This is a genomic window from Citrobacter sp. 506 (assembly GCF_050434985.1).
In the GTDB taxonomy this organism is placed as follows: domain Bacteria; phylum Pseudomonadota; class Gammaproteobacteria; order Enterobacterales; family Enterobacteriaceae; genus Citrobacter; species Citrobacter braakii.
On the sequence record NZ_JBNDJN010000001.1, the window covers coordinates 1 to 460261 of the forward strand.

Genomic DNA, 460261 nt, shown 5'->3' on the forward strand with positions numbered 1-460261 from the left:
CGTTTACGGGCCGTAAGTAACGAAGTCTGATGCAAATGTCAGATCGTATGCGCCTGTTAGGGCGCGGCTGGTAACAGAGCCTTATAGGTGCATCCGAAAAACCTCCGGCTATGCCGGAGGATATTTATTATTTTAAACAGGTCAGTAATTAAACTTTGTAGAAGTCACGGTTCCAGTCGACAAAGTTACGCACTCCATCCCTAACCGTCGTATCTGGTTTAAAACCGATTACATCATATAGCGCTTTGGTCTCTGCGCTGGTTTCCAGCACGTCACCGGGCTGTAGCGGTAGCATATTTTTTGAAGCGTCGATGCCAAGAGCTTCTTCTAGGGCTTTGATATAGTCCATTAGCTCAACCGGTGAACTATTGCCGATATTCTAGACGCGATACGGGGCGATACTGGTCACTGGTGTTCCTGTTTCAACGGTCCACTGGGCATCTGCTTGCGGAATGGCATCCTGCAGGCGAATGATTGCTTCTGCGATATTATCAATATAGGTGAAATCGCGCTTCATTTTGCCGTAGTTATAAACATCAATACTTTTCCCTTCAAGCATCGCTTTGGTGAACTTGAACAGCGCCATATCCGGGCGACCCCATGGACCATACACGGTGAAAAAACGCAGGCCGGTTGTTGGCAATCCGTACAGATGAGAATAGGTATGGGCCATCAGTTCGTTGGCTTTTTTTGTTGCCGCATACAGTGACACGGGGTGATCAACAGAATCATCTGTTGAGAAAGGCATTTTCTGATTCAATCCGTATGCCGAACTGGAGGAGGCATAGAGCAAATGCTGAATTTTATTGTGCCGACAACCTTCCAGTATGTTCAAAAAACCGGTGAGGTTAGAGTCCGCGTAAGCATGCGGATTTTCGAGTGAATAACGAACACCCGCCTGTGCTGCAAGATGAATCACACTATCAAAATGCCCAGATACGAAGAGTTCGGAGATACTTTCGCGGTCGGCCAAATCCATTTTATGAAAATGGAAGTTGGGCTGTGCCAGTAATTCCAGACGGGCCTGCTTAAGGCTTACGTCGTAGTAATCGTTCAGGTTATCAATACCGACTACTTGATGGCCAGCCTCAAGGAGGCGTTTGCTAACGTGGAAGCCGATGAAACCAGCGGCCCCCGTAACCAGGTATTATATGTTTATTCCTCTTTTTGGCTAAATAATAGCCAGGTACCAACGAATACTGCTAAAAGTGGAATGAAACCGATAGATGGCTAAAAAGCTAATCGTTATCTCTTTTTACTCTTGTCGTTTTACTCATTAGAACGCAAGTATTCATTGCTTGAATTTAATACAATGACAATGAAAAGTAGACTATATCGACTGTCTGACATGGGACCCGTTGAGTGAAATAATTTACTCAGGAGGAGACTTGTGTATTGACACTGCTGTTTTATCTCTTCCCTTCTTCAGTAGTGATTGAAATACCAATCAAATTCCCTCAAACAATTTGATTTTTTTATCATTAATCCTATGGCATTGCCTCAAATTATAGCTAAACTAATTCGAGTTTAAGTCTTTCCTCATTCAGAGTTTAGGGTATTTATGTCTGTAGGTGATAACAAAATATCTGGACGCAGCAACGATCCGGATCAGATTGATCTTATTGATTTAGTAATACAATTATGGCGTGGTAAAGTAACGATAATTGTCTGTGTGGTTGTCGCGATTGTGTTGGCCGTGGGATACCTGGCCGTTGCGAAAGAGAAATGGACATCGAATGCAATTATCACGCAACCGGATGTTGGGCAGATAGCCGCTTACAACAATGCCTTGAATGTATTGTATGGTGCAAGTGCGCCAGCATCGCTTCAAATGAATGTGATTGGGCGTTTTAGTACCGCTTTTTCTGCATTAGTTGAAACATTGGACAATCAAGAAAAATCGGAAAAACTGACTATTGAGCAGTCAGTAAAAGGCCAGCAATTACCATTGGTCGTCTCTTATGTAGGGGATTCCGCGGAAAGGGCGCAGCGCCAGCTTTCTGAATACATCCAACAAATTGATGACAAAGTCGCCAAAGAGATGGTTGTTGATCTGGCAGATAATATTCAATTACGAACAACAGCGCTTACAGACTCGCTGAAAACCCAAGAGGTTATTGCTCAGGAGCAAAAGGATTTGCGTATCAAGCAAATCCAGGAAGCTTTGCGTTATGCAGAACAGGCTGGGGTGGTGAAGCCACAAATTCAGCAAACTCAGGATGTCACGCAGGACAGTATGCTACTGCTGGGCAGTGATGCACTGAAATCAATGATTGAACACGAAGCGACTCGTCCCTTGATCTTCTCTGGTAATTACTACCAGACCAAGCAAAACCTACTGGACATTGAGGCGTTAAATCTTGAAAAGGCAAAACTGCACTCCTACCGCTATGTGTTGAAACCAACGTTACCGATTCGTCGTGACAGTCCGAAAAAAGCAATCACCCTGGTGCTGGCGGTTCTGCTCGGCGGGATGATTGGTGCCGGGATCGTGCTGGGGCAAAATGCGCTGCGCGGTTACAAAGCCAAAGCACAGTAATCCTAAAGCAGTTTTATTCTGACAACAAAAAACCGGGCGAGCCCGGTTTTTTTACGTCTACAGATTACTGATGTCTTTTGCGTAAATTCTCAATCACCGTCGTCAGGTCGAGGTCCTGATCCTGCAGCAGAACCAGCAGGTGATACATCAGATCAGAGGCTTCATTGGTCAGTTCGAAACGATCGTTCACGGTTGCGGCCAGCGCGGTCTCTACGCCTTCTTCACCCACTTTTTGCGCAATGCGTTTGGTGCCGCTGGCATACAGTTTCGCGGTGTAGGAACTGGCTGGATCAGCGGTTTTACGTTCGGCCAGCAGTTGCTCAAGCTGATACAGGAACAGCCACTGGTGGCTGGCGTCGCCAAAGCAGCTTGAGGTGCCTTTATGGCAGGTTGGGCCAATCGGGTTAACCAGCACCAGCAGGGTGTCGTTGTCGCAGTCAGGCGCGATGCTCACCACGTTCAGGAAGTGACCGGAGGTTTCTCCTTTGGTCCACAGACGCTGCTTGGTCCGCGAGAAAAAGGTCACTTTGCCGCTTTCAAGCGTTTTATCCAGTGCTTCCGGGTTCATATAACCCAGCATTAGTACCTCACCGGAAACCGCATGCTGCACGATGACTGGCATCAGTCCGTCGGTTTTTTCCCAGTCCAGCTCGCGGCATTGTTGCTTCGTTAACATATCCTGATCTCCACGCCCTGTGTTGCCAGGTACGCTTTTAATTCGCCAATATTAATAATTTGCTTGTGAAAGACGGAAGCGGCAAGCGCGCCGTCAACGTCGGCGTCCCGGAATGCTTCAAGGAAGTGTTCCATGGTGCCCGCGCCGCCGGAGGCAATCAGCGGTACATGGCAAACGTCGCGCACTTTTTTCAGTTGCTCCAGGTCATAACCGTTACGCACGCCGTCCTGGTTCATCATGTTCAGGACGATTTCACCCGCGCCGCGCTTCTGTACTTCCTGCACCCAGTCCAGCGTTTCCCACTGCGTGACGCGGGTACGGCTTTCATCCCCGGTATATTGATTAACATGATATTTGCCGGTTTCGGCGTCATACCAGGTATCAATGCCTACCACGATACACTGCACGCCAAAGCGGTCAGCCAGACGAGTGATAAGCTCCGGTTCGGCCAGCGCCGGGGAGTTGATAGAGATTTTATCCGCCCCGAAGGAGAGGATGCGCGCCGCATCGTCGATGGATTTAATGCCACCGGCAACGCAGAACGGAATATCGATCACTTCTGCCACGCGAGATACCCAGCTTTTATCCACTACGCGGCCATCGCTGGAGGCGGTGATATCGTAGAACACCAGTTCATCTGCGCCTTCATCGGCATAGCGTTTTGCCAGCGGGACAATGTCGCCAATAATCTCGTGATTGCGAAACTGGACGCCTTTTACCACCTGCCCATCACGAACGTCCAGACAAGGAATTATGCGTTTTGCCAGCATTGAATGGCCTCCTCAACGGTGAACTTACCTTCCAGCAGGGCGCGTCCGACGATCACGCCGCGTACGCCGGTTCCACGCAGGGCTGCTACGTCCTCGATCCCGCCAATGCCGCCAGATGACTGGAATGCTACCTGCGGATATTTGGCGCACACTTCTTCATAAAGCGCGACGTTTGAGCCAGCCAGCGTGCCGTCGCGGGAGATATCGGTGCACAGCACGTGCTTCAGGCCGACGGGTAAATAGGTCTCAACCAGTTCTTCCAGAGAAACCCCGGAATCTTCCTGCCAGCCGCTAACCGCTACCTGTTTATTACCGCGCTCGTCAATACGAACGTCCAGTGCCAGCACCAGCGCGTCGGCGCCAAAACGGGCAAACCAGCTCTTGACTACCTCGGGGGATTTTACTGCCGTCGAACCTACCACCACGCGCGCCACGCCTGCGTCAAGCAGCGCCGCAACGTCCGCTTCAGTCCGCACGCCACCGCCAACCTGTACCGGAACATTGACACCTGCGACCAGCGTTTTAATCAGCGGGATCTGCCGCTGCGCCGGGTCTTTCGCGCCAGTTAAATCAACCAGGTGCAGTACTTCGGCACCCTGAGCGGCGTAATCCTGTAAACGGGGGAGAGGATCATTGCCATAATCACGTTGCGTTGCGTAATCGCCCTGATGAAGACGCACCACCGTGCCGTCGATTAAATCTAATGCCGGAATAATCATTACATCTCCAGAAAGTTTTTCAGCAACTGCGCCCCAGCCGCGCCCGAGCGTTCAGGGTGAAACTGCACGCCAAAGAAATTGTCCTTTTGCACTGCCGCGGTAAACGGTTCGCCGTAATGGCACTGGGCGATGGTCCACGGGTTCACCGGCATAGCATAGCTGTGTACAAAGTAGAAATATGCGCCATCTTCAATGCCCTGGAACAGACGATTTCCCGCCTGCGGATAGACGCGATTCCAGCCCATATGCGGCAGCGGCAGACCGAAATCGGTCATCTTCGGAACGTCCTGCTCAATAATGCCCAGCAGAGAGACACCGTTACTCTCTTCGCTACGGCGGCCAAGCAGTTGCATGCCTAAGCAGATCCCCAGTACCGGTTGCGTACAAGCTTTAATCAGTTCAATCAGTTCACGCTCGTGCAACTGGTCCATAGCCGCCTGGGCAGTACCGACGCCCGGCAGAAACAGTTTATCGGCACGCAGCACCACGTCCGGGTCACGGCTGACAACCGGGTCGTATCCATGGCGCGCGACGGCGGATTTCACCGAGTGCAGGTTGGCGCAGCCGGTATCAAGGATCACCACGTTCATTACAGCACTCCTTTCGAGGAGGGCAGCGTATCGCCTTCTACGCGAATAGCCTGACGCAGCGTACGACCAAAGGCTTTAAACAGGCTCTCCACACGGTGGTGGTCATTTTTCCCTTTGGTTTTCAGGTGCAAGGTGACACCCATGGTGTAAGAGAGTGAACGGAAGAAGTGTTCAATCATCTCTGTGCTCAGATCGCCAACGCGCTGGTAGGTAAACTCCGCGCGGTATTCCAGGTGCGGACGCCCCGAGATATCCAGCGCGCAACGTGCCAGGCACTCGTCCATCGGCAGCACAAAACCAAAACGGTTGATACCGCGTTTATCGCCTAATGCCAGCTTTAAGGCTTCACCCAGCGCCAGACCGGTATCTTCAACGGTGTGGTGATCGTCAATATACAGATCGCCTTTGACGGCAATCTCCATGCGAAAACCGCCGTGGGTGGCGATTTGATCCAGCATGTGGTCAAAGAAGCCAACGCCGGTATTGATTTTGCTACTGCCTTCGCGGTCCAGCCAGACTTTGACGTCAATCTGCGTCTCTTTGGTATTGCGCTCAACGTGCGCGTAGCGGTCTCGTTTGGTCAACTGCTCACCGATCATCGCCCAGTTCAGGGTGTCGCGGTGATAGCGTAATCCGCTAATGCCCATGTTTTCTGCGAGCTGAATATCGGTCGCCCGGTCACCAATGACGTAGCTGTTTGCCACATCCATGGCCTGTTCAACCAGATATTGCTCAACCAGTTTCACTTTTGGCTTACGGCAATCACACGCGTCCGCTGGCAGGTGCGGGCAGATCAGCACCTCATCGAATGCTACGCCCTGAGAGGTGAATATTTGCATCATCAGGTTATGCGGACCGTCAAAATCGGCCTGCGGAAAGCTCTGCGTACCGAGTCCATCCTGGTTAGTAATCATCACCAGCTTAAAGCCTGCTTTTTGCAGCTTCAGCAAAACGGGAACGACGTCCGGCTCGAAGGCGAGTTTGTCAAAGCGATCGACCTGAAAGTCACTTGGCGGTTCGGAAATCAGGGTTCCATCACGGTCAATAAAAAGATACTTCTGGCTCATACTTGCTCCGCACGTAAGGCGTCAATGACGCGCTGGCTCTCTTCGCGGGTTCCGACAGTAATTCGCAGGCAGCCGCTTAATGAAGGTTGTTTATTCTGATCTCGTAAGATAATGCCCTGATCCCACAAAGATTTAAATACGCTGCTTGATGCGGTGAAGCGCGCCAGAACATAGTTGGTTTCAGAGTCAAAAACCTGCTCTACACAGCGAATGGTTTTCAGGTTCTCCACCAGATACTGACGCTCTTGCAGGATCTGCTCTACGCGTTGGCGCATGGCGGAAATCCCTTGTGGCGTCAGCGCCTGGGCGGCGATATCCGCTACCGGGGTAGAAAGCGGGTAGGGGGCAATCACCTTTAACAGCAGATTGATAACCTCTTCATTCGCCAGCGTAAATCCGCAGCGTAAACCGGCGAGAGCAAACGCTTTGGACAGCGTGCGTAATACTGCCAGATGCGGATACTCAGACAGCCAGCCTGCCAGCGTAGCCTGCGGACAAAACTCAATATAGGCCTCATCAGCGACCACGATGGCTTTACCCTGCGTCATTTCGAGCAGTGAACGTAGGTCCTGCGGATTTATCAGCTGGCCGGTTGGGTTATTGGGGCTGCATACGTAGACCACTTTCACGCCATCAAGCTTGTCCGCGATGCCTTGTAAATCCAACTGCCAGTTATCCAGGGTCGGGACGGTGCGGCATTCAACGCCAATCGTTTCGGCGCTGACGCTGTACATGCCGTAAGTCGGCGGACAGTAGAGAATGGCATCTTTACCGGGTTCGCAAAAAGCGCGCACCAGCAGTTCGATCCCTTCATCCGCGCCGCGGCTGACCAGCACCTGTTCTGGTTTGACGCCAGCATATTGCGCGTAATTCTCAATTACGGCTTTCGGCTGACACTCCGGATAGCGGTTCAGCGTCTGCTGGCGTAGCTGGAACTCAACGGCGGTTGGGTACTCATTCGCGTTGAGCCACACGTCCCCGTTACCGCCAAGACGACGGGCAGACTGATAGGGCGTTAACTCGCGAACATTCTTACGGGCTAAATCAGTGACGCTGAGAAAGTTGTCAGTGCTCATGCTTGCTCCTTCAGGGCGTTAACGCGCAGGGTGACGGCATTTTTGTGGGCAGTCAGTCGTTCAGCAGCGGCCAGTGTTTCAATGGTGGAGGCCAGGGCAGAGAAACCTTGGGGAGTTAATTCCTGTACCGTCATCCGTTTCTGGAAATCAGCCAGCCCAAGGCTTGAGCAGGTTGCGGTATAGCCATAGGTCGGAAGAACGTGGTTGGTGCCGGAAGCATAGTCACCAGCCGACTCAGGGGACCAGTCACCCAGGAATACCGAACCAGCGCTGGTGATATCGTCAACCAGTTCACGCGCGTTACGGGTCTGAATAATCAGGTGCTCCGGGCCGTAGGCGTTAGAGATGGCCACGCATTGCTCAAGATCTCTGGCGACGATCAGTCGGCTGGCGGCGAGCGCCTGACGTGCGGTGTCGGCGCGGGAAAGCTCGGCGAGCTGGCGTTCAACGGCTTTGGCCACGCCTTCGGCAAGCGTAGCGTCTGGCGTCAGCAGGATAACCTGCGAGTCGGGGCCGTGTTCGGCCTGAGAGAGCAGGTCGGAAGCAACAAAGTCAGGCGTCGCGCCGCTGTCGGCAATAACCAGCACTTCAGACGGGCCCGCAGGCATGTCGATAGCCGCGCCGTCAAGACGTTGGCTGACCTGACGTTTGGCTTCGGTCACATACGCATTGCCTGGCCCGAAAATTTTATCGACCTTAGGAATAGACTCGGTACCCAGCGCCAGCGCGGCAATGGCCTGCGCGCCGCCCACGTTGAACACCTCTTTTACGCCACACAGTTGCGCGGCGTAGAGGATTTCATCGGCAATCGGCGGCGGTGAGCAGAGCACCACTTTTTTGCAGCCGGCGATACGCGCCGGGGTCGCCAGCATTAATACGGTCGAGAAGAGCGGTGCCGATCCCCCTGGAATATACAGGCCTACGGAGGCGATAGGGCGAGTAATCTGCTGGCAGCGCACGCCAGGCTGAGTTTCAATATCCACTGGCGGCAGAATTTGCGCGGTGTGGAACGCATCAATATTACGCACCGCCGCCTGCATGGCTTGTTTCAGCTCGTCGCTCAGGCGGCTACTGGCTTGCTGAATTTCTTCTTCGGTGACGCGCAGCGCGCCGACCTCGGTTTTGTCAAACTTCGCACTGTATTCACGCAGCGCCCGGTCGCCGTTATTTTTGACGTTCTCAAGAATCTCGGCCACCGTACGGCTGATGCTTTCAGAGGCGGATATCGCCGGGCGCATCAGCAGTTCGCGCTGCTGCTCGGGGCTACAGCTATTCCAGTCGATCAGGGTATTGAAGCTCATGGCTATCACTCCATCATCTTCTCAATCGGCAGCACCAGAATGGAGCTGGCGCCGAGCGCTTTCAGTTTTTCCATCGTTTCCCAGAACAGGGTTTCGCTGCTGACCATGTGCATGGCTACGCGCTGTTGGTCACCTGCCAGTGGCAGAATGGTAGGGCGCTCAGCGCCAGGCAGCAGGGCGATGACTTCGTCCAGACGTTCGCTCGGCGCGTGCATCATGATGTATTTTGATTCACGTGCCTGAATGACCCCCTGAATACGGGTCAGCAGTTTGTCAATCAGTTGTTGCTTGGCTTCGGCCATTTCGCCGTCGCGCTGAATCAAGCAGGCTTTAGAGCGGTAAATCACTTCCACTTCACGCAGACCGTTGGCTTCAAGCGTGGCTCCGGTTGACACCAGATCGCAAATCGCATCAGCCAGACCTGCGCGGGGAGCGACTTCTACAGAGCCGTTTAACAGACAGGATTTAAACGACACCCCTTTTTGATCAAGATAACGTTTAAGCAGGTGTGGGTAAGAGGTAGCGATACGCTTACCGTTCAGCGCTGCCGGGCCATCCCAGGCTTCATCAACCGGGGTAGCCAGCGAAAGACGGCAACCGCCGAAGTCCAGACGACGCAGGGTAAAATAGCGTGGATCTTCACCCTGTGCCCGGCGGTTGAGCAATTCCTCTTCGAGAACGTTTTCCCCGATGATGCCGAGATCAACGACGCCGTCCATCACCAGACCCGGGATATCGTCATCACGCACGCGCAGAATATCGATCGGCATATTCTCAGCCATCGCGATCAGGCGCTGGGTGTGAAGATTAATTTTAATGCCGCAACGAGCCAGCAATTCGCGTGAATCATCGCTTAAACGACCTGATTTCTGCATAGCTATGCGTAAACGGGTGTTATCTAACATTCTTTATTCCTCGTTATCCTGTCTGAATCAGTTTGGGTCACGCACAAAAAAAAGCCCCCGGAAGAAATCTTCCGGGGGCTTTCTCATACGCTCATGCACCGCTGGAAGATTTAAATGTCTCCCAGCACACATCGCCTGAAAGACTAGTCAGGATGATGGTGATGATGGTGTTTGAATTGAGCGCGTGTCATAAATTTTCTCGATGAATGTTTATTCATTTGATGTCTTTTAACCTAAACCACTTTAGCTACGGAAAGCAAGGGCTTTTTTTGATCATTAATTCATTTCATATTGATACTATGAATTGTCAGCCACTGTGGGCTAGCGTAGCCTTGCGTTATAGGCCAAAAGTCAGGAGAGAAGGCATGAAAAAGGTCGCAATTGTCGGTTTAGGTTGGTTAGGCATGCCGTTAGCTATGTCGCTGGCGGCGAGAGGCTGGCAGGTTACCGGCAGCAAAACCACATTGGATGGGGTGGAAGCGGCCCGCATGAGTGGTATAGAGAGCTACTCGCTGCGCCTGGAGCCTGAACTGGTCTGTGAGACAGACGATCTCGACGCACTGATGGACGCCGACGCGCTGGTTATTACGCTACCTGCGCGCCGTAGCGGTCCGGGGGAGACATTTTACCTGCAGGCTATGCAGGAGCTGGTCGACAGTGCGCTGGCGTACCGTATCCCGCGGATTATTTTTACCAGTTCGACGTCGGTCTATGGCGATGCACAAGGCATCGTGAAAGAAGGGACTCCGCGTAACCCGGTCACGGCAAGTGGTCGCGTTTTGAAAGAACTTGAAGACTGGTTGCACAATTTACCCGGCACTTCGGTGGATATTTTGCGCCTGGCCGGACTTGTCGGCCCGGGAAGACATCCCGGTCGTTTTTTCGCTGGCAAGACAGCGCCAGATGGACACCATGGCGTCAATCTGGTGCATCTGGATGATGTGGTTGCCGCCATCTCTTTGCTGCTGCAAGCGCCAAAAGGGGGACACATCTATAATATATGTGCGCCTATGCATCCGGCGCGCAATGTGTTCTATCCACAGATGGCCCGCCAGTTGGGGATGGAGCCGCCGGAATTTCGTGGCAATGAGGATAACGGTAAAGGTAAAGTCATTGATGGCAACCGTATTTGTAACGAGCTTGGGTTTGAGTACCAGTATCCTGACCCGCTGGTGATGCCGATGGAGTGACAGACCAGCAGAGTGCCGCTGATACCGCCAGGGGGCGAGTATGAAACCACTGCTGGACGTTCTTATCATCCTCGATGCGTTGGAAAAAGAGGGCAGTTTCGCAGCGGCGTCGGCAAAATTGTTTAAGACGCCGTCTGCGCTTAGCTACACCGTCCATAAGCTGGAAAGCGATCTTAATATTCAGCTACTCGATCGCAGCGGACATCGGGCTAAGTTTACCCGTACCGGGCAGATGCTGCTGGAAAAGGGGCGGGAGGTGTTGCACACCGTCCGTGAACTCGAAAAGCAGGCGATTAAACTTCACGAAGGCTGGGAGAATGAACTGGTTATTGGCGTAGATGATACGTTTCCCTTTTCGCTGCTGGCCCCACTCATCGAATCTTTCTATCAACACCACAGTGTGACGCGCCTGAAATTTATCAATGGCGTGCTGGGCGGCTCCTGGGATGCCCTCACTCAGGGGCGGGCAGATATTATTGTCGGCGCCACGCATGAACCACCTGCCGCGAGCGAATTTGGCTTTGCGCAGCTAGGGGTTCTGGAGCAGGTGTTTGTGGTTGCGTCGCATCATCCGCTGGCGCAGGAACAGGAGCCGTTAAATCGTCGCACTATTCGGCGTTTTCGCGCGATTGTGGTGGGCGACAATGCACAGCATGCCAACGTCTCCGGCTCTCAGGTGCTTGACGATCAGGAAGCCATCACCGTTTTTGACTTCAAAACCAAGCTGGAACTGCAAATCAGTGGTCTGGGATGCGGCTATATTCCGCGCTATCTGGCGCAGCGATTTCTGGAGAGTGGCGCTCTGATTGAGAAAAAGGTGGTCGCACAAATTATCTTTGAACCCGTGTGGATAGGTTGGAATGAACAGACTGCCGGGTTGGCCAGTGCCTGGTGGCGGGATGAGATTTTAGCAAATAGTGCTATTGCGGGGGTGTATGTTAAAACGGCTGCTGATAAATCAATCAGTTAAGAAAAAATATTCTTTTGTAGTAGCTTCAATCTCTTGTTATTTCTCTCCAAATTAGTGCAAAATACGCCGCTTGCAAAAAATGACATTAACCGACGTTTTAATACGCGTCGGTTATTTTTTTGCATCAAACCAATCATTCATAAAAGAGGCCGGGCTTCGTACCGGATAGATACTTACTTAAAAATCGACAGTTGTTGTCGCTGAGGATTAACAAAAAATGGGGCAATTTTTTGCTTACGCGACGGTTTTCGCCGTAATGGGGGATAACCATGTCGCATAACGCTACTCCAAACACCTCTCGCGTGGAATTACGTAAAACGCTTACGCTGGTTCCGGTTGTCATGATGGGCCTTGCCTATATGCAGCCGATGACGCTGTTCGATACATTCGGTATCGTATCAGGAATGACCGATGGTCACGTCCCGACAGCTTACGCCTTTGCACTGATCGCCATCCTCTTTACCGCACTGAGCTACGGTAAACTGGTGCGTCGCTATCCGTCTGCAGGCTCTGCCTACACTTATGCCCAGAAATCCATTAGCCCGACCGTTGGCTTTATGGTGGGTTGGTCGTCACTGCTGGACTACCTGTTCGCACCGATGATCAACATTCTGTTGGCGAAAATTTATTTTGAAGCTCTGGTGCCGTCGATACCGTCATGGATATTCGTGGTGGCGCTGGTGGCCTTTATGACCGCCTTTAACCTGCGCAGCCTGAAATCTGTTGCGAATTTCAACACCGTAATCGTGTTGTTGCAGGTGGTGCTGATTGCAGTGATCCTCGGCATGGTCGTTTATGGCGTGTTCGAAGGGGAAGGTGCCGGTACGCTGGCGAGCAGCCGTCCGTTCTGGTCAGGTGATGCGCATGTGATCCCGATGATCACGGGAGCTACAATCCTGTGCTTCTCGTTCACCGGTTTTGACGGTATCAGCAACCTGTCTGAAGAAACCAAAGACGCTGAACGTGTGATCCCGCGGGCGATTTTCCTGACCGCGCTGATTGGTGGCCTGATCTTTATCGTCTCCACCTATCTGTTGCAGCTGTACTTCCCGGATATCTCACGCTTCAAGGATCCGGACGCTTCGCAGCCGGAAATCATGCTGTATGTCGCTGGTAAGTTCTTCCAGGTCGGCGCGCTGATTTTCTCTACCATTACCGTACTGGCGTCAGGTATGGCGGCGCATGCAGGCGTAGCGCGTCTGATGTATGTGATGGGGCGTGACGGTGTGTTCCCGAAAAGTTTCTTCGGTTATGTCCACCCGAAATGGCGTACTCCGTCCATGAACATCATTCTGGTTGGTGCGATTGCTCTGCTGGCAATTAACTTCGACCTGGTGATGGCGACGGCGCTGATTAACTTCGGTGCGCTGGTGGCGTTTACCTTCGTTAACCTGTCGGTTATCTCCCAGTTCTGGATCCGTGAGAAGCGTAACAAGACGCTGAAAGACCACTTCCAGTATCTGTTCCTGCCAATGTGCGGTGCGCTGACCGTTGGTGCGCTGTGGGTGAACCTGGAAGAGAGCTCAATGGTTCTGGGTCTGATCTGGGCCGCTATTGGTCTGATTTACCTGGCTTGCGTGACCAAAAGCTTCCGTAACCCGGTGCCACAGTACGACGAAGATATCGCGTAATAACTGTATTTAGATAAAAAAAACCGGGGACATGTTCTCCGGTTTTTTTATACGTGGGAGTTATACAATCTCTTGCGCATACTGCCAGAGTGACTTCAGCAGCATCAGTTTCTCTTTGTTATCTGCATATTGCTGGCTCAGCATCTGCAATTCATTGGCGTAATTTTGCAAAAACTCAGGCGTGAATATTTGACGACGATGGTCCAGCCAGCGCTGCTGTTCGGCTTCATCCAGCGTTCCGGGGAAGTTACGTGCGCGGTAGTTAAACAGCAGCTTTTCAATGCGCTTATCGACAAAGGAGATATCCAGCGCCGGTAAATTGCGCGGCTCAGTTTCCAGAACGATTTTCATCGCGGCACGGTCGGCATCGCTGAAAAAACCATTGTATAACTGTGCGTCTACGTTATCTGATGGCGTAAAGGGTTCCGCATCGGCGAAGATGGCCACCACTTTGTCGCGAACCTGCGGGTTTTCGCGCAGTATTTTGAGATTATCCAGACAATGCTGGCGGTTAATGCCAAGGCGATCGGCATCTTCCGGGCGCAAGGTATTCGCCTGTGCCAGTACCGGGCATTTGTTGATGTGCACCAGTTTAACCGGCACGGCTGGGTTATCTCCCAGATCAGCTTTAGCAGTGTAGAGCCGCTCACGTAGCGCGTCGCTGTCCAGTTCGAGCAGCGGTGAAATATCACCGGCTAAGTCGACCATAATCACCGCGTTGCGATTCTCAGGATGCCAGGCCAATGGCGCCACCCAACTGGTGTTGCCGCGCCATGCGCCGAACATCCCCGAAACATGGACCAGCGGCTTCATTTGCGGGACATCAATCAGTGCGGCCAGCTTGTGCTTATTGCGATGGCTGTAGAGATAATCAAACAGGCGCGGCTGGCGCGACTTCACTAATTGCGCCATCGCAATTGTGGCGTATACGTCGGCCATCGCATCGTGGGCATTGGCATGTTCAATACCGTTGGCTTTGGTCAAATGCTCCAGGCGAAAGCTGGGTAAGCCGTCGTCGTTTTCCGGCCAGTTAATTCCTTCAGGACGCAGGGCATAGCAGGCGCGCATCACATCCAGCAGATCCCAGCGTGAATTATCGTTCTGCCAGCTCCAGGCGTAGGGATCGTAGAAATTGCGATACAGGATGTTGCGCGTCACTTCATCATCGAAGCGCACGTTGTTATAGCCCAGGATACAGGTTTTCGGCACGGTGAACAGGGCGTGGATGCGCGCAGCAAAGGCGGCTTCATTTTCTCCTTTTTCACGCGCTTCCTGCGGTGTGATACCGGTTATCAGCACCGCCTCAGGCTGCGGCAGATAGTCGTCTGCGGGTTTGCAATAAAAGACTTCAGGTTCACCGATAATGTTGAAATCGCTATCTGTGCGGATAGCCGCAAATTGCGCGGGTCTGTCCAGCGCCGGATGGGTACCAAAGGTCTCGTAATCGTGAAAGAGAAAACCAGGTTGCTGCTTGCCGTCATTCATTGTTCAGTTATGTCCGGGATCAATTTAGCGCTCGTCCAAGAATACCAAAAAATAGCGAGGTAATCAGCAAAGCGATTATCAATGCTGAATGATGTACGCAATAAAATTGAGATGAACAGGCTTAAATAGAATTGATTAATAAATTTTGCACTGTTAAGGGAAATTACTGGAATAAATTGTCTGAAATCTATGAGCTGATAAATAATATAAATGAGAACCATTATTGTTATTTGGTGCTGATTTGTTGTGTTCTGGAAATTTTAAAATTCTTTTATAAACAATGGGTTTTTATTTTGGCGGTTAGCTGCTCTATATTCTAATGAAATGTGAGTGAGGTTAAAAATTAATAATTTAAACACCATATAATAATTGGATATATCTAATAACAGGAGGTTATATGAGCATTAGTCGGCGTAATTTTTTGCGAGGAGTGGGTATCGGTTGCTCTGCCTGTGCGATAGGCAGTTTTCCGCCAGGCGCACTGGCGCGAAATTCTCCAGAGAGCATTAAGGGGAAAACATCTCTGACGCCAAGCTTGTGCGAAATGTGTTCTTATCGTTGTCCAATACAGGCACAGGTAATTAATAACAAGACGGTTTTTATTCAGGGGAACCCTAATGCGCCTCAACAAGGCACGCGTGTCTGCGCGCGCGGAGGCAGTGGTGTTAGCCTGGTCAACGACCCGCACCGTATTGTCAAACCCATGAAACGCACAGGGCCTCGCGGCAGCGGAGAATGGCAGGTTATTAGTTGGGAACAGGCTTACAAAGAAATTGCCGAAAAAATGACGGCAATAAAAGCGCAGCATGGTCCTCAGGGGGTCGTATTCTCTTCCAAATCCGGTTCGCTTTCGGGTCATTTATTTCAGCTGGCAACGGCGTTTGGATCGCCAAACACCTTTACGCATGCGTCGACATGCCCTGCCGGAAAATCGATTGCCGCCAAAGTGATGATGGGCGGCGATTTGGCTATGGATATCGCCAATACCCGTTATATGGTCTCTTTTGGCCACAATCTCTATGAAGGTATTGAGGTTGCCGAAACGCATGAACTGATGACCGCGCAGGAAAAGGGCGCAAAAATGGTCAGCTTCGATCCCCGTTTGTCAGTTTTCTCCAGCAAGGCGGATGAATGGCATGCGCTCAAGCCGGGCGGCGACTTGCCGGTGTTAATGGCCATGTGTCACGTCATGATTAATGAACATCTGTATGACGCGGACTTCGTAGCGCGCTACACAACAGGGTTTGACCAACTGGCCGAAGCGGTACAAGAGACCACGCCGGAATGGGCGCAAAAGCAGGCTGATGTGCCTGCCGATATTATTGTTCGGGTTACCCGCGAAATGGCCGCCTGTGCGCCTCATGCTATCGTCAGCCCTGGCCATCGCGCGACGTTTTCGCAAGAAGAAATTGATATGCGGCGTATGATTTTCACCCTCAATGCGCTGCTGGGAAATATTGAGCGTGAAGGCGGCTTGTACCAGAAAAAAGCCGCGGCGACCTACAATAAGCTGGCCGGAGAGAAGGTCGCTCCGGTGCTGGCAAAACCTGATGCCAAATTGCCCAAGCCAACGGCGCAGCGCATCGATTTGGTTGCCCCACAATTCAAGTACATCGCGGCGGGCGGCGGCGTGGTGCAAAGCATCATCGATGCCGTGTTAAACCAGACGCCGTATCCGGTGAAGGGATGGATTATGTCCCGCCACAATCCTTTCCAAACCGTGACCTGTCGGCCTGATCTGGTCAAAACCGTCGAACAACTCGATCTGGTGGTCAGTTGCGATGTCTATTTAAGCGAAAGCGCGGCATATGCCGATTATCTGTTACCCGAATGCACCTACCTTGAACGCGATGAAGAAGTCTCTGACATGTCGGGCCTGAATCCGGCCTATGCCCTGCGCCAGCAGGTTGTAGAGCCGATTGGGGATGCGCGTCCGAGCTGGCAAATCTGGAAAGAACTGGCCGTGCAGTTAGGCCTTGGGCAGTTCTACCCCTGGCAGGATATGCAGACACGGCAGCTGTACCAGCTTAATGGCGATCATGCGCTTTCCGCTGAACTGCGTCAGAAAGGATATCGGGAGTGGGGTGTTCCGCTGCTGCTGCGGGAACCTGAAGCAGTGCGTCAGTTTGTGGCGCGTTATCCGGGCGCGGTGGCGGTTGACGGCGACGGTACCTATGGCGAGCAACTGCGCTTTAAATCCCCGTCTGGAAAAATTGAACTCTACTCTGAAGAGCTGGAAGCTCTTTTGCCTGGCTACGGTATTCCGCGCGCCCGCAATTTTGCCCTCAAAGGCGACAATGAACTCTATTTTATTCAGGGAAAAGTGGCGGTGCATACCAACGGCGCGACGCAATATGTACCACTGCTGAGTGAGCTGATGTGGGATAACGCGGTGTGGATCCACCCGCAAACGGCCCGTGAAAAAGGCATCAAAAACGGCGATGAGATTTGGCTGGAAAATGCGACCGGTAAGGAAAAAGGCAAAGCGCTGGTTACTGCCGGAATACGACCCGATACGCTGTTCGTTTATATGGGATTTGGCGCCAAGGCGGGAGCCAAAACCGCGGCGACGACGCACGGTATTCACTGCGGTAATTTGCTTCCGCATGTTACCAGTCCGGTTTCCGGTACGGTGGTGCACACCGCTGGCGTCACGCTTCGTCGGGCATGAGAAAGGAGAACATCATGAATCAATCAACAAACCCTTATGTCATGCTGCATGACGAGAAACGCTGTATTGGCTGTCAGGCGTGTACGGTTGCCTGCAAGGTACTGAATGACGTGCCGGAGGGATTTAGTCGCCTACAAGTGCAGATCCGTTCACCCGAACATGAACCTGAGGTGCTGTCCCACTTCCAGTTTGTTCGCGTTTCCTGTCAGCATTGTGAAGATGCGCCGTGCGTCAGCGTCTGTCCTACCGGTGCTTCATTTCGTGACGAAAATGGCATTGTACAAGTGGATAAGTCTCGCTGTATTGGTTGTGACTACTGCGTCGCCGCTTGCCCGTTCCATGTCCGCTACCTCAACCCACAAACGGGGATTGCCGACAAATGTAACTTCTGCGCCGATACTCGCCTGGAGGTCGGACAATCGCCAGCCTGCGTTTCCGTTTGTCCGACGGATGCGCTGAAATTTGGTCGTCGCGATGACCCGGAAATTCAGCACTGGATTAATCAAAAAGAGGTTTATCGCCAGCAGGATACGCGTAGCGGCCCGGTAAGTGTCTATCGGCGTAAAGAGATCCATCAGGAGGGTAATGTATGAATTCTATCTGGGGAGCAGAGCTTAACTATGCGCCGGACTACTGGCCGCTGTGGCTCATTTATGCAGGCGTTATTATTGTGCTGATGATTGCGGGCCTGGTCACGCACGCGCTGTTACGTCGGATGCTGGCGCCCAAAACGGCAACCGGGGAAGAGCATCGGGACTACCTTTATTCGCTGGCGGTCCGCCGCTGGCACTGGGGTAATGCGCTGCTCTTTATCCTGCTTCTGCTAAGCGGCCTGTTTGGGCACTTTTCTGTCGGACCGGTGGCCTTAATGGTGCAGGTACATACCTGGTGTGGCTTCGCATTGCTGGCCTTCTGGATTGGCTTTGTGTTAATAAACGCAACCAGCGGCAACGGCTGCCATTATCGCGTGAAATTTAGCGGGTTGATATCACGCTGCCTGCTGCAAACACGCTTTTATCTGTATGGCATTATGAAAGGTGAGCCGCACCCGTTTGCCGCAACGGCAGAGGACAAATTTAACCCGCTGCAACAGCTGGCCTACCTGGCCATCATGTACGCACTGGTTCCACTACTGATCATCACCGGGTTGCTATGTCTCTACCCACAGGTGGTAGGGGCTGGGCCGGTGATGCTGGTGCTGCATATGGCGTTAGCGATTGTGGGCTTACTGTTCATCTGCGCGCATATTTACCTGTGCACGCTGGGTGACACGCCAGGGCAAATTTTTCGCAGTATGATCGATGGTTATCACCGCCATCGCAGTCATCACGCAGAGACCGCGCCGCGTAAAGGGTAGTTCCGGCGAGATTTGTCTCTGAAACCCTTTCCTGATAGCAAGAAAATGTGCCTTATGTCACATTTTCTTGCAATTTATCCATGTTTGTTCGACAGAACTTCCGTAAAAAGAACGGCTATTTCTCCCTTTCCTGAGGACATGCTGTTGAAACGCCGTTTGTTTATTGCCGCTTCACTATTAACGATGAGTTTTTCGCCCGCCTACGCGAGCGATGCCGTGAGCTTCGCCCCACAACCTCCTGCGATTACTGCCGGGGCATGGGTGTTAATGGATTACACCACGGGCCAAATCCTGACAGCCGGTAATGAACACCAGCAGCGCAATCCTGCCAGCCTGACGAAACTGATGACTGGCTATGTTGTCGATCGCGCAATTGACAGCAAGCGTATTAGTCCGACAGATATTGTGACCGTCGGGCGCGATGCATGGGCAAAAGATAATCCGGTATTTGTCGGTTCATCCTTGATGTTCCTGAAAGAAGGGGATCGCGTTTCGGTACGCGACCTCAGCCGTGGGTTAATTGTTGATTCCGGTAATGATGCCTGCGTGGCACTGGCGGATTACATCGCCGGAGGGCAGCCGCAGTTTGTCGCGATGATGAACAACTATGCGCAAAAACTGAACCTGCAGGACACCCATTTTGAAACGGTACATGGTCTGGATGCGCCGGGTCAGCATAGCTCCGCGTACGACCTGGCCGTGCTGTCTCGCGCTATCATCCACGGGGAACCGGATTTCTACCATATGTACAGTGAGAAAAGCCTTACCTGGAACGGCATCACACAGCAAAACCGTAACGGTTTGTTGTGGGATAAAACCATGAACGTAGATGGCCTGAAGACAGGGCATACGTCCGGAGCCGGGTTTAACCTGATTGCTTCCGCCGTCGATGGTCAGCGCCGCCTGATTGCGGTGGTGATGGGCGCGGAGAGTGCGAAAGGGCGCGAAGATCAGGCGCGTAAACTGCTGCAATGGGGGCAACACAACTTCGATACAGTGCAGGTTTTGCGTAGCGGTAAGCAGGTTGGCACTGAACGGATCTGGTATGGCGATAAAGAAAAAATCAGCCTCGGAACCGAGCAGGATTTCTGGATGGCCCTGCCTAAAGCAGAAGTCCCTAACATCAAAGCAAAATATGTCCTTGATAAGAAAGAGCTGGTTGCTCCCATCGCTGCGCATCAACGTGTGGGGGAAATTGAACTCTACGATCGGGATAAGCTGGTGGCGCATTGGCCTCTGGTTACGCTGGAATCCGTCGGCGAAGGCGGCGTTTTCTCGCGCCTGAGCGATTATTTCCACCACAAGGCGTAGTTTTTCCTGATGCGTCTGACTGGCAAGAGTGCGAATCTGCTCACATAATAATCACTATTTCCTTGTGGCCGACATAGCCAGAAATTACACTGTATATAAATACAGTGTAACAGTGGAGGTTGTATGGAGTACGAGATAAAGCTGGTCGATAAACGCATGATTGCCGGTTTCCATATGGTTGGACCGTGGGAACAAACGGTGAAGCAGGGGTTTGAGCAATTAATGAAGTGGGTCGACGGTAAACAGATTGTGCCGTTGGAATGGATTGCTGTTTATTACGACAACCCTGATGTTGTTCCTGCGGAAAAACTGCGCTGTGATACCGTGGTTTCTGTGCCTCAAGGTTTTGAAATCCCGGAAAACAGCGAAGGGGTGATCCTCACCGAACTGGCGGGTGGCGACTATGCTGTCGCCGTTGCGCGCGTTGAGAATCACGATTTTGCGACGCCTTGGTATCAGTTCTTCGAGCGCCTGTTGCAGGATACGACTTATGCGATAGCCGCTAAACCCTGCTTTGAAGTTTATATGAACAATGGCATGGAGGACGGTTACTGGGACATTGAAATGTACGTGCCAGTGCAGACGAAGTAACTGTTTGGGGTGTAAATCAGGATGATCTTTTCACGCTAAAAACAGGTACAATTCGCTTCTTTGCTATTCCCTGACGGAGTGCATGAGTGCGTGCAGACAAATCGCTGAGTCCTTTTGAAATTCGTTTGTATCGTCATTATCGTGTGGTGCATGGTATTCGCATTGCGCTGGCGTTTCTCCTTACTTTTCTGTTGGTACGCCTGTTAAACATTCCCGAAGGTACATGGCCTCTGATCACGCTGGTGGTGATTATGGGGCCAATATCTTTTTGGGGTAACGTTGTTCCCAGGGCCTTTGAACGTATAGGTGGCACGATCCTGGGCTCGGTCCTGGGACTGGTTGCCCTGCGTCTGGAACTCTTCTCGCTGCCGTTAATGCTGATATGGTGCGCGGTAGCGATGTTTCTCTGCGGCTGGCTGGCGCTGGGTAAAAGGCCGTATCAGGCGCTGCTGATTGGCATAACGCTTGCCGTGGTCGTGGGTGCGCCTGCCGGAGATATGAACACCGCGTTATGGCGCGGTGGTGATGTTATTCTGGGGTCGTTACTGGCGATGCTGTTTACCGGCATCTGGCCGCAGCGGGCATTTATACACTGGCGTATCCAACTGGCGCATTGTGTCACGGGGTACAATCGGGTGTATCAGGCCGCGCTATCCCCCAATCTGCTCGAGCAACCGCGGCTGGAAAAACATTTACAACAACTGTTGAGCGACGTTGTCAAAATGCGTGGGCTCATCGCTCCTGCCAGCAAGGAAACCCGCATTCAAAAATCGATCTTTGAGGCTATTCAGACGGTGAATCGCAATCTGGTCTGCATGCTCGAGCTGCAAATTAATGCGCTGTGGGCCAGCCGTACCAGCCACTTTGTCATGTTGAATGCGCATACGCTGCGTGAAACTCAGCTCAGGACCCAGCAGGCACTACTGACAATAACCCACGCCTTGTATGAAGGTAATCCGCAGCCGGTGCTTGCCAATACGGAAAAGCTCAATGACACCGTAGCAGAGCTGCGTCAGCTTATTGCTGAGCATAAAGGCGATAATGTCGCAGAAACGCCCATTCACGGCTACGTTTGGTTGAACATGGAGATGGCTCGACAACTGGAGTTACTTTCACATTTAATCTGTCGCGCACTGCGCAAATAAAGAGCAGATGAGGGGATTGGTTCTACTGCTGCTTCGATTCAGCAAAGATTAGAGGTATGATACTGAAAAAGGCTAAAACCATTGGTAACTGCAATGGCTTTACCCTCGATAACTCAGGTTTCAACCATGCATTGTCGATGCAGATGCAACTTGAAGTATGGCGGGCATGAAAGTAATGTTGACCCACTTTAGCCGTTGTTTTAACGAATCCGAATCTCACATTATCAGGGGTGTAAAAATGGAAACTACCAAGCCTTCTTTCCAGGACGTGCTGGAATTTGTTCGTCTGTTCCGTCGTAAAAACAAACTGCAACGTGAAATCCAGGACGTTGAGAAAAAGATCCGTGACAACCAGAAACGCGTTCTGCTGTTGGACAACCTGAGCGATTACATCAAGCCTGGTATGAGCGTGGAAGCGATTCAGGGCATCATTGCCAGCATGAAAAGCGATTATGAAGATCGTGTTGATGACTACATCATCAAAAACGCAGAGATCTCTAAAGAACGCCGCGATATCTCTAAAAAGCTGAAAGCCATGGGCGAAGTGAAAAACGGCGAAGCGAAAGCCGAGTAACGATTTTATGCTTGTCCGGGTCGCTGCCGCGCGGCGACCCTTATTGCAGTTCGACCCCGCCCGTCACCATGCGTAACAAATGCTGTTCCGGCCAGTGAATCGTAAGTTTTTTCTGCGTCAACATCCATTTAATGTAATCCACATCATGACGATTTCTGTCCAGCATCAGTCCGACTACGCTGCCGCTGTGCGCGACGTTGACGCCGTATAAATCACATTCTTCCACCAGCGCTAATAGTGAATCAAAATCCGGCTTTGGTAACAGCAATTGGCTGGCGATTGCGCTAAGCGTAGCCGCTTCTCCCAACCGGTAAGGATTTTGGCTAATACAGGCTTCCTGTACTTTTTCCCATGCCCGTTGGAGGGCCGCAGCTCCCGCCTGCAAGCCGAAATGACGTGGAATACGGTGATAATCCGCGGTACGCAATGTTTCAGGGCTTTCGAGAACCAGCAGATCGAGTTGAGGCTGAGCTTCACAACCAATTTGCGTGGAAGCGTTGTTATGATCGAAAAGGGTTAGCTTACGAAAAACGGTGCTGTCGGTTGGCTCCAGAGAAACGCAAAGCTGTGCCAGTGTTGGCTCGTCCAGTTGATGGCCCAGATAATGCGCTGCGGCGATGGCCGTGGCGGCAATATCCGCAGTGCTGCTGGCCATTCCTTTCGCGATAGGAATGGTTGACTGAACATCTATCCGGATATCCTGACTGAGATGCGCCGGGTACTGCCAGTGCTGTAATAACCTGTTAACCATTGCCCGAGAAAGTGGACGTTCATCTGTCAGCGGTGAGCCTGAAGTGACCTCAACGGTGCTATACCATTCGACCGGGCAGGAGACCAGTTTCTCACTCCCCAGAATCCAGCCCTGGATAAGTTCTCCGCACGATGCGGGACATTGCGCAACAGCCACGTCTTCACCTTTGTGTTCAGCAATCCTCGGCGCATAGTGTCATGGCGATCGCGCTATTACCATGATTTGCCGCAATTTGCGGTTCGGCAATATCAGGCGGGAATGCCCAATGTCACAGTTTCTGATATCGCTAAACGCATAACGTCCTGGGCTATCATCAGCTCTTCATTGGTATTAATCACCGCCACTTTAACCACCGCATTTTCCGTCTGAATAAAGGTGGCGTTACGCTGATTTTTTTCTTCATCAACGGCCAGACCTAAGAAATTCAGGTTGTGGCAAATCGCGGCGCGAGCCCGCGCTGAATTTTCACCAATTCCCCCGGTAAACACCAGCGCATCCAGACCGCCCATCTGCATAATATAGCTGCCAATAGTGGCGCGAATCCGCTCGGCAAAAAGCGTCAACGCCAGTGCTGCCTGGTGATTGCCCGTATTTGCGGCATGTTCAACATCCCGGTAGTCGGGTGAAACACCAGAAACTCCGAGTAATCCGGACTCATTGTTGAGCAATTGGTTGAGCTGCTGCGGGGTTTTGCCTTCACGCAGGGCAATCCACGGCAGAATGGATGGATCAATATCGCCACTTCGCGTGCCCATCATTACGCCAGACTGCGGCGTAAAACCCATGGAGGTATTTACCGAGTGTCCGCCTTTGATAGCGCAGATGCTGCTGCCGTTGCCCAGATGACAACAAACAACCCGCAGGGCGCTGAGCGGCACGCCCAGCTTTTCAGCAAGCTGAGCGCTGACATACTTGTGGCTGGTACCATGAAAACCATAACGACGAATACCCAGCTCTGAGTAGTAGCGCCAGGGCAGGGGATAGATGAAAGAAGGCTCATCAAGGGTCTGATGAAAAGCCGTGTCAAAAACCGCAACAGCCGGCGTTTTCGGCAGTAGCTGGCGAAATACCGCAATCCCCAACGCATTAACCGGGTTATGAAGCGGTGCCAGTTCCGCAAGGCGTTCGATTTCCGCCAGTGTTTCATCGGTTACCCGCGCGGAATCTTTGAAGGATTCTCCACCGTGTGCGACGCGATGGCCTACGCCGTCGATCTCTTCAAGACTGCTGATAATATTGTGACTGAGCAGTTTTTCCAGTAGCAGCGTTACTGCTTCACGGTGATCGGCTACGGGCAACGTCTCCTGCCATTTTTGCGCTGGTGTTTTTAGGGTGACTTGCGCATCAGACATACCGATACGCTCGATCAGTCCCTGGCAAATCATTTCACCCTGCGGCATCGCCAGAAGCTGAAACTTAAGCGAGGAACTGCCTGCATTAATGGCCATTATTTTGTGAGACATGAAGGTTCCTTTGCATTCAGAAAAATGAACATCTCATCGACCCCGGTATTCTCCAGCGCGCTGGTGACAAATACTTGTTGCGCGCCAGCCTGAACTAGCCAACTCTCCACGAGAGAAATACGCTGCGGGCTGGCTAAATCGGCTTTGGTGACGAGGCCGATAACGGGTCGGTTCATCGGACCAGTAAAACCTGGAGAAAAAGGTGACCACGGCGCGTCAGCATTGAGAACCAGCGCGATGATGTCTGCTTCACAGGCGCTGGCCAGCAGCGCGCTGTACAGGCAGCGGTTTTCGAGATATTCACCCGGTGTGTCTATCGTTGTGGGAGACCAGACAATGGCCTGGGTCTTCTGATAGTGAAGCGCCTCTCCCCGCATGCACTGCGTGAGTGACGTTTTACCGCACTGGCTGGGGCCAATTAGCATTATGCGTTTCATGAGATTATGTCCGGGTGATGGGACAGGCGGTAAAACGCATCATTTCGCCCAGCGTCCGGGTTACCTGTTTCAGCGCGTACTCTACGGCGGAAACATCGCCCGTCAGTACCACAGCGCCGGTAAAACGGTCGAGAAAACCAATCTCTACCGCCCCGGATTTCGTGGCGATATCACAGGCGATGATTGAGGCTTCGCTGGGGGTAATCGTCAGAATACCGATTGCGGAAACCGACTCTGGTAATCCCAGTTTCTTGAATAAATCTTTACCCGGATTAGCGATAAGATGCGCCAGCGTAACCTGCTTGCCAGGAACATATTCCTGAATCATACGATCCGTGGTGGGTTGTCTTTCCATTATCCCTCCACCATCTGTCGCCACATGCTTTCATGCGGACGAGGGATGACCGAACGGTAAACCAACAGACCTTTTTCACCTGCACTTTCACTGGCAACTGTCACTGCGTTATTCACATCAGACACATCGCCAGCGACAACCATGTAGCACTTGCCGCCAATACCAAATGCCATATGGACGCGTACCAGCGTGACATTGGAGGCTTTAACCGCACGGTCGGCGGCGCAGATGCAGGCCGCAACGCTCCATGTTTCAACAATGCCCACGGCCTGATGCTTATCCACGCTGTTAAGTCCACTGATCGCAGGAAGTACGCTGGCGTGAATGTTGGGTAGTACCAGACTATCAACGAGCATATCGCCAGCAAGAGAAGTTCCGGTGGCGATCGCCTGTTGTACTGCGCCTACGTCACCACCGAGCATGAGCAGAAATTTACCCGGGCAGATGGTCTTGCTGACCAGTAAATTCACATTCGCGCTTTTTAACATGGCATCGCCAGCTTCCATTCCTTTGGCAATGCTGGTGAGTTCTAAAATCCCTATAGCCTGAGACATGATTAACCTCTTATTACCGTGATGGATTGCTCAGTAATTTCGCTGACAATACCGTCAATACTGGCGTGGACAGGTGCGCCTAATGCACCGGACGGCACATCGGCAACGCATTGACCGCGAACAACGTGTTCGCCCTGCAGTACACATGGGATGGCGCTGGCACCAATATGCTGGCGTAGCAACAGCGTCGTTTTATCTGTGGGATAATCAGTCTCAGCCAGTGGCGCATCGTGATACCAGTCGCTAAGGCCCAGTTTGGTAATAAGGCGCTTCACCGGAATAAGCCGATACTTCGCCATTTCATCCTCAGGATTTAACGGCCCTTCATAACGATGGTTGAGCGCCCGTAGCTCGCGTTTAAGCATGCGGTTAATTCGCATCGGTGAAATCCCAACCGGACAGGCTACGCTTTCACATACATTGCATTCTGAACAGGTCAGGGCCGTGAGCAGTAACTGCGGAGTGGCCGCCTGCTGATAATTAACCGCGCGAACCAGCAGGTGCGGCGATAATTCATGACCGATCAAATGTCTTGGGCACAAATCCGTACACAAACGACACTGCTCGCAAACGGTTTTTGCGACGGAAAGCACGGTGCGTTCATCCTGCATCCGCCGCTGAATCAACGCATGAGACTTTGGTAAAACCAGCAGTCCCCCGGTGGTCTTGCTGACTGGGGTATCCAGTGAGGTAATCAGGCCGCCCATCATCGGACCACCGTTAATAAAACCGGGATCGTCAACGGTAGCACCACCGGCCAGCGCCAGAACCTCACGTAAAGACATTCCGATAGGGACGGTAAGAGTGATTGGTCTGGCGACCGCGCCATTAACGGTCAGGGTACGGCGCGTAACCGGGTATTGCTGCTCAACGGCTCTGGCGATGTTGAGTACAGTCTGGACGTTATTGACCACCACGCCGACGCTGACCGGCAACGCGGCAGGCGGAACTCTCCGGCCCGTCGCCATCCAGATGGTCAAAACCTCGTCACCAGCCGGGTAGACATCAGGCAAAATATGTAAGCGGATCCCGGCAGGCAGAAGGGGCGTTAACGCATTGATAGCCTTTTGATATTTCTCTTTGAGCGCAATAATACCGGCCCTGGCCCCGGTAGCCGTCATGGCATATTGAACGCCGCGGATAAGTCGCTCAGCCTGAACGGCCATCAATTGCTGGTCAACTTTCAGCATCGGCTCACATTCTGCCGCATTGACCAGAAACGTATCGACCTGCGCCTGTAATTTTACGTGAGCTGGAAAGCCTGCGCCTCCGGCCCCGACAACACCCGCTGCGCGAACGCGTTCGCGAATTGTCTGCGCATCATAAAGCGTGGACTCTGCCGTCATGGCTGTCTTCATAATAATTCCTCAAGCAGTTCCTGCATGGCGCTGGCGTCGGCAACACGAGGATTGGTTTGCAGCGTGACATCAGCCAGCGCGGCCTGAACCATCGACGGTATACGTTGTGACCAGGCTTGCTTTCCGTCTTTAAGCGCGTCAGCAAAAGAAGGTAACGCACACTGTTTTTTGAGTAGCTCTATATGACGAATTAGCGCATTCAGTGCCGCCGTATCGTTCGCGTTATCCGGGCATAGGTGGCAGGCTTTAGCGAAACGGGCGTAGCGCTTCGCGGCCCGCGGATCGCGGGCATTAAAATGAATGACATGGGTCAGCAGCAGCGCATTGGCAAGTCCGTGGGGCAGATGAAACTGGCCGCCCAACTGATGGGCAATCGCATGATTGATACCCAGACCAGCCTGACTGAATGCCATTCCCGCGAGCGTTGACGCGTTGTGCATTTTTCCTCTGGTTGCCAGGCAGTCGCCTTTGCTGACGGCGACAGGCAGGTACTGGAAGACAATTTGTGCCGCTTTTTCAGCCAGCGCATCGGTGAAGTCGCTGGCTTTCGTGGATACATAAGCCTCCAGCGCATGCGTTAATACGTCCATGCCGGTATTCGCGGTTATGGCTGGTGGAACGCTGACGACCAGCGTCGGATCAAGGATGGCCATGTCCGGATAAAGCGCATTATTAAATAATGGATACTTAATGCCTTTATCCGGATCGCTAATCACGCAGGCGCTGGTCACCTCCGATCCCGTGCCGCTGGTGGTGGGAATTGCAACGCAGGTTTCAATCTCAATACCGAACTGTCGGCTGAACCAGACGATGGCTTTTGCGGCGTCCAGTGCAGATCCACCGCCAAAACCAATGACGACGTCCGGTCGTAGGGACTGCATTTGCGCAATCCCTTGTACTACCGTGCTAATGGTGGGATCGGGGGTGATATCGCTGAAAATGCTGATGCGGTTATCCGCTGGCAGCGCGTCGCGCAGCTTTTCAATCAGGGGAGAACGCGCGAGAAAACCATCGCAGATAATCCAGATATGCTTATTCGTGAAGCGCTTAAGCACATCCAGGCTTCCCTGGCCGCTGTATAATCGAGTTTGCAGTGAAAAGCTTTTCATAACGGCCCCATTAGCGAATAGAAAAACCGTTTGTCAGCACGCAACGACGAGAGCGTGCGAAAGTGCGCGCAGATGTCGTTCCTTCACCGGTCGGCGTTGCGATGGTGAAGGTGGTAAAGCCTTCACCACCAACGCCAATCCCAGCATAAGAGGGGCCATTTTTCACAAAAATGGAGGTCTGAAGCGTGCGCGCGGCAAGGTTCAGACGTGACACATTTTGCGAATGCATAATGGCGGTGTGATGCAATCCCTCTTCAACCTTCAGGGCCAACGTTAACGCGCTGTCAAAATCGCTCACCGTTACGATGGGGAGCATTGGCATCAGTTGCTCGCTGGTAACCCATGGGTCGTCAGCCTTGACGATACCTATCAGTAATCGAGGTGCTTTTGCCGGAACCGGTATTCCCGCGGCTTCCAGTAAGGTTGCCGGGCTTTTCCCTACCAGTTGTTTATTGGCTATTCCTTCTGGCAGACAAACTGCGCGCAGTTTGTCTATCTCTTCGCTATTGAGTCGCATCGCGCCAAAAGACTGCATTTGTTGAACCAGTCGTTCGGCAACGGCATCAACAACAATCAGGCTCTTCTCAGCAATGCAGGGGAGGTTGTAATCAAAGGATGCGCCATTGATGATATCTTCCGCCGCCTTAACCAGGTCGGCTGTTTCATCAACAATGCAGGGAGGATTGCCTGCGCCTGCGCCAATGACTTTTTTCCCGCTTTTCATGCCCATAGCAACAATGCCTGGACCACCGGTAATCGCCAGAACTGCGATTTTAGGGTGCGCCATCATCTGCTGGGTAGCCTCAAAAGTGGGTTCTGTGACCGTGACGACAAGATTCCGAATCCCGCAGCAGCGAAAAGCAATATCTTCAATCATGGTAATCAGCTTCAGTGAGACCGCTTTTGCACCTGGATGTGGGCTAAAATAAACGCTATTTCCCGCAGCCAGCATACTGATGCTGTTGTTAATAATGGTTTCCGTCGGGTTGGTACTGGGGGCGACGGAACCAATCACCCCAAAGGGTGAATACTCGAATAACACCATGCCGCCGTCGCCGGTAAGCGCCGTGGTGGTGAGATCTTCGATACCCGGGGTATTGTCCAACGCAGCTTTATTTTTAAGGAACTTATCCTCTTTGTTGCCCATTCCCGTTTCGGCAGCGCTTTCAGCAGCCAATGAAGCAAGGTGAGGCGTCAGTTCTTCTCGCAGGGCGTTAATGATGGCGCTGCGGGTTTTCAATGGACATTGCTGATAACGCAGAAAAGCCTGATGAGCGGCATCGATCGCTTCGCTAACGGACGGAAAAATTCCATTACCCTTAACTTCTGCTTTTGCCGGTGCAAGTTGCTCACTCAAAATGTTACGAATAAGGGTTTCAAGTTCTGAAGTGTTCATTGATGTATTCTCATGTTAATTGCCGCAATGGCCGTTTCTGCAATGTCCATATCCTGCTCAACGCTTCCCCCGCTGATGCCAAGACCCCCAAGGAGTAACCCCTCACGCCATAATGCGTACCCGCCACCGAAGGTGACGACTTTTCCCTGCATATGGCTTTCCAGACCGTAAAGCGCGGCGCCTGGCTGCACTGCCGATGTCAGCTCATGCGTGGCGGTTTTCATTGCCACGGCGGTCCAGGCTTTTTTCGGTGCCAGTTCGCTACTGACGAGTAATGCGTCAGGCATGCGCCAGGTCACCGTTTGGGTCCCGTTCGCATCAACAATGCTGATGACGACCGGAACCTGAAGTTCTTCTGCTCTCGTTACCGCAGTGCGAGTGAGTTGGTGGAGCTCCTGAAAAGACAGAGACATAGCCGGCTCCCTGGTGGCTGATGTACGGATGGCTGCGAGATAACGCTCCGCCACTTTCTGAATAATGTTGTTTTGATGGGCGTCATGATCTTCTGCTCGTGCAAGCGCATATAAGCAGTCGGACAGGCGATTGATATAACGCATCAGCACGTGTCTGACGGAAATCTCGGTGGAGAGTTCGACCAGTCGCCTCTCTGCGCGGCGGGCCAGCGTGCGGGCAAAGTGCAGACGGCTGGCGGCTTCGCTGCGGCCAGGTAAAATAAAGCTGCGTAGGGAGGGGACTCTTCCCATCGCTGTATCGATAGCGGCCTCCAGCGCGGCAATTTCTTCTGAGCTGATGTAGCGCTGCTCTGGCGCTGGCTGTTCGCTTTCGCTTGCCAGCTCGGCGCTGAACCAAAAAAGCTGCAGTTGAATGTTTTCGAGTAACTGGCGGTGCTGCGGGTTTTTCGCTGCGCAAACACACAGGCTAAGCGCCGCATTAAGTTCGTCCAGCGTACCGTAAGCCTCGACGCGCGGGTGCGTTTTGCTCACGCGTTGCCCGGTAAAGAGGGCCGTTGTGCCGGCATCGCCAGTGCGGGTATAAATCGCCATAGTTCCTCCTAACGAGAAAGCGTGTCGACAATGCCGACGATAGCCAGATCGATGGCCTCATTAGGGCCGGAAAAAACGTGTCTGGCGCTGGAGCCACTGCTGAGTAATACCAGTTCTCCAGTTCCAGCGCCGACAGAATCAACCGCGACTTCATCTCCACTCACAGGGGACGCGGGAAGTTCTCCGTCCGCACTCACCCGACGTACCAGCAACAGTTTCTTCCCCACCAGTGATGGAGATTTTTGCGTGGAAACCACAACGCCTGTAACCCGTGCCAGATGCATAGCTCACTCCTGCTTAATTAATTGGACATTTCGCGTACCGACGGCGTCCTGAGCCAGAGCCGTCACGACACATCGACGACGTAGCACCAGAACGCCCCCCTTCAGTTGGGCGACGTCGGCATAGCTGAGAAGTTTGTCAGGATGCAAAACGATGATTCGCCCCAGCTCGTCACTGAACTCCAGAGGCAGACGCGCGAGTTTTCTAACGGGGATTGCGGGTAACAATCGGTGTTGTAGTGAAATTTTCACGCGGACTCCGCATGCCAGCGCTTCGTGGATCGTTACCACCGATATGTTGTCCGCGCAGCCCTCGGCAATTTGCTCCAGCAATGGCAGGTCCGCCTGCAGGAGGTGGAGCGATGAGTACTGGCAGCACAATGTCCGTGGTTCGATTTCCCGTAACTGCGCGACGCTAAGCGAGAGCGTGCTTTCCGCGCGTTTTTTTAATCGGGAAACAACCTCCTCGATAATGCGTTGCAGCAGTTCGTTGTTCATCGCGGGCTCACCAGTGTGGCAAATGCCTGCGGATTATCTGCGCCCGCAGCATTGGCTTCGTCGGTATCGATATGCATCTCAAGGCGCATATCCGGCGAAACGCGTACGGCGACGTTATCGAAAATCAGTCGACGTTCATCGCCATTAATGGCAACAGAGACTTTATCGCCATGGGAAACGCGCAGGATTAGGGCATCGAGCGGCGACATATGGATATGGCGTTGGGCGACGATTACCCCGGATGCTAAGTCCAGTTCAGCAAATGGACTGATAAGGCGAACGCCTGGCGTGCCCTCGATACTGCCTGACATCCGTAGTGGAGCAGCAATTCCCAACGTACGAGCGTCGGTACGAGAAATTTCGACCTGACTGGTGCTACGCAGTGGGCCGAGTAAGCGCACATTTTTTAACTGACCTTTTGGTCCCACCAGCGTGACGGTCTGGTCTGCTGCATATTGTCCGGGCTGCAGCAGCTCTTTTTTCTCACTAATAGGGTGATTGGGAAACAAGCGGTCGTAATCTTCAGCGCATAGATGAATATGACGATTAGAGATCCCTAGCGGAATAGGGCGCTCACGCATTTCATCCAAAACTTTGGTGACCGTTGTCTCCAGTTGCTGTTTATCCATCACGCTTCACCTCGTTTGCCTGAGTGCAGACAAAGAGAGCGCGGCTCGCCTTTTTGACGGGGGCAGGCAGGGTCAAGACACAGATTGCAGCTAATCAACTCTGCATCTTGCGGCACTTCGGGCGCTGCATGGTCCTCAGTCATCTCTTCATGTAGTACGACCGGTGTCGGGGCGGGCGCTGGCTCAGACTCCGGGATGACGCTATGTGACAGAATGCCATCCCCTGGTCTGGATATGACTTTGTGAGCCACCAGTCCATCTCGCTGGTCAGCGAAACTGACACCGGTGGAAATGGCCGCCTGGACGGAGGCCACATCCCCGATTATCTTGATCACCATCCAGCCTGAACCGTTGGTTTTTTCGAGGCCCACCAGCGTGATGGAGGCGGCTTTCGCCATGACGTCCGCGCAACTGATGGCTAATGCCAGACCACTAACTTCAAGTAATCCCAGTGATTGCTTCACGCTGTGCTCCTTGGTTGCAACGACTTATGCGGATTTAGGTAAAATGGCTTCAACGTCGCTGTGCGGACGTGGGATAACGTGGCAGGATTTCACCTCGCCAACGGCGCTTGCTGCAGCGCTTCCTGCATCTACGGCAGCTTTCACTGCGCCGACATCGCCGCGAACCATAACGGTGATCAGGCCTGAGCCGATTTTTTCGTAACCAACCAACTGCACGTTTGCGGATTTCACCATGGCATCAGCGGCTTCAATAGCGCCGACGAGCCCTTTTGTTTCAACCAGTCCCAGTGCGTTATTCATACTGCTTTTCTCCTGTGGGTTATGAGTGGCATTCCCGAAACGGAATGCCTTTAACCAGCCGCGCAGCGTTATTACCAATGCTGCGTTTGGCGTAGTTATCTTGTTGATATGTCAGCGTAAATAGTGGCGCTGATGTGGGTAAGTTTTTATAGTGCACGACCAGTTTTTCGCGACTGCAGCCAATGCCAACCAGCAGCGGCGATTGGCAAGCCGCCAGCCATGCGTTGTGGATAACGTCAGTTGACGGGCTCTCCTGAATCACAAAGGGGATCCCTTCTTCTTCAATACCCAGCAGCACATCACTCCAGACGTCAGTGCATCCAGCAGTGGCGAAGATAACGATGGCTGGCGTGGTGAGATTACTTTCCATGAGCGAATGCCTTGTACCAGGAGAGAATCAGCCCTGTCGCGACCGCGTTGCGCGGACCTTCGGTGCCACGAATGTTGCCGCGCCCGGCAACCAGGCGATAGTGTGCCAGCGCATCGGTGACCAGTTGCGGAACTTCAAAGTCCAGGGATGAGCCGCCAACCAGCACCACAAAAGGAATATCCCGAATGTTCCCGGTCGGACTCACCTGACGTAGCGCTCTGAGTGCGTTGGTGACGAAAACGCGTTCCTTAGCGCTGCGGCGAATGGCCCGGACTTTCTCCAGCGCCAGTTCGCCTGGCAGTGGCACCAGTTCATCGGGTTTTACTACGCATACGCGGGCAAAAACCGTTGGCGGGAGAGGTGTAGGGAAGAACTGGACGCTGCCATCTTCGTGGCGAAGATGGAACAAGCTCTCGACTTTCGCCAGCGGGTACTTTTTGATCTCTTCAGCGAGATAACGGTCTTCCAGCCCCAGTTCACGGGCAATAATCATCGTGACCATATCGCCCGCACCCGCCAGGTGCGTGGCAATAATTTCGCCTTTCGGGTTGATGATGGAGGCGTCGGTCGATCCTGCACCGAGGTCCAGAATAGCCAGTGGCCGCGTCGTGCCGGGGGTGGTTAAGGCCCCCAGAATGGCAGCTTCGGCTTCGGCGCCGCCAACCTGGACGTCAATGTTGAGCTTTTGCGTGATTTCCTGAGCAATCATCGCCATTTGCAGGCGGTCTGATTTCACCATGGAAGCAATGCCGACAGCCTGTTCCAGTGAGAACTCACCGGCTAGCCCGCCGGTCACGCTGACGGGAACCGAGGTATCGACTGCCAGCAGGTCCTGAATAAAAATTTCGTGGCTGGGTTTGTTGGTTAATTCAGCCATTGTCTGGCGCACATGCTCCAGCATGCCGCCAATATTGGTGCCAGCCTCTCCGGTGACGTTATCCAGTTTTGGGCATTCACCAACCGCTTTCATAATCGCTTCAGCGCCAGCTGCAACGTCGACCCGTACGGTACGACCCTGCGACTGTAGCTCCAGATTTCCGGCAGGAATGGCTCGTGCTTTCACATCACCTGATGGCGTTTTCACGACCACGGCAGAACGGTTGCCAATCAGCGCCCGCGCCATCGGGACAATGTTTTTAGTCTCGTCGGCGTTGAGGCCAAAAACGGTCGCAATCCCGTAAGGGTTAGAAAGCGTTTCAATGACTTTTCCTGGAATCGCGACCTCAATGGCTGCCAGCATACCTAACGGGATGCGGTCGATATGAAGAACTTCATCGACGATAGGCAAGGGGTGAGTCAGACGATTACTGACCAATACGCCATCGTCCTGCTGCAAAATAACGCCAGTTAACTGGTATCCGGCGCGGACGGAGGCATTAATCATCGTGGCGACATCGGCGAAATCAAATGCCGATGACACCACCAGAATATAGGGCGTATCCGCCGGACGGCTGAGCAGGTCTTCCGGCGTAATAGTGACGCCAACGCCTAATCCGACGCCGCCCGGCGTTTTAGGGTTATGGCCGATCATGGTGGATTCAGTGATGATGGTTTCGGTTATCGTTTCCATCGCTACGTCGCCAATGACCGGGGTGGCTTCGTTAATACGGATGAGCGAAATATCGCTGACATTGATACCGGCGTTTTTTGCTGCCAGCGAAAGTGCCTCCTGAATACCAAACACATTACGTAATGTGCCTTTAATTCCGGTGGTTTCTGCCAGCGCGCTGCCGGTGATGCTCAGTGCGCCAGACTCATCGAGGGTAGCCAGAGCGACTTCCGTTGATGAGTTGCCTATGTCAATGCCAGCTATATATCGCATGATCCTGTCCCTGAGTTAGTCGTCGCCTTTGAGTTTTTTACGCTCAACGTACAGCGCTGCCGCTTCACGAACGAAAGCTGCACAGATCTTTGCCTGATAACGATTTTCGAGATCGTCAGCGATAGCCATCAGCTCGTCTTTCGTTGAGCGGTATGGGCGCAGCGCGTTGTAGATCTCAAGAATGCGATCGTCAGGTACAGCGGTTAGCTCAGCGGCGCGCTCGAAGTTCATCGCCAGTCTGTCACGTCCGGCATCTTTGGCGATTTCCGCCTGAAGGCGCAGCGTTTCAGGGGTGATGCGCATGTCCTGCGCCGTCACTTTGTTGCTCAGAACATTTTCGAGCGTGAAGTCATCCAGAGTTTTGTTGGTTGCGGTTTTTACCCACTCAGGATGTTTATTCGCGAGAGGGTAATCCGTGACTTTCGCGGTATGTGCTGATGAACTCGCCGCGACCGGCGTCGCGGGCTCGCCTTGCAGGCTGTTCATCCGGCTCAGCACATCCCGAACCATCGATTCAATTGCGTCGGTATTCATGGAGTTATCCTTTATCAAAGCGCCACGCGCAGTTCCTGCGGGTTTTTGCCCGTCACGACGTATTTGGTCTCTTTAATGTGCAGAATGGCCGATTTCGCCTGGTACTTAGGACGAGCCATCTGGTCATTCAGAGTAGGGACCGGTTGCGGAGATTCACGCTTGGCATAACGCGCGGCGTTTTTACCGATCTGACGATAGGTTTCCAGCGTCAGAAGTGGTGCCTGAGGGAACAGCTCCAGGTTAGAAAGCGGCGGTAACCCCTGCTGGTGGATTACCGTGGTGCCTTTTGACTGGATGCCGATAGAGATCCCGGAACCGCTCAGACGGTTACCTTCCACGGCGACAAATGCCACATCGGAGGATTTAAAGCAGCGGATAACGCGCGCTTTAATGCCTTCTTCTTCAATACCCGCAATCACTTCGCGCAAGATGTTCTTATGCGGGATCCCTACGATATTGACGGTTTGCGACAGTCCAAACGCGGGACCTACGGCAATAATCACTTCGTCCTGCTGCTGGCCTTGTTTGGCTTCGCCAATCTCGGTCAGAAAGCTGTCGCCCTGCGCCGCTGCAGCCTGTGGCGCGCTAGCCGCTGTCGATGCGCGGAATGAGACAGGTTTGTCGCTGGTTTGCATTTCAGACAGTACGTCTTCAATTATCTGGCGCAGCAGCTTTTCATTGATTTCCATTTTTCACCCCTTAGCCAAGCTCGTTGGGATCAAGTGCGCCAGGGATGTTTTTGATCTCTTCCCAGCGTTCGCCTTGTAGGCGATAACCTGTTGCCGGACCGGCATAGTCATTGACGTCATTTACTGCGGATAGCACCTGTCCGTCGCCAACGATAATGGCGGAGGTATGCAGATAATCCCCGGTTAACTTGGCTTTCTGGATGTTGAGCATGTCCTGAGCGACATCGGTAAACCCGCCCTGAGCAAGGGCTTTCACCACTTCCAGACCGTTACGGTTTTTATTGATGATCTCTTGCGCAAACTTGATATCTTCAACGATGTTTCGCTCCGGCATATCTTTCGAACCGTGGGCGTAAGTCGCCGCTTCCACTTCTTCATCAGTGATTGGCGGTAATCCCATCCCGGCAAAGACGGCCTGCAGTGCACGTGCCGCTTTATTACGAATGGCGATAACGTCTTCTTCACGAACCGGACGCAGACCCCCATCTACCTTGAGGTCTCGCTGGAGAACGTTGTAGTCGTCAAAATCTTCGGCATCCTCGTTCGAGCCCGCAAACATGTTGTCGTAGTTCGGCACAGCGGAATAACCGGAAGAAATGAAGTCAGTACCCGGCAGGAACTGCATCAGCAGGCGGGCAGTACGACGCATATCCGAGTGGGTAAAGGTTTGGTCGTTGCTGGAGGCACACTCCAGATCCAGGGAGGAACAGATCAGGTTTTCAGCTAACACCGCACGAATGCCTGACGGCACAGCGGAAGGCACGCCGATGCAGCTTACTGAACCATTTTGTAAACCCTGTACGCCAGCGGCTTTGGTGATGTAAATACAGCGGGCTTCGAGGTAAAGCATCGATTTCCCTTCGGCGTAACCCATCTGAACTTCTGAGCCAGAACCGGAGGTAAAGCGCATTTTCAGACCGCGTGAGGCGTAGGAAGAGGCGAGGAAGCCTTTCGACCATGGCGTGTCATCGCCGTCGGTAAAGACGGGTTCAGTACCATAGACAGAGATGGTTTCCGCGTAACAGGTGTGGCCTAACATACCGAGTTTAAGTTCGGTCGCCTCTTCCAGCGAGCACTGGGTTAATACGCCAGGGCGCCCAACCTGTGAGCCGACTAACAGCGCAATGGCGTTAAAGGGTGCATAACGCGCAACGGCAACCGTCGTTTCTTGTTCGTCAAATCCGCGCCAGGCGCCTTCAGCCGCATCAGCGGCAATCTGCACCGGATTATCTTTAACGTTAGTGACGTGTGCCTGCTGAGACGGTGTACGACGAGCACGCATTTTCTGCATGGCCATCATCATCTCAACGACGTTCATATGGGACACCACTTCGACAATTTTTGCCGGGGTCATTGCGGTGGTCAGCGGCACAATGTCTTTGCGCTTCACGTTAGGGTCGCAAAGCATATTGGCAAGTTTTACTGAGTCCATCGCCATGACTTCTTCAGCGCGCGCCAGGTTAATGCCATAGCGGGCAATGAAATGGTCAATTAAGTCAAATTCACTGGCGGATTTGCCGTCCAGTTCTGTGACTGTACCGTTGACGATTTTAATCGACGGTTTAGGGTCGTTCGGGCTTTCCATCGCAATGAAGCCTTCTTCGATCCACTCCTTAACGAAGCCATCCTGATTCACAGGGCGCTTCGCCAGTGCTTCAAATCTTTTCGATCTCATGAATCAGCCTCACTGATATCAGATGTAGGACGGACGATCGTTTTTCGGTTCTGAGCCGAGGGTCCCGAGTACGGTTTTACCGATTTCGCGGGCGGAGATAACGGCCTGACGCACAGCGCCGGAATCGCCTGAAATGACCAGAATGGCTTCGTTACTGAAGCTGGTGCCATGGGCAGGGGAGCTGTAGGCCACAACTTCCACGTTGGCGGATTTCAGCGCAGTATCAGCCATCAGGACACCAACGGATGCCGGCGCGCCGACGATCACGCCACAGGCACGGCCAATCGGTGCACCAAAGGCTTTTTCCAGCGCGTAGCTGGCGCGTGCGGTGTATTGCATCTCGATGTGACCGGCTTCGTTGGCATACACATCGCCAAAGGTGCGATCCAGTTCTTTCAGCGCAACCTCAATTCCGCGTTTCACGTCGGAAACATCGTTGCCGCCGAGAATAATCAGCGAACCGTGACCCGCGCCGCCTTTGGTATCACGTGGCAACTCAATACTGACGACTTCAGTATTGGTGGCTTTTACCGCTTCATCTGCGGCCATGATGTGCGGGCCTGCACCAGTACGCGCGCCAAGGATGCCAATGGAGCGATACCGTTTTTCAAGTTTCATTGCGTCCAGTAGGGCGCTGTCCACGTTGGCGATTACCAGACCGACGGTGTCGCCAATCGCAGTACCGACAAACTCCGTTAAACTGCAGCTTTTCTCTGCCATAGCCGTTTCTCGTGTTGGAGGATTATTTTCAGGGATAGCCTGCTGTTCCGGCGTTGCCACGCGAGCAATCACCTGCGCCATGATCTGATCAACCAGCTCATTGCTGCTCATTAGCTAATTCCCTTCGGTAAGATTTTTTCTACATCGGTGTGAGGGCGTGGGATGACGTGTACGGCTTTCACTTCTCCCACATTACGTGCTGCGGCGGCACCTGCATCTGTTGCTGCTTTGACTGCGCCAACATCGCCGCGAACAATGACTGTTACCAGCCCCGAACCAATTTTTTCGTAGCCGACCAGCATTACATTGGCTGACTTCACCATTGCATCTGCGGCCTCTATGGCTGCAGTCAAGCCTTTGGTTTCTACCATTCCTAACGCTTCTTGTTGCATAAAGACCTCGCCTGGGTTGTCCCGATGTTCATGACTATAAAAAGAAGCGAGGAAAAAGAATGGCTGACTTGAAATTGAGAGTGAAAAAATAATAGAGGTAAGGCGATATAAAATTGCTATTAATTATTTTAACTTATTGTTTTTAATGGATATATTAAATTTTATTGATATGATTATTTAGTTATGTCAGTTCCACATTTACACTTTTTCTGGTGACATTATAAATATCATTTGCTATGCGAAAAAAATGAAATTGTGATGGTGGTTTGAAAACGGATTTCTGCTAATAGCAATATTTTATTGTTTTGAAAATGTCCGTGTAATACGTGTAATCCCGATTGTCTCTAATGTTTTAATAAAGTGCGTAGCAAGAATTTGCTATTGCACCACGATTTTAAAGGGCAAGCTATCCGCAGAATGCCAACAATTTGCTGATACGGCCTTTTATAGTAAGCCTCGAAGTATTCTACTTGCCAGTAAGGAGTCCGCTGGTAAAGACACGAACTCTGCTTAGAAGGTGTCACAATGAACGATTCACTAAAAGCGCAATGCATTGCTGAGTTTTTGGGTACCGGGCTGTTTTTGTTTTTTGGTATTGGCTGCCTGAGCGCTCTGAAAGTCGCAGGTGCCAGCCTGGGATTGTGGGAAATCTGCATCATTTGGGGGCTGGGGATCTCGCTTGCAGTCTACCTGACGGCCGGGATTTCTGGCGCGCATCTCAACCCTGCTATCACCATCGCACTGTGGCTGTTTGCCTGTTTTCCGGGGCGCAAAGTATTACCTTACACTGTGGCGCAGGTCGCGGGGGCCTTTGGTGGCGCTTTGCTGGCTTATTTGCTCTACGGCAGTCTGTTTACCGAGTATGAGTCGGCCCACCAGATGGTGCGCGGCAGTCTGGAAAGCCTGCACCTTGCCAGTATTTTTAGTACTTATCCTGCGGCGGCGCTCAGCGTCTGGCAGGCAGCATTGGTCGAAGTGGTGATTACCTCCATTCTTATGGGGATGATCATGGCGCTGACTGACGACGGTAACGGCGTACCTAAAGGTCCGTTGGCACCATTGCTGATTGGTATTCTGGTTGCTGTTATCGGCGCATCCACCGGTCCGCTCACCGGATTTGCGATGAATCCGGCGCGTGATTTTGGCCCTAAATTGTTTACCTGGATGGCCGGGTGGGGAGATGTTGCGATGACCGGTGGGCGCGATATCCCTTATTTCATTGTACCGATTGTGGCCCCTATCATCGGCGCGTGCGCGGGTGCAGCAATTTATCGTTATTTGATTGGCAAAAATTTACCCTGTAATACGTGTAAGCTGGACGAAAATGAGAGCTAGCTTCACAGAAGAAGTTTATTTTTGAAAAGTAAAAACTGTTTTCGTGATCCGGTATCCTGAACTGCCCAAAAAGTCTCCCAAGAATGGGAGACTTTTGTTATGTTCAATTACGACTTTCATCAATGCTCAGGATGGCAGGGTGAAAATGAATGTGAATAATATGTTTTATTTATAACAATAAATTAACTGAGAGGTTTTATCATGATTTCTGCGAGTGCCCTGAACTCAGAACTCATTAATAAAATCGCACAGGATTTTGCGCAGGCCACCAGTCTGGCCGTTGTGGTTGTCAATATTCACGGTGATGAAATTTCTGAGCTTTTTAATTTCACCCCTTTTTGCCAGTTGATGCGCCAGCATCCTCAGCACAGTACCCGTTGTCGTATGAGCGATCGCTGTGGAGGGCTGGAAGCCTCTAAATCCGATCAACCCTGCATCTATCGCTGTCACGCCGGACTTACCGACTTCTCAATTCCGCTGGTCATTGCGGGGCACCTGGTAGGGTTTGTGCTTTGTGGCCAGGTACGCTTAAGTAACGATGTTGGTTTGGTTGATATTCTGAATGTAGATGACCGCTGGCAAGCCGATCCCGAACTGGTCAACGAGTTTCGTAATGTACCGGAAATGGACTATTCGCGAGTCATCGCCTCAGCGGATCTGCTGAAGCTCATCGTGGAAAATTGCCTTAAGAAACAACTTAATTTTGTGGTTATCAAAGATAACCCGCAGCAGTCAGAGCCGGTACGCGCTAACCGCAGCACCAATCCTCATGACAGCAAAATGAAAAAAGCACTGCGCTATATTGATGCGCATTTATCAGACGAATTGCGTCTGGAGGATGTCGCCTCTCATGTTTACCTTAGCCCTTACTATTTCAGCAAATTGTTCAAAAAATATCATGGCATCGGTTTTAACGCATGGGTAAACCAGCAGCGAATGGCCAGTGCAAAAGAGCTGCTTTGCCACAGTGACTGGAGCATAGCCAGCATTGCGCGTAATTTAGGATTTTCGCAAACCAGTTATTTTTGCAAAGTTTTTCGTCAAACGTATCAGGTCACGCCGCAGGCATTTCGCCAACAAATAAATGTCATTTCACGTGGCGAATCCGCTTAAATGGCAATATTTTGCTATTGCCGATTTTTGATATAGGGCGCTATGCCAGTCATTATAAAATGAAAAGTAGCGACAGCAGTCAATAAATTGTCATAGCGCAACAAAATATTAGTATTAGAGGGATAAACTGCACCAGTTTTTATTTTTGTGATGAGATACAGTGTCTCTGTGAATGACTTTCTTTATTCTTTGTTGGCACTTTCATTCAGAATGCGAGCATATGAATAAGTGGGTTTATGCCAGGTAATTGGTTGAATGAACCCGGCAAGATATTAAATTGAATTATTGTCATGAGGTCGTGAATTTACCTCATAACAGAGAGCTTAATTAATCAGGCTCTTGAACTGACAGGTTTGCCACATTTGTGGTAGGGAAGGGGGTGAGAATCCCCCGCAGCCCCCGCTGCTGTGATGCTGACGACCCCGTATTGACCACTGATCGCAAGATTGGGAAGGACGGGTGAGGATGACGCTAAGCCAGAAGACCTGCCTGTCAGTGACTACCAACAACTTCGGTGGGAAGTGGGTGGTTCAGATGCATACAGTCGAGAGACTGGGTATCTTTACACCCCTACCACCCTGAACAGGATCAGGGTATGGCGGCCAATTTTCACGCTTTTGTTCTTGCAGGTACCGGAAGCGGCTGTGGTAAAACCACGGTGACGCTGGGCTTGTTGAGCTTGTTGAAAAAACGCGGTTTACGCGTCCAGCCTTGCAAAGTAGGCCCCGATTACCTTGATACCGGCTGGCATACCGCGGTATGCGGCACTGCTTCCCGCAATCTTGATAGCTTCATGCTTCCCGTCCCCACCCTGAATGCTTTATTTTGCGAGCACATGCAACATGCGGATATCGCCGTTATTGAAGGCGTTATGGGGTTGTATGACGGATACGGCACCGACCCAAACTACTGCAGCACCGCCGCGATGGCCAAACAGTTAGGCTGTCCGGTTATCCTACTGGTTGATGGCAAAGCCGTTTCCACTTCGATCGCCGCGACGGTAATGGGGTTTCAGCATTTTGATCCAACCCTGAATATTGCCGGCGTTATTGTTAACCGGGTTAACAGCGAAACGCATTACCAGCTCCTGAAAGTGGCGATTGAGCGTTACTGCGCTGTACCCGTCTTAGGCTACGTTCCCCGTATGGAAGGCGTTGCGCTTCCTGAGCGTCATCTGGGGTTAGTTACCGCGCGTGAGTCGGTTATTAACCAGCAGCCGTGGCAGGCGTTTGCCGCGACGCTGGAGCAAACCCTTGATATCGACGCGCTGCTGAGATTAAGCCAGTTAGACACGCTTCCTGCGGGTGAATGGCCAGCGTTGCCCGCCGCAGACGCCGGGGCAGGGCTAACGCTTGCCATCGCCGATGACGAAGCGTTCAACTTCTACTACCCAGACAACATTGCGCTACTGGAGCGCACGGGGCTTAAAATTGTCCGTTTTAGTCCGTTGCACGACACCTGTTTACCCGACTGTCAGATGATCTGGCTAGGTGGCGGCTATCCTGAGTTACATGCTGGGGCGTTGGCCCGTAATATTGCAATGCTTAACCAACTGCGGGCGGCGCACCAGCAGGGTGTCGCGATTTATGCCGAGTGCGGGGGGCTGATGTATCTCGGCAGTTCGCTGGAAGACAGCCAGGGTGATACCTGGCTGATGGCGGATATCATTCCCGGTCACAGCAAAATGGGAAAACGTCTGACCCGATTTGGCTACTGCGAAGCGCAGGCCGCGCAGCAAACGTTGTTAGCTGCAGAAGGCGAAGTGCTGCGCGGACATGAATTCCACTACTCCGATTTTACCCCTGAAACCTCCGCGGTGATGAACTGTCGCAAAGTGCGCGATGGCAAAACGCTGCAAGCCTGGTCCGGCGGTTGGCAGGTGGGAAATACCTTCGCCAGCTATCTACACGTTCATTTTGCTCAACGTCCGCAGATGCTTAACCACTGGCTGGCAGCCGCAAGGAGCGCACTATGACCATCCTCGCGTGGTGTGTTGCCTGGCTGCTTGATTTTATCATCGGCGATCCGCAGAACTGGCCGCATCCGGTACGCTGGATTGGCAATCTGATTTCTGCGGTGCAACGGGTTGTTCGGCGTTACTGCCATAGCGACCGTGCGCTACGCATCGGTGGCGCGGTGATGTGGATTGTGGTGGTGGGGCTGACCTGGGCTGTGTCCTGGGGAGTACTGGCGCTGGCGCACTCTATTCATCCCTGGCTTGGTTGGGTGGTGGAAGTCTGGATGATCTTTACCGTGCTGGCCGGGCGCTGCCTGGCAAATGCCGCGCAGGATGTCGAGCGTCCGCTACGTGCCGGTAACCTTGCTGCAAGTCGGGAAAAGCTGTCATGGATTGTGGGACGAGATACCTCGCAATTACAGCCACAGCAGATCAATCGCGGCGTAGTGGAAACCGTGGCTGAGAACACCGTTGATGGCATTATCGCGCCGCTGTTCTTCTTGCTCCTCGGCGGTGCGCCTCTGGCGATGGCCTACAAAGCGGTAAACACCCTTGACTCCATGGTGGGCTACAAACATGAAAAATACCGCGCTATCGGTATGGTCAGCGCTCGTCTGGACGATGTCGCAAATTATATTCCCGCGAGACTAAGTTGGCTGCTGCTGGGCGCAGCGGCATTTTTATGTCGCCAGGACGGCGCGCGTGCTTTGCAGATTGGCTGGCGCGATCGCTACAACCACAGCAGCCCAAACTGCGCGTGGTCAGAAGCGTCCGTTGCCGGGGCATTAGGAATTCGTCTGGGTGGTCCTAATGACTACTTTGGCGAGCGCGTTGAGAAACCGTGGATCGGTGATGCACAACGCGACATTTCGGTAGACGACATTTCCCATACGATTCGATTGATGTGGGTGGCATCGATGCTGGCACTGGCGCTGTTTATTGCGCTGCGGTGGCTGCTGGTCGGTGTGGCCTGAGGACAACACAATGCAATATATCCAGCAACCCCAGGCGATTGAGGCCAAAAGTTTCGACATTATTGGCGAGATCATCCGTGAAACCCGCCCGGACTATCAGTTTGCCAGCCCGTTACATGAAGCCATTATCAAGCGGGTTATTCACACGACAGCGGATTTCGACTGGCTGGACATTCTGTGGTTTTCCAGTGATGTGCTGGAGCAGTTCTGTGCGGCGCTTAGCCGTTCGAGCGTGATTTATACCGATACCACTATGGCCCTTTCCGGGATTAATAAAACGCTGCTGGCAAAATTCGGTGGCGAATGCCGCTGCTACATCAGCGACCCGCGGGTCGTGCGGACGGCAAAAGAGCAGGGCATTACCCGGTCAATGGCGGCCGTTGACATTGCGGTGAAGGAAGAGGGTGAAAAGCTGTTTGTGTTTGGCAACGCGCCGACAGCGCTGTTCCGCCTGCTTGAGCATGATGTGGCCGTCAGTGGTGTAGTTGGCGTACCGGTTGGGTTCGTCGGTGCAGAAGAGTCGAAAGATGCACTGACCCAAAGCAATCTGCCCGCCATTGCTGCGTTAGGTCGTAAAGGGGGAAGTAACGTCGCCGCCGCGATCGTCAACGCCATGCTTTATCACATGCAGGGGGCGCGATGAGCGAGTCCTTCGATACGCCGGTGTGGCACAACGGTAAAGCGCTGCGTAAAGGATATACCACGGGATCGTGCGCGACGGCGGCGGCAAAAGTGGCGGCGCTGATGGTATTGCGCCAGCACCTGATCCATCAGGTTTCTATCGTGACGCCATCAGGTGTGACGCTGTGTCTGAACGTAGAGTCACCGCATATCGAAGGACAGCAGGCGATAGCCGCCATCCGCAAAGACGGTGGCGATGATGTGGATGCCACCCACGGCATGCTGATTTTTGCCCGCGTGACGTTAAACGATAGCAAAGAGATAACCCTTCAGGGCGGGGAAGGCGTTGGCACGGTAACCCGCAAAGGGATCGGCCTGCCGGTGGGCAGTTCGGCGATTAATCGCACACCTCGCCAGACCATTGAGTCTGCGGTTCGTGAGGCGATTGGTCCGAATCGTGGGGCGCAAATTGAAATTTTCGCGCCGGAAGGCGAAGAGCGGGCACAAAAAACCTACAACTCCCGCCTTGGCATTCTGGGCGGCATTTCGATCATTGGTACGACTGGGATCGTCACGCCGATGTCAGAAGAAAGCTGGAAACGTTCACTGTCGCTGGAACTGGAAATTAAACGAGCGGCGGGGCTGGAGCGTGTCGTACTGGTGCCAGGAAACCACGGCGAACGTTTTGTGCGTGAGCAGATGGGGATCGACACCCAGGTTGTGGTCACTATGAGCAATTTTGTCGGCTACATGATTGAAGAAGCCGTACGTCTGGGGTTCCGACAAATTGTGCTGGTGGGACACCCTGGTAAGCTCGTCAAAATTGCGGCGGGGATCTTTCATACCCACAGCCATATTGCCGATGCTCGCATGGAAACGCTGGTGGCCCACCTCGCGTTACTGGGAGCGCCGCTGGAACTGCTCACGCTGGTCAGCGACTGCGATACCACCGAGGCGGCGATGGAACACATAGAAGCATACGGTTTTCAGCACATTTACAACCATCTGGCTAAGCGCATCTGTATGCGCGTCCTGCAAACGTTGCGCTTTACCAAAAATCCCCCGACCTGTGACGCCATCATGTTCTCTTTTGATAATCAGGTGCTTGGAAGTAATCGCCCGGTCGCAGAGATTGCTGAGGAGATGCAATGTTAACCGTTGTAGGGATGGGACCAGCCGGTTTGCATTTGATGACGCCTGCTGCGCGTGAAGCGGTCGCAACGGCTGATGTTCTGGTCGGTGGAAAGCGACATTTGCAGCAATTCCCGGATTTTACCGGTGAACAGTTTGTTCTCGGCGCCAATATTCTCGAACTCTTGAACTGGATTTGCGCGCACCAGGAGCAACGCGTTGTGGTGCTGGCATCTGGCGATCCGCTGTTTTACGGCATCGGGACGCGCATGGTGGCGCATTTCGGTATTGAAAATGTGCGCATTATTCCCGGTATTAGCGCGGTGCAGTACCTGTGTGCGCAGTCCGGTATTGATATGAACGATATGTGGCTGACCAGTAGCCATGGTCGCAGCGTCTGTTTCGATGAACTGGCGCGACATAACAAGGTGGCGATGGTGACAGATGCGCAGTGTGGCCCGCGTGAAATTGCGCAGCAGCTCATTGCACGAGGCAAGGGACATCGCTGGATGGTGATTGGCGAAAACCTGGCAATGGAAAACGAACGGATCCATTTCCTGCCTGTGAACGAAGTTAACGCCGACTATGACATGAATGCAGTGGTGATCCTTGATGAAAGATGAGCTGTTTTTACGTGGAGAGAAAGTGCCGATGACCAAAGAAGCGGTACGTGCACTTGCCCTCTCAAAACTTGAATTACACCGCGCCAGTCACCTGATTGATATTGGCGCAGGAACCGGCAGCGTGTCGATAGAAGCCGCGCTGCAATACCCTGGATTGCGCGTGACGGCAATCGAGCGTAACCCGGCGGCGCTCAGGTTATTGGATGAAAACCGCCAGCATTTTGCCTGTGCAAACATCGACATTTTTCCCGGTGTTGCACCGATGACCATCGCTGAAAAAGCCGATGCCATTTTCATGGGCGGCAGCGGTGGCCATTTGACTGAACTGATTGACTGGTCAATGCGTCAATTGCATCCCGCAGGGCGGCTGGTGATGACATTCATCCTCCAGGAAAACCTCAACACCGCGCTGGCACATCTGGACCATCTTGGCGTACCGGGAGTGGATTGCCTGCAGCTACAGGTTTCCTCGCTTACCACGCTTGGCAGTGGTCACTATTTCAAACCGAATAACCCCGTATTTGTTATCGCCTGTCAGAAGGAAGGAAACCATGTCTGAGATTTTTGATCCCCGTAGCGTGTGGTTTGTTGGCGCAGGTCCTGGCGATCGCGAGCTGATTACCCTCAAAGGTTACCGGTTGCTACAGCAGGCGCAGGTTGTTATCTACGCCGGATCGCTGATTAACACCGAACTGCTGGAATATTGTCCTGCTGGTGCTGAATGCCACGACAGCGCTGAACTGCATCTGGAGCAGATCCTTGATCTGATGGAAGCCGGAGTGAAAGCGGGTAAGACCGTGGTGCGTCTGCAAACCGGCGATGTTTCGCTGTACGGTTCCGTGCGCGAGCAGGGCGAGGAACTGACCAAACGCGGGATTGACTGGCAGGTGGTGCCCGGCGTCAGCGCATTCCTTGGTGCGGCGGCGGAGTTGGGCGTTGAGTATACCGTGCCTGAGGTCTCACAGAGCCTGATCATTACCCGCCTGGAAGGACGCACGCCGGTGCCGGAGCGCGAACAGCTGGAGTCATTTGCCAGTCACCAGACATCTATGGCGATTTATCTGTCCGTTCAGCGTATTCATCGTGTGGCCGAGCGTTTGATTGAAGGCGGTTATCCGGCGACCACGCCCGTGGCGGTGATCTACAAGGCAACCTGGCCGGAAAGCCAGACCGTGCGCGGTACCCTGGCGGATATTGGCGACAAGGTTCGTGATGCGGGCATCCGTAAAACGGCCCTTATTCTGGTCGGTAATTTCCTGGGCTCGGAGTATCACTACTCCAAACTCTATGCGGCGGACTTTAGCCATGAATACCGTAAAGCCTGAGTCAATTGCGCTTTTTTGCCTGACCCCGGGAGGCGTTACGCTGGCAAAACGTCTGGCGGCCATGCTGCCGGTCACCTGTTTTACCAGTGAAAAGCTGCTGGAGGAGGGATTCATTCCTTTCGAAAACGGCTTTGCGAATACCGCCCGCGAAGCGTTTGCGAATTACTCGGCGCTGATTTTTATCGGTGCGACCGGCATTGCGGTGCGCGTGCTGGCCCCGCTGGTCAACGACAAATTTTGCGATCCGGCGGTGGTGGTCATTGATGAACGCGCCCAGCATGTCATTAGCCTGCTCTCCGGCCACGCGGGCGGTGCCAATGCGCTGGCGCGGTATCTGGCGGGCATGTTGGGCGCCGATCCGGTGATCACCACTGCGACGGATGTCAACGATATGGCGGCACTGGATACGCTGGCATTTCAACTGAATGCCCGGATGAGTGATTTCCGTTCGGCGGTGAAGATCGTTAATCAGATGCTGGTCAGTAATAGGCGGGTGGGGCTGTGGTGGGATGATGAACTGACGCAGGATGTCAGTCATTGCGACCGGCGCGGATTTATCACGGTAACCGATCTCAATCAGCTTCCTGAACTGGATGCGCTGGTGTGTATCACCTTACGCACCAACTTACCCGATCTGCCTGTTCCGCACTGGAAGCTGGTGCCGCAGCGTGTTGTGGCCGGAATTGGTTGTCGTCGTGACACGCCGTTCCCGTTGCTGGCCGCGCTGCTTACCAGGCAACTCGAAGCCCAGCAGCTCGATCCGCTGGCGCTAAAAGCGATTGGCAGTATCACGCTGAAAAAAGATGAACAGGGACTTATCCAACTGGCTTCGTGCTGTCGCGTTCCTTTCGAAACCTTTACTGCTGACGCGCTGCGTGAGCATGAACACCGTTTTCCGGCCTCATCGTTTGTTCGCAAAACGGTGGGTACAGGAAGCGTTTCCGGTCCTGCAGCCTGGCTGCTGAGCCACGGAAAACTGTTAGGCGAGACCCTGCGAGAACAGGGCGTCACTATCACTTTGGGAGTTTCACACTGATGTTAAGCGTAATTGGAATTGGCCCTGGCTCGCAGGCAATGATGACCATGGAAGCCGTTGAAGCATTGCAGGCAGCGGAAATCATCGTTGGCTATAAAACCTACACCCACCTGGTAAAAGCGTTCACTGGCGACAAGCAGGTGATCAAAACCGGGATGTGCAAAGAGATTGAACGCTGCCAGGCGGCGATCGAACTGGCGCAGGCAGGTCACAATGTGGCGCTGATCAGCAGCGGTGATGCAGGGATTTACGGTATGGCCGGGCTGGTGCTTGAGCTGGTCAGCAAGCAAAAGCTGGACGTTGAGGTCAGGCTGATCCCAGGAATGACGGCCAGTATTGCCGCCGCCTCTTTGCTGGGTGCGCCGTTGATGCACGACTTCTGCCACATCAGCTTGAGCGATCTGTTAACACCGTGGCCAGTTATCGAAAAACGCATAGTGGCTGCCGGCGAAGCAGACTTTGTAATCTGTTTCTACAACCCGCGCAGTCGGGGTCGCGAAGGACATCTGGCGCGCGCATTTGAGCTGCTTTCTGCCAGCAAGAGCGCGCAAACGCCGGTGGGTATTGTGAAGTCAGCCGGACGTAAAAAACAGGAAAAATGGTTGACCACCCTGGGTGAAATGGACTTTGAACCGGTTGATATGACCAGCCTTGTGATTGTTGGCAACAAAACAACCTATGTTCAGGACGGTCTGATGATCACGCCACGAGGTTATGTGCTGTGAATTACGGTGATGTGTTGGTCATGGGCGGTACCAGCGATGCGCGCATGCTGTGCCAGCAACTGGACGCAGCCAATGTGGCCTACACCCTGTCAGTTGCGACGCCAACGGGGAAGCAGCTGGCGGGAGATATCAAAGGTCAGGTGCGCTGCGGGCGTCTGGAGCTCGAACAAATGATTGCCTGGCTACAGGAAAATCGGACGCGCTGGGTGATAGACGCCTCGCATCCGTATGCCGAGGTGGTGAGCCGCAACATCATGAACGCCTGCGAAGCGGCGGGGGTACTGCTGAGCCGCTATCAACGTCCTGAGCAGTTGAGCGGTTTAACTCACCCGCAGCTTCATACCGTTCAGAGTATTCAGCAAGCCTGCGAGGTTGCGCGCCGTTTCGGCGACCGCGTGCTGCTGACGACCGGCAGTAAAGATCTGGCTATCTGGCGCGAAGGGTTGCCTGAAAAAACGCTGCTGGCGCGCGTCCTACCTGTACCCGAGGTTATTCAGCAATGCGCGGACCTGGGATTTGGCGTCGGTGAGATTTTTGCATTGTGCGGGCCGTTTAGCGCCGAGTTCAACGCTGCGTTTTATCGCCAGTGTCAGGCTGATGTGGTGATCACTAAGGCATCCGGTGCGGAAGGTGGTTATCAGGAAAAAGTTCAACCCTGTCTGGATGCTGGTATCCCCTGCATCGTGATTACACGTCCGGCACCGTTGGTGACGGGAGAAGAGTTACTGGAAAGTCAGGCCGCCTTTGGGGCGCGTTTAACGCGCTGGCTGGCCGCTGCTTAAGGAGTTAGAGATGAAAAAGGCGCTTCTGGTGGTCAGCTTTGGCACCAGCTATCACGACACCTGTGAGAAAAATATTGTGGCTTGCGAGAGCGATCTCGCAGCCAGTTGCCCTGACCGCGACCTGTTTCGGGCGTTTACCTCCGGGATGATTATCCGCAAGCTCAAGCAGCGCGACGGCATTGAGATCGACACGCCGCTGCAGGCACTGCAAAAGCTGGCGGAGCAGGGGTATCAGGACGTGGCTATTCAGTCGTTGCACATTATCAACGGTGATGAATACGAAAAAATTGTCCGCGAAGTGCAAAGCATGCGCCCGCTTTTTTCTCGCCTGACGCTGGGTGTTCCGCTGCTGAGCAGCCATGACGATTACGCCCAGCTGATGCTGGCGCTGCAACAGCAAATGCCAGTGCTTGGCGAAAATGAAAAAGTGGTGTTTATGGGACACGGTGCCAGCCATCATGCCTTTGCTGCCTATGCCTGCCTCGACCATATGATGACGGCACAGCGCTACCCGGCGCGGGTTGGGGCGGTGGAAAGCTACCCGGAAGTCGATGTGCTGATTGAAAGTTTGTCTCAGGAAGGGGTGACGGCGGTGCATCTGATGCCGCTGATGTTAGTTGCTGGCGATCATGCCATCAATGATATGGCCTCTGACGAAGAGGATTCCTGGAAAACATTGTTCAATGCGGCCGGGATACCGGCTACGCCGTGGCTCAGTGGTCTGGGTGAGAATCCGGCGGTTCGCGCTATGTTCGTGGCGCATTTACAACAGGCGCTTAATGTTGCGCTGGAGGAAGCGGCATGAGCGGAAAACTGTACGCATTAAGCACCGGGCCTGGCGCTTCCGATCTTATCACCGTGCGGGCCGCACGCACGCTGGGTACGCTGGATATTCTCTATGCGCCCGCCGGGCGTAAAGGTGGCGACAGTCTGGCGCTGTCGATCGTACGTGAATATATCGGCGAGCAGACCGAAGTTCGCTGCTGCCATTTTCCTATGAGTGCTGACAGCGCCGAAAAAGAGGCGGTATGGGATGACGTTGCGGCCGCACTGGTTCAGGAAGTCGAAGCGGGTAAGCAGGTGGGCTTTATTACACTCGGCGACGCCATGCTGTTCAGCACCTGGGTTTTTTTACTCCAGCGTATTGGCTGTCCTGACTGGTTAGAAATCGTCCCGGGCGTGACCTCTTTCGCTGCGATTGCCGCGCGGTCAAAAACGCCGCTCGCCATGGAGCAACAGTCACTGGCCGTGGTCTCCTGTACCGCGCCGGAAGCGGAAATCCAGCAGGCGTTAAAGCAGCATGACAGTCTGGTGCTGATGAAGGTATACGGTCGTTTTGCGCGCATCAAAGCGCTGCTGCAACAAGAGGGTTTGTTGGACTGTGCATTGATGATGTCTGAAGCCACGCTGCCGGGTGAACAGTGCTGGCGTCATCTCGATGAGGTGAGCGACGATCAGCCGCTGCCTTATTTCTCGACCATTCTGGTCAATAAACAGTGGGAGTATGCACAATGAAGCTTGAACAACAGCTAAAACAGCTGTCTTTCAGCGGGTTGGCTGCGGCGCTATTACTGATGGTTGTTCCTGAACAAGCGTTCGCCATGCACATAATGGAAGGTTTCTTGCCGCCGATGTGGGCGCTGGCCTGGTGGCTGCTGTTTTTGCCGTGCCTGTGGTACGGGCTGGTGCGGCTGCGCCAAATCGTGCAGGAAGATAGTCACCAAAAAGTGTTACTGGCTCTGTGCGGCGCGTTTATTTTTGTGCTGTCGGCGCTGAAAATTCCTTCTGTTACCGGAAGTTGCTCGCACCCTACCGGGGTAGGCCTGGCGGTTATCCTGTTTGGACCGGGCGTGGTGGCAATCCTTGGGGCAATCGTCCTGCTGTTCCAGGCGCTGTTACTGGCGCACGGTGGTTTGACAACGCTTGGCGCTAACGGCATGTCGATGGCGGTGATTGGCCCGGTAGTGGGTTACATGGTATGGAAAATGGCCTGCCGTGCGGGGTTGCGTCGTGATGTTTGCGTCTTCCTGTGCGCGATGCTAGCGGATCTCGTCACCTATTTCGTGACCTCGGTGCAACTGGGCGTGGCGTTCCCGGACCCATCCGCCGGTGCTACGGGTTCAATCATCAAGTTCATGGGGATTTTCTGCCTGACGCAGATCCCAATTGCGATAGCGGAAGGTCTGCTCACCGTAATGATTTATGACCAGTTAACCAAACGGCAGTTGATTACCGCTCAAGGACATTAACGATGAAAAAGACGCTGATTTTGTTAGGGATGGTAGTGGCGCTGGTGATCCTGCCGTTCTTTATCAACCATGGTGGAGAGTACGGCGGCTCAGACGGTGAGGCGGAGAGTCAGATTCAGGCAATTGCCCCACATTATGAGCCGTGGTTCCAGCCGTTGTATGAACCGGCAAGCGGTGAGATTGAAAGCCTGCTGTTTACGCTTCAGGGATCGCTGGGCGCAGCCGTGATTTTCTACATTCTGGGTTACACCAAGGGCAGGCAACGCCGTGATGACCGGGCTTGACAGGCTTAGCTATCAAAGCCGCTGGTTTCATGTCTCACCCGTGCGGAAATTTCTGCTCTGGCTGATGATGATGATTCTGGCGTTTACTCTGCCCCCGTTGGGGCAGGGTATTGAGCTGTTACTGATTGCCGCGCTGAGCTGCTGGCTGCTGCGCATTTCCTTCTGGCGCTGGTGTCGTTGGATGGCATTACCGTTTGGTTTTCTGACGGTCGGCGTCGTGACCATTCTGTTTAGTTTTAGCCGCGATCCGCAGACGCTGCTGGCCAGCATCCCCGTTGGAAGCTATTGGTTAGGCGTTAGCGCGCCAGGGCTTGTCACCGCCAATGAAACCTTCTGGCGCAGCCTGGCTGCGCTGGCGGCGACGTTCTGGCTGGTACTGAATCTGCCGTTTCCGCAATTGATTATCTTACTCAAACGCGCGCACGTTCCTCGCCTGCTCACTGAGCAGATCCTGCTAACCTGGCGCTTTATTTTTATCCTGTTAGACGAGGCGCTGGCTATTCATCGCGCACAAACGCTACGTTTTGGTTATCGTAGCTTGCCGTTGGGCTATCGCTCGCTGGCGATGCTGGTGGGATTGCTGTTTACCCGCGTGTTGATCCGCTACCAGCAAATGACCACCACACTGGATATCAAACTGTATCAGGGTGATTTTCACCTGTAAGGAAAAGTATGCTTGCCACTTCAGCGCTTTGGTTTCGCTATCAGGATGACCCGATCCTCAAAGGGCTAACGCTGGACTTTTCAACGCATGCCGTCACCGGGCTGGTCGGTGCTAATGGCTGCGGGAAATCCACGCTGTTTATGAACCTGAGTGGTTTACTGCGCCCGCAGGAAGGCGCGGTGATGTGGCAAGGCAAACCGCTGGATTACAGCAAGCGCGGCCTGCTGGCGCTGCGTCAGCAGGTGGCAACCGTATTTCAGGATCCCGATCAGCAAATTTTTTATACCGATATCGACAGCGATATTGCCTTCAGCCTGCGCAACCTTGGGGTGGATGAGACTGAAATCTCCCGCCGGGTGGATGATGCGCTCACGCTGGTTGATGCCCAGCATTTTCGCCATCAACCAATTCAGTGTTTAAGTCACGGGCAGAAAAAACGTGTGGCGATTGCCGGGGCGTTGGTGTTGCAGGCGCAGTATTTGCTACTGGATGAACCTACTGCGGGCCTTGATCCATCGGGTCGCACGCAGATGATTGAGATAATCAAACGCATCGTAGCGCAAGGAAACCACGTGGTTATCTCCAGCCATGATATCGATCTTATCTATGAAGTCAGCGATGCAGTGTACGTTTTACGCCGGGGTGAAGTGCTAACGCACGGCTCGCCGGGTGATGTGTTTGCCCGGACGGATCTTATTGAACAAGCGGGATTAACTCAGCCCTGGCTGGTGAAGCTGCATACCGAGCTGGGCTTCCCGCTGTGTAAAACAGAGGCTGAATTTTTTAGCTGTATGCGAGAGAACGCACTGAAGGAGGCGTCATGACGCAGGCAATAATGTTGCAGGGAACGGCATCTGATGTAGGTAAAAGCGTGTTGGTCGCCGGTCTGTGTCGAATTTTTTATCAGGATGGACTGCGTACCGCACCGTTCAAATCGCAGAACATGGCGCTGAACTCTGGCATTACGCCAGAGGGCAAAGAGATGGGGCGCGCGCAAATTTTTCAGGCTGAGGCCGCCGGTATTACGCCAGATGTGCGTATGAATCCGGTGCTGCTTAAGCCGACCAGCGATCGTAAAGCGCAGGTTGTGCTGATGGGCAAAGTGGCAACCGATATGGATGCGGTGAGCTACCACGAGTACAAACCGAAACTACGGGATCAAATCCTGTCTGTTTATAACAGTCTGGCGCAGGAGTTCGATGTGCTGGTACTGGAAGGGGCGGGAAGCCCGGCTGAGATTAACCTGCGCGATCGCGATATCGTCAATATGGGGATGGCTGAAATGGCACAGTGCCCTGTCGTCCTGGTGGCGGATATCGACCGCGGCGGGGTGTTCGCCTCCATTTACGGCACGCTGGCGCTACTGCACGACCATGAACGCGCCAGGGTAAAAGGGGTGATCATCAATAAGTTTCGCGGTGATGTGGCGTTGCTGTATTCCGGGATTGAGCAAATTGAAGCGCTGACCGGCGTTCCGGTCCTGGGCGTCATGCCATGGCTGGACGTTGATCTGGAAGATGAAGATGGCGTTGCGCTGCAAAAGGGCAAATATTTGCGCACAGACAAACGCGACATCGACATCGCCGTTGTTCAGATACCACACATTTCTAACTTTACTGATTTCAATGCGCTTGCCGCACAGCCGGATGTGCGCGTGCGCTATGTTCGCCAGCCTGAAGAGTTGGCGGGGGCCGATCTGGTTATTCTGCCCGGCAGCAAAAACACCCTGGGCGATCTGGTGTGGCTGCGTGAAAGCGGGATGGCGCATGGCGTGGTGCAATTACATCGTAATAACGTACCCGTGGTGGGGATTTGCGGTGGCTATCAAATGCTCGGCGAAACCATCATTGATGAAGTTGAGTCAGGACTCGGTACGTTGCCGGGTCTGGGCTTGCTCAATACCGTAACGCATTTTGCCCAGCACAAAACCACGACCCTGGTTGAGGGACAAATGTCCTCCTCGCTGCCGGACTGGCTGGCGGGTACCGCGGGATTATCCGTTCGCGGTTATGAAATTCATATGGGCGAAACGGCATTAACCGAGGAATGCCGGTCGGTGATGACGCTGCGTAAAGACGGTGGCAACGTGGCTGATGGCGCGGTCACTGCCGATGGCCTGGCGTTCGGCACCTATCTTCACGGTCTGTTCGACAGCGATGAATTTACCCGTGCGCTGGTTAATGGCCTGCGAGAACGTAAAGGGTTAGCGCCGCTGGATTCCACCTTCCATTACGCGCAATATAAATCGCAGCAGTTTGATCTGCTGGCGGATGCGATGCGGCAACACATCGATATTGAGAAAATTTATACCATCATGCAGCAACACCGGGAGCCAGTATGATGATTCTGGTGACTGGCGGCGCACGAAGCGGCAAGAGTCGGCATGCGGAAGCGCTGATCGCAGATTCTCCAAACGTTTTGTATATCGCGACTTCGCAGATTTTTGATGAGGAGATGGCTGCGCGAATTCAGCATCATCGTGACGGACGTCCTGCGCACTGGCGGACAGCCGAACGCTGGCAACATCTCGATGAACTGATTACGGCAGCAAACGATCCACAAGAAGCCATTCTGCTGGAGTGCATCACCACGATGGTGACTAACCTGCTGTTTGCGCTGGGCGGTGACAGCGACCCGGATAGCTGGGATTACGCGGCGATGGAGCAATCTATTGAGGATGAAATTCGTTCGCTGATTGCAGCCTGTCAGCGCTGTCCGGCCAGGGTGGTGCTGGTCACTAACGAAGTCGGAATGGGGATTGTTCCGGAGAACCGTCTGGCACGGCATTTTCGCGATATTGCAGGACGTGTGAACCAGCGACTGGCGGCGGCGGCTGATGAGGTCTGGCTGGTGGTATCAGGAATTGGAGTCAAAATTAAATGAGTAAGTTGTTCTGGGCAATGCTCTCTTTTATTAGTCGCTTGCCCGTTCCTGCTCGCTGGTCGCAAGGACTGGATTTCGAGCACTATTCACGTGGCATTGTGATGTTCCCGCTAATTGGCGTGGTGCTGGGAGGGCTGACGGGGCTGGTCTTTATGGCGCTGCAGCCCTGGTGTGGGGTGCCGTTGGCGGCCCTGTTTGCAGTCCTCACGCTGGCGTTATTGACCGGGGGATTCCATCTCGACGGTCTGGCGGATACCTGTGACGGTATTTTTTCGGCCCGTCGACGCGAGCGGATGCTGGAAATCATGCGTGACAGCCGCCTGGGGACCCACGGTGGACTGGCGTTAATTTTCGTGTTGCTGGCGAAAGTGCTGGTGGTGAGCGAACTGGCTTTGCGGGGCACGCCGATGCTGGCGGCGCTTGCAGCCGCTTGTGTCGCCGGGCGGGGTACCGCTGTTTTACTGATGTATCGACATCGCTACGCCCGCGAAGAAGGGCTGGGCAACGTCTTTATCGGTAAAGTCACCGGGCGTCAAACCTGCGTCACGTTGGGATTTGCGGCGATCCTGGCTGCCGTGCTTCTTCCTGGCATGCGCGGCGTGGCGGCGCTGGTTGTTACGATAGTGGCGATTTTTATTCTTGGGCAGTTATTAAAACGCACGTTGGGTGGGCAGACCGGCGATACGCTGGGCGCAGCCATTGAACTTGGCGAGTTGATTTTCCTGCTGGCTCTGCTCTGAGTCAGCCAACATACTGGAACCCTTATGCAGACTTTAACCTCTTTACTCCACGCAATCCCTTCACCTGATAGTGCTGCGATGCTGCGTGCACAGCAGCATGTCGATGGCTTGCTTAAACCGCCGGGAAGTCTTGGTCGGCTCGAGTCGCTCGCCGTGCAACTGGCCGGAATGCCGGGTCTGAAGGGCGTACCGCATGTGAATGGCAAAGCGATGCTGGTGATGTGCGCCGATCACGGTGTATGGGATGAAGGGGTTGCCGTTTCGCCTAAAATCGTCACGGCTATTCAGGCTGCTAATATGACGCGTGGGACGACAGGCGTTTGTGTGCTGGCTGCTCAGGCGGGGGCAAAGGTACATGTGATTGATGTCGGCATCGATGCTGAGCTTATCCCTGGCGTGGTGAATATGCGCGTGGCGCGCGGCTGCGGCAATATTGCACAAGGCCCGGCGATGAGTCGTTCGCAGGCCGAGGAGCTGCTGCTGGAGGTTATTCGCTATACCCATGAGCTGGCCAAAGATGGCGTAACGCTGTTTGGCGTCGGTGAACTTGGTATGGCAAATACGACACCAGCGGCGGCAATCGTCAGCGTACTGACCGGCAGCGATGCCGAGGATGTGGTGGGTATCGGCGCTAACCTGCCGCTTTCAAGAGTAGGCAATAAAGTCGATGTTGTGCGGCGAGCAATCGCCGTCAATCAACCGGATCGCAATGACGGTATTGATGTGCTGGCTAAGGTAGGCGGGTTTGATCTGGTCGGCATGGCGGGTGTGATGTTGGGGGCGGCCTCCTGCGGTCTGCCGGTCGTGCTGGACGGTTTTCTCTCTTATTCCGCTGCGCTGGCGGCCTGCCAGATTGCGCCGCAGATTAAACCTTACCTGATCCCGTCACATTTCTCCGCCGAGAAGGGGGCTCGCACCGCGCTGGCGCATCTTGAACTGGAGCCGTATCTCAATATGGGGATGCGTTTGGGCGAAGGCAGCGGGGCCGCGCTGGCGATGCCGATTGTTGAAGCCGCCTGTGCAATGTACAACAACATGGGGCAGCTTGCCGCCAGTAACATTGTGCTTCCGGATGGTAAGGAAGCATAGTTACGTGAGTTCCTGACCCCGCCTTATGGCGGGTTTTTTATGCGGATTTTAGGCGTAACCCACTAAAACAGATAATAAAAGCTATAATTAACGGATATCTGCTACGGCGAAGGAAAGGAAAAAGATGCGTCGTGTAAAACTGCTTTGTTCACTCATTATGCTGCTCGTGAGTCAGAGCGCGCAGGCGGTGAGTTATCCGCTCCCGCCTGAAGGCAGTCGCCTGGTGGGGAGCCCTTTGACCATTACGGTACCTTCAGGAAACACTCAGCCGTTGGAAGCTTTTGCCGCGCAGTACGGACAGGGGTTGAGCAATATGCTGGAGGCCAATCCCGGCGTGGATGTTTTTCTGCCTAAGTCTGGCTCGACGCTGGTTGTGCCACAGCAACTGATATTACCGGATACTGTACGCGAGGGGATCGTAATCAACGTTGCAGAAATGCGCCTTTACTATTATCCCGCTGGCAGCAATACGGTTGAGGTTTTACCCATTGGCATTGGCCAGGCGGGCAGAGAAACGCCGCGTAACTGGGTGACGGCGGTAGAACGTAAGCAGGAAGCACCAAGCTGGACGCCTACGCCGAATACCCGGCGCGAATACGCAGCGCGTGGGGAAAGCCTGCCGGCGTTTGTTCCTGCCGGGCCAGATAACCCGATGGGACTGTATGCGATTTATATCGGTAGGCTTTATGCCATTCATGGCACAAATGCGAATTTCGGTATTGGTCTGCGGGTAAGTCAGGGGTGTATCCGTTTGCGTAATGACGACATTAAATATCTGTTTGATACCGTACCGGTAGGGACGCGTGTGCAACTGATAGACCGACCGGTGAAATACAGCGTAGAGCCGGACGGTAGTCGCTGGGTGGAAGTGCATGAACCACTGTCACGAAACCGGTCGGAATACGAGTCTGACAGAAAAGTTCCCTTGCCAGTCACCCCCGCGCTGCGCACCTTCATCAGCGGGAATGACGTGGATATGAGTCGCGGAAATCAGGCACTGGAAAGACGCTCCGGCATGCCGGTGAATATCAGTCTGATTCAGACCCATTACTAATTTTCAAGGCGACCCTGTGACCCTTCGCCTGAGTGGGTCGCTTTTTTAATTTGATACTGTCCCATTTTTACCACGCCAATATGGTCTGCCATTAGCTGCGCCTCGTGTTCGCTGTGTGTAACCAGCAGTGCCGTTTGCCCGGCGGCACGCAAAATATCCCGCACCTCGTTGCCAAGACGCTCACGCGTGCGCTTATCAAGGCTGGAGAAAGGCTCATCGAGCAGCAGGATTTCCGGATGCGGCGCCAGCGCGCGCGCAAGAGCGATACGCTGCTGTTGACCGCCGGACAGTTCATGCGGATAACGGCCGGCATGACTGTGCAACTCCACCATTTTTAACAGCTCCGCCACCCGGACCTGCTGCTGCTCACGCGGCATACGTCGTAACCCAAAGGCCACATTTTGTTGCGCCGTCAGGTGAGGGAATAACGCATATTCCTGAAAGACCATGCCGACATGCCGTTTTTCCGGCGGCAGATGAACACCTGAACCGGCAACGCGGCGTTGCGACACATAGATCTCTCCGCTTCGCAGCCGTTCAAATCCGGCAACTGCGCGTAACACTGTGGTTTTTCCGCAACCTGAAGCGCCCAGTAGACAGGCGATCTCTCCTTTACGTACCGACATTGAAAACCCGCTCAGCACCGATTGCTGGCTGTTGCCGTAGGCAACGTGCACATCCTGGAGTCGTAATGCAATATCTGACATTGTTACTCTCTTAACCACGGCGAGTCATCTGGTGACGCACCAACAAAATAACCGGTAGCGTGCCAGCTAAAACAATCATTAGCGCGGCGATAGCACCTTCTTCATAGGTTCCACGGGCGGCTTCTGCATACAGCAACGTTGCCAGCGTTTCGAAGTTTACCGGGCGCAACAGCAACGTTGTTGGCAGTTCTTTCATAGCATCGGCAAAAACCAGCAGGGCGCTACTCACTAACGCCGGGCGCAGCAATGGGAAATGAACTCGTGCAAATGTGCCGGCACCATTCTCACCCAACAGACGAGAAGCCTGCTCCAGCGAAGGCGGAATGCGGCCCAGGCCGGAATCCAGTGCGCCGATAGCAATCGCCTGGAAACGCATGGCACAACAAATTACCAGCAGGATCCCGGCGGACATCAGCGGCAGGCCGCGAACATCCAGTAAATCTGCCAGCCAGCGGTCGACTGCCATGGCGGGGGTTAAAAAACCAATCGCCAGAATTGTACCGGGAACCGCGTAGCCTAAAGAAGCCAGACGCATCACACCACGGCGAAATCCTGGCATCGCGTTATCTGCGGCGCTATGCCGCGCGCTCCAGGCCACCAACATACTGACGCAAACCACCACCAACGTGGTTCCCGCGGCCAGTGATAACGTATTTTGTAATGCAGCCAGTAACGAGGAGGATATAGGGCTCTCGTCACCTATACGTTTGGCGCTTTCCCAGATTAAAAACAGCACCGGGGCCAGAAAGCCCAGCACAACCGGCAGCGAAATAACGACACCGAGTAGCCAGCCACGCCAGCCTTGTACGCGGGTGGGTTGAATTTCCCGCAGGCTACGACTGCTGAATCCCTGTTTTCTGCGGCCATAAAATTCCAGCGTCAGAATAAAGAATATAAACATCAGCATCATGCAGGCGATTTGCGCTGCGGCAGATAAATCAGAGCGAGAGATCCACGTGGTGTATACGGTAACGGTTAACGTTTGTACCCCGAGAAATTCCGACGCGCCAATATCGTTAAGCGTCTCCAGCACCGCCAGACTGATCCCGACGGCCAGTGCCGGGCGTGCCATGGGGAGTGCAACACGAAAAAAGGTCCCGGTTGCGCTGCATCCTAGCGTACGCGCTGCTTCCAATAGATGGGCCGGCTGGCTGATAAACATGGCGCGGGTTGTCAGGTACACGTAAGGATAAAGTACTAATCCGAGCAAGATTATTGCGCCGGAAAGGGAACGTAAATCGGGCAGGCGGAACTGTCGCGGGCTGTCAAAGCCCAGTATGAAACGGATAAAGGTTTGCAGGGGGCCAATCGGATGCAGCAGATCGAGCCATGCAAAGGCAACGATGTAGGTCGGCATTGCCAGCGGCAACAGCAGCGCCCAACTGAGAATTTTTCGCCCAGGGAAATCCCATGCCGTTACCGCCCATGCGCTGCCTACGCCAATGACGCCAACCATTATCGCGACACCCGCTAGCAACAGCACGGTGTTTTTTAGCGCTGAAGGCAGTACATATGTCATAAGATTATCCCAGTGGGATAAATCAGCCTGGGTAGCCTGCCAGATCAGCGCAACGATGGGGGTCAGGACGCCAAGCGCGACGCACAACGCGCCAAGATGCAACGGCGTTAATAATGACTGCGGCCCGGAAACCAGGCCGCGTAACGTCGGAAACTGCAGCGATTTATTGATCGAATCCAACTTTATCTACCAGCAAACTAGCTTGTTTACGATACTTCACGATCTCGGTGAGCGGCGTTTTATCGACGTCGATTTCACCGATTGTGGCGCTAATGACCGGGTCAAGCGTTACGCCTTTCAGGACCGGATATTCAAAGTTCGCTTTCGCATACTGCTGCTGGGCAGGCGCGGAAACCAGATATTCCATCAGCTTAACGGCATCGGCTTTATTTGGCGCATAGCGGGCAACGGCAGCGCCGCTGATGTTGACGTGCGTACCGCCATTTTCAAAGGTTGGTTTAACGACTTTAATGGCATCGCCCCACTGACGAGCATCGCTGCCTTCTTTGGCGTTTTTCATATGGCCGACATAATAGGAGTTGGCCAGACCAATATCACAAATTCCACCGAGGATATCGCGGGCAACATCGCGATCGCCGCCGGTGGCTTTACGCGCCAGGTTAGCCTTTACGCCGCGTAGCCATTCTTCGGTTTTAGCTTCACCATGATGGGCAATCATCGCGGCGATCAGCGCCGTGTTGTACGGGTGCTGACCGGAACGAATACAAACTTTACCTTTGTATTCTGGGCTGGCGAGCTGTTCGTAATGCCAGTTATCGATTGGCAGCGACTTCTCGGCATACAGTACGCGGGCGCGCATAGAAAGCGCAAACCACTGATTATCCGCGCCGCGCAGATTCGCCGGAATGGCGGCTTTCAGCGCTTCTGACTCTACCGGCTGGGTGACGCCGGCTTCAACTAAATCGATGAGATTTCCGGCATCGACGGTCATCAGCAGGTCGGCAGGGGAGTTTTTGCCTTCCGCCTTAACACGCTCAAGCATACCGTCTTTGATATAGACCGTACTTACTTTGATACCGCTGGTTTTAGTCCAGCTATCAAGTAAAGGCTGGATCAGGCCCGGTTCACGGGTGGTGTAAAGCGTTAGCGTTTCCTGAGCGAAAGCCGGCAGGCTGACAGAGAAGAGGAGGGCAGATGCAAGCGTGATACGGCGCAATCCGGTGCGAGTCAGAGCATTCATCGTTTTTATCCCAGAGTAATTGGAACATACAGTGAACCGAGTCGGGGCTCGTTCTTTTGGCTCGCGTACAATAAATGATAATCACTAGCACTTACAATAATTGCAAAGTTTAAACGATTTACATTTACACAACTTTAATCAACGATGTGATGCGGCATGGAATGGGGAGTTATGGCAGACTGAGCGCTTATAGAGGCAGCTTTTACACAGACGTTAAAAGCAAAAAGCCCGCTTAAGTTTCCTTAAGCGGGCTTCTTAAATTTGGCTCCTCTGACTGGACTCGAACCAGTGACATACGGATTAACAGTCCGCCGTTCTACCGACTGAACTACAGAGGAATCGTGTGAACGAGGCGCATATTACTGGCCTCATCATGAGGTGTCAACAGTAAAATTAGCGCGTCATTTCAATTGGTTAATTAATCTTCAAATTCAGTGTTAATGCGTGTTTGGTGAGCGATAATCGTCGTCTCCCCGGGTATCGCGTAACCGCTCCATGGGGTTCTGGCGATAAAACTGGATGAAACGCTGCCATAAGGCAGGAAAACGCGGAGCAAATAATTCAGGAGCACTGAAAAAATACTCGGATAGCACGGCAAAGCATTCAGCAGGATCGGTCGCTGCGTAGGCATCTATACTGCACGCAGTTTCTCCAACCAGATCGATCTCATCCTGAATATTGTTCATTGCAGCATGCAGGTCGTGTTCCCAACCGGCGATATCGCGTAGGGGAATCGCCGGAATACCGCTGGCACGATCGCCATTACGCATATCAAGCTTGTGCGCCACTTCATGGATGATCAGATTAAAGCCGGAGGCATCAAAGGAATCCTGAATATCAAGCCAGTTGAGGATTATCGGGCCTTGTTGCCAACTCTGCCCGGACTGTACCACGCGTTGATTATGCACCAGCCCAATATCGTCTTCCCATTCATCGTCTACGACAAATGGGGCAGGGTAGATGAGAACTTCATGAAACCCGTCAAGCCACTCAATCCCCATTTCCAGAACAGGTAAACAGAATAGCAGAGCAATGCGCGCACTTTTTAGTGGGTCCAGCTCAAACCCCTGAAGAGCGACTACTCTTTTTTGTTGTAAAAAGCGCTCGGCCAGGGCAATAAGTCTGGCTTGTTCTTGCTCGGTGAGATTCACCAAAAGGGGAATAGCCAGGGCGTCGTCCCACGGCCAATCGTCACTCCGGGTTGCTTCTTGTTCTTTCCAGGGCCACTTAATCATCGTTTTGCTCGCAAACTCGTCACTTGAACGAAATTGACGGAACTGGGTCTGTTAAAATGCCAAATTACCTGGCATCATGGCAACCGCCAAAACGGAGAGATGCCAGAGCGGCTGAATGGACCGGTCTCGAAAACCGGAGTAGGGGTAACTCTACCGGGGGTTCAAATCCCCCTCTCTCCGCCACTATTCAAGCACTTGCACGCCTTGCTTTCAACGACAGTTCTCATGGATGTCTTTTTCTTTGAGTATCCTCACAAGTTTATCGTTGTAATGCTCGTGTGGTAAAAAATACGCTTCGTATAAAGAAAAAGCCCGCTTTATAAAAAGCGGGCTTGCCTGTTTGCGCATCAATTAGAACTGATAGACTAAACCAACGGCAACGATGTCATCTGTCGCAATACCATTGCTTTCATAGAAGTTGTCGTCTTCGTCCAGCAGGTTGATTTTATAATCAACATAGGTGGACATGTTTTTATTGAAGTAGTAAGTCATCCCCACATCAACATATTTAACTAGATCTTTGTCGGTGTAGCGTGGATTGCCATTGCCGTCGTATTCCCAGCCACCTAAATCAACGCCTTTAGACATCAGGAAAGAAACTGCTGGGCGCAGACCAAAATCAAACTGATATTGAGCGGTCGCTTCAAAGTTTTGCGTTTTGTTAGCGATACCGCCAGCAAATCCATCACCTGAACCGTAATAGGTCATATTGCGAGTTTCAGAATACATGGCTGCCAGGTAAACGTTGTAGGCATCATATTTAGCGCCAACGGTCCAGGCATCTGCTGTTTCACCGCCAGCGTAGCTATTGACATGAGTACTATCGCCACGGCCACGGGAAACCTGGTCATTGGTACGGTCAGAGCTGGAGTATGCGGCACCCAGGCTCAAACCGAAGTCGAAGTCATAGGAGGTAGACATACCGAAACCGTCGCCATTTTCTTTCGCCAGTTTTCTACCTTTACTATTACCAGAACCTTCTTGATTTGCGCTGCTACCTTCGTTGTTACCCTGGTACTGCAAGGCAAAGTTCAGACCATCAACCTGACCAAAGAAGCCTTTATTACGGTAGGTAGCAACACCGTTGGTACGACCGGTCATATAGACGTCGGTCTGGGCATAAGTATCACCCCCAAATTCCGGCAGCATATCGGTCCAGGCTTCTACGTCATAGACGACGCCATAGTTACGACCGTAATCAAAGGTACCGTTCTCACCAAATCCAAAGCCCGCGAAAGCCAGACGAGTCCATGAATCGCCTTTGTCACCATCGGTGCCGTTGGCTTGAATGTTATATTCCCACTGACCATAGCCAGTTAGGATATCGTTGATTTGCGTTTCGCCTTTGAAACCCAGACGTGCATAGGTCTGATCGCCGTCGCTGCCTGCGTCGTCAGAGAAATAACGCAGAGCAGCAACTTTACCGTACAGATCCAGTTTATTGCCGTTCTTATTATAAATTTCAGCCGCATTTGCTGCGCTTGCAGCTAATAAGGCAGGGAGAAGCAGTGCCATTACTTTTCTTTTCATTATGTATTCCCTTTATATAATAATTAAAATGAATATGTAACGCTATCTGAAAGACTACATTTGAATACTATCTATGAAGTTCATTTAATTTTAAATATAACATGTAACAAATGTATTTAAGATATTTCAAAATATTTCACTATCGCTTTTTAATAATTAAAATAGTATGTAATTTGAATTAATATTAACCATATAAATGTATTTTTTATCATATGGTTATGATTTTGGGTTTTTTATATGCTTAATTGTATATTATTGATATTTGTTATTTATTTTGCATGCGAGATTATAATTGAACTGCTTGTTTTGAATAATGGATTTATATATTCGTGAGGGTGATGGTTATTAAAGGAATGATATGTGGTGATGATAAAAAAGCGTCGACGGTAGTCTGACATGAGAATTGTTGCTAAGGTTGTTTTCTTTCTGCGAAGAGCGAGAGTATGGAACTACAGTACTGGCAGTCGAAATTTGAAGCCTGGTTACGTGACAATCATTCCGGGCACGACGCTGCCCATGACATCTTTCATTTTCGTCGCGTCTGGATGACATCACAAAAGTTGAGCATGGATGTGACCGTAGACTGGCTGGTGGTGCTGACGGCGTGCTACTTTCACGATCTCGTCAGTTTGCCGAAGAACCATCCCGATCGTCATCGTTCGTCGGTACTGGCAGCCCAGGAAACGCGTCGCGTTTTGAAGCGTGATTTCCCTGATTTCCCACAACAACGATTACCTGCCGTGTGCCATGTTATTGAGGCGCACAGTTTCAGCGCCAAAATCGTACCAGAAACCCTTGAAGCCAAAATCGTGCAGGATGCTGACCGGCTTGAGGCGTTGGGCGCAATTGGTTTAGCTCGGGTATTTGCCGTGTCCGGCGCGTTAGGCGTGGCGCTGTTTGATGCGGAAGATCCGTTTGCCCGACAGCGTAGCCTTGATGATAAACAGTACGCACTCGATCACTTCCAGACCAAATTGTTGACGCTGCCGCTGACGATGCAAACTGAACACGGTCGGCATTTGGCGCAACATAATGCTGACTTCTTACTGACGTACATGGCGAAGCTGAGTGCGGAGTTAAAAGGAGAATATGAAATGCTGGATCTTGACGCGATTCAACCCTTTAAGCTGCGATAGTCGCCAGTACAGCCGCAACGTCAACCGCGCTAATTTATGTTAACCTGTCAGCTATCCATTTCGGCCGGTTAAATGTATGCAGGATAATTTTTCAGTAGCAGGTTCCATGAACCCGATGACAGATGATAACGAGGCCGCCGCACAGGTGATTTTGGCTAAGTTGCTTGAAATATATGACGTGAAAACGCTGGTTGCTCATCTGAATGGTGTTGGCGAGAACCGCTGGAGTCCGGCCATCTTCAAGCGAGTGGTTGCCAATGAAACGTGGCATCGCCTCAGCGACGGTGAGTTGGCTCATCTGAACGACTTGCTGCCGAGGCCGCCTGCGCATCATCCACATTATGCTTTTCGCTTTATCGATCTTTTTGCCGGTATTGGCGGCATTCGTCGCGGCTTTGAGGCGATTGGCGGGCAGTGCGTGTTTACCAGTGAGTGGAACAAGCATGCGGTGCGCACCTACAAAGCGAATCACTACTGCGATCCTCACCAGCACCATTTTAATGAAGATATTCGCGATATCACCCTCAGTCATCATGATGGGGTGAGCGACCAGCAGGCGGCGGAACATATCCGCCAGCATGTTCCGCAGCATGACGTGCTGCTGGCGGGATTTCCTTGTCAGCCATTCTCTCTGGCCGGTGTATCAAAGAAAAACGCGTTAGGGCGGGCTCATGGCTTCGCCTGCGATACGCAAGGCACACTTTTTTTTGACGTGGTGCGCATCATCGATGCGCGTCGGCCGGCAATATTTGTGCTCGAAAACGTCAAAAACCTGAAGAGTCACGATCAGGGGAAAACGTTCCGCATCATTATGCAAACGCTGGATGAGCTGGGTTATGACGTGGCTGATGCACACGATAATGGGTCGGACGATCCGAAAATTATCGATGGGCAACATTTTTTGCCCCAGCATCGCGAACGTATTGTGCTCGTCGGCTTTCGCCGCGATCTGAATCTGAAATCAGACTTCACGTTGCGCGATATTGTCTCCCGCTATCCTCAGCGGCGTACGACGCTGGCGGAGCTACTTGAGCCGACCGTCGATGCCAAATATGTGCTCACGCCGGTGCTGTGGAAATATCTGTATCGTTATGCGAAAAAGCATCAGGCACGGGGCAATGGATTTGGCTATGGCATGGTGTATCCCGGCAATCCCGATTGCGTAACGCGCACATTATCGGCGCGTTACTATAAAGATGGGGCGGAGATCTTGATCGACCGCGGCTGGGATATGGCGCTGGGTGAAAAGGATTTTGATGATCCGCACAATCAGCGATACCGTCCGCGCAGGCTGACGCCCAGAGAGTGCGCGCGTCTGATGGGATTTGAATCACCTCAGGGCTATCAGTTCAGGATCCCGGTGTCAGACACACAGGCTTATCGTCAGTTTGGTAATTCGGTGGTCGTCCCGGCATTTGCGGCGGTAGCCAGACTGCTGGAGCCAAAAATCAAACAGGCGGTTGCTATTCGCGAGAAAGAGAAACTGCATGGCAGACGTTCACGATAAAGCGACGCGCAGTAAAAATATGCGGGCGATAGCAACCCGCGATACCGCTATTGAAAAACGCCTTGCCAGCGTACTGGCTGAGCAGGGGGTAACGTTTCGCGTGCAGGATGCGACGTTACCCGGTCGTCCCGATTTCGTGGTGGATGATTATCGTTGTGTGATTTTTACCCACGGCTGTTTCTGGCATCATCACAACTGCTATCTATTCAAAGTCCCCGCCACACGAACAGCGTTCTGGCTGGAAAAAATAGACAAAAATGTCCAGCGTGACGCGCGGGATTGTGAAAAGTTGCAGGCTCTGGGCTGGCGCGTACTGATTGTCTGGGAGTGCGCCCTGCGTGGGCGCGAAAAGCTGGGGGATGACGCGTTGTCCGAACGCGTCATCGAGTGGATCTGCGGCGGTGGCGCAAGTGCGCAGATCGACACCCTCGGTATCCATTTACTGTAACGTCTTTTCCGACGGGGTCGCAACGGCGTCCGCTTTAACGGGAAATAGGTATTTACCGAGTGTGACCAGTACCACCGCAAATACAATCACGCCAAGCGCCAGCCATTCGATGGGCGCCAGACTTTCACCTCCCAGGCAGGTACCTAACAGTACAGCGACAACCGGATTAACGTAGGCATAGCTGGTGGCTAATGCCGGGCTGACGTTGCGGATCAAGTACATATACGCGTTGATGGCAATAATAGAACCAAACACGGCCAGATAGGCGACCGCCATAAAGCCTGAAAACGTCGGCATAGTGGTCAACGTTTCCCCGGAAATCAGCGAGGCGCACATCAGCACAATACCGGCGGCTAACATTTCAATGGCTCCGGCCATCATGCCAACGGGTAACGTTATGCGCGAGCCGTACACTGAGCCAAACGCCCAGCTTATCGAACCTATCAGGATTAAAATTGCTCCCCATGGATTACCACTCAAATTACCACCGCTGTTCAGCATGATGATCCCCGCGAGTCCAATTGCGATCCCCATCCATTCAAGTTTGCGCGTTTTGATGCCAAAAAAGTGGCTAAAACACAGCGTAAACAGCGGGACGGTGGCGACCACCACGGCGGCAATACCGGAAGGCACGTTTTGATGTTCTGCGACGGTGACCAGTCCGTTACCGACAGCCAGCAGCAGGATACCAATTAACGCGGCGTTCAGGAGCACGCGCAGAGGCGGCAGCTTATGTCCGCGGATAAGTAAGAATGCTGTTAATAAAATCCCCGCAGAGAGAAAACGAACGCCAGCCATCATCAACGGCGGCCAGCTTTCAACGCCAATGCGAATAACGAAGTACGTGGAACCCCAAATGATGTACAGCGCGAAAAGCGCACTGAAAAGCGGTAGCAATTGCCTGAAACGCATAATCCCTCACGGTGGAAATAAAAAGGTGCAACATAGTAAACGTCAAAACTATCTTGCTGGCGAGATTTATAATTACGTGCCGATGTTAAAAATTTGTTGACCAGAAAGGTCAGTTTCAGCATTGCGTGTTTTACTTCATACTTATGACTGCAAAAAAATAATATTGAGGGTAAAAATTTTGGCAGGAAGTAGCTTATTGACCTTACTCGATGATATCGCCACTTTGCTGGATGATATCTCTGTCATGGGAAAACTGGCCGCGAAAAAAACCGCGGGTGTGCTGGGCGATGATCTGTCGCTTAACGCGCAGCAGGTGTCAGGTGTGCGGGCGAACCGTGAACTCCCGGTGGTCTGGAGCGTCGCGAAAGGATCGTTTGTTAACAAAGTTATCCTTGTGCCGTTGGCGCTATTGATAAGCGCCTTCATTCCCTGGGCGATCACCCCCTTATTAATGGTAGGCGGGGCGTTCCTCTGTTTTGAAGGTGTAGAAAAAGTTCTCCATACCCTGGAAGCGCGTAAGCACAAAGAGACCTCAGAAGAGCGTCAGCAGCGTCTGACATCTTTGGCAGCGCAGGATCCACTCACCTTTGAGAAAGATAAAATCAAAGGGGCGATACGAACCGACTTTATTTTATCTGCTGAGATTGTCGCGATTACGCTGGGGATTGTAGCGGATGCGCCATTGTTGAATCAGGTGTTGGTGTTATCTGGCATCGCGTTAGTGGTGACTGTGGGAGTCTACGGCCTGGTCGGGATTATCGTTAAGCTCGATGATATCGGATACTGGTTGGCTGAAAAGCGCAGTACGCTGGCCCAGTCGCTGGGTAAAGGATTGCTGGTCGTTGCTCCCTGGCTTATGAAAACACTTTCCGTGGTCGGCACGCTGGCGATGTTTTTGGTTGGCGGCGGAATTGTGGTGCACGGAATAACACCGCTGCATCATGCGATTGAACATTTTGCCCAACAGCAAAGTGCATTGATTGCGCTGATGCTTCCGACCCTGCTGAATCTGGTGCTCGGATTTATCATTGGCGCAATAGTGGTGCTGCTGGTGAAAACCGTCGCCAGAGTGCGCGGAGTTTCGCACTAATTGTCGCAGGGTTGATTACGCAAAACCCTTCTTTGTCGTCTAAGGTGTAAAGGTTTCTCTTGATACAGGAGGCAGGTATGGTCTTTTCTGTCAGTGAGGAAGTCACCTCCAAAGAGGGTGGCCCACGCATGATCGTTACCGGGTATGCCAGCGGAATGGTGGAGTGTCGCTGGTACGACGGCTTTGGCGTCAAACGGGAAGCATTCCGTGAAGATGAACTGGTGCCGGGCGAGCGAAGAAAGCTCTGCCAGGATGCCTGAACACCTAGGGTGCGCGTAACCGGGTGATCTTTCAATCATTAGTTATATTTATCATTTTAGTGAGAATTATTTACTTGTCAGGCAAAAAAATTGCAGATAAGGTTTGTTTCACATCAGATTTCCTGGTGTAACGAATTTTCAAGTGCTTCTTGCATAAGCAAGCTTGATCCCGACCCGATAAGGGCCGGGATTTTTTTCGCCCTCAGTCAGCGATTGATCTCCGACACGCTAAAATCATGGATATCAAGCTCGAACGCGTCGGCCAGTTCATGCCACGTGTGGTAATCACGTCCGTCGACGCTGACGCGTTCAGGGTCATCCTGACTGCGATGAATTTCACTCTCGCAGATTTCGTTGATTGCCTTCAGTAGCGCGTCCACATCGACGCTGACTTCACGTTTGGCCGTATCGCTGTACTCTTTCGCGGTTTTCATCCTCATACCTCTCAACCGTTAAGGATACCGGGGGAGCGCATCCAAACATCAGATACGCACAACTTAAGTATAGACCGTCGATAAAACCCGCAATCGCGCGAGCCGGGCGCTGCCAGAAAAAGGAAATTGTTCTACACTGGCACAAAGCCACAGGAGGAAAACTATGAAGGTGAATGATCGGGTCACAGTCAAAACGGACGGCGGTCCTCGTCGACCGGGCGTGGTACTGGCTATCGAAGAGTTTAGTGAAGGCACCATGTACCTGGTTTCGCTGGAAGACTACCCGCTCGGTATCTGGTTCTTTAATGAGTCAGGTCATCAGGATGGTATCTTCGTGGAAAAAGTAGAATAAGGTGAGTTTTGCTGCATAATCCTGACTGGTGGATTCGCCACCAGTCAGAACGTGTTAGCGCGTATTCACAAAGATACCATTGGTAACGTTATCGGTGAGTCTCACAACGTGATAGATAACTTGCTTATTATGCGTCTTTATCTTTCGTTTTATATTCCCCTTATGGGATGACACGGTCTTGGCTTTGATATTCATTTGGTCGGATATCTGTATTGTGCCCTGACCCTCCATCCACATGCGTAGCATGCTGGACTCGGTACGGCTCAATGATAATGTCGGCAGATTCACATCAATGACAAAATCTACTTCTTTTTTCAGAATATCGCCAAGGAGTTCATCCAGTGAATCTGGTTTAATCGACTTAGAACTAATCAATAAATTTTTTCTGACTAATAGATACTCATCAAAATGCACGTTGGCAATTGCCATAAACACAATAAATAATGTGCCAGGATGCTGATTAATGATTTGCTTTATTTGCTGGCTATTAGCAGGATCGTGGATAAAGCAGTCCTCATTAATAAACACCACAGCGGGCTGTTGAGAGACACAGGCGAGACTGAGCTCCTCAACGTTGGAAATGTTGTTGATTTCCCTTTTCTTCACCCCCCGACTTACCAGATATCCGGTCAACCCTAGCCGGGTGTAACTGCACAAATCCATAATAATCGTTGACATGGCATACCCTCACTCAATGCGTAACGATAATTCCCCTTACCTGATTATTTTCATCACAACTAAACGGAATAATAACGACCCAAGATGACGCTTTCGCTGTTTTTCAGGCGAAATTACTATCCCGTAAAGTTGCGTATAATTTGCCAGGAAACATCTTAAAGTAAAGTAAATGTTGCGTTATGTGAGTGAGTCAATAATAAATAAACCGCGACAGAGATATCCTGGTGGATGTTGTCGCTTTTTAAATTTAGGACAATCCTTAGTAAAACAGGATAAAAATTAAGGGTTATTATTTTCCGGGCATTTCGCTGACAATATCAGCCAACAAATTAAAAATTTCGCTGAATAATCGCTCGCAGAATGGCGCAATTAATGGCATCAGGGCCGCCATTAATGAAATACCCACGGCAAGGGTGAGTGGAAAACCGATAACGAAAATCGACAGTTGAGGAGCCATGCGATTCAACAGACCGAGTGCGAGGTTTAGGGTGAGTAGCAGCGTCATTATCGGCAGGGCCAACATTAGCCCGTTGAGGAAAATCAGGCTACCCGCCCGCGCCAGCGCGAGAAACGCATTGCTGTTCACCGGATTGCCGCCGATTGGCAAGGTATGAAATGTATCCACCAACAGCGAAATAAGCCACAAATGGCCGTTAAAAGTCAGGAATAACAGCATGGCGAGCATGTCGATCAGTCTCGCCAGTACCGGCATATTCAGACGGCTGCCGGGATCAAAGAAGGTTGCGAAGGAGAGACCCATTTGCAGACCAATTAATTCCCCGGCGGTACGTACTGCCGCGAAGGCAAACTGCATAGTGAAGCCCAGAGCGATGCCGATCAGGATTTGTTGCATTGCCTGCCATAGCGCCCCGATAGAAAAGATAGGGACGTCTACCGGGGGAATCGACGGAGCGATAACGACGGTTATCATTAACCCCAGCCCCAGTTTTACTCGTTTGGGGATCGCGCGCTCGCTGAGAATTGGAGCCGTTGAGATGAGCGCCAGGATGCGCAGCAAAGGCCAGAAGTAAAGATTCAGCCAGTGAAGCCACTCAACGCTGGTCACCTGCAGCATAATGTCATCTATCCGATGATGTAGGGGATATTGCTGAACAGCGTACGCACGTAGTCGAGCAGCAGGTTAAGCATCCACGGGCCGGCAACAATGATGGCAATAAAAACCGCGACAATTTTGGGAATGAAGGACAGCGTCATTTCGTTTATCTGGGTCGCCGCCTGCAAAATACTGATGATAAGACCTGTGACGAGGGCGACCAACAGCAAAGGCGCGGCAAGGGCCAGGGCGACTTTCATCGCCTCTGTGCCCATCATCATGACCGATTCAGGTGTCATTTCGCGCCTCTAACTGTAAAAGCTTTGAGCTAGCGAGCCGACAAGCAACTGCCAACCGTCTACCAACACAAACAGCATCAGCTTGAACGGTAGCGCGATCGTGGCCGGTGGGACCATCATCATCCCGAGCGCCATCAGCACGCTGGCGATGACCAGGTCGATAATCAGAAACGGAATAAAAATGGTAAAGCCTATCTGGAATGCCGTTTTCAGCTCGCTGGTGACATAGGCTGGAAGCAAAATCCGCATCGGTACGGCTTCTGGTCCCTGTAGGGGACCGCTGTTTGCTAAGCGCGCGAAGAGTGCCAGATCGGCTTCACGGGTCTGGCGCAACATAAACTCGCGCAGCGGCTGTGCGCCTTTCTCCATGGCTTCCTGCATAGAGATTTTCTCTTCGCTGAACGGCTGATATGCGTCGACGTAGATTTTGTCGATTACCGGCGACATGATGAAAAAGGTCAAAAATAGCGCCAGACCCAGTAGCACCTGGTTCGGGGGGGCCGAAGGGGTTCCCAGCGCATTTCGTAACAGACCGAAAACGATGATGATGCGGGTGAAGCTGGTCATCATCAATAAAATGGCGGGCAGGAACGTCAGCGAGGTGATAAACACCAGCGTTTGCACGGGCAAAGACCAGCTTTGTCCGCCGCCAGGCAGCGGCTGGCTAACCAGACCCGGGAGCTGGGCGAGGGCTACTGGGCTGAAAAGCCATAAGCCTGCCAGCGTGATGGATAACAAACGGCGCATCAGGATCTCCCGGGACGCTTAAGCAAACTCTTCATCATGGCCTGGAAATCCGCGGGGGAGGCCGGTTTTTCTTCTGCATCAGCAGGCGCCGGGGGCAGGGTGTGCAGCACGTTAATTTGCGAGGCCGTGACGCCCAGTACCAGGCGCGCATCTTCAACCTCAACAATCACCACGCGCTCACGTGGACCCAGTGAGGTACTTGCCGCAACTTTCAGTCCGCGCGTACCGGCGCTTTTGGGGGCAAACCCCATACGCTTAATCACCCAGGCTGCAGCCAGGATCAATACGATGATCCCAAGCAGCGCGCCGCTTACCTGAACCAGCGGTGAGCCGGGTACGGCGGCTGGCTGAGAAACTGTAGCCTGGGTATTCATGATTAACGGCTCAGACGGCGCATGCGTTCAGATGGGGTAATAATGTCGGTGATACGTACGCCGTATTTGTCTGCGACAACCACCACTTCACCCTGGGCAATCAGGTAACCGTTGATCAGGATATCCAGCGGCTCGCCCGCCAGACCATCCAATGCGACGACCGAACCCTGCGTCAGACGCAGCAGTTCTTTGATGGTCATGCGGGTTCGGCCCAATTCGACGGTCAGTTTGACCGGAATATCCATGATCAGGTCGATGTCCTGCAAGGCACCGCTGACGTCGCCGCCACCTAACTGCTGGAATACCGCATCGGCCGCACTTTTGGTGGGCGTGGTTTTTTGCTCGTTTAACGCGTCAGCCCACAGATCGTCCAATGCACCAGTGTTCTCATCGGACGGATTATTCATATCACTCATTTGGGCTGTTCCTCATTCAGCGAATTCAAAATCGGGTTTATCAGATGTTCTACGCGTAACGCATACTGACCGTTCACCGTGCCATACTGGCTGGTCAGTACAGGCACGCCGTCCACATGAGCAATAATGCGGTCGGGTTTTTCAATCGGCAGTACATCGCCGGGTTTCAGTTTTAAAATCTGGGATAGCCGTAGCGGAATGTCAGCAAAGTTTGCCACCAGCTCCAGCTCAGAATGCTGAACCTGACGCACCAGATTATTGCGCCAGTTCTGATCTTCATTACGTGAGTTTTCCAGCGGCGGGTTCACCAGCAGCTCACGCAACGGTTCAATCATGCTGAATGGCAGACAGATGTTAAATTCACCGGTCAGGTTGCCAATTTCAACGTGGAATGGGGTATTGACCACGATGTCGTTAGGAGACGTGGTGATATTGGTAAATTTCACCTGCATCTCAGAACGAACGTATTCCACTTCCAGCGGATTGATGGCCTTCCACGCGTCGCTGTAGCTTTCCAGCGCCAGCTTCAGCATGCGGTTGATAACGCGCTGTTCGGTATGGGTAAATTCACGGCCTTCCACTTTCGTCGGGAAGCGGCCATCACCGCCGAACAGGTTATCGACGGCGATAAATACCAGACTCGGTGAGAACACCACCAGACCCGTACCGCGCAGCGGCTTCAGGTGGATTAAGTTCAGGTTGGTCGGAACCGGTAAGTTGCGCGCAAACTCGTGGTATGGCTGGATACGGATCGCACCCACGGTAATATCCGGGCTACGGCGCAACAGGTTAAATAACCCCATACGGAACTGGCGCGCGAAGCGTTCGTTAATGATCTCCAGCGCCTGTAAACGCTCACGTACCACGCGGCGCTGGGTGTTGGGATCGTAAGGACGAATATCGCTTTCTTTTGCGATACCGGAAATGGGTTCGTCTTTAGTTTCGCTATCGCCATTAAGCAATGCGTCGATTTCAGCCTGAGAAAGAATACTGTCGCCCATGTCTTTACCGCAGAATAAAAGCTGTATAAAGAACGTCGGTGACAACCTGTTTGGGTTGCCCAACAACGAGCGGAGTCGCGAGCGTCTCTTTGATGGCGGCAATGAGCTGTTGCTTACCTTCTTCGGTGGCGAGCGTAGCCGCGTTCTGACGAGAGAACAGCAGCAGCAAGCGGCTGCGCACTTCCGGCAGATATTCGTTAAGACGTGAACGCGTTGCCTCGTCTTTCATGCGCAGCGTGATACCGATATACAGTACACGGTCCGCATCACCCAGATTGACGGTAAAGGTATCCAGCGCAAAGAATACCGGGGCTGGCGGTGGAGCCGGTTCCGCTTTGACGCTGGCGGACGGCTGCTGCTGCATGCGCCAGTAGCTATAACCCGCAGTTGCGCAGGCGGCGAGGGTAATCAATACCAGCAGAGGGATCCAAATAGCGCGTTTACTTTTTTTGTTAATCGCGGAGTCAGTCATCAGATACGGGCTTCCTGTTTCGGTACAGCTTATGGGCTGATTATCCCGTGTCCTGTCCACGACAAAGCGTGGAAAAGACGCGGATAATCATGCTACCTCTGGCGTTAGGCGAAGATGTCTACTGCTCCATCACCGCGTGCTGCGGCTTGCAGTGAGGCTGGCGCTGCCAGTACGGCGTCATCTTCAGCGGCAAAAATGTCTTGTCCCTGAGCGCGACCCGCCTGCTGTTGCTGCCCGGAAGACTGCTGATTACCGGCAAAGCTTTCACTGCTGATACTGCTTTGCCCAAGCTGGATCCCGCTTTCAGCCAACTGCGTACGCAGCATCGGTAACGCAGCTTCCAGCGCAGCGCGCACGTGACTGTGTGGCGATACCATTTGCAACTGCGCGAGGTTGTCATCCAGCTTGAGGGAAATGTGCACCTGGCCCAGATCCTGTGGATGCAGACGCAGTTCTGCGCTTTGCTGGCCCTGGCGAGTAAACAGAGTGACGTGCTGGCTCAGTGATTGCTGCCATTCCTGGCTACCCAATGGCGCGCTTAGCACAGGTGCGGCGGTCGGTAACGGCTGAGCGTGGGACTGCGGGCCACTTAACGGCGCCGTCGTCATGCCAATGCTGGTCGGCGAAGGGGCGCTTTCAATTTCCGCTCTGGTCGTCGCCGCTGCCGTCAACGGGGTTAATGTCGGATTGTTTGTCTGATCTACGCTGCTGGCAGGCGTTGCAATATCCGCTTTGCCTTTTTTGGCATCACCTGGCAGCAATTCGCCAGCATTATCGGCGATAGCACTGTGTACCGAGCCTCGTGACAACGCCGAAAGCGTCGCATCAACGGGGGCTGGCGCGCTGTCGACGGCCGGCGTGGTCTGCGGTTGTCCTGGCAGCATGGCGAACAATGCGCTCAGGTTGGCGAGATCCTCATCGCTCAGTGCGGTGTTTTTTTCATCCTGCTGAGCGACTTTGCCCAGAGTCGTCAGGGCATTAACTTTCAGTGAGGGCGTGAGGGCAGACAACAGTTGCTGAGCGTCTGTCATGTCGACAAGAGAAGCATCAGTGTGCATCTCTTTTTGCGCCAGTAGTTCGGTCAACTTGAGCGACGGTGCTGAATCGCCATTTTTTTGCAGTAACCCTTTTTGCAGTTTGCTACCGGCCGCCTGTAAGTCGGCAAACGACAGCGGGGCGTCTTTACCCTGCGCGTTGTCCGCACCTAATGCACCCGCCAGCAGCGCTAAAAAATCCTCGGGTGAATCAACCGCTTTGCCTGACTGAAGACCTGCGGCTACGTCGGTGTCGGTGGTAATCAGTTGGGGTAAAGTAATCATTCGGGTTTCCTCATAGCTGCACGCTGAGCAAATTCATCCATTTTTTTCTGATCCAGGCGGTTTTCGGCCAGTAACGCCGCCGAGGTTTGTCTGTCCTGCAGAGTCTGCCACGCCTGTAAACGTTGTTTTTTGTCGCGCCAACTGTTCAATGCCTGGTCTACTTTCTGCGTCCACTGATTGAGCTGTTGGCGGTGTTGCTCAATCGCTTTTTCCAGCGTCTGAATAAATTGTTGGTAATTGATCCAGCGATTACTGGTAATACCCTGACCCATGTCACTGTTCAGATTGTTGCGGTACTCATGCTGATAATCGATCAGCATTTTCAACTGCTCTTCCGCCTGCTGACAGCCACGACGCATCTCTCCCAATAAGACAGCGGCGTCATCTACCTCTTTTTCAGCCAGGTCTTTCAGTGTGGCTAATGCACCATGTTGTGCCATGACCTATGCTCTCCTGCTTACTCACACACCAGGGAAAATCAGTTCTAACGCGTGCAGAGAATCTTCCCAGTCCGCCCGTTCAAAAATGCCTTGCTGTAAGAATGCCTCCAGTTGTGGCCATAGGGCGATGGCTTTATCCAGCATGGGATCGCTGCCTTTGGCATACGCCCCCACGCTGACCAGATCGCGGTTGCGCTGGAAGCTGGATAGCAGCTGTTTAAAGTTACGTACCCGCGCATAGTGTTGTTCACTAATAAGCGCGGTCATGGCGCGGCTGATCGAAGCTTCAATATCGATGGCCGGATAGTGACCCGCTTCGGCCAGATGACGGGACAGCACAATGTGGCCGTCCAGAATCGCGCGCGCGGAATCCGCAATGGGGTCCTGCTGGTCGTCACCTTCGGTCAGTACCGTGTAAAACGCGGTAACGGAACCGCCGCCGTGAATACCGTTCCCGGCACGTTCGACCAGTGCCGGTAATTTGGCGAATACTGAGGGGGGATAACCTTTCGTTGCCGGCGGCTCTCCGATCGCCAGGGCTATTTCACGTTGCGCCATCGCATAGCGGGTGAGGGAATCCATAATCAGCAATACGTGCTGTCCACGATCGCGAAAATCTTCGGCGATACGCGTGGCATAGGCCGCGCCTTGCATACGTAACAGCGGCGAGACATCTGCGGGAGCGGCAATCACCACCGAGCGTGCACGACCGTCGGTACCAAGAATATTTTCAATAAAATCTTTAACTTCGCGACCACGTTCGCCAATCAGACCCACGACGATAACATCGGCCTGGGTATAGCGCGCCATCATGCCGAGCAGAACGCTTTTACCGACACCGGAACCCGCGAAAAGTCCCATACGCTGACCGCGACCGACGGTTAACAACGCGTTGATGGGGCGTACGCCGGTATCCAGAACGTGTTCAATCGCGGTGCGTTGTAGCGGGTTAAACGGCGGCGTAATCAGTGCCCCGGTTTCGGTGGTATCCGGGGCGGGCAGACCGTCGAGCGGTTTGCCGCTACCGTCCAGCACCCGACCCAGCAATGCAGGACCAAGCGGTAATTGCTTCCCGCTTTGCAGACCTTCTCCGGCAATGTTTTTTGCGTACACGCGTGCGCCGGGCAGAACGCCTTCAACCTCTTCGAGGGGCATCAGAAACAGACGCTGACCGTTAAAGCCCACAACTTCACTTTCGACCTCCTGGGTTTCGTTGCCGTCCTGGCGTTCAATAACGCAGGTGGCGCCCAGCGGCAACTGTAATCCCGTGGCCTCCAGCACCAGCCCAGTGGCGCGGGTCAGGCGACCGTAACGGCGCACCGCAGGCAGCAGCGACATTTTCTCTTCGAAGCTGTCCAGCGTGTTGAGCCAGCGAGTCAGTCGAGTGGTCATTACACGACTCCCGGCGCTGCCAGACGGCAGAGTTCTTGCCAGCGCGTGGCGACGCTGGCATCCAGATCGCCTTCATCGGCAGAGACTTTACAGCCGCCGTGATGCAGCGTCGGATCACCGCGCAGCCGCCAGCCGTGCAGGCTGAGGGTCGCACCGAGCATCTCTTCCACACGCTGGAGATCGTCCGGATGTACGCGTAGCTGCGGTTTACCGCTAAACAGCGGTTCTTGCTGTAACAGCTGTTGGATTTGTTTAATCAGCGCAGCGTTATCCACAATAGGCGTCTGGCCAATAACCTGACGCGCAGCTTCCAGCGCCATTTGCATCAGACGCGAGGCAATTACGCTGTCCAGTGCGTCCAGCGTATTCTGAAACTCGCTCACTAGTTGCTGCATGCGGGCATGGATCGGCGCATGCTGAGCGCGCGCCTGGTTCTGGCCTTGCTCCAGCCCCTGACTCAGGCCTTCCTGATAACCTTGTTCGTGGCCTTTTTGTCGACCTTCCGCCAGACCCGCGTTATAACCTTGCTCATGGGCCTGCAGTTGCAGCTGTGCAAGCTGCTGTTCAAGCTGTTGCTCTGCGGAAAGCTCTGGTTCTTCTGTTTCTTCTGACAGCGGGTTTTCGCTGTGGTCAGCCAGTACGAACTCCGCCATCGGTGGGGCGAGGTCGTCCGGGGTCCAGACTTTCCACGGCAGTTCGTTAGACATAGGTATCCTCGCCGCTGCCTATCACCATCTCGCCGGTTTCCGCCAGACGACGCACAATAAGCAGAATGGCTTTCTGTTCGTTTTCCACCTGCGACAAACGCACCGGACCGCGGTTGGCGAGGTCGTCGCGCAGAATATCGGCAGCACGTTGCGACATGTTGCGCAGGAACTTCTCGCGCAGCGGCTGTTCGGCACCTTTCAGGGCAATCAGCAACGATTCGGAATCCACTTCCTGCAGCAGGCGCTGGATACTGCGATCGTCGACATCCACCAGGTTCTCGAACAGGAACATCTCGTCGATAATTTTCTGCGCCAGCTCGCCGTCGAATTCGCGTACGGCGGTAATAACCGCTTCTTCCTGCTGGGTTTTCATCAGGTTGATAATTTCTGCCGCCGTTCTCACGCCGCCCATTTTGCTGCGCTTGAGGTTCTGGCCATCGAGAAGGCCGTTGAGTACCTCGGTCAGTTCTGCCAGCGCGGCAGGCTGTACGCCGCCAAAGGTGGCGATACGCAGCATCACGTCGTGACGTAAACGCTCGTCGAACAGTGCCAGAATATCGGCAGCCTGGCCCCGCTTGAGGTGCACCAGAATGGTGGCGATAATCTGCGGATGCTCGTCGCGGATAAGGTCGGCGGCGCTTTGCGGCTCCATAAAGTTAAGCGTTTCAATGCCGCTGGTGGTATCGCGGGTTTCCAGAATATCTTCCAGCAGACTGGAGGCACGTTCTTCGCCCAGCGCTTTCACCAGCACGGAGCGCAAATATTCGTTGGCGTTGATATTCAGCGCGGCAAACTGTTCGGCTTCTTGTTCAAATTCGGCCAGCACTTCCGTCAACTGCTTGTTGGAAATCTGGCGAACGTTGGCCATCGCCGTACTGAGCGCCTGAACTTCGCGCGTGGAAAGGTGCTTAAACACCTCCGCCGCGCGATCTTCGCCAATGGTCATCAGCAGGATGACGCTTTTATCGGTACCGGTAAGATTACTCATGATCGTTACTCATCCACTGGCGAATGACCAGCGCCACGACGCGCGGATCGTTATCTGACATTTCACGAATACGCTGACTCATGACTTCTGCTCCCAGACGCTGATTAGTACGACGCTGCTGGGTTTGTTCGTCTTTGCTGAGGCGAACTTCTACCGCTTCTTCGGTTTCCTGACGGACACGCGTTTGTTCGTGTACGGCTTTCGCTTCTTCGCTGCGACGGACCAACTGCGGACGAACGGCTTTCCGCCACAGGATCCACGCCACCAACAGAACCAGCAACCAACGACCTGCGGACATTAACTGATCAATAAAGAACGGCTGTTTCCAGAACGGTAGCTCGCCCATGGAATCGTCGGTCGCCGTGAAGGGAGAGTTCACCACGTTCAGGGTATCGCCACGTTTGTCGGAGAATCCCATCGCTTCGCGGGTCAGATCCTCAATCTGTTTCATCTGCTCGGCGGTTAACGGCAACGGTTTGCCGTCTGGTAACGTTTTGTAGTTGACCACAACAGCCACCGAGAGACGCTGCACATCGCCAACGTTCATTTTGGTATGGCGAATGGTGCGGTCAACTTCATAGTTGCTGGTTTCATTGCGTTGAGTATTGCGCGGGGCGGCATTATTACTGTTATTCGCCGTCTGTGCGTTTTGCGTATTTTGCGCGTTTTGCTGATTAGCGGGTGGGTTGGCGATTGGCGCAGTATTTGCCGGAGCGGGCTGATTTGACAACGCGCCCGGGACGCCGCCTGGTGCTCCGCTACCGACCTGCTCACTGACGTTCAACTGACGAGAACGCAGCACGGCCTGGGACTCATCACCGTTTGGACGATACTGTTCTTCGGTTTGCTCTTTGTTGGCAAAATCCAGCTGCGCGGTGACCTGTGCATGTACGTTACCATTGCCGACAATCGGCGACAGAATCGATTCGATACGACGCTGAACGCGGCCTTCGACGTCGCTGGCGTATTTCAGCTGCGCATCGTTAAGATCGCGGCTACTGGTATTTGACTGGGTTAACAGATGACCCGCCTGGTCGACCAGCGTAACGTTGCCCGGCGGCAAGCCTGCAACAGCGCTGGAAACCAGATGCGTGACCGCACTGATCTGACCTTCATCCAGCGCGCGACCCGGTTCCAGATTGACGGTGACGGAGGCTGAAGGCGCTTTTTGCTCACGCACAAACAGCGACGGTTTTGGCATAGCCAGATGCACGCGGGCGCGTTTTACCGGTCCCAACGTTTCAATCGTACGGGCTAATTCACCTTCCAGCGCGCGCTGGTAGTTGACCTGCTCGCTAAACTGGCTGATACCAAATTTTTCCTGATCCAGCAGTTCAAAACCCACCGCGCCGCCTTTGGGCAGACCTTGCTGCGCCAGACGTAAACGCAGTTCGTGGACTTTATCGGCAGGAACTTCAATGGCGCCGCTTCCCTCAGTAAAACGGTAGGGAACGTTCATCTGCGTCAGTTGGGTGACTATCGCGCCACCATCCTGATCGGAAAGATTGCTGAACAGCGTGCGGTAGTCAGGCGCTTTGGCCCACAGGACCATCGCCACGATGATCGCGACGGCAGCGGCTCCCGCCACAATCAGAGGAATTCTGGGATTCGCGCGCAGGCGGTTTAACCACTCGAGAGGTTTAAGCTGGGTTGCAGTCGATGCTGTCGCACTCATCTCGCACCTCGTGGCTTATCGTGGACGGCGTTTTTTGCAAAGTGGAACAAGACTCACTCCCGGGTCAGCAAACTCGAAAAATTGACGGTCTCATTATTTGCGGTTTCGAATTTTTCTATGCGTTAAAAACCGTGGTTTTTTATCGTTATTTAACGCCTTTATCTTATTGACTAACTGGTAATCTCAACTACGTAAAAAATTATCCAGGGGATCAGAATGTCGGCAATACAGGGGATTGAAGGGGTCATCAGCCAGCTACAGACCACGGCGATGTCAGCAAAAATGCAGGATATGCAGCCACAACCGACCGTGAGCTTTGCCGGTCAACTGCATGCGGCGTTAGACAGGATCAGTGATGTACAAACCGCATCCCGTGTGCAGGCTGAGAAATTTACCCTCGGTGAACCGGGTATTGCGCTGAACGATGTGATGACCGATATGCAAAAAGCGTCGGTATCGATGCAGATGGGGATCCAGGTGCGCAACAAACTGGTGTCGGCGTATCAGGAAGTGATGTCGATGCAGGTGTAGCAAGCCGAACATTCTCCCGCTGCGTTGGGCAACGGGAGAATCGCATTACTTCTGAATTAAATAACGAATCGTTGGACCATCCTGCTGAATATCCAGCACCGTGTAGCCGTGATTACGCGCATCCAGTGGAATATTGTTGATTGACTGCGGGCAATCGCTCACCACTTCCAGAATCTCACCTTTCTTCAATTGCGGCATCGCTTCCAGTGTGGCGACAGCCGGATACGGACACGGCTCGCCGACCATATCGAGGCGATAATCAGGCACGATATTTTTCATACAGACTCCTTGGCAGGCGTTAGCCCAGCGCGACGGAAGAAGCGTTTTTCCCAGCCGATGATGAGCATCAGCGCGGTAAATAACAGCAGATAGGTTACCAGCAGGCCACCGAGCGGACCGAAGGTGTTCAGCAGATTCACTTTGTCCCAATTGGTAGCAAGCGCGGGGGCAAAATCATCCCAGTAGTAGGCCAGAATGGTCGAGCCAATAACGTTGCCCAGACCCACCCACCAGTAATGCACCTGGCCTTCAACGGCGCGGTACATCCAGCCCGTTTCACACCCGCCCGCCAGAACAATGCCGAAGCCGAACAGCAAGCCGCCGATCACCGCATTCGGACCTGCCCACATGATTTTAGGCTCGACGCCCAGTTGCACGTAGCTAAAGATACCAATGGCGCTGACCGCCATCCCGAAGATGATCGCTTTCGCCATATGGGTGCGACCGGAAATCCACAGATCGCGGAAGGCGGAGGTGAAGCAGATTTGCGCCCGTTCAATCAGCAGCCCGAACCCGACGCCGAACAGCATGGCCAAACCAAGTTTGGGTTTATCCATTGCAGTGAGGAGCGCCCAGCCGATCATGGCGATAAAAACCAGCATGCCGAGGCGGAAGCGGCGACGGGCCTGATCTGGCTTTTGCGTTAACGGAGAAGCGGCGGAGACTTTCTGCATTTTGACCGGAATACGAAACATCGGCAGCAGGGTAAAGCGTGCGCCAAACCATGAGCCAATAGCCGTTGCCAGGGCGAAAAACCAGGCGTGTAGCGAGAACTGTGGAATACCGGTGAAGAAAGCGGCCAGGTTACAGCCCATTGCCAGCCGAGCGCCGAATCCGGCAATCATCCCGCCGACGATCGCCTGCATAATGCGCACCCGACTGCGCGGCATGCGTAATTTGACGTTGTTTGCCCACAGCGCGGCAGCAAAACAGCCACCGAACATACCGAGGATCATCATGCCGTCAATGCGGGTCAGGGGTGAGCCTTCGAGATGGATCAGCTTGTAGTATCCCCATTCTTCGGCGTGAACGCCAAACAGTTGCAGGATTTGACCACCCCAGCGAGTGAATTCGCCGGTAACGGCCCAGAAGGTTCCCGTAATGCCGAAATAGTAGGTAGAGAGAATACCCGCTGCGATGACCGCAGGGGCGGGGGCCCAAAATTTAATTAACCAGGCCTGTTTGAAGTGTTGCCATGACATGCGTTGTGCCTCTGAACTCAGAAGGTATGTAACAAGAAGTGTGGATACTACACCGATCAGAATTTTTGACTATGAGTAATAAGAGGTAACACCGTCTGGATCAATCTTTCTCAACCCTGCCGAAAGGCTGGCGACATCAGGCCTTTAATGCCACAATCCCATTTTCTTCGCATGCAGGATGAATGATGAAAAAATTAGCAATCGTTGCTGTATTTCTGGCGCTTACCGGATGCGCCGAAGTAGAAAATTATAACGACGTGGTGAAAACGCCAGCGCCAGCCGGTCTGGAAGGATACTGGCAGTCAAAAGGTCCGCAACGCAGTCTGGTGAGCCCGGAAGCGATTGCCAGCCTGGTGGTAACAAAAGAGGGCGACACGCTGGATTGTCGCCAGTGGCAGCGAGTGATCGCGCTGCCGGGGAAACTGACGATGATCTCTGGCGATCTCACCAACGTGACAGTGAAACGCGAGCTGTATGAGATTGAGCGTGAAGGCAATACGCTGGAATATGACGGTATGACGCTGCAGCGGGTCGACCGCCCGACGCAGGAATGTGCTGACGCGTTAAAGAAAACGCCGCTGGCCACGCCACTGCCATAAGCTATACGCCCCGGTAGCCACCGGCCACCGGGGTTGAATTTTACAACACGTCTTCAATCACCCACACGCTGACGCTACCGCCGTTACAATAAAACGTCGCTTCACCGTTCTCATCGGTGACCACGCTTTCTTCGCGATTTCCCAGATAGTCGCGCCAGGTTTTATTCCCGTAATTCGCACCGAGATTGATGGTCTTTTCCCCGTCATCGCCGTTAGACAGAACAACCACACAGCCGGGATCCTCGTCCGTTCCGCTGCGGCTAAAAGCGATACAGTTAGGGTGATCGAAAAAGAGCGTCTGTACGCCGTGCGCGAAGCGCTGGCGCGCGAGGATCAGTTCATCAAGCTGTTCAATGATCGGCATGTCGATAGGATAGGTTTCGCCATCGCCGCCGGTGTCTTCGTAATGCGCCCCGTAGAGGTCAGGATAAAACACTGACGGTACGCCGTTTTCGCGCAACAGGATCAGCGCATAGGCCAGCGGCTTAAACCACGGTTCGACAGGGGCTTCCAGCGCCTGCAAGGGCTGAGTGTCGTGATTGGCCACCAGGGTGACGGCATGAAACGGATCGGCTTCCACCAGGGTGTCGGTGAAAATCTGACTCATGTCGTAATCGCGTCCCTGACGAGAGGCTTCGTGGAATTTCATCTGTAAAGGGGCGTCGAATAACATGGTTTTCCCCTCCACCTGATTAATGTAGGTTTGCAGCTTGTCGACTTCATGCGACCAGTATTCCGCGACGATAAACAGCGGCTTGGGGGCGACTTCCTGCACGTGCTCAATCCACTCTTTATAAAACCATGCCGGAATATGTTTCACGGCATCTAAACGAAAGCCGTCACACTGGGTTTGCTCCATCACCCAACGCGCCCAGTATTTGATCTCTTCGGTGACCGCGTGATTGCGAAAATCGATGTTTTCGCCCATCAGATAATCAAAATTACCCAACTCATCATCAACCTGATCGTTCCAGCCTTCGCCGGTGTAGTCGTTTACGATTTTAAAAATGCCGTCTTCGGTTGGATTTTCGATATGGTCAATACCGCTGAAGCATTTAAAATCCCAAATGAATTGCGAGTACTGGCCTGCGCGGGCAGGGAAGGTGTAGCGCGTCCAGCCTTCGCATTCGACGATCTCATCGTCTATTTGCGTGCGATCCTCGGCGTTAACCCGCTGGACACGAATATGCTCTTTTTCATCTGCGCCCATTTTGTGGTTAACCACCACGTCGAGCAGTACGGCAATATCATTGTGTTTTAGCGCGTCTATCGCCGCCAGCAGCTGGTTTTTATCGCCATATTTGGTAGCGATGGTTCCCTTTTGGTCGAATTCGCCCAGATCAAACAGATCGTAGGAGTCGTAGCCAACGGAATAGCCGCCGGATGCGCCTTTATAAGCGGGAGGTAACCACACCATATTGATGCCGATGTCATTGAGTCCACCTGCGCGTTCGGCAAGTTCGGGCCAGAGTTGACCGCCCTCGGGGTAATACCAGTGAAAATACTGCAATAACGTGGGATTTTTCATCTTCCGTGCTCCAGAAGTCGTTTGGCCGACCTCTGGAGTATGGAAGATTATTCAGACGAGACGGGAAATTATTGTGGGGCAGTGGGGGCGTCGGGAACTAACAGCATGCCGGAAAGACGGCCATAAGCGTTATTTAGCGTCTTTTGGCGCGTCGACTGACCGATGAGATTGCTGAGTTCATCCAGACGCTGCTGCAACAATGTTTTGAGCAGTTGTTCGTTGTCCAGCGTCTGTTTAATGTACCCGGCCACTAAATCCTGAATACTTCGCGTAATGCCTGGTGGAGTTTGCTCTTCCATGACCACTTCAATACTTTGCAGATAGGTAACTTCCTGTTCCAGTAAAAGGTCCCATTCACCGCGCTGCGCCAGTTCCAGCAGCGAGTGACTGAGTAGCGCGATGCGCTGCCAACGGTTGATAAACTCCACGGCTGAGGTCATTAACGAGACTCCTGGGACGACGCGTTCGGTGAGATCTGTTTCCAGGCATCCGCAATGTTGCCGAGTAACCCTTCGACTTCTTCAATGGCTTGACAATCATTATTCAGATTAGCGTGCAGTAAGCGGCGAACCATATAGTCATACAATGAAGAGAGATGGGTGGCGAGTTCTCCCCCTTTTTCGTGGTCCAGGCCGGCTTTCAGGCCATTATCAATAATATTGATGGCTTTACTTAACGCTTCACCTTTGGCGACGATATCACCCTGCTGCATAAACAGGCGAGCGCGCACCAGGGCGCTGTTCGCACCATCAAACAACATTTCAATCAGCTGATGTGGATTGGCGCTCATTACGGCGCTTTCCACGCTGACCTGTGCATAGGCTTTGGTACCGCTCGCGGTATACATGCTTACCTCGTGTTATCAGGAATTATTCATCGCTGAAAATTGTTGACCCAAATACGTACTGGTGCTGTTCAGCTTACTCATCATGGAATCCAGTTGGGTAAACTGGGCTTTATAACGAGCAACGACTTCATCAATACTGTTGCTGACGGTCAGATACTGTTTAGTCAGCAGCTTTAGGTTGGCGTTAATATTGTCTTGCGCATTATCGATAATGCCGTCATCGGCCAGATAGCTTTTTACTTCGGTGGCAATCTTAGTGGTAATACCGGTCTCTTTGCCATCGCCAACCAGCAGTTCGCGAGTGGCAGCGGTATTATCTTTCAGTGCCTTAGCCAGCTTTTCTTCATCGATTTTTAACTTGCCGGTACCACCGTCCTGTGTAATGCCAATCTCAGACATGGTTTTAAACGGGGATTCGCTGCCGCTGTTAGCAAATGGCGCACGAATGCCGTTTTGAATGGTACGGAGAACGCTATCGCCCAGCAACGCGCCGTTATCGGCGCTGGCCGCTTCACCCGGTTCAACTTCTTTATATTTCGTCAGCGTGCCAAAGGTATCCACCAGTGAGTTATAGGCTTCTACCCAGGCCTTGATCGCCGTTGTGGCCTTTTCATCACTTTTTGTTACCGTGATAGAGGCATCTTTTACTTCTTTGGTCAGTTCGAGCGTGATGCCCTGCGGAGCGTCAGTTACGGTATTGCTTTGACGTTCAATATCAATGCCGTTGACCGTCAATTGGGCATTTTGCGCCCCGACCAGCTGTTTCATTTTCCCGCTGCCGGCTTTGCTGTCATAGGACAGTAAATCGCTCAGTTTTGCGTCGTTGGACACCGAGATGGTCATTTCACTTTCAGTGCCGCTTTCTGCGGTTAACACCAACTGATAGTCGTCTTCTTTAACCTTCACCAGACTTGCGGAAATACCGCTGTCGGCATCATTTATGGCATCGCGAATATCTTCCAGTGAGGTTTCGCCTTTGCCTAATTTGATTTCCAGTGGCTCTTTACGGCCCGGTTGCGAAATCGTAATCGTACGTTCATCGACGCTGGTATCGCCCAACTGCTCTTTAGTCGAGGTAATTTTCGCCGTAGTCGATAATGACTGTGCCTGCGCCAGTTGAGTGACGCTGACGGTGTATTTCCCTGGAGCAGCGCCCGCGGTGGTGCTGACTTTTAAATCTTCTGTGCTGCTGGTGGCAGTGGTGCTTTTAAACAGATCGGCATTGTTCAGTGCGGTATTCGCAGTCTGAAATTTTTCTAATGCACTTTTTAGCGTGCCATACGCGGTCAGACGCGAGGTGTTAGCGCTCTGCTGCTGAGTAATCGGCGTTAAACGCTTTTTCTCAGCAGTGGTTAAGTTTGTCAGCAATGTATCCAGCGGTAAGTTCGAACCAACGCCCAGTGATGTAAATGAAGGCATGCCTAATTCCTTGTGATTGCAAACAGTAGTTAACCGCTTTATCGGCAATCTGCGCGCAAAGTTTAATAATAGTTTTGCAAAAATAATGCGCGGAATAGTGGTGCATATAGAGGGTATTTCAGCGGCTAAGAAAAAAAACGACGGAAAGTAAAAATTTTCTAAAGTTCGAAATTAAGGTGCCGATACAAGGGTTACGGTGAGAAACCGTGGGCAACAGCCCAATAACATCAAGTTGTAATTGATAAGGAAAAGATCATGGCACAAGTCATCAATACTAACAGCCTGTCGCTGTTGACCCAGAATAACCTGAACAAATCTCAGTCTTCCCTGAGCTCCGCTATCGAGCGTCTGTCTTCTGGTCTGCGTATCAACAGCGCGAAAGACGATGCTGCTGGTCAGGCGATTGCAAACCGCTTCACCTCTAACATCAAAGGCCTGACTCAGGCGTCCCGTAACGCCAACGATGGTATCTCCATCGCGCAGACCACTGAAGGTTCTCTGTCTGAAATCAACAACAACCTGCAGCGTGTTCGTGAGCTGGCGGTTCAGTCCTCTACTGGTACCAACTCCCAGTCTGACCTCGACTCTATCCAGGCTGAAATCACTCAGCGTCTGAACGAAATCGACCGCGTATCTGGTCAGACCCAGTTCAACGGCGTGAAAGTACTGGCGAAAGACAACACCCTGACCATCCAGGTCGGTGCGAACGATGGTGAAACCATCGATATCAACCTGAAAGAAATCAACTCCAAAACGCTGGGTCTGGATAGCCTGAGCGTGCAGGATGCCTATACCACTAAACCAACTGCAGTTGGTACTGCTGCTACATATAAAGATGGTACAGATACCTTTGCTGCGATCTCTGGTGCTGATATTGACACCGCTACTGGTGGTACCGGTGCAACGGGTACAGCAACTGTCCAGTTTAATGAAAAAGATGGCAGTTATTACGTTAACGTAACCGGTTCATCTGCTGGTAACGGGATGTATAAAGCTACTGTTGCTGGTACTGCCGTTACTATTGGTGTTAAAGAAAATACAGTAACCCTGGCTGATACTAAAACAGTGACTAAGAACCAGGTTGTGGATGTCGCTGCTACTAAACCAGACACTACTGCAGCAGCAACAGCTTTAGTTGGTGCTGGCGTTGCAGGTGCTACCGCGGGTAATACCACGCTGGTTAAAATGTCTTTTGAAGACAAAAACGGCAAAGCAATTGATGGCGGTTATGCACTGGAAAACAACGGCAAATACTACGCTGCTGATTACGATGCTAAAACTGGTACTATCACCGCTAAAACAGTTGATTATACGGATGCTGCTGGTGTTTCTCAGAAGGCAGCGGTGCAGTTTGGTGGTGTGAACGGCAAAACTGAAGTTGCAACTGTTGCTGGTAAACAGTACCTGGCCTCCAGCGTTAAAGGTCACGACTTCAAATCTGGTGCAGCGCTGAACGAAGTGGCAGCAGCAAAAACCGATAGCCCGCTGGCGAAAATCGACGCGGCGCTGGCTCAGGTTGCTGACCTGCGTTCCGACTTGGGTGCGGTACAGAACCGTTTCAACTCTACCATCACCAACCTGGGTAACACCGTAAACAACCTGTCTGAAGCTCGTAGCCGTATCGAAGATGCTGACTACGCGACCGAAGTGTCCAACATGTCTCGTGCAAACATTCTGCAACAGGCGGGTACTTCTGTTCTGGCACAGGCTAACCAGACCACGCAGAACGTTCTGTCTCTGCTGCGTTAATTTACGCTTACTGCGCAAACCCCGCTCCGGCGGGGTTTTTTACATTCAGCTTTACCCGTAACCCCCAAATAACCCCTCATTTCACCCACTATTCACCCGATTAAAACCCCTGCAGAAACGGATAATCATGCCGATAACTCATTTAACGCAGGGCTGTTTATCGTGAATTCACTGTATACCGCTGAAGGTGTAATGGATAAACACTCGCTGTGGCAGCGTTATGTACCGTTGGTGCGTCACGAAGCATTGCGCCTTCAGGTGCGTTTGCCGGCGAGCGTAGAACTGGATGACCTGCTACAAGCGGGCGGCATCGGGTTATTGAATGCAGTCGACCGATATGACGCTTTGCAAGGAACGGCATTTACCACTTACGCAGTGCAGCGTATTCGTGGAGCGATGCTGGACGAACTACGTAGCCGGGATTGGGTGCCGCGTAGCGTTCGGCGCAATGCTCGCGAAGTGGCACAGGCGATGGGGCAACTGGAGCAGGAATTAGGGCGTAACGCGACGGAAACCGAAGTGGCGGAGCGTCTGGCTATTCCTGTGCAAGAGTATCGTCAGATGTTGCTTGATACCAATAATAGCCAACTCTTCTCCTACGACGAGTGGCGGGAAGAGCATGGCGATAGTATTGAGCTGGTGACGGAAGAACATCAGCAGGAAAACCCGTTACAGCAGCTACTTGAGGGTAACCTCCGCCAGCGCGTGATGGACGCGATCGAAGCGTTGCCGGAACGCGAAAAGCTGGTGTTAACGCTGTACTACCAGGAAGAGCTGAATCTGAAAGAGATTGGCGCGGTACTGGAAGTGGGGGAGTCACGGGTTAGCCAGTTGCACAGTCAGGCCATCAAACGTCTACGCACCAAGCTGGGTAAGCTATAGGGGTACACCATTACCCCTGAACAATGCCGCATTACGAATTGACTACCAGGAGTTCTCATGACGGTGCAGCAATCAAAAAGACGGCCCCTAAGCCGCTACCTCAAAGATTTCAAACACAGCCAGACGCATTGCGCCCATTGCTTTAAGTTGCTCGACAGGATCACGCTGGTTCGTCGCGGGCAAATTGTGAATAAAATCGCCATCGCCCGACTGGACACGTTGCTGAATGAAGCAGAGTGGGAACAGGAGAAAAAAGAGTGGGTGGCGCTGTGTCGTTTTTGTGGTGATTTGCACTGCAAAGAGCAGAGCGACTTTTTTGACATTATCGGCTTCAAGCAATTTTTATTCGAGCAGACCGAAATGAGTCACGGCACGGTTCGCGAATACGTTGTGCGCTTGCGTCGCCTCGGGAATCATCTGACCGAACAAAATATCTCTCACGATCTGCTGCAGGAAGGGTTTCTCGACGAAAACCTTGCCCCGTGGCTGCCGGAAACCAGCACCAACAATTACCGCATCGCCTTGCGTAAGTATGAGCAGTTTAAAGCCCATACGCATATGGGACATATGCAGAAATCCTCCTGGACAGCCAGTTCTGATATATATTAAAAACGAATAAGGTGTAACAGAGTCGTGTTTGTGGATCACGGCAAACGCTTTACACTGTAGTCATAAATGATAGTCACTAATGACAATATTCGGGGTAACTATGAAATTAGCACTTCTGGGACGTCAGGCTCTGATGGGTGTAATGGCTGTTGCACTTGTCGCCGGAATGAGCGTGAAGACTTATGCAGATGAAGGTCTGTTAAATAAAGTTAAAGAGCGCGGCACGCTGCTGGTGGGCCTGGAAGGGACCTATCCCCCGTTTAGTTTTCAGGGCGATGACGGCAAGCTGACCGGTTTCGAAGTGGAGTTTGCCGAGGAACTGGCCAAGCATCTCGGAGTGAAAGCCACGCTGAAGCCGACCAAATGGGACGGTATGCTGGCTTCTCTTGATTCCAAACGCATTGACGTGGTCATCAACCAGGTGACTATCTCTGATGATCGTAAGAAAAAATACGATTTCTCTACCCCGTATACGGTCTCTGGTATCCAGGCGCTGGTGAAGAAAGGCAATGAAGGCGTTATTAAGACTGCTGCCGATCTGAAAGGTAAAAAAGTCGGCGTGGGTCTGGGAACCAACTATGAAGAGTGGCTGCGCCAGAACGTACAGGGCGTGGATATTCGTACCTATGATGATGACCCGACCAAATATCAGGATCTGCGTGTAGGTCGTATCGACGCCATCCTGGTTGACCGTCTGGCCGCGCTGGATCTGGTGAAAAAAACCAAGGATACGCTGGCCGTTACCGGTGAAGCATTCTCCCGCCAGGAGTCCGGCGTGGCGCTGCGTAAAGGCAATGAAGATCTGCTGAAAGCGGTGGATGCAGCCATTGCTGAAATGCAGAAAGACGGTTCGCTGAAAGCCCTGTCTGAAAAATGGTTTGGAGCAGATGTGACGAAATAATCGTCATCTGATGAAAAAAGGCGCCTTTAACAGCGCCTTTTTTTATTTCATTGCGCCTGAACGTGCATAATAAAAGAACATCACAACAACGAATACCGGAGGCTGTATGCCGCTGCATAATTTAACGCGCTTTCCACGTCTGGAATTTATTGGCGCGCCAACGCCACTCGAATATCTTCCGCGCCTCTCAGATTACCTCGGGCGCGATATTTTCATTAAACGCGATGACGTCACGCCGATGGCTATGGGCGGCAATAAGCTGCGTAAGCTGGAGTTTCTGGCCGCAGACGCGCTGCGTGAAGGCGCGGATACGCTGATAACCGCGGGTGCGATTCAGTCTAACCATGTTCGCCAGACGGCGGCGGTCGCCGCTAAGCTTGGCCTGCACTGCGTGGCGCTGTTGGAAAATCCGATAGGCACCACTGCCGAAAACTATCTCACCAATGGCAACCGTCTGCTGCTGGATCTGTTTAATACACAGATTGAAATGTGCGATGCGCTGACCGACCCGAATGCACAGCTGCAGGATCTGGCGACGCGGATTGAAGCGCAAGGGTTCCGCCCGTATGTGATCCCGGTTGGGGGTTCCAATGCACTGGGTGCGCTGGGCTATGTGGAAAGCGCGCTGGAAATTGCCCAACAGTGTGAAGGGGCCGTCGCGCTCTCTTCCGTAGTGGTGGCCTCGGGTAGTGCGGGTACGCACGCCGGACTGGCCGTGGGCCTGGAGCAATTGATGCCAGACGTCGAACTCATCGGCGTGACCGTCTCACGCAGCGTGGCGGATCAAAAGCCCAAAGTTGTTGCACTGCAGCAGGATATTGCCCGGGAGCTGGAACTGACGGCCTCAGCGGAAATCCAGTTATGGGACGATTATTATGCGCCGGGCTACGGTACGCCAAACGAAGAGGGCATGGAGGCGGTAAAACTGCTGGCGCGTCTGGAAGGCATTTTGTTGGATCCGGTGTATACCGGCAAGGCGATGGCGGGTCTGATTGATGGCATTAGCCAGAAGCGCTTCAAAGATGAAGGGCCAATTCTCTTTATTCATACTGGTGGGGCGCCTGCGCTGTTTGCCTACCATCCTCACGTGTAACGACCAGGTAGAAAAACGCTAATGCATGAAAGTATCCAACTGGTGATTGATTCTCTGCCGTATCTGCTCAAGGGCGCAGTGTTTACGCTGCAACTGAGTATCGGTGGGATGTTCTTTGGTCTCGTGCTGGGGTTTATCCTGGCGCTGATGCGTCTGTCGCCGCTGCTGCCTGTGCGCTGGCTGGCGCGCTTTTATATCTCTATCTTTCGCGGAACGCCGTTGATTGCCCAGCTGTTCATGATCTATTACGGTCTGCCGCAGTTTGGTATTGAGCTTGATCCGATTCCGGCGGCGATGATTGGCTTATCGCTTAATACGGCGGCCTACGCTGCGGAAACGCTGCGTGCGGCAATCTCCTCCATCGACAAAGGGCAGTGGGAAGCGGGTGCCAGTATTGGTATGACGCGGTGGCAAACCATGCGCCGGGCAATCCTGCCGCAGGCTGCGCGGGTTGCGCTCCCACCGCTGAGTAACAGCTTTATCAGCCTGGTGAAAGACACCTCTCTGGCCGCGACTATTCAGGTACCGGAACTGTTCCGTCAGGCGCAGTTGATTACCTCGCGTACGCTGGAGGTATTCACGATGTATCTGGCAGCCTCGTTGATTTATTGGGTGATGGCGACGGTGCTTTCTGCACTGCAAAACTATTTTGAAGAGCAACTGAATCGCCAGGAGAGAGAGCCGAAATGAGTGCTATCGAAGTCAGAAACCTGGTCAAAAAATTCCATGGGCAAACGGTGCTGCATGGGATCGATCTTGACGTCAAACCCGGTGAGGTTGTGGCGATTATCGGGCCGAGCGGTTCGGGTAAAACTACGCTGCTGCGCAGCATTAATTTGCTGGAGCAACCGGAGGCGGGCACCATTAAGGTGGGTGAGATTACCATTGATACCGCGCGTTCGTTAACTCAGCAGAAAGGTCTGATTCGTCAGTTGCGCCAGCACGTGGGCTTTGTGTTCCAGAACTTTAATTTGTTCCCGCATCGCACGGTGCTGGAAAACATTATTGAAGGTCCGGTGATTGTTAAAGGCGAACCGAAAGCCGAAGCGACAGCCCGAGCGCGCGAACTGCTGGCGAAAGTCGGGTTAGCTGGTAAAGAAACCAGCTATCCGCGGCGTTTGTCCGGCGGGCAGCAGCAGCGCGTGGCTATTGCCCGGGCGTTGGCGATGCGACCTGAGGTGATTCTGTTTGATGAGCCTACCTCCGCGCTTGATCCTGAACTGGTTGGTGAGGTACTTAATACCATCCGCCAACTGGCGCAGGAAAAACGCACCATGGTGATTGTGACGCATGAAATGAGCTTTGCGCGCGACGTTGCCGATCGGGCGATATTTATGGATCAAGGAAGGATAGTGGAGCAGGGGCCAGCTAAATCCTTATTCACGCATCCGCAGCAACCGCGAACCCGTCAGTTTCTTGAAAAGTTTCTGATGCAATAAATAGTGCATGCAGCACTCGTCGAAATTGTTTTTTGGCGAGTGCTGTTCGCATAACTATTTATAATTATTGCTTTATTATTAACTCCTAATACTGTTACTTCCTGCCGTCGGTGAGTAATGCTCAAGTAATTGACCATTTGTCCGATAATTTGCATATATAAAATACATTTATGTGTTAGCTTGTTTCATATGTTTGGATGATTATCAATCTCAGGGGTATTACCACTTAGTATGCAGGGTCATGATTTCTTCACCTGGCGACGGAGTATGCTGTTACGCTTTCAGGAAATGGCGACGGCAGAGGATGTCTATAATGAATTACAACAACAGACGCAGCATTTAGAGTTCGATTTTTACGCGCTCTGTGTTCGTCATCCCGTACCTTTTACCCGACCTAAAACGTCGCTTCACACGACCTATCCCAAAGCATGGGTGGCGCATTATCAGTCCGAGAATTATTTCGCTATTGATCCGGTGCTGAAGCCTGAAAACTTCAGTCAGGGGCATTTACCCTGGAACGATACCTTATTTCGCGATGCACAGCCCCTGTGGGATGCCGCGCGCAATCACGGTTTACGTAAAGGGATGACGCAATGCTTAATGTTGCCTAATCGGGCGTTGGGTTTTTTATCGGTATCGCGTGCAAGTGTCCGTAATAGTCGCTTTGCAAACGATGAGGTAGAGCTCAGGATGCAACTGCTGGTGCGGGAAAGCTTGTCGGTACTGACGCGGCTGCAAGATGACATGGTCATGGCGCCAGAGATGCGCTTTAGCAAGCGGGAAAAAGAGATATTGAAATGGACGGCAGAGGGGAAAACCTCTTCAGAGATAGCGATAATTCTGTCGATTTCTGAAAATACCGTTAACTTTCACCAGAAAAATATGCAAAAGAAATTTAATGCACCCAACAAAACGCAGATCGCCTGTTATGCCGCGGCAACCGGGCTGATCTGAGTAAATTATCGTTCTGAGTGTCAGACGCAAACCCGGCTGAGAGCATCGCTGTCAGCCGGGTTCTTATTACTGGCGGTAGGCCTGTTTAATTTGCTTAACAGTGCTGGAAAATACCGCAGCCTGTGATTGATCTTCAATCAGCGCGATCTGTTTTTCCATTTTAAGAATCACGCGCCCTGCATCGGCTTGGCCCATTGCCTGCAGCATCAGCGTTAACATGGCTTTCAGGCAGGTGACTTCGTTGGCCAGTTCCTGGTTATTCTCAGCAGTGGAAAAGTCAGGCGTACTCATTTATTTTCCTCGTTATGTTTCAATGAAAAAGTGCGATGTCAAATCTTAAGGCGCCGGAGTATACCATAAGCGAGGCTAAAAATATCAGCGGTTGTTTTCTGCGCAAACATAAGCCGCGGACATTAAAATAAACAACATGTTGCACTGCATATATTTTCTCCATCTGTTGTTTATTTCGAGTATTTTACTCGTTAATTATTGTTACAACTTTAGCTGCCTATTTTGCATTCAACGGACGAATATGAATTTTTTGTCACTATTCTGAAACAGCTATGCAGATATAACCGTGGCAAAAGGTTGCCATAACAGAAAGTTTCCACTCGTCGTACCTTCTAATTTCCAAAAACGAGAGCAAAATCGAAAGACGGCGATTTTTACATTTCAAAGTTGAGATAAAACCCGTTAACATAGGACCGATTAACTATCGGTAGCGTTATCCCTATTCTGGAGATATTCCTTTGATCAACGTTTTTCTTGTTGATGACCACGAACTGGTGCGCGCAGGGATACGACGCATTCTTGAAGATATAAAAGGCATTAAAGTTGTCGGCGAGGCGTGCTGCGGTGAAGATGCGGTAAAATGGTGCCGCTCAAATTCCGTTGACGTTGTGCTGATGGACATGAATATGCCCGGTATTGGTGGCCTTGAGGCAACGCGTAAAATTGCGCGTTCAACGGCTGACATTAAAGTGATCATGCTGACTGTCCATACCGAAAACCCGTTACCTGCAAAAGTCATGCAGGCGGGAGCCGCGGGCTATCTCAGTAAGGGGGCTGCGCCCCAGGAGGTCGTGAGTGCGATTCGTTCGGTTTATTCTGGCCAACGTTATATTGCCTCCGATATCGCTCAGCAGATGGCGCTTAGCCAGATTGAGCCTGAGAAAACGGAAACCCCGTTTGCCAGTTTGTCTGAACGTGAGTTGCAGATTATGCTGATGATCACCAAAGGTCAGAAGGTCAATGAGATCTCAGAGCAACTGAATCTTAGTCCTAAAACGGTGAACAGCTATCGCTATCGAATGTTCAGTAAATTAAACATTCACGGCGATGTTGAGCTGACTCACCTGGCAATTCGCCATGGCCTGTGTAATGCGGAGACATTAACAAGCCAGTGACCGATCAGTTTGATGCCAAAGCGTTCCTGAAAACCGTGACCAGTCAGCCCGGCGTTTATCGTATGTATGATGACGCCGGGACGGTCATCTACGTCGGGAAAGCGAAAGACCTGAAAAAAAGGCTTTCCAGCTACTTCCGTAGCAACCTCGCATCGCGTAAGACCGAAGCACTGGTCGCGCAAATACAGCAGATTGATGTCACGGTAACGCACACCGAAACCGAGGCGTTATTGCTTGAGCACAACTACATCAAGCTGTATCAGCCGCGTTATAACGTTTTGCTGCGCGACGATAAATCCTATCCTTTTATTTTCCTCAGCGGCGATACCCATCCTCGCCTGGCAATGCATCGCGGGGCCAAGCATGCCAAAGGCGAGTACTTTGGACCGTTTCCTAACGGCTACGCTGTACGCGAAACGCTGGCGTTGCTGCAGAAAATCTTCCCTATTCGTCAGTGCGAAAATAGTGTTTATCGCAATCGCTCGCGGCCCTGTCTGCAATATCAGATTGGCCGCTGCCTCGGTCCGTGTGTGGCGGGCCTGGTGAGTGAGGAAGAGTATGCGCAGCAGGTTGATTACGTTCGTCTGTTCCTGTCCGGAAAAGACGATCAGGTATTAACGCAGCTGATCGCCCGGATGGAAAAAGCCAGCCAGAATCTCGAGTTTGAAGAGGCTGCCCGCATTCGTGACCAAATTCAGGCCGTACGCCGCGTGACCGAAAAACAGTTTGTCTCTAATACCGGAGACGATCTGGACGTCATCGGCGTGGCGTTTGACGCTGGCATGGCCTGTGTGCACGTGCTGTTTATTCGCCAGGGTAAAGTGTTAGGCAGTCGTAGCTATTTCCCGAAAGTACCAGGTGGAACAGAACTCGGCGAGGTCGTTGAAACCTTTGTCGGACAGTTTTATCTGCAGGGAAGTCAGATGCGCACCTTACCCGGTGAGATCCTGCTCGATTTTAATCTTAGCGATAAAACCCTGCTGGCAGACTCTCTGTCTGAGCTGGCCGGGCGGAAGATCAACGTTCAGACGAAACCGCGAGGCGATCGCGCGCGGTATCTGAAGCTGGCGCGTACCAACGCGGCGGTGGCGTTAACCACAAAACTTTCCCAGCAGTCGACCATTACTCAACGCCTGACGGCGCTGGCATCAGTACTCAAGTTACCCGCAGTGAAACGCATGGAGTGCTTTGATATCAGCCACACGATGGGCGAGCAGACGGTAGCCTCCTGCGTGGTATTCGATGCCAATGGACCACTGCGCGCCGAGTATCGCCGCTATAACATCACGGGTATTACGCCGGGTGATGATTATGCGGCAATGAATCAGGTTCTCCGCCGGCGCTACGGTAAGGCGATTGAAGAAAGTAAGATTCCGGACGTCATATTGATCGACGGCGGAAAAGGTCAACTGGGGCAGGCGAAAGCCGTGTTTGCTGAGCTGGACGTTCCCTGGGACAAGCAGCACCCGCTTTTGTTGGGCGTGGCAAAAGGGGCCGATCGTAAAGCCGGCCTGGAAACGCTGTTCTTTGAGCCGGAAGGTGAGGGCTTTAGCCTTCCGCCGGATTCGCCTGCATTGCACGTTATCCAGCATATCCGCGATGAATCTCACGATCATGCAATTAGCGGGCACCGTAAAAAACGGGCGAAGGTGAAAAGTACCAGCACGCTGGAGACTATTGAAGGTGTCGGGCCGAAGCGTCGGCAGATGTTGTTGAAATATATGGGCGGTTTGCAAGGTCTTCGTAACGCGAGTATTGAAGAAATTGCAAAAGTGCCGGGTATTTCGCAAGCTCTGGCAGAAAAGATCTTCTACTCGTTGAAACATTAGGCCCTCTGTAGCAACATAGGGGTAATTTTACTGACAACAGATAGTTATCCGTCATATGCAATTTAATATCCCTACGTTGCTCACGCTGTTTCGCGTCATCCTGATCCCATTCTTTGTATTGGCTTTTTATCTGCCATTCACCTGGGCTCCCTTCGTTTGTGCGCTGATCTTCTGTATTGCGGCGGTCACCGACTGGTTTGACGGCTATCTGGCGCGTCGCTGGAACCAAAGCACGCGTTTTGGCGCCTTCCTCGATCCGGTCGCTGATAAGGTACTGGTGGCTATCGCGATGGTACTGGTGACCGAGCACTATCACAGTTGGTGGGTAACGCTTCCTGCCGCCACGATGATCGCGCGTGAAATTATTATCTCTGCGCTGCGTGAGTGGATGGCTGAACTGGGTAAACGTAGCAGTGTGGCTGTGTCCTGGATCGGCAAAGTGAAAACCACTTCGCAAATGGCCGCGCTCGCATGGCTGCTGTGGCGTCCAAATATTTGGGTAGAGTACGCCGGGATCGCACTTTTCTTCGTCGCCGCGATACTGACGTTGTGGTCAATGTTCCAGTATTTGAGCGCTGCGTGGGGAGATTTGCTTGAACAGTGATCGTTTCGGCGCAAATTTCAGCAAACGATCGTCAGTGGTGAAAAATATCGTTGACTCATTGCGTCAGGTAAGTAGAATGCAACGCATCGAACGGCAGCACTGATTGCCAGACGATAACAAAATCAAGTGATTAACAAAGTTACTTGGTGATGCGGGAATAGCTCAGTTGGTAGAGCACGACCTTGCCAAGGTCGGGGTCGCGAGTTCGAGTCTCGTTTCCCGCTCCAAATTAAAGACATCGGCAATAGCGGATGTCGGCTGAAAAGCCAGAAGATTTCGGCGCGTTAGCAAAGCGGTTATGTAGCGGATTGCAAATCCGTCTAGTCCGGTTCGACTCCGGAACGCGCCTCCAATTTCTTCCCGAGCCCGGATGGTGGAATCGGTAGACACAAGGGATTTAAAATCCCTCGGCGTTCGCGCTGTGTGGGTTCAAGTCCCACTCCGGGTACCATGGGAAAGAATAGAATAATCAAAGCAATAAGCAGTGTCGTGAAACCACCTACGGGTGGTTTTTTTGTGCCTGAAATTTCCTGCTTCTCGCTCAGCAAACCTTCAAGATCAGAAATCCCCTGGCTTTCATCCTTTGTGCATCACAGGCATTTGGGGTGTAACGCAGCATATCACCCTGACGGGCGTAACACAGATACGCCAACGCTATTGCAACTCTTACCGGTCTATTTGCACCATCAATATGCGGTGAACTAACAGATTAGATGAAAACAAGCAGAGTCACTATCAGCGTGCAGCATGAGCTCTTAAGGCCTGTCAGCCAGTCGTTGAGATAGATTTTCTGATACATATGAAACTCTCCCTGTTTTGAAATTCTTTTTTATGATTCCAGAAGTCAGGAGGGGCGGCTACAGGTCATGAGAGATAAACGTTCGCAGCCGAGGGGCCTCGAAGACCATTTATTCGACAAAACTCAACGCGTAATCCGGGGATGAGTACTTCTGAGTCACGGAGACTTAAGGCTGAAATGTGAAGCTGTACATCTTTGCGACCATCGGAGGGGGAGATAAGGCCTTTACCGCTCTTGCAGTCAAAGGCTTTGACAATTCCTGTCATTTTACGAGACAAAAAAATTCCTTAAAGCTAATAACGTGTTGCACTATACACATACCCCTGGATAATGCCAGAAATATTTTTCAGCAATCGTGAGATCTGGATAGCTAAAATAAACATTGATTATTATATACGCCCGTGCGTTAATGGTCGCGTCGGTTTGAAGAACAGACAAAATACAAAGTAGTTTACTAAAGCAGTTCTCATTTCAGGTGTTTTATATTTATCCCTTCTTTGAGTCTCCCCACTAAGCACTAAGTAGTTTCTGTAATAAAACCATGTTCGCCGGAAGGCCAAATTAAGGAATACAAAATGTCAAAAAAGATGAATGGTTTAGTAAAATGGTTTAATGCCGATAAGGGATTCGGTTTTATTTCTCCTGTTGACGGTAGTAAAGATTTATTTGTACATTTTTCTGCTATCCAGAGCGATAATTTCCGCACCTTGTTTGAAGGGCAAAAAGTCTCATACTCCATTGAGAATGGTACTAAAGGTCCGGTTGCTGGCAATGTAGTTATTACAGAGTAAATCCTTTTTTTGTCTGTATGCGATAACGAAGAAGGCTAAAGCCTGAGTAGACATACTGACAGAAGCAATGGATGTATTGTTGGGTCAGTAGAGATGAAATGTTACTGATCCGGCATTCAGGGCAATGGTCAGCATATTTCATCTCTCTTTTGCATGAGAAAGTATGCTGACCATTGTGATTACGTGTAGGTCGCTGCACGAAAAGTCTAACCACTTGCTTTGCACGACAACATACGCAAGAAGATAGCTTTTCCCAGATATCACCATATTTTTTATTTTTAAATATGAAAATACTAAACCCGCAGCCAGCGGGTTTTCTGTTATCTGTAGCTTGATAAATATTAAAATACAGAGGTGGTGATTCTGTTCCAGAAATAGAGTCTAAAACGGATTCAGGCTGCTTCTTTTTGGTTTGTCTGGAATACTTTATTGCAATGAGGACAGATTAAAAGAGAACCTTTTTGTACTCTTGAAAAACTGTGTTCAGATTGTTGGGTGCAGTTTGGGCAGGTGCATTTGACAAGATAGTTGCGGCGTGATTTAGAGTCTTTACGTTCTGACATAGGCTTTTCCTTGAGTGGATGAACTTCAACCATACCCTAATTTGTCCAAAAAATCTTAACTTTATGATGTTTTGGATATGTAAATATAAAGAAAAGGTATCGCAAAGAGCCTGATGATAAGGGCGGCTTCCCAAATTTATTTCTGTAATCCTCAATCTCCCTGGCTGCGTGGTTCTAATGAAAATACGAACAGATTGCTCAGACAGTATTTTCCAAAAGGAGCTGGCTTATCGGTTCGCAGCCAGCAAAGAATTAACATTGTTGCATCCAGCATTGAACGCACAGCAAAAAGCGGACGTTTTTGAGCTCAGTAAAAAAGGACGTTATATTTTCGCCTGATTGACGCGGGATGAAAGCTCCTGATGGCTCTCTTTTCGTTCGCTGTAGCGATCGGCAAGGTAATCGGTTTGCCCCTTGAGCAGCAGCGTGATTTTAAACAACTCCTCGGCGACATCGACGATACGATCATACCAGGACGAAGGTTTCATTCGCCCGTTCTCATCGAATTCTTGCCAGGCTTTGGCTACTGAGGACTGGTTAGGGATCGTGAACATCCTCATCCAGCGCCCAAGGATACGCATCTGGTTCACGGCGTTAAAAGATTGCGACCCGCCGCAGACCTGCATCACCGCCAGTGTTTTACCCTGTGAAGGGCGAACGGCCCCTTCGCTTAAGGGTATCCAGTCGATCTGTGCCTTCATCACCGCACTCATTGCCCCATGCCGCTCCGGGGAACTCCACACCATCCCATCACACCATCTGACCAGCTCGCGCAGCTCGGTGACTTTTGGGTGCGTATCTGGGGCATCATCCGGCAGGGGTAAACCTGAGGGGTTAAACAGTCTTACTTCCGCTCCCATCGCCGTCAGCAGGCGTCCTGCTTCTTCTGCGGCAAAACGACTGTAAGAACGCTCTCTTACCGAGCCATACAGGATCAGTATGCGTGGCGGCTCCTGGAGCTGCAGGCGTTCAGCAATCTGCTGATCGAAGCAATCAGCATTCAGTGCAGGAAAGTGTTCCATTTTTTACTCCTCCGGAATGTTCTGTGATTTCAAATTCAACACATATGATTTATCATATATGTATTCTAAAGGGAACGGAGTAAAAAATGCTACAGCCTGTTCAGCTTTTTAAAATCCTGTCGGATGAAACCCGTCTCGCGATTGTTATGCTTCTCCGGGAATCCGGCGAACTGTGCGTATGCGATATATGCGCGGCGACCTCTGAATCACAGCCTAAAATTTCTCGCCACATGGCTATTCTGCGTGAAGCAGAGCTGGTGCTTGACCGCCGGGAAGGCAAATGGATTCACTACCGTCTGTCTCCCCACATGCAAGCGTGGGCCGCTGAGACGATCACGACGTCCTGGCAGTGTCTGAGGAAAGATGTGGGTGAATGGCTGAAAAAATCAGCCTGCACATCCTGTTGAGAGAATTTTTCACATACACATAATCATATATAAAGGAATCTAAAATGCTTTTGGCAGGGAGTATTTTTATACTGACGCTGGTCCTGGTCATCTGGCAGCCCAGAGGTCTCAGCATTGGCTGGAGCGCAAGTATCGGAGCCTTACTGGCACTGGGGACGGGGGTCATCCACATTGATGATATTCCCGTAGTCTGGAATATCGTCTGGAACGCAACAGCGGCATTCATCGCGGTGATTATCATCAGCCTGCTGCTCGATGAGTCCGGTTTCTTTGAATGGGCCGCGCTGCATGTCTCCCGCTGGGGTAACGGGCGTGGTCGCCTGCTGTTTACCTGGATAATACTGCTTGGCGCTGCTGTCGCTGCGCTGTTTGCTAACGACGGTGCAGCACTGATACTGACGCCGATTGTGATTGCGATGTTGCTCGCCCTGGGGTTCAGCCAGGCGACGACGCTGGCCTTTGTCATGGCTGCAGGATTTATCGCAGATACTGCCAGCCTGCCGCTGATTGTCTCTAACCTGGTCAATATTGTCTCGGCGGATTTCTTCGGCCTGGGCTTTACACAGTATGCCTCCGTAATGGTCCCTGTGAACCTGGCGGCCATTGCTGCCACGCTGGTCATGCTCCATCTCTTCTTCCGCCGCGACATCCCGGCCAGATATGACGTTTCACTGCTCAAGATGCCCGCCAGTGCGATTAAAGATCCGGCGACGTTCAGTGCGGGCTGGATTGTTCTGCTGTTCCTGCTGGTCGGTTTCTTTGTTCTGGAGCCGCTGGGGATCCCTGTAAGCGCGATAGCAGCAGTTGGGGCTGCGGTGCTGTTCGTGGTAGCCAAGCGTGGCCACGCTATTAATACCGGGAAAGTGCTGCGCGGGGCGCCCTGGCAGATCGTGATTTTCTCGCTGGGTATGTATATGGTCGTCTACGGCCTGCGTAATGCAGGACTCACCGAGTATCTTTCTGCTGTACTCAATATGCTGGCAGACAAAGGTTTATGGGCTGCCACGTTCGGTACCGGCTTCCTGACTGCCTTCCTGTCGTCTGTGATGAACAATATGCCGACGGTGCTGATTGGTGCATTGTCCATTGACGGGAGTGCTGCGACCGGCGTCGTCAAAGAGGCGATGATTTATGCCAATGTGATTGGCTGCGATTTAGGGCCTAAAATCACCCCGATAGGCAGTCTGGCAACTCTGCTGTGGCTTCATGTGTTGGCACAGAAAAATATGACCATCACCTGGGGATATTACTTCCGCACCGGCATTATCATGACTCTGCCCGTGCTATTCGTCACTCTGGCCGCGCTGGCGTGGCGGCTCTCTGTCACTTTGTAATGAGATATTGATATGAGCAACATTACCATCTATCACAACCCGGCCTGTGGCACCTCACGTAACACGCTGGAGATGATCCGTAACAGCGGTAACGAACCAACTATTATTTATTATCTCGATACGCCCCCGACTCGTGATGAACTGACCAAACTGATTTCAGATATGGGCATTTCAGTACGCGCATTGCTGCGCAAGAACGTTGAACCTTATGAGCAACTGGGTCTTGATGAAGATAAGTTTTCTGATGAGCAGTTGATCGATTTTATGATTCAGCATCCGATCCTGATTAATCGACCGATTGTTGTGGCGCCGCTTGGCACGCGTCTTTGTCGTCCCTCAGAAATTGTGCTGGATATTTTACCTGAAGCTCAGAAAGGCTCTTTTACCAAAGAGGATGGCGAAAAGGTCATTGATGAAACAGGGAAACGGGTTAAGTAATCTTTCCGCTTAATATTATCGGGTGCCTGTTGACTTCATACCGGTGCCTGCTCTTTGCTGATAACCCTCGTTCACGACTGGAGAAGCGTATTTGCGGGGGATCAAAACAGGTTCATTAGCCTGCCCACTTGCCTGAAGAGACATTTGTCTCACTCGAATGCATTTCGTTTATCAATTATTGAAATAAATATATACATAATAGTTTTTGATTAGCAGAACTTACCGATGCAGGTCAGTTGAGGCAATTTCATTTCCCTTAGGGTAAGAGTCAAAAACTATCATGAAACAAGAGCTTGTATTGACAGATGAAGACTTACTTGCACGAGGTAACGATCGTTACGTCTTTCAGCATCCACAGGATAGTAACCTGCTGATCAAAATCGTTATTTCAGATATTGCGAACTATAAAAGCAAGTTACGGGAAGTCTTCCGGGACCTCAAAGAATGCAAGCCTGGTCATCAAACAGACTCTCTTTATATGCAAAAGATCGAAGGTCTTGTTGAAACAAATAAAGGTCTAGGGCAGATCACTGTGAAGGAGTGCGATGAGCATGGCAACATTGCTCAAACTCTTTATCAGCTTGCTCTGAAAAAAGAACTCGATGACAGCAAATTGCAGAAGCTGAATGCTTTTTTAGCATGGTTTGTCAGCACCAAAGTCATTATTAACTCCCTGCATTGTAAAAACATTGTTTATGCCTGGGATAGCGAGCGTCAGGATTATCGCTTCAAAGTCATTGACGGGTTTGGTGACAAAACGTTTTTTCAACTCAGTAAGCTTTCGCAATCAGTTCGCGATAAGAATAAAATCAAATGTCTCAAGCGGATGCTTAACGATTTGAACGGTCTGCAACAAGCTTAACCACGCAGATTAAAAATAATCGAATCACCAGTTTTCTGTTGCCGGACTTCCGATCCCGCATACCTGATTAACACAGGTGTTTACGCAGAAGTAAGTTACATATTAACTTCTTGAAAAATATCCTGAACTGCTCGGCGTTCGTGCTGTGTGGGCAAATCCCACACCGGTACCATGGGAAAGAATAGAACAATCAAAGCAATAAGCAGTGTCGCGAAACCACCTACGGGTGGTTTTTTTGTGCCGGCTTTTGACGAACCATAGGTATTTTGCGTCAAGTAAGCCTGCCAGAGCGTTAAGCCGCCCGCTACACGCCCCCATTGCCAATCAATCTATCGACGAATCGGTGCATTAAACATAAACCTTCCCCGAGCAGGATTGTTAATAAAGCCATCCCGGGCGGGATTATAGTTGTGGTCCTGAAAACCATTCATCATGATGGGATCGCCTATGCCATCCTGAATCGCCAAATGTCTGTGGATTCGGTTACGTGCCCTGAATGTGAAAGCGAAATCATCCGCCTCGCTAATGATGATGACGCCATTTCCTGCAAGAAGTGCCGCGCTTAACTCTTGCTCTCTTGCGGCCTGGTTTTGTAACGCGCTGGCTGCGGCAGACGATGACGCCAGCAGCAATACGAGGACGGCGCATGAAAATACCGGTGGCAGTTTCATGATTAATACCCATTAAAAGTATGGCTATTAAAGTATAGTCTTATGTCGTCATCTCATCTGAATAGAACATGAACAATTTAAGCCTGTTGCCTGTACAGAGTCTGAGGGGGCTGGAGAGGAGTGCCGCACAATTAAGAACTATAATAAAAACAGTCGGCAGTTGATGACTCCAGTTTGCAGATAGTACCGATACAGGGGGCGGTTATGCGCGTCTCATTTTCTCCGCGTGTTGCGTTCACCGCTACGACATCTGGCTGGATAATTATCACGGACTCCCTGCCAAAGTGATCAGCTATGCGCCAGATGGGCAGCGATTAGAAACTGTTCTTCTGGATGCTATGGTTATCAACACCCGTTTCCCCGTCAATTTTTTCACGCCTTGAGGGAGCCTGCACTATGGCTGACTATCAGTTTTCCACAGTCTGGCGGGTTGAGGCTTCAATTCAGGATGTATGGGATGTTTTTTCCCATCCGGATAGGTGGCCTGAATGGTGGGGAAGTCTGGAACGCATCGTTGAGATAAGGAAAGGGGATTTACGGGGTATTGGGGCGTTGCATCGTTATACCTGGAAAGGGGCGCTTCCTTACCGCTTAACCTTTGATATCAATGTGTTGAAAATACGGCCTTGCACACTGCTTGAAGGACAAGCCAGCGGTGCGGTGAAAGGGCGAGGGGTATGGTCTTTTACTGCCAATGGTACAGCGACTATTGTCAGATATGACTGGAATGTGCGTACCACGATCCGCTGGATGAATTATCTTGCCCCGCTGGCAGCACCTGTATTTCGCTGGAATCACAATACGGTCATGCGCGAGGGGGCAAGAGGGTTAGCCCGCAAACTGGCAACGACTGTGTATATAGTCTGAACGTATCTCCGCTGCTGTACTTTTTTGGCTGTAAATGGCTTAATAGCGACCTTGCAGTTTCTCACTTCATTCACAGTTAACAGGTCTGTTATTGATGAATAATCTCCATCGACTCGCCTTTTTATGCCAGCCTCTGTCTGCTGTGATGATCGCGTACGGTTTCCCCTTTAGCCGTAGCTCAACTCTTACAACCTGGACAGACAGCAATGCAACGTCGTCAGTTTCTCAAAAATAGCGTTCTCCTTTCCGCCGCCGGATTAGTCGGCCCTGCAGTCATTAGCCAGACGGTACGTGCCGCTGAGCCATCCGTTGCGCCAATAGCTCGTCGACGCTTTGTCTTATCCCAAACGTATAAACTCAATCCTCCTAAGGGATCGAGCGGCGTGGTGAAACTGTGGATCCCGCTACCGGTGGATACCGCGTTTCAACAAATGACAGCGCTTGCCTTTAGCGGAAACTATAAGCAGGCGTACGTCACCACCAATAATACCTACGGCGCGAAAACGCTGTTTGCCACCTGGGCTGACTCGCAGGGTGAATTGTTGGTTAACGTTGATATCGACATTGAAACCGCCGACTGGGAACCGCTGAAGCAGGACGCGCTGAAAAACTGGCTGGCACCTGAGCAGATTATTTATCCGCTGGATGTAAAACCGTATCTGTTGCCGACGGCACATACCCCAGTTGATGGACTGGTCCTGGAAACCGCGCGTAAAATCATCGGTAATGAGCAGGATCCGCTGAAAAAAGCGCGCCTGATTTACGAATGGGTCAGCAGCCATATGGAGCGTGACAATGACGTTATTGGCTGCGGCACGGGGGATGTGGCGGAGATATTAAAAAGCGGTAAGCTCAAAGGAAAATGCACCGACATGAGCTCCGTTTTTGTTGCTCTGGCGCGAGCCAGCGGTATTCCGGCGCGCGAACTGTTTGGCATTCGTCTGGGCAAGGCCAATAAGCTCGAACGTTACTCGAAAAGTGCTTTTGGCACAGCCGACAGTGCAGGCGTTGCCAATGTGAGCGGCGGTCAACACTGCCGTGCTGAGTTCTATCTGGCAGGTTACGGTTGGTTACCGTGCGATCCTGCTGACGTGACCAAAATGCGTCTGGCAGAGAAAAAAACGCATCAGGATGCCGATGTCCAGGCGGTTAACGCTTACCTGTTTGGTAACTGGGAAATGAACTGGGTTGGATTCAACTACGGGCGTGATTTCGAGTTGTATCCGGCAACGGAGCAGGGGGCCATGAATAACTTTGGTTATCCTTACGCTGAAGTCGATGGCGACCCGATCAATTTTTATGATCCTAAAGCGTTCTCCTACAGCTATGTCGCCACAGAACAACGCTAAAGGTGCGGGGATTACCCTGTTGACGGCTGCTGCGGCCGCCGTCACCGCTGGCTTATGCTGTGTTGGACCGCTACTTTACCTGCTGTTTGGTATTTCGGCGGCGAGCTTCGCCGTTTTCACCCGGTTTGAGTTTTTGCGAACTCCTCTGGTACTGCTGTCCCTGGGATTATTACTGCGTGTCTTCTGGCGGCTCTATTTTTCCAAACGGTTGTGGTGCTCCGGGTGGTTAACTCTGAAGCAAGCGCGCGTTCTCTACTGGTGCGCGCTGGCATTGATTTTGCCGGTGCTATTTTACCCAACGCTTGTTGCCTGGTTTTATGAGGTATTTGAATGAAGATCTTCGCGTTAGTTGCATGCTTGCTGTTGCCGCTGTGGGCTCAGGCGGCCAATCAAAAAGTGGTGCTGGATATACAAAATATGACCTGCTCGTTATGCGTTATTTCGGTCAATCAGGCGCTACGTGAAACCGACGGCGTGATTAAAGCAAAATCCTCTCTCAAAACCCGGCAGGCAGAAGCCATCGTGCCAGAAGGTTTCCCAACCGATACTCTACTTAACGCAGTAGCGAAAACGGGCTATACCGCAACGCTCAACCGTATTGAACAACAGTAAACCACCTGCGGGTGGTTTTATTGTGTTTTCCCGGTATGATGCCCGGCGGCTTAGTGTTCTCTTTTGTGCGTTAACTACCGGAATTCCCCTCTTTTCCTGTTAACCTGAACAGGCGGCTGCTGTAAGCCGCATATGCCCATTTATATCTGTTATCCCTCCAGCCATGTAGGATGATCACAGGCAAGATTTTTTGACTAAGGAAAAGCGTTATGAAAACGGGACCATTAAACGAGAGCGAACTGGAATGGCTGGATGATGTACTGACTAAGTACAATACAGATAAGGCTATTCTGGATGTGTCAGAACTGGATGGTTTACTGACGGCGGTACTGAGTTCACCGTATGAAATTGAACCGGAGCAGTGGCTGGTCGCTATTTGGGGCGGCGCGCAGTATGTTCCTCGCTGGTCCTCCGAAAAAGAAATGACGCGTTTCATGAACCTGGCGTTTCAACATATGGCGGATACGGCCGATCGCCTGGATGAATATCCTGAGCAGTTTGAGCCGCTGTTTGGTTTGCGTGAAATTGACGAGCATGAACTGACCATCGTTGAAGAGTGGTGTTTTGGTTATATGCGCGGCGTCGCGCTGTCGGACTGGTCCGCGTTACCAGACTCGTTAAAACCGGCGCTCGAGGCTATTGCGCTGCACGGTACGGAAGAAAACTTTGCGGTCGTTGAGAAAATGACGCCAGAAGCGTTCGAAGAGAGCGTGGATGCCATCCGCCTGGCGGCGCTGGATCTGCATGCTTACTGGATGGCGCATCCTCAGGAAACGCCGGTTAAAGTACCGGTCAAAGTGGATGCCAAGGTAGGGCGCAATGACCCTTGTCCGTGCGGTAGCGGTAAAAAATATAAGCAGTGCTGTTTGCATTAAGAAAAAGGGGCGTTAAGCCCCTTTTGTTTTAACCCACTTCCGGTAGTAATCCTGCTGCAATAGAAAACTGTACGGCTATCACCACAATGCCGCACAAAAATACCAGCGCCAGCGCCGGAGCACCCCCTGCCACGCGATATTTAGCCTGTGGATTCTGTTTTCTGCTCTGCCATGCCAGCATCGAGGGAATGAGCAGCGCCAGCACCGCCAGGGCAACGCCCGCATACCCCAGGGCCATGACGAAACCACGCGGATAGAACAGCGCGAATGCCAGCGGCGGCAGGAAGGTTACCACGCCGGTTTGCATTCTTCCTGCTACGGTATTGCGGCGCTGGAAGAGGTCGGCCAGGTAGTCAAATAATCCCAATGCGACGCCGAGGAAAGAGGTTGCCAGCGCAAGGTCGGCAAACAGATGCACCGCCAGTTCGACGTGCGGCGAAGCCACGACTTCACGTAATGCTTGTAATAAACCGTTTAAACCAGCGTGGTTGGCTAACAGCCCCATGAACGTTGAGGAGTTAATACTGCCAAGCGTGGCCAGTTGCCAGAAAATATAGGCGACTAGCGGAATGGCGCTACCGGTGATAAACACCCAACGCAGTTTACGGATGTTACCGTTCATATAGCTGACGATACTGGGGACGCTGCCGTGAAAACCGAACGAAGTGAAGATAACCGGGATAGCAGACAGTGCCAGCCCCTGCTGAAGCGGCAACGTAAGCAGGTTTACTTTATGGATATGCGGCATTAACAGGGCCAGCATCACCACCAGGAAGATTATCTTGGCACTGAACAACAGCCGGTTGAACAGATCGACCAAAGATGTGCCAACGCAAACCACACCACCGGCAACAAAGGTGAACAGCACTACGCCTGTTGTTGGGGAGAGCGTTGTCCCGGTCCAGTCGCTGATGCTGGAAGCCAGCAACTCACCAGCGCCACTGATATACGCCGCCGTCAGCGCGTACATTAAAAACATCATGCTAAAGCCCGTTACCCATTGTCCGTAACGACCAAGATAACGTTTTGCCAGCGTACCCAACCCGGTGTCTGCCGGTACGTGTTGATACACTTCAAGCAGCAACAGCGCGGTGTAGCACATTAGCGCCCAAAGACTCACTAACAATACCAGCGTGACGCTAAACCCCACGCCTGCCGCGGCCAGCGGCATTGCCAACATACCGGCACCAATCGTGGTTCCCGCCACGATAAAAATACTACCCAGGGTTCTGTTTTTCACGCTTTCCTCTGTCCCAGAGATAATCAACGGTTATATCTGCGGCGCAGGTTAAGGCAAAACGCTATTTTCGTCAAATCACCGTTACAATAAATGTACATTAATCTTTACGATGTTTGGCGCGTTAAGATGTATCACAAATGATATTTATCTGCGGGTAAACCTGCGTTAGCGCAAAGCAAGGCCGTGCCGTTCACATTAGGCTACGGACTTTATTGAGGAGGTAGTATGGAATCTATTCACGGTCACGAAGTGCTCAACATGATGATTGAATCTGGCGAGCAGTATTCAAATGCCAGCCTTGAAGCGGCGATTACGGCACGGTTTGGCGAGCAGGCTCGTTTTCACACCTGTTCTGCGGCGGATATGTCGGCAGCTGAGCTGGTGGCGTTTTTAGCGGCGAAGGGAAAATTTATTGCAAAAGAAGACGGCTTCTCTACGCACGAAAGCAAGATCTGCCGTCACTGATTTTAGCGGGTAATGATGGCGGGTTGCCTTCATTACCCCACAACATTAATTCTGTGTATCAAGCGTAGCCAGTTCTTTATCGATGAAATAAAGACCTTCGCCACTTTTCCCAGCCAGCGATAACTTATCAATGACAGATTTAAATAATTTCTCTTCTTCATGCTGCTCGGCAACATACCATTGCAGGAAATTAAACGTCGGATAATCCTGGTGGGTCATTGCCGCGTGTGCCAGCTCATTAATTTTCTGGGTAATCAACTGCTCGTGTTCGTAAGTAACACGGAACAGTTCGTCCAGAGACGCATATTCAGCAAAGGGGGAAGGGACGGTGTTAATACACGGCAAGCTGCCGGTATCGGTCAGGTAGTCAAACAGACGCTGCATATGCGTCATCTCTTCCTGGGCGTGACGGCGCAAAAACGCGGCGGCGCCTTCAAAGCTGTGATAGCTGCACCACGCGCTCATCTGTTGGTAGAGCAGAGATGAATATAATTCAAGGTTCATTTGCTCATTCAGTTGGTCGATCATTTCTGTTTTCAGCATGGCTGTGCTCCACAAACGTTATTATATATTAGCGTGGCGTCACTATAATTTGTTATTTAATTATTTGCAAAAGGTAAAATAATAAATTTATTTATTAAAAATGCGAATGGGAATAAAACGCATTAACGCTATTAAGCGGGGAATATAAATAATGAAAAGGCAGAAGACCAGCAATAATGTGCTGGTCGAAAATATTAATAATTGAAGGCAGGCGACTGGGATACCGCAACGCCGTGACACTGCCAGGCGAGCGTGATTTTGGTATTTAAGCACAGAGAACCGGCATATACGCTACAGGTTGATACCGGCTGACCAAACGCCATTGCGTTGGCATAACCCAGGCGCTGACACTCTTTGGTGGCTGTGCCTTGGGTCACGTAATCATCGGTACGCGCCGTTTGTAGCATGGCCTGGCTGTAGGTCAGGCGAACGACGCCGGTGATGGCACTGGCTTCGCTGACCTGCGCCTGTTTAGTAATAGTGCATCCTGTCAGCACGAGCGGCAAAAGGGCAAGGATAAAGGTCTTCATGTGATCGCTCTGAAAGTTCGGAGATAGGCTATCATGGCATATGTGGTGGCGCATCAATGGCTTGAATAGCCTGAAGATCACCTGCGATTAATCGCAACGACGTCATTTTATTGAGGCCATTCTGAGCTGTCTCAGAAAAAATGTGAGCACCTCATTATTTTATAAAACAAAATTTCATTAAATTTGAAAGTGAGTTTGCAAAATAGTAATGTGGCCTGAATGTTATGACTTTCAGCGGGCCTCCGCAGCGTATTCAGGAGATTACAGAATGAAAATTGCATTGATGATGGAAAACAGCCAGGCAAGCAAAAATGCCATCATTCATAACGAGCTTAAAGCCGTTGCGGATGAGAAAGGTTTTCCAGTGTATAACGTCGGGATGAGCGACGAAAATGACCACCATCTGACCTACATCCATTTAGGGATTATGGCCAGCATCCTGCTCAATTCCAAAGCCGTGGATTTTGTGGTTACGGGTTGCGGTACGGGTCAGGGGGCAATGATGTCACTGAATATTCATCCGGGCGTGGTGTGTGGTTACTGTCTCGATCCGGCAGACGCATTCTTGTTCTCTCAGATCAACAACGGGAATGCGCTTTCTCTGGCATTCGCCAAAGGTTTTGGCTGGGGTGCTGAGCTGAATGTGCGCTATATGTTTGAAAAAGCATTCACTGGTCGTAACGGCGAAGGGTATCCACCAGAGCGTAAAGAGCCGCAGGTGCGTAACGCGGGTATTCTGAACCAGGTGAAAGCGGCGGTAGTAAAAGAAAACTATCTGGACACTCTGCGCGCTATCGATCCTGAACTGGTAAAAACCGCCGTATCTGGTCCGCGCTTCCAGCAGTGCTTCTTTGAAAACTGCCAGGACAAAGCGATCGAAGCGTTTGTACGCGAGATAGTTGGCTAAATCCTGTTGGCCCGGCGGTATTCGCCTGCCGGGCTATTTGTTCTTGTTAGATACCGCGCTTCCAGCATCATGGGCAAGCCGCAGCGTATCAACCATACCTACCAGACAAATAATCGCAATAGCGACAAAGGCCAGCCGGAAACTGATCCCCGGAATATTGCCTAACGCCAGCCATTCACTCACCTCATCACCGATACGGATCCCGATAGCGGCCAACGAAATGCCCAAGCCTACCGCTAATTGTGTTGCCGTACTGAACAGCGTATTGGCGTAGCTCATTTGTGGTCCGGGGACGTCCGCAAAGGCAAGCGTGCTGATGCCGGTAAACTGAATTGAGCGGAACACGCCGCCCAGATACAACACCAACAAAATAACCCACACCGGGGTCTGCGGCGTAATTAATGCACAGGCCAACAGCGCCAGGACGTTTAGCGCACCGTTGATTAACAGCAGTTTCTTAAAGCCCAGCCAGCGTATCAACGGCGTGGTGGCAGGTTTTATCGTCAGATTGCCCACAAACACCGCCAGAACCAGCGAACCCGCGTGAAAAGCGTTCATGCCAAAACCGACCTGGAACATTAACGGCAGCAGAAATGGTACAGCGCTAATAGAGGCACGAAATAGTGACCCGCCGTACAGGGTGACGCGAAAAGTAGGGACGCTCATGGCATCAAGACGAATCATCGGCCAGGTAGTGTGACGAAAATGATGCAGGGCAAACAGAAAGGTCACGGTTCCTAGCGCCAGCAGCCCGGCGGTTAGCCAGCCCTGCGGCTGCTGGGTTCCCAGTAACTCCATGGCATACACCAGGCTAACCATCGCAACTGAGGTCGCGATAAAACCCGCTATATCAAATGGACGGCGCTCGTCGTCATGAATATCCGGGATAAAACGTAGCGCCAGCGCGATCGCCAAAACTCCCAGCGGTACGTTAATAAAGAAGATCCAACGCCAGTTAGCATAGCTGGTAATGAATCCTCCAAGCGGTGGTCCGATGATAGGCGCGACTAACGCGGGCCAGGTCAGGGTCGCTATGGCGGTGATCAACTGATGTTTAGGCGTGGTGCGCAGTACCGCGAGACGGCCAACAGGAACCATTAGCGCGCCACCCACACCCTGTAAAATTCGCATTGCTACAAAGCTCTCAAGGCTTTCGGACAAACCGCATAAAACCGAAGCGAGAGTAAAAATCGCCAGCGCCAGGGTAAACACTTTTCGGGCACCGAAGCGATCCGCAATCCAGCCGCTGGCGGGGATAAGCACCGCGAGGGTGATCAAGTAGGCGCTGATACCAATGTTCAGGTCTACCGCCTGTACGCCAAAGCTTTTGGCCATGTCGGGTAGGGCTGTGGCAATCACCGTGCCGTCAATAAATTCCATAAAGAAAGCCCCGGCAACAAGTAATGCTGCCGGGGAAAGACCGCGTTGGTTCTCAACCGCTAACTGTTCACTCATGTTGTGCTTGCCATCTCAAAAGAAACTGACTGGACCTTTTTTATTTTCAGCGCATTTGTAATGTGTGCGCGGCTATCGTTTCGATCGCTGAATAGGTACTATGACGACCTTTCTATAAGGAGCTCACTATGTCCCAAACATTGAATGCCGATCAGGAACTGCTCTCGGACGTTGTTGCCTGTCAGCTGGTTATCAAGCAAATTCTGGATGTTCTTGATGTTATTGCCCCGGTAGAAGTTCGGGAAAAAATGTCCAGCCAACTGAAAAACATCGATTTTTCCAGCCATCCTGCAGGGGCCGATCCGGTCACTATGCGCGCAATACAAAAAGCGGTTGCCTTGATCGAGTTGAAATTCACACCGCAGAACGAATCCCACTAAAATAAACCGTTGTTTCAGGTTTTAGAAAGGTTTTTTGCGCCTCGCAGAATGGGAGGCGCGTGCCAGGGAAAATCAGAGGTTGACCGGATAAGGTGCGCTGCATCGCTATCCGGCATTAACGCGATGAAAACTGAAGATTAGTGATGCTGGTAGTTAACGACGTTGAGCAAGTGCTTATCGGTTTGCGCCATGCACAACCCCGCGCGTTTGGCGCTGCGGACTTCATCAAGAATCGTCTGTAACAGCACGCCATCCTGCTGCTGCTCTTTTTCCAGGTCGTGAAGAAAATCAATGGTTGGCGCATCGTTTAATGCTTCAGCTTCATTGGTTAAACGCGAGAGTTTACTCGAACGCTGTTGATATTCATCCAACGTTTTCTGAAACAATTCTTCAAGGGAACTCAGTTCATCACCCGGCACATCCATGGCCTTGACGATGGGATTAGCCCCGGCACTTTTCATAAAATTGAACATACGCATCATTTGAGTCACGTTACCTTGCGCCTGCGTGCGTAGAAACGTGGCTGTACCTGTCAGGCTATGCTCGTAGCACCATTCGCTGAGATGCAGGTAAAGATTCGAGGCGTAGAACTCGAGATTCATTTGTGTATTGAGTTTATGAACAATTCCAACTGCAGCCATATCAATATCCTTATTTCCAGAAAGGGGGATGTACGTTACTCACGCCAGTACAGCGGGCTGCCGCTGCACTTCACCTCTACGTACAATTAAAACTGTTAGCAGAATAAATCCGTTCCGCCGGTCCTTTAGTGATCACGAATTATATTCGCTCCGATCGAGATTCAGCATAACGCTTGCCCTGGTATAAGAAAATCCTTAAATCTGCGTATTTATGTTTTTTTACATATTGTCATAACAGTATTCATGCTTCTGCTGTTTTGGCATATAGATGACATGAATGTAAGGGGTTGAAATTTATGTCATTAAATGTTTTTCATGATAATGAAATGGTGTTTCATATCACAAAATTAAATTCCACAATAAGGTATTGTCTGGCATCTGATGATTATCTGCCCAAGTTGAAAGGCAATTTCACGATCGGGATGGATTAGTACAAATTATCTGATGGCTAATTTTTTGCGCCAGATCAGTTTTAATCAAATTGAGAAATTTAACAGTCTGCACTGGTCATCATTAATTGTTTCGTTTATGTGGATTAAGCAAGGAGTTACATATGAAGAAGGTTGCGGTGCTGCTGGCACCCGGTTTTGAAGAGGCGGAGGCGATTGTTACCCTTGATATTCTGCGTCGCCTGAATATCGAAGTCGAAACCCTGGCCTGCGCAGAGTCACGTGCGGTGGTGAGTTATCATGACGTACCGATGGTGATGGATAGCACGCTGGCCGCGCGCCAGACATATCTCTACGATGCCGTCGTATTGCCAGGCGGGCCGCAGGGCAGCGTTAATCTTGCCGCCAGTGAGGCGGTCATCCAGTTTGTATCCCGTCATGATCAGGCAGGAATGCTCATTTGCCCGGTATGTTCTGCGGCCGCGCGCGTGTTGGGCGGCAACGGTCTGCTGAAGGGGCGTCGCTATGTTTGCTCAGGAGATCTGTGGCAAAACGTCACGGACGGGGAATATATCGATGCGCCGGTTGTTGAAGATGGCAATCTGATTAGCGGCAAAGGATTAGGGCATATTTTCGATTTTGCGTTGACGCTTGCGGCGCGCCTGCTGGGAGATGACATTCCGGTTCGCGATCACGCTGACCACATTTATTACCGATGGTAATCATGTTCCCGAATGCTTCGGTATTCGGGAACAAGGATTCGTTGGCTGATGTTATGGATTAATTTGCTATCCCTCTTTTTTCCCGTCGACAAAACCGCGTTTTTTTATGTCATTTCCCGCTGAATTTATGTACGCAATTACTGTAATTCTGTGGTGTGATGCCGCTCTCTTATGGAGAATCAATTTCCCGCTAAAACTACTCTCAGCACTGGCATTGATCTTATCACTAAAAGGTAATGCCTTGTTTTACGTCCGAATTACAAAAAATCGTCTGATTTTACCCTACATAAAAGAACGTTAAAGCTGGAGTTAACCATGCACAAATTCACTAAAGCGCTGGCTGCCATCGGTCTGGCTGCCATTATGTCACAATCCGCTATCGCTGAATCCATGAAGCTCGGTTTCCTGGTCAAACAACCGGAAGAACCGTGGTTCCAGACTGAATGGAAATTTGCCGATAAAGCCGGTAAAGACCTTGGCTTTGAGGTGATTAAAATTGCCGTCCCGGATGGTGAGAAGACCCTTAACGCCATCGACAGCCTGGCTGCAAGTGGCGCAAAAGGGTTTGTGATTTGTACGCCGGACCCCAAACTCGGGCCTGCCATTATGGCCAAGGCGCGTGGCTACGATATGAAAGTCATTGCCGTCGACGACCAGTTTGCTAACGCCAAAGGTAAGCCGATGGATACCGTGCCGCTGGTGATGATGGCTGCAACCAAAATTGGTGAGCGCCAGGGCCAGGAGCTGTATAAGGAGATGCAAAAGCGCGGTTGGGATGTGAAATCCACAGCCGTAATGGCCATTACCGCGAATGAACTCGATACCGCGCGTCGCCGTACATCGGGTTCAATGGAAGCGCTTAAAGCCGCAGGCTTCCCGGAAAAACAGATCTACCAGGTCCCCACTAAATCGAATGATATCCCTGGGGCATTCGATGCCGCTAACTCCATGCTGGTTCAGCACCCTGAAGTCAAACACTGGCTGATTGTCGGCATGAACGACAACACCGTGCTGGGCGGCGTACGTGCGACCGAAGGGCAGGGCTTCAAAGCGCCGAATGTGATTGGTATCGGCATCAACGGCGTTGATGCCGTGAGCGAACTCTCCAAAGGCGAAGCGACCGGGTTCTACGGTTCACTCCTGCCAAGCCCGGACGTTCACGGCTACAAATCAAGTGAGATGCTCTACAACTGGGTAACGAAAGGTGCAGAGCCACCGGCGTTTACTGAAGTGACGGATGTGGTGCTGATTACCCGCGATAACTTTAAAGAAGAACTGGCGAAGAAAGGCTTAGGCGGTAAATAACACAAATGCCGGATGCGACGCCAACGCGTCTTATCCGGCCTACGAATTGCGTACTCAGTAGGCCGGATAAGGCAAAGCCGCTATCCGGCATAAAGATCTGACTCACGGAGACGTTATGCAACAGTCTACCCCGTATCTCTCATTTCGCGGCATTGGCAAAACGTTCCCCGGCGTTAAAGCGCTCACGGATATCAGTTTCGACTGCTATGCCGGTCAGGTGCATGCGCTGATGGGCGAAAATGGTGCCGGGAAATCAACACTATTAAAAATTCTCAGCGGCAACTATGCGCCAACGACGGGATCTTTGGCGATCCGCGGACAAGAGGTTTCGTTTGCGGACACCAATGCCGCGCTGAACGCCGGTGTTGCCATTATTTACCAGGAGCTGCATCTCGTCCCGGAAATGACCGTTGCCGAGAATATTTATTTAGGGCAGATGCCGCACAAAGGCGGAATTGTGAACCGCTCGCTGCTGAACTATGAAGCGGGGCTTCAGCTTAAGCATCTGGGCATGGATATCGATCCCGATACGCCGTTGAAATACCTCTCCATTGGTCAATGGCAGATGGTGGAGATTGCGAAAGCGCTGGCGCGCAACGCCAAAATTATCGCGTTTGATGAACCGACCAGCTCCCTTTCAGCGCGCGAGATTGAGAATCTGTTTCGCGTCATCCGTGAGCTACGCAACGAAGGGCGCATCATCCTGTACGTTTCGCACCGTATGGAGGAGATCTTTGCCCTTAGCGATGCCATCACCGTGTTTAAAGATGGTCATTACGTCAAAACGTTCACGGATATGCAGCAGGTCGATCACGACGCGCTGGTGCAGGCGATGGTCGGGCGCGACCTCGGTGATATTTATGGCTGGAAATCCAGACCTTATGGTGCAGAGCGCCTGCGTTTGCATGACGTCAAAGCCCCTGGTGTGCGTACCCCGATCAGTTTATCGGTGCGCAGTGGTGAAATTGTTGGATTGTTTGGACTGGTGGGCGCCGGACGTAGCGAATTAATGAAAGGTCTGTTTGGCGGCACGCGTATCACGGCAGGCCAGGTGTTTATCGATGAACAGCCTATTGATATCCGTAAACCGAGCCACGCCATTGAAGCGGGGATGATGCTGTGCCCGGAAGATCGCAAGGCTGAAGGGATCATTCCGGTCCATTCGGTGCGTAACAACATCAACATCAGTGCCCGTCGTAAACATGTTCTGGGCGGATGCGTGATCAACAACGGCTGGGAAGAGACCAATGCCGATCACCATATTCGCTCACTCAATATTAAAACGCCGGGCGCGGAGCAACTGATTATGAACCTCTCCGGCGGTAATCAACAGAAGGCTATTCTCGGCCGTTGGTTATCGGAAGAGATGAAAGTGATTTTGCTGGACGAACCTACACGCGGTATTGATGTGGGCGCCAAGCATGAAATTTATAACGTGATTTATGCCCTCGCGGCGCGCGGCGTGGCCGTGCTGTTTGCTTCCAGCGATCTGCCAGAAGTGCTCGGTGTCGCCGACCGTATCGTGGTGATGAGAGAAGGCGAAATTGCCGGTGAGTTACTTCATGAACAGGCGGATGAGCGCCAGGCGTTAAGCCTTGCTATGCCAAAAGTTAGCCAGGCTGTAGCCTGAATAAGGAGAGAATGATGTCTTCCGTTTCAACATCGGGTTCAGGTGCTGCAAAGTCGGCGCTAAATCTTGGTCGCATTTGGGATCAATACGGGATGCTGGTCGTGTTCGCCGCGCTGTTCCTGGTTTGTTCCCTCTTTGTGCCTAACTTTGCCTCTTTCATCAACATGAAGGGGCTGGGGCTGGCGGTATCGATGTCGGGTATGGTCGCGTGTGGGATGCTGTTTTGCCTGGCATCCGGTGACTTCGACCTGTCCGTTGCCTCCGTGATTGCCTGCGCCGGGGTCACTACAGCCGTGGTCATTAATATGACCGAAAGCCTGTGGATTGGCGTGGCTGCCGGGCTACTGCTCGGTATTCTATGTGGTCTGGTGAATGGATTCGTGATTGCGCGGCTGAAAATTAACGCCCTGATCACGACCCTTGCGACGATGCAGATTGTGCGTGGTCTGGCCTACATTATTTCCGACGGTAAGGCGGTAGGGATTGAAGACGAGCGCTTCTTCACTCTCGGCTACGCCAACTGGTTTGGTCTGCCGGCACCTATCTGGATCACGGTCGTCTGTTTCATCGTTTTTGGCTTACTGCTCAATAAAACCACGTTTGGTCGTAACACGCTGGCCATTGGGGGGAATGAAGAGGCGGCACGTCTGGCTGGGGTTCCGGTCGTTCGTACCAAAATTATTATCTTTATTCTGTCCGGGCTGGTATCCGCCATCGCCGGGATTATCCTCGCATCACGTATGACCAGCGGCCAGCCAATGACCTCAATCGGCTATGAGCTGATCGTGATTTCCGCGTGCGTGTTAGGGGGCGTTTCGCTTAAAGGCGGCATCGGAAAAATCTCATATGTGGTAGCCGGGGTGTTGATTCTGGGAACGGTTGAGAATGCAATGAACCTGCTGAACATCTCTCCGTTCGCACAGTATGTCGTACGTGGTCTGATCCTGCTGGCGGCGGTGATCTTCGACCGTTACAAGCAAAAAGCGAAGCGTACTGTTTGATGATTTAAACCCCAACTTTTTAGTCTAGCTTTAGCTCATCGCCAGCCGCTACCCGGCTGGCGATTGTTTTTCCAAATGGCGAGCATGGTCACACTGTCTATACTTATATCCGTCATACATCATATATACGGCGCGATCCGCGCGGCGTACAGACCATGATGAGGAGGATAACCGGGTGACAGCATCACTGATCTTACCCCCTGAACAATCTGCAAGCTGTGCTTATTTTTTTGATCTCGATGGGACACTGGCTGAGATCAAACCTTATCCAGACCAGGTCGTTGTCCCTCAGACAATCCTGCAGTTATTACATCAGTTGGCGACGCACAATGCGGGTGCGCTGGCATTGATTTCAGGGCGCTCGATGGTTGAGCTTGACGCGCTTACCACTCCCTTTCGTTTTCCGCTCGCCGGAGTGCATGGGGCAGAGCGCCGTGACATCAATGGTCAAACTCATATAGTGCGCCTGGCTGCGGCAATAGAGCGCGAAGCAGGAGAGCTATTAAGTACCGCCTTGGCGACGATGCCGGGTACAACGCTTGAAGCAAAAGGGATGGCGTTCGCACTGCACTATCGCCAGGCCCCGGAACATGAAGCGGCGCTAATTAATCTGGCTGAGCGCATCACGCACAGATGGCCGCAGTTGGCTTTACAGCACGGAAAATGCGTTGTGGAGATAAAACCAAAGGGTACGAACAAAGGTGACGCAATTGCCGCATTTATGCAGGAAGCACCTTTTGCCGGACGGATCCCCGTTTTTTTTGGTGACGATCTGACGGACGAAACAGGATTTGGCGTGGTTAATCGCGCAGGGGGCATTTCCGTGAAGGTGGGGAATGGAACGACGCAGGCGACATGGCGTCTGGATGGCGTGAGTGATGTCTGGCACTGGCTGGAACAAATTAACTCTTCGCAGCAAGAATCGAAAGCAACGAATAACAGAAGAGGTGGCTATGAGTCGTTTAGTCGTAGTATCTAATCGTATCGCCTCACCCGATGACAAAGGAAGCGCAGGTGGGCTTGCCGTCGGTGTGCTGGGCGCGTTGAAGGCTGCTGGTGGCCTGTGGTTTGGCTGGAGTGGGGACACGGGTAATGAGGACAAACCATTAAAAAAAGTCACGCGTGGCAACATTACCTGGGCTTCGTTTAATTTGAGTGAACAGGATTACGAAGAGTATTACTGCCAGTTTTCTAATGCGGTTTTATGGCCTGCATTTCATTATCGTCTTGATTTGGTACAGTTTCAGCGTCCTGCATGGGAGGGCTATCAGCGGGTGAATGCCTTGCTGGTAGATAAACTGCTGCCGCTGCTCAACGATGACGACATAATCTGGGTTCATGATTACCATCTGTTGCCGTTTGCCAGCGAACTGCGTAAACGCGGCGTGAATAACCGTATCGGTTTTTTCCTGCACATCCCTTTTCCGACGCCGGAAATCTTTAATGCCTTACCCCCACATCAGATGCTACTTGAGCAGATGTGTGATTTTGATTTACTCGGTTTCCAGACCGAGAACGATCGTCAGGCTTTTCTGGATTGTCTGGCAGCCCAGACTCAGGTAACCACTCAGAGCGAGCAGCACCACCGTGCATGGGGAAAAGCGTTTCGTACCCAGGTCTATCCCATCGGTATTGAGCCGGATGAGATCGCCCGCCAGGCTTCCGGACCTTTGCCGCCGAAGCTGGCGCAACTGAAAGCAGAACTCAAAAATGTGCAGAATATCTTCTCCGTTGAGCGTCTGGATTATTCTAAGGGTTTGCCGGAGCGCTTTCAGGCCTATGAGGCTCTGCTGGAACACTATCCGCAGCACCATGGTAAAATTCGCTACACCCAGATAGCGCCAACTTCGCGTGAAGAGGTGCAGGCCTACCAGGATATTCGGCACCAACTGGAGACTGAAGCGGGGAGGATTAACGGTAAATATGGGCAGTTGGGCTGGACGCCGCTCTATTATTTAAACCAGTACTTTGATCGTAAATTGCTGATGAAAATCTTCCGCTACTCTGATGTAGGGCTGGTGACGCCGCTGCGAGATGGTATGAACCTGGTTGCGAAAGAATTCGTGGCCGCGCAGGATCCTGCCAACCCCGGCGTGCTGGTGTTATCGCAATTTGCCGGGGCCGCGAATGAGCTAACTGCCGCGCTTATTGTTAATCCTTATGACCGCGACGAAGTGGCTGGCGCATTAAACCAGGCTCTGACGATGCCGCTTGCTGAGCGTATCTCCCGCCACGCTGAGATGCTCGAAACTATCATTAAAAACGATATCGACAACTGGCAGGCGAGGTTCATTTGCGATCTGGAAAAAGTTATCCAACGGCAGAGTAAACAGCCATTGCCAGACAACGTTTCTCCCTGCACTAAACTGGCGTAACGCTCAGAAAACGCAGGTCAATCTCCAGCCAGTGGAACCAGCAGAACATCCACGTGGCTGGCACCGATCACGCTTTTTGCTGAGCAGGACGCGCGCGAAAAGAAGCTGTGGTTATGGTTGCCATAAATGACCAGATCGACCGCGTGTTTACGGCATACATCCAGAATATGTTCATTCAGTGCCCCATAGGTAATAAAGGTATGCTCAATGGGGTACTGTGCTTCTTTGCTGAGCTTGTCGATAAAATCCTGAGTCTCCTCTTGCATCACTTCGCGCAGGTCCTCCAGCATAGGTGCTGCAAACTGATTATACAGTTCAGGGTCTGAGACCAGGGTTATCAGGCTAATACGAGCGTTGACAGGGCGAGCGATTGAAACCGCCTTGGCTAACAACTGCTGGCTTTCAGGGGTGGCGGCAACGGCCACAAGAATGTGTGTATAGCTCATAACTCGCTCCTTTTTTCAAGAATTATGAGAGGGTTTATCAGCATTGCTCGGCTTACTCCATACTGCAACGTTTCCTTCCCGGATAGTGTGAATGTCATCATGCTTATTCATTAATTATTCTTATAAATAGAATAATTGCGTCATATAACTTGTAAATACGTTCAGCTTACTTAAGTAAAACTCACCGCTAATGAAAACAATGTGTTAATTAAAAATTAACAAAAGTTAACATTTAATGGGTTATCACTACCCGGTATTAATTAATCACCCTTAATATTTAAGTCATTGTTTATAAAGGATTTAATTGAAATGGTGTTTTACATTAAATATGTGATCAAGCTCGCTATTTCACAACGTGATATTAACGTTTGTGAACAAAATACTATTCGCTTTTATTGCAAGAATATTCGTATGTCAGGAATTGAAATGGCGAATTTGAGGTTAAAAAATAAGCAAAGTAAAAGCTGTGCTGATGGATTTATGTTAAGTGTTTAGCTGGTTTATGTGATCTATGTCACATATTCTTCAAATTCGCAGCATAGCTACGTTGTATGTGTAACGGGCGGCGGGTAGAGTTGCGTCGAATTAGGAAAAATCTTAGACATTTGTAAGAATTGATGTGAGCTTGTAAGGGGCGCGGCTTTCTGAAAAGGGAATGTTTAGACAACGCGTAAGTGCCGTCACGCTGCTATGTATTTGACCTTTTGCTTTTTTTTACCGGGCCTTCCCGGCGACATCACGGGGTGCGGTTTCACCGCATGAAAACAATGTTGGTTATTATGGATGCAAATAATGCATACATCCGAGTTGCTGAAACACATCTATGACATCAATTTGTCATATTTATTGCTTGCACAGCGTTTGATCGTTCAGGACAAAGCATCTGCGATGTTTCGCCTTGGTATCAGCGAAGAAATGGCGGACACGTTGGCAACATTAACACTTCCACAAATGGTCAAACTGGCTGAAACAAACCAACTGGTCTGTCATTTCCGTTTCGACGATCACCAGACCGTTACTCGCCTGACGCAAGACTCCCGCGTTGACGATCTTCAGCAAATTCATACCGGTATCATGCTTTCAACGCGACTGTTAAGCGACATCGATGAAGCAGCGCGCAAGAAAAGGGCTTGATGATGAGCGAAAAAAGCATTGTTCAGGAAGCGCGTGATATCCAGCTAGCAATGGAATTAATCACATTGGGCGCCCGTTTGCAAATGCTGGAAAGCGAAACGCAATTAAGCCGTGGCCGACTTATCAAGCTGTATAAAGAATTACGCGGCAGCCCTCCGCCAAAAGGGATGCTGCCTTTCTCCACCGACTGGTTTATGACGTGGGAACAAAACATTCATGCTTCGATGTTTTGCAACGCATGGCAATTCCTGCTCAAAACTGGTTTGTGCAGCGGCGTGGATGCCGTGATCAAAGCGTATCGTTTATACCTTGAGCAGTGCCCGCAGCCAGAAGAAGGGCCACTGCTGGCGTTAACTCGCGCATGGACGTTGGTGCGTTTTGTCGACAGCGGATTGCTGGAGTTGTCCCGATGCAATTGCTGCGGTGGGAATTTTATTACCCACGCTCACCAACCCGCAGGCAGCTTTGCCTGCAGTTTATGCCAACCGCCATCACGCGCCGTAAAAAGACGTAAACTTTCCCAGAATGCTGCCGATATTATTCCACAACTGCTGGATGAACAGATCGAACAGGCTGTTTAACTGATACGGTGTGGACAAACACTCCAGCAGCGGTAAGCGATTACCGCTGCTTTTTTTTGTCCTGACCTCGAGTTAACTGCCCGACTGCGCATCCTGTCATAGTCAATTGCGAAAGGATGATGTCGTGCTTATCTTATTAGGTTACCTGGTTGTTATTGGTACAGTTTTCGGCGGTTACATGATGACCGGCGGACACCTTGGGGCACTCTATCAACCGGCTGAGCTGGTGATTATCGGTGGCGCGGGTATTGGGGCATTCATCGTCGGCAATAATGGGAAAGCCATTAAGGGGACGATGAAAGCCATCCCGATGCTTTTTCGTCGTTCAAAATACACCAAAGCGATGTATATGGATCTGCTGGCGCTGTTGTATCGCCTGATGGCCAAGTCACGTCAGCAGGGCATGTTCTCGCTTGAACGCGATATCGAAAACCCCAAAGAGAGTGAAATTTTCGCCAGCTATCCGCGCATTCTTGCTGATGCCGTGATGCTTGATTTCATTGTCGATTATCTGCGTCTGATCATCAGCGGCAACATGAACACGTTTGAAATTGAAGCGCTGATGGATGAAGAGATTGAGACGCACGAAAGTGAGGCCGAAGTCCCGGCCAACAGTCTGGCGATGGTGGGGGATTCATTACCGGCGTTCGGGATCGTGGCGGCGGTCATGGGGGTTGTCCATGCGCTGGCTTCTGCCGATCGTCCGGCGGCTGAACTGGGTTCGCTGATTGCACATGCCATGGTAGGGACATTCCTCGGTATTTTACTGGCCTATGGATTTATTTCTCCGCTTGCCAGCGTTCTGCGCCAGAAAAGCGCTGAAACCACCAAAATGATGCAGTGTGTGAAGATAACTCTGCTCTCCAATCTGAATGGTTACGCGCCGCCAATTGCCGTCGAATTTGGTCGTAAGACTCTGTATTCCAGCGAACGTCCATCGTTTATCGAACTGGAAGAGCATGTTCGTGCGGTGAGAAATCCAACTGCGCAGCAGACGACCGAGGACGCATGAAAAATCAGGCCCATCCCATTATCGTTGTAAAGCGACGCAAGCATAAAGGTCACGGTGGTGGGGCGCATGGTTCGTGGAAAATCGCCTACGCCGATTTTATGACCGCGATGATGGCCTTCTTTCTGGTGATGTGGCTCATTTCCATCTCTAGCCCTAAAGAATTGATCCAGATTGCCGAATATTTCCGTACGCCGCTGGCTACTGCGGTAACCGGGGGAAATCGTATTTCGAATAGCCAAAGTCCAATTCCAGGCGGCGGGGATGATTACACCCAGCAGCAGGGAGAGGTGAACAAGCAGCCGAATATCGATGATCTGAGAAAACGCATGGAACAAAGCCGCTTGAGCAAACTTCGCGGCGATCTCGATCAGTTGATTGAATCTGACCCCAAACTGCGTGCGCTGCGCCCGCATTTGAAAATTGATTTAGTTCAGGAAGGGCTGCGGATACAGATTATCGACAGTCAGAATCGCCCGATGTTTAAAACCGGTAGCGCTGAGGTGGAACCGTATATGCGCGATATCCTGCGAGCCATAGCGCCAGTGCTTAACGGCATTCCTAATCGAATCAGCCTTTCCGGCCATACGGATGATTACCCTTACGCCAATGGTGAAAAAGGGTATAGCAACTGGGAGTTGTCCGCCGATCGCGCTAACGCGTCGCGTCGCGAACTGGTTAGCGGCGGTCTGGATGATGGAAAAGTATTACGTGTGGTAGGTATGGCCGCCACGATGCGTCTGAGCGATCGCGGTCCTGAAGACGCTATCAACCGCCGTATTAGCCTGCTGGTTCTCAATAAGCAGGCGGAAGAGGCCATTTTGCACGAAAACGCTGAAAGCCAGAATGAGCCGGTAAGTGTCTTACAACAGCCAGCGGAACTCCCGCCGGCAAGCGTTCCCACATCGCCACCAGCCAATCCGAGGTGATAGCGTGAGCATGGATATAAGCGATTTTTATCAAACATTTTTTGATGAAGCTGACGAACTGTTGGCTGACATGGAGCAACACCTGCTTGATTTGGTTCCTGAAGCCCCGGATTCCGAACAGCTGAATGCAATTTTTCGTGCTGCGCACTCGATAAAAGGCGGGGCGGGCACCTTCGGCTTTACCATTTTGCAGGAAACGACCCATCTGATGGAAAACCTGCTGGATGAAGCGCGGCGTGGCGAGATGCAGCTCAATGCCGACATTATCAACCTGTTTTTGGAAACGAAAGATATTATGCAGGAACAGCTCGACGCCTATAAAAACTCAGAGGAGCCGGATGCCGCCAGCTTTGAGTACATTTGTAATGCGTTACGACAGTTAGCGCTCGAAGCGAAAGGTGAAACCGCACCGGCAGTCGTCAACACCGCAAAACTGAGCGTTGTTGACAGCGCTGCAATGCAGGAAGAGGCGGTTGCACAGCCTGAGTCCGCAAGCGAAGAGAGCAAGAAACGCATTATTCTCACGCGCCTGAAAGCCAATGAAGTGGATTTACTGGAAGAGGAACTGGGGAACCTGGCGACCTTAACCGATGTGGTGAAAGGGAGCGACACGTTGTCAGCAACGCTTGATGGCAACCTCGCAGAAGATGACATCATCGCGGTGCTGTGCTTTGTGATTGAAGCTGATCAGATTGAATTCGAAACCGTCAGCGCAGCGCCGGTAGCCGTTGAAACTGAAGCAGAAACGGTAGCCGTTGTCGCGAAGCCGCAGCCGGTTGCCGTTGCGCCAGCGGCGAAAGCCGCCGCCAGTGAAGCGCCAAATGGACGCGCGGAACGCGACAAGCCCGCCCGCGCCAGCGAGTCGACCAGCATCCGCGTAGCGGTTGAGAAGGTCGATCAGCTCATTAACCTGGTCGGTGAGTTGGTCATCACCCAGTCTATGCTGGCACAACGTTCTAACGAACTGGATCCCGTCAATCATGGCGATCTCATCACCAGTATGGGTCAGTTACAACGTAACGCCCGCGACTTGCAAGAGTCGGTGATGTCGATTCGTATGATGCCCATGGAGTACGTGTTCAGCCGTTTTCCGCGTCTGGTGCGCGACCTGGCCGGTAAGCTGGGTAAACAGGTCGAACTGACACAGGTGGGAAGCTCAACCGAACTCGACAAGAGCCTGATTGAACGCATCATCGATCCGTTGACGCACCTGGTGCGTAACAGCCTCGATCACGGTATTGAACTGCCGGAAAAACGCCTTGAAGCCGGGAAAAGCCCAATCGGTAATCTGACGCTTTCCGCGGAGCACCAGGGCGGGAATATCTGTATTGAAGTCACCGATGATGGCGCCGGTCTGAACCGTGAACGAATCCTCGCCAAAGCTATCTCCCAGGGGATGCCGATCCACGAAAACATGAGCGATGACGAAGTCGGTATGCTGATCTTCGCCCCGGGCTTCTCGACCGCTGAACAGGTGACGGATGTCTCTGGCCGCGGCGTGGGTATGGATGTGGTGAAGCGAAATATCCAGGAGATGGGGGGCCATGTTGAGATCCAGTCCAAACAGGGACAGGGGACGACTATCCGAATTCTGCTGCCGCTGACGCTGGCGATCCTCGACGGCATGTCCGTGCGCGTGGCCGACGAAGTCTTTATTCTGCCGCTGAATGCCGTTATGGAATCACTGCAACCGCGCGAAGAAGATCTCCATCCGCTGGCCGGAGGAGAGCGCGTGCTGGAAGTGCGTGGCGAATATTTACCGCTGGTTGAGCTGTGGAAAGTCTTTGAAGTTGAAGGCGCAAAAACCGAAGCGACTCAAGGTATTGTGGTGATTTTGCAAAGTGCAGGGCGTCGCTACGCGCTGCTGGTCGATCAGTTAATTGGTCAACACCAGGTGGTCGTCAAAAACCTGGAAAGCAACTACCGCAAAGTGCCAGGTATTTCTGCAGCAACGATCCTCGGCGACGGCAGCGTCGCGCTGATTGTCGATGTCTCTGCATTGCAGGGATTAAACCGCGAACAACGTGTGGCGATCACAGCCGCCTGATTGAGTGAGAAGGGAATAATATGACCGGTATGAGTAATGTAACTAAACTGGCCGGCGAACCGTCAGGTCAGGAATTCCTCGTGTTCACACTGGGGGATGAAGAGTACGGTATCGATATCCTGAAAGTGCAGGAAATCCGTGGGTACGATCAGGTGACGCGTATTGCTAACACGCCTGCGTTTATCAAAGGTGTCACCAATCTGCGCGGTGTGATTGTGCCGATTGTTGACCTGCGCGTGAAGTTTAGCCAGAGCGATGTGGATTACAACGAAAACACTGTGGTGATTGTGCTGAATCTGGGCCAGCGGGTGGTCGGAATTGTGGTGGATGGCGTCTCGGATGTGCTGTCGCTGACAACGGATCAAATCCGTCCGGCACCGGAATTTGCCGTAACGCTGTCGACGGAATACCTGACGGGACTGGGGGCGCTGGGTGACCGGATGCTGATCCTGGTTAACATTGAGAAGCTGCTCAATAGCGAAGAAATGGCGCTGCTGGATATTGCCGCCAGTCACGTCGCGTAACCGCTATACCGTATCCGGCCTACAATGATTGCGGTTGTAGGCCGGATACGCGTAGCACATCCGGCAGATTTCCCCTTACGCTTCCCGCTCAACCAGCTCCGGTTCTTCTTCCAGTAAACCTTCATCTTGTGCCAGCATCGCCGTTGCAATCCCGTTACCTAATACGTTGATTGCTGAACGTCCCATATCCAGGAAGTGGTCAATACCCATCAGTAACAGAATCCCGGCAACCGGAATATTAAAGCTCGGAATGGTTGCTGCCAGCACCACCAGCGCAGAACGCGGCACGCCGGCAATCCCTTTTGACGCCAGCATCAGCGTCAGCATCAGGACGGTGATTTCTGCAAAGGAGAGGTGAATGTTATAGGCCTGCGCGATAAACATCGAGGCAAATGAACAGTAAACCATCGAGCCGACCAGGTTAAATGAATAACCGATAGGCAATACAAATGACACGATGTTAGGCGAGCAACCAAATTTGGTTAATTGCTCCAGCGTTTTTGGATAGGCGGCTTCCGAGCTGCTGGTAGTAAATGCGACCAGAACCGGATCTTTCAGCATGCTTACCAGACGAAAAACCTCTTTTTTCAGCATGACATAACCGACCGCCAGCAGAACCAGGCAGGTCAGCAAAATAGCCACATAGTAGCCGCCGATGAACGACGCATAGTTAAGCAGGATCCCCAAACCCTGGGTGGAGATAACGGAGGAAATGGCGGCGAAAATGGCCAGCGGCGCAACGTACATCACGTAGCCAGTCACCTTAAGCATAATGTGGGAGACCACATCCAGCGCGGCAACCAGCGGGGCATTGAACTTCTCACCAAGGGATGCGCCACCAATACCGAAGAACATCGAGAACACCACAATTTGCAGGATCTCATTGTTGGCCATCGCCTCGGCTATGCTGGTTGGGATGGTGTGAGTCAGAAAACCTTTCAGGCTCATGCCGCTCACGGCCAGGCCGGTATCAGTGGCTTCCAGCGGGATCGCCAGGTTCAGGCCGCTGCCGGGTTGCTCAAGAGAAACCACAAACAGACCGACCAGAATAGACAGTATGGAAGAGCTGATAAACCAGATCATCGCTTTGCCGCCTACGCGCCCGATGGTGGACGTTTCCCCCAGGCGCATAATACCGACGGTCAGGGTGCTGAATACTAAAGGTGCGATCACCATTTTAATCAGGCGCAAAAAGATGTCGGTGAGAAGCGTAATATTATCGGCCCAGGCGGTCACTACGCCGGGGGCGGCATAAGAGTGGATCACCGCCCCTGACAGGATCCCCGCCAGCATGAAGATCACGATAAACAACGTGAGTTTGTTTGCATTTGCCACTAAAAAGCCCTCAGTAAGGATTTAACATTTATTGTTCGGTTACTCATTTTTTATATTTATTAATTGGTAACTAAGTATTCATCATATAAATTGAATTAAAGCGCCAGCTGATACAACTTTTTTTAATTTTTTATCCATTTTGTTGTGGTGCAGAGGATATGTATTTGTGATCCTGGTCACGAAATAATGACTGTTTCATCCAATATGACCGCGTCCACAGATAAATTTGAATGTTATTCACATGATAATTGTGACGTTTTTATGTGAATGATTTGTGGTTGCCGTACACCCGTCTTCCCCTCCTTCCGCGAGGCTTCACGTCCCTTCAGGATTTCCTTTTCGCAAACGTAAAGTTATCTCAGCGACTGCCGATAACGTTGATAACTCGTTTTCAGGAAGGTGCCTTATGTTTAACCGTATCCGCGTTGTCACAATGCTGATGATGGTGCTGGGGGTTTTCGCACTGCTACAGCTTGTTTCCGGTGGTCTGTTGTTTTCTTCATTGCAGCAGAATCAGCAAAGTTTTGTTATTTCTAACGATCTTCGACAGCAGCAAAGTGAACTCACCTCAACATGGGATCTGATGCTGCAAACACGTATCAATTTAAGCCGTTCTTCTGCACGCATGATGATGGACGCGTCCAACCAGCAAAGCAGCGCGAAAAACGATCTGCTGAAGAATGCGAAAGCATCGTTGGCGCAGGCCGAAACACATTACGCAAAATTTAAAAACATCACACCGTTACCCGAGATGGTAGAAGCCAGCGGTAACGTTGAGGAGAAGTATCAGCAGTACCATGCGGCTTTAACAGAACTGGTTCAGTTTCTGGAGAACGGCAATATGGACGCCTATTTCGCGCAACCGACTCAGGGAATGCAAAACGCGCTCGGTGAGGCGCTGGGCAAGTACGCCAGCGTTAGCGAAAAGCTTTACGCTCAGGCATTCGATAAAAGTGCGCGGGATTACCATTTCGCCCAATGGCAGCTTGGCGTGCTGGCCGTAGTGCTGGTGCTGATTCTGGTGGTGGTGTGGTACGGCATCCGCCATACCCTGCTTAATCCTCTGTCTCGCGTCATTGCCCATATTCGGGAAATCGCCAGCGGTAACCTGACCGCGACCCTGGCCGTCAGCGGTCGTAATGAAATCGGCGAGCTGGCCAGTACGGTTGATCATATGCAGCGCTCGCTGACGGAAACCGTCACCCTGGTGCGTGAAGGTTCTGATGCGATTTATTCCGGGACCAGCGAAATTGCCAGCGGGAACACCGACCTTTCATCTCGTACTGAACAGCAGGCCTCTGCGCTGGAAGAGACCGCAGCCAGCATGGAACAGTTGACCGCAACCGTGAAGCAAAATGCGGACAACGCGCGTCAGGCCTCGCAACTGGCGAAAAGCGCCTCCGATACCGCACAGCATGGCGGCAAAGTGGTTGATAGCGTGGTGAACACCATGCACGAAATCGCCGATAGCTCGAAGAAAATCGCCGACATCATCAGTGTTATTGATGGTATTGCTTTTCAGACCAACATTCTCGCACTGAACGCGGCGGTTGAAGCGGCGCGTGCCGGTGAACAAGGCCGTGGCTTTGCTGTGGTTGCGGGCGAAGTGCGTAATCTGGCAAGTCGCAGTGCGCAGGCAGCGAAAGAGATCAAAGCGTTGATTGAGGATTCGGTTTCCCGAGTGGATACCGGGTCCGTATTGGTAGAAAGCGCAGGCGAAACGATGAACGACATCGTAAATGCCGTAACGCGGGTGACCGACATTATGGGCGAGATTGCCTCGGCCTCCGACGAGCAAAGCCGGGGGATTGATCAGGTGGCGCTCGCGGTATCCGAGATGGATCGCGTTACGCAGCAGAACGCCTCGTTGGTACAGGAATCGGCTGCCGCTGCCGCTGCTCTTGAAGAACAGGCCAGCCGCCTGACGCAGTCGGTGTCGACTTTCCGCCTTGCGTCACGTCCGGCGTCGGCTAAGCCGCGCGATACACGATTACCTGCAACGGCGGCCGCATCCTATCCGCGCCAGAACAATGAACAAGATACGAATTGGGAAACATTTTGACTGATAGTTAAACCGCGGCCAGTGCCGCCCAATGGGAGCGTTGATGTTTAATCGTATTCGAATTTCGACCACGCTGTTTTTGATTTTAATCCTCTGCGGTGTTTTGCAGATTGGCAGTAATGGCTTGTCCTTCTGGGCATTTCGGGACGGTTTTCAGAACCTGAATCAGGTCGAACGAAGTAATCAGCAACGCGCTGCGCTGGCCCAAACCCGCGCTGTGTTATTACAGGCCAGTACGGCCCTTAATAAGGCAGGGACGCTGACCGCCCTGAGCTATCCGCCAGAGGATATCAACACGCTGATGACCCTCGCACGTGATAGCCTGGCGCAGTCTGAATTGATGTTTAAACGCTTTATGGCGACATCGGATACGACGGCACAAGGGAAGGCGCTGTTTGGCGCAACGGAGAAAAGTTTCAGCCAGTGGCACAGCGCTCTTGCGCATCAGGCCACCTGGCTTGAAAACAATCAGTTGTCAGATTTTCTGACCGCGCCGGTGCAGGCTGCTCAGGATGCTTTTGATGCAAATGTGAATGCGTGGCAGAGCAACATTGATCGCGTGTTGCAAACGGCAGGAGAGCAGAGCCAGCGAAATTACCATATGTCGGGGGGGATTTTCGCCACCATGGTGGTACTGGCGGCACTGCTCACCAGCGGTGCGCTGTACTGGTCGCGCAAGATGATTGTCCAGCCGCTGGCTATCGTGGGCAGTCATTTCGACAGCATTGCCGCGGGTAATCTGGCCCGGCCAGTAGCGGTTTATGGGCGCAATGAGATCTCAGCCATTTTTGCCAGTCTGAAGAAGATGCAGCAGGCACTGCGTGAAACGGTAAGCGAAGTACGCCAGGGCAGCTCAGCCATGCATAGCGGTATTTCAGAAATCGCGATGGGCAATAACGATTTGTCTTCGCGCACTGAACAGCAGGCGGCCGCGCTGGCGCAAACGGCAGCCAGCATGGAACAACTGACCGCCACCGTAGGACAGAATGCGGATAACGCGCGCCAGGCGTCAGGAATTGCCAAAAGTGCGGCAGATACAGCGCATAAAGGCGGCGAACAGACGTCCCGGGTCGCCAGCACCATGCATGAGATTTCCGCGAGCTCGCAGAAAATTGGCGACATCATCGGCGTGATTGACAGCATTGCCTTTCAGACCAATATCCTCGCGCTGAATGCTGCGGTTGAGGCCGCTCGCGCGGGTGAGCAGGGGCGTGGTTTTGCCGTGGTTGCTGGCGAAGTACGCAATCTGGCAAGCCGTAGCGCACAGGCGGCGAAAGAAATTAAGGGGCTCATTGAGGAGTCTGTCACCCGAGTGCATCAGGGCTCGCAGTTGGTTGATATGGCAGCGCGCACCATGACGGAAATTGTCAGCTCGGTTACCCGGGTTAACGACATCATGGGCGAGATTGCCTCTGCGTCTGATGAACAGCGCAGAGGCATCGAGCAGGTGGCGCAGGCCGTCAGCCAGATGGACTCCGTGACGCAGCAAAACGCCGGGCTGGTGGAAGAAGCCGCATCCGCCACCGGACAACTTGCCATGCAGGCCGATAATCTTTCTGCCTGTGTCGCATTTTTTAAGCTTGAAGAGCAAACCGTAGCAAAACAAGAATTGGCGCAGCCGCAGGTTGTGCCCGTTGTATCCTGAATGTGATTGAGAAGGCGCTATGACATCATCTCTGCCCCCTGGGCAAACGTCATTATTGTTACAGATGACACAGCGCCTCGCGCTGTCTGACGCGCATTTTCGTCGGATATGTCAATTAATCTACCAGCGTGCGGGGATCGTACTGGCCGACCATAAGCGGGACATGGTTTATAACCGCCTGGTCCGCCGTCTGCGAACCCTGGGACTGGATGACTTTGGTCGCTATCTCAGCATGCTGGAAGCTAACCAGAACAGTGCTGAGTGGCAGGCTTTTATTAACTCTCTGACTACCAATCTGACCGCATTTTTTCGCGAAGGGCATCATTTTCCAGTGCTGTCAGATCATGCTCGTCGGCGCAGCGGTGAATACCGTGTCTGGAGCGCGGCGGCGTCAACCGGAGAAGAGCCGTACAGCATTGCGATTACGCTCGCCGATACCTTAGGTATGGCTCCGGGCCGCTGGCGTGTTTTTGCCAGCGACATTGATACCGAAGTGCTGGAAAAAGCCAGAAGCGGCATCTACCGCCTTGATGAGCTAAAGACGCTGTCACCGCAGCAGCTACAGCGTTATTTCATGCGCGGCACCGGACCGCATGAAGGACTGGTACGCGTTCGGCAGGAACTGGCGGGACATGTTGAATTTTCCAGCGTGAATTTACTGGATAAGCAGTACAACGTGCCAGGCCCCTTCGATGCCATATTTTGCCGTAACGTAATGATCTATTTCGACAAAACGACGCAGCAGGACATTTTGCACCGTTTTGTTCCACTTCTTAAACCAGATGGGCTGCTGTTTGCAGGTCATTCAGAAAACTTTAGCAACCTCGTGCGCGAGTTTAGCTTGCGTGGACAGACGGTGTATGCGCATGCGCCAGGTAAGGATAAAGCATGAGTAAAATCAGGGTTTTATCGGTTGATGATTCTGCACTGATGCGTCAAATCATGACCGAAATTATTAACAGCCACAGTGATATGGAAATGGTGGCGACGGCGCCGGATCCGTTGGTTGCCCGGGATTTAATCAAAAAATTCAATCCCGACGTCCTGACGCTGGATGTGGAAATGCCGCGCATGGACGGCCTCGACTTTCTTGAGAAGCTGATGCGTCTGCGTCCGATGCCAGTGGTTATGGTCTCTTCGCTGACCGGTAAAGGTTCTGAGGTCACGCTGCGGGCGCTGGAGTTGGGGGCGATTGATTTTGTCACCAAACCACAGTTGGGGATCCGTGAAGGGATGTTGGCCTACAGCGAAATGATCGCTGAGAAGATCCGCACCGCGTCGCGTGCAAAACTGGCGGCCCACAAACCCATGACGGCACAGGTGACCTTGAAAGCGGGACCGTTACTCAGTTCTGAAAAACTGCTGGCGATTGGCGCCTCAACCGGAGGAACAGAGGCAATTCGCCATGTACTCCAGCCATTGCCGCTTTCAAGTCCCGGTATTCTTATTACCCAACATATGCCGCCAGGATTTACCCGCTCATTCGCCGAGCGTCTGAACAAACTGTGTCAGATCACCGTGAAAGAGGCTGAAGACGGGGAGCGCGTGCTCCCAGGGCATGCGTATATCGCCCCTGGTGACAAGCATATGGAACTGGCGCGCAGCGGGGCGAACTACCAGATCAAAATTCATGATGGTCCACCGGTTAACCGGCATCGGCCTTCAGTGGATGTGCTGTTCCATTCGGTGGCAAAACATGCGGGGCGTAATGCCGTGGGAGTGATCCTGACGGGTATGGGCAACGATGGCGCCGCCGGAATGTTAGCGATGAACCAGGCGGGTGCCTGGACCATTGCGCAAAACGAAGCAAGTTGTGTGGTGTTCGGCATGCCGCGCGAGGCCATCAATATGGGTGGCGTAAGCGAAGTGGTCGATCTTAGCCAGGTAAGCCAGCAAATGCTGGCGAAAATCAGTGCCGGACAGGCAATACGTATTTGAATCAGGAGTTTATTTTTTATGGCGGATAAAGAGCTTAAGTTTTTGGTTGTGGATGACTTTTCCACCATGCGTCGCATCGTGCGTAACCTGCTCAAAGAACTGGGTTTCAACAATGTTGAAGAGGCCGAAGACGGCGTGGACGCGCTGAATAAGCTGCAGGCTGGGGGATTTGGTTTTGTCATTTCCGACTGGAATATGCCGAACATGGATGGCCTGGAACTGCTGAAAACCATTCGCGCTGATGGCGGAATGTCGGCCCTGCCGGTGCTGATGGTTACGGCGGAAGCGAAGAAAGAGAATATCATTGCGGCGGCACAGGCTGGCGCCAGTGGTTATGTCGTGAAACCGTTCACGGCGGCGACGCTAGAAGAGAAACTCAATAAAATCTTTGAGAAACTGGGCATGTGAGGGTGTGATAATGATGATGCAACCACAAATTAAACCTGCTGACGAACATTCAGCCGGGGACATCATCGCGCGCATCGGCAGTTTGACCCGAATGCTGCGCGACAGCCTGCGTGAACTGGGGCTGGATCAGGCCATTGCCGAAGCGGCAGAAGCGATTCCCGATGCCCGCGATCGTCTTGATTACGTTGTGCAGATGACCGCACAGGCGGCCGAGCGCGCGCTGAACAGCGTGGAAGCTTCGCAGCCGCACCAGGACGCGATGGAAAAAGGTGCCAAAGACCTGACCAAACGCTGGGATGAATGGTTCGAAAATCCGATCGAGCTGTCTGACGCCCGTGAACTGGTCACCGATACCCGCCAGTTCCTGGGTGATGTGCCAGGGCATACCAGCTTTACTAACGCTCAACTGCTGGACATCATGATGGCGCAGGATTTCCAGGACCTCACCGGTCAGGTCATCAAGCGCATGATGGATGTTATCCAGGAGATTGAGCGTCAGCTGCTGATGGTTCTGCTGGAAAACATTCCAGAGCAGGGCGCTCGTCCAAAACGTGAAAACGAAAGCTTGCTTAACGGCCCGCAGGTTGACACCTCAAAAGCCGGCGTGGTGGCAAGTCAGGATCAGGTTGACGACCTGCTGGATAGCCTCGGGTTCTGATCCGTAGCGTTTTTATTTGCTGGCCCGGCAGGCGCTCGCCGCCGGGCATTCTAACCGATAACGGCTTGCGCGTTATCCGGCCTACAGATACCTATCGTTCTCTTTACTTAATATCCATTTTTACGGTGACGTTGCCTTCATATTTACCGGCTACCGGTTTCCTCTCGGTGGTGCTCACTGGGGCGGCGGTCATTTTAATTACGCCGTTGCCCTGTTCATCCAGGGTTATCGGGAAGTCAAACGAGCCATCGAGCTTGACGGCTGTATCGTTGTCGTCATACATCCTGACGCCGATATCGTCGCGGCCTAACATTTTGGCAATGTAGCCGTCGCTGCCGCTATTCCCGTGGTCGGCGGTTAGGGTCATTTTGATTTTGTCCTGATTATCTGTGGCGGGATTGTCACAATGGTAAGAGATATCGACCGATTTAATGCCATTAGCAGGCGGAACGCCTGGCGTGGTAAATGCGCTGGTAGTAAGAACCGGAAACTCAACCTCAATCTGACTCCCCGCGTTAATGGTGCAACTGAGCGGGGCGCGGAGAACGCCGCCGAGGCGAATCTCGGACACCTTCTCAGGTACGGTACAGCCGTTAGGATTGTTGCTGGAACCGTAGTACAGGCAAGCATAGTTTTCCACGACGGTTTGTGGCTGGAAAATCTCTTCACCAAACACCGGTTTTTTAAGATAGAAAGTGGCGGCAATGACATTCCACTGAAACTGGCGTTTTACCGTGCTGGCGCCGACAGGCCGGGTTTCATCACTGCATACGGATTGCTGTGATTCCGTGGATTTTGTGTTGGCGTCGGCATATTTCTGCATGGTCAGGGTGGGGTAAACGTCAATGTCGATATCGACCATGTTATTACCATCCTGGTGATTGATGGCATCAGGATATCCTGCCAGCTTAACGTCCAGCTTTTCGGTGAGGAAACCAACGCCCTCTCTTGAAGTCCCTCGCTGTAATGGACTACCAGCAAAAGATATGGAATAAACAGTGGCCCTGCTGCCGGTTTGCATGTCTGATGGGCAGCGACAGTTGGCGGTGATAGGCCCACCCGCAGAGACTATGTGTCCCGCATTGTGTGTCATTCCGGAAAGGTTGTTGGCCGCCACGACGTCTTGTTCGATACGGGTCGTATAGATGCCCGGCGAGCTAAAGCAGTTTTGTAGTGGCGTAGCTGCGCAAGATCCTGCGGCGCTGAAGAGTATCAGACCGGCGAGCCCGCGCTTTTGGTTAAGGCTGAGCATGTTTTTTCTCCTGAAGACACTGTGCGCGCGTGTTACGTATTCCCGTTGGGTTGTTACTATCAGAATCGGTTGCCAGAGCCAGCGTTGCACGGCACTGCTGTTCTGGCCCATCGCCCCATTTCACCGTAATGGTCATGCCATCGGTGATACCTGCCAGGTAGAGCACGCCGTTTTCATCGACAATACCGGTTTGTGTTTGCCCATCGACACTAGCAAACGCGCCAAAGGGGACGGGACTGCCGCTTTCACGCCGCAAGGTGACCAGTACACGATAACCAACCCAGGTGCTGAAATGGGCGGTGACGGCTGCGTTGCGGGTGGGAACCACGGTGACGACGGTGGCATTGGTATCGACATCATCCGGCAATGTGGTGGTGTCCAGCACAATGCGATTTTCCTGATAGGCGGAAAGGGATGGAATGATCGCGTTGCCAAAGCTATCGCTCTGCACGCCACGCTGATTCTGAAAGCGCAAGCCGGAAGCCTCATCGGTATCGACGATGGCAAATTCGCTACTTAACGGCTGTGCCAGGGTGACGCCGTGAGGATGCGCCACTACGGCGCCGCTGACGCTGTAGCTGATCTGTCGGGAATCGTCAGACGCATAATAATAGCCGCCGCTTAAGTTGGCGTACTGCGAGCGGTAGGTGCTGTAAATGCTGCTGTTACCCGTGCCGTCATGGTTGGTGTGGCTCTGCTGTAGTGAATAACTCAAGCGCTGGTCGTCAAGTAATGTGCCGCCCAGCCCAACATTCTGGTTGGTATCGCCGCGTTGGCTGTTGCTGATGTTATAGCTCGCCCAGCTATTCGGCAGCCAGCGGCTCAGCGGCACACTAAGGCTGAAGGAGACGATTCGATCGCTGTCGCTATCGTCATTTTTGCTGTAGGTATAGGCCAGATGGTAGCTGATGCCGTTGACGGTGGTGCTAAAGCCTGCGGATAAATTACGTTCTTTGCGTGAGGTTCCCCAATAATCCTGTTGGTAGCCGTTAAGATACAGGCTGCTGGAGAAAATGCTTTGGCTGATGCTGGCCTGAATGCGGTTACGTTTATTGTACTGATAGCGCCAGTCATCATCGCCATTATCATCATCTATTCTCTGATTGGCATCAGCAAAGCTGTAATAGCCGCTGGTGGAATAACGATAACTGGCCAGTGTGATGTTGGTGTCGGTAGTTTCAATATTTTTGCTGTACAGCAAGCGGTAAGACTGCCCATCGTGCTGTTCACCGTTATCCAGCGTGGTTTTTGCCCAGGTGACATCTGCGGAAACAGATCCAATAGTGCCCAGCGCGACGCCGACGCCGCCAACGCCAGCCTGATAATCCTCCGCAGCCGTTAGCCCACCAAACAACGTGAAAATATTGTTCAGACCATAAATGGCGCTGCCCTGCACAAACATCGGCTCTTTGTCGCCGCTGTTGTTATTGGCACGATAACGGGCGGCAGTGACTTCATATTTTACCCGACCAGGGCGTAGCATGACCGCCACGCTGGAGTAGGGTTGGGTAAAGTGGCGCTCGCTGCCATCGGCTTCTTTAATCGTTACTTCCATGTCACCGCTGTTAGAGGTGGACGAGATATCGTTAATTTCAAACGCCCCTGGCGCGACGTTAGCCTGATAAATCAGGTAGCCATTTTGCCGCACGGAGACTTCAGCATTGCTGTTGGCAATACCGCGAATGGTTGGCGCGAAGCCTCGCTGGCTAAAGGGCAGCATATTCTCGTCGGAAGCGAGGTTAACGCCCTGATATTGCACGCTGTCGAACACCTCACCACGGGTGCTGTTTTCACCAGCGGTGAACTGAGACTTGAGAAATTGTACGTCATGCTGAATATAAGTTTGCAGCGACTGCCAGGACTGCTCATCGTCGTTTTTGTCCCAGGTGGCATAATTACGCAACCGCCAGCCGCCGAGATTTAGCCCACTTTGTAGGTTCAGGTATTGGTTTTTGTCAGTGCCGCCATTGCCGCTGTCATTTTGCGAGCCAGAAAATGCATAGTTGGCAAACAGAACCGGCACGCCGTTGTCCCAGCGCGAAGGATCTACCGAGCCGCGGCTGTGTTCATCCAGCGCCGCCTGCGGCATACTGATACGCAGCATCATGGCGTTAAAATCGAAGATCGCCGTGGCTGCCGTAATGTACTCCCCCAGTGCTTTGGGCAGTGGTTTATCAGTGGGCAGTGCGGCCAGTTCGCTAAAGGCCTCCACGCGTACGCCCCAGTCGCGCAGCATCGCGGGGGTAATCTGCGGCTGTAATTCGCCGCTGGCGTCGTTGAGGTAGTTGATATCCTGCTGTTTTGAACGCTGCTTGTTAATCACTACCGTTGATGAGTAAGTCCCGGGGAGCTGCGCTTTATTGTTGGAAAACAATGATAGATCAACATCCTCGTGCAGCGCTGCATCGCCTTCCAGCCCGGTGGGTGGAAAGTAGTATTCGCGGGCGTACGGCTGAGTTGAGAACAAAAGCAGAACCGCACCCAGCGCTTGTAATAGCGGGTTGAGCCGCCAGTATGGCTGGGGCTGTGTCAACGTTTTTACCATTCGAATTATCCCTTCGACAGCGAGGTAGTAAAGGGAGGGGTCGCGTTGCCGTAGTCGCTAATACAGCGCCAGGTGACCGATTGCCCGTTGGCATTGGCCGGTAGCGGTATCTCGGCGCTGCTTTTTGGTGTCACCATGTCGGCTTTTTTAAGCAGTGTGTCACCCAGCTTCACAGAGTCGAAGATGCTGTGGAAAGCTCCCTCGTTGACCACGCGCAGGACGTTGCCGTTACGGCTAAAACGCAGGTTTTTGCAGTTTTCGCCCGGCGACCCTGCCAGACCTTTGGGGCGAAAGAACAGTTTGAGTCGGGTTTTATAAATCAGCCGGAGGACGTTTTTGTCGATACTGCCCTCTTCTTTGGCGACGGCGGGTATCGTACGGACGTTAATGTAAAATAGTGACTCTTTGTCCTGAGCGACGGCTGCGCCTGACCAGGTGATACGCAGGTTTTGCTCTTTTTGCGGGTCAAGGCGAAACAGCGGCGGGGTAATAATAAAGGGGCCACGGGTTTTCCCGTCGCCGGTGTCGGTCCATGACTGAACCAGCCACGGTAATTCGTTATCCTCGTTAGCGAGCGATAATGCGACCTCTTTTTTATTGGCATCGTAAACGACACGGGTGCGACCAATACGAATGCCTGCTGCATCGCAGGGACCCACGGTGCTAATGATAAGAGGCAGCAGCAAAAAAACAGATGAAATTATTTTACGCATCGCAAATCCCTGCGAAATAGCGAAAGAATCCGCTAAACAGAGCCAGTGGCGACTGGCTCTGTTTAATATTAAACAACGGTCTGTATTGCGGCGTGATTAACGATAGACAATATTCACGGTCATATCGGCGTCTGCCGCACCCGCGGTAGTGAGCGCTGCGAAGGATTTATAGCGGGCATTAAACTCAGCAAGAATGGCATCACCCGCTGTATCGGGCAGGTCGATATAGACCTGGCCTTCGGCGGCGTCCATCGTTAACAATGTCGTATCTGCACCCGCAGGTGAAACGGCAATACCCACACCGGTGGCAACTGGGTTACTGCCGCCAGGGTTATCAGCCACGGTGGTAATTTCGCTAACATCCAGTAAGCTGGTGCTGCCCGTTAACGCGTGGGTGCCTTGAAAGGTGAGCTGCACTTGTGGCAGACCTGTGGTGGCAACCGGGCAGTTTTTCAGCGTAATAGTAAACGATTTCAACGGCGACTCGGTACCCACACCGCCTTCGTTAAACAACGACGTTGGATAAGTGCCTAAAGGAACCGTGCTATCTGTACTACCGGCATCGCCCTCAATGACACAACTTGGCTCTATCAGTTCACCGGTGAAATGAATTATTCCGGCATTGGCTTCATCAGCGAATGCACTACTGGTGGTCGCCATCGTGAGAATGACTGCGGATATTAATTTATAACGTAACTTCATTTTAACAAACTCCATCTGTTAATAATATTATTTAATCCATTCACTGTAATTCTATTTAAGAGATTGATAATCTTTTAGTGAATAGTGTAACCGGTGTATCAATCCCTGCTATTAGATATAAGCCTTGCTGATTTTTGCGGATTATAATTTGATTTCTTTTTTTATCAATAGCGAATAAGATCTATTTTTAATTGTTTGGCGACATTTATGTTTTAATGTTTATTAATTCGTTTTTAATATAATGTAGAGTGTGTGTTTATTATAAAATAATAAATGTAAATCCTATGGTGCATAAACAGTTCGCGTAAAATGATTCGCCAATATATATTTCTTTCACTAATAGCCTACGATAACCGGTTGAATGCCTGGATGAGGTGGGTTCATCTGCACGGCGTATATCCTCTTTTTTATGCCATAACTTGGCGGTTATTTACCGAAATGATGCTGAGGTCACAGCAGGTTACGCCTGAGTGACAGTGCGATATATAGACTTGTCATAATAATTGCAGTTAAATGGTTATCAGTGCAAGGCAATATATTATGTCAGTAGGTTATTTATCGATATCCCGAGTGTTTTTACTCGAATAGCGGCGGGGGAGATATGCGAATTTTACGTGAGAATGATTTTTTTCATTCAGAGCAACATGCGTTTTGTCTTTTTTCGATGAATAACCAATTAATGGAAGGTGTGCACGGGCATGATTTTGATGAACTGGTGATTGTCCGTAGCGGTAGCGGGTTTCATATTATTAATGACTTGGTTCGTTTTATCTGTCAGGGTGACTTTTTTTTAGTGACCGCTAACGATACCCATAGTTATGTTTCAACTAATAATCTGTCGGTTATTAATATATTGATTCGTCGCCCGCGCAGTTTTCATTTTTTACAGCACATTGATAATTTGCTCGATTGTATAAAAGAAAAACTTCTACAGCCTACCGCGCTGGCGTTAACTCAGGGAGCGCTGGCGCGTATTGAGGTATTGAGCCAGGAGATAATCTCACGTAACGAGAGTAACTATGACGTGCTCTATTTTTCATTGTGTGAAGTCGCTTTGCTGAACATCATCAACACGCTTTGCCAGTGCGACCGCCAAACCGAGGCGCTTAGTCCTGATGAGCGAGGGCGAGCCAACCTGATCCGTATGCTCAAGACCAGTAGCTTGCGTCATTTGGACTGGAATATGTTGAGTGATGATAACGGTGTTGCCAGGCGCACGATGTATCGCTTAATTAAGCGAGTGACCGGTTATACTCCGGTTAAATTCCAGATGTTGTATCGTGTATTAAAAGCTCAAGAATTATTGCGCACTACGGATAAAACCATCAGTGAAATTGCGGCACGTTGTGGTTTTATGAATGCGATCAGGTTGACTGAATCGTACCGACGGTATTTTCATTATCCTCCAAGCCATGAACGTGAACTTCATTCACGAGTTTTAATTGCGATTTAATTGTTAGGTTAATAACAATAAAAAATTATTACTACCATTCATCGTGACGGGGGTAGGCCATACGCTTATTTCTCGCCATACTGTCTGTAAATTTAAGGGAATCGTTATGTCAAAAAATAAAACACCTAACCCCTGGTATATTGGAGTGGTGTCTGGAATGGCATCATATATTGATTCGGCGGCTATTGTTTCCAGTGGTACAGCCTTAGTCATTTATCAAAAAACAATGGGTATTACTGCACTACAAATTGGCATTTTATCTGGATTATTAACGCTGAGTATTGCCGCTGGGGCTTTTGGTGGCGGTCGTCTTGGAGACCGTATTGGTCGTCGTAATGTTTTTATTATTACGATGGCGATGATTTTTATCGGCACGCTGGCGCTGGCCTTTGGTTTGAACTTCCCGTTCCTGGTGCTGGGCACACTCTTGGTGGGGCTGGCGACAGGGGCTGATTTACCCGTCTCTCTGGCGACTATCTCCGAAGCGGCGAACGATGAAAACCGCGGCAAAATTATCGGCTTGTCCAATTTACTCTGGCTGGTGGGAATTGGCGCCACGATGGGGATCTCCGCTATCGTCGGCGACTGGGGGGTGATTGGCGCGCAAATCATGTATATGCACGTTGGGCTGGTGGCGGTTGTGCTGATGATCCTGCGTTGGTCTATCCCTGAGTCGCCGCTGTGGTTGGCGGCAAAGGATGAACTGCGTCGTGGCATCGCCACCGTGCGGGCGCAGAAAACCGGCTGGCGCGATCTGCTCGAAGGCAAATACCTGTGGCCGTTTATCTCGCTGTGCATCTTTTATACCTTCACCAATCTGGCGGCCAATACCGGCGGGCAGTTTGGGGCTTATGTAGCGGTAAATGTGGTGGGCATTTCGGTCAGCACGCACTCGCTGTGGGGGCTGTTGATTCTGCCAGTGAGCGTGGCGTCTGGGTTGATGTTTATGCGCGTCGTTGATACCTCAAAACGGGTTCCATTCTTTATTTTTGGCGCGGTGATGATGTCCGGTGGTTATTTCGTGCCGGTACTGTTTAATTTCTCACCGCTCTCCTGGTTCTGCTGCCTGCTGTTTACCAATATCGGCACAGGATTTGCCTTCGAAGGCATCATGAAAGTGTGGGCGCAAGAGTCATTCCCCACCATGCTACGCGCCACCGCGCAAGGGGTGATTGTCGGTGTCGCCCGTCTGACCTGCGGCTTGTTGGCGTTCGTCACTCCTGTGCTGTTGAGCGCGGGGCCGGTGGTTCTTTATTGCCTGCTGACGGCGATTGTGGCGATAGGCATGGTTATCGGCTGGCTGTGCTTCCACGGCAAGCAACGTAATGAATTTAATGCAGAAACAGAAATGGTGGCGACGTCTGATAACGGACAGGCGTCGCACGATACTTTGCGGGCCAAAGCCTGAATATGAGCCACTGAGGGAAAAATTATGTTGGCAGTAGAAAAGATTACGCTCAACTATGAAACCACGCTGACGGGCTGCGAAACGCTACCGGTTTTCGGCTGGATAATCACCAGTACCTTGCGCGATGTACAGCAGCGTAGCTGGCGTTTGCAGCTGTCGGCGCAAGAAGATTTTGCCCAATGCCTGTTTGACAGCGGCGAAATGCACGATGACCGCTCCAGTAATATCGAATTGCCCGACGTCGCCTGCCAGCACTCGACGCGCTATTTTGTGCGGGTGCATATTACCGACAACCACGGTGAAGAGAGCGGCTGGAGCCCGGCGGCAACGTTTATTACCGGCCTGCCAGCGCAAGCGTGGCAAGGGGTGTTTATCTCGGCTGAAACGCCGCAGGATAAAGACAACTCAAAAGGCACGTTGTTGCGCCATGCGTTCAGTTTGCCCGACGGTGATGACATTGTTTCGGCGGTGGTACATGCCAGCGCGCTGGGGCTGTACCAACTGTGGATCAACGGCGAAAAAGTCGGGCGTGATGAGTTATCGCCCGGCTGGACGAGCTACCACCACCATCTGTTGTATCAAACCTGGGATGTGACCGAGCACCTGCGAGAAGGCGAAAACGTGATTGGCGCGATGGTGGGAGCGGGTTGGTATAAAGGGGATATGAGCTTCAACCGCTATCGCAACTATTACGGCCAGCAGACGGGGTTTATTTGCCATATGGTGGTGACGCTCCGCGATGGTAGCCAGCGGATAATCGCCACGGATGCACACTGGCAGGGCTGCGATGACGCGATTTTGTTTGCTGAAATTTATGATGGCGAAGTGTATGACGCACGTCGGGAGCAGCGCGGCTGGAGCGAGCCTGCGTTTAGCGCCGGGCATTGGCGTGCGGTGACGACGCTTGCGGTAGAGACGTCGGTGCTGCAACCGCAAACGGCCTGCCCGGTACAAGAAATAGAACGGCTTGCGCCGTGCTCAATCATCACGACGCCAAAAGGCGAGACGGTGCTTGATTTTGGCCAGAACCTCAGCGGCTGGGTGGAGTTTCGGGTGCGCGGTGCGACAGGTGAGCGCGTGGTGCTGCGCCATTTTGAAGTGCTGGATGCCGAAGGCAATGTTTATCTGGCGAACCTGCGCACCGCCAAACAGTGCATTGATTACACCTTACGCGGCGATGGCGAAGAATGTTATCACCCGCATTTTACCTTTCAGGGTTTCCGTTATGTGCTGATTGAACGTTGGCCTGGCACGCCGACGCGGGATGATTTTGTCGCGGTCGTGCTGCATTCCGCGATGACGCCGACGGGTCACATTGAAACCTCAAACGCGGATCTCAACCAACTGCATCACAACATCATGTGGGGGCTTAAGGGCAATTTCGTCGATATCCCAACCGACTGCCCGCAGCGCGATGAACGTCTGGGATGGACGGGCGATGCGCAAATTTTCTGCCGCACCGCCAGTTATCTGATGCAGACGCGCACTTTTTTTGCCAAATGGCTGACCGATCTTCAGCATGACCAAACGCCGGAGGGCGGTGTGCCGCACGTCATCCCCGATATCCTCACCGGCAAATGCGACAACGACCGCTTTTTATCCCACGGGCGCACCCATTCCGCCGCCGCCTGGGCCGATGCGGCGGTGATTAACCCGTGGACGCTGTACCTGATGTACGGCGATAAACAGACGCTGGCCCGCCAGTACGACAGCATGAAAGCCTGGGTGGAGTTTATGCATGACAACGCTGTTGAGAACCAGTGGTCGTGGAAACTGCAGTTTGGCGATTGGGTTGCGCTGGATGCCAAAGAGGGCAGCTATTTTGGCGCAACGCCGAATGAACTGACCTGCATGGCCTACTATGCGTTGTCCACGCTGCTGCTGGCGAAATCAGCCAAAGCACTGGGAAATGACGTTGATCACACCCATTATCAGGCGCTGCATACCGCGATTGTCGAAAGCTTCCGCAATGAGTTTTTTACCGCCACCGGGCGGCTGGCGGCGCGCACGCAAACGGCGCATATTCTGGCGCTTTACTTCCAGTTAGTGCCGGACGCGCACCGCGAGCGCACCGTGCAAACGCTGCTGGAACTGCTGGCGGAAAATGACGGTCATCTGGTGACGGGGTTTGTCGGCACCCCCTATTTCTGTCACGCATTGAGCGAAAACGGGCAGGCCGACGCGGCGTGGCAATTACTGATGAAAGAGGACTTCCCAAGCTGGTTGTATCAGGTAAAGGCCGGGGCGACGACGATTTGGGAACACTGGGATGGCGTGAAACCGGATGGCACAATGTGGAGCCCGGACATGAACTCCTTCAACCATTATGCCTACGGGGCGATCGGTGAATGGCTGTATCGCGTGGCGGCGGGAATAAATACCGAAGAACACGCGCCGGGCTTTAAATCTTCGGTACTGCGGCCTATTCCGGGCGGTGGCCTGACATGGCTGAAAGCGCGATACGGCTCGGTATATGGTGATATTGCCGTCCACTGGACGCAGGAACCGGCGCGCGATGGCTTGCAGACCATCACTCTTGAGGTAGATATTCCGCCGAATACTCACTCAATGGTGATCCTCGATGGCGCACAAACGCTGCTCGATACCGATGGCCTCGACTTCGCGCCAGTAGACGGCGGCTATGGCGCGCAGGTGGGATCGGGCCATTATCGCGTTATCTGGCAGCGCTAACCGCGTGATTGTCACGGCAGCGTTCGCGCTGTCGTGGCAAACGAACGCTCGAATTCCTCTGTTTTCGTTTCGCTATTCGACGCATTGGCAATGGTTGCGGTCGCGATAATACTCGTGACCGTGACGACGAGAGTAATGCCGTGGCAGAAGAAAGCGACGACGACAAAACAGAAGCCCCCACACCCCACCGACTTGAAAAAGCACGGGAAGAAGGGCAGGTCCCCCGATCCAAAGAACTGACCTCACTGCTTATTTTGCTGGTGGGCGTGTGCATTATCTGGATTGGCGGGGAGTCGCTTGCCCGCAGACTGGCCGGTATGCTGTCGGCCGGATTACGTTTTGACCACAGTATGGTCAATGACCCTAACCTGATCCTCAGCCAAATCATCCTGCTGATTAAAGACGCGATGATTGCGCTGTTACCGTTGATTACCGGCGTCGTTCTGGTGGCATTAATCTCCCCGGTGATGCTTGGCGGCTTGATTTTCAGCGGTAAATCTCTGCAGCCCAAGTTCTCTAAGCTGAATCCGTTGCCGGGCATTAAACGCATGTTTTCAGCGCAAACCGGAGCGGAACTGCTCAAAGCGATACTGAAATCCACGCTGGTGGGGAGCGTGGCCGGATTTTATCTCTGGCATAACTGGCCGGCGATGATGCGTCTGATGGCGGAATCGCCGATTACGGCGATGGGCAACGCCCTGGATTTAGTTGGTATGTGCGCGCTGTTGGTGGTGCTTGGCGTTATTCCAATGGTGGGGTTCGACGTTTTTTTCCAGATTTACAGCCATCTGAAAAAGCTGCGCATGTCGCGTCAGGATATCCGTGACGAATTTAAGCAAAGCGAAGGCGACCCGCACGTTAAGGGCAAAATACGCCAAATGCAGCGCGCGGCCGCGCAGCGTCGCATGATGGCGGATGTGCCGAAAGCAGACGTGATTGTTACCAACCCCACGCACTATTCGGTGGCGTTGAAGTATGACGAGAACAAAATGAGCGCGCCGAAAGTTGTTGCCAAAGGCGCGGGGCTGGTGGCGCTGCGCATTCGTGAGATTGGCGCTGAACATCGAGTCCCTACGTTAGAAGCGCCGCCGCTGGCGCGTGCGCTATACCGTCATGCTGAGATTGGTCAACAAATACCGGGTCAATTATATGCCGCCGTTGCCGAAGTGCTGGCATGGGTATGGCAGCTAAAACGCTGGCGTCTCGCCGGCGGCAAGCGTCCACCACAACCTGAAAACCTTCCGGTGCCTGAAGCACTGGATTTCATGAACGAGAAGAATACTGATGGCTAATCTGGTCGCGATGTTGCGTTTGCCCAGCAACCTGAAATCCACGCAACTGCAAATCCTTGCCGGACCGATCCTTATCCTGCTGATCCTGTCGATGATGGTGTTGCCGTTGCCGGCTTTCGTCCTCGATTTGCTGTTCACGTTTAACATTGCGCTGTCGATCATGGTGCTGTTGGTGGCGATGTTCACCCAGCGTACGCTGGAGTTTGCCGCATTCCCGACGATTTTGCTGTTTACCACATTATTACGCCTCGCCCTGAACGTTGCGTCGACGCGTATCATTTTAATGGAAGGGCATACCGGCGCGGCGGCGGCGGGAAAGGTGGTTGAAGCTTTTGGTCACTTCCTGGTGGGCGGTAACTTTGCGATCGGTATCGTGGTCTTCGTTATTCTCGTCATTATCAACTTTATGGTTATCACCAAAGGTGCCGGGCGTATCGCCGAGGTTGGCGCGCGCTTCGTGCTGGATGGTATGCCCGGCAAGCAGATGGCGATTGATGCGGATTTGAATGCGGGTCTGATTGGCGAAGATGAAGCCAAAAAACGACGCTCGGAGGTGACGCAGGAAGCGGATTTCTACGGCTCTATGGACGGTGCGAGTAAATTCGTACGTGGAGATGCCATCGCCGGTATTTTGATCATGGTGATCAACGTGGTCGGCGGTCTGTTAGTCGGGGTGTTGCAGCATGGTATGAGCATGGGTAGCGCAGCGGAAAGTTATACCCTGCTGACCATCGGTGACGGGCTGGTGGCGCAAATTCCTGCGCTGGTAATCTCCACCGCGGCGGGGGTTATCGTGACCCGCGTGAGTACCGACCAGGACGTAGGCGAACAGATGGTGACCCAACTGTTCAGTAATCCTAGTGTCATGCTGCTTAGTGCGGCGGTGCTTGGTCTTTTGGGTCTGGTTCCGGGCATGCCGAACCTGGTGTTTTTGATGTTTACCGCCGCGTTACTGGGTCTGGCCTGGTGGATGCGTGGTCGTGAGCAAAAAGCCCCGGATGAGCCGCAGCCGGTGAAAATGCCGGAAAACAACTCCGTGGTGGAAGCAACATGGAATGACGTACAGCTGGAGGATTCACTGGGGATGGAGGTAGGCTACCGCCTGATCCCAATGGTGGACTTTCAGCAAGATGGCGAGTTGCTGGGGCGAATTCGCAGTATTCGTAAGAAATTTGCCCAGGATATGGGTTTTCTGCCGCCGGTGGTACATATCCGCGACAATATGGATCTGCAGCCAGCCCGCTATCGTATTTTGATGAAAGGGGTGGAAATTGGCAGCGGTGACGCCTATCCGGGACGCTGGCTGGCCATTAACCCTGGTACCGCCGCCGGGTCGCTGCCGGGCGAGAAAACGGTCGATCCGGCTTTCGGTCTGGACGCTATCTGGATTGAAAGCGCATTGAAGGAACAGGCGCAGATTCAGGGCTTTACGGTTGTTGAAGCCAGTACCGTTGTCGCCACGCACCTTAATCACCTGATTGGGCAGTTCGCTGCTGAGCTGTTTGGCCGTCAGGAGGCGCAACAGCTACTGGACCGCGTCTCGCAGGAGATGCCAAAACTGACAGAAGACCTGGTCCCGGGTGTCGTGACGCTCACTACGCTGCATAAAGTGCTGCAGAACTTACTGGATGAGAAAGTACCGATTCGCGATATGCGCACCATTCTCGAAACGCTGGCTGAACATGCACCGCTGCAAAACGATCCGCATGAGCTTACCGCGGTGGTACGTGTTGCGTTGGGACGCGCCATCACTCAGCAGTGGTTCCCGGGTAATGAAGAGGTTCAGGTTATCGGCCTTGATACCCCGCTCGAACGTTTGCTTCTGCAGGCGCTGCAGGGCGGCGGCGGTCTGGAGCCGGGTCTTGCAGACCGACTGCTGGCCCAGACTCAGGAAGCGCTGTCCCGTCAGGAAATGTTGGGTGCGCCGCCGGTCTTGCTGGTTAACCACGCGTTGCGTCCGTTACTGGCTCGCTTTTTACGTCGCAGCATTCCGCAACTGGTGGTGTTATCGAACATGGAGCTGTCTGACAACCGCCATATCCGTATGACGGCGACTATTGGAGGTAAGTAATGCGTAAATTACTGTGGTTGTTGTTTTTTCCTCTGGTAGCGCAGGCTGCCGGAGAAGGCGCCTGGCAGGCCAGCGGCATGGGGATTACTTTAAATCACCGCGGCCAGTCAGCCTCGTCTGCACCTCTGACGCCCAGTCAGCCGGTCTCGGGGTTGATGACGCTGGTGGCCTGGCGCTATGAGCTCAATGGCCCAACGCCTGCGGGTTTACGGGTACGTTTATGTTCCCAGTCCCGCTGTGTTGAGCTGGACGGGCAAAGCGGGACCACCAACGGATTCAATAATGTTCCCGCCATCGAACCGATGCATTTTGTCTGGGAAGTACCCGGTGGCGGTCGCCTGATCCCCGCCTTACAGGTTCAGAGCAATCAGGTGATTGTGAACTATCGTTAACGCCTCCCTTCATTCCGGCCAGCAGCAGAAACTGCTGGCTGCTTCGCAATTCTAGTCCGCCTCTTTGATTAAATAGAAACGCTGTTTTATAAAATAGGTGACATACGTTGCCGGACTCTTTGTGCTGTTGCCATTTCACGAATACCCCTGGCAAAAATAGAAAGGTTTCACTTGCTGTTAGCTTTTACTGTGGCCGTGTAAGGAGGCCCAATGTCAAAGCGAGGATTGCGGGGCCTCCCAATAATGTGCAGGGGTAACGGCAATGAATACACGTAAAATTGGGTTGGTTAACTATTTCGCCTACGGTTCGGGGGATTTTTTAGGCGCAGGCACCACGGCGTTAACCGCGGCCTGGCTACTCTATTTTTACACGACGTTCTGTGGCCTGACGCCAATCGAAGCAACCTTTATCTTCGCTACCGCCAGGGTGTTGGATGCTGTTGTTAGCCCATTAATGGGTTTTTTAACCGATAACTTTGGCTCCACCTGGCTCGGCAAACGCTTTGGGCGACGCAAGTTTTTTATTCTGTTGGGGATACCCTGTGTCTTTAGCTACTCACTAATGTGGGTGGGTGATATGGGGTTCTGGTACTACCTGCTCACCTATCTGATTTTTGACGTGGTCTACACCATGATTCTGGTGCCATACGAAACGCTGGTACCCGAAATGACCGATGACTTTAAACAGAAAACTAAATTCTCCGGCGCGCGCATTTCGATGGCGCAAATGTCTGCCATTCTGGCCTCATTCTTACCCGGCGTTCTGCTGACGCTGTTTGGCAAGGACAACCCCGTCTCTTTTTTCTACGCCAGCCTGGTGTTTTCTGTGCTGTGTGCACTGATGCTGACCTTCGTCTGGTTCTTTACCTGGGAACGCCCACGGGAAGAGTGGACTGAGGCGGCGCTGCGAGCCGAAGAAGAGAAGAAAAGCCTGACCTTGAGTCAGAGTATGAACCGTTTATTTGTGGAACTGAGTTCAACACTGCGCATCCGTATCTTTCGCCAGCATTTAGGAATGTATCTTGGCGGCTATATTGCCCAGGACGTCTTTAACGCCGTCTTTACTTACTATGTGGTGTTTGTGCTGATGCAGGAAGCATCGATGGCGTCAAACCTGCTGGGTACGATGGCTATCTTCCAGTTTATTGCCGTTATCGCCATGATCCCATTGTGCATCCGTTTCGGACCTGCGCCGTCTTATCGCATGGTGGTCGTCCTGTTTGGCCTCAGTTCACTCTCCTATGCGGGGCTGTATTACGCCGGATTAAGCGATGTTTATTCTCTGTTGCTATTGGTTTCCGCCGTTGCGGGTTTGGGACGCGGTGGTATCAACTACGTTCCCTGGAATATCTACACCTATATTGCCGACGTTGACGAAGTGATCACCGGTCAGCGTCGGGAAGGGATCTTCGCCGGCATTATGACGTTAACGCGTAAAGCGTCGCAGGCGGGAGCGGTGATGCTGGTGGGGATTGTGATGCAGTTGTCTGGTTTTGTCTCCGGTCAGAGCGCACAGCCCGTGGCGGTCAGCCATACCATCCTGTTAATTCTGAGCTGCGGAACGCTGATTGTTCTGGCGCTGGGTTTCCTGGTTTCCTTGCGCTTCAAACTGAACCTGCAAACGCACAGCACCCTGCGTGAAGAGACAGCAAAAATGCGTGAGTCCGGGCAACCCGTGTTGGAAGGACTGTCCGCTAAAGGACGCGCGACCGTAGAGATGCTATCGGGCATGCCTTATGAATCACTTTGGGGTAACAACAATATTGGTTACCTGAATCGTAATAAACCAGCGGCACCGAAACTGGAAAAGGGTGCTGTATTGAATTCGACATTGACAGAGGTTAAGTAAATGATTGTTTATCCGGTTAAACATAGCCCATTGTTGCGCCAGCCAGAACATTTTATTGCCAGGGATGAATTAAAAGCGTTGATCAAAAAGGTGACGCATAACCTGGTCAATATTCATGACGAGACCGGCGAGTTCTTGCTACGTCTGGATGACGGACGCGTTATTGATACCAAAGGCTGGGCGGGATGGGAGTGGACGCACGGCATCGGCTTGTACGGGATGTATCAGTATTATCAGCAAACCGGCGATGCCACGATGCGCGATATTATCGACAACTGGTTTGCCGATCGCTTTGCGGAAGGTGCAACGACCAAAAACGTTAACACCATGGCGCCGTTTTTAACGCTGGCATATCGCTATGAAGAGACGCGTAATCCCGCGTATCTGCCGTGGCTCGACAGCTGGGCTGAGTGGGCAATGCATGATATGCCGCGTACCCAATTCGGCGGTATGCAGCACATTACGCTGGCGGAAGAAAATCACCAGCAGATGTGGGATGACACGTTGATGATGACGGTCTTACCGCTGGCGAAGATTGGCAAGTTGCTCAACCGTCCCGAGTATATTGAAGAGGCAACCTATCAGTTCCTGCTGCACGTGCAAAACCTGATGGATAAAGAAACGGGGCTGTGGTTCCACGGCTGGAGCTATGAAGGACAGCATAACTTCGCCAACGCTCGCTGGGCGCGTGGCAACAGCTGGTTAACTATAGTCATCCCGGATTTCCTCGAATTACTTGATTTGCCGGAAAACAATGCAGTGCACCGCTATCTGGTGCAGGTTTTGAACGCGCAAATCGCGGCGCTGGCGAAGTGCCAGGATGAAAGCGGACTGTGGCACACCTTGCTGGACGACCCGCAGTCGTATCTGGAAGCCTCGGCAACCGCCGGATTTGCCTATGGGATCCTCAAAGCGGTACGTAAACGCTATGTCGGACAAGACTATGCGGCTGTAGCCGAAAAAGCCATCAGAGGCATTGTGCAACATATTTCGCCGGAAGGTGAATTGCTGCATACCTCGTTTGGTACCGGGATGGGCCACAATCTCGATTTCTACCGCAACATCCCCCGGACCTCCATGCCTTACGGTCAGGCGATGGCGATGCTGTGCCTTACCGAATACTTGCGTAAGTATTTTTGATATCGGTGTCCGATGGCGTTGCGGCTATCGGACCCGCTTGTGCGTCGTCGTCCTGCGCAGCAAACAGATGATCCATGATTTGACGCATGACTGGTGCGGCGGTGACGCCATCGCTGCCGCCGTTTTCCAGAATTAACGCTATGGCGACTTTTGGGTTCTTATATGGCGCAAATGCGGTATAGAACACGTGATCGCGCAGACGCACGGGGATCATTTTCGCATCGTAGGTCTGATTTTCTTTCAGGCTAAAGACCTGTGATGTGCCACTTTTCGCTGCAATGCCGTAAGGCGCGGTGTGAAAGAACTTATAACCGGTACCGTTTGGCTCATTCGCCATGCCGAACATCGCTTGACGCACCAGCCCCCAGTAGGGGGACGAAGCAGAGGCAATTTGTGACGGTGCTTCGGGAGCCTGGTACGGCGTGATGACTTTTCCGCTCTCTTCATCACGTAGCAGGTGAGGGGCGATAACCTTGCCGTTGTTAATCAGCGCGACCATGGCTTTAACCATCTGGATCGGCGTGGCAATCCAGTATCCCTGACCGATGCCAACCGAAATGGTATCTCCCTGATACCAGGCTTTTTTATGCACTTTCTGCTTCCATTCGCGGCTCGGGAGCAGGCCGTTATACTCCTCACCAAGATCGATGCCGGTCGGCTTGCCATAGCCAAACTGGCTGAGCATGCTGTTAATACGGTCAATCCCCATCATATATGCCACCTGATAAAAGAATGTGTCGGCAGATTCTTCAATTGCTTTGGTGACATCCAGCATACCATGGCCCGTTTTTTTCCAGTCACGGTAATGTCGCTCAGTGCCGGGGAGCGTCCAGGTGGGGGCGCCGAAGAAACGGGTCTGCGGCGTGATCACGCCGTCCAGTAACGCTGACATCGCCATGTACGGTTTGACCGTGGAGGCGGGAGGATACAACCCCTGCGTGACGCGGTTGATTAACGGCAGGTCCTTATCCTGAAGCAGCTTGTTATAGTCCTGATAGCTGATACCTTTGACAAACGGGTTGGGGTCATAGCTGGGATTCGAAACCATTGCCAGCACGGAACCGTCATGCGGATCCTCAACCAAAACGGCGGCCCGCTGGCCCACCAACAGACTCTCAATATATTGCTGTAAATGGAGGTCCAGCGTCAGATGGATATCTTTTCCGGCAACGGGCGGCACATCTTTGATCAGGCGTACGATGCGTCCGTGGTTATCAACTTCGACCTCCTGATAACCGGTTTTCCCATGCAGTTCATTTTCATAGTAGTGCTCAATACCCTGCTTACCGATGTTGTGATCGGCGGCGTAGTTCTCTGTCAGGCCTTTTTGATCCAGCGCTTTCAGGTCGTTGTCATTGATTTTTGACACATAGCCAAGGACATGCGCCAGCGCTGCGCCATAAGGGTACTGGCGGTCTTCATAGCTATTGATATTGACGCCGCTGAAATGAAACTGGTTAACCGAGAAGCGGGCGATTTCCACATCGGTCAGCGCATTTTTTAGCACGACCGGGCGATAGCGGCTGCTGGCTTTCAGCGCATGGCGAAACTGGTCAATGTCATCAGGAGTGAGGTCAATGATAGGCGTGAGCTGCCTGATCAGGGAATTCATATCACTGATTTTATAAGGCGTAACGGAAATGTCGTACCAGGTTACGTTGCGCACCAGCGGGATGCCGTTGCGATCGTAAATCATGCCACGCGTCGGGGCCACGGGCAGCATTTTGATGTCGTTTGCATTCGAGCGGGTGGTGTAATACTGGTGCTGACAGATTTGTAAGTTGTAGAGATTGTAAATCAGGATGCCAAAGCAGATGACCACCAGGCCAAAGGCCACCAATACACGCCGCTGGAAGAGTTTTTCCTCCGCTTCAAAATCTCTGAATGTCATTGACCCGTACCCGATTAATTCGCCGCCTCATGATACGGAGGCTTAAACGGGATGACAGGCAAAAAATGTTCCATATCTCTACGGAAATGTGTCATTCCTTGTGAGTTGTTACAGATGGCCTGTTACAGAAATAAAAAAGGCCTGAGTCCGAATTTCGGAGTCAGGCCTGATAGGTGAGCTGATTTACATACGTTCTACGGTTTCGATACCCAGCGTATCCAGACCCAGCTTCAGGGTTTTCGCCGTCAACTGTGCCAGTTTCAGGCGGCTGTTACGAATCTCTTCGTTTTCAGCGCTAAGGATTGGGCAGTGCTCGTAGAAGCCGGAGAACAGACCGGCAACGTCGTACAGGTACGCACACATCACGTGCGGCGTACCTTCACGTGCAACAACGGTCAACGTTTCTTCAAACTGCAGCAGACGCGCAGCCAACTGAGCCTCGCGATCTTCACTGATAATCACCTGCGCATTTGCCAGCGCGCTTTCGTCGATATCCGCTTTACGGAACACGGACAGTACGCGGGTGTAGGCGTACTGCATATACGGCGCAGTGTTCCCTTCGAACGCCAGCATATTGTCCCAGTCGAAGATGTAGTCGGTGGTACGGTTTTTGGACAGATCGGCATATTTCACCGCGCCGATACCGACCGCATTCGCCAGTTTTTCCAGCTCGTCGGCAGGCATGTCCGGGTTCTTCTCCGCTACCAGACGGCGTGCGCGTTCCAGCGCTTCATCCAGCAGATCGGCCAGTTTAACCGTGCCACCCGCACGGGTTTTGAACGGCTTGCCGTCTTTACCCAGCATCATACCGAACATGTGGTGTTCCAGCGGCACAGAGTCCGGCACATAACCGGCTTTACGCACGATGGTCCAGGCTTGCATTAAGTGCTGATGCTGACGGGAGTCGATGTAATAAAGTACGCGGTCGGCATGCAGCGTTTCATAACGGTACTTGGCGCAGGCGATGTCGGTCGTGGTGTAGAGATAGCCGCCATCTTTCTTCTGAATGATTACGCCCATCGGTTCACCTTCCTTGTTCTTATACTCATCAAGGAATACGACGGTAGCGCCTTCGCTTTCAACAGCCAGGCCTTTAGCTTTGAGATCGGCCACGATGCCAGGCAGCATCGGGTTGTACAGGCTTTCACCCATGACGTCGTCACGGGTCAGGGTGACGTTCAGGCGATCGTAGGTTAACTGGTTTTGCGACATGGTGATGTCGACCAGTTTGCGCCACATCTCACGGAAGTACTCGTCGCCGCCTTGCAGCTTCACGACATAACTCCGGGCACGTTCCGCGAAGGCCTCATCTTCGTCGTAATGTTTTTTCGCATCACGGTAGAAACCTTCAAGGTCAGCCAGCGCCATCTCGCCAGCATTTTCCTGCTGCTGTTTTTCCAGCCATGCGATGAGCATACCGAACTGAGTACCCCAGTCGCCGACGTGGTTGGCGCGGATAACATTGTGACCGAGGAACTCCAGCGTACGCACCGCAGCGTCACCGATGATGGTGGAACGCAGGTGACCAACGTGCATCTCTTTCGCTACGTTAGGTGCGGAGTAATCAACCACAACGGTTTGTTTAGCCGGTTGGGTGACGCCCAGACGATCGGAAGCCAGCGCCTGCTGAACGTGCTGCGCCAGAAATGCCGGATCGAGAAAAATATTGATAAAGCCCGGGCCTGCAATTTCAACTTTGCTGGCGATCCCGTTGAGATCCAAATGAGTCAGCACCTGCTCAGCCAGTTGTCGCGGCGCCATACCCAGTTTTTTAGCGACAGCCATCATGCCGTTAGCCTGATAGTCGCCGAACTGTACTTTTGCTGACTGACGAACCTGCGGTTCGCAATCTGCAGGCGCGCCTGCAGCAATCATGGCCTGACTGACTTTTTCTGAGAGAAGAGCCTGAATATTCACCGGAATACCTTACATTTATGAAGCGGCTTAAAATGCACCGCACCAGTTTAAGAATTAAGGGCGGGAGTATACTGCAAATGCCCGTTGCCGTCAGCATTGCGAGTATCGCCAGCAGCCTGAAATATAAACATTGTCATTACGTATAATTATTCATATTGCGCTTAAGAAAATCAGCAGTTGGTTGGGGCTGCACAACAGGGTAAATTAGCGGCTTTGAATATGGATATGAGCTTTCATTATGGCGAACTGGCAAACAGTTGCAGAACTGCATGATATTTCCGCAGATTTACCGCATTTCATTCAGGCGTTAACGGATCTTTCCACTCGCCTTGGGCTGGATATCTCATCGCTTGAAGCCGATCACATTTCTCTGCGTTGTCATCAAAATACCACCGCAGAGCGCTGGCGTCGTGGGTTTGAACAGTGCGGCGAATTGCTGTCAGAAAATATCATCAATGGCCGACCGATTTGCTTGTTCAAACTCGATGAGCCAGTTTGTGTGCAACACTGGCAATTTACTATCGTAGAACTGCCGTGGCCGGGCGAAAAGCGTTATCCGCATGAGGGCTGGGAGCATGTTGAAATTGTTCTGCCGGGTGAGGTGGAGACGCTGAATGCACGAGCGCTGGCGCTGCTTTCAGATCACGGGCTGAGCCAGCCGGGTATATTTGTAAAAACCAGTTCGCCAAAAGGTGAGCGCGAACGTTTACCGAATCCAACGCTGGCGGTCAGCGATGGCAGCGTGACGATAAAATTCCATCCGTGGTCGATTGAAGCCATTGTGGCAAGCGAACGTCAGGAGTGAGTATGGCATTACTGGAAATCTGCTGTTACAGCATGGAGTGCGCGCGCATGGCGCAGCAAAACGGCGCGGATCGCATTGAGCTTTGCTCGGCGCCCAAAGAAGGGGGCTTAACGCCGTCCCTGGGCGTCTTGCGTTCGGTTCGCCAGTATATCTCGATTCCGGTCAATCCCATTATTCGCCCGCGCGGGGGCGACTTTTGTTACACCGACGGTGAATTCGCTGCAATGCTGGATGATATTGCAATGGTAAGAGATCTGGGGTTCTCAGGGTTGGTAACCGGCATTTTAGATGCAGAGGGTGATGTCGATATGCCGCGCATGGAGAAAATAATGATCGCGGCGGGACCGCTGCACGTCACTTTTCATCGGGCCTTTGACATGTGCGCTAACCCACTCAATGCGCTAAAAAAATTAGCTGATTTGGGCATTGCCAGAGTGCTGACTTCCGGGCAAAAATCAGATGCGGCGCAAGGTTTAACAAAAATTATGGAACTTATTGCGCAGGGGGATGCTCCAATCATTATGGCCGGAGCGGGGGTTCGCGCCTCGAATTTGTCCCTGTTCCTTGATGCTGGAGTGCAGGAAGTCCACAGTTCTGCCGGAGTATGGCTGGCTTCCCCCATGCGTTATCGCAATTCGGGGTTGTCGATGTCTTCTGATGCACAGGCGGATGAGTATTCACGCTATGCAGTAGACGGGGCGGCGGTTGCGGAAATGAAAGCAATCATTGCACACCACCAGGCCAGCTGATTTTTACCGTTGCATCATGTCGCCCAATATGATGCTTGCTCGTACCAGGCCCCTGCAATTTCAACAGGGGCCTTTTTTTATCCTGCATATTTCAAGCCGCAGCGGAGTTGTCTGCCTTGCTGCAAGTTGAACTATTTTGCAGAAAGAGTGCTATCTGGCAAAAATAACTACGGCTTACGTGCAATCAATACCGCGCGTAATGGGGCCGGGTAGCCTTCCACCGTTTTGCTGTGATCGTTCGGGTCGAGGAAGTCGGCCAGGGATTCGGTTATCATCCACTCGGTGCGGCGCTGCTCTTCGGTGGTGGTGACGCAGACATCAGCGATGCGCACATCAACAAACCCGCATTTTTCCAGCCAGTTTTTTAACGCCAGCGCAGAAGGAATAAAGTAAACGTTACGCATCTGCGCGTAGCGATCGCCCGGTACCAGTACGGTATTTTCATCACCTTCGACGACCAGCGTTTCCAGTACCAGTTCGCCATCTTTCACCAACTGATCCTTCAACTGCCACAGGTGTTCCAGCGGTGAACGGCGGTGATAAAGCACTCCCATGGAGAATACGGTATCAAAGGCGTTGAGCGCCGGAAGCTGCTCAATACCCAGCGGCAGCAGGTGAGCGCGCTGGTCATTGCCCAGCAGTTTACGTACTGCCTCAAACTGGCACAGAAACAGCTGGGTAGGATCGATGCCAACCGCCAGATGCGCCCCCGCGCCAATCATGCGCCACATGTGATATCCACTCCCGCAGCCGACATCAAGAATGGTGCGCCCGGTGAGGTCAGACAAGTGCGGCAGAACGCGATCCCATTTCCAGTCCGAGCGCCACTCGGTATCTATATTGACGCCGTACAACGAGTACGGCCCTTTACGCCATGGCATCAGGTTACGCATCAGGGTGTCGATACGTTTGAGCTGACCGTCGCTGAGCGGCTCATCGCTTTCGGCGGTAACGCTATGCAGTAAGTCCAGGCGATGCGGCGTTAGCTCGGGCAGAAACTCGACGGCATTTGACCACTGCTTAAACAAGCCGTGCTGATCGCGCTGCCAGGTCGCGATTTGCGCCGGGAGCGTTTCCAGCCAATGGGAAAGGTGATTTTTGGCAATCAGTTGATAAAAGTTACCAAAGTCGATCATGCGCTAACCTCAGCTTTCAGTGCCACCAGAGAACCAAAGTTAAAGCACTGGAACCACAATTCGCTGTGTTCAAAGCCCGCCTGATGCAGTCTCGCTTTGTGCGTTTCGACCGAGTCGGTCAGCATCACGTTCTCCAGCATGCTGCGCTTTTGGCTGATTTCCAGCTCGCTATAGCCATTTGCCCGTTTGAAATCGTGGTGCATGTTGAACAGCAGCTCGCCAACGTTAGCGTCTTCGAAACTGAATTTCTCAGACAGCACCAGCGCGCCGCCGGGGTTCAGCCCCTGATAAATCTTATCCAACAATGCCTGGCGCTCAGGTGGCTCAAGGAATTGCAGGGTAAAATTCAGCACCACCATCGAGGCGTTTTCGATAGTAATGTTGCGAATATCGCCTTCGACAACGTCAACCGGTGTCGGCGCTTTATAGGCGTCAATATGACGGCGGCAGCGCTCAACCATAGCCGGGGAGTTATCAACGGCAATAATTTTGCAATTCTCGTGATGAATATTGCGACGCACCGAGAGCGTCGCCGCGCCCAGAGAACAGCCCAGATCGTAGACCTGTGTGTTGGGTTGTACGAAACGTTCGGCCAACATCCCAATCATGGAAATGATATTGGAATAGCCAGGAACGGATCGCTGGATCATATCCGGGAAGACTTCAGCTACCCGTTCATCAAAGGTCCAGTCACCCAGACTGGCGATAGGCGCAGAAAAAAGCGTGTCGCGGTGAGACATAACGTAAAAATCCGGGAAAAATAAAGTGGCGTATTGTGCGCTAATGCAGGGAGAAAACCAACTCCCAGGGCATATACCAAAGATTCGCCAGCACCATTAGCAACAGCGAACACCAGGTCGCGCTCATGCCTGAACGGCGCCAGCGGAAAAGCCGGTGGTGAAATCCGTAATAATGCATCAGTCGTCCGGCAATCAAAATCAGCCCGCAAATATGCACCATCCACGTTTCAGCGCCGTTCATTTCCATAAATAACAGCAGCACCAATGCGACAGGAATATATTCCACCGCATTACCGTGAATGCGGATAGCGCTTTGTAGTTCGCTAAAACCTCCGTCACCATATGCAACGCGGTATTGCATGCGCAGGCGAACGACGTCAAAGGAGAACTTAATTAACAATAACGCACCCAATACGGCATAAAGCGCGCTTACCATACAAACTCCCTTTTAAAATGGCTGATGGCATTGACTATGATAGGTGGCATTTTCAGAAAAGAGAAGATTGCTGTGGAATAGACGGAGCTGATCCGATCTCTGGCAGGGCGCTGCGTAAATTTGCCCATAGCGTATCGACAAGCTCCGGGGCCTGCGCAATATCCGGGGTATGTAAAAACAGATACGGCGTTGTGGTTTGTTGCCATTGCGACAGCTTGGTCAGCCAGACGGCAAAAAGCGCGCTGTTTTGTGCCATATTATCGCTGCCGATAAAGCGTACCATCGGATGGTTTGCCGTCACCACTGCATGCACCGGAACCTTTGGCTTCTTGCGCTGGGCGTCACGTATCGCTTCAGTATGTGGTATTGCGGCATGTACCGGTCGACTGTCCAGAATCACCCGATTTACCCTGCGCTCATGTAGGCCTCGATTGAATCGTTGCTCTGTTTCGCCTTTGGCAAAGAAGTCCGGATGGCGAACTTCCACACCGTAGGTAAAGGATTTGGGGAGCGCATCGAGAAACTGCCACAAGGCTGGCAGGTCGTGCGGGCCAAAAGTTGCGGGTAATTGCAGCCAGTATTGCCCAATGCGTGATTCAAGTGGCGACATGCGCGTGAAAAACTCTTGTACCAGGTCATCGCAATTACGCAGCGCGGCCTGATGCGAAATGGTGGCCGGAAACTTAAAACAAAATCGAAACGCATCGGTAGTCTGCGCATGCCAGCGGGCCACAATGTCGGCTTTTGGCAGCGCGTACAGCGTGGTATTGCCCTCCACACAGTTAAAGTGGCGGGCATACTCTTCAAGGCTGGTGATCCCCAGACGCACCCATTTGGGATGCGCCCACTGGGGTAAACCGATATAAATCATAGCGCTTGCAGGATCTCATCCACGCTGCGTACGCGTGCGATACGCGGGAAAATATGCGTCATGCTGCCCTGATGTTGCTCAGCGCTGGCGGCACTACAGGCGTTTTCTGCAACGATCAGATTAAAACCCAGCTCCCACGCATTTCGCGCCGTCGACTCCACGCCAATATTTGTGGAAATGCCGCACAGGACGATGGTCTCGATGCCCCGACGACGCAGTTGTAATTCCAGATCGGTGCCGTAGAAAGCTCCCCACTGGCGTTTGGTCACTTCGAGGTCGCTGGCGCATTTGCCCAGAGCGCTCGGGTAATTCCACCAGTTTTCGGGTAACGCTTTGGCCGGAGCGTGAGCATCAACTGGCTGTTTCAGCGCTTCGGCATAATCGTCAGACCAGCCGACGCGCACCATTACCACCGGGGAACCGTGGGCACGGAATTTTTCCGCCAACTGCGCGGCGCGGGCAACCACGTCGTTTGCCGAGTGTGGGCCGCCAGCGAAAGGCAGGATACCTTCCTGTAGATCAATAACAACAAGAGCGGTTGTTTTTGCGTTCAGTTCCAGCATGATCACTCCAGTAAAAAAAGAATTCCGTTACACCTTAATCGCGAATCAGTGTGAAAGGGACGACAATTTTTGTTATTTTTTGTGAGATTACGCAATGCCCGTCCAGGAAACAGGCGTACAGTCAGTACCGGACTTATCGTGCGGCAGAATTTCCAGTATAATAGCCGCCTTTTTTCATTCAGTTGTGACATTCAGCTAAAGCTGCGACTTCGTCACCTGCGAGACAGGTGACAATCCGCCTGCGGCAAAGTTAAGGGATATCTCATGCGTACAGAATATTGCGGACAGCTACGTCTGTCCCACGAGGGGCAGCAGGTGACTCTGTGTGGTTGGGTCAACCGTCGTCGTGATCTTGGTAGCCTGATCTTTATCGATATGCGCGACCGCGAAGGTATCGTGCAGGTATTTTTCGATCCGGACCGTGCGGATGCGTTAAAGCTGGCCTCCGAACTGCGTAATGAGTTCTGTATCCAGGTTACGGGCACCGTGCGTGCGCGTGACGCGAAAAACGTCAACGCCGATATGGCGACTGGCGAAATTGAAGTGCTGGCCTCCGATCTGACCATCATCAACCGTTCAGACTCGCTGCCGCTGGACTCTAACCACGTAAACACCGAAGAAGCGCGACTGAAGTATCGCTACCTGGATCTGCGTCGCCCTGAAATGGCGCAGCGCCTGAAAACGCGTGCCAAAATTACCAGCCTGGTGCGTCGTTTTATGGACGATCACGGCTTCCTCGACATCGAAACTCCGATGCTGACCAAAGCTACGCCAGAAGGCGCGCGCGATTACCTGGTTCCTTCTCGTGTTCATAAAGGTAAGTTCTACGCGCTGCCGCAGTCTCCTCAGCTGTTTAAACAGTTGCTGATGATGTCCGGTTTTGACCGCTACTATCAGATCGTAAAATGCTTCCGTGATGAAGACTTACGTGCTGACCGTCAGCCTGAATTTACTCAGATCGACGTTGAGACTTCCTTCATGACCGCGCCGCAGGTGCGTGAAGTGATGGAAGCGCTGGTGCGTAACCTGTGGCTGGAAGTTAAAGGTATGGATCTGGGTGATTTCCCGATCATGACCTTTGCTGAAGCCGAGCGTCGTTACGGTTCCGATAAACCAGACCTGCGTAACCCGATGGAACTGGTTGACGTTGCCGATCTGGTGAAAGGCGTTGAGTTCGCCGTGTTCTCTGGTCCGGCGAACGATGCGAAAGGCCGCGTGGCTGCCCTGCGTGTACCGGGCGGTGCGAGCTTAAGCCGTAAGCAGATCGACGATTACGGTAACTTTATTAAGATTTACGGCGCGAAAGGTCTGGCTTACATCAAAGTCACCGAGCGTGCGAAAGGCCTGGAAGGCATCACCAGCCCGGTTGCTAAGTTCCTGAACGCAGAAATCGTAGACGCGATTCTGGAGCGTACCGGTGCGCAAGACGGCGACATGATTTTCTTCGGTGCCGACAACAAGAAAGTGGTTGCCGACGCGATGGGCGCGCTGCGTCTGAAACTGGGCAAAGACCTGAACATTACCGACGAAGCCAAATGGGCGCCGCTGTGGGTTATCGACTTCCCGATGTTTGAAGACGATGGTGAAGGCGGTCTGACCGCGATGCACCACCCGTTCACCGCGCCAAAAGACATGACTGCCGCTGAGCTGAAAGCTGCGCCGGAAGACGCGGTTGCCAACGCTTACGATATGGTCATCAACGGCTATGAAGTGGGCGGTGGTTCCGTGCGTATTCACAACGGTGATATGCAGCAGACCGTATTCGGCATTCTGGGCATTAACGAGCAAGAACAGCGCGAGAAGTTCGGCTTCCTGCTGGATGCGCTAAAATACGGTACACCGCCGCATGCGGGCCTGGCGTTTGGTCTGGATCGCTTGACTATGCTGCTGACCGGTACTGACAACATTCGTGACGTTATTGCCTTCCCGAAAACCACGGCTGCAGCATGTCTGATGACTGAAGCGCCAAGCTTTGCCAATGAAGCCGCGCTGGCGGAACTGAGCATTCAGGTTGTTAAGAAGGCCGAGAATAACTGATATGAGATATAAACAGCCTGTCTCGGTGTTAGTCGTGATTTATGCAAAGGACACCGGGAGAGTGCTGATGTTACAGCGACGCGACGATCCTGATTTCTGGCAGTCGGTCACCGGCAGCCTTGAAGAGGGTGAAACCGCGTCGCAAGCCGCGATGCGCGAAGTAAAGGAAGAGGTCGCCATTGATGTTGCGACTGAGCAACTGACCTTAATTGACTGTCAGCGCACGGTGGAATTTGAGATTTTTAGCCATTTACGTCATCGCTATGCGCCGGGAATTGAGCGTAATACTGAATCCTGGTTTTGCCTGGCACTTCCCTCTGAACGAGAGATCGTGTTCACCGAACATCTGACCTACCGTTGGGTTAATGCGCACGAAGCCGCGCAGTTAACCAAGTCGTGGAGTAACCGGCAGGCGATTGAAGAGTTTGTAATTAACGTCGCCTGAGAAGGCGCGCTTTTTGGAGAGATTATTTATGGCAGGTCATAGTAAATGGGCCAACACCAGACATCGTAAAGCAGCGCAGGATGCTAAACGCGGTAAAATTTTCACCAAAATCATTCGTGAACTGGTGACGGCAGCCAAACTGGGCGGCGGCGATCCGGATGCTAACCCACGTCTGCGCGCCGCGGTTGATAAAGCGCTGGCAAACAACATGACCCGTGACACCCTGAACCGTGCAATCGCGCGTGGTGTTGGTGGCGACGATGATGCGAACATGGAAACCATCATCTATGAAGGTTACGGTCCTGGCGGAACAGCCGTTATGATTGAGTGTCTGTCTGACAACCGTAACCGTACCGTTGCGGAAGTGCGTCACGCATTCACTAAAACGGGCGGCAACCTCGGTACCGACGGTTCCGTAGCTTACTTGTTCAGCAAAAAAGGCGTGATCTCCTTTGAACAAGGCGACGAAGACGCCATTATGGAAGCGGCTCTGGAAGCGGGCGCTGAAGACGTTGTGACCTTCGACGACGGCGCGATTGACGTTTACACCGCGTGGGAAGAGATGGGCAAAGTGCGTGATGCGCTGGAAGCGGCTGGTCTGAAAGCGGACGCGGCTGAAGTGTCTATGATCCCCTCCACCAAAGCGGATATGGATGCAGAAACGGCGCCGAAGCTGATGCGTCTGATCGATATGCTGGAAGACTGCGACGACGTGCAGGAAGTTTACCACAACGGCGAAATCTCCGATGAGGTTGCTGCAACGCTCGAATGATGTGGTTAAGCCATAAACTAACAGGAGATGCGTGATGTCTATCATTCTCGGCATTGACCCGGGGTCGCGCATCACCGGTTATGGCGTAATCCGTCAGGTCGGCAGACAGCTGACCTACCTCGGTAGCGGCTGCATTCGCACCAAAGTCGACGATCTTCCATCACGTCTGAAGTTGATTTATGCGGGCGTGACGGAAATCATCACCCAGTTCCAGCCCGACTATTTTGCCATTGAGCAGGTCTTTATGGCAAAGAATGCCGACTCGGCGCTAAAGCTGGGGCAGGCGCGCGGCGTGGCGATCGTTGCGGCTACCAATCAGGATCTTCCGGTCTTTGAATATGCGGCCCGCCAGGTAAAACAGACCGTGGTAGGTATCGGCAGCGCGGAAAAAAGCCAGGTTCAGCATATGGTACGCACGCTGCTAAAACTCCCGGCAAATCCGCAGGCGGATGCCGCGGATGCGCTGGCGATTGCTATTACCCATTGCCACGTCAGCCAGAACGCCATGCAAATGAGCGAGTCGCGGCTGAATCTGGCGCGAGGTCGGTTACGTTAGTGACAAATGAGGCTGGATATCTATCCAGCCTTTTTTTATGATAGCGCATTACCTTTTAGCCCTTAACGCAGGAGCGTCACGTGATAGGCAGACTCAGAGGCATCATTCTTGAAAAACAACCCCCGCTGGTCCTTCTGGAAACCGGCGGAGTAGGCTATGAAGTCCATATGCCGATGACCTGTTTCTACGAGTTGCCGGAAGCCGGGCAGGAAGCGATTATCTTCACCCATTTTGTGGTGCGTGAAGACGCTCAACTGCTATATGGTTTTAACAACAAACAAGAACGCACGCTGTTTAAAGAGTTAATCAAAACCAATGGCGTCGGGCCGAAGCTGGCGCTGGCGATCCTCTCCGGTATGTCTGCACAGCAGTTCGTTAATGCCGTTGAGCGCGAAGAGCTTGGCGCGCTGGTGAAATTACCGGGCATAGGTAAGAAAACCGCAGAGCGTTTGATTGTGGAAATGAAAGACCGCTTTAAAGGCTTGCATGGCGATCTCTTCACGCCGGCGGCGGATCTGGTCCTGACCTCTCCGGCCAGTCCTGCAACGGATGACGCCGAGCAGGAAGCGGTTGCTGCGCTGGTGGCGTTAGGCTATAAACCACAGGAAGCCAGCCGCATGGTGAGCAAAATTGCTCGCCCTGATGCCAGCAGTGAAACCCTGATTCGTGAAGCGCTTCGCGCGGCATTGTGAGGTAAAGGATGATTGAAGCAGATCGCCTGATTTCGGCTGTCAGCACGACCCCTGAAGATCTGGTGGATCGCGCGATCCGCCCCAAATTGCTGGAAGAGTATATTGGCCAGCCTCAGGTGCGTTCGCAAATGGAGATTTTTATCCAGGCGGCGAAGCTGCGCGGTGAAGCCCTCGATCACCTGCTGATTTTCGGTCCTCCAGGTCTCGGTAAAACCACGCTTGCCAATATTGTTGCCAATGAAATGGGCGTTAATTTGCGCACCACTTCCGGTCCGGTACTGGAAAAAGCGGGCGATCTGGCGGCAATGCTCACCAACCTTGAACCGCACGATGTGCTGTTTATCGATGAAATCCATCGCCTGTCGCCGGTGGTGGAAGAGGTGCTGTATCCGGCGATGGAAGATTATCAGCTGGATATCATGATTGGCGAAGGACCAGCCGCACGTTCGATTAAGATCGATCTGCCGCCGTTTACCTTGATCGGGGCGACGACGCGCGCCGGTTCGTTAACGTCTCCGCTGCGTGACCGCTTCGGTATAGTACAGCGCCTGGAATTCTATCAGGTGGCAGACCTGCAGCACATTGTTGGACGCAGCGCCCGCTTTATGGGACTGGAAATGAGCGATGAAGGCGCATTGGAAGTGGCACGCCGCGCCCGTGGTACGCCGCGTATCGCCAACCGTTTATTACGCCGGGTACGTGACTTCTCCGAAGTGAAGCATGACGGCACAATTTCAGCAGATATTGCCGCTCAGGCACTGGATATGCTCAATGTGGATGCGGAAGGATTCGATTATATGGATCGTAAGCTGCTGCTGGCGGTTATCGATAAATTCTTCGGCGGCCCGGTAGGACTGGATAACCTGGCGGCGGCGATTGGGGAAGAGCGTGAAACCATTGAGGACGTGCTGGAGCCGTATCTGATTCAGCAAGGTTTTCTGCAGCGAACTCCGCGCGGACGTATGGCAACGGTGCGGGCGTGGAACCACTTTGGCATTACACCGCCGGAAATGCCATAAGACTCAATAATCCCTGATGGCGCTACGCCTGGCAGGCCTACGATATGATGCAGGCCTGACAGGCGTAAAACAGATTACTTCAGTTCATCAACCATGGTGACGGCGCGACCAATGTAATTGGCCGGCGTCATTGCTTTCAGGCGAGTTTTCTCGTCTTCAGGCAGCGCCAGACCGTCGATAAACTGCTTCATACCTTCGGCGTCAACGCGTTTGCCGCGGGTCAGTTCCTTCAGCTTCTCGTATGGTTTTTCAATGCCATAGCGACGCATCACGGTCTGGATCGGCTCTGCCAGCACTTCCCAGTTATGATCCAGTTCATCCAGCAGATGATCGCGGTTCACTTCCAGTTTGCTCACACCTTTCAGCGTGGACTGATAAGCGATCAGCGCATAGCCAATCCCCACGCCCAGGTTACGCAGAACGGTAGAGTCCGTCAGATCGCGCTGCCAGCGGGAGACCGGCAGTTTGCTCGCCAGATGCTGCAGAACCGCGTTAGACAGGCCCAGGTTACCCTCGGAGTTTTCGAAATCGATTGGGTTCACCTTGTGCGGCATGGTGGAGGAACCAATTTCACCCGCGATGGTTTTCTGTTTGAAATGGTTCAGCGCCACGTAACCCCAGACATCGCGGTCGAAGTCGATCAGGATAGTATTGAAACGGGCGATGCAATCAAACAGCTCGGCAATGTAGTCGTGCGGCTCAATCTGCGTGGTGTACGGGTTCCACTGGATGCCCAGCGAGGTGACAAATTCTTCGCTGAACTGATGCCAGTCCACTTCCGGATAAGCGGCGATGTGGGCGTTATAGTTACCGACTGCACCGTTGATTTTGCCGAGAATTTCGACCTGATTGAGCTGGCGGTACTGACGCTCCATACGGTAAGCCACGTTAGCCATTTCTTTGCCCAGCGTAGACGGGGTGGCTGGCTGACCGTGGGTACGGGAGAGCAGAGGAATATCGCGATACTGGACGGAAAGATCTTTCACCGCGTCGATAAGCTTGCGCCAGTACGGCAGAATCACTTCGTCACGGGCGGTTTTCAGCATCAGCGCATGAGACAGGTTGTTGATGTCTTCTGAGGTACACGCGAAGTGGATGAACTCGGAAACAGCATGCAGTTCCGGGATATCCGCCACTTTCTCTTTCAGGAAATACTCAACTGCCTTCACGTCATGGTTGGTCGTACGCTCAATGGTTTTGATACGCGCAGCATCTTCTTCATTGAAGTTAGCGACAATCGCATCAAGGAAACCGATTGCGTCGGCAGCAAAAGCAGGAACTTCCTTGATCGCTGCGTGCGCGGCCAGTTTTTGCAGCCAGCGTACTTCAACTTGTACACGGAATTTCAGCAAACCGTATTCGCTGAAAATCCCGCGCAGCGCGCTGACTTTATCGCCGTAGCGTCCATCGACAGGGGAAACGGCGGTCAGTGAGGATAATTCCATAGATCACAACTCCGGGGTTAAATGAGCAAGAATTTGTTTAGCCTGAGTCGTCAGGCGATTACGAGAAAACATGAGTTGCAGACGGCCTCCACCAACCTGATGCCAGAGCACGGCAGCGCGAATGCCAGCCAGCAGGGAAGCGCGTACTTTAGCCTGAACCTGTGGGCTCTGAAGGATGGCCGGGGAGCCCGTAACCTGAATACGTGGGCCGAGTGGGCTGATGACGTCAACATAAATGCCTGCCATCGCACTCATCAACGTTTCTGACTGCAAATCAAAATGGTCCAGTTGGCGCTGCAAGCCGTTGATGCGGTCTCCCAGCGTGTCCATAGCGCCTTTAGCGGCTGACAGCTTACGCTCCAGCACCATCAGGCTTAACGTGTAGCGGGTGAGTTCCGCGTTCAGCCCCTGACGACTGCTGGCGTTGAGCACGCCGAGCATCGTTTCCAGACCTAAACGCAGGTTGGCCTCGCTGCCGCCAAACACGCCCAGCGTAGAGCTGGGATTCATGTCGATGACACTGTTCAGTGAAACGTGCAATGCATCGGCATCACAATGCCCCTGGTGCGCCAGTTCCTGCACCAGGCGTGCCGACTGACAAATGCCTGCCAGAGCGAGGGTGATGTCATAATAATTCTTTGCCACGTTCACTGCTTCCTTGTATTAGATGTGTAAGTAATTATACCGGCAGAGGCAATCGTTGTTCGATAATGCCGCCGCCGAGGCACACTTCGCCATTGTAAAAGACAGCCGACTGACCCGGCGTTACCGCCGCGACTGGCTCGTCGAAAATGACTTCAATACGCTCAGCATCCAGCGCCTTAACGGTGCACGGAATGTCGGTCTGACGATAGCGGGTTTTCACCGTGCAGCGCATTGTGCCGGTGAACGGTTCGCGATCGACCCAGTGCAGCTGTTGCGCCACCAGGCCAACGGACATCAGACGCGGGTGTTCATGACCCTGAGCAACAACCAGAATGTTGTTCTCGACGTCTTTATCCACCACGTACCACGGATCTTCCGTGCCTTCTTTCGTCCCGCCAATGCCCAGACCTTTACGCTGACCCAGCGTGTGGTACATCAGCCCCTGATGCTGGCCAATCTCTTCGCCATCAACGGTGATGATTTTGCCAGGCTGAGCGGGCAGGTAACGACCGAGAAACTCGCGGAACTTACGTTCGCCGATGAAGCAGATACCAGTTGAGTCTTTTTTCTTGGCCGTAATCAGACCGAGATCTTCGGCAATTTTACGCACCTGCGGTTTTTCCAGTTCGCCTACCGGGAACAGGCTCTGCGCGATTTGTTCATGACCGAGCGTGTAGAGGAAATAGCTCTGGTCTTTATTGCCATCAAGTCCACGCAGCAGGCGGCTTTTGCCGTCGACGTCGGCGCGGCGCACATAGTGACCGGTGGCGATATAATCGGCACCTAAATCTTCGGCGGCAAACTCGAGGAAGGCTTTAAACTTGATTTCTTTATTGCACAGAATATCGGGGTTTGGCGTACGGCCCGCTTTGTACTCTTCAAGGAACAGTTCAAAGACGTTGTCCCAGTATTCTGCAGCAAAGTTGACGGTATGCAGTTCAATGCCGAGTTTGTCACAGACAGCCTGCGCATCTGCAAGATCGGCGGCCGCTGTGCAATATTCCTCGCCATCGTCCTCTTCCCAGTTCTTCATGAACAGGCCTTCTACCTGATAACCCTGTTGTTGTAACAGCCAGGCAGAAACGGAGGAATCGACACCGCCGGACATGCCGACGATCACTTTTTTTGGGCTTTCAGACATAGGAATACTCACGACATTGAACTTCAAGGCGGCATATTCTAGCACGCAGCCCCTTACTTGACACCCTCTGTAAACGGCCAGTTAAATTCGCCGATCATCGCCAGCGGGTAGCGCTGTCCGCTCTGATAGCAACGAATACTCTCCGCAACCAACGGCGAACGCAGATTTGGCGCTGAGAGAACCTCTTCTGCGCTGACCCAGCGACAGCAATCTATATCGCTGTCATGAGGTTCAGTAGCGCACATATTGGCAAGCTCGATAGAAAACAGAAAACGTAAAAAGGGCGTTTTGTCCGGCGCAATCCATTGATGCATCCGGATGAAGTGTTGCGGCTGCGCTTTGATGCCCGTCTCTTCCCACAGTTCGCGAGCGGCGGCTTGCACCAGGGTTTCATCCGCTTCCAGATGTCCTGCAGGTTGATTCCACAGGGCTTTGCCATTGATTGTTTCCTCAACGACTAAGAACTTATCTTCTGCATGCACAATGCAGGCGACCGTGACGTGCGGTTTGAACATACCTGTTCCTTATTCAGTTAGTTGCATCCCGCCATTGACCGTTGGCGAGATTTTCCAGCGTGTAATCTCCCATGGCATAGCGGATGAGGCGCAGCGTCGGGAATCCAACATGCGCTGTCATACGACGAACCTGGCGGTTACGGCCTTCATATAAAGTAACTTTCAGCCAACTGGTGGGGATATTTTTCCGTTCCCGAATAGGCGGATTTCTCGGCCACAGCCAGGTGGGTTCCTCTACTATTTCAATACCTGCGGGCAGCGTGGGACCATCATTGAGCGTCACCCCGGTACGCAGCGCATCCAGCGCTTCTGCTGTCGGCTCGCCTTCGACCTGGACGTAATAGATTTTCCCCGTACGCTTGCCAGGTTGCGTTAACCGCGCCTGCAGCGCGCCGTCATTGGTCAGCACCAAAAGTCCTTCGCTGTCCCGGTCGAGTCGGCCCGCAGCATAAATTCCCGGCACGGGAATAAAATCTTTTAACGTGCTTCTGCCCGCCTCGTCAGTAAATTGTGGCAAAACATCGTAGGGTTTATTGAACAAAACCACGCGTTTTGGCTGGTTTTCTTTACGCTGTTTGGTGACTTGTCGTGAGCTGAATCGCTCAACCCGGTGATTTCTAAAAGAAGTTTTTTGCATGGTATTTTCAGATTATATCAATTGCCGCATTATAGCCTAAGAACGAGTGTCTTTCATGGCGACGAACATTAGGGTAGTATTGACATGCTCATTACAAAACATTAACAAAAAATTGCTCTAACGCATTCGTGCAGCAGGACGCAAACGCACATGCAGCGCGATGACAGACGAGCAGAACCAGAAGCGCTCGAAGGAGAGGTGAATGGAAAGCAAAGTAGTTGTTCCGGCGGAAGGTAAGAAGATCACCCTGCAAAACGGCAAACTCAACGTTCCTGAAAATCCGATTATCCCGTTCATTGAAGGCGACGGTATCGGCGTTGATGTAACCCCACCGATGATCAAAGTTGTCGATGCTGCTGTCGAGAAAGCCTATAAAGGCGAGCGTAAAATCTCCTGGATGGAAATCTACACCGGCGAGAAATCCACTCAGGTTTATGGCCAGGACGTCTGGCTGCCTGCTGAAACCCTTGATCTGATTCGTGAATATCGTGTTGCCATCAAAGGCCCACTGACCACCCCAGTTGGCGGCGGTATTCGCTCTCTGAACGTTGCCCTGCGTCAGGAACTTGACCTGTATGTCTGCCTACGCCCGGTGCGTTATTACCAGGGCACGCCTAGCCCGGTTAAGCACCCTGAACTGACCGACATGGTCATCTTCCGTGAAAACTCCGAAGATATCTACGCAGGTATCGAATGGAAAGCGGACTCTGCAGATGCCGAGAAAGTGATTAAATTCCTGCGCGAAGAGATGGGCGTGAAGAAAATCCGCTTCCCGGAGCATTGCGGTATTGGTATCAAACCGTGTTCTGAAGAAGGGACTAAACGTCTGGTTCGTGCGGCGATCGAATACGCCATCGCTAACGATCGTGATTCTGTTACCCTGGTACACAAAGGTAACATCATGAAATTCACCGAAGGCGCGTTCAAAGACTGGGGTTACCAGTTAGCGCGTGAAGAATTCGGTGGTGAACTGATCGACGGCGGTCCGTGGGTGAAAATCAAGAACCCGAAAACCGGTAAAGAGATCGTGGTTAAGGATGTTATCGCCGATGCGTTCTTGCAACAGATCCTGCTGCGTCCGGCTGAATATGATGTGATTGCCTGTATGAACCTGAACGGCGACTACATCTCCGATGCGCTGGCCGCACAGGTTGGTGGTATTGGTATCGCGCCGGGCGCGAACATCGGCGACGAATGTGCGCTGTTCGAAGCAACCCACGGTACTGCACCGAAGTATGCAGGTCAGGATAAAGTGAACCCAGGTTCCATTATTCTGTCCGCTGAAATGATGCTGCGCCACATGGGTTGGGTAGAAGCAGCTGACCTGATCGTTAAAGGTATGGAAGGCGCAATTAACGCCAAGACCGTAACCTATGACTTTGAACGTCTGATGGAAGGCGCTAAGCTGCTGAAATGTTCAGAGTTTGGTGACGCGATCATCGAAAACATGTAATCCAGATTCTGGGTTGTGTGAAAACGGGAACCGAGAGGTTCCCGTTTTTTTGTGCACAGAAAACCCCCAGCTAGGCTGGGGGTTCCGGAAAGCTTTCAGCTTTGGGCCAGTTATTAAAACCCCTTTTGATTTGTTAAAACACATTGCGGTCTGGCAACTGCAAATGTTTAACAAGAAATCAAAAGGGGGTCCCAATGGGGGACGAAAAGAGCTTAGCGCACACCCGATGGAACTGTAAATATCACATAGTTTTTGCGCCCAAATACCGAAGACAAGCATTCTACGGTGAGAAACGCAGGGCGATAGGCAGCATCTTAAGAAAGCTGTGTGAGTGGAAAAACGTGCGGATCCTGGAAGCGGAATGCTGTGCAGATCATATTCATATGCTTGTGGAAATCCCACCCAAAATGAGCGTATCCGGCTTTATGGGGTATCTGAAAGGGAAAAGCAGTCTGATGCTGTATGAACAGTTTGGGGATATGAAATTCAAGTACAGGAATAGAGAGTTCTGGTGCCGGGGATACTACGTAGATACGGTGGGTAAGAACACGGTGAAGATACAGGAATACATAAAGCACCAGCTTGCAGAAGATAAAATGGGTGAGCAGTTATCGATCGCTTATCCGGGTAGCCCGTTTACGGGCCGTAAGTAACGAAGTCTGATGCAAATGTCAGATCGTATGCGCCTGTTAGGGCGCGGCTGGTAACAGAGCCTTATAGGCGCATCCGAAAAACCTCCGGCTATGCCGGAGGATATTTATTATGCCTGAACTCGCGGTTGCGTAATGCGTAATCCACTCACAATTGCTGCCAGCGAGGCCAGAATGCCTGCGGCTATCAGCGAGACGTGCGTTCCACTGTCGCCAAACTGGTTTAGCATCAGCGCGACCAGCGCGGCCCCGGTACTCTGACCCAGCAAGCGCGCCGTCCCCAGCATACCGCTCGCCCCACCGCTGCGTTCACGCGGTGCGGAGGTGATGATGGTGTGATTATTTGGGGACTGGAACAAGCCAAAGCCTGCGCCGCACAGAATCATCGGCCAGATGATATTAAAATCGGAGGGGGAAACGGGCAGCAGCACCAGCGAAAACAACCCGCTGGCCATTAACGCCATGCCCAGTGCGCCCAACAGCCCGGCGTGAACGCGTTCAATCAGATATCCCGCCAGCGGCGCCATCACCATGGTTGCCAGCGGCCATGGCGTCAACAGCAGGCCTGTTTCGACCTCGCTGCGTCCGAGCACCGTTTGCATAAAGAAGGGCAGGGAAACCAATGCCAGCATTTGTGCGCAGAATGAACATATCGAGGTACAAATCGAGAGTGAAAACAGTGGAATGCGTAACAGGTCAACCGGCAGTAACGGCACCTCCAGCGCGAGCTGGCGTCGGATAAAGAAAAAACCCACCACCATAAGCGCCACAAGCTCGGCACCAATCAGTTTTAGCGACTGTCCTTGTGCAAAGCCGCTGAGCGCCGTAATTAACAAGCCAAACGTTAAGGCATTCATTACCGCACTGGGCAGGTCAAAGCGTGGTTTAGTGCCGCGGGACGCATTGGGCGGCAAAAAGCGCATCGCCAGCAACAGGGCGACTATTCCCAGCGGGACGTTAATCAGAAACAGCCATTTCCAGGAGGCAATAGAAAGAATTGCTGCGGCAATGGTCGGACCCGCGGCCGAGGAGACCGCGACGATAAAAGAGTTAATCCCCATCCCTCGCCCAAGCTGACGCTGGGGATAAATAAGTCGGATCAATGCCGTATTCACGCTCATTAGCGCCGCACCGCCAAAACCCTGGGCGACGCGAGCCAGCGTCAGCATGTGCAACGAATCTGACAAGGCACAAAATAGCGATGCAAGCAGGAACACGACCAGGCCACACTTATAAATGCGCCGGTAACCGAATAGATCGCCTAAAAAAGAGAGGGACAGGAGCGAAACGACGATCGCGATTTGATAGGCGTTCACAATCCAGATTGAGCTGGCAGGTGAGGCCTGAAGATCGGCGGCGATAGTTGGCAGGGCCACGTTCGCTATTGCACCGTCGAGTACTGCCATAGAAATGCCAATAACAATGGTTAAAATTGCGCCATATCGCTGGGGCAATGGCAGACCATCGGCCTGAATTTTTTCCATAGAAAGTCGATATTTGTGGAATTTATGATGAGAGTATTAATTTTAGCATTGATATTCAGGTGTTAGGTCGCAGATTTGTAACTAAGTGAGCAAAGAGCGATTGCGAGGGTTGGTACGTGAAATTATAATAAAAACCGGTTCTGATTTTTATAAAACACTCGAAAGGGGTGATAAATGGCAATCGCAGATCTGGATAAGCAACCCGATTCTGTATCTTCCGTGCTGAAAGTTTTTGGCATTCTGCAGGCGCTGGGTGAAGAGCGCGAAATTGGTATTACCGAGTTGTCGCAACGCGTCATGATGTCGAAAAGCACCGTTTATCGCTTTTTGCAGACCATGAAAACGCTGGGTTATGTGGCACAGGAAGGGGAGTCTGAGAAATACTCACTGACCCTGAAATTATTCGAGCTGGGCGCGCGCGCGTTGCAAAACGTCGATCTTATCCGTAGCGCTGACATTCAGATGCGCGAACTTTCGCGCCTGACCAAAGAGACTGTACACCTCGGTGCGCTGGATGAAGACAGCATCGTCTACATTCACAAAATCGACTCTATGTACAATCTGCGCATGTATTCCCGCGTTGGTCGTCGTAATCCGCTGTACAGTACAGCTATCGGTAAAGTTCTGCTGGCATGGCGTGACCGCGATGAAGTGAAGCAGATTCTGGATGGCATTGAGTACAAACGCAGCACCGATCGTACCATTACGAATACTGATGAATTACTGGTACTGCTGGATAAAGTACGTGAGCAGGGTTACGGCGAAGATAACGAAGAACAGGAAGAAGGCCTGCGCTGCATCGGCGTACCGGTGTTTGACCGTTTCGGCGTGGTTATTGCGGGGTTGAGTATTTCATTCCCAACGCTGCGTTTCTCAGAAGAGCGTTTACACGAGTATGTTGCAATGCTGCATACGGCAGCGCGCAAGATTTCAGAACAAATGGGTTATAACGACTATCCGTTCTAATCTGACGTAATCGCGAATGTTAAAAATCCCAGGTATTTTGTACCTGGGGTTTTTTATGAACAGTCATAACGTTACCTGGCGTAAATAACGTATCGAATGTAATGTTGCATTATTAGCCGTTATCGATAATGACCGTGCTTTTCCTTAACAGGGGACAATCCGACAGGCCAATGATACCGCTACTGGTGTGGACGTACTGTGCCGTGCTGGTTCCACGGGCAGTCAGATATTGGCATTGCAGACCCAGACCGGCAGCATTCTCCTTACTTCCAATCAAAATTCCATAGCCGCTCAATAATAAACCGATCCAAACCAGAGCTAACAACACAATAGCGCGGATAATCAGACGCATTACAACCTCTTATCTTTTCTCATTGTTATTAGATTAGCCTGTACACGGTATGAAACAAGTCAATCATTCCTAAAAAGATTGAATGCCTATACAGTTAACGCTGGGTTTAGGTAACGCATGATAATTTATAGACATAAGATGTGGAGTTGAAGAGTGGAGCTGGAGTGAAAAAAATTCGCTGGGTAGTGCTGATTGTTGTTGTACTGGTATGCATACTGATGTGGGCGCAGGTGTTCAACATCATGTGCGATCAGGACGTACAATTTTTCAGCGGTATTTGTGCCTTCAATAAATTTATTCCCTGGTAAGCGCATTTTCGCAACAGTTGATTACCTTCTTGTGCGGCAGTGGTAAACTACACTGTCTACATTGAGGTGGTAAAATGAACGAAGTTTTGAATTCTGGCGCGTTGAGTTTTGCGTCTTTAGCGGTATCGGTGGTGGTTCTGATTGTTGGGCTTGTTCTTTGGTTTTTTATCAATCGGGCAAGTTCGCGTACTAACGAGCAGATTGAGCTGCTTGAGGCATTGTTAGATCAGCAAAAAAGACAGAACGCTTTGTTACGTCGCCTTTGCGAAGCTAACGAACCCGAGAAAGCAGCAGAGCCTACTGCACTGCCCATTAAGGATGAAGACGATGACATCATCCGCCTGGTAGCTGAGCGGTAAAAAGGTATGGCAGGATGAGGAACGGCTGTTGTTGTTCTCAGTTGCTTCATCCTGTCGTCAGCGCGTCAGATTATTTTCTTCTGTCCCCGTCGTGTAATTGGCGGCCGGGCAGTCATCTATTCTCAGTATTTTCAGATGCTCCGACTAATTAATATCTTATCCCCAGTCTGATATAAATATAATCTTCCATACGTAAAAAATATGATTATGTCATTTTTGTGATAACGATCGTTTTATTAACAGCGAAACGTTTCTCTTACTTTTTTTGTGCCTTGTCATCATTCTTTCATTATTTTGGTGCAAAACCAGAAGGCGGATCTCATTTTTACGCTTGTGACATTTTATGCATTACTAAGCATAAAAAATGATATCTGGCAGAACCCGTAACAGATAACCTGGAACAACTGAAGCTATTGAGCTATGGTAGAAATATCCCGGCTATGGCGCAAGTCAGGCGGGGATAGGGGAGAGAGGCGAGAATATAATTCTACTCGATCTGGCGCATAACTGTGCAGTTGCTGTTTGATGGACGACGGGATTTGTGCGACCGATCGAGACACGTTTAAAAATGGCTTGCCATTATTAACGTTGTATGTGATAACACGTTTTGGGTTAAACGAGGTACAGTTCTGTTTATGTGTGGCATTTTCAGTAAAGAAGTCCTGAGTAAACACGTTGACGTTGAATACCGCTTCTCTGCCGAACCTTATATTAGTGCCTCAAGCAGTAATGTCTCAGTTTTATCTATGTTATGCCCGCGGGCGAAGAAAATACTCTAAGGAATTTTGCAAATGGCAAAGATTAAAGGTCAAGTTAAGTGGTTCAACGAGTCTAAAGGTTTTGGTTTCATTACTCCGGCTGATGGCAGCAAAGACGTGTTCGTACACTTCTCCGCTATCCAGGGTAACGGCTTCAAAACTCTGGCTGAAGGCCAGAACGTTGAGTTCGAAATTCAGGACGGCCAGAAAGGTCCGGCTGCTGTTAACGTAACAGCTATCTGATCGACACCACTGATTTGAAGCGCTTTTGCGCATCCATCTCAGATATAAAGCCTCGCTTATGCGGGGCTTTTTAATTCAAATTACGTCAAAATATTACTGAATGCCCATCCATTAGCGCTTTGTTGCAAAGGCGTGATGTTCGTAGCATAGTTTTCCCCGCTTTCTTGCGGCATTTCCCGTTAAATCAGACACCTGAAAAACTATCTTGTTGGAGATCGGGTGAAAAAGAAAAACGACGGCGATGCACGCAATTTTACTCCCGTACGTTTTGCCCTGCTTTGCGTGGCAATATTATTGAGCCTTGGATTGCTGCTGGGGCGGGTTGCGTGGTTGCAAATTGTCACGCCGACGAATCTGGTAAAACAGGAAGACATGCGTTCCTTACGCGAGGTGTCCATCGCTTCGCCACGCGGAATGATAACCGACAGAGAAGGGCGACCGCTGGCGGTAAGCGTTCCGGTTAACGCCGTCTGGGCCGATCCGAAGACGATTATCAGCAAGGGTGGCGTTGGCTATAACGAACGTTGGCAGGCGTTAGCCAAGACGCTGCATATTTCGCTCAGCACGCTGGCTGAACGCGTTAACAGCAATCCAGCCGGGCGGTTTATCTATCTGGCGCGCCAGATCTCTCCTCAGCAGGCAGAATGGGTCGACAAACTGGATCTGCCGGGAATCAACCTGCGTGAAGAGTCCCGCCGCTTTTATCCTGCCGGACATGTTGCGGCCAATCTGATTGGTTTCACCAACATTGACGGTCAGGGGATTGAAGGGCTGGAGAAAAGCTTCAATAGCCAGTTGATGGGCAAACCTGGCTCCCGCCTGGTACGGAAAGACAAATTTGGCCATGTCATCGAAAATATTACGGAAGTGATGCCGGTGCCGGCGCATGAATTACAGCTCAGCATTGATGAGCGCTTGCAGACGGTTACTGAAGACGCGCTGGACAATGCCGTGACATGGAATAAAGCGGAATCAGGGGCCGCAGTGCTGGTCAACATTGCCACCGGCGAAATACTCTCCATGGCAAGCTTTCCCGATTTCAATCCCAATAACCGTGATGGCGCGGTGCTGGATGATTTTCGTAATCGTGCAATTAGCGATACCTTTGAACCCGGTTCAACCGTAAAACCACTGGTGATTATGACCGCTCTGCAGCAGGGGATAGTACAGCCTGACAGCGTGATTGATACTCATCCTTTTATTGTTGATGGGCATCGCATCCGCGACGTCGGATTTTACCCGGAGCTATCGCTGACCGGGATCTTGCAGAAATCGAGCGATACCGGCGTGTCACACCTTTCGCTGGCGATGCCGGTACAGAAATTACTGAATACCTATAAAAGCTTTGGCTTTGGCGATCCAACCGGACTGGGTTTAACCGGGGAAAGTCGCGGATTAATGCCTCAACGCCGCTACTGGAGCGATCTGGACCGGGCAACCTTCGCATTTGGCTATGGATTAATGGTGACGCCGCTCCAGCTGGTGCATGTCTATGCCACCATCGGCAGTTTTGGTATCTATCGACCCCTTTCTATTACACGTATCGATCCGCCGGTAATCGGTACGCGAGTGATGCCGGAGGCGCTGGTTCACCAGGTTGAACATATGATGGAAAGCGTCGCGCTACCCGGCGGCGGGGGAACCAAGGCCGCGGTCAGAGATTATCGCGTCGCGGTTAAGACTGGAACGGCAAAGAAAATTGGCGATGACGGCAAATATGTCGATAAATATGTGGCCTATACGGCGGGCGTTGCGCCAGCAAGCGACCCAAAGTTCGCGCTGGTTGTGGTTATAAATAACCCGCAAAACGGTGCTTATTATGGGGGGGCAGTCTCCGCGCCGGTATTCAGCCAGATAATGGGCGATGTCCTGCGTCTGGAAAACGTAAAGCCGGACGGTATGCCTCCCGGCTCCGATCATCTTCTGGTAATGCACGGCAGCAACGTATCCTCGCCGTCGCTGTAAGTTATTTTCCCAGGGCGCAATTCGCGTTACACTTGCGCCCTTAAGTCACCTGCCGGAGTTGTCATGTCGTTTTCCTGTCCTCTTTGCCACCAGCCTCTTACTCAAGCGAATAACAGTTTTGTCTGCCCTGGGCGGCACCAGTTTGACGTGGCGAAAGAAGGGTATGTCAACTTACTGCCGGTTCAGCACAAACGCTCGCGCGATCCGGGTGATAGCGCGGAGATGATGCAGGCGCGCCGGGTATTTCTCGATGCCGGACACTATCAGCCGCTGCGCGATGCAATTGTGGATGCGCTCACCCAGAGGTTGAGTTCAGAAGATGCGGCGATCCTGGATATTGGCTGTGGGGAAGGGTATTACACCCATGCGTTTGCCGATGCGCTGACGGGCTGTACAACCTTTGGTCTTGACGTTTCTAAAGTGGCGATTAAGGCCGCAGCCCGACGTTATCCGCAGGTGACCTTTTGCGTTGCCTCCAGCCATCGCCTGCCGTTTGCCGACGAGTCAATGGATGCCATCATCCGGATCTATGCGCCCTGTAAAGCGCCGGAGCTGGCTCGCGTGGTCAAACTGGGTGGCTGGGTTATTACCGCCACGCCGGGTCCGCGTCATTTAATGGAGCTGAAAGGGCTGATTTATGATGAGGTGCGTTTGCATGCGCCACACACTGAGCAACTGGACGGTTTTGTTCTGCAAGAGAGTCTTGCGCTGGGGTATCAGATGCAGCTCAAAGGTAGCGAGGCCGTTGCGTTACTGCAAATGACGCCGTTCGCCTGGCGGGCAAAGCCGGAAGTGTGGGAAACGTTAGCCGGAAAAACGACGTTTGACTGCCAGACAGACTTTAGTATTCATATCTGGCAGCGCCTGAATTAACCGTGGAAGTGTGCCCAGAGGATCTGGGCGCCAATACCTATCAGTACCACCCCGCCCAAAATTTCAGCTCGCTTGCCCAGCATCGGGCCAATGAAACGACCGATCATCATGCCGAGCGTAGACATAATCAACGTAGCGCAGCCGATGGCCAGCGCTGTGGCAATAATGTTGACCTGCAGGAAAGCCAGACCCACCCCGACGGCCATTGCGTCGAGACTGGTTGCAATGGCGGTGGTGACCAGCAGCCAGAAGCCATGGCGGCGCTGTGGCTCTTCATCTTCATCCCCGTCGTCGCGAAAGCCTTCTATTATCATTCGTCCGCCTAAAAAGATCAGCAGAATGAAGGCGATCCAATGGTTCCACTCCAGTACAAATTTGCTGGCGAGCATACCCATGCCCCAGCCAATGAGCGGCGTAAGCGTTTCAACGGCGCCGAAAATAAGGCCGGTGCGCAGTGCTTCAGAAAATTTGGGTTTATGCAGGGTGGCACCTTTGCCAATTGATGCAGCGAAAGCATCCATCGACATGCCGAAAGCAAGAAGAACAGTAGCGGTGAGATTCATAACAGCGTCCTGACCGGGGTATCCATAACACACATCACTGCCCCCAGTAACCATGCATACAGGCTGGAATCACTGTAAATACAGCGCCATTCAGGTATGCATTGCAGTTGATGTGCCTATGGTCTCGCCTGACTGAACCTGTAAGATCAGTCCGTACGCGCCACGTTTTTCAACGAGTATGTTGACACGTACATTTCCGGAGTCTGGAAATCGGCTACTCCCCAACGACGGGCGCAACCTTAACATATTTTGAGAATATAAAACAAGAAACGCAGAAATAATATCTGGTATCTAATTGAAAACGATTTTCATTTAGATTTATTTATAAATAAAACGTTAGAATAAATAACATTATGAGCAGTGGGATATAGCCTTAGCTATGTTTATTTTTGAATGGATATATAAAAAACATAGTTCAGGCTATATTTGTAACTTACTGATTTGAAATTAAAAGTTTATATATGTTTTCGAGATCGTCTATATTACGTACGCGAATCAGTAATCTTCGATGTTCTAATTGCATCACCAGGACACCGTCTTCAGATAAATTCATCTCTTTAATCCGGTTATATTCAATCCAGACATTGGCGAAAAAAAAGCCTTTCTGTTTGAAGATGATTTTTGGCGTACGGATCCAGAACAGATACAGTCCCATCAATACCAGTGCACATAATAACCATGTGGTAAATTGCGCGCCGTGGCTGGTGATGTTGTTGTAGATAAGAATAGCAATCAAGCCAAGGAAGATAACGCTGTCGACTCTGCTACGAGGAAGCAGGGCGACAGACAGCAGAGTAGGGCCATTACGGCGGGGCATGATGAACTGATCGTAAATGGCATACGCCAGCAGCGAAAAGATAAAAAGAACCAGCACCAGGTCCGTGATAGTCATGAATCCTCAACCCTCTAAATAGAAAAACCGGGGGCAAGCCCCCGGCGGTGTACAACAGTCTTACAGGCCGAGCAGTCCGACAGCGTAGCCCGCGATACCGATGACGAAGAAGCCAACGATGATCCACAGCGGGTTCACTTTTTTACGCAGCAGCCACATACAGGCGAAAGTCAACAGCAGAGGAACCAGACCCGGCATCAGCTGGTCAAGGATAGTCTGCACAGTGGTGACACGAGTCTGACCATCCTGACCGGTGATGGTGGAAACCACCAGCGGGATGTTTACGTGCGTCCACTTGTTAACCAATGCCCCCATGACAAACAGGCCGAGGATTGACGCCCCCTCAGTCAGTTTCTGCAGGAAGCCGCCGCCCATATCTTTAACGATATCGATACCTTTACGGTAGCCGTATGCCACACCGTAGTAACGGGTTGCCAGACGAACCAGGTTAAACAGGATGAAGAACAGCAGTGGTCCAAGCAGACTGCCGCTCATCGCGATACCTGCGCCGAGTGCGGCGAATACCGGACGTACGGTACCCCAGAAGATCGGGTCGCCCACGCCTGCAAGCGGTCCCATCAGACCAACTTTGATACCGTTGATGGCACCATCGTCAATCTCTGCGCCGTTTGCACGCTGCTCTTCCATCGCCAGCGTAACGCCCAATACGGGGGCCGCTACGTACGGATGGGTATTAAAGAATTCCAGGTGACGCTTAATAGCCTGCTTACGAGCGTCGTTGTTTTCCGGGTACAAGCGGCGGATAGCCGGCACCATGGAGAAACAGAAACCCAGCGCCTGCATACGTTCGAAGTTCCAGGAACCCTGAAACAGGTTAGAACGAAGGAACACGCCACGAATGTCACTCGGAGTGAGTTTTTTCTCGGTGGTAGTTTTAGTCATATCAACCATTTCGCTCACCTGCTAGTCCAGTTCGTTATCGAGATCGTTATTGCCAGCCGCAGCAGCAGGTGCACCGGCTACGCGGTTATATTTCGGGCTCAGCTGAATGTAGAGGATAGCCATTACTGCGCCAATCACACCCAGAGCAACCAGGTTGAAGTTAGTAAATGCCGCGGTGACGAAGCCGAGGTAGAAGAATGGCATCAGGTAGCCTGCGCGCATCATGTTGATGACCATCGCATAACCAACCACTACGATCATACCCCCTGCGATGTTCAGACCGCCGGTCACAACTTCCGGAATGGCATTAAGCATGCTCTGAACTTCACTGGTACCAACAGAAATCGCCACGATTACCGCTGGGATAGCGATACGCATAGCCTGCAGGAACAGGGAGGATACGTGCAGCCAGGAGATCGCCGTCAGGTTACCGTTTTCTGCCGCCTTATCCGCTGCGTGCTGGAATGCTACGGTGATAGTACGAACGATGATGGTCAGTACCTGGCCTGCTGCTGCCAGTGGGATAGCCAGCGCGATACCTGCACCAATGCTTTGGTGACCCGCGATAACCAGAACGGTAGAGATAATTGAGGCCAGTGCGGCATCAGGTGCAACCGCAGCACCGATGTTCATCCAGCCCAGGGCGATCATTTCCAGGGTACCACCGATGATGATACCGGTTTTCATATCACCGAGAACGGCACCAATCAGCGTACAGGCCACCAACGGACGGTGGAACTGAAATTCATCGAGTACCGACTCCATACCCGCGATACATGCGACGATGAACACCAGCACAATCTGAAGAGTGGTAATCTCCATTGTACTTCTCCTATTGCTATACAGACTTAAGTGTGAAAACTAAGTAAATGCCAGGGCGTTATTTCACCTTGGCAATCAAATCCATCATTTTCAGTTTCTGATCGGTAGAAACCTTACGAGCCTCGAGCTCAATACCGCGTTCGTTGAGTTTCTTGAAGGCTTCGATGTCTTTTTCATCGACAGAAATTGCGTTGTTTACCTGCGTTTTACCCTGACGGAAAGCCATACCGCCAATGTTTACAGAGGTAATTTTCACACCACCTTCAACGATACGTTCTACGTCGGTCGGGTTGGTAAACAACAGCATCACACGCTCACCTGCATATTTCGGGTTGTTGTAGACGCGGATCATTTTCGCGACATCAACCACATGCGCCGTCACACCCGGAGGTGCAACCTGGGTCAGCAGCGTTTTACGCACGGTATCGGCGGCAACTTCATCACTGACGACGATAATGCGTGTTACGTTGGTTTCTTTGGTCCAGCGAGTTGCCACCTGACCATGGATTAAGCGGTCATCAATACGCGCCAGGCCGATCTGCATATAATCGTTCGGACCCATCGGTTTGGCGGGAACTGCTGCTTTTGGCGCCGCGACTGGGGCTGGAGCGGCTTTCTCCACCGGTTTTGCTTTCAGCGCTTTCACGCCTTCGCTACCGGTTTCAACGGCCAGTGCTACTAATTCATCGAAGCTGGGGTTGTCATCACGCGCCATGAAGGTTTCAACCAGCATGGGAATGTTCACACCGGCGATGACTTCGTAATGCTCTTTATCGACGACAATGCGGCTCGCAGCGTTAAACGGGCTGCCTCCCCATGTGTCAACGAGAAACAGCACGCCTTTACTGGTATCGAGTTTTGCCAACTGAGCGTTGTACTTTTCAATCAGCGTTTCGGCATTTTCGCCTGGAACGAAATCGATCCAGCCGACGTTTTCCTGCTCGCCTAACAGCATTTCTGCTGTCTTAAGTAACTGCTCTGCAGCCCAACCATGTGTGCCTATTACAATAGCAATGGTCACTTGCTACCTCCTTTATTATCGTTAACACATCAACGTGAAGATGTATTTGAATCGTCGTCCGCAATCGAATCGATTCAGATAAGGGTTACAAAGAAAAACCTATGATTTTCGTGAATTATTTTAGATATCGAAAAAAATATTTTATGTGATGAAGATCCGTAATTTAACTTCCGATGAAAAGAAATTTCGAAGGGTAAAATATCTCCGAAACAACTTATTGCAAAGGAAGGTAAATCTTTGCTAAAAAACAGTTGTCTCTGTTATGTTTAGCATCGGTTTAATTACTCAGGAGTATAGGGCAGTAGCTCACCATATGGATCGTCACCGACGTCATTTCACTATCAGGCCGTATCAAGCCTGTCAGATTGGCACTTTTTGCCACAAATTTTCTCTGCATATCGCTTCAACGCCTGAGATCCTCAGCGCGCAGTTTGGTCATTCCTTAAGCAGGAGCTTGTCATGGAATTATTAATGGACCCGCAGATTTGGGTGGGTTTGCTCACGCTTGTCGTTCTCGAAATTGTTCTGGGTATTGATAACCTGGTCTTCATTGCGATCCTGGCTGATAAGCTGCCGCCAAAACAGCGAGATAAAGCGCGTTTAATCGGTTTGTCACTGGCACTGGTTATGCGCCTGGGCTTGTTGTCCGTGATTTCGTGGATGGTGACGCTAACTAAGCCGCTATTTACGGTAATGGACTACTCGTTCTCGGGGCGCGATCTGATCATGCTGCTGGGGGGGATTTTCCTCTTGTTCAAGGCCACGACAGAGCTGCATGAGCGGCTGGAAAACCGTGAACATGATACCGGCCAGGCAAAAGGGTATGCGAGTTTTTGGGTTGTTGTGACGCAGATTGTCATCCTCGACGCGGTGTTCTCGCTGGATGCCGTTATTACGGCGGTCGGTATGGTCAACCATCTGCCGGTGATGATGGCGGCGGTCGTGATTGCTATGGCCGTGATGCTGCTGGCTTCTAAGCCGCTGACACGATTTGTGAACCAACATCCGACGGTGGTGGTGCTGTGTCTGAGCTTCCTGTTAATGATCGGTCTGAGTCTGGTTGCCGAAGGGTTCGGCTTCCATATTCCGAAAGGCTATCTGTATGCGGCGATTGGCTTCTCAATCATCATTGAGTTGTTTAACCAGATTGCCCGTCGGAACTTTATTCGCCACCAGTCGACGCTGCCGCTGCGTGCGCGCACTGCCGATGCAATCCTGCGTCTGATGGGGGGTAAAAGTCAGGCCAGCGCGCAGATGGAATCCGACAACCCGGTGCCGGTTCCCGTCCCGGAAGGCGCATTTGTGGAAGAAGAACGCTATATGATCAACGGCGTCCTGTCTCTGGCGTCGCGTTCATTACGTGGCATTATGACGCCTCGTGGCGAAATTAGCTGGGTTGATGCAGACCTGAGCGTGGAGGAAATTCGCGAGCAATTGCTCTCGTCACCACACAGCCTGTTCCCGGTGTGTCGTGGCGAACTGGATGAAATCATCGGTATTGTGCGTGCTAAAGAGCTGCTGGTCGCGCTGGAAGACGGTGTGGATGTGGCGGCCATTGCCTCTGCGTCTCCGGCTATTATTGTCCCGGAAACGCTGGATCCTATCAATCTGTTAGGTGTTCTGCGACGCGCCCGCGGCAGCTTTGTTATCGTCACTAACGAGTTTGGTGTAGTCCAGGGTCTGGTCACGCCGTTGGACGTATTAGAAGCTATTGCCGGTGAATTCCCGGATGCCGATGAAACGCCTGAAATTATTGCTGATGCAGGCGGTTGGTTGGTGAAAGGTGGTACCGATCTGCATGCGTTGCAACAGGCGCTGGACGTGGATACGTTAGTGAATGAAGATGAAGACATCGCCACGGTGGCAGGTTTAGTCATTGCCGCTAACGGCCATATTCCACGCGTAGGTGATGTTATCGATGTTGCACCGTTGAGCATTACGATTGTCGAAGCCAATGACTATCGTGTGGATTTAGTTCGCATTGTTAAAGAACAACCCGCTCACGACGAAGACGAGTAAGCGGGGTTAGCGAAACGGCATAACGTGCATACTGTGTCGCCCGTTATGCCGGGCGGGCGGCGGCGTGCTGCCCGCCAGCCATTTGGGAAAATCGCGCAGCGGCATCGGCTTTGCATACAAAAAGCCTTGCAATAAATGTACGCCGTGTCGGCGCAAATGCTGTGCCTGCGCCTGTGTTTCAACGCCTTCCGCCACCAGTTCGATATTCAGTTTTTTCCCCAAAGCGATAATGATGTCTGTGACGGTTGAGTTCACGGCGTCTGTCCCGATTGCCGAGGTAAATGATTTATCAATCTTCAGCACATCCGGGCGAAGCTTTTCCAGCCAGGAGAGCGAGCTGTTGCCGGTGCCGAAATCGTCAATTGCCAGCTTTACGCCAAGCCGATTTAACTCGCGCACGACCCGATAATCCACATCCAGTAACGCATCGCGCTCGGTGAGTTCGATAACCAACTGCTGAATAGGGTGCTGGCTGAACCAGTACTGGTTGAGATCTTTTAGCAGCGTACCGTTACGAAAATGGCTGGCGGCAACATTAATCCCAATATGAAACTGGCTGCTCATCGGGAATACGTGCCGTTGCTGAATGGTTTCTGCGATGACATGACGGGTAAGCGGCACAATCAGGTTGTGCTCCTCTGCGATGGGAATAAACACTTCGGGAGAGATCCAACCCTGGCGCGGGTTATTCCAGCGTAAAAGGATTTCCACTCCCATACATTGCTGGGTTTGCGCATTAAGTAGCGGCTGGCAAAACAGCTCGAATTCCCGTGCAGCAAGGGCCAGATTTATCTCCCAGGAGAAGCTCATTCTGCTGGCGGTCGCCAACCATGCCAGGTAGCCCACTAAAAAACTTAGGATCACCGCCAGCGGCAGTTGTGTTGGCAAATGTTTTATAGCCAGTTCGCTGGCCCCCGGACCGGTGACGCTGATAGTAAAGGGGAAATGTTGCGATGAGAGCTGGTAGCGTTTTTCATTATCCAGTTCAGGTAGCGTATCGACAACACCTTGTCCATATAGCAAATGGCGATTACCGACGGTTAAGCTGGCATGGGTAATTTGCGGTGGCTGGGGTTCAAGCAACATGGACGATAATAAATCAATGTTAACGATTTCCAGCACGCCATCTGAGCCATCGGCAGATGCTGGATACCATTGCGTCAGAATCGGACTGCCCTTAATCAACGAATGGTCGGTAGACAGCAGCAATTGCGGCTCCCGACTGGGTAATTCAGGCTCCAGTTGGCGAATAGGCACATTGCGATAGCCAAAAATGCTGGAACAATAAAGGACCCCGCTCTGAATCAGGCTGATAGAACGTACCGTTTGCAGTCTGGCTGCATGCTTACTCAGAGGTAAACGCGCGACTGAGCAGGGAAGCCCAATCAGCGGTAGCAGTACATCGCGTCCGGTCTGTAGGGGCAAAAGCACGTCATCCAACTCTTCAACGGCGTGGTTGGCAAAGGTAACGGTATTGCGATGATTTAAATTACGCTCCGAAATAAATCGGACAGTTAATGTGAGAATGAGCGTCAGTAGTGCACATAATGTGCAGACGATTAAGCGATTCCGGCGATAGTTCTTGATGATCCTTTGCGCTGTTTGCATGCGGGCCGCCCGATAAGCCGTTGGTCACAGTAGCCAACAGCAACAGAGCAAGTGTAGTGGGGAAAATTACGCCAGACGAGGGAGTGGGGGCAAATTCGCCCATCCGTCGCAGATGGGCGAAAAATAAGTATTAGTCACATTGAACTTTGATTGCCAGGCCACCGCGTGACGTTTCACGGTATTTGGCGTTCATGTCTTTACCTGTTTCGTACATGGTCTCAATGACTTTATCCAGCGAGACGCGCGGAGCGCTGGTACGGCGCATTGCCATACGCGCAGCGTTGATCGCCTTCACTGACGCAATGGCATTACGTTCGATGCACGGAACCTGTACCTGTCCCGCCACCGGATCGCAGGTTAAGCCGAGGTTATGTTCCATGCCGATTTCAGCAGCAACACACACCTGCTCAGGGCTCGCGCCTAACAGTTCAGCCAGACCCGCGGCAGCCATGGAGCAGGCTACGCCCACTTCACCCTGACAACCCACTTCTGCACCAGAGATAGACGCGTTCATTTTATACAACGCGCCAATCGCGCCGGCCGCCAGGAAATAACGGGTATAGATATCCGGGCTTACGGACTCGATGAAATGATCGTAATAGGCCAGTACCGCAGGCACGATACCGCAGGCACCGTTGGTTGGCGCAGTAACTACGCGACCACCCGCGGCGTTTTCTTCGTTAACTGCCAGCGCGAACATGTTCACCCAGTCGATCACGTTCATCGGATCGTTGGACAGCTTATCGCTGGAAACCAGCATACGACGCAGGGCTGAAGCACGACGAGGAACGCGCAGCGGACCCGGCAGCACGCCTTCGGTGTTCATACCACGATCGATACAAGCCTGCATGGTTTGCCAGACGTTACCAAAGTACTCTTCAATCTCTTTTTTACTGTGCAGAGCAAGTTCGTTCTGCATCGCCATGCCAGAGAGAGACAGGCCGGTGCTGTTGCAGTATTCCAGCATTTCGGTGGCGGATTTGAACGGATAAGGCACACTGACCTCGCCCGCGGCATCCTGACCAAAATGTTCTTCATCAACGATGAATCCACCGCCGATGGAGTAGTAGGTTTTGCTGTAAATGACGGTTTCGCCACTGTACGCGTGGATCTGCATTCCGTTTTCATGCAGCGGCAGGTTGCCGTTGTGAAAACGCATTCCGTCATTCTGCGGGAAATCCACTTCGTGCTGGCCCTGCGCAAGCAGCAGGCGTCCACGCGTTTCTACGTCGCGGATAAATCCGGGGATGCTGTCAATATCTACGGTAGCAGGCTCATTGCCCGCCAGACCCATAATAATGGCGATATCGGTATGGTGACCTTTACCCGTGAGCGACAGTGAACCATACACGTCGACGGCGACACGAGTAACGCTGTCCAGTAATCCTTTTTCGACCAGGTCATCGACGAACTGTTTACCCGCCTTCATAGGCCCTACGGTATGGGAAGATGAGGGACCAATCCCCACCTTAAACATGTCGAATAGACTAATCACGATAATACTCCTACAGGGCGACTGGGGTTTCCAGTAACGATGTTATAACTGCGCATAGTGTAAGAGGGAACGCGGCGATCGGCTTAACTATTCACATGAATTAAACTAATAGATAACCGCGGTTTTACTAATGTTGTGACCTGAGTTTCAAGTTGTCTATGGTGTGCGTAAAGATAAGTATAGTCAGGGCTTGACGCCAATTTGCAGCGCCAGCTCACGAATTATTCCGGCGGTCATTCCCCAGACGAAATATTGCTCATACCAGGAAAGCCATACACGATGTGAATCGCCGCGACGGTAGATATCCAGCGGATGATAACGACCTAAATGCAGGGCTTGTGCCAGCGGCATTTCGAACACGGCGGAAACTTCATCAACACTTGCGCGATACGGCAAATTTGGCGGGATAATGCCTACCACCGGCGTGACCTGGAAACCGGTCACGCTGTCGACCGGCGGCAGAACGCCAATCACCTCCACGCAGGATGGTGGGATCGCCACTTCTTCCTGCGCTTCGCGAAGGGCGGCGGCAATTAACGAGGCATCGCTGCTATCCACCGCGCCGCCGGGAAAGGCGACCTGTCCGGCGTGCTTGCGCAGATGAACGGAACGCTGAGTTAACAGTAACCCCGGCTGTGCACGACGCACGACGGGGATCAGTACGGCGGCCTGACGCTGGTTTAACGCAGTATGATTAACCTGCGGGCGCAGGAGTTGAAAGCGCGATAAAAAATCATCAAGCGTCAGGCTGCTGTATTCCACGTGTCAGTTCTCCAGTTGGTGCAAAATACGATTCACTTTATCAAACGTTTCCTGATACTCCGCATCTTCCTGGCTGTCCGCCACAATGCCACCGCCAGCGGAACAATAAATGCGTCCGTTGGTGGCTGTCAGCGTGCGAATGGTGATGCTGGTATCCATATTGCCGCAAAAGCTCAGATAGCCAATGCTACCGCACCAGGCGTTGCGTCTTTGCGGTTCCAGTTCGTCAATAATTTCCATTGCCCGCACTTTTGGCGCACCGGTAATAGAGCCGCCGGGGAAGGCGGCGCGCAGCAGGTCAGTGGCGTGCAATGACTCTGGCAGACGCGCGGTAATGGTGCTGACCAAATGATGAACGGCAGGGAACGGTTCGACAACGAACAGTTCCGGAACCTGTACCGAACCGGGTTCGGCAACGCGGCCGATATCATTACGCATTAAATCGACGATCATCAGGTTTTCCGCCTGATCCTTTGGCGAGTTCGCCAAAGATTGAGCCTGCTGACGATCGGCATCGGCATCTTCAAGTCTGGGCAGCGTGCCTTTAATCGGGCGCGTCTGGATGTGCTGGTTTTCCAGCAGAATAAAACGCTCAGGTGAAAGGCTGAGAATCGCCCCTTCCTCAAGACGTATAAACGCACTGAACGGGGCGCGGTTCGCATGGTTGAGACGTACAAACGCCAACCACTCATCGCCTTGATAATGCGCCTGAAAGCGCTGGGCAAGATTGACCTGATAGCAATCGCCGCTGTGCAGATAACGCTGCACCTGACGGAACTTTTCACCATACTGCGCACGGGTCATGTTGGACTGCCACGAGGATGTTAACGAAAACGGTTCGCGCACGGGTATCTGTTGATTTTCCAGCCAACGGCGTCGTGCCTGTACATCGGAGTGGCTAAGTAGCGACACCCTTTGCAACTGATGATCGACAATCAGCGCCCAATCGTAAATGCCAACCGCCATGTCCGGTAGCGTGATATCCTGTTCGGCTTCCGTTGGCAGAGATTCAAAACGACGGCCTAAGTCATAACCGAACAGACCCAATGCGCCTCCCTGGAAGGGAAAATCGGGATTATAATCGGGCTGAATAGTCAGCGATGTCAGCGCCGAACGTAAAACCGTCATCGGATCATCAACCGTTTGCATAGTGCCGTGATGGTCATGCACAACGGTCTCTTCTGCATGTGTGACCAGCGTTGTAATGGGGTCGGCGACCAGAATATCAAAGCGATTATGCGGATGGTCGGCATGGCCTGAATGCAAAAGCATTGCCCAGGGCTGGTGGCTTAATGTGGCAAAATAGTGCTCAGCGGCGTCCAGACGCCAGGGGAGTGTGATTACAGCGGGAGATAACGTCTTCATCAGTCCTGACTCGTTGCTACTTCACTGGCTATGTGCCGGGTAGCATGAAATAATTAGCGCTAATAATTTAGCAGGAGTTCACCATGATTGCAGGTTTACCTTCACTCACGCACGATCAGCAGCAACAGGCGGTTGAACGCATTCATGAACTGATATCCCAGGGGATGAGCAGTGGCGAGGCGATTACGAAAGTGGCTGCTGAATTACGCGCCAGCCATACCGGCGAGCGGATCGTGGCGCGTTTTGAAGATGAAGACGAATAACGCCGCTTATACCGCAGCGATAATCTTAATTTCAACTTTGTATTTCGGGTTCATTAACCCGGCCTGAACGGTACAACGTACCGGCGCGTGACCAGCAACAACCCATGCGTCCCAGGCTTTGTTCATGGCGGCAAAATCATTTTTGTCCGCCAGGAACAGGGTGGCATCAAGAATACGTGACTTGCTGCTGCCCTGTTTTTCCAGCACCGCATCAATTTGCGCCAGCGTATTTGCCGTTTGCTCAAAGGCGTCGGCATCCAGATTTTCCGGTACGCCGGTGTAATACAACGTGTTGTTGTGGATAACCACGTCGGACCAACGCGCTTCGGCATCAATGCGCACAATCGTCATAAATCATTCCTCATTTACGTTTTTTCATAATGGCTTCGGGTTGCGCCAAGACTGCCATAATGTTGTGTCCACGTCACCTCTTCAACTGGCGAAAGAGCCGCTGGCCTGACATAATCCCTGTTCAAATGAACAGGGGGCAGTGTGACGGACGATTTTGCAGCAGACGGTCAGTTGGCTAAAGCGATACCCGGTTTTAAACCGCGTGAACCACAGCGGCAGATGGCCTTCGCCGTCAGCCATGCTATCGAAAAATCACAGCCGCTTGTTGTCGAAGCCGGAACAGGAACAGGTAAAACCTACGCTTATCTTGCCCCCGCGCTGCGTGCCGGAAAGAAAGTGATCGTCTCCACGGGCTCGAAGGCGTTGCAGGATCAGCTATACAGCCGCGATTTACCCACCGTTGCGAAGGCTCTGGAATTCACGGGTAAACTGGCGCTGCTGAAAGGGCGTTCAAACTATCTGTGTCTTGAGCGTCTCGAACAACAGGCGCTGGCGGGCGGTGACCTGCCGGTACAGACTTTAAGTGACGTCATTCTGCTACGCTCCTGGTCAAATCAAACCCTTGATGGAGACATCAGCACCTGCGTCAGCGTGGCGGAAGACTCTCAGGCCTGGCCGCTGGTGACGAGCACAAACGATAATTGCCTTGGGAGCGACTGCCCGCTGTACAAAGAGTGCTTTGTCGTTAAAGCGCGCAAGAAGGCGATGGATGCGGATGTCGTCGTGGTAAACCACCATCTGTTTCTCGCTGATATGGTGGTAAAAGAGAGTGGGTTTGGCGAGCTGATCCCGGAAGCTGAAGTGATGATCTTCGATGAAGCGCATCAGTTACCGGATATCGCCAGCCAATACTTTGGTCAATCGCTCTCCAGTCGCCAACTGCTGGATCTGGCGAAAGACATCACCATTGCCTATCGCACCGAGCTGAAAGACACTCAGCAGCTTCAAAAATGCGCTGACCGACTGGCGCAAAGCGCGCAGGACTTCCGCCTGCAGTTGGGTGAGCCGGGCTATCGAGGAAACTTGCGGGAACTGCTGGCCGACCCGCGCGTGCAGCGCGCGTTTTTGTTGCTCGATGACACGCTGGAGCTGTGTTACGACGTGGCGAAACTGTCTCTCGGACGTTCCGCCTTGCTGGATGCCGCGTTTGAACGTGCCACGCTTTACCGTACTCGTCTGAAGCGCCTGAAAGAGATCAACCAGCCAGGTTTCAGCTACTGGTATGAATGCACCTCGCGCCATTTCACCCTTGCGCTGACGCCGCTCACGGTGGCGGATAAATTCAAAGAAGTGATGGAACAGAAGCCGGGCTGCTGGATTTTTACCTCCGCGACGCTGTCGGTAAACGATGATCTTCATCATTTCACCGCGCGGCTGGGTATTGAAGATGCCGAGTCGATGCTGCTGCCAAGTCCATTTGATTACACCCGCCAGGCGCTGCTGTGCGTGCCGCGTAATCTCCCGCAAACCAACCAACCGGGAGCGGCGCGTCAGCTGGCATCCATGCTGCGTCCTATTATCGAAGCGAACAACGGGCGCTGCTTTATGCTGTGTACCTCGCATGCGATGATGCGCGATCTGGCGGAACAATTCCGCGCCACCATGACCCTTCCCGTGCTGCTGCAGGGCGAAACCAGTAAAGGGCAACTGTTACAGCAGTTTGTCAGCGCAGGTAATGCGTTACTGGTTGCCACCAGCAGCTTCTGGGAAGGGGTGGACGTGCGTGGCGATACGTTGTCGCTGGTGATTATTGATAAACTGCCGTTCACCTCGCCCGACGATCCGCTGTTAAAAGCGCGGATGGAGGACTGCCGTTTGCGCGGCGGCGATCCGTTTGAAGACGTTCAGTTGCCGGATGCGGTAATCACCCTGAAACAGGGCGTGGGGCGTCTGATTCGTGACGCTGACGACCGCGGGGTGCTGGTGATTTGCGACAACCGTCTGGTGATGCGACCTTACGGTGCTACTTTCCTGGCAAGCCTTCCGCCTGCGCCGCGGACGCGTGATATTGCTCGCGCTGTTCGTTTTCTTGCCATACCAACGACTGAGTAATTTGTTACGGAGTGTGGTAAGATGCGCGCCAAATTTATTGACCTGATCACAAACACCCATGCGAATTCTGGCTATCGATACCGCCACAGAGGCGTGCTCTGTTGCCCTGTGGAATGACGGTACTACCAAGGCTCATTTCGAGCTTTGCCCACGAGAACACACCCAACGAATTTTACCAATGGTCGAGGAAATCCTGGCCGCTGGCGATCTCACGTTAACCGATATCGACGCTCTGGCGTTTGGTCGCGGTCCTGGCAGTTTCACCGGTGTACGTATTGGGATTGGCATTGCTCAGGGGCTGGCGTTAGGCGCGAATTTACCGATGATCGGCATTTCCACCCTGGCAACAATGGCGCAGGGAGCCTGGCGTAAGTCGGGCGCGACCCGCGTACTGGCCGCGATCGACGCGCGAATGGGCGAAGTCTATTGGGCCGAATACCTGCGTGATGAGAACGGCAACTGGCACGGTGAAGAAACCGAAGCGGTGCTAACCCCCGAGCAGGTGCATGCGCGTTTACTGCAACTGTCTGGCGAGTGGGTAACGGTCGGAACGGGCTGGCCTGCCTGGCCTGAGCTCGGTAAAGACAGCGGTCTGACGCTGAGCGATGGCGACGTTTTGCTTCCGGCGGCTGAAGATATGCTGCCTGTTGCCACGCAAATGCTGGCTGCCGGTAAGACCGTGGCGGTTGAACATGCGGAACCGGTTTATTTACGTAACACCGTGGCATGGAAGAAACTTCCCGGTAAAGAATGAATCTTAGTAGTACATCCCTGGTCAATTCGCACAGCCGTCAGTGCGCAGCATGGTGAATTGGTCGGGGCAGAAGCTAAGAAAAGGGAGTCGCAATATGGCGGTGCAAAAGCAGTTATTGAAAGGTGTGTTGGCGGGCGCATTCGCGTTAATGCTTAGCGGTTGTGTCACCATCCCGGACGCGATTAAAGGTTCGAGCCCTACGCCGCAGCAGGATCTGGTGCGGGTGATGAATGCCCCGCAGCTGTATGTCGGACAGGAAGCGCGTTTCGGCGGTAAAGTGGTGGATATTCAGAACCAGCAGGGGAAATCCCGTCTGGAAATTGCCACTGTTCCTCTTGATAGCGGGGCGCGACCGGTGCTGGGCGAAGCCTCCCGCGGGCGAATTTATGCTGATGTAAATGGTTTCCTCGACCCGGTGGACTTCCGCGGTCAACTGGTTACCGTCGTCGGTCCGATTAGCGGTACTGTGGATGGAAAAATCGGTAATACACCGTATAAATTCATGCTGATGCAGGTAACTGGCTATAAACGCTGGCATATTACTCAGCAAATTGTTATGCCGCCTCAGCCGATCGACCCCTGGTTCTACGGTGCGCGTGGCTGGCCTTACGGTGGCTACGGCGGATGGGGATGGTACAATCCCGGCCCGGCACAGGTTCAGACCATAGTAACTGAGTAACTCTTTGTTTTATGAGTAAAAGAAACAGCGGCTCGTCCGCTGTTTCTGCATTAACGTGGATATAAGAAAAATAAATAGTGACGTGCTTCGCAACCTTGTCGTTGTGTAATAAACAAACTGGTACGCTGAGTTAATATTATGTTAACAGTTTGTTTATTGCCTGGGGTTGTGATGACGACGAATACGCATTTTAGAGGTGATGTATTGAAAAAGGTTTGGCTTAACCGTTATCCCGCTGGTGTTCCTGCGGAGATCAATCCTGACCGTTATCAATCCCTGGTGGAACTCTTTGAACACTCAGTAAGACGGTATGCCGATCAGCCCGCGTTTGTAAACATGGGGGAGGTGATGACCTTCCGCAAGCTTGAAGAGCGTAGCCGGGCATTTGCGGCCTATTTGCAACAGGGACTCGGGCTGAAGAAGGGCGATCGCGTCGCATTGATGATGCCGAACCTGCTGCAATATCCGGTCGCACTGTTTGGGATTTTACGTGCCGGCATGATCGTCGTGAACGTGAACCCGCTGTACACGCCTCGCGAGCTGGAACATCAGCTCAACGACAGCGGCGCGTCGGCGATTGTCATCGTGTCTAACTTTGCCCACACGCTGGAAAAAGTCGTCGACAAAACGTCGGTGCAACACGTGATCCTGACGCGTATGGGCGATCAGCTGTCGACCGCCAAAGGGACCTTGGTTAACTTTGTCGTCAAGTATATCAAGCGTCTGGTACCGAAATATCACCTGCCGGATGCCATCTCTTTTCGTAGCGCGCTGCAAAACGGTTATCGCATGCAGTATGTGAAACCCGAAGTAGTGTCGGAAGATCTGGCGTTCCTGCAATATACCGGGGGGACTACCGGTGTGGCGAAGGGCGCGATGCTTACGCACCGTAACATGCTGGCTAACCTTGAGCAGGTTAACGCCACTTATGGCCCGTTGCTGCATCCGGGTAAAGAACTGGTGGTGACGGCCCTACCGCTGTATCACATTTTTGCACTGACGATGAACTGCCTGCTGTTTATTGAGCTGGGCGGTCAAAACCTGCTGATTACCAACCCGCGTGATATTCCGGGACTGGTAAAAGAGCTGGCGAAGTATCCGTTCACCGCCATGACCGGCGTCAACACGCTGTTTAACGCGCTGCTGAATAACAAAGAGTTCCAACAACTGGACTTCTCGTCACTACACCTTTCGGCTGGCGGCGGGATGCCGGTTCAACAGGCGGTAGCTGAACGTTGGGTAAAGCTGACCGGTCAGTATCTGCTGGAAGGCTATGGCCTGACGGAGTGTGCCCCTCTGGTGAGCGTCAACCCTCATGATATCGACTACCACAGCGGCAGTATCGGGTTACCGGTTCCTTCCACCGAGGTCAAACTGGTGGATGACGACGATAACGAAGTGCCGCCGGGAGAACCGGGCGAACTGTGCGTGAAAGGTCCGCAAGTGATGCTGGGCTACTGGCAGCGACCAGACGCCACCGACGAAATCGTTAAAGACGGCTGGCTGCACACCGGCGATATTGCGGTGATGGATGATGAAGGCTTCCTGCGTATTGTCGATCGTAAGAAAGATATGATCCTGGTGTCCGGCTTCAACGTCTATCCAAATGAAATTGAAGACGTGGTTATGCAACATCCTGGCGTACAGGAAGTGGCTGCGGTCGGCGTTCCGTCGGGCAGCAGCGGTGAAGCGGTGAAAATTTTCGTGGTGAAGAAAGATGCCTCGTTAACTGATGAGGTGCTTATCACTTTCTGCCGTCGTCACCTGACGGGCTATAAAGTACCGAAGCTGGTGGAGTTTCGCGACGAGTTGCCGAAATCTAACGTCGGTAAAATTTTGCGACGAGAATTACGTGACGAAGCGCGCGCCAAAGTGGACAATAAAGGCTGAGCGTTAAGTCAGCCAGCAGAAAACGCCGGGTAAACCGGCGTTTTTTTTGGCGCAAACCTAAGAGAGCACGATTTGAATTATCAAATGATCACCACGGACGACGCGTTAGCCACGCTGTGCGAAGCCGTCCGTGAATTTCCGGCGATAGCCCTGGATACCGAATTTGTTCGCACACGTACCTATTATCCGCAGTTGGGGCTGATCCAACTCTTTGATGGCAAACACGTTGCTCTGATTGATCCACTAGGGATCACCGACTGGTCGCCCCTGCGCGATATTCTGCGTGATACCGCCATCACCAAATTCCTGCATGCGGGAAGTGAAGACCTGGAAGTGTTTCTCAACGCTTTTGGCGAACTTCCGCAGCCGTTAATTGACACACAAATCCTGGCCGCGTTTTGCGGTCGTCCGCTGTCGTGGGGCTTCGCCTCGATGGTGGAAGAGTTTACGGGGGTGGCGCTCGACAAAAGTGAATCGCGTACCGACTGGCTGGCCAGACCGCTGACCGAGCGTCAGTGCGAATACGCGGCGGCTGACGTCTGGTATCTGTTACCGATCACCACAAAACTGATGGCTGAAACCGAAGCCAGCGGCTGGCTGCCAGCCGCGCTGGACGAATGCCGCTTAATGCAGCAGCGTCGCCAGGAGATTCTGGCGCCGGAAGACGCCTGGCGTGACATCACCAACGCATGGCAACTGCGCACCCGTCAGCTAGCCTGCCTGCAACTGCTTGCCGACTGGCGACTGCGTAAAGCACGCGAGCGCGATCTGGCGGTAAACTTCGTGGTGCGTGAAGAGCACCTGTGGGCGGTGGCGCGTTATATGCCGGGCAGCCTGGGTGAACTGGATAGCCTGGGTCTTTCCGGGAGCGAAATTCGTTTCCACGGTAAAACGCTGATCGCCCTGGTGGAAAAGGCCCAGGCTTTACCGGAAGAGTCGCTGCCGCAGCCGCTGCTGAATTTGATGGATATGCCAGGGTATCGCAAGGCGTTCAAAGCCATCAAAGCGCTGGTTGCCGAGGTGAGTGCGGAACATAATCTCAGCGTCGAACTGCTTGCTTCGCGTCGCCAGATCAACCAGTTGCTCAACTGGCACTGGAAATTAAAGCCGCAGCAATCCCTGCCTGAGCTGGTTTCCGGCTGGCGTGGCGAATTGATGTCCGATCGCCTCAACGCGCTGCTGCAGGAATACCCGCAGTAAGTCACCAGGCTCGCCGGGTCGCGCGTTTGCTGACCCGGCCTGCGCAACGCTACAGATCGAGCACCAGGCGCTTACCTTTGGCGCGCGAGCAGCAGATGAGCATGCTTTGCTGGCTGGCTTTTTCGTCGTCGCTGAAATACTGATCGCGGTGATCCGCTTCCCCTTCCAGAATCGTCGTTTCGCAGGTGCCGCAAACACCTTCCCGGCACAGGCACTCAACCCGGGCGGCTTTGTTATTTTCGATAACCTGCAAAATGGTCATCTCTTCCGGGACCACAAACTCGCGCCCGGAACGCGCCAGCACCAGAGTGAAGGCGTCGCCGCCTTTCTCTTCCACGGCAAATTGTTCGAAATGTAGCGTATTGCTGTCCAGCCCAAGGCGGGAAGCCGCTTCTCTGACAGCATCGTTGAGCACCGCAGGGCCACAGGTATAGATATGCGTGCCGGGTTCAACATCTGCCAGCAGACGGGCTAAATCGAGGCGGGTGCCTGCGTTCGACAGGTGCAGATGAATGCGATCGGCGCTGGGGTGTTGCATGAGTTCGTCATGAAACGCGCAGGTCTCCTGGCTGGGAGAGCAATAGTGCAGTTGCCATTGCATCTGAGATTGTTCCAGCTCCGGGAGTTGCGATAAAAACGGTGTGATGCCGATACCTCCGGCAATCAACAGATGTTTTTGTGCCTGAGGGGCGAGGGCGAAGAGATTGTTTGGTGTGGAGATCGTGAGTGTGTCGCCGGGCTTCACGTTTTGATGCAGATATCGTGAGCCGCCTTTGGACGCTTCCTCCAGGCGTACGGCGATTTTATAGGCGCGCGTATCGCGTGGTGAACTCATCAGCGAGTACGCATTGCTGTACAGGTTCTCGCCATCGCGCATCTGCACGATAACATGGCTGCCACCCTGAAACGCAGGCAGCGACTCGCCTGAGGTCGCCGTTAAGGTGAAGCATTTTACCTGCGCGGTAATCGTCTCAATCCGGCTGACCCGGACTTCTTGCATTTGATAATCAGACATTGCGGCCTCCCTAAAAAATCTGTCCGACGCGGCTCAGCGACGCGCCGGAACCTGTCGTAAAAGCCCCGGGTTATTCCTGAAAAACCTGGGCGACCAGATTATGGAAATGGGCAATGCCATGCTCGGAGATGCCGCTGCCGCTGGTGTCCGCCATAATGCGTCCCTGGCCGCGATACCCGCGCGATTTCAGCCCTTTTTGTACGCTTTCAACCAGACGTAAATCTTCAGGACGAAAGACGTTGCGATACCATTCGATCAGTTGTTTCTGCTCTTCGGTCAGCTCTTCGTTGGTGAAATAGATGTCATAGTTTTGCAGCGTGGTTTCCGCATCTACCGGGAATTCGTAGATAACGGTCATCATACCTTTGATTGGCGTCACGTTGAGCATGGTGCACGGCCACAGCCAGAAACCGTGGAAAGCGGCATCAACCCCTTCTTCGAACTTAAATGACTGCTCTGAAGGTTTGGCGAAACCGTATTGCAGCGTCCAGTTACCGTGCATGGTATGCCAGTAACGGTCAACCTGGACCGAGTCGGAAAAACCTGGATGGGCCGGACCGCAGTGGTAGCACTCCAGATAGTTATCGACAATATTCTTCCAGTTGGCTGGGGTACGAGTCGTAAAGCGCGCAGCAAGTTTCAGGTCATGCACGTCTGGGCAGGCTTCGATAACTTTGTCCGCAAGACCAGGGAGTTGTTCTTCCACGCTGCCCGCATTCGGATCCATGTTTATAAACACGAATCCGGCATATTCTTCCAGGCGTACCGGTGTAAGGTGCGCTTTTTCGCTGTCGAAGTTGGCGACGTTTTCGCAGTTACGCGCATGCGCCAGATTACCGTCAAGTTTGAATGCCCATGCGTGGTAAGGGCAGGTAATCACATTTTTCGCTTTCCCCTCGCCGCTCAACAGCTGATGACCGCGATGCGGGCAGACGTTGTAGAATGCCCGCAGCACGTTATCGCGCCCACGTACCAGCACGATATTCTCGCCAATCACTTCTCGGGTAACATAATCATTGGGTTTCGCCAGTTCGCTACTGTGGGCGACGCAAATCCAGCTTTTAGCGAACACCTTTTCTTGTTCGTGTTCGAAAGCCTGATGGTCGGTATAAAACCGGGCCGGGATAGTCCAGGCATCCTGCGGGTTGGCACAGAAATTTTGCGGCAGAATAAACTCAGGGCTCAGATTGCTCATTGGAATACCTTTAATTTGTGAGTAAGAGGATTTTTGTACTGGCGCTTAATTGTCGCCTTTGAGTAGTGTCCCGGCCGGTGGCGCGACCGGGACGTCAACTGGCGCTTCGGGAATATGACTTTCAATTTGATGCGCAGGAACGTGGGCATAGTCCTGCCGTACCCAGCGCAGAAAACCGCCAACCTTCACCAACAGGATGGCGAGGAATGGAAGAGCGGTCAGAACCACCGTGGTCTTCATGGTTTCCAGGGACGCGCCGGTGAACAAAATCGATAATGGGATCAGGGTGATAACCACGCACCAGAACAGACGAAGACTGCGCTGCGGATCTTCCCCTTCCTGCAGGTTGCGCGTGCTGGTGGCCGCCATGGTGTAGGCCACAGCATCCATGTGTGAGGCGAGGAATATAATCATGATCGCCAGATACGCCACCAGAAACAGTTTCCCGGCAGGCAACGACATCAACACTTGCTGTACGGCCGTCTCACCGCCCAGCGTCGCCATAACCTGCGGTACGTCGATCACGCCGTTCACAAACTGGTGAATGGAGTAGCTTTCCATCACGCCAAAGAAGAACCAGCAACCAACAGTGCTACCGAGGATTAATGCCCAGATAACCTCTTTGATTTTGCGACCACGGGATACGCGAGTGACAAACATTGCCACGCCCGGCGTGTAGGAGATCCACCACAGCCAGTAGAACACCGTCCAGTTACGGGTGAACTCACCGTTGCCAAGCGGGTCGGTGAAGAGGCTCATTTGCAAAAAATTTTGTGTCGTCAGGCCGATGGCGTTGATGATGTTGTTGGTGATGAACTCGGTCGGGCCGACGATCAGCACCAGCAGCGGCAGTAAAAACGCCCCCCAGCCGACCATTTTGCTCAGACGTTGCAAACCGTTATTGATGCCAATCCAGGAGCTCAGGCAGAAAATGCCGCCAGAGAACAGGATCACAAACGCCTGCACCGTGAAGTTATCCGGTAACCCCGTCAGGGCAGACAAACCGCGGGTAAAGGTGGCAGCGGTGACGACCAGAGAGATAGTTAACGCGCCAACTGTCGCGATCAGGAACATCAGGTCAACCAGGCGACCCCAGACACCCTGCGGATGTACGCCGGTAATAGCGGCGATAATCCCGGACAGGCTCAGTCCTTTGTTTTTACGCACATGGAAGTGGTAGGCCATGGTTAATGAAGCCAACGTGTAGGTCGCCCATGCGCTGATCCCCCAATGGAAAAAGGAATAGGGCAGGCTGTATTCCAGCGCTTTTTGCGAGTGCGGCGCGATATTCAGACCCGGGGTCTGGTAATAATAGGCCCACTCAGCAACGCCCCAGTAGAGCGTGGAGGAGCCTAATCCGGCGCATATAAACATAAACAGCCAGGAGAGCGTGCTGTATTCCGCTTTACCTTCTCCCAGACGGATATTGCCGTATTTGCTGGTAGCCAGCCAGACGACCAGACCCATAGCCATCAGAACGAGGATCTGCACGGCGGAACCCAGCATCCGGGTAACGCCGTTAAAAAGGGTATTTGCGACTTGTGCAGACTGCTGAGGGAAGAGACTAAGTGTGGCGGCGATGAAAAGAATAGCCACCAGGCTGATGGCTATCAGCGGCATGTCTTTTTTCTTGACGTTGCTCAACATGGGATCTCCTGGGCACAGTTGCCCGCGTATGGCATTAGCCTGTCGTTGTTATCATGCTGTAGGGGTAGAATGAGTTACTTTGTATTTAACAATTTTATTATTTGTTCTTTACATGGATTAAACAATTGCCCGATGCGTGAAGCAATAAAACACGGAACGGAAATAATAAAAGGTGAATTAGCGCAGGTTATTGGCTCCACAAAACGCATAAAAAAGCCGCGTCAGTGACGCGGCTCATATTTCGTGGTTTGACCTCTAACGTAGTGCCTGACAGATGGCTTCTCCCACCTGTTGCGTGGTGGCGCTGCCTTTCATATCCGGCGTTTTCGGGCCGCTGGCAATAACGTGCTCAATTGCCGCCAGAATACCGTCGTGGGCAGCCTTATAGTTGGCATCACCGTTGCCAAGGAAGTCCAGCATCATGGCGCCAGCCCAGATAGTGGCAATCGGGTTGGCGATGTTTTTTCCGTAAATATCGGGGGCCGAACCATGTACTGGCTCGAACAGGGACGGGAAGGTGCGTTCCGGGTTTAAGTTGGCAGAAGGTGCGATGCCAATCGTCCCGGTACAGGCCGGACCCAGATCGGAGAGGATGTCGCCGAACAGGTTGGAAGCAACCACAACGTCAAAGCGCTCCGGCTGCATCACAAAGCGGGCGCACAGTATATCGATATGCTGTTTATCCCAACGGATCTCAGGATAGTTAGCCGCCATTGCTTCAACACGCTCGTCCCAGTAAGGCATGCTGATGGCCAGACCATTGGATTTGGTCGCCGAGGTCAGGGTTTTGCGCGGGCGGTTTTGCGCCAGCTCGAAGGCGTAACGCAATATACGATCTACGCCGCGACGGGTGAAGACCGACTCCTGGATAACCACCTCGTGTTCCGTCCCTTCACTCACGCGTCCGCCGAGAGAAGAGTATTCTCCCTCGGTGTTCTCGCGTACGACGTAGAAATCAATGTCGCCTGGCTGCTTGCCCGCCAGTGGGCAAGGGACTCCCGGAAACAGGCGTACCGGACGCAGGTTGACGTACTGGTCGAATTCGCGGCGAAACTTAAGCAGCGAGCCCCATAAAGAGATGTGGTCCGGTACGGTGTCCGGCCAGCCAACGGCGCCAAAATAGATAGCATCAAAGGATTGCAACTGCTCATGCCAGTCATCCGGCATCATTTTGCCGTGATGGGTGTAGTACTCGCAGCTGGCCCATTCCATTTGCTCAAAGCTGAGCGACAACCCCCAACGCTCGGCGGCTGCCTGTAACACATGAATGCCTTCAGGCAGCACTTCTTTACCAATGCCATCTCCGGGGATAGCGGCAATACGACAGGTTTTCTTCATAGCAGCTCTCACTTGTACGCCATCAAAATTGACTTTCCCCTTATCCTATAATTGACTGATTAATAGTTAATCCCCCTAACTGGTGAAACATAAAACACAGATCATGAATAATCTGCCGCTGCTAAATGATTTACGCGTCTTTATGCTGGTTGCCCGTCGGGCAGGATTTGCCGCCGTTGCCGAGGAACTGGGTGTATCACCGGCTTTTATCAGTAAGCGAGTAGCCCTGCTGGAGCAGACGCTGAACGTGGTGCTGCTGCACCGGACAACGCGGCGTGTAACCATCACGGAAGAGGGGGAGCGGATCTACGAATGGGCGCAGCGGATCCTGCAGGATGTCGATCAGATGATGGACGAGTTGTCGGATGCCAGGCAGATCCCGCAGGGGATGCTACGCATTATTAGTAGCTTTGGCTTTGGCCGTCGGGTGGTGGCTCCGGCGCTGTCTGCGCTGGCAAAAGCGTACCCGCAGCTAGAACTGAGGTTCGATGTTGAAGACCGCCTGGTGGATATGGTGAATGAGGGCGTCGATCTTGATATTCGTATCGGGGATGATATCGCGCCGAACCTGATTGCCCGTAAGCTGGCGACTAACTACCGTATTCTGTGCGCCTCGCCGGAATTTGTGGCGCAGCACGGGACGCCGAAGCAACTCAACGATCTCTCCACTTTTCCTTGTCTGGTTATCAAAGAGCGCGACCATCCATTTGGCATCTGGCAAATGCGTAATAAAGAGGGCGCTCACTCAATTAAAGTTACGGGGCCTCTGTCGTCTAATCATGGCGAAGTGGTACATCAGTGGTGTCTTGATGGGCAGGGAATTGCCCTGCGTTCGTGGTGGGACGTTTGCGACAACATTGCCGGTGGACATCTGGTACACGTATTACCCGAGTATTATCAACCAGCAAATATATGGGCGGTTTATGTTTCTCGGCTGGCGACGTCGGCAAAAATCCGTATTACGGTTGAGTATTTGCGCCGCTATTTTGCCGAAAACTATCCAAAGTTTACTTTGGAATAAATCCGCAACAGCCTGGCAAGAAACTGAAAATAAAAAAGGCAGAATAATCTGCCTTTTTTGCAACTATAACTCACTGAGCAAAGCCGTTATTTAGACTCTTCAGCTTCAGGTAATGTCACGTTAAGTTCGAGGATAGAAATATCGCCGTCTTTTTGTTCAAGCTGTACGGTGACCATTTCGGGATCAATTTGTACATACTTGCAGATAACCTCGAGAATATCTTTCCTCAGTTGCGGTAAATAATGTGGCTCGGCGTCACTACGACGACGTTCCGCAACAATAATCTGCAGTCGCTCTTTAGCGATGTTCGCTGTGCTCTTTTTCCGCGAGAGAAAAAAATCCAGTAATGCCATAACTTATCCTCCGAACAGGCGTTTGAGGAAACCTTTCTTCTCTTCTTCAATGAAGCGGAAAGGACGTTCTTCTCCCAACAGACGGTCTACGGTATCAGCATAGGCTTTACCGGCATCAGCATTGATGTCGAGAATAACCGGCTCACCCTGGTTAGACGCGCGCAGGACTGACTGATCTTCAGGAATCACGCCAACCAGCTTGATTCGCAGAATTTCCAGTACGTCTTCCATGCTCAGCATGTCACCTTTATTTACGCGGCCAGGGTTGTAGCGCGTCAGCAACAAATGCTCTTTAATCGGATCTTCACCGTTTTCCGCACGACGAGATTTCGACGCCAGAATACCCAGAATACGGTCAGAGTCACGTACAGAGGAAACTTCCGGGTTAGTGGTGATAATCGCTTCATCGGCAAAATACAGGGCCATCAGCGCGCCGGTTTCAATACCCGCTGGGGAGTCGCAGACGATGAAATCGAATTCCATCGTTTTCAGGTCGTCCAGAACTTTCGCGACGCCTTCACGCGTCAGCGCGTCTTTATCGCGAGTCTGTGAGGCCGGAAGAATAAAGAGATTTTCGGTACGCTTATCTTTGATTAACGCCTGATTTAACGACGCATCGCCCTGAATAACGTTGACGAAGTCGTAAACGACGCGGCGTTCACAACCCATAATCAGATCGAGGTTACGCAGGCCGATATCAAAATCAATAACGACAGTTTTCTTTCCCTTCTGGGCCAAACCTGTAGCGATGGCCGCGCTGGAGGTGGTTTTGCCAACGCCCCCTTTACCCGAAGTAACAACAATAATGCGTGCCATAGAAATTCCTTGTTAAAAAGGGATCAATTCAACGGTTGAACTGTCAAAGCGTTCTCTGCTAATTGCAGACGGGCCGCTTTGCCATAAAATTCTGCTGGGATTTTATCACTCAGCCAATAAACACCTGCGATAGACACCAGTTCTGCCGTCAGATGGGTACAAAAAATTTGCGCTTCACGATCGCCGCTTGCACCTGCCAGCGCACGGCCTCTCATCATTCCATAAACATGAATATTGCCATCAGCGATAAGCTCTGCGCCCGCACTGACGTGGCTTGTAACAATCAGATCACATTGTGGAGCATAAATGCGCTGACCGGAACGAACCGGCACATTTATTAATCGTGTTTTTGTGATGGGAGTAACGTTTTGCGGCAAAGCGACGGGAGCCGGGACCTCAACAGGCGCAGGACGAATAGCTTTTTCTTTACCTTCAGTCAGTAAAGGAAGACCCATTTCGTCGATTTCTGCCTTTAGTCTGGCGTCTTTGCATCCGCTAACGCCAATAATGCGCAATCCGGTAGACGCGACAACTTTCTGCAGCGCTGACCAGTTTACCGGGCTTTCAAGACCACTCACGTTAACCACCACGGGAGCATGTTTTAAAAAAGCCGGTGCCTGCGCGATTTTGTCTTCCAACGCCTGACGAATAACCTCGGGTTCTGCTTCATGTAAATGAACCACTGATAAGGTGAAGCTACTGCCTTTAAGCTCGATTGGCGTGTTTGACATCCTGGCCTTACTCAATTTGCTATTTATCATCCCCAGCGCGGGGTGATATTCCGAAGACTATAAGGCATGTTATAGTCAGTATTATATTGAGGCAAGCCACCATTCCGTGAATTCAGAGTAAAAGATATGTTTTGTGTGATCTACCGAAGCAGCAAACGTGACCAGACCTATTTATATGTCGAAAAAAAAGACGATTTCTCGCGCGTTCCTGAAGAACTGATGAGAGGATTTGGTCAGCCGACGCTGGCAATGATGTTACCGCTTGATGGGCGAAAAAAATTAGTTAATGCCGATCTTGAAAAAGTAAAACAGGCCCTGACCGAGCAGGGCTATTATTTACAAATACCCCCGCCGCCAGAAGATTTACTTAAACAGCATCTGGCAGCGGCAAAACAAAATACACCAGACGCTAAACGTTAAACTGCATCCGGCAGCAGCACGTTCCATCGATGCAGTACCTGAAATCTATGACTACGTTAGGGGAAAGTAATGTATCAACATCACAACTGGCATGGTGCTCTGCTGGATTATCCGGTGAGTAAGGTGGTTTGCGTAGGGAGTAACTATGCTAACCATATTAAAGAGATGGGCGGAACCACCCCGGAAGAACCGGTTCTGTTTATTAAACCGGAAACCGCGCTGTGCGATTTGCGCCAGCCGCTGGTGATCCCATCTGATATGGGGTCTGTCCACCATGAAGTTGAGCTGGCTGTGCTGATTGGCGCGACCCTGCGGCAAGCGACAGAAGATCATGTGCGCAAAGCCATCGCCGGTTATGGTGTCGCGCTGGATCTGACCCTGCGCGATATTCAGGGCAAAATGAAGAAAGCGGGGCAGCCATGGGAAAAAGCGAAGGGTTTTGATAATTCTTGCCCGCTGTCTGGATTTATTCCGGTGGCGGAATTTAATGGCGATCCGCAGGATACGATGCTTGGATTAACGGTCAACGGTGAAACTCGCCAGCACGGCTCCACGGCGGACATGATCCATCACATCGTTCCCTTGATTGCTTATATGAGCCGTTTCTTTACCCTCAAAGCGGGCGATGTGGTGCTAACGGGAACGCCAGCAGGCGTGGGACCTTTAAGCAGCGGCGACGAACTGGCCATCAGTTTTCACGGTCAAACGCTAACAACCCGCGTGCTGTAATCTCTGCTTGCCGCCTTTTCGGGCGGCAAAACTTGCATCAGCGTGCCAGACTGGTTATAAGGTGCAGCTTTATTGCAATAGCGGAAACCCTGATGAGCGACATACCTTTCTGGCAAAGTAAAACCCTTGATGAAATGACCGATGCCGAGTGGGAGTCATTATGTGACGGGTGCGGTCAATGCTGCCTGCATAAGCTGATGGATGAAGACACTGACGAAATCTACTTTACCAACGTCGCCTGTCGTCAGCTCAACATTAAAACCTGCCAGTGTCGTAATTACGAACGTCGATTCGAGTACGAGCCTGACTGCATCAAACTGACGCGTGATAATCTGCCGACTTTTGAATGGTTGCCGATGACCTGCGCCTATCGTCTGCTCGCAGAAGGAAAAGGGCTGCCGGAGTGGCACCCGTTGCTGACAGGATCAAAAGCGGCGATGCACGGTGAACGTATCTCAGTTCGTCATATTGCGGTGAAAGAATCGGAAGTGCGTGACTGGCAGGATCATATCCTGAACAAACCTTCATGGGCGGACTGAGCCGCCCATCGATTAGCAGGCGTTAAGGGTTAAGACTTTTTCGCCTGATACATCTCATCGGAGTGGTTGTCATCTTCCACCCAGAAGTTAATGTTGAATTGCGCATCGTCGCTTAATTCAACGCGATGCCAGTACTGCGGTGGGCTGGTCGCGAACTGACCGGCATTAATCACCACTTTCACTTCAGGTTCTTTTGCGTCTTCATTGGCAAAGCCATAATACGTTACCGTACCTTCCATCACGCAGAGCTGTCCAAACACGCCTGCTGCGGTGTTATGGTGAGAAAGAAGTGCTGCCGGGACGTTGTCTTTGGTAAAGAAGGGAGTAGAGCGTTTTACTTTCCAGTTTGCCGGGATGCGTAAATGGGACATCAGACATCTCCTTGGTGTGGCATCTATAAGATGTATTTAATATACATCTTATAGATGCCAGCAGGCAATGAATTTAAGGCAAAAAAAACGCTCCCGAAGGAGCGTCTCTGTTAGCGACCGAAGAGGTCACGTTTTTTCGGTTTAAACGGCTGTGCTAGGACTACCAGCACGGCGACCACCAGGTAAGCGGCGAAGATCCCCAACAGCCACTGTGGCATTTCCAGGGTTAAAAAAGACCACTGGCGTTCAGCACAGTCACCGGATGCTAAAAACACCTGCGGCAGCCATTTGTCCAGCGGCAGCCAGCTCGGGAAGCGTGCGGCAAAATCACAGGTCATAAACGGTGATGGGTGCAACTGAATCATGGTGTGCTCATACGCTAACTGCAGTCCGCGCCAGGCACTGTAAATCCAGATAATCATCGCCACATAGCGCAGCGGCGTTTTTGGTGCGATAGCCCCCACCAGCCCCGCGCCCATCACGCCAAATAATGCGCTACGTTCGTAAATACACAACACGCAAGGTTTTAGCAGCATGACGTGCTGGAACCACAGCGCGACAAGCTCCAGCGCAAAGGCGGTTAACGCCAACAATAACCATGCACCACGACCTCGGGAGCACTGGTTTAAAAATCGCAACATAATAATTTCCCTGCAACATGCGTAGAGAGCGCAGTTTAAACCAATTCAATTTATGCGCCACTAGCAGGAATTGAAAATTTGAGTAATCGGATAATTATCATGCAAAAAGTCAAACCGGGCAGTGATTTGCCCGGTAAATTGTTATGAAAGTGTAGCTAACCAGCCCGCCTGGGTCATCCACTCAGTCACCGGTACAAGCGTGAACTCGACGCAAAGCAGACCAACCAGCGTCAGGACGAGAGTATAAGGCAGAGCCATCCACACCATGCGACCATAAGAGAGTCGAATCAATGGTGCCAGCGCAGAGGTCAGCAGGAACAGGAATGCCGCCTGGCCGTTTGGCGTAGCAACGGAAGGCAGGTTAGTCCCGGTATTGATCGCCACCGCTAACAGCTCAAATTGGTTAAGGCTGATGGTCCCATGTTCCAACGCGGCTTTGGCTTCGTTAATGTAGATGGTGCCGACAAACACGTTATCAGAGATAGAAGACAGCAGGCCGTTAAAGAGATAGAACAGCGTCAGTTGAGCATGTTCAGAAGACTGCAAAACAAACTGAATAATCGGTGAAAAGAGCTGTTGATCGATAATCACCGCAACGATAGAGAAGAACACGGTTAGCAGGGCGGTGAAAGGCAGCGACTCGGTAAACGCTTTACCAATCGCGTGTTCGTCAGTAACGCCGGTCAACGACGTGGCCAGGATAATGACGGACAGACCGATTAATCCGACTTCCGCCAGATGCAGGGCCAGGGCAACCACCAGCCAGATACCGATAATCGCCTGGATAATCAGTTTGATTTTTTCCTGACGAGTACGCTGCTGACGGCTTTGATCGTCAAACTGTTGCAGGACATCGCGGACGGTCTCCGGCAGCGTTTCGCCATAGCCAAACCAGCGCAATTTCTCAACCAGCATGCAGGTTAACAGGCCGCAAATCAGCACCGGGACGGTGACCGGCGACATGCGTAGGAAAAAGTCACCAAAATGCCAGCCAGCCGCTTTGGCGATAATCAGGTTTTGCGGTTCGCCGACCATAGTCATTACGCCGCCTAACGCTGTACCGACACCCGCATGCATCATCAGGCTGCGCAGAAAACCACGGAACTGCTCCAGTACGATCTTATTGTGCTGATCGATATGGCTATCATCGAGCATATTGTTGTCTTCCGTGCGGGAAGAGGCGAAGCGATGGTAGATACCATAAAAACCAACCGCTACGCTGATTACCACGGCAACGACGGTCAGCGCATCCAGGAATGCAGAAAGGAAGGCGGCGGCAACGCAAAATGCCAGCGACAGCAGCATCTTGGAGCGAATCGTAAGCAGTAGGCGGGTGAAAATAAACAGCAGCAACTGCTTCATAAAGTAGATGCCAGCCACCATAAACATCAGCAGCAACAGCACCTCAAGGTTAGCGGCAACCTCTTCACGCACATGTGTGGCGCTGGTCATGCCGATGATGACCGCCTCGATGGCTAGCAGCCCGCCTGGTAGCAGCGGGTAACATTTTAACGCCATCGCCAGCGTAAAAATGAACTCGGCCACCAACAGCCAGCCCGCAATAAAGGGATTGATGAAAAATATAACCGGGTTAACGACTAAGAATACGAGTAGTGCAAGTTTGTACCAGTCAGGTGATTGACCTAAAAAATTGCGCCACATAGCGCGACCCCATGATAGCTCCATGGTGATTTCCCTACCTTTAAAAATGAAATCATGTTTTTATGTTTGACCGCAAAGCTTAGCGGGAGGAGGGAGTACAGGCAAGCTATTCACGCGACGGACAAGGCTGGCTGTGCTTCAGCGTAATCTGGAAAATGAAGCCTTGATCCACTTTTTCTTCATTGCGTCAGCTATCAGCCATGTAGCCCGTCTGGTATGATAACTGTAACTATGTTTTGCTGTGTAATGGAATTATCACTATGGTCATTAAGGCGCAAAGCCCGGCTGGGTTCGCGGAAGAGTACATCATTGAAAGTATCTGGAATAACCGCTTCCCACCTGGCACTATTTTGCCTGCTGAACGTGAACTCTCTGAACTGATTGGAGTGACACGTACCACGTTACGCGAGGTATTACAGCGTCTGGCGCGGGACGGCTGGTTGACCATTCAACACGGCAAGCCGACGAAGGTGAATAACTTCTGGGAAACCTCCGGGCTAAATATCCTTGAAACGCTGGCGCGTCTCGATCACGAGAGCGTGCCGCAGCTTATTGATAATCTGCTGTCCGTGCGTACCAACATCTCGACGATCTTTGTTCGTACCGCGTTTCGCCAGCATCCTGATAAAGCGCAGGAGGTTCTGGCAACGGCAAATCAGGTGGCCGACCATGCTGATGCGTTCGCCGATCTGGACTATAACATTTTCCGCGGTCTGGCATTTGCCTCTGGCAATCCGATTTACGGTTTGATCCTCAATGGAATGAAGGGATTATATACCCGCATTGGCCGCCATTATTTCGCCAATCCGGAAGCCCGCGCACTGGCGCTGAGCTTTTACCGTAAGCTGTCAGAACTTTGTGATCAGGGTGCTCATGAGCAGGTATATGAAACGGTGCGTCGCTATGGTCACGACAGCGGCGAAATTTGGCATCGTATGCAGAAAAACCTGCCGGGCGATTTAGCTATTCAGGGGCGCTAATCGCAGCTTATCCGGCCTACGAAATGCATTGTAGGCTGGATAAGACGTTTTCGCGTCGCCATCCGGCAATAAGATTTACAGACCGTTCATCCTCGGCGGGCAACGCTCCAGCAGTTCCACACTGCCGTCTTCATTCTGCTGCTCCAGCATCACGTCAAAACCCCAGAGCCGGTGCACATGCTTGAGCACCTCTTTGCGTCCTTTATCCAGCGGAGCGCGGTTATGAGGAATATAGCGCAAGGTGAGCGAGCGGTCGCCGCGCAGATCGACATTCCAGATTTGAATATTCGGCTCAAGGTTGCTCAGGTTATATTGCGACGACAGCCTGTTGCGGATCTCACGATATCCTTCCTCGTTGTGAATCGCGGAAATCTCCAGATAATTATGACGATCGTCATCCAGCACGGTGAACAGGCGGAAATCACGCATAACCTTCGGTGACAGAAACTGGCTGATGAAGCTCTCATCTTTGAAATCGCGCATCGCGAAATGCAGGGTTTCCAGCCAGTCAGAACCCGCTATATCCGGGAACCAGTATTTGTCCTCTTCGGTAGGCGACTGACAAATTCGTTTAATATCCTGGAACATGGCAAAACCCAGAGCATAGGGATTTATCCCGCTATACCACGGGCTGTTGTACGGCGGCTGGAATACCACGTTGGTATGGCTATGTAAAAACTCCAGCATAAACCGTTCGGTGACTTTACCTTCGTCATAAAGGTGATTAAGGATGGTGTAATGCCAGAAAGTGGCCCACCCTTCGTTCATCACCTGGGTCTGTTTCTGCGGATAAAAATACTGGCTGACCTTGCGCACAATGCGCAGCACTTCGCGTTGCCAGGATTCCAGCAGCGGGGCGTTCTTCTCCATGAAGTACAGCAGGTTCTCCTGCGGTTCAGAAGGATAACGTCGGGCTTCTGCAACGGTTTTCTCTTCCTCTTTCTTCGGCAGCGTACGCCACAACATATTTACCTGGCTTTGCAGATACTCTTCACGGCTTTTCTGTCGGGCTTTCTCTTCCTGTAGGGAGATTTTTTGCGGGCGTTTGTAACGATCCACGCCGTAGTTCATCAGCGCGTGACAGGAGTCGAGGAGCTTTTCGACTTCATCCACGCCGTAACGCTCTTCACACTGGGTAATATAGTTTCGCGCGAAGATCAGGTAATCAACGATGGAGCTGGCATCCGTCCAGCTACGGAATAAATAGTTGTTTTTAAAGAAGGAGTTATGTCCGTAGCAGGCATGCGCCATCACCAACGCCTGCATGGTGATGGTGTTCTCCTCCATCAAATACGCGATACACGGATTGGAGTTGATAACAATCTCATAGGCCAGCCCCTGCTGACCATGCTTATACAAACGCTCGGTTTCAATAAATTTTTTACCAAACGACCAGTGCGGATAGTTGATTGGCATCCCGACGCTGGAGTAAGCGTCCATCATTTGTTCGGAGGTGATCACCTCGATTTGGTGCGGGTAGGTATCCAGTCTGTAGAGTTTCGCCACGCGGTCTATTTCCGCCAGATAGACATCCAGCAGATCAAACGTCCAGTCGGGTCCATCGCTTAACCGTGTGCTGTCCTTGTTCATGGAATCAATCGTAGCCATTCGCGCACCCTCATTGTTGGCGGCACTCTCTGTCTGGAGTACCTCATTTCAAGCATAGATCATGGTGTTAAAAAACGTGCTGCGGCTGAATTTTTTTCTTTGCGATTTCTTGTTAGCGAGGCGTCGAAAAACGGTATGGCCGCAAAATTTTATGCTGGATAAAAATAACGCACAGCAGGAGATACCAAAGCAGGGAGTTCCCCGCCATCACCGCCATATGTGAGATAAGTCACCATAAAAAAGCCATATGTTGAATAATATTTTCAACTGAGTTATCAAGATGTAATTAGATGATTGTTCTTTTACTGTTAACGGAGTGGCTATGCGAGTTGTCATACTGGGAAGTGGTGTCGTTGGCGTGACCAGCGCCTGGTACTTAAGTCAGGCTGGACACGATGTCACCGTCATTGATCGTGAGCCCGGTCCGGCACTGGAAACCAGTGCGGCGAACGCGGGGCAAATCTCTCCAGGTTATGCAGCACCCTGGGCGGCGCCAGGCGTACCGCTTAAAGCAATTAAATGGATGTTTCAGCGCCATGCGCCGCTGGCCGTTCGCCTCGACGGGACGCAGTTCCAGTTGAAATGGATGTGGCAGATGCTACGCAACTGCGACACCAGCCATTACATGGAAAACAAGGGCCGGATGGTGCGACTGGCGGAATACAGCCGTGATTGCCTGAAAGCGCTACGCGCCTCTACCGGTATCGAGTACGAAGGACGCCAGGGCGGAACGTTGCAACTGTTCCGTACCGCTCAACAGTATGAGAACGCGACCCGCGACATCGCCGTCCTCGAAGACGCCGGCGTGCCGTATCAGCTCCTGGAAGCAAGCCGTCTGGCGGAAGTTGAACCGGCGCTGGCGGAAGTGGCACACAAGCTGACCGGCGGTCTGCGTTTACCGAATGACGAAACGGGTGACTGCCAGCTGTTTACCCAGCGTCTGGCGCTGATGGCGGAGCAGGCGGGTGTGAAATTTCGCTTTAATACTCCGGTCGATAAGCTGCTGAGCGATGGTGAGCAGATTTATGGCGTTCAGTGTGGCGAGGAGATAATCAAAGCCGATGCCTATGTGATGGCATTCGGCTCGTACTCTACGGCGATGCTGAAGGGGATCGTTGATATTCCGGTCTATCCGCTCAAAGGCTATTCATTGACCATTCCGGTGGCGCAAGATGACGGCGCGCCGGTTTCAACGATCCTTGATGAAACCTACAAAATCGCCATTACCCGCTTTGATAATCGTATTCGCGTTGGCGGCATGGCGGAGATTGTCGGCTTCAATACGGAATTGCTGCAACCCCGTCGTGAGACGCTGGAGATGGTCGTCCGCGATCTTTTTCCGCGCGGTGGGCATGTGGAGCAGGCAACCTTCTGGACCGGGCTGCGTCCGATGACGCCGGACGGTACGCCAGTGATCGGGCGAACGCGCTTTAAGAATCTACTGCTTAATACCGGCCACGGCACGCTGGGCTGGACCATGGCCTGCGGTTCGGGTCAGTTGCTGAGCGACATTCTGTCTGGCCGCACACCAGCCATTCCTTACGACGATCTGAGCGTGGCGCGTTACAGCCCGGGGTTTACCCCATCTCGTCCACGGCATTTACATGGCGCACATAACTGATAAGGACGTGAGATGACTCGCCCGATACTGGCCAGCATTGACCTGCAGGCGTTGAAACAAAACCTGACCATTACCCGCCAGGCCGCGCCGGACGCCCGCGTCTGGTCGGTGGTGAAAGCCAATGCCTACGGACACGGCATTGAACGTGTCTGGAATGCGCTGGGTACAACCGACGGTTTTGCCATGCTCAATCTTGAAGAAGCGATAACCCTGCGTGAGCGCGGGTGGAAAGGCCCGATACTCATGCTGGAGGGATTTTTCCACGCTGAAGACCTGATGGTGTATGACAAATATCGTCTGACCACCTGTGTACACAGTAACTGGCAATTAAAAGCGCTGCAGAATGCGCGCCTCAACGCGCCGCTGGATGTTTACCTGAAGGTGAACAGCGGCATGAACCGACTGGGTTTCTTACCGGAAAGAGTATCAACGGTCTGGCAACAGCTGCGGGCAATGCCCAACGTCGGTGAAATGACGCTGATGTCCCACTTTGCAGATGCGGAGCACCCGGAAGGTATTCAGGAAGCTATGGCGCGGATTGCACAGGCGACAGAAGGGCTGGAGTGCAGACGGTCGCTGTCCAATTCGGCCGCCACACTGTGGCACCCTGAAGCACATTATGACTGGGTGCGCCCGGGCATTATTTTGTATGGCGCATCACCTTCGGGACAGTGGCGGGACATCGCCAATACCGGCCTGAAACCGGTCATGACCCTGAGCAGCGAGATAATCGGCATACAGACGCTGAAAGCTGGAGATCGGGTGGGCTACGGGGGACGCTATACCGCCAGCGGCGAGCAGCGCATTGGCATTGTGGCGACCGGGTATGCAGACGGTTACCCGCGCCATGCGCCAAGCGGAACGCCGGTGTTGGTGGACGGCGTACGCACGACAACGGTGGGGACGGTCTCAATGGATATGCTGGCGGTAGATCTGACACCGTGTCCGCAAGCGGGGATCGGGACGCCGGTAGAGCTGTGGGGCAAAGAGATTAAAATTGACGATGTGGCCAGCGCCGCGGGTACGGTGGGCTACGAGTTGATGTGTTCTCTGGCGCTGCGCGTGCCGGTTGTGACGGTGTAACGTATCTGAAGCCGGATGTCGACGCTGATGCGTTTCATCCGGCTACACCGTTTATGCGACGCAGAAAGCAGACCGGGCAAGGCGCTGCCGCCGCCCGGCAAAAAGCATCAACGCGCCTCATCCTCATCTTCAGCAACGCGAACACCGACCTTCAGCACCGCATTATCTTCTTTCTCAGCAACCGTCCAGATCATGCCAGCAAATTCAACCTGGTCACCGACGACCGGCGCGGCGCCAAGCAGATGCTGGACAATTTCACCCAGCGTTTGCTGTTTATCACGATACTCTGTGCCATCTTCCAGGCCATAAATCAGTGCCACATCGGCGTATTTTGCGCTGGCCTCGAGAATAAAATCACCGAAGAAGCGCTGGTCTAACGACACCGGCGGCGACTGGCTGAACAGCTTGCCGAGAGCAGGGAGATCGCGCTCGCGGCCAATGACGCACAGAACATCGCCTTCACGCAGCCGTGTACTGCCGGATGGGTGAAACAGCACGTTGTCACGAAACAGGGCGGCAATTCGCGTCTCTTCCGGCATATGCAGGTCGCGCAGTGCGGCTCCTACACACCACTTATCCGCGCTGAGCTGATAAACAAACTGCTCCCAGGGGTTTTCCGGATGAATATCCAGACCAATGCGCGAAACGGGCCAGCCGACGGGAGGAACCACCACTTTGGCTTTTTTGGCGGCCCAGGAAAGCGACGTTCCCTGAAACAGCAGCGAGATCAGAACCACGAAGAACGCGACGTTAAAGAACAGGCGCGCATTCTCCAGACCCGCCATCATTGGGAACACGGCGAGGATGATGGGGACTGCACCGCGCAGGCCCACCCAACTGATGAAAATGCGCTCGCGCAGATTGAAGCCACGAAACGGCAACAGTCCGGCGAAGACCGAAAGCGGACGGGCAATGAATATCATCCATGCAGACAAAATCAGCGCAGGGATCGCGATAGGCAGCAGGTCGGACGGCGTAACCAGCAGTCCCAGCACCAGGAACATGGCGATTTGCGCCAGCCAGGCCAGACCGTCGAAGTTTTGCAGAATGCCAAATCGGTTGCGGATGGGGCGATTACCCAGCAGGAAACCACACAGATAGACCGCCAGAATACCGCTGCCTTCCAGTGCAGTGGTCAGGGCAAAAATCAGGATCCCACCGCTTAAGGCCAGTAGCGGATAAAGCCCTGCAGGCAGTGAAATGCGGTTAATCATTTGCTGAAGCAGGTAGCCCCCACCGAGGCCTAGTATGATTCCTAAGCCGAACTGCTGGATAATATGCACCGCAAACATCCAGCTTAAACCGGTCTCGTGATTTTGAATCATGGCGATAAGCGTGATGGTTAAAAACACCGCCATCGGGTCATTACTCCCGGATTCAATTTCCAGCGTAGAGCCAACACGTTCGTTAAGCCCCTTGCCGCCGAGCAGGGAAAAAACCGCCGCGGCATCGGTTGAACCGACAATCGCGCCAATCAGGAGTCCTTCGATAAGATCCAGATGAAACAGCCACGCGGCCATCATGCCGGTGAGTCCGGAGGTAATCAGCACCCCGACGGTCGCCAGCGACAGCGCCGGGCCTAACGCGACACGAAATGAGCTGGCCTGGGTGCGCATCCCGCCGTCGAGCAGGATAACCGCCAGCGCCAGGTTACTCACCATATAGGCGAAAGGGTAGTTATCGAAAGGAATACCGCCCACGCCGTCGACTCCCGCTAACATACCGATAGCGAGAAATATCACCAGAATAGGGATACCAAGACGTGATGAGAATGAACTGAGTAAGATACTGCAGGTGACGAGTACGGAACCCAAAATAAAAAGGCTAATTATTGCTGCGGCATCCAACGTTCGGTTACTCCTGAATTACGCTGTTTCGTATTTATAAACCCTAACATAATAACGACAGAAACAGCGTTTTACTTAGCCCTGTTAACCGCTTTTTTACGATTTAAGTACCGGATGCCCACTTAAGGTGAGCTGAGCGCCGTTTTTATCATTTTTCAATACCGCTCTGGCCCCCAACGGCAAGGTGACGGTGCGTTGTTCATGACCAAAATCGAGGCCGTCGATCACCGGAACCGATAACCTGGCGCGTAGAAAATCACAAACTGAGTCAAGACTGTAACCCGCGTCGTAATCATTAGGTGCGCTGCCGCTAAAACTGCCGAGGATAATGGCGTTTTGTCGGGCCAGTATTCCTGCGTGATACAGTTGCAGCAGCATGCGTTCAATGCGAAAAGGATGCTCGTTAATGTCTTCCAGCACCAAAATGCCGTTTTCGATAGCGGGCATCCACGGCGTGCCCATCAGAGAAATGAGCATCGCCAGATTTCCGCCCCATAGCGTACCTTCGGTCGCACATGCCGGACCGTGACCTTGCCACTCGAGGGTAAATTGGGCATTGCGAACAGCCTGCCAGAAATGGTGCTCGGTAAATGCGTTCATCTCCTCGGCACCAAAGTTAGCCGCCAGCATCGGGCCGCTGAAGCTAATCACATTCCCCTGTGCCAGCAGACCACACTGGATTGCGGTAAAATCGCTGTGTCCGCACAGCAGTAGCGGGTTGTGTTGCTGACGGTTCGCCAGCGCCTGCCAGTCAATATCTGCCAGTAAACGGCTCGCGCCATAGCCGCCGCGTACTGCCATCACAATGGTATCGGGCGTGTTCAGATTTACGAGCGCGTTCACATCAGCAAGCCGTTCTGCTTCGGTACCCGCAAAACGCTGGCAGCGGCGCGCAATGACCGCTGAATTGTCGACCTGATGACCGGCCTCAGTAAGACGCGCCAGCCCGCGTAAGGCAGCCTGCTGGTTGATACAGTAGCCCGACGGGGCAATTAAGTGAAACCGGGACATGGCATTTCCTTGCTACAACTAAAACCAAATGTATATCATGCCGCGTAGGTATGTCGTTGTCACCTCAGCGACAGGTTCCGGCTATAAGGATAGATGACGTGAAATTGAGATGGTTTGCTTTTTTGGTTGTATTACTTGCGGGCTGTAGTTCAAAACAGGATTACAAAAATCCGCCGTGGAATGCTGAAGTTCCGGTTAAACGCGCAATGCAATGGATGCCGATCAGCGAAAAAGCCGGTGCGGCCTGGGGTGTCAGTCCACAATTGATTACCGCTATCATCGCCATTGAATCAGGTGGAAACCCGAATGCGGTCAGTAAGTCTAATGCGATTGGCCTGATGCAGTTAAAAGCCTCTACGTCAGGGCGTGATGTTTATCGTCGCATGGGGTGGAGTGGCGAGCCGTCGACCAGCGAGCTGAAAAATCCTGAGCGCAATATCTCGATGGGGGCCGCATACCTGAGCATTCTTGAGACCGGGCCGCTGGCCGGGATCGAAGATCCGCAGGTGATGCAATATGCGCTGGTGGTATCGTACGCCAACGGTGCGGGCGCGCTGCTGCGAACGTTCTCCTCCGACAGGAAAAAAGCCATTAATAAGATAAACGATCTCAGCCCGGATGAATTTATTGAACATGTTGCTGATAATCATCCGGCGCCGCAGGCTCCGCGCTATATCTGGAAGCTTCAACAAGCGCTGGATGTGATGTAATTCAGGTGATGCTAATCGCGCACCTTATTCGACTTTTCCCGGGCCTCGCGCTCGAGGGAAAAAATAATCCGCTGTAGGTTACGCTCCACCGCCGGGCCGACGTTAAGAAAACGAAAGCTCAGGCGGGGAGTGGTAATTGTTTCGTTTTTCCCGTCGATAACTTTGCGTTCGCTAATGGAAATTAGCTGGGCGTCCACCTGATACACTCCCCATTGCTCCATGTTCAGTTCAACCTGTGAAAAGCGCATGCCTTCTACCAGTCCCTCTGGTTTTGCCGTTTCTAACAGCCCGCCCATACCGCCAAGAGACAAATCGAATAAGCGAAAACACAGCGTGCTGTTATCCGGCATTTTTACCGTGCAGCGATAGGGGGGATGCAGCGGAGCACCGATACGGAAATATTCCCGACGCTGGACGAACCACAGAGATGGCGGCAATGATGAGATAAATGCGGGTAGCCGCTGGTATTCGCCTTTTTTCAGCTGTGGCAGGGTGAACTCCACTTTAGCTCCCTGCGTTTCGGCGATAATCGTTATCTGACTGGCCCGCTGCACGGCCTGGTTTTCATATTCCTGACTACCAAAATCCACGATCAGTTCGTCCGGGCTGACCGCCAGTATTTTGCTGATGAACTGGCCACCAGACCAGGAGATACGCAGCGGAACCTGCTGCGAATTTAAGTCCCGGAGTACGCCTAACACCGCTAACGGATTTTGCTTCAGGAACTGCTCATTGTAGTTACTCACACCTAATGACTCCTGGATGCCTGGTTTATCGTTGGATTATCGGCATCAATCAACGGAACTTAATACAAATGGATGAAATTTTTTACCAAACCCAATGAATTAAGTCTGAGGGAAAAAGCACGTAGCGATGGCTTGCCTATACTTAACGTGCTGGCGCAAGAATGTCTTGCGCGTGCGTTCACTGGAAAGAGGGCCTGGAAATGGGAATTATTACCTGGATTATTTTTGGTCTGATTGCGGGGGTTATCGCCAAACTGATTATGCCGGGGCGCGATGGCGGTGGATTTATCCTGACCTGCATTCTCGGTATTATCGGTGCAGTGGTCGGTGGATGGCTGGCTACGATGTTCGGTATCGGCGGCGATATCAGCGGGTTTAATCTCCACAGCTTCCTGGTGGCCGTGGTCGGCGCGATTGTTGTGCTGGGTGTCTTTCGGCTTGTGCGACGAGATTAATCGAACGGCCCCTGACGGGGTAATGCTTGTCAGTTAATGATGAGTGGTCGTAGCGACAACGTAGAGTGGCACATTCGGAGGTAACGAATCTGTTGCCTCCGGCATATTGCTACGTTCACCTTATGTTTGTCACTTCTCTGAGGCAATACGACCTGTGAACGTGTTAAGGGTACTATCACCGTACCCTTGCGAATCAATTTCTCACGGATGAAAACCCGGAATACCCCATAAGGGCTAGATGGCGTAGAGACAACAGGAATGGCGAAATATAAGCCAGAAAAAATCCGCGACGCAGCGCGGATTCGGGGAGTAAAACGCTTCAGGTAACGGCATTAAGATGTCGGCTGAGCCAGTTTTTTAGGCTCGACTGGCGTGGTACTTGCCGGGGCCGGGCGCGAAGCGGGCACGCTGTCACAGGGCTTTTCTTTGGCGCAGATCAGGTCGAGCATTTTTAGCGTTACGCCGTTGGTCCAGCCAAAACCATCCTGCAACGGATATTCGCCGCCGCCTCCGCCAGTGCCTGTGCTGCTCACGTCATACTTTTCAACCAGCTTTTTCTCACGATCGTAGGTGTGCTGCACGTTGGTGAGGAATCGCCAGGTCACGTCCATGGCGACGTTATCCTGACCGTAATTCTGTAATCCCGATGCGGCGACCCACTGGAGCGGGGCCCAGCCGTTGGGAGCATCCCACTGCTGGCCGCTTTTCACCGACGTGGTGGCCAGGCCGCCGGGTTGCAGCAAATGCGCCTGGGTTGCCGCGGCCACTTTACTGGCGCGATCTTTTGCCGCTGCATTGACATACAACGGGAACAAGGCGGCGGCCGTGAGTTGGTTACGTACTTTGTGGCTCTTCAGATCGTAATCGGCATACCAGCCTTCTTTGTCGTTCCACAGGTGCTTTTCGATCCCTTTTTGTCGGGCATTAGCGAAGCCTTCATATTGTGCAGCTTTGGCATTATCCCCGGCGGCCTTGCTGGCGAGGGCGATCATCTTTTCCATTTTGTACATCAACGCATTGAGATCGACCGGAACGATGCTGGTGGTGCGTAGGGTGCCTAGTTGATTGGGGTTATCCATCCAGCGGGAACTAAAGTCCCAACCCGACGCGGCGGCAGAACGCAGGTCGCGGTAGATTTCTGTGGCCGGTCGGTTCGGATTGCTTTTCGCTGTGGCGATATCCTCCACCCAGGACTCTGGCCGCGGCGTATCGCGGTCATCCCAGTAGCGGTTCAAAACGGTGCCGTCATCCAGTTTAACCACGCGCTTATTCTGCTGACCGGGCTGGAGCGTTTCGACGCCTTCCATCCAGTAGGTGTATTCTTTGAGCATCTGCGGGAGGTATTTTTTCAGCGCGTCATCCCCGTCATGCTGCGCCAGCAGTTCCACCATAAAGGCAAAGAATGGCGGTTGAGAACGGCTCAGATAGTAGGTGCGGTTGCCGTTAGGAATGTGTCCCCAGGAATCAATCTCGTAAGCAAAGTTTGCCACCATGTCGGAGACCTTATCCCAGTGATTGCTCTCGGCAAGCCCCAGCATGGTGAAATAGCTGTCCCAATAATATATTTCGCGAAAACGCCCGCCAGGCACGACATACGGCTCCGGAAGCGGCAGCAGAGAGTCCCATTTTTCAGCGTCGGTTGTCGAACGGGTGAGTACCGGCCACAGTCCATCAATATGCTCGCGCAGCGATTGCCCGGCTGGGGGGACGTATTTCTCGCCAGCTTTCGGCAAGGTGAAATTCACTTCCACAAAATGACGTAAGTCGAATCCGGACTGATTTTTCTGCATCCGGTAATCGGCAAGGATCATTAATGGATCGCTGTTAGGAACGGCGTCAGCAAAGGTTTTCTGGTCAGGAAACAGTTTGGCCGTTTGTACATCATTAAACAGAGGGCCAAGCAAAATATCAGGCGGCTGAGGCGTAGCGGTTGGTGCGTCCTCGGCGTTGACGGCAAAAGAGGAAAGGGCAAAAAAGGTGCTTGCGAGCGTCAGTTTTATTGCAACAGAGAGCAGGCCTGGATGGCGAGTTGCAGGCGTTATCATCGGTTAATCTCCTTAGGGTGTGCCGAAGCAGCGGCATTTACCATGAGAAAACCTTAGTTCAGGATCGACCGTTGCGCGTGATCGATGCCCCATTTTGCGAATAAACAGACATTTCCCGACGCGAATCGAAAAGATGCACACCCTTTGTCGGGAAAGGGCGTGCAACCGACATCAGCCCGCGCGGGTTATCCGCTGGGCCACGCTGTCAAGGGTCAGGGTATCACCCATCGTGATACTCTCGATGGCCTCGCCTTGCTGACATAACCAACATAACCCCATTGCATGGGCGATAATCGCCGGGTGGGACGCTTCGCTCCCGTCTCGCAGGCAGATGCCTTTGATGGTCTTCGGATCGAGTTGCAGCACCGTAGATGGATAGATGACCTCCGCGACCAAAATAGTGGGGCGGATGAACGCGGGAATTTGTGCAGTCTCTCCCGTCAAATACTGCAGTGAACGAGACAACAAATCTTCAATATCGATGTATCGCGCCTGCAGGTAAGGATCGTCGAGCTGTAAATACTGCTGGCTGAGATCGCTCAGCACCTGATGCCAGGCCCAGGCCGCGCTGCACTGCGTTTCACGCATTAGATCACAGGCCATATCGAACAGATCCGGATCGTCCAACAGCGTGTGGTGACCGGAGAAAATAGCGGCGATATCTGCGGAATATCTCTCTTCTGCAAGCGCGGTTAGCCCGCTTAAGTCGTTCAGCGTGCTTTGGATAGCGACCCGTAACCGTTGCTGCTCAATCTGGAGTGAGGCTATAGGCTGTTGGCTTACCTGCGGTGAGAACGGTGTGTAACAGAATGCCGTCCCCGTGACCTGTGAGGGAACCTTCGTCACCACGGTATCAGCATGCGCGGGCTCGAGCGATTCACCAAAATTCTCAGCTGCCAGCTGTTTGAATGCGGCCAGCGCATCCTCTGCCTGTTCGCCCTTGGCAATCAGGCGCAGCGTGTCGTTACAGCGTACCTGCAGCAGGGCAATCTGATTCAGGCTATCAGGGACGACGCACTTGCCATTTTTCTCCAGCCACATATCGGCGTTAAAGCCAGACAGCGCGGAAACCAGCCGTGAAGCCGGACGCACATGAATGCCGTTTGGGTTTTTCACCACAATGGCCACTGAATGAGCATCTGCATCGGGCGCGAATTCGGCGGATGTCGGCTTTGCTGCAGATGGCGAAGGTAAACCCAGTTGCTCACATTTGGCGTCGAGGGCGTTCATGGCATCACAGATGACCCGCTCAATGTCAGCACCTGCGGCAGCGCTAACCGTTGCGGCGAGCGTACCTTCGACCAGCGGCGCGGCGCACAAATGTACTTTGGCGGCAATGGCCGGATCGAGCAGTTCCAGCGCGGTTTCCGCACTCAGTAGCGCACTACCGATATCCATCATCACCAGCACGTGATCCGTATCGGCCACGGACTCAATGGCTTCCATCACCTTGATAGGATCGGTGCCAATCGGATTCTCAGGATCGTCAATGCCTGCGGCAATAGCGATTTTGCATCCATCACCCATTAACATCTGCCGGGCTAGCGCGCCGACGCCTTCGCCCAACTGGGCGCTGTGAGAAACAATAACCAGGTTTACCATCGCTTTATCCTTACTCTCTAGACGCCTGAGCCAGCATTTGCATCATAAACATTACGGACGTTGCGCCGGGATCCTGATGCCCAATGCTGCGTTCACCGAGATAGCTGGCGCGGCCTTTGCGGGCCTGCATGGTGATGGTGCTTTGCGCTGCTGCTTCCGCTTGTTGGCTTGCCGCTTCCAGCGCCGCCTGTACGCTCAGCTTTTGCTCGCAGGATTGGCGTAAAGATTCCACTACCGGCAGCCAGACATCGCACATGGTTTTGTCGCCAGGTTCAGCTTTACCGCGGCTAATCACACCTTCCGCGCCATCACGAATCATTTGATACAACTCCTCAAGCGTCAGGCTTTGATGAGCCTGGGTCACCTGGGCGGCACGGATAAAAAAGGTACCAAACAGTGGACCGCTGGCCCCCCCGACGCTTGAGAGCAGCACCATGCCGGTGTTTTTCAAAATAAAACCAATGTCTTTATCGGCGATGGACGGCAGCTTTTCGACGACTTTGCTAAAGCCGCGGTGCATGTTCAGACCGTGGTCGGCATCACCAATTTCCCGATCAAGACCGGTGAGAAAATCACTTTCGGTGGTGAAGATCTCACCGCAGCGATAGAGCCAGTTAACAATTTGTGTTCTGTTGAGGGACATCATGTATCTCCTTATTTACCCCAGTTGAGAGCAGGGGTGTGAACCGGTGCATCCCATAAGTTCAGCGTGTCGTCATCCACCTGTAACAGGGTGATTGAGAAGCCGGTCATATCCAGAGAGGTACAGTAAGAACCGATCAGGTTGCGCTCAATGACGATGCCGGCGTCCTGGCAACGGCTTTCGAGGCGGTTATACACGCCGTAGAGTTCTGACAGCGGCGTCGCACCGAGATTATTGACCAGCGCAATGACGCGATCGCCGCTTTGCAACGCGCGCTTGCTTTCTTTGCCTTCCTGCCACGCGCCCTGAACGTTGTCCCAGTGGCGGAGCGTACGGCTGTAGTTGCCGTTTTCCAGCAGGGTATCGAACATTTCATCAACGGTCTGATCGAGGGAAGTGAAGGTGCGGCGGTCAATGCCCGGTTCCCCGTGGATACCCACGCCAAACTCCATTTCGTTATCCTGCAACGTGAACGACGGTTGTCCGGCGGCCGGAACGGTACAGGCGCCAATGGCTATCCCAATGGAGTGGCCCTGGTTATTCAGTTTACGACCCAGCGCTGCACAAACTTCCAGTGAGTCACCGCGTTCAGCGGCAGCGCCGACCAGTTTTTCGATCAATACGGTATTCGCCACACCACGACGACCGGCGGTATACAGACTGTCCTTCACCGCCACGTCGTCATCCACTACCATGGTGGTGACTTTGACGCCGCTTTCATGCAACAGCTCGGTGGCGGTTTCGAAATTAAGAATATCGCCGGTGTAATTTTTGATGATCAGCAGTACGCCTTCGCCGCCATCAATTTGCATGGCGCATTCGAACATTTTATCCGGCGTGGGTGAGGTAAAAATTTCACCCGGGCAGGCACCAGAGAGCATGCCCTGACCAATGTAACCGCAGTGCATAGGCTCGTGTCCGCTGCCACCGCCTGAAAGCAGCGCCACTTTGCCCATTACCGGCGCATCTGCGCGGGTGACATATACCGGATCCTGATGCAGTGCCAGGGAAGGATACGCTTTCGCCAGTCCGGCGAGTTGTTCAGTCAGTACGTCTTCAACACGGTTAATCAATTTTTTCATTATTTATGCTCCGCAGACAGTCCTGGATGGCTGCCAGATTCGGGCAGGCATCTGATGTAGGGTATCGGGTTATACAACGCCACGGCGACTGCTCGCTGCCGATAAGGTAATTTTGCACACGGGTTGGCAAAAGAAAATTGCTGCAATGGGCGTTTCAATACGAAACGTAGCAACATAATAATGTTCCGTATTGGAACGTCATGGTGCATAAAACAGCGAAAATGAGAGGTTGGGCCGTATTTGGCCGGGAAGCTGATTAACGGGTGTTTATGGAAAACAAACCACCTGCAGAGCAGGTGGTTTGTAGGCAAGGTCGATTTCGGCGTTAGCCCGGATAAATTCCGCGATCTTTACGTGCCAGCAGAATGCGTTCGCAGGCAACAATGTAGGCTGCCGTACGCAGTGAGCAGGATTTCTCTGCCGCTTTTTCCCACACGTGTACCATCGCATCGGTCATGATTTTGTCCATGCGATTGTTAATCTCTTCTTCGCTCCAGAAGAAGCTAGCCATGTCCTGAACCCATTCGAAGTAGCTGACGGTTACGCCGCCGGCGTTACAAACAACGTCTGGGACAACCACGATACCGCGGCTTGCCAGAACGTCGTCGGCATCCGGATAGGTTGGGCCGTTAGCGCCTTCGAGTACCAGTTTACAGGTCAGCGTTTCCGCGCGGTGACGGGTGATCTGGCCTTCGAGCGCGGCCGGGATCAGAATATCCATCTCCAGGCTCCAGAAGGCTTCGCTGGCAATGGTTTCAGCGCCCGGGAAACCGGCAATCTGTTTGTGCTCCAGCTGCCAGGCAGACAACGCGGCCATGTCGATACCCGTTGAGTTAAACAGCGTTGCGGTGTGATCCTGAATCGCGACCACGCGTGCTCCTGCTGCCGCGAACAGGCGGGCGGCTTCGCTGCCGACGTTACCAAAACCTTGCACCGCTACGCGAGCGCCTTCAACGTCGATGTTGGTACGACGCGCCACTTCCAGACCGCTGACGAAAACACCACGACCGGTGGCTTTATCACGACCTAACGAGCCGCCGAGGTGAATAGGTTTACCGGTGACCACGCTGGTCACGGTGGTGCCGTGGTTCATGGAGTAGGTATCCATCATCCAGGCCATTACCTTTCCGTTAGTCCCCACATCCGGCGCAGGAATGTCTTTCTGCGGCCCGATGATAATGCCGATTTCGCTGGTATAACGGCGGGTTAAACGCTCCAGTTCACCTTCGGAAAGCGAGAACGGATCGACGCGCACGCCACCTTTCGCACCGCCGTACGGCAGGTTCAACGCTGCGCATTTGATGGTCATCCATGCGGACAGGGCCATCACTTCATTAAGATCAACATCAGGATGATAACGCACACCGCCTTTGCCCGGCCCGCGGGAGAGGTTATGTTGCACGCGATACCCTTCAAAATGACGGATAGTACCGTCATCCATCTGCACCGGGATATCGACAATCAGCGCGCGTTTTGGGTGGCGCAGGGTATCCACCCAATGGGAAAGTTCGCCCAGGTAAGGGGCCACACGCTCGATTTGTTGCAGGTAGGTATTCCAGGCAGATGTGCTGCTATCTGAAGCGTAAGATAACTTATCCATGATAAACCTTAGTTATAAAAGTAATATGTTCTTAATTTGGCCGTGGTATACAGTGAATCACACCATATGAACCTAAATTTAACATTTATTTCATAGAATGGCCTGTCCGGCTAACACGGTTTATCGGCATGAAGCGTGTGGGTTTTAGCTGAGAAGTGAATAGTTATTCTTTGATTGTGCAGATATTTGGGTTATTTTGCTGACTGGGTAATTTAATATGCATGATTTATAAAAATCGCAATTTGTCAGATTTATGACGCACCTCTAAAAGTAAATAATATGATAATAAAATGTATTTGCTTTATTGCGATTAAGCTGGGGTCAGTAGGTCACGGCGATGGTAACGGTATCAGCATAGTTGTCAGGCGTGTAGTTCGCGCTGGGAACGGTGGCGTAAACCGGGTAGGTGGTGGTGGTTCCCGTACCGTTGCCCGCGACGGTATTGAGCGATGAATTGCCCCAAACCGTACCGGACGGCCCCGGCGTCGAGCTAAGCTGGTAGGGGACCTTGTCCGTATTTGACCCCGTGCCGGCCATCACGCCGCTGCCTGCCGTATTGCCGTTAGAGGGCTGAAGTCCGATGGTGTAAGGCGTGTTATTGGAACATGCTACGCCCACGGTATTTGAAGCCGTTAGGTTACGCCCGGTCGCCCCGGCGGGCGCAAAGCTAATATTGGTTGCAGAGGTGATATTGCACTGTTTGCTGACCGTCGCCGATACGGTGAAGGGAAGCCTGGCGGCAACGGTATCGCCACAGGTGGTCGGCGGGAAAAGCAATCCAGGATTGAGGGTGACAAGGGCTGTCGCCGCCGTATAGCTATCCTGATAGCTTCCGGGGACCGCTGAGGTTTGTGGCGTGACAATCTGTGCTGATACCGTGAGTGAGCCCGTCACTGGCGTCAGATTCAGCAGGTTAAGCTGTACCATTGGAAAAGTTGTTCCCGACTGATACTGACTCCCCCAGACTTTGGTGTGCCCGGCATCCTGGTAAAGCTGGTATGCCAGCGTTCTGGCAGGTGTTCCGTTTAATGACATATTTCGAGGTGTCACCTGGCCACTGACGGCTGAGGCGCCAATATTAAAACAGAGGTTGATCCCTGCCAGCACGTCGCCAAGCTCTTTGGTGCAGGTGTAGTTGAACGTCATTGATGACGTTGCGCCTGTCGCAGACAGCGGATTGACTGAGCCCAAATTTATGGGTTGCACATTGCTCACCGAACAGGTTACGGCATGGCTAATCGCCGGACAAAAGAGTACGGCTGCGATGAGTAACAGATGCCTTAACCTCATGAGCGCACTCCTGTTAGTGTGGCCGGCAAACCAGTGGACCTATTTGCACAATCCCCTTTGCGGAAGTGGGATAGTCAAATTGCACGCGACAACTGCCGGTGTCTGTCTCAACGCGCAGCGCGTTGTGCTGTTCCAGCATTTCGAACCAGGTCATCCCATCAAAACCAACGACAGACGATTGTCCTGCTCCGCTGATGGCGTATGCCATGCTGCCTTCGGGAATGGGTTTACCCTGATTGTCGACGAGGATGACCTGCGCAGCGCGTACCGGGGTAATGCCAAAGCTAACCAATGTACCGGAACGATCGGCAGGCGTTGCATTCGCCTCAACGCGCGCGATCCGCATATTGGCGGGGAGATCCATTGGGTCAATACTGATCAGGTTTTTTTGATAACTGTTCAGCGGCGTGACCAGCAATAGCCCCTGGTCGTCGCTGCGACCAATCAGGTTATTTTGTAATTTAATCGGGACGTCAGGAACGCCGTCAGTTGATACGACGGCAAAGCCATTGTTGATTTCACGTGCTGCAAACAGGCCGCCTCCCATGGTAACAAGCGATCCGGTGGCGCCTGCGTAGCCGTAGTGGTTATCCGGTAAACGGCTGAATCCCGCGTACGCTTTACCATAACGCCCCAGATATCCCACTTCTCCCTGACCGCTTTGCCGGGAAGCCTGCTGACTGGCGGCCAGATTCCAGCCCCAGCCGCCGTCGGCAGGAGGCGTCAGGCTGGCGTTGAGCTGGTAGCCGGTTTCATCATTGGTGCGTTGTAGGGTGCTGCTGGCACTGAGATTGTTATCAGTGGTCATTGTCACCATCAGATAGAGACTGCGATCGCGGTTATCGTCGATGTTTTGGTTGAATCCGGCATTCAGTGAAATGTTGTCGGTAATCGATTTGAACCAGCTGGCGTTGGCGTAGCGCACCGCATTTTCGTGCGGATAACGAAACTGCAGGTAACTCAGGCTGACATTACCGGCAGCTTCCAGCGAATAGCCAATGACCGTATTGCTGTTAAGCGTCGGTGGCGGCTCGCCATAATGGGTGGCGACATCGCGATAATCGCCGGAAGTGGCTGTCGTACTGGTACTGAAATTAAACCGTTCGCCGGACCAACGATAACCAAAACTGTACAGAAAACCGTTCTTTCCTGCGTCGGTACTTGCGGCAACTGAGGTCGAAAACGTGCCGCTGCGGGTGCCTGGGATCCAGTCGTTACTGAAGCCTGCGTTAATCAGTCCATCGCTGGTTTCAGCGTGAGTCCCGGCAGTGAACGTATTGCTAAACCCACGACGCCATGTACCGCTCAGTACCGGTGCGCTGGCATAATCAAAAGAGGAGTAACCATAGTTTTCGCGTACCGTACCCAGTTCTGCAGACCAGGCAGTTAATCCTTCCCGCAGGAGTTGCTGATCGTTGTAGAACGAGAAATTTTGTACGCTCGTTCTGCCCAGCGCATCCGTCATCATCACCTGACCCGTTCCCGCGCCGCTGATGTTCGGCATTGTGTTGATCTGAAAGCTACCCGCGGGGACTTCTCCGTTGTAGTACCTGACGCCGTCGACGTACAGCTCAACGTTTGACGGCAACGTCGCGGAGCCAAGATATGCAGGGAGCGGGGTGGTTGGCATATAGGGCCGCAAACCAAAATCGGTTCCTATCTGAATGCCGCCGATACGCGTCGGTCGGGACCAGATAAGTGAACTGGTCAGGGTATCGCCAACGGTTACCGCCAGCATCGTTTCGGGAAATGACGTACGCCAGCTGGTATCGAGTCGCTCAACGCTGTTATCCGCATTTTCCTCGGTGGAATACTGCGTCAACTGGGTGGTGCTGAGCACGCCTGCAGCATTGAAAGCGCGGAGTTCGCTGAAGGTATTTATTGCGCTTTCATCCCCCTGTTGGGTATAGATATCGTAATTGAGCAGCGCTCCGCGTGATGTTGTCGCCGTCGGCGCGGTCTCCACGGGGGAGTTAAGCTGCATGGTCGCAAGATCGAGTGAACTGAGTGGCGCAGTAAGCGAAAGCGTTTGCAACTGAACGTTATAGTCAATGGTTAGCTCGGGGATATCGTTCAGGCAGACGGCGTGAGTGGCGTCAGGCGCAAAGTGAAAGCCCATTTTTCGCAGGGTATCTGCCCCTGCATAGAGCTTTCCATTATCGTAACCCAAATGCACCAGCCCAACGGGATTCCCATTTAAGGTGACGTCGAGATACAAATTGACCCCCACGAGCTGCGCTGCGCCATTAATAACACCATCTTCGCTCTGGTTATTATTCAGCGTTTGTGCGCAAACCATTCCCGATATTAATACTCCATTGAGAAAGCAATATTTCACCAGAAGCCAGGATCTGTTACAGATCTTGTACTGTTTTTTGGCCATTGATTGTGACTTCAACTTTCCCGCCATCATGAGTATTACTGGCCGACGGAGAGACTATCCAGCGCATCGTTGAGCCGGGTAAAACGTAGCCTAACAGTCCGGGCGTAATAACTTTTTTAGCACCGTCAGGGCTTATAAATGTTGCAGCAGATAATTGTGCATGCCCATTTCCCTGGTTACTCACTTCAATAAATTTTTTGCCATCAAGCTGTTGTAATTTCCATTGCAATTTAGCCTGCGTTTGCGCCGCTGATGTTGGTTGAATGAAAACGGGGACGGAATAATGCAGCACAAACTGAAGCTTATTTTTTTCTACTTTTGCAGGCGGTAACTCATCTATCGATAACCGATAAGCGTCTTCAGCATGTGCCGAAGGTGGGCCGGTCCGAATAACGCGAATCAACTGACGTTCTCCAGGGGCTAATGCCAGCATCGGCGGGCTAATGACCAGCCCCTGAGAGGGGGAAAGTTTGTCGCCGTAAGCGCTCTGGCTCCAGCGAAAAACCCGAACCTGGGCATTGAGCACATTTTCACCCGCATTACTAAGCCAGATGCCATCGGCATTTTGCGTCGCGAGCAAAGTTAACGTGACCGGGGCGATTTGCAGCCCGCTGGCGGCGGCAGGGTTGAGGCTCGCAACCATCCCTAACAGGCATGCGCAGGCACACTGCTGAACAGGCAGTTTTACTCTCATGTGGCTTCCTGAAGTTAGTAGTTAACGTTAACCGTTACCGTGTCGGCATAGTCGTCAGGAGTGAAGTTGGCGCTCGGTGCGGTGGCATAAACAGTAAACGTTTGCACCAGCCCGGTCCCCGTCGCCGCTACGCCGTTTCCAGGCGCGGTGTCGGTGGCGGTGTTCCCCCACACCGGACCTGTTGCTGATGTTCGATTTAGCTGGTAGGGCACTTTATCGGTATTAGTGGCAGCGTTAGCCACGGAGGACATGGCGCCTGAGCCCGTCGTCGTCCCCCCATTGGCGGCCGACGGCGCCAGGCCGATAAAATAGGGCGTGGTTTTTGAGCAATTAATCGAAATCGTGTTGCTTGCATTGGTATTTGTTGCCGTGGTATTCACCGGTCCAAGCGTGATATTTGAAGCCGAACCGGCAGTCACGGTACAGGCCTTTTGAATCGTCATCAGTACCTGAAATGTTCCGTTAACGGTTGCTGCATTTGCCACGGGAATAATGGAAAAGGCGCAGCAACAAAGAATTAAGCGTTTGTCTAAGACTAGAGCCATATCCTTTACCTTTTTCAAATAACCACATTTATTACTTTAGAAAAATAATAATGTGGTACAAGAAGACATGGTTTAACCCTAGAATAAGTATTAGGCGTGCGCCAGTTGATCTAATGAATTTTACTTAGGAAAAAGGTGATGTCGTTTGCAAAAAAATAATACCCACGGGTGAGTATATTGTTTTGTTTTTATGCTACTGCGGGTATTAAGTCAGGCGGGTAGGGAACACAGATTCATTGGATGGCATTCAAAATAACCACCCAAAAAATGAGAATTAGTAAGATTTATCTTACTCAGCTCATTACTGCGATACATGTTGGTTACGGGCTGTGAAAAATGACTTTATAACCTTGTTCGTTCCAGTGTTGTAGAAGTTCATTTTGTCTGCGGGTTGGCGTAATACCAGTCCAGACAAAAAGCGTTTGCCCGGGGAAGAGTTCAGGTCTTGGCGATTCAATGGGTTCAGCAAGCACGGCAATATGCCAGCCCGATTGCGATAAACGCCAGGCTTCGAGCCATAAACGGGTTCGGTCTTCAACATCCCAAGCCATCAGGATGGCATCTTTCCCTGATTTGCGGCGCGTTTCAGACAGCAGGGTTGCTACATATTCAATCAATGCGCCATCAAGCATACTGTTCATGATGCGGGATGTATTATGGTCAAGTATCAACCGCTGACGCACGGGAAGATAAACGCGATCAATCAACGCATCTACGGGGTAGGCGCGACCGAGTGCGATAATTTTGGCTCGCAGCTTCGGGGGATACGCCATACGAAGAATGCCCATCATCTCTTCTTGCAATTGATTCCAGTCGTCGTCAGTTTCACGGGTACTGGTTTCCAGCAATGCTTTCACTTTGCCAACGGGTGTGCCACTGCTAATCCAACGTTTTATTTCTTCAATACGTTGAATATCCTCTTCATCAAAGAGTCGGTGGCCACCTTCGCTGCGTTGAGGTTTGAGTAAACCGTAACGTCGTTGCCATGCCCGAAGGGTGACAGGATTTATCCCGCAACGTTCTGCGACATCCCCAATGCTGTAATAAGCCATAATTCCCCCAGACACTCCTGATTCTCCGTCACCGATATGCGGTTCCTGCTACTTTGTACAACATGCATCAAATTGTACAAAACATACATAGGATTCTAGCAAAATTAAGATTTACTTTACTATCACGTAGAGAGTAAATGCTGAATTTTTATGTTCAGCATAAAAGAGGTGGCGGGATTATTTTGTAATAACAATACGTTAATTATTATAACGCTGAGAAATCATTTTTTCTCTGGCCACGCGACAGACGGAGTACCATTCAGGCAGGCTCTTGCAAACAGGTTGCCCTGGAAGATCTCAATACCCGCGGATTCAAGCCACATCCACTCTTCAGGTTTTTCGACGCCGACCGCAGAAATCATAATCTCCAGTGAAGCGCAGCATTTGATTATGGCCTGAATGATGGCCTGCCGTGGTCCACTTTTATGCACATCAGTGATGAGTTCGCGGCTTATCTTAATTCGGTCCGGTTGAAAGCGAGACAAAAGCTGAAGCCCGGCAAAACCTGCCCCGAAATGATCTATCGCCACACATATACCCGCTGCCTTGAGTGACTTCACGGCCTGCGCGAACGTATCAAAACGCGAAATAACTTCACTTTCGGTAAACTCTACAATGATTTGTTCAGGCACCAGTCCATGCGCCGCGATTTCGTTTATAAGAAAGCTGACTGCATCGGGTCTGTTTACCAGGGTCATGGGTAACAGATTAACCGACAGCATTTTGTGATTAAGTCCCAGTGCGCTTGCCATTGCAAATGCAGTCTTTTTGCTCTGCAGATCAGCGGTATACACATCTTCAGGTTTGAATTTGTCAAAATACGTAGCGGGCGTTTCACCGTCTTTACCGCGAATAAGGGCTTCCAGCGCAATGACGCGCTGCGACATAGGATCGATAATTGGTTGAAAAGCAAAGCTGAAATCTGTATCTGACGGAAGTGTGCTTTCATCCAGGATGGTACAGGTATTGTCGGTTATAAAACTCCAGTAATCAGGCGCAGGTATTTCAAAATAGCTCGATTTTTCCGTGGCGAGGACAAATGTGCGGAAAAACTGTAATGCTCTGTCATCATACGTGAGCTGAAATTTGGACGTACCCTTATTGAGTACAGCTTGCAGGACGTCATTCCGTTCATGTTTTTGTAAATCAAATAACTCCATCCCTACTTTTCCGAATCTTCTCGCAGGCGCGTAATCACACATCAGTTCAACGATATTGTGGTGCCGGGGGTCGTTACAAATACAACGATAGATCTCTTTTACCTGCTCCTCTGGGCCTTCAAGCAGTTGGAAAAAGTGATGGCCGTTAAAGAGTAAGATCCCCGTAACATCTGATCGCCTGTTTTTGATATTTGCGGCTGTCACCATATCCTCAAGCGCTTTGAGAGGGGCGTCTTCACGTAGATGGCTACGGTAAATAATGGTCGTGAGCATGGACAGTCCGGGATCAAGGAAGGAGAAGAGGTCTGGTCAGTATCAGACAAACCAGGTTACGCCCTGATTTTAATACATAATTCTAACTTTGTCTTTACAAGTAATCGGGCTAATACAGATCAATTATCATTGATAATACAAAGTGATTTGTACAAAGAAATTGGATTTCATGTAGATCTGAACCTTCATAACTACATGATTTAATTAATTTAGCATTTTTTGCTAAAAATTAGCGTGCTATGTTGTACACATTTTCGGTACAGCTTTGCTACTGTTATAAAACTTAATATTCACCAGCATTTTGTTACAGGAGCACTCCATGCAGCAGCATACCGTTCGCACTGATTCTGCAAGCGCGATTTCTCGTTACTTTGCTAAAGCGCATCTGCCAACCCAACAGGAAACGTTGGGCGAAATCGTGACTGAGATACTAAAAGATGGGCGCAATCTCAGTCGCAAATCACTGTGTACCAAACTTCTGCACCGTCTTGAAAATGCATCAGGTGAGAATGAACAGAAACATTACAATGCGTTAATCGGCCTGCTTTTCGAATAAAATAAAGCCCTACTATGATAATGGGTAAGTAGTGAAGGAGTTATGAAGAAACCTGACAGTGAACGCTTGAAACATGAAATTACAGGTTTGGCTGTGCTAGAAATTTTGCGAATGCATACAGACGTTTCGTTAGCTGCACTGATTAAGCAATTGCGGCTTATGCATGCCAGTGAAATGGATGGTACACGTAAACAATTAATTGACAGCGTTATCAATGATTTCACAAATGTTAATCCGGGGAAGATAAGCAGAAAACCGGAAAAAACGAGAGATGAGAGTGCTTTCAGTGCCAGCAAAAACCCTAAATTACATTAAAGATAATTCTCCAGACTATACAAGCGAGGTTACCATGCTTCATGAAATTAATGTCCACAGTGTAATGACGGATAAAGCTTTATCAAGTTACTTCCATAATGCAGGTGAACTATTAGCAGATGAGTCAGTGGTATTGGGGCAGGCGGTAACAAATGTAATTCTGGCAGGTGATAATGTTAATAATAAAAACATCATTTTAAGCCTGATTAGTTCGCTGGAGTCAACAACTGACGTTGTCAAGGCAGACATTATCAGAAAAACCCTGGAAATAGTGTTACGTTATACGGCTGATGACGTCTAATGAGGTAGCACATTAATATAAATACACAGCACAATTATTGTATGATGTAAGTTCTGTCGCTTCGCTTTTTGGATTAAGACTATACATAGCATCCCCTTATTTTTATGACTGCATATTATGGAGTTGATATGGCTAATTCAATTCCGGAAGATTTTATTTTCCGCTGCGCTTTGTATAAGGATATAGAGCGTAATGTCATGTTAAAACAGGGTTGTATCAGTAATGATGTTCTTATTCAGGCATTCAGCACGCAGTTGAAGAATGAGAAGAATGTGATACTGACCGATCTCTATTCACAGATTCTGGCACATCTTCAACTCGATAAAACTTCGCAGCCCGGTGAGGTCAATGGTGATTTTTCGTTGAGGTCATAATGATGAACATCGTGCAGGAACATGCTGGAAACGCAGTTTTATGGATTGATGATATCTATATCAGGCAAGGGTTAAAGAATATCCTTGCAGATATCGTTTTTGAAGATGACAAGGCGCGACTTGTTTTCTTCACCGCTAATCACTTTGACGCGGTAAAAAAGCAAAATTACGATCTGAGTACGTATCGTCTGGTGCTGCTGATTGATGGTCATCTGTATCAGTATCTCAATGATATCTCACTTTACAGACTTCCAGTAGATAGCGATGTTGCCTCAATCAAGCAATTTATTATTGATATTACTCGTGCTGGTGGTAAGCACGAGCATCAATCGGAACTCAATATCTCCTTGACTGCGCGAGATAAATATATTTTAACGCAGCTAGGGGAGGGGCGAACTGTTTTTGAGATATCTGCCATGTTAAATCTACACTTAAAAACCATTTACCAGGCCAGGCAGAATCTGATCAAGAAACTTGGTTGCTCAGGGCTGATTGATTTTCAGGGAATACTGCAAGCGCAAATATTCCGGAACTGGCTGAAGCATGCCTGATCATCGATACGCTAAACTTACCTTCAGCGATTTGTGTACGTTTAAATCAATCGCTCGGGTTATCTCATCGATGATGTCTTCTGTTCTGAAAATAAATTAACGCGCATTATAAGAGGGCGATGATACAGCCTTGTCGGGATGCTTATGATTTATTTATAGATTTCAGCAACCCCGTGCGGTTCAGCTCGTTAATAATGCACTCAGGTTCTTCACACAGAGGCATATTGTCTATATCTAAAACGCCATCATTTTTTTGTGGATCATCAGCCTGCAGGTCTGCAAACAGTGGAGTAAGATCCGGCGGTGCTTCGCCTCGTTCGGCCACCAGCTCAAACGTTTTATTTTTTGCCGCCTCGTTATTCAGGGCACTGACCAGAACCTGGGCGATTTGCTGCCTTGATATCACACAATCTTCTGGTGTTCCTGCATGGCGACGATCCCCCTGAAGCAAAACGATTCTGTGTTCATCATCATTGTTGTAATCAAACCAGCCGGGTCTGACGATGGTATACGGGTGACCACTCGCTCTGACCAGACGTTCGGCACGTCTTTTCCAGTCATGAACCTCAGTGCGTTGATTCCAGGTGCTGAGTCGTTCAGTCACGCCAATCGTGGTCATTAAACCGATGCGTACAGGTGTATCCCTGAAGAGTCGTAAAATGTTACGCACACCGCCGTAATCTATCGCTCTGGCGCCAATACGCCCCTGGCCATCGGAACCGAGCGTGAAGATGATGGCATCAATATCTTTCGGCAAATCGGTAAGTGTTTCAGGCATTGAAACATCGCCGTAAAAAACATCCGTTCCACGCGGAAGTAATTTTACTTTCCGTTTATTTCTGACCAGCGCCACGGGCTGATGACCCATTTCGATAGCGGTATTCACGACATGAAGACCAATACTTCCGGTCGCGCCTGCAATGAGTATTTTCATGATAAACCTTATGATAATTCAGACTTATTTTCTCTACAGCCAGAATATCAATTATCATTATTGTCAGTAATAGGGCTAAAATGATTGTGTCTATGAACACCCTTCATGAGTGCGCGATGAAGGGAATGCCACCATAAGGAAATTGCCGATGCTTAAAGAAAACTTCAACGAACTGCAAATCTTTCTGGTGGTGGCAAGGGAGCGAAGTTTTACCAAAGCAGCGGGCAAACTGGGTGTATCTCAGTCTGCACTCAGCCATGCGATGAAGGCGCTGGAGGAAAGGCTCAATATCCGCCTTCTGACCCGTACGACCCGAAGCGTTGCCCCTACGGAAGCCGGTGAGAGAATTATTGCCTGCCTTGAACCGCGTATTGCCGATCTTGAACAGGAGCTGGAATCGCTGGTTCAACTGAACGGCACTGCCTCCGGCAATATCCGCTTATCTGCTGGGGAGCATGCCGCGCGAAGTCTGGTATGGCCAAAGTTAAAACCTTTCCTCAAAGAATATCCGGAAATTAATCTCGAACTGGTGGTTGATAACGGCTTTGTCGATATTGTTGAGGGCCGTTTTGATGCCGGGATCCGCCTGGGCGAAAGCGTGGATAAGGATATGGTTGCTGTAAGAATTGGCCCGGACATGCGCATGGCCGTGGTGGGAGCACCGTCTTACTTCGCGGCAAACCCTGCACCTGAAACGCCGCACGAGCTACAAAATCATCGGTGCATCAATATGCGCCTGCCGACTGCCGGTGGGCTTTATCACTGGGAGTTTGAGAAGGAAGGGAAACCGTTACGGGTCAGAGTGGAAGGGCAGGTAACGTTTAATCAGCAGGCAGAAAGGATTGATGCTGCTTTATCCGGTTTTGGCATTGCCTGTATGCCTGAAGACAGGGTGCAGGATTATATAAAGTCAGGGGAGCTTATTCAGGTTCTGCAGGACTGGTGCCCATCTTTTCCCGGCTATTATCTCTACTACCCGAGCCGTAAGCAGCACCCGCCCGCATTTGCGCTGATGATCGATGCACTTCGCTACGCCCAATAACGGGTCCGTAGACCCGTTCGGATATTAACGGCCTACGCGGGCCTGGTGCTCAGGAGAGTAACGTTCACCGACGATGTTAATCGTTTCCAGCGCCTGGGTTATCTGCTGCGTATCCTTCGGCGAAAGAATGATGTCGGCACCCCCCAGGTTTTCCTCCAGCCGGTGCAGTTTGGTGGTACCAGGGATAGGAACAATCCACGGCTTTTGTGCCAGCAGCCATGCCAGCGCGATTTGCGCAGACGTCACGCCTTTCTCTGCCGCCAGTTCACCCAGCAAGGTGACCAGCTTTTCATTGGCTTCAATCGCCTGCTCGGCGAAACGCGGCACTTGGCTTCTGTAATCATCCTTGCCAAAAGTGGTTCCTGGCTTAATCGATCCCGTCAGGAAGCCTTTGCCTAATGGGCTGAAGGGAACGAAACCAATACCCAGTTCCTCCAGTAACGGCAGGATTTCCTGCTCAGGTTCGCGCCACCACAGAGAGTATTCGCTTTGCAGCGCAGTGACCGGTTGTACGGCATGTGCACGACGAATGGTTTGTGCGCCCGCTTCGGACAGACCGAAATGTTTGACTTTGCCTTCCGCTATCAGGTCTTTCACCGTTCCCGCGACATCTTCAATGGGGACATCCGGGTCGACACGGTGTTGATACAGCAGATCAATGACATCAGTCTTAAGGCGGCGTAATGATCCTTCCACAGCTTCACGGATATGCTCCGGACGGCTGTTTAAAATCTGCTGCTTGTTGTCCGCGCCGAAGGTAAAACCAAACTTGGTGGCAATAACCACACGGTCACGAAACGGTTTTAAGGCTTCGCCTACAACCTCTTCATTAAGAAAGGGGCCATACACTTCAGCGGTATCGAAGAAGGTGACGCCACGTTCAACCGCAGCGCGAATGAGCTCGATAGCCTGACGGGTATCGGTCGCCGGACCGTAGCCATGGCTTAAGCCCATGCAGCCGAGCCCAAGCGCGGATACTTCGAGTCGGGATTTACCCAGATAACGTTTTTGCATTGAATGAATACCTCTTTTATCGCGACTTAAACATCAAGTTTGCGGCCGGTCAGCCATTCCACCATCGCCGGATCGCGGTGAGAGAAGAAGGCGCTGGTTGCAGTGTCGAGCGTGGCAATCAGCAGCATATCTTCAGAACTAAGTTCAAAATCGAGAATGTTAATGTTCTCTGCCATGCGTTCTTTGCGCACCGATTTCGCCAGTGAAATGATGCCTCGCTGGAAGATCCAACGCAGAACAACCTGGCCCACGCTTTTGCCGTACTTCTGACCAATTGCCGTTAACACGGGATGCTGGAACAGACCATTTTTCCCTTCAGCAAACGGAGCCCAGGCTTCCGGCTGAATGCCACGGCTTTGATTCCAAGGAACGGCATGCAGCTGCTGGTTGAAGGGGTTAACTTCAATCTGGTTTACCGCAGGGGCAACGTTGTTGAAGGCGATAAGGTCGGCCAGTCTGTCAGGATGGAAGTTGCTGACGCCAATGGCGCGAATTTTTCCTGCCTGTTGCAATTCTTCCATGGCACGCCATGCCCCATGAACATCACCGTAAGGCTGGTGAATCAGATACAGATCAACATAATCAAGTTGCAGACGATTCAGGGAGCGTTCGAACTGGGCTTTAGCGCCTTCGTAATGAGTATCCTGCAGCCACAACTTGGTCGTAACAAAGAGTTCGTTACGGTCGATACCGCTTTGTTTCAGAGCGTTCCCGACCTGGGTTTCATTCTGGTAAGACGCGGCGGTATCGATCAGGCGGTATCCCGTATCGATGGCATCAATCACGGCTCTTTCGCATTCAGCGGCATCAGACATTTGAAACACACCAAAGCCCAGCAGGGGCATTTCAATACCGTTGTTCAGTTTTACAGTTTGCATGACGTTATCCTTTGGCTGTTGTCGAGGAAAAGCATAACGCAAAGTTATTTATTCGATTAGATGGGGTAATTAGCTAGGGTTTATTAGATGTGTTCATTAATTTTGAGGAGGGCTGATGGTCAACTTTTTGTCAGAAGCGGCTGTTGCTAACTCCCTACGATAATAATCGTTGGGGTTCTTCTCAAGCACAGAGCGTTGAACTTTTTTGTTAATGCCTGAGCGATAGTGCTTTTCCCACTTCCTGGCAGGAAGCTGAGGATGATTAGCATAGTTTGGCTGTGAAATGATGAAATCCAAAAGTACACCCTGACTTGGGGGAATTTGCGGCTCTGTTACTACAAGTGATATGACAAGTGTCGAAAAGTGTTACTGCCAGCGTTACTCGTGGCGATCTCTGGGTCTGCCCGCTTAGCCGTTCCATGCCAAAATCGGATGTAGTTGGTATTGTTAATAAGTTAACAAGTTATTAATTCATCAAAAAATATACATTACCGTAACAAGGAATATATTTTTAACTGCTCAACACTCCCCTATAAATATTAAACACATGCTTGTTTGCATCTACCTTTGGTTGAAAGTCATGTTGTCGTATGTTTATTTAACTCGTTACAGCTGGAGTTAGGAATATTGATTAGAAGAAAATACTGGAGGTGATAGCAAAACGGTTAATAATTGTTCTGTGAAAAGTATAAATCAGTGATAAAAATCACAAAACAATCTTAAATTCGGCTAATTGTCCTGTAATCTATATTATCTCCACTAAATGAATCGCACAAAACCTGAGCGTTTTTAAAAAATATGACAAAGAATTGTAAACTGCCTCTATCCGAGACTATAGCTCTTGGGGGGATGACGCTGGCTCTTTTTCTTGGTGCTGGCAATATTATATTCCCGCCGCTGGTCGGCATGCAGGCGGGCGCAAACGCCTTTAATGCAGGCTTTGGCTTTATCATCACAGCGGTTCTGTTCCCGGCACTGGCGATTATTTCCCTTGCCATTAATGGCGGTGATATCGCGGAATTAACGAAACCCTTAGGCAAATGGCCGAGCCTGATTTTTATTGGCATTTGCTTTTTAACGCTGGGGGTTTTATTTGGTACGCCACGCACCGCGACGATTAGCTACGAAGTCATCACCGATGGCGCAGCTAGTTCCCTGATGCAGAAGATTATATTTTCCGCCGCGTTCTTTGGCCTTGCTGGCGCGACGCTGGCTAAGCCGGGGAAAATGCTGGAAATCGTCGGTTTCTTCCTTTCGCCCATTAAAATTAGTGCCCTGATTTTTATCGGCATATGTGCCTGGTTACATCCGATTGGTGAGCTCACGACCGCCACAACCGCATATCAAACTCGCGCGTTCGATACAGGGTTCGTCAACGGTTATCAGACCCTGGATGTGATCAGTGCGTTGTGCTTCGGCGCCATTATCACCCACACGCTTAAACAGCGCGGGATCCACCATCCGCGGGGTATCTTCACCCATTCCATCGCCGCAGCCTTTATCGCCGCTGCAGGTCTGGCCGTGATTTATATCTGCTATCTGTCGATGGGGTCCCACAGCCCGGTGCGGGGCGCAACGAACGGTATGCAGGTGATGAGCGCCTATGTCGAGACTGTTTTTGGCGTTTATGGCCGGGTGTTGTTGGCGGCGATCATTACCCTCGCCTGTCTGGTCACGGCCATTGGTCTGACGACCGGAACAGCGCGCTATTTCAACCAGACGACCGGTGCGTCTTATGGGCTACTGGTGACGCTCTCCCTGATGGTGTCAGCAGCACTTGCCGTGCTGGGACTGAATTCCCTCACCGCAATGGCGGTTCCCGTGCTGTGCGCCATTTACCCGGCTGCGCTGGTCGTGGTCGCGCTGGGCATCGTTAGAAAATGGACAGACGTGCCGACGAATCTGTATCAGTTGCTTTTCTATAGCGCCCTGGCAGTGGGAATAATGAGCTTGTTTGTAAAATCCTGAATGAACACTGCGAGTTCGGAAGTTGTCTTTTCATTTTTGCGCAAAACAGACCGTCACGCCCCCATTTTATTTTTTTGATATAACTGATGATTGTATTGAGCCCTCAATAATGAAGGCTCAATATTATCTCTTTCTATTGCAGGTCTTTCTCCTCCAGGAATTTACTCACCATATCAGCAATCTGCACGTTATTCAGATCCGAGAACGGGAAGTGGGTATTCCCTTTGATTCCTTCCTCAGGCAGATGTGTCACAGTGACATCCCCGCCATGCTTGTTCACCACGTCACGCCACTCGCGAGCCATTGCCAGACGCACGCGCCAGCTGTCCTGCGCGGGCATGGCGACAGGTTTATCCGGGATGTTATCGCCGTAAATAATCAGAATCGGAATTTTAGTCAGTGCCATAAACTGCTCCATCGGCACCGGTTCACCCTTCAGCGTGTCGAACGCGCTTGGCATTGGGGCAGGGAGCTCTTTCTCCGGGAAGACAAAGCTGCTACCAGGCTCGAAGGCGACAATCGCTTTGACCTTGTCGTTTTTCATCGCCGTGTACCAGCCTGGTCCGCCACCCTGAGAGTGGGTGAAAAGGATAGCCGGGCCGGATTTATCCACGACGGCGGACATCGCATCAGAGATAACATTGATATCAAACGGCCCGGTATTCGGGGTCATCTGACGGAAATACTGATTTAGCGCTTCTTTATCGTGAGAAAACTGAACGCCCTGAAAATACTCCGGCCACACGCCAACGCGGAACTGGTTAAACCACATCTGTTCATCCGGTTTAGGCGTAACCGTACCTTCTACCGTCGTGCGCCCGGCGCTGCCCCGGCGGGGCTGATCGACAAGATAAGTTGAGAATCCACGACGCAGGAATATGTTCTGGAACCCTTCGCGACCATCCGGCGTGGTTTCCCAGGTGCGGGAGAACTGACCTGCGCCGTGCAGCATGACGATAGGGTATTTATGCGGATTTTCCGGAATTTGGTAGAACACAGACGCATGATCGCCATGCCAGGTTTGACCCGCAGAGTCCAGCGGCGTTTTCGCGTCAAATTTCCCTGGTGCGGTGATGATAGTGCCACCAGCAGAAAAGCTTCCCTGTTCCTGAATGACCAGCGGCTCGGCGTATACCGACTGAGCCACCATGCCACCCGCCATCGCGCAGATGGCCAGCGTTTTTAAGACAGTTTTCAAGATTACATCCTCTGTTATGTTTGCCGTTCAATCATATCTGAGTTGTCAGCGTGAATTATTTAGCACCTTTGATTGCCCTTATTTGGCAGACTCATGAATGCGGAGGATTAGCACCGTATCGTCTCAAACCAACGCCTAACTGTTTGCTAACGCCTGTTGCAGCGCCTGTTCCGCCCGCGTAGCCGCATCTTCTTCGCCATGTTCACGCAGAACTTGTGCCAGTTGGCGCAGTTGCGCAGACGTCAGGCCGACTCGCATGCTGGCTCGCGTATGCGATAACAGCTGAGCTTCAACGCCCGGCGTGGCGGCTAATGCGCCAACCGTTGCCAGCTCGCGGCTTTGCCAGTCGAGGTTATCGCGGGTGAAAATGTCGCCGAACAGATGCGTTTGTAGGAATTGATTAATGACCGGGGCAAAATCGAACAGAGGTCCCTGGACGGGAGCACCGGAGATTTTAGTCTGGTTTGCGGTACCGACACGGCGAAGCTCATCTCCGACAGGGATGGCGGCGACCGGCTCTTTACCTTCAACGTCTTCAACGCCTCGTTGTTTACGTGCTTCGACGACTTTCATCAGTTCATTCAGCGCGTTCAGGCTACGGGGAAATCCCGTATAGGCATAAAGCTGGACGAGAATCTCTTTGGTCTCGTTTATCGTGAGTCCTGCATCAAGCCCCTGATTCAGTGCCGCATTCAGCTTATCCATCTGACTGCTGGCCATTGATGCCGCAATCAACGGGATGGCTTGCTGGCGAGCTGACAGCGTATCTGAAACCGTTTGTTCGTGGTTCATTTCTGAGGTTCCTTTATTGACGGGCGCAGCATGTGCCGTGAGACCCAAACCAAAGGTCAGCAGTACCGCTGCCGTTAATGCCTTAATGGGCGTGGTATTGTTCATCTGTCACTTTCTCCATCCAGTTAACGCTTTTGCCATCCACAATCCCGGTTATCGCCAGGTGCGTCATTGCGCTGCCGGGGGCTGCCCCGTGCCAGTGTTTGACGCCCGCTGGGCAAGAGACAACGTCGCCAGCGCGGATGACCTGCACCGGCTGGCCTTCTTGTTGGGTAAGCCCAACTCCCGAGGTCACAATCAGCCGCTGGCCTGCCGGATGCGTATGCCAGGCGGAACGAGCACCTGGCTCAAAGGTGACATAAGCCCCGGAAACGCTAATTTCGTTATCTGGTTTGAAGAGAGGATCAACCCGGACGCGACCGGTAAAGTTCTCTGCTGGCCCGTACACCGCATTCTGGCTTCCGGCGGTGGCGATATGGACAGCGGGATTTTGCTCCGCCGCCCAGGATGAAAACGTAAAGAGGGGCAGTAACAGCCCGAGGTAACGTAAATGTCTGATCATGCAAAGCGTCCTTATCTACAATGATGGAGAGGGTCTGCAATGATTCTAATCAGGGGGAGATGTCGTCAGACTGACGCCAGCCTGACAATTCTGTCAGTTAACCCTTATTATGGTGACGCTGCTTTGTCTTTTCTAAAAATAAGGCCCCAAAGCGAAAACCGTGTCATTAATGAAAATAAAACAATAATGGCCAGGTAGCGTAGATAAAAAAGTAGGGCAGATTCATCGTAATCGAAAAAGGAAAAATCGACCTTTATCAACAAATAATCGAGATAGTCCTGGTTCAGTAATTCGTACAATCCCAGTAGAGCGATTAGCGAAAAAACTCCCGGCATCATGACATTTGCAAAGAATGAATTGCTGGAGATGTTCAGGACCCGGCAGAAAAAGGTCGCCAGCATTTTCCAGTGCAACCCGATATGCAGCGCCAGAATGAGCATTCCCCAGTGGACCGACGTCATGTGTACTTTCCTGACCCAGCTCGCCGGGTTGTGGAACGCCTGGTCCAGAAGGATATGTCGGGACAGCATCATGCCCGAGACAATCGCGGTCAGAATGACAACGAATGTCACTGCATTAATGATTCTGTTAACTACCAGCATGGTTAACGGAATATTGGGCGACAGTGACCACAAGCGATGCCGGTTAAGATATAAATGCAGCATGATGAGCAGCGTAAAAATAATACCCGCCCATTCATGCACGATTTCACCGTGAAGGTGAAATCCCATCAATACCAACAGAAGTAACGTCATCAGCGCATCCTGCATGACCTGGAAAATATAAATTTTCTTCATGTCGAGGGATTAACGCTGTGGCTGGACTTGTTTTACCCATTGCTCAACCTGCGCGGGTACGTCAGGAGCTGAAATATCGTTGCGCGAGATCGCGAGCGCACGAGTGACTAATTTGGCCTGTGGCTGCATGCGAGCAATTTCTCGCAGGGAGTCGGCTAACCTGCTGCCACCATGGGTGGTAAAGGGAACGACCGTTTTGCCTGCAAAGTCATTTTGCTCAAAGAGGCTGTATATCACCATTGGCATGGTATACCACCAGATGGGGTAGCCGACGTAAATGGTGTCGTAATCGCTCAGGTCAGGGAGCGGCGTTTTTAGCGAGGGTCTGGCTTTCGTTTGCTGTTCCTTTTCGGCAACGCGCAAAAGTGCATCATGCTGGCGAGGGTAGGGAATGGCGGTTTCAATGCGAAACAGGTCGCCGTGAGTCTGCTTCTGAATCAGTTGCGCAATAAACTGCGTGCTGCCGGTCTCCGGCGTATTTTTTTGTAATACGCTGGCCCCGGAAAAACCATCCACGGCACCAGGTTTCATCTCCTCTGGCTGTGAAAAGTAGATAATCAGCGTGCGGGCGTGTGCGGATAAATCCTCTGATGCGAACGCGGGCTGCCCCAGAAGCCCCATGACCATCATCGCCAGAAACCCGCTAAATACCTTTTTCATTCTCACTGTTTCATTCCTTCAATCAGCCGTGGTGAGTATCAGCAGTGATTCTGGCGCAGATAGCCTGACATCAGACTGACGACTCTCTGACAATTTTGTCAGAAGTCTTTGCGCGCGGAGATCCCGATTTTGTCTCTGAAATCAGTCTCCCGGTTCGGATAGCGTCAGGCTGTTTAGCAAACGTCAGGCCAAAGGTATTGATACCGTTCTCGCTACGGGCAAAGACATCTCCCCGGTGCATAATGGCGACGGCACGGACAATCGACAGGCCCAGCCCATGATGGGTATCACTCCTGGCTCGGGAGGTGTCAACACGATAGAACCGTTCGAAAAGCCGGTGCAAGTGCTCTGGCGCTATCGGATCGCCAGGGTTAGAAACGTCTACACAAGCTTGATTGCCTTTTTCGCTTAAGCGCACCGTAACCGTGCTATTGGAGGGGGAATGCCTGGCGCTATTTTCCAGCAAATTAGCCAGTGAACGGTGAAACAGCCGCCTGTCGATATGCGCCGTGACGTCGCCCTCAACCTCCAGCGAAAGCTGTTTTTCAGCAAAAGAGGGTTCAACATATTCCGCTGTTTTCAGGGTTTCTTCGCGCAGGGACACCTGCGTAAGCTGGGAAGCATGTTCACCTGCGTGCGCATGAGACAGGAACAGCATGTCGTTAACTATCGACGTCATGCGTTCAAGTTCCTCCAGGTTTGAACCCAATAACTCTTCCAGTTCATCTTGTGAACGTCGGCGTGATAGCCCGAGTTGCGTCTGACCGATCAGGTTAGTCAGCGGGGTACGAAGTTCATGCGCAACATCGGCATTAAAGCTCTCGAGCTGTCGCCAGGCGATTTCCTGACGCTCTAACACGCCGTTAAATGATGATGCCAGTTGCTGCAGTTCTTCGGGCAACGCGCAGGTATTCAGGCGCTGGCCATGGTCACCTGGTGCAAGGTGTTGTGCCTGCTGACTGAGCATGCCCACCGGACGCAGGCCAATCCGTGAAACAACGTATCCCAGTAAGGCGACAATCAGTACGCCCAGCGCGGCAATAATCAGCAGCGTTCGTGTGAACGCATCAAGTGTGCCCATATACGGCGTGGAGTCGATGGCAACCACATAGCGCAGCTCAGGCCTTTCACCGTTGGCGGGGATGGTTTTCACTAACAGGAACAGTGAGCATGCACCTTCCGATGCGCCGGGCACTTTATTAAATCCCTCCTGCAAAGAAGACCACTGAACGCCCACCGGTGGTATTCCCCCCATGCTAAAGCGCGGGTTATCGCTCACTATCCAGTAGCGAACGCGCTCACCTTCAGAATTGGTTAGCAGAGTAAATTTATTAGCCAACGTCGACCAGCCGTCAGCCGAGGTTCGTGCGGTGATCCACGGGCTCATTAATGATTCCCGGAACAGCAGCTCGTTGTGCATCTGCTTTTGCAAAGAGTCATGTAAGGAGCTTCTGAGCAGGATACCGATAATAGACACAATCAGCAGCGCGGATAAGGCAAACATCAGCGCCAGGTGAACGGAGATGGAACGTTTAGGCATGCTGAGCCTCTTCATTTATTCCGACCGGACTTCGAGGACATACCCCATGCCACGAACGGTATGTAACAGTTTGACGTCGAATGGGGCATCCACTTTGGCTCGCAGACGTTTAATGGCGACTTCAACCACATTGGCATCGCTGTCAAAATTCATGTCCCATATCTGCTCAGCAATCATCATTTTTGACAGGATCTCCCCCTGATGCCGGGCGAGAAGACTTAACAGGGAAAACTCTTTTGCGGTCAACTCCAGTCGCGTTCCGGCGCGAAATACGCGGCGGGCCAGCAGGTCGAGATGCAGATCGTGAATTTGCAGCTGGGTGATGTCTGCGCCATCCGTAGCGCGGCGACGCACCAGTGCCTGAATACGCGCCACCAGTTCAATCAGTGAAAAGGGCTTAGGGAGATAATCATCAGCGCCAAGCCGAAGCCCTTTGACGCGCTCGTCGACCGAACCGCGGGCCGAGAGCATTAGTACCGGCGTCTGTTTGACGGCTCGCACCCCCTCAAGTACCCGGTAGCCATCCATCCCCGGCAGCATCACATCAAGGATTATCGCGTCGTAGTCAAGCTCCAGCGCGTAATGAAGACCTTCAGCGCCATCTGCAGAGACATCTACCGTAAATCCGGATTCACTCAACGCACGGTTGAGATAGGTTGACGTTTTTTCTTCATCTTCGACTAGCAACAGGCGCATAACGGGATTTCCTCTTAACTGTTCAATCGGGCTTATTCTGCCTCTTGATTGCCAACATAAAGCTGACGCTTACCTGACAGCATTGTCAGAAACATGAAGCCATCTCTGCCTGCTTGCTGACAAAAATGTTATTTACCTGTCACGATGCTGACAGGCCTCTCTCTCTAACCTGAGTCTGCACATTTAAATCCGCAAGCCTGAAACTCATCGGGAGAGACCATGAAATTCAATCTGTTAACTGCAATACTGCTCACGGCAATAACCGGAGCCACCTCAGTCAATGCGGCTGATTACAAAAAAAATCCATTCACCCTGGCCTATGACGGTGCCATCACTGAGAACGTCAAAGGCAAGGTCAACATTCATCCGGTGAAGTACGATCTGCATGGCATTCAGATAGCTGCGAATGTCTATACCCCTGTTAACTACGATCCCGCCAAAAAATACCCTGCCGTAGTGGTTGCACATCCGAATGGCGGCGTAAAAGAGCAGGTCGCAGGCTTGTATGCCCAGCGTCTCGCCGAGCAGGGCTACATCACGATTACTGCCGACGCGGCTTATCAGGGCGCGAGCGGTGGGATGCCTCGCAGCGTGGATAAACCCGCTAATCGCATCGAGGATATCCACGGCATGGCTGACTACATCAGCCAGTATCCGGGAGTGGATACTTCCCGCCTCGGTCTGCTGGGTATTTGCGGAGGTGGCGGTTATTCACTTGTTGCGGCCGAAACGGATCAACGGTTTAAATCGATCGCAACCATCAGCATGTTTAATTCAGGCCTGGTGCGGCGCAACGGTTTTCAGGACTCACAGCTGGATACTATTCAGCAGCGTCTTCAGCAGGCTTCTGACGCACGTGCTCAGGAAACTTCCGGAGGTGAAGTCCTGTACTCCGGTGATGCCAATCTGACTGATGAACAGATCGCTAAGTTACCTTTTGCCTTATATCGACAGGGCTATGAGTACTACTGGAAAACTCACGCGCACCCGAACTCTACGTTTAAATACACGACAAGTAGCCTGTTGGATTTGATGAGTTTTGACGTTACGGACCATATCAATCTCATCAATAAACCGCTGCTGATGATTGCTGGTACAAAAGCCGACACGCTCTATATGACGGAAGATGCGTTTGCGAAAGCCACCGGTACAAAAGACAAAGAACTCTTCTTGATCGATGGCGCTACCCATATCGAGACGTATTGGGTTCCTGAGTACGTCGACAAGGCTTTGCAAAAGCTGGACGTCTTCTTCGATAAGAGTATTTAACCCCCTATCAGACGATACCTTTGGCCAGCCACTCAGGCTGGTCATATCAGGACATAATGAGTGTGTCCGCATGTGACCAAGACTAACGAAGTCGGGAGGAAAGATAATTACGCACATTAAATAGCCGCTATGAATGAAATTCATAAAACGGCAGGGACATCTGAGGATTATTATTTGCCTGTAAGGTTTTACTTCGTGGTACAGGCCAACTTTAGGTTTAGCATTACGGCATTGAGTGCCTCCTTATCCAGCATGGCTTCGGCTTGCAGCTTCTTGAGGCGGGCGTTCTCCTCTTCAGGCGACTTGTTCGTCGGAAAAAACTTTAAAATAATACTTAACGCGTTAAGTGCTAATACCCGACGCCTTTCAGGTTACTTGCAGGACGGTCACAGCGGGAAAATGCAAACACGGTTGTGCTATTAGTCCGATACCCACCTTTTAACTTGCTAAGAAAAGCTATAATCTGATGTCGTCAACGCAAACAATAAGCTCAATGAGAGAATATACAGGAACTGAACTGGAATAATCACACTTTCAGGAATACAAAGGAGCACCAGGATGATATATCTGAATTTTGACAGAGCTTATCTCTGATAAGCCAAATTAATAGTCACGCTCAGATGCTCAAACTTGCATTTTTGTGGTTTATGTAAATATAAGGGAAAATATATGAAATTCAACAATGTAAGACTGTTAGTCAAAGATTACCGCAAATGTTTCAATTTCTACACCCAGAAGCTTGGTTTGGAAGCTGTCTGGGATATTGAAGATTGCTATGCCAGCTTCAAAGTCGCCGAAGGTATAGAAGGCCTTGCTATCTTTACTTCTGATCTGATGGCCCCAATTATTGGAAATGCTGACAGAGAAAAAACGATAATATATCGCGAAAAATCAATGGTTTGTTTCGAGGTTGATAATGTAGATGAAAGCTTTGAGGCCTATTCGTTAAAAGGGATTAAATTCATTAACGAGCCAATGGATATGCCAGAATGGGGTGTGAGAGTGGTTCATCTGTACGATCCGGAGGAAAACTTGATTGAGTTATTTACGCCGCTTGGAGGCTAACAGGGGTGTCATTACTTGAGGCATAACACCCGACTGTTGATACACGTTTATCCGGACCAACACTAAACTCGTTGGGGACTGCAGACGTTTTGGCTATCGCCATATATGACACCTCTGTATGGCTGAGGTCAGCATGCCTGCAACTGCTCCGTCATGCGCCCCCTAACTTCTCGTTCGTGCTTCCTATTTCAAGCAGATTCCCCTCTGGATCGGAAATATAAAAATTTCGGATGCCAAAAGAAAGCGTCATTGGTCTACCTGCAGAAAGTTGCAATTTCGACTTTAACTCTTTACTTGCAAATAATGGTTATTATCACCTGGTAATATAACTGAGCTAATTCACTTATTACTTAACCACCTTTAGCTAAATTCGCAAAATCCCTTTTATTTCTACTGTAGTGGTTTATTGAATTTAGCCACCTGAACAGAGGTGATATGCTCATCTCAGAACAATACAGGTGTCCCAACGAAAAAAAGAAATTTCAGCGCAGAGTTTAAACGCGAATCCGCTCAACTGGTCCTTGGCCAGAACTACACCGTTGCAGCTGCGGGATGAACGACAGTGTAAAATGCCAAATGCCTCCCCTATAACCCCGGAACAGGTACGTATAACAATGGTAACGCCCTGTTTGCGTGGATGCGCTTCGGCTTTTAGAGACAGCGAGGCATTATCACCTTTTCTCATGCGGTTTCCGGAATACGTCATCCAGGAAAACGAACGGATGCTCCCCTGCTTTTTCTGTGTTAATTCGGTATATTCATATTCAGAATCGTTAAACGCACCTCTAACCGCTGGTACCTAAATATGGATATTGACCATTTTAAGACGTTCCACCAGGTTGTTATCAGCGGCAGTTTTACTAAGGCCGCACAGGCACTCTTTTTATCTCAGCCCGCCATCAGCATGCAGATCCAGGCACTGGAAAGCTATCTGAAGGTGTCATTATTCGATCGTTCCCGTCGGCAAATTAGTTTAACCAAAGAAGGCGAAGTCCTGTTTGAATACACACAGCGTATTTTTCATCTTTTTGATGAAGTACAGAGCGTGTTTCAGGACATCAGTAAACTACAGGTAGGCCGTCTGACCATCGGGGCGACGGGCGTGATGGGCACTTACTATCTCACGCGTTTTATTCAGCGTTTCCACGAACGCTTTCCGGGAATTGAACTGGAAATTCTGACCGGTAACTCGCACCACATTGCGGAACTGGTCGCCAGCGGCGAGGTTGAGATCGGTTTTGCCGGACGTTCCGTAATTCGCTCTCCGTTACAACAGGTATTTCTGCATCGGGAAAACTACAAAGTAGTGGTGGGCAAGAACTCCCCCCTGGCGGCATCCGCCAAGGGGGATATGAGTCCGGATGAATTGCTACAATCACCTTTCATTATGCGTGAGAAAGGAACGCGGATAAGAGCCAAAATAAATTCGTGGTTTAAACGTCACTCAGCGAACACCGCTCCGCAAAACTGTGTGACGCTCTCTAATCTGGAGGCGACTAAACGGCTTATCGGCAGCGGTTATGGCGTAACCGTGATTCCTCATCTGGCGATATCCGATGAGCTGAACAGCGGTGAGCTGGTTGAACTTCATGTCAAAGGTTTTAATCTCGCGGTAGATTACTACCTTGTTTACCAGGGGGAGCACTCACTGTCCCGCGCCGCCCTCGGCTTTATTTCACTGCTTTATGATGATACTCCAGATAATGAGTGGGGGAGTTTTCCTGAGCTGCTGGAAAATATATTCCATAATCATCGCTAAGTGGCATTGTTCATTATCCTTGATAAAACAAGGACTCATACGCTTATGTTTGAAAAAAAACAGCCTATAAGCCGAACACATTGTTTACGCCCCTATCAAATTTAACTCTCTAAAATTAATGAGAAAATAATAAATGTGATCGACATCAATCTATAAACTGAGCTTATAGGTCTGATACTGATTTACAATTTTTAATCCTGCCAGAAGCCTGCCTAATATGGAGTCAATTAAGAGAGATAGTGAATAACTATCGACAGATGTTCCGACAATGAGAGGCTTAAGATGGCTAAAGAAATTGAAAGGAAATTCCTGGTGTGCTCAGAGCAGTGGCGCGCACTTGCAGAGGGAACAGTTTATCGTCAGGGATATCTCAGCAGTATAAAAGAGAGAACTGTTCGTATCCGGACGATAAACGATAAGGCGTTCCTGACCATCAAGGGAGTTACCGTTTCTGCAACGCGAACTGAATATGAATACGAAATTCCGTATGCCGATTGCTGTGCCATGCTGGATGAGCTGGCAGAGCGTCCCATTATCGAAAAGAAACGCTACAAAATCCCGGTGGGTGATGTGGTGTGGGAAATCGACGAATTTATGGGGGTCAACGCCGGACTGATCGTCGCAGAAGTGGAATTGAAAAGTGAAGAGCAGCAGTTCGATAAACCCGAGTGGATTGGTGAAGAGGTGAGCGGCGATCCGCGCTACTTCAACTCCAATCTGGTCGCCCATCCTTTTACCGAATGGGATAAATAGCGGCATTCACCATTCTTAATGGAACAGGAGAATCACAATGGCTACGCATATGGATAAGAATACCGCCACGTCGTCGAGCGACGCTGAAAAAATCATTCCCCGCGCGGAGTTCCGCGTATTCGGCCACGGCATTATCGAACGGGTAAAAGAAAAAATGTGGGATGCCAAAGCCACATTATTTAAGGCTCGTAAGATGCCGGAAGAGACCTACTTTCTGTCGCTACATACCGATACGGTTAACGTTAAAGTCCGCGACGGTCTGCTGGATATCAAAACGAAAACCGGTGAAACCCCGGAAGGCTATGAGATCTTCCAGCCGCGCGGCAAGTTTCAATTCCCGGTGCAGCGTGAGGAGTTAGCCACCATTTTGCAGCACCTCCATGTCAACATGGCGCTGGATAAAGAGAGCTATACCCTAGAAGAATTTACCAATATGGCGCGGGCCAGTAGCGATTTAGTACCGGTTAAGGTAGAGAAAATGCGCTACGGTTTTTCCGTTAACGGCATCATCAGCGAATACGCGCAGGTATGGTTTAACGGTGCGATGGTCGAAACCGCCTGTTGCGAAAGTGAAGATTATGCCGGAATTAAGGCAGTGGTTGCGGCGCTGGGGCTCGACGAACTGCCTAACACGAATTATCTGAAAGCCGCCAGACAGGTTGTTGGCATGTGAAATTCACGCCTCCATGGGTAGCTTGCTGCCCATGGAGGCGCATAAGGAGACATGGCCATGTCAGACAAAGGCGCTAAGAAAGTTTTCGATCCGCTGGATATGAGCAATTATTCTCTGGAGAAATTCAAGGAGATTAAAGCCGGTATCTGGATGGAGCGGATCAAATTCATCGGTATGCCGCTGGCTATCCTGCTGTTCCTGTTCTTTCATTTACAGTGGGTCGGGCCTATCGAAATGTTCGATACCCAAACCAAAGTTCCTCCGGCCAACTGTTACAGCGCAACGGGAATTTTTCTTGCCTCGCTGGTGCTGTGGTTGACGGAGGCGATTCCGAACTATCTCACCTCGCTTATCGTGGTCGTCACGGTGATCCTGACCGGCACAATGAAGATGCGTCCTGCGTTTGCCATGCTGGGTGAGCCAGTAATGATCCTGAACATTGCCAGCTTCATCATGGCCAGCGCTCTGGTGGTGACAGGGTTGGCGAAGCGTATGTCGCTCTGGCTGTTGGTACGCATGGGGAATAATATCTCGTTGCTGTTCTGGTGCTTTATATTACTCAACCTGATTCTCGGGGCGTTCATCAGTGCGACCTCAGCGAAAACGGCGCTGTTGTTACCGCTGTTTATGGTTATCGCCGCCATCTACGGTGCGACCGGCGGGGAAAAACGCAATAACGTCGGGCGCAACATGGTGCTGCTGAACCTGCTGGCGAATAACGTGTCGGCCAGCGCCTTTATCACCGGTTCCGCAGCTAACCTGCTGGCGGTCGCGATGATGGAGCAGGCGGGATTCAAAGTCTATTACGGCGACTGGTTCATTGCCCTGTGTCCACTGGCGCTGATTCAGTGTGCCATTGCCTGGTACACCGGAACTCGCTGGATTTTCCCCATTAAGAAAGAAGATGCTAAGCCGAAAATTGAAGGCGGCATGGATCGCCTGAAAGGGGAATTGGCGCAGCTCGGTAAGATTAGCGCGGGTGAAGTTCGCGCGGCGCTGACCTTTATTATCGTCCTGTTGCTGTGGGCAACCGACCGGGTGCACGGTATGCGTGCCGAAGTTATCGCCGTGGCGGGTGCCTGCGTTGTTCTGATGCCTTCGGTGTGCAAACTTCCGGCGCTGGGCGTGATGAAGTGGAACGACGCGGACATTCCCTGGCATATGCTGATGTTCAGCTTTGGTGCTTACGTCCTTGGCGGAATGGTCGATCAGACAGATATCGTCGGCCTCTATATTCACAGCCTGTTTGATAAATGGCAGATCGACCCTTCAGGTGGCGGCAAACTGTTGGTCTTTGCCGTACTGAGCGGCGTGTTCGCCATCACCACGCTGGTGAGCGAAAGTAAAACGGCACGTACCATCATTATGTTCCCGATCATTATCAGTATCGCTAAAAAGTTCGGCTGGGACGTGGTGGGATTCTGTCTGCCGATGGCATTCCTGATTAACCAGGTTTACGTGCTCTACTTTAACTCTAAACCCGCAAACATCAGTTACCTGCTTGATCACTACTCGACCGGTGAGTCTTTCAAATATGGTATTATCCAGATGGCTATTATTTGGGTGTTACTGATTTTATGGACTCAATATGTCATGCCGCTGATGGGGTTCAATAGCGCCCTCTGGTAGCATTGATGTGAAGGCGGTAATTCAAATTACCGCCTGATTTGCAGGAGGCAAAGATGCCAGGCGATACGATAAAAGCATCAGGAAAACGCTGTATCGAAATTAAGCAGCGGATTTTTTTCCCGCAGAAAGTCGGCACCAAACCTCTACGAAGCGAAAACTACCATATTGAAACCTGGCTATTCTTTCCTTCCAGTTTGCAGATCAATCGTTGGACATTTCCGCCGCAGGCCTTTCAGCAAAACCTGAAGAACTATATTCGCCTGCGTCCTCCCACCCTGTCGCTGCGTAAATTGTCCGTCAGCGTGCCGAAGACGCTAGGGACAATTGAACGGTTAATTACCGAACAGAGCAAAGATACCTCTGCGCAGGGTTTTGAATACCGACTCAAAATGTTTTGCCTGACCTTCAAACGGGCGCTTCACGTAGAGGTACGTTATATCGGCAAGTTGAGTGAAGACAAACAGGAGCAGGCGCTGCTGAGCTTCGCCGCCACCTCAGAGGATATTCTCAATAACTATCGTCGGATGCGGATAAAAATGTCAAAGGTGGCTGAGGTCAATGCGTTACGCATCATTGACTATGGTGACGAATTCCTCTCACTGATGCTGACGCACTATGGGCGTAAATTGCTCAATGATCTTTCGCCTTCACCGGGATACGATACTCTGCGTATTTTCTGGCGCGAGCAGATGCTGTATCGCAAAGCCAATCATCCGGGGACTTTCCCGTCACCTAATTCGGATAACGAACTGGTGATTTATCACGTTAATACCCTGAAAAAATATATCAGCAGTCCAATGTATCTGGATATCCGGCGTAAAAAAGGCGAGACCTTTCTGGCGCATACCATTGCCGGAATCGCCGCGGCAATTGCGATGATTTTCGCGACGGCGGTGGCGTTTATTTGGCAGGGGAAATACGGAGCGCTGAGCTTTCAACTATTTCTCGCAATGGTGATTGGCTATATCTTTAAAGACAGAATGAAAGAGGGATTTCGGGCGCGATTGTTTTCGACATTTCGCCGTTGGTTACCTGACCGACAGCAGATAATTTATAAAAACCTGCGCTCTCCGGTCGGTAAGTGCAACGAATCTTTCGTCTTTGTGGGGGAGCGTCAGCTACCCGATGACGTCAGGACGATGCGCCGTAAGGTGCACATTCTGGATATTCAAAACTATTATCTGAGCGAAGACATTTTGCACTACTCCAAACACGTTCATCTGCGCGGCGGGGACCAGATGTTTTCCGCCGTGAATCGTTCTGTGATGGATATTACGCGCCTGGATATCACCCCTTTTTTGAAATACACCGATGAGTTGCTGAATGAATTACCGACTCTGGATGATGAGCAGGTGCTGTACGGGGAAAAGGTCTATCACATCAACCTTATTCATCGGGTGACGGATGGCAAAGAGAGTTTTCTGGAGCGGGCACGCATCATTATTAACAGCGCGGGTATCAAGCGCATTGAACCAGTTTTTACTGCCGGGGAATCAGAAAGCGAAGAGGGCTGACGACAGAGATAAAATGCCTGATGGCGCAGCGCTATCAGGCCTGCGGGTTCCACATCTGTAGGCCTGATAAGGTGTTTACGCCGACATCCGGCAATAAAAGCTGAGCAACCGTTCAGCCTGTTTTACGCACAGGGCGATAGTGGGTGGATTCGTCAAGAAAACGGCGGATGTGGATTTCTTTTTCCAGCCGCTGTTGAAGCTGACGTTCGAGCGCTTCAGGAGAGTGCAGATCGGCCAGCCGCTCGTTGATTCTGCTCACGGCTTCGCTGCGCAGCTGTATATGTTCCTGGATATTCTTCTGTGCCCGTGCTGTCCGGGTATCGCCGAAGAGCATAAAGGTCATTAATTCACGCTGCTGCTCAGAGTTAAGGGCGTTCAGATATTTGGTGCACAATGTTTGGTAGGTGATGATGCGACGATCGAGTTCGTCAACCCAGGCGGTCAGCTCGTCACGCTGCACGGGTGAAAGCTCAGCCATTTCCTGCTGACCGAAAAGTGTTGTTCTCAGCGCCTGAAGCCCGGCGAGATACTGCTGCTCCAGAGGAATCACCCGCTGAGCAAAGCATTCATCCAGGGAGGTTTTAGTTTCCTGCGCGATATTCTGATAAACAGGTTGACTCATTTTTTCCTCCCGCACGCGTGGTGCTATTAGATAAGACCAGAATTGCAGCCAGGATGAGTACGATCCCGCGTCTTAATTTAAGCTAACATAATAAATTATAAACAAAAAATCTATTCTGCTTATCTGAATGATAACCTGCTCTGATAGTTCACCTTAGTTTCTTTGCGTCAAAAATAGATTGACCGCCAGGCCTTGTAGGCTGCTACACACACCGTTTTCCACGTTGCCGCTGTGTCTGGTCCTTCTTTTTCGATTAGTTTTCCACGTCCGACGATAAAGCATTTGCTTGTTCATAATCGATTCTGTCGATCGTGCCGATCGGTATTATTCATTATTCCTGTCAGCTATTGGCGTTTACCCCGATGTTTCTCTGGCTGAAGCCAGAAGTCAGCGTCAGGAGGCTAAAAGGACATTCGCGGCTGGCAACGATCCTTCACTTGCACGAAAAAGAGTGTGTTTTCGAACCTGCATGTTGGAGAACCCGGCAGTGGGGCACTCTACTCGCGGGACAGCAACAGACGACATAGCTGCAATCGATATGCGCTCGTTAACATTCAAGGATGTTGACATTAAGCGGTGGGATTACGGGGTAAAAGAAGGGGCGCGCCAGCCCAGTTCCAGCGATATTTTTTTAGCGCACTCTTTGACGTGAGGGACGAGTTCTTGCATGCGTGCGTCCGGCATATAGATGACCGTGCTGGCGACGGAGATGGCCGCGACCACATGGTTTCCGGCATCGTAAACCGGAGCCGCCACGCAGCGAATCGTCGGCTCATTTTCTTCAAGATCGAACGCGAAGCCTGCGTCGGCGTAGCCGCGCATCCGGGCGAGGAAGTCCGGGAGATGACATAATTCGCCATGGGCTAAAAAAAGCTGACGCCATTCGGATTCATCCGCGTCGAGTAACAGCGCTTTGCCAATGCCGGTCAGCACCAGCGGCATGCGATGCCCGATACGCGAGCGCATTTCCAGTCCCTGCTGGCCTGGAATTTTATCGATATACAGGACTTCCGCGCCTTCCCGTTGCCCCAGATGAACCGTGTCGCGGGTAAAATCCGCCAGCTGTTGCAGGAAGGGGCGCGCCAGAGGATAAAGCGGCGTATTTTCCAGTGAACGGGTGCCCAGCTCAATTAAGCGTGGGCCGAGCGCATAGCCATCGTGGTGAGTGAAGCGAAGAAAACGCTGTTGTACCAGCGCGCTGAGCAGCCGATGGGTTGTGCTTTTACTGGTTCCGGTAAACTCGCCGACGCTGCGTAAATCCCGACATCCTGACGCGACGGCATCAATAACAGCAAGACCGCGCAGTAGGGTTTGTACTCCCGTAATTTCGGTAGGTTGAGCATCCATAATTCACCCTGATACAGTGGTCATATTCATGTTTAAGATCAGTACGATAACAATAACCGATTCTGTGCGATAAAAATGTAACCGCGCCGTGATTTCGCCACCGCGGGCAGAAATTCCGTGTAACAGTGACGGATTTTCTGCCCGTTTCTGCTCATTCAGGAGAGCAACTGATTTTTACGTGCGCGTCTTGCGGCTATGGCCTTGCGTACCATTGGGCCAAACAGAGTCAGCATCGCCAATAGCAGGAGCGTGGCGGTGATGGGACGGGTATAAATGAAATCAAAACTCCCGTTGGACAGCGACATCGCGCGACGGAAGTTACTTTCCGCCATAGGCCCCATGATGAGTGCCAGCACGACAGGAGATGCCGGGAAACCGCCTTTTTGCATGAAATAGCCGATCACGCCCGCGACCAGCATAATGCCGACGTCAAACATGCTGTTGTTCAGAGCATAGGTGCCGACGATACACAGTGCGAGGATCAGCGGAGTCAGGACGCTCTTGGGAATGTTGATCATTTTGGCGATGAAACGAACGGAAACCAGGCCAAGAATAAGCAGCATCAGATAGCAAAACAGCATTCCGACAAACAGCATATACACCGTGTCGCTGTGTTCGGTAAATAGTCGAGGCCCGGGCTGCATTCCCTGTAGCGTCAGCGCGCCCAGCATTACCGCCGTCGTGGCGTCACCAGGAATCCCCAGCGTCAGCATAGGTAACAGCGCGCCGCCCGTGCAGCCATTAGCGCCTGCTTCACAGGCCGAAACCGCTTTGAGTTCACCCTTGCCAAACTGATCTTCCGGCCTGGCAAAGCGCTTCGCTTCATTGTAAGAAACGAAAGCGGCAATATCCGCCCCCGCGCCGGGAATCATGCCAATAAACACCCCCAGACCGGAGGAGCGCAGCAGTGTGACAATAAGACGTTTGAACGTAGACCACGGCGGAATGATTCGACCAATAGCGTACTGCACCGTCTTGCTCACTACCTCGTCTTTTTCCAGCGACTTAAGCACTTCTGCAGTGGCGAACAGGCCAATCATCACCGGGATAAAAGGCACATTCATCAGCTCGACAAAACCGCCGGTGAAACGCGGAAATCCGCCCATCGGATCGAGGCCAATGGTCGCGACCAGCAAACCACCAACGCCAGCGATCAGCCCCTTAATCAGCGATTCACCGGAAATACTGGCAATAATACTTAAGCCGAAAACGGCCAGCGCAAACGTCTCTGCGGCGCTGAATTTTAGCGCCACCTCGGCCAGAATCGGCGAGAGGAACATCAGCACGATTATGCTGAGGGTGCCGCCGAAAAAAGAGGAGAAAGTCGCCGTGCCCAGCGCCACACCGGCCTGACCTTTTTTCGTCAGTTCATAGCCGTCAATCGCCGTTGCCGCGGCGGCTGGCGTGCCGGGGATCCGGAGCAGAATGGCAATAATCGAACCACCATAAACGCCACCAAAAAAGACGCCGGAGATAATCAGTAAGCCAGAAATCGGATCCATGCCGTAGGTAAAAGGCAGCATTACGGCAACGCTCATGGTGACAGTCAGGCCCGGTAACGCGCCCACCAGGATGCCAAGCCAGACGCCAATCATTGAAAATAAAATGGCTTCCGGGTGGGCCAGCAAGCTATTTACGCCGCCGAGAATAAGATCAAATTGGGACATAATTACTCCAGAGTCAGCGATTCCAGGAGGCTGCTTTCCGGCAGCGGAACGTTAAGCGCCAGCGAAAAGAGGATATACAGCGTAATGGAGAGCACGATGGCCAGCAGCCCATTAACCCACCAGCGTTGGATACCGGAGATTTTCATAATCAGCATCATAAAAAGTACCGTTGCGACCAGGTAGCCAAAAAGCTGCATGGCGTAGAGGTATGCCACGCAGGTGACGACGGTACAAAACGGCCCCGTCCAGCGTCCAAACCCCTGAGTGGGGCGAGTGGGTAGAACCATCAGCCGGCGTAGCGTGGTACCAGAAAACTGACCAGCAATTAAGATCAACGAGAGAATAATCAGCAACCAGCTATAAACCGAAGGAAATGCGCCCGCCCCGATATCCGTAGAAATGGACGTTGCAGGAAAGCTTTTGGCAATCGCCAGCACCACTACGGCGATCAGACACAGCAGCAGAGCGACCAAAATGTAGCATTGTCGTTCTGCCGTAGACGCTGGCGGCGGCGTTGTCGGAGTTAACGGATTTTCAACCATAAACGACTCCCATGAGGACTATCCGGCCAGAGGAGGCTGGCCGGACGTCACCGTTATTTTTGACCGAGGCCCAGTTTTTCGATGGTGACGGAGAAATCGCGCTGCTGCTCTTCAAGCAATGCCTGGAATTCAGCACGATCGAGCCAGACATAGTTGAGGCGCATTTTGGCTAACGCTTCCTTGAAAGAGGGTTCATCGGCAGTGGCGGCGATAGCGGTGGTCAGAAAATCGATCACGTTTTGCGGGGTTTTGCTGGAGATAACCAGCCCACGCCATGCGCCGATCGACAGATCGATGTTTTTTTCCTGAAGCGTGGGGACGTCAGGCATGTTGGCGTCACGTTGAGTGCTCATTACGGCCAGTGTTTTCAGCTTGCCATCCTCAACCTGGTTGAGGACCTCCGCAGTGCTCACCGTAACGGCTTCAATGTGCCCGCCTAAAAGCGCGGTGACGGCTGGCGTCGCGCCATCGAAAGGAACGTGGTTGAAGGTCACGCCGGTTTTATCTTCCAGCGACGCGGCTGCCAGATGCCAGATTGCGCCCGTTCCTGAGTTGCCTACCCTGACCTGGCCCGGATTCTCTTTCGCCCAGGCGAGGAACTCTTCCAGCGTATTCCATGGTGCGTCGATTTTAACGGTCACGGCGCTGGGTTCCATATTGAACAGACCCAGTGGAGTAAAGTCCTCCGTTTTAAACTTCACCATTCCCAGAGAGGGCAGGATAGTCAGTTCGGCGGTGCCCATCGCCAGCTTGTAGCCGTTAGGGCGCGATGCAGCAAGCTCGCTAAAACCAATTGCGCCGCCTCCGCCAGGCTTATTAATGACGCCAACGCCGACCGGAAAGTGCGGTTTAGAGGCTTCAGCAAATGCGCGCGCCACCAGATCGGTGCCGCCGCCAGCGGCGAAGGGGACGATCAGCTCTATCTGGCGCGTAGGATAATCTGCCGCCTGAGTCGGGCTTGCCAGCAGTAATGAACTGGCGGCTAACAGCGAGGTTAATAATCCAGAGGTAAATTTTTGAATTTTCATAGTCAACTCCGTTTGGTTCTTTTTATGTATTAAGGGGCGAGGACGTTCTCCAGGCGGTCACGAAGTCAGCGGCGCGACTGGCCACTTGCTCTGCTGTCATACCTGGTTGGTAAAGCGCGCCGCCAAGGCCGAATCCACTGGCTCCGGCAGCGCGATAGTCGGATATTGCCTGCGGTGTGATTCCACCAACGGGCAGCAGCGGGATCGCCGCGGGGATCACGGCGCGCCACGCTTTCACCACGACGGGAGGGATCGCCTCAGCGGGAAACTGTTTCACCGCATCCGCTCCCTTCGCCAGCGCGCTGAAAGCCTCGCCTGGCGTCGCCGCCCCGGGGAGGCTTATCAATCCCGCGCGCTTTGTCTCTTCAATTAATACCGGATCGGTATGGGGAGAGATAATCAGCTGGCCGCCGCTTTGCGCCACGTCATGCAGCTGAGTCACGGTCATCACCGTTCCAGCGCCCACCCAACAGTCCGAAGGTAAAATACGACGCAGACGTGAAATACTCAGCAAGGGTTCAGGCGAATTAAGCGGGACTTCGATGATGCGGAATCCCTGTTCATACAGGGCGGCTCCGACGGCTTCAACCTGTTCGGGCGGTATACCGCGCAGAATGGCAATCAGACCGGTTTGACGTAGCGTGGTGATAAAATCCATAGTCAGTTCCTGGTGTTGGTCGAGAAAAAGGTCAACGGGAAATCAGGCCACAAGACTGGCGTAACGCGCTACATGCCACATTCCCTGTTCCGCCGCTCCGGGAGCGATATACACCGGATTGCGGCATTCAAAAATCGCCATGGCGCGCTGGTAGCGCTGACACAACGGCTGCGAACCAATTAAGGTGATGTCGGTATCGGCGGAGATCCCATCCAGCGCGATGGCAAGCTCATTGCCCAGCAGGAGACCCGAGAGATAGTCCGGCTGTTGTTGCGGCGATAGCTGCTGACAAAGGAGCCGGGTGCGTACCGAAAAGAGAGAGCCGAGCAAATTGCCTGGCTGCTGGCGGGCGACGCGGATGCCTTCAGCAAAAGCCTGCCAGTCAGGAGCTTCAGGGGGCTGCATCGTCAGCCCCAGTATCGAATGGTGGCGCAGCACATCGTAAAGTTCCCCCGACATAAACGTACGCAGGCGGTCAATTTTCTCCTGCGTGACGCTCACCCATTTTGAATGTGTACCGGGCAGGGCAATCAGCGATTCTCTGCCGCTGGCCTGAACATCACGCAGGCGTTCATCACCCGCGATTGCGCCGAACACCTGGGTTTCTTCTCCACGCATCACTTCCGGCAAAAGGTTCGTTTGCTGAACGCCTGGAATGATATAGAAGCAGCGCTGGTCATCGACATCGACGCGGGTTAACTGCTCCGCCAACTGACGAGCATCGCAGGGCGCAGGCAAATAGGGCGCGGGCTGCCAGCCCTGGGCGCTGCCAATCATGCCGCTGGCAATAACCGGACAGGCGGGATCGGCTGCCAGCCAGTCTGCGCAGGCCAGGTCGAAGGCCAGACGAAAGCTCATCAGCCGATTGGGCGCGTCGGGTAATTTCATGATGCCGTGGGGAAGTTCCCGCCGTGCAGTCACGGTACCGTTTGCGGCTAAGCGGTAGGCGCGTAGCGCGCTGGTTCCCCAATCCAGGGCGATCAATGCAGTCATATCAGGATCCTTTTGCATGCGTAGAGACGAAGGGATAAATCAGAGAGGTTCGATGTGCCACCCAGCCCAGCTCTGCGGAAATGTCCTCAGCGTAACGTTTTACGATGCCGCTGAGCTCCTGCATGCGTTCATCCGGCATGTAGGGGGCGATGCTGGCGACGGAAATAGCGGCGACAACATGATTTCCGGCATCCCGAATCGGTGCCGCCACGCAGCGGATGGCGAGCTCGTTCTCTTCCAGATCCAGGGTGTAACCGCGCTCAGCGTAATGGTGCATGCTGCGAATAAAGGAACCGGCGTCCGCGCCGGGATTATGCAGTCGATAAAAGTGCTGCCATTCCGCCATCGTCGCGCCGAGCATCAGCGCTTTGCCAATGCCAGTCGAAAACAGCGGCATACGGTGCCCAACGCGCGAGCGCATCTCCAGCCCGCGGGTACCGGGAATTTTATCGATATACAACACGTCGCCTTGCTCGCGAATACCGAGATGAACGGTGTCCTGAGTGAGCTGAGCCAGCGCTTCGAGCAGCGGGCGGGCGGCGATGCGTAGCGGATAACCGGCAAGCGATGCGCCGCCCAGCTCAATCAGTCTTGGCCCGAGAAAATAGCCCCGGCTAGAAATTTGTCGCAAATATCGTTGAGCGACCAGGGCGCTGATCAGACGATGCGTTGTACTGCGCGGTGCGGAAATGTGCTGACTGATTGCGCGTAAATCATGATGTCCTGCGGCAACCGCTTCGATGGCAGCCAGTCCGCGCAGTAACGTTTGTACACCGTTCACAGTCGAAGGAGAGGAGGTCATGATAATTTCCGCCTAGTCGCTTATTTGATGGCGGTATATTTCCATAGTCAATTAACTGGAAATATGAATTCGCTCACACAATACCACATTATAAACTCGTGTTTCATATATAGGGATTATTAGGGTGAATAAAGCGATAGTAATCACAATTGAGGTTCAGGGTGAAATATATATTTTGGACTGTCGGTGATGCGTATTGAGTAGCTTCTCGTTCAGGCGAATGGCTGATTATTAATGGGCATCGCGCGCCGCATTAACTTCATCGTGAATTCACACCATAAGGGAAAAATTATGTCAGGATTTAATTTCGTTAATCCGGTTAATTTCTATTTTGGCCAGGGGAAACTGGCACAGGCGGGAACAATTACCGCGCAATACGGCAAAAAGGCGCTGATCATTGCTTCAGATAGTGCGAAGCCCACGGGGCAGTTGGCGGCGTTGGTTGATGTATTGACGCAGGCGGGCGTGACGTCCGTCTGTTTTGATCGTTTCATGCAGAACCCGCTTTCAACCCTTGTCGATGAAGGGGCTGCGTTCGCCCGTGAACAGCAATGCGATGTGATTGTCGGCATTGGCGGGGGAAGCGCGATGGATATGGCAAAAGGCATTGCCTTTATGGCCTGTAATAGCGGAGGAATTTGGGACTATGTATTTGGACAAACTCCGGCTGATTCGGCGCTACCGGTAGTGTTAATTCCGACTACCGCAGGCACGGGCAGCGAAGCGAATAAAACGGCGGTATTTACGAATCCACAAACCAATGACAAAAAAGGGCTGGTGAATCCGCTGATTTATCCGAAGGCGGCAATTATTGATCCTTTATTAATGCTGACGTTACCCCGGCGCGTTATTGCCGGTCCGGGAGCAGATGTCCTGTTTCATTCGTTGGAGTCATTTATTTCGAAAAATGCCCATCCGATGAGCGAAATGCTTTCATTACAGGCGCTTGAGCTGATTGGCAAATATTTACCGCAGGTTTATGACGATGCCACCAATATTGAGGCGTGGGAAAAAGTCACTTTTGCCAGTTCGCTGGCGGGTATGGCGATTGATTGTGCCGGGACGACATTGCCCCATGCGTTGCAGCACCCGATGGGCGGGTTGCTTGATGTCGTACATGCCGAAGGCATTGCCGCCATTTACATGGCCTTTATGGAATTCACCTGGCAAAGCGCGCCGCAAAAATTCGCCGCTATCGCCAAAGCGCTTGGCGTGAATACCCTCAATATGACCGAAGAAGAAGCGGCGAGAAGCAGTATTGATGCGGTGCGTTCGCTGCTGGGCTACGTCAATATGCTGCCGTCGCTCAGCTCTCTGGGCGTTAAAGAGGAACATTTCGACTGGTTTATTGGCAATGCCACTACCACGATGCGTGTCGTGCTTGCGAATAATCCCCGCGTGCCTGACGCCGATGAGATTCGCGCCATTTATCAGCAAAGCCTCTAAACCCACGCCACCGCCTCAGGAGCAAGCTTATGATTATTATCATTGACAGCGGTTCAACCCAGACCCGGCTCTATTTGTTACGCGAAGAGGAGATCGTTGCTGAACATCTCCTCGCTGTTGGCGTTAACTCCGGGAAGGCCCGTTCTCAGGGGGATTTCAGAGACGCCATTGCCGCAGGGATAAATGAACTGCTGCGCGCTAACCAATTGACGACTGGTGATGTGCGTTTTGCGATTGCCTCGGGAATGATCACCTCTAACCTCGGGCTGCTGGAGATACCGCATATCACCGCTCCGGTGAGCCTTGAGCAGCTTGTCTCCCGGGTGGTGAAGGTTAAAGATCCCGCAATACTGCCTCTGGATTTGGAGATCCGTTTTGTCCCTGGTATCAAAAATGCGCAGGCGGATCGTAGCTGGTCCAGCCTGCGGGATATCGACCTGATGCGCGGGGAAGAGACTCAGGCCGTGGGGCTGATGACGTCGATTTACAGGAACCTGCCGCTGACGATGATCGAACTGGGTTCAACAACCAAACTTATCCACATTGACGCGCAGGGAAGAATCGCCGGCAGTATTACCAGTCTAAGCGGGCAGGTTTATGCGGCGGTGAAAAAAGAGACGTTTATTGGCGCCAGTATGCTGGAAGAAGAGGATGACGATTTTTTCTCGGCGGACATCCTGCAATATGCCTGTGATAGCGTGCATCATGCGGGCCTTCTGCGTACGCTGCTGTTTACGCGTTTTATCGAGTTCTCGTTGCCGTGCACCGCAGTCGAAAGAACATTTTTTTGTCAGGCGGCGCTGGCGGCGGATGACATGAAACTTTTTGATGAGGCCGAGCGTTTAGGCTTTTCTCTGCAAGGCGACATTGTGCTGACAGGCAAGCGGCAGCGCTGCGAAATGTATCGTTCTTTATGGCGCAGCCGATATGGACTTGAGAACCCGGTCCATTTTATCTGTGATAAAGACGAGATCGCCCAACTGGCGATCAAAGGGGCAGGGTATATTGCTCGTCAGATGACGTAACGCACCAGATAACAAAGCCTTGCAGGCTACGCGGGGCTTTGTGGTTTTTCACTGTTTCGCATACAGCACATAAGGACCGGATGTGTAAGAGATAACAATGATTTTATTGGGCAATTTCCTCAGGCCTGCAGGCACATCCAGGTCATCCTCAGGCCGCAGGCCATTCAGGCGCTTCGCGAAGTATGTCGCGGCCTTCTGGAGGATGGTCAGTTCATCAGCCTGCTCAGCGAGTTGAAGTCATTGAGACGATAGAGTTTTTCTTTCGCCTTGGCAGTGCGTATCAGTGAACCTAACGGGGCCTTGTTTGTTTATTATACCGTTATCGAACCCACTAAAAATGAAGATGGCAGAATGTTGTGCTCATTCATGTACTCATTTTTGACAGCGTTGTTACGAGATGAATTGAGACATTGTGAAATGAAAAATCCACGCAATTGCGTGGATTTTATGGGGTTTTGTGATTTACATGAGATTCAATGAAACCTCATGAGACGACAAATTTTATTTAGACTTATAAAGGTAATACCTACTACAACAAGCCTTAGTTACATTTATCGTCGGCTTCGTACGACCAAGTTTGAAATCACTACTGAATCGATGATGGAACAGGAGATGTTAACAACCGCTTTTGTGGTCAGCTACGCACGTTTGTTCGCCAAAAGCAATGGCACTTGCGTTCTCCAGCGGAATGATCTCCCTGTCCACCTACGGGCTGTTCATGATGAGCTGTATAAAATTCGCAACGAACGTTATGCTCATAACTGAGGTCATAACCCCCTACAGCGGCCTCGTCGGCTTACTGGTTTTAGCGCTATTACCTTCTATAACCTCTCTTTTGCGGTAGATAACTATTGCAGGGATCGTTTGGATGAGCAACATGCGTATAATATGGCTTGCCATCACAAAACTCGCATTCGCGTTAAGCGCCAGTGCCGCAAAGGACATTGATTCCACGCTCCCGGGAACCCAGGAGAGCATCAATACATAAAATGGATAATCCAGAAGATGCGCCGCTGTAAATGCCATCATGACCGTCACACCCAGTCCAATAGCAATGAGCTGTATTGAAGACCAAAGATGACGCAAAAATGCAGTCAACGTAAACGCAATAAAATGATGCCCCAGTAATATGCCCATCAGGATCATACTGAACTGATTGAAAATATCGGGAAAAAACACAGTCTGAGATGACAAAGGGTGCAGGAGTGCTGCACAAAGCAACGACGTGATCATAAAGGGCGCAGGAAAGTGGAAGCGTTCAAGGCATTTGCCCAACACATAGCCCGCAAAGACAATACCCAATAGCCAGAGCACATTAGTCGTTGCAAACAATACAGGCGGCATGGCCATATGGGTTTGCGCACCGCCGGTAATATATCCGGCAAATAAGGTCAATGTGATGAGCCGTAGCGAGTGCGAAATGATAATTTTTTGCGGCGGCGTTTTAACATGGGACGCTAGCGCTAATACCGCTGCCATTGCCCCCGGAACGGCGCCCAATAACGCCTCTTCCTTACTCCAGCGTAATCGGTGAATACACCACAAGTAGCATGCGGTGAATTGCAGGGATAAGCATACTAATAACAACACCAGTAAAAATGCGATATTTCCTTGCGCCCCAAAAGAAAAATCGCGAAATAAAAGACCAATTGACGTACCAAGAGAGAGTTGAATCACCGTCAGGCTGCCCGGCAGTACTGGCACAGAAAGACCGGTACGTTTTAACACCAGCACGGTAATAAGGGGGCCAAACATCATACCTAACGGAACGTTGCAATAGGTAAAACCCAACCCAGCCAGGATACAAAGAGCAAAACCTAACAATAATTTCATACACCTTTCTCCTGGCTACCGGGAGTGTTAAATACTCAGTGAACGGTTTCGTTAACCCAAAGGGTATTTTCAGCAACCCATTGGGTCAATGCATCAAGACGTTCGTGTATTTCCCGGCTGGACTCCGCTTGAACAATAGCACTCACGATCTCGCCATTTGTTAATTTCATCGCGTCATATTGGCGGCCGACGACACCTGTTGCCCGATATTTAACCACAAAAGGCAGTGGACATTTTTCCGCAATAGAGAGGAGCGTGCCCTGTGCAGGCGGCACATTTAATTGGCCAACCCGTAAAACGGGTTGTCTTTGCGATAAATCCTGCGGATAGATTTCGCATAAACTGGCTTTAAGCCAGGTCATTCGAGGATCAAGACCAAAAGCGGCCCCTAATTCTTCATTGACAAAGCAGCCACCTAATCGGCAAGCAAGCTCGCCAAAAATAATGTTGTTATCTTTATCAACAAAAACTTCAAGGTGAAGCAATGCGTTTTCTTCCGTTGGAAAAACCTCTTCAGCAAGATATTTGGTGTAGGCAATCAGTTTACGATGCAGCGGCGTGTCATCTTCCATAACCAGACCTAATGTTTTCCCGGATAGAAAATCCAGGCAGGAGACGGTTGCACGAGATGCAGAAACAAATATCGCCTTTCCTTTTAAATACAACGCATTAATTTGATAAGCTTCGCCTTCGATAAATTTTTCAATGAGCAGATTGTGATACTCTGGCGGCTTAACCTGCGCCAGATATTTATAAAGCTGGCCTTCATTTTTAAGAACCACCACGCCCTGTGATCCACGCCCATCATTAGGTTTGATGACGCAGGGATATCCCTGTTCGGCAATGAATCGCGCCATCGCAGTCGCACTGTCGACGCGTGCCATAGCAGGAACCGGTAACTGATGAGACTGAACAAGCGATTTCATCATAAATTTATCACGGAAGAACATGGCCTTTTTTTCACGGTCGTGTGTCAAACCCAGACGATCGCTGATTCGCGCGGCCCTCAGAACATCGATTTCGGCGAGGTAAAAGATACCCGTTGCTTTATTGTCCTGGGCGTAGTGGTAAATATCCATTTCCACGAAGGGATTATCATTAAAGTTTTCATAAAAAAGGAAAGAAAAACCTGCCCCCATATGATCAAGAATATTATCGATCTGGCTTGCGCACGTTGCAATCAGAACCGGGGCCACTGATTGCAATGACTGCCACTCTTCACGTGAGTGCTGAAAAATAATTTTTGGTGGACACAGCAAGATATTCATTGTTTTTCTCATTCAATATCAAATGTAATGACAAATACATCCCGATAACCTTTTCCTGGCAACAAAGGAACCACTGCCGCGGTATAATGCTGATAATTCACATCATTGAATATTACTGCATCGCCCGCATGCAGTTTGAACGTAGAGGCATCATTGCCCCCATCATGATTAGGAATAAGCGTGGTTTCTCCACCAGTCACATTCTCAATTTCGCTGCAATAGATTGCAATGTACTTAAAACCATCTTTATGAATACCCTCTGGAGCGGGATATCCAGGCCTTCGGTCATCTGTCGTTATTCTTATTTGATGAATGCCAATATTGTAAGTCGTGTCTGGAAGCAATGGCAAAAGCTTACGAAACACCAGATTCATCACTTCTTCAGCAACGTCTTGTTTTATTTCTGGGTATTTTCTTGCAATACCGCCAGCGTAATTGTTCAGTTTTTCCGCTTGAAAAAACTCACCCACTGCGCACAGATCAAAATACTTTTCACGTCCGGCCCTGGCCTGCATGTAACTTCTGAACCGAAAAATACCATCTTCAGCCTTAAGCCATGGATCGGGTAGTAATTCATCAAAACTATTTTTGACTTTCGCTGAAGTCTTCCCCAGTCGAATATGATGATAGGCGTGCATAGATAACGTCCTTAATACGGTAGTTTGAGCAGTCTACTTATAAGATATAAAATGCATATCCAACAATAAATAATATTGCAGACTCTTTTATACTGATAATCTATGGGCAAAAGTAAGGAGGCAGGCTCCTTACTTTTTAAATCACTCTACTTGCTTTTTTTACGTAACTCCGTCACTGGCACGCCACCAATTCCCCAGTTATCAGTCTCCACTTCATCAATGACCACGATGGTTGTGCTGGGGTTTTTATTCAGGACATCAACCAATAGTTGTGTCACTCCCTCCATTAATTTTTTCTTTTGCTGATCGGTAGCACCTTCATTAGTAATTTTAATATTTACGTAGGGCATATGAACTCCTTTTATTAGATAATTTTTGACATTGCACCAAGATAAACAAGTGCAAAGAGATTAAACGATAGAACATAACCGTAGTGCATTTTAAAACTGGTGTTACTGGGTGATACATTCAGACTGTTTGCGGCGAAAATAGCATTGATCGATACGGGAGAAATAAGCTGAGTTGCAATAAATAAGCAAATCCATATCTGATAATCAACCATCCCCCCCGTAAGATAATCAGAAAATATCGACCATGCGATACTAAAGATAATCAGTGGATGGATACCTAATAAACCAAAAAGCGGTACGATGAACAAAATAATCGCGTAGATCTGCAACGTTGTCAGCCCGCCAACATAAGCAGTGATACCCTCAGGTACATGGGAAAAAAGCAGCCAACAAACTGAGGTCAACACACTACAGCTTAAAAGCAACAATACCTCACCGGATATATTCTGTGCTGATTCAGTTAATTGCTCAGCCCAGGGTTTATCCTTTTTAATCAAATGATCGACAACAAAGAGCACGACTGCTGTAAAGGCAATACTTTGCAGTGAATTAAGATTCAGTACCGTTAATGAAAAAATGAATACTCCCCAGAACAGACCTACACATAGCAGGATATACCGCATCCCATCAGGGCTGGGTGTCACCGTCTCGTTTTCAGCGATTACCGTCACTTTTGCGCTTTGGTTGAACAAGATACTGAATAAAAAGAGAGGGATACCCACCAGCATCGCCTTAAGATGCGGTACGTCAGGCATTGCCGCCCAAACGGCAGCAGCGCCGATGGTGGTTGGCATCAGTACCATCGTAATGCATACGGTGCGCGTAATAATCTTTGCCAGGTTGAATCTTGGCCCAATAACTGACTTGAGGCCATCGAGCAGCAATGATATTGCCCCCAGACTCATTGGCCATGTTAAGAACGCCGTCAATAACGTAACCCCAAAAGTCATGTTCGATGTTTTTCTACGCGAAAAATATCCTCCCAGAACAGCTGTAAAATTAAGAGAGGCCATGACTTGTCGTAATAAGGCAATACCAACAAGCAGTAAAATCACATCAAAATATCGCGAAAAAATTGCAGGGAGCGCAATGCCTTTCAGGTTGTTTGTAGCAAGAAGAAACATCATCGAGCAGAGAAAAATAATCACACCACTTCTGGCGGATGATTTTTTTGACCAGAAAGCAAATGTCGATGCGAAGTAGAGCACGGCGGTAACTCCCGCAATTGCCGACATCGCCGCATGTTTATCCGTCAACGCACAAGCGAACAGAAATACCAGCAATGATGTTATCGCTAACGCAGGTTGCAATGATTGCCACGCCTTGCCACGGGCCTGGATTTGCTCAGTCTGCATTTATCGCTACCTCTGGCTGAGCCTGCCGCACCATCATTTGATGATACATATCTGCGACACAACGGCCTGCATCAACCAGGAATCTTGAATTAACCAGCGGACGTGGCAGGACGTAGGTGTAAAAATTCGCGCCTTCCGCAGGATTGCCCAGCACCCAAAAAGCCGTCTGCGCTTCCCCCATGCGATTAATAGGATGCTGGCATTGATCGATATCCAGCCCACCCGGGTGATACCCCTCATTCATAAATGGACGAACAATACCATTGGCTGTCATATTTCTGATTAACGGTGAAGCGTCATGTAGTGGCGAAAAACTGGCAATTTTCGCCTTGATTAAAACATCAGCCTGAATCTCAGTACTCTCTTCTTTAAAAGGTGAGTGAACTTCGAATTTTCCTTCGCAGTCGTTCAATACTAACCTTGAATCTTTACCACCGGCCAGACTCACCACATTCGCTTCCATTAATGCTAATAGTTGTTCATTTCTTAACTTCGGCGGGCCAACGGCAATGCGGTTAAAAATAGGATTAAAATGCTCAAGGAAATACTGATGTGACCGCGATTCAAGCCCTGAATTATCAATCGCTTCTCGTAAAATATCCCTGACATCACGAATAATGTCTGTCGCCGCTTTGATCGGGCCATGGACATTGCCCTCCTCAGACTCCTGGAGATCTTTACGCAGGAAATACATAAACCATTGAGTATAATCCTTTAAACTCAGATGTTCCTGCGATTGATGTGGATAAAGCACACTGTCAATTACCGCGATGTCTTCAGCGCTCGGTTCATAAGAGCCAGCATCTAACCACTGCCCATTTAGGGTTGAACGATAGGCATAACACATTTCTTTATGCAGTAAGGGGAAAACTTGTTCAAGAAAATCGATTTTTGAAGATCCTTTATCAAACACATTTTTCAACCGCAATTCTCTGATAGCCATTGCCGTTAAGAAGCGTGGGGAGTACTGCCCAGAAACGCCTTTTTGATTCGCGCCGCGACTGCTAAAAGGTAGAGCCTTACGTGAATAGATAAAAATACCCGGTTCTTTTCCGGAAGGATGATAGCGAAGCTCACCATCTTCCCGGCTAAATTTTCCACCCCTGCCGATAGTGAGTTGCGAAATGACATCATAGGCAGTCAGACCAATACCCTGAACAATCACATTTGATTCCGCTGTTATTTTATTCAAATTATTTATTGGATAAGGAGTCGAATAGTAGTCCAGGCGTTCATTTTTCTTATAATTATTGGCAATAAATCGTTCAACAAGATGATCGTCAAACGTTTTGGCGTTGTCGCTGTGACCAGTGGTTAAATAGACGTAATCGGCCACCACACGCTGACTGTCTTCCAAGACAATAATAGACTTCGCATCGTCCTGAATCAGAATGTTGTTGGCCTGCTGATTTATCTGTGTAACCGAGATATTGTCAGGCAAACTTTTGATAATTTCGTGATAAAACCAATTTAAGTATTCACCTAATAATCGACGAGGTAAATAATCGTTGGCGTCAATTGGTTTGCCAGCCACGTCTTTTAAATAACGGCCATCAACATTTTTATAGCCCTGCTCATTAGCCCACTGATGAAAACATGGCCCTGAACGGAAAGATCCGGCATTTTTTACCGTCGCATCACCAAATAATGTTATCTGGCAAGCAACGGTGTTAACCAATAAATGGTCGGGCTGCGATAAACTGTGCGCACCTACACCCATCGCATTTTTATCAACGATAACAATATTAATATGTTCATTCTGTTTACGTTGTGCATGCTGAGCACAAATCCTTTCCAGAATACTAAGCCCCCGAGGCCCCATTCCTATAATAGCAACGGTTGTCTTTCTCATTCTTTGCTCCAACTTTGAGAGTATTTAACTTTGCTGTGTTGAACATAGCTAATCCCTGCTGCGATAAATAACGCACAAGCGCCAGATAATATTGAAATAGTCATCCCGTTTTTATTGTTCTGAAACGCACTCACGATTAATGGCCCGGCAATTTGCCCAATGCCATATGTTAACGTCACCAGACCCAGAAGATTAATTTTCTGTGGTGCAGAAATCTTTTTCGCGAGTGGCATAACGAGAGAACTGGTTCCCATGAAAGTTGCACCAAAGCCAATACAACTCAAGGTCAATAAAAGCGGGGAATGGATAAACGAGGCCATCACAACGCAGCTCGCCTGCACAATTAAGTTAACACTCAGGCAGGACAATATGCTCCACTTGCGTGCAGCCCATAACCAACCATAGCATCCTGGGATAACGGCAAGGCCAACAATAGACCAGATATGGTTGGCCAGAAATTCATTACCCACTCCCCGGGCCATTAAAGGGAGATAAGTAGCTACAATGATATAACCGAAGCCTGCCAGTCCATATAACAATGCTAAATTCCACCACTGGATGTTCGGCTCGGATGACGAAGCTTTTTTCTGAGGAGGTAGAACGTGTTTATTTGCAGGCAGCAAGATAATCAGCGCGATGAAGAGTACAGCTGAAATGATTGACGCGCCGATCCATAGTAGCTTTGCATTTAATGCATATGCGATACCGGCTATAACATATTCATTGCCTATAAAAATACCCACCCCGACGCCGGCAAACAAAGAAGCAATGACAAACGGATTATGGGTATGCTGTAGCATAAGCATCGACCCGAATATCATCATGCCTGCGCTGGCAACACCGGCGATAAATCGAATAACAATTACTATATCAGGGTGCGTGACTACTGCCATCGCAAAAATAAGCAGGCCGGTGACTAATGCAGCACAAATTAACATCGTTTTGATATTCTTCAGGCCACCAAAAATACCAAACGAGAACAGGAGGCTGCCAACCAGGTATCCGGCGTAATTCGCGCTTGCGATTAACGATAATTGCGAAAAATTAAAAATGCCTTCATGCAACATGACCGGCAGCATCGGAGTATATAAAAACCGACCAATTCCCATCCCCAGCGTTAAAACAATCATACCGAAGACAGCCGTGCTCAACTGGCGATGGCCAATAACATTGTGATCAAGATCCATTTTTCAGGCTCAATATGTCAATCAGATTTGATTGTTATGTTACATAAAGAAATGATAATAAAAAGTTAATAAAAATGACGAAAACCTTCACTTTGAGTGACAGACACGATGAACAGTACCTCATTAAATTTGTTTAAAACCGTCGCGGAAACCGGCTCTATCACCGCAGCAGCCCGTAATCTGCACTGCGTTTCTTCAAACGTCACGACGCGGCTCAAGCAACTGGAGTCCAGCCTGGATGTTTCGTTGTTTGTTCGCGAGAAGAATCGTCTTCACATCACCCCTGAAGGTGAACTGCTTCTGCGTTACGCTAACAAAATCCTCGCGCTTTTAGACGAAGCCGAGTTGTCTATGCAGGGAACGAAAGTGGCTGGCCCTCTGCGCATTGGCGCAATGGAAACCACTGCCGCCGTCCGACTTCCTGCTTTGCTGGCAAACTTCCACCGTGAAATGCCCTCCGTAGAATTAAACTTAAAAACGTCACCGACAGATGTGTTAGTTCGTCAGATCCAGAATAGTGAACTTGAAATTGCCTTCGTCGCTGACCACAAGGCGTTGCACGTAGACAATTCAAGGCTACAAACGCAGGTGCTGTGTCAGGAAACCCTGGTTCTGGTTACGGCCGCAGAGCATGGTGATGTCGTGACGGGAGCCGATCTGGAGGTGACAAGGCCGCTCGTCTTTGTGAAAGGATGTAATTATCGTTCCCGGCTTGGGCAATGGTTACGGCTACAAAATGTCGATTATGACGACCCGCTGGAGTTTGGTTCTTTTCAGGCAATACTTGGTTGCGTAAGTGCCGGAATGGGCATTGCATTATTGCCTGAGAGCGTCGTCAAACAGTATGAAACGAGCTTCCCCATACGGTGCCACTCTATTACTCCTCACATTGGTAATGTCAATACTATGATGATATGGCTTAAAAATCGTGAGGTTAGCCGGGTATTGAATTGCTTTGTTTCCTTTGTTTCATCCCACTGAGGTATTCCACAACCATATTGTGCCGTTAGGGCTTTTGGGCTGGTAAATACTCTATATGGATCTATTATCGATGCAGGCTTTCAGTTTCAGGATTGACTAATGCAATTTAATAGAGTTGCTGAAGATTTCTTTCCTGGGATTGGTCAAGAAATTTGACCACTGTTTTGTAGTAAGAACGGCATCTGCTCTCTGATTCGTTCGTTGCCAGTCTGCCATTGGCACAGGGCTGCTGTTGCAGCCCTGACAACCTTAGACTTCAATCGATTCAGAGATCTCTAACGCATCATCGACTTCAATGCCCAGATAACGGACTGTGCTTTCCAGTTTCCTATGGCCCAACAGAAGTTGGATCACCCGAAGATTCTTGGTTTTCTTGTAGATCAGGTAAGGTTTTGTTCTTCTCATGGAGTGTGTGCTGTAAAGCGAAGCTTCGAGACCAAGCTTTTCTACCCACCCATGAAAAATTCGGCTGTATTGCCGGGTTGATATGTGCCGGTTAGTTCCGATCCGAGACCGAAACAAGAAGTCTTTACTGTGCAAATTGCCAAGCTTTATCAATGCAGCAACAGCTTCTCTTGTCCCTTTGGTTATCTCAAATTGCACAGGGCTACCGGTTTTCTGTTGCAGCACCGTAGCTCTGCTTGAAACCGAGCTACCATATGCAACATCAGATACTTTGAGGTTCACCAGATCACAGCCTCGTAGCTTACTGTCTAAGGCCATGTTGAACAGAGCTAAATCACGCGTTTTACCTTCCAGTTCAAGCCGGATTAGGATCCCCCAGATATGAGATATCTGAAGTGGTCTTTTTTGGCCTATGATACGGTCTTTGTTCCACGGTGACATGTTCATACTCAAATCTCCTGCAATGTTGGAGATTTGAGTATGGTTGTCCCTTATGAGCGAGGAGCAGATGTTGAGGGCTATAAGAAGACTACTTAATGTTAGTTGGCTTCAACACAAGCGTGCCGTAGTGTGCTTCGCGGTGACAGTTCGGACAGAGTGCAATAGCATTTTCAACAGAGTCCTCTCCACCGTTAGCAAGCCACTCCACATGATGCACTTCGAGATACGGTCTACCATCTTCCCGCTTGAATGGTGCGTCACGTAGGCAGCTTTGACACTTACCTCCAGCCAAGGCTAATACCTCTGCTACAACGAGGGGATTACGCTTGAAGGTATAGCTCTTTATAATGACCCTTTCTGGCGTGGTGTTGGCTGTAGCCAGCTTCTCTCTACGTTGTTCTGAGGTAAGTTGAGACGCTGTTTCTATGGCCTTTTCAAACTCACTTTTAACCGGACGTGTTAGCCATTTGCCGTCTGAAGCTTCATAGATTTCAAACACACCATGAAGTGCGGAATCATAGACCTCGAAAACGTTTCCGCGCTTGAAAAGTCGATCATATTCATGGTGGCGATGGGTGGCATCATCTGTTCGTCTGGCAGTCCTGTTAAAACTCCAGTGACTACGATTGCAGTTAACTGCGTTAACTATCAGATTCAAATAAGTATTGTCTTTGTAATGTGGAAATCTTTTCTTTAAAATTGCATCGACCTGAGCAGCCGTAGCCTTTCCAGCAAACTCGTTTTCCACTATCTCAGCGGTTGTTGTGCGGATTGGTTTATCACCATAAACATACTTACGAGCCATTTCTCTATTCCTTGAAAAGTTCTGGAAGGTGTTGCTGAAGCATAGGCGCGGTGAACATCTTTGACCTGCTCCCAGCAAACTAACATAGCATGATGTAAGCAAGTTCCGCTTCTGGCATAAAGTGGACCCTGAGGAATGAGTTCTATCCTCGTGGTTCACTAAGTGCAGCAAGTTCTACTCGAATCCTGCTACCCATTTGTCCAACATATCCGCCCACTCCTGCATCATCACTTTACGCTCATCAAGATAAGTCGCATGGCTGTATGTGCGACGAACATTGTTGGTGTCAGCATGAGCAAGTTGGGACTCAATAGCATCAGGTCGATAGCCCATCTCGTTTAAGCGGGTACTTCCTGTGGTTCTGGTTGCATGTGGGCTATAAGTACCGCTCCAGCCGAGGCTTTTAAGTAGTTGGCGCAGCGAGTGCGATGTCATTGGACCTAACGGATTATCCCTGCCCGGAAAAAGGTGCTGTCGATGTCCGGTTAATCCTTGTAGCGTTCTAAGAGTTTTGACAGCTTGAGAGGGCAGGGGAATAACGTGTTCTCTGCGGGCTTTCATCCGTGCTGCTGGAATAGTCCACAGGGCGTTATCAAGATCGAATTCTGTCCATTCAGCTTCGGTGGCTTCTGCAGGACGCGCTAATGTCCACCACATAAGCCACATGCAGTAGTTAACCTGGTACGAGCCACGACTATTGTCAAAACAGTTTAATAACTTTCCGATTCGCTGAGGATTCAGTGCTTGTTTGTGCTGTGTCTTATTGGTCGGAAGGGCCTTGCGCACAGGCCAGACAGGATCACTATCAGCTCTAAGTGTCGCTACTGCCAACTCGAAAACTGATGAAATGGTGCGGCGGGCTTCAGCGGCAACGGTCGGAGCGCCGCGCTTAGCCGTTTTCTGAAGAATTTTAAGAATGTGGTGCGGGGTGATTTCCCTGATAGGAAGTTTGCCGATGGCGGGGAAAACCACACGTTCAAGCATATCAAGTCGCCGCGTTTTGGTAATTTCGGCCCGGTCTTTCATCTGCAACCACTCTTTGGCGATCAGCTCAAAGGTGTTAGATGCGTCATTGACCTTACGGATCTTATCTAACTGATGAGCCTGTGTCGGGCTAATTCCATTTGCGACTTGCTTACGCGCTTGCTCGCATTTCTCGCGAGCTTCGGCAAGTTTGACCGTCGGGTACTCACCCAGCGCAAACATGCTGGATTTACCGTTGAGTTTAAACCGATAGCGCCATGCCTTTTTGCCGTTGGGTTTTACTTCGAGGTAGAGACCATTGAAGTCATTGAGTCGATAGAGTTTTTCTTTCGGCTTAGCAGTGCGGCATTGCGTATCAGTGAGCATAGCGAGTCCTTGTCTATTTCTTAGACCGCTATTGCACTCACCTAAAATGAAGATGAAAACTGATTGTATTCATGTCTGTACTCATTTTTGACTACGCTGTTATGAGATGAGTTGAGACATTATGAAAAGAAAAATCCACGCAAGTGCGTGGATTTTATAGGGTTTTTCGGTCTTCATGCGATTCACTGAGATCGCATGAGACAACAGAAGCGAATTAGACGTTGAACAGGAAGTTCATCACATCGCCATCTTTAACGATGTAATCTTTACCTTCTGCACGCATCTTACCGGCTTCTTTCGCGCCTTGTTCACCTTTATAGGTGATGAAATCTTCAAACGCGATGGTTTGTGCGCGGATAAAGCCTTTCTCGAAGTCAGTATGAATTTTACCCGCCGCCTGCGGAGCCGTTGCGCCAACAGGAATGGTCCATGCACGAACTTCTTTCACGCCAGCGGTGAAGTAGGTCTGCAGGTTCAGCAGTTCGTAACCAGCGCGGATTACGCGGTTCAGACCTGGCTCTTCCAGACCCATTTCAGCCATGAATTCTTCACGGTCAGCATCATCGAGTTCTGCGATGTCAGCTTCAACGGCAGCGCAAACTGCAACCACCACGGAGCCTTCAGCTGCGGCGATTTCACGCACTTTATCGAGGTATGGGTTGTTTTCAAAACCGTCTTCGTTGACGTTGGCGATATACATGGTTGGCTTCAGCGTCAGGAAGCTCAGGTATTTGATAGCCGCTTTGTCTTCATCAGTCAGCGTTTTCAACGCACGCAGCATGCCAGCGTTTTCCAGTTGTGGCAGGCATTTTTCCAGTGCAGCCAGTTCCGCTTTAGCGTCTTTATCGCCGCCTTTAGCCTTCTTCTGTACGCGATGGATAGCGCGCTCACAGGTATCCAGGTCAGACAGCGCCAGTTCGGTATTGATAACCTCAATGTCGTCAGCCGGATCCACTTTGTTATTAACGTGGATGATGTTGTCGTTTTCAAAGCAGCGAACCACGTGGCCGATAGCTTCGGTTTCACGGATGTTCGTCAGGAACTGGTTACCCAGACCTTCGCCTTTGGACGCGCCTTTTACCAGACCGGCAATATCGACGAATTCCATCGTTGTTGGCAGGATACGCTGCGGTTTGACGATTTCGGCCAACTGATCCAGACGCGGATCGGGCATCGGGACAACACCTGTGTTCGGCTCGATAGTACAGAACGGGAAGTTTGCCGCTTCAATACCCGCTTTTGTGAGCGCGTTGAACAGGGTGGATTTGCCTACGTTTGGCAAACCGACGATACCGCATTTGAATCCCATGTTTAAATCACCTTAATCTTTTGATATTCAACCTGTTATGGAAAACAGATTGTAGAAAAGTAAATAACTCTGCCTATTATACACAGCACGCGAGAAAAATGCCGCACATCGCTGCTTATTGCGCTTTAAAGGTGTGTAACCGGCTCGTTGCCTTGGTCAGGCCATCTTTGAATAAAATCTCGGTACAACGTGCCGCTTCGTCAATTGCTTCATCAATTAACTTCTGTTCTGAAACAGGCGGTTTGCCTAAAACAAATCCGACAACTTTGTTTTTATCACCCGGATGACCAATTCCCACGCGTAAACGATGAAAGTTGGGGTTATTGCCCAACTTGCTGATGATGTCTTTCAGTCCATTATGTCCGCCATGACCGCCACCGAGCTTAAATTTTGCCACGCCAGGCGGCAGGTCTAATTCGTCGTGTGCGACCAAAATTTCATCGGGGTTGATACGATAAAAACTGGCCATCGCACCCACTGCCTTGCCGCTGAGATTCATAAATGTGGTCGGTACCAGCAAACGGACATCTTCCCCTTCGAGCGTTACTCTGGAGGTGTAGCCGAAGAATTTCGGCTCATCACGCAGTGGCGCGCGTAATCTCTCTGCCAGTAAATCGACATACCATGCGCCTGCGTTGTGTCGCGTTGCCGCATACTCTGCGCCGGGGTTTGCCAGGCCGACAATCAATTTAATCGTCACGTGTTTTGTCCTGAGTGTTTCCATAAACGACGTGTAGTTTACTGTCTGACGCTGCTCTTGACAAAAAACTGCGTACTAATCGCCAAAAGCTGAATAATTGCACAAATGGACTATTAGAAATTGAGTGTGTTCAGTAGCTTATTTGTAAAGTTTTGTTGCGCGAGTGTTTGTAATTGTGATCGCTCCCGCACTTGCGAACGGCAGTGTTGTCTATACTTTACACATAAGGATTAGGGGTATTCCCTGTAGCAACCCAAAGTTCCGGAGGTGACACATGAAACGCAAAAACGCTTCGTTACTCGGTAACGTGCTCATGGCTTTAGGGTTGGTGGTGATGGTGGGGGGTGTTGGTTACTCTATTTTAAACCAATTGCCGCAATTTAATCTGCCACAGTTTTTCGCACATGGTGCTGTGCTCAGTATTTTTGTAGGTGGTGTTCTGTGGTTGGCGGGAGCCAGAGTGGGCGGGCACGAGCAAATCAGTGACCGTTACTGGTGGGTACGCCATTATGACAAACGCTGTCGTCGCGGTGATACCACTCATCGTCATAACTAAATCGTTTCCCGGCAGAGAGGGCTGCGGTTTGAATACAAAGTCCTGGTTGAAAAACCAGGACTCTGCTTGTTCATTATCCTTGCATAGGACGCACTTTTATATTCGCTACGGAATATAAGAAACGTTATTCGAATAACCGATAATGTAACGTTTTAACCGCGCTATCCGCGTCTTCAGCGGGCAACAGGAAACACAGGTTGTCATTTGACGCGCCGTGGCAAATCATTCGCACCGTATGCTCTTCAAGCCAGGCAAAAACGTCTTTGCAAACCCCCGCCGCCTGAGTCAGCCGATTCCCCACCAAAGTCACTAATGCCAGTCCGGTTTCCACTTCCACACGACAGTGGGAGGACAATGCGGTAAACAATGCGCTGGTCAGTATATGATCTTCACCTGAGGTAGCGTGAGTTGCGTCCAGCGCCAGCGCAATACTGTTCTCTGAGGTTGTAACCAAATCCACCGTGACCGCGTGGCGAGCTAAAATGGCGAAGGACTGCGCCAGGAAAGAACCGGACGGTTGTGTCTCCAGACTATGTAATCGCAACAGCGTCTGTTTACGGCGCACGGCAAGCGCACGATAGCGAGGTGGGTTGTCGGTGGTGTTATGCACCAGCGTACCACCGGCAGCCGTATCCTTACTTGAGCCAACAAAGACCGGAATGCTTTTGCGCATTGCCGGAAGCAGCGTAGCCGGGTGGAGGACCTTCGCACCGAAGGCCGCCATATCGCTGGCCTCGGAAAATGAGATGTGGTCAATCCGTTTGGCCCGCGGCGCAATGCGCGGATCGGTGGTGTAGATCCCTGCGACATCGGTCCAGATGTCCACGCGTGCGGCGTGAAGCGCCTCACCGAGAAGCGTCGCCGTGTAATCACTACCACCGCGTCCCAGCGTAGTGGTATGCCCTGCGGCATCCCGGCCGATAAACCCCTGGGTCACCATAATCGCTTGCTCAAGACGAGGGCGCAGGTGAGTCTCCACCAGGTGGTGCAGGGTACTGAGTTCGGGTTCGGCGCAGCCGAAACTCGAGTTGGTACGCATCACGCTGCGGGCGTCAAACCACCCGGCCTCGGCATGCCGTTCACGTAAGACTTCAGTAAACAGTAAAGAGGACATCAGCTCGCCGTGACTGACCAATTCATCGCTTAGCGCATCAGACGGTGAAACGGTCGCCGTTTGTGCAAGATGGCGGATGTTGTTGAGAAGATTATCGATTTCCGTGCTGATAACGGACGGCTGCTTCAGGCGGGAAATAATGTTGTATTGGATGGCGCGTAGGGTCTCAAGCTTATCTAATTGTTGATGCGTTTCCAGACCTTCAGAAAGCTCGACCAGTAAGTTTGTAACGCCTGCTGAAGCAGACAGTACGACTAAACGGACATCTTGATCAGCAAGGACAATGCTGGCGCTTCGGTTCATCGCATCAATATCAGCGACGCTGGTGCCGCCAAATTTGGCAACGACGGATGGTGGATAAATGCGAGTCATAACAATCTCATATCAGGGCGCCATAAAAGTATGGCTAGAAAATTTTCATTCTCGGCATAAGGGGAAACGGTGTTCGCCTTACGAAATGTCCGCCCGCGAACATTTCTGCTGACAACCCAGGGAATACCTGTTGTCGAAAACGCGTGTCGCCTGTACGCGTTACCGGGTGCTGCGCATTAATTTTATTTACATAGCCTGCAAATAAGCGCGCCATACTAAGTGATTTATATTTAGGGATCGACTTTTTTATTCGATTTATAGACAAATAAGTGAAAAATCATGTCGTAACAAGAAAACGCGTACATTATTAATGGTAAAAACGTGTAAAAAAATAATAAAAACATGAAAATTACATGGTTTTTATAACATCGTATGCGTTGCAATTGGCTACGGTAATTGTTAATTAAATAGATATATTTCTTTAGGATTTCGTAATGAAGGGTGGCTGTTACACTTTGAATTATAAAGAAAAAACACCCGCTAAATGTGTTGAAAAATAAATGATTGAGTCCAGGGCTAAAACAACATATATTAGCCGCGCTTTTTTACAGGTAACCCTTATAACCATTTATTCAATCAGGCGTTAATCTACACCTGGTTGTAGGAGTGATATGATGACGGATAAAGTCCGTATTGATACTTTAAGTGCTAATTCATTACCACAGAGCAATGATACCTTTTTAGCAAGACAGGCTGAGTTTGAATCTAATGTCCGCAGCTATCCACGTAAACTGCCATTAGCAATTGCTAAAGCGCAGGGCGTCTGGATTACTGACGTAGAAAATAATCAATATCTTGATTGCCTGGCAGGTGCCGGAACCCTGGCGCTTGGTCATAATCATCCTGAAGTGCTGCAGAGCATTCAAAGTGTCATCACAAGCGGCTTACCGTTACATACGCTTGACCTTACCACACCGTTAAAAGATGAATTCTCATCGTATTTACTTTCTTTATTACCGGGCCAGGGCAAAGAGTATTGCCTGCAGTTCACCGGGCCGTCCGGTGCCGATGCCGTTGAAGCGGCGCTGAAGCTGGCGAAGAAAGTTACCGGCCGTTCCAGCATCATCAGCTTCTCCGGTGGCTACCACGGGATGACCCACGGCGCGCTGTCCGTGACCGGCAACCTGTCGCCGAAAGAAGCCGTCAGCAACATGATGGCGGAAGTGCAGTTTATGCCGTATCCGCATCAGTACCGTTGCCCGCTGGGTATCGGCGGCGACGCTGGCGTCAAAGCATTGACCTACTACTTCGAAAACCTGATCAACGACGTTGAGAGCGGCGTGCGTAAACCGGCTGCCGTGATCCTCGAAGCGGTGCAGGGCGAGGGCGGGGTAAACCCGGCACCGATCGAGTGGCTGCAGCGTATTCGTAAAGTGACCCAGGAACACGGCATTCTGCTGATTATCGATGAAGTTCAGGCTGGCTTCGCGCGCACGGGTAAACTGTTCGCCTTCGAACACGCAGGTATTGAGCCGGATATCATCGTGATGTCCAAAGCGGTTGGTGGCGGTCTGCCACTGGCGGTACTGGGCATTAAAAAGCAGTTCGATGCGTGGGCCCCGGGCCACCACACTGGCACCTTCCGCGGCAACCAACTGGCGATGGCGACCGGTCTGACAACGCTGAAAATCCTCAAAGACGACAAGATTGCCGATAAAGTTGCTGCGCAGGGCGAGTGGCTGAAAGGCAAACTGACTGACCTGCAGAAACGTTACCCGGTTATCGGCCAGGTACGTGGTCTGGGCCTGATGATTGGTCTGGAAATCGTTAAGCCGAACGAAGCGCAGGATCACATGGGCTGCTACCCGGCCGATGGCGAGCTTTCCGCGCTGCTGCAGAAAAAATGTTTCGAAAACGGCCTGATTCTTGAGCGTGGCGGCCGTAACGGTTGCGTACTGCGTCTGCTGCCGTCTCTGTTGATCACCAACGCAGAGCTGGAGATTTTCCTCGATAAATTCGAAAATGCCCTGCTGGGCGCTGGCGTGAAGCCGGTTTAAACGGAGTTGGATCGAATGTCAGACGTAAATCCGATTCTGTCCGGCTCGGCACAAAGCATTGCTGCCTACCAGGACGCTATCGAGCAGAGTACGCAAGCGGTCGTTGAATGGTTGAAGCAACCTGAGATGTATCAGGGCAAAACCGTTGAGCAACTGCGCGAACGTATCAACCTGAATTTTACGTCTCAGGGCCTGGGCAACCAGGCCGCTATTGAGCGTGCGGTTGAATACTTTCTGAAAGACAGCTTGTTGGTTCACCATGCGCAGTGCGTGGCGCACCTGCACTGCCCGAGCCTGGTGATTAGCCAGGCGGCAGAAGTGCTGATCAACGCCACCAACCAGAGTATGGACTCCTGGGATCAGAGCCCGTCGGCGACCATCATTGAGATCAAACTGATCGAATGGTTGCGTGAGCAGGTGGGCTATGCGGCAGGCGACGCGGGCGTGTTCACCAGCGGCGGCACCCAGAGCAACCTGATGGGCCTGATGCTGGCGCGCGACGCCTTCTTTGCCCGCCAGGGGCATTCCATTCAGCAGAATGGTCTGACCGGCGACCTGAGTAAAATTAAAGTATTTTGCTCTGAAAGCGCGCACTTCTCCGTACAGAAGAACATGGCGCTGATGGGGCTGGGTTACCGTTCCGTCACCCAGGTGAAGACCGATGCGTTCTCACGCATGGATCTGGCTGACCTGAAAGACAAGCTGGCCCAGGCGAAAGCCAACGGCGAACAGGTGATGGCGATTGTCGCCACTGCTGGTACTACCGATGCGGGTGCAATCGACCCGTTAGCGGACATTGCGGCGCTGGCGGCAGAACACCAGATCTGGATGCATGTGGATGCAGCATGGGGCGGGGCGTTATTGCTTTCTGAGCAGTATCGTCACTTCCTGAACGGCCTTGAACTGGCGGATTCCCTGACGCTGGACTTCCACAAACAGTTCTTCCAGACCATCAGCTGCGGCGCGTTCCTGCTGAAAGACGCGCGTCATTACGAGCTGATGCGTTACCAGGCGGCGTACCTGAACTCTGATTTTGATGAAGAGGCGGGCGTACCGAATCTGGTGTCGAAATCGCTGCAGACCACGCGCCGTTTTGACGCGCTGAAGCTGTGGATGGGTCTCGAAGCGCTGGGCAAAAAGCAGTATGCCGAAATCATTGATAACGGCGTAACGCTGGCGCGTGATGTGGCTGCGTTTGTGAAAACTCAGCCGCATCTGGAACTGGTGATGGAGCCGCAGCTGGCAAGCGTGCTGTTCCGTTTCCGTCCGCACAGTGAGGACATGGCGTTCGTTGCGCTGTTGAACCAGCGTATTGGCGACGTTCTGCTGGCTTCTGGTAGCGCCAATGTGGGCGTGACCGAAGCAGATGGCGTAACCTGCCTGAAGCTGACGCTGCTGAACCCAACGGTGTGTCTGGAGGATGTCAAAGTCCTGCTGGCAAGCGTGAAAGCGACAGCTGAGCGACTGCTGAACGCGTAAGCAATAAGCTGATTATAAAAATGGCTCCCACACACGGGAGCCATTTTTTTGCCTGTCATTTGTAGTCCGGCGGCGCTTCGCCTGGCTGGGCTACACGTCAGCTGATATCTGCCAGTGCGGCGTCTTTATTCGGGAAGAACGTCAGGCGTCCGGCAATCGGCTGAATGCCCGCGCGCGCCATGGTACGTAACGGCTGGAATTCCAGATTACTGATCCGCAGTTCACACCCTTCCGGGAGGCGTTTTACAAAACGCTGGAAAGCGTCCAGACCACCGGCATCCAGTACCGGGACCGCGTCCCACTTCAAGACCACAATACGTTTACCTGCAATACGCGATTCGAGATCGGTAAATAATCCCTCCGCAGCGGCAAAGAAAAGTGGGCCAATAACGCGCAGCACCAACACATCGTCAGGTACGTCTACGTTGACCGGCGCCAGACGCGTCATGCGCGCGATACGACGCATAAACAGCAGGGAGGCGAGAACGATACCGACGCTGATGGCGATCACCATGTCGAATAGCACCGTCAGCGACATACACATAAGCATGACAATGATGTCGTCTTTTGGCGCATGACGCAGCAGATCCACCACTTTATGCGCTTCACTCATGTTCCATGCCACCATCAGCAGCAGGGCGGCCATGGCGGAAAGCGGTAACCAGGAAAGCAGCGGCGCAAGCACCAGCAGGGCGAGGATCACCAGAATCGCGTGGATGACCGCTGAAATTGGTGAGGTCGCCCCGGCGCGGACGTTTGCCGCAGAACGGGCAATTGCCGCCGTGGCGGTGATACCACCGAAGAACGGTGCCACGATGTTGCCCAGGCCCTGGCCAATCAGCTCACTGTTGGCTTTATGCTTGGTGCCAGTCATCCCATCAAGTACGACGGCGCACAGTAGAGACTCAATCGCCCCGAGCATCGCCATGGAGAAGGCGGCCGGTAACAGCGCCTGTAACGAGCTCCAGCTTAGGGTAAAGTTTGACTCCGGCATGTCCCACGGTAATACCAGTTGCGGCAGCAACTGCGGGATGCCGTTACCCTGCGAGCCATCAGCCAGAATGTAGTGGAACTGAGAACCGATGGTGGCGACATGGCCACCGGTCAGGTTCACAATCCCCATTACCGCACAGCCTGCCAGCAGCGCAGGAAGGTGGCCCGGCAGTCGGATCCCCAGACGCGGCCAGAAAATCAGGATCCCCAGCGTCACCACGCCAATTGCGGCATCGCCAACGTTGAGGGTTGGCAGGGCCATAAACAGCGCGCCGACCTTTTGCAGGTAGTGCTCCGGGACATGGGCCATTTGCAGACCGAGAAAATCTTTAATCTGCATGGTACCGATGGTGATACCAATACCCGATGTAAAACCTAACGTAACGGATACCGGGATATATTCGATCAGGCGACCAAAACGGGCGAGGCCGAAAAGGATCAGGAATATCCCGGACATTAGCGTTGCGACCAGCAGGCCTGCCAGCCCAAACTGTTGCGACACCGGATACAGAATCACCACGAAGGCGGCAGTTGGGCCAGATACGCTAAAACGTGAACCCCCGGTAAGGGCGATAACAATCCCAGCCACGGCTGAGGTATACAAGCCGTACTGCGGCGCAACGCCACTGCCTATTGCCAGGGCCATCGCCAGCGGAATGGCAATGATCCCAACGGTTATCCCGGCGATCAGGTCGCGGGTAAAGCGAGAAGCGGTATATTTTTCTTTCCAACAAGCGTCGATGAGGGCGCGGAAAGGCATCACATGTGAGGAAAATAATCTGTTCACAATAATGTTTCATCCATGAGCGCATCATCTGTCAACTAAATGGCAGGTGAAGGAGGCATAAGTCATACAAATAGATGTTACAGATAAAAAAACCCGCCGCAGCGGGTTTTTGAGCCGGGCTCGATTAATGCTCGAACATAGCAGAGATGGATTCTTCGTTGCTGATACGACGAATCGCTTCGGCCAGCATACCCGACAGGGTCAATGTACGCACGTTTGGCAGTGCTTTGATTTCGTCAGTCAGTGGAATAGTGTCACAGACAACGACTTCATCAATCACTGAATTGCGCAGGTTGTTTGCCGCATTACCTGAGAAGATCGGGTGGGTAGCGTAAGCAAATACGCGTTTTGCACCACGTTCTTTCAGTGCTTCTGCTGCTTTACACAGCGTACCGCCGGTATCGATCATATCATCAACCAGCACGCAGTCACGACCTGCAACGTCACCAATAATGTGCATCACCTGAGAAACGTTCGCGCGCGGGCGTCGTTTGTCGATGATAGCCATGTCGGTATCGTTCAGCAGTTTAGCGATAGCGCGGGCACGCACGACGCCACCGATGTCCGGAGAAACCACAATCGGGTTGTCCAGATTCAGCTGCAGCATGTCTTCTAACAGGATCGGGCTACCGAATACGTTATCAACCGGTACGTCAAAGAAGCCCTGGATCTGTTCAGCATGCAGGTCAACGGTGAGGACGCGGTCAACGCCAACGCTGGACAGAAAATCAGCGACGACTTTAGCAGTAATCGGTACACGAGCGGAACGTACGCGACGATCCTGACGTGCATAGCCGAAGTAAGGAATAACGGCGGTGATACGGCCTGCGGAAGCACGGCGCAGCGCATCAACCATAACGACCAATTCCATCAGGTTGTCGTTAGTAGGGGCACAAGTGGACTGGATGATGAAAATATCACCACCGCGTACATTTTCATTAATTTGTACGCTGACTTCGCCGTCGCTAAAGCGACCTACAGCGGCGTCGCCGAGTGAAGTGTACAGGCGGTTGGCAATACGTTGTGCTAGTTCCGGGGTGGCGTTACCAGCAAAAAGCTTCATATCAGGCACGAGAAGAACCTCAGGCATGCGTCCATTGGTGGAAAGAATCTGCCGAAAACTGTGCGGGCCAGGCAGTATCCTCTCCATGCGGTGTATTAAAGAGCGCGATGCAACGTCTGGAACAGGGTGACGTTGTCACCGCAACTCAGCTTGCCCGGCTTACTCGTCATCTTTCACGTTTCATGTGTGCTGGCATATTTCGCCATCTTCCTGAAACCCGAATGATTTAGAGTAACGCTCTGTGCAATGGGGAGAGGTTGACACCTTTCGCCACAAAGCCTTTGAGCCATTCCGGGGCTTGCTCAAGCACCTGGCGAGCACGAGACTCAGTGTCAAATTCAGCAAAGACACAAGCCCCTGTACCAGTCAGGCGCGACGGCGCGTATTCTAACAGCCAGGAAAGCGCCGCATCAACCTCGCGAAAACGTTTTCTTGCGATAACCTCGCAATCATTGCTGAATTCACATTTTAGTAACGTTTTTATTGACCTTTTTGGCGTGTTGCGCGGGAGGTCGGGATCTTTAAAAATCACCGGCGTCGGAATACTGACTCCCGGGTGGGCGACCAGATACCATTTTTCCTCTGGCTCGACCGGGGTCAGAATTTCACCTACGCCTTCGGCAAAGGCCGCATGGCCGCGCACGAATACGGGAACGTCCGCCCCCAGCGTTAAGCCGAGTCCTGCCAGTTCATCAACCGAAAGTCCGCACTGCCAAAGGTGATTCAGCGCCACCAGGACGGTAGCTGCATTAGACGAACCTCCGCCAAGACCGCCGCCCATCGGCAGGCGTTTTTCGATACTGATGTCGGCGCCGCTCCCTTTGGGAAGGCGATCGCTTTCAGACGCCGCCTTCATCAGCAAGCGCGCCGCACGGACAATGAGATTGTCTTCATGTGCAACGCCTTCCACCGGCGTTAACAGGCGGATTTCGCCGTCGCCACGCAGCGCAATACCTATCGTGTCGCCATAATCAAGAAACTGGAATAGCGTTTGCAAAGTGTGATAACCGTCCGCACGCTGCCCGGTGATGTATAAAAACAGATTCAGTTTTGCCGGAGAGGGCCAGTGGGTCATCATTTCACAATCCAGTTATCCATTTTCAGCTTAATACGCTGATCGCCGTCGGACAGTTCCATGTTTGCCGGCATCGCGGGCTTAATTTTGCTGTCGTAGGCGCTATAGACCACTTTCCAATTTTTACCGTCTTTGCTGTAGTTCACTTCACTCAGACGATACTGGTCGTCGAGTTTGTAATCGCTGGCGTCTCCCGGCAGGCCAAGGATCCACTGGCGCAGGCTGTTCAATGGAATAGGCATGCCGGTCAGCTTACCAATCATCTCTTCGGCGTCGTCAGCGGTGTAGTGCTTGCCTTTGTTATCGACAAGTTCGACGTTGCCCGGCTGGGCATTGAGTTCCAGTTCAGTGCTGCCCAGGGGATTGGTCAGCAGGAGACGGTAGCGATCCTGTCCGGTTTGTTGCCAGAAAAAGCGGGCATAGACTTTCTGTTGATCGGAAATATACGCAAACGCACCGCGCGTCTGATATTGGTTCAGGGCGCGTACTTCCTGCTGGTGCTGGCGCCACTGTGGAGAGTCAGGGCTTTTGCCGGGACCTTTCGGCGCGTTGAGCGTACAGGCGGTAAGAGCCAGGGCCGCCAACGGCAGCAGGCGAATCAGGCGAAAATCAGGCAGGGTCATAATGATGACAAATCCTTGAGATACGTTGCAGTTATAACTCTTAATGCTAGCGCCGCCATCATACATCGTCTACGTTCAAGTTATCTTAAATCGCTCAAATTTGTGCACTAAGCTATTACTCCAAAAGGGGGCAGTCTCTTTTATTGACCGCACGCATCCTGTATGATGCACCCAGTCTAACCTTATCAACGCTGGTACTATTCCCGCACACATGACCCTTTTAGCGCTTGGTATTAACCATAAAACGGCACCTGTATCGCTGCGAGAACGCGTAACGTTTTCGCCGGATACGCTCGATCAGGCGCTGGACAGCCTGCTTGCGCAGCCAATGGTGCAGGGCGGGGTGGTGCTGTCGACGTGTAACCGTACGGAACTGTATCTCAGCGTTGAAGAGCAGGATAACCTGCAAGAAGCGCTGGTTCGCTGGCTGTGCGATTACCATAATCTTAATGAAGAAGACTTGCGCAATAGCCTGTACTGGCACCAGGACAACGACGCCGTCAGTCATTTGATGCGTGTTGCCAGCGGTCTGGATTCGCTGGTGCTTGGTGAACCGCAGATTCTGGGGCAGGTGAAAAAAGCTTTTGCGGATTCGCAAAAAGGTCACCTGAACGCCAGTGCGCTGGAACGCATGTTCCAGAAATCATTCTCTGTCGCTAAACGTGTACGTACAGAAACAGACATCGGTGCCAGCGCCGTGTCCGTGGCTTTTGCCGCCTGTACGCTGGCGCGGCAAATATTTGAATCGCTCTCCACGGTGACCGTGCTGTTAGTGGGCGCAGGCGAAACCATTGAGCTGGTGGCGCGACACCTGCGTGAGCATCAAGTGAAGAAGATGATCATCGCCAACCGTACCCGCGAGCGGGCGCAAGTGCTGGCGGATGAAGTCGGCGCCGAAGTGATTTCGCTGAGTGATATCGACGCGCGTTTACAGGATGCCGATATTATTATCAGTTCTACCGCCAGCCCGCTGCCGATTATCGGCAAAGGAATGGTGGAGCGCGCGCTTAAAAATCGCCGTAATCAACCTATGCTGCTGGTGGATATCGCCGTACCGCGCGATGTCGAGCCGGAAGTGGGTAAGTTGTCCAACGCCTATCTGTACAGCGTTGACGACCTGCAAAGCATCATTTCGCATAACCTGGCCCAGCGCAAAGCGGCGGCCGTGGAAGCCGAAACCATTGTGGCGCAGGAAACCAGCGAATTTATGGCCTGGCTACGCGCTCAGGGCGCAAGTGAAACTATCCGCGAGTATCGCAGTCAGTCAGAACAGATCCGTGATGAACTGACTGCCAAAGCGTTGGCCGCTCTTCAACAGGGTGGTGATGCGCAAGCCATTATGCAGGATCTGGCCTGGAAACTGACCAACCGCTTGATCCATGCACCAACCAAATCACTTCAACAGGCCGCCCGTGACGGGGATAGTGAACGCCTGAATATTCTGCGCGACAGCCTCGGGCTGGAGTAGCAGCACACCAATCTTATTTTTTACAGGGTGCATTTACGCCTATGAAGCCTTCTATCGTTGCCAAACTGGAAGCCCTGCATGAACGCCATGAAGAAGTTCAGGCGCTGCTCGGGGATGCGGGTACTATCGCAGACCAGGAACGCTTTCGTGCACTGTCGCGCGAATATGCGCAATTAAGCGATGTATCTCGCTGTTTTACGGACTGGCAACAGGTTCAGGAAGATATCGAGACGGCTCAGATGATGCTCGACGATCCTGAAATGCGTGAAATGGCGCAGGATGAACTGCGTGAAGCAAAAGATAAATGCGAGCAGCTGGAGCAACATCTGCAGGTTCTGCTGTTGCCTAAAGATCCTGATGACGAACGTAACGCCTTCCTCGAAGTGCGTGCGGGAACCGGTGGTGATGAGGCCGCGCTGTTTGCCGGCGATCTGTTCCGCATGTACAGCCGTTACGCTGAATCGCGTCGCTGGCGGGTAGAGATCATGAGCGCCAGCGAAGGCGAACATGGCGGGTTTAAAGAAGTCATTGCTAAAATTAGCGGCGAAGGCGTGTACGGTCGACTGAAATTTGAGTCCGGTGGGCATCGCGTGCAGCGCGTACCTGCGACGGAGTCACAGGGCCGTATTCACACTTCTGCCTGTACGGTCGCGGTCATGCCGGAACTACCAGATGCCGAACTGCCGGACATCAACCCGGCCGATCTGCGTATTGATACCTTCCGCTCATCAGGCGCAGGGGGTCAGCACGTTAACACCACCGACTCCGCAATCCGTATTACCCACTTGCCGACTGGTATCGTAGTGGAATGCCAGGACGAACGTTCGCAGCATAAAAACAAAGCGAAAGCGATGTCGGTGCTGGGGGCGCGAATTCGTGCCGCCGAAGTGGCAAGACGTCAACAGGCAGAAGCCTCTGAGCGTCGCAATCTGTTGGGCAGTGGCGATCGCAGCGATCGCAACCGTACCTATAACTTCCCGCAGGGTCGCGTGACCGATCACCGCATTAACCTGACGCTCTACCGTCTGGATGAAGCGATGGAAGGCAAACTGGATATGCTCATTGAGCCAATTGTCCAGGAATACCAGGCCGACCAACTGGCGGCGTTGTCCGAGCAGGATTAATGGATTATCAGCACTGGCTGCGTGAAGCGATAAGCCAATTACAGGCAAGTGAAAGCCCACGCCGTGACGCCGAGATTTTGCTCGAGTTTGTTACCGGTAAGGGACGCACCTTTATTTTGGCTTTCGGTGAAACGGTATTAACCGAGGCGCAGCGTCAACAGCTCGACACATTACTGGAGCGCCGTCAGCGGGGTGAGCCGGTGGCGCATTTAACCGGCGTGCGGGAGTTCTGGTCGTTGCCGCTGTTTGTGTCTCCGGCTACGCTTATCCCTCGTCCGGATACTGAATGTCTGGTGGAACAGGCGCTGGCTCGCCTGCCGGCCTCAGCGTGCCGCATTCTCGATTTGGGAACCGGCACGGGCGCCATTGCGCTGGCGCTGGCAACCGAGCGTCCGGATTGCGCAGTAACGGCGGTTGACCGCATGCCGGATGCCGTTGCGCTGGCCACTCGCAACAAACAGCATCTGGGCATCGACAATGTTTGCGTGCTGCAAAGCAACTGGTTCAGCGCTTTGCAGGGACAGCAGTTTGACATGATTGTCAGCAATCCGCCGTATATCGACGAACAGGATCCGCACCTGGCGCAAGGCGATGTACGCTTTGAACCTCTGTCGGCACTGGTGGCGGGCGATCGGGGACTGGCGGATATTGTGCATATCATTGACCAGTCTCAGCGCGTGTTAACGCCCGGCGGCTATCTGTTGCTGGAACATGGCTGGCAGCAGGGGCAGGCCGTCCGGGACGTCTTTACTCGTGCGGGTTACCAGGCGGTTGCAACCTGCCGTGATTATGGCGGCAACGAGCGAATTACGCTTGGACGCATCCCATCATGAGTACCTTCAGTGTGTTACTCAACATTCATCTCATCAGTATTGCGCTTTCCGTTGGCTTGCTGACGTTGCGTTTTTGGTGGCGTTACACCGACTCGCGTCTTGCCTGCGCACGCTGGACGCGCATTGTGCCACCGGTTGTGGATACCGTTTTATTACTCAGCGGCGTGGCGTTAATGGTTAAAGCGCACATCCTGCCATTCACTGAGCACGGGACATGGCTGACTGAAAAGCTGTTTGGGGTTATCATTTACATCGTTTTGGGTTTTATTGCGCTCGATTATCGTCGGGCGCGCAGTCAGCAGGCGCGATTAGTCGCATTTCCGCTGGCGCTGGTGGTGCTGTACATCATCATTAAACTCGCCACCACAAAAATACCGTTACTGGGGTAAGCATGAGGTCGTTAGCTGATTTCGAATTTAATAAAGCGCCATTGTGTGATGGGATGATCCTGGCGTCGGAGTCTATCCGTCTGGATTTTCCAACACAAACTGTCTACGACGAACTGGAACGTCTGGTCAGTCTGGCGCAAGAAGAAATTAGCCAGCTCCTGTCTCAGGATGAGCAACTGGAAAAACTGCTGGCACTTTTTTACGGCGAATGGGGATTTACGGATACCCACGGCGTCTATCGTCTTTCTGATGCACTCTGGCTTGACCAGGTACTGAAAAATCGGCAGGGCAGCGCCGTGTCTCTGGGGGCGATCTTATTGTGGATTGCCAACAGACTGGAGCTGCCGCTGGTACCGGTGATTTTCCCGACGCAACTGATCCTTCGTATTGAGTCGCTCGATGGTGAAATGTGGCTAATCAATCCATTCAATGGCGAAACGTTAAATGAGCACACGCTGGAAGTGTGGTTGAAGGGGAACATCAGCCCGGTCGCGGAGCTGTTTAACGAAGACCTGGATGAAGCGGATAACGCGGAAGTGATCCGCAAACTGCTCGACACGCTGAAATCATCACTGATGGAAGAGCGGCAAATGGAGCTGGCGCTGCGTGCCAGTGAAGCCCTATTGCAGTTTAATCCTGAAGATCCGTATGAAATTCGCGATCGTGGTTTAATATACGCGCAGCTCGAGTGCGAACATGTTGCGCTGACAGATTTAAGTTATTTCGTTGAACAGTGTCCGGAAGACCCGATCAGCGAAATGATTCGTGCGCAAATTAATACTATTTCGCACAAACAAATTGTATTGCATTGATTAATCACACTTTACCTACCGTTTAAGGCGATCCTATGAAACAAAAAGTGGTTAGCATTGGCGACATCAACGTGGCAAATGACCTGCCGTTCGTGCTGTTTGGCGGAATGAACGTGCTGGAATCCCGCGATCTGGCGATGCGCATTTGTGAGCACTACGTAACCGTTACTCAAAAGCTGGGTATCCCTTACGTGTTTAAAGCCTCCTTTGATAAAGCCAACCGTTCTTCCATCCACTCTTACCGTGGACCGGGCCTTGAAGAAGGGATGAAAATCTTCCAGGAACTGAAACAGACTTTTGGCGTAAAAGTGATCACCGACGTTCACGAAGCCAGCCAGGCACAGCCTGTTGCTGATGTGGTGGATGTGATTCAGCTTCCGGCATTCCTTGCTCGTCAGACCGATCTGGTGGAAGCAATGGCGAAAACCGGTGCCGTAATCAACGTGAAGAAACCGCAGTTCATCAGCCCGGCTCAGATGGGCAACATCGTGGATAAATTCCATGAAGGCGGCAACGATAAGGTTATTCTGTGCGACCGTGGTGCGAACTTTGGTTATGACAACCTGGTTGTGGACATGCTGGGCTTCAGCGTGATGAAGAAAGTCTCCGGCAACTCACCGGTGATTTTTGACGTTACCCATGCGCTGCAGTGCCGCGATCCGTTTGGCGCAGCAAGCGGCGGTCGTCGTGCGCAGGTTACCGAACTGGCGCGTGCCGGTATGGCGGTTGGTCTGGCAGGTCTGTTTATTGAAGCGCATCCGGATCCAGCCAATGCGAAATGCGATGGTCCATCCGCGCTGCCGCTGGCGAAGCTGGAACAGTTCCTGACGCAGATTAAAGCGATTGATGACCTGGTGAAAAGCTTCGACGAGCTGGATACCGAGAACTAAGAGAGTGTGACAGGCCGGAATTTCCCTCCGGCCTGCTGTTTGAAAAGGGTATAAAGGTCGCCGTCAGGCACCAGACGCGCCATCGATTGTGTTATATCGGCAGAAAAGAAAACGGCCCTGAAGAGGACCGTGCGGTACGTCTAAAATAATAATCAGGCAAATATTGTCATCAGATAGGCGATAAACAGTGCCAGATGCGCTGCACCGTTAAGCACATTGGTGCGTCCGGTGGAGAAAGAGATCTGACACAGAACCAGTGATGAAACCATCACAATCATCTCTGGCGCACCCAGCGCAAACATCAAATCATTCCCGGTTGCCCATGCAATCAGCGTCACCACCGGTACGGTCAGCGAAATTGTGGCTAACACCGAACCGAAGAATAAATTCATTGCCCGCTGTACCTGATTGCTCAGAACCGCTTTCAGTGCGCCCAGTCCTTCAGGCGAGAGGATCAGTAACGCGACCAGGAAACCCGTAAATGCGACTGGCGCATTCAGTTCAGTCAGCAAGGTCTCAAGCGGGCTGGCGTTCATCTTGGTCACGGCGATAACAGCGATCAGATGAATGATAAGCCAGGCGGCGTGCCACAGATTGCTGTGCGCTGACGGCTTACCGTGATGCGGGTCGTCGTCGTCACCCTCGTCTTCATGCTCGTAAATGAACAGACTTTGGTGCGTTTTAGTTTGAATCAGCAAAAATACGCCGTACATCGCCGCAGAAATTAACGCCACCAACAGCGCCTGTGCGGTAGTGAAATTTGCCCCCGGCAACGCCATCGGGAATACCAGTACAATAATGGCCAGTGGGAACAGGGCGATTAAATACTGCTTAATACCAAATAGGTTCATATACTGAGTGGCAAATTTACGGCCACCTAATAGTAATGAAAAACCGACCAGCCCCCCGGTTACGATCATAATGATTGAATACAGCGTATCGCGCATGAGCGTAGGTGCGGCATCGCCGGTTGCCATTAATGCGGATATTAAGCTGACTTCAAGAATAACAACGGACAAACTGAGGATCAGCGACCCATAGGGTTCGCCAAGTCGATGCGCTAATACGTCCGCATGACGGACAACGCTGAATGCGCTGCTTAATATACCAATAAGGGCCAGCGCATTAATACCGATGACCACTGGTAGTGACTGACTGCTCCCCCAGAAGAACAGTACTACCAGCGCCAAAATCGGGAAGACGAGAGAGGTCTCCTTGTGGCGGGTTTTTACCGCCTCATGTGCTTGTGTCATTGCATTAATTCTCCATCTCTGCAGGTATTTATAATTATAAAAAGTATTAAAGAATGTAAAAAATAACAGAAAACGTGGTTTTGTAGGTGACATTTTACGAAATTTTACTACATCACCTGTTTTCCCTCTCAAAGCGGCCAAAAACCAATTTCTTGTTTATAGACTGTTTAATTAACAGAAGGTTAGGTAAAGAAAATTTCTAAAAATGTCCATTATTGGCGTCTCGCCGCATTGTTAACCACACTTAAGGTTTAGCCTAAAAAGAGGAGTTCACAATGCCTTATAAATCTAAAAGCGATCTGCCTGACAGCGTGCGGCACGTTCTGCCAGCCCATGCTCAGGACATTTATAAAGAAGCTTTCAACAGCGCCTGGGAACAGTATAAAGACAAATCTGACCGACGTGACGATGCCACCCGAGAAGAGACGGCACATAAGGTCGCGTGGGCCGCGGTTAAAAATGATTACCAAAAAGGTGATGATGGTAAATGGCATAAAAAGACGTAACAGTATCAATTATAATGCCTTTATAAACTCGCTTGCATCAGGCGTTAGCGAATCGTGCTACGCCGCGCGGTTACTGGCTTGCAAGCGAGCGGTGAATTGCCTATTGTCCAGCTATTGGTTTCAAAATGAGCAGTAAAAAAGCCCGGAAGGCGTCAAAAAAGTTGTCGCAGGGAAGCAGCAGTGGCGGAGGTGTAAGGTGTTAACGCGTGATTTTTTATTGAATGCCGACTGTAAGACGGCATTTGGTGCTATTGAAGAATCACTACTCTGGTCAGCGGAACAACGTGCAGCCTCACTGGCCGCCACGCTCGCTTGTCGACCAGATGATGGACCGGTGTGGATCTTCGGTTATGGATCGTTGATGTGGAACCCGGCCTTAGAGTTTGAAGAGTCCTGTACCGGCACATTAGTCGGCTGGCACCGTGCATTTTGTCTGCGCCTGACGGCGGGGCGAGGAACGGCGTGTCAGCCGGGACGCATGCTGGCCCTGAAAGAGGGCGGACGTACCACCGGTGTGGCCTACCGCTTGCCGGACGCGACGCTGGAACAAGAGCTTTCTCTGTTGTGGAAGCGAGAAATGATCACCGGATGCTATCTGCCGACCTGGTGCCAGCTGGCGCTTGATGACGGCCGTACGGTGAACGCGCTGGTGTTTATTATGGATCCGCGCCATCCGTTGTTTGAGTCAGACACGCGCGCGCAGGTGATCGCGCCGCTTATTGCCGCGGCCAGCGGACCTTTAGGCACTAATGCCCAGTATCTGTTCTCGCTGGAACAAGAGCTGGTCAAGCTGGGGATGCAGGATGATTGCCTTAATGATCTGGTGATCACGGTCAAACGATTGTTGGGAGAGAACCTGCCGGAAGGCGTTATGCGGCCAGGGTTTGCCTGAACCCGGCGTGGAATTGTATGCCCGAAAGCCAGGCGCTTTTCGGGCATGTCACGCTTAGGCTGCAATATAACTTATCGAATGCTCAAGCGACTGACTGTGGCTGTCGATCAGCACGTTCCAGACGCCGGTATAGGGCACGGTCAACCATGCGTTATCACGATCCTGCACGCTTAAGATGTCGGACTGCGTGTCTTTGACGTGATTTTTTTCGCTCATCAGGTGGATGTGACAGCGCTCGGAACAGCGCACAACCACCGTATCGCCACCAAATAACTTTAAACTTGCCTTCACTAATGCCATTTTTCCCCCCGTTCTTGAAAACAACGTACTTTCTCTCGAAAGTGCTGCGTGATGTTGTTCACATTTCACTCATTGCATAACACCAAAGGGGGAGCAACAGGATGCTGATTTTGATCAAAAAATGGCATAACGATTAAACAAAAGTGACAAAACACTTAAAAAGGGTTGAACGGGCGTGCTAACGTTCAACGAACCGCGCCCATCAAATATTAAATCCGGAAATTATCGACACTTTCAGTGCGCTTGCCTGAAAACGGTATATCAGAAGGTCAACACTTTATCTGCAGCCAGCGTCCATTGAGCCAGTTCTACCAGCGTGCCGACGGCCACTCCGTCAATTAACGGCAGCGCCGTGATCCCACGACCATCGGTGCAGGTTTTGCACAGTTTTACCGGAACATTTTGCGCAGTCAGGATCTCCAGCATTTGCTGAATATTGTAGCCTTCCGCGGGTTGCTGACCACGTAATCCTGCGGTTACGGCATCAGACATTAAAAACAGACGCAGGTCGAGAGCGGCTTCCTGTTCGCGCAGGGCGATAGCCAGACGTAGGCTGTTAAATAACGATTCGCTTCCATAAGCCGCTCCGTTCGCGACGATCACTATCTTTTGCATTTTTACTCCTGTTACTGCATGTGAGCGTAAATAACCGACACGTATGTTACACCTATTTCTCAATGCCAGGATAATGCCGAAAAAAGGGGGAGGGGCTGAAAATCAACGCTGAAAACGTTATGGTTTAAGATAAGTATGCCACTGTGGCTAATTGATGTAAGAAACCACTAACGATTTGAGCCGTATTATCTGTTCTTCTCTTGCTATATTCGCACTCTTGCCGCTGGCAGGCGGTACTGCTAACGCGCAGTCGTCCTTTGTGCACCAGGCTGAAAACCCTTTCGATAACAATAGTGATGGCTTGCCCGATCTTGGTATGGCCCCGGAGTCGCGGGCAGGCGAAAAGCATTTTGCCGAAATGGTCAAAGCGTTTGGTGAAGCCAGCATGACTGATAACGGGCTTGATACCGGTGAACAGGCGAAGCAGTTCGCGTTTGGCCAGGTGCGAGATACGGTCAGCGAACAGGTGAATCAGCAACTGGAATCCTGGCTTTCTCCCTGGGGAAACGCCAGCATCGGGTTGCAAGTTGATAACGAAGGCAGTTTTACCGGGAGTCGGGGAAGCTGGTTTGTGCCGTGGCAGGACAATCAACGTTATCTTACCTGGAGCCAGCTAGGAGTGACGCAACAGGACGACGGCTTAGTCAGTAATGCGGGGATTGGGCAACGTTGGGTACGCGACGGTTGGTTACTGGGTTACAACACCTTTTATGACAACTTACTGGATGAAAATCTGCCCCGGGGAGGCCTCGGCGCAGAGGCGTGGGGCGAATATTTGCGCTTATCCGCTAACTATTATCAACCGTTGTCTTCCTGGCAGGATCGTTTTGCAACCCAGCAACAACGGATGGCCCGCGGCTACGATCTGACCGCGCAAATGCGGATGCCGTTCTATCAACACCTCAATACCAGCGTCAGCGTGGAACAGTATTTTGGCGACCGGGTGGATCTATTTCATTCGGGAACCGGGTATCACAATCCGGTGGCGGTGAACCTCGGGCTGAGCTATACACCGGTGCCGCTAATCACGGTGACAGCGCAGCATAAGCAGGGGGAAAGCGGCATTAGCCAGAATAACCTCGGCTTAACCCTTAGTTACCGTTTTGGCGTGCCGTTAAAAAAACAGTTGATGGTCAGTGAGGTGGCGAACAGCCGTTCACTGCGCGGCAGTCGTTATGACGATCCGCAGCGTAACAATTTGCCGACGCTGGAGTATCGCCAGCGTAAAACGCTGTCGGTATTTTTGGCCACGCCGCCCTGGGATCTCAAACCGGGAGAGACGGTGGCGCTGAAGCTGCAGGTGCGTAGTTTGCATGGGATCCGCCACCTGACGTGGCAGGGCGATACTCAGGCGTTGAGCTTAACGGCTGGCAGCAATAACCGAAGCGCGCAGGGCTGGACGATTATTATGCCGAAGTGGGACAGCAGAGAAGGTGCGACGAACCGCTGGCGGTTGTCTGTGGTGGTAGAAGATGAGCAGGGCCAGCGTGTCTCTTCCAATGAGATCACGCTATCACTGACCGAACCGTTTACTACCGTTTCGGAAAATGATCCTCGTTAACAATGACGCATGCGCGCGTTATCAGAAAATACGTTCCTGGTGCACCCATACCGCGGCTTCAACACGTGATTTGAGCTTCATTTTCTTCAGCATATGCTTCACGTGAACTTTTACCGTGCTTTCGGTGATGTCCAGGCGGCGGGCGATCATCTTGTTAGGCAGACCCTGGGCGATGAGCTTAAGAATATCGCGTTCGCGCGGCGTCAGTTGGGTAACATCACGGTCGGACGTTGCGCGATTGGCGCGTAGGCTGGCGGCCAGAACCGGCGTTAAGGCTTCGCTCAGCACCATTTCACCGGCAGCCGCTTGCTGCAATGCTTTCAGCAAATCTTCCGGCTCCATATCTTTCAGCAGATAACCGTCGGCGCCGCGCTTCAGTGCAGTAACCACGTCTTCTTCATGGTTGGATACGCTAAACACGACGATACGGCCTGACAGTGATTTCTCACGCAGCTTGTCGAGTGTTTCCAGACCGTTCATGCCAGGCATGTTGAGATCAAGAAGGATCAGATCGGGATCAAGGGATTCTGCCAGCTCGATACCCTGCTCACCATTGCTGGCTTCGCCGACAACGGTGATATCGGGCGCCATGCTGACAAGCTGTTTTACACCGGTTCGCAGCATCGGATGATCGTCGATCAACAGGATGGTTGCCGGTTCCAGATTACTCATGGGTATCTCCTTGGACTTCTGTGAAGTTTGTTTCGGGAATAAAAGTGACAGCAACTTCAGTACCGCCTGTCTCGCGACGGCGTACACGGCAATCGCCGCGCAAGCTTTGCGCACGGTCGCGCATGATTATCATGCCGTAGTGGTTACTGCGTTCGGCGTTTTCCGGTACGCCGCAGCCGTTATCTTGCACTGTTAGTTTGACCTGCTTACCATTTTGCACCACCGTTACGACCACTTCATCGGCCTGAGAGTGTTTGAGGGCGTTGCTCAGGGCTTCGCGCGCAATTTGTAGCAGGTGAATCGCCTGATGCGAAGGGACCAGACGCGGTGGCAACTGATAATCCAGCTTAACCGTAAAACCAAAACGCGCGCTGTATTCCTGACAGCTGGCTTCCAGCGCCGGTCTCAATCCAGGTTCCGTCAGCTGTAAACGGAATGTCGTTAACAGCTCGCGCAGTTGCGCCCAGGAGGCGTTCAACTCGTTACGAATCTGACTGAGCAGCTCGCGGCAGTTATCTGAAAGCGCATCGCCCTGCATCTGCAAACAGCTCACCTGCATCTTCATACAGGAGAGCGATTGTGCAATAGAATCATGAAGTTCGCGCGCAATGGTGGCACGCTCTTCCATCACGATCAACTGCTGCTGACGCTCCTGATGCCTGTCGAGTGCAAGCGTTGCGGTCAGTTGCTCAACCAGAGTATCAACCAGTTGCTGCTGATCGTGGCTGAGATGGCGTCCGTACGGCAAAGTCGCGAGCAGGATACCATACTGGGTATGGGCGTCGGTTAGCCGCCATTTCAGTGTGATACCGCCGTCAATGGCGGGTAGCGTACCGCGCGGACACAAATGGCAGCCTTTCTCATCACAGCTGAGATTGGACTGGCAGGTAAATTCCTGATGATTATCTTCATCTTCCAGGTCATAGACCCGCAGTTCAATATCATGCAGCAGGGTCAAATTTTGCAGGCCGTTCAGTACCGGAGAGAGGCGTTCGCACAACGGCACCTGAGAGTGCAGGCGGCGGTTGGCTTGCCACAGGAAAGAGAGGATCTGATTTTTGTGCTCCAGACCCGCCGTTTTCTCCTGTACCCGCTGTTCCAGCACCGCGTAACTTTCGGCCAGTTCTTCCGACATATTATTCAGCGCCGAGCCCAGCGCTGCCATCTCATTACGTCCACTGATATGTGCGCGTTGGGTAAAATCACGTTGACTGACGGCTCGCGCCATCGCCAGCAGTTGTTTCCACGGCTGTAACAGGCGCACGCGTAGCCAGATAATGGTGAAGACCAGCAGCAATGCCATAAATACGGCCATCAGGCGATGCAGCAAGACGACGCGTTCAATGCGTAATTCGGTGGTATGGTCAAAGGCGGTGACCAGCTTATCCAGTCCGCCCACAAAGCGCCTGACATCCTGCGCTACCGCATCAGGCGTTTGCGCATGCGCAAGCCCCGGTGCCAGTTTGGTGTGCCAGTAATCCTGTAAGGCTTTTAACTGCGCCTGTTGTCCGTCACGCTGCGCGGCACGCGTCAATTCCGGGCTAAACGCCGTTTGCTCCATTTCATCCAGTAGTGGTTGATCGTTGGCGTCCAGCGGTATGGCTGCCAGCAGGCGATAGCTTTGCATGCGCAGCGATCCCGCTTTGTTGATTGCATGCGCGCTACCCTGAACGCCCTGAACCAGCCAGCCAGAGACTGCCATACCCGCCACGCCGATGGCAGTAGACAATAAAACAATCAGCGCCACCTGGTTGACCAGCGTAAGCGGGGAAAGACAACGTTTAAACATGGTGACTTGTTCCTTCGGGTTTTCGTAAAACCGAAAACCTTATTGAATGACGATTCTGCTGCAGGCAGTGGCGTTATTCTCGGCGATACACTGGAGTATACCCATACCTCAAACGGGCTACCCCTTAATTGCCGCCAGAGGGAGAGATCCTAAACGAGGGGGAGTAGGGGACGACAGAAGCGTGAAAAACCACATCTTTTTTACCGAAGTTATGTACTCATTTAGGATGATGATAAATTTCAGGCATCAATAATGACACCTTTTCCTTTGATTTATATCAACTTACCTCCAGCTGTAAACCCTAATGTGGCAGGCATCGAAACAAGTATCAGAGGTGTCTATGAGTCACTCATCTGCCCCGGAAAGGGCATCTGGAGCTGTAATTACTGAATGGCGGCCGGAAGATCCCGCCTTCTGGCAGCAGCGTGGTCATCGAATCGCCAGCCGTAACCTGTGGATTTCCGTCCCTTGCTTGCTGCTGGCGTTTTGCGTGTGGATGTTATTTAGCGCCGTGGCGGTGAACTTACCGAAAGTCGGATTTGATTTCACCACTGAACAACTGTTCATGCTGACGGCATTACCTTCGGTGTCCGGTGCGCTGTTGCGTGTACCGTACTCCTTTATGGTCCCCCTGTTTGGTGGACGTCGCTGGACGGCGTTCAGCACCGGTATCCTGATCATTCCTTGCGTATGGCTAGGTTTTGCGGTGCAGGATACCTCCACGCCATTTAGTACCTTTATCATTATCTCGCTGTTGTGCGGTTTTGCCGGTGCGAACTTTGCCTCCAGCATGGCAAACATCAGCTTCTTCTTTCCAAAACAGAAACAAGGCGGCGCGCTGGGTCTGAACGGTGGTTTGGGTAACATGGGCGTCAGCGTGATGCAGTTGGTCGCTCCGCTGGTGGTTTCACTGTCAATCTTTGCCGCATTTGGCAGCCAGGGTGTTGAACAACCGGATGGTACGCAGCTGTATCTGGCAAACGCCGCATGGATTTGGGTACCGTTCCTGGCTGTATTAACGCTGGCTGCATGGTTTGGTATGAATGAACTGGCAACCTCAAAAGCTTCGCTGAAAGAGCAACTGCCGGTGCTGAAACGCGGGCACCTGTGGATTATGAGCCTGCTGTATCTGGCAACCTTCGGTTCATTTATCGGTTTCTCTGCCGGTTTCGCGATGCTGTCAAAAACGCAGTTTCCTGAGGTACAGATCCTGCATTACGCCTTCTTTGGACCGTTGATTGGCGCCCTGGCACGTTCAGCAGGCGGCGCAATCTCTGACCGACTGGGGGGGACCCGCGTAACGCTGGTGAACTTCGTGCTGATGGCTATTTTCAGTGCCTTACTGTTCCTGACGCTGCCATCAAACGGTGTCGGTGGCAACTTTATCGCCTTCTTTGCGGTGTTCCTGGCGCTGTTCCTGACGGCTGGTCTGGGGAGTGGTTCAACCTTCCAGATGATCTCTGTTATCTTTCGCAAGCTGACGATGGACAGAGTGAAAGCTGAAGGCGGTTCAGAAGAGAAAGCGATGCGCGAGGCGGCGACCGACACCGCGGCAGCGCTGGGCTTTATCTCAGCTATTGGTGCGATCGGCGGCTTCTTTATCCCGAAAGCATTCGGTACGTCCCTGGCATTAACTGGCTCTCCGGTCGATGCGATGAAAGTATTCCTGATCTTCTATGTCGCCTGTGTGGTTATCACCTGGGCGGTGTACGGACGTCATTCTAAAAAGTAAAAAAGTAGTAACTGTTGATTATCCATTGCGCGGTGTTAGACCGCGCTTTTTTTTGCCCGCTATTAGTTACAACATACTTTTATATTGTGATGCGACAACAGCCTGTTAGAACGGTGCTCGCAATATGCTAAACAGGGGGGATACCCCTTAATACCCACTTATAAAGAATTTAACATTTGTATGATAAGTGAGTTTAAAAAACTCAATGAAATTCAATATGTTGATTGATTTATCGATATCCCACTAAGGGGGTATGTGAAAATCGACCCTCAATTTTCATCCCTGCCTGCCTTGATCGTTATCAATTCTCACGCCCTTTCAGAGCGTTACCTTCGCTCTCAATCAAGCAATGTCGATTTATCAGAGAGCCGTCAGGCTCCTACAGGAGAAAACCGATGAGTAAATTCCTGGACCGGTTTCGCTACTTCAAGCAGAAGGGCGAAACCTTTGCCGATGGGCACGGCCAGCTTCTCAATACCAACAGGGACTGGGAGGATGGATACCGCCAGCGTTGGCAGCATGACAAAATCGTGCGTTCAACCCACGGTGTAAACTGCACTGGCTCATGCAGCTGGAAAATCTATGTGAAAAATGGTCTGGTGACCTGGGAAACCCAGCAAACTGACTACCCACGCACTCGTCCAGATATGCCCAACCACGAGCCTCGCGGCTGCCCGCGTGGTGCAAGCTATTCATGGTATCTCTACAGCGCTAACCGTCTGAAATACCCGCTGATGCGCAAACGTCTGATGAAGATGTGGCGTGAAGCAAAAAGACTGCACAGCGATCCGGTAGATGCATGGGCATCCATTATCGAAGACGCCGACAAAGCAAAAAGCTTCAAACAAGCGCGTGGTCGTGGTGGATTCGTTCGTTCTTCCTGGCAGGAAGTGAATGAGCTGATTGCCGCATCTAACGTTTACACCATCAAAACCTATGGTCCTGACCGCGTCGCAGGCTTCTCGCCGATCCCAGCGATGTCGATGGTTTCTTATGCGTCCGGCGCACGTTATATGTCGCTGATTGGCGGGACCTGCCTGAGCTTCTATGACTGGTACTGTGACCTGCCGCCAGCTTCCCCGCAGACCTGGGGCGAGCAGACCGACGTACCGGAATCTGCCGACTGGTATAACTCCAGCTACATTCTGGCATGGGGCTCTAACGTACCGCAGACCCGTACTCCGGATGCGCACTTCTTTACTGAAGTTCGTTACAAAGGCACCAAAACAGTAGCAATTACCCCGGACTACGCAGAAATCGCCAAACTGTGCGACCTGTGGCTGGCTCCGAAGCAGGGAACCGATGCGGCGATGGCAATGGCGATGGGTCATGTCATGCTGCGCGAGTTCCACCTCGATAACCCGAGCCAATATTTCACCGACTACGTTCGTCGTTATACCGACATGCCAATGCTGGTGATGCTCGAAGAGCGCGACGGCTACTATGCTGCTGGTCGTATGCTGCGTGCTGCGGATCTGGTTGACTCTCTGGGCCAGGAAAATAACCCGGAATGGAAAACTGTCGCTATCAACAGCAACGGCGAAATGGTTGCGCCAAACGGTTCAATTGGTTTCCGTTGGGGCGAAAAAGGCAAATGGAACCTTGAGCAGCGCGACGGCACGTCCGGTGATGAAACTGAACTGCAGCTCAGCCTGCTGGGTAGCCAGGATGATATCGCTGAAGTGGGCTTCCCATACTTTGGTGGCGAAGGCACCGAGCACTTCAGTAAAGTCGAACTGGAAAACATTCTGCTGCATAAATTGCCCGTTAAACGCCTGCAACTGGCCGATGGATCTAAGGCGCTGGTGACCACCGTTTACGATCTGACGATGGCCAACTACGGCCTGGAACGTGGTCTGAACGATGAAAACTGCGCGACCAGTTACGATGACGTGAAAGCGTACACGCCAGCGTGGGCAGAAAAAATTACAGGCGTATCACGTTCTCAGATTGTACGCATCGCCCGTGAATTTGCGGATAACGCAGATAAAACGCACGGTCGTTCGATGATTATCGTCGGTGCCGGTTTGAACCACTGGTACCACCTCGATATGAACTATCGTGGCCTGATCAATATGCTGGTGTTCTGTGGCTGTATCGGCCAGAGCGGCGGCGGCTGGGCCCACTACGTAGGGCAGGAAAAACTGCGTCCGCAAACCGGCTGGCAGCCGCTGGCGTTTGCTCTTGACTGGCAGCGTCCGCCTCGTCATATGAACAGCACCTCCTACTTCTATAACCACTCCAGCCAATGGCGCTATGAGACGGTGACTGCGCAGGAACTGCTGTCCCCGATGGCAGACAAATCCCGCTATAGCGGTCATTTGATTGACTTTAACGTTCGCGCTGAACGTATGGGCTGGTTACCGTCTGCGCCGCAGTTAGGGACTAACCCGCTGTATATCGCGAAAGAAGCGCAGAAAGCAGGTATGACGCCGGTGGACTACACCGTTAAATCCCTGAAAGAAGGTTCTATTCGCTTTGCGGCAGAGCAGCCGGAAAACGGTAAAAACCATCCGCGTAACCTGTTTATCTGGCGTTCAAACCTGCTCGGTTCTTCCGGTAAAGGCCACGAGTATATGCTCAAGTATCTGCTGGGTACTGAACATGGTATTCAGGGCAAAGATCTCGGCCAGCAGAGCGGCGTGAAGCCAGAAGAAGTGGAATGGCAGGATAACGGACTGGACGGCAAACTGGATCTGGTCGTTACGCTGGACTTCCGCCTGTCGAGTACCTGTCTGTATTCCGATATCGTGCTGCCGACCGCTACCTGGTATGAAAAAGATGACATGAATACCTCGGATATGCATCCGTTTATTCATCCTCTGTCTGCGGCCGTTGACCCGGCCTGGGAATCGAAGAGCGACTGGGAAATCTATAAAGCCATCGCCAAGAAATTCTCTGAAGTTTGTGTGGGCCACCTCGGTAAAGAAACCGACGTCGTTACGCTGCCGATTCAGCACGACTCCGCCGCTGAACTGGCGCAGCCGCTGGACGTGAAGGACTGGAAAAAAGGGGAATGCGACCTGATTCCAGGTGTTACGGCACCGCACATCATGACCGTTGAGCGTGATTATCCGGCAACGTACGAGCGTTTCACCTCCATCGGTCCGCTGATGGAAAAAATCGGTAACGGCGGTAAAGGGATTGCCTGGAACACCCAGAGCGAAATGGATCTGCTGCGTAAGCTCAACTACACCAAGGCTGACGGTCCGGCGAAAGGCCAACCGATGCTGGATACCGCAATTGATGCTGCTGAGATGATCCTGACGCTGGCTCCGGAAACTAACGGTCAGGTTGCCGTTAAAGCCTGGGCGGCGCTGAGTGAATTTACCGGTCGTGACCATACGCATCTGGCGCTGAATAAAGAAGACGAAAAAATTCGTTTCCGCGACATCCAGGCGCAGCCGCGCAAAATTATCTCCAGTCCGACCTGGTCAGGTCTGGAAGATGAACATGTGTCTTATAACGCCGGTTATACCAACGTTCATGAGCTGATCCCATGGCGTACGCTGTCTGGTCGCCAGCAGTTGTATCAGGATCACCAGTGGATGCGTGACTTCGGTGAGAGCCTGCTGGTGTATCGTCCGCCAATCGACACCCGTTCGGTGAAAGCGGTGATCGGCGAGAAGTCTAACGGTAACCCGGAAAAAGCGCTCAACTTCCTGACGCCGCACCAGAAATGGGGGATCCACTCCACCTACAGCGACAACCTGCTGATGCTGACGCTGTCTCGCGGTGGTCCGATTGTGTGGATGAGTGAAGTTGATGCGAAGGATCTGGGTATCGAAGATAACGACTGGATCGAAGTCTTCAACAGCAACGGTGCGCTGACGGCGCGTGCAGTTGTCAGCCAGCGTGTGCCGGCCGGGATGACCATGATGTACCACGCGCAGGAACGTATCGTTAACCTGCCGGGTTCTGAAATCACCCAGCAGCGCGGCGGGATCCACAACTCGGTAACCCGTATTACGCCGAAACCAACTCACATGATCGGTGGTTATGCGCAGCTGGCATACGGCTTTAACTACTACGGTACCGTCGGTTCAAACCGAGATGAGTTCGTAGTTGTACGTAAGATGAAGAACATTAACTGGTTGGATGGCGAAGGCAATGACCAGGTACAGGAGAGCGTAAAATGAAAATTCGTTCACAAGTCGGCATGGTGCTGAATCTCGATAAGTGCATCGGCTGCCACACCTGTTCAGTGACCTGTAAAAACGTCTGGACCAGCCGTGAAGGTATGGAGTACGCCTGGTTCAACAACGTCGAAAGTAAGCCTGGCGTTGGCTTCCCGAACGACTGGGAAAACCAGGAAAAATGGAAGGGCGGTTGGATCCGTAAAATCAACGGCAAACTGCAACCGCGCATGGGTAACAAAGCACTGCTGCTGGGTAAAATCTTTGCTAACCCGCATCTGCCGGGTATGGATGATTACTATGAGCCGTTTGATTTTGACTACCAAACGTTGCACAACGCCCCAGCAGACAGTAAGGCGCAGCCGATTGCCCGTCCGCGCTCGCTGATCACCGGTCAGCGGATGGATAAAATCACCAGCGGTCCGAACTGGGAAGAAATTCTGGGGGGCGAGTTCGAAAAACGCGCCAAAGACCAGAACTTCGAAAACATGCAGAAGGCGATGTACGGTCAGTTCGAAAATACCTTCATGATGTATCTGCCGCGTTTGTGTGAGCATTGCCTTAACCCGGCGTGCGTGGCGACCTGCCCAAGCGGCGCTATCTACAAGCGTGAAGAAGATGGCATCGTGCTGATCGACCAGGACAAATGCCGCGGCTGGCGTATGTGTATCACTGGCTGCCCGTATAAGAAGATCTACTTCAACTGGAAGAGCGGGAAATCTGAGAAGTGCATTTTCTGCTACCCGCGTATCGAAGCCGGTCAGCCGACCGTTTGTTCCGAAACCTGCGTAGGCCGTATTCGTTACCTCGGCGTACTGCTGTATGACGCAGATGCGATCGAAAGTGCGGCAAGCACGGAGCACGAGAAAGATCTGTACCAGCGTCAACTGGACGTGTTCCTCGATCCGAACGATCCGGCTGTTATTGAACAAGCGCTGAAAGATGGTATTCCGCTGAGCGTCATTGATGCCGCACAGCAGTCGCCGGTTTACAAAATGGCGATGGACTGGAAGCTGGCGCTGCCGCTGCATCCGGAATACCGCACGCTACCGATGGTCTGGTATGTGCCGCCTTTGTCACCGATCCAGTCTGCCGCCGATGCGGGTGAGCTGGGCAGCAACGGTATTCTGCCGGACGTTGACAGTCTGCGTATCCCGGTTCAGTACCTGGCGAACCTGCTGACCGCAGGCGACACTCAGCCGGTACTGTTAGCGCTGAAACGTATGCTGGCGATGCGTCACTACAAACGTGCGGAAACCGTTGACGGTAAAGTTGATACCCGTGCGCTGGAAGAGGTGGGCTTAAGCGAAGCGCAGGCACAGGAAATGTATCGTTATCTGGCGATTGCTAACTACGAAGATCGTTTCGTGGTACCGAGCAGCCATCGTGAACTGGCACGTGACGCGTTCCCGGAGAAAAGCGGTTGTGGCTTTACCTTCGGTGACGGTTGCCATGGTTCTGATACTAAATTCAATCTGTTCAACAGCCGCCGCATCGACGCTGTCGATGTGACCAGCAAAACGGAGCCGCACCAATGATTGAACTTGTCATTGTTTCGCGTCTGCTCGAGTACCCGGATGCTGCCTTGTGGCAGCATCAGCAGGAACTTTTCGATGCACTCGCGTCATCTGAGAACCTGGATAAAGAGGATGCCCAGACTCTGGGCATTTTCCTGCGCGATCTCACCGCGCAGGACATGCTGGATGTGCAGGCAAGCTATAGCGAACTGTTTGACCGTGGCCGCGCCACCTCGTTGTTGCTGTTTGAACATGTACACGGCGAGTCCCGCGATCGTGGTCAGGCTATGGTTGACCTGATGGCGCAGTATGAACAGCACGGTCTGCAGCTCGACAGCCGCGAACTTCCCGATCATCTGCCGCTGTATCTGGAATACCTTGCGCAGTTGCCGAAAAGCGAAGCATTAGGGGGGTTACAGGATATCGCGCCGATTCTGGCGCTGCTCAGCGCTCGTTTGCAACAGCGTGAAAGCCGTTATGCGGTGCTGTTCGATCTGCTGTTAAAACTGGCGAATACCGTTATCGACAGCGATAAAGTGGCTGAAAAAATTGCAGATGAAGCGCGTGACGATACCCCACAAGCGCTGGATGCGGTCTGGGAAGAAGAGCAGGTGAAATTCTTCGCCGATCAGGGGTGTGGTGAGTCGGAAATTTCCGCTCACCAGCGTCGTTTTGCCGGGGCCGTTGCGCCGCAGTATCTGAATATCACCACCGGAGGACAGCAATAATGCACTTCCTGAATACGTTCTTCTTTGACATCTATCCGTACATCGCGGGTTCTGTCTTTCTGATTGGCAGTTGGCTGCGTTATGACTATGGGCAGTATACCTGGCGCGCGGCTTCCAGTCAGATGCTGGATCGCAAAGGGATGAACCTGGCGTCAAACCTGTTCCACATCGGGATCCTGGGGATTTTTGCCGGGCACTTCCTTGGCATGCTGACACCACACTGGATGTATGAAGCGTGGCTGCCGCTTGAAGTGAAACAAAAGATGGCGATGTTCGCGGGTGGTGCCAGTGGTGTGATGTGTTTGATTGGCGGCGTCCTGCTGCTGAAACGCCGCCTGTTCAGCCCACGTGTGCGGGCGACCACTACCGGAGCGGACATTCTGATCCTCTCCCTGCTGGTGATCCAGTGTGCGCTGGGCCTGCTGACCATTCCGTTCTCCGCCCAGCATATGGACGGCAGCGAGATGATGAAGCTGGTGAACTGGGCGCAGACAGTGGTGACCTTCCAGGGGGGGGCGTCTCAATATCTGGATGGCGTCGCGTTCATTTTCCGTATGCACCTGGTGCTGGGTATGACGCTGTTCCTGTTGTTCCCGTTCTCGCGTCTGGTGCACATCTGGAGCGTTCCGGTCGAATATCTGACGCGCAAATACCAGATTGTTCGTGCGCGTCATTAATCGGTTATCTGTGTAAGACAAAACCCCGCTCCGGCGGGGTTTTTTTACGACTAATTGCCGGATAAGCATTGTGCATCAGGCAAATTGCCGACCCGAATTGAGGCTTGATCGAGGGCAAGGTATGGGGCATTACAGATGGATTGGATGCTGGTGCGTTATGAAGTGATGGTGGTGGGGGAAGGATTACTCAGCGCGGTGCGCTTCGCCCTTCGGGTCGTTGCCTGCGGCAACGCTTTCTCGCTAACGCTCGAATCGAACCTTAGTCGAAGCTTCTCATCCTTCCCGCTTGGGCAGAATATGAGACATTACAGATGGATTGGATGCTGGTGCTTTATGAGGTGATGGTGGTGGGGGAAGGATTACTCAGCGCGGTGCGCTTCGCCCTTCGGGTCGTTGCCTGCGGCAACGCTTTCTCGCTAACGCTCGAATCGAACCTGAGTCGAAGCTTCTCATCCTTCCCGCTGGGGCAGAATATGAGACATTACAGATGGATTTGATACAGGTGCTTTATGAAGTGATGGTGGTGGGGGAAGGATTCGAACCTTCGAAGTCGATGACGGCAGATTTACAGTCTGCTCCCTTTGGCCGCTCGGGAACCCCACCAGGGGTATACTAATTTTATGAATCTATCGAAATGAATGGTGGTGGGGGAAGGATTCGAACCTTCGAAGTCGATGACGGCAGATTTACAGTCTGCTCCCTTTGGCCGCTCGGGAACCCCACCACGGGGTAATGCTAGTTACTGGCCTGCTTCCGTTGGAAGCGGGGCGCATCATATCAAATGATGCGCCCCTGTAAAGTATTCCGTTGATAAAAAAGAACTGGTTGCCTGATTTTTACACGTAAAGATGTAAAGGTAACCAATTCAATTATCAATCGATTACAGAATAATCGTTCGGTTACCGTAAACAAAGACGCGTTGAGCCAGAACCTGATACAGCGCGCGGCTTAATACATTTTTCTCAACGTCGCGACCCGCACGCATCATGTCTTCCGCGGTGTAGGTGTGATCCACATGAATTACGTCCTGCATAATGATTGGGCCTTCATCGAGGTTATCATTCACGTAGTGGGCTGTTGCACCGATGATCTTCACACCGCGCTCATAAGCCTGATGGTAAGGGCGAGCGCCAATAAACGCTGGCAGGAATGAATGGTGAATATTGATAATCTTATTCGGGAAGCGTGAAACAAATGTTGGTGTCAGAACGCGCATGTATTTTGCCAGCACGACATAGTCAGGTTGGTGCGCGTCGATAGCGTCGGCCATTTTCAGATCATGTTCGTCACGCGTTAAACCTTCGTGGCTGACCAGCTCAAACGGGATATCAAACCGTTCAACCAAAGGTCGCAGCGTCTCGTGGTTGCCGATCACAGCGGCGATTTCAACATCCAGCCCGCCATAATTGGCCTTCATTAACAGATCACCCAAACAATGTGCTTCCTTGGTGACCAAAATGACGATACGGCGGCGTCCTGCTGGTGTTAATTCACGAATGGAGCCATCTGGTAGGGCACTATCCAGATCGGCAAGCAGCGTGACGTCGTTAAAAATACCCTCCAGTTCGGTACGCATAAAAAAGCGCCCGGTACGGTGGTCCACGAACTCATTGTTCTGCACGATGTTCAGTTCATGCTTGTAACAGATATTCGTAATGCGCGCGATCAGACCTTTTTGGTCCGGGCAAATAGTACGCAGCACTTTTCGTTGTAATGAATGCATTTGCAGCGGTGATCCTGTTGAGAATGTTTGCAAAATTGATACTGTCGGGCGTTGATTAGCCGCAGCACTTTTTAAATTTTTTACCGGAGCCACAAGGGCAGGTATCGTTTCGTCCAATTTGAGGGCGTGTACCGTCTATATAGTACCACTGACCGTTTTCTTTTAAAAAACGAGAGCGCTCGATAATTGCACCTGTTTTACCTTGTTCAGAAAATCGCGCAACAAAGCTGACATAGCCGATATTTTCTGTGTCTGTCGTTTGTTGTTCAAAAACGGTCAGCCCGAGCCATTCGGTGTGGCTAAAACCTGCGATAATGTCGTCGCGAAACGCGGCTGCATGACAGTCCGGATGCCAGGTCTTGATAAGGTAATCTGCGTCTTTCATCACAAAAGCACAGTAACGAGAACGCATGAGGTGTGACGGCGTAGGTGCTACTTGCGCGCCGGACACATAACGGTAGCAACATAGGCTATACTCGACAGCGCTACCACAGGGACAAAGCTGAGACACAAAGTACTCCCTGGAATAAAAAAACGGCGTAAAAACGCCAGGGTAGCACTATGTTAACTGAGCGGTAGCGATGTTGCTACGTCTGCAAGCCAGGGGAAGTTTGTACGTACAATGAGAAAAATAAAAATTGGGCTGGCGCTAGGTTCCGGCGCGGCGCGAGGTTGGTCGCATATTGGCGTTATTAAAGCCCTAAAGCATATGGGCATTGATGTTGATATTGTGGCAGGGTGCTCCATTGGTTCGCTGGTTGGTGCAGCCTACGCATGCAATAAGTTACCTGCTCTCGAACAATGGGTTTGTTCTTTCAGCTATTGGGATGTCTTACGTCTGATGGATCTCTCGTGGCGCAGGGGCGGTTTACTGCGTGGTGAACGGGTATTCAATCAGTACCGTAATGTCATGCCGGTAGAAGCATTTGAGCAATGCACTCGCCGTTTTGCAACTGTGGCTACTAATCTGAGTACGGGTCGGGAGCTCTGGTTCACGGAAGGTGATTTGCACCTGGCTGTTCGGGCCTCCTGCAGTATTCCTGGTCTGATGTCCCCTGTAGCGCATAATGGTTACTGGCTGGTCGATGGCGCGGTGGTGAATCCCGTTCCTGTATCCTTAACTCGCGCGCTGGGCGCTGATATCGTTATTGCCGTCGATCTGCAACACGATGCGCATCTTATGCAGCAAGATTTACTCTCCTTCAACGTCAGCAGTGATGCCGAAACGGGTGATGATGTTGACGCGCTTTCATGGCGTGCCCGACTGAAAGAGCGCTTGAGCAACATAACGGCCAGGCGTGCGGTAACCGCGCCGACGGCGATGGAGATCATGACGACTTCTATTCAGGTTCTGGAAAACCGTCTGAAACGTAACCGCATGGCCGGTGACCCGCCAGATATCCTGATCCAGCCGTTTTGTCCGCAAATATCCACGCTGGATTTTCACCGCGCCAGCGCAGCAATTGCTGCTGGACAACTGGCGGTCGAGAAGAAAATGGATGAGCTTCTACCCCTGGTGAAAACCAACATCTAACGCATTTTTTATCAACACTTAAGCAAATTCTGACAGGCGTGAGTAGCAATAGCATGCCACTATTTACTAAAGCCAGTCAGGGGGGAGAATATGACGCAGCCATTGGTCGGAAAACAGATTCTTATCGTTGAGGATGAGCCGGTATTTCGCTCACTCATGGACTCATGGTTTTCCTCTTTGGGAGCGACAACGGCGGTAGCTGGCGATGGACTTGAAGCACTTGAATTACTCGGGCACTTTAACCCCGACCTGATTATCTGCGACCTGGCTATGCCACGAATGAACGGCCTTAAGCTAGTAGAGTATCTGCGTAATCGTGGCGATCAGACCCCAATCCTGGTGATATCAGCGACGGAAAACATGTCTGATATAGCCAAAGCACTGCGATTGGGTGTGGATGATGTGCTGCTAAAGCCGGTAAAAGACCTGAACCGCCTGCGCGAAACCGTCTTTGCGTGTCTGTATCCGAATATGTTTAATTCACGCGTGGAAGAAGAAGAGCGGCTGTTTCGCGACTGGGATGCGATGGTCGGGGATCCCGCCGCTGCAGCGAAGCTGTTACAAGAATTACAGCCTCCTGTGTCGCAAGTTATTTCACGATGTCGGATCAACTATCGTCAATTGGTAGCCGCCGATCAGCCGGGGCTGGTACTGGATATTGCACCGCTATCGGACCATGACCTTGCGTTTTATTGTCTGGATGTGACGCGGGCAGGGGATAATGGCGTTCTGGCAGCATTGTTACTGCGGGCGCTATTTAACGGTTTGCTGCAGGAACAGCTCGCGCATCAAAATCAACGATTGCCGGAGCTAGGTGCGTTATTGAAACAGGTTAACCATTTATTGCGCCAGGCTAATTTGCCCGGACAATTCCCTTTGCTGGTGGGTTATTACCACAGCGGATTAAAAAACCTGATTCTGGTATCAGCAGGGCTGAATGCGACATTAAATACAGGTTCCCACAATGTACAAATCAGCAATGGCGTTCCGTTGGGAACCTTAGGGAATGCGTATCTTAATCAACTGAGCCAACGTTGCGAATCCTGGCAATGCCAAATTTGGGGGGCCGGTGGTCGGCTGCGCCTGATGTTGTCTGCAGAATGAACAACCGAGTGGAGTGAGAATGAAATTGGCTCCCCCCCTCATGCTGTGAGTGCTACTATCAGCGCCAGATTTATTCGTATTTATCTTAATTATACCGACGCGCGTCCTTTTCAGACCAGAAGCTTGTCGCGGTACTGATATACTTGGATGCGATACAGATTGATGAACACGTTCAATACATGAACAGTCCAGGAGAGTTTTAAATGGCTGCCCTTAATTCAAAAGTCAAAAAGGCCGTTATCCCGGTTGCGGGATTAGGAACCAGGATGTTACCGGCTACGAAAGCAATCCCGAAAGAGATGCTACCGTTGGTTGATAAGCCATTAATTCAGTACGTCGTAAACGAATGTATTGCTGCGGGCATCACTGAAATTGTACTTGTAACTCACTCGTCTAAAAATTCGATTGAAAACCACTTCGATACCAGCTTTGAACTTGAAGCTATGCTGGAAAAACGTGTAAAACGCCAGCTTCTGGAAGAAGTGCAATCTATTTGTCCGCCACATGTCACTATTATGCAGGTGCGTCAGGGACTGGCCAAAGGTCTGGGCCACGCGGTATTGTGCGCGCACCCGGTGGTTGGCGATGAGCCCGTTGCGGTTATCTTGCCGGACGTCATTCTTGACGAATACGAATCTGATTTATCACGCGACAACCTTGCCGAAATGATTCATCGTTTCGATGAAACAGGCAGCAGCCAGATTATGGTTGAGCCGGTAGAAGATGTTACCGCTTATGGTGTTGTTGATTGTAAAGGCGTTGAATTAGCGCCGGGCGAAAGCGTACCGATGGTTGGCGTTGTTGAAAAGCCGAAAGCGAATGTGGCGCCATCTAATCTGGCCGTCGTGGGGCGTTACGTCCTTAGCGCGGATATCTGGCCTCTGCTGGCAAAAACGCCTCCGGGAGCCGGTGACGAAATTCAGCTGACTGATGCTATCGATATGCTGATTGAAAAAGAAACGGTTGAAGCTTATCACATGAAGGGCAAAAGCCATGACTGTGGTAATAAGCTGGGCTATATGCAGGCGTTCGTTGAATATGGTATTCGCCATAATACTCTCGGCGCTGAATTTAAAGCCTGGCTGGAAGATGAGATGGGTATTAAGAAGTAACCTGCTGGTATTATCAGGTCTGAACGGTGCTGTTAATCCAGCACCGTTTTTTTATACCTGAACTGGGTAGGGACTGTGCGAAGTACAGGTAAAAAAAATCCCGCCAGTGGCGGGATTTTAAGCAAACTATTTCTGAATTATTCCTTGATTAAGAAATCGTCCAGTTGTTTACCTTGTTCTTCCATCGCTTTTTTGATCACTGCTGGTGTACGACCCTGACCAGTCCAGGTTTTAGTTTCACCGTTTTCGTCAACATAGCTATATTTAGCCGGACGTGCAGCGCGTTTAGCTTTGGTGCCAGATTTAACAGCAGCCATGCTATTCAGCAGTTCGTTCGGGTCAATGCCGTCAGCGATCAGCATTTCACGATATTGTTGCAGTTTACGAGTACGTTCTTCAACTTCAGCAGCTGCAGCGCTTTCTTCTTCACGGCGCTCGCTAACAACAACTTCTAATTTTTCCAGCATTTCTTCAAGCGTTTCCAGAGTACATTCTCTTGCCTGCGCACGAAGAGTACGGATGTTGTTCAGAATTTTAAGTGCTTCGCTCATTGTAGTAATCTCAAACTTATATTGGGGGTGGTTTGTTGAGCTAATAATAGAGCGATAAATTCAGTTGTGCAATAGCCAGGAATGTAAGGAATTCAAAATTGCGCTTTATTTAGTATCAGAATTAATTCATCTGTCTTAAATTCACCGCGACGTTGGGCATAAAAAAGGCTTATTGGTGAGGGGGCTTCTCAGCGGCTGAGAGTAAAAATTCAAGATTTAGGTCACATTTTATGGTGTACAAATAGTATCTCTTTGCAGTGATTTCAACCTTTTGTATTAGTTTTGCTTACATGAATTCGCTAATACATGGCGACAGTGGGTAGATTCAATAACAATAAGGGAAGGGTTTCTTTATTGCCGTAAGAAGATAAGAGGTATGGATAAATTTCATGAGCACTATTTGTGAAAGAGTGTGTATATACCCGTCCAGTTTCAGGCTGCCTGGGCTATGACTGGAGTGTACTAGCGCTCCCATGTCACTTAAAGGATCGGTTATTTAGGCGACACTGAGCGAGTCTGAACGCCTATTTATACGCCTATGCAGGCAACGCTACACCGACACGTTCGTGAAATATGCTACAATCCTGCCCATATTTATTTCCCCGGGTGAGGGCCTACGGTCAATGGCACAGCTATATTTTTACTATTCTGCAATGAATGCCGGTAAGTCGACTGCATTGCTGCAATCTTCGTACAATTATCAGGAACGTGGGATGCGTGCCGTGGTATATACAGCGGAAATTGATGACCGCTTTGGTGCCGGAAAAGTAAGTTCACGTATAGGTCTGTCGTCACCTGCAAAATTGTTTAACCAAAATTCATCATTGTTCGAAGAGATTCGGGCTGAGAATGAGCAGCAAAGAATTCACTGTGTACTGGTTGATGAGTCGCAGTTTCTGACTCGACAGCAGGTTTATGAATTATCTGAAGTTGTCGATCAGCTGGATATTCCCGTGTTGTGCTACGGCTTGCGTACCGATTTTCGTGGTGAGTTATTTGGCGGCAGCGAATACCTGTTGGCGTGGTCAGATAAACTGGTTGAATTAAAAACCATTTGTTTCTGTGGGCGTAAGGCCAGCATGGTGTTGCGTCTTGATCAGGCAGGACGACCTTATAACGAGGGCGAACAGGTGGTGATTGGCGGGAACGAACGCTATGTATCGGTATGCCGTAAGCATTATAAGCAAGCACAGTCTGAGGGCTCTCTGACGGCGATACAAGAACGACACAACCACGACTAACTCTACGCGCTTCTGGGCGCTTATTAGCACAGGGTAGGCTGCGACATTCGCTAATGTTCGCTACCCTGTCAGACACTCTCCTGACGCTATTCTCGCATCCTCCTAAGCATCCTTTTACAGGTCCATCCTTTACACGTCGCTGAATTGGTCATGTATCGATTCTGATAACGAAAGATGTAAAAAAAAACGGCCCCAATTTGGGACCGTTTATGGTGAAACTAAAACTTATCTGGATGAATTAAGCGGATTTCTTCGCTTTTTTCTCAGCTTTCGGCGCTGCTACTGCTTCAGTCTTAACGGCGGTTTGATCTTCGCTGTATTCACGACCGTAGTAGGTATCCATCAGGATCTGTTTCAGTTCAGAAATCAGCGGGTAACGCGGGTTAGCACCAGTACACTGGTCATCAAACGCATCTTCAGACAGTTTGTCCACGTGTGCCAGGAAGTCAGCTTCCTGAACGCCAGCTTCACGGATAGACTTAGGAATACCCAGTTCAGCTTTGATTTCGTCAAGCCAGCCCAGCAGTTTCTGGATTTTTGCAGCAGTACGGTCGCCCGGTGCGCTCAGACCCAGATGGTCTGCGATTTCAGCGTAGCGACGACGAGCCTGCGGACGGTCGTACTGGCTGAATGCAGTCTGTTTAGTCGGGTTGTCGTTCGCGTTATAACGAATAACGTTGCTGATCAGCAGGGCGTTCGCCAGACCGTGAGGAATGTGGAACTGAGAACCCAGCTTGTGCGCCATTGAGTGACATACACCCAGGAAGGCGTTAGCAAATGCAATACCGGCGATGGTTGCTGCACTGTGTACACGCTCACGCGCTACCGGGTTCTTAGAACCTTCGTGGTAGGACGCTGGCAGGTTTTCTTTCAGCAGTTTCAGCGCTTGCAGAGCCTGACCGTCGGAGAACTCAGAAGCCAGCACGGATACGTAAGCTTCCAGGGCGTGAGTAACGGCATCCAGACCACCGAACGCACACAGGGACTTAGGCATATCCATCACCAGGTTGGCGTCAACAATCGCCATATCCGGAGTCAGCGCATAGTCTGCCAGCGGGTATTTCTGACCAGTTGCATCGTCAGTAACAACCGCAAACGGAGTAACTTCAGAACCGGTACCGGAAGTGGTGGTGACGGCAACCATCTTCGCTTTTACGCCCATTTTCGGGAACTTGTAGATACGTTTACGGATGTCCATAAAGCGCAGTGCCAGTTCTTCGAAGTGGGTTTCTGGGTGTTCGTACATAACCCACATGATTTTCGCGGCGTCCATCGGGGAACCGCCACCCAGCGCGATGATCACGTCTGGTTTAAAGGAGTTAGCCAGCTCAGCACCTTTGCGTACAACGGTCAGAGTTGGGTCAGCTTCAACTTCAAAGAACACTTCGGTTTCAACGCCAGCAGCTTTCAGCACGGAGGTGATCTGGTCAGCATAGCCATTGTTAAACAGGAAGCGGTCGGTCACGATCAGCGCACGTTTGTGACCATCGGTAATCACTTCATCCAGTGCGATTGGCAGAGAGCCACGACGGAAGTAGATAGATTTCGGAAGTTTGTGCCACAACATGTTTTCAGCTCGCTTAGCAACGGTTTTCTTGTTGATCAGGTGCTTAGGACCAACGTTTTCAGAGATGGAGTTACCACCCCAGGAACCACAACCCAGAGTCAGGGAAGGCGCGAGTTTAAAGTTGTACAGGTCACCGATACCACCCTGAGAAGCTGGGGTGTTAATCAGGATACGTGCGGTTTTCATCATCTGACCGAAGTAAGCAACACGTTCTGGCTGGTTGTCCTGGTCGGTGTACAGGCAAGAGGTATGACCGATACCACCCATCGCAACCAGTTTTTCAGCTTTAATAACGGCGTCTTCGAAGTCTTTCGCACGGTACATTGCCAGCGTAGGAGACAATTTTTCGTGAGCGAACGGTTCGCTTTCGTCAACAACTGTCACTTCACCGATCAGAATCTTAGTGGTTTCTGGTACGGAGAAGCCTGCCAGTTCAGCAATTTTGTATGCCGGCTGACCAACGATAGCCGCGTTCAGCGCGCCATTTTTCAGGATGACGTCCTGAACGGCTTTCAGCTCTTTGCCTTGCAGCATGTAGCCACCGTGAGTCGCGAAACGCTCACGTACTGCGTCGTATACAGAGTCAACAACGACAACGGACTGTTCAGAAGCACAAATTACGCCGTTATCGAAGGTTTTAGACATCAGAACAGATGCAACAGCACGTTTGATATCAGCGGTTTCATCGATAACCACAGGGGTGTTACCTGCGCCTACACCGATTGCCGGTTTACCGGAGCTGTATGCTGCTTTAACCATGCCTGGACCACCGGTCGCAAGGATCAGGTTGATGTCCGGGTGGTGCATCAGCGCGTTTGACAGTTCTACGGAAGGCTGATCGATCCAGCCGATCAGATCTTTCGGTGCGCCAGCAGCAATTGCTGCCTGCAGAACGATATCAGCAGCTTTGTTAGTGGCATCTTTAGCACGCGGATGCGGAGAGAAGATGATGGCGTTACGCGTCTTCAGGCTGATCAGTGATTTGAAGATTGCAGTAGAAGTCGGGTTAGTGGTTGGAACGATACCGCAGATGATACCAATCGGTTCAGCGATGGTAATGGTACCGAAAGTGTGGTCTTCAGCCAGCACACCACAGGTTTTTTCGTCTTTATATGCGTTATAAATGTATTCGGAAGCAAAGTGGTTTTTAATCACTTTATCTTCGACGATGCCCATGCCAGATTCGGCAACGGCCATTTTCGCGAGAGGGATTCGAGCGTCTGCGGCAGCCAGAGCGGCGGCACGGAAGATTTTGTCAACCTGTTCTTGAGTGAAACTGGCATATTCACGCTGGGCTTTTTTTACGCGCTCTACAAGTGCGTTAAGTTCAGCGACATTAGTAACAGCCATAATGCTCTCCTGATAATGTTAAACTTTTTTAGTAAATCATCTGCTCGATACGAGAGTATAGACAGATCGACGAAAATTTGTGTAACGTTTTGAAAATCAAACGGTTAATTAACGTCCACTTTACCTTGATTTACTAAAAGAGCTTATACGCTAGCGCCACTTAATTCTAACGCGCTACCTCCAGGTGGCGTAAGCAAGATTACTCACTTCTGAGTAGTAATTGCGTGATCTGGATCAAGATTTCGCAAAGCTGACACCTTTCAGCAGGCCCTTTTAGCGTTTATCGGTAAGTGTTAATGAATTGATGGGGTGAATGCTATTAACATTAGCATATTTAATACATATTAATAACACCAAGTATTGGAAGTGTATTTACGTAGATATACACAGATAGAAGGTGAAGTATGCTGACAAAAGGCGTATCTTCAGCGCGGATTTTATCAATTTTTATGACTCATTTTATCCGGCTAACGCTTCGGAGCTAACCGTGATCCAAACGCTATTTGATTTTCCTGTCTATTTTAAATTTTTCATTGGGTTATTCGCATTGGTTAACCCGGTCGGGATCATCCCAGTCTTTATCAGTATGACCAGCTATCAAACGGCTGCTGCGCGAAATAAAACCAACCTTACGGCAAACCTGTCGGTTGCCATCATCCTGTGGACCTCGCTGTTCCTTGGTGACGGTATTCTGCAGCTCTTCGGTATCTCGATAGATTCGTTCAGGATTGCCGGCGGCATTCTGGTGGTGACTATCGCAATGTCGATGATTAGCGGAAAACTGGGCGAAGATAAGCAAAACAAACAGGAAAAATCAGAAACAGCAATCCGCGAAAGTATCGGCGTAGTGCCGCTGGCATTGCCGTTAATGGCGGGGCCGGGGGCGATAAGCTCAACTATTGTTTGGGGTACGCGCTATCACAGTGCGATTAACCTGTTTGGTTTTTTTGTGGCGATTGCGTTGTTTGCCCTGTGCTGTTGGGGACTGTTCCGCATGGCACCGTGGCTGGTACGGCTGCTGGGCCAAACCGGTATCAACGTCATTACGCGTATTATGGGGTTGTTGTTAATGGCCTTAGGGATTGAATTCATTGTGACTGGAATAAAGTCCATTTTCCCCGGTTTGCTTGCCTGATATTCCTCTTCGGCATCAACGGAGTCTCTTTCGGCTCCGTTTCCTTTCGTTATTAGTAAAACTTCTCACTAAAGTTGAAAATCAGCTTAGAAATATAAAAAACTCTGATGGCTATTCATTAATTTATTCATTGATTTTATGGATATAACCCTCAGTAGGCCACCAGAGGGATCCCGATGTCACTGTTATTTTATTAACATCATACTCTGGGGCTTGCTGAAGGATTATCGAAATGTTATTAGTTATTTCAGCGTTTTTTTTAGATGAATGTGCTAATTAATAACCAATTGTTAAATTTATGTGTATTTTGGCGTGGTGTTGACTCAGGTCCGGGGGTTTAACACTGCGCGGGATGCAATATAATGATTTTTATCGTTTTATTGTCACAGTCTTTCATTCGTAAGACTTTTTTAGTGAGATTTATTTCCAATAAAAGAGAATTGGTTAACAAATTTGTAAAATGTATTGGCGGTTAAGAAACGCATTTGATACTTTCCGGCCAGGTATTATGCAGAAGAATTCACGTTGATGAGAATCATTTTCAATTAGTTTCTCTCAACAGGGTAATAACGTGTTTCCGGCAGGGGAGGCACGTAGATAATCGACGCAAGGCGGTCATACGAATCGCCAGAAATAAATAAAGTCGGTGATAGCAAGCAGTAAAACAAGAAACTACCTGACGGCAGAAAATCTCCGGTGCCGTACAGGGATCCTGACAGGATTAACAGTCTGGTTAAAAAACCAGCCATAATAATGAGGGAGTACAAACACAATGACTAACATCACTAAAAAAAGTTTAGTAGCTGCGGGGATCCTAACTGCGCTAATCGCTGGGAATGTTGCTACGGCGGCAGTTGTGCCAGCAGGTGTGCAGCTTGCTGAAAAGCAGACTCTCGTGCGTAATAACGGTTCGGAAGTTCAGTCACTCGATCCACATAAAATCGAAGGTGTACCTGAATCCAATATCAACCGTGACCTGTTTGAAGGTTTATTAATCAGCGATGTCGATGGCAAACCATCGCCTGGCGTAGCTGAAAAGTGGGAAAATAAAGACTTTAAGGTGTGGACATTCCATCTGCGTAAAGACGCTAAATGGTCTGACGGCACGCCTGTTACCGCGCAAGATTTCGTGTATAGCTGGCAACGCCTGGCTAATCCAAATACCGCGTCACCGTACGCCAGTTATTTACAGTACGGTCACATTGTCAATATTGACGATATTATCGCCGGCAAAAAGCCGATCACCGATCTCGGTGTCAAAGCTCTCGACGATCATACATTTGAAGTCACCCTGAGCGAGCCTGTTCCTTATTTCTACAAATTGCTTGTGCACTCATCCGTTTCTCCGGTTCCTAAAGCAGCGGTTGAAAAATACGGTGAGAAATGGACCCAGCCCGCTAACATCGTTACCAACGGCGCCTATAAGCTGAAAGACTGGGTGGTCAACGAGCGCATTGTACTTGAGCGTAACACCAACTACTGGGACAACGCCAAAACGGTTATTAACCAGGTTACCTACCTGCCAATTTCTTCTGAAGTGACTGACGTTAACCGCTATCGCAGCGGCGAAATCGACATGACCTATAACAACATGCCGATCGAGTTATTCCAGAAACTGAAAAAAGAGATCCCGAACGAAGTTCACGTTGACCCGTATCTGTGCACCTATTATTACGAAATCAACAACCAGAAAGCACCGTTCAACGATGTTCGTGTTCGTACCGCCCTGAAACTGGCGTTGGATCGTGACATTATCGTTAACAAAGTTAAAAACCAGGGGGACCTGCCGGCGTATAGCTTTACCCCTCCTTACACCGATGGCGCGAAACTGGTTGAACCTGAGTGGTTCAAATGGTCTCAGGAAAAACGTAATGAAGAAGCGAAAAAACTGCTGGCTGAAGCCGGGTATACCGCTGAAAAACCGTTGACCTTTGACCTGCTGTATAACACCTCAGATCTGCATAAAAAGCTGGCCATCGCTGCGGCATCTATCTGGAAGAAAAATCTGGGCGCCAACGTGAAGCTGGAAAACCAGGAATGGAAAACATTCCTCGATACGCGCCATCAGGGTAACTATGATGTTTCGCGTGCAGGCTGGTGTGCGGATTACAACGAACCAACATCCTTCCTGAATATGGTGCTGTCTGACAGCTCCAACAACACCGTCCACTATAAGAGCCCGGCGTTTGATAAGCTGATTGCGGATACGCTGAAAGTGACTGATGAAGCGCAGCGCAGCGAACTGTATTCGAAAGCTGAACAGCAGCTGGATAAAGATTCTGCGATTGTACCGGTTTATTACTATGTTAACGCCCGCCTGGTAAAACCATGGGTTGGCGGATACTCCGGTAAAGACCCGATGGATAATATCCACGTTAAAGACTTGTATATTATCAAGCATTAATGGCAAGACGTGGGGCAATCATTTTGCCCCACAGTGTCTTTTTTCTTCGAACTATTAACACCGCTTTACCTGAACGTCGGGGTAGAAGAGGTGTAAAGGCACACGCCAGAAGGTACGGGCAATGTTAAAATTTATATTACGTCGCTGTCTGGAAGCGATTCCGACGCTGTTTATACTTATTACGATTTCATTCTTTATGATGCGCCTTGCGCCGGGAAGCCCATTCACCGGGGAACGCGCGTTACCGCCAGAGGTACTGGCTAATATCGAAGCGAAATATCATCTTAACGATCCTATCTCGACGCAGTACTTCAGCTACCTCAAGCAGCTGGCACATGGCGATTTTGGGCCATCTTTTAAATATAAAGACTATACGGTAAACGACCTCGTGGCCTCGAGCTTTCCGGTTTCTGCGAAGCTGGGAGCTGCGGCCTTTATTCTGGCGGTCCTCGTTGGCGTTAGCGCTGGGGTAATAGCCGCACTGAAACAAAATACGCGCTGGGACTACACGGTGATGGGGGTGGCAATGACCGGGGTGGTTATCCCCAGTTTCGTGGTCGCTCCCTTATTGGTCATGATATTTGCCATAACCTTGAAATGGCTGCCCGGAGGCGGCTGGAATGGCGGGGCGTTGAAATTTATGATCCTGCCGATGGTGGCCTTGTCACTGGCTTATATCGCCAGTATCGCCCGTATTACCCGCGGTTCGATGATTGAAGTGCTGCACTCTAACTTTATTCGTACCGCGCGCGCTAAAGGGTTGCCGATGCGGCGGATTATTTTCCGCCATGCGTTAAAACCTGCGCTGTTGCCTGTGCTGTCCTATATGGGACCAGCATTTGTCGGCATTATTACCGGTTCGATGGTTATTGAAACCATCTATGGTTTGCCGGGCATTGGCCAGCTGTTCGTCAATGGCGCGTTAAACCGCGACTATTCGCTGGTCCTGAGCCTCACCATACTGGTAGGCACGCTGACCATCGTGTTTAACGCGATTGTCGACGTGCTGTATGCCGTTATCGACCCGAAAATTCGTTACTGATACTGGAGCTCGCTATGATGTTAAGTAAGAAAAACAGCGAAGCGCTGGAGAATTTCAGTGAAAAGCTGGAGGTCGAGGGCCGCAGTCTGTGGCAGGACGCGCGTCGACGCTTTATGCATAACCGCGCGGCGGTAGCAAGCCTGGTCGTGCTGGTGATTATTGCGCTGTTTGTGACGCTGGCGCCGATGCTGTCGCAGTTTACCTACTTCGATACCGACTGGGGTATGATGTCCAGCGCGCCGGATACAGAATCTGGACACTATTTCGGCACCGACTCGTCAGGTCGAGACCTGCTGGTTCGTGTGGCGATTGGCGGTCGCATCTCGTTGATGGTCGGCATTGCCGCGGCGTTGGTCGCGGTAGTTGTCGGCACGCTATACGGTTCTCTGTCGGGCTACCTCGGCGGTAAAATCGACTCGGTGATGATGCGTCTGCTGGAAATCCTCAACTCCTTCCCGTTCATGTTCTTCGTGATTCTGCTGGTCACCTTCTTTGGGCAAAATATCCTGCTGATTTTTGTCGCTATTGGGATGGTATCCTGGCTGGATATGGCGCGTATCGTGCGTGGGCAAACGCTGAGTCTTAAGCGCAAAGAGTTTATTGAAGCAGCGCAAGTGGGTGGGGTATCTACCGTGCGCATCGTTATCCGTCATATTGTGCCGAACGTGCTGGGCGTGGTGGTGGTGTACGCTTCGTTGCTGGTGCCCAGCATGATCCTGTTTGAATCCTTCCTGAGCTTTTTGGGATTAGGGACGCAGGAGCCGTTAAGTAGCTGGGGGGCGTTGCTGAGTGATGGTGCCAACTCGATGGAAGTCTCACCATGGCTGCTGCTGTTCCCGGCAGGATTCCTGGTGGTCACTTTGTTCTGTTTTAACTTTATTGGCGATGGCCTGCGTGATGCCCTCGACCCGAAAGACCGTTAAGGAGTGCAGCCATGAGCGTAATTGAAACCTCAACCGCGCCGCTCGCGCAACAACAGGCTAACGCACTGCTGAACGTTAAAGATCTGCGCGTGACGTTTGCCACCCCCGACGGCGATGTGACTGCGGTAAACGATTTAAACTTTTCTCTGCGAGCTGGAGAAACGCTGGGTATTGTTGGGGAATCCGGTTCAGGTAAATCGCAAACGGCCTTTGCCCTGATGGGCCTGCTGGCGGCAAATGGCCGTATCGGAGGATCTGCAACTTTCAACGGACGTGAAATTCTGAATTTACCGGAACGTGAGTTGAACAAACTGCGCGCCGAGCAAATCTCGATGATTTTCCAGGACCCGATGACCTCTCTCAATCCGTACATGCGAGTCGGCGAGCAGTTGATGGAAGTTCTCATGCTGCATAAAGGCATGAGCAAAGCGGAAGCCTTTGAAGAATCGGTCAGAATGCTGGATGCGGTGAAAATGCCGGAAGCGCGTAAGCGTATGAAAATGTATCCGCATGAATTCTCCGGCGGGATGCGTCAGCGCGTGATGATCGCCATGGCGCTGTTGTGCAGGCCTAAATTACTGATAGCCGATGAGCCGACTACCGCGCTCGATGTTACGGTACAGGCGCAAATCATGACCCTGCTGAATGAACTGAAAAGCGAATTCAACACTGCGATTATCATGATCACCCATGATCTGGGAGTAGTTGCCGGTATTTGCGATAAAGTTTTGGTGATGTACGCCGGACGCACCATGGAATATGGCAGCGCGCGGGATGTCTTTTATAAGCCCGTGCATCCGTATTCGATTGGTTTGCTGAATGCCGTACCTCGTCTGGATGCCGAAGGGGAAGAGATGCTGACTATCCCGGGCAACCCGCCGAACCTGTTGCGTCTACCAAAAGGCTGTCCATTCCAGCCGCGTTGCCCGCATGCGATGGAAATCTGTAGCAGTGCTCCGCCACTGGAAGAGTTTAGTCCGGGCCGCCTGCGCGCCTGCTTTAAACCGGTGGAGGAACTGGTATGAATGCGGTCACCGAACAACGAAAAGTGCTCCTTGAAATTGCCGATCTTAAAGTCCATTTCGACATTAAAGACGGCAAGCAGTGGTTCTGGCAGCCGTCTAAAACCCTGAAAGCGGTTGATGGCGTGACTCTGCGACTGTATGAAGGTGAAACCCTGGGCGTGGTCGGCGAATCAGGCTGTGGAAAATCGACTTTTGCCCGTGCGATTATTGGCCTGGTGAAAGCCACCGATGGAAAAGTCGCCTGGCTGGGTAAAGATTTACTGGGCATGAAACCCGATGAGTGGCGGGAAGTGCGTAGCGATATTCAGATGATTTTCCAGGATCCGCTGGCATCACTGAATCCGCGCATGACCATCGGTGAAATCATTGCCGAACCGCTGCGGACTTATCATCCGAACCTGTCTGGTCAGGAAGTCCGCGACCGTGTGAAGGCGATGATGATGAAGGTGGGGTTGCTGCCAAATCTGATTAACCGCTACCCGCATGAATTTTCAGGCGGTCAGTGTCAGCGTATTGGTATTGCCCGTGCGCTGATCCTCGAGCCGAAGCTGATTATTTGCGATGAACCGGTTTCGGCGCTGGACGTATCCATTCAGGCCCAGGTGGTGAACCTGTTACAACAGCTCCAGCGTGAAATGGGATTATCGTTAATCTTTATTGCTCACGACCTGGCGGTGGTGAAACATATCTCCGATCGCGTGCTGGTCATGTATCTCGGACACGCGGTGGAATTAGGGACTTATGATGAGGTGTACCATAATCCGCTGCACCCTTATACCAAAGCGTTGATGTCTGCAGTGCCGATTCCCGACCCGGATCAGGAAAGGAACAAGGTTATCCAGTTGCTGGAAGGCGAATTGCCGTCGCCGATTAATCCTCCTTCCGGCTGCGTGTTCCGTACGCGCTGCCCGATTGCCGGACCGGAATGCGCAAAAACCCGCCCGGTTCTCGAAGGAAGTTTCCGCCACGCAGTTTCCTGCCTGAAAGTAGACCCGCTATAATCCTGAGGGCTGACAAAGGTCAGCCCTTCTTTTTGGTGAGGTATATGTGTCAGGTTTAGTCTCTTCTGTCCGCCGCGCGCTCTATCGCAAATTATTCGATTTAAACACCCGTTCAGGGCGTCGCTTTGAAGGTATGTGCGCGCTGTTCGCCTTGCTCAGCGTTATTGTTATCTTCATTGAGTCCGGCGTCGGGACGCAATACCATTTAACCTTTGAGGAATGGCGCATTTTTGTCTGGCTGGAGATCTTTATTACTCTGGTCTTTACCCTCGAATATTTTCTTCGCTTATGCAGTTGGGCCAATCCCGCTAAATATGTGTTTAGCTTCTGGGGGATTATCGATCTGGCCACCATTCTACCGCTGTACGTGATGTGGCTATGGCCTGAAATCAGTTTGAGCTATGTCTTCGCCTGGCGAGCGATGCGTGTCCTGCGCGTCTTGCGTATTCTCAAGCTGCTGCGTTTTATGCCTTCTCTGCGAGTGTTCTGGAATGCGTTAAAAAGCGCCCGTCATCAACTGATGTTGTTCTATTCCTTTATTGCCATTCTGATGGTTGTTTTCGGCGCGATGATGTATCTGATAGAAGGGCCCAAATATGGCTTTACTACGCTGAATGCGTCTGTGTATTGGGCAATTGTTACGGTCACCACTGTCGGCTACGGTGACATTACACCGCACACGCCGTTGGGACGCATGGTGGCGTCAGTGCTTATCCTGATTGGATACTCTGTGATTGCGATACCGACCGGATTGATAACCACACACATGAGCAGTGCGTTCCAACAGCGAGGATATCAGCGTAGATGCCCGCAGTGTCAGCAGGCGCAGCATGAACATAGTGCGCAGTTTTGTAACCGCTGCGGAAGTAAACTGCCGGGATAAAAATGAAAAAAGCTGCGAGAGCAGCTTTTTTGTTTGTTACTCGCGCCAGAGAATATGGCAGAGTTTGTGATCTTTTTCGCGACATAATAAAACGCGCGCAAAAATATCGTTAATCTCGCCGTCTTCTGTATCTGCCAGACCAATCACTACTTCGGCAAAGAAGTCAGGGTTCAGGTCAAAATCAACATGCTCCTGCCAGTCTTCTGCCGGGTCGAATAACTCGGCACCACCGCGCTCTTCAAACTGTAAATTGAACAGAATGATGTCGGCTGGATCCAGGTTGTCCGCAGCCAGTTCGAGAAAAATATCGTAAGCCTGCTCAAGCGTTTCGTCTTCAGTCAGGCGATTGTTCAAATCCATATCCATAATGACTACCTGTTTACTGTCTGATGGGCACGTTTTACAGCAACGGACTAAAGAAGTAAAACAGTCGCTCAGCGATCCGCTGCCAGAGTGGTCGTTTTACCCACAAACGGGCATCAAGCAGACGAGAACGCGAAATATAATCATCCTGTACTGCCGCGAGATCGCCACCGAATCCGGCATCATCAATGACCAGCGTGATTTCAAAATTGAGCCACAGACTGCGCATATCCAGGTTAACGGTACCGACCAGGCTCAGCTCGCCATCGACCAGTACGCTCTTGGTGTGCAGTAAGCCACCTTCGAACTGATAGATTTTAACGCCAGCCGCCAGCAACTCAGTGAAAAAGGCCCGGCTTGCCCAGCCAACCAGCAGGGAATCATTCTTGCGTGGAAGAATAATACTGACGTCGACCCCGCGCTGCGCCGCTGTACAGATCGCGTGCAGCAGATCGTCGCTGGGAACGAAGTAGGGCGTGGTCATAATTAAATATTCACGCGCCGAATAAGCTGCGGTTAACAGCGCCTGATGAATCAAATCTTCAGGGAAACCAGGTCCCGAAGCGATTGTGTGAATGGTGTGGCCGCTGGCCTGCTCAAACGGCATGATATTGACGTCTGGCGGCGGGGGCAGAATGCGCTTGCCGGTCTCAATTTCCCAGTCGCAGGAATAGACAATGCCCATAGCGGTGGCTACCGGGCCTTCCATTCTCGCCATCAAATCCACCCATTGCCCGACGCCGGCATCTTGTTTGAAGAAACGGGGATCGACCATGTTCATGCTGCCGGTATAAGCAATATAGTTATCGATCATGATCATTTTGCGGTGCTGACGCAGGTCCATACGGCGTAAAAATACACGCATCAGGTTTACTTTCAGCGCTTCAACAACCTCGATACCCGCGTTACGCATCATCGCCGCCCATGGGCTGCGAAAGAACGCCACGCTACCCGCGGAGTCCAGCATCAGGCGACAGTGAATTCCACGCCTTGCGGCAGCCATTAATGACTCAGCGACCTGATCGGCCATACCGCCCGGTTGCCAGATGTAGAACACCATCTCGATGTTGTGACGCGCCAGTTGAATATCACGGATCAATGCCTGCATCACGTCCTCTGAACTGGTGAGCAACTGCAATTGATTCCCTTTAACGCCAGCGATTCCCTGACGACGCTCGCACAGCTTAAATAAGGATGACGCGACGCTGCTGTTTTCCTGCGCAAAAATATGCTTACAGGCTTTAAGATCGTTCAGCCACTTGGCCGTTGACGGCCACATTGCCCGGGCGCGTTCGGCGCGACGTTTACCCAGGTGGAGCTCACCGAAGGAAAGATAAGCAATGATCCCTACCAATGGCAGAATATAGATGATCAAAAGCCAGGCCATTGCGGAGGGCACTGCGCGTCGTTTCATTAGAATGCGTAATGTTACGCCAGCAATGAGTACCCAGTAACCCAGAATGACCAGCCAACTCACCACGGTGTAGAAGGTTGTCATAAATTTAAAAATCCTTTTGAAAGCGTATTGTTAAGAGTTTACGCATCAGGATTAATCTGGCAAATAAAAACACGGGAAAACCACTGGTCTGCATTCGGTGTGGCGTTATAATGGCCGCTCAGTGACTGAAAGAGTAGTAAACATGAAGCGTAGTAGAACGGAAGTGGGACGCTGGCGGATGCTGCGTCAGGCTAGCCGCCGTAAAGCACGTTGGCTTGAAGGACAATCGCGCCGTAATATGCGTATCCATACCATCAGAAAGTGTATTCTCAACCATCAACGTAACTCGTTGCTGTTTGCGATCCACAACATCTGATCTCAAAAGGGCACCGCTGGCGGTGCCCAATGTCTGCTTTTCGTTTTGTTTTTAAAATACTTTTTTGTACGGTTTTACTGAAACCTGCGCATAAACACCTGCCGCCACGTAGGGATCGGCTTCCGCCCACGCCTGCGCGGCTTCTAAAGATTCAAATTCTGCGATCACCGTTGAGCCGGTAAAGCCTGCGGCGCCCGGGTCGTTACTGTCAACCGCTGGCATGGGACCCGCCGTGAGCAAACGGCCTTCGTCATGAAGGAGTTGCAGACGAGCCAGATGAGCAGGGCGTACGGAAAGACGTTTTTCGAGAGAGTCTGCGATATCTTGAGCGTAAATAACGTACAGCACGGGTAGAGCTCCTTGAACGGTAAAAGGTCATATTTACGTTATTGGAAAGGCCTGGTAACTGCAACGGAAAGATAACTAATATGTTAAGGCCATACTTTGAAAATGGTTTTTTATCATAAAATCGCGTTTTAAATGCCAGTTAGCTTCACGGTCTTATTGAATATGATTGCTATTTGCATTTAAAATCAGGGCCTGGTTTTTTTACTGAAACGATTATGACTTCAATGACCCTTGATTTACCTCGTCGCTTTCCCTGGCCTACGTTACTTTCTGTCGGCATTCATGGTGCTGTAGTGGCAGGTTTGCTGTATACCTCGGTACATCAGGTTATTGAACTGCCTGCGCCAGCGCAGCCGATCTCCGTTACGATGGTTGCGCCTGCCGATCTTGAACCGCCTCAGGCCGTTCAGCCGCCGCCGGAACCTGTCGTCGAGCCTGAACCGGAGCCAGAACCGATCCCCGAACCGCCAAAAGAAGCGCCGGTAGTGATTGAGAAACCGAAGCCCAAGCCTAAACCGAAGCCAAAACCGGTGAAAAAGGTGGAAGAGCAGCCGAAGCGTGATCTTAAACCAGCAGAGCCTCGTCCGGCATCCCCGTTTGAAAATACGGCGCCTGCGCGTCCAACAACCAGTACCGCTCCGGCAACCACTAAACCGGCGGTGAGCGTACCATCGGGTCCGCGAGCCTTAAGTCGTAATCAGCCTCACTATCCGGCACGTGCACAGGCATTACGCATTGAAGGCCGTGTGAAGGTCAAATTTGACGTGACCTCGGATGGCCGGGTTGAAAATGTGGAAGTTCTGTCCGCACAGCCTGCGAATATGTTTGAGCGTGAAGTGAAAAATGCGATGCGCAGATGGCGTTATGAAGCCGGTAAGCCAGGTTCCGGGCTGGTGGTGAATATTGTTTTCCGCCTGAACGGCACAACACAGATCGAGTAAGCATCAGGCCGGATTTGGCGTTACGCCGCCAAATCCGGCAGAATGGTTGCCGGATGGCGATGCTTGGGCGTGCTATCAGGCCAGGGAGGGAATCGGCCGCGGTTTACCGTCTTTATCAACGGCAACGTAGATAAACAGGGCTTCGGTAGCTTTATAGCGCTGGCCGATAGGTTCTGAAGCGACTTTCTTCACCCAGACTTCAATATTAATGCTGATCGAGGTCGTCCCGCGTTTCACGCAGCGTGCGTAGCAACAAACCACATCGCCCACGGCAACCGGGCGCAAAAAGCTCATTCCTTCAACCCGCACCGTGACCACGCGACCATGTGCGATCTCTTTGGCCTGAATAGCGCCACCTATATCCATTTGTGACATCAGCCAGCCGCCAAAAATATCACCGTTTGCGTTGGTATCGGCAGGCATAGCCAGAGTGCGTAAAACCAGTTCGCCCTGGGGAGTGTTATTCGTTGTTGTCATTGTAGAACCGACTATAGAGAAAGATTACAGGCGCGATGCTACTAGAATTTACGCGCTGAGAACAGAGGGGATGCGGCCTGCGGGGTGGAAGTAAGCCAGGTTGATGGCAACAAGGAACGCGAAGGGATAAAAATTCGCCAGATCCGGAGATCTGGCGAGCATTTGTTACGATTTATCTTCCTGCGGAAGGTGGCGGTAAATATAGACTCCGCTCAGTAACGTAAATAGTAAAGTCAAGGCGGTCAGGCCGAACACTTTAAAGTTGACCCAAATATTCTGCGGTAGCCAAAACGCGATATAGATATTCGCCAGACCGCACAGGATAAAGAAGACGGCCCAGGCGAAGTTAAGTTTTGTCCAAACCGGCTGTGGCAAGCTCAGCTCTTTACCTAACATGCGCTGAATCAGCGGCTTTTTCATCACCCATTGGCTAACCAGCAGCGCACCGGCAAACAGCCCGTAAATCACCGTTACTTTCCACTTAATGAATTCATCATTGTGGAAGAAGATGGTCAGGCCACCGAACACGGCTACCAGAACAAAAGTGATCAATGCCATCTTCTCGACCTTGCGATAGCGGACCCAGCTGTAAATCAAAACCACAGCCGTCGCAACAATCAGCGCCGAGGTCGCCGCGTAGATGTCATAGAGCTTATAAAAAGCAAAAAAGACAACCAGCGGTAAAAAATCAAGAAACTGCTTCATTCTTCGATTCCGTCATCAAAAGCACCGGGTACAAGCCCGGAATGCGTTCAGGGTTTATTGGCGAATTAGCATGTACAGGCGGAACAAATAGATCAGCAATACGGCGGAGATCATATTGCTCAGCGTATTCGCCAATACCGCGCCTACATTTGGCGTAAGTACCGCAAAACTTGGCGCAAAAAGCAACAACAACGTTTTTGCCAACAGCCAACCGATCACTGCTGGTGCAACCAGGCGCATATTCGACCACGCCAGACGCATACTGTTGCGCATCGCGGCAAAGACACCCATTTTGTCCTGTACTAACATCACCGGTGCAAGTGCCAGCAGGATAGCCAGCAGAATACCGGGTACCACCACCAGCATAATACCGATTTGCACCAGCAGAGTAGTCAGAAAAATCAGAATAAACAGCTTCGGCAAAACCGGCGCGCTGGCACCGATGGCGCGTAACGCGCTGACCCGATGACCGGCTGAAATCAGCTGAATCATCAGGATAATACCTCCGGCGAGGATGGCATTACCAATCAGACCGGAAAACGTCGACGCCGCGGAAGCGCGTAGCAAAATTTGCTGTTGCTCCGGGGTCATGTTTTGCACCAGATCGAACAATCCCACGCTGCTGGTTAACTGATCGCCTTCACTGAGTTGCGCAATTTGTGCGTCGGTGGGAGAAAAGGCATGCCCTAACACCACTGTGATAAACGCGCACAACAACGATACCAGCAAGATGGTAATGAATTGATTACGGAAAAAGTTTCCCGTGTCACGGTAAACGGATTTCGCCGTGATAGACATGCACTCTCCTTGAGTTTCGCAGGTGTTCATTTGTGGGCAATTGTACCCTGGATAACTCTACAGTGGCAGCATCGCGCGGTGTATGGAAAAGCATATCTTTGTAAAGCCCCGGTAATTTTTGACTATGACATCAGCGTCATGCAAGAACGTTGGTTGTTCTCTGCGCATCACGAACAAATAACCATCGCTATTCTGCAACGGAGGTCAGGTACTTGCGTGGCGAAAATATATCAAAATTGATCTGAATTAGGTTAACCAGGATTTTGAATGCAAGTTCTAACTTAATCTGGATCAATAAATGTTAAATTATCAAAGTCAATGTGATCCAGGTTAGATCACTTATTACTCCAATGTGGGTATATTCGTTCCGCTTTTATAACCATAACGATGGAGCGGACATGAAAAAATTAACAGTTGCAGCAGTGGCTTTAACAACTCTTCTCTCTGGTAACGTATTTGCGCATGAGGCCGGAGAATTCTTTATTCGTGCAGGTTCTGCCACCGTCAGACCGACGGAAGGCGCGGGTGGTACGCTGGGAAGCCTGGGTGGCTTTGATGTCAGCAATAACACGCAGTTGGGTCTGACATTTACCTACATGGCAACCGACAATATCGGTGTTGAATTACTGGCAGCCACGCCGTTCCGCCATAAAATTGGCACTGCCACAACAGGTGATATTGCGACCGTTCACCATTTACCACCGACCTTAATGGCACAGTGGTATTTCGGCGATTCCAGCAGCAAACTGCGTCCTTACGTTGGTGTCGGTGTGAACTACACCACCTTCTTTGACGAAGGCTTTAACAATAACGGCAAAGAAACCGGTTTATCTGACCTGAGCCTGAAAGACTCCTGGGGTGCAGCAGGGCAAGTGGGTATGGACTATCTGATTAACCGCGACTGGCTGATTAACATGTCGGTCTGGTACATGGATATCGATACTACAGCGAAGTACAAATCTAATGGTGCTGTTCTGCCGCAAGCCCGTTATAGCGACAGCGTCCGCCTCGATCCGTGGGTGTTTATGTTCTCCGCGGGTTATCGCTTCTAAGTCCGTGATTAACATACTGAAAAGCTGATCGTTCCACGGTCAGCTTTTTTATTACCAGTTTATTTCTTCCTGCCTTTCTCCCCGTCGATGTAATGCTACTCTTTAAGCAAACTGGCTTTGAGGGCATTGACGATGATGTTGACTCGCCACCTGCTACAACAAAAAATCACACTTTTGGAACCATTCACCGGAGATGAAACGGCAGAGTTCGCCGTGAGTGCCGCGCGTGACTTATTGAATTTTATGGATAAAATTGAAGTACTGGAGAAACGCATTGCGACTCCGGTTAAACTACCTTATTGCAGCGCCAGTCCTGTTTGTGAGATCGAAGCGGGCTACGCTGCAGGCGTGAGCGATTGTCGTGAGGCCATTCGTCGGGCGGGGTATCCGATTGAGGGTGATGATTAGTTTGCATTTATGTTAACAAAAATGTGCTTTTATTGTATAAGTCTGTAACTTTAGCGCACACAACGGCGGGCTTCTAAGGCATCAGCTTAGGGACGGTTAACATTCTCAATCAACATACAGCGCAGTTATGCAACGACAGAAACGGGTAACCGGTTTGGCAATATGTTAACTATCAGGGTGAACTCGTGAAGATTGTGCAGGACAAGCTCAGAAACAGGCAGGCACTGCTGGTATCAGGGCTCATTACGTTGATATTTACGTCGTTGTTTCTGTTTATAATTTATGAGCAGCGGATGGCTGCAGTCAGTGACGGTGTTAACCGCATGCAAGCGCGCATGATGGACATTTTTAACGATAATGAGCTGATCGCCGATGCGATTGGTGAGCGCTATCACCATATTAAATCGGGTGAGCAATGTGGCGATATTTCACAATTTGTTCCCCGCAATGAGATTGAATGGGGAATTAACGCCGACCCAAAGCGTCTGCATTCGTTAACGGGGACAATTATTGCCCAGCAAGCCAGCCACAACGCGCTGTGTATGTATACGGCGGCGGAGTTTATTCGCGGTATGGTTAATGAGCTAAATCCGGGCAGCTTCGATGCACATCGTTATATTATCGCCAAAAATTCAGATTATTTTTACTGGTTTATGGCTTCCGATTCGCGCAACTTCAGTTTCTCAAATTCTGAAATGGCGCGGGATCTCACCAACTTTTTCTATCCGCCGGTCGATTTCTATACCCGACTGTTGCAAAAAAACGTCAAAAACAAAGCCCTTAGTTCAACGAACTTCTATACCGATAAAATTACCGGTGAAAAAGCTTACAGCGTGGTGAGCTATATCTACGATCTGTCTGGCAAAGAGATATCAGACCAAATCGTGGCCTATCTGGTTTATGACCATTCAAAGCCCGAATTGCAGGAAGCGTTGGCTCAAGCATTTGACTACCAGCTCCCACCAGAGCTGAATGTGGAATTGGTAAATTTGACCAACAATGAAAGTCTCTGTTTATCCGGTAAATGTACAGGTCAATCCCGTTTTTTAGTGCGCAATTTTTCGGAGAAATATGCGCTGCACTATTCGCTTTCATTAGGCCGTTTTATGACGCGCGATACCCATGCCGGGATCGTGATCCTGCTGGCGCCGTTCTTTTTCATCATGATTAGTTTCTCGCTAAAATCATGGCTAAACGAAAGCGACCTGAAGGTTTATATAGACACCCTGACCGGTTGCTTTAATCGCCGAATACTCGACATCATCAAGCGCCGAGATTTATCACACTGTTCGGTGGTGCTACTGGACTGCAATAAGTTCAAGTCCGTCAATGATACCTGGGGTCACGCGGCAGGCGATCGTGCGCTGCAAATTATCGCCAACAGGATGTTATCAAACACCCGCACCAGTCACGATATTGTGATTCGTACCGGCGGGGATGAATTTATGATCCTGCTGTTTCGCTCGCAGGCAACTGATGCCATCGCAATCGCTCAACGTATCAGCGGGCAGGTGACCAGCCATGTGTTTGTAGTGGACGGTCATACCGTGCCATTGTCAGTATCGTGGGGGATTGCAGAGGTGAACGGTGAACTGGATGTGGCTATTCAGAATGCAGATAGCGCCATGTATAAAATGAAGCACACGAAAGAAGCGTAAAACCGCCAGAAGTCTCTGGCGGTTGATTTAGCTTACTGCCGTGTGGCGGCTTTCATCGCGCTGACAAAAGCTTTCAGCTCAGCCAGCATCTGTTCCGGTGCCGCAACATTTTTCTCAATGATTTTCACAATTGCCGAGCCGGAAATAGCGCCAGCAGCGCCAGCGTCAATCGCGCCGGTTACCTGTTCAGGCGCAGAGATACCAAACCCCTGTAAAGAAGGTGGAGCATCATATGCTTTCAACTTTTCGACCAGGTGATGCAGCGGTAACGCCGCTCGATTTTCTGCACCGGTCACGCCCGCACGCGAAAGCAAATAGGTATAGCCGCGGCCATGAGAGGCTATCTGGCGCAGCAGTTCTTCATCAGCGTTCGGTGGGCAGATAAAAATTGGCGCAATGTTGTGGCGGAGCGCCGCAGCTCTGAATGGCGCGGACTCCTCAACGGGAACATCGGCTACTAACACGGAATCCACGCCCACTTTTTCACACTGGGCGTAAAACTCGTCAATGCCCTTGCTAAACACCAGGTTGGCATACATCAGCAAGCCAATGGGAATCGTAGGGTGCTTCTGGCGAATCAGCGCCAGCATTTCAAAGCATTGCGACGGTGTGACGCCGGCGGCAAACGCACGCAGGGTGGCTTCCTGAATGGTTGGACCGTCAGCCAGCGGATCGGAGAACGGAATACCGAGCTCAAGGGCATCGGCACCGGCTTCAATCAGCGTATCAATGATTTTCAGTGACTGCTCAACAGACGGATCGCCCAGGGTTACGAAGGGGACAAAAGCGCCTTCTTTGCGGTCCTTCAGCTGTGCAAACAGGTTTTCGTAACGTTCCATCAGATTTCCCCTCGCGCTTTCAGAATATCGTGTACGGTGAAAATGTCTTTGTCGCCGCGACCGGAGAGATTAACCACCAGTAACTGCTCTTTTTCCGGGTTTTCACGCATCATTTTCAATGCGTGTGCCAGGGCATGGGAGGACTCCAGCGCCGGAATAATCCCCTCGTGCAGACACAGCGTTTTGAAGGCCTCAAGCGCTTCGTCGTCGGTGATCGAAACATAATCGGCGCGACCAATGCTGTTCAGATACGCATGCTGCGGCCCGACAGACGGGAAATCCAGCCCCGCGGAAATAGAGTAAGACTCTTCAATCTGTCCTTCTTCGGTCTGCATCATCGGGGACTTCATGCCGAAGTAAATCCCGACACGACCATGCTTCAACGGTGCGCCATGTTCCCCTGATTCAATCCCATGGCCGCCAGGCTCGACGCCAATCAGACCGACGCTGGTTTCATTAATAAAGTCCGCGAACATACCGATGGCGTTAGAACCGCCGCCCACGCAGGCGATAACCGCGTCTGGCAGGCGACCTTCTTTTTCAAGGATCTGCGCTTTAGTTTCCTCGCCGATCATGCGCTGAAATTCACGAACAATGGTCGGGAAAGGATGTGGACCCGCCGCCGTACCGAGCATATAGTGCGCGGTATCGTAGCTGCCAGACCAGTCGCGCAGCGCTTCGTTACAGGCATCTTTCAGGGTTGCAGAACCGCTGTGAACCGGGATAACTTCAGCCCCCATCAGACGCATACGGAAAACGTTTGGCGACTGGCGTTCAACGTCTTTTGCACCCATATAAATACGGCATTTCAGCCCCAGCAGTGCGCTGGCGAGAGCTGATGCAACACCGTGCTGGCCCGCGCCGGTTTCGGCGATGATCTCCGTTTTCCCCATACGCTTCGCCAACAACGCCTGGCCCAACACCTGGTTGGTTTTGTGCGCGCCGCCGTGCAGCAAATCTTCACGTTTGAGATACAGCGTAGTGTTGGTGCCTTGAGTAATGTTCTGGCATTTGGTCAGGGCAGTTGGACGACCAGCATAGTTTTTCAGCAGGTCTGTAAACTGCGCCTGAAATTCAGGATCCTTTTGCGCGCTGACAAAAGCTTCTTCCAGTTGGCGCAGGGCAGGCATCAGAATCTGTGGCACATACATACCGCCAAATTCACCAAAATACGGATTGAGTAATGTTGTCATGTCCTTTTCCTTAATATGCGCGCAGCGTCTGAAAGACCGAAGCCAAAAGACGTGCATCCTTGATGCCCGGCTGTGACTCTACGCCAGAATTGAAATCGAGACCGGCACAGCCGGTTTTTGCCGCGTCAACGCAGTTATCAGCGCCGAGTCCGCCAGCCAGTAAAACGTTATCCAGCGATTGTCCGCCTAAAAGTGACCAGTCGAAGCGTTGACCGCTGCCGCCCTGACCATTGTCGAATACGTATTTATCGACGTGCTGATAATCACGAGCTGGCAACGTTTCGCTGACGCTTAACGCCTTCCAGATTTGCACCTGTTCGGGTAGCGCGTCGCGCAGGGCGTCAACATAGGTCTGGTCTTCGCTACCATGCAATTGCACGGCTGTTAACCCCAGAGCCGCCGCTGTTTCGCGCACGTCGGTGATCTCTGCGTTGCGGAACACCCCGACATATTGCAGCGGTGCGCCGGTCATGACCTCGCGTGCGCGTTCAACGCTGACTGCGCGTGGCGATGTGGACACAAAAATCAACCCGCCGTAAATGGCACCCGCTTCGTATGCCGCGTTTGCATCCTGAGCCCGGGTTAAACCGCAGACTTTATTTTCGCCGAGCAGAACGCGACGCACGGCAGCATGCAGATCATCATGCGACATCAACGCAGAGCCAATCAGAAAACCGTTGGCGAAGTGGCTGAGTTCTCGCACTTGACCATAGGTATTGATACCGGACTCGCTGATGACGGTTACGCCATGACCCAGTCGCGGCGCAAGTTGGCGGGTGCGATTCAGATCAATCGACAGGTCGCGTAAATCACGGTTGTTGATACCGACGACTTTGGCGCCCAGTGCGATAGCTCGCTCCAGCTCTTCATCATTACTGACTTCGGTCAGTACGCCCATTTTCAAACTGTGGGCGACGGCGGCGAGTTGACGATATTGCTCATCATCAAGCACCGACAGCATCAGCAGACAGGCGTCCGCCTGATAGAAGCGCGCCAGGTAAATCTGGTAAGGATCGATAATAAAGTCCTTACACAGAATCGGTTGCGGTGCGATGCGGCTGACGATGGGCAGGAAATCAAAGCTCCCCTGGAAATATTTCTCATCGGTCAGTACGGAAATCGCGGAAGCATATTGTTTATATACGCCCGCAATCTGTGCCGGGTCGAAGTCATCACGGATCACGCCTTTTGACGGAGACGCTTTTTTGCACTCCAGAATAAAGGCGGTGCGTGCACCTTGCAGCGCATCGTAGAAATCACGAGAGCTGGGTTGAACATCATTCTGAAAGCTGGCCAGCGGTTGTTGCTGTTTGCGGGCTTCTACCCAAATCGCCTTGTCTGCGACAATTTTCGCTAAAACGGTTTGCATCATTTACCCTCTTGCTGCCAGTGCAGTGACACGGTCATAGGCCGCGCCGCTGCGTAGTACATTAATCACGGTTTGCGCATTGGCTTTTAAATCTTCTTCACCGTGCAGGCGCATTAACATGGCGACATTCGCGGCAACAGCAGCTTCATGAGCGGCTTCACCTTTACCTTGTAACAAGCGACTAAGAATGTCACGGTTTTCTTCCGGCGTGCCGCCAGCCAGCTGTTCCTGGTGGTAAGGCGTCAGGCCAAAGTCTTCCGCCGTCAGTTGATAGCTCTTGATTTCGCCATCATGCAACTCTGCCACAATGGTCGGTGCATGCAGGGAAACTTCATCCATGCCTCCGCTGTGCACCACGGCTGCCCGCTGATACCCCAACACGCGCAGCGTTTCGGCAATCGGCAGCACCAGTTCCGGACTGTAAACGCCGATCAGCGCCAGCGGCGGATGTGCCGGGTTAATCAACGGGCCGAGGACGTTAAACAGCGTACGGGTTTTCAACTGTTGGCGTACCGGCATAGCATGGCGAAAACCGGTGTGGTATTTCGGCGCAAACAAGAAACACACACCGAGGTCGTCAAGTGCCTGACGGGATTTATCGGCGTTCATATCCAGATTGATGCCAAAAGCCGCTAACAGATCCGAAGAGCCCGACTTGCTGGAGACGCTGCGGTTGCCGTGTTTGGCGACTTTCAGTCCGCAAGCGGCCGCCACAAAGGCGCTGGCGGTGGAAATATTGATACTGTTGCTGCCGTCACCACCGGTACCGACAATATCGGCAAACAGATAATCAGGTCGCGGGAACGGGGCGGCGTTTTCCAGCAACGCGGTTGCCGCACCGGCAATTTCATTCGGGTGCTCGCCGCGAATTTTCATGCTCACCAGCGCCGCAGCCAGTTGTTCCGGCTTCAGTTCACCGCGTACCACGGCGGAGAACAGCTGGTGGCTTTCCTGCTGAGACAGCGTCTGGGCCTGATACAGTTTCTCCAGAATAGGTTGCAGGGTATTGGTCTGTTCGAGTTTCTGTTGCGCCCAGGCCAGCGTTTGCTCCAGCAGACGTGCGCCCTGGGTGGTCAGAATGGATTCTGGATGGAACTGGAAGCCACATACGCGATCGATATCGTGACGTACCGCCATCACCATGCCGTTAAAGTGGGCGTTGATGGTCAATCCGGCCGGAACGTTGCTGCCAACCAGCGAGTGATAGCGCGCCACCGGCAGCGGATTTGCCAGACCGGCGAACATTGCCTGACCGTCGTGTTCAATGCTGGACGCTTTGCCGTGCAGGATTTCCCCCGCCTGTCCCACGTATCCACCATAGGCCTCGACAATGGCCTGATGCCCCAGACAAATGCCGATGATTGGCAGCTTGCCGCGCAGGCGGGTTAACAGCTCCGGCATGCAGCCCGCTTCGCTTGGCGCACCTGGACCTGGGGAGAGCATCAGCACCGGATTTTTCATGGTCGCTAAGCGGTCTATTAATGTCTGGGCCGGAATATGGTTGCGGTAAATCACCACGTTATGACCGTTAGTACGCAGCTGATCTGCCAGGTTATAGGTAAAAGAGTCGATATTATCGAGCAGCAGAATGTCAGCCATTAGAAGGTCTCCTGTGCGTGGTGTGCGGTGGCAATAGCACGCAGAACCGCACGCGCTTTATTACGGGTTTCATCGGCTTCTGACTGCCCAACGGAATCCAGAACAATTCCGGCGCCAGCCTGTACGGTGGCAATACCGTCTTCCACGAGGGCGGAACGAATCACAATACAGGTATCCAGATCGCCATGGGCCGTGAAGTAACCTACTGCACCGCCATAGCTGCCGCGACGACGGCCTTCGGCCTCGGCGATAAGCTGCATGGCGCGAACTTTCGGCGCTCCGCTTAGCGTACCCATGTTCATACAGGCGCGGTAAGCATGCAGCACATCCAGATCGCTACGCAGCTCGCCGACTACGCGGGAAACCAGGTGCATAACGAAGGAATAACGATCCACTTTGGTGAGGTCAGCAACGTAGCGGCTGCCGGGCGTGCAGATGCGCGCCAGGTCGTTACGCGCCAGGTCTACCAGCATCAGGTGCTCGGAAAGCTCTTTATGATCGGTACGCATCTCCAGCTCAATACGGCTGTCGAGATCGCGGTCCAGTGAACCGTCCGCACGACGACCGCGTGGGCGGGTCCCGGCAATCGGATAGATTTCAATCTGTCGGCTGGTGGCATCGTATTTCAGCGAGCTTTCCGGAGAGGCGCCGAACAGTGTGAAATCGTTGTCCTGCATAAAAAACATGTACGGGCTGGGGTTACTTTTCTTCAGCACATAGTAGGCCGCCAGCGGTGACGGGCAGGGCAGCGAGAAACGACGGGATGGAACCACCTGGAAAATTTCGCCAGCGCGAATGGCTTTTTGCATACCACGAACCACGGCGGCAAACTCTTCATCGCTCTGATTGCATTCGCAGCGCATGTGCGGGACTTCAGTGACGGGCAGCGGCGGCGCAGGTTCGGTAAGCTGCTGGCTCAGTTGCGCCAGACGGGCATTAAGACGCTGTTTTTCTGCATCGCTGGGGGTAAAAATGCTGGCCTGAATGCGGGTGCTTTTCTTCTGATGGTCGATGACCATGAGCGTTTCTGCCAGATAGAAGCAGTAGTCAGGGCAACGGTTGCCCGCTTCAAGCTGAGGTAAATCTTCAAAACCGGCAACCAGGTCGTAGGAAAACAGACCGCCGAAGAACATCGCTTCACGTTCTTGCGCAGGAACATTAACCAGCTCCTGCAATAAACGGAAGGCATCAAATACGGAAAGGGAACATAAGCGGGCGTCTTCATCCAGCAGCGGGCTAACGGCAGGGAATCGCAGATGGCGACCATTCGGCTGTTGTTTGTTCTCAACGCCCGCTGGCAGGGCAGCATCCAGCAGCGGCAGCAGCGATGCGCCGTTAGCGGATAATGCCTGAATGGTGACAGTGTCACCGATGGCGGTAATGCGTAATGCACTGTCGACCAGCAGCAAGCTCTTCAGATCGTCTTTGCTGTCGATATCGGCAGATTCCAGCAGCAGCGTTGCCGGACGTGCGCCACACACCTGATGAAACAGCGCCGTCGGATTTTCACGGTAGGCGGCATCGCAGGCAAGCAGCTCGAGTGTCGGTTTTTGTGTTTGCATCGTTATTCTCATTAATTTTGTTCAAAAAAAAGCCCGCTCATTTGGCGGGCCGGGTATCTGGTTGCATATTGCAGACGTAAGACACTGCCCGAAATCAGGAAGTGCGCCACCAACCGTGCAGAACAAATGTTGCTTTCATCTCAGATACCTTCTTCATGCGAACTTGCGTACTAGTTAACTAGTTCAATGGAATAAAGTCAACACCTGATTTCAGTATATTTGTCTAAACCGCTATGATGAGCGTGTTAAGACATTTAGTGAAACGGGAGCCGCATTGAGCGACACGAATTACGCAGTGATTTATGACCTGCACAGTCATACTACAGCCTCCGATGGGCGATTAACGCCAGAAGCCTTAGTACACCGTGCGGTAGAGATGCGAGTCGGTACACTGGCTATCACCGATCATGACACCACGGCGGGTATTGCGGCGGCAAGAGAAGAAATTTCACGTGCGGGTTTAGCGTTAAATTTGATCCCTGGCGTCGAGATATCAACGGTCTGGGAAAACCATGAGATCCATATCGTGGGTTTGAACATTGATATCGCCCATCCAATGATGTGCGAATTTCTGGCGCAGCAAACGGAACGTCGTCAGCAGCGCGCGCGCCTGATTGCTGAACGACTCGACAAAGCGCATATTCCCGGCGCGTGGGAAGGGGCATTACGCCTGGCTGATGGCGGGGCGATCACTCGGGGGCATTTTGCGCGTTTCCTGGTGGAGTGCGGAAAAGCCACAACCATGGCGGATGTCTTTAAAAAATATCTTGCTCGTGGGAAAACCGGTTACGTTCCGCCACAGTGGTGTACAATAGAACAAGCTATTGATGTCATTCATCATTCTGGCGGTAAGGCAGTTCTGGCTCATCCTGGGCGGTACGATCTTAGCGCTAAGTGGCTGAAAAGACTGGTTGCGCATTTTGCTGAACATCACGGCGACGCGATGGAAGTGGCACAGTGCCAGCAGTCTCCCAATGAACGCACCCATCTGGCGACGCTTGCGCGTCAGCATCAACTGTGGGCATCGCAAGGGTCTGATTTTCATCTACCCTGCCCATGGATTGAGCTGGGTCGTAAACTCTGGTTGCCCGCAGGCGTAGAAGGCGTCTGGCAACTTTGGGAACAGCCCGAGACCACAGAGAGGAAAGTATGAGCCAGTTTTTTTATATTCATCCCGAAAACCCACAGCAGCGCCTGATCAATCAGGCCGTTGAAATCGTGCGTAAAGGAGGGGTGATCGTCTATCCAACTGATTCCGGCTATGCGTTGGGTTGCAAAATTGAAGATAAAGGCGCAATGGAGCGCATTTGTCGTATCCGTCACCTGCCGGACGGGCACAACTTTACGCTGATGTGTCGTGACCTGTCCGAACTGTCGACCTATTCGTTTGTCGACAACGTGGCCTTCCGTTTAATTAAAAACAACACGCCGGGCAACTACACGTTCATCCTGAAGGGGACGAAAGAAGTACCACGTCGACTGTTGCAGGAAAAACGTAAGACCATTGGTTTGCGTGTACCCTCGAATCCGATTGCGCTGGCGTTGCTGGAAGCGCTGGGCGAGCCTATGCTCTCTACATCACTGATGCTGCCGGGCAGCGAATTTACCGAGTCAGATCCGGAAGAAATCAAAGATCGTCTGGAGAAAGTGGTGGATTTGATTATCCACGGTGGATATCTCGGCCAGCAGCCAACCACGGTTATCGATTTAACCGATGATTCCCCGGTGGTATTGCGCGAAGGCGTCGGCGACGTTAAACCTTTCTTATAATGGCGCGAACCGCTATACTACGCGGCCTTAAAATGGCGCTGACTGGCGCCGTTGATTCTCCTGTTCGACGCCTGTGAAGGCGACATCTAAAGGAAGCTCTATGAGCGAAAAGTTACAAAAAGTGCTGGCGCGTGCTGGCCACGGTTCTCGCCGTGAAATTGAATCCATAATTGCCGCGGGTCGCGTGAGCGTTGATGGCAAAATTGCCACGCTCGGCGATCGCGTTGAAGTTACGCCGGGTCTGAAAATCCGTATCGACGGTCATCTGATTTCGGTGAAAGAATCTGCGGAGCAAATCTGCCGTGTTCTGGCTTATTACAAGCCAGAAGGTGAACTGTGTACCCGTAACGATCCGGAAGGTCGTCCGACCGTGTTTGATCGTCTGCCAAAACTGCGCGATGCGCGCTGGATTGCCGTGGGACGTCTGGACGTGAATACCTGTGGTTTACTGCTGTTTACCACCGATGGCGAACTGGCGAACCGTCTGATGCACCCAAGCCGCGAAGTTGAACGTGAATATGCGGTGCGTGTGTTTGGTCAGGTTGATGACGCGAAACTGCGCGATCTGAGTCGTGGCGTGCAGCTGGAAGATGGTCCGGCCGCATTTAAAACGATCAAGTTCAGCGGCGGTGAAGGGATCAACCAGTGGTATAACGTCACGTTGACCGAAGGGCGTAACCGTGAAGTCCGTCGCCTGTGGGAAGCCGTGGGCGTGCAGGTAAGTCGTCTTATCCGTGTACGTTACGGTGATATCCCACTGCCGAAGGGCCTGCCGCGTGGCGGCTGGACGGAACTTGACCTCGCGCAGACCAACTATTTGCGTGAACTGGTGGAACTGAAGCCGGAAACTACCTCTAAAGTTGCCGTCGAGAAAGATCGTCGCCGTATGAAGGCAAACCAGATCCGCCGTGCGGTGAAGCGCCACTCTCAGGTTGGCGGCAGCCGTCGTCCGGGCGGTCGCAGCAACAACGGTTAATCATGAGTAGGCCTGATAAGCAGCGCGCCATCAGGCGTTAGCGTGGAGCCGGATGCGGCGTAAGCGCCTTATCCGGCCTACTGTCAGTAATCGATCCCCATCTGGGCTTTTACGCCCGCTTCAAAGGCGTGCTTAACCGGCCGCAGTTCGCTGACCGTATCCGCTAACTCCAGAATATCGCGATGACATCCACGACCGGTGATAATGACCGTTTGATGGGCAGGGCGCGCGTTTAGGGCATTGATGACCTCGTCGAGCGGCAGATAGTCGTATGCAACCATGTAGGTCAGCTCGTCCAGTATCACCATATCCAGCTCAGCGTCGGCCAGCATCCGCTTGCCGTGTTCCCACACTGCCATGCAGGCTGCGGTGTCGGACTCGCGGTTCTGCGTTTCCCAGGTAAATCCTGTCGCCATGACCTGAAACTCAACGCCGTGGGGTTCGAGTAAGTTACGTTCACCGTTTGGCCACATCCCCTTAATAAATTGCACTACGCCGACTTTTTTACCGTGGCCTACTGCGCGCGTGGCGGTACCGAACGCGGCGGTGGTTTTACCCTTACCATTTCCGGTGAACACAATAATAATCCCGCGCTCGTCTATGGCGGCGGCAACACGGGCGTCAACCCGGTCTTTTACGCGCTGCTGGCGCTGCTGATAGCGTTCTTCACTCATTGGGCGATTCCTGGTTTACGGCCCGGCTGGGCATCGAAAGTCATACCGGTTTTACGGCGGCTGTCATCGCCCATCAGCCACAGGTAGAGCGGCATAATATCGGCGGGGGTTTTCAATTTTTGCGGATCTTCCGTCGGGAACGCGCTGGCTCGCATGCCGGTACGCGTTCCACCAGGATTGATACAGTTTACGCGCAGGTGGCGGTTCTGATATTCATCAGCCAGAACCTGCATCATTCCTTCGGTAGCAAATTTGGAGGTGGCGTATGCCCCCCAGTTGGCGCGCCCCTGGCGACCGACGCTGGAGGAGGTAAAGACCAGCGATCCGGCATCGGATTTGAGCAACAACGGCAGCAATGCCTGAGTCAGCATAAAGGTGGCGTTCACGTTTACCTGCATCACGTCCTGCCATACCTGCGGGTTTTGCTCGCTCATCGGGCAAATGTCACCGAGCAATCCGGCATTATGCAATACGCCATCCAGACGCGGGAAATGCGCGGCAATGCGCTGTGCGAGCTGGTGGCATTCGTCAGACGTACAGGTGAGCAGATCCAGCGTGAACCAGTGTGGTTGCGTACCTTTTTCTTCGGCGATGGAGCGGGCAACCTGACGCAACTTTTCTTCGTTACGCCCTAACAGAATCACGGTCGCGCCGTAACGCGCGTAGGTCTGTGCGGCTTCACGCCCGATACCATCGCTGGCACCGGTGACCAGAATAATGCGGTCCTGTAGAAGATCTTGTTTCGGTTGATAATGCACGGCTACTCCTCGGCGACGTCCTGGTCATCTCGTTCGCGATAACTTTTGGGCTTTATGCCTTAAACCCTGTTCTTTTTCAATCAGCCAAAGGCAATAACACCGCAAAATGAACGCGTTGTCATGCTTTTTACTGAATGGATGAAGCAAGACGGGTTAACAAGGCTGTTGTACACTGAGCGAAAGTAGCGTTGTTTAACCAAGGTGGGTCACGTGGAATTGTTGTCTGAATATGGGTTGTTTTTGGCAAAAATTGTCACTGTCGTGGTGGCTATTGCGGTGGTAGTTATGCTGATCGTAAACGCGACACAACGCAAACGTCAGCGTGGGGAATTGCGGGTTATTAATCTCAGCGATCAATATAAAGAGATGAAAGAAGACCTGTCGCTGGCCTTATTGGATGGGCATCAGCAAAAATTCTGGCATAAGGCGCAGAAAAAGAAACACAAGCTTGAGGCGAAGGCCGCTAAGGCAAAAGCGAAACTGGGAGACAGTACGTCATCTGATAAACCACGGGTATGGGTACTTGATTTTAAAGGCAGTATGGATGCCCATGAGGTCAGCGCATTACGCGAAGAGGTGACGGCAGTGCTGGCGGTCGTTAAACCCCAGGATCAGGTCGTGGTTCGTCTGGAAAGTCCGGGCGGCGTAGTACACGGCTATGGCCTGGCCGCGTCCCAGTTACAACGTCTGCGCGATAAGCAGATCCCGCTGACCGTTACGGTAGATAAAGTCGCTGCGAGCGGCGGATATATGATGGCTTGCGTGGCGGATAAAATTGTCTCGGCGCCGTTTGCTATTGTCGGCTCTATTGGCGTTGTGGCACAGATCCCGAACTTTCACCGCTTCCTGAAAGGGAAAGATATTGATATCGAACTGCACACCGCCGGACAGTACAAGCGTACGCTGACCTTACTTGGTGAAAACACGGAAGAAGGGCGGCAGAAATTCCGCGAAGACCTGAACGAAACCCATCATCTGTTTAAAGATTTTGTACAGCGCATGCGTCCGGCTCTGGACATTGAGCAGGTTGCCACGGGTGAACACTGGTTTGGTCAACAGGCGCTGGCCAACGGGCTGGTGGATGAGATCAATACCAGTGATGAGGTGATCCTCGGACTGATGGACGGTCGTGACGTATTGAACGTACGTTATCTGCAGCGTAAAAAACTGATGGACCGTTTTACCGGCAGTGCCGCCGAGAGCGCCGATCGTTTACTGATGCGTTGGTGGCAGCGGGGGCAAAAACCGCTGATGTAAAATTGTAATTGCCGGATGAGGCGCAGCCGTCATCCGGCAAATCATTTCTCGTGTTAATCGATCAAGTGATACTTTTCAGAAAGTACGTGCGCCAGATGTTTAAACATATTAAACACCGCCGTACTTTTTGGCGTCGGTAGCCCTTGCTCGTCTAAAAAGTAATCTCCGCTGAAAACCAGCACGCCATTTCGCTGCGTTACGCCGGTGGCGACAATCCCCGCCAGCGTGTCCTCATGCTCACGAATGATTTTGTTGGCTTCAATCAGCAGTGTTTCGCGATCGATGGGTTGAGTGTCTTTATGCATTATTTACTCCTTAAACAAGGACATTAGTCTACGCCGAGCCCGGCTTATGGGCAAATATTCCCTGACTTAAATGAAGGTCTTACGACAGTGTTGCAAGTGGCGAGATTTGTTTTTGCATGCTAATAAAGTTGCGTAACGCATTTTATCAGGTACAGTGTGACGCTTTCGTCAATCTGGCAACAGATTTGCTTGACATTCGACCAATACTCCGTCGTGCTATAGCGTTTGTGAGCGAAAAAGCCTGTTAACTCAGTTACATGAGAGTTACATTACAAGCGCGAATCAGTTTAAGGGTTGATATCCGCCGACGCAGAGACCATATCGATGTCTCGTCGCCAGTGGAAGGTGAATCAACGTGCGACGCATTCTGGAAGAATCAAATTAGGTAAAGGTGAATATGGGTAAAGCTCTTGTCATCGTTGAGTCCCCGGCAAAAGCCAAAACGATCAACAAGTATCTGGGTAATGACTACGTGGTGAAATCCAGCGTCGGTCATATCCGTGATTTGCCGACCAGTGGCTCAGCAACTAAAAAGAGCGCCGACTCAACCTCCACCAAAACGGCTAAAAAGCCCAAAAAGGATGAACGTGGCGCTCTCGTCAATCGTATGGGTGTTGACCCGTGGCACAACTGGGATGCGCGCTATGAAGTGCTGCCCGGTAAAGAAAAAGTTGTTTCTGAACTGAAGCAACTGGCTGAAAAAGCCGACCACATCTATCTCGCAACCGACCTTGACCGCGAAGGGGAAGCCATTGCGTGGCACCTGCGGGAAGTGATCGGTGGCGACGACACCCGCTACAGTCGCGTGGTGTTTAACGAAATTACCAAAAACGCTATTCGTCAGGCGTTTGAAAAACCGGGCGAACTGAACATCGACCGCGTCAATGCGCAACAGGCGCGCCGCTTTATGGACCGTGTTGTGGGCTATATGGTGTCGCCGCTGCTGTGGAAAAAAATTGCGCGAGGCCTGTCAGCAGGCCGCGTACAGTCGGTTGCCGTGCGTCTGGTGGTTGAGCGTGAACGCGAAATCAAAGCATTCGTTCCTGAAGAGTTCTGGGAAATTGATGCTAACACGACCACGCCAGGCGGTGACGCGTTACCGCTTGAGGTGACGCATCAGAATGATAAACCGTTCCGTCCGGTCAACCGGGAACAAACGCTTGCCGCCGTTAGCCTGTTGGAAAAAGCGCGCTACAGCGTTCTGGAACGCGAAGATAAGCCGACCAGCAGCAAGCCGGGTGCGCCGTTCATCACCTCCACGCTACAGCAGGCCGCCAGCACGCGTCTGGGCTTCGGCGTGAAGAAAACCATGATGATGGCGCAGCGCTTGTATGAAGCGGGCTACATCACTTATATGCGTACTGACTCAACCAACCTGAGCCAGGATGCGGTGAACATGGTTCGCGATTACATCAGCGATAATTTCGGCAAAAAGTATCTGCCGGAGAGCGCGAACCAGTACGCCAGCAAAGAGAACTCGCAGGAAGCGCACGAAGCTATCCGTCCTTCCGATGTCGCCGTTCAGGCGGAATCGCTGAAAGATATGGAAGCCGATGCGCAAAAACTGTATCAGCTGATCTGGCGTCAGTTTGTTGCCTGTCAGATGACGCCTGCTAAATATGATTCCACCACGCTGACGGTGGGTGCGGGTGATTTCCGTCTGAAGGCGCGTGGTCGTATTCTGCGCTTCGATGGCTGGACGAAAGTGATGCCTGCGCTGCGTAAGGGCGATGAAGACCGCATTTTACCAGCGGTGGATAAAGGCGATACGTTGACGCTCATCGAACTGACACCTGCGCAACACTTTACCAAACCGCCTGCGCGCTTCAGTGAAGCTTCGCTGGTTAAAGAGCTTGAAAAACGTGGTATTGGTCGTCCATCCACGTATGCGTCGATCATTTCTACGATTCAGGATCGCGGTTATGTTCGCGTTGAGAACCGTCGCTTCTACGCTGAAAAAATGGGTGAAATCGTCACCGATCGTCTGGAAGAAAACTTCCGCGAACTGATGAACTACGACTTTACCGCGCAGATGGAAGACAGTCTCGACCAGGTGGCAAATCACGAAGCCGAATGGAAGGGCGTACTCGACAACTTCTTCACTGATTTTACTCAGCAACTGGATAAAGCCGAGAAAGATCCTGAAGAGGGCGGTATGCGTCCGAACCAGATGGTGCTGACCAGCATTGATTGCCCAACCTGCGGACGCAAGATGGGTATTCGTACCGCCAGCACCGGCGTTTTCCTGGGTTGTTCTGGCTATGCGCTTTCCCCGAAAGAGCGTTGCAAAACCACCATTAACCTGGTGCCGGAAAATGAAGTGCTGAACGTGCTGGAAGGCGACGATGCGGAAACCAACGCTTTGCGCGCCAAACGTCGCTGCCAGAAGTGCGGCACGGCGATGGACAGCTACCTTATCGATCCTAAGCGCAAGCTGCATGTATGCGGTAATAACCCTACCTGTGATGGCTATGAGATCGAAGAAGGCGAATTCCGCATCAAGGGTTATGACGGTCCTATCGTTGAGTGCGAGAAATGTGGCTCTGAAATGCACCTGAAAATGGGACGTTTCGGCAAGTACATGGCGTGTACCAACGACGAGTGCAAAAATACCCGTAAGATCCTGCGTAACGGTGAAGTTGCTCCACCGAAAGAGGATCCGGTTCCGTTGCCAGAACTGCCGTGTGAAAAATCTGATGCGTATTTCGTGTTACGTGATGGTGCTGCAGGTATCTTCCTGGCGGCAAATACGTTCCCGAAATCACGTGAGACACGTGCGCCGCTGGTTGAAGAGTTGTACCGCTTCCGCGATCGTCTGCCGGAAAAACTGCGCTATCTGGCAGATGCGCCGCAGACTGACCCGGACGGCAACAAGTCCATGGTTCGTTTCAGCCGTAAAACCAAGCAGCAATACGTTGCTGCGGAGAAAGACGGTAAGGCGACCGGCTGGTCCGCGTTCTTCGTTGACGGTAAATGGGTAGAAGGGAAGAAATAACAGCATTCCGGCTGAATTTCTCCTCAAAGGGTCGCGTAAGCGGCCCTTTTTGTTTCTGGCGTATTATTTTTTGTCATCCCTATACAGCTCACATAGAAATGATATAGTGGTTATAGTTAACACACTTTTTATTATTAAATCGTATTAGCAGCGCCAACGAGCCTGCTCTGAAACGATGATTTGATGGCGCAAATCGGGATGGCTTAACATGAAATTACAGCAGCTTCGCTACATTGTTGAGGTGGTGAACCACAACCTTAATGTCTCCTCAACGGCGGAAGGGCTTTATACCTCGCAGCCAGGTATCAGTAAGCAAGTTCGTATGCTGGAAGATGAACTTGGCATCCAGATTTTTGCCCGTAGCGGTAAGCACCTGACCCAGGTTACGCCAGCGGGGCAGGAAGTCATTCGAATCGCGCGAGAAGTTTTGTCGAAGGTGGACGCCATTAAGTCCGTTGCTGGCGAACATACCTGGCCGGACAAAGGCTCACTGTATATCGCCACCACGCACACTCAGGCGCGTTACGCTTTGCCGAACGTCATTAAAGGCTTTATTGAGCGTTATCCTCGCGTCTCATTGCATATGCACCAGGGGTCGCCGACGCAAATCGCCGAAGCCGTCTCGAAAGGGAATGCAGATTTTGCTATCGCGACCGAAGCCCTGCACCTGTATGACGATCTGGTGATGCTGCCTTGCTACCACTGGAACCGTTCGATTGTCGTTACGCCGGACCATCCGTTGGCGGGCAAATCCGCCGTATCCATTGAAGAACTGGCGCAGTACCCGCTGGTGACCTACACGTTCGGATTTACCGGACGTTCGGAACTGGACACCGCGTTCAACCGTGCGGGTCTGGAGCCGCGTATAGTTTTTACCGCGACCGATGCCGATGTCATTAAGACCTATGTACGCCTGGGCCTCGGCGTGGGGGTAATTGCCAGTATGGCGGTTGATCCTGTCTCCGACCCTGACCTGGTGCGCGTTGATGCCCATGATATCTTCAGCCATAGCACCACCAAGATTGGTTTTCGTCGCAGCACTTTTTTACGCAGTTACATGTATGATTTTATTCAACGTTTCGCGCCGCATCTGACGCGTGATGTGGTGGATACGGCGGTGGCGCTACGTTCCAACGACGATATTGAAGCCATGTTTAAAGATATTAAATTGCCCGAGAAATAATAACGGCTGTTACCTCGTCGGTATCCTCAAACATAAAGCGATACCGACGGCAGAGTCTGAATCTATTCAATATTTTTCCTCTATATATTAACCATATATTGTTTATGGTAAACACTTGCTAAAGTAGTTTCAAATTAGTAAGGTCGCCAAAAATCCCTCTCAAATATTTATAACCGATCAAATAATTAATTTATTTATCAGGTCGAGTATGAAAATTAACTGGCTTTTTTTGACCTTTTTTATTAGGATTCCTCCTATCTGATGATTAATTGTACCGATTGTTTGGTGCTTAAATGATAAGTGATTTCGATAGTATGAGGTTAGCGATGCCTTCAGGAAACCAGCCAGCACGCCGGGATCCCGTCATGAAACGTAAAGCCTGGTTCGCTGTGTTTCTTGGCTCTGCCGTGTTCTGGATTATTGTCGCGCTCGTGGCCTGGAATGTGTGGGGGTAGGTCATGTCCACACTGGAACAACGCTCCACCGTGATGCCATCTCCGGATGACCATGAACAAGAGAGTCAACGCAGCGCAGAGAATAAGCCGAATATTCCAGCGACCTGGAAACTCTCTCCTGAACAACGGGCGTTTATCGATCTGTTTGCGGATGATGATGAACAGAAACAATAATTGATACGAATTTTATAATTATTATTAGTTCGTTGTCTTGTACTGCAAATATTTTATTCCGGGCAATCGTGATGACCCGTGCTTATCACCGTATTAACCTTGACCGCTTAAACCTTTCTCCTCGCCAGATACTTCAGTTCCCCCTTTGTAGCTCTTCACTTTTATCAATTTGAGTTGTTATCAAAGCGTTACATTTTGTTTGTGTTATCTTTAATACTAACCCTGAGGAAAACCAGGGGATCCAACCCTGTCATTAAGGAGGAGCTATGTCGTCGACCCTACGAGAAGCCAGTAAGGACACATTGCAGGTTAAAGATAAAACCTACCGTTACTACAGTCTGCCGCTGGCCGCTAAATCACTGGGTGATATCACCCGTTTACCGAAATCGCTAAAAGTTTTGCTGGAAAACCTGCTTCGCTGGCAGGACGGTAATTCCGTTACCGAAGATGATATTCATGCGCTTGCGCATTGGCTGAAGACCGCCCATGCCGATCGAGAAATTGCCTATCGACCTGCTCGTGTTCTGATGCAGGATTTTACCGGCGTACCGGCGGTGGTCGATCTCGCCGCCATGCGCGAAGCGGTAAAACGTCTGGGTGGGGATACGGCAAAAGTGAATCCGCTTTCGCCAGTGGATCTTGTCATTGACCACTCGGTAACGGTGGATCGTTTCGGTGATGATGATGCTTTCGAAGAAAACGTGCGCCTGGAAATGGAACGTAACCATGAACGTTATGTGTTCCTGAAATGGGGACAGCAGGCATTTAGTCGCTTCAGCGTTGTACCGCCGGGTACGGGGATTTGCCACCAGGTTAACCTTGAATATCTTGGCAAAGCTGTCTGGAGCGAGTTACAGGACGGTGAGTGGGTGGCTTATCCCGATACACTGGTCGGTACCGATTCCCATACCACGATGATTAATGGTCTCGGTGTGCTGGGCTGGGGCGTTGGAGGCATTGAAGCTGAAGCGGCAATGCTGGGTCAACCGGTCTCAATGCTGATCCCGGATGTTGTGGGCTTTAAACTGGTGGGTAAACTGCGGGAAGGTATCACTGCCACCGACCTGGTTCTGACCGTCACCCAGATGCTGCGTAAGCACGGTGTCGTCGGTAAATTCGTTGAATTCTACGGTGATGGGCTGGACACCTTACCTCTGGCCGATCGAGCAACCATTGCGAACATGGCACCGGAATACGGTGCAACCTGCGGTTTCTTCCCGATCGATGACATTACCCTTGAGTATATGCGTCTGAGCGGGCGCAGTGAGGAACAGGTTGAGTTGGTCAATGCCTATGCCAAAGCGCAGGGAATGTGGCGTAACCCAGGGGATGAACCTGTGTTTACCAGTTCGTTGGAGCTGGATATGGGCAGCGTGGAGGCAAGCCTTGCTGGACCGAAGCGTCCGCAGGATCGGGTGGCGCTGGCTGATGTGCCGAAAGCCTTTTCGGCGAGTAATGAACTCGAGGTGAATAGCTCGCTGAAAGACCGTCAGCCAGTGGACTATACCATGAGCGGTCAGCAGTATAAGCTGCCGGACGGCGCGGTGGTGATAGCCGCTATCACCTCTTGTACGAACACCTCAAACCCAAGCGTATTGATGGCGGCGGGGCTGCTGGCGAAAAAAGCCGTAACGCTTGGTTTGAAACGCCAGCCATGGGTGAAAGCCTCGTTGGCGCCAGGATCGAAGGTGGTTTCCGATTATCTGGCAAAGGCTGGGTTCACTCCGTACCTTGATGAGCTGGGATTTAATCTTGTGGGTTATGGCTGTACCACCTGTATTGGCAACTCTGGCCCCTTACCCGATCCTATCGAAACAGCCATCAAAAAAGGCGATCTTACAGTTGGGGCAGTGCTTTCTGGAAACCGTAACTTTGAAGGTCGTATCCATCCGCTCGTGAAGACCAACTGGCTGGCGTCTCCGCCGCTGGTGGTGGCCTACGCGCTGGCGGGGAATATGAACATCAACCTGACGAAAGATCCGTTAGGCCATGACAGAAAAGGCGATCCTGTTTATCTGAAAGATATTTGGCCGACAGCCAAGGAAATTGCCCGCGCCGTTGAGCAGGTCTCTACCGCCATGTTCCATAAAGAGTATGCTGAAGTCTTTGAAGGCACGCCAGAATGGAAAGCAATCCAGGTTGATCGCGCTGATACCTATGGCTGGCAGTCTGACTCGACCTATATCCGTTTGTCACCGTTCTTCGATGGTATGCAGGCTACGCCGGATCCGGTTCAGGACATTCACGGTGCGCGTATTCTGGCGATGCTCGGAGATTCTGTTACCACCGACCATATTTCTCCTGCCGGCAGTATTAAGCCAGACAGCCCGGCGGGGCGTTATCTGCAAAGCCATGGCGTTGAGCGTAAAGATTTTAACTCTTACGGTTCACGACGCGGGAATCATGAAGTGATGATGCGTGGTACCTTTGCCAATATTCGTATTCGCAATGAGATGGTACCTGGCGTGGAAGGTGGCATGACGCGTCATTTGCCGGGAACCGAAGTGGTGGCTATTTATGATGCGGCCATGCAATACCAGCAGGAGAACGTGCCTCTGGCGGTGATTGCCGGGAAAGAATATGGATCCGGATCCAGCCGCGACTGGGCGGCGAAAGGCCCACGTTTGCTGGGGGTACGCGTGGTTATCGCAGAGTCTTTTGAGCGAATTCACCGTTCTAACCTGATTGGCATGGGCATTTTACCGCTGGAATTCCCGCAGGGCGTCACGCGTAAAACGCTGGGATTATCCGGTGAGGAGGCGATCGATATTACGGACCTACAAAATATTAAACCGGGGGCGACAGTTCCGGTGAGTATGGTCCGCGCAGATGGGCGTAAAGAGGTGATTCTATGCCGCTGTCGCATTGATACCGCGACGGAGCTAACGTATTACCAAAACGACGGCATTCTGCACTACGTGATTCGTAATATGTTGAATTAAAATTAAAAAAAGCCTGCGAGAGCAGGCTTTTTGATAGGCGGTGACAACGATTATTTGCCCAGCAAATGTCCCATCTTGGCGGCTTTGGTGTCCAGATAATGTTCATTTTTTGGATTACGGCCCACGATCAGCGGCACGCGTTCAACAATATTGATTCCCGCTTCGGTCAGGATTTCTACTTTCTTCGGGTTATTGGTCAGCAAACGTACCGCATCCACGCCCAGCAGCTTGAACATATCGGCACACAGCGTGAAATCGCGCTCGTCTGCCGCAAATCCCAACTGATGATTCGCTTCAACGGTATCATAACCCTGGTCCTGCAACGCGTAAGCGCGGATTTTGTTGAGCAGGCCAATGTTGCGTCCTTCCTGACGGTGATAAAGCAGAATACCACGCCCTTCTTCAGCAATGTGGGTGAGGGCCGCTTCAAGCTGGAAACCGCAATCGCAACGCAGGCTAAACAGCGCATCGCCAGTCAGACATTCGGAGTGGACGCGTGCCAGGACAGGTGTTTGGCCTGTGATATCGCCAAAAACCAGTGCGACATGATCGTGTCCGGTTGCCAGTTCTTCAAATCCCACCATCAGGAAATCACCCCAGGGGGTTGGCAGTTTGGCTTCTGCCACACGTTTAAGCTGCATGTAATTCTCCAGATTATGCTGGCACTCGTCGTGCCTTCGCCTGTCGGCTTCTGTTCTGTATTACACTATTTTGCCATAAGGCAACGACGTTCACCTAATCGCGACCACGGATTCGCTTTTGGAATGGCACAAAATTGTCAATTTTCCCGGCGTGCGAATTTTTCAGTTATGATTGTGATACTTATCGACGAAAGGAGAGGCAATGCTGTCTATTGCAAAGCGCACCGCAGTGGGTACCGGACTGCTACTTATCATGCCGGTTGCCGTATGGGTATCAGGCTGGAGCTGGCAGCCGGGGCACAATGTCTGGTGGTTAAAGTCCTTGTACTGGGTAACGGAAACGGTGACGCAGCCGTGGGGAATTATCACTCACGTTGCGCTTTGTGCATGGTTTCTGTGGTGCTTGCGTTTTCGACTTAAAGCCGCGGTAATGCTGTTTGCTATTCTGGCAGCGGCGATTTTAGTGGGACAGGGCGTGAAGTCCTGGGTAAAAGACAGGGTGCAAGAACCGCGACCTTTTGTCGTGTGGCTGGAAAAAACGCACCATATTCCGGTTGATGAGTTCTACACTTTAAAACGTAAAGATCGTGGGCATTTAGTCAAAGAACAATTGGCCGAACAGCAGGATATTCCAACGTTTTTACGCAAGCACTGGCAAAAAGAAACGGGGTTTGCCTTTCCGTCCGGACATACGATGTTTGCCGCCAGTTGGGCTTTACTGGGCGTAGGGCTGTTATGGCCGCGCAGACGTACGCTGACGATTGTGTTTTTGCTGATCTGGGCGACCGGCGTGATGGGCAGCCGCTTGCTGTTAGGCATGCACTGGCCCCGTGATTTGGTGGTGGCAACGCTGATTTCGTGGCTGCTGGTGACGCTGGCAACCTGGCTTGCACAGCGGGTATGCGGACCATTAACCCCACCAGTGCAGGAGGAAAAAGAAATCGCGCAGCGAGAACAAGAAAGCTAGCGATGATTGATTTTTCAAATTTTGCCCTCAAATCAGAAAGTGGAAAGCGCTTTTCCGTTTCGCACTCGTTGTGAAAATGGTAATTTAAAGGGCTCAACGCGGTAAGTTGGACACGATTTATTCGCTCAAACCACATAACGGGAAGTAATGTGAAATATTTACTCATTTTCTTACTGGTGTTGGCGATTTTTGTTATTTCGGTGACATTGGGTGCGCAAAACGATCAACAGGTTACGTTTAATTACCTGCTGGCTCAGGGTGAGTATCGGATCTCTACGCTGCTTGCTGTATTGTTTGCCGCAGGGTTTGCGATTGGTTGGCTAATTTGTGGCCTTTTCTGGCTGAAGGTTCGTGTGTCTCTTGCGCGCGCCGAACGTAAAATCAAACGACTGGAAAACCAGCTTGCGCCTGCGACCGACGTTGCGGTATCTGCCGATTCGTCGGTTGTGAAGGAATAATTATTTATGTTGGAGTTGTTGTTTCTGCTTTTACCTGTAGCCGCTGCCTATGGGTGGTATATGGGTCGCAGAAGTGCGCAACAAACCAAGCAGGATGAAGCTAACCGTCTTTCTCGTGACTATGTCGCCGGGGTTAACTTCCTCCTGAGCAACCAACAAGATAAAGCGGTGGATCTGTTCCTTGATATGCTAAAAGAGGACACAGGCACCGTTGAGGCTCATCTCACCCTCGGAAACCTGTTCCGCTCTCGCGGTGAAGTCGATCGCGCAATCCGCATCCATCAAACGTTAATGGAAAGTGCCTCGCTGACCTACGAGCAGCGTTTGCTGGCCGTGCAACAGCTGGGGCGCGACTACATGGCCGCGGGACTGTACGACCGCGCGGAAGACATGTTCAATCAGCTTACCGATGAAACTGATTTTCGGGTTGGCGCATTACAGCAACTGTTGCAAATTTATCAGGCCACCAGCGAATGGCAAAAAGCCATTGATGTCGCAGAGCGTCTGGTAAAACTCGGCAAAGACAAACAGCGTAATGAGATAGCCCACTTCTACTGCGAACTGGCCTTACAGCAAATGGGTAGCGACGATATGGATCGCGCCATGACACTGTTGAAAAAAGGCGCCGCGGCAGACAAAAACAGTGCACGGGTATCCATCATGATGGGTCGCGTGTACATGGAAAAAGGTGATTACGCGAAGGCGGTTGAAAGCCTGCAACGGGTCATTTCCCAGGACAAAGAGCTGGTCAGCGAAACGCTGGAAATGCTGCAAAGCTGCTACCAGCATCTGGGGAAAAACGATGAGTGGGCGGAGTTTTTACGTCGGGCCGTTGAGGAAAATACTGGTGCCGCCGCCGAACTGATGCTGGCTGATATTCTTGAGGCGCGTGAGGGAGCTGATACCGCTCAGGTCTATATCACTCGTCAGCTGCAACGTCATCCTACGATGCGCGTGTTCCACAAGCTGATGGATTATCATCTCCACGAAGCAGAAGAAGGGCGTGCTAAAGAGAGCCTGATGGTTCTGCGCGATATGGTCGGAGAGCAGGTACGCAGTAAACCGCGTTACAGCTGCCAGAAGTGCGGTTTTACGGCGTATACGCTGTACTGGCACTGTCCATCCTGCCGTTCATGGTCAACCATTAAGCCCATTCGCGGACTTGATGGGCTGTAATTTTTAAAAAAACCTCATTTTAGTTACAACATACTGTTGGTGTGTAATAGATCCACCCTCAACCTCTGCTGCCGGTTCGCCTAGCAGAAATGTAATCGCGCCTGTTAATTTTCTATTACCGCAGGTAGAATGCACGCCGTTTACCCATTTCGCGCCGCCGTGGGCGCCCATCCTCAAGAAGGTCTGGTCATGACGTTTACTGCTTCATCTTCTTCTCGTGCTGTTACCGATTCTCCTGTCGTTGTCGCTCTCGATTATTCTAATCGTGATAAAGCATTAGCTTTTGTCGACAGAATTGATCCTCGTGATTGCCGTTTGAAAGTGGGCAAAGAGATGTTCACGCTTTTTGGACCTCAGTTGGTTCGCGATCTACAACAGCGTGGTTTTGACATCTTTCTTGATTTGAAATTTCATGATATTCCCAATACCACCGCACATGCAGTTGCCGCTGCTGCCGAACTTGGTGTCTGGATGGTTAACGTTCACGCTTCTGGCGGGGCGCGTATGATGACTGCAGCCCGTGAAGCCTTAGTGCCTTTTGGCCAGGACGCGCCGCTACTGATTGCCGTGACGGTTCTGACCAGTATGGAAGCCAGCGACCTCGCCGATCTCGGCGTGACGTTGTCACCTGCAGATTATGCTGAAAGACTGGCGCGCTTAACCCAGAATTGTGGTCTGGACGGTGTCGTATGCTCAGCTCAGGAAGCGGTGCGATTCAAGCAGGCGTTGGGCCAGGCATTTAAGCTGGTGACGCCGGGGATTCGTCCAGAAGGCAGCGAGGCGGGCGATCAGCGTCGTATTATGACACCGGAACAGGCGCAATTAGCAGGTGTGGATTACATGGTGATTGGTCGTCCGGTCACCCAGTCGGCCGATCCCGCGCAGACGCTGAAGATGATCAATGCTTCCCTGAAACGAGGTGCGTAAATGAACGACTCAAACTCTCGTCTGGTCTACTCTACCGACTCCGGGCGTATTGATAAACCGAAAACAGCGCCTGAGCGTCCAAAAGGCGATGGCATTGTTCGTATCCAGCGCCAGACCAGTGGTCGCAAAGGGAAGGGCGTGTGCCTGATTACCGGTATTGATCAAGACGATGCCGAACTGACCAAATTAGCCGCAGAACTGAAGAAAAAGTGTGGTTGCGGTGGAGCAGTGAAAGATGGCGTGATTGAAATTCAGGGGGATAAACGCGACCTGATTAAATCGCTGCTGGAAGCTAAAGGAATGAAAGTTAAACTGGCTGGCGGTTAATAAAAAAGCCACGGAAAATTTCCGTGGCTTTTTAATAATACAGACCTGAAAAAGTAAACGTATTATTATATCGAGCCGTTTAACCGTAGATTATTTACCCACCTGGTGGCCGATAATACCACCTACTGCAGCACCACCCAGCGTACCCAGCGTGCTGCCGTCAGTCAGGACTGCACCACCTATTGCACCTGCACCAGCACCGATTGCGGTGTTACGATCTCGTTTGGACCAGTTAGAGCAGGCACTCAGCGACATTGCCAGAGTAATCGCCAGAATGGCAGCGGTCATTTTTTTGCTCGTTACTAACATAATACTTTCTCCTGAATTATTGATTCACGGAATCCAGTGTTCTTTAAGGATAGCGTCAAATTAAGACTATCGAAGATATTTCCGTGAAACCGTTTAGCGAAGTCATTACAAACACTATCCTGAAGTTGGAGGTTCGTTCCTGTTATATCGCTAACATTAATTTTACGACTTTATCCTGTTAACGACAGGTAAAAAGTCTTAATTGGATTGTCAGATAACTCTCAGAGAGCAGATGATTTGTCTGCTGACAAACCATCTACTGAAGATTTTATGCGTGGGCATCAATGATATTGACGATTAATCCTGAATGTTCGAGCTGCATTTGTACGCTGGCGCTGAGTCTGGAGTCCGTTACTACGCGGCTGAATCGCTCTAATGGACCCAGCGTGTAAGGGTGAATGGCGTCGAATTTTGAGCTGTCGGTCAACACAATAACTTCTGCGCCTTTTTCCAGCACCGCGTTAACCACGTCAGAACGCATCATATCGCGTCCGGTAAAACCGGTATCAGCCTGCCAGCCGTCAATGCCGATAAAGGCCTTACTGAAGTGTACCTGCTGGATAAACTGGCGAGTTAAGGGGCCGACCATGCTCTCACTTTTTTTCTGGTAAATTCCACCGAGAAGTATCACTTCACAGGGCGTTTCTTTGAGCAGATGAGCAATGTAGCTGCTCACGGTGATGATGGTGACATCTTTTTGCTCTGCCAGCGTTCTGGCCAGAAGTGCATTGCTGCTGCCATTCTCAATGAATACGGATTCGCCTGGACTGACCAGAGATGCAGCGAATTCAGCCAGTTCACGTTTCAGAGTGAAATTGGTCATCATGCGCGTTTCAACATCATCGCTGTTCAATGAAACAGCAAAACCGTGGGCTCGGCGTAAGTAACTCTGTTTTTCCAGCGTGTTCAGATCCTGTCGAATCGTCACTTCGGAGACACCGGTGACTTTTGCCAGATCGGCGACGCTCATCTGACCTTTATCGGTCACCATCTGCAAAATAGATTGTTGTCGGGAATTCATAGTATTAATTTTATTGCGATATCGTATCGGAAATTAAACGGAAACTGCATTATCTGCAGTTTGCTGATAGCAGCGACATCAAAAGATCACTGTCATCAGATCTCCCATGGCGCCTTCTGCTTTTTCGCCAAAGATTCGGCATCTTCTTTGACCGTGTTTAACAGTTCAGCTTTCAAAATTTCAAGATTGTGGATGGCTGAGTGGTAATCACCTGCAACGAGGATATCCAGCACGGTATCAATACGTTCGGCCAGACGCTGAGCGTCGATATCAGACATGGTCGTCATCCTAATGGCAATAGAGTTTGAATTTCATGATGCAGAATTTCATGGCAAAAGAGAAGGGAAAAATAGTATTAACCTGAACGATTGAAGAATATTATATATTCTGTGATTACATGCGGATAGCGTCGTCATGTAATGTCCATTTATGGCTATTTATCACCTTCATTCTCTCTGCATTAGCGCATTTTTTTACTCAGATAGCGGCGATACCAACGTTCAAATGCGGCGGCTGGCATTGGTTTGGCGAATAAAAACCCCTGACGTTCATTGACGCCATTTTTGGTCAGAAACGCATCCTCTTTCGCGCTTTCCACGCCTTCGGCGATGACCTGCAGGTTGAGTGCCTGTGCTACCGCAACTATGGCCCGTACCAGCGATTGTGAAATGGATTGTTTGTGGATCTCTCTGACAAAGGTCTGATCCAGTTTAATGGCATCTAGCGGGAAGCGGGCCAGTTGAGACAGCGACGAATAACCGGTACCAAAATCATCCAAATGGATTTGCGCTCCTAACTGGCTAAACTGCTGAATGACTGACAACGCCAGTTGCTCATTTTCTATCAAACTGCTTTCCGTTAATTCAACATCGATGGGGCAATACTCAAAGTTGAGCTCGTGAAGTACCTGCTTAAGTGCGGTAAAAAGCGTCTGGTCGGCGAGCTGGCGGGCAGAAACGTTTACCGCCACGCGCAGGTTTATTCCCTTGTCGCGCCATTTCGCGACCTGGCGCACAACGTCGAGAATAACCCAACGCCCCAGCGGGACGATGAGCCCCGATTCTTCGGCGTAGGATATAAACTCCAGCGGTGGAATGAGGCCGCGTTCCGGAGATTGCCAGCGAACCAGCGCCTCCAGGCTGCGCACTTCACCGCGCCAGGTTATCTTTGGCTGATAATGGATAACCAGTTGATCGTTATCCAGTGCCTTACGCAGATTAGTATCCAGCCACAGATATTCAAATACCCGCTGATTCATTTCCGGAGAAAAAACACAAAACTGCCCACGGCCGCCTTCTTTCGCGGTGTACATGGCTGTATCCGCGTTACGAATGACGCTCTCGCAGTCCTGACCATGCTGAGGTGCGAGGGATATACCAATAGAGCATCCGGTATAGACTTCAATCAGACCGATGCGGAAGGGCTGGCGCAGGCGTGTCAGAATGCGCGATGCGGTGGCTTCCAGTGTACCCTGGGATGTTTCGGTGGCAAGAACAATGAATTCATCGCCGCCAAACCGCGCCAGGATCTGGTTGTCTTCGAGGCAACTGAGGATTGCCAGCGACACGCTTTGTAGTAGCTGATCGCCAAACATATGCCCGTAGGCATCGTTTACCTTTTTGAAGTTATCCAGATCGAGGTACGCAATACCGACCTGCGTATCGCCCGCGTTCTCAATCGCATTACTGATCAGTTCATGAATTGCGTTGCGGTTTGGTAATCCAGTGATGGAGTCGGTATTCGCCAACACTCGCAGTCGTTCCTGCGCGCGGCGTTCTTCAGTGATATCGGTCCCGGAACAGATCAGAAAAATTTCGTTCTTGCCGCTACCGTTATGCACAAATTTATTGCGAAACAGAAACAGACGCTGGCCTTTGCAGGTCTTGACCCAGCGTTCAACCTCATACGAGTTACCTTCGCGAAAAAAGACCTCAATATTGCGCCGTGAAGCCGCTGCTTCACGGCGGCTCATAAATAATGTGAATACACTTTGACCAATGACTTCACGTTCTTTGAGGCCGGTGTACTCTTCGCACAGGCGATTAAACCGCTGAATGTTGCCCATGCGGTCAAGAATGACAATAACGGAATTGGCTTCGGAAACGACTTGTTCGGCAAAAGAGAGGCCGTGGGCCAGATCGCGGGCGACGGAGGGGGTGTCATCCCAGGCTGATGCGCTACCGGCCCATTCGCGCTTATTGATTTTTCGACCGACCAGATGCACGGGAATGTCGTCATCTTCAATGGGCAACGTCATTAGCAGACTTGACGTGATCACCGTCATCTCGCGAATGCGATCGGCTTGTTCAGGTAATAATTCGATGGTCTGATCAGCTTCTGACGCTTCGTCGATAGAGAAATGCAAGATGTTGCAATCCTCTGACAAACGCCAGTAGGGGTTATGAGTGCCCACATAGCTATACAACGTAACCAGCTCCCGGACGTCTTTCATCATGTGTACTATCCCGTTTAAAGCGCATAGAGCCTCAAAAGTATGGGTAGCCATGATTCATTCGGGGTGATTATGGCTGAACGTATTGTTTTTTTTATATATTTATGTTTAATCCAGAATCCGTAAAAAGCAAAGCCAGCGGAACTGAAAAAAGTAAAAAAATAAAATTGACCGAATGAAAGAAGTGTAGTGCGGTGGTGGGAATTTGGGCGGGAAAAAGAAACGACCTTTCACAAAATGAGAAAGGTCGCTGGATTGATACGTGTTACGCGGCTGGACGCGCGATAACGCTGCGGGTTTCCATGCGAACTTCGGCGATGGTTACGTCAATCACATCCGTGACTTTGTAAACCACTTCACCTTTAATTTGCACCGTGCCGCTTTCCTGGCTGCATACCAGCTCGTCCCGAACGGCGTGCAGGAATGGGGCAGGAATAAATGCGACTGCACCATTATCAACTAAACGTACGCGCATACCGCCGCGGCTGACGTCAATTATCTCGGCCGCAAAGCGGGTATCGGTCCCGGCTTTGTCACTCAGGAAACGGGCGTATAACCAGTCGCCCACATCACGTTCAGCCATCCGGTTCAGGCGACGACGTTCCGCCATTTGCACCGTGGTATCATCCCCAGGGCGGGAAATGGTTTCACCTTTGATGACGGCCTTAAGCAGGCGGTGGTTAATCATATCGCCATATTTACGAATAGGAGAGGTCCAGGTGGCATAAGCCTCCAGACCCAGCCCAAAGTGCGGCCCTGGCTCGATACTGATTTCAGCGTAAGACTGGAAACGGCGAATTCGGCTGTCGAGGAAACCAGAAGGCTGCGCATCCAGCTCGCGGCGCAGTTTGCAGAAACCTTCCAGCGTCAGGACTTCCTCGGCATCAACGTGCATACCATGGGTTTTTAGCAGCGCGGCCAGAGCGTCGGCGTTGGCCGGGTCGAATCCCATATGGACGTTATAAATACCGAAGCCGAGCTTGTCGCGAAGCACGCGGGCGGCGCAAATGTTTGCCGCAATCATGGATTCTTCCACGATACGGTTTGCGATGCGGCGCGGCTCAGCGACGATGTCCAGGACTTCACCTTTTTCACCAAGAACAAAACGGTAATCCGGGCGATCTTTAAATACCAGAGCATGGTTATGACGCCATTCACCGCGGCTCAGGCAAATACGGTGTAGCAGACGGATTTGTTCAGCAATCGCGTCATTTGCAGGCTGCCAGTCGCCGGCGCCTTCCAGCCAGTCGGAGACGTTGTCGTAGACCAGCTTCGCTTTCGACTCAATCGTCGCTGCGAAGAAGGTGATGTTGTCTTCAATCGTGCCATCCGCGGCGATGGTCATACGACAAGCCAGAACCGGACGCACTTCGTTCGCGCGTAAAGAGCACAGATCGTCAGACAGTTCGCGTGGTAGCATCGGGATATTGAACCCCGGCAGATAGTTAGTAAACGCGCGAATTTTTGCCGTTTTATCCAGCTTGCTGCCTTCTGCAATCCAGGCCGTAGGGTCGGCAATGGCGACAGTTAATTGCAGTTTGCCGTCGGCCAGCTCTTCAGCATACAGCGCATCGTCCATATCTTCGGTGCTGGCGCTGTCGATGGTGACAAAGTTGAGGGCGGTTAAGTCCTGACGAACCAGACCTTCATCCAGCATCTCAGTTGCCACACCGTCCGGCGCTTCTTTTTCGAGATTATGGCGTGCCAGCGTGACCCACCACGGGACAAAGTGGTCATCAGCAAAAGTGATAAATTGGGTTAACTCGGCATAGAAGGTGCGATCGCCTTTCAGCGGGTGGCGGCGCATTTCAGCGACGGCCCAGTCACCTTCTTTAAAGTCGTGCTCAACGCCGCGGGCGGCACGGCAAGGGATCGCTTCTTTCAGTAGCGGATGATCCGGCACAATGGACAGACGATCATTTTTGCCCTGAACTTTACCCACGAAGCGCGTCAGGAAGGGTTCGATCAGTTCTTCCGGCTCGGCAGATTCACGATCTTTTTCTGTATGGATAACCGCAACAATGCGGTCGCCATGCATCACTTTTTTCATCTGCGGCGGTGGAATGAAATAGCTTTTTTGTGCATCGACTTCCAGGAAGCCAAAGCCTTTTTCCGTGGCTTTTACCACCCCTTCAGCACGTGGCGTCTGGGAATGCAGTTGCTGTTTAAGCTGCGCTAGCAGCGGGTTGTCCTGAAGCATAATTGTCTATTTTCGTGGCTAAAAGAGCGGCTGACAGTTTTACGCGATTCTCTCAGTTGCGGCAAGTGCTCTTTCAGTAAGTGGATCGGTTAATAAGTCTCGCCCAGCGCGATTTTCAAGCGATTCAACCATCCGCACAATCCGCTCCAGGCCAGCAGGTTAATCGCTTGTTCAGAAGAGATGCCCTGATCGAACAAAGGGGTTAACAGCGCGGCGCTAAAACGGTCGGGCGCTCGGGTTAGCCATTGTACCGCCTGCAGGGTGACGCGCTCAACCGGATGTCGCTGTTCCCAACGCTGTAATTCACGTTCCTCCTGGCGAAGCAGGGCGATAACGTTGGCTAATTCATTGGCTGTATGTGCCTGTTCATTAAAGCAGGCCACGCTGCCGTTAATCCGTGACGTCATTAGCGCCGCCAGTGAAAATGCCCGCACCGGTACAGCGCTACGCCGGGTACTGGAAATCAGTGTCGTGAATAAATCCAAAATGACCGGTGAATGGATCAGTAATGGCACCAACGCTTGCAGTTCATCGGGAAAATGTCTGGCCATCGTCTCGTCCTGAGAATGATATTTTTCGATTGGGAATGGCGCAGCGTGCCAGGTAGCGTTTGTTGCATTAAATGGCGAAGCGTGAGCGAATTGCTGTATATCCAGCCCCGGTATTCGGCGTACCGGATGTCCAAACCAGGCCTGAAACAGGGCCACGGTCCGGGCCTGAAAACCGACGAAGCCGATGATTTGATTCATCAAAATACTATCGCTGGTGGTCAGCCCGACCGCATCCAGATGCTGGCGATCGCGTGCGCCTATCACGTCAGGAGAGCTGGCAAGTTGGCGAGCATATTGGGTGATTTGCGCCAGCCGATGGTTACTTTCCCGTGACGAGTCAGGACCAGGAAGCGGTGTTAACCGCGCGGCATAGTGATTGCACAATCGCTGGACGCCATACACCTGAGCGACGGTTAGCGCCGTACTCATCCGCTCATAGGCGCTGAATGTGTGCATCTGATTCAGGTTTACGTGAACCGGGAAGAGAACCTGGGCAAGTTTACGGGCAGGGGTTAACCAGGATTGAAAAGGCAAAAGGGCGTCATCAGGTATCGCCAGATCCAGTAAAAAGCTGTCGTCGACATGAGCAGCTTCCGGCACCAGCGGCAGAATATCTTGTGGATGCTTGCTGGATTGCGTCTCATGATACCAGTGGCTTTTGCCTTCAATTCGGCGTTGTTCCATGGGCGGTCCTTGGTCTAAAAAGTGGCGACCCGGACACGTCGTCTACTACTACGCCGGATCGTTTGCGCTGCAATATCCTGACGTAAGCAGAAGAGGGGATGAAAGATTGTTCCGTGATAATAAATATCAGAAAAGCATATATGGCGGCAGGCAGAGGAGAGTCATGGGCGGGGCAAGACCGCCCATAGAAGACTTACGATTATTTCAGTTCCAGTTCGTTCATTGCCGCGATACTGAAGCCACCATCGACGTGAACGACTTCACCAGAGATGCCGGCAGCAAGATCGGAGCACAAAAATGCTGCGGAGTTACCCACATCTTCAATGGTTACAGTGCGGCGAATCGGCGTAACCGCTTCACAATGCGCCAGCATTTTACGGAAATCTTTAATGCCGGAAGCGGCGAGTGTACGGATTGGACCGGCGGAAATAGCGTTCACACGCACGCCTTCAGGACCCATCGCATTAGCCATATAGCGGACGTTCGCTTCCAGTGAGGCTTTTGCCAGGCCCATCACGTTGTAGTTAGGGATGGCGCGCTCTGCGCCCAGATAGGATAGCGTCAGCAGCGCTGAGCCTGGGTTCAGCATGGAACGGCAGGCTTTTGCCATCGCCACAAAGCTGTAAGCGCTGATGTCATGAGCAATTTTGAAGCCTTCGCGGGTGACTGCATTCACATAGTCGCCATCCAGTTGGTCTGCGGGCGCGAAACCAATGGAGTGCACGAAACCGTCGAATTTCGGCCAGGCTTTGCCCAGTTCGGTAAACAGTGCATCAATGCTGGCGTCTTCCGCCACATCACACTGTAGTACGATGCTGGAACCCAGTTGAGCTGCAAATTCTTCGACGCGGCCTTTTAGTTTGTCATTCTGGTAGGTGAACGCCAGTTCAGCCCCTTCGCGATGCATGGCCTGAGCGATACCCCAGGCGATGGACAGTTTGCTGGCAAGACCCGTTACCAGAATGCGCTTACCGGAAAGAAAACCCATAGCTTTAATCCTTATGGTCATTGCTTATTTTTAGCAATCAATGAGTTATGATCACAATTTGAAGGTGTTTCGAAATGGGGCAGCAATTATATCCCACTCTTTGTGCCTTGTAGAATAGTTATCATCCCTTACTGATAATCACTTTTCATTACACATGAGGGTTATAACACTTTCCCTGGTTAAGTCTCATTCATTCTGCGAAGCGCGGGGGATGGAGAAAATACAAGGCTTTAAAGGCATCTCAATGGTATTATTAACTGCTAGCTTATGTTTTAAAACATAGCAATGTAGGAACTTTCTTAAAACAAAAAATATGACCGTATTCAGTTCGTTATGATATATTGTTTTTATCGATCAATATTGACACATTGATCGTTATTATTGATTGATTGTGATTAAAAGTGCATTATCAGGAAGTTATGATCAATTGGAGTGGTCTTATGCACTATCATTTCATCGCGGAACCGATGAGAGACACAACTGATACGTTACTGGGTGTTGAGATGAGCGTCCGGTTTGCTTCAGATACGGTTTCGCCGATACATCCAGAGTTCATCATTTCAGCGTGGAATAGCGAACAAAAACGTAATTTCATGCTCGAGCAAATTCGATTAATTGCCGAAAAGCGTAATTGGTTTGAGAGCCACAACCTTTTCTGTACTCTGAACCTCATTGATGAAATGGCGCTGCTGGCAATTGGCGACCCGAGCGTTAAATCGGCGCTACATGCCATGCCTTTTGTCGCCCTGGAACTTTCAGAGCGTTTTCTGACGAATACCGTATGTCTGAATAATCTGCTGATTAATTCACTTTGCGACGGTCCAAACGCATTATGGCTGGGCGATCTGGGCTCCGGCAGCATTGGGGCCAGTCCGCTGGTTTGCGGTCGTTTTGATGTTGTGAAGTTGGATCGTGGTTTTTTCCTGGATCAGGCTGAAAAACCGATGTTCCCGGTGCTAATTAAAAACATCCGCGAATATTGCGACCGCATTGCGGTGGAGGGCGTGGAAACCAAACAGCTTATCGACGAAGTAGGCGCGGCTGGTGTTTGGGTGATGCAGGGATCCCTTTTCCCTTCGGTCGCGTTTAGCGAGGTTGATACACTGCTCTTACCAAATGTTTGTCACTGATTGCAAAATTGCCCTCCGGTTGAGGAGGGCTGCATCTGCTAGCGATCTTTACGCCACGCGTCAGCGGTTAGCGCTTCGCCGAAATGTCCGGCAATCAGGCGACGGGTCAGCTCATGCAACGGCGAGGCCAGAACATCTGCTGTACTGCCGCGTTCAACCACTTCACCCTGGTGCATGACTAATACCTGATCGCTGATGTGCTTCATCATGCCGATGTGCTGAGTCACATAGATATATGAAATCCCCTGTTTTTCCTGTAATTCCAGCATCAGATTGATGAGCTGCGAACGCATCGACATGTCCAGAGAGGCCAGGGCTTCGTCGGCGATAATGACTTTGGGTCGCAAAATGAGCGCTCGGGCAAGGCCCAGACGCTGTTTTTGTCCCGGAGCCAGCATATGCGGGTAATAACTCACATGGTCAGGCAACAGACCGACCATGCGCATGGTCTCGATGATCTGTTTGCGACGCTGTTCAGGCTCGAGGTCGGTGTTCAGACGTAGCGGAAAATCGAGGATCTGCGAAATACGTTGCCGTGGGTTAAGCGACGTTGACGGATCCTGGAAAATCATACGGATACGCTGACTACGGAATGAATAATCACCATATTTTAACGGGTGATCGTCAATCAGCAGCTCACCGCTGGTGGGCTCAATCATACCGGCCAGCATCTTCGCCAGCGTAGATTTACCGGAACCATTTTCACCTATGACGGCGAGCGTCTGACGCTCGCGCAGGGTAAAGCTCAGGGGCTTAACGGCCTCAACGGTCTGACGGCGGAATAATCCCGTCCGGTAGCGAAAGGTTTTGCTCAGATTACGAACTTCGAGCAGGGTTTCTACCATCTCACTCTCTCTCCATGTTCAGCGGGAAATGACAGGCGTAGAGATGATTCTTTGCTCCGGTCAGTCTTGGGGTTTCGATACATTCGCGCTGAGCATAAGGGCAGCGCGGCCCCAGACGACAGCCGATAGGTAATTGTTCCAGCAATGGAATGGCTCCTGGCATGGTATTCAGGCGGCTTTTGTGCGGCATTGCGCTACCAAAATCAGGAATGGCGCGAATCAACGCTTGGGTATAAGGATGATGCGGAATAGTCACCAACTCTTTACTGGGCGCAGTTTCCACCGTTTGCCCACAGTACATCACGTTAATTTTGTCAGCCCACTGGCTGAGCATTTGCAGGTCATGGCTGATCAACAAAATGGTGGTATTGCTGTTTTGGTTCAGCCGGGTCAGCAGGCGGAAAATTTGCGCCTGAGTGGTTGGCTCCATCGCGTTCGTTGGTTCGTCGGCAATCAGTAAACGCGGCTGATTAGCCAGGGCGATTGCGATCATCACCTTCTGGCATTCGCCGTCGGTCAGTTCATACGGGAAGCTGCGCATCGCATCTTTATGATCTTTTATCCCGACGCGGTGCAGGAGTTCAATCGCGCGGCGTTTACGCCAGCCGATGCGCTGCCACCAGCGGCCTTTATAAGTCCATGCCGGAATATTTTGCATCAGTTGTCGTCCAATGCGCTCAGACGGATCGAGACACGATTGCGGTTCCTGAAAGATCATGGAAACGTTATGGCCGACCAGCTTGCGTCGTTCACGCGCTGAAAGGCGCAACAGATCGATATCATCAAAGCGCATGCGGTCTGCGGTTACGCGCCAGTTATCTTTAGCGACGCCGCAAATGGCCTTGGCGATCAGGCTCTTGCCCGATCCAGACTCGCCAACCAGTCCACGGATTTCACCTTCATTGAGGGTCATGCTGACGCGGTCAACCGCTTTCACCCAGTCGTCGCCGGTTCTGAATTCAATGGTCAGGTTGCGGATATCCAGTAATGGCATTATTCCACCCCCGCAATAATTGCCCGGCGCACGCCATCACCCAGCAGGTTAACCAGCAGCACGCTTATCATAATCGCCGCACCTGGCAGCATAACCGTCCAGGGTGCGACATAAATCAGCTCCAGCGCGTCGCCAAGCATGGCTCCCCATTCTGGTGACGGCAACTGTGCGCCAAGGTCGAGAAAACCCAGCGCGGCGATGTCCAGAATCGCCATCGACAGCGCACGGGTGATTTCAGTGATAAGTCCGGCGGTAATATTGGGCAGAACGGCGAACCACAGGATATTGAGCGTGGTTGCACCGTCCAGGCGAGCGGCGATAACGTACTCTTTTTCCAGCTCGTCATGCACCATGCTGTAGACGGAGCGTACCATGCGCGGCAGCAGCGCCAGCCAGACGGCAAACATCGCGTGTGTCAGATGCGGTCCGGCAAAGGCCACCACAATAATCGCCAGCAGCAGCGAAGGGATCGAGAGCAGGGTGTCCAGAATGTGGTTCAGCACCGCGGAGCGCAAACCGTGCGTCGCGCCGGCAACCACGCCCAGGAACAGGCCACATAGTGTGGCGGCGAGGGTGACGACAAACGCGCCGCCAACGGTTGGGGCCGCGCCGCTGAGCAGGCGACTTAGCACGTCACGCCCGAGATCGTCAGTTCCGAGGAAAAATGAGACTTCGCCATAGCGCGACCATGACGGCGGTAAAAGCTGATAGCCGAGAAATTGCTGGTCGATGCCATAAGGGGCAAACCAACCACCAAAAATACACAGAATCGCCAATCCTGCGCAGCCATACAGGCCGATCATCGCAGTCGCATCGCCGTAAAAATTGCGCCATGCGGTGCGCAGCGTACCAGGCGGGCGCTTTTCGCTGTAGACGCTATCGTAAGGCATACCATTCCTTATGTTTCAGAGGGTTAGCCATAGCACCCAAAATATCAGAGATGACGTTAACGATGATAACCAGTGAGCCAATCACCATGACGCCCGCCGAAATTGCCGCGTAATCCTGCTGGCGAATTGCGTTAATCAGCCAACGGCCAAGACCTGGCCAGCTAAAGACCATCTCGGTGATCATCGCCAGCGTCAGCATGGTGGAGAACTGTAAGCCCAGACGCGGGATCACCGGCGGAAGGGCGTTGTGCAGAACGTGACGGCGCAGAATGGTTAAGCGTGACAGACCGCGCGTGGCGGCCGCTTTAACATAGTTTTGATCAAAGACCTCAATGGTGCTGATTCGCATCAGGCGAATAACTTCCGTGGTAGGGGCGACGGAAAGCGTCAACACCGGAAGCACCATGTGACGGATTGCGCTGACCAGCATTTCATCGCGCCAGGGCGAGTCGGAGATCCACGCATCAATAATGGCAAATCCGGTAACGGGCTTCACTTCATAGAGAAGATCAAAGCGTCCCGAAACGGGAAGCCAGCCGAGAGTCAGTGAGAAGAGCAACGTCAGCAACAGCGCCAGCCAAAAAACCGGAATGGAAAAGCCCATCAACGCTAAGGCGCTGATGCAGCGGTCCTGCCATTTGTTCCGCGTGATCCCTGCCAGCATACCAACGGGGATCCCAACCATCAGCGCAAAACCAAAGGCCAGAATGCACAGTTCCATCGTCGCCGGGAACACCTCCTTCAACTGTTCTGAAATCAACTGGCCGTTAATACTGGATACACCAAAATCCCAGTGAATGAGGCCATTGAACCAGAATACCCAGGCGTTCCACAGCGATGCACCCTGTAACGGCGCATGAGGCGTGAAGTAGCTCAGGCTGAATCCAATAAAGGTCAGGAAGAAGAGGGTGACCAGCAGCAATAAAAAACGACGCAGGGTGAAGATAATCATGGCTTTTTCACCTCATCTTTCTTTTCCCTGGAAACCCCGGCAAAAGATGCATTGCCGAACGGACTCAGCACCAGTCCTTTGATATCGTAACGATAAGCCTGTAGACGCAGTGAAGAGGCCAGCGGCAGGATCGGTAACTCTTTCGCGAGAATATTTTGCGCTTCGTCATAGGCATCAATTCGCGATGAGAGTTGCTGCGAAGAGAGGGCTTTGCGCAGAACGCTGTCAAATTCCGGATTACACCAGTGGGCGAAGTTAGTCTGCGAGTTGATGGCGGCGCAGCTTAGCAACGGTCGGAAAAAACTGTCAGGATCGTTACTGTCCGTTGCCCAACCGGATAACGTTAGATCATGGTTCATATCCATTAATCGCGCCTCCTGAAAACGACCTTCTACCGGAATGATTTTAACTTTCACACCCACCTGAGCCATGTCAGCCTGAATCAGCTCGGCGGTTTTCAGTGGACTGGGGTTCCAGGCCTGAGAACTGGTGGGTACCCAAAGCTGTAATGTCAGGTTCTCCAGCCCCAGTGCTTTTAACTGCTCGCGCGATTTTGCCGGATTGTACTCTGTAATTTTAGCTTCGTTGTCATAAGCCCACGAGGCGCGAGGCAAAATAGATGCTGCGGTTTCCGCCGTCCCGTAGTAGATGGACTGCATCAGCCGTTGGTTATTAATGGCCAGCGCCAGCGCATGCCGCACGGCGGGATTATCCATCGGTGGTTTATTGGTGTTGAATGCCAGATAGGCGATGTTCATCCCCGGGCGCAGGGTCAGACGCAGGCGCGGGTCATCACGCAAAATGCTGAGCTGACTGGCGGCAGGCCAGGCCAGAACATCACACTCACCGGTCAGGAGTTTCGATAGACGTCCGGTGCCGCCAGAGCCGAGGTCCACAACCACCTGCGGCATCAGAGGAGTACCACGCCAGAATTTTTCATGGCGCTGCAGTCGAACATATTGCCCTGCGCGATTCTCCGAAAGCTGGTACGGTCCGGTGCCGACGGGTTGTCTGTCGAGCAACTCCTGACGATCCTGTTTTGCCAATTTAGCCGCATATTCTGCTGACATCACGGAGGCATAATGCGTGGCGAGGTGCCACATGAAGGAGGCGTCGGGCTGAGTTAAGCGGAACTCAACGGTGTTGTTGTCCAGCTTGCGTACGCTTTGGACGTTATCGGCGAACTGAAGGCTGTCGAAGTAGGGGAAACTGCTACCGTTTACATTGTGCCACGGATGCTGGCGATCAAAGATACGCTCGAAGGTAAACACCACGTCGTCTGCATTCAGTTTGCGGGTGGGGGTGAACCAGGCCGTCTTCTGAAACTGGACGTCACGACGCAGATGGAAGCGGTAGGTGGCGCCGTTATCCAGCACCTCCCAGCTTTCAGCCAGCTCAGGCACCAGTCGATAGGTGTACGGATCGACATCGAGCAGTCGGTCATACAGCTGGGCTGCCAGGGTGTCGACGATAAGACCGCTGCTCGCTTTTTGCGGGTTGAACGTATTGACCTGCCCGCTAACGCAATAGACAAAGCCGCTGTCACGAATATCAGCATGCGAAGCCTGTTCAGGCGCGGCAGCAGCCTGACCACTCAGAAATCCAGCCATCACGATCAGAGATGATAAAACCAGGCGCATAATTTTAAAGGATTATAAATAAAGAGGCTATCTTACTAATATTTAATGACATTTGCCATTACCGTTTGTGTTTGGGAGTAACAGGCTCGATAAGCGCGAGTTCAACACCGCGACATGGTCAAAATTCATACCTGCTATCCACTTTGAATCTACTCTGTTAACTATCTTAGCATTTTCATGGCCCATCTGACTTGCTATAAACGCGGTGCAGGATGTGGACAGTTGGCGTAATTTGTTACGGTTTCCTCGCTGTGACAAAATGCATAAGCGATTACAATGCGTTAGTGTACGAATCAAAGGGAATATTTAATAAATGAGCAACTTAGCGGATTACGTCAATGCTATAAAAATAGGCAAAAATGTTATTTGTATTGAGGATGTCAGTAAACGGGATGACATGGCTGAAGTTGAGATTATAAATAATACATGGCTTCATGATTCGGGAGTGGTTATTCGTTGTTCTCGCGAAAATGAATTGGTTATATATTCATCTAGTTCCTGTCCAGAATGCAGCATTAGATGGCATGTCGTTGATGCGGCAGGTCAGGATATTCGTCCACTGGAGAAAACATTTCACAATGCTTGCCAGGAGTCGTACTGGTTAAAAGTAAATCGTCAAACGCATCTCCCGGTGTAAACGCTGAGCTAACCAATCACAGCGATGCCAAGCCGCTCCATGAGCAACGATGCCTGGTAGTTGTCTAACTTAACGCCTTGTAAATCAACACCCCGAATATCTAAGTCACCTAACTCCGAATTGGTCAGATCGCAATGTGTGAAGTTTGCTGCTCGCCAGTCGAAAGTCGAAAACTCGCCGCCGGAGAGATCTGAACCACTGAACGTCGCACCCAGTACCTGAGTCCCCATCCAGCGGTTTTCCCATAGCTCACACTTTTCCAACACGACTTTCGAAAAATTGGCGTAGCTTAGATTGGTATTAGTGATATATGCGCTGCAAAACCAGGTGCGCGTGGTGATCATATTCATAAAGCTTGCACCGCGGAAATCTGCGCCTTGTGCGCGGCAGTGGCGAATTTCAATGCCCAATGCGCTGACGTTGCGGAAATCTGCCATTGATAAATCACAGCTTTTGAAAATGGTATCTTTCAGCATTGCGCGACTAAAATTGCATCCTTTCTGACTTTCGCGATCATAGAACTGGCAGCCGATAAATTCAGTGCCGCTCAGGTCGGCACCTGAAAAATCGCAGTTAAAAAATGTACTATTTTCAACTTTCTCACCGGTGAAGCGATTTCTGTCAATTTTTTCGCCAACTAATGCCAGAGTCATATCTATGCCTGTGTTTTTATACAGTAATGACGCCATGGTAAACCTTATGACGTTATGCGTCAAACCCGCCAGTATGACACCTGCAAATGCGTATTAGATCTGGTGTTTCTTAAGCAAAGCGCGTAGCTGATGGTAAGTCAGACCCAGTAATTCAGCGGCTTTTTTCTGATTAAATTTCGCCTGCTGCAAGCTGGTTTGTAGAAAGTCTTTCTCTTGTTGCTGCTGGAATTCACGCAGATCCAGCGGTAATGCTACAGATGTCTGCTTTGGTTGTGCTGCCTGTGGCTGCGCAACGTGGCGGCGGAAGGGGTCAATGATGATCTCATCCAGCGGGTAATCGCTGGTACCGTGCCGGTAAACGGAGCGCTCCACGACGTTTTTCAGTTCACGAATATTACCCGGCCAACGGTAATGGAGGAGGGTTTCTCTGGCCTCGGCGCTAAATCCCGGAAAAAGTGGTAACCCGATCTCGCGGCACATCTGAATGGCAAAGTGTTCGGCCATTAACATGATGTCGCTTTGACGCTCGCGTAGTGGGGGAAGTTGCACCACGTCAAAGGCCAGACGATCCAGCAGGTCTGCGCGGAAAGTGCCTTCGCTGACCATACGTGGCAGGTCGGCATTGGTCGCGCAGACCAGTCGCACGTTAACCTGCAAGGGCTGGCTGCCGCCGACGCGTTCCAGCTCGCCATACTCAATTACGCGCAGCAGTTTTTCCTGTACCAACATTGGCGCGGTCGCCAGTTCATCAAGAAACAGCGTGCCGCCGTCGGCGCGTTCGAAACGTCCTGGATGGCGTTTTTGCGCACCGGTAAACGCACCGGCTTCGTGACCAAACAGTTCGGAATCAAGTAAGTTCTCGTTGAGGGCCGCGCAGTTAAGCGAAATAAATGGGCCCTGCCAACGGCTGGAGAGGTAGTGCAGGCGGTTGGCAATAAGCTCTTTCCCCGTACCTCGCTCACCGATAACCAGTACAGGTTTATCCAGCGGCGCCAGATGAGAAACCTGTTCCAGCACTTCAATAAAGCTGTTCGCTTCGCCCAGAATATTGTCTTTGTATCCTGCCATGATGAAATTCACCACTTGTTAGTGTTATTCACCAATTTACCCTAATTCTCCCGTCAGGTAAAATTGGATATTTACATTAAAATCAATTAGTTAAAAAGTTGGCACGCCAAGTGCATTACGAAAACAGCAGGGCATAGCCCGATATCAGAACAGTAAGTGAGGATTACATTATGGGTATTTTTTCTCGTTTTGCCGACATCGTGAACGCCAACATTAATGCGTTGCTGGAAAAGGCTGAAGATCCGCAGAAGCTAGTGCGGTTAATGATCCAGGAAATGGAAGATACGCTGGTTGAGGTGCGCTCAAACTCCGCACGCGCTCTGGCAGAAAAGAAACAATTATCTCGCCGTATAGAACTGGCCAGCGCACAACAGGCAGAGTGGCAAGAAAAAGCCGAGCTGGCGCTGCGTAAAGAGAAAGAAGATTTGGCGCGTTCTGCTTTAATCGAAAAACAGAAACTGACTGATCTGATTGCTTCTCTGGAGCATGAGGTGACGCTGGTTGACGATACGCTGGCGCGAATGAAAAAAGAGATCGGTGAGCTGGAAAATAAACTCAGTGAAACCCGTGCTCGTCAGCAGGCATTGATGCTGCGCCATCAGGCTGCGAGCTCTTCGCGTGATGTTCGTCGTCAACTGGACAGCGGTAAGCTGGATGAAGCGATGGCACGCTTTGAATCTTTCGAGCGTCGTATCGATCAGATGGAAGCTGAGGCCGAAAGCCATAACTTCGGTAAACAGCAGTCTCTGGATCAGCAATTTGCTGACCTGAAAGCAGATGATGAAATCAGCGAGCAGCTGGCGCAACTTAAAGCCAAAATGCAGCAAGATAAGCAATAATAACATCTGGCGGCGCCCGAACGCGCCGCCGCTCATCACCTGTAAGGAGTACTCATGAGCGCGCTATTTCTGGCTATCCCATTAACCATCTTTGTGTTGTTCGTTTTACCGATTTGGCTCTGGCTGCATTACAGCAACCGTTCCAGTCGTGGCGAACTGGCGCAAAGTGAACAGCAACGTCTGGTAGAACTCAACGATGACGCACAGCGGATGCGCGAGCGCATTCAGGCGCTGGAAGACATCCTTGATGCTGAACATCCAAACTGGAGGGACCGCTAATGGGAGGCGTTAATCTGAACAAAAAACTGTGGCGTATTCCGCAGCAGGGCATGGTGAAGGGAGTTTGCGCAGGTATAGCGCATTATCTCGATGTGCCTGTGAAGCTGGTGCGGATCCTGGTGGTGTTGTCCGTCTTTTTTGGTCTGGCCTTTTTCACCTTCGTCGCTTACATCGTGCTGACGTTTGTGTTGGACCCGATGCCGGACAATGTGGTTTCTGGTGAGCAGCAGCCATCAAGCGGCGAGCTGTTGGATGCCGTCGATCGCGAGCTGGCGGCAAGTGAAAAGCGTTTGCGTGAAATGGAGCGTTATGTCACCTCTGATACCTTTTCATTGCGCAGCCGTTTCCGCCAATTGTGAGGATAGAAATGAACAATCGCTGGCAACGTGCCGGACAAAGGGTTAAGCCGGGCTTTAAAATAGCAGGTAAGCTGGTGCTTTTAACTGCGCTTCGTTACGGCCCGGCGGGGGTAGCAGGGTGGGCGGTGAAGTCCGTCGCCCGACGCCCGCTTAAAATGCTGCTGGCGTTGGTCCTGGAGCCGGTTTTGAGTCGGGCAGCGGCAAAATTATCGAAACGCTATTCAGGTAATCAACGCTGATATCCGAATCAGCAAAAGCAAGCAACAATTAATCAACATTCCCTCTGTTAATTTGCGGCAGCTCACAAATACGATTTTTTGGCTGCCAAAATTCTTTTATTATCCCCCTCCTGGCCACCTCAGCCGATTGACAGCTTATTTCCCGCAGAGTAGTCTCTTTATTCATGGGACCGCTACCACGAGAATTGAAGGTGAACCAAAAAATCCAAAAATGCCTGGCAGAAGTTTATGGTGATACGTTTACTTCATGCCACTATGAAGCGCTGATTGCACGTTTAGAGAAATCACAGGGATTAATTAAAAAAATCCGTAAAGCGCATTGGGACGAGGGCGATGTGGTTCTTATTACCTACGCCGATCAATTCCACGGGGCAGGCAAAAAACCACTGCCGATGTTTAATCAGTTTTATAATGAATGGCTTAAGTCGACATTTTCTCATGTGCATATTTTGCCGTTTTATCCGTGGTCATCGGATGATGGTTTTTCCGTAATTAATTACCATCAGGTTGCCGAAGAAACCGGTGACTGGAATGATATTAAGCAATTGGGTAAATCCAGTCGACTGATGTTTGATTTTGTTTGTAACCATATGTCAGCGAAAAGCGAATGGTTTAATAACTATTTGCAACAGCTTGACGGTTATGAAGATTTCTTTATTGCGATGGATCCTGATACGGACCTGAGCAACGTAACGCGTCCACGCGCATTACCGTTACTGACGCCTTTTACGCTGAAAGATAACACCGTACGCTATTTATGGACGACGTTCAGCGACGACCAGATCGATCTCAACTATGCCAACCCGATAGTGTTACTGGCGATGGTCGATGTGCTATTGAGTTATCTTGAGCAGGGCGCTGATTATGTCCGCCTGGATGCGGTTGGCTTTATGTGGAAAGAGCCAGGAACGACCTGTATTCACCTGGAAAAAACGCATCAGCTTATCAAACTATTTCGCGCTATTGCTGACTGCGCGGCGCCTGGTACGGCGATTATTACTGAAACAAACGTTCCGCATAAGGATAATGTGTCCTACTACGGAAATGGCCGTGATGAAGCGCATATGGTGTACCAGTTCTCGTTACCGCCGCTGGTGCTGCATGCGGTACAACGCCAGGATACCTCAACCTTGTGCCAGTGGGCGCAATCACTGGAACTGCCGTCCAGTGAGACCACCTGGTTTAATTTCCTCGCATCGCATGACGGTATTGGTCTCAACCCATTACGTGGTTTGTTACCTGAAGACGAGATTGTGCGCCTGGTGACGGAATTACAACAGGAAGGCGCGCTGGTTAACTGGAAAAATAACCCTGATGGTAGTCGCAGTCCGTATGAAATTAACGTGACATATATGGACGCACTGACGCCAGGCAATTGTAGTGATGCCGAACGTTTTTCCCGCTTTATTCTCGCACATGCCATTTTGCTGAGTTTTCCGGGTGTACCTGCGGTTTACATTCAAAGCATTCTTGGGTCACGCAATGATTATAAAGGTGTCGAGGCGCTAGGTTATAACCGTGCGATCAACCGCAAAAAATATCAAATAAGCCAAATCGAAACGGAGCTGGCAGATGAAACCAGTTTGCGCCACGCTATTTATCATGAATTATCCCGATTAATTGTAATACGTCGTAGTAATAAAGCATTTCACCCTGATAGTGATTTTCAGATTAGCAGTGTTACACCGGCTGTAATGCAAATTAAACGTACGGCGGAAACAGGCGAAAAAATTACCGGATTATTTAATGTCAGCGGTCATACGCAAACCATTAGTATTGATGTTGAAAATGGATTTGATTTGATTAGCGGTAAAACTATTTCAGGTAAAGAATTAACGTTGAACGCCTGGCAGGTCATGTGGGTTAAGTAATAAAAAGGAACATTTCATGCTTAAAACTAAAATTGTGCTGATTTCAGCACTGGTTTCCTGCGCCCTGGTTTCCGGGTGTAAGGATGATAAAACGTCCTCTGTTGCGATTGAATTTATGCACTCTTCTGTTGAACAGGAGCGGCAGGCGGTTATTGCAAAACTGATTGAGCGTTTTGAAAAAGAGAACCCGGGGATCAGTGTCAAACAGGTTCCTGTAGAAGAAGATGCGTACAACACCAAGGTCATTACCCTGGCGCGGAGTGGTTCTCTGCCTGAAGTCATTGAAACCAGCCATGACTACGCGAAAGTTATGGATAAAGAATCACTTATCGATCGTAAAGCCGTAGCGCAGGTCATCAACGCCGTAGGTGAAGGTACTTTTTATGATGGCGTGCTGCGTATTGTGCGCACTGAAGACGGTACCGCCTGGACCGGGGTTCCGGTTAGCGCCTGGATTGGCGGGATCTGGTATCGCAAAGATGTGCTGGCAAAAGCTGGGCTGGAAGAGCCAAAAGACTGGCAACAACTGCTGAGCGTGGCGCAGAAGCTAAACAATCCTGGTAGTAAGAAATATGGTATTGCGCTGCCCACGGCGGAAAGCGTTTTGACCGAACAGTCATTTTCCCAGTTCGCGCTCTCAAACCAGGCCAACGTTTTTGATGCGCAAGGAAAGATAACGCTCAACACACCTGAAATGGCGCAGGCGCTGCAGTATTACCGCCAATTGGCAATGAACACCATGCCGGGCTCAAACGACATCATGGAAGTCAAAGACGCGTTCATGAACGGCACGGCACCGATGGCGATTTATTCCACCTATATTCTCCCTGCAGTGATTAAAGAGGGCGATCCTAAAAATGTGGGCTTTATGGTGCCGACGGAAAAAAACTCTGCTGTTTACGGCATGCTGACGTCGTTAACCATTACCGCGGGTCAAAAGTCTGAAGAGACAGAAGCGGCAGAGAAATTTGTCACCTTCATGGAGCAGGCTGACAACATCGCGGACTGGGTCATGATGTCGCCAGGGGCGGCGCTGCCGGTCAACAAAGCGGTGGTGAATACCCCGACGTGGAAAGATAACACGGTCATCAAAGCGCTGGGTGAATTACCCGATCAACTGATTGCCGAACTGCCGAATATCCAGGTGTTTGGTGCCGTCGGCGATAAGAACTTCACCCGCATGGGCGACGTCACAGGCTCCGGTGTTGTGAGCTCAATGGTGCACAACGTGACGGTAGGCAAAGCCGACCTCGTCACCACGATTGAAGCGAGCCAGAAAAAACTGGATGACCTCGTTGAACAGCGCTAATGGGGAAATGGAAAGCCGTGATGAATAAGTTCTTTTCAGGTCGATCTGATATGCCATTCGCCATGCTGCTGTTGGCGCCCAGCTTGCTGTTGCTGGGCGGTTTAGTGGCGTGGCCGATGATATCAAATATCGAAATCAGCTTTATGCGACTGCCGCTGAATCCGCAAATTGAGTCTACGTTTGTCGGGCTGAGCAACTATATCCGTATCTTATCCGATCCCGGATTCTGGCATTCGCTGTGGATGACGGTCTGGTATACCGCGCTGGTTGTGGCAGGAAGCACGGTACTGGGGCTGGGCGTGGCGATGTTTTTTAACCGTGAGTTTCGTCTGCGGAAAACGGCGCGCTCACTGGTCATCCTCTCTTACGTGACGCCATCAATTTCGCTGGTGTTTGCCTGGAAATACATGTTCAACAACGGCTACGGCATTGTGAACTACCTCGGCGTGGATCTGTTGCATCTCTACGATCAGGCGCCGCTGTGGTTCGACAATCCCGGCAGCAGCTTCGCGCTGGTCGTGCTGTTCGCCATCTGGCGCTACTTTCCGTATGCCTTTATCTCGTTTCTGGCGATTTTACAGACGATTGATAAATCGTTGTATGAGGCGGCAGAAATGGACGGCGCGAACGCCTGGCAACGGTTTCGTATCGTCACGCTGCCAGCGATTATGCCGGTGCTGGCAACCGTGGTCACGCTGCGCACGATCTGGATGTTTTACATGTTCGCCGATGTTTATCTGCTGACCACTAAAGTCGATATTCTCGGGGTCTATCTCTATAAAACAGCGTTTGCATTTAACGACTTAGGCAAAGCGGCCGCTATTTCTGTCGTCCTCTTCGTCATTATTTTCGCTGTTATCCTGCTGACCAGAAAACGGGTGAACCTCAATGGCAACAAATAAGCGCACACTTGGCCGCATCGGCTTTTACTGTGGATTAATTGTCTTCCTGGGCATCACGCTATTCCCATTTTTTGTGATGCTGATGACCTCATTTAAAAGCGCCAAAGAGGCGATCTCGCTACATCCGACGCTGTTACCGCAGCAATGGACGCTGGAACATTACATCGACATCTTCAACCCGATGATTTTCCCGTTTGTTGACTACTTCCGTAATAGCCTGGTGGTATCGGTCACTTCTTCGGTGGTGGCGGTGTTTCTCGGCGTGCTCGGAGCGTATGCGCTTTCCCGCCTGCGTTTTAAAGGGCGAATGACCATCAATGCCAGCTTTTACACGGTGTACATGTTTTCGGGGATCCTGCTGGTGGTGCCGCTATTCAAAATCATTACGGCACTTGGCATCTATGACACCGAAATGGCGTTGATTATCACCATGGTCACCCAGACGCTGCCGACCGCGGTGTTCATGCTGAAAAGCTACTTCGACACCATTCCGGATGAAATAGAAGAAGCCGCGATGATGGATGGATTGAACCGTCTGCAGATCATCTTTCGCATTACCGTGCCGTTGGCGATGTCCGGTCTGGTTTCGGTCTTTGTGTACTGCTTTATGGTGGCGTGGAATGACTATCTGTTTGCCTCGATTTTCCTCTCCAGCGCCAGCAATTTTACCTTACCGGTCGGTCTGAACGCGCTGTTCAGTACGCCTGACTATATCTGGGGACGCATGATGGCGGCATCGTTAGTCACCGCATTGCCGGTTGTCATTATGTATGCGCTTTCCGAACGTTTTATTAAAAGTGGTTTGACCGCAGGCGGCGTGAAAGGCTAAGCGGCCAGTTTAATTAAGGAGTTGTAAATGAAGAAGTTAGTTGCCACAGAACCGCGTGTTGCGGCGCTGGTGGAATATGAAGACAGAGCTGTATCCGCCAATGAAGTGAAAGTTCGCGTTCGCTTTGGTGCGCCAAAACATGGCACGGAAGTGGTCGATTTTCGCGCTGCCAGTCCGTTTATTGACGAAGATTTCAACGGCGAATGGCAAATGTTCATGCCGCGTCCGGAAGGGGCGCCGCGCGGGATTGAATTCGGCAAGTTCCAGCTTGGCAACATGGTGGTGGGCGATGTTATTGAGTGTGGCAGCGATGTGACCGAATACGCCGTTGGCGATTCAGTTTGCGGCTACGGCCCACTGGCAGAAACGGTTTTCTTTAATGCGGTAAACAACTACAAACTGCGCAAAATGCCGGAAGGTAGTTCGTGGAAAAATGCCGTGTGCTATGACCCGGCACAGTTCGCCATGAGTGGCGTGCGCGACGCCAATGTGCGCGTCGGCGACTTTGTTGTCATCGTCGGCTTAGGGGCGATTGGCCAGATTGCCGTCCAACTGGCTAAGAAAGCGGGAGCCTCGGTGGTCATTGGCGTGGATCCGATTGCTCATCGTTGCGATATCGCGCGTCGTCATGGCGCGGATTTCTGTCTGAATCCTATTGGCACCGATGTCGGCATGGAAATTAAGAAGCTGACCGGCAAGCAGGGCGCGGATGTGATTATCGAAACCAGTGGCTATGCGGATGCGTTGCAATCGGCGTTACGCGGTCTGGCCTATGGTGGAACCATCTCCTATGTTGCTTTCGCGAAACCTTTTGCTGAAGGCTTCAACCTGGGGCGTGAAGCGCACTTCAACAACGCCAAAATTGTCTTCTCTCGTGCCTGCAGTGAGCCAAATCCGGATTATCCGCGCTGGAGCCGCAAGCGTATTGAGGAGACCTGTTGGGAACTGTTGATGAACGGTTACCTGAACTGTGAAGAACTTATTGACCCGGTAGTGACGTTTGCCAGCAGCCCGGAAAGCTATATGCAGTATGTCGATCGCCATCCGGAAAAGAGCATCAAAATGGGCGTGACGTTTTAATTAAGGAATGCAGAAGATGAAAATTGGAACACAGAACCAGGCTTTTTTTCCGGAAGATATTCTCGAGAAATTCCGTTACATCAAAGAGATGGGGTTTGACGGTTTTGAAATTGACGGCAAGCTGCTGGTTAACAACCTGGCAGAAGTGAAAGCAGCAATCAAAGAAACAGGCCTGCCCGTCACCACCGCCTGTGGAGGATATGACGGTTGGATCGGTGATTTTATCGAAGAGCGTCGTTTGAATGGCTTACAGCAGATTACCCGCATTCTCGAAGCGCTGGCCGAAGTCGGTGGGCAGGGCATTATTGTACCCGCTGCATGGGGCATGTTTACCTTCCGCTTACCGCCGATGACCTCTCCGCGCAGCCTGGCGGGTGATCGTAAAGCAGTAAGTGATTCATTGATTTATCTCGATAAAGTTGCCGAGCGTACGGGGACGGTGGTGTATCTGGAGCCGCTTAATCGCTATCAGGATCATATGATCAACACCCTGGCGGATGCCCGTCGCTATATCGTGGAAAACAACCTGAAGCATGTGCAAATCATTGGTGATTTTTACCATATGAATATCGAAGAAGACGATATGGCTCAGGCGCTGCATGACAATCGCGATCTGCTGGGACACGTCCATATTGCGGATAACCACCGTTATCAGCCGGGGAGCGGTACGCTGGATTTCACTGCGCTGTTTGATCAGTTGCGTGAAGATAATTATCAGGGTTACGTCGTGTACGAAGGGCGTGTACGGGCAGAGAACCTGCCGGAAGCGTACCGTCAGTCACTGGCCTGGCTGCGTACCTGCTAAGAGGATTTCTGTGAAAAGTGCACTGACAAGCTCTCCGCTACGCATCGCCATTATCGGCGCCGGGCAGGTGGCGGATAAAGTTCATGCTTCGTACTACTGCACCCGCAACGATCTGGAACTGGTGGCTGTCTGTGACAGCCGCCTGTCACAGGCGCAGGCGTTGGCAGAGAAATACGGCAATCCGCAGGTTTGGGACGATCCTCAGACGATGCTACGCGAGGCTAAGCCAGATATCGTCAGCATCTGTTCACCCAATCGTTTTCATTATGAACACACCATGTTGGCGCTGAACGCCGGATGCCATGTGATGTGTGAGAAACCTCCGGCGATGACGCCAGCCGAGGCGCTGGAAATGTGTAACACGGCGCGTCGAAGGGGGAAAGTTCTGGCTTATGATTTTCATCATCGTTTCGCACTGGATACGCAGCTGCTTCGTGAGCAGGTGATGGCCGGCGTGCTGGGTGAAATCTATGTCACCAATGTCCGCGCTTTGCGCCGCTGCGGCGTGCCCGGCTGGGGGGTATTTACCAACAAAGAACTGCAGGGCGGCGGGCCGCTGATTGATCTCGGCATCCATATGCTTGATGCCGCCATGTATGTGCTGGGGTTTCCGGCAGTAAAGCGCGTTAACGCACACAGTTATCAACGCATTGGCACGCGTAAAAACAGCGGCCAGTTTGGGAAATGGGATCCCGAGACGTATACCGTGGAGGATTCTCTGTTCGGGACGATTGAATTTCATAACGGCGGTATCCTGCGACTGGAAACCTCTTTTGCGCTGAATATCCCGGAACAATCGATTATGAACGTTAATTTCTGCGGCGATCTGGCAGGGGCGACGTTATTCCCGGCCCAGGTTTATACCGATCGTGAGGGTACGCTTGACGTACTGCTTCAGCGCGAAATGGCCGATGACAATCGTCATTATCGCAGCATGGAAGCTTTTGTGAATCATGTCCAGGGCGAGCCTGTCACTATTGCTGACGCAGAGCAAGGCGCCGTTATTCAACAACTGGTTGCCGCACTGTATCAATCGGCTGAAACAGGGACCTACGTAGACTTATGACGAGGCCAGTAATGCTAACTGAACCGGCTTTTTGCCCACACAACCTGAATAAATATGCGTCACTCATGACGACCGGTAACGGTTATATGGGGATTCGCGCCAGCCACGAGGAAGCCTACACCTTACAAACTCGCGGCATGTACCTTGCAGGACTGTATCACCGGGCAGGGAAAGGCGAGATTAATGAACTGGTTAATCTGCCTGATGTGGTGGGGGTGGAGATTTCACTCAATGGTGAGATTTTCTCGCTCACCAGCGGCGTTATCGAAAGCTGGCAACGTGAACTGGATTTTTCCAGTGGGGAATTACGCCGTACGCTTACCTGGCGTGCGTCTGGCGGGGCGCGTTTTGCCATTGAGAGCCGGCGATTTGTCTCGGCACAAAAACTGCCGCTGTTTGCTATGGAAGTTGTCGTCACGCCACTGGATGGCGATGCCAGCATTGGTATCTCGACCGGAATTGACGCCACGATGACCAATCATGGTCGTCAGCATTTGGATGAAACGCAGGTCCGGGTCTTTGGCCAGCATCTTATGCAAGGGATTTACACCACCCAGGACAACCGCAATGATATTGCTATCACCACGTATTGCGATGTAGACGGTGCAGCGCAGCGCTGCTTCACCGCGAAAGAACGTCGGCTGTTACAACACAACAGCGTGCAGGCGAAAGCCGGACAGCGCGTCACGCTGACAAAAATTAGCTGGGTAGACTGGGCGAGCGAACGCAGCCTGTCGCTTGAGACCTGGGGACGCCAGTCGCTGCGCAACCTGGAAGTATGCGCGCAGCAAGGCTATGACGTTCTGCTTGCTGAGTCGGCTGCTAACTGGCATGCCTGGTGGCAAAATCGTCGCGTTCAGGTCACCAGCACTGATGCCAGCGATCAGCGAGCGCTGGACTATGCGCTCTATCATCTGCGTGTGATGACTCCTGACCACGATGAGCGCAGCAGTATTGCGGCCAAAGGTTTGACGGGGGAAGGGTATAAAGGCCACATATTCTGGGATACCGAGGTCTTTCTGTTACCGTTTCATCTCTTTACCGAGCCGAAAACCGCGAGAAGTTTGTTGCGTTACCGCTGGCATAATTTGTCGGGGGCGCGTGAGAAAGCCCGCCGTAACGGTTGGCAGGGAGCGCTTTTCCCTTGGGAAAGCGCTCGCAGCGGTGATGAGGAAACGCCTGAATTTGCGGCGATCAACATCCGTACCGGACTGCGTCAGAAAGTGGCCTCCGCGCAGGCTGAACATCACCTCGTGGCGGATATTGCCTGGGCGGTAATCAATTACTGGCATGCCTCAGGGGATCTAAACTTCATGTCCCGTGAGGGAATGACGCTGCTGCTGGAAACGGCGAAGTTCTGGATCAGCAGGGCGGTCATGGTTAATGATCGTTTAGAGATCCACGATGTGATTGGCCCGGATGAATACACTGAGCATGTGAACAACAACGCGTTCACCAACTACATGGCCTGGTACAACGTGGAACAGGCGCTGGGTTTTGCCCGTCGGTTGGGCTGCGGTGATGAGACGTTTATTCACCGCGCAGAGTATTTTTTACAGCATCTCTGGCGACCGGAAGTTCAGCCCGATGGCGTGCTACCTCAGGATGATACCTTCCTGAGCAAACCAGCTATCGATCTGTCACAGTACAAAGCCAAAGCGGGCAAGCAGACGATTTTGCTCGATTACTCCCGTGCAGAAGTCAATGAGATGCAAATTCTCAAACAGGCCGATGTGGTGATGCTGACCTACATGCTACCGGAGCAATTTTGCCCGCAAACCTGTCTGGCAAACCTGCGCTTTTACGAGCCGCGCACAATTCATGACTCCTCGTTGAGTAAAGCGATCCACGGGATTGTGGCAGCGCGTTGCGGTGATCCGGCTCAGGGCTATCGGTTCTGGCGTGAAGGATCGCTTATCGATCTCGGGGAGGACCCACATAGCTGCGATGACGGCATTCATGCTGCGGCAACGGGCGCCATCTGGCTGGGTGCAATCCAGGGTTTTGCCGGCGTGAATATTCGCCACGGGGAGTTACACCTTGCACCTGCCTTACCGACTCATTGGCAAACGCTGTGTTTCCCGCTGCGCTGGCAGGGCATCGATATGCAGGTAATCATTAATGCGGCTGAAATCCGTATTAACAGCACTGAACAGATTGTCCTTTGGGTCAATGGTGAAAAGGTCTCCGTGCAGGGGGAAACCGTAATCCGCAATGACGCCATTATTTCGCCCGCTTATGGGACCGCTACCACAAAAAGGGGCGATGAATGATACTCAAACCACAGGCCATCATTTTTGATTTGGATGGCGTGATTACCGATACCGCGCATCTGCATTTTCTGGCCTGGCGGCAGGTAGCCGATGAAATAGGGATTGTGATCGACGAAGTATTTAATGACAGCCTGAAAGGGATTAGTCGCGGCGAATCACTACAGCGTATTTTGCACCATGGTGGGAAGGCGGGGGCGTTTTCTCCCGAGGCCTGCGCACAATTGGCCGAGAGAAAAAACAGACTGTATGTCCATTCTTTGCGCCAGCTGACGGTTAACTCGGTATTACCGGGAATACGTGAGCTGTTGATGACGTTGCGGGAAGAACGGATTCCGGTGGGGTTGGCCTCTGTGTCGCGCAATGCCCCGGCTATTTTACAGGCGCTTAATCTTAGCTCTTGCTTTGATTTTTGTGCGGATGCGGCATTGATCACCCGCTCGAAACCGGATCCGGAAATTTTCCTGGCAGCCTGCGCGGGTCTTGCCGTTGACCCGCAACAATGTATTGGCATAGAAGATGCACAAGCGGGAATTGATGCAATCAACGCCTGCGGCATGCTTTCTGTCGGCATCGGTAAAGGGCTGAATGGGGCAGACTTGCTGCTTCCGGCAACCGAATTTCTGACGTGGCCGTGCTTATCGGCTTTCTGGCAACACGACAAGTAAAGGATTCAACATGGCACAGCTTTCGTTGCAACACATTCAAAAAATTTACGACAACCAGGTACACGTCGTTAAAGACTTCAATCTGGAAATTGAAGATAAAGAGTTTATTGTTTTTGTTGGACCTTCCGGCTGCGGGAAGTCAACTACGTTGCGCATGATCGCCGGTCTGGAGGAGATCAGCGGCGGCGATCTGTTGATTGACGGTAAACGGATGAACGATGTGCCGGCGAAATCACGCAACATTGCGATGGTTTTTCAGAACTACGCGTTGTACCCACACATGACCGTCTATGACAACATGGCGTTTGGTCTGAAAATGCAGAAAATAGCGCCTGCTGTGATTGAGGAGCGCGTCAACTGGGCGGCGCAGATCCTTGGTCTGCGCGATTATCTGCAGCGTAAACCCGGCGCGTTATCCGGTGGTCAGCGTCAGCGTGTGGCGCTGGGGCGTGCGATTGTACGCGAAGCGGGGGTCTTCCTGATGGATGAACCCTTATCGAATCTCGATGCCAAACTTCGCGTTCAGATGCGGGCTGAAATTAGCAAACTGCATCAGAAACTCAATACCACCATGATCTATGTTACCCACGACCAAACCGAAGCCATGACTATGGCGACGCGTATTGTGATTATGAAAGATGGCATCGTTCAGCAGGTTGGTGCGCCGAAAACGGTTTATAACCACCCGGCTAATATGTTTGTCGCCGGATTTATTGGCTCACCGGCCATGAACTTTATTCGTGGCGCGATTGATGGTGATAAGTTTGTTACTGAAACACTGAAATTAACGATTCCACAAAATAAATTAGCACAATTAAAAGCGCAGGGTTATGAACATCAGGCGGTCACTCTGGGAATTCGTCCTGAAGATATACACCCGCAGCTTAATAACGAAAATAGTATATCGGCAAAAATTAGCGTTGCAGAATTAACCGGCGCTGAATTTATGCTTTATACCATTGTTGGGGGGCATGAGTTGGTGGTCCGTGCTGGGGCAGTGAATGATTATCATGCAGGAGAAAATATCACTATTCATTTTGATATGGCGAAATGCCATTTCTTTGATGCTGAAACTGAAGTGGCTATTCAATAAAATTCCGGGGGGATAAATCCCCCCAAGCCTTGGGGCATTTTTGCGAGTATTTTAACAAGGAATAATAATGAAAACCCTACTGTCCGCTACTGCGCTGATTATGAGCGCAGGAATGGCCTGCGCGCAGGCTGCTGAAAATAATGACTGGCACTTTAATATTGGTGCTATGTACGAAATAGAAAACGTTGAAGGTCAGGGCGAAGATATGGATGGACTGGCTGAGCCGTCCGTCTATTTCAACGCCTCTAATGGGCCATGGAAAATATCGCTGGCCTATTATCAGGAAGGACCGGTTGATTACAGCGAAGGTAAGCGTGGTACCTGGTTTGATCGTCCGGAACTGGAAATTCGCTATCAATTTCTGGAAAGTGAGGATGTTAATTTCGGTTTGACCGGTGGCTTCCGTAATTACGGTTATCACTATGTCAATGAACCAGGAAACGACACCGCTAATATGCAGCGTTGGAAAGTTCAGCCGGACTGGGATGTTAAACTGACCGACGACCTGCGCTTTAGCGGTTGGCTGTCGATGTATCAATTCGTTAATGATTTGAATACTACTGGCTACTCCGATAGTCGTGTCGAAAGCGAGACCGGTCTGAATTACAGGTTTAACGAAACGGTGGGCTTAACGGTCAACTATTACCTTGAGCGCGGCTTTAATCTGGCTGATTCGCGCAATAATGGTGAGTTCTCAACCCAGGAAATTCGTGCATATTTACCGTTGTCTTTAGGCAATACCACCCTGACGCCGTATACCCGTCTGGGGCTTGATCGCTGGTCAAACTGGGACTGGCGAGATGATCCGGAACGTGAAGGCCATAATTTCAATCGTCTCGGTTTACTGTATGCATATGATTTCCAGAATGGTTTATCAATGTCACTGGAGTATGCCTATGAGTGGGAAGATCACGACGAAGGCGAAAGCGACAGATTCCATTATGCTGGTATAGGCGTGAACTACGCATTCTAAAATATACTGGGGCATGTATGCCCCAGTTTTTACACTAGTGAGTCGGCCAGCGATATTTGTGTGCTCACCGTGATATTTTGTAATCCTTTCTCACCCGCAATCAGGTTAAATAATAAATTACAGCTTTGTTCACCCAACTGCTGGGTAGGCACATCAATTCCCCCAGGAACGGGCGTGAGCATAAAAGACAACAGCTCATTACTGTAGCCCACAACGGCAAGTTGTTGCGGGATGGTTATATTTTTCTCAGCCGCCACGCGATATAAGCTCATTAATTTCAAGCTGTCGGTGGCAAATACGGCATCGGGTAACGGCTGCTGACTCAGTAATTTTCGTGAAGCAAGCAGGGCTGTTTCATGGGTATAGCCCCCGTCAACAATCCATTCATCGCGCATTTTAATATTATGCGCCTGAAGGCTGGCTTTATATCCGTTAACGCGATCGATAGAAACATGAACATCAAGCGGCGCGTGCAAACAGGCTATATTACGGTGCCCACTCTCAATCAGCGCATCAGTTAGCGTAATGCTGTCGCGATAATTATCTGTGTCTACAGAATAGACATTGGCGTAGTCGCCTTCAACCTTTCCAATAACCACGACCGGTACGTTGTATTTATCCAGCCTCGCAAAAAAAGATTCATCGGCGGGAGAGCTCAGCATAATGATACCTTTGATCAATTTCTGCTTAATTTTGCTCTCACATTTTTGTAAATCATCTTCAGTGCTTCGCGACGTCTGTAATATGACATCAAAACCGACCTCTTCAGCCTTGGCAGTAATAGCATGCAGCACTTCAGAGAAAAACGGATTACCGGCGGTTGTTTTTGCTGAACGGGTAGATATCACCATTATTGCATCAAACCCGGAAGAGGTGAGTGCGCGAGCAAGTTTATTGGGCTGGTACTGTAACTCATCAATAGCACGCAGCACTTTTTCAAGCGCTTCCGGCGAGATATTGGTTTGCTTATTAAGCACGCGCGATACCGTGGATTTTGATACGCCAGCGGCTCGTGCAATATCATAAATGGTAGGAGACATAGATCCCAAGCTCCGTCCGAGAGTCAATGGCGAACATATTATGGAGTTAATTGGCGAATGACAACAATATCGGAATGCGGGCAGAAAAATCAAAAAACTAACCGCAGTATGCGCAACCAGAGGAAGTCTCGTCCACGGGTGCAGAGGGTGATAATGCGATCGCAATATTTTCTTAAGAACTGGCGTATAGTGTGTTGGTTAAATCCAACCATCAGTCAGGAAGATATTATGTTGAAAAAAGGCGTATTAGCGTTGGCACTGGTCATCGGCATGCCGGTTTTTGCAGCCGAGCACTGGATTGATGTTCGCGTTCCTGAACAGTATCAACAGCAGCATATTCAGGGAGCGGTCAACATTCCATTAAAAGAGATGAAGGCGCGTATCGCTGCTGAAGTTCCTGATAAGACCGACACCGTGAAGCTTTACTGCAACTCCGGGCGTCAATCGGGGCAGGCGAAGGATATGTTGACGGAAATGGGCTACACGCAGGTGACCAACGAAGGTGGCATCAATCAGATAGCGCTTCCTAAAGTAGAGAATCAATAAACCGCCCGCATTCCTTCTGCTCCAGGCGGTAAGAATAATGCCGCCTGTTACAGCTCAGGTAGTTGATAAGTAAGAATTGACCCCTATCTTTACTTCCTGTTTGTTATAATTTCTTCGGTTCCTTCAGCAAAACGGGATGGCGATGAAGCGACTTAAAAATGAACTCAATTCGCTGGTTAATCGCGGCGTAGACCGGCATTTGCGCCTGGCTGTCACCGGACTTAGCCGTAGCGGTAAGACGGCGTTTATCACCGCGATGGTAAACCAGTTACTCAATATTCATGCCGGTGCGCGTCTGCCGTTGCTCAGTTGCGTGCGCGAAGAGCGTCTGCTCGGCGTTAAACGGGTTCCACAACGCGATTTTGGTATTCCGCGCTTTACCTATGATGAGGGACTGGCGCAGCTGTATGGCTCTCCGCCGACCTGGCCGACACCTACGCGCGGTGTGAGTGAAATACGCCTCGCGCTGCGCTACAAATCCAATGATTCATTACTACGCCACTTTAAAGACACCTCCACGCTGTACCTGGAAATCGTCGATTATCCGGGGGAGTGGCTGCTCGATTTACCGATGCTGGCCCAGGATTATCTCAGCTGGTCGCGGCAAATGACCGGATTATTACAGGGACAGCGGGGCGAATGGTCAGCAAGATGGCGGCAGTTATGCCAGGGGTTGGATCCGCTGGCGCCTGCTGATGAAAACCGTCTGGCGGAAATCGCTGCCGCCTGGACGGAGTATCTGCACCAGTGCAAGCAGCAGGGACTGCATTTTATTCAGCCGGGCCGTTTTGTTCTGCCTGGAGATATGGCGGGCGCGCCTGCGCTGCAGTTCTTCCCGTGGCCGGACGTTGATGCCTGGGGGGAATCGAAGCTGGCGCAGGCAGACAAACACACCAATGCGGGCATGCTGCGCGACAGGTTTAATTATTACTGTGAAAAAGTCGTGAAGGGATTTTATAAGAATCACTTCCTGCGCTTTGACCGTCAGATTGTGCTGGTCGATTGTCTGCAACCGCTCAACAGCGGGCCACAGGCGTTTAACGACATGCGTCTGGCACTCACCCAACTGATGCAAAGTTTCCATTATGGACAGCGCACGCTGTTTCGTCGGCTGTTTTCCCCGGTGATCGACAAACTGCTGTTTGCCGCCACCAAAGCCGACCATGTCACGGTCGATCAGCACGCCAATATGGTGTCGTTATTGCAGCAGTTGATCCAGGACGCCTGGCAAAACGCTGCGTTCGAAGGTATCAGCATGGATTGTCTGGGACTGGCATCAGTACAGGCAACCACCAGCGGCCTGATCGATGTGAAGGGCGAAAAGATCCCGGCGCTGCGTGGTCATCGTCTGAGCGATGGTGAACCGCTAACCGTTTATCCGGGGGAAGTGCCCGCGCGTTTACCTGGACAAGCATTCTGGGACAGTCAGGGCTTTCAGTTTGAGGCGTTTCGCCCGCAGGTTATGGATGTCGATAAACCCTTACCGCATATTCGTCTTGATGCCGCGATGGAGTTTTTAATAGGAGATAAATTGCGATGAGCGAGCCGTTAAAACCGCGTATCGATTTCTCAGGTCCGCTGGACGTGGAACAAAACGCGGCGTTTAAAACGCAGCAGATGTTCAACGAAACAGAGGCGCAGACTTTTTCTCCGGCGACAGTGGATGAACCTCTGCAAGACGAAGGTCAGGCTGAGGCCGTCATTGATGCGGCCCTACGCCCCAAACGCAGTTTGTGGCGCAAAATGGTGATGGGTGGGTTGGCGCTGTTTGGCGCGAGCGTTGTCGCTCAGGGCGTACAATGGACCATGAATGCCTGGCAGACTCAGGACTGGGTCGCGCTGGGAGGATGTGCCGCTGGCGCATTGATTATCGGCGCAGGTGTCGGATCGGTTGCGACCGAGTGGCGTCGGCTATGGCGTTTGCGCCAGCGTGCGCACGAGCGTGATGAAGCGCGAGATCTGCTCCACAGCCATGGAACCGGAAAAGGTCGTGCATTTTGTGAAAAGCTGGCGCAGCAGGCGGGTATCGATCAGTCCCATCCGGCGCTACAGCGCTGGTATGCCTCAATTCATGAAACGCAGAACGATCGCGAAGTCGTCAGCCTGTATGCCCATCTTGTGCAGCCGGTGCTGGACGCGCAGGCCCGACGTGAGATTAGCCGTTCAGCGGCGGAGTCCACGCTGATGATTGCCGTCAGTCCGCTGGCATTGGTGGATATGGCGTTTATTGCCTGGCGAAACCTGCGGCTGATTAATCGCATCGCATCGCTGTATGGCATTGAACTCGGTTATTACAGCCGCCTGCGTTTGTTCCGCCTGGTGCTGCTAAATATCGCTTTTGCCGGGGCCAGTGAGCTGGTGCGGGAAGTGGGAATGGACTGGATGTCGCAGGATTTAGCCGCTCGCTTATCGACGCGTGCCGCGCAGGGTATTGGCGCGGGGTTATTAACGGCGCGTCTGGGTATTAAAGCCATGGAACTTTGCCGACCGCTACCGTGGATCGATGACGATAAGCCACGACTGGGCGATTTTCGCCGTCAACTGATTGGTCAGGTGAAAGAAACCTTACAAAAGAACAAATCTCCGCGCGAAAGTTAGCTAAAAATTGGGCGCCAGTCGTTTAACTTTACGTCCCGGCGCCTGATTTTCCAGCAAGCTGTCAATATTTGTTGACAGAGTTCTTCCTGCAAACCCAATACTGTCTTATCATTTAATACATAATCCCTTGTCCAGGTGAAGGTTCCTATGCGTTTGGAAGTCTTTTGTGAAGACCGACTTGGTTTGACCCGCGAATTGCTCGATTTACTGGTGCTGAGAAGCATTGATTTACGCGGTATCGAGATTGACCCCATCGGGCGGATTTACCTCAATTTTGCGGAACTGGAGTTCACCAACTTCAGTAGCCTGATGGCTGAAATCCGCCGTATTTCAGGGGTCACGGATGTGCGTACCGTGCCCTGGATGCCTTCCGAACGAGAACATCTTGCGCTGAGCGCGCTGCTTGAGGCGTTACCAGAACCGGTCCTTTCTCTGGATATGAAAAGCAAAATCGAGATGGCGAACCCTGCGAGCTGCCAGCTTTTCGCGCACACTCAGGATCGGATGCGCAATCATACCGCCGCCCAGTTAATCAATGGGTTTAACTTCCAGCGCTGGCTCGAAAGCAATCCGCAGGATTCTCATAGCGAGCATGTCGTAATTAACGGACAGAACTTCCTGATGGAGATTACGCCTGTCCATTTGCAGGGTGAAAATCAGGAGCAGATGCTGACTGGTGCTGTTGTCATGCTGCGATCCACCATCCGAATGGGGCGTCAGCTGCAAAATATGACTACGCAGGATCTGAGCGCGTTTAGCCAGATTATTGCCGTCAGCGCCAAAATGAAACACGTAGTGGAACAGGCGCGTAAGCTGGCGACACTGAGTGCGCCGCTGCTGATTACTGGTAATACCGGCACCGGCAAAGATCTCTTTGCCCATGCCTGCCACCTGGCAAGCCCGCGTGCGTCGAAGCCGTATCTGGCGCTGAACTGCGCGTCAATTCCTGAAGATGCGGTCGAAAGTGAGTTGTTTGGCCATGCCCCGGAAGGCAAAAAAGGCTTCTTTGAGCAGGCGAATGGCGGCTCGGTTCTGTTAGATGAAATTGGCGAAATGTCGCCGCGTATGCAGACCAAATTGCTGCGTTTTCTCAATGACGGCACGTTCCGCCGCGTGGGAGAAGATCACGAAGTTCATGTTGATGTCCGCGTGATTTGCGCGACGCAAAAAAACCTTGTGGAAATGGTGCAGAAAGGGCTTTTCCGTGAAGATCTCTATTATCGTCTGAATGTACTGACGCTAAATCTGCCGCCGCTACGCGATTGCCCGCAGGATATTATGCCGCTTACCGAACTGTTTGTGGCGCGCTTCGCCGACGAGCAGGGCGTGCCGCGTCCGAAGCTGTCTGCCGATCTCAGCACGGTGTTAACCCGCTACGGTTGGCCGGGCAACGTGCGTCAGCTTAAAAATGCCATCTACCGGGCGCTGACCCAGCTTGAAGGCTATGAGCTGCGGCCGCAGGATATTTTACTGCCGGATTACGATGCGGCAACGGTTGCGGTCGGAGAAGAGGTGATGGAAGGATCGCTGGATGAAATTACCAGCCGCTTTGAACGCTCTGTGCTGACGCAGCTTTATATGAATTATCCCAGCACGCGCAAACTGGCCAAGCGTCTCGGCGTTTCGCACACCGCGATTGCCAACAAATTACGTGAATACGGCCTGAGCCAGCAGAAAAAAAGCGAAGAGTAACGCGGTAAATGAAAATGCCTCCTGGCCGGAGTAATGCTTGTCAGTTAAGCATTATGGAGAACATGTGATTTCGGCTCAGGGTTCCGTTCACCTCAGTGGTATCACTTTTCTGAAGCGCAGATATCTGTGAACGTGCAAGGGAGGCTCACCGCCGCCTCCCTTGCAACCCAGGCTCCCGGCGGGAAAATCGTCGCTGTGCGATTCATTCGTCTTATGCCGTCTGCCTGTCGGGTCGGGGCCGGGCCTGCGTCCCTGCAGGCCGCCCCCTCTGCCCGCATCCCTGCGGGCAGACCCGGTCAGCCGTCAACGCCTCATCGATTTTCAGCCGGACCGGGGTCATCGCTGCTGCGCACTGACTTCCAGTTAAATCTGTTTTGCTGTTCAGATATATTCCAATAAAAGTGCAGGAGGTCAGGTGTGGGCTGGTCCGGCTGAAAATTGCCGACGTGTTTCCGTAAGGCCGGGAGAACCCGCAGGGATGCGGGTTCAGGGCGCGTTTTGCAGGGATGCTACCTCGCGCCCGGCCCGGTAGCCTGGAGGAATAAACGGAGGGAACCGCGGAGCGGCAATTTTCCAGCCGGGAGCCGGGATTGTTAAGGGTACGGCGATAGTACCCTTAACACGTTCACAGGTTGTATTGCCTCAGAGAAGTGACAAACATAAGGTGAACGTAGCAATACGCCGGAGGCAACAGATTCATTACCTCCGTATGTGCAAGACGTGGCTTAAGCTTTCAGTACGTCCAGCGCAGCAGTGTAGTCTGGCTCGTTGGTGATTTCATTGACCAGTTGGCTGAAAACGACGTTGTCATTTTCATCAATAACGACCACGGCACGTGCGGCCAGACCTTTCAGTGGGCCTTCAGCGATTTCTACGCCGTAGTTTTTCAGAAATTCTGCGTTGCGCAGGGTGGACAGCGTGATAACGTTGCTCAGACCTTCCGCGCCGCAAAAACGTGAATGGGCGAATGGCAGGTCGGCCGAAATGCACAGTACGACGGTATTGTCGATTTCTGTCGCCAGTTGGTTAAACTTACGTACCGATGCCGCACAAACGCCGGTATCGATGCTTGGGAAAATATTCAGCACTTTGCGCTTGCCTGCGAACTGGCCCAGCGTAACGTCAGACAGGTCTTTAGCCACAAGGGTAAAAGCCTGAGCTTTGCTTCCAGCCTGAGGAATTGAGCCGGCAACTGTAACCGGGTTGCCCTGGAAATGAACGGTTTGTGACATGGTTATCTTCCTGTTTACATATAGTTAACGTCGAGGCTAGTTTATGCCATCAGCAGTTAACACGGCAAACGCTATTTGCGGATATCCGCTTCAGGGACTGCATTAAGGAAAGCAAATGAGAACAGTTAAGGTGTATGAGGAAGCCTGGCCGCTGCACACTCCCTTTGTTATTGCCCGTGGGAGCAGAACCGAAGCGCATGTGGTAGTGGTTGAAGTGGCAGAAAACGGCGTCACGGGTATCGGCGAGTGCACACCGTATCCGCGCTATGGTGAAAGCGATGCCTCAGTGCTGGCGCAAATTATGAGCATTGCCCCACAACTGGAAAATGGACTGACGCGTGAAGAGCTGCAAAAGCTGCTGCCAGCGGGAGCCGCGCGTAATGCTGTGGACTGCGCGTTGTGGGATCTGAGTGCGCGTCAACAGCAATTGTCACTGGCAGAGTTGGTGGGAAGTGAGCTGGCGGAAGTGGTGACGACGGCGCAAACCGTGGTGATTGGCACGCCGGAACAAATGGCGGTGAGTGCGGCTGCACTGTGGGAAAATGGCGCGAAACTGCTAAAAGTTAAACTGGATGCGCGCTTGATTAGCGAGCGGATGGTTGCTATTCGTGCCGCAGTCCCTGATGCAACGATTATTGTCGACGCCAATGAATCCTGGCGGGCAGAAGGTCTGGCGGCGCGCTGCCAGCTGCTGGCTGATTTAGGGGTGGCGATGCTGGAGCAGCCGCTGCCAGCGCAGGACGATGCCGCATTGGAAAATTTTGTGCATCCGCTGCCGATCTGCGCAGATGAAAGCTGCCACACCCGCAGCAGCCTGAAAGCGCTGCACGGGCGCTATGAAATGGTCAATATCAAACTGGATAAAACAGGCGGCCTGACGGAGGCGCTGGCGCTGGCAACCGAAGCCCGCGAGCAGGGATTTACGCTAATGCTGGGCTGCATGTTGTGTACTTCCCGGGCGATTGGCGCGGCGTTACCCCTTACGCCGCAGGTTAAATTTGCCGATCTTGATGGCCCGACCTGGCTTGCCAGCGACGCGGAGCCGGCCCTGCATTTTACGACCGGACAACTTCATCTCTAGGGTGCCAGCGCAGGAGATTGGACATGGCCAGCAGGTATTTCTCGCTCGCTTCATCTGAAGAGATGGGCGGAAATTCGGCGGTTATACAGTGTAAGTTCAGGTCTGCGCACCAGCTTCCAAATGAGCCGGGCGTTTCATAACCTACGCTGGTGACGAGGGGTAATTCAAACGACTGCGCCAGCCACGCGCCTAATTCGCTGCGTCTGGGATCTTCAATACAGGCCAGCGGATCGTGAAAAGAGACCACCCACGCAGGATGAATTCGGTGAATAAGCTGGCACAGCGCCTGGGTTTCTGGTTCTGAGCCCGGATTTTCGCCGGTCAACAACACCACATCGCGTTCTTCTGCGCTGCTGTTCCAGCGATACACCGTTTCACCCGCTTTCCAGTTGGCAGCGGGAAAGTTACGGTTTAGATCCACTCCGTTCGCATTTGCGCGCAGCCCGAGCTGGCAACCGTCAGGGTTAACCGCCAGCACCACATGGTGACGACGTAAGGAAGGATTAAGCGTACGCAATGCGCAGGAAAGGGTGACAACCGATGCGTTTTCGTCGCCGTGCGTTCCTGCCAGTATCAGACCGCTTTCACGATCGGCCGCCATTGCGGGAAACCAGATTAGCGGCGCGCCTAATAATGAACGTCCGTAATGTTCGGTTCCAGGTGGGAATGCGCCGCGCTCGGCACGGGGTCGGGTAACGGTCATAGTCATCTCTGAATGCGTGGATTGTTACTCGCAGTGTTGTGCAAAATGTATGGATAATCAAATCGTTTTCACACACTTATCTTTTCAGATGTAATATTATTTCATTGTCGAAAGTTAATTGCATTTCCTGCTGGCGATACAAATAATTACACATTCACTTAGTAGCCGGAATTGAGGGTATTTTATGCAGCATTCTGTTTCAGTAACCTGTTGTGCGCTATTGGTAAGCAGCATTTCATTATCCTGGGCTGCTGATGTTCCCAGCGGAACGGTACTGGCAGAAAAGCAAGAACTGGTGCGTCATATCAAAGACGAACCGGCGTCATTGGATCCGGCAAAGGCCGTCGGGCTTCCTGAAATTCAGGTTATTCGTGATTTATTTGAAGGGCTGGTCAACCAGAATGAGAAGGGCGAGATTGTGCCCGGTGTTGCCACTCAGTGGAAAAGCAACGATAACCGTATCTGGACGTTTACGCTGCGCGATAATGCGCAATGGGCAGATGGTACGCCGGTAACGGCACAGGATTTTGTCTATAGCTGGCAGCGTCTGGTTGACCCGAAAACGCTGTCGCCGTTTGCCTGGTTTGCTGCGCTGGCGGGTATTAACAACGCACAGGCGATCATCGATGGAAAAGCCTCGCCAGATAAGCTCGGCGTTAGCGCGATCGATGCGCGTACATTGAAGGTCCAACTGGATAAACCGCTGCCATGGTTTGCCAATCTGACGGCGAGTTTTGCTTTCTATCCGGTACAAAAAGCTAACGTTGAGAGCGGTAAAGATTGGACCAAACCGGGCAATCTAATTGGTAACGGCGCCTATGTGCTCAAAGATCGTGTGGTGAACGAAAAACTGGACGTTGTGCCGAACACGCATTATTGGGACAACGCCAAAACGGTGCTGCAAAAAGTCACCTTCCTGCCTATTAACCAGGAATCGGCAGCGACCAAGCGCTATCTTGCTGGTGATATCGATATTACCGAGTCTTTCCCGAAAAACATGTATCAGAAACTGTTGAAGGACATCCCGGGCCAGGTTTATACCCCGCCGCAGCTTGGCACTTACTACTATGCCTTTAATACCCAGAAGGGACCGACTGCCGACTCACGCGTGCGCCTGGCGCTCAGCATGACTATCGATCGTCGCCTGATGGCGGAGAAAGTTCTGGGTACCGGCGAAAAGCCCGCATGGCATTTTACGCCGGATGTAACGGCAGGGTTTGTGCCGGAACCTTCACCGTTTGAGCAAATGAGTCAGGAAGAGCTGAACGCGCAGGCGAAAACGCTGCTGCGTGCGGCGGGCTATGGTCCACAGAAACCACTTAAACTGACGCTGCTGTATAACACCTCTGAAAATCATCAGAAGATTGCTATTGCTGTCGCGTCTATGTGGAAGAAAAATCTCGGCGTTGACGTGAAACTGCAAAACCAGGAGTGGAAAACTTATATCGATAGCCGCAATACCGGCAATTTTGATGTGATCCGCGCCTCGTGGGTGGGCGATTACAATGAACCATCTACGTTCCTGTCGCTATTAACATCAACCCATACGGGCAATATCTCCCGCTTTAATAATCCGGCGTACGATAAAGTGTTGACCCAGGCAACCCTGGAGAATACGCAGAAAGCGCGCAATGCTGATTATAACGCCGCGGAGAACATTCTGATGGAACAGGCTCCCATTGCGCCGATTTATCAGTACACCAACGGGCGTTTAATTAAACCGTGGCTGAAAGGGTATCCGATTACTAACCCTGAAGATGTGGCTTATAGCCGCACAATGTATATTGTGAAGCACTGATATAGCTGGCCTGTTCGGGACGTTGCATTGGCGATTTCCCGAACAGGCAAGGCTGTGGGGAAGGTGAGTCATGAAAGCAATGGAAAAGGTATCACCCAATAGAATGGGTTACACTGTATAAATACGAATGTCGTGCGCCTGAAACGCCGTGGCATACTCTTTGCTGATATTTTCCTCGACGACAATTACATCGATATTGCTGCTTTCGGTAACAACATAACGGGCGACGGCCGGGATCTTTTCAGCCGTCAGCGCGACAATAGTTTCATTACACTGTTTGATCACCGCTTTTTTGAACTCACAATCCGCGTAATCAAATCCGGTTAAGCCGGATTCAGGCGACATCGCGCAGCCGCCAATAAATCCCTGATCGAATAAAATGCCCTGCACCTGCGAGATAGCGGTGGCACCCACGCACCCTCCAGAAGATCGTTGCACCGCGCCGCCCAGCATAATGACGTCAAACAGTGGTTTTTTTAGTAAAACGGCGGCAATCTCCGGGGAATTTGTTACCACGGTTAACGCCAGCTCGGCGGGTAGGGCTTCAGCCATCGCCAGATTAGTACTGCCCGTGTCGATAAAAATGCAGCTTCCGGATTTGACCATCCGGGCGCATCTCTGCGCGATGTTGCTCTTTTTCGCCACATTAATACTCTTGCGCACGGTGATGTCTTCGGATTCAGGGAGTGCAATGACTGCGCCGCCATAGACTTTTTTACACACGCCATCTTTACTCAGTTCATGCAGATCGCGACGGATTGTATGTTCCGAAACGCCTAACCTACTGGCGAGTTCGGAACAGATGACTCTGCCGTTTTCCTGCAAGATCTGATAGATAAGCGCCTGGCGCTGTTCAGGGAATGCTGCGTAATCGAGCATCAATACTCCAGTGAAATAAACATCGAGCAATAACAAGCATAATTGTGCATTATGGTTCACGATGTCAACATCCCTTTAGGGAACCTATTGTTTGGATACAACAAGAAGAGGTTAGCTATGAAGGTTGCGCATGTGGCGTTATGGACACGGGATCTTGAGCAACAAGCTCAATTCTGGGTCACGTTTTTTGACGCAAAGATCAACGAAAAATACTGCAGTAAAACCAATCCTGGATTTGAATCCTATTTTGTCAAAATTGGTGAGGATATCGCGATTGAGTTAATGACTAAGCCTGGACTGACAAAACATGCTCCCGACAATAACACCTCAGGCTGGGTGCATCTCGCCATTTCAGTTGGCGGCAGTGAAAACGTTGATGCCATGGCGATGCGTGCAAAAGAACAGGGGATATTAGTTTCTGGCCCGCGCACCACCGGTGATGGCTATTACGAAGCGGTGATACGCGATCCTGACGGCAACTTGATTGAAATTGTGGCCTAAGGCTTCACGCCATCTCCAGTAGAAATGTTGTACCTGTTACCGACTATTGATGAGCATGATTCATAAGGTTGTCCTTCTTTTCACCTCTAATCACCCGCCTGTCGAGTCTCTATAATTTTTATAGTTTTCAGCATCGGTGGCGCGTGCTGCCACCGTTTTGGAGAGTCGAAATGCAAAATCAACGGAATACCGTCTCCAGCGCCGGCGCGGAGATTATGAGTCAACAATTTGATGGTAACAGCGTCTTTCCTCGCGGAGAGAAAAATGAAGCGTATGCGAAATATTTCACTGGCGACAGCTATCTGACTATGCTCTCCATGGAAGGCGTGGTCATTGGTAACGTAGCATTTGAGCCGGGCTGTCGTAACTTCTGGCATATCCATCATCAAGGGGGACAAATCTTGCTGGTGACCGGCGGCAGAGGCTGGTATCAGGCGTGGAATCAACCGGCGCGCGAACTGAAAACTGGTGATGTCGTACACATCCCGGCGGGAATGAAACACTGGCACGGTGCCGCGCGTGATAGCTGGTTTGCCCATATCGCTGTGGAAATCCCGGCAGCTGGCGCATCGAACGAGTGGCTTGAACCGGTAAGCGACACTGAGTACAACCTGCTCCCCTGAGCTGTGCGGGGCACGCGTTCTGCAGGTAAAGAATCCGATGCCCGAAGTGAATCACTTTGAGCTGATTATTGATACAGTCCCGTATCTACATGACCTGAATCCGTATATTCCAACGCTGGCGCTGGTACTGCTTTGTCATTGATATTGCCTCATTGAAATAAGTGCAGAAAAAAGACGCGGATTTCCGCGCCTTTTCTTTTGTTAGTGTGTCGATGGCGATACTTCAGGATTATCCATATACAGCGTCTGGCTGGGGAACGCAAAGTCGGCGTCGTGTGCCTTGACTATCGAAATAATCTTTAAATAAACGTCCTGCTGTACCGCAAGCCATTCCTGCCACACGGTGGTTTTCGTGAAGCAATACACCATGATATTCAGCGATGAATCGGCGAATTCATTAAAATAAACCAGCAGGGTTTGTTTCTGGTCTATTCCCGGATGGTTTTGCAGCATTTCTCTGACCGACTCGACAACGGCACTGACTTTATCAGCATCTTCATATCGTAACCCGATCACCGTTTTGATGCGGCGATTCGTCATCCTTCCTGGGTTTTCTACGCTGATAGAGGAGAAAATCGAGTTCGGGACATATAACGGACGATGATCGAAGGTGTTTATTTTGGTCATTCGCCAGCCGATTTCCGTAACTGTACCTTCAATATTGCGGTCCGGGGAGCGGATCCAGTCGCCGATGCTAAAAGGTCTGTCGAAGTAGAGCATAATCCCTGAGAAAAAGTTGCTCAGAATGTCTTTGCCTGCCATACCTACAGCGATACCGCCGATGCCGCCGAAGGTTAACAGGCCGGATAAGCTCATACCGAAATGTTCGCCATACAGCAAAATGATGGCAACCACGATGGTAATTTTGATGATGCGCGACAGGATCCTCGCGCTGGTGATATCTCTGCCTTTATTAATCTGCGTCTTTTCAAACTGATTAATTACCAGAAAAAGTTTGATGGTAAGGATCAGCGCAATCAACGAGGTGCAGATAAAGTCGACCACGCTGGAGGAGATAAATTTCAGGCTGTAATTTTCGATAACGTTATTAGCAATACTGCCTAACGTCCCGATGATAATGGCATAGACAAGAAATTGCGCGGCATGAAATATGAATCCTTTGCAGCGACGCTCTCCACGATGATACCAGACGCTCATCAGAACCAGCGCGGCACAGCAGCTGAGAATTACCGTCAAATTAAACGCATTATTTATAAACAGTTCAGCGATCATGATTCTTTCAACAGCTCCGTGGTAGTGAAATATCTTCTGATATCCTAATCCTCGAATATTTTACTCAGTTCTGGCGGTCAGATCATTAATCCATAGGGGAGATATATAATGCAATTAGCGCTATTTTCGGCGAAATAGCGCTGGTATCCACCCTGAAAGCGGTTTATGTAGCAGACAGTCAGTTGATGTCATGGTATTGTTAGCGCAAAGTAACAAGGTTTTCATCTGCAAAAGGACAGTACTATGATCATGGCTAAGCTGAAGACAGCGAAGGGACGGAAGTTTCTGTTGTGCCTGCTTGGGGTGTTTATTATCGCAGCGTCGGTCGTGACGCGAGCGACGATCGGTGGTGTGATTGAACAGTATGACATTCCGCTATCCGACTGGACCGCTTCAATGTACGCCATTCAATCGGCAATGATTTGTGTCTACAGCATGGTGTTTACGATTCTGTTGGCTATCCCGCTGGGAATCTATTTCCTCGGCGGCGAGGAGCAACACTAAGCGTTTGTTATGCCGGATGAGATCGCCATCCGGCATTGAGTTGTGTGGTTAATCGTCTTCTTCGTCATCCAGTTCAACTGGCGTCTGATATTCATCCGGCTTGATGACCAGCAGGTCGCAGCGTAGGTGATCGATAACCTGTTCAGCGGTGTTACCAAGGAACGCGGCAGAAATACCGGTACGACCGACGGTACCCAGTACCACAATACCTGCCTGCAAGTGCTCGGCTAAATCAGGAATGACCTCTTCAGGTAATCCTTTTTCAACGTGCGTCACTTTCTCATCGATACTGAATTTCTGGCGCAACGCCTTCATGGCCAGCAGATGCTGTCCACGGATCGCGTCGTTATAAACGCTGGGGTCAAACTCAGGTAGTTCAATTGCGATATTGATTGGCGTAACAGGGTAGGCGCCAACCAGATGCACTTCAGTATGGTTAACCTGTTCTGCCAGTTGCAGCGTCTCTTTGACCAGTTTTTCATTGAGCGCGTTGTGATAAGGCTCTTCACTGGCGAGGTTCACCGCAACCAGCGCTTTACCCTCTTCAGGCCATGGCTGGTCTTTAACCATCCATACCGGGCTTGGACATTTGCGCAATAAATGCCAGTCGGTAGGCGTGAAAATTACGGCTTCGAGGCGGTCGTGTTGGTGTGCCATTTTGAGGACCAGGTCATGCTGAGCACTAATGACTTCCTGGATGATGGCTTCAAAGGGACGGTTGTGCCATACCACTTTAATTTCAAGAGGGATCCCTGCTTCGATGTAGTATTTTGCTTGTTCACGGATCCATGCTGTTCGCTGGCTGATGACCCCCTGACGCATTGCCGTACGCTCATCGGGCGACAGCAGGGTAGTCATCTCGTAGGAAAAGTCATAGATTGGCAAAAAGGCTTTAATTTTGCCACCAATCCGTTGATGCAAATAAACAGCTCGCCGTAATGCTGGTTGATCGTCCTGGTTTGGATCGATGACGACCAGCATATTTTTATACATAGCCATACAGGGTCTCCTTACAACTGTCATCGCAGTTTGTAATTAAAAGAGTAACCCAATAATGTGGATTGAAACAGGGGAGAACCTCCTGCCAGATCAATAAATCGGGAAAATTTAGCGATTTGACAGAAGGATAACAGAAATGCTTGCGGAAAGATTACGCAACATTACGCGTGTGGCCAGCAAGAACTGCCAGCGCGTCGCTATTCTCAATAGTTATGTATTTGCCTTTCACTGCCAGCATGCCGCTTTTCTGGAAACGACCCAACAGGCGGCTGATGGTTTCAACCGTCAGACCCAGGTAGTTACCGATGTCGCCGCGGGTCATGGTCAGACGGAACTCACGAGGCGAGAATCCGCGCTGGGCAAAGCGGCGAGACAAGTTGTAGATAAAGGCCGCCAGGCGCTCTTCTGCATTTTTCTTCGACAACAGCAGGATCATATCCTGGTCGCCTTTGATTTCGCCACTCATCAGACGCATCATCTGCTGACGCAGATTCGGCATTTTTCCGGACAGGTCATCAAGGGTTTCGAAAGGAATTTCGCAAACCATTGAGGTTTCCAGCGCCTGGGCAAAGCTCGGGTGATGTCCGCTGCCAATCGCGTCAAAACCGACCAGATCACCCGCCAGATGGAAGCCGGTAATTTGCTCATCGCCTTGTTCGGTAATGGTATAGCTTTTAATCGTTCCGGAGCGGATAGCGTAGAGTGATTTAAGTTCATCACCTGCTTTAAAGAGCGTTTGCCCCTTTTGGATAGGCTTTTTGCGCTCGATGATGTTATCGAGCTGGTCAAGCTCATGCTCGTTAAGTGTGAACGGGATGCAAAGCTGGCTGATGCTGCAATCCTGGCAATGGATAGCACAACCGCCAGACTGAATGCGCCGTATAATTCGCTTTTCCGGGATCATAGGTCTGCTCAAGCCGTAATTGATATTTGTCAATTTTAACATCTTTTTGGTGAGCACGTAAGCCTGAGCTACTCCCAATAGAGAATAATTCAGGTATAACCGGAATGAATGTTTGTATCTCCTTGATTAACCGCATTAAATTTGTGGTCACATTATGCGAAAGTGTGACGAATAAGGCATTAATTGCCTGGAATCTAGAGTAGCAAATAGCCTTCGTGACGCAATAACCACTCTTTTCGCTGTACCCCGCCAGCATATCCAGTCATGGTGCCGTTACGCCCAATGACGCGATGGCAGGGGACCACAATGCTTACCGGGTTGGCGCCATTGGCCGCACCGACGGCTCTTGCAGCACCGGCGCGCCCTAACTGTTCGGCCAGTTGACCATAGTGCATGACCTGCCCACACGGGATAGTGCGTAATGCTTGCCAGACTTCACGCTGGAAAGGCGTGCCAGCCGTTGCCGTTTCCAGCGTGTCAATAATGCTGAGATTCCCGGCAAAATACTCCGACAGTTTATCGCTTAATCCGCCTGGGTTTTTAGCTGTAATACGCTGATAACCTTCTGTGCGGTAATGAATATCCAGCAATTGTTCCATGCGATCGCGGTGCTGATCCCATTCCACCGCGCGCAGGCGAAATTGCTCATCACAAATAACCCACAGCGGGCCCAGCGGCGTGTCGATGGTATCTTCCAGTAAGTTCAGCATCCGTTTCTCTCATTACAGCGTTCAGGCGAGGTTACACATTATCACGCCAGCGACAGTCGCAGCTATACCCCTAAAAACGGATATCTGTATGTCGTGAGTAGATCTTTTCAGCGGAGCGAGCCGGGTGAATTATTGGAAATAATCGTAAACCGTTGTCGGTATAATAGTGCGCGGTTATGATAATGCTCGTCGTAATTCGCTGGAGGAAGAAACATGAATCTTGATGATGCTTCGCTGTTTCTGGATGCTATGGGGGATGTCCAACCGCTGAAGGGCTGCGCCAATGTACACTGGCAGCCAACGCGTAATATCCGCACTCCGGCGCGTATCGATACGCTTCAACTGGATAACTTTCTCACGACGGGGTTTCTCGATATTATCCCGTTGAACGAGCCGCTGGAGTTTCGTCGCGAAGGTTTACAGCACGGCGTGACTGACAAACTGCGAACCGGAAAATATCCGCAGCAGGCGAGCCTTAATCTCATCCGCCAGCCCGTAGAAACATGCCGCCAGATGCTATTCAGTTTTATTCTACAGGCACAGCAAGATGGATTACGTAACGTGCTGGTGATACACGGTAAGGGGCGTGACGATAACGCTCATGCCAATATTGTTCGCAGCTATGTGGCGCGCTGGCTGACAGAATTTGATGACGTCCAGGCCTACTGCGCCGCTTTGCCGCATCACGGCGGCAGCGGAGCATGCTATGTGGCATTACGTAAAACCGCGCAGGCAAAACAGGAAAACTGGGAGCGTCACGCTAAGCGCAGCCGCTGAGCAACGTATTTATCAGGCGGCCAATACTCTGTTCCTGCCTTCGTGCTTGGCTTTGTACAACGCGTCGTCCACGCGTTTGAATAATTCATCAATACTTTCGTTCGTTTCGTGCCGCGCAACGCCAATGCTGACGGTAAAGCGGGGAAGACCAGGGAGAGTAACCTTGGCTACCGTCGCGCGGATCACTTCTGCAAGATTGAGGGCGACATCCAGCGAGGTTCGCGGTAGCAGCAGCACAAATTCTTCACCACCCCAGCGAAAAATAAGATCGTCTTTTCGTGCACAGGATTCCAGTGTGCGGGCCAGAGCGCAAAGCACTTCATCGCCTTTTAAATGACCGAAGAGATCGTTAATGCTTTTAAAACGATCGGTGTCGATCAACAACAGACTGTAGTCCTGCGTCAATGATACCGCATGCGTCTGCTCCGGCTCGGTTACCTGATAAAAATGTCGGCGATTAAGTAATCCCGTTAAAGGGTCACGCAGAGCGGCATGCTCAAGCTCCTGTTCCAGCCGTTTTTGTTCGGTAATGTCATGAATAATGCACAACATGAGTTTATTACCGTAAATTTCAATCGGTCCGGCGTAGGTTTGCACATGACGTGAGGTGCCGTCTGCCAGTTTATGGACAAAGTGCAAAGGCTTATGGCCACCGGGCAGATGGGCGATTTCATGCATTACCGGCAATATATGGCGGCCCAGCATGTTGATCTCCCAGGTATGTTTCTGGCACATCACATCAAGGTTGTAACCATAAAAATTCAGGGCACTGAGGTTTGCATCAACGATCAGGCCATCGCGGGACGGATCAATCAGTAACATTGGCGCGGAGTTTGTCTGGAAAAAACGCGCATAAAAGCCCTGTTTTTTTCGTTGATAAGTTGCTGAACGGCTGGCTTTCAGACCTTGCGCAGTAGGCGTTTCAATGCCTTCGAAAAGGATAACATCCCCCACGCCCGGCAGAGATTTAATGGACAGGCGGCTGGCCAACGCGATTTCCTCACCATCGCGGTAAACCGTGAGGATCTCAACAACGTGATGATGATTGCTCAAGTCACTGAGATACATTGTTAAATCATTTTGAGAATGCGTTGAGAATATGCCTTTGCGCAGTGGGGAAAAACAGAGATCCTGCATTAACTCACGTGCAACGATATTAGCGAACACCAGTTCTTCGGTTTGTGGCGAAACAATCCACACCGGAAAGGTTAACAAATCCAGTGAATGCAGCTCGGTTGTGCTCATCGATAATCCCGTTATCTTTATCTGCTGTGTTGCCCGTTTAATGGCGAATATTTTAGATATTACAGTCTCACAAAGTTATTGATTGTCGGTGAGACAAGGGTTGTACGACTGGCTTTTGTTTGATGCTGTTTTCTGATTGGATCAGTTCATGAATCTTATGCGCTGGCAGCGGTTTTGCAAACAGGAAACCTTGCAGCATGCTACACCCCATCTGGGTAAGAAGTATTTCCTGCTCCTGAGTTTCTATTCCTTCAGCCACCACGCGCATATTCATGGAGTGAGCTATGTCAATAATGGTAGACACAATTTTTGTATTTTTACTGTTCTCGCTAATATCTTTGACAAATATCCTGTCGATTTTTAATTCCCGTGCCGGGAGTGACTTCAACATCAATATATTTGAATAACCAGTGCCGAAATCATCAATAGAAACGGTGATCCCCAAAGCCGAAAAAGCATTCAGGATTTCAATACTGCGTTTTAAATTTTTAAGTGCAGTGCTCTCCGTGAGCTCCAGCGTGAGACAGGCAGGTGAAAGTTGGTATTGCGCCAGGGCGTTGCAAACAACATCAATAATATCATGCTGTTCAAACTGGGCAGGGGAGAGGTTAACGGCGAGCGTCCATTCTGTATTCCCTTGTAATGTCCACTGATGCAACTGCAAACATGCCTGTTGGATAACCCATTTGCCGACGGGAATAATCAGGCCCGTTTCTTCCAGCGCAGGCAGAAATTCAGCCGGTAGCAGCATGCCGCGCTCCGGATGATGCCAGCGTAATAACGCTTCAAAACCAGTCAGGGAATGATCTCCGGCGGTATATTTAGGCTGATACCATAGCTCAAACTGGTTGCGTTCAAGCGCTTGTGAAAGTTCCTGTAGAAATGTCGGCGGCGTATCAGCGATAGCTTCCATCTGGGGACTATAAATAGCCCAGCCGTTTCTACCCGCCTGTTTGACATGATACATCGCCATATCGGCCTTCACTTTTAGCTCATGCAGTGTCGAGCCATGTTCGGGATAAATACTGCTCCCCGCACTTAACGAAACCCGAATCGTATGACCGAATAAGGTAAAGGGGTCACCGATCGCATCTGAAATTCGCGCAAGCAAGGCGGAGATAGCCTGCGGGTTGCAGTCTGGAACCAGCAAGATAAATTCATCTCCCCCCAGTCTTGCCAGCGTCATTGAATCATCAAGGCAACTGTAGATACGCTGTGTACTGGCAATCAGCAGTTGATCGCCGATGTGATGCCCCCAGGTATCGTTAACGACTTTAAAACGATCGAGGTCGATAAATACCAACGCGAAATGCTGTTGATGCAATTTGGAATGCCGCAGGCAGGCCTGTAAGCGGGTATCTATTTGCGTTCGATTAGCAAGTCCGGTCAGCGCGTCGAAGTGGACCTGATGTTCAAGCTGGCAGTTCAACTGATGCAGTTTGTCAGCCAGTCGGGAAGTGCGCAGTTGTGAATCCACCATCGAGACGACCAGCATGATACCCAAAATAATTAGCGTGACGGCGCAGACCCAGACAGAGAGTTCCAGCGTACTGAGCCCATCGTGCGCAGTGTGTCCAAAATGGGTGAACGTTGCCGCTCCCATACCGGTGTAATGCATAGAAGCAATTGCCAGCGCCATAATAAGGGCTGCAATAAGTCGGTTAATCAGCACGCGACGGGTGTTTTGGCGTAAATGGAAGGCCAGCCATAAACCTACGCCAGACGCAACGACGGCAATAATTACAGAGAGCAAAATCAGCGAGCGATCCCATGAGATGGCCACATGTTCGATAATGGCATACATGCCAACATAGTGCATCGTGACAACGCCGGCACTCAATATGCTGGTGGCAATGACCAGTCGTTTTGTTGATAGCGTATTACCGGAAATAGCGATATTGATGGCGAGAGTTGCAGAAATGAGCGCAATAAAGAACGAAAACGCGGTGAGTGATAGGTGATAATTGATCGGCATAGTCATTTTCATGGCCAGCATACCGATAAAATGCATCGACCAGATGCCCATACCCAGCGTAGCGCCGCCAGATAGCCGCCAGAAGGTAGATTCACGTTTGCTGGAGATTGCTACCTTACCCGCGCTGTCGAGGGCAATAAAGGAGGCAATAAATGCGACAACAAAGGAAATCCCAATCAATACAGGGTCCCACGACACGTGCAACATCTTACTACCTATCGAAAAAAAGCCGTGATGATAAATCTAGCAGGTTTTGTCCAGTTAACCTGATAAAACCAGGAATGTTCTTGTGTTTTTGCAATGAGTATTAGAGCGAAGGGCAAGATATTGAAAATGACAAGCCATTACTTATATAAGTATTCATAAAAATTATGTTTCTGTGTGTTTTATGCTCGTCACGTGCTCGCCATCACAATAATCTGATGGTGGGGAACATTACCGCCATTGTCGGGATAAAATGCTGACCTATTATAAATAGACAGTGTAATTTATTGACTTAAGTTAAAGGTCTGTCGGCTCTCATTGAAAGTTCAGCTTTCGTCACAGAGCAATGGAAATCTGTATTGCAGATGCTATAAAAATAACATCCACGTTATTTCTTGGTGCACAGGGTTAAAATGTTAAATGATATTAGCGTCAGAACCTTTATTATTTTATTTCTGCTCATTACAGCGGTTGCGCTCAATGTTGTTGAAATGATTTTTTCGGCTACCCCAGAAATTATTATTGGCACTAATGCGGTAAGCATTATTTCTATATTATGTTTGTGGTGGTACATGACGAAATATCTGGTCATGCCGATTAATACGGTTAAAAGAAGCATTGAAGAAGTAACATCCGGGAATCTGGCAATCAGTATTCCCGAATTTGGGAATAACTGTGCGGGTAGACTAATTCCTGGCATCAATAGCTTATCAAGTAATATTTCAGCACTCGTTAATGAGATCAGAACATCCTCGCAAACGGCGATGACGCTTTCTGAACAGCTGGCGGAACGCAGCGCCGAGCTTTCAGTGAAAACAGAACAGCAATCCGGAGCATTAATGCAGACGGCTGCCAACATGGATGAGATAGCGGTTAATACGCGGAATAATGCTGATAACACGCAAATAGCCAGCGCCCAGGCAACAATTGCCACGCAATGCGCCCGTCAGGGTGGCGAATTAATGGTGCAGGTTGCGACAAATATGCGTTCAATCACCGAATGCGCACAGCAAATGACAGAAATTATTACGCTGATAGATGGTATTGCATTCCAGACCAATATTCTGGCATTGAATGCTGCTGTGGAAGCTGCAAGGGCCGGTGAACATGGCAAAGGTTTTTCTGTGGTGGCCGGTGAGGTAAGAATGCTTGCACACCGCAGTGCAGATGCAGCTAAGAATATTAAGCAACTGATTGCTCAAACCCATCAAAATGTTCAGCAAGGCGCGGCTATTGTGCGTGAAGCTGAGAAAAACATGCATGATATTGTCGGGGGAGCCGGGCAATTAAACCAACTGATGGGCGAGATATTAACCACTACGCAGGAGCAGGAGAAAGGAATTATCAGAATTACCCATGCTCTGGCCGAACTGGAGAACGTCACCCAAAGTAATGCCATTATGGTTGATGAGCTTTCTGACTCATCAGGTATCCTGAAAAATCAGGTGATTGACCTTCAATCGCGAACGCATAAATTTCGCTTAAGTCATGCGCTTGAATCAGAGAGACGCCAGCGGGCCTGAGAGGGGCATCTCGTAACCAGCGCCGCATTCGTCGGCGCTTTTCTTATTATCAGATACTTTTTATGAATCATTTCAGCACAATGGGACAATGAGATATTGCTTAACATATTCTGACAGCTAGACTAACGAAAAAAGCTGAATGTTTGTGGAGGCGCTGTGGAAGCCATTAAGGGAACGGATGTTAATGTGCCGGATGCCGTGTTTGCCTGGCTGTTGGATGGCCGTGGTGGGGTGAAACCACTGGAAGATAACGATGTTATCGACAGTCAACATCCCTGCTGGCTGCATCTTAATTATACCCATCCTGAAAGCGCGCAATGGCTGGCGACAACGCCTTTACTTCCCAATAACGTGCGTGATGCGCTGGCGGGTGAAAGCACGCGCCCACGCGTAAGCCGAGTAGGGGAAGGTACGTTGATTACGCTGCGCTGTATTAACGGCAGCACCGACGAGCGACCTGACCAACTGGTTGCGATGCGCTTATATATGGATGAACGTCTGATTGTCTCAACGCGTCAGCGTAAAGTCTTGGCGCTGGATGATGTGGTCAGCGATCTCCAGGAAGGCACGGGAGCGGCTGATTGTGGTAGTTGGCTGGTGGATGTTTGCGATGCACTAACCGATCATGCCAGTGAGTTTATCGAACAATTGCACGATAAGATTATCGATCTGGAAGATAACCTGCTTGATCAGCAGATTCCGCCGCGTGGTTTCCTGGCATTGCTGCGTAAGCAGTTAATTGTGATGCGCCGCTATATGGCGCCTCAACGCGATGTCTATTCCCGGCTGGCGAGCGAACGTTTTTCCTGGATGACCGACGACCATCGGCGGCGGATGCAGGATATCGCTGACAGGCTAGGGAGAGGGCTGGATGAAATAGATGCCTGTATTGCCAGGACCGGTATTATGGCGGATGAAATTGCGCAGGTTATGCAGGAGTCTCTGGCTCGCCGAACGTATACAATGTCATTGATGGCAATGGTTTTTCTTCCCAGCACATTTTTAACCGGGCTGTTTGGCGTTAACCTCGGCGGTATCCCTGGCGGTGGCTGGCAGTTTGGCTTCTCACTTTTTTGTATTCTGTTAGTGGTCCTGATTGGTGGTGTTACTTTATGGTTGCATCGTAGTAAATGGTTGTAACAACAACGTTTTTTAGTGACTTTTGCGCATGAAAACGTCCTGGTTTTTGAGCGAAGTCAATAAACCATCTACCTATTCGGGGCAATATCTCTCTCGCAGGTGAATGCAACGTCAAGCGATGGGCGTTGCGCTCCATATTGTCTTACTTCCTTTTTTGAATTACTGCATAGCACAATTGATTCGTACGACGCCGACTTAGATTAGTCGGCTTTTTTTTGCCTGCAGGAAATCAGCGTCTACCCTAAAAGAGCCAACCTGAATAACTGGAGGGGTATATGAACTGTCTGATTGCAACGCCACACACTGATTCGCTACCGACCGACCCGGTTCCCATTCCCGATCCCATACCTCGTCCGCAGCCAATGCCGGATCCGCCACCGGATGAAGAGCCGATTAAATTGTCGCATCGCGGGCGCAGATCTGCGAGGATACGCGCCTGCTGATTGTGAGTTTTTACCGCGAGATTAAATTGTGACCGCTTTTTCAACCCTGAATGTTTTACCTGCTGCCCAACTCGAGAATCTTAACGAGCTGGGTTATCTTGAAATGACGCCTGTTCAGGCTGCTGCGTTACCGGCAATTCTGGCGGGGAAAGATGTTCGCGTGCAGGCTAAAACCGGCAGTGGCAAAACGGCGGCTTTTGGTCTTGGATTATTACAGCATGTTGATGTCGCGCTGTTTCAGACGCAGTCCCTGGTGCTGTGCCCAACGCGCGAGCTTGCTGACCAGGTGGCGGGTGAGCTGCGTCGCTTAGCGCGCTTTCTGCCTAACACCAAGATCTTAACGTTGTGCGGTGGGCAGCCCTTTGGCGCACAACGTGACTCCCTGCAGCATGCGCCACATATTATTGTCGCCACACCGGGGCGTTTACTCGACCATCTGCAAAAAGGCACTGTTTCTCTGGATGCCCTGAATACGCTGGTGATGGATGAAGCCGATCGCATGCTGGATATGGGCTTTAGCGATGCGATTGATGATGTCATTCGCTTTGCGCCAGCTTCGCGTCAGACCTTACTGTTTTCTGCGACCTGGCCGGAAGCCATTGCCGCCATTAGTGGCCGGGTGCAACAAAATCCATTAACAATCGAAATTGATACCGTTGACGCGCTGCCGGCGATTGAGCAGCAGTTTTTCGAAACTTCCAGCCACGGCAAAATTGCGCTGCTGCAAAAATTGCTCAGTCAGCATCAACCTGCATCATGCGTAGTTTTTTGTAATACCAAAAAAGATTGTCAGGCCGTGTGTGACGCGCTGAATGCGGCGGGGCAAAGCGCTCTCTCACTGCATGGCGATCTTGAGCAGCGCGATCGCGATCAGACGCTGGTACGTTTTGCCAACGGTAGCGTGCGCATTCTGGTTGCTACCGATGTGGCCGCGCGTGGTCTGGATATTAAATCACTTGAGCTGGTGGTTAACTTCGAACTGGCGTGGGATCCGGAAGTCCACGTCCATCGTATCGGACGTACCGCGCGTGCCGGCAACAGTGGTCTGGCGATTAGCTTCTGTGCACCGGAAGAAGCGCAGCGGGCCAATATTCTTTCTGAAATGCTGCAACTGAAGCTGAACTGGCTGCCAGCTCCCGCTAACGGCCCAATCCTGCCGCTGGAAGCTGAGATGGCGACGTTATGCATTGATGGCGGTAAAAAGGCTAAAATGCGTCCCGGCGATGTTCTCGGCGCGCTGACCGGTGATATTGGTCTGGAAGGCGCCGATATCGGCAAAATTGCCGTTCATCCGGCGCATGTCTATGTCGCGGTTCGCCAGACTGTAGCGCATAAGGCATGGAAGCAATTGCAAAACGGTAAGATAAAAGGCAAGACTTGCCGGGTTCGGTTATTGAAATAACCACTCGTCGGAGCGCCTGATGGCGCTCCGCTTATCCGGTACTATCGACTTACTTCACTTCCACGACTTTCAGGCGCAGCTCATCCAGTTGAGCATCATCTTCTTCTGGCTGCCAGCCCGCAGGCTGCAGCGGGATCTCTTCACGATCGAACGCTAAATCACCGCCGTCCACAACCTCTGAACCGTGCCTGATACCTTTGAAATCGAACAGATTGATATCGCTCAGATGTGAAGGTACAACGTTCTGTATTGCGCTGAACATGGTTTCAATACGCCCTGGATAGCGTTTGTCCCAGTCGCGCAGCATATCGGCAATGACCTGGCGCTGCAGGTTAGGCTGTGAGCCGCACAGATTACATGGAATAATCGGGAAACCTTTCGCTTCGGAGAAACGCTCGATATCTTTCTCACGGCAGTAAGCCAGCGGACGGATAACGATATGTTTACCGTCATCGCTCATCAGCTTCGGCGGCATACCTTTCATCTTCCCGCCGTAGAACATGTTTAAGAACAGCGTTTGCAGGATGTCGTCGCGATGGTGACCGAGCGCAATCTTGGTGGCGCCTAACTCAGTTGCCGTGCGGTACAGAATGCCGCGACGCAGGCGAGAGCAGAGCGAGCAGGTCGTTTTACCTTCAGGGATTTTATCTTTGACGATCCCGTAGGTATTTTCTTCGACAATCTTATACTCCACGCCCAGTTGTTCCAGATATTCCGGCAGAATATGCTCCGGGAAGCCAGGTTGTTTCTGATCGAGGTTAACCGCAACTAAGGAAAAACTGATCGGGGCGCTTTGCTGCAAATTACGCAGGATCTCCAGCATGGTATAGCTGTCTTTCCCCCCGGAAAGGCACACCATAATGCGATCGCCGTCTTCGATCATATTGAAGTCGGCAATCGCTTCGCCCACGTTACGGCGCAGACGTTTTTGCAATTTGTTCAGGTTGTATTGTTCTTTCTTGCTAATATCTTGATTTTGCGACATTTAATAGAGGCTCAATTCATAGTGTGGCATCAGAAGAGTATGCATCACGCCGGATAGTCCGGCAAAAGAAGTCTGATATAAAAACTGTGGCGTGTATGGTACGGATAAGCGGGAAAAATGTCAGCACATTTAGGACAGGAATCGTGGGGTATAAGAGGTAGAAACAAAAAGCCCGCAGCGATGTGCGGGCCAGACAGCTTAGCGGACTACCAGTACCGAACACTCCGCATGACGCACCACGGCTGCGGCGTTAGACCCCAGCAGGTAGGTGGTGATGTCAGGTCGATGTGAGGCAATAATGACCATATCAGCCGGTAATTTTTTGGCCATCTCCAGAATCTTATCTTTTGGCGCACCTTCTGTGACATGAACGTGCACTCTGTCCGTTGGGATATTGAACTTCTTGATAATCTCTTCCAGTTGAGATTTTGCTTCGGCTTTCAGATCTTCCATGGCCGGTAACTCTGCCGAGTAGGCCAATCCCAGGGAAGCATAATAGGGCAGTGACGGAATTACGGTCAAAAAATGAACCTGTGCATCGTCAATTTTTGCCTCTGCTTCAACATGGGCTATAACACGTTGAGTTAATTCTGAGTCTGAAATATCGATGGGTACAAGAATCGTTCTGTTCATAAAACCTCCTGTTTAAGTATCCACCCAAAGCTTACCGCGTAATGGCACTTTATGTACAATGACAAAGATCACATTTTGGCATCACTTTATTTTTATTTCAGGAAACTTTCCTTTTATTACTCCATCGTAAAATCGACCTTTAGAAACGACGCTCAGGAAATCACGAAAAATACGAGCAGGGACATGCTGATATTGCAGAGTAGACAACTGGTGAAAGCGAATTTCTAGCGTGCGGGAGGATTCGTCATAGCCGACGGATGCAATACGGGATGATTTTACAGGATGATGATTCATTGCAGGTATCCTCTACTACAGGTCTTAATGCAAGATATCATCTATCAAAGATGTATTTTAGCGCAACAGATATAATGTTTTGATCTGGATAAAACAGAATTGTTAGAACATAAAGAGAGCCCGCTGTTGCCAGCGGGCTGACGGATTAGAACTGGTAAACCATACCCAGTGCTACTACGTCATCAGTAGAGATGTCGTTTTGGCTGTAGAAGTTTTTATCTTCATCCAGCAGGTTGATTTTGTAATCAACATAGGTGGAGAAGTTTTTGTTGAAGTAGTAAGTAGCGCCTACGGATGCATATTTCACCAGATCCTGGTCGCCATCAGATCCGTTTACACCCAGATCCTTACCTTTAGACATCAGGAAAGACACTTCCGGACGCAGACCGAAGTCGAACTGGTATTGCGCAGTCACTTCAAAGTTCTGAGTTTTGTTGGCAATCGTATTATCACTACCGTTTGAGCCACCATAAGGGGTCATGTTGCGGGTTTCGGAGTACATGGTTGCCAGGTAGATGTTGTTCGCGTCGTATTTCAGACCGACTGTCCATGCGTCAGCTTTATCACCGCCCGCGGTAGAATCGTTAACCTGCTCGTTAGTACGGTCAGAAGAGGTGTATGCTGCACCGAAGCTTACACCCATCCCCAAATCGTAGGTCGAGGAGATACCGAAGCCGTCACCGTTGGAGTTCTTCATGTTACGATCGTCGCCACCGTTATTGGTGCCTTCCTGCTCTGGTGACTGATTTTCGTTCGCGCCCTGATACTGCAACGCCACGTTCAGACCGTCAACCAGACCAAAGAAGTCGGTATTACGGTAGGTTGCCACGCCGTTCGCACGACCGGTCATGAAGTTGTCTGCTTTGGTGTAAGAGTCGCCACCGAATTCCGGCAGCATATCGGTCCAGCCTTCAACGTCGTACATTACGCCGTAGTTACGGCCGTAGTCGAATGAGCCGTAGTCGCCGACTTTAATACCTGCGAATGCCAGACGAGTCCAGGAGTCGCCTTTATCACCTTCGGTGCCGTTAGCCTGAACCTGATATTCCCACTGGCCGTAACCGGTGATCATATCGTTAACCTGAGTTTCGCCTTTGAAGCCCATACGCATATAAGTCTGATCGCCATCACTGTTAGCGTCATCAGAGAAATAATGCAGGCCGTCTACTTTGCCATAGAGATCTAATTTGTTGCCGTCTTTATTATAAACTTCAGCCGCGTGAGCAGCGCCTGCAGCCAGCAGGGCAGGAATTACGAGAGCCAGTACTTTTCTGTTCATTGAAATAATCCTTTAGTTTTTTTATTAACCTGTGACTACCCATGTAGGGAGTAAAAGCATGCTAAAGGAGAAGTTCCGTAAAGGGATAAATATGAATTGTTACGCCTTAAGTAAAACCTTAAAGAAATAATTCTACGGAAATGATGATAATTGTGGTGAATGTATGGATGGTAAATATATAAAATAAAAATTATACAAGTGAAGTGTGTTGGGCTATTCTGCGCGTGTTATATGCCTTTATTGTCACGTTTTATTTTTCGTTGACGTATTGATAGCTATTATTAATTAGCCAGCGAATAAATTGACAAGCCCGAACAACTGTTCGGGCTTTTTTTTTGGGTTCCAGGTTAATACTGAGATAAACGCATTACTCGGTACCGCTCTTTTCCGCTTTTCCAGCCAACTGCGCAAGGAAGTCGTAGCGTTTTTGCAGATCGGCTGCGGCGTCTTTCCAGAGCTGTTCTGCGACTTCTGGCTGTTGGGCATTCAGGCGGCGGAAGCGCTGCTCGTTAAGCAATGTTTCGGCCAGGGCGTCTGACGGTGGGCGAGAGTCCAGCGCCAGCGGCAGCTTACCTTCATCTGCTCGACGTGGATCAAAGCGGTACAGCGGCCAGAACCCGGTTGCCGTGAGCTGACGCATCTGATCATGGCTTAGTGCGAGATCGTAACCATGCTCTTCACATGGGCTATAGGCGATAATCAGCGACGGACCTGGATAGGCCTCCGCTTCCTGGATAGCTTTCACCGTCTGGTTCAACTGCGCGCCCAGAGAGATTTGTGCAACATATACGTGCCCGTACATCATCATACTGACGCCAAGATCTTTGCGAGCTTTGCGCTTGCCATGCTCACCAAATTTAGTGACGGCCCCGAGCGGTGTAGCTTTCGACGCTTGTCCGCCTGTATTCGAGTAACACTGGGTATCCAGTACCAGAATATTGACGTTCTCGGTCAGGCTCAGGACGTGATCCAGTCCCCCAAAACCAATATCGTAAGCCCAGCCATCACCGCCAATCAGCCAGATAGATTTCTCGACCAGCGCATCGGCATCGGTTAACAACTGCTGTGCGCCGTCGACATCTTTCAGGTGCTGGCGCAGTGCTGCAACTTGCTCACGGCGCACCTCTGGCGTAGCTTCAGCGTGCAGGGCGTCATTCAGTTCAGCCGGAATGTTATCGGCAAACTGTTCCACTAAACGCATGACGCGTACACGGTGCTGATCCACCGTCAGGCGGAAGCCCAGCCCAAACTCGGCGTTATCCTCAAACAGGGAGTTTGCCCACGCAGGCCCGCGACCATTGGCGTCGGTGGTATAAGGCGTTGAGGGCAGGTTACCGCCATAAATTGATGAACAGCCGGTCGCATTGGCGATCAGCATACGGTCGCCGTACAACTGCGTAAGCAATTTGATATACGGCGTTTCACCACAGCCAGAGCAGGCCCCAGAGTACTCAAACAGCGGCGTTATCAACTGCGAGGTACGAATATCAATGCGTTCCAGTTTAGTGCGATCGATTTCCGGCAGATTGAGGAAGTAGTCATAGTTAACTTTTTCTTCTTCCACGTGCTCAAGGCGCGACATCATATTGATGGCCTTGATCTCCGGGTTCTGGCGATCTTTCGCCGGGCATACTTCAACGCACAGATTACACCCGGTGCAATCCTCTGGCGCAACCTGCAGGACATATTTCTGACCGCGCATATCGCGTGATTTCACATCCAGAGAATGCAGGCTGGCAGGGGCATTTTCCATCGCTTCTGGTGAAACCACTTTGGCGCGGATAGCCGAGTGCGGGCAAGCGGCTACGCAGTGGTTACACTGGGTACACAGCTCTTCTTTCCAGATGGGGATCTCTTCGGCGATATTGCGTTTTTCCCAACGCGTGGTGCCCATCGGCCAGGTGCCGTCTGGCGGCAGCGCTGAAACGGGGAGGGCATCGCCCAGACCGGCGAGCATTGCCGCGGTGACGGTTTTCACGAAATCAGGTGCGGCATCAGAAACCACCGGTGGGCGATTAGCGCTATGTGAGTCAACCGGCTGAAGTGCCACTTCGGCGACGGATTCACGTGCCAGGGCCAGCGCCTGCCAGTTACGTTCAACCAGATCCTGCCCTTTACTGCTATAGCTTTTCGCAATCGCACCCTGCAATTCAGCCAGAGCGCTGTCGCCTGGTAAGATTTGCGTCAGATGGAAGAACGCCATCTGCATAACGGTGTTAATACGTGCAGCCAGACCGCACTCGCGGGCGATTTTGGCCGCATTAATCACGTAGAAACGCGCTTTCTTCTGATTCAGAACAGCCTGAACTTCCTGCGGCAGACGTGTCCAGACTTCATCCACACTGTACGGGGTATTAAGCAGGAATATACCGCCAGGTTTCAGGCGCTCGGCCATCTGATACTTATCGATAAATTGCAACTGGTGACAACCAACAAAATCGGCTTGCGACACCAGATACGCTGAGCGAATAGGTTGTTCACTAACGCGCAGGTGAGAAACCGTCAGACCGCCTGCTTTTTTCGAGTCATAGACGAAATAACCCTGCGCATACCACGGCGTAGAGTTACCGATAATCTTGATGTTGTTTTTGGTGGCCGACACGCTACCGTCACTGCCCAGCCCGTAAAACAGTGCCTCGAGCTTCGCGGTACCGGGCAGGGTGTTTTCCGGTAACGGTAGCGACAAGTTGGTGACATCATCATAGATACCGACCGTAAAGCGAGATTTCGGCTTCGCGCTACTCAGCTCATTAAAGACCGCCATGACGCAGTCCGGGCCAAACTCTTTGGAAGAAAGGCCATAACGCCCGCCAATCACGCGCGGTAGCGTTTCTCGTTCGCCGCAGTTAAAGGCTTCCGCCAGCGCGGTCATTACATCCAGATACAACGGTTCAGCTTGCGCGCCGGGCTCTTTAGTGCGATCCAGGACGGCGATGCTCCGTACCGTTTCCGGCAGGGCGCGCAGTAAATGTCTGGCAGAGAATGGGCGGAACAGGCGCACTTTCAGAACGCCAACTTTCTCGCCGCGTGCCAGCAGCTCTTCGACGACTTCTTCACTGGTTCCAATCGCCGAGCCCATCAAAATAATGACGCGTTCTGCCTGCGGGTGACCATAGTATTCAAATGGCTGGTACTGACGGCCCGTCGCAGCAGCGAAATCGTTCATCGCCTGTTCTACGTGATCGTAAACCGCGTTGTACCACGGGTTTGTTGCTTCGCGTGACTGGAAGTAAGTGTCCGGGTTCGCAGACGTACCGCGAATAACCGGATGCTCCGGGTTGAGCGCGCGCGCGCGATGAGCATCGATTTCCGCCTGCGGCATCAGCCCGAGGATTGTGTCATCGGCCAGCGGCACTATTTTATTAATTTCATGCGATGTGCGAAAACCATCAAAGAAATGAATAAACGGGACCCGGCTTTTCAGGGTGGTCATTTGCGAAATTAGCGCAAAGTCCTGAGCTTCCTGAACGCTGCTGGCGCACAGCATTGCGCATCCCGTCTGGCGCACCGCCATCACGTCGGAATGATCGCCAAAGATGGATAATGCGTGAGTGGCAATCGTACGCGCCGCAACGTGCAGCACAAACGGAGTCAACTGACCGGCCAGTTTGTACAGCGTCGGGATCATCAGCAACAGGCCCTGCGATGAAGTAAACGACGTAGAGAGCGCACCGGTCTGCAACGCGCCGTGAACGGTCGCTATCGCACCGCCTTCCGACTGCATTTCTACGACACGAGGGGTATCCCCCCACACGTTTTTAAGCCCGTTCCCGGCCCAGGCATCCGCCTGTTCCGCCATCGTCGAACTGGGCGTAATCGGGTAGATGGCGATAACCTCGCTGGTACGAAATGCGACCGAAGCAACCGCACCATTACCGTCAATTGTGATCATACTGACACCCTTACATTGCGCAAAAAAAGGGACACGCGTAACAGCGGCGAATCCTGTAGTTATCCTTTTAGTTTAGCAAAAGCGCTAAAGACAGATTTTCGCTTTTGTGTCCCTCGAATAAACAGAATGAATGGTTTGATCAAAGGAACAGCCAAAAAATTGCCAGAAAATGTAAACAGTGCGCATAAATGCGCATATTGCCTCTCGACGGCGGTGTTTCCGCTGCCTATTATTTATGGCTGTGTCGTTTGGTTAATATTCAGAGGGGAGTAAGATGCGCGCAGCGTTTTGGGTAGGGTGTGCCGCGTTATTATTATCGGCTTGTAGTAGTGAACCTGTTCAGCAGGCAACCGCCGCGCATGTCGCACCGGGGATGAAGGCCGCAATGTCCAGTTCTGGAGAAGCTAATTGCGCCATGATTGGTGGTTCGCTCTCCGTTGCCCGTCAGCTTGATGGTTCAGCTATCGGAATGTGTGCGTTACCCAACGGCAAACGCTGTAGTGAGCAGTCGCTTGCCGCCGGAAGCTGTGGCAACTATTAAGCCACCGCGTTTCCTACATTAAATCCGCGAGTTTATACGTCAGCGTTTGTTCTGCTGTCGCCAGTGTTAACTGGTCAGCAGTCAGATCGACCTGTGCGCCTTGCTTAAACATGTCGCTGACGATCCCGTCGAGCGCGTTAAGCTGTGGATCGGCGCACATCATGCGGGTCATCGCCATATCTTTAACCTTCAACTCGCCGTCGGACAGTTTGCCCTGACCGTGGAATTGATTACACATCTTTCCCGATACCGTCATGTTTTCGCCAAAACTCAATTCGGGTGGGTTATTAGCGACGGTGACGGCTTTACCATTCACGCTCTGCAAAACGAAGCGGTGATGCTGCAACTGTTCGCGATTGACGGAAACTTTTCCATTGCTCACACAGCCAGCCATCAGCATGCTGAGCGCAATCAACGTGACAACTTTTTTCATTCAATTTCTCTACGTTTGTGACGGGAATACATTCAATATAATAATGATACTGAAGATTTTAGCATCGGTGATTATCTGAAAATGCCCCCCTGAATCCAGGGGAGCACAGGGATTAGAAGAGGGCGTTTGGACAGGTTTCGCCTTTGGAGATCTGTGCCAGATTCTGCAGCGTGGTCTCAGAAATGCTGGTCAATGCTTCGGCCGTCAGGAACGCCTGGTGACCGGTGAACAGCACGTTATGACAGGCCGACAGGCGGCGGAACACATCATCCTGAATCACGTCATTGGATTTATCTTCAAAGAACAGGTCGCGTTCGTTTTCATACACGTCCATACCCAGAGAACCAATTTTCTGGTTTTTCAGCGCATCGATAGCGGCTTGTGAATCGATCAATGCCCCGCGGCTGGTGTTAATAACCATCACGCCATTTTTCATTTGCTCAAAGGCTTCGTGATTGAGCAGGTGATAATTCTCCGGCGTTAACGGACAGTGCAGGGAGATGACATCGGACTCCGCGAACAGCGTTTTAAGATCGACATATTCAACGCCTAACTCTAGTGCGGCAGCGCTTGGGTAGGGATCAAACGCCAGCAGGCGCATCCCAAAACCTTTCAGGATCCGCAGTGCCGCAATCCCAATCTTACCGGTACCGATCACCCCAGCCGTTTTGCCATACATGGTAAAGCCGGTCAGCCCCTCAAGAGAGAAGTTGGCATCACGAGTACGCTGATAGGCGCGGTGAATACGGCGATTCAACGTCATCATCATGCCAATCGCATGTTCAGCGACGGCTTCGGGTGAATAGGCTGGCACACGGACGACCTGCAGGCCGAGCTCTTTTGCCGCGTCGAGATCGACGTTATTGAAGCCGGCGCAACGCAGCGCAATATATTTCACGCCATGCTTTTTCAGCTCTTCCAGAACCGGGCGGCTGCCATCGTCGTTAACGAAAATACAGACGGCTTCACAGCCATGGGCTGTTTTGGCTGTTTTCTCCGTCAGTAGAAAGTCAAAGAATTCAAGTTCAAAACCAAAAGCCTCGTTAACCTGCTGCAGATACTTCTTGTCGTACTGTTTTGTACTATAGATGGCGAGTTTCATAAGACTTTCTCCAGTGATTTTGACGTCACATTAATCCAATTCAAATTATTTTACAAAATCTAAAAAGTTATTGATAGCCATAGGCGTAATGAATAATTTCAGCGCATCTGTTGTTAGTGTGGGCAGGTTACTCAATTTCAACAACTGGATATTTTTCCGTCCAACTCAATACCCGTAATCGATGCAGGTAAAAAGCCAGCCGAATCACATCCAGACAGCTACGCTTATACAGGTAGCAAATATCGGGAGGGGTCATGTTAACTCACTCTGAAGCAAAGCGATGGGCCACCTTAATGCTTAAGGCGGCATTATGTGATGGTATGAAACCTGAGGAGATTTCCCGGCAGGTACATCTGGTCTGCGATCATCATGGTAGGGAGTGCCTCGAAGAGCTCATTGAGGAAATTCTGATAGAAGCTGGTCGTTTAGGACCTAAACATAGCGATGGAGAACTGAGGCCTCATTGAGTCTGAGTTCTTTATATTCCCGACGGCACGTGTAACAGCGTGCCATATAAAACAATGCGCTATCTTGTTGAATTAATTATTATTTTATTGATTCCCGTTGATTAATAAATAGTGCATATACTTCATGGGAATTTATTCTTAATGTGGGCATATCCTGTTAAACATGCCACAATACTGGCCTAAACCGGCTTAAATTTTCGCTAAATCAGGATATTAACTACCCATGAAGGGTAAATATAAAGCCGCTCTGGCACTTCTCTTATTATTGATTCTCGTGCCGCTGACGTTGGTCATGACGCTTGGCCTGTGGGTTCCTACGCTGGTGGGCGTCTGGTTACCTGTTGGCACGCGCATCGCGCTGGATGAGAGCCCACGGCTGACACGTCATGGGCTGCATATCCCGGAACTCCGCTATCTGGTCGATGATTGCCCGCTAGCGCGCATTACTCAGGCCGATCTTTCTCATCCCAGCCGCTGGTTGCTCAATGTCGGGACAATTGAGCTGGATTCCGCTTGCCTGGCTAAATTACCGCAGACAGAAGCGTCTCCGGCAGCGCCCAAAACGCTGGCTGAATGGCAATCGATGCTGCCCAATACCTGGATTAACATCGACAAAGTTATTCTCTCCCCCTGGCAGGAGTGGCAGGGAAAACTGTCTCTCTCGCTAACGCCATCGACCCAGCAACTGCGCTACCAGGGTGAAAAAGTGAAATTCCAGGGGCGTCTGCACGGGCAAAATCTCACGGTAAATGAGCTGGATATAGCCGCGTTTGAAGGGCAACCGCCGGTAAAACTGGTCGGTGAATTTACCATGCCGCTGGTTCCTGATGGACTACCGGTGAGCGGTCATGCGGTTGCTACTCTGAGCTTGCCGCAGGAGCCCTCACTGGTGGACGCCGAACTGGAGTGGCAAGAAAACAGCGGACAACTGATCGTTATGGCGCGGGACAATGCCGATCCGTTGCTCGATCTTCCGTGGGAAATAACCCGTCAGCAATTAACCATCAGCGACGGTCGCTGGAACTGGCCTTATCAGGGATTTCCGCTCAGCGGGCGGTTGGGCATGAAAGTTGAAAACTGGCAGGCCGGGCTGGAAAATGCGGTGGTGAGCGGGCGTCTGAACATACTGACCCAAGGCGATGCAGGTAAAGGAAACGCCGTATTAACGCTGGGGCCGGGTAAGCTGGGTGTGGATAGTAGCGATATGCCGTTACAGTTGATAGGCGAGGCGAAACAGGGTGACCTGATCTTCTACGCCAAATTACCCGCCAGACTCACCGGAAGCCTGAACGACCCGCAGCTGGCTTTCGAGCCAGGAGCGCTGCTGCGTTCGCGTGGACGGGTGATTGACTCGCTGGATATTGACGAAATTCGCTGGCCGCTGGCGGGCGTAAAAGTAACACAGCGCGGCGTAGATGGTCGTCTGCAGGCTATATTACGCGCGCATGAAAACCAGATGGGCGGTTTTGAATTGCATCTGGATGGTCTGGCAAATGATTTTCTCCCTGACGCGGGTCGCTGGCAGTGGCGGTACTGGGGCAAAGGCAGCTTTACGCCAATGCATGCGCGTTGGGACGTGGCGGGTAAGGGCGAATGGCATGACAACACCCTGAAGCTTTTTGATCTCTCCACCGGATTTGACCACCTGCAATACGGCACCATGAAGGTAGAAACCCCACGCCTGGTGATGGACGAGCCGATCGTCTGGGTACGGGATGCCAACAAACCGACTTTTAGCGGCGCGCTGTCGCTGGACGCAGGGAACACCACCTTTACCGGGGGGAGCGTGTTACCGCCGTCAACCCTGAAGTTCAGCGTGGAAGGCACCGACCCGACGATTTTCCAGTTTAAAGGCCAGCTTCACGCGGGCGCGATAGGTCCAGTACAGGTAAATGGCCGTTGGGACGGGATCCGCCTGCGCGGACAGGCCTGGTGGCCAAAACAATCGCTCACCGTATTCCAACCGCTCATCCCACCAGACTGGAAAATGAAGCTACGTGAAGGTGAACTGTATGCGCAGGTTGCGTTTTCGGCTGCCCCGGAACAGGGCTTTGAAGCGGGCGGCCATGGGGTATTAAAAGGCGGTAGCGCCTGGATGCCCGATAACCAAATTAATGGTGTCGATTTTGTGTTGCCTTTCCGGTTTAGTGAAGGCGCATGGCAATTGGGTACGCGTGGACCTATTTCACTGCGTATTGCGGAAGTGGTGAATCAGGTGACGGTGAAAAATATCGCCGCCGATCTACAGGGGGCGTATCCCTGGAGTGAAGACAATCCGTTACTGTTAAGCGATGTCAGCGCCGAACTGCTGGGGGGCAAAGTCATCATGCAACAACTGCGGATGCCGCAGCACGATCCGGCATTATTACGGGTGCAAAATATCTCTTCCAGCGAGCTTATCAGCGCGGTTAATCCCAAGCAATTCGCCATGTCTGGCCCGGTCAGCGGTGCGTTGCCGTTATGGCTGGATAACGAAAAGTGGATCATTAAAGACGGCTGGCTGACCAACCCGGGACCTATGACGCTGCGTATTGATAAAGACACGGCGGATGCCGTCGTCAAAGATAATATGGCAGCTGGTGCGGCCATTAACTGGCTGCGTTATATGGAAATAAGCCATTCCTGGACGAAAATAAATTTGGATAATCTCGGTGTCTTAACCATGCAGGCAACCGTAACTGGCAATAGCCGGGTGGATGGCAAAGTGGGGACGGTTAATTTGAATTACACCCATGAGGAAAACGTCTTTACGCTATGGCGTAGTTTGCGTTTTGGCGACAATTTACAGGCATGGCTTGAACAAAATGCAGCGCTGCCGGAATCCCATTGCCCGGAAGGCAAGGAATGTGAGGAACAACAATGAAAACGATAGCTGCCATGCTGGGTCTGCTGGCTTCATCTCTACTGATCGGGTGCACACCCAGAATCGAAGTGGCTGCGCCTAAAGAGCCGATCACTATTAATATGAACGTCAAAATCGAGCATGAGATCCATATCAAAGTCGATAAAGACGTTGAGAGCTTATTAAAATCGCGCAGCGATTTGTTCTGAGGTCACGATGAAAAAACAGCTTGCAGTGATCCTGGTGGCATTGAGTTTATTCAGTGGCAATGGGTGGGCATTGACCTTGAATGAAGCCAGATCCCAGGGGCGGGTGGGCGAAACGCTTAATGGTTATCTGGTGGCATTGCAAACCGACGCCGAAACGCAGGCGCTGGTGAGTGAGATTAATAAAGCACGCAGCGCCAGCTATCAGCAACTGGCTGAGAGCAATAACATTCCTCCAGATGAAGTGGCGAAAATGGCCGGACAAAAGCTGGTCGCTCGGGCTAAACCAGGGGAGTACGTCCAGGGCATCAATGGTAAGTGGTTGAGAAAATAATAAATCTTCTCTGCACACAACCAAAGAGGCACGACGCTGACTTATTCATCGACATCGCAATAGTTGCCACACGGCATCAAACTGAGGCTGATATAGTTCAACACCGGTCGCGTTGCGGAGTTAAATCATGTGGCTTTTCAAGTGGTATGTCTGGAATCGTTGGATATTCAAGCTGTTAAGCCGGGATGTTGCCGAGCCAGAACAATTTTTGCTGCATTGCTGGGAAGAGAATCTGGCGAAGTGCAGAGATTATGCAACCATCTGGCGTGATATTAACCGCATTCACGGCAAACAGGTGCAGGTAAAGAAGTAAATGCTGGAGAAACCCTCCCACCGTATGGTGAGAGGGTGAATTATCAGGCAGCGACGACGCTGTCGATAGCGGCTTTCGCATCGGACTGCGCTTTGGACGCCACTTCCGGGCCGTACGCAATGCCTTCAGCAAAGACGACGTTCACGTCGGTGATGCCGATAAAGCCCAGGAATACGTTCAGATACGGCGTGATCAGGTCGGTCGGCGTATCTTTATGGATACCACCACGGCTGGTCAACACGACTGCGCGTTTACCCGTCACCAGACCTTCCGGACCTTTCTCGGTATAACGGAAAGTCACACCTGCACGGGCAATCAGATCGAAATAGTTTTTCAGCTGGGTTGGGATGTTGAAGTTATACATCGGCGCGGCGATAACAATCACATCATGCGCTTTCAGCTCAGCAATCAGCTCATCGGACAACGCCAGCGCTTCCTGCTGACGCGGTGTCAGCGGTGCATCGCTCGGGCGCAGCGCACCCACCAGTTCGCCATCCAGTACCGGAACAGGATTTGCAGCCAGGTCACGGACGGTGATTTCATCAGCGGAGTGCTTTTCACGCCACTGTTCAACAAAATAATCAGACAACTGACCAGACTGAGAGTACCCTGCCAGAATACTGGATTTAAGAACTAATACCTTGCTCATGGGTGTTTCCTTTTATGTGTTTGAAGGGGGAGTGCCCCGTTACTTGTTGACACTTTATTCACAATCCTGTCGCAGTGATAGCGCAATATATCGAATCCTATGTTCGAAATTATTGAACAACACATGAAAAGCGCTGATGTGGTACTCTATACCTATCATCTAAAAGAGATTTAACCCGGCAGAGCACTGCCTTTTAACGCTATGACAGAACAACAAAAATTAACCTTCAACATGTTGCAGCAACAGCTGGATTCACTGATGCTGCGTGACAGACAGCGTTTTGCCCGCCGCCTGCAGGGCGTGAAGAAGGTTAAAAATCCTGATGCACAACAGGCCATTTACCAGGAGATGGCAAAAGAGATTGATCACGCTGCAGGTAAAGTTGTGCTGCGTGAAGCCGCGCGTCCGGTCATCAGTTACCCGGAAAACCTGCCCGTCAGTCAGAAAAAACAGGATATTCTGGAAGCGATCCGCGATAACCAGGTGGTGATTGTCGCCGGGGAAACGGGATCAGGGAAAACCACCCAGTTACCCAAAATCTGTATGGAGCTCGGGCGCGGGGTAAAAGGGCTGATCGGCCATACCCAGCCGCGTCGTCTGGCGGCGCGTACCGTGGCGAACCGTATTGCAGAAGAGCTGCAAACCGAGCCGGGCGGTTGTATCGGTTATAAAGTCCGTTTTAGCGATCATGTCAGCGACAACACCATGGTTAAGCTGATGACGGACGGTATCCTGCTGGCGGAAATCCAGCAGGATCGGCTGCTGATGCAGTACGACACCATCATCATCGATGAAGCGCATGAGCGCAGCCTGAATATCGATTTTCTGCTCGGTTATCTGAAAGAGCTCCTGCCGCGCCGTCCGGATCTAAAAATTATCATCACTTCGGCGACCATCGATCCGGAGCGTTTTTCAAAGCATTTCAATAATGCACCGATTATCGAAGTCTCTGGTCGAACCTATCCGGTGGAAGTTCGCTATCGTCCAATTGTTGAAGACGCAGATGACACCGAGCGTGACCAATTGCAGGCAATTTTTGATGCCGTAGATGAGTTAGGCCGTGAAAGTCAGGGCGACATTTTGATCTTCATGAGCGGCGAGCGCGAAATCCGCGATACCGCCGATGCGCTGAATAAGCTGGATTTGCGCCATACCGAAGTGCTCCCGCTTTATGCGCGTCTTTCCAACAGCGAGCAGAATCGTGTGTTCCAGTCGCACAGCGGTCGCCGTATCGTGCTGGCGACCAACGTGGCGGAAACCTCGCTGACCGTTCCGGGGATCAAGTATGTGATTGATCCGGGTACTGCGCGTATCAGCCGTTACAGTTACCGCACCAAAGTTCAGCGCTTGCCGATTGAACCGGTGTCGCAGGCCTCTGCCAACCAGCGTAAAGGCCGTTGCGGTCGTGTTTCGGAGGGGATCTGTATTCGTCTGTATTCCGAAGACGATTTCCTGTCGCGCCCGGAGTTTACCGACCCGGAGATCCTGCGTACCAACCTGGCGTCCGTTATTTTGCAGATGACCGCCTTGGGGCTGGGCGATATCGCGGCGTTTCCGTTTGTTGAGGCGCCGGATAAACGTAACATTCAGGACGGTGTACGCCTGCTCGAAGAACTGGGGGCAATAACCACCGACGAACAGGCAACCGCTTACAAACTGACGCCATTGGGCCGCCAGCTCTCGCAATTGCCGGTGGATCCACGCCTGGCGCGCATGGTGCTGGAAGCGCAAAAACATGGCTGCGTACGTGAGGCGATGATTATCACCTCGGCGCTGTCTATTCAGGATCCGCGCGAGCGCCCGATGGACAAGCAGCAGGCCTCCGACGAGAAGCATCGCCGTTTCCACGACAAAGAGTCTGATTTCCTTGCATTTGTGAATCTGTGGAACTATCTCGGCGAGCAGCAGAAAGCGCTGTCGTCAAACCAGTTCCGTCGTCAGTGCAAACTTGATTTTCTGAACTACCTGCGCGTGCGTGAATGGCAGGATATCTACACGCAACTGCGCCAGGTGGTGAAAGAGTTGGGGATTCCTGTTAACAGCGAACCCGCTGAATACAGAGAGATCCACGTCGCGTTGCTGACCGGTTTACTGTCACATATCGGGATGAAAGATGCCGATAAACAGGAATTTACCGGGGCGCGTAACGCTCGCTTCTCGATCTTCCCGGGCTCTGGTCTATTTAAAAAACCGCCGAAGTGGACAATGGTAGCGGAGTTGGTGGAAACCAGCCGCCTGTGGGGACGTATTGCTGCACGTATCGATCCTGAATGGGTCGAACCGGTTGCCCAGCATCTGATCAAACGTTCATACAGTGAACCGCACTGGGAACGTGCGCAGGGCGCAGTGATGGCAACAGAAAAGGTTACCGTCTACGGTTTACCGATTGTTGCAGCCCGTAAGGTGAACTACAGCCAGATCGATCCCGCGTTGTCGCGTGAACTGTTCATCCGCCATGCGCTGGTGGAAGGCGACTGGCAAACGCGCCATGCGTTTTTCCGTGACAATTTGAAGTTACGCGCTGAGGTGGAAGAGTTAGAGCACAAATCGCGCCGTCGCGACATTCTGGTTGATGATGAGACGCTATTTGAGTTTTACGACCAACGCATCAGCCATGATGTAGTCTCCGCGCGTCACTTTGACAGCTGGTGGAAAAAGATCAGCCGTGAAACGCCGGATCTGCTCAACTTTGAAAAGAGCATGCTCATCAAAGAGGGCGCGGAAAAAATCAGTAAGCTGGATTACCCGAACTTCTGGCATCAGGGCAATCTCAAACTACGGTTAAGTTACCAGTTCGAACCCGGGGCCGATGCGGACGGTGTGACCGTACATATTCCGCTCCCGCTGCTCAATCAGATCGAAGAGAGCGGTTTCGAATGGCAAATTCCGGGGCTGCGCCGTGAACTGGTGATCGCCCTGATTAAGTCTCTGCCGAAACCGGTACGACGCAACTTTGTGCCCGCGCCGAACTATGCGGAAGCGTTTTTAGGTCGCGTCACGCCGCTGGAACTGCCGCTGCTGGACTCGCTGGAGCGTGAACTGCGCCGCATGACCGGCGTGACCGTTGACCGTGAAGACTGGCATTGGGATCAGGTGCCCGATCACCTAAAAATCACCTTCCGGGTAGTGGATGATAAGAACAAAAAGCTGCAGGAAGGACGTTCGCTGCAGGATCTGAAAGACGCACTGAAGGGTAAAGTGCAGGAAACATTGTCTGCGGTGGCGGATGACGGTATCGAACAGAGCGGGTTGCACATCTGGAGCTTCGGTCAGCTTCCGGAGAGTTACGAGCAAAAACGCGGTAACTATAAGGTAAAAGCCTGGCCAGCGCTGGTGGATGAGCGTGACAGCGTTGCCATCAAACTGTTTGATAACCCGCTGGAGCAACAGCAGGCGATGTGGTGCGGTTTACGCCGCCTGTTGTTACTGAATATTCCTTCACCAATCAAATATTTGCATGAAAAACTGCCCAACAAAGCCAAGCTGGGGCTGTATTTTAACCCGTATGGTAAAGTGCTGGATTTGATTGACGACTGTATATCCTGTGGTGTGGATCAACTGATCGACGCCAACGGTGGGCCGGTGTGGACCGAAGAAGGCTTTGCGGCGCTGCATGAGAAAGTGCGGGCTGAATTGAATGATACGGTGGTGGATATTGCTAAGCAGGTCGAACAAATTCTGACCGCAGTGTTTAATATCAACAAACGTCTGAAAGGGCGCGTGGATATGACCATGGCGCTGGGGCTTGCGGATATCAAATCGCAGATGGGCGGGCTGGTGTACCGTGGATTTGTTACCGGCAATGGTTTCAAGCGTCTGGGCGATACGCTGCGTTATTTGCAGGCTATCGAAAAGCGTCTGGAAAAACTGGCTATCGACCCGCATCGTGACCGTGCGCAGATGCTGAAAGTGGATAGCGTGCAGCAGGCCTGGCAGCAGTGGTTCAATAAACTGCCTCCCGCGCGCCGTGAAGATGACGATGTCAAAGAGATCCGCTGGATGATAGAAGAGCTGCGCGTCAGCTATTTTGCCCAGCAGCTTGGTACGCCGTATCCGATTTCCGATAAACGTATTTTGCAGGCGATGGAGCAGATTTCGGGATAAATCGGTACCAGACAGCATACCGGGTAAGGTGACGTCACCGCCCGGTATGCAACCCGATAAAGTATTAAGATCAGGAGTCATGAGTATGAGCCAGTTTCCGACACTTTCCGCAACCACGCTTGCGGCGATCAATACCGTTGGGCGATGGTTGGCGCAGAATGATTTTACGGGGAATATCACCGTTCAATCAGATTGCGTGATTCTGGCAGGGAACGCGGTTATTCCGACCATCGACGCCGCCTGCCGGATCGCGAAAGAGCAACAGGTTCCCTTGTTGATTAGCGGTGGCATCGGTCACTCCACACGATTTCTGTATGACGCGATTGCAGAGCATCCTCGTTACAGCATCATTCGTACCACCGGGCGCGCGGAAGCGGCGATCCTTGCCGATATCGCACATCAGTTCTGGCAAATCCCAGGTGAGAAGATTTGGGTGGAAGACCAGTCAACAAACTGCGGTGAGAATGCCCGTTTTAGCTGTGCATTATTGAATCAGGCGACGGAAAGTATTCATACCGTCATTGTGGTACAGGATCCCACTATGCAACGTCGCACGATGGCAACCTTTCAGCGCGTAACCCGCGATGAGCCGCATGCGCCGCGCTGGTTGAGTTTCCCTGGATTCATCCCTGAGCTGGCCCCGCAGCAAGACGGCGTGGATTTTTTGCCAGCAGCAGAAGGTTTGTGGTCAGTGGATCGCTATCTGTCTCTCATTACCGGTGAGCTTCCTCGCCTGCGTGATGATGCCACCGGTTATGGGCCGTGCGGCCGCGATTTTATCGCCCATGTTGATATTCCTCAGAACGTTGAGCAAGCCTGGCAGCAGTTGCAAAATGACATCGTGCTGACTGACTTACTGGAGAGCCGCTCTCTGTAATTCCTGTTGCCCGTTTGTCGGCGTTTTGCGGCAAACGGGCAAAAATCACACCTGTTTTTTCCCTTCATCATCACTTTGCCAGACGCTTTTATGAAGCTGCTCACAGAACAGCCACTCCAGCCATAATACGACCTGCATGATTGATATTAATTAACAATAGTTTTACTTGTTAAAAACAAATTAATCACAGGAGAGCCGCATGTCAGTACCCGTACAACATCCTATGTATATCGATGGGCAGTTTGTGACCTGGCACGATGATGCCTGGATTGATGTCGTCAATCCAGCCACGGAAGAGGTGATCTCGCGTATTCCCGATGGACGTGCCGAGGATGCGTGTAAAGCGATCGATGCTGCACAGCGCGCTCAGCCGCAATGGGAAGCGCTGCCCGCCATTGAACGGGCGAACTGGTTACGCAAAATTTCTGCGGGTATCCGTCAGCGAGCCAGTGAAATCAGCGCGCTGATTGTGGCGGAGGGTGGAAAAATACAGCAACTGGCTGAGGTCGAAGTCTCGTTTACCGCCGACTATATCGATTATATGGCGGAGTGGGCGCGTCGCTATGAAGGCGAGATCCTGCAAAGCGATCGTCCGGGCGAGAATATTCTGCTGTTTAAGCGCGCTTTGGGCGTGACTACGGGCATTCTGCCGTGGAACTTTCCATTTTTCCTGATTGCCCGCAAACTGGCTCCCGCACTGTTGACGGGTAATACCATTGTCATTAAGCCGAGTGAATTTACACCGAATAACGCCATCGCCTTTGCCAAAATTGTTGATGATATTGGCTTGCCGCGCGGCGTATTTAATCTGGTACTGGGACGTGGTGAAACGGTCGGTCAGGCGCTGGCCGCAAACCCGAAGGTGGCCATGGTGAGCATGACCGGTAGCGTCGGGGCGGGTGAGAAAATTATGGCTGCGGCGGCTAAAAATATCACCAAAGTTTGTCTGGAGTTGGGCGGCAAGGCCCCGGCTATCGTGATGGATGATGCCGATCTTGAACTGGCCGTAAAGGCAATTGTTGACTCGCGGGTGATCAACACCGGACAGGTATGCAACTGTGCCGAGCGCGTGTACGTTCAGAAAGGTATTTATGACCAATTCGTCAATCGTCTGGGAGAGGCGATGAAAGCCGTGCAGTTTGGCAATCCGGCTGAGCGCAATGATATTGCAATGGGGCCACTGATTAACGCCGCTGCGCTGGAGCGTGTAGAGCAGAAAGTTGCACGAGCGGTGCAGGAAGGCGCCAGAGTGGTGCTGGGCGGTAAGGCCGTTTCCGGCAAAGGGTATTACTATCCACCGACGTTACTGTTAGACGTGCGCCAGGAGATGGCGATTATGCACGAGGAGACGTTTGGTCCGGTGCTGCCGGTGGTAGCGTTTGATACGCTGGAACAGGCGCTGACGATGGCCAATGACAGCGATTACGGTCTGACCTCATCGATCTATACGCAGAATCTGAATACGGCGATGAAGGCGATCAAAGGGCTGAAGTTTGGCGAAACCTATATTAATCGTGAAAACTTCGAGGCGATGCAAGGCTTTCATGCTGGCTGGCGCAAGTCCGGGATTGGCGGGGCTGACGGTAAACACGGGCTGAACGAATATCTGCAAACGCAGGTGGTGTATCTGCAGTCCTAAGTTTTCGCCGGGTGAGCCTGTACGCCACCCGGCGCAATTCTCACACTTTGCTGGCGATCCAGTTCATCATCAATTCCGGCCAGATGGCCAGCGGCAATCCCTGCGCATCGCGAATACCAAATCCGTGCTTACCGCGTTCAAACAGATGCATTTCGACCGAAACCCCTGGCCTACGTAGCGCATTAAAGAAGACCAGGCTGTTTTCCACCTTCACCGCCGGATCGTCAATGGCGTGTAGCAAGAACGTCGGCGGCGTTGTGTTATCCACTCGCTCTTCAAGAGAATAGCGCTGCAGGTCTTCCTTTTCGGGCGTCGCGCCAACCAGCTCAAGGCGAGAGCCTGGGTGACCGATATCTTCGCGCAGGGTGATCACCGGGTACACCAGCGCCATAAAAGCAGGGCGCGCAGATTGTTCGTCTATGCTATCAATCGGCGTATAAACCGATTCGTCAAACCGGGTTCCCAGACTGGCGGCCACGTGTCCCCCGGAGGAGAAGCCCAACACGCCGATACGGTCAGGGTTGATTTTCCATTCATGCGCGTTGGCGCGAATGTAGCGCATGGCGCGTTGGGCATCGGCCAGCGGCGCATTTGCGCCTTCCTCGTGACCATCGCCCGGCATGCGGTAGGTCATCACAAACAGGGTATAACCGTGAGCGTTAAAGAACGGTGCCAGTGCGCTGCCTTCTTTATCCATCACCACGCGACGATAAGAGCCGCCAGGGGTAACAAGGATCCCTGTGCCGTTAGGTTTTGCAGGGGCGTAAACGGTAATTTCTGGTGCACGAATGCCGGTTACCGCACGATCATAAGCAGACGTTTCGGTATGCCGGGGTTCAGGCGTGAATACCGCATCGCTGTTTTTTGCTCCGGGGGCTTCACCCTGCGGCCAGCATGAGAAGGTGGCCGCGTGGGCAACGGCTTGCTCCATCATGTTTTCTAACGCTTCACGACTCAGTGCTTCCATTACTATGCTCCCTCAGTGGCAAAGGTTAGCTATAACATAGTTAATGAATTGAAAACGGGGAGAGACTCACGACGTATTGAATTCGCGGGAAATGAAAGACGGTGGAGGCGAATCTCCGCCGGAAGGCGAGAGCCTGATAAATTTATCCCGCGTACGAATAAGCCGGGTGAGCAAAAGTTAATGAATTTTTAACAAAAGCCCGTTATGGTGACGCATTATTGTTTTTATTCAGGAAGTGTTATGGGGAATAAGTATTCTGGCCTGCAAATTGGCATTCACTGGCTGGTCTTTTTGTTGGTCATTGTGGCCTACAGCGCTATGGAGTTTCGCGGATTTTTCCCGCGCAGCTATCGTCCCTTATTTAACATGGTGCACGTATCCTGTGGCATCACTATTTTAACGCTGATGGTGGCGCGTCTGCTGGTCAGGCTAAAATATCCGGCACCGCCGATTGTGCCAAAACCGAAGCCGATGATGACCGGAATGGCGCATCTGGGGCATCTGGTTATCTATCTGCTGTTTATTGTTCTGCCGATTATTGGACTGGTGATGATGTACAACCGGGGTAACCCGTGGATTGCATTCGGCATCGTTATGCCGCATGCGGCAGAGGCCAATTTTGATGTAGTGGATATGCTGAAGTCCTGGCACGTGACGCTGGCAAATCTGGGCTATTTTGTTATTGCTCTGCATGCCGCTGCGGCCCTGATGCACCACTATTTCTGGAAGGACAATACGCTGCTGCGCATGATGCCGCGAAAACGCTCCTGATGTAATGCCCCGCAAATGCGGGGTATTTTTTTAGCCGATTATTTTTCCAGACATCATAAAAACTTACCGACAAGATGGTTAAACAACGTCCAGTTCATCACACTCGCTACTTGATTGCTGCTCTTATTAAAACTACTGTATATAAATACAGTAAATGAGAGGCAGATTATTATGTTGTTTTTCCAGCCTGCGGAACGCCGCGAAATTAAACACTTTCCGTTATTTAGCGATCTTGTGCCCTGCGGTTTTCCATCTCCTGCACAGGACTACGTTGAGAAACGTATCGACCTCAATGACCTGCTGGTACGGCATCCCAGCGCAACCTATTTTGTTAAATCATCTGGCGACTCTATGAGGGGAGCAGGGATCGGCGAGGGCGATTTACTGATTGTCGACAGCGCCAGAAAACCTGCCCATGGAGACATCGTTATTGCCGCCGTTGAGGGCGAATTCACCGTTAAACGCCTGCAATTACATCCGGTTGTGATGCTGAAACCAGAGAACAGCGCCTACGCGCCGATCATGATTAGCAGCGAGGACACGCTGGATATATTTGGCGTGGTGACATTTATCATTAAAGCAGCGGGCTGATGATGTTTGCACTGGTGGATGTTAACGCGTTTTATGCCAGCTGTGAGTCGGCATTCCGGCCTGATCTGAAAGGGAAGCCCGTTGTCGTTCTTTCAAACAACGATGGCTGCGTTATTGCCAGCAGCGTAGAGGCAAAGGCGCTTGGCGTTAATATGGGCGCTCCGTACTTCAAACAGAAAGATCTGTTCAGGCGCTATGGCGTGTTCTGTTTTAGTTCGAACTACGAACTGTATGCGGATATGAGCAGCAGGGTGATGTCGATTCTGGAGGAGTTATCGCCACGCGTGGAGATATACAGTATTGATGAAGCCTTTTGTGATTTAACGGGCGTGCGAAACTGCAGGGATCTTACGGATTTTGGTCAGGAAATCAGAGCAACCATTTTGCAGAAAACACGTCTCACGGTTGGGGTCGGCATTGCTCAGACCAAAACCCTGGCCAAACTGGCGAACCATGCGGCCAAAAAGTGGCAGGAACAGACGGGCGGAGTCGTGGATCTCTCAAATATTGAACGCCAGCGTAAGCTGATGGCAGCACTCCCGGTTGATGAAGTCTGGGGCATCGGACGCCGCATCGGCAAAAAACTGGACGTCATGGGCATTAAAACGGTTCTCGACCTGGCGGATACCGATATTCGCTTCATTCGTAAACATTTCAGCGTCGTGCTTGAGCGAACCGTCCGGGAATTGCGTGGTGAACCTTGTCTGGCGCTGGAAGAGTTTGCGCCGGATAAGCAGGAAATTATCTGCTCAAGATCGTTTGGTGAAAAACTCACGGATTACAACGCCATGAGAGAGGCCATTTGCACCTATGCTTCACGTGCTGCGGAAAAGCTGCGCAGAGAACACCAGTACTGCCGGTTTATCTCTACGTTTATCAAAACCAGTCCGTTTGCCCTGAATGAACCTTATTACGGTAACAGCGCATCGATAAAACTGCTGACGCCAACTCAGGATAGCCGGGACATTATTACAGCAGCCACGCGCAGCCTGGACGCCGTTTGGCGAGAGGGGCTACGTTATCAAAAAGCGGGCGTTATGCTGGGGGATTTTTTTAGCTCTGGCGTTGCACAGCTGAATCTTTTTGATAATAACGCCCCGCGGCGTAACAGCGATAAATTGATGGACCTACTGGATACTCTTAATGCTGAACAGGGGAAAGGAACGCTCTACTTTGCCGGGCAAGGGATACAGCAGCCGTGGGCGATGAAGCGAGACATGCTTTCACCACGTTATACAACGAGATACAGTGATTTGCTGCGGGTAAATTGATAGCCAAACAAGGCTTCCGCCCACCTTATTTATACCGGATCAATTATCCTTTCAATGACAGGACGTTGTAAATTGCCAACGATTCCATAACCTTGGATACCTTTCCAGCGCGGCTAAATTAGCGCTCCTTTAATACTTCGATAAGAGACAAAGTTGATATTCAAAAAGTTGGATTGTTGTGAACTCAGGAGTAGGATTATTTCTATCTGATAGAACCAGTTATCGAACTGGCTTATACGAGTTGTTTGTTTTTCACTTACGAAAAGGTGGTGCTGGTAATGAGTACATTCATCATTCGTTTATTAATTTTTTCTCTCTTATGCGGTTCTTTCTCAATACGTGCTGAAGAGCAGAACGGTATGAAACTTGAGCGGGTTGTGATAGTGAGTCGTCATGGAGTAAGAGCACCTACGAAGTTCACTCCAATAATGAAAGATGTCACACCCGATCAATGGCCACAATGGGATGTGCCGTTAGGATGGCTAACGCCTCGTGGGGGAGAACTTGTTTCTGAATTAGGTCAGTATCAACGTTTATGGTTCACGAGAAAAGGTCTGTTGAATAATCAAACGTGCCCATCTCCAGGGCAGGTTGCTGTTATTGCAGACACGGATCAACGCACCCGTAAAACGGGGGAGGCGTTTCTGGCTGGGTTAGCACCAAAATGTCAAATTCAAGTGCATTATCAGAAGGATGAAGAAAAAACTGATCCTCTTTTTAATCCGGTAAAAATGGGGAAATGTTCGTTTAACACATTGAAGGTTAAAAACGCTATTCTGGAACGGGCCGGAGGAAATATTGAACTGTATACCCAACGCTATCAATCTTCGTTTCGGACCCTGGAAAATGTTTTAAATTTCTCACAATCGGAGACATGTAAGACTACAGAGAAGTCTACGAAATGCACATTACCAGAGGCTTTACCGTCTGAACTTAAGGTAACTCCTGACAATGTATCATTACCTGGTGCCTGGAGTCTTTCTTCCACGCTGACTGAGATATTTCTGTTGCAAGAGGCCCAGGGAATGCCACAGGTAGCCTGGGGGCGTATTACGGGGGAAAAAGAATGGAGAGATTTGTTAAGTCTGCATAACGCTCAGTTTGATCTTTTGCAAAGAACTCCAGAAGTTGCCCGTAGTAGAGCCACACCATTACTCGATATGATAGACACTGCATTATTGACAAATGGTACGACAGAAAACAGGTATGGTATAAAATTACCCGTATCTCTGTTGTTTATTGCTGGTCATGATACCAATCTTGCAAATTTAAGCGGGGCTTTAGATCTTAACTGGTCGCTGCCCGGTCAACCCGATAATACCCCTCCTGGTGGGGAGCTTGTATTCGAAAAGTGGAAAAGAACCAGTGATAATACGGATTGGGTTCAGGTTTCATTTGTTTATCAGACGCTGAGAGATATGAGGGATATACAACCGTTGTCGTTAGAAAAACCTGCCGGCAAAGTTGATTTAAAATTAATTGCATGTGAAGAGAAAAATAGTCAGGGAATGTGTTCGTTAAAAAGTTTTTCCAGACTCATTAAGGAAATTCGCGTGCCAGAGTGTGCAGTTACGGAATAAGTAACTAATTATTATATATATAGCGTATTAAAAAATAGAAACCCCCGGTTTGTAGTCGGGGGTATTCGTATTGATCATAATTACATGAGTCTTTCAATTGCCTGTTCTTTGCGAGTGACAATCCAGTTACGCTGCTCCAGAAAAAATCCGGACTGTTCAGCGATGCAGAATACATCGACAAAGCGCTCGGTGTTGCGGCTCTAAAACCGCTTAACACGGTGATATGCCCACATATGTCTAAATGTGCTGTTTGTGCAACTCATTAAAGAATAACAAGTTATTTATTTTACAATTAGTTAAAAAGATTGATAGTATACCCCCCTATAGTATTTGGAGGGCGTATGCCGCATTCACCCGAAGATAAAAAACGCATTCTCACCCGTGTACGCCGTATTCGCGGTCAGGTTGATGCGCTTGAGCGCGCGCTGGAGTCCGGCGAGCCGTGTTTGGCTATCCTGCAACAAATTGCCGCCGTGCGCGGCGCATCCAATGGCCTGATGGGCGAAATGGTTGAGATCCACCTGAAAGACGAACTGGTCAGCGGGGAAACAACCCCAGACCAGCGTGCCGTGCGCATGGCTGAAATCGGCCATCTTCTGCGTGCTTATCTAAAATAACACCATCACCTCGCAATAATGGGAAGAGACAAATGAAATCACGTGCAGCAGTTGCATTCGGCCCTGGCCAACCGTTAAAAATTGTCGAAATCGATGTCGCACCGCCAAAGAAAGGTGAAGTGCTGGTTAAAATTACCCACACCGGCGTGTGCCATACTGATGCTTTTACGCTCTCAGGCGACGATCCGGAAGGGGTTTTCCCGGCGGTGCTCGGCCATGAAGGTGGCGGCATTGTGGTTGAAGTGGGTGAAGGCGTTACCAGCCTGAAACCGGGCGATCATGTGATCCCGCTATACACCGCAGAATGTGGCGAGTGTAAGTTCTGTAAATCGGGTAAAACTAACCTGTGTCAGGCCGTACGTGCGACCCAGGGCAAAGGTCTGATGCCGGATGGCACAACCCGTTTCTCGTATAACGGCGAGCCGATTTATCACTATATGGGCACCAGCACCTTCAGCGAATACACCGTTTGCGCGGAGATCTCTCTGGCGAAGGTTAACCCGCAGGCTCCGCTGGACAAAGTGTGTCTGCTGGGGTGTGGCGTGACCACCGGTATCGGAGCGGTCCATAACACCGCAAAAGTGAAAGAAGGTGATACCGTCGCCGTATTTGGTCTGGGCGGCATTGGCCTGGCGGTGATTCAGGGCGCGGCGCAGGCGAAAGCCGGGCGTATTCTGGCCGTTGATACCAATCCGGAAAAATTTACGCTGGCAGGTGAAATGGGCGCGACCGATTTCATCAATCCGAAGGATTACGACAAACCGATTCAGGATGTGATTGTCGAGCTTACCGATGGCGGCGTGGACTTTAGTTTCGAATGTATCGGTAACGTTAACGTGATGCGCGCGGCGCTGGAATGCTGCCATAAAGGATGGGGCGAAAGCATCATTATTGGCGTGGCAGGAGCCGGACAAGAGATCAAAACGCGTCCGTTCCAGTTGGTTACCGGGCGTGTCTGGCGCGGTTCCGCATTTGGCGGCGTGAAGGGTCGTACTCAGCTTCCTGGTATGGTTGAAGATGCGATGAGCGGGAAAATTCAGTTGGATCCGTTTATTACCCACCGTTTACCGCTGGAGCAGATTAACGACGCGTTCGATTTAATGCATCAGGGTAAATCCATCCGTACCGTTATCCACTTTGGCGATAACTGATTCATTGGCCAGCGGATTTCACCGCTGGCACTTTCCTGAATTTTTTAGAATTATGTTGTGAAAGTGTGACGAATCCGGCGCTTTTCACGGTAAGTAAACTTCCCGGATTGCCGATGACTATCTAACGGGCGTGTTTTCACGCATAAACCCTACAAGAGAGTCGACGGTCATGGACAACACTACATCGATGCAAGCCCAGCATAAACTGGGCTTTCTGCATCAAATCCGGCTGGTTCCGCTGTTTTCCTCCATTCTCGGTGGCATCCTTCTGCTGTTCGCCTTAAGTTCCGGGCTGGCAAGCTATTTTCTTATGCAGGCCGATCGCGATCAGCGCGACGTGACCGATGAGATTCAGGTCAGGATGGGGTTATCTAACAGCTCTAACCACTTGCGTACCGCGCGTATCAACATGATCCACGCCGGCGCGGCGAGCCGTATTGCCGAAATGGATGACATGAAGGCCAATATCGCCGAGGCAGAAAAACGGATTAAGCAATCGCAGGACGGTTTCAATGCTTATATGTCACGCGCGGTAAAAACGTCTGCCGATGAAGCGTTAGACGCTGAACTGAGCGCCAGCTTCAAAGCCTATACCGACGGCTTACAGCCGATGCTGAAGTACGCTAAAAACGGCATGTTTGAAGCGATCATCAACCATGAAAATGAACAGGCCAGACCGCTGGACTCTGCGTACAACAAGGTGCTGTTAAAGGCGATCGACATTCGTACCACCAGGGCGCATCAGTTAAGCGAGCAGGCGCATCAGCGTACACAGCTTGGTATGGCTTTTATGCTGGGCGCATTTGTTCTTGCGCTGGCGCTGACCGTGATGACGTTCATTGTTCTGCGCCGTACCGTCATTCATCCTCTGTTGCGTGCCGCCCAGCGTATTGAGCAAATTTCAGCGGGGGATCTCACCATGCCGGAGGAACCGACCGGGCGCAGCGAAATTGGTCGCCTGAGCCGCCATCTGCAAACAATGCAACGTTCGCTGGGGACAACGGTAGGCACGGTGCGTCAGGGCGCGGAAGAGATTTATCGCGGTACCAGTGAGATTTCGGCGGGGAACACCGATCTGTCTTCACGTACTGAACAACAGGCTGCGGCGATTGAACAAACGGCGGCCAGCATGGAAGAGTTGACGGCGACGGTGAAGCAAAACGCCGACAACGCGCATCATGCGAGCAAGCTGGCAGAAGATGCCTCCGGTAAGGCCAGTCGGGGCGGTCAGATGGTTTCTGGCGTGGTCAAAACCATGGGCAATATCTCAACGAGTTCAAAGAAAATCTCCGAAATCACAGCCGTTATTAACAGCATTGCTTTCCAGACCAATATTCTGGCGCTGAACGCAGCGGTTGAAGCGGCGCGGGCTGGAGAGCAGGGCCGTGGATTTGCCGTGGTTGCCAGTGAGGTGCGCACGCTGGCAAGCCGCAGCGCTCAGGCGGCAAAAGAGATTGAAGGGTTGATCAGCGAATCAGTCCGACTGATTGATCAGGGATCCGGAGAAGTGGTCGCCGCGGGCAATACGATGACGGATATTGTCGATGCGGTAAAACGCGTCACCGACATTATGCTGGAAATTGCAGCGGCTTCTGATGAGCAGAGCCGGGGTATCGTCCAGGTGAGTCAGGCAATTTCAGAAATGGATAAGGTAACGCAGCAAAATGCCTCGCTGGTTGAAGAAGCCTCTGCCGCAGCGGCATCGCTGGAAGAGCAGGCGGCGCGCTTAACGGAAGCTGTTGGCACATTCCGTTTAACAGGGACAAGTGCTATTAAACGCGCGCCTGTGACGACAAAGCCTGACCATTCACGCCCGCAGGCGGCAACTGCCAGTGGCGATAACTGGGAAACGTTTTAACAATAAAATCAATTAAGGGACCTGATGGTCCCTTAATTTTTGGCATCAAAACGGCACGGTTTTGCGTATTGCGGCGATCAGGATCTGTGCGGCCTGAGAGAGCTGCACATCGACACGGGTAAGAATGCCGATGGGTTCACCCGCACCGTGGGTGGGTATCGGCAACGACACCAGCGTCGCCTGGCGTAAATCTTCTCTAACTGCGCCTGAAGGGACAAACCACACATAGTCGTAATCGACCGTCAGTTGGCGGGAGAGCGATGCTGACAGCGTTTCAATACAGCCCGGCGGCATTTTGCAGCCCTGACTTTGCAACAACGCCTCTGCGT

455 protein-coding genes, 7 tRNA genes, 2 other RNA genes, 8 pseudogenes, 1 riboswitch and 2 other annotated features (1 of these 475 cut by a window edge) are annotated in these 460261 nt (G+C 51.6%); of the genes and pseudogenes, 245 read left to right on the forward strand and 227 right to left on the reverse strand.

Annotated features, from left to right (window positions below; all coding sequences use genetic code 11):
- Positions 1-148 precede the first annotated feature (148 nt).
- A pseudogene (locus ABIE10_RS00005) lies at positions 149-1144 on the reverse strand (NAD-dependent epimerase).
- Positions 1145-1561: 417 nt separating this feature from the next.
- Here ABIE10_RS00005 and wzzB point away from each other — a divergent pair.
- Positions 1562-2539 carry an LPS O-antigen chain length determinant protein WzzB gene (gene wzzB / locus ABIE10_RS00010; protein ID WP_429154262.1) on the forward strand — a complete coding sequence of 326 codons (978 nt, stop codon included), beginning with the start codon at positions 1562-1564 and terminating at the stop codon, positions 2537-2539.
- Positions 2540-2603: 64 nt separating this feature from the next.
- On the opposite strand, the gene hisIE is transcribed toward wzzB, so the two are convergent.
- The 9 genes from hisIE to hisL all read right to left on the reverse strand — a co-directional run bounded on the left by hisIE (position 2604) and on the right by hisL (position 9834).
- Positions 2604-3215, reverse strand: coding sequence for a bifunctional phosphoribosyl-AMP cyclohydrolase/phosphoribosyl-ATP diphosphatase HisIE (gene hisIE, locus ABIE10_RS00015; RefSeq protein WP_000956425.1), 612 nt, complete (start codon positions 3213-3215; stop codon positions 2604-2606).
- Positions 3209-3985 (reverse strand): imidazole glycerol phosphate synthase subunit HisF, encoded by a 777-nt coding sequence (gene hisF / locus ABIE10_RS00020; protein WP_019077116.1) that lies wholly within the window; start codon positions 3983-3985, stop codon positions 3209-3211. The genes hisIE and hisF overlap by 7 nt, the downstream gene beginning before the upstream one ends.
- Positions 3967-4704: a 1-(5-phosphoribosyl)-5-[(5-phosphoribosylamino)methylideneamino]imidazole-4-carboxamide isomerase gene (gene hisA, locus ABIE10_RS00025; RefSeq protein ID WP_016153557.1), complete on the reverse strand. Its 738-nt coding sequence runs from the start codon at positions 4702-4704 to the stop codon at positions 3967-3969. The genes hisF and hisA overlap by 19 nt, the downstream gene beginning before the upstream one ends.
- Entirely contained in the window at positions 4704-5294 is a 591-nt protein-coding gene (gene hisH / locus ABIE10_RS00030; RefSeq protein ID WP_003030129.1) for an imidazole glycerol phosphate synthase subunit HisH, read from the reverse strand. The genes hisA and hisH overlap by 1 nt, the downstream gene beginning before the upstream one ends.
- On the reverse strand, positions 5294-6361 hold the full coding sequence (gene hisB, locus ABIE10_RS00035) for a bifunctional histidinol-phosphatase/imidazoleglycerol-phosphate dehydratase HisB (protein ID WP_131346294.1): 1068 nt from the start codon (positions 6359-6361) through the stop codon (positions 5294-5296). Before hisB ends, hisH begins: the two co-directional genes overlap by 1 nt.
- Positions 6358-7437: a histidinol-phosphate transaminase gene (hisC, locus tag ABIE10_RS00040; RefSeq protein WP_016156893.1), complete on the reverse strand. Its 1080-nt coding sequence runs from the start codon at positions 7435-7437 to the stop codon at positions 6358-6360. The genes hisB and hisC overlap by 4 nt, the downstream gene beginning before the upstream one ends.
- Positions 7434-8738, reverse strand: coding sequence for a histidinol dehydrogenase (gene hisD, locus ABIE10_RS00045; protein ID WP_046275333.1), 1305 nt, complete (start codon positions 8736-8738; stop codon positions 7434-7436). The genes hisC and hisD overlap by 4 nt, the downstream gene beginning before the upstream one ends.
- Before the next feature lie 5 nt (positions 8739-8743).
- The gene (gene hisG / locus ABIE10_RS00050) at positions 8744-9643 is read right to left on the reverse strand and encodes an ATP phosphoribosyltransferase (protein WP_003834191.1); all 900 of its coding nucleotides are present in this window, start codon (positions 9641-9643) and stop codon (positions 8744-8746) included.
- A gap of 45 nt (positions 9644-9688) precedes the next feature.
- Positions 9689-9811 (reverse strand) — a sequence feature (His leader region).
- On the reverse strand, positions 9787-9834 hold the full coding sequence (gene hisL / locus ABIE10_RS00055; RefSeq protein WP_100250077.1) for a his operon leader peptide: 48 nt from the start codon (positions 9832-9834) through the stop codon (positions 9787-9789). Its footprint overlaps the feature before it by 25 nt.
- Before the next feature lie 174 nt (positions 9835-10008).
- Here hisL and ABIE10_RS00060 point away from each other — a divergent pair, with 174 nt between their 5' ends.
- The 4 genes and pseudogenes from ABIE10_RS00060 (at position 10009) to plaP (ending at position 13434) form a co-directional block, all read left to right on the forward strand.
- Complete coding sequence (locus ABIE10_RS00060) at positions 10009-10833, forward strand: SDR family oxidoreductase (RefSeq protein WP_047498991.1); 825 nt, start codon at positions 10009-10011, stop codon at positions 10831-10833.
- A 40-nt stretch (positions 10834-10873) separates the two neighbouring features.
- Positions 10874-11858, forward strand: a pseudogene (locus ABIE10_RS00065) (LysR substrate-binding domain-containing protein).
- 162 nt (positions 11859-12020) lie between these two features.
- On the forward strand, positions 12021-12083 hold the full coding sequence (yoeI, locus tag ABIE10_RS00070; RefSeq protein WP_099045591.1) for a membrane protein YoeI: 63 nt from the start codon (positions 12021-12023) through the stop codon (positions 12081-12083).
- On the forward strand, positions 12073-13434 hold the full coding sequence (gene plaP, locus ABIE10_RS00075) for a putrescine/proton symporter PlaP (RefSeq protein ID WP_016153551.1): 1362 nt from the start codon (positions 12073-12075) through the stop codon (positions 13432-13434). The genes yoeI and plaP overlap by 11 nt, the downstream gene beginning before the upstream one ends.
- A gap of 60 nt (positions 13435-13494) precedes the next feature.
- On the opposite strand, the gene sbcB is transcribed toward plaP, so the two are convergent.
- Positions 13495-14919: an exodeoxyribonuclease I gene (gene sbcB / locus ABIE10_RS00080; RefSeq protein ID WP_016153550.1), complete on the reverse strand. Its 1425-nt coding sequence runs from the start codon at positions 14917-14919 to the stop codon at positions 13495-13497.
- A 397-nt stretch (positions 14920-15316) separates the two neighbouring features.
- Between sbcB and phsA the strand changes: the two genes are divergently transcribed.
- The 7 genes from phsA (at position 15317) to ABIE10_RS00115 (ending at position 22568) form a co-directional block, all read left to right on the forward strand.
- Positions 15317-17590 carry a thiosulfate reductase PhsA gene (phsA, locus tag ABIE10_RS00085; RefSeq protein WP_235117109.1) on the forward strand — a complete coding sequence of 758 codons (2274 nt, stop codon included), beginning with the start codon at positions 15317-15319 and terminating at the stop codon, positions 17588-17590.
- 14 nt (positions 17591-17604) lie between these two features.
- Positions 17605-18183: a thiosulfate reductase electron transport protein PhsB gene (gene phsB, locus ABIE10_RS00090; RefSeq protein ID WP_016153548.1), complete on the forward strand. Its 579-nt coding sequence runs from the start codon at positions 17605-17607 to the stop codon at positions 18181-18183.
- Positions 18180-18947, forward strand: a complete 768-nt coding sequence (gene phsC / locus ABIE10_RS00095) for a thiosulfate reductase cytochrome B subunit (RefSeq protein WP_032319018.1) — start codon at positions 18180-18182, stop codon at positions 18945-18947. The genes phsB and phsC overlap by 4 nt, the downstream gene beginning before the upstream one ends.
- Before the next feature lie 138 nt (positions 18948-19085).
- Positions 19086-20258, forward strand: coding sequence for a serine-type D-Ala-D-Ala carboxypeptidase DacD (gene dacD, locus ABIE10_RS00100; protein ID WP_019077106.1), 1173 nt, complete (start codon positions 19086-19088; stop codon positions 20256-20258).
- 123 nt (positions 20259-20381) lie between these two features.
- Positions 20382-20849, forward strand: coding sequence for a DNA gyrase inhibitor SbmC (gene sbmC, locus ABIE10_RS00105; RefSeq protein WP_235117110.1), 468 nt, complete (start codon positions 20382-20384; stop codon positions 20847-20849).
- Between the two features lie 86 nt (positions 20850-20935).
- A complete protein-coding gene (locus ABIE10_RS00110) occupies positions 20936-21994 on the forward strand; it encodes an FUSC family protein (protein WP_016156885.1) in 1059 nt (352 codons plus the stop codon).
- A gap of 238 nt (positions 21995-22232) precedes the next feature.
- Entirely contained in the window at positions 22233-22568 is a 336-nt protein-coding gene (locus ABIE10_RS00115; protein WP_003834176.1) for a DUF496 family protein, read from the forward strand.
- 40 nt (positions 22569-22608) lie between these two features.
- Here ABIE10_RS00115 and ABIE10_RS00120 read toward each other — a convergent pair whose 3' ends face one another.
- The 21 genes from ABIE10_RS00120 to pduA all read right to left on the reverse strand — a co-directional run bounded on the left by ABIE10_RS00120 (position 22609) and on the right by pduA (position 39369).
- Complete coding sequence (locus ABIE10_RS00120; protein WP_429154274.1) at positions 22609-23475, reverse strand: L-threonine kinase; 867 nt, start codon at positions 23473-23475, stop codon at positions 22609-22611.
- A gap of 92 nt (positions 23476-23567) precedes the next feature.
- Positions 23568-24782 carry an acetate/propionate family kinase gene (locus ABIE10_RS00125; RefSeq protein WP_279265675.1) on the reverse strand — a complete coding sequence of 405 codons (1215 nt, stop codon included), beginning with the start codon at positions 24780-24782 and terminating at the stop codon, positions 23568-23570.
- Complete coding sequence (gene pduV / locus ABIE10_RS00130; protein ID WP_046275682.1) at positions 24767-25219, reverse strand: propanediol utilization protein PduV; 453 nt, start codon at positions 25217-25219, stop codon at positions 24767-24769. The genes ABIE10_RS00125 and pduV overlap by 16 nt, the downstream gene beginning before the upstream one ends.
- Positions 25220-25223: 4 nt before the next feature.
- Positions 25224-25574 (reverse strand): propanediol utilization microcompartment protein PduU, encoded by a 351-nt coding sequence (gene pduU / locus ABIE10_RS00135; protein WP_016156881.1) that lies wholly within the window; start codon positions 25572-25574, stop codon positions 25224-25226.
- Complete coding sequence (pduT, locus tag ABIE10_RS00140) at positions 25574-26128, reverse strand: propanediol utilization microcompartment protein PduT (RefSeq protein ID WP_279265676.1); 555 nt, start codon at positions 26126-26128, stop codon at positions 25574-25576. Before pduT ends, pduU begins: the two co-directional genes overlap by 1 nt.
- A gap of 2 nt (positions 26129-26130) precedes the next feature.
- Positions 26131-27486, reverse strand: coding sequence for a cobalamin reductase PduS (gene pduS, locus ABIE10_RS00145; protein WP_047499008.1), 1356 nt, complete (start codon positions 27484-27486; stop codon positions 26131-26133).
- Positions 27483-28595, reverse strand: coding sequence for a 1-propanol dehydrogenase PduQ (locus ABIE10_RS00150; RefSeq protein ID WP_016156879.1), 1113 nt, complete (start codon positions 28593-28595; stop codon positions 27483-27485). The genes pduS and ABIE10_RS00150 overlap by 4 nt, the downstream gene beginning before the upstream one ends.
- A gap of 10 nt (positions 28596-28605) precedes the next feature.
- Positions 28606-29991, reverse strand: a complete 1386-nt coding sequence (gene pduP / locus ABIE10_RS00155) for a CoA-acylating propionaldehyde dehydrogenase PduP (RefSeq protein ID WP_047415486.1) — start codon at positions 29989-29991, stop codon at positions 28606-28608.
- The gene (pduO, locus tag ABIE10_RS00160) at positions 29988-30995 is read right to left on the reverse strand and encodes a two-domain cob(I)yrinic acid a,c-diamide adenosyltransferase PduO (protein ID WP_049281918.1); all 1008 of its coding nucleotides are present in this window, start codon (positions 30993-30995) and stop codon (positions 29988-29990) included. The genes pduP and pduO overlap by 4 nt, the downstream gene beginning before the upstream one ends.
- An 8-nt stretch (positions 30996-31003) precedes the next feature.
- Complete coding sequence (locus ABIE10_RS00165; protein ID WP_003030211.1) at positions 31004-31279, reverse strand: EutN/CcmL family microcompartment protein; 276 nt, start codon at positions 31277-31279, stop codon at positions 31004-31006.
- Positions 31280-31282: 3 nt separating this feature from the next.
- Positions 31283-31774 (reverse strand): microcompartment protein PduM, encoded by a 492-nt coding sequence (gene pduM / locus ABIE10_RS00170; protein ID WP_016156875.1) that lies wholly within the window; start codon positions 31772-31774, stop codon positions 31283-31285.
- Positions 31771-32403: a phosphate propanoyltransferase gene (locus ABIE10_RS00175; protein WP_016153533.1), complete on the reverse strand. Its 633-nt coding sequence runs from the start codon at positions 32401-32403 to the stop codon at positions 31771-31773. The genes pduM and ABIE10_RS00175 overlap by 4 nt, the downstream gene beginning before the upstream one ends.
- The gene (locus ABIE10_RS00180; protein WP_049281917.1) at positions 32403-32867 is read right to left on the reverse strand and encodes a BMC domain-containing protein; all 465 of its coding nucleotides are present in this window, start codon (positions 32865-32867) and stop codon (positions 32403-32405) included. Before ABIE10_RS00180 ends, ABIE10_RS00175 begins: the two co-directional genes overlap by 1 nt.
- A gap of 24 nt (positions 32868-32891) precedes the next feature.
- The gene (gene pduJ / locus ABIE10_RS00185; protein ID WP_001057752.1) at positions 32892-33167 is read right to left on the reverse strand and encodes a propanediol utilization microcompartment protein PduJ; all 276 of its coding nucleotides are present in this window, start codon (positions 33165-33167) and stop codon (positions 32892-32894) included.
- A 19-nt stretch (positions 33168-33186) separates the two neighbouring features.
- Positions 33187-33537, reverse strand: a complete 351-nt coding sequence (locus ABIE10_RS00190) for a glycerol dehydratase reactivase beta/small subunit family protein (RefSeq protein WP_200051474.1) — start codon at positions 33535-33537, stop codon at positions 33187-33189.
- The gene (locus ABIE10_RS00195) at positions 33527-35359 is read right to left on the reverse strand and encodes a diol dehydratase reactivase subunit alpha (protein ID WP_019077098.1); all 1833 of its coding nucleotides are present in this window, start codon (positions 35357-35359) and stop codon (positions 33527-33529) included. The genes ABIE10_RS00190 and ABIE10_RS00195 overlap by 11 nt, the downstream gene beginning before the upstream one ends.
- A 15-nt stretch (positions 35360-35374) precedes the next feature.
- The gene (gene pduE / locus ABIE10_RS00200; RefSeq protein WP_049040279.1) at positions 35375-35893 is read right to left on the reverse strand and encodes a propanediol dehydratase small subunit PduE; all 519 of its coding nucleotides are present in this window, start codon (positions 35891-35893) and stop codon (positions 35375-35377) included.
- A gap of 14 nt (positions 35894-35907) precedes the next feature.
- Positions 35908-36582, reverse strand: coding sequence for a propanediol dehydratase medium subunit PduD (pduD, locus tag ABIE10_RS00205; RefSeq protein WP_003844241.1), 675 nt, complete (start codon positions 36580-36582; stop codon positions 35908-35910).
- Positions 36583-36592: 10 nt separating this feature from the next.
- Positions 36593-38257 carry a propanediol dehydratase large subunit PduC gene (gene pduC / locus ABIE10_RS00210; RefSeq protein WP_003030249.1) on the reverse strand — a complete coding sequence of 555 codons (1665 nt, stop codon included), beginning with the start codon at positions 38255-38257 and terminating at the stop codon, positions 36593-36595.
- Positions 38258-38275: 18 nt separating this feature from the next.
- Complete coding sequence (pduB, locus tag ABIE10_RS00215) at positions 38276-39088, reverse strand: propanediol utilization microcompartment protein PduB (protein ID WP_016153528.1); 813 nt, start codon at positions 39086-39088, stop codon at positions 38276-38278.
- Positions 39088-39369: a propanediol utilization microcompartment protein PduA gene (gene pduA, locus ABIE10_RS00220; protein ID WP_003030255.1), complete on the reverse strand. Its 282-nt coding sequence runs from the start codon at positions 39367-39369 to the stop codon at positions 39088-39090. The genes pduB and pduA overlap by 1 nt, the downstream gene beginning before the upstream one ends.
- Before the next feature lie 525 nt (positions 39370-39894).
- Between pduA and pduF the strand changes: the two genes are divergently transcribed.
- The 23 genes from pduF (at position 39895) to ldtA (ending at position 59954) form a co-directional block, all read left to right on the forward strand.
- A complete protein-coding gene (pduF, locus tag ABIE10_RS00225) occupies positions 39895-40704 on the forward strand; it encodes a propanediol diffusion facilitator PduF (RefSeq protein WP_046275692.1) in 810 nt (269 codons plus the stop codon).
- 201 nt (positions 40705-40905) lie between these two features.
- Positions 40906-41817 carry a transcriptional regulator PocR gene (gene pocR / locus ABIE10_RS00230; protein ID WP_016153526.1) on the forward strand — a complete coding sequence of 304 codons (912 nt, stop codon included), beginning with the start codon at positions 40906-40908 and terminating at the stop codon, positions 41815-41817.
- A 332-nt stretch (positions 41818-42149) separates the two neighbouring features.
- Positions 42150-42324, forward strand: a riboswitch (cobalamin riboswitch).
- A gap of 88 nt (positions 42325-42412) precedes the next feature.
- The gene (locus tag ABIE10_RS00235) at positions 42413-43792 is read left to right on the forward strand and encodes a cobyrinate a,c-diamide synthase (protein ID WP_429154287.1); all 1380 of its coding nucleotides are present in this window, start codon (positions 42413-42415) and stop codon (positions 43790-43792) included.
- Positions 43789-44748, forward strand: a complete 960-nt coding sequence (gene cbiB, locus ABIE10_RS00240; protein ID WP_047357938.1) for an adenosylcobinamide-phosphate synthase CbiB — start codon at positions 43789-43791, stop codon at positions 44746-44748. Before ABIE10_RS00235 ends, cbiB begins: the two co-directional genes overlap by 4 nt.
- Positions 44749-44758: 10 nt before the next feature.
- Positions 44759-45391, forward strand: coding sequence for a cobalt-precorrin-8 methylmutase (locus ABIE10_RS00245; protein ID WP_008785140.1), 633 nt, complete (start codon positions 44759-44761; stop codon positions 45389-45391).
- Complete coding sequence (cbiD, locus tag ABIE10_RS00250; protein WP_016153523.1) at positions 45388-46524, forward strand: cobalt-precorrin-5B (C(1))-methyltransferase CbiD; 1137 nt, start codon at positions 45388-45390, stop codon at positions 46522-46524. The genes ABIE10_RS00245 and cbiD overlap by 4 nt, the downstream gene beginning before the upstream one ends.
- Entirely contained in the window at positions 46518-47123 is a 606-nt protein-coding gene (locus ABIE10_RS00255) for a cobalt-precorrin-7 (C(5))-methyltransferase (RefSeq protein ID WP_019077093.1), read from the forward strand. The genes cbiD and ABIE10_RS00255 overlap by 7 nt, the downstream gene beginning before the upstream one ends.
- Positions 47113-47682: a decarboxylating cobalt-precorrin-6B (C(15))-methyltransferase gene (locus tag ABIE10_RS00260; protein ID WP_016153521.1), complete on the forward strand. Its 570-nt coding sequence runs from the start codon at positions 47113-47115 to the stop codon at positions 47680-47682. Before ABIE10_RS00255 ends, ABIE10_RS00260 begins: the two co-directional genes overlap by 11 nt.
- Positions 47675-48448, forward strand: coding sequence for a cobalt-precorrin-4 methyltransferase (locus tag ABIE10_RS00265; protein ID WP_003030275.1), 774 nt, complete (start codon positions 47675-47677; stop codon positions 48446-48448). Before ABIE10_RS00260 ends, ABIE10_RS00265 begins: the two co-directional genes overlap by 8 nt.
- Positions 48429-49484, forward strand: coding sequence for a cobalt-precorrin 5A hydrolase (cbiG, locus tag ABIE10_RS00270; RefSeq protein WP_429154290.1), 1056 nt, complete (start codon positions 48429-48431; stop codon positions 49482-49484). Before ABIE10_RS00265 ends, cbiG begins: the two co-directional genes overlap by 20 nt.
- The gene (locus ABIE10_RS00275; RefSeq protein ID WP_003030278.1) at positions 49484-50209 is read left to right on the forward strand and encodes a precorrin-3B C(17)-methyltransferase; all 726 of its coding nucleotides are present in this window, start codon (positions 49484-49486) and stop codon (positions 50207-50209) included. The genes cbiG and ABIE10_RS00275 overlap by 1 nt, the downstream gene beginning before the upstream one ends.
- Entirely contained in the window at positions 50206-50991 is a 786-nt protein-coding gene (locus ABIE10_RS00280) for a cobalt-precorrin-6A reductase (RefSeq protein WP_429154292.1), read from the forward strand. Before ABIE10_RS00275 ends, ABIE10_RS00280 begins: the two co-directional genes overlap by 4 nt.
- Before the next feature lie 10 nt (positions 50992-51001).
- Complete coding sequence (gene cbiK, locus ABIE10_RS00285) at positions 51002-51796, forward strand: sirohydrochlorin cobaltochelatase (RefSeq protein WP_019077091.1); 795 nt, start codon at positions 51002-51004, stop codon at positions 51794-51796.
- On the forward strand, positions 51793-52506 hold the full coding sequence (locus tag ABIE10_RS00290) for a cobalt-factor II C(20)-methyltransferase (RefSeq protein WP_047410268.1): 714 nt from the start codon (positions 51793-51795) through the stop codon (positions 52504-52506). The genes cbiK and ABIE10_RS00290 overlap by 4 nt, the downstream gene beginning before the upstream one ends.
- Complete coding sequence (cbiM, locus tag ABIE10_RS00295) at positions 52503-53240, forward strand: cobalt ECF transporter S component CbiM (protein ID WP_016153516.1); 738 nt, start codon at positions 52503-52505, stop codon at positions 53238-53240. Before ABIE10_RS00290 ends, cbiM begins: the two co-directional genes overlap by 4 nt.
- A gap of 2 nt (positions 53241-53242) precedes the next feature.
- Positions 53243-53524, forward strand: coding sequence for an energy-coupling factor ABC transporter substrate-binding protein (locus tag ABIE10_RS00300; protein ID WP_006683999.1), 282 nt, complete (start codon positions 53243-53245; stop codon positions 53522-53524).
- Positions 53511-54188 (forward strand): energy-coupling factor ABC transporter transmembrane protein, encoded by a 678-nt coding sequence (locus ABIE10_RS00305; protein ID WP_016156861.1) that lies wholly within the window; start codon positions 53511-53513, stop codon positions 54186-54188. Before ABIE10_RS00300 ends, ABIE10_RS00305 begins: the two co-directional genes overlap by 14 nt.
- Before the next feature lie 8 nt (positions 54189-54196).
- Positions 54197-55012 (forward strand): energy-coupling factor ABC transporter ATP-binding protein, encoded by an 816-nt coding sequence (locus ABIE10_RS00310; protein WP_016153514.1) that lies wholly within the window; start codon positions 54197-54199, stop codon positions 55010-55012.
- The gene (locus ABIE10_RS00315; protein ID WP_047357945.1) at positions 55009-56529 is read left to right on the forward strand and encodes a cobyric acid synthase; all 1521 of its coding nucleotides are present in this window, start codon (positions 55009-55011) and stop codon (positions 56527-56529) included. Before ABIE10_RS00310 ends, ABIE10_RS00315 begins: the two co-directional genes overlap by 4 nt.
- Positions 56526-57071, forward strand: a complete 546-nt coding sequence (gene cobU / locus ABIE10_RS00320) for a bifunctional adenosylcobinamide kinase/adenosylcobinamide-phosphate guanylyltransferase (RefSeq protein ID WP_016153512.1) — start codon at positions 56526-56528, stop codon at positions 57069-57071. The genes ABIE10_RS00315 and cobU overlap by 4 nt, the downstream gene beginning before the upstream one ends.
- Positions 57068-57811 (forward strand): adenosylcobinamide-GDP ribazoletransferase, encoded by a 744-nt coding sequence (gene cobS, locus ABIE10_RS00325; protein WP_019077089.1) that lies wholly within the window; start codon positions 57068-57070, stop codon positions 57809-57811. Before cobU ends, cobS begins: the two co-directional genes overlap by 4 nt.
- Before the next feature lie 24 nt (positions 57812-57835).
- The gene (gene cobT / locus ABIE10_RS00330; protein WP_016156857.1) at positions 57836-58900 is read left to right on the forward strand and encodes a nicotinate-nucleotide--dimethylbenzimidazole phosphoribosyltransferase; all 1065 of its coding nucleotides are present in this window, start codon (positions 57836-57838) and stop codon (positions 58898-58900) included.
- 124 nt (positions 58901-59024) lie between these two features.
- Entirely contained in the window at positions 59025-59954 is a 930-nt protein-coding gene (gene ldtA / locus ABIE10_RS00335) for a L,D-transpeptidase (RefSeq protein WP_016153509.1), read from the forward strand.
- Here the strand turns inward: ldtA and ABIE10_RS00340 are convergent.
- The 5 genes from ABIE10_RS00340 to mtfA form a co-directional block, all read right to left on the reverse strand.
- Entirely contained in the window at positions 59951-60661 is a 711-nt protein-coding gene (locus ABIE10_RS00340) for an ABC transporter ATP-binding protein (RefSeq protein ID WP_429154300.1), read from the reverse strand. The genes ldtA and ABIE10_RS00340 overlap by 4 nt on opposite strands.
- A gap of 10 nt (positions 60662-60671) precedes the next feature.
- Positions 60672-62360, reverse strand: coding sequence for an ABC transporter permease (locus tag ABIE10_RS00345; protein ID WP_429154302.1), 1689 nt, complete (start codon positions 62358-62360; stop codon positions 60672-60674).
- Complete coding sequence (locus tag ABIE10_RS00350; RefSeq protein WP_047499042.1) at positions 62344-63381, reverse strand: extracellular solute-binding protein; 1038 nt, start codon at positions 63379-63381, stop codon at positions 62344-62346. The genes ABIE10_RS00345 and ABIE10_RS00350 overlap by 17 nt, the downstream gene beginning before the upstream one ends.
- 262 nt (positions 63382-63643) lie before the next feature.
- Positions 63644-63719, reverse strand: a tRNA-Asn gene (locus ABIE10_RS00355).
- A gap of 99 nt (positions 63720-63818) precedes the next feature.
- Entirely contained in the window at positions 63819-64616 is a 798-nt protein-coding gene (gene mtfA / locus ABIE10_RS00360) for a DgsA anti-repressor MtfA (protein ID WP_046275704.1), read from the reverse strand.
- A gap of 93 nt (positions 64617-64709) precedes the next feature.
- Here mtfA and ABIE10_RS00365 point away from each other — a divergent pair.
- Positions 64710-64799 (forward strand) — tRNA-Ser (locus ABIE10_RS00365).
- Between the two features lie 168 nt (positions 64800-64967).
- Here the strand turns inward: ABIE10_RS00365 and ompC (ABIE10_RS00370) are convergent.
- A complete protein-coding gene (gene ompC / locus ABIE10_RS00370; protein ID WP_235117117.1) occupies positions 64968-66146 on the reverse strand; it encodes a porin OmpC in 1179 nt (392 codons plus the stop codon).
- A gap of 443 nt (positions 66147-66589) precedes the next feature.
- Here ompC (ABIE10_RS00370) and ABIE10_RS00375 point away from each other — a divergent pair, with 443 nt between their 5' ends.
- The 3 genes from ABIE10_RS00375 (at position 66590) to ABIE10_RS00385 (ending at position 69237) form a co-directional block, all read left to right on the forward strand.
- Positions 66590-67282, forward strand: a complete 693-nt coding sequence (locus tag ABIE10_RS00375) for a phosphohydrolase (RefSeq protein WP_429154305.1) — start codon at positions 66590-66592, stop codon at positions 67280-67282.
- A 76-nt stretch (positions 67283-67358) separates the two neighbouring features.
- The gene (locus ABIE10_RS00380; protein ID WP_429154307.1) at positions 67359-68789 is read left to right on the forward strand and encodes a DNA cytosine methyltransferase; all 1431 of its coding nucleotides are present in this window, start codon (positions 67359-67361) and stop codon (positions 68787-68789) included.
- Positions 68770-69237 carry a very short patch repair endonuclease gene (locus ABIE10_RS00385; RefSeq protein WP_429154309.1) on the forward strand — a complete coding sequence of 156 codons (468 nt, stop codon included), beginning with the start codon at positions 68770-68772 and terminating at the stop codon, positions 69235-69237. The genes ABIE10_RS00380 and ABIE10_RS00385 overlap by 20 nt, the downstream gene beginning before the upstream one ends.
- Here ABIE10_RS00385 and yedA read toward each other — a convergent pair.
- A complete protein-coding gene (yedA, locus tag ABIE10_RS00390) occupies positions 69229-70149 on the reverse strand; it encodes a drug/metabolite exporter YedA (RefSeq protein ID WP_200046999.1) in 921 nt (306 codons plus the stop codon). The genes ABIE10_RS00385 and yedA overlap by 9 nt on opposite strands.
- 178 nt (positions 70150-70327) lie before the next feature.
- On the opposite strand from yedA, the gene ABIE10_RS00395 reads away from it, so the two are divergent.
- Both ABIE10_RS00395 and ABIE10_RS00400 read left to right on the forward strand, forming a co-directional pair.
- Positions 70328-71239: a DUF808 domain-containing protein gene (locus ABIE10_RS00395; protein WP_323667519.1), complete on the forward strand. Its 912-nt coding sequence runs from the start codon at positions 70328-70330 to the stop codon at positions 71237-71239.
- A gap of 77 nt (positions 71240-71316) precedes the next feature.
- Positions 71317-71499: a YodC family protein gene (locus tag ABIE10_RS00400; RefSeq protein ID WP_016153498.1), complete on the forward strand. Its 183-nt coding sequence runs from the start codon at positions 71317-71319 to the stop codon at positions 71497-71499.
- Positions 71500-71705: 206 nt separating this feature from the next.
- On the opposite strand, the gene yodD is transcribed toward ABIE10_RS00400, so the two are convergent.
- Positions 71706-71933: a YodD family peroxide/acid resistance protein gene (gene yodD / locus ABIE10_RS00405; protein WP_003030417.1), complete on the reverse strand. Its 228-nt coding sequence runs from the start codon at positions 71931-71933 to the stop codon at positions 71706-71708.
- 163 nt (positions 71934-72096) lie between these two features.
- Here yodD and dsrB point away from each other — a divergent pair, with 163 nt between their 5' ends.
- On the forward strand, positions 72097-72285 hold the full coding sequence (gene dsrB / locus ABIE10_RS00410) for a protein DsrB (RefSeq protein ID WP_003030419.1): 189 nt from the start codon (positions 72097-72099) through the stop codon (positions 72283-72285).
- Positions 72286-72339: 54 nt separating this feature from the next.
- Here dsrB and rcsA read toward each other — a convergent pair whose 3' ends face one another.
- The 14 genes from rcsA to fliF form a co-directional block, all read right to left on the reverse strand.
- A complete protein-coding gene (gene rcsA / locus ABIE10_RS00415) occupies positions 72340-72963 on the reverse strand; it encodes a transcriptional regulator RcsA (RefSeq protein WP_016153497.1) in 624 nt (207 codons plus the stop codon).
- Positions 72964-73252: 289 nt separating this feature from the next.
- Positions 73253-74038, reverse strand: a complete 786-nt coding sequence (fliR, locus tag ABIE10_RS00420) for a flagellar biosynthetic protein FliR (RefSeq protein WP_019077076.1) — start codon at positions 74036-74038, stop codon at positions 73253-73255.
- 8 nt (positions 74039-74046) lie between these two features.
- The gene (gene fliQ, locus ABIE10_RS00425; protein WP_003030425.1) at positions 74047-74316 is read right to left on the reverse strand and encodes a flagellar biosynthesis protein FliQ; all 270 of its coding nucleotides are present in this window, start codon (positions 74314-74316) and stop codon (positions 74047-74049) included.
- A 9-nt stretch (positions 74317-74325) separates the two neighbouring features.
- Positions 74326-75063, reverse strand: coding sequence for a flagellar type III secretion system pore protein FliP (gene fliP / locus ABIE10_RS00430; RefSeq protein ID WP_006684053.1), 738 nt, complete (start codon positions 75061-75063; stop codon positions 74326-74328).
- A complete protein-coding gene (gene fliO / locus ABIE10_RS00435) occupies positions 75063-75440 on the reverse strand; it encodes a flagellar biosynthetic protein FliO (RefSeq protein ID WP_029139581.1) in 378 nt (125 codons plus the stop codon). Before fliO ends, fliP begins: the two co-directional genes overlap by 1 nt.
- Entirely contained in the window at positions 75440-75853 is a 414-nt protein-coding gene (gene fliN, locus ABIE10_RS00440; RefSeq protein WP_003030433.1) for a flagellar motor switch protein FliN, read from the reverse strand. Before fliN ends, fliO begins: the two co-directional genes overlap by 1 nt.
- The gene (gene fliM / locus ABIE10_RS00445; protein ID WP_003030434.1) at positions 75850-76854 is read right to left on the reverse strand and encodes a flagellar motor switch protein FliM; all 1005 of its coding nucleotides are present in this window, start codon (positions 76852-76854) and stop codon (positions 75850-75852) included. The genes fliN and fliM overlap by 4 nt, the downstream gene beginning before the upstream one ends.
- A gap of 4 nt (positions 76855-76858) precedes the next feature.
- Positions 76859-77326 (reverse strand): flagellar basal body-associated protein FliL, encoded by a 468-nt coding sequence (fliL, locus tag ABIE10_RS00450; protein WP_016153493.1) that lies wholly within the window; start codon positions 77324-77326, stop codon positions 76859-76861.
- 104 nt (positions 77327-77430) lie between these two features.
- Positions 77431-78645 (reverse strand): flagellar hook length control protein FliK, encoded by a 1215-nt coding sequence (gene fliK / locus ABIE10_RS00455; protein ID WP_047502069.1) that lies wholly within the window; start codon positions 78643-78645, stop codon positions 77431-77433.
- A complete protein-coding gene (fliJ, locus tag ABIE10_RS00460; RefSeq protein ID WP_016153491.1) occupies positions 78642-79085 on the reverse strand; it encodes a flagellar export protein FliJ in 444 nt (147 codons plus the stop codon). The genes fliK and fliJ overlap by 4 nt, the downstream gene beginning before the upstream one ends.
- Positions 79086-79106: 21 nt before the next feature.
- Positions 79107-80477, reverse strand: a complete 1371-nt coding sequence (gene fliI, locus ABIE10_RS00465) for a flagellar protein export ATPase FliI (protein ID WP_016153490.1) — start codon at positions 80475-80477, stop codon at positions 79107-79109.
- Positions 80477-81184: a flagellar assembly protein FliH gene (fliH, locus tag ABIE10_RS00470; protein ID WP_016156842.1), complete on the reverse strand. Its 708-nt coding sequence runs from the start codon at positions 81182-81184 to the stop codon at positions 80477-80479. Before fliH ends, fliI begins: the two co-directional genes overlap by 1 nt.
- Complete coding sequence (gene fliG, locus ABIE10_RS00475) at positions 81177-82172, reverse strand: flagellar motor switch protein FliG (RefSeq protein ID WP_016153488.1); 996 nt, start codon at positions 82170-82172, stop codon at positions 81177-81179. Before fliG ends, fliH begins: the two co-directional genes overlap by 8 nt.
- Positions 82165-83847, reverse strand: coding sequence for a flagellar basal-body MS-ring/collar protein FliF (fliF, locus tag ABIE10_RS00480; RefSeq protein ID WP_429154319.1), 1683 nt, complete (start codon positions 83845-83847; stop codon positions 82165-82167). The genes fliG and fliF overlap by 8 nt, the downstream gene beginning before the upstream one ends.
- A gap of 216 nt (positions 83848-84063) precedes the next feature.
- Here fliF and fliE point away from each other — a divergent pair, with 216 nt between their 5' ends.
- Positions 84064-84378 (forward strand): flagellar hook-basal body complex protein FliE, encoded by a 315-nt coding sequence (fliE, locus tag ABIE10_RS00485; RefSeq protein WP_016153486.1) that lies wholly within the window; start codon positions 84064-84066, stop codon positions 84376-84378.
- A 45-nt stretch (positions 84379-84423) separates the two neighbouring features.
- On the opposite strand, the gene yedF is transcribed toward fliE, so the two are convergent.
- On the reverse strand, positions 84424-84657 hold the full coding sequence (yedF, locus tag ABIE10_RS00490; protein WP_000790504.1) for a sulfurtransferase-like selenium metabolism protein YedF: 234 nt from the start codon (positions 84655-84657) through the stop codon (positions 84424-84426).
- Positions 84654-85880, reverse strand: coding sequence for a selenium metabolism membrane protein YedE/FdhT (gene yedE / locus ABIE10_RS00495; RefSeq protein ID WP_225622987.1), 1227 nt, complete (start codon positions 85878-85880; stop codon positions 84654-84656). Before yedE ends, yedF begins: the two co-directional genes overlap by 4 nt.
- Positions 85881-86044: 164 nt before the next feature.
- Between yedE and yedD the strand changes: the two genes are divergently transcribed.
- Positions 86045-86458, forward strand: coding sequence for a lipoprotein YedD (yedD, locus tag ABIE10_RS00500; RefSeq protein WP_016153484.1), 414 nt, complete (start codon positions 86045-86047; stop codon positions 86456-86458).
- A 40-nt stretch (positions 86459-86498) separates the two neighbouring features.
- Here the strand turns inward: yedD and amyA are convergent, their stop codons facing one another.
- From amyA to fliD, 4 genes are all read right to left on the reverse strand, one after another.
- Positions 86499-87986 carry an alpha-amylase gene (gene amyA, locus ABIE10_RS00505; protein ID WP_049269548.1) on the reverse strand — a complete coding sequence of 496 codons (1488 nt, stop codon included), beginning with the start codon at positions 87984-87986 and terminating at the stop codon, positions 86499-86501.
- Positions 87987-88054: 68 nt separating this feature from the next.
- Positions 88055-88426, reverse strand: coding sequence for a flagella biosynthesis regulatory protein FliT (gene fliT / locus ABIE10_RS00510; RefSeq protein ID WP_003030458.1), 372 nt, complete (start codon positions 88424-88426; stop codon positions 88055-88057).
- Entirely contained in the window at positions 88426-88833 is a 408-nt protein-coding gene (gene fliS / locus ABIE10_RS00515; RefSeq protein WP_043016778.1) for a flagellar export chaperone FliS, read from the reverse strand. Before fliS ends, fliT begins: the two co-directional genes overlap by 1 nt.
- A gap of 15 nt (positions 88834-88848) precedes the next feature.
- Positions 88849-90252, reverse strand: a complete 1404-nt coding sequence (fliD, locus tag ABIE10_RS00520) for a flagellar filament capping protein FliD (RefSeq protein ID WP_287108944.1) — start codon at positions 90250-90252, stop codon at positions 88849-88851.
- 255 nt (positions 90253-90507) lie between these two features.
- Here fliD and ABIE10_RS00525 point away from each other — a divergent pair, with 255 nt between their 5' ends.
- From ABIE10_RS00525 to sdiA, 8 genes are all read left to right on the forward strand, one after another.
- Positions 90508-92001, forward strand: a complete 1494-nt coding sequence (locus ABIE10_RS00525) for a FliC/FljB family flagellin (RefSeq protein WP_200107938.1) — start codon at positions 90508-90510, stop codon at positions 91999-92001.
- A 162-nt stretch (positions 92002-92163) separates the two neighbouring features.
- Entirely contained in the window at positions 92164-92883 is a 720-nt protein-coding gene (gene fliA, locus ABIE10_RS00530) for an RNA polymerase sigma factor FliA (protein WP_016153479.1), read from the forward strand.
- Positions 92884-92940: 57 nt separating this feature from the next.
- A complete protein-coding gene (fliZ, locus tag ABIE10_RS00535; protein WP_016153478.1) occupies positions 92941-93492 on the forward strand; it encodes a flagella biosynthesis regulatory protein FliZ in 552 nt (183 codons plus the stop codon).
- A 100-nt stretch (positions 93493-93592) separates the two neighbouring features.
- Positions 93593-94393 (forward strand): cystine ABC transporter substrate-binding protein, encoded by an 801-nt coding sequence (gene tcyJ / locus ABIE10_RS00540; RefSeq protein ID WP_016156835.1) that lies wholly within the window; start codon positions 93593-93595, stop codon positions 94391-94393.
- A gap of 106 nt (positions 94394-94499) precedes the next feature.
- On the forward strand, positions 94500-95486 hold the full coding sequence (gene dcyD, locus ABIE10_RS00545) for a D-cysteine desulfhydrase (RefSeq protein WP_316147380.1): 987 nt from the start codon (positions 94500-94502) through the stop codon (positions 95484-95486).
- Positions 95487-95507: 21 nt separating this feature from the next.
- A complete protein-coding gene (gene tcyL, locus ABIE10_RS00550; RefSeq protein WP_003030474.1) occupies positions 95508-96176 on the forward strand; it encodes a cystine ABC transporter permease in 669 nt (222 codons plus the stop codon).
- Positions 96173-96925: an L-cystine ABC transporter ATP-binding protein TcyN gene (gene tcyN / locus ABIE10_RS00555; protein ID WP_003030477.1), complete on the forward strand. Its 753-nt coding sequence runs from the start codon at positions 96173-96175 to the stop codon at positions 96923-96925. Before tcyL ends, tcyN begins: the two co-directional genes overlap by 4 nt.
- 231 nt (positions 96926-97156) lie before the next feature.
- The gene (gene sdiA, locus ABIE10_RS00560; protein WP_016156833.1) at positions 97157-97879 is read left to right on the forward strand and encodes a transcriptional regulator SdiA; all 723 of its coding nucleotides are present in this window, start codon (positions 97157-97159) and stop codon (positions 97877-97879) included.
- Between the two features lie 66 nt (positions 97880-97945).
- Here sdiA and ABIE10_RS00565 read toward each other — a convergent pair whose 3' ends face one another.
- Together ABIE10_RS00565 and ABIE10_RS00570 are read right to left on the reverse strand one after the other, a co-directional pair.
- Positions 97946-98170, reverse strand: a complete 225-nt coding sequence (locus tag ABIE10_RS00565) for a DUF2594 family protein (protein ID WP_016153474.1) — start codon at positions 98168-98170, stop codon at positions 97946-97948.
- A gap of 19 nt (positions 98171-98189) precedes the next feature.
- Complete coding sequence (locus ABIE10_RS00570; RefSeq protein WP_418135068.1) at positions 98190-98333, reverse strand: hypothetical protein; 144 nt, start codon at positions 98331-98333, stop codon at positions 98190-98192.
- Positions 98334-98628: 295 nt separating this feature from the next.
- Between ABIE10_RS00570 and uvrY the strand changes: the two genes are divergently transcribed.
- The 6 genes from uvrY to ABIE10_RS00600 all read left to right on the forward strand — a co-directional run bounded on the left by uvrY (position 98629) and on the right by ABIE10_RS00600 (position 102169).
- Positions 98629-99285: a UvrY/SirA/GacA family response regulator transcription factor gene (gene uvrY, locus ABIE10_RS00575; protein WP_006684079.1), complete on the forward strand. Its 657-nt coding sequence runs from the start codon at positions 98629-98631 to the stop codon at positions 99283-99285.
- On the forward strand, positions 99282-101114 hold the full coding sequence (gene uvrC / locus ABIE10_RS00580) for an excinuclease ABC subunit UvrC (protein WP_016153473.1): 1833 nt from the start codon (positions 99282-99284) through the stop codon (positions 101112-101114). Before uvrY ends, uvrC begins: the two co-directional genes overlap by 4 nt.
- A 55-nt stretch (positions 101115-101169) precedes the next feature.
- Positions 101170-101718, forward strand: coding sequence for a CDP-diacylglycerol--glycerol-3-phosphate 3-phosphatidyltransferase (pgsA, locus tag ABIE10_RS00585; protein ID WP_016153472.1), 549 nt, complete (start codon positions 101170-101172; stop codon positions 101716-101718).
- Between the two features lie 151 nt (positions 101719-101869).
- Positions 101870-101945: transfer RNA gene (locus ABIE10_RS00590), tRNA-Gly, on the forward strand.
- A 51-nt stretch (positions 101946-101996) separates the two neighbouring features.
- Positions 101997-102070 (forward strand) — tRNA-Cys (locus tag ABIE10_RS00595).
- Between the two features lie 12 nt (positions 102071-102082).
- Positions 102083-102169 (forward strand) — tRNA-Leu (locus ABIE10_RS00600).
- Positions 102170-102427: 258 nt separating this feature from the next.
- Here the strand turns inward: ABIE10_RS00600 and ABIE10_RS00605 are convergent.
- Together ABIE10_RS00605 and cspH are read right to left on the reverse strand one after the other, a co-directional pair.
- Complete coding sequence (locus ABIE10_RS00605; protein WP_016153471.1) at positions 102428-102517, reverse strand: hypothetical protein; 90 nt, start codon at positions 102515-102517, stop codon at positions 102428-102430.
- Positions 102518-102582: 65 nt separating this feature from the next.
- Positions 102583-102795: a cold shock-like protein CspH gene (cspH, locus tag ABIE10_RS00610; protein ID WP_049040548.1), complete on the reverse strand. Its 213-nt coding sequence runs from the start codon at positions 102793-102795 to the stop codon at positions 102583-102585.
- 297 nt (positions 102796-103092) lie between these two features.
- On the opposite strand from cspH, the gene cspA reads away from it, so the two are divergent.
- Positions 103093-103308 carry an RNA chaperone/antiterminator CspA gene (gene cspA, locus ABIE10_RS00615; protein WP_016153470.1) on the forward strand — a complete coding sequence of 72 codons (216 nt, stop codon included), beginning with the start codon at positions 103093-103095 and terminating at the stop codon, positions 103306-103308.
- Between the two features lie 392 nt (positions 103309-103700).
- Here cspA and ABIE10_RS00620 read toward each other — a convergent pair whose 3' ends face one another.
- Positions 103701-103871: a YnfU family zinc-binding protein gene (locus ABIE10_RS00620; protein WP_162835200.1), complete on the reverse strand. Its 171-nt coding sequence runs from the start codon at positions 103869-103871 to the stop codon at positions 103701-103703.
- A 131-nt stretch (positions 103872-104002) separates the two neighbouring features.
- Here ABIE10_RS00620 and ABIE10_RS00625 point away from each other — a divergent pair.
- Positions 104003-104176 (forward strand): annotated as a pseudogene (locus ABIE10_RS00625) (IS30 family transposase); the annotation flags it as partial.
- An 18-nt stretch (positions 104177-104194) separates the two neighbouring features.
- Here the strand turns inward: ABIE10_RS00625 and arsH are convergent.
- Entirely contained in the window at positions 104195-104893 is a 699-nt protein-coding gene (gene arsH, locus ABIE10_RS00630) for an arsenical resistance protein ArsH (RefSeq protein ID WP_016153469.1), read from the reverse strand.
- 86 nt (positions 104894-104979) lie between these two features.
- Here arsH and ABIE10_RS00635 point away from each other — a divergent pair, with 86 nt between their 5' ends.
- From ABIE10_RS00635 to ABIE10_RS00650, 4 genes are all read left to right on the forward strand, one after another.
- The gene (locus ABIE10_RS00635; RefSeq protein WP_429154342.1) at positions 104980-105300 is read left to right on the forward strand and encodes a metalloregulator ArsR/SmtB family transcription factor; all 321 of its coding nucleotides are present in this window, start codon (positions 104980-104982) and stop codon (positions 105298-105300) included.
- A gap of 44 nt (positions 105301-105344) precedes the next feature.
- A complete protein-coding gene (locus ABIE10_RS00640) occupies positions 105345-106634 on the forward strand; it encodes an arsenic transporter (RefSeq protein WP_049269066.1) in 1290 nt (429 codons plus the stop codon).
- A gap of 12 nt (positions 106635-106646) precedes the next feature.
- Positions 106647-107072 (forward strand): glutaredoxin-dependent arsenate reductase, encoded by a 426-nt coding sequence (gene arsC, locus ABIE10_RS00645; protein WP_429154344.1) that lies wholly within the window; start codon positions 106647-106649, stop codon positions 107070-107072.
- 280 nt (positions 107073-107352) lie between these two features.
- Positions 107353-107934 (forward strand): YrbL family protein, encoded by a 582-nt coding sequence (locus ABIE10_RS00650; protein ID WP_047502094.1) that lies wholly within the window; start codon positions 107353-107355, stop codon positions 107932-107934.
- A gap of 329 nt (positions 107935-108263) precedes the next feature.
- On the opposite strand, the gene ABIE10_RS00655 is transcribed toward ABIE10_RS00650, so the two are convergent.
- On the reverse strand, positions 108264-108605 hold the full coding sequence (locus ABIE10_RS00655; RefSeq protein WP_429154347.1) for a hypothetical protein: 342 nt from the start codon (positions 108603-108605) through the stop codon (positions 108264-108266).
- Between the two features lie 396 nt (positions 108606-109001).
- Here ABIE10_RS00655 and ABIE10_RS00660 point away from each other — a divergent pair, with 396 nt between their 5' ends.
- From ABIE10_RS00660 to ABIE10_RS00680, 5 genes are all read left to right on the forward strand, one after another.
- Positions 109002-109472 (forward strand): SRPBCC family protein, encoded by a 471-nt coding sequence (locus ABIE10_RS00660; protein ID WP_429154348.1) that lies wholly within the window; start codon positions 109002-109004, stop codon positions 109470-109472.
- 206 nt (positions 109473-109678) lie between these two features.
- Complete coding sequence (locus tag ABIE10_RS00665) at positions 109679-110821, forward strand: transglutaminase domain-containing protein (protein ID WP_429154350.1); 1143 nt, start codon at positions 109679-109681, stop codon at positions 110819-110821.
- Complete coding sequence (locus ABIE10_RS00670; RefSeq protein ID WP_047416569.1) at positions 110799-111155, forward strand: mercuric transporter MerT family protein; 357 nt, start codon at positions 110799-110801, stop codon at positions 111153-111155. Before ABIE10_RS00665 ends, ABIE10_RS00670 begins: the two co-directional genes overlap by 23 nt.
- Positions 111152-111433, forward strand: a complete 282-nt coding sequence (locus tag ABIE10_RS00675; protein WP_016153460.1) for a heavy-metal-associated domain-containing protein — start codon at positions 111152-111154, stop codon at positions 111431-111433. Before ABIE10_RS00670 ends, ABIE10_RS00675 begins: the two co-directional genes overlap by 4 nt.
- A 209-nt stretch (positions 111434-111642) precedes the next feature.
- A complete protein-coding gene (locus tag ABIE10_RS00680) occupies positions 111643-112308 on the forward strand; it encodes a YecA family protein (RefSeq protein WP_019077057.1) in 666 nt (221 codons plus the stop codon).
- Positions 112309-112336: 28 nt separating this feature from the next.
- Here the strand turns inward: ABIE10_RS00680 and tyrP are convergent, their stop codons facing one another.
- Positions 112337-113548 carry a tyrosine transporter TyrP gene (tyrP, locus tag ABIE10_RS00685; protein WP_429154354.1) on the reverse strand — a complete coding sequence of 404 codons (1212 nt, stop codon included), beginning with the start codon at positions 113546-113548 and terminating at the stop codon, positions 112337-112339.
- A gap of 225 nt (positions 113549-113773) precedes the next feature.
- On the opposite strand from tyrP, the gene ABIE10_RS00690 reads away from it, so the two are divergent.
- Positions 113774-114013, forward strand: a complete 240-nt coding sequence (locus ABIE10_RS00690; protein ID WP_016153457.1) for a YecH family metal-binding protein — start codon at positions 113774-113776, stop codon at positions 114011-114013.
- 45 nt (positions 114014-114058) lie between these two features.
- On the opposite strand, the gene ftnA is transcribed toward ABIE10_RS00690, so the two are convergent.
- Together ftnA and yecR are read right to left on the reverse strand one after the other, a co-directional pair.
- Entirely contained in the window at positions 114059-114556 is a 498-nt protein-coding gene (gene ftnA, locus ABIE10_RS00695; protein ID WP_016153456.1) for a non-heme ferritin, read from the reverse strand.
- Positions 114557-114750: 194 nt separating this feature from the next.
- Positions 114751-115086, reverse strand: coding sequence for a YecR family lipoprotein (yecR, locus tag ABIE10_RS00700; RefSeq protein WP_429154356.1), 336 nt, complete (start codon positions 115084-115086; stop codon positions 114751-114753).
- 268 nt (positions 115087-115354) lie between these two features.
- On the opposite strand from yecR, the gene ABIE10_RS00705 reads away from it, so the two are divergent.
- Complete coding sequence (locus ABIE10_RS00705) at positions 115355-115993, forward strand: RpiB/LacA/LacB family sugar-phosphate isomerase (protein ID WP_016153454.1); 639 nt, start codon at positions 115355-115357, stop codon at positions 115991-115993.
- A 33-nt stretch (positions 115994-116026) separates the two neighbouring features.
- Here the strand turns inward: ABIE10_RS00705 and ABIE10_RS00710 are convergent, their stop codons facing one another.
- Entirely contained in the window at positions 116027-117448 is a 1422-nt protein-coding gene (locus ABIE10_RS00710; protein WP_049283071.1) for an MFS transporter, read from the reverse strand.
- Positions 117449-117576: 128 nt separating this feature from the next.
- Between ABIE10_RS00710 and ABIE10_RS00715 the strand changes: the two genes are divergently transcribed.
- The gene (locus ABIE10_RS00715) at positions 117577-117828 is read left to right on the forward strand and encodes a DUF2766 family protein (RefSeq protein ID WP_016153452.1); all 252 of its coding nucleotides are present in this window, start codon (positions 117577-117579) and stop codon (positions 117826-117828) included.
- 137 nt (positions 117829-117965) lie between these two features.
- Here the strand turns inward: ABIE10_RS00715 and ABIE10_RS00720 are convergent, their stop codons facing one another.
- A complete protein-coding gene (locus tag ABIE10_RS00720) occupies positions 117966-118469 on the reverse strand; it encodes a non-heme ferritin-like protein (RefSeq protein ID WP_016153451.1) in 504 nt (167 codons plus the stop codon).
- A 553-nt stretch (positions 118470-119022) separates the two neighbouring features.
- On the opposite strand from ABIE10_RS00720, the gene ABIE10_RS00725 reads away from it, so the two are divergent.
- From ABIE10_RS00725 to otsA, 6 genes are all read left to right on the forward strand, one after another.
- Positions 119023-119580 (forward strand): DJ-1/PfpI family protein, encoded by a 558-nt coding sequence (locus ABIE10_RS00725; protein ID WP_259686235.1) that lies wholly within the window; start codon positions 119023-119025, stop codon positions 119578-119580.
- Between the two features lie 315 nt (positions 119581-119895).
- Positions 119896-120885 (forward strand): arabinose ABC transporter substrate-binding protein, encoded by a 990-nt coding sequence (locus ABIE10_RS00730; protein ID WP_003034602.1) that lies wholly within the window; start codon positions 119896-119898, stop codon positions 120883-120885.
- 115 nt (positions 120886-121000) lie between these two features.
- On the forward strand, positions 121001-122515 hold the full coding sequence (gene araG, locus ABIE10_RS00735) for an arabinose ABC transporter ATP-binding protein AraG (RefSeq protein ID WP_016156817.1): 1515 nt from the start codon (positions 121001-121003) through the stop codon (positions 122513-122515).
- A 14-nt stretch (positions 122516-122529) separates the two neighbouring features.
- The gene (araH, locus tag ABIE10_RS00740; protein WP_047502108.1) at positions 122530-123516 is read left to right on the forward strand and encodes an L-arabinose ABC transporter permease AraH; all 987 of its coding nucleotides are present in this window, start codon (positions 122530-122532) and stop codon (positions 123514-123516) included.
- A gap of 175 nt (positions 123517-123691) precedes the next feature.
- Complete coding sequence (otsB, locus tag ABIE10_RS00745; RefSeq protein WP_049283069.1) at positions 123692-124495, forward strand: trehalose-phosphatase; 804 nt, start codon at positions 123692-123694, stop codon at positions 124493-124495.
- Positions 124470-125891: an alpha,alpha-trehalose-phosphate synthase gene (gene otsA / locus ABIE10_RS00750; protein WP_046275658.1), complete on the forward strand. Its 1422-nt coding sequence runs from the start codon at positions 124470-124472 to the stop codon at positions 125889-125891. Before otsB ends, otsA begins: the two co-directional genes overlap by 26 nt.
- A gap of 17 nt (positions 125892-125908) precedes the next feature.
- On the opposite strand, the gene uspC is transcribed toward otsA, so the two are convergent.
- Positions 125909-126337 carry a universal stress protein UspC gene (uspC, locus tag ABIE10_RS00755; RefSeq protein WP_016153445.1) on the reverse strand — a complete coding sequence of 143 codons (429 nt, stop codon included), beginning with the start codon at positions 126335-126337 and terminating at the stop codon, positions 125909-125911.
- A 792-nt stretch (positions 126338-127129) separates the two neighbouring features.
- Here uspC and flhD point away from each other — a divergent pair.
- From flhD to cheW, 6 genes are all read left to right on the forward strand, one after another.
- Positions 127130-127471 (forward strand): flagellar transcriptional regulator FlhD, encoded by a 342-nt coding sequence (gene flhD, locus ABIE10_RS00760; protein ID WP_016153444.1) that lies wholly within the window; start codon positions 127130-127132, stop codon positions 127469-127471.
- On the forward strand, positions 127468-128052 hold the full coding sequence (flhC, locus tag ABIE10_RS00765) for a flagellar transcriptional regulator FlhC (RefSeq protein ID WP_085951062.1): 585 nt from the start codon (positions 127468-127470) through the stop codon (positions 128050-128052). Before flhD ends, flhC begins: the two co-directional genes overlap by 4 nt.
- 124 nt (positions 128053-128176) lie before the next feature.
- Positions 128177-129064 carry a flagellar motor stator protein MotA gene (gene motA / locus ABIE10_RS00770; RefSeq protein WP_016153442.1) on the forward strand — a complete coding sequence of 296 codons (888 nt, stop codon included), beginning with the start codon at positions 128177-128179 and terminating at the stop codon, positions 129062-129064.
- Positions 129061-129990, forward strand: a complete 930-nt coding sequence (gene motB / locus ABIE10_RS00775) for a flagellar motor protein MotB (protein ID WP_016153441.1) — start codon at positions 129061-129063, stop codon at positions 129988-129990. Before motA ends, motB begins: the two co-directional genes overlap by 4 nt.
- Before the next feature lie 4 nt (positions 129991-129994).
- A complete protein-coding gene (gene cheA, locus ABIE10_RS00780; RefSeq protein ID WP_396069718.1) occupies positions 129995-132037 on the forward strand; it encodes a chemotaxis protein CheA in 2043 nt (680 codons plus the stop codon).
- Between the two features lie 20 nt (positions 132038-132057).
- Positions 132058-132561, forward strand: a complete 504-nt coding sequence (gene cheW, locus ABIE10_RS00785) for a chemotaxis protein CheW (protein ID WP_003034638.1) — start codon at positions 132058-132060, stop codon at positions 132559-132561.
- A gap of 75 nt (positions 132562-132636) precedes the next feature.
- On the opposite strand, the gene ABIE10_RS00790 is transcribed toward cheW, so the two are convergent.
- A complete protein-coding gene (locus tag ABIE10_RS00790) occupies positions 132637-133896 on the reverse strand; it encodes a dicarboxylate/amino acid:cation symporter (protein ID WP_016153439.1) in 1260 nt (419 codons plus the stop codon).
- Between the two features lie 406 nt (positions 133897-134302).
- On the opposite strand from ABIE10_RS00790, the gene tar reads away from it, so the two are divergent.
- From tar to cheZ, 6 genes are read left to right on the forward strand one after another with little or no spacing between them, the layout of a single operon-like run.
- Positions 134303-135958 carry a methyl-accepting chemotaxis protein II gene (gene tar / locus ABIE10_RS00795; RefSeq protein WP_429154364.1) on the forward strand — a complete coding sequence of 552 codons (1656 nt, stop codon included), beginning with the start codon at positions 134303-134305 and terminating at the stop codon, positions 135956-135958.
- Positions 135959-136001: 43 nt separating this feature from the next.
- Positions 136002-137603 carry a methyl-accepting chemotaxis protein IV gene (gene tap, locus ABIE10_RS00800; protein WP_104651435.1) on the forward strand — a complete coding sequence of 534 codons (1602 nt, stop codon included), beginning with the start codon at positions 136002-136004 and terminating at the stop codon, positions 137601-137603.
- A 19-nt stretch (positions 137604-137622) separates the two neighbouring features.
- Positions 137623-138495 carry a protein-glutamate O-methyltransferase CheR gene (gene cheR / locus ABIE10_RS00805; protein ID WP_016153436.1) on the forward strand — a complete coding sequence of 291 codons (873 nt, stop codon included), beginning with the start codon at positions 137623-137625 and terminating at the stop codon, positions 138493-138495.
- Positions 138492-139541: a protein-glutamate methylesterase/protein-glutamine glutaminase gene (locus ABIE10_RS00810; RefSeq protein ID WP_016153435.1), complete on the forward strand. Its 1050-nt coding sequence runs from the start codon at positions 138492-138494 to the stop codon at positions 139539-139541. Before cheR ends, ABIE10_RS00810 begins: the two co-directional genes overlap by 4 nt.
- Before the next feature lie 18 nt (positions 139542-139559).
- Positions 139560-139949, forward strand: a complete 390-nt coding sequence (cheY, locus tag ABIE10_RS00815; RefSeq protein WP_016153434.1) for a chemotaxis response regulator CheY — start codon at positions 139560-139562, stop codon at positions 139947-139949.
- A gap of 13 nt (positions 139950-139962) precedes the next feature.
- Positions 139963-140607 (forward strand): protein phosphatase CheZ, encoded by a 645-nt coding sequence (gene cheZ / locus ABIE10_RS00820; RefSeq protein ID WP_029139578.1) that lies wholly within the window; start codon positions 139963-139965, stop codon positions 140605-140607.
- A 103-nt stretch (positions 140608-140710) separates the two neighbouring features.
- Here cheZ and ABIE10_RS00825 read toward each other — a convergent pair whose 3' ends face one another.
- From ABIE10_RS00825 to ABIE10_RS00840, 4 genes are all read right to left on the reverse strand, one after another.
- Entirely contained in the window at positions 140711-141859 is a 1149-nt protein-coding gene (locus ABIE10_RS00825) for a fimbrial protein (protein ID WP_425135080.1), read from the reverse strand.
- The gene (locus ABIE10_RS00830) at positions 141846-144404 is read right to left on the reverse strand and encodes a fimbria/pilus outer membrane usher protein (RefSeq protein WP_429154368.1); all 2559 of its coding nucleotides are present in this window, start codon (positions 144402-144404) and stop codon (positions 141846-141848) included. The genes ABIE10_RS00825 and ABIE10_RS00830 overlap by 14 nt, the downstream gene beginning before the upstream one ends.
- 5 nt (positions 144405-144409) lie before the next feature.
- Complete coding sequence (locus ABIE10_RS00835; RefSeq protein WP_429154370.1) at positions 144410-145117, reverse strand: fimbrial biogenesis chaperone; 708 nt, start codon at positions 145115-145117, stop codon at positions 144410-144412.
- 96 nt (positions 145118-145213) lie between these two features.
- Positions 145214-145819, reverse strand: a complete 606-nt coding sequence (locus tag ABIE10_RS00840; protein WP_429154372.1) for a fimbrial protein — start codon at positions 145817-145819, stop codon at positions 145214-145216.
- A gap of 601 nt (positions 145820-146420) precedes the next feature.
- Here ABIE10_RS00840 and ABIE10_RS00845 point away from each other — a divergent pair.
- The 8 genes from ABIE10_RS00845 to ABIE10_RS00880 all read left to right on the forward strand — a co-directional run bounded on the left by ABIE10_RS00845 (position 146421) and on the right by ABIE10_RS00880 (position 158115).
- On the forward strand, positions 146421-147272 hold the full coding sequence (locus ABIE10_RS00845) for a helix-turn-helix domain-containing protein (RefSeq protein WP_047502126.1): 852 nt from the start codon (positions 146421-146423) through the stop codon (positions 147270-147272).
- A gap of 106 nt (positions 147273-147378) precedes the next feature.
- A complete protein-coding gene (locus ABIE10_RS00850; RefSeq protein WP_141875333.1) occupies positions 147379-148680 on the forward strand; it encodes an MFS transporter in 1302 nt (433 codons plus the stop codon).
- Positions 148681-148704: 24 nt separating this feature from the next.
- Positions 148705-151371, forward strand: coding sequence for a family 78 glycoside hydrolase catalytic domain (locus tag ABIE10_RS00855; protein WP_429154375.1), 2667 nt, complete (start codon positions 148705-148707; stop codon positions 151369-151371).
- A 140-nt stretch (positions 151372-151511) separates the two neighbouring features.
- Positions 151512-152663 (forward strand): flagellar biosynthesis protein FlhB, encoded by a 1152-nt coding sequence (gene flhB, locus ABIE10_RS00860; protein WP_016153429.1) that lies wholly within the window; start codon positions 151512-151514, stop codon positions 152661-152663.
- Positions 152656-154734 (forward strand): flagellar biosynthesis protein FlhA, encoded by a 2079-nt coding sequence (gene flhA / locus ABIE10_RS00865; RefSeq protein WP_016153428.1) that lies wholly within the window; start codon positions 152656-152658, stop codon positions 154732-154734. The genes flhB and flhA overlap by 8 nt, the downstream gene beginning before the upstream one ends.
- Complete coding sequence (gene flhE / locus ABIE10_RS00870; protein ID WP_019077041.1) at positions 154734-155126, forward strand: flagellar protein FlhE; 393 nt, start codon at positions 154734-154736, stop codon at positions 155124-155126. Before flhA ends, flhE begins: the two co-directional genes overlap by 1 nt.
- A 262-nt stretch (positions 155127-155388) precedes the next feature.
- Positions 155389-156975, forward strand: a complete 1587-nt coding sequence (locus tag ABIE10_RS00875) for an MFS transporter (protein ID WP_103283733.1) — start codon at positions 155389-155391, stop codon at positions 156973-156975.
- Positions 156976-158115 carry a glycoside hydrolase family 88/105 protein gene (locus tag ABIE10_RS00880; RefSeq protein WP_049283059.1) on the forward strand — a complete coding sequence of 380 codons (1140 nt, stop codon included), beginning with the start codon at positions 156976-156978 and terminating at the stop codon, positions 158113-158115.
- Here ABIE10_RS00880 and mrdA read toward each other — a convergent pair.
- Together mrdA and argS are read right to left on the reverse strand one after the other, a co-directional pair.
- Positions 158087-160006 (reverse strand): penicillin-binding protein 2, encoded by a 1920-nt coding sequence (gene mrdA, locus ABIE10_RS00885; RefSeq protein ID WP_287119270.1) that lies wholly within the window; start codon positions 160004-160006, stop codon positions 158087-158089. The two genes, ABIE10_RS00880 and mrdA, sit on opposite strands and share 29 nt — an antisense overlap.
- Before the next feature lie 183 nt (positions 160007-160189).
- Positions 160190-161923, reverse strand: a complete 1734-nt coding sequence (argS, locus tag ABIE10_RS00890) for an arginine--tRNA ligase (RefSeq protein WP_016153423.1) — start codon at positions 161921-161923, stop codon at positions 160190-160192.
- A 238-nt stretch (positions 161924-162161) separates the two neighbouring features.
- Between argS and ABIE10_RS00895 the strand changes: the two genes are divergently transcribed.
- Positions 162162-162728 (forward strand): VOC family protein, encoded by a 567-nt coding sequence (locus ABIE10_RS00895; RefSeq protein WP_016153422.1) that lies wholly within the window; start codon positions 162162-162164, stop codon positions 162726-162728.
- 2 nt (positions 162729-162730) lie between these two features.
- The gene (gene cutC, locus ABIE10_RS00900) at positions 162731-163477 is read left to right on the forward strand and encodes a copper homeostasis protein CutC (RefSeq protein ID WP_142417399.1); all 747 of its coding nucleotides are present in this window, start codon (positions 162731-162733) and stop codon (positions 163475-163477) included.
- A 167-nt stretch (positions 163478-163644) separates the two neighbouring features.
- On the opposite strand, the gene cmoB is transcribed toward cutC, so the two are convergent.
- From cmoB to ABIE10_RS00925, 5 genes are read right to left on the reverse strand one after another with little or no spacing between them, the layout of a single operon-like run.
- On the reverse strand, positions 163645-164613 hold the full coding sequence (cmoB, locus tag ABIE10_RS00905) for a tRNA 5-methoxyuridine(34)/uridine 5-oxyacetic acid(34) synthase CmoB (RefSeq protein ID WP_016153420.1): 969 nt from the start codon (positions 164611-164613) through the stop codon (positions 163645-163647).
- Positions 164610-165353 carry a carboxy-S-adenosyl-L-methionine synthase CmoA gene (gene cmoA, locus ABIE10_RS00910; RefSeq protein WP_016153419.1) on the reverse strand — a complete coding sequence of 248 codons (744 nt, stop codon included), beginning with the start codon at positions 165351-165353 and terminating at the stop codon, positions 164610-164612. Before cmoA ends, cmoB begins: the two co-directional genes overlap by 4 nt.
- Before the next feature lie 40 nt (positions 165354-165393).
- A complete protein-coding gene (locus tag ABIE10_RS00915) occupies positions 165394-165789 on the reverse strand; it encodes an MAPEG family protein (RefSeq protein ID WP_016153418.1) in 396 nt (131 codons plus the stop codon).
- A gap of 52 nt (positions 165790-165841) precedes the next feature.
- The gene (locus ABIE10_RS00920; protein ID WP_016156804.1) at positions 165842-166660 is read right to left on the reverse strand and encodes a DUF72 domain-containing protein; all 819 of its coding nucleotides are present in this window, start codon (positions 166658-166660) and stop codon (positions 165842-165844) included.
- Positions 166657-167223 carry a hydrolase gene (locus ABIE10_RS00925; protein ID WP_169330028.1) on the reverse strand — a complete coding sequence of 189 codons (567 nt, stop codon included), beginning with the start codon at positions 167221-167223 and terminating at the stop codon, positions 166657-166659. Before ABIE10_RS00925 ends, ABIE10_RS00920 begins: the two co-directional genes overlap by 4 nt.
- Positions 167224-167487: 264 nt before the next feature.
- On the opposite strand from ABIE10_RS00925, the gene aspS reads away from it, so the two are divergent.
- From aspS to ruvB, 6 genes are all read left to right on the forward strand, one after another.
- The gene (gene aspS, locus ABIE10_RS00930; protein WP_425135076.1) at positions 167488-169260 is read left to right on the forward strand and encodes an aspartate--tRNA ligase; all 1773 of its coding nucleotides are present in this window, start codon (positions 167488-167490) and stop codon (positions 169258-169260) included.
- A 1-nt stretch (position 169261) separates the two neighbouring features.
- A complete protein-coding gene (nudB, locus tag ABIE10_RS00935; RefSeq protein ID WP_016153414.1) occupies positions 169262-169705 on the forward strand; it encodes a dihydroneopterin triphosphate diphosphatase in 444 nt (147 codons plus the stop codon).
- A 28-nt stretch (positions 169706-169733) separates the two neighbouring features.
- Entirely contained in the window at positions 169734-170477 is a 744-nt protein-coding gene (locus ABIE10_RS00940) for a YebC/PmpR family DNA-binding transcriptional regulator (RefSeq protein ID WP_016153413.1), read from the forward strand.
- A 34-nt stretch (positions 170478-170511) separates the two neighbouring features.
- The gene (gene ruvC, locus ABIE10_RS00945) at positions 170512-171033 is read left to right on the forward strand and encodes a crossover junction endodeoxyribonuclease RuvC (protein WP_003034867.1); all 522 of its coding nucleotides are present in this window, start codon (positions 170512-170514) and stop codon (positions 171031-171033) included.
- Positions 171034-171113: 80 nt separating this feature from the next.
- A complete protein-coding gene (gene ruvA, locus ABIE10_RS00950) occupies positions 171114-171725 on the forward strand; it encodes a Holliday junction branch migration protein RuvA (protein WP_016153412.1) in 612 nt (203 codons plus the stop codon).
- Between the two features lie 8 nt (positions 171726-171733).
- The gene (gene ruvB / locus ABIE10_RS00955; protein ID WP_016153411.1) at positions 171734-172744 is read left to right on the forward strand and encodes a Holliday junction branch migration DNA helicase RuvB; all 1011 of its coding nucleotides are present in this window, start codon (positions 171734-171736) and stop codon (positions 172742-172744) included.
- A 74-nt stretch (positions 172745-172818) separates the two neighbouring features.
- Here ruvB and purB read toward each other — a convergent pair whose 3' ends face one another.
- Genes purB through rluE form a run of 5 tightly spaced genes read right to left on the reverse strand, consistent with a single transcriptional unit; the run spans position 172819 to position 177127 of the window.
- Positions 172819-174189: an adenylosuccinate lyase gene (purB, locus tag ABIE10_RS00960; protein WP_047497704.1), complete on the reverse strand. Its 1371-nt coding sequence runs from the start codon at positions 174187-174189 to the stop codon at positions 172819-172821.
- A gap of 3 nt (positions 174190-174192) precedes the next feature.
- A complete protein-coding gene (gene hflD, locus ABIE10_RS00965) occupies positions 174193-174834 on the reverse strand; it encodes a high frequency lysogenization protein HflD (protein WP_016153409.1) in 642 nt (213 codons plus the stop codon).
- A 34-nt stretch (positions 174835-174868) separates the two neighbouring features.
- Complete coding sequence (mnmA, locus tag ABIE10_RS00970; protein ID WP_003832402.1) at positions 174869-175975, reverse strand: tRNA 2-thiouridine(34) synthase MnmA; 1107 nt, start codon at positions 175973-175975, stop codon at positions 174869-174871.
- A 53-nt stretch (positions 175976-176028) separates the two neighbouring features.
- Positions 176029-176490 carry an NUDIX hydrolase gene (locus ABIE10_RS00975; protein WP_016153407.1) on the reverse strand — a complete coding sequence of 154 codons (462 nt, stop codon included), beginning with the start codon at positions 176488-176490 and terminating at the stop codon, positions 176029-176031.
- Between the two features lie 13 nt (positions 176491-176503).
- The gene (gene rluE, locus ABIE10_RS00980; protein ID WP_016153406.1) at positions 176504-177127 is read right to left on the reverse strand and encodes a 23S rRNA pseudouridine(2457) synthase RluE; all 624 of its coding nucleotides are present in this window, start codon (positions 177125-177127) and stop codon (positions 176504-176506) included.
- A 202-nt stretch (positions 177128-177329) separates the two neighbouring features.
- Here rluE and icd point away from each other — a divergent pair, with 202 nt between their 5' ends.
- Complete coding sequence (gene icd / locus ABIE10_RS00985) at positions 177330-178580, forward strand: NADP-dependent isocitrate dehydrogenase (RefSeq protein ID WP_088902426.1); 1251 nt, start codon at positions 177330-177332, stop codon at positions 178578-178580.
- A gap of 194 nt (positions 178581-178774) precedes the next feature.
- Positions 178775-179233, forward strand: a complete 459-nt coding sequence (tnpA, locus tag ABIE10_RS00990) for an IS200/IS605 family transposase (RefSeq protein WP_131381019.1) — start codon at positions 178775-178777, stop codon at positions 179231-179233.
- A 107-nt stretch (positions 179234-179340) separates the two neighbouring features.
- Here tnpA and ABIE10_RS00995 read toward each other — a convergent pair whose 3' ends face one another.
- The gene (locus tag ABIE10_RS00995) at positions 179341-180714 is read right to left on the reverse strand and encodes an MFS transporter (protein WP_429154388.1); all 1374 of its coding nucleotides are present in this window, start codon (positions 180712-180714) and stop codon (positions 179341-179343) included.
- Positions 180715-180888: 174 nt separating this feature from the next.
- On the opposite strand from ABIE10_RS00995, the gene kdgR reads away from it, so the two are divergent.
- Positions 180889-181680, forward strand: a complete 792-nt coding sequence (kdgR, locus tag ABIE10_RS01000; protein WP_003833778.1) for a DNA-binding transcriptional regulator KdgR — start codon at positions 180889-180891, stop codon at positions 181678-181680.
- A 112-nt stretch (positions 181681-181792) separates the two neighbouring features.
- On the opposite strand, the gene ABIE10_RS01005 is transcribed toward kdgR, so the two are convergent.
- A complete protein-coding gene (locus ABIE10_RS01005) occupies positions 181793-182032 on the reverse strand; it encodes a YobH family protein (protein WP_016153403.1) in 240 nt (79 codons plus the stop codon).
- A gap of 164 nt (positions 182033-182196) precedes the next feature.
- On the opposite strand from ABIE10_RS01005, the gene mgrB reads away from it, so the two are divergent.
- From mgrB to rlmA, 6 genes are all read left to right on the forward strand, one after another.
- A complete protein-coding gene (mgrB, locus tag ABIE10_RS01010; RefSeq protein WP_016153402.1) occupies positions 182197-182340 on the forward strand; it encodes a PhoP/PhoQ regulator MgrB in 144 nt (47 codons plus the stop codon).
- Between the two features lie 74 nt (positions 182341-182414).
- Positions 182415-182699 carry a YebO family protein gene (locus ABIE10_RS01015; RefSeq protein WP_016156797.1) on the forward strand — a complete coding sequence of 95 codons (285 nt, stop codon included), beginning with the start codon at positions 182415-182417 and terminating at the stop codon, positions 182697-182699.
- A 635-nt stretch (positions 182700-183334) separates the two neighbouring features.
- Entirely contained in the window at positions 183335-183478 is a 144-nt protein-coding gene (locus ABIE10_RS01020) for a DUF2627 domain-containing protein (RefSeq protein WP_006684179.1), read from the forward strand.
- A 12-nt stretch (positions 183479-183490) separates the two neighbouring features.
- A complete protein-coding gene (gene cspE / locus ABIE10_RS01025; protein WP_001062678.1) occupies positions 183491-183700 on the forward strand; it encodes a transcription antiterminator/RNA stability regulator CspE in 210 nt (69 codons plus the stop codon).
- Between the two features lie 219 nt (positions 183701-183919).
- Positions 183920-185665 (forward strand): peptidoglycan glycosyltransferase FtsI, encoded by a 1746-nt coding sequence (ftsI, locus tag ABIE10_RS01030; RefSeq protein ID WP_429154394.1) that lies wholly within the window; start codon positions 183920-183922, stop codon positions 185663-185665.
- 63 nt (positions 185666-185728) lie between these two features.
- Complete coding sequence (rlmA, locus tag ABIE10_RS01035; RefSeq protein ID WP_287108966.1) at positions 185729-186538, forward strand: 23S rRNA (guanine(745)-N(1))-methyltransferase; 810 nt, start codon at positions 185729-185731, stop codon at positions 186536-186538.
- Here the strand turns inward: rlmA and mntP are convergent.
- The 5 genes from mntP to manX form a co-directional block, all read right to left on the reverse strand.
- Positions 186535-187101, reverse strand: coding sequence for a manganese efflux pump MntP (mntP, locus tag ABIE10_RS01040; RefSeq protein ID WP_016153398.1), 567 nt, complete (start codon positions 187099-187101; stop codon positions 186535-186537). The two genes, rlmA and mntP, sit on opposite strands and share 4 nt — an antisense overlap.
- A 433-nt stretch (positions 187102-187534) precedes the next feature.
- Positions 187535-187993 carry a DUF986 family protein gene (locus ABIE10_RS01045; protein WP_016153397.1) on the reverse strand — a complete coding sequence of 153 codons (459 nt, stop codon included), beginning with the start codon at positions 187991-187993 and terminating at the stop codon, positions 187535-187537.
- Between the two features lie 60 nt (positions 187994-188053).
- Positions 188054-188905, reverse strand: a complete 852-nt coding sequence (locus ABIE10_RS01050) for a PTS mannose transporter subunit IID (RefSeq protein WP_016153396.1) — start codon at positions 188903-188905, stop codon at positions 188054-188056.
- 12 nt (positions 188906-188917) lie between these two features.
- Positions 188918-189718, reverse strand: coding sequence for a PTS mannose transporter subunit IIC (gene manY / locus ABIE10_RS01055; protein ID WP_016153395.1), 801 nt, complete (start codon positions 189716-189718; stop codon positions 188918-188920).
- 58 nt (positions 189719-189776) lie between these two features.
- Positions 189777-190739, reverse strand: a complete 963-nt coding sequence (gene manX / locus ABIE10_RS01060) for a PTS mannose transporter subunit IIAB (RefSeq protein ID WP_047416602.1) — start codon at positions 190737-190739, stop codon at positions 189777-189779.
- Positions 190740-191052: 313 nt separating this feature from the next.
- On the opposite strand from manX, the gene ABIE10_RS01065 reads away from it, so the two are divergent.
- Complete coding sequence (locus ABIE10_RS01065) at positions 191053-191211, forward strand: protein YoaL (RefSeq protein ID WP_371745393.1); 159 nt, start codon at positions 191053-191055, stop codon at positions 191209-191211.
- Positions 191199-192758 (forward strand): CNNM family cation transport protein YoaE, encoded by a 1560-nt coding sequence (gene yoaE / locus ABIE10_RS01070; protein ID WP_016153393.1) that lies wholly within the window; start codon positions 191199-191201, stop codon positions 192756-192758. Before ABIE10_RS01065 ends, yoaE begins: the two co-directional genes overlap by 13 nt.
- Positions 192759-192764: 6 nt before the next feature.
- On the opposite strand, the gene ABIE10_RS01075 is transcribed toward yoaE, so the two are convergent.
- The 4 genes from ABIE10_RS01075 to pabB all read right to left on the reverse strand — a co-directional run bounded on the left by ABIE10_RS01075 (position 192765) and on the right by pabB (position 197991).
- Positions 192765-194366 carry an EAL domain-containing protein gene (locus tag ABIE10_RS01075; RefSeq protein WP_019076975.1) on the reverse strand — a complete coding sequence of 534 codons (1602 nt, stop codon included), beginning with the start codon at positions 194364-194366 and terminating at the stop codon, positions 192765-192767.
- A 130-nt stretch (positions 194367-194496) separates the two neighbouring features.
- Positions 194497-195861: an L-serine ammonia-lyase gene (sdaA, locus tag ABIE10_RS01080; protein WP_016153391.1), complete on the reverse strand. Its 1365-nt coding sequence runs from the start codon at positions 195859-195861 to the stop codon at positions 194497-194499.
- A 183-nt stretch (positions 195862-196044) separates the two neighbouring features.
- The gene (locus ABIE10_RS01085; protein WP_016153390.1) at positions 196045-196623 is read right to left on the reverse strand and encodes a CoA pyrophosphatase; all 579 of its coding nucleotides are present in this window, start codon (positions 196621-196623) and stop codon (positions 196045-196047) included.
- A 3-nt stretch (positions 196624-196626) separates the two neighbouring features.
- A complete protein-coding gene (gene pabB, locus ABIE10_RS01090) occupies positions 196627-197991 on the reverse strand; it encodes an aminodeoxychorismate synthase component 1 (RefSeq protein WP_235117183.1) in 1365 nt (454 codons plus the stop codon).
- Between the two features lie 80 nt (positions 197992-198071).
- Between pabB and ABIE10_RS01095 the strand changes: the two genes are divergently transcribed.
- Positions 198072-198251 (forward strand): YoaH family protein, encoded by a 180-nt coding sequence (locus tag ABIE10_RS01095; protein WP_016153388.1) that lies wholly within the window; start codon positions 198072-198074, stop codon positions 198249-198251.
- A gap of 6 nt (positions 198252-198257) precedes the next feature.
- Here ABIE10_RS01095 and ABIE10_RS01100 read toward each other — a convergent pair whose 3' ends face one another.
- Complete coding sequence (locus tag ABIE10_RS01100) at positions 198258-198602, reverse strand: RidA family protein (RefSeq protein WP_016153387.1); 345 nt, start codon at positions 198600-198602, stop codon at positions 198258-198260.
- Positions 198603-198743: 141 nt separating this feature from the next.
- On the opposite strand from ABIE10_RS01100, the gene ABIE10_RS01105 reads away from it, so the two are divergent.
- The 5 genes from ABIE10_RS01105 to rnd all read left to right on the forward strand — a co-directional run bounded on the left by ABIE10_RS01105 (position 198744) and on the right by rnd (position 205177).
- Positions 198744-200654 (forward strand): ATP-dependent DNA helicase, encoded by a 1911-nt coding sequence (locus ABIE10_RS01105; RefSeq protein WP_016156792.1) that lies wholly within the window; start codon positions 198744-198746, stop codon positions 200652-200654.
- Positions 200655-200712: 58 nt separating this feature from the next.
- On the forward strand, positions 200713-201408 hold the full coding sequence (tsaB, locus tag ABIE10_RS01110) for a tRNA (adenosine(37)-N6)-threonylcarbamoyltransferase complex dimerization subunit type 1 TsaB (protein WP_047500618.1): 696 nt from the start codon (positions 200713-200715) through the stop codon (positions 201406-201408).
- Between the two features lie 94 nt (positions 201409-201502).
- On the forward strand, positions 201503-202087 hold the full coding sequence (locus ABIE10_RS01115; protein ID WP_016153384.1) for a Slp family lipoprotein: 585 nt from the start codon (positions 201503-201505) through the stop codon (positions 202085-202087).
- 204 nt (positions 202088-202291) lie between these two features.
- The gene (gene fadD, locus ABIE10_RS01120) at positions 202292-203977 is read left to right on the forward strand and encodes a long-chain-fatty-acid--CoA ligase FadD (RefSeq protein ID WP_141875278.1); all 1686 of its coding nucleotides are present in this window, start codon (positions 202292-202294) and stop codon (positions 203975-203977) included.
- An 84-nt stretch (positions 203978-204061) separates the two neighbouring features.
- The gene (gene rnd / locus ABIE10_RS01125; RefSeq protein WP_016156789.1) at positions 204062-205177 is read left to right on the forward strand and encodes a ribonuclease D; all 1116 of its coding nucleotides are present in this window, start codon (positions 204062-204064) and stop codon (positions 205175-205177) included.
- Between the two features lie 49 nt (positions 205178-205226).
- On the opposite strand, the gene ABIE10_RS01130 is transcribed toward rnd, so the two are convergent.
- The 4 genes from ABIE10_RS01130 to ABIE10_RS01145 all read right to left on the reverse strand — a co-directional run bounded on the left by ABIE10_RS01130 (position 205227) and on the right by ABIE10_RS01145 (position 210372).
- Entirely contained in the window at positions 205227-206192 is a 966-nt protein-coding gene (locus ABIE10_RS01130) for a PDR/VanB family oxidoreductase (RefSeq protein WP_049282147.1), read from the reverse strand.
- Positions 206193-206262: 70 nt separating this feature from the next.
- The gene (yeaW, locus tag ABIE10_RS01135) at positions 206263-207387 is read right to left on the reverse strand and encodes a carnitine monooxygenase, oxygenase subunit YeaW (protein WP_003833746.1); all 1125 of its coding nucleotides are present in this window, start codon (positions 207385-207387) and stop codon (positions 206263-206265) included.
- A gap of 45 nt (positions 207388-207432) precedes the next feature.
- Positions 207433-209034: a BCCT family transporter gene (locus ABIE10_RS01140; protein ID WP_016153380.1), complete on the reverse strand. Its 1602-nt coding sequence runs from the start codon at positions 209032-209034 to the stop codon at positions 207433-207435.
- Positions 209035-209289: 255 nt separating this feature from the next.
- Positions 209290-210372, reverse strand: coding sequence for a tartrate dehydrogenase (locus ABIE10_RS01145; protein WP_019076964.1), 1083 nt, complete (start codon positions 210370-210372; stop codon positions 209290-209292).
- 103 nt (positions 210373-210475) lie between these two features.
- Here ABIE10_RS01145 and ABIE10_RS01150 point away from each other — a divergent pair, with 103 nt between their 5' ends.
- Complete coding sequence (locus ABIE10_RS01150; RefSeq protein WP_016153377.1) at positions 210476-211393, forward strand: LysR family transcriptional regulator; 918 nt, start codon at positions 210476-210478, stop codon at positions 211391-211393.
- A gap of 86 nt (positions 211394-211479) precedes the next feature.
- On the opposite strand, the gene minE is transcribed toward ABIE10_RS01150, so the two are convergent.
- Genes minE through minC form a run of 3 tightly spaced genes read right to left on the reverse strand, consistent with a single transcriptional unit; the run spans position 211480 to position 213293 of the window.
- On the reverse strand, positions 211480-211746 hold the full coding sequence (gene minE, locus ABIE10_RS01155) for a cell division topological specificity factor MinE (RefSeq protein WP_001185666.1): 267 nt from the start codon (positions 211744-211746) through the stop codon (positions 211480-211482).
- A gap of 3 nt (positions 211747-211749) precedes the next feature.
- On the reverse strand, positions 211750-212562 hold the full coding sequence (gene minD / locus ABIE10_RS01160; RefSeq protein ID WP_003020956.1) for a septum site-determining protein MinD: 813 nt from the start codon (positions 212560-212562) through the stop codon (positions 211750-211752).
- A gap of 23 nt (positions 212563-212585) precedes the next feature.
- Positions 212586-213293, reverse strand: coding sequence for a septum site-determining protein MinC (gene minC, locus ABIE10_RS01165; protein ID WP_049282151.1), 708 nt, complete (start codon positions 213291-213293; stop codon positions 212586-212588).
- 126 nt (positions 213294-213419) lie between these two features.
- Here minC and ABIE10_RS01170 point away from each other — a divergent pair, with 126 nt between their 5' ends.
- From ABIE10_RS01170 to ABIE10_RS01180, 3 genes are all read left to right on the forward strand, one after another.
- Positions 213420-213713 carry a YcgL domain-containing protein gene (locus ABIE10_RS01170; protein ID WP_016153375.1) on the forward strand — a complete coding sequence of 98 codons (294 nt, stop codon included), beginning with the start codon at positions 213420-213422 and terminating at the stop codon, positions 213711-213713.
- A 69-nt stretch (positions 213714-213782) separates the two neighbouring features.
- Entirely contained in the window at positions 213783-214442 is a 660-nt protein-coding gene (locus ABIE10_RS01175; protein ID WP_016156786.1) for a fumarylacetoacetate hydrolase family protein, read from the forward strand.
- A 92-nt stretch (positions 214443-214534) separates the two neighbouring features.
- Positions 214535-214981, forward strand: a complete 447-nt coding sequence (locus tag ABIE10_RS01180) for a YcgN family cysteine cluster protein (RefSeq protein ID WP_016153373.1) — start codon at positions 214535-214537, stop codon at positions 214979-214981.
- Positions 214982-215010: 29 nt separating this feature from the next.
- Here the strand turns inward: ABIE10_RS01180 and ABIE10_RS01185 are convergent, their stop codons facing one another.
- From ABIE10_RS01185 to nhaB, 3 genes are all read right to left on the reverse strand, one after another.
- Positions 215011-215352: a DUF1971 domain-containing protein gene (locus ABIE10_RS01185; protein WP_016153372.1), complete on the reverse strand. Its 342-nt coding sequence runs from the start codon at positions 215350-215352 to the stop codon at positions 215011-215013.
- Positions 215353-215462: 110 nt separating this feature from the next.
- Positions 215463-215993 carry a disulfide bond formation protein DsbB gene (dsbB, locus tag ABIE10_RS01190; protein ID WP_049282152.1) on the reverse strand — a complete coding sequence of 177 codons (531 nt, stop codon included), beginning with the start codon at positions 215991-215993 and terminating at the stop codon, positions 215463-215465.
- Between the two features lie 141 nt (positions 215994-216134).
- Positions 216135-217679 carry a Na(+)/H(+) antiporter NhaB gene (gene nhaB / locus ABIE10_RS01195; protein ID WP_047502172.1) on the reverse strand — a complete coding sequence of 515 codons (1545 nt, stop codon included), beginning with the start codon at positions 217677-217679 and terminating at the stop codon, positions 216135-216137.
- Positions 217680-217915: 236 nt separating this feature from the next.
- On the opposite strand from nhaB, the gene fadR reads away from it, so the two are divergent.
- Positions 217916-218635, forward strand: coding sequence for a fatty acid metabolism transcriptional regulator FadR (gene fadR, locus ABIE10_RS01200; protein WP_016153370.1), 720 nt, complete (start codon positions 217916-217918; stop codon positions 218633-218635).
- 75 nt (positions 218636-218710) lie between these two features.
- Here the strand turns inward: fadR and ABIE10_RS01205 are convergent, their stop codons facing one another.
- Positions 218711-220243 carry a SpoVR family protein gene (locus tag ABIE10_RS01205; RefSeq protein ID WP_003833557.1) on the reverse strand — a complete coding sequence of 511 codons (1533 nt, stop codon included), beginning with the start codon at positions 220241-220243 and terminating at the stop codon, positions 218711-218713.
- A gap of 322 nt (positions 220244-220565) precedes the next feature.
- Between ABIE10_RS01205 and ABIE10_RS01210 the strand changes: the two genes are divergently transcribed.
- From ABIE10_RS01210 to ABIE10_RS01220, 3 genes and pseudogenes are all read left to right on the forward strand, one after another.
- Positions 220566-221864 carry a D-amino acid dehydrogenase gene (locus ABIE10_RS01210; protein ID WP_016153369.1) on the forward strand — a complete coding sequence of 433 codons (1299 nt, stop codon included), beginning with the start codon at positions 220566-220568 and terminating at the stop codon, positions 221862-221864.
- Between the two features lie 12 nt (positions 221865-221876).
- Entirely contained in the window at positions 221877-222947 is a 1071-nt protein-coding gene (dadX, locus tag ABIE10_RS01215) for a catabolic alanine racemase DadX (RefSeq protein ID WP_016156782.1), read from the forward strand.
- A 53-nt stretch (positions 222948-223000) separates the two neighbouring features.
- Positions 223001-223120 (forward strand): annotated as a pseudogene (locus tag ABIE10_RS01220) (hypothetical protein); the annotation flags it as partial.
- On the opposite strand, the pseudogene ABIE10_RS01225 reads toward ABIE10_RS01220, so the two are convergent.
- Positions 223064-224794 (reverse strand): annotated as a pseudogene (locus ABIE10_RS01225) (potassium/proton antiporter); the annotation flags it as partial. The pseudogenes ABIE10_RS01220 and ABIE10_RS01225 sit on opposite strands and share 57 nt — an antisense overlap.
- 96 nt (positions 224795-224890) lie before the next feature.
- Positions 224891-225805, reverse strand: coding sequence for a muramoyltetrapeptide carboxypeptidase (ldcA, locus tag ABIE10_RS01230; protein ID WP_429154426.1), 915 nt, complete (start codon positions 225803-225805; stop codon positions 224891-224893).
- A gap of 98 nt (positions 225806-225903) precedes the next feature.
- Between ldcA and emtA the strand changes: the two genes are divergently transcribed.
- Positions 225904-226515 (forward strand): membrane-bound lytic murein transglycosylase EmtA, encoded by a 612-nt coding sequence (emtA, locus tag ABIE10_RS01235; RefSeq protein WP_016153365.1) that lies wholly within the window; start codon positions 225904-225906, stop codon positions 226513-226515.
- 11 nt (positions 226516-226526) lie between these two features.
- On the opposite strand, the gene ycgR is transcribed toward emtA, so the two are convergent.
- Positions 226527-227261 carry a flagellar brake protein YcgR gene (gene ycgR, locus ABIE10_RS01240; RefSeq protein WP_216403228.1) on the reverse strand — a complete coding sequence of 245 codons (735 nt, stop codon included), beginning with the start codon at positions 227259-227261 and terminating at the stop codon, positions 226527-226529.
- 200 nt (positions 227262-227461) lie between these two features.
- Between ycgR and ABIE10_RS01245 the strand changes: the two genes are divergently transcribed.
- On the forward strand, positions 227462-227716 hold the full coding sequence (locus tag ABIE10_RS01245; RefSeq protein ID WP_016153363.1) for a GlsB/YeaQ/YmgE family stress response membrane protein: 255 nt from the start codon (positions 227462-227464) through the stop codon (positions 227714-227716).
- A 332-nt stretch (positions 227717-228048) separates the two neighbouring features.
- Here ABIE10_RS01245 and ABIE10_RS01250 read toward each other — a convergent pair whose 3' ends face one another.
- The 11 genes from ABIE10_RS01250 to ABIE10_RS01300 form a co-directional block, all read right to left on the reverse strand.
- Positions 228049-229761: an alpha,alpha-trehalase gene (locus ABIE10_RS01250; protein ID WP_216403230.1), complete on the reverse strand. Its 1713-nt coding sequence runs from the start codon at positions 229759-229761 to the stop codon at positions 228049-228051.
- Positions 229762-229932: 171 nt separating this feature from the next.
- Entirely contained in the window at positions 229933-231363 is a 1431-nt protein-coding gene (gene dhaM, locus ABIE10_RS01255; protein WP_429154431.1) for a dihydroxyacetone kinase phosphoryl donor subunit DhaM, read from the reverse strand.
- A gap of 10 nt (positions 231364-231373) precedes the next feature.
- A complete protein-coding gene (gene dhaL / locus ABIE10_RS01260) occupies positions 231374-232006 on the reverse strand; it encodes a dihydroxyacetone kinase subunit DhaL (protein WP_016153354.1) in 633 nt (210 codons plus the stop codon).
- 11 nt (positions 232007-232017) lie between these two features.
- Positions 232018-233088: a dihydroxyacetone kinase subunit DhaK gene (dhaK, locus tag ABIE10_RS01265; RefSeq protein ID WP_429154433.1), complete on the reverse strand. Its 1071-nt coding sequence runs from the start codon at positions 233086-233088 to the stop codon at positions 232018-232020.
- Positions 233089-233413: 325 nt separating this feature from the next.
- Entirely contained in the window at positions 233414-234688 is a 1275-nt protein-coding gene (locus tag ABIE10_RS01270; protein WP_429154435.1) for a Glu/Leu/Phe/Val family dehydrogenase, read from the reverse strand.
- Between the two features lie 321 nt (positions 234689-235009).
- Positions 235010-235978, reverse strand: a complete 969-nt coding sequence (locus tag ABIE10_RS01275; RefSeq protein ID WP_049269127.1) for a Csu type fimbrial protein — start codon at positions 235976-235978, stop codon at positions 235010-235012.
- Positions 235979-235991: 13 nt separating this feature from the next.
- Positions 235992-238277 carry a fimbria/pilus outer membrane usher protein gene (locus ABIE10_RS01280; protein ID WP_429154438.1) on the reverse strand — a complete coding sequence of 762 codons (2286 nt, stop codon included), beginning with the start codon at positions 238275-238277 and terminating at the stop codon, positions 235992-235994.
- Between the two features lie 55 nt (positions 238278-238332).
- A complete protein-coding gene (locus ABIE10_RS01285) occupies positions 238333-239055 on the reverse strand; it encodes a fimbrial biogenesis chaperone (protein ID WP_016153349.1) in 723 nt (240 codons plus the stop codon).
- 14 nt (positions 239056-239069) lie between these two features.
- Positions 239070-239600, reverse strand: coding sequence for a Csu type fimbrial protein (locus tag ABIE10_RS01290; protein ID WP_016153348.1), 531 nt, complete (start codon positions 239598-239600; stop codon positions 239070-239072).
- Positions 239601-239920: 320 nt separating this feature from the next.
- The gene (locus ABIE10_RS01295) at positions 239921-240652 is read right to left on the reverse strand and encodes a MerR family transcriptional regulator (protein WP_032931597.1); all 732 of its coding nucleotides are present in this window, start codon (positions 240650-240652) and stop codon (positions 239921-239923) included.
- A gap of 221 nt (positions 240653-240873) precedes the next feature.
- On the reverse strand, positions 240874-242085 hold the full coding sequence (locus ABIE10_RS01300) for a diguanylate phosphodiesterase (RefSeq protein WP_049282651.1): 1212 nt from the start codon (positions 242083-242085) through the stop codon (positions 240874-240876).
- 319 nt (positions 242086-242404) lie between these two features.
- Between ABIE10_RS01300 and ycgZ the strand changes: the two genes are divergently transcribed.
- The 5 genes from ycgZ (at position 242405) to ABIE10_RS01325 (ending at position 244182) form a co-directional block, all read left to right on the forward strand.
- Positions 242405-242641 carry a regulatory protein YcgZ gene (gene ycgZ, locus ABIE10_RS01305; protein ID WP_016153345.1) on the forward strand — a complete coding sequence of 79 codons (237 nt, stop codon included), beginning with the start codon at positions 242405-242407 and terminating at the stop codon, positions 242639-242641.
- A gap of 42 nt (positions 242642-242683) precedes the next feature.
- A complete protein-coding gene (locus ABIE10_RS01310; protein ID WP_047502190.1) occupies positions 242684-242956 on the forward strand; it encodes a hypothetical protein in 273 nt (90 codons plus the stop codon).
- Positions 242957-242990: 34 nt separating this feature from the next.
- On the forward strand, positions 242991-243257 hold the full coding sequence (locus ABIE10_RS01315; RefSeq protein WP_016153343.1) for a biofilm development regulator YmgB/AriR family protein: 267 nt from the start codon (positions 242991-242993) through the stop codon (positions 243255-243257).
- 128 nt (positions 243258-243385) lie between these two features.
- Entirely contained in the window at positions 243386-243631 is a 246-nt protein-coding gene (locus tag ABIE10_RS01320; protein ID WP_016156767.1) for a hypothetical protein, read from the forward strand.
- On the forward strand, positions 243631-244182 hold the full coding sequence (locus ABIE10_RS01325) for a LuxR C-terminal-related transcriptional regulator (protein ID WP_049282650.1): 552 nt from the start codon (positions 243631-243633) through the stop codon (positions 244180-244182). Before ABIE10_RS01320 ends, ABIE10_RS01325 begins: the two co-directional genes overlap by 1 nt.
- 142 nt (positions 244183-244324) lie before the next feature.
- Here ABIE10_RS01325 and ABIE10_RS01330 read toward each other — a convergent pair whose 3' ends face one another.
- A complete protein-coding gene (locus tag ABIE10_RS01330; protein WP_429154443.1) occupies positions 244325-245116 on the reverse strand; it encodes an SDR family oxidoreductase in 792 nt (263 codons plus the stop codon).
- 148 nt (positions 245117-245264) lie between these two features.
- On the opposite strand from ABIE10_RS01330, the gene ABIE10_RS01335 reads away from it, so the two are divergent.
- Positions 245265-246158, forward strand: a complete 894-nt coding sequence (locus ABIE10_RS01335) for a LysR family transcriptional regulator (protein ID WP_047502196.1) — start codon at positions 245265-245267, stop codon at positions 246156-246158.
- Positions 246159-246182: 24 nt separating this feature from the next.
- Here the strand turns inward: ABIE10_RS01335 and ABIE10_RS01340 are convergent, their stop codons facing one another.
- The 3 genes from ABIE10_RS01340 to ABIE10_RS01350 all read right to left on the reverse strand — a co-directional run bounded on the left by ABIE10_RS01340 (position 246183) and on the right by ABIE10_RS01350 (position 248347).
- Positions 246183-247172 (reverse strand): aldo/keto reductase, encoded by a 990-nt coding sequence (locus ABIE10_RS01340; protein WP_429154446.1) that lies wholly within the window; start codon positions 247170-247172, stop codon positions 246183-246185.
- A gap of 26 nt (positions 247173-247198) precedes the next feature.
- Complete coding sequence (locus tag ABIE10_RS01345) at positions 247199-248050, reverse strand: aldo/keto reductase (protein ID WP_200047029.1); 852 nt, start codon at positions 248048-248050, stop codon at positions 247199-247201.
- A gap of 96 nt (positions 248051-248146) precedes the next feature.
- The gene (locus tag ABIE10_RS01350; protein ID WP_429154448.1) at positions 248147-248347 is read right to left on the reverse strand and encodes a hypothetical protein; all 201 of its coding nucleotides are present in this window, start codon (positions 248345-248347) and stop codon (positions 248147-248149) included.
- Between the two features lie 552 nt (positions 248348-248899).
- Here ABIE10_RS01350 and brnQ point away from each other — a divergent pair.
- Complete coding sequence (brnQ, locus tag ABIE10_RS01355; protein ID WP_429154450.1) at positions 248900-250018, forward strand: branched-chain amino acid transport system II carrier protein; 1119 nt, start codon at positions 248900-248902, stop codon at positions 250016-250018.
- A 133-nt stretch (positions 250019-250151) separates the two neighbouring features.
- Here the strand turns inward: brnQ and ABIE10_RS01360 are convergent, their stop codons facing one another.
- From ABIE10_RS01360 to ABIE10_RS01390, 7 genes are all read right to left on the reverse strand, one after another.
- Positions 250152-251216 carry an alpha/beta hydrolase gene (locus ABIE10_RS01360; RefSeq protein WP_047358268.1) on the reverse strand — a complete coding sequence of 355 codons (1065 nt, stop codon included), beginning with the start codon at positions 251214-251216 and terminating at the stop codon, positions 250152-250154.
- Positions 251217-251351: 135 nt separating this feature from the next.
- On the reverse strand, positions 251352-252113 hold the full coding sequence (locus ABIE10_RS01365; protein WP_429154453.1) for a carboxymuconolactone decarboxylase family protein: 762 nt from the start codon (positions 252111-252113) through the stop codon (positions 251352-251354).
- Positions 252091-252570: a (R)-mandelonitrile lyase gene (locus ABIE10_RS01370; RefSeq protein WP_047497910.1), complete on the reverse strand. Its 480-nt coding sequence runs from the start codon at positions 252568-252570 to the stop codon at positions 252091-252093. The genes ABIE10_RS01365 and ABIE10_RS01370 overlap by 23 nt, the downstream gene beginning before the upstream one ends.
- Positions 252571-252677: 107 nt before the next feature.
- Complete coding sequence (locus ABIE10_RS01375) at positions 252678-253325, reverse strand: DUF4405 domain-containing protein (protein WP_131405043.1); 648 nt, start codon at positions 253323-253325, stop codon at positions 252678-252680.
- A gap of 51 nt (positions 253326-253376) precedes the next feature.
- On the reverse strand, positions 253377-254027 hold the full coding sequence (locus ABIE10_RS01380) for a flavodoxin (protein ID WP_429154457.1): 651 nt from the start codon (positions 254025-254027) through the stop codon (positions 253377-253379).
- A 70-nt stretch (positions 254028-254097) separates the two neighbouring features.
- Positions 254098-255567, reverse strand: a complete 1470-nt coding sequence (locus ABIE10_RS01385; protein ID WP_080859794.1) for a heavy metal sensor histidine kinase — start codon at positions 255565-255567, stop codon at positions 254098-254100.
- A gap of 15 nt (positions 255568-255582) precedes the next feature.
- Positions 255583-256263, reverse strand: a complete 681-nt coding sequence (locus ABIE10_RS01390; RefSeq protein WP_049282242.1) for a heavy metal response regulator transcription factor — start codon at positions 256261-256263, stop codon at positions 255583-255585.
- A 219-nt stretch (positions 256264-256482) separates the two neighbouring features.
- On the opposite strand from ABIE10_RS01390, the gene ABIE10_RS01395 reads away from it, so the two are divergent.
- From ABIE10_RS01395 to ABIE10_RS01430, 8 genes and pseudogenes are all read left to right on the forward strand, one after another.
- Positions 256483-257532, forward strand: a complete 1050-nt coding sequence (locus ABIE10_RS01395) for an alpha/beta hydrolase (protein WP_216403245.1) — start codon at positions 256483-256485, stop codon at positions 257530-257532.
- Between the two features lie 669 nt (positions 257533-258201).
- Entirely contained in the window at positions 258202-258597 is a 396-nt protein-coding gene (locus ABIE10_RS01400; protein WP_153690292.1) for a VOC family protein, read from the forward strand.
- Positions 258598-259027: 430 nt separating this feature from the next.
- Positions 259028-259208: pseudogene (locus ABIE10_RS01405) on the forward strand (IS3 family transposase); the annotation flags it as partial.
- Between the two features lie 194 nt (positions 259209-259402).
- On the forward strand, positions 259403-260356 hold the full coding sequence (locus ABIE10_RS01410) for a LysR family transcriptional regulator (protein ID WP_429154461.1): 954 nt from the start codon (positions 259403-259405) through the stop codon (positions 260354-260356).
- 282 nt (positions 260357-260638) lie between these two features.
- Positions 260639-261109, forward strand: coding sequence for a CYTH domain-containing protein (locus ABIE10_RS01415; RefSeq protein WP_047497931.1), 471 nt, complete (start codon positions 260639-260641; stop codon positions 261107-261109).
- 37 nt (positions 261110-261146) lie between these two features.
- Positions 261147-261782: a hypothetical protein gene (locus tag ABIE10_RS01420; protein WP_047497933.1), complete on the forward strand. Its 636-nt coding sequence runs from the start codon at positions 261147-261149 to the stop codon at positions 261780-261782.
- Between the two features lie 57 nt (positions 261783-261839).
- Positions 261840-263411 (forward strand): SLC13 family permease, encoded by a 1572-nt coding sequence (locus tag ABIE10_RS01425; RefSeq protein ID WP_016153315.1) that lies wholly within the window; start codon positions 261840-261842, stop codon positions 263409-263411.
- Between the two features lie 53 nt (positions 263412-263464).
- Positions 263465-264925 carry a hypothetical protein gene (locus tag ABIE10_RS01430; RefSeq protein ID WP_370916683.1) on the forward strand — a complete coding sequence of 487 codons (1461 nt, stop codon included), beginning with the start codon at positions 263465-263467 and terminating at the stop codon, positions 264923-264925.
- Positions 264926-265037: 112 nt separating this feature from the next.
- Here ABIE10_RS01430 and ABIE10_RS01435 read toward each other — a convergent pair whose 3' ends face one another.
- Positions 265038-265547 (reverse strand): hypothetical protein, encoded by a 510-nt coding sequence (locus ABIE10_RS01435; protein ID WP_429154466.1) that lies wholly within the window; start codon positions 265545-265547, stop codon positions 265038-265040.
- A 337-nt stretch (positions 265548-265884) separates the two neighbouring features.
- Between ABIE10_RS01435 and ABIE10_RS01440 the strand changes: the two are divergent.
- Positions 265885-265995: pseudogene (locus tag ABIE10_RS01440) on the forward strand (Arm DNA-binding domain-containing protein); the annotation flags it as partial.
- Between the two features lie 134 nt (positions 265996-266129).
- On the opposite strand, the gene ABIE10_RS01445 reads toward ABIE10_RS01440, so the two are convergent.
- The 7 genes from ABIE10_RS01445 to ABIE10_RS01475 all read right to left on the reverse strand — a co-directional run bounded on the left by ABIE10_RS01445 (position 266130) and on the right by ABIE10_RS01475 (position 272584).
- Entirely contained in the window at positions 266130-266894 is a 765-nt protein-coding gene (locus ABIE10_RS01445) for an IclR family transcriptional regulator (protein WP_047389881.1), read from the reverse strand.
- 155 nt (positions 266895-267049) lie between these two features.
- A complete protein-coding gene (locus ABIE10_RS01450) occupies positions 267050-268561 on the reverse strand; it encodes a tripartite tricarboxylate transporter permease (RefSeq protein WP_016153311.1) in 1512 nt (503 codons plus the stop codon).
- 2 nt (positions 268562-268563) lie between these two features.
- Complete coding sequence (locus ABIE10_RS01455) at positions 268564-269103, reverse strand: tripartite tricarboxylate transporter TctB family protein (RefSeq protein ID WP_429154470.1); 540 nt, start codon at positions 269101-269103, stop codon at positions 268564-268566.
- Between the two features lie 53 nt (positions 269104-269156).
- Positions 269157-270131: a Bug family tripartite tricarboxylate transporter substrate binding protein gene (locus tag ABIE10_RS01460; RefSeq protein ID WP_016153309.1), complete on the reverse strand. Its 975-nt coding sequence runs from the start codon at positions 270129-270131 to the stop codon at positions 269157-269159.
- A gap of 22 nt (positions 270132-270153) precedes the next feature.
- Positions 270154-270789: a 2-dehydro-3-deoxy-6-phosphogalactonate aldolase gene (locus ABIE10_RS01465; protein WP_103777286.1), complete on the reverse strand. Its 636-nt coding sequence runs from the start codon at positions 270787-270789 to the stop codon at positions 270154-270156.
- A gap of 42 nt (positions 270790-270831) precedes the next feature.
- Complete coding sequence (locus ABIE10_RS01470; protein ID WP_429154474.1) at positions 270832-271782, reverse strand: 2-dehydro-3-deoxygalactonokinase; 951 nt, start codon at positions 271780-271782, stop codon at positions 270832-270834.
- A 1-nt stretch (position 271783) separates the two neighbouring features.
- Positions 271784-272584, reverse strand: a complete 801-nt coding sequence (locus tag ABIE10_RS01475; RefSeq protein ID WP_016153306.1) for an IclR family transcriptional regulator — start codon at positions 272582-272584, stop codon at positions 271784-271786.
- 291 nt (positions 272585-272875) lie between these two features.
- Between ABIE10_RS01475 and ABIE10_RS01480 the strand changes: the two genes are divergently transcribed.
- Positions 272876-274030, forward strand: a complete 1155-nt coding sequence (locus ABIE10_RS01480; protein ID WP_047499097.1) for an iron-containing alcohol dehydrogenase — start codon at positions 272876-272878, stop codon at positions 274028-274030.
- A gap of 29 nt (positions 274031-274059) precedes the next feature.
- Complete coding sequence (locus tag ABIE10_RS01485) at positions 274060-275055, forward strand: 2-dehydro-3-deoxygalactonokinase (RefSeq protein WP_153690297.1); 996 nt, start codon at positions 274060-274062, stop codon at positions 275053-275055.
- Positions 275056-275832: 777 nt separating this feature from the next.
- On the opposite strand, the gene ABIE10_RS01490 is transcribed toward ABIE10_RS01485, so the two are convergent.
- From ABIE10_RS01490 to ABIE10_RS01520, 7 genes are all read right to left on the reverse strand, one after another.
- Positions 275833-276888 carry an AbrB family transcriptional regulator gene (locus ABIE10_RS01490; RefSeq protein WP_016152957.1) on the reverse strand — a complete coding sequence of 352 codons (1056 nt, stop codon included), beginning with the start codon at positions 276886-276888 and terminating at the stop codon, positions 275833-275835.
- A 35-nt stretch (positions 276889-276923) separates the two neighbouring features.
- Positions 276924-278156 carry an ATP-grasp domain-containing protein gene (locus ABIE10_RS01495; RefSeq protein WP_016156403.1) on the reverse strand — a complete coding sequence of 411 codons (1233 nt, stop codon included), beginning with the start codon at positions 278154-278156 and terminating at the stop codon, positions 276924-276926.
- Positions 278157-278164: 8 nt separating this feature from the next.
- Positions 278165-278794 carry a 2OG-Fe dioxygenase family protein gene (locus ABIE10_RS01500; protein ID WP_016156404.1) on the reverse strand — a complete coding sequence of 210 codons (630 nt, stop codon included), beginning with the start codon at positions 278792-278794 and terminating at the stop codon, positions 278165-278167.
- A 146-nt stretch (positions 278795-278940) separates the two neighbouring features.
- Positions 278941-279144, reverse strand: a complete 204-nt coding sequence (locus ABIE10_RS01505) for a tautomerase family protein (RefSeq protein WP_016152960.1) — start codon at positions 279142-279144, stop codon at positions 278941-278943.
- A 14-nt stretch (positions 279145-279158) separates the two neighbouring features.
- Entirely contained in the window at positions 279159-280499 is a 1341-nt protein-coding gene (locus ABIE10_RS01510) for a hypothetical protein (RefSeq protein WP_429154480.1), read from the reverse strand.
- Positions 280489-282351: an FAD/NAD(P)-binding protein gene (locus tag ABIE10_RS01515; protein ID WP_429154482.1), complete on the reverse strand. Its 1863-nt coding sequence runs from the start codon at positions 282349-282351 to the stop codon at positions 280489-280491. The genes ABIE10_RS01510 and ABIE10_RS01515 overlap by 11 nt, the downstream gene beginning before the upstream one ends.
- A complete protein-coding gene (locus tag ABIE10_RS01520) occupies positions 282348-283538 on the reverse strand; it encodes an MFS transporter (protein WP_141875238.1) in 1191 nt (396 codons plus the stop codon). Before ABIE10_RS01520 ends, ABIE10_RS01515 begins: the two co-directional genes overlap by 4 nt.
- Positions 283539-283646: 108 nt before the next feature.
- On the opposite strand from ABIE10_RS01520, the gene ABIE10_RS01525 reads away from it, so the two are divergent.
- Positions 283647-284519, forward strand: coding sequence for a LysR family transcriptional regulator (locus ABIE10_RS01525; protein ID WP_047498027.1), 873 nt, complete (start codon positions 283647-283649; stop codon positions 284517-284519).
- A 249-nt stretch (positions 284520-284768) separates the two neighbouring features.
- Here the strand turns inward: ABIE10_RS01525 and ABIE10_RS01530 are convergent, their stop codons facing one another.
- The 5 genes from ABIE10_RS01530 to pth all read right to left on the reverse strand — a co-directional run bounded on the left by ABIE10_RS01530 (position 284769) and on the right by pth (position 289529).
- Positions 284769-285371: a site-specific integrase gene (locus ABIE10_RS01530; protein ID WP_429154486.1), complete on the reverse strand. Its 603-nt coding sequence runs from the start codon at positions 285369-285371 to the stop codon at positions 284769-284771.
- Between the two features lie 82 nt (positions 285372-285453).
- Positions 285454-286170, reverse strand: a complete 717-nt coding sequence (locus ABIE10_RS01535) for an HNH endonuclease (protein ID WP_429154487.1) — start codon at positions 286168-286170, stop codon at positions 285454-285456.
- Between the two features lie 174 nt (positions 286171-286344).
- Positions 286345-287520: a tyrosine-type recombinase/integrase gene (locus ABIE10_RS01540; protein WP_429154488.1), complete on the reverse strand. Its 1176-nt coding sequence runs from the start codon at positions 287518-287520 to the stop codon at positions 286345-286347.
- Between the two features lie 214 nt (positions 287521-287734).
- On the reverse strand, positions 287735-288829 hold the full coding sequence (ychF, locus tag ABIE10_RS01545) for a redox-regulated ATPase YchF (protein WP_016153303.1): 1095 nt from the start codon (positions 288827-288829) through the stop codon (positions 287735-287737).
- Between the two features lie 115 nt (positions 288830-288944).
- Positions 288945-289529 (reverse strand): aminoacyl-tRNA hydrolase, encoded by a 585-nt coding sequence (gene pth / locus ABIE10_RS01550; protein ID WP_016153302.1) that lies wholly within the window; start codon positions 289527-289529, stop codon positions 288945-288947.
- Between the two features lie 274 nt (positions 289530-289803).
- On the opposite strand from pth, the gene ychH reads away from it, so the two are divergent.
- Positions 289804-290085: a stress-induced protein YchH gene (ychH, locus tag ABIE10_RS01555; protein WP_016153301.1), complete on the forward strand. Its 282-nt coding sequence runs from the start codon at positions 289804-289806 to the stop codon at positions 290083-290085.
- A gap of 124 nt (positions 290086-290209) precedes the next feature.
- Here ychH and lysC read toward each other — a convergent pair whose 3' ends face one another.
- Positions 290210-291571, reverse strand: coding sequence for a lysine-sensitive aspartokinase 3 (lysC, locus tag ABIE10_RS01560; protein WP_429154491.1), 1362 nt, complete (start codon positions 291569-291571; stop codon positions 290210-290212).
- A 611-nt stretch (positions 291572-292182) separates the two neighbouring features.
- Here lysC and ABIE10_RS01565 point away from each other — a divergent pair.
- Both ABIE10_RS01565 and ABIE10_RS01570 read left to right on the forward strand, forming a co-directional pair.
- Positions 292183-293568 carry a diaminobutyrate--2-oxoglutarate transaminase gene (locus tag ABIE10_RS01565; protein ID WP_019076946.1) on the forward strand — a complete coding sequence of 462 codons (1386 nt, stop codon included), beginning with the start codon at positions 292183-292185 and terminating at the stop codon, positions 293566-293568.
- A 15-nt stretch (positions 293569-293583) separates the two neighbouring features.
- Entirely contained in the window at positions 293584-295047 is a 1464-nt protein-coding gene (locus ABIE10_RS01570; protein ID WP_279265734.1) for a pyridoxal phosphate-dependent decarboxylase family protein, read from the forward strand.
- A gap of 97 nt (positions 295048-295144) precedes the next feature.
- Here the strand turns inward: ABIE10_RS01570 and dauA are convergent, their stop codons facing one another.
- From dauA to lolB, 4 genes are all read right to left on the reverse strand, one after another.
- Positions 295145-296827 (reverse strand): C4-dicarboxylic acid transporter DauA, encoded by a 1683-nt coding sequence (dauA, locus tag ABIE10_RS01575; RefSeq protein WP_029139565.1) that lies wholly within the window; start codon positions 296825-296827, stop codon positions 295145-295147.
- A gap of 124 nt (positions 296828-296951) precedes the next feature.
- Positions 296952-297899: a ribose-phosphate diphosphokinase gene (gene prs, locus ABIE10_RS01580; RefSeq protein WP_001518537.1), complete on the reverse strand. Its 948-nt coding sequence runs from the start codon at positions 297897-297899 to the stop codon at positions 296952-296954.
- Positions 297900-298116: 217 nt separating this feature from the next.
- On the reverse strand, positions 298117-298968 hold the full coding sequence (ispE, locus tag ABIE10_RS01585; RefSeq protein WP_016153296.1) for a 4-(cytidine 5'-diphospho)-2-C-methyl-D-erythritol kinase: 852 nt from the start codon (positions 298966-298968) through the stop codon (positions 298117-298119).
- Positions 298965-299588 (reverse strand): lipoprotein insertase outer membrane protein LolB, encoded by a 624-nt coding sequence (gene lolB, locus ABIE10_RS01590; RefSeq protein WP_047358971.1) that lies wholly within the window; start codon positions 299586-299588, stop codon positions 298965-298967. The genes ispE and lolB overlap by 4 nt, the downstream gene beginning before the upstream one ends.
- A 211-nt stretch (positions 299589-299799) precedes the next feature.
- Between lolB and hemA the strand changes: the two genes are divergently transcribed.
- The 6 genes from hemA to kdsA are packed head-to-tail and all read left to right on the forward strand — an operon-like array spanning position 299800 to position 305104.
- Positions 299800-301056, forward strand: a complete 1257-nt coding sequence (gene hemA, locus ABIE10_RS01595; RefSeq protein ID WP_016153294.1) for a glutamyl-tRNA reductase — start codon at positions 299800-299802, stop codon at positions 301054-301056.
- 41 nt (positions 301057-301097) lie between these two features.
- Entirely contained in the window at positions 301098-302180 is a 1083-nt protein-coding gene (gene prfA, locus ABIE10_RS01600) for a peptide chain release factor 1 (protein WP_016153293.1), read from the forward strand.
- Positions 302180-303013, forward strand: a complete 834-nt coding sequence (prmC, locus tag ABIE10_RS01605) for a peptide chain release factor N(5)-glutamine methyltransferase (RefSeq protein WP_153690310.1) — start codon at positions 302180-302182, stop codon at positions 303011-303013. The genes prfA and prmC overlap by 1 nt, the downstream gene beginning before the upstream one ends.
- Entirely contained in the window at positions 303010-303402 is a 393-nt protein-coding gene (gene sirB2, locus ABIE10_RS01610) for an invasion regulator SirB2 (protein WP_016153291.1), read from the forward strand. The genes prmC and sirB2 overlap by 4 nt, the downstream gene beginning before the upstream one ends.
- 2 nt (positions 303403-303404) lie before the next feature.
- On the forward strand, positions 303405-304214 hold the full coding sequence (gene sirB1, locus ABIE10_RS01615; RefSeq protein ID WP_003020775.1) for an invasion regulator SirB1: 810 nt from the start codon (positions 303405-303407) through the stop codon (positions 304212-304214).
- A 35-nt stretch (positions 304215-304249) separates the two neighbouring features.
- Positions 304250-305104, forward strand: coding sequence for a 3-deoxy-8-phosphooctulonate synthase (gene kdsA, locus ABIE10_RS01620; RefSeq protein ID WP_016156739.1), 855 nt, complete (start codon positions 304250-304252; stop codon positions 305102-305104).
- A 152-nt stretch (positions 305105-305256) separates the two neighbouring features.
- Here the strand turns inward: kdsA and chaA are convergent, their stop codons facing one another.
- Positions 305257-306357 carry a sodium-potassium/proton antiporter ChaA gene (chaA, locus tag ABIE10_RS01625; RefSeq protein WP_016153289.1) on the reverse strand — a complete coding sequence of 367 codons (1101 nt, stop codon included), beginning with the start codon at positions 306355-306357 and terminating at the stop codon, positions 305257-305259.
- 275 nt (positions 306358-306632) lie between these two features.
- Here chaA and chaB point away from each other — a divergent pair, with 275 nt between their 5' ends.
- Together chaB and ABIE10_RS01635 are read left to right on the forward strand one after the other, a co-directional pair.
- Positions 306633-306863, forward strand: coding sequence for a putative cation transport regulator ChaB (gene chaB / locus ABIE10_RS01630; protein WP_103766368.1), 231 nt, complete (start codon positions 306633-306635; stop codon positions 306861-306863).
- A 196-nt stretch (positions 306864-307059) separates the two neighbouring features.
- Positions 307060-307755, forward strand: a complete 696-nt coding sequence (locus tag ABIE10_RS01635; protein WP_095715907.1) for a gamma-glutamylcyclotransferase — start codon at positions 307060-307062, stop codon at positions 307753-307755.
- Between the two features lie 54 nt (positions 307756-307809).
- On the opposite strand, the gene ABIE10_RS01640 is transcribed toward ABIE10_RS01635, so the two are convergent.
- Positions 307810-308055, reverse strand: coding sequence for a DUF1883 domain-containing protein (locus tag ABIE10_RS01640; RefSeq protein WP_003833405.1), 246 nt, complete (start codon positions 308053-308055; stop codon positions 307810-307812).
- A gap of 261 nt (positions 308056-308316) precedes the next feature.
- Positions 308317-308670 (reverse strand): DsrE/DsrF/TusD sulfur relay family protein, encoded by a 354-nt coding sequence (locus ABIE10_RS01645; protein ID WP_200052055.1) that lies wholly within the window; start codon positions 308668-308670, stop codon positions 308317-308319.
- 175 nt (positions 308671-308845) lie between these two features.
- Between ABIE10_RS01645 and ABIE10_RS01650 the strand changes: the two genes are divergently transcribed.
- A complete protein-coding gene (locus tag ABIE10_RS01650; RefSeq protein WP_072161095.1) occupies positions 308846-310231 on the forward strand; it encodes a YchO/YchP family invasin in 1386 nt (461 codons plus the stop codon).
- 21 nt (positions 310232-310252) lie between these two features.
- Here the strand turns inward: ABIE10_RS01650 and narL are convergent, their stop codons facing one another.
- On the reverse strand, positions 310253-310903 hold the full coding sequence (narL, locus tag ABIE10_RS01655; RefSeq protein WP_003020756.1) for a two-component system response regulator NarL: 651 nt from the start codon (positions 310901-310903) through the stop codon (positions 310253-310255).
- Positions 310896-312692, reverse strand: coding sequence for a nitrate/nitrite two-component system sensor histidine kinase NarX (gene narX, locus ABIE10_RS01660; protein ID WP_200046761.1), 1797 nt, complete (start codon positions 312690-312692; stop codon positions 310896-310898). Before narX ends, narL begins: the two co-directional genes overlap by 8 nt.
- A 340-nt stretch (positions 312693-313032) precedes the next feature.
- Here narX and ABIE10_RS01665 point away from each other — a divergent pair, with 340 nt between their 5' ends.
- The 5 genes from ABIE10_RS01665 (at position 313033) to narI (ending at position 321482) form a co-directional block, all read left to right on the forward strand.
- Complete coding sequence (locus ABIE10_RS01665) at positions 313033-314424, forward strand: NarK family nitrate/nitrite MFS transporter (RefSeq protein WP_016153284.1); 1392 nt, start codon at positions 313033-313035, stop codon at positions 314422-314424.
- A 395-nt stretch (positions 314425-314819) separates the two neighbouring features.
- On the forward strand, positions 314820-318563 hold the full coding sequence (locus ABIE10_RS01670) for a nitrate reductase subunit alpha (protein ID WP_200079992.1): 3744 nt from the start codon (positions 314820-314822) through the stop codon (positions 318561-318563).
- Positions 318560-320098, forward strand: a complete 1539-nt coding sequence (narH, locus tag ABIE10_RS01675; protein ID WP_003833388.1) for a nitrate reductase subunit beta — start codon at positions 318560-318562, stop codon at positions 320096-320098. The genes ABIE10_RS01670 and narH overlap by 4 nt, the downstream gene beginning before the upstream one ends.
- Positions 320095-320805, forward strand: a complete 711-nt coding sequence (narJ, locus tag ABIE10_RS01680; protein ID WP_016153282.1) for a nitrate reductase molybdenum cofactor assembly chaperone — start codon at positions 320095-320097, stop codon at positions 320803-320805. Before narH ends, narJ begins: the two co-directional genes overlap by 4 nt.
- Positions 320805-321482 (forward strand): respiratory nitrate reductase subunit gamma, encoded by a 678-nt coding sequence (narI, locus tag ABIE10_RS01685; protein ID WP_016153281.1) that lies wholly within the window; start codon positions 320805-320807, stop codon positions 321480-321482. Before narJ ends, narI begins: the two co-directional genes overlap by 1 nt.
- 166 nt (positions 321483-321648) lie before the next feature.
- Here the strand turns inward: narI and ABIE10_RS01690 are convergent.
- From ABIE10_RS01690 to ABIE10_RS01715, 6 genes are all read right to left on the reverse strand, one after another.
- Positions 321649-321780: non-coding RNA, RtT sRNA (locus tag ABIE10_RS01690), on the reverse strand.
- A gap of 44 nt (positions 321781-321824) precedes the next feature.
- Positions 321825-321956: non-coding RNA, RtT sRNA (locus ABIE10_RS01695), on the reverse strand.
- A gap of 44 nt (positions 321957-322000) precedes the next feature.
- A tRNA-Tyr gene (locus ABIE10_RS01700) sits at positions 322001-322085 on the reverse strand.
- Positions 322086-322121: 36 nt separating this feature from the next.
- A tRNA-Tyr gene (locus ABIE10_RS01705) sits at positions 322122-322206 on the reverse strand.
- A 156-nt stretch (positions 322207-322362) separates the two neighbouring features.
- Positions 322363-323205 carry a formyltetrahydrofolate deformylase gene (gene purU, locus ABIE10_RS01710; RefSeq protein ID WP_016153278.1) on the reverse strand — a complete coding sequence of 281 codons (843 nt, stop codon included), beginning with the start codon at positions 323203-323205 and terminating at the stop codon, positions 322363-322365.
- Positions 323206-323260: 55 nt separating this feature from the next.
- The gene (locus ABIE10_RS01715; protein WP_200079990.1) at positions 323261-323716 is read right to left on the reverse strand and encodes a YchJ family protein; all 456 of its coding nucleotides are present in this window, start codon (positions 323714-323716) and stop codon (positions 323261-323263) included.
- Positions 323717-323827: 111 nt separating this feature from the next.
- Here ABIE10_RS01715 and rssA point away from each other — a divergent pair, with 111 nt between their 5' ends.
- The 3 genes from rssA to galU all read left to right on the forward strand — a co-directional run bounded on the left by rssA (position 323828) and on the right by galU (position 326955).
- On the forward strand, positions 323828-324739 hold the full coding sequence (gene rssA, locus ABIE10_RS01720) for a patatin-like phospholipase RssA (RefSeq protein WP_429154504.1): 912 nt from the start codon (positions 323828-323830) through the stop codon (positions 324737-324739).
- Between the two features lie 90 nt (positions 324740-324829).
- On the forward strand, positions 324830-325843 hold the full coding sequence (gene rssB / locus ABIE10_RS01725) for a two-component system response regulator RssB (RefSeq protein WP_016153275.1): 1014 nt from the start codon (positions 324830-324832) through the stop codon (positions 325841-325843).
- A 203-nt stretch (positions 325844-326046) separates the two neighbouring features.
- Entirely contained in the window at positions 326047-326955 is a 909-nt protein-coding gene (galU, locus tag ABIE10_RS01730; protein WP_016153274.1) for a UTP--glucose-1-phosphate uridylyltransferase GalU, read from the forward strand.
- A gap of 137 nt (positions 326956-327092) precedes the next feature.
- On the opposite strand, the gene hns is transcribed toward galU, so the two are convergent.
- Positions 327093-327506, reverse strand: a complete 414-nt coding sequence (hns, locus tag ABIE10_RS01735) for a histone-like nucleoid-structuring protein H-NS (protein ID WP_003020723.1) — start codon at positions 327504-327506, stop codon at positions 327093-327095.
- A 623-nt stretch (positions 327507-328129) separates the two neighbouring features.
- Between hns and tdk the strand changes: the two genes are divergently transcribed.
- On the forward strand, positions 328130-328747 hold the full coding sequence (gene tdk, locus ABIE10_RS01740; RefSeq protein ID WP_019076935.1) for a thymidine kinase: 618 nt from the start codon (positions 328130-328132) through the stop codon (positions 328745-328747).
- A gap of 238 nt (positions 328748-328985) precedes the next feature.
- Here the strand turns inward: tdk and adhE are convergent, their stop codons facing one another.
- Positions 328986-331664 carry a bifunctional acetaldehyde-CoA/alcohol dehydrogenase gene (gene adhE / locus ABIE10_RS01745; protein ID WP_016153272.1) on the reverse strand — a complete coding sequence of 893 codons (2679 nt, stop codon included), beginning with the start codon at positions 331662-331664 and terminating at the stop codon, positions 328986-328988.
- Between the two features lie 487 nt (positions 331665-332151).
- On the opposite strand from adhE, the gene ychE reads away from it, so the two are divergent.
- The 7 genes from ychE (at position 332152) to ABIE10_RS01780 (ending at position 340077) form a co-directional block, all read left to right on the forward strand.
- Positions 332152-332799 carry an NAAT family transporter YchE gene (ychE, locus tag ABIE10_RS01750; protein WP_003020714.1) on the forward strand — a complete coding sequence of 216 codons (648 nt, stop codon included), beginning with the start codon at positions 332152-332154 and terminating at the stop codon, positions 332797-332799.
- 772 nt (positions 332800-333571) lie between these two features.
- Complete coding sequence (gene oppA / locus ABIE10_RS01755; protein ID WP_016153271.1) at positions 333572-335203, forward strand: oligopeptide ABC transporter substrate-binding protein OppA; 1632 nt, start codon at positions 333572-333574, stop codon at positions 335201-335203.
- A gap of 121 nt (positions 335204-335324) precedes the next feature.
- The gene (oppB, locus tag ABIE10_RS01760) at positions 335325-336245 is read left to right on the forward strand and encodes an oligopeptide ABC transporter permease OppB (protein WP_003020708.1); all 921 of its coding nucleotides are present in this window, start codon (positions 335325-335327) and stop codon (positions 336243-336245) included.
- A 14-nt stretch (positions 336246-336259) separates the two neighbouring features.
- The gene (gene oppC / locus ABIE10_RS01765) at positions 336260-337168 is read left to right on the forward strand and encodes an oligopeptide ABC transporter permease OppC (protein ID WP_003020701.1); all 909 of its coding nucleotides are present in this window, start codon (positions 336260-336262) and stop codon (positions 337166-337168) included.
- A gap of 11 nt (positions 337169-337179) precedes the next feature.
- A complete protein-coding gene (gene oppD, locus ABIE10_RS01770; RefSeq protein ID WP_003833364.1) occupies positions 337180-338193 on the forward strand; it encodes a murein tripeptide/oligopeptide ABC transporter ATP-binding protein OppD in 1014 nt (337 codons plus the stop codon).
- Positions 338190-339194 (forward strand): murein tripeptide/oligopeptide ABC transporter ATP-binding protein OppF, encoded by a 1005-nt coding sequence (gene oppF / locus ABIE10_RS01775; RefSeq protein ID WP_016156729.1) that lies wholly within the window; start codon positions 338190-338192, stop codon positions 339192-339194. Before oppD ends, oppF begins: the two co-directional genes overlap by 4 nt.
- Positions 339195-339240: 46 nt before the next feature.
- Complete coding sequence (locus ABIE10_RS01780; RefSeq protein WP_049269434.1) at positions 339241-340077, forward strand: ion transporter; 837 nt, start codon at positions 339241-339243, stop codon at positions 340075-340077.
- 36 nt (positions 340078-340113) lie between these two features.
- Here the strand turns inward: ABIE10_RS01780 and ABIE10_RS01785 are convergent, their stop codons facing one another.
- Positions 340114-340443, reverse strand: coding sequence for an HI1450 family dsDNA-mimic protein (locus ABIE10_RS01785; RefSeq protein WP_003020691.1), 330 nt, complete (start codon positions 340441-340443; stop codon positions 340114-340116).
- A gap of 34 nt (positions 340444-340477) precedes the next feature.
- Complete coding sequence (gene cls, locus ABIE10_RS01790) at positions 340478-341938, reverse strand: cardiolipin synthase (RefSeq protein WP_016156727.1); 1461 nt, start codon at positions 341936-341938, stop codon at positions 340478-340480.
- A 142-nt stretch (positions 341939-342080) separates the two neighbouring features.
- Between cls and ABIE10_RS01795 the strand changes: the two genes are divergently transcribed.
- A complete protein-coding gene (locus ABIE10_RS01795; RefSeq protein ID WP_016153268.1) occupies positions 342081-342254 on the forward strand; it encodes a YciY family protein in 174 nt (57 codons plus the stop codon).
- A 51-nt stretch (positions 342255-342305) separates the two neighbouring features.
- Here the strand turns inward: ABIE10_RS01795 and ABIE10_RS01800 are convergent, their stop codons facing one another.
- A complete protein-coding gene (locus ABIE10_RS01800; RefSeq protein ID WP_003020675.1) occupies positions 342306-342602 on the reverse strand; it encodes a YciI family protein in 297 nt (98 codons plus the stop codon).
- A gap of 224 nt (positions 342603-342826) precedes the next feature.
- On the opposite strand from ABIE10_RS01800, the gene tonB reads away from it, so the two are divergent.
- A complete protein-coding gene (tonB, locus tag ABIE10_RS01805) occupies positions 342827-343543 on the forward strand; it encodes a TonB system transport protein TonB (RefSeq protein WP_429155469.1) in 717 nt (238 codons plus the stop codon).
- Positions 343544-343618: 75 nt separating this feature from the next.
- Here tonB and yciA read toward each other — a convergent pair whose 3' ends face one another.
- The 4 genes and pseudogenes from yciA to ABIE10_RS01825 all read right to left on the reverse strand — a co-directional run.
- On the reverse strand, positions 343619-344020 hold the full coding sequence (gene yciA / locus ABIE10_RS01810; RefSeq protein ID WP_016153266.1) for an acyl-CoA thioester hydrolase YciA: 402 nt from the start codon (positions 344018-344020) through the stop codon (positions 343619-343621).
- Between the two features lie 165 nt (positions 344021-344185).
- Positions 344186-344725, reverse strand: coding sequence for a septation protein A (locus ABIE10_RS01815; RefSeq protein WP_016153265.1), 540 nt, complete (start codon positions 344723-344725; stop codon positions 344186-344188).
- 54 nt (positions 344726-344779) lie between these two features.
- Positions 344780-345523 (reverse strand): YciC family protein, encoded by a 744-nt coding sequence (locus tag ABIE10_RS01820; RefSeq protein ID WP_016153264.1) that lies wholly within the window; start codon positions 345521-345523, stop codon positions 344780-344782.
- A 28-nt stretch (positions 345524-345551) separates the two neighbouring features.
- Positions 345552-345638 (reverse strand): annotated as a pseudogene (locus tag ABIE10_RS01825) (YkgJ family cysteine cluster protein); the annotation flags it as partial.
- A gap of 283 nt (positions 345639-345921) precedes the next feature.
- On the opposite strand from ABIE10_RS01825, the gene ompW reads away from it, so the two are divergent.
- The 3 genes from ompW to ABIE10_RS01840 all read left to right on the forward strand — a co-directional run bounded on the left by ompW (position 345922) and on the right by ABIE10_RS01840 (position 348641).
- A complete protein-coding gene (gene ompW, locus ABIE10_RS01830; protein ID WP_200079987.1) occupies positions 345922-346575 on the forward strand; it encodes an outer membrane protein OmpW in 654 nt (217 codons plus the stop codon).
- A gap of 132 nt (positions 346576-346707) precedes the next feature.
- The gene (locus ABIE10_RS01835; RefSeq protein ID WP_016153262.1) at positions 346708-346983 is read left to right on the forward strand and encodes a hypothetical protein; all 276 of its coding nucleotides are present in this window, start codon (positions 346708-346710) and stop codon (positions 346981-346983) included.
- A 185-nt stretch (positions 346984-347168) separates the two neighbouring features.
- A complete protein-coding gene (locus ABIE10_RS01840; protein ID WP_200079986.1) occupies positions 347169-348641 on the forward strand; it encodes a GGDEF domain-containing protein in 1473 nt (490 codons plus the stop codon).
- Positions 348642-348673: 32 nt separating this feature from the next.
- Here the strand turns inward: ABIE10_RS01840 and trpA are convergent, their stop codons facing one another.
- The 6 genes from trpA to trpL form a co-directional block, all read right to left on the reverse strand.
- Entirely contained in the window at positions 348674-349480 is an 807-nt protein-coding gene (trpA, locus tag ABIE10_RS01845) for a tryptophan synthase subunit alpha (RefSeq protein ID WP_016156657.1), read from the reverse strand.
- Positions 349480-350673, reverse strand: a complete 1194-nt coding sequence (gene trpB / locus ABIE10_RS01850) for a tryptophan synthase subunit beta (RefSeq protein WP_003020645.1) — start codon at positions 350671-350673, stop codon at positions 349480-349482. The genes trpA and trpB overlap by 1 nt, the downstream gene beginning before the upstream one ends.
- A gap of 10 nt (positions 350674-350683) precedes the next feature.
- Positions 350684-352042 carry a bifunctional indole-3-glycerol-phosphate synthase TrpC/phosphoribosylanthranilate isomerase TrpF gene (gene trpCF / locus ABIE10_RS01855; RefSeq protein WP_279265801.1) on the reverse strand — a complete coding sequence of 453 codons (1359 nt, stop codon included), beginning with the start codon at positions 352040-352042 and terminating at the stop codon, positions 350684-350686.
- A gap of 3 nt (positions 352043-352045) precedes the next feature.
- Positions 352046-353641, reverse strand: coding sequence for a bifunctional anthranilate synthase glutamate amidotransferase component TrpG/anthranilate phosphoribosyltransferase TrpD (gene trpD / locus ABIE10_RS01860; RefSeq protein WP_123267313.1), 1596 nt, complete (start codon positions 353639-353641; stop codon positions 352046-352048).
- Entirely contained in the window at positions 353641-355203 is a 1563-nt protein-coding gene (locus ABIE10_RS01865) for an anthranilate synthase component 1 (protein WP_016156654.1), read from the reverse strand. Before ABIE10_RS01865 ends, trpD begins: the two co-directional genes overlap by 1 nt.
- Before the next feature lie 23 nt (positions 355204-355226).
- Positions 355227-355321 (reverse strand) — a sequence feature (Trp leader region).
- A complete protein-coding gene (trpL, locus tag ABIE10_RS01870; RefSeq protein WP_012905981.1) occupies positions 355298-355342 on the reverse strand; it encodes a trp operon leader peptide in 45 nt (14 codons plus the stop codon). (Overlaps the previous feature by 24 nt.)
- Before the next feature lie 135 nt (positions 355343-355477).
- On the opposite strand from trpL, the gene rnm reads away from it, so the two are divergent.
- The 3 genes from rnm to rluB all read left to right on the forward strand — a co-directional run bounded on the left by rnm (position 355478) and on the right by rluB (position 357949).
- On the forward strand, positions 355478-356356 hold the full coding sequence (rnm, locus tag ABIE10_RS01875) for an RNase RNM (RefSeq protein WP_029139558.1): 879 nt from the start codon (positions 355478-355480) through the stop codon (positions 356354-356356).
- Complete coding sequence (locus ABIE10_RS01880) at positions 356353-356973, forward strand: L-threonylcarbamoyladenylate synthase (RefSeq protein ID WP_016153256.1); 621 nt, start codon at positions 356353-356355, stop codon at positions 356971-356973. The genes rnm and ABIE10_RS01880 overlap by 4 nt, the downstream gene beginning before the upstream one ends.
- A gap of 100 nt (positions 356974-357073) precedes the next feature.
- Positions 357074-357949 carry a 23S rRNA pseudouridine(2605) synthase RluB gene (rluB, locus tag ABIE10_RS01885; RefSeq protein ID WP_006684306.1) on the forward strand — a complete coding sequence of 292 codons (876 nt, stop codon included), beginning with the start codon at positions 357074-357076 and terminating at the stop codon, positions 357947-357949.
- Positions 357950-358032: 83 nt separating this feature from the next.
- Here the strand turns inward: rluB and cobO are convergent, their stop codons facing one another.
- Both cobO and ABIE10_RS01895 read right to left on the reverse strand, forming a co-directional pair.
- Complete coding sequence (gene cobO / locus ABIE10_RS01890; protein WP_429154515.1) at positions 358033-358623, reverse strand: cob(I)yrinic acid a,c-diamide adenosyltransferase; 591 nt, start codon at positions 358621-358623, stop codon at positions 358033-358035.
- Positions 358620-359381 (reverse strand): YciK family oxidoreductase, encoded by a 762-nt coding sequence (locus tag ABIE10_RS01895; RefSeq protein ID WP_016156651.1) that lies wholly within the window; start codon positions 359379-359381, stop codon positions 358620-358622. The genes cobO and ABIE10_RS01895 overlap by 4 nt, the downstream gene beginning before the upstream one ends.
- Before the next feature lie 210 nt (positions 359382-359591).
- Between ABIE10_RS01895 and sohB the strand changes: the two genes are divergently transcribed.
- A complete protein-coding gene (gene sohB / locus ABIE10_RS01900) occupies positions 359592-360638 on the forward strand; it encodes a protease SohB (RefSeq protein ID WP_016153253.1) in 1047 nt (348 codons plus the stop codon).
- Between the two features lie 53 nt (positions 360639-360691).
- Here sohB and ABIE10_RS01905 read toward each other — a convergent pair whose 3' ends face one another.
- The gene (locus tag ABIE10_RS01905) at positions 360692-360943 is read right to left on the reverse strand and encodes a YciN family protein (protein WP_003020616.1); all 252 of its coding nucleotides are present in this window, start codon (positions 360941-360943) and stop codon (positions 360692-360694) included.
- Positions 360944-361340: 397 nt separating this feature from the next.
- On the opposite strand from ABIE10_RS01905, the gene topA reads away from it, so the two are divergent.
- The 5 genes from topA to acnA all read left to right on the forward strand — a co-directional run bounded on the left by topA (position 361341) and on the right by acnA (position 368692).
- Positions 361341-363938, forward strand: coding sequence for a type I DNA topoisomerase (gene topA, locus ABIE10_RS01910; RefSeq protein WP_016153252.1), 2598 nt, complete (start codon positions 361341-361343; stop codon positions 363936-363938).
- A 208-nt stretch (positions 363939-364146) separates the two neighbouring features.
- Positions 364147-365121: an HTH-type transcriptional regulator CysB gene (gene cysB, locus ABIE10_RS01915; RefSeq protein WP_016153251.1), complete on the forward strand. Its 975-nt coding sequence runs from the start codon at positions 364147-364149 to the stop codon at positions 365119-365121.
- Positions 365122-365435: 314 nt separating this feature from the next.
- On the forward strand, positions 365436-365576 hold the full coding sequence (locus ABIE10_RS01920) for a YmiA family putative membrane protein (RefSeq protein WP_213238933.1): 141 nt from the start codon (positions 365436-365438) through the stop codon (positions 365574-365576).
- A gap of 3 nt (positions 365577-365579) precedes the next feature.
- Positions 365580-365750 (forward strand): hypothetical protein, encoded by a 171-nt coding sequence (locus tag ABIE10_RS01925; protein ID WP_016153249.1) that lies wholly within the window; start codon positions 365580-365582, stop codon positions 365748-365750.
- Between the two features lie 266 nt (positions 365751-366016).
- The gene (acnA, locus tag ABIE10_RS01930; RefSeq protein ID WP_429154518.1) at positions 366017-368692 is read left to right on the forward strand and encodes an aconitate hydratase AcnA; all 2676 of its coding nucleotides are present in this window, start codon (positions 366017-366019) and stop codon (positions 368690-368692) included.
- Between the two features lie 50 nt (positions 368693-368742).
- On the opposite strand, the gene ribA is transcribed toward acnA, so the two are convergent.
- Positions 368743-369333 (reverse strand): GTP cyclohydrolase II, encoded by a 591-nt coding sequence (gene ribA, locus ABIE10_RS01935; RefSeq protein ID WP_016153247.1) that lies wholly within the window; start codon positions 369331-369333, stop codon positions 368743-368745.
- 202 nt (positions 369334-369535) lie between these two features.
- Between ribA and pgpB the strand changes: the two genes are divergently transcribed.
- The 5 genes from pgpB to yciH all read left to right on the forward strand — a co-directional run bounded on the left by pgpB (position 369536) and on the right by yciH (position 373188).
- The gene (pgpB, locus tag ABIE10_RS01940) at positions 369536-370300 is read left to right on the forward strand and encodes a phosphatidylglycerophosphatase B (protein WP_046275276.1); all 765 of its coding nucleotides are present in this window, start codon (positions 369536-369538) and stop codon (positions 370298-370300) included.
- 149 nt (positions 370301-370449) lie between these two features.
- The gene (locus ABIE10_RS01945; RefSeq protein WP_006684318.1) at positions 370450-370758 is read left to right on the forward strand and encodes a LapA family protein; all 309 of its coding nucleotides are present in this window, start codon (positions 370450-370452) and stop codon (positions 370756-370758) included.
- 6 nt (positions 370759-370764) lie between these two features.
- Positions 370765-371934 carry a lipopolysaccharide assembly protein LapB gene (gene lapB / locus ABIE10_RS01950; protein ID WP_047417273.1) on the forward strand — a complete coding sequence of 390 codons (1170 nt, stop codon included), beginning with the start codon at positions 370765-370767 and terminating at the stop codon, positions 371932-371934.
- A gap of 189 nt (positions 371935-372123) precedes the next feature.
- Positions 372124-372861 carry an orotidine-5'-phosphate decarboxylase gene (gene pyrF, locus ABIE10_RS01955; protein ID WP_049282555.1) on the forward strand — a complete coding sequence of 246 codons (738 nt, stop codon included), beginning with the start codon at positions 372124-372126 and terminating at the stop codon, positions 372859-372861.
- Positions 372862-373188 (forward strand): stress response translation initiation inhibitor YciH, encoded by a 327-nt coding sequence (gene yciH / locus ABIE10_RS01960; RefSeq protein WP_047500358.1) that lies wholly within the window; start codon positions 372862-372864, stop codon positions 373186-373188.
- A gap of 90 nt (positions 373189-373278) precedes the next feature.
- On the opposite strand, the gene osmB is transcribed toward yciH, so the two are convergent.
- From osmB to fabI, 7 genes are all read right to left on the reverse strand, one after another.
- The gene (osmB, locus tag ABIE10_RS01965) at positions 373279-373497 is read right to left on the reverse strand and encodes an osmotically-inducible lipoprotein OsmB (RefSeq protein WP_003020583.1); all 219 of its coding nucleotides are present in this window, start codon (positions 373495-373497) and stop codon (positions 373279-373281) included.
- 268 nt (positions 373498-373765) lie between these two features.
- Positions 373766-374518, reverse strand: a complete 753-nt coding sequence (locus ABIE10_RS01970; protein WP_016153242.1) for a DNA-binding transcriptional regulator YciT — start codon at positions 374516-374518, stop codon at positions 373766-373768.
- Positions 374519-374613: 95 nt separating this feature from the next.
- The gene (locus ABIE10_RS01975) at positions 374614-374796 is read right to left on the reverse strand and encodes a hypothetical protein (RefSeq protein ID WP_016153241.1); all 183 of its coding nucleotides are present in this window, start codon (positions 374794-374796) and stop codon (positions 374614-374616) included.
- A 182-nt stretch (positions 374797-374978) separates the two neighbouring features.
- Positions 374979-376970: a cyclic di-GMP phosphodiesterase gene (gene pdeR / locus ABIE10_RS01980; protein WP_429155472.1), complete on the reverse strand. Its 1992-nt coding sequence runs from the start codon at positions 376968-376970 to the stop codon at positions 374979-374981.
- A 265-nt stretch (positions 376971-377235) separates the two neighbouring features.
- Positions 377236-379170 (reverse strand): exoribonuclease II, encoded by a 1935-nt coding sequence (locus ABIE10_RS01985; RefSeq protein ID WP_429154524.1) that lies wholly within the window; start codon positions 379168-379170, stop codon positions 377236-377238.
- 89 nt (positions 379171-379259) lie between these two features.
- Positions 379260-380405: a CMD domain-containing protein gene (locus tag ABIE10_RS01990; RefSeq protein ID WP_429154526.1), complete on the reverse strand. Its 1146-nt coding sequence runs from the start codon at positions 380403-380405 to the stop codon at positions 379260-379262.
- Positions 380406-380604: 199 nt separating this feature from the next.
- Complete coding sequence (gene fabI, locus ABIE10_RS01995; RefSeq protein ID WP_016156642.1) at positions 380605-381393, reverse strand: enoyl-ACP reductase FabI; 789 nt, start codon at positions 381391-381393, stop codon at positions 380605-380607.
- A 440-nt stretch (positions 381394-381833) separates the two neighbouring features.
- On the opposite strand from fabI, the gene ABIE10_RS02000 reads away from it, so the two are divergent.
- Entirely contained in the window at positions 381834-382523 is a 690-nt protein-coding gene (locus tag ABIE10_RS02000) for an EAL domain-containing protein (RefSeq protein WP_047500365.1), read from the forward strand.
- Positions 382524-382561: 38 nt separating this feature from the next.
- Here the strand turns inward: ABIE10_RS02000 and sapF are convergent, their stop codons facing one another.
- The 5 genes from sapF to sapA are packed head-to-tail and all read right to left on the reverse strand — an operon-like array spanning position 382562 to position 387844.
- Positions 382562-383368: a peptide ABC transporter ATP-binding protein SapF gene (gene sapF, locus ABIE10_RS02005; protein ID WP_016153235.1), complete on the reverse strand. Its 807-nt coding sequence runs from the start codon at positions 383366-383368 to the stop codon at positions 382562-382564.
- A 1-nt stretch (position 383369) separates the two neighbouring features.
- A complete protein-coding gene (gene sapD / locus ABIE10_RS02010) occupies positions 383370-384362 on the reverse strand; it encodes a peptide ABC transporter ATP-binding protein SapD (protein ID WP_016153234.1) in 993 nt (330 codons plus the stop codon).
- Entirely contained in the window at positions 384362-385252 is an 891-nt protein-coding gene (gene sapC, locus ABIE10_RS02015; RefSeq protein WP_191221095.1) for a peptide ABC transporter permease SapC, read from the reverse strand. The genes sapD and sapC overlap by 1 nt, the downstream gene beginning before the upstream one ends.
- Entirely contained in the window at positions 385239-386204 is a 966-nt protein-coding gene (gene sapB, locus ABIE10_RS02020; protein WP_003020545.1) for a peptide ABC transporter permease SapB, read from the reverse strand. The genes sapC and sapB overlap by 14 nt, the downstream gene beginning before the upstream one ends.
- Positions 386201-387844: an ABC transporter substrate-binding protein SapA gene (sapA, locus tag ABIE10_RS02025; RefSeq protein ID WP_016153232.1), complete on the reverse strand. Its 1644-nt coding sequence runs from the start codon at positions 387842-387844 to the stop codon at positions 386201-386203. Before sapA ends, sapB begins: the two co-directional genes overlap by 4 nt.
- 313 nt (positions 387845-388157) lie before the next feature.
- Here sapA and ABIE10_RS02030 point away from each other — a divergent pair, with 313 nt between their 5' ends.
- A complete protein-coding gene (locus ABIE10_RS02030) occupies positions 388158-388481 on the forward strand; it encodes a hypothetical protein (protein ID WP_429154529.1) in 324 nt (107 codons plus the stop codon).
- Between the two features lie 8 nt (positions 388482-388489).
- Here the strand turns inward: ABIE10_RS02030 and ABIE10_RS02035 are convergent, their stop codons facing one another.
- Entirely contained in the window at positions 388490-389134 is a 645-nt protein-coding gene (locus ABIE10_RS02035) for a quinolone resistance pentapeptide repeat protein QnrB36 (RefSeq protein WP_063866054.1), read from the reverse strand.
- Positions 389135-389227: 93 nt separating this feature from the next.
- Positions 389228-390217, reverse strand: coding sequence for a phage shock protein operon transcriptional activator (gene pspF / locus ABIE10_RS02040; RefSeq protein ID WP_425135039.1), 990 nt, complete (start codon positions 390215-390217; stop codon positions 389228-389230).
- A 155-nt stretch (positions 390218-390372) separates the two neighbouring features.
- Between pspF and pspA the strand changes: the two genes are divergently transcribed.
- The 15 genes from pspA to ABIE10_RS02115 all read left to right on the forward strand — a co-directional run bounded on the left by pspA (position 390373) and on the right by ABIE10_RS02115 (position 404784).
- Entirely contained in the window at positions 390373-391041 is a 669-nt protein-coding gene (pspA, locus tag ABIE10_RS02045; protein WP_016153228.1) for a phage shock protein PspA, read from the forward strand.
- A gap of 54 nt (positions 391042-391095) precedes the next feature.
- Positions 391096-391320: an envelope stress response membrane protein PspB gene (pspB, locus tag ABIE10_RS02050; RefSeq protein WP_016153227.1), complete on the forward strand. Its 225-nt coding sequence runs from the start codon at positions 391096-391098 to the stop codon at positions 391318-391320.
- Positions 391320-391679, forward strand: a complete 360-nt coding sequence (gene pspC, locus ABIE10_RS02055) for an envelope stress response membrane protein PspC (protein ID WP_003020497.1) — start codon at positions 391320-391322, stop codon at positions 391677-391679. The genes pspB and pspC overlap by 1 nt, the downstream gene beginning before the upstream one ends.
- Positions 391680-391687: 8 nt before the next feature.
- Positions 391688-391918, forward strand: coding sequence for a phage shock protein PspD (pspD, locus tag ABIE10_RS02060; protein ID WP_047500373.1), 231 nt, complete (start codon positions 391688-391690; stop codon positions 391916-391918).
- Between the two features lie 164 nt (positions 391919-392082).
- A complete protein-coding gene (locus tag ABIE10_RS02065) occupies positions 392083-393789 on the forward strand; it encodes a sugar phosphorylase (protein ID WP_429154534.1) in 1707 nt (568 codons plus the stop codon).
- 16 nt (positions 393790-393805) lie between these two features.
- Complete coding sequence (locus tag ABIE10_RS02070) at positions 393806-395098, forward strand: ABC transporter substrate-binding protein (protein ID WP_019076863.1); 1293 nt, start codon at positions 393806-393808, stop codon at positions 395096-395098.
- A 20-nt stretch (positions 395099-395118) separates the two neighbouring features.
- On the forward strand, positions 395119-396000 hold the full coding sequence (locus tag ABIE10_RS02075; protein ID WP_003840754.1) for a carbohydrate ABC transporter permease: 882 nt from the start codon (positions 395119-395121) through the stop codon (positions 395998-396000).
- Complete coding sequence (locus tag ABIE10_RS02080) at positions 395987-396829, forward strand: carbohydrate ABC transporter permease (protein ID WP_003020474.1); 843 nt, start codon at positions 395987-395989, stop codon at positions 396827-396829. The genes ABIE10_RS02075 and ABIE10_RS02080 overlap by 14 nt, the downstream gene beginning before the upstream one ends.
- Before the next feature lie 27 nt (positions 396830-396856).
- Complete coding sequence (locus ABIE10_RS02085; protein WP_016153224.1) at positions 396857-397909, forward strand: zinc-dependent alcohol dehydrogenase; 1053 nt, start codon at positions 396857-396859, stop codon at positions 397907-397909.
- 16 nt (positions 397910-397925) lie between these two features.
- Complete coding sequence (locus ABIE10_RS02090) at positions 397926-398714, forward strand: sugar phosphate isomerase/epimerase family protein (protein WP_181632302.1); 789 nt, start codon at positions 397926-397928, stop codon at positions 398712-398714.
- Between the two features lie 10 nt (positions 398715-398724).
- Entirely contained in the window at positions 398725-399780 is a 1056-nt protein-coding gene (locus ABIE10_RS02095) for a Gfo/Idh/MocA family protein (protein ID WP_429154537.1), read from the forward strand.
- Positions 399777-402053 carry a glycoside hydrolase family 65 protein gene (locus ABIE10_RS02100; protein ID WP_429154539.1) on the forward strand — a complete coding sequence of 759 codons (2277 nt, stop codon included), beginning with the start codon at positions 399777-399779 and terminating at the stop codon, positions 402051-402053. Before ABIE10_RS02095 ends, ABIE10_RS02100 begins: the two co-directional genes overlap by 4 nt.
- Positions 402050-402718, forward strand: coding sequence for a beta-phosphoglucomutase (pgmB, locus tag ABIE10_RS02105; RefSeq protein WP_429154542.1), 669 nt, complete (start codon positions 402050-402052; stop codon positions 402716-402718). Before ABIE10_RS02100 ends, pgmB begins: the two co-directional genes overlap by 4 nt.
- Positions 402719-402728: 10 nt before the next feature.
- The gene (locus ABIE10_RS02110; RefSeq protein ID WP_016153219.1) at positions 402729-403811 is read left to right on the forward strand and encodes an ABC transporter ATP-binding protein; all 1083 of its coding nucleotides are present in this window, start codon (positions 402729-402731) and stop codon (positions 403809-403811) included.
- A gap of 67 nt (positions 403812-403878) precedes the next feature.
- Positions 403879-404784 (forward strand): OmpG family monomeric porin, encoded by a 906-nt coding sequence (locus ABIE10_RS02115; protein WP_016156630.1) that lies wholly within the window; start codon positions 403879-403881, stop codon positions 404782-404784.
- Between the two features lie 29 nt (positions 404785-404813).
- Here the strand turns inward: ABIE10_RS02115 and ABIE10_RS02120 are convergent, their stop codons facing one another.
- A complete protein-coding gene (locus tag ABIE10_RS02120; protein ID WP_016153217.1) occupies positions 404814-405824 on the reverse strand; it encodes a LacI family DNA-binding transcriptional regulator in 1011 nt (336 codons plus the stop codon).
- A gap of 228 nt (positions 405825-406052) precedes the next feature.
- Here ABIE10_RS02120 and pspE point away from each other — a divergent pair, with 228 nt between their 5' ends.
- The 4 genes from pspE (at position 406053) to tyrR (ending at position 410660) form a co-directional block, all read left to right on the forward strand.
- Positions 406053-406370, forward strand: coding sequence for a thiosulfate sulfurtransferase PspE (gene pspE / locus ABIE10_RS02125; RefSeq protein ID WP_016153216.1), 318 nt, complete (start codon positions 406053-406055; stop codon positions 406368-406370).
- Positions 406371-406512: 142 nt separating this feature from the next.
- Positions 406513-407910 carry a YcjX family protein gene (locus ABIE10_RS02130; RefSeq protein WP_016153215.1) on the forward strand — a complete coding sequence of 466 codons (1398 nt, stop codon included), beginning with the start codon at positions 406513-406515 and terminating at the stop codon, positions 407908-407910.
- Positions 407907-408968 carry a TIGR01620 family protein gene (locus tag ABIE10_RS02135; RefSeq protein WP_429154545.1) on the forward strand — a complete coding sequence of 354 codons (1062 nt, stop codon included), beginning with the start codon at positions 407907-407909 and terminating at the stop codon, positions 408966-408968. Before ABIE10_RS02130 ends, ABIE10_RS02135 begins: the two co-directional genes overlap by 4 nt.
- 147 nt (positions 408969-409115) lie before the next feature.
- Positions 409116-410660 carry a transcriptional regulator TyrR gene (gene tyrR / locus ABIE10_RS02140; RefSeq protein WP_016153213.1) on the forward strand — a complete coding sequence of 515 codons (1545 nt, stop codon included), beginning with the start codon at positions 409116-409118 and terminating at the stop codon, positions 410658-410660.
- A gap of 725 nt (positions 410661-411385) precedes the next feature.
- Here the strand turns inward: tyrR and tpx are convergent.
- Positions 411386-411892 carry a thiol peroxidase gene (tpx, locus tag ABIE10_RS02145; protein ID WP_016153212.1) on the reverse strand — a complete coding sequence of 169 codons (507 nt, stop codon included), beginning with the start codon at positions 411890-411892 and terminating at the stop codon, positions 411386-411388.
- A gap of 115 nt (positions 411893-412007) precedes the next feature.
- On the opposite strand from tpx, the gene ycjG reads away from it, so the two are divergent.
- Positions 412008-412973, forward strand: coding sequence for an L-Ala-D/L-Glu epimerase (gene ycjG / locus ABIE10_RS02150; RefSeq protein WP_153690324.1), 966 nt, complete (start codon positions 412008-412010; stop codon positions 412971-412973).
- Here ycjG and mpaA read toward each other — a convergent pair.
- Positions 412948-413676 (reverse strand): murein tripeptide amidase MpaA, encoded by a 729-nt coding sequence (mpaA, locus tag ABIE10_RS02155; RefSeq protein ID WP_016153210.1) that lies wholly within the window; start codon positions 413674-413676, stop codon positions 412948-412950. The genes ycjG and mpaA overlap by 26 nt on opposite strands.
- Before the next feature lie 184 nt (positions 413677-413860).
- Between mpaA and mppA the strand changes: the two genes are divergently transcribed.
- Positions 413861-415474, forward strand: coding sequence for a murein tripeptide ABC transporter substrate-binding protein MppA (mppA, locus tag ABIE10_RS02160; protein WP_016153209.1), 1614 nt, complete (start codon positions 413861-413863; stop codon positions 415472-415474).
- A 108-nt stretch (positions 415475-415582) separates the two neighbouring features.
- Here the strand turns inward: mppA and ABIE10_RS02165 are convergent, their stop codons facing one another.
- The gene (locus tag ABIE10_RS02165; protein ID WP_065554831.1) at positions 415583-416353 is read right to left on the reverse strand and encodes a DeoR/GlpR family DNA-binding transcription regulator; all 771 of its coding nucleotides are present in this window, start codon (positions 416351-416353) and stop codon (positions 415583-415585) included.
- A 117-nt stretch (positions 416354-416470) separates the two neighbouring features.
- Between ABIE10_RS02165 and ABIE10_RS02170 the strand changes: the two genes are divergently transcribed.
- The gene (locus ABIE10_RS02170; protein ID WP_047358107.1) at positions 416471-416854 is read left to right on the forward strand and encodes a VOC family protein; all 384 of its coding nucleotides are present in this window, start codon (positions 416471-416473) and stop codon (positions 416852-416854) included.
- A 215-nt stretch (positions 416855-417069) separates the two neighbouring features.
- Positions 417070-417477: a cupin domain-containing protein gene (locus tag ABIE10_RS02175; RefSeq protein WP_029139554.1), complete on the forward strand. Its 408-nt coding sequence runs from the start codon at positions 417070-417072 to the stop codon at positions 417475-417477.
- 201 nt (positions 417478-417678) lie between these two features.
- On the opposite strand, the gene ABIE10_RS02180 is transcribed toward ABIE10_RS02175, so the two are convergent.
- Entirely contained in the window at positions 417679-418710 is a 1032-nt protein-coding gene (locus tag ABIE10_RS02180; RefSeq protein WP_016153205.1) for a mechanosensitive ion channel family protein, read from the reverse strand.
- A 243-nt stretch (positions 418711-418953) separates the two neighbouring features.
- Here ABIE10_RS02180 and ABIE10_RS02185 point away from each other — a divergent pair, with 243 nt between their 5' ends.
- A complete protein-coding gene (locus ABIE10_RS02185; RefSeq protein ID WP_003020403.1) occupies positions 418954-419214 on the forward strand; it encodes a DUF2534 family protein in 261 nt (86 codons plus the stop codon).
- Positions 419215-419262: 48 nt separating this feature from the next.
- Here ABIE10_RS02185 and uspE read toward each other — a convergent pair whose 3' ends face one another.
- The 3 genes from uspE to ogt all read right to left on the reverse strand — a co-directional run bounded on the left by uspE (position 419263) and on the right by ogt (position 421827).
- Positions 419263-420213, reverse strand: coding sequence for a universal stress protein UspE (gene uspE / locus ABIE10_RS02190; protein WP_016153204.1), 951 nt, complete (start codon positions 420211-420213; stop codon positions 419263-419265).
- A 151-nt stretch (positions 420214-420364) separates the two neighbouring features.
- Positions 420365-421117, reverse strand: coding sequence for a fumarate/nitrate reduction transcriptional regulator Fnr (fnr, locus tag ABIE10_RS02195; RefSeq protein WP_003020397.1), 753 nt, complete (start codon positions 421115-421117; stop codon positions 420365-420367).
- 194 nt (positions 421118-421311) lie between these two features.
- Complete coding sequence (gene ogt, locus ABIE10_RS02200) at positions 421312-421827, reverse strand: methylated-DNA--[protein]-cysteine S-methyltransferase (protein WP_016153203.1); 516 nt, start codon at positions 421825-421827, stop codon at positions 421312-421314.
- A 213-nt stretch (positions 421828-422040) separates the two neighbouring features.
- Here ogt and smrA point away from each other — a divergent pair, with 213 nt between their 5' ends.
- Positions 422041-422604 carry a DNA endonuclease SmrA gene (smrA, locus tag ABIE10_RS02205; protein ID WP_181636651.1) on the forward strand — a complete coding sequence of 188 codons (564 nt, stop codon included), beginning with the start codon at positions 422041-422043 and terminating at the stop codon, positions 422602-422604.
- A 12-nt stretch (positions 422605-422616) separates the two neighbouring features.
- On the opposite strand, the gene ABIE10_RS02210 is transcribed toward smrA, so the two are convergent.
- Together ABIE10_RS02210 and ABIE10_RS02215 are read right to left on the reverse strand one after the other, a co-directional pair.
- Entirely contained in the window at positions 422617-423849 is a 1233-nt protein-coding gene (locus tag ABIE10_RS02210; protein ID WP_016156622.1) for a GGDEF domain-containing protein, read from the reverse strand.
- A gap of 67 nt (positions 423850-423916) precedes the next feature.
- The gene (locus tag ABIE10_RS02215) at positions 423917-426031 is read right to left on the reverse strand and encodes a putative bifunctional diguanylate cyclase/phosphodiesterase (RefSeq protein ID WP_429154551.1); all 2115 of its coding nucleotides are present in this window, start codon (positions 426029-426031) and stop codon (positions 423917-423919) included.
- A gap of 410 nt (positions 426032-426441) precedes the next feature.
- On the opposite strand from ABIE10_RS02215, the gene ABIE10_RS02220 reads away from it, so the two are divergent.
- From ABIE10_RS02220 to dbpA, 4 genes are all read left to right on the forward strand, one after another.
- Positions 426442-427551: a methyl-accepting chemotaxis protein gene (locus tag ABIE10_RS02220; protein ID WP_094761295.1), complete on the forward strand. Its 1110-nt coding sequence runs from the start codon at positions 426442-426444 to the stop codon at positions 427549-427551.
- A 156-nt stretch (positions 427552-427707) separates the two neighbouring features.
- Entirely contained in the window at positions 427708-428691 is a 984-nt protein-coding gene (zntB, locus tag ABIE10_RS02225; RefSeq protein WP_016153198.1) for a zinc transporter ZntB, read from the forward strand.
- Between the two features lie 275 nt (positions 428692-428966).
- Positions 428967-429134 (forward strand): hypothetical protein, encoded by a 168-nt coding sequence (locus tag ABIE10_RS02230; protein ID WP_016153197.1) that lies wholly within the window; start codon positions 428967-428969, stop codon positions 429132-429134.
- Between the two features lie 28 nt (positions 429135-429162).
- On the forward strand, positions 429163-430536 hold the full coding sequence (gene dbpA, locus ABIE10_RS02235) for an ATP-dependent RNA helicase DbpA (RefSeq protein WP_047498663.1): 1374 nt from the start codon (positions 429163-429165) through the stop codon (positions 430534-430536).
- 49 nt (positions 430537-430585) lie between these two features.
- Here the strand turns inward: dbpA and ttcA are convergent, their stop codons facing one another.
- The 5 genes from ttcA to nifJ all read right to left on the reverse strand — a co-directional run bounded on the left by ttcA (position 430586) and on the right by nifJ (position 437619).
- Positions 430586-431521, reverse strand: a complete 936-nt coding sequence (ttcA, locus tag ABIE10_RS02240) for a tRNA 2-thiocytidine(32) synthetase TtcA (protein WP_429154555.1) — start codon at positions 431519-431521, stop codon at positions 430586-430588.
- Positions 431522-431719: 198 nt separating this feature from the next.
- Entirely contained in the window at positions 431720-432154 is a 435-nt protein-coding gene (gene uspF, locus ABIE10_RS02245; RefSeq protein ID WP_016153190.1) for a universal stress protein UspF, read from the reverse strand.
- A gap of 81 nt (positions 432155-432235) precedes the next feature.
- Entirely contained in the window at positions 432236-432448 is a 213-nt protein-coding gene (locus ABIE10_RS02250; RefSeq protein ID WP_016153189.1) for a KTSC domain-containing protein, read from the reverse strand.
- Between the two features lie 145 nt (positions 432449-432593).
- Complete coding sequence (gene ompC / locus ABIE10_RS02255) at positions 432594-433727, reverse strand: porin OmpC (RefSeq protein ID WP_016156616.1); 1134 nt, start codon at positions 433725-433727, stop codon at positions 432594-432596.
- Positions 433728-434094: 367 nt separating this feature from the next.
- Positions 434095-437619 carry a pyruvate:ferredoxin (flavodoxin) oxidoreductase gene (gene nifJ / locus ABIE10_RS02260; RefSeq protein ID WP_429154559.1) on the reverse strand — a complete coding sequence of 1175 codons (3525 nt, stop codon included), beginning with the start codon at positions 437617-437619 and terminating at the stop codon, positions 434095-434097.
- A gap of 274 nt (positions 437620-437893) precedes the next feature.
- Between nifJ and ABIE10_RS02265 the strand changes: the two genes are divergently transcribed.
- A complete protein-coding gene (locus ABIE10_RS02265) occupies positions 437894-438160 on the forward strand; it encodes a putative hemolysin (protein WP_003020360.1) in 267 nt (88 codons plus the stop codon).
- A 13-nt stretch (positions 438161-438173) separates the two neighbouring features.
- Here the strand turns inward: ABIE10_RS02265 and hslJ are convergent, their stop codons facing one another.
- Positions 438174-438593 (reverse strand): heat shock protein HslJ, encoded by a 420-nt coding sequence (gene hslJ, locus ABIE10_RS02270; RefSeq protein WP_016153186.1) that lies wholly within the window; start codon positions 438591-438593, stop codon positions 438174-438176.
- Between the two features lie 112 nt (positions 438594-438705).
- Positions 438706-439695, reverse strand: a complete 990-nt coding sequence (locus tag ABIE10_RS02275; RefSeq protein ID WP_003833196.1) for a 2-hydroxyacid dehydrogenase — start codon at positions 439693-439695, stop codon at positions 438706-438708.
- 690 nt (positions 439696-440385) lie between these two features.
- Here ABIE10_RS02275 and ABIE10_RS02280 point away from each other — a divergent pair.
- The 4 genes from ABIE10_RS02280 (at position 440386) to ABIE10_RS02295 (ending at position 443857) form a co-directional block, all read left to right on the forward strand.
- Positions 440386-443025 carry a YdbH family protein gene (locus tag ABIE10_RS02280; protein WP_101700494.1) on the forward strand — a complete coding sequence of 880 codons (2640 nt, stop codon included), beginning with the start codon at positions 440386-440388 and terminating at the stop codon, positions 443023-443025.
- Positions 443022-443213: a YnbE family lipoprotein gene (locus ABIE10_RS02285; protein WP_016156612.1), complete on the forward strand. Its 192-nt coding sequence runs from the start codon at positions 443022-443024 to the stop codon at positions 443211-443213. Before ABIE10_RS02280 ends, ABIE10_RS02285 begins: the two co-directional genes overlap by 4 nt.
- A 7-nt stretch (positions 443214-443220) precedes the next feature.
- Positions 443221-443544, forward strand: coding sequence for a YdbL family protein (locus ABIE10_RS02290; RefSeq protein WP_016156611.1), 324 nt, complete (start codon positions 443221-443223; stop codon positions 443542-443544).
- A gap of 127 nt (positions 443545-443671) precedes the next feature.
- Positions 443672-443857, forward strand: a complete 186-nt coding sequence (locus tag ABIE10_RS02295) for a hypothetical protein (RefSeq protein ID WP_016153181.1) — start codon at positions 443672-443674, stop codon at positions 443855-443857.
- A gap of 43 nt (positions 443858-443900) precedes the next feature.
- Here ABIE10_RS02295 and azoR read toward each other — a convergent pair whose 3' ends face one another.
- Entirely contained in the window at positions 443901-444506 is a 606-nt protein-coding gene (gene azoR, locus ABIE10_RS02300; protein ID WP_006684422.1) for an FMN-dependent NADH-azoreductase, read from the reverse strand.
- A gap of 201 nt (positions 444507-444707) precedes the next feature.
- On the opposite strand from azoR, the gene hrpA reads away from it, so the two are divergent.
- From hrpA to aldA, 3 genes are all read left to right on the forward strand, one after another.
- Positions 444708-448610, forward strand: a complete 3903-nt coding sequence (gene hrpA / locus ABIE10_RS02305; RefSeq protein WP_047498566.1) for an ATP-dependent RNA helicase HrpA — start codon at positions 444708-444710, stop codon at positions 448608-448610.
- A gap of 85 nt (positions 448611-448695) precedes the next feature.
- Positions 448696-449487 (forward strand): YdcF family protein, encoded by a 792-nt coding sequence (locus tag ABIE10_RS02310; RefSeq protein WP_429154565.1) that lies wholly within the window; start codon positions 448696-448698, stop codon positions 449485-449487.
- Between the two features lie 199 nt (positions 449488-449686).
- Complete coding sequence (gene aldA, locus ABIE10_RS02315) at positions 449687-451126, forward strand: aldehyde dehydrogenase (protein ID WP_016153178.1); 1440 nt, start codon at positions 449687-449689, stop codon at positions 451124-451126.
- A gap of 40 nt (positions 451127-451166) precedes the next feature.
- On the opposite strand, the gene ABIE10_RS02320 is transcribed toward aldA, so the two are convergent.
- On the reverse strand, positions 451167-452093 hold the full coding sequence (locus ABIE10_RS02320) for an alpha/beta hydrolase (RefSeq protein ID WP_429154567.1): 927 nt from the start codon (positions 452091-452093) through the stop codon (positions 451167-451169).
- Between the two features lie 240 nt (positions 452094-452333).
- Here ABIE10_RS02320 and cybB point away from each other — a divergent pair, with 240 nt between their 5' ends.
- The 7 genes from cybB (at position 452334) to ABIE10_RS02355 (ending at position 459932) form a co-directional block, all read left to right on the forward strand.
- A complete protein-coding gene (gene cybB, locus ABIE10_RS02325) occupies positions 452334-452864 on the forward strand; it encodes a cytochrome b561 (RefSeq protein WP_019076843.1) in 531 nt (176 codons plus the stop codon).
- Between the two features lie 171 nt (positions 452865-453035).
- Positions 453036-453455 (forward strand): translesion error-prone DNA polymerase V autoproteolytic subunit, encoded by a 420-nt coding sequence (locus ABIE10_RS02330; RefSeq protein WP_016153176.1) that lies wholly within the window; start codon positions 453036-453038, stop codon positions 453453-453455.
- Positions 453456-453457: 2 nt separating this feature from the next.
- A complete protein-coding gene (locus ABIE10_RS02335) occupies positions 453458-454726 on the forward strand; it encodes a Y-family DNA polymerase (RefSeq protein ID WP_047499135.1) in 1269 nt (422 codons plus the stop codon).
- Between the two features lie 278 nt (positions 454727-455004).
- Positions 455005-456306, forward strand: coding sequence for an AppA family phytase/histidine-type acid phosphatase (locus tag ABIE10_RS02340; RefSeq protein ID WP_429154570.1), 1302 nt, complete (start codon positions 455005-455007; stop codon positions 456304-456306).
- 341 nt (positions 456307-456647) lie between these two features.
- Positions 456648-456923, forward strand: coding sequence for a metal/formaldehyde-sensitive transcriptional repressor (locus ABIE10_RS02345; protein ID WP_003833178.1), 276 nt, complete (start codon positions 456648-456650; stop codon positions 456921-456923).
- 32 nt (positions 456924-456955) lie between these two features.
- Positions 456956-458074: an S-(hydroxymethyl)glutathione dehydrogenase/class III alcohol dehydrogenase gene (locus ABIE10_RS02350; RefSeq protein WP_016153173.1), complete on the forward strand. Its 1119-nt coding sequence runs from the start codon at positions 456956-456958 to the stop codon at positions 458072-458074.
- 169 nt (positions 458075-458243) lie between these two features.
- Entirely contained in the window at positions 458244-459932 is a 1689-nt protein-coding gene (locus tag ABIE10_RS02355) for a methyl-accepting chemotaxis protein (protein WP_103766337.1), read from the forward strand.
- Between the two features lie 45 nt (positions 459933-459977).
- Here ABIE10_RS02355 and pcaQ read toward each other — a convergent pair whose 3' ends face one another.
- Positions 459978-460261, reverse strand: the final stretch of a protein-coding gene (pcaQ, locus tag ABIE10_RS02360; protein ID WP_003020288.1) for a pca operon transcription factor PcaQ. Its footprint extends 640 nt past the window's final position; only the last 284 of its 924 coding nucleotides appear in the window; its start codon lies beyond the right edge, outside the window; its stop codon occupies positions 459978-459980.

Coding starts and splice junctions, on each gene's coding strand:
- wzzB (WP_429154262.1), top strand. CDS start 1,562: ATGTCTGTAGGTGATAACAAAATATCTGGACGCAGCAACGATCCGGAT.
- hisIE (WP_000956425.1), bottom strand. CDS start 3,215: ATGTTAACGAAGCAACAATGCCGCGAGCTGGACTGGGAAAAAACCGAC.
- hisF (WP_019077116.1), bottom strand. CDS start 3,985: ATGCTGGCAAAACGCATAATTCCTTGTCTGGACGTTCGTGATGGGCAG.
- hisA (WP_016153557.1), bottom strand. CDS start 4,704: ATGATTATTCCGGCATTAGATTTAATCGACGGCACGGTGGTGCGTCTT.
- hisH (WP_003030129.1), bottom strand. CDS start 5,294: ATGAACGTGGTGATCCTTGATACCGGCTGCGCCAACCTGCACTCGGTG.
- hisB (WP_131346294.1), bottom strand. CDS start 6,361: ATGAGCCAGAAGTATCTTTTTATTGACCGTGATGGAACCCTGATTTCC.
- hisC (WP_016156893.1), bottom strand. CDS start 7,437: ATGAGCACTGACAACTTTCTCAGCGTCACTGATTTAGCCCGTAAGAAT.
- hisD (WP_046275333.1), bottom strand. CDS start 8,738: ATGAGCTTCAATACCCTGATCGACTGGAATAGCTGTAGCCCCGAGCAG.
- hisG (WP_003834191.1), bottom strand. CDS start 9,643: ATGTTAGATAACACCCGTTTACGCATAGCTATGCAGAAATCAGGTCGT.
- ABIE10_RS00060 (WP_047498991.1), top strand. CDS start 10,009: ATGAAAAAGGTCGCAATTGTCGGTTTAGGTTGGTTAGGCATGCCGTTA.
- plaP (WP_016153551.1), top strand. CDS start 12,073: ATGTCGCATAACGCTACTCCAAACACCTCTCGCGTGGAATTACGTAAA.
- sbcB (WP_016153550.1), bottom strand. CDS start 14,919: ATGAATGACGGCAAGCAGCAACCTGGTTTTCTCTTTCACGATTACGAG.
- phsA (WP_235117109.1), top strand. CDS start 15,317: ATGAGCATTAGTCGGCGTAATTTTTTGCGAGGAGTGGGTATCGGTTGC.
- phsB (WP_016153548.1), top strand. CDS start 17,605: ATGAATCAATCAACAAACCCTTATGTCATGCTGCATGACGAGAAACGC.
- phsC (WP_032319018.1), top strand. CDS start 18,180: ATGAATTCTATCTGGGGAGCAGAGCTTAACTATGCGCCGGACTACTGG.
- dacD (WP_019077106.1), top strand. CDS start 19,086: ATGCTGTTGAAACGCCGTTTGTTTATTGCCGCTTCACTATTAACGATG.
- sbmC (WP_235117110.1), top strand. CDS start 20,382: ATGGAGTACGAGATAAAGCTGGTCGATAAACGCATGATTGCCGGTTTC.
- ABIE10_RS00115 (WP_003834176.1), top strand. CDS start 22,233: ATGGAAACTACCAAGCCTTCTTTCCAGGACGTGCTGGAATTTGTTCGT.
- ABIE10_RS00125 (WP_279265675.1), bottom strand. CDS start 24,782: ATGTCTCACAAAATAATGGCCATTAATGCAGGCAGTTCCTCGCTTAAG.
- pduV (WP_046275682.1), bottom strand. CDS start 25,219: ATGAAACGCATAATGCTAATTGGCCCCAGCCAGTGCGGTAAAACGTCA.
- pduU (WP_016156881.1), bottom strand. CDS start 25,574: ATGGAAAGACAACCCACCACGGATCGTATGATTCAGGAATATGTTCCT.
- pduT (WP_279265676.1), bottom strand. CDS start 26,128: ATGTCTCAGGCTATAGGGATTTTAGAACTCACCAGCATTGCCAAAGGA.
- pduS (WP_047499008.1), bottom strand. CDS start 27,486: ATGAAGACAGCCATGACGGCAGAGTCCACGCTTTATGATGCGCAGACA.
- ABIE10_RS00150 (WP_016156879.1), bottom strand. CDS start 28,595: ATGAAAAGCTTTTCACTGCAAACTCGATTATACAGCGGCCAGGGAAGC.
- pduP (WP_047415486.1), bottom strand. CDS start 29,991: ATGAACACTTCAGAACTTGAAACCCTTATTCGTAACATTTTGAGTGAG.
- pduO (WP_049281918.1), bottom strand. CDS start 30,995: ATGGCGATTTATACCCGCACTGGCGATGCCGGCACAACGGCCCTCTTT.
- ABIE10_RS00165 (WP_003030211.1), bottom strand. CDS start 31,279: ATGCATCTGGCACGGGTTACAGGCGTTGTGGTTTCCACGCAAAAATCT.
- pduM (WP_016156875.1), bottom strand. CDS start 31,774: ATGAACAACGAACTGCTGCAACGCATTATCGAGGAGGTTGTTTCCCGA.
- ABIE10_RS00175 (WP_016153533.1), bottom strand. CDS start 32,403: ATGGATAAACAGCAACTGGAGACAACGGTCACCAAAGTTTTGGATGAA.
- pduJ (WP_001057752.1), bottom strand. CDS start 33,167: ATGAATAACGCACTGGGACTGGTTGAAACAAAAGGGCTCGTCGGCGCT.
- ABIE10_RS00190 (WP_200051474.1), bottom strand. CDS start 33,537: ATGGAAAGTAATCTCACCACGCCAGCCATCGTTATCTTCGCCACTGCT.
- ABIE10_RS00195 (WP_019077098.1), bottom strand. CDS start 35,359: ATGCGATATATAGCTGGCATTGACATAGGCAACTCATCAACGGAAGTC.
- pduE (WP_049040279.1), bottom strand. CDS start 35,893: ATGAATACCGACGCAATTGAATCGATGGTTCGGGATGTGCTGAGCCGG.
- pduD (WP_003844241.1), bottom strand. CDS start 36,582: ATGGAAATCAATGAAAAGCTGCTGCGCCAGATAATTGAAGACGTACTG.
- pduC (WP_003030249.1), bottom strand. CDS start 38,257: ATGAGATCGAAAAGATTTGAAGCACTGGCGAAGCGCCCTGTGAATCAG.
- pduB (WP_016153528.1), bottom strand. CDS start 39,088: ATGAGCAGCAATGAGCTGGTTGATCAGATCATGGCGCAGGTGATTGCT.
- pduA (WP_003030255.1), bottom strand. CDS start 39,369: ATGCAACAAGAAGCGTTAGGAATGGTAGAAACCAAAGGCTTGACTGCA.
- pduF (WP_046275692.1), top strand. CDS start 39,895: ATGAACGATTCACTAAAAGCGCAATGCATTGCTGAGTTTTTGGGTACC.
- pocR (WP_016153526.1), top strand. CDS start 40,906: ATGATTTCTGCGAGTGCCCTGAACTCAGAACTCATTAATAAAATCGCA.
- ABIE10_RS00235 (WP_429154287.1), top strand. CDS start 42,413: ATGGCGGCCAATTTTCACGCTTTTGTTCTTGCAGGTACCGGAAGCGGC.
- cbiB (WP_047357938.1), top strand. CDS start 43,789: ATGACCATCCTCGCGTGGTGTGTTGCCTGGCTGCTTGATTTTATCATC.
- ABIE10_RS00245 (WP_008785140.1), top strand. CDS start 44,759: ATGCAATATATCCAGCAACCCCAGGCGATTGAGGCCAAAAGTTTCGAC.
- cbiD (WP_016153523.1), top strand. CDS start 45,388: ATGAGCGAGTCCTTCGATACGCCGGTGTGGCACAACGGTAAAGCGCTG.
- ABIE10_RS00255 (WP_019077093.1), top strand. CDS start 46,518: ATGTTAACCGTTGTAGGGATGGGACCAGCCGGTTTGCATTTGATGACG.
- ABIE10_RS00260 (WP_016153521.1), top strand. CDS start 47,113: ATGAAAGATGAGCTGTTTTTACGTGGAGAGAAAGTGCCGATGACCAAA.
- ABIE10_RS00265 (WP_003030275.1), top strand. CDS start 47,675: ATGTCTGAGATTTTTGATCCCCGTAGCGTGTGGTTTGTTGGCGCAGGT.
- cbiG (WP_429154290.1), top strand. CDS start 48,429: ATGAATACCGTAAAGCCTGAGTCAATTGCGCTTTTTTGCCTGACCCCG.
- ABIE10_RS00275 (WP_003030278.1), top strand. CDS start 49,484: ATGTTAAGCGTAATTGGAATTGGCCCTGGCTCGCAGGCAATGATGACC.
- cbiK (WP_019077091.1), top strand. CDS start 51,002: ATGAAAAAGGCGCTTCTGGTGGTCAGCTTTGGCACCAGCTATCACGAC.
- ABIE10_RS00290 (WP_047410268.1), top strand. CDS start 51,793: ATGAGCGGAAAACTGTACGCATTAAGCACCGGGCCTGGCGCTTCCGAT.
- cbiM (WP_016153516.1), top strand. CDS start 52,503: ATGAAGCTTGAACAACAGCTAAAACAGCTGTCTTTCAGCGGGTTGGCT.
- ABIE10_RS00300 (WP_006683999.1), top strand. CDS start 53,243: ATGAAAAAGACGCTGATTTTGTTAGGGATGGTAGTGGCGCTGGTGATC.
- ABIE10_RS00305 (WP_016156861.1), top strand. CDS start 53,511: ATGACCGGGCTTGACAGGCTTAGCTATCAAAGCCGCTGGTTTCATGTC.
- ABIE10_RS00310 (WP_016153514.1), top strand. CDS start 54,197: ATGCTTGCCACTTCAGCGCTTTGGTTTCGCTATCAGGATGACCCGATC.
- ABIE10_RS00315 (WP_047357945.1), top strand. CDS start 55,009: ATGACGCAGGCAATAATGTTGCAGGGAACGGCATCTGATGTAGGTAAA.
- cobU (WP_016153512.1), top strand. CDS start 56,526: ATGATGATTCTGGTGACTGGCGGCGCACGAAGCGGCAAGAGTCGGCAT.
- cobS (WP_019077089.1), top strand. CDS start 57,068: ATGAGTAAGTTGTTCTGGGCAATGCTCTCTTTTATTAGTCGCTTGCCC.
- cobT (WP_016156857.1), top strand. CDS start 57,836: ATGCAGACTTTAACCTCTTTACTCCACGCAATCCCTTCACCTGATAGT.
- ldtA (WP_016153509.1), top strand. CDS start 59,025: ATGCGTCGTGTAAAACTGCTTTGTTCACTCATTATGCTGCTCGTGAGT.
- ABIE10_RS00340 (WP_429154300.1), bottom strand. CDS start 60,661: ATGTCAGATATTGCATTACGACTCCAGGATGTGCACGTTGCCTACGGC.
- ABIE10_RS00350 (WP_047499042.1), bottom strand. CDS start 63,381: ATGAATGCTCTGACTCGCACCGGATTGCGCCGTATCACGCTTGCATCT.
- mtfA (WP_046275704.1), bottom strand. CDS start 64,616: ATGATTAAGTGGCCCTGGAAAGAACAAGAAGCAACCCGGAGTGACGAT.
- ompC (WP_235117117.1), bottom strand. CDS start 66,146: ATGAAAAGAAAAGTAATGGCACTGCTTCTCCCTGCCTTATTAGCTGCA.
- ABIE10_RS00375 (WP_429154305.1), top strand. CDS start 66,590: ATGGAACTACAGTACTGGCAGTCGAAATTTGAAGCCTGGTTACGTGAC.
- ABIE10_RS00380 (WP_429154307.1), top strand. CDS start 67,359: ATGCAGGATAATTTTTCAGTAGCAGGTTCCATGAACCCGATGACAGAT.
- ABIE10_RS00385 (WP_429154309.1), top strand. CDS start 68,770: ATGGCAGACGTTCACGATAAAGCGACGCGCAGTAAAAATATGCGGGCG.
- yedA (WP_200046999.1), bottom strand. CDS start 70,149: ATGCGTTTCAGGCAATTGCTACCGCTTTTCAGTGCGCTTTTCGCGCTG.
- ABIE10_RS00400 (WP_016153498.1), top strand. CDS start 71,317: ATGGTCTTTTCTGTCAGTGAGGAAGTCACCTCCAAAGAGGGTGGCCCA.
- yodD (WP_003030417.1), bottom strand. CDS start 71,933: ATGAAAACCGCGAAAGAGTACAGCGATACGGCCAAACGTGAAGTCAGC.
- dsrB (WP_003030419.1), top strand. CDS start 72,097: ATGAAGGTGAATGATCGGGTCACAGTCAAAACGGACGGCGGTCCTCGT.
- rcsA (WP_016153497.1), bottom strand. CDS start 72,963: ATGTCAACGATTATTATGGATTTGTGCAGTTACACCCGGCTAGGGTTG.
- fliR (WP_019077076.1), bottom strand. CDS start 74,038: ATGCTGCAGGTGACCAGCGTTGAGTGGCTTCACTGGCTGAATCTTTAC.
- fliQ (WP_003030425.1), bottom strand. CDS start 74,316: ATGACACCTGAATCGGTCATGATGATGGGCACAGAGGCGATGAAAGTC.
- fliP (WP_006684053.1), bottom strand. CDS start 75,063: ATGCGCCGTTTGTTATCCATCACGCTGGCAGGCTTATGGCTTTTCAGC.
- fliN (WP_003030433.1), bottom strand. CDS start 75,853: ATGAGTGATATGAATAATCCGTCCGATGAGAACACTGGTGCATTGGAC.
- fliM (WP_003030434.1), bottom strand. CDS start 76,854: ATGGGCGACAGTATTCTTTCTCAGGCTGAAATCGACGCATTGCTTAAT.
- fliL (WP_016153493.1), bottom strand. CDS start 77,326: ATGACTGACTCCGCGATTAACAAAAAAAGTAAACGCGCTATTTGGATC.
- fliK (WP_047502069.1), bottom strand. CDS start 78,645: ATGATTACTTTACCCCAACTGATTACCACCGACACCGACGTAGCCGCA.
- fliJ (WP_016153491.1), bottom strand. CDS start 79,085: ATGGCACAACATGGTGCATTAGCCACACTGAAAGACCTGGCTGAAAAA.
- fliI (WP_016153490.1), bottom strand. CDS start 80,477: ATGACCACTCGACTGACTCGCTGGCTCAACACGCTGGACAGCTTCGAA.
- fliH (WP_016156842.1), bottom strand. CDS start 81,184: ATGTCTAACGAACTGCCGTGGAAAGTCTGGACCCCGGACGACCTCGCC.
- fliG (WP_016153488.1), bottom strand. CDS start 82,172: ATGAGTAATCTTACCGGTACCGATAAAAGCGTCATCCTGCTGATGACC.
- fliF (WP_429154319.1), bottom strand. CDS start 83,847: ATGAGTGCGACAGCATCGACTGCAACCCAGCTTAAACCTCTCGAGTGG.
- fliE (WP_016153486.1), top strand. CDS start 84,064: ATGTCGGCAATACAGGGGATTGAAGGGGTCATCAGCCAGCTACAGACC.
- yedF (WP_000790504.1), bottom strand. CDS start 84,657: ATGAAAAATATCGTGCCTGATTATCGCCTCGATATGGTCGGCGAGCCG.
- yedD (WP_016153484.1), top strand. CDS start 86,045: ATGAAAAAATTAGCAATCGTTGCTGTATTTCTGGCGCTTACCGGATGC.
- amyA (WP_049269548.1), bottom strand. CDS start 87,986: ATGAAAAATCCCACGTTATTGCAGTATTTTCACTGGTATTACCCCGAG.
- fliT (WP_003030458.1), bottom strand. CDS start 88,426: ATGACCTCAGCCGTGGAGTTTATCAACCGTTGGCAGCGCATCGCGCTA.
- fliS (WP_043016778.1), bottom strand. CDS start 88,833: ATGTATACCGCGAGCGGTACCAAAGCCTATGCACAGGTCAGCGTGGAA.
- fliD (WP_287108944.1), bottom strand. CDS start 90,252: ATGCCTTCATTTACATCACTGGGCGTTGGTTCGAACTTACCGCTGGAT.
- ABIE10_RS00525 (WP_200107938.1), top strand. CDS start 90,508: ATGGCACAAGTCATCAATACTAACAGCCTGTCGCTGTTGACCCAGAAT.
- fliZ (WP_016153478.1), top strand. CDS start 92,941: ATGACGGTGCAGCAATCAAAAAGACGGCCCCTAAGCCGCTACCTCAAA.
- tcyJ (WP_016156835.1), top strand. CDS start 93,593: ATGAAATTAGCACTTCTGGGACGTCAGGCTCTGATGGGTGTAATGGCT.
- dcyD (WP_316147380.1), top strand. CDS start 94,500: ATGCCGCTGCATAATTTAACGCGCTTTCCACGTCTGGAATTTATTGGC.
- tcyL (WP_003030474.1), top strand. CDS start 95,508: ATGCATGAAAGTATCCAACTGGTGATTGATTCTCTGCCGTATCTGCTC.
- tcyN (WP_003030477.1), top strand. CDS start 96,173: ATGAGTGCTATCGAAGTCAGAAACCTGGTCAAAAAATTCCATGGGCAA.
- sdiA (WP_016156833.1), top strand. CDS start 97,157: ATGCAGGGTCATGATTTCTTCACCTGGCGACGGAGTATGCTGTTACGC.
- ABIE10_RS00565 (WP_016153474.1), bottom strand. CDS start 98,170: ATGAGTACGCCTGACTTTTCCACTGCTGAGAATAACCAGGAACTGGCC.
- ABIE10_RS00570 (WP_418135068.1), bottom strand. CDS start 98,333: ATGGAGAAAATATATGCAGTGCAACATGTTGTTTATTTTAATGTCCGC.
- pgsA (WP_016153472.1), top strand. CDS start 101,170: ATGCAATTTAATATCCCTACGTTGCTCACGCTGTTTCGCGTCATCCTG.
- ABIE10_RS00605 (WP_016153471.1), bottom strand. CDS start 102,517: ATGTATCAGAAAATCTATCTCAACGACTGGCTGACAGGCCTTAAGAGC.
- cspA (WP_016153470.1), top strand. CDS start 103,093: ATGTCAAAAAAGATGAATGGTTTAGTAAAATGGTTTAATGCCGATAAG.
- ABIE10_RS00620 (WP_162835200.1), bottom strand. CDS start 103,871: ATGTCAGAACGTAAAGACTCTAAATCACGCCGCAACTATCTTGTCAAA.
- arsH (WP_016153469.1), bottom strand. CDS start 104,893: ATGGAACACTTTCCTGCACTGAATGCTGATTGCTTCGATCAGCAGATT.
- ABIE10_RS00635 (WP_429154342.1), top strand. CDS start 104,980: ATGCTACAGCCTGTTCAGCTTTTTAAAATCCTGTCGGATGAAACCCGT.
- ABIE10_RS00640 (WP_049269066.1), top strand. CDS start 105,345: ATGCTTTTGGCAGGGAGTATTTTTATACTGACGCTGGTCCTGGTCATC.
- arsC (WP_429154344.1), top strand. CDS start 106,647: ATGAGCAACATTACCATCTATCACAACCCGGCCTGTGGCACCTCACGT.
- ABIE10_RS00650 (WP_047502094.1), top strand. CDS start 107,353: ATGAAACAAGAGCTTGTATTGACAGATGAAGACTTACTTGCACGAGGT.
- ABIE10_RS00655 (WP_429154347.1), bottom strand. CDS start 108,605: ATGAAACTGCCACCGGTATTTTCATGCGCCGTCCTCGTATTGCTGCTG.
- ABIE10_RS00660 (WP_429154348.1), top strand. CDS start 109,002: ATGGCTGACTATCAGTTTTCCACAGTCTGGCGGGTTGAGGCTTCAATT.
- ABIE10_RS00665 (WP_429154350.1), top strand. CDS start 109,679: ATGCAACGTCGTCAGTTTCTCAAAAATAGCGTTCTCCTTTCCGCCGCC.
- ABIE10_RS00670 (WP_047416569.1), top strand. CDS start 110,799: ATGTCGCCACAGAACAACGCTAAAGGTGCGGGGATTACCCTGTTGACG.
- ABIE10_RS00675 (WP_016153460.1), top strand. CDS start 111,152: ATGAAGATCTTCGCGTTAGTTGCATGCTTGCTGTTGCCGCTGTGGGCT.
- ABIE10_RS00680 (WP_019077057.1), top strand. CDS start 111,643: ATGAAAACGGGACCATTAAACGAGAGCGAACTGGAATGGCTGGATGAT.
- ABIE10_RS00690 (WP_016153457.1), top strand. CDS start 113,774: ATGGAATCTATTCACGGTCACGAAGTGCTCAACATGATGATTGAATCT.
- ftnA (WP_016153456.1), bottom strand. CDS start 114,556: ATGCTGAAAACAGAAATGATCGACCAACTGAATGAGCAAATGAACCTT.
- yecR (WP_429154356.1), bottom strand. CDS start 115,086: ATGAAGACCTTTATCCTTGCCCTTTTGCCGCTCGTGCTGACAGGATGC.
- ABIE10_RS00705 (WP_016153454.1), top strand. CDS start 115,355: ATGAAAATTGCATTGATGATGGAAAACAGCCAGGCAAGCAAAAATGCC.
- ABIE10_RS00710 (WP_049283071.1), bottom strand. CDS start 117,448: ATGAGTGAACAGTTAGCGGTTGAGAACCAACGCGGTCTTTCCCCGGCA.
- ABIE10_RS00715 (WP_016153452.1), top strand. CDS start 117,577: ATGTCCCAAACATTGAATGCCGATCAGGAACTGCTCTCGGACGTTGTT.
- ABIE10_RS00720 (WP_016153451.1), bottom strand. CDS start 118,469: ATGGCTGCAGTTGGAATTGTTCATAAACTCAATACACAAATGAATCTC.
- ABIE10_RS00725 (WP_259686235.1), top strand. CDS start 119,023: ATGAAGAAGGTTGCGGTGCTGCTGGCACCCGGTTTTGAAGAGGCGGAG.
- ABIE10_RS00730 (WP_003034602.1), top strand. CDS start 119,896: ATGCACAAATTCACTAAAGCGCTGGCTGCCATCGGTCTGGCTGCCATT.
- araG (WP_016156817.1), top strand. CDS start 121,001: ATGCAACAGTCTACCCCGTATCTCTCATTTCGCGGCATTGGCAAAACG.
- araH (WP_047502108.1), top strand. CDS start 122,530: ATGTCTTCCGTTTCAACATCGGGTTCAGGTGCTGCAAAGTCGGCGCTA.
- otsA (WP_046275658.1), top strand. CDS start 124,470: ATGAGTCGTTTAGTCGTAGTATCTAATCGTATCGCCTCACCCGATGAC.
- uspC (WP_016153445.1), bottom strand. CDS start 126,337: ATGAGCTATACACACATTCTTGTGGCCGTTGCCGCCACCCCTGAAAGC.
- flhD (WP_016153444.1), top strand. CDS start 127,130: ATGCATACATCCGAGTTGCTGAAACACATCTATGACATCAATTTGTCA.
- motB (WP_016153441.1), top strand. CDS start 129,061: ATGAAAAATCAGGCCCATCCCATTATCGTTGTAAAGCGACGCAAGCAT.
- cheW (WP_003034638.1), top strand. CDS start 132,058: ATGACCGGTATGAGTAATGTAACTAAACTGGCCGGCGAACCGTCAGGT.
- tar (WP_429154364.1), top strand. CDS start 134,303: ATGTTTAACCGTATCCGCGTTGTCACAATGCTGATGATGGTGCTGGGG.
- tap (WP_104651435.1), top strand. CDS start 136,002: ATGTTTAATCGTATTCGAATTTCGACCACGCTGTTTTTGATTTTAATC.
- cheR (WP_016153436.1), top strand. CDS start 137,623: ATGACATCATCTCTGCCCCCTGGGCAAACGTCATTATTGTTACAGATG.
- ABIE10_RS00810 (WP_016153435.1), top strand. CDS start 138,492: ATGAGTAAAATCAGGGTTTTATCGGTTGATGATTCTGCACTGATGCGT.
- cheY (WP_016153434.1), top strand. CDS start 139,560: ATGGCGGATAAAGAGCTTAAGTTTTTGGTTGTGGATGACTTTTCCACC.
- cheZ (WP_029139578.1), top strand. CDS start 139,963: ATGATGCAACCACAAATTAAACCTGCTGACGAACATTCAGCCGGGGAC.
- ABIE10_RS00825 (WP_425135080.1), bottom strand. CDS start 141,859: ATGCTCAGCCTTAACCAAAAGCGCGGGCTCGCCGGTCTGATACTCTTC.
- ABIE10_RS00830 (WP_429154368.1), bottom strand. CDS start 144,404: ATGGTAAAAACGTTGACACAGCCCCAGCCATACTGGCGGCTCAACCCG.
- ABIE10_RS00835 (WP_429154370.1), bottom strand. CDS start 145,117: ATGCGTAAAATAATTTCATCTGTTTTTTTGCTGCTGCCTCTTATCATT.
- ABIE10_RS00840 (WP_429154372.1), bottom strand. CDS start 145,819: ATGAAGTTACGTTATAAATTAATATCCGCAGTCATTCTCACGATGGCG.
- ABIE10_RS00845 (WP_047502126.1), top strand. CDS start 146,421: ATGCGAATTTTACGTGAGAATGATTTTTTTCATTCAGAGCAACATGCG.
- ABIE10_RS00850 (WP_141875333.1), top strand. CDS start 147,379: ATGTCAAAAAATAAAACACCTAACCCCTGGTATATTGGAGTGGTGTCT.
- ABIE10_RS00855 (WP_429154375.1), top strand. CDS start 148,705: ATGTTGGCAGTAGAAAAGATTACGCTCAACTATGAAACCACGCTGACG.
- flhA (WP_016153428.1), top strand. CDS start 152,656: ATGGCTAATCTGGTCGCGATGTTGCGTTTGCCCAGCAACCTGAAATCC.
- flhE (WP_019077041.1), top strand. CDS start 154,734: ATGCGTAAATTACTGTGGTTGTTGTTTTTTCCTCTGGTAGCGCAGGCT.
- ABIE10_RS00875 (WP_103283733.1), top strand. CDS start 155,389: ATGAATACACGTAAAATTGGGTTGGTTAACTATTTCGCCTACGGTTCG.
- ABIE10_RS00880 (WP_049283059.1), top strand. CDS start 156,976: ATGATTGTTTATCCGGTTAAACATAGCCCATTGTTGCGCCAGCCAGAA.
- mrdA (WP_287119270.1), bottom strand. CDS start 160,006: ATGACATTCAGAGATTTTGAAGCGGAGGAAAAACTCTTCCAGCGGCGT.
- ABIE10_RS00895 (WP_016153422.1), top strand. CDS start 162,162: ATGGCGAACTGGCAAACAGTTGCAGAACTGCATGATATTTCCGCAGAT.
- cutC (WP_142417399.1), top strand. CDS start 162,731: ATGGCATTACTGGAAATCTGCTGTTACAGCATGGAGTGCGCGCGCATG.
- cmoB (WP_016153420.1), bottom strand. CDS start 164,613: ATGATCGACTTTGGTAACTTTTATCAACTGATTGCCAAAAATCACCTT.
- cmoA (WP_016153419.1), bottom strand. CDS start 165,353: ATGTCTCACCGCGACACGCTTTTTTCTGCGCCTATCGCCAGTCTGGGT.
- ABIE10_RS00915 (WP_016153418.1), bottom strand. CDS start 165,789: ATGGTAAGCGCGCTTTATGCCGTATTGGGTGCGTTATTGTTAATTAAG.
- ABIE10_RS00920 (WP_016156804.1), bottom strand. CDS start 166,660: ATGATTTATATCGGTTTACCCCAGTGGGCGCATCCCAAATGGGTGCGT.
- ABIE10_RS00925 (WP_169330028.1), bottom strand. CDS start 167,223: ATGCTGGAACTGAACGCAAAAACAACCGCTCTTGTTGTTATTGATCTA.
- aspS (WP_425135076.1), top strand. CDS start 167,488: ATGCGTACAGAATATTGCGGACAGCTACGTCTGTCCCACGAGGGGCAG.
- nudB (WP_016153414.1), top strand. CDS start 169,262: ATGAGATATAAACAGCCTGTCTCGGTGTTAGTCGTGATTTATGCAAAG.
- ABIE10_RS00940 (WP_016153413.1), top strand. CDS start 169,734: ATGGCAGGTCATAGTAAATGGGCCAACACCAGACATCGTAAAGCAGCG.
- ruvC (WP_003034867.1), top strand. CDS start 170,512: ATGTCTATCATTCTCGGCATTGACCCGGGGTCGCGCATCACCGGTTAT.
- ruvB (WP_016153411.1), top strand. CDS start 171,734: ATGATTGAAGCAGATCGCCTGATTTCGGCTGTCAGCACGACCCCTGAA.
- purB (WP_047497704.1), bottom strand. CDS start 174,189: ATGGAATTATCCTCACTGACCGCCGTTTCCCCTGTCGATGGACGCTAC.
- mnmA (WP_003832402.1), bottom strand. CDS start 175,975: ATGTCTGAAAGCCCAAAAAAAGTGATCGTCGGCATGTCCGGCGGTGTC.
- ABIE10_RS00975 (WP_016153407.1), bottom strand. CDS start 176,490: ATGTTCAAACCGCACGTCACGGTCGCCTGCATTGTGCATGCAGAAGAT.
- rluE (WP_016153406.1), bottom strand. CDS start 177,127: ATGCAAAAAACTTCTTTTAGAAATCACCGGGTTGAGCGATTCAGCTCA.
- icd (WP_088902426.1), top strand. CDS start 177,330: ATGGAAAGCAAAGTAGTTGTTCCGGCGGAAGGTAAGAAGATCACCCTG.
- tnpA (WP_131381019.1), top strand. CDS start 178,775: ATGGGGGACGAAAAGAGCTTAGCGCACACCCGATGGAACTGTAAATAT.
- ABIE10_RS00995 (WP_429154388.1), bottom strand. CDS start 180,714: ATGGAAAAAATTCAGGCCGATGGTCTGCCATTGCCCCAGCGATATGGC.
- kdgR (WP_003833778.1), top strand. CDS start 180,889: ATGGCAATCGCAGATCTGGATAAGCAACCCGATTCTGTATCTTCCGTG.
- ABIE10_RS01005 (WP_016153403.1), bottom strand. CDS start 182,032: ATGCGTCTGATTATCCGCGCTATTGTGTTGTTAGCTCTGGTTTGGATC.
- ABIE10_RS01015 (WP_016156797.1), top strand. CDS start 182,415: ATGAACGAAGTTTTGAATTCTGGCGCGTTGAGTTTTGCGTCTTTAGCG.
- ABIE10_RS01020 (WP_006684179.1), top strand. CDS start 183,335: ATGTGTGGCATTTTCAGTAAAGAAGTCCTGAGTAAACACGTTGACGTT.
- cspE (WP_001062678.1), top strand. CDS start 183,491: ATGGCAAAGATTAAAGGTCAAGTTAAGTGGTTCAACGAGTCTAAAGGT.
- rlmA (WP_287108966.1), top strand. CDS start 185,729: ATGTCGTTTTCCTGTCCTCTTTGCCACCAGCCTCTTACTCAAGCGAAT.
- mntP (WP_016153398.1), bottom strand. CDS start 187,101: ATGAATCTCACCGCTACTGTTCTTCTTGCTTTCGGCATGTCGATGGAT.
- ABIE10_RS01045 (WP_016153397.1), bottom strand. CDS start 187,993: ATGACTATCACGGACCTGGTGCTGGTTCTTTTTATCTTTTCGCTGCTG.
- ABIE10_RS01050 (WP_016153396.1), bottom strand. CDS start 188,905: ATGGTTGATATGACTAAAACTACCACCGAGAAAAAACTCACTCCGAGT.
- manY (WP_016153395.1), bottom strand. CDS start 189,718: ATGGAGATTACCACTCTTCAGATTGTGCTGGTGTTCATCGTCGCATGT.
- ABIE10_RS01065 (WP_371745393.1), top strand. CDS start 191,053: ATGGATCGTCACCGACGTCATTTCACTATCAGGCCGTATCAAGCCTGT.
- yoaE (WP_016153393.1), top strand. CDS start 191,199: ATGGAATTATTAATGGACCCGCAGATTTGGGTGGGTTTGCTCACGCTT.
- ABIE10_RS01075 (WP_019076975.1), bottom strand. CDS start 194,366: ATGCAAACAGCGCAAAGGATCATCAAGAACTATCGCCGGAATCGCTTA.
- ABIE10_RS01095 (WP_016153388.1), top strand. CDS start 198,072: ATGATTGCAGGTTTACCTTCACTCACGCACGATCAGCAGCAACAGGCG.
- ABIE10_RS01100 (WP_016153387.1), bottom strand. CDS start 198,602: ATGACGATTGTGCGCATTGATGCCGAAGCGCGTTGGTCCGACGTGGTT.
- tsaB (WP_047500618.1), top strand. CDS start 200,713: ATGCGAATTCTGGCTATCGATACCGCCACAGAGGCGTGCTCTGTTGCC.
- ABIE10_RS01115 (WP_016153384.1), top strand. CDS start 201,503: ATGGCGGTGCAAAAGCAGTTATTGAAAGGTGTGTTGGCGGGCGCATTC.
- rnd (WP_016156789.1), top strand. CDS start 204,062: ATGATCACCACGGACGACGCGTTAGCCACGCTGTGCGAAGCCGTCCGT.
- ABIE10_RS01130 (WP_049282147.1), bottom strand. CDS start 206,192: ATGTCTGATTATCAAATGCAAGAAGTCCGGGTCAGCCGGATTGAGACG.
- yeaW (WP_003833746.1), bottom strand. CDS start 207,387: ATGAGCAATCTGAGCCCTGAGTTTATTCTGCCGCAAAATTTCTGTGCC.
- ABIE10_RS01140 (WP_016153380.1), bottom strand. CDS start 209,034: ATGTTGAGCAACGTCAAGAAAAAAGACATGCCGCTGATAGCCATCAGC.
- ABIE10_RS01145 (WP_019076964.1), bottom strand. CDS start 210,372: ATGAAGAAAACCTGTCGTATTGCCGCTATCCCCGGAGATGGCATTGGT.
- ABIE10_RS01150 (WP_016153377.1), top strand. CDS start 210,476: ATGAATAATCTGCCGCTGCTAAATGATTTACGCGTCTTTATGCTGGTT.
- minE (WP_001185666.1), bottom strand. CDS start 211,746: ATGGCATTACTGGATTTTTTTCTCTCGCGGAAAAAGAGCACAGCGAAC.
- minD (WP_003020956.1), bottom strand. CDS start 212,562: ATGGCACGCATTATTGTTGTTACTTCGGGTAAAGGGGGCGTTGGCAAA.
- minC (WP_049282151.1), bottom strand. CDS start 213,293: ATGTCAAACACGCCAATCGAGCTTAAAGGCAGTAGCTTCACCTTATCA.
- ABIE10_RS01170 (WP_016153375.1), top strand. CDS start 213,420: ATGTTTTGTGTGATCTACCGAAGCAGCAAACGTGACCAGACCTATTTA.
- ABIE10_RS01175 (WP_016156786.1), top strand. CDS start 213,783: ATGTATCAACATCACAACTGGCATGGTGCTCTGCTGGATTATCCGGTG.
- ABIE10_RS01180 (WP_016153373.1), top strand. CDS start 214,535: ATGAGCGACATACCTTTCTGGCAAAGTAAAACCCTTGATGAAATGACC.
- ABIE10_RS01185 (WP_016153372.1), bottom strand. CDS start 215,352: ATGTCCCATTTACGCATCCCGGCAAACTGGAAAGTAAAACGCTCTACT.
- dsbB (WP_049282152.1), bottom strand. CDS start 215,993: ATGTTGCGATTTTTAAACCAGTGCTCCCGAGGTCGTGGTGCATGGTTA.
- nhaB (WP_047502172.1), bottom strand. CDS start 217,679: ATGGAGCTATCATGGGGTCGCGCTATGTGGCGCAATTTTTTAGGTCAA.
- fadR (WP_016153370.1), top strand. CDS start 217,916: ATGGTCATTAAGGCGCAAAGCCCGGCTGGGTTCGCGGAAGAGTACATC.
- ABIE10_RS01205 (WP_003833557.1), bottom strand. CDS start 220,243: ATGGCTACGATTGATTCCATGAACAAGGACAGCACACGGTTAAGCGAT.
- ABIE10_RS01210 (WP_016153369.1), top strand. CDS start 220,566: ATGCGAGTTGTCATACTGGGAAGTGGTGTCGTTGGCGTGACCAGCGCC.
- dadX (WP_016156782.1), top strand. CDS start 221,877: ATGACTCGCCCGATACTGGCCAGCATTGACCTGCAGGCGTTGAAACAA.
- ldcA (WP_429154426.1), bottom strand. CDS start 225,805: ATGTCCCGGTTTCACTTAATTGCCCCGTCGGGCTACTGTATCAACCAG.
- ABIE10_RS01245 (WP_016153363.1), top strand. CDS start 227,462: ATGGGAATTATTACCTGGATTATTTTTGGTCTGATTGCGGGGGTTATC.
- ABIE10_RS01250 (WP_216403230.1), bottom strand. CDS start 229,761: ATGATAACGCCTGCAACTCGCCATCCAGGCCTGCTCTCTGTTGCAATA.
- dhaM (WP_429154431.1), bottom strand. CDS start 231,363: ATGGTAAACCTGGTTATTGTTTCTCACAGCGCCCAGTTGGGCGAAGGC.
- dhaL (WP_016153354.1), bottom strand. CDS start 232,006: ATGTCCCTCAACAGAACACAAATTGTTAACTGGCTCTATCGCTGCGGT.
- dhaK (WP_429154433.1), bottom strand. CDS start 233,088: ATGAAAAAATTGATTAACCGTGTTGAAGACGTACTGACTGAACAACTC.
- ABIE10_RS01270 (WP_429154435.1), bottom strand. CDS start 234,688: ATGGATAAGTTATCTTACGCTTCAGATAGCAGCACATCTGCCTGGAAT.
- ABIE10_RS01275 (WP_049269127.1), bottom strand. CDS start 235,978: ATGAGGTTAAGGCATCTGTTACTCATCGCAGCCGTACTCTTTTGTCCG.
- ABIE10_RS01280 (WP_429154438.1), bottom strand. CDS start 238,277: ATGGTTTGCGCACAAACGCTGAATAATAACCAGAGCGAAGATGGTGTT.
- ABIE10_RS01285 (WP_016153349.1), bottom strand. CDS start 239,055: ATGAGAGTAAAACTGCCTGTTCAGCAGTGTGCCTGCGCATGCCTGTTA.
- ABIE10_RS01290 (WP_016153348.1), bottom strand. CDS start 239,600: ATGGCTCTAGTCTTAGACAAACGCTTAATTCTTTGTTGCTGCGCCTTT.
- ABIE10_RS01295 (WP_032931597.1), bottom strand. CDS start 240,652: ATGGCTTATTACAGCATTGGGGATGTCGCAGAACGTTGCGGGATAAAT.
- ABIE10_RS01300 (WP_049282651.1), bottom strand. CDS start 242,085: ATGCTCACGACCATTATTTACCGTAGCCATCTACGTGAAGACGCCCCT.
- ycgZ (WP_016153345.1), top strand. CDS start 242,405: ATGCAGCAGCATACCGTTCGCACTGATTCTGCAAGCGCGATTTCTCGT.
- ABIE10_RS01310 (WP_047502190.1), top strand. CDS start 242,684: ATGAAGAAACCTGACAGTGAACGCTTGAAACATGAAATTACAGGTTTG.
- ABIE10_RS01315 (WP_016153343.1), top strand. CDS start 242,991: ATGCTTCATGAAATTAATGTCCACAGTGTAATGACGGATAAAGCTTTA.
- ABIE10_RS01320 (WP_016156767.1), top strand. CDS start 243,386: ATGGCTAATTCAATTCCGGAAGATTTTATTTTCCGCTGCGCTTTGTAT.
- ABIE10_RS01325 (WP_049282650.1), top strand. CDS start 243,631: ATGATGAACATCGTGCAGGAACATGCTGGAAACGCAGTTTTATGGATT.
- ABIE10_RS01330 (WP_429154443.1), bottom strand. CDS start 245,116: ATGAAAATACTCATTGCAGGCGCGACCGGAAGTATTGGTCTTCATGTC.
- ABIE10_RS01335 (WP_047502196.1), top strand. CDS start 245,265: ATGCTTAAAGAAAACTTCAACGAACTGCAAATCTTTCTGGTGGTGGCA.
- ABIE10_RS01340 (WP_429154446.1), bottom strand. CDS start 247,172: ATGCAAAAACGTTATCTGGGTAAATCCCGACTCGAAGTATCCGCGCTT.
- ABIE10_RS01345 (WP_200047029.1), bottom strand. CDS start 248,050: ATGCAAACTGTAAAACTGAACAACGGTATTGAAATGCCCCTGCTGGGC.
- brnQ (WP_429154450.1), top strand. CDS start 248,900: ATGACGCTGGCTCTTTTTCTTGGTGCTGGCAATATTATATTCCCGCCG.
- ABIE10_RS01365 (WP_429154453.1), bottom strand. CDS start 252,113: ATGAACAATACCACGCCCATTAAGGCATTAACGGCAGCGGTACTGCTG.
- ABIE10_RS01370 (WP_047497910.1), bottom strand. CDS start 252,570: ATGATCAGACATTTACGTTACCTCGGGCTGTTACTGCCCCTCTTTACG.
- ABIE10_RS01375 (WP_131405043.1), bottom strand. CDS start 253,325: ATGACGTTACTTCTGTTGGTATTGATGGGATTTCACCTTCACGGTGAA.
- ABIE10_RS01380 (WP_429154457.1), bottom strand. CDS start 254,027: ATGAAAAAGGTATTTAGCGGGTTTCTGGCGATGATGGTCATGGGGCTT.
- ABIE10_RS01385 (WP_080859794.1), bottom strand. CDS start 255,567: ATGCCTAAACGTTCCATCTCCGTTCACCTGGCGCTGATGTTTGCCTTA.
- ABIE10_RS01390 (WP_049282242.1), bottom strand. CDS start 256,263: ATGCGCCTGTTGCTAGTCGAAGATGAAGAAAAAACGTCAACCTATCTC.
- ABIE10_RS01395 (WP_216403245.1), top strand. CDS start 256,483: ATGAAATTCAATCTGTTAACTGCAATACTGCTCACGGCAATAACCGGA.
- ABIE10_RS01400 (WP_153690292.1), top strand. CDS start 258,202: ATGAAATTCAACAATGTAAGACTGTTAGTCAAAGATTACCGCAAATGT.
- ABIE10_RS01410 (WP_429154461.1), top strand. CDS start 259,403: ATGGATATTGACCATTTTAAGACGTTCCACCAGGTTGTTATCAGCGGC.
- ABIE10_RS01415 (WP_047497931.1), top strand. CDS start 260,639: ATGGCTAAAGAAATTGAAAGGAAATTCCTGGTGTGCTCAGAGCAGTGG.
- ABIE10_RS01420 (WP_047497933.1), top strand. CDS start 261,147: ATGGCTACGCATATGGATAAGAATACCGCCACGTCGTCGAGCGACGCT.
- ABIE10_RS01425 (WP_016153315.1), top strand. CDS start 261,840: ATGTCAGACAAAGGCGCTAAGAAAGTTTTCGATCCGCTGGATATGAGC.
- ABIE10_RS01430 (WP_370916683.1), top strand. CDS start 263,465: ATGCCAGGCGATACGATAAAAGCATCAGGAAAACGCTGTATCGAAATT.
- ABIE10_RS01435 (WP_429154466.1), bottom strand. CDS start 265,547: ATGAGTCAACCTGTTTATCAGAATATCGCGCAGGAAACTAAAACCTCC.
- ABIE10_RS01445 (WP_047389881.1), bottom strand. CDS start 266,894: ATGGATGCTCAACCTACCGAAATTACGGGAGTACAAACCCTACTGCGC.
- ABIE10_RS01450 (WP_016153311.1), bottom strand. CDS start 268,561: ATGTCCCAATTTGATCTTATTCTCGGCGGCGTAAATAGCTTGCTGGCC.
- ABIE10_RS01455 (WP_429154470.1), bottom strand. CDS start 269,103: ATGGTTGAAAATCCGTTAACTCCGACAACGCCGCCGCCAGCGTCTACG.
- ABIE10_RS01460 (WP_016153309.1), bottom strand. CDS start 270,131: ATGAAAATTCAAAAATTTACCTCTGGATTATTAACCTCGCTGTTAGCC.
- ABIE10_RS01465 (WP_103777286.1), bottom strand. CDS start 270,789: ATGGATTTTATCACCACGCTACGTCAAACCGGTCTGATTGCCATTCTG.
- ABIE10_RS01470 (WP_429154474.1), bottom strand. CDS start 271,782: ATGACTGCATTGATCGCCCTGGATTGGGGAACCAGCGCGCTACGCGCC.
- ABIE10_RS01475 (WP_016153306.1), bottom strand. CDS start 272,584: ATGACCTCCTCTCCTTCGACTGTGAACGGTGTACAAACGTTACTGCGC.
- ABIE10_RS01480 (WP_047499097.1), top strand. CDS start 272,876: ATGTCAGGATTTAATTTCGTTAATCCGGTTAATTTCTATTTTGGCCAG.
- ABIE10_RS01485 (WP_153690297.1), top strand. CDS start 274,060: ATGATTATTATCATTGACAGCGGTTCAACCCAGACCCGGCTCTATTTG.
- ABIE10_RS01490 (WP_016152957.1), bottom strand. CDS start 276,888: ATGAAATTATTGTTAGGTTTTGCTCTTTGTATCCTGGCTGGGTTGGGT.
- ABIE10_RS01495 (WP_016156403.1), bottom strand. CDS start 278,156: ATGAATATCTTGCTGTGTCCACCAAAAATTATTTTTCAGCACTCACGT.
- ABIE10_RS01500 (WP_016156404.1), bottom strand. CDS start 278,794: ATGCACGCCTATCATCATATTCGACTGGGGAAGACTTCAGCGAAAGTC.
- ABIE10_RS01505 (WP_016152960.1), bottom strand. CDS start 279,144: ATGCCCTACGTAAATATTAAAATTACTAATGAAGGTGCTACCGATCAG.
- ABIE10_RS01510 (WP_429154480.1), bottom strand. CDS start 280,499: ATGCAGACTGAGCAAATCCAGGCCCGTGGCAAGGCGTGGCAATCATTG.
- ABIE10_RS01515 (WP_429154482.1), bottom strand. CDS start 282,351: ATGAGAAAGACAACCGTTGCTATTATAGGAATGGGGCCTCGGGGGCTT.
- ABIE10_RS01520 (WP_141875238.1), bottom strand. CDS start 283,538: ATGGATCTTGATCACAATGTTATTGGCCATCGCCAGTTGAGCACGGCT.
- ABIE10_RS01525 (WP_047498027.1), top strand. CDS start 283,647: ATGAACAGTACCTCATTAAATTTGTTTAAAACCGTCGCGGAAACCGGC.
- ABIE10_RS01530 (WP_429154486.1), bottom strand. CDS start 285,371: ATGAACATGTCACCGTGGAACAAAGACCGTATCATAGGCCAAAAAAGA.
- ABIE10_RS01535 (WP_429154487.1), bottom strand. CDS start 286,170: ATGGCTCGTAAGTATGTTTATGGTGATAAACCAATCCGCACAACAACC.
- ABIE10_RS01540 (WP_429154488.1), bottom strand. CDS start 287,520: ATGCTCACTGATACGCAATGCCGCACTGCTAAGCCGAAAGAAAAACTC.
- ychF (WP_016153303.1), bottom strand. CDS start 288,829: ATGGGATTCAAATGCGGTATCGTCGGTTTGCCAAACGTAGGCAAATCC.
- ychH (WP_016153301.1), top strand. CDS start 289,804: ATGAAACGCAAAAACGCTTCGTTACTCGGTAACGTGCTCATGGCTTTA.
- lysC (WP_429154491.1), bottom strand. CDS start 291,571: ATGACTCGCATTTATCCACCATCCGTCGTTGCCAAATTTGGCGGCACC.
- ABIE10_RS01565 (WP_019076946.1), top strand. CDS start 292,183: ATGATGACGGATAAAGTCCGTATTGATACTTTAAGTGCTAATTCATTA.
- ABIE10_RS01570 (WP_279265734.1), top strand. CDS start 293,584: ATGTCAGACGTAAATCCGATTCTGTCCGGCTCGGCACAAAGCATTGCT.
- ispE (WP_016153296.1), bottom strand. CDS start 298,968: ATGATGACCCACTGGCCCTCTCCGGCAAAACTGAATCTGTTTTTATAC.
- lolB (WP_047358971.1), bottom strand. CDS start 299,588: ATGACCCTGCCTGATTTTCGCCTGATTCGCCTGCTGCCGTTGGCGGCC.
- hemA (WP_016153294.1), top strand. CDS start 299,800: ATGACCCTTTTAGCGCTTGGTATTAACCATAAAACGGCACCTGTATCG.
- prfA (WP_016153293.1), top strand. CDS start 301,098: ATGAAGCCTTCTATCGTTGCCAAACTGGAAGCCCTGCATGAACGCCAT.
- prmC (WP_153690310.1), top strand. CDS start 302,180: ATGGATTATCAGCACTGGCTGCGTGAAGCGATAAGCCAATTACAGGCA.
- sirB2 (WP_016153291.1), top strand. CDS start 303,010: ATGAGTACCTTCAGTGTGTTACTCAACATTCATCTCATCAGTATTGCG.
- sirB1 (WP_003020775.1), top strand. CDS start 303,405: ATGAGGTCGTTAGCTGATTTCGAATTTAATAAAGCGCCATTGTGTGAT.
- kdsA (WP_016156739.1), top strand. CDS start 304,250: ATGAAACAAAAAGTGGTTAGCATTGGCGACATCAACGTGGCAAATGAC.
- chaA (WP_016153289.1), bottom strand. CDS start 306,357: ATGACACAAGCACATGAGGCGGTAAAAACCCGCCACAAGGAGACCTCT.
- chaB (WP_103766368.1), top strand. CDS start 306,633: ATGCCTTATAAATCTAAAAGCGATCTGCCTGACAGCGTGCGGCACGTT.
- ABIE10_RS01640 (WP_003833405.1), bottom strand. CDS start 308,055: ATGGCATTAGTGAAGGCAAGTTTAAAGTTATTTGGTGGCGATACGGTG.
- ABIE10_RS01645 (WP_200052055.1), bottom strand. CDS start 308,670: ATGCAAAAGATAGTGATCGTCGCGAACGGAGCGGCTTATGGAAGCGAA.
- narL (WP_003020756.1), bottom strand. CDS start 310,903: ATGAGTAATCTGGAACCGGCAACCATCCTGTTGATCGACGATCATCCG.
- narX (WP_200046761.1), bottom strand. CDS start 312,692: ATGTTTAAACGTTGTCTTTCCCCGCTTACGCTGGTCAACCAGGTGGCG.
- ABIE10_RS01665 (WP_016153284.1), top strand. CDS start 313,033: ATGAGTCACTCATCTGCCCCGGAAAGGGCATCTGGAGCTGTAATTACT.
- ABIE10_RS01670 (WP_200079992.1), top strand. CDS start 314,820: ATGAGTAAATTCCTGGACCGGTTTCGCTACTTCAAGCAGAAGGGCGAA.
- narH (WP_003833388.1), top strand. CDS start 318,560: ATGAAAATTCGTTCACAAGTCGGCATGGTGCTGAATCTCGATAAGTGC.
- narJ (WP_016153282.1), top strand. CDS start 320,095: ATGATTGAACTTGTCATTGTTTCGCGTCTGCTCGAGTACCCGGATGCT.
- narI (WP_016153281.1), top strand. CDS start 320,805: ATGCACTTCCTGAATACGTTCTTCTTTGACATCTATCCGTACATCGCG.
- purU (WP_016153278.1), bottom strand. CDS start 323,205: ATGCATTCATTACAACGAAAAGTGCTGCGTACTATTTGCCCGGACCAA.
- rssA (WP_429154504.1), top strand. CDS start 323,828: ATGAGAAAAATAAAAATTGGGCTGGCGCTAGGTTCCGGCGCGGCGCGA.
- rssB (WP_016153275.1), top strand. CDS start 324,830: ATGACGCAGCCATTGGTCGGAAAACAGATTCTTATCGTTGAGGATGAG.
- galU (WP_016153274.1), top strand. CDS start 326,047: ATGGCTGCCCTTAATTCAAAAGTCAAAAAGGCCGTTATCCCGGTTGCG.
- hns (WP_003020723.1), bottom strand. CDS start 327,506: ATGAGCGAAGCACTTAAAATTCTGAACAACATCCGTACTCTTCGTGCG.
- tdk (WP_019076935.1), top strand. CDS start 328,130: ATGGCACAGCTATATTTTTACTATTCTGCAATGAATGCCGGTAAGTCG.
- adhE (WP_016153272.1), bottom strand. CDS start 331,664: ATGGCTGTTACTAATGTCGCTGAACTTAACGCACTTGTAGAGCGCGTA.
- oppA (WP_016153271.1), top strand. CDS start 333,572: ATGACTAACATCACTAAAAAAAGTTTAGTAGCTGCGGGGATCCTAACT.
- oppB (WP_003020708.1), top strand. CDS start 335,325: ATGTTAAAATTTATATTACGTCGCTGTCTGGAAGCGATTCCGACGCTG.
- oppC (WP_003020701.1), top strand. CDS start 336,260: ATGATGTTAAGTAAGAAAAACAGCGAAGCGCTGGAGAATTTCAGTGAA.
- oppD (WP_003833364.1), top strand. CDS start 337,180: ATGAGCGTAATTGAAACCTCAACCGCGCCGCTCGCGCAACAACAGGCT.
- oppF (WP_016156729.1), top strand. CDS start 338,190: ATGAATGCGGTCACCGAACAACGAAAAGTGCTCCTTGAAATTGCCGAT.
- ABIE10_RS01785 (WP_003020691.1), bottom strand. CDS start 340,443: ATGGATATGGATTTGAACAATCGCCTGACTGAAGACGAAACGCTTGAG.
- cls (WP_016156727.1), bottom strand. CDS start 341,938: ATGACAACCTTCTACACCGTGGTGAGTTGGCTGGTCATTCTGGGTTAC.
- ABIE10_RS01795 (WP_016153268.1), top strand. CDS start 342,081: ATGAAGCGTAGTAGAACGGAAGTGGGACGCTGGCGGATGCTGCGTCAG.
- tonB (WP_429155469.1), top strand. CDS start 342,827: ATGACCCTTGATTTACCTCGTCGCTTTCCCTGGCCTACGTTACTTTCT.
- yciA (WP_016153266.1), bottom strand. CDS start 344,020: ATGACAACAACGAATAACACTCCCCAGGGCGAACTGGTTTTACGCACT.
- ABIE10_RS01815 (WP_016153265.1), bottom strand. CDS start 344,725: ATGAAGCAGTTTCTTGATTTTTTACCGCTGGTTGTCTTTTTTGCTTTT.
- ABIE10_RS01820 (WP_016153264.1), bottom strand. CDS start 345,523: ATGTCTATCACGGCGAAATCCGTTTACCGTGACACGGGAAACTTTTTC.
- ompW (WP_200079987.1), top strand. CDS start 345,922: ATGAAAAAATTAACAGTTGCAGCAGTGGCTTTAACAACTCTTCTCTCT.
- ABIE10_RS01835 (WP_016153262.1), top strand. CDS start 346,708: ATGATGTTGACTCGCCACCTGCTACAACAAAAAATCACACTTTTGGAA.
- trpA (WP_016156657.1), bottom strand. CDS start 349,480: ATGGAACGTTACGAAAACCTGTTTGCACAGCTGAAGGACCGCAAAGAA.
- trpB (WP_003020645.1), bottom strand. CDS start 350,673: ATGACAACATTACTCAATCCGTATTTTGGTGAATTTGGCGGTATGTAT.
- trpCF (WP_279265801.1), bottom strand. CDS start 352,042: ATGCAAACCGTTTTAGCGAAAATTGTCGCAGACAAGGCGATTTGGGTA.
- trpD (WP_123267313.1), bottom strand. CDS start 353,641: ATGGCTGACATTCTGCTGCTCGATAATATCGACTCTTTTACCTATAAC.
- ABIE10_RS01865 (WP_016156654.1), bottom strand. CDS start 355,203: ATGCAAACACAAAAACCGACACTCGAGCTGCTTGCCTGCGATGCCGCC.
- ABIE10_RS01880 (WP_016153256.1), top strand. CDS start 356,353: ATGAGCCAGTTTTTTTATATTCATCCCGAAAACCCACAGCAGCGCCTG.
- rluB (WP_006684306.1), top strand. CDS start 357,074: ATGAGCGAAAAGTTACAAAAAGTGCTGGCGCGTGCTGGCCACGGTTCT.
- cobO (WP_429154515.1), bottom strand. CDS start 358,623: ATGAGTGAAGAACGCTATCAGCAGCGCCAGCAGCGCGTAAAAGACCGG.
- ABIE10_RS01905 (WP_003020616.1), bottom strand. CDS start 360,943: ATGCATAAAGACACTCAACCCATCGATCGCGAAACACTGCTGATTGAA.
- topA (WP_016153252.1), top strand. CDS start 361,341: ATGGGTAAAGCTCTTGTCATCGTTGAGTCCCCGGCAAAAGCCAAAACG.
- cysB (WP_016153251.1), top strand. CDS start 364,147: ATGAAATTACAGCAGCTTCGCTACATTGTTGAGGTGGTGAACCACAAC.
- ABIE10_RS01920 (WP_213238933.1), top strand. CDS start 365,436: ATGAGGTTAGCGATGCCTTCAGGAAACCAGCCAGCACGCCGGGATCCC.
- ABIE10_RS01925 (WP_016153249.1), top strand. CDS start 365,580: ATGTCCACACTGGAACAACGCTCCACCGTGATGCCATCTCCGGATGAC.
- acnA (WP_429154518.1), top strand. CDS start 366,017: ATGTCGTCGACCCTACGAGAAGCCAGTAAGGACACATTGCAGGTTAAA.
- ribA (WP_016153247.1), bottom strand. CDS start 369,333: ATGCAGCTTAAACGTGTGGCAGAAGCCAAACTGCCAACCCCCTGGGGT.
- pgpB (WP_046275276.1), top strand. CDS start 369,536: ATGCTGTCTATTGCAAAGCGCACCGCAGTGGGTACCGGACTGCTACTT.
- lapB (WP_047417273.1), top strand. CDS start 370,765: ATGTTGGAGTTGTTGTTTCTGCTTTTACCTGTAGCCGCTGCCTATGGG.
- pyrF (WP_049282555.1), top strand. CDS start 372,124: ATGACGTTTACTGCTTCATCTTCTTCTCGTGCTGTTACCGATTCTCCT.
- yciH (WP_047500358.1), top strand. CDS start 372,862: ATGAACGACTCAAACTCTCGTCTGGTCTACTCTACCGACTCCGGGCGT.
- osmB (WP_003020583.1), bottom strand. CDS start 373,497: ATGTTAGTAACGAGCAAAAAAATGACCGCTGCCATTCTGGCGATTACT.
- ABIE10_RS01970 (WP_016153242.1), bottom strand. CDS start 374,518: ATGAATTCCCGACAACAATCTATTTTGCAGATGGTGACCGATAAAGGT.
- ABIE10_RS01975 (WP_016153241.1), bottom strand. CDS start 374,796: ATGTCTGATATCGACGCTCAGCGTCTGGCCGAACGTATTGATACCGTG.
- pdeR (WP_429155472.1), bottom strand. CDS start 376,970: ATGAAAGACGTCCGGGAGCTGGTTACGTTGTATAGCTATGTGGGCACT.
- ABIE10_RS01985 (WP_429154524.1), bottom strand. CDS start 379,170: ATGCTTCAGGACAACCCGCTGCTAGCGCAGCTTAAACAGCAACTGCAT.
- ABIE10_RS01990 (WP_429154526.1), bottom strand. CDS start 380,405: ATGGAACAACGCCGAATTGAAGGCAAAAGCCACTGGTATCATGAGACG.
- fabI (WP_016156642.1), bottom strand. CDS start 381,393: ATGGGTTTTCTTTCCGGTAAGCGCATTCTGGTAACGGGTCTTGCCAGC.
- ABIE10_RS02000 (WP_047500365.1), top strand. CDS start 381,834: ATGCACTATCATTTCATCGCGGAACCGATGAGAGACACAACTGATACG.
- sapF (WP_016153235.1), bottom strand. CDS start 383,368: ATGGTAGAAACCCTGCTCGAAGTTCGTAATCTGAGCAAAACCTTTCGC.
- sapD (WP_016153234.1), bottom strand. CDS start 384,362: ATGCCATTACTGGATATCCGCAACCTGACCATTGAATTCAGAACCGGC.
- sapC (WP_191221095.1), bottom strand. CDS start 385,252: ATGCCTTACGATAGCGTCTACAGCGAAAAGCGCCCGCCTGGTACGCTG.
- sapB (WP_003020545.1), bottom strand. CDS start 386,204: ATGATTATCTTCACCCTGCGTCGTTTTTTATTGCTGCTGGTCACCCTC.
- sapA (WP_016153232.1), bottom strand. CDS start 387,844: ATGCGCCTGGTTTTATCATCTCTGATCGTGATGGCTGGATTTCTGAGT.
- ABIE10_RS02030 (WP_429154529.1), top strand. CDS start 388,158: ATGAGCAACTTAGCGGATTACGTCAATGCTATAAAAATAGGCAAAAAT.
- ABIE10_RS02035 (WP_063866054.1), bottom strand. CDS start 389,134: ATGACTCTGGCATTAGTTGGCGAAAAAATTGACAGAAATCGCTTCACC.
- pspA (WP_016153228.1), top strand. CDS start 390,373: ATGGGTATTTTTTCTCGTTTTGCCGACATCGTGAACGCCAACATTAAT.
- pspB (WP_016153227.1), top strand. CDS start 391,096: ATGAGCGCGCTATTTCTGGCTATCCCATTAACCATCTTTGTGTTGTTC.
- pspC (WP_003020497.1), top strand. CDS start 391,320: ATGGGAGGCGTTAATCTGAACAAAAAACTGTGGCGTATTCCGCAGCAG.
- pspD (WP_047500373.1), top strand. CDS start 391,688: ATGAACAATCGCTGGCAACGTGCCGGACAAAGGGTTAAGCCGGGCTTT.
- ABIE10_RS02065 (WP_429154534.1), top strand. CDS start 392,083: ATGGGACCGCTACCACGAGAATTGAAGGTGAACCAAAAAATCCAAAAA.
- ABIE10_RS02070 (WP_019076863.1), top strand. CDS start 393,806: ATGCTTAAAACTAAAATTGTGCTGATTTCAGCACTGGTTTCCTGCGCC.
- ABIE10_RS02075 (WP_003840754.1), top strand. CDS start 395,119: ATGAATAAGTTCTTTTCAGGTCGATCTGATATGCCATTCGCCATGCTG.
- ABIE10_RS02080 (WP_003020474.1), top strand. CDS start 395,987: ATGGCAACAAATAAGCGCACACTTGGCCGCATCGGCTTTTACTGTGGA.
- ABIE10_RS02085 (WP_016153224.1), top strand. CDS start 396,857: ATGAAGAAGTTAGTTGCCACAGAACCGCGTGTTGCGGCGCTGGTGGAA.
- ABIE10_RS02090 (WP_181632302.1), top strand. CDS start 397,926: ATGAAAATTGGAACACAGAACCAGGCTTTTTTTCCGGAAGATATTCTC.
- ABIE10_RS02100 (WP_429154539.1), top strand. CDS start 399,777: ATGACGAGGCCAGTAATGCTAACTGAACCGGCTTTTTGCCCACACAAC.
- pgmB (WP_429154542.1), top strand. CDS start 402,050: ATGATACTCAAACCACAGGCCATCATTTTTGATTTGGATGGCGTGATT.
- ABIE10_RS02110 (WP_016153219.1), top strand. CDS start 402,729: ATGGCACAGCTTTCGTTGCAACACATTCAAAAAATTTACGACAACCAG.
- ABIE10_RS02115 (WP_016156630.1), top strand. CDS start 403,879: ATGAAAACCCTACTGTCCGCTACTGCGCTGATTATGAGCGCAGGAATG.
- ABIE10_RS02120 (WP_016153217.1), bottom strand. CDS start 405,824: ATGTCTCCTACCATTTATGATATTGCACGAGCCGCTGGCGTATCAAAA.
- pspE (WP_016153216.1), top strand. CDS start 406,053: ATGTTGAAAAAAGGCGTATTAGCGTTGGCACTGGTCATCGGCATGCCG.
- ABIE10_RS02130 (WP_016153215.1), top strand. CDS start 406,513: ATGAAGCGACTTAAAAATGAACTCAATTCGCTGGTTAATCGCGGCGTA.
- ABIE10_RS02135 (WP_429154545.1), top strand. CDS start 407,907: ATGAGCGAGCCGTTAAAACCGCGTATCGATTTCTCAGGTCCGCTGGAC.
- tyrR (WP_016153213.1), top strand. CDS start 409,116: ATGCGTTTGGAAGTCTTTTGTGAAGACCGACTTGGTTTGACCCGCGAA.
- tpx (WP_016153212.1), bottom strand. CDS start 411,892: ATGTCACAAACCGTTCATTTCCAGGGCAACCCGGTTACAGTTGCCGGC.
- ycjG (WP_153690324.1), top strand. CDS start 412,008: ATGAGAACAGTTAAGGTGTATGAGGAAGCCTGGCCGCTGCACACTCCC.
- mpaA (WP_016153210.1), bottom strand. CDS start 413,676: ATGACCGTTACCCGACCCCGTGCCGAGCGCGGCGCATTCCCACCTGGA.
- mppA (WP_016153209.1), top strand. CDS start 413,861: ATGCAGCATTCTGTTTCAGTAACCTGTTGTGCGCTATTGGTAAGCAGC.
- ABIE10_RS02165 (WP_065554831.1), bottom strand. CDS start 416,353: ATGCTCGATTACGCAGCATTCCCTGAACAGCGCCAGGCGCTTATCTAT.
- ABIE10_RS02170 (WP_047358107.1), top strand. CDS start 416,471: ATGAAGGTTGCGCATGTGGCGTTATGGACACGGGATCTTGAGCAACAA.
- ABIE10_RS02175 (WP_029139554.1), top strand. CDS start 417,070: ATGAGTCAACAATTTGATGGTAACAGCGTCTTTCCTCGCGGAGAGAAA.
- ABIE10_RS02180 (WP_016153205.1), bottom strand. CDS start 418,710: ATGATCGCTGAACTGTTTATAAATAATGCGTTTAATTTGACGGTAATT.
- ABIE10_RS02185 (WP_003020403.1), top strand. CDS start 418,954: ATGATCATGGCTAAGCTGAAGACAGCGAAGGGACGGAAGTTTCTGTTG.
- uspE (WP_016153204.1), bottom strand. CDS start 420,213: ATGGCTATGTATAAAAATATGCTGGTCGTCATCGATCCAAACCAGGAC.
- fnr (WP_003020397.1), bottom strand. CDS start 421,117: ATGATCCCGGAAAAGCGAATTATACGGCGCATTCAGTCTGGCGGTTGT.
- ogt (WP_016153203.1), bottom strand. CDS start 421,827: ATGCTGAACTTACTGGAAGATACCATCGACACGCCGCTGGGCCCGCTG.
- smrA (WP_181636651.1), top strand. CDS start 422,041: ATGAATCTTGATGATGCTTCGCTGTTTCTGGATGCTATGGGGGATGTC.
- ABIE10_RS02210 (WP_016156622.1), bottom strand. CDS start 423,849: ATGAGCACAACCGAGCTGCATTCACTGGATTTGTTAACCTTTCCGGTG.
- ABIE10_RS02215 (WP_429154551.1), bottom strand. CDS start 426,031: ATGTTGCACGTGTCGTGGGACCCTGTATTGATTGGGATTTCCTTTGTT.
- ABIE10_RS02220 (WP_094761295.1), top strand. CDS start 426,442: ATGTTAAATGATATTAGCGTCAGAACCTTTATTATTTTATTTCTGCTC.
- ABIE10_RS02230 (WP_016153197.1), top strand. CDS start 428,967: ATGAACTGTCTGATTGCAACGCCACACACTGATTCGCTACCGACCGAC.
- ttcA (WP_429154555.1), bottom strand. CDS start 431,521: ATGTCGCAAAATCAAGATATTAGCAAGAAAGAACAATACAACCTGAAC.
- uspF (WP_016153190.1), bottom strand. CDS start 432,154: ATGAACAGAACGATTCTTGTACCCATCGATATTTCAGACTCAGAATTA.
- ABIE10_RS02250 (WP_016153189.1), bottom strand. CDS start 432,448: ATGAATCATCATCCTGTAAAATCATCCCGTATTGCATCCGTCGGCTAT.
- ompC (WP_016156616.1), bottom strand. CDS start 433,727: ATGAACAGAAAAGTACTGGCTCTCGTAATTCCTGCCCTGCTGGCTGCA.
- nifJ (WP_429154559.1), bottom strand. CDS start 437,619: ATGATCACAATTGACGGTAATGGTGCGGTTGCTTCGGTCGCATTTCGT.
- ABIE10_RS02265 (WP_003020360.1), top strand. CDS start 437,894: ATGCGCGCAGCGTTTTGGGTAGGGTGTGCCGCGTTATTATTATCGGCT.
- hslJ (WP_016153186.1), bottom strand. CDS start 438,593: ATGAAAAAAGTTGTCACGTTGATTGCGCTCAGCATGCTGATGGCTGGC.
- ABIE10_RS02275 (WP_003833196.1), bottom strand. CDS start 439,695: ATGAAACTCGCCATCTATAGTACAAAACAGTACGACAAGAAGTATCTG.
- ABIE10_RS02280 (WP_101700494.1), top strand. CDS start 440,386: ATGAAGGGTAAATATAAAGCCGCTCTGGCACTTCTCTTATTATTGATT.
- ABIE10_RS02285 (WP_016156612.1), top strand. CDS start 443,022: ATGAAAACGATAGCTGCCATGCTGGGTCTGCTGGCTTCATCTCTACTG.
- ABIE10_RS02290 (WP_016156611.1), top strand. CDS start 443,221: ATGAAAAAACAGCTTGCAGTGATCCTGGTGGCATTGAGTTTATTCAGT.
- ABIE10_RS02295 (WP_016153181.1), top strand. CDS start 443,672: ATGTGGCTTTTCAAGTGGTATGTCTGGAATCGTTGGATATTCAAGCTG.
- azoR (WP_006684422.1), bottom strand. CDS start 444,506: ATGAGCAAGGTATTAGTTCTTAAATCCAGTATTCTGGCAGGGTACTCT.
- hrpA (WP_047498566.1), top strand. CDS start 444,708: ATGACAGAACAACAAAAATTAACCTTCAACATGTTGCAGCAACAGCTG.
- ABIE10_RS02310 (WP_429154565.1), top strand. CDS start 448,696: ATGAGCCAGTTTCCGACACTTTCCGCAACCACGCTTGCGGCGATCAAT.
- aldA (WP_016153178.1), top strand. CDS start 449,687: ATGTCAGTACCCGTACAACATCCTATGTATATCGATGGGCAGTTTGTG.
- ABIE10_RS02320 (WP_429154567.1), bottom strand. CDS start 452,093: ATGGAAGCACTGAGTCGTGAAGCGTTAGAAAACATGATGGAGCAAGCC.
- cybB (WP_019076843.1), top strand. CDS start 452,334: ATGGGGAATAAGTATTCTGGCCTGCAAATTGGCATTCACTGGCTGGTC.
- ABIE10_RS02330 (WP_016153176.1), top strand. CDS start 453,036: ATGTTGTTTTTCCAGCCTGCGGAACGCCGCGAAATTAAACACTTTCCG.
- ABIE10_RS02335 (WP_047499135.1), top strand. CDS start 453,458: ATGTTTGCACTGGTGGATGTTAACGCGTTTTATGCCAGCTGTGAGTCG.
- ABIE10_RS02340 (WP_429154570.1), top strand. CDS start 455,005: ATGAGTACATTCATCATTCGTTTATTAATTTTTTCTCTCTTATGCGGT.
- ABIE10_RS02345 (WP_003833178.1), top strand. CDS start 456,648: ATGCCGCATTCACCCGAAGATAAAAAACGCATTCTCACCCGTGTACGC.
- ABIE10_RS02350 (WP_016153173.1), top strand. CDS start 456,956: ATGAAATCACGTGCAGCAGTTGCATTCGGCCCTGGCCAACCGTTAAAA.
- ABIE10_RS02355 (WP_103766337.1), top strand. CDS start 458,244: ATGGACAACACTACATCGATGCAAGCCCAGCATAAACTGGGCTTTCTG.